The organism is Butyricimonas sp. (assembly GCF_019423355.1).
Lineage (GTDB): Bacteria > Bacteroidota > Bacteroidia > Bacteroidales > Marinifilaceae > Butyricimonas > Butyricimonas faecihominis.
The window spans coordinates 230,686-662,092 of record NZ_JAHZBP010000001.1 but is presented as its reverse complement, the minus strand read 5'-3'; the positions used below and the strand labels follow the sequence as shown (position 1 = coordinate 662,092).

The 431,407-nt window shown below is 43.0% G+C and carries 340 protein-coding genes, 7 tRNA genes and 1 riboswitch (1 of these 348 cut by a window edge); of the genes, 126 read left to right on the top strand and 221 right to left on the bottom strand.

Translation table 11 applies throughout. The features are described from left to right. Nucleotides 1–743: 743 nt before the first annotated feature. From QVC79_RS02715 to QVC79_RS02665, 11 genes are all read right to left on the bottom strand, one after another. Nucleotides 744–1,856 (bottom strand): TlpA disulfide reductase family protein, encoded by a 1,113-nt coding sequence (locus QVC79_RS02715; protein WP_287642435.1) that lies wholly within the window; start codon nt 1,854–1,856, stop codon nt 744–746. 56 nt (nt 1,857–1,912) lie between these two features. Next, entirely contained in the window at nt 1,913–3,058 is a 1,146-nt protein-coding gene (locus QVC79_RS02710) for a hypothetical protein (RefSeq protein WP_270595386.1), read from the bottom strand. A 155-nt stretch (nt 3,059–3,213) separates the two neighbouring features. Next, nucleotides 3,214–3,867: a hypothetical protein gene (locus QVC79_RS02705; protein ID WP_151412229.1), complete on the bottom strand. Its 654-nt coding sequence runs from the start codon at nt 3,865–3,867 to the stop codon at nt 3,214–3,216. 18 nt (nt 3,868–3,885) lie between these two features. Then, nucleotides 3,886–4,614 (bottom strand): hypothetical protein, encoded by a 729-nt coding sequence (locus QVC79_RS02700; RefSeq protein ID WP_270595385.1) that lies wholly within the window; start codon nt 4,612–4,614, stop codon nt 3,886–3,888. A 23-nt stretch (nt 4,615–4,637) separates the two neighbouring features. Next, nucleotides 4,638–5,723, bottom strand: a complete 1,086-nt coding sequence (locus QVC79_RS02695; protein WP_270595384.1) for a TlpA disulfide reductase family protein — start codon at nt 5,721–5,723, stop codon at nt 4,638–4,640. Nucleotides 5,724–5,794: 71 nt separating this feature from the next. After that, a complete protein-coding gene (locus QVC79_RS02690; RefSeq protein ID WP_270595383.1) occupies nt 5,795–7,498 on the bottom strand; it encodes a DUF4998 domain-containing protein in 1,704 nt (567 codons plus the stop codon). Nucleotides 7,499–7,510: 12 nt separating this feature from the next. Then, the gene (locus tag QVC79_RS02685; protein ID WP_270595382.1) at nt 7,511–8,989 is read right to left on the bottom strand and encodes a DUF4959 domain-containing protein; all 1,479 of its coding nucleotides are present in this window, start codon (nt 8,987–8,989) and stop codon (nt 7,511–7,513) included. A gap of 27 nt (nt 8,990–9,016) precedes the next feature. Then, entirely contained in the window at nt 9,017–10,969 is a 1,953-nt protein-coding gene (locus QVC79_RS02680; RefSeq protein WP_270595381.1) for a RagB/SusD family nutrient uptake outer membrane protein, read from the bottom strand. A 19-nt stretch (nt 10,970–10,988) separates the two neighbouring features. Next, nucleotides 10,989–14,474: a TonB-dependent receptor gene (locus QVC79_RS02675; RefSeq protein WP_270595379.1), complete on the bottom strand. Its 3,486-nt coding sequence runs from the start codon at nt 14,472–14,474 to the stop codon at nt 10,989–10,991. Nucleotides 14,475–14,538: 64 nt separating this feature from the next. After that, nucleotides 14,539–15,702, bottom strand: coding sequence for a FecR family protein (locus tag QVC79_RS02670; protein ID WP_270595378.1), 1,164 nt, complete (start codon nt 15,700–15,702; stop codon nt 14,539–14,541). 20 nt (nt 15,703–15,722) lie between these two features. Further along, nucleotides 15,723–16,304 (bottom strand): sigma-70 family RNA polymerase sigma factor, encoded by a 582-nt coding sequence (locus QVC79_RS02665; RefSeq protein ID WP_124316482.1) that lies wholly within the window; start codon nt 16,302–16,304, stop codon nt 15,723–15,725. Between the two features lie 196 nt (nt 16,305–16,500). Between QVC79_RS02665 and QVC79_RS02660 the strand changes: the two genes are divergently transcribed. Continuing rightward, complete coding sequence (locus QVC79_RS02660) at nt 16,501–17,292, top strand: 4Fe-4S binding protein (protein ID WP_270595377.1); 792 nt, start codon at nt 16,501–16,503, stop codon at nt 17,290–17,292. 66 nt (nt 17,293–17,358) lie between these two features. On the opposite strand, the gene QVC79_RS02655 is transcribed toward QVC79_RS02660, so the two are convergent. The 4 genes from QVC79_RS02655 to QVC79_RS02640 all read right to left on the bottom strand — a co-directional run bounded on the left by QVC79_RS02655 (nt 17,359) and on the right by QVC79_RS02640 (nt 23,216). Continuing rightward, nucleotides 17,359–17,976 (bottom strand): cytidylate kinase-like family protein, encoded by a 618-nt coding sequence (locus tag QVC79_RS02655; RefSeq protein ID WP_270595376.1) that lies wholly within the window; start codon nt 17,974–17,976, stop codon nt 17,359–17,361. Between the two features lie 79 nt (nt 17,977–18,055). Further along, nucleotides 18,056–19,405, bottom strand: coding sequence for an MATE family efflux transporter (locus QVC79_RS02650; protein WP_270595375.1), 1,350 nt, complete (start codon nt 19,403–19,405; stop codon nt 18,056–18,058). After that, complete coding sequence (gene ispG, locus QVC79_RS02645; RefSeq protein ID WP_270595374.1) at nt 19,398–21,254, bottom strand: (E)-4-hydroxy-3-methylbut-2-enyl-diphosphate synthase; 1,857 nt, start codon at nt 21,252–21,254, stop codon at nt 19,398–19,400. Before ispG ends, QVC79_RS02650 begins: the two co-directional genes overlap by 8 nt. Before the next feature lie 57 nt (nt 21,255–21,311). Then, nucleotides 21,312–23,216 carry an AMP-dependent synthetase/ligase gene (locus tag QVC79_RS02640; protein ID WP_416336086.1) on the bottom strand — a complete coding sequence of 635 codons (1,905 nt, stop codon included), beginning with the start codon at nt 23,214–23,216 and terminating at the stop codon, nt 21,312–21,314. A 117-nt stretch (nt 23,217–23,333) separates the two neighbouring features. On the opposite strand from QVC79_RS02640, the gene QVC79_RS02635 reads away from it, so the two are divergent. Continuing rightward, a complete protein-coding gene (locus tag QVC79_RS02635) occupies nt 23,334–23,468 on the top strand; it encodes a peroxiredoxin family protein (protein WP_124317696.1) in 135 nt (44 codons plus the stop codon). A 559-nt stretch (nt 23,469–24,027) separates the two neighbouring features. Here the strand turns inward: QVC79_RS02635 and QVC79_RS02630 are convergent. Beyond that, the gene (locus QVC79_RS02630) at nt 24,028–25,416 is read right to left on the bottom strand and encodes an MFS transporter (protein ID WP_270595391.1); all 1,389 of its coding nucleotides are present in this window, start codon (nt 25,414–25,416) and stop codon (nt 24,028–24,030) included. A 215-nt stretch (nt 25,417–25,631) separates the two neighbouring features. Then, nucleotides 25,632–26,180: a cupin domain-containing protein gene (locus QVC79_RS02625; protein ID WP_270595373.1), complete on the bottom strand. Its 549-nt coding sequence runs from the start codon at nt 26,178–26,180 to the stop codon at nt 25,632–25,634. A gap of 156 nt (nt 26,181–26,336) precedes the next feature. On the opposite strand from QVC79_RS02625, the gene QVC79_RS02620 reads away from it, so the two are divergent. From QVC79_RS02620 to QVC79_RS02585, 8 genes are all read left to right on the top strand, one after another. After that, nucleotides 26,337–26,861 (top strand): TlpA family protein disulfide reductase, encoded by a 525-nt coding sequence (locus QVC79_RS02620; RefSeq protein WP_270595372.1) that lies wholly within the window; start codon nt 26,337–26,339, stop codon nt 26,859–26,861. A 59-nt stretch (nt 26,862–26,920) separates the two neighbouring features. Beyond that, complete coding sequence (locus QVC79_RS02615) at nt 26,921–27,508, top strand: RNA polymerase sigma factor (protein WP_270595371.1); 588 nt, start codon at nt 26,921–26,923, stop codon at nt 27,506–27,508. A 102-nt stretch (nt 27,509–27,610) separates the two neighbouring features. After that, entirely contained in the window at nt 27,611–28,786 is a 1,176-nt protein-coding gene (locus tag QVC79_RS02610; protein WP_270595370.1) for a FecR family protein, read from the top strand. 68 nt (nt 28,787–28,854) lie between these two features. Continuing rightward, on the top strand, nt 28,855–32,217 hold the full coding sequence (locus tag QVC79_RS02605; RefSeq protein ID WP_270595369.1) for a SusC/RagA family TonB-linked outer membrane protein: 3,363 nt from the start codon (nt 28,855–28,857) through the stop codon (nt 32,215–32,217). Between the two features lie 29 nt (nt 32,218–32,246). Next, the gene (locus tag QVC79_RS02600; protein WP_287642434.1) at nt 32,247–33,674 is read left to right on the top strand and encodes a RagB/SusD family nutrient uptake outer membrane protein; all 1,428 of its coding nucleotides are present in this window, start codon (nt 32,247–32,249) and stop codon (nt 33,672–33,674) included. 26 nt (nt 33,675–33,700) lie between these two features. Then, nucleotides 33,701–34,408 (top strand): DUF4843 domain-containing protein, encoded by a 708-nt coding sequence (locus QVC79_RS02595; RefSeq protein ID WP_118260439.1) that lies wholly within the window; start codon nt 33,701–33,703, stop codon nt 34,406–34,408. A 12-nt stretch (nt 34,409–34,420) separates the two neighbouring features. After that, nucleotides 34,421–35,989 (top strand): PKD-like family lipoprotein, encoded by a 1,569-nt coding sequence (locus QVC79_RS02590; RefSeq protein ID WP_270595367.1) that lies wholly within the window; start codon nt 34,421–34,423, stop codon nt 35,987–35,989. 1 nt (nt 35,990) lies between these two features. Then, entirely contained in the window at nt 35,991–37,187 is a 1,197-nt protein-coding gene (locus QVC79_RS02585) for a thioredoxin fold domain-containing protein (protein WP_270595366.1), read from the top strand. Between the two features lie 1,491 nt (nt 37,188–38,678). On the opposite strand, the gene QVC79_RS02580 is transcribed toward QVC79_RS02585, so the two are convergent. Then, a complete protein-coding gene (locus QVC79_RS02580; protein ID WP_270595365.1) occupies nt 38,679–41,027 on the bottom strand; it encodes a S9 family peptidase in 2,349 nt (782 codons plus the stop codon). Between the two features lie 217 nt (nt 41,028–41,244). Between QVC79_RS02580 and QVC79_RS02575 the strand changes: the two genes are divergently transcribed. Both QVC79_RS02575 and pckA read left to right on the top strand, forming a co-directional pair. Then, entirely contained in the window at nt 41,245–41,853 is a 609-nt protein-coding gene (locus QVC79_RS02575; RefSeq protein WP_287642433.1) for a DNA alkylation repair protein, read from the top strand. 138 nt (nt 41,854–41,991) lie between these two features. Next, on the top strand, nt 41,992–43,599 hold the full coding sequence (pckA, locus tag QVC79_RS02570) for a phosphoenolpyruvate carboxykinase (ATP) (RefSeq protein ID WP_124318292.1): 1,608 nt from the start codon (nt 41,992–41,994) through the stop codon (nt 43,597–43,599). 474 nt (nt 43,600–44,073) lie between these two features. Here pckA and lpxA read toward each other — a convergent pair whose 3' ends face one another. The 3 genes from lpxA to lpxD are packed head-to-tail and all read right to left on the bottom strand — an operon-like array spanning nt 44,074 to nt 47,343. Next, the gene (gene lpxA / locus QVC79_RS02565; RefSeq protein ID WP_027200407.1) at nt 44,074–44,853 is read right to left on the bottom strand and encodes an acyl-ACP--UDP-N-acetylglucosamine O-acyltransferase; all 780 of its coding nucleotides are present in this window, start codon (nt 44,851–44,853) and stop codon (nt 44,074–44,076) included. 56 nt (nt 44,854–44,909) lie between these two features. Beyond that, entirely contained in the window at nt 44,910–46,310 is a 1,401-nt protein-coding gene (locus QVC79_RS02560) for a bifunctional UDP-3-O-[3-hydroxymyristoyl] N-acetylglucosamine deacetylase/3-hydroxyacyl-ACP dehydratase (protein WP_124315673.1), read from the bottom strand. Nucleotide 46,311: 1 nt separating this feature from the next. Next, on the bottom strand, nt 46,312–47,343 hold the full coding sequence (lpxD, locus tag QVC79_RS02555; protein ID WP_270595363.1) for a UDP-3-O-(3-hydroxymyristoyl)glucosamine N-acyltransferase: 1,032 nt from the start codon (nt 47,341–47,343) through the stop codon (nt 46,312–46,314). 308 nt (nt 47,344–47,651) lie between these two features. Between lpxD and rimP the strand changes: the two genes are divergently transcribed. The 10 genes from rimP (at nt 47,652) to QVC79_RS02505 (ending at nt 60,712) form a co-directional block, all read left to right on the top strand. Then, on the top strand, nt 47,652–48,116 hold the full coding sequence (gene rimP, locus QVC79_RS02550) for a ribosome assembly cofactor RimP (RefSeq protein ID WP_270595362.1): 465 nt from the start codon (nt 47,652–47,654) through the stop codon (nt 48,114–48,116). Nucleotides 48,117–48,131: 15 nt separating this feature from the next. Beyond that, a complete protein-coding gene (gene nusA, locus QVC79_RS02545) occupies nt 48,132–49,370 on the top strand; it encodes a transcription termination factor NusA (protein ID WP_124315675.1) in 1,239 nt (412 codons plus the stop codon). Nucleotides 49,371–49,412: 42 nt separating this feature from the next. Further along, nucleotides 49,413–52,277, top strand: a complete 2,865-nt coding sequence (infB, locus tag QVC79_RS02540) for a translation initiation factor IF-2 (RefSeq protein WP_270595361.1) — start codon at nt 49,413–49,415, stop codon at nt 52,275–52,277. Nucleotides 52,278–52,378: 101 nt separating this feature from the next. Then, on the top strand, nt 52,379–52,840 hold the full coding sequence (locus QVC79_RS02535; RefSeq protein ID WP_259431491.1) for a protein-disulfide reductase DsbD domain-containing protein: 462 nt from the start codon (nt 52,379–52,381) through the stop codon (nt 52,838–52,840). Nucleotides 52,841–52,911: 71 nt separating this feature from the next. Beyond that, nucleotides 52,912–54,030 carry a CapA family protein gene (locus tag QVC79_RS02530; RefSeq protein ID WP_270595360.1) on the top strand — a complete coding sequence of 373 codons (1,119 nt, stop codon included), beginning with the start codon at nt 52,912–52,914 and terminating at the stop codon, nt 54,028–54,030. A 57-nt stretch (nt 54,031–54,087) separates the two neighbouring features. Next, complete coding sequence (locus QVC79_RS02525; protein ID WP_124315678.1) at nt 54,088–54,468, top strand: methylglyoxal synthase; 381 nt, start codon at nt 54,088–54,090, stop codon at nt 54,466–54,468. Between the two features lie 84 nt (nt 54,469–54,552). Further along, on the top strand, nt 54,553–54,981 hold the full coding sequence (locus QVC79_RS02520) for a DUF6769 family protein (RefSeq protein ID WP_270595359.1): 429 nt from the start codon (nt 54,553–54,555) through the stop codon (nt 54,979–54,981). A gap of 76 nt (nt 54,982–55,057) precedes the next feature. Further along, nucleotides 55,058–56,302 carry an efflux RND transporter periplasmic adaptor subunit gene (locus QVC79_RS02515; RefSeq protein ID WP_270595358.1) on the top strand — a complete coding sequence of 415 codons (1,245 nt, stop codon included), beginning with the start codon at nt 55,058–55,060 and terminating at the stop codon, nt 56,300–56,302. Between the two features lie 99 nt (nt 56,303–56,401). Next, complete coding sequence (locus QVC79_RS02510; RefSeq protein ID WP_270595357.1) at nt 56,402–59,506, top strand: efflux RND transporter permease subunit; 3,105 nt, start codon at nt 56,402–56,404, stop codon at nt 59,504–59,506. Nucleotides 59,507–59,524: 18 nt separating this feature from the next. Beyond that, a complete protein-coding gene (locus QVC79_RS02505) occupies nt 59,525–60,712 on the top strand; it encodes a TolC family protein (RefSeq protein ID WP_270595356.1) in 1,188 nt (395 codons plus the stop codon). Between the two features lie 62 nt (nt 60,713–60,774). On the opposite strand, the gene QVC79_RS02500 is transcribed toward QVC79_RS02505, so the two are convergent. The 5 genes from QVC79_RS02500 to QVC79_RS02480 form a co-directional block, all read right to left on the bottom strand. Continuing rightward, nucleotides 60,775–61,407: an HAD family hydrolase gene (locus QVC79_RS02500; protein ID WP_124315696.1), complete on the bottom strand. Its 633-nt coding sequence runs from the start codon at nt 61,405–61,407 to the stop codon at nt 60,775–60,777. 405 nt (nt 61,408–61,812) lie between these two features. Next, entirely contained in the window at nt 61,813–62,304 is a 492-nt protein-coding gene (locus QVC79_RS02495) for a PaaI family thioesterase (RefSeq protein ID WP_270595355.1), read from the bottom strand. A gap of 56 nt (nt 62,305–62,360) precedes the next feature. Next, nucleotides 62,361–62,753, bottom strand: coding sequence for an HIT family protein (locus QVC79_RS02490; RefSeq protein WP_270595354.1), 393 nt, complete (start codon nt 62,751–62,753; stop codon nt 62,361–62,363). A 91-nt stretch (nt 62,754–62,844) separates the two neighbouring features. Then, nucleotides 62,845–63,321, bottom strand: a complete 477-nt coding sequence (greA, locus tag QVC79_RS02485) for a transcription elongation factor GreA (protein ID WP_124315685.1) — start codon at nt 63,319–63,321, stop codon at nt 62,845–62,847. A 298-nt stretch (nt 63,322–63,619) separates the two neighbouring features. Then, nucleotides 63,620–64,357, bottom strand: a complete 738-nt coding sequence (locus QVC79_RS02480) for a tRNA lysidine(34) synthetase (RefSeq protein ID WP_087421495.1) — start codon at nt 64,355–64,357, stop codon at nt 63,620–63,622. A 402-nt stretch (nt 64,358–64,759) separates the two neighbouring features. Here QVC79_RS02480 and QVC79_RS02475 point away from each other — a divergent pair, with 402 nt between their 5' ends. Next, entirely contained in the window at nt 64,760–65,134 is a 375-nt protein-coding gene (locus tag QVC79_RS02475) for a hypothetical protein (protein ID WP_287642432.1), read from the top strand. A 319-nt stretch (nt 65,135–65,453) separates the two neighbouring features. After that, a complete protein-coding gene (locus tag QVC79_RS02470) occupies nt 65,454–66,137 on the top strand; it encodes a hypothetical protein (RefSeq protein WP_270595352.1) in 684 nt (227 codons plus the stop codon). Nucleotides 66,138–66,692: 555 nt separating this feature from the next. On the opposite strand, the gene QVC79_RS02465 is transcribed toward QVC79_RS02470, so the two are convergent. Beyond that, nucleotides 66,693–68,183: an ATP-binding protein gene (locus tag QVC79_RS02465; protein WP_270595351.1), complete on the bottom strand. Its 1,491-nt coding sequence runs from the start codon at nt 68,181–68,183 to the stop codon at nt 66,693–66,695. A 111-nt stretch (nt 68,184–68,294) separates the two neighbouring features. On the opposite strand from QVC79_RS02465, the gene QVC79_RS02460 reads away from it, so the two are divergent. Next, on the top strand, nt 68,295–69,893 hold the full coding sequence (locus QVC79_RS02460) for a YfcC family protein (protein ID WP_124315688.1): 1,599 nt from the start codon (nt 68,295–68,297) through the stop codon (nt 69,891–69,893). Between the two features lie 59 nt (nt 69,894–69,952). After that, the gene (locus tag QVC79_RS02455) at nt 69,953–71,218 is read left to right on the top strand and encodes a hypothetical protein (RefSeq protein ID WP_270595350.1); all 1,266 of its coding nucleotides are present in this window, start codon (nt 69,953–69,955) and stop codon (nt 71,216–71,218) included. Between the two features lie 59 nt (nt 71,219–71,277). On the opposite strand, the gene QVC79_RS02450 is transcribed toward QVC79_RS02455, so the two are convergent. The 15 genes from QVC79_RS02450 to QVC79_RS02380 form a co-directional block, all read right to left on the bottom strand. Beyond that, nucleotides 71,278–72,663, bottom strand: a complete 1,386-nt coding sequence (locus tag QVC79_RS02450; protein ID WP_270595349.1) for an alpha-L-fucosidase — start codon at nt 72,661–72,663, stop codon at nt 71,278–71,280. A gap of 149 nt (nt 72,664–72,812) precedes the next feature. After that, entirely contained in the window at nt 72,813–73,913 is a 1,101-nt protein-coding gene (locus QVC79_RS02445) for a redoxin domain-containing protein (protein ID WP_270595348.1), read from the bottom strand. Nucleotides 73,914–73,915: 2 nt separating this feature from the next. Next, nucleotides 73,916–75,535 carry a PKD-like family lipoprotein gene (locus QVC79_RS02440; RefSeq protein WP_270595347.1) on the bottom strand — a complete coding sequence of 540 codons (1,620 nt, stop codon included), beginning with the start codon at nt 75,533–75,535 and terminating at the stop codon, nt 73,916–73,918. A 38-nt stretch (nt 75,536–75,573) separates the two neighbouring features. Beyond that, nucleotides 75,574–75,729, bottom strand: coding sequence for a hypothetical protein (locus tag QVC79_RS02435; protein ID WP_287642431.1), 156 nt, complete (start codon nt 75,727–75,729; stop codon nt 75,574–75,576). Next, a complete protein-coding gene (locus QVC79_RS02430) occupies nt 75,714–76,541 on the bottom strand; it encodes a DUF4843 domain-containing protein (protein ID WP_287642430.1) in 828 nt (275 codons plus the stop codon). Before QVC79_RS02430 ends, QVC79_RS02435 begins: the two co-directional genes overlap by 16 nt. 24 nt (nt 76,542–76,565) lie before the next feature. Next, a complete protein-coding gene (locus QVC79_RS02425) occupies nt 76,566–77,972 on the bottom strand; it encodes a RagB/SusD family nutrient uptake outer membrane protein (protein ID WP_270595345.1) in 1,407 nt (468 codons plus the stop codon). An 18-nt stretch (nt 77,973–77,990) separates the two neighbouring features. Beyond that, complete coding sequence (locus QVC79_RS02420) at nt 77,991–81,269, bottom strand: SusC/RagA family TonB-linked outer membrane protein (RefSeq protein WP_287642429.1); 3,279 nt, start codon at nt 81,267–81,269, stop codon at nt 77,991–77,993. A gap of 174 nt (nt 81,270–81,443) precedes the next feature. Continuing rightward, the gene (locus QVC79_RS02415; RefSeq protein ID WP_124316880.1) at nt 81,444–82,421 is read right to left on the bottom strand and encodes a hypothetical protein; all 978 of its coding nucleotides are present in this window, start codon (nt 82,419–82,421) and stop codon (nt 81,444–81,446) included. 9 nt (nt 82,422–82,430) lie between these two features. Next, on the bottom strand, nt 82,431–83,573 hold the full coding sequence (locus QVC79_RS02410) for a TlpA disulfide reductase family protein (protein WP_229782983.1): 1,143 nt from the start codon (nt 83,571–83,573) through the stop codon (nt 82,431–82,433). 23 nt (nt 83,574–83,596) lie between these two features. Then, nucleotides 83,597–84,772: a FecR family protein gene (locus QVC79_RS02405; protein WP_270595343.1), complete on the bottom strand. Its 1,176-nt coding sequence runs from the start codon at nt 84,770–84,772 to the stop codon at nt 83,597–83,599. A gap of 296 nt (nt 84,773–85,068) precedes the next feature. After that, on the bottom strand, nt 85,069–85,632 hold the full coding sequence (locus tag QVC79_RS02400) for an RNA polymerase sigma factor (RefSeq protein WP_270595342.1): 564 nt from the start codon (nt 85,630–85,632) through the stop codon (nt 85,069–85,071). A 79-nt stretch (nt 85,633–85,711) separates the two neighbouring features. Then, nucleotides 85,712–88,600 (bottom strand): aminomethyl-transferring glycine dehydrogenase, encoded by a 2,889-nt coding sequence (gene gcvP, locus QVC79_RS02395; protein ID WP_270595341.1) that lies wholly within the window; start codon nt 88,598–88,600, stop codon nt 85,712–85,714. A gap of 118 nt (nt 88,601–88,718) precedes the next feature. Further along, nucleotides 88,719–89,993: an ATP-binding protein gene (locus QVC79_RS02390; protein WP_270595340.1), complete on the bottom strand. Its 1,275-nt coding sequence runs from the start codon at nt 89,991–89,993 to the stop codon at nt 88,719–88,721. A gap of 388 nt (nt 89,994–90,381) precedes the next feature. Further along, nucleotides 90,382–90,457: transfer RNA gene (locus QVC79_RS02385), tRNA-His, on the bottom strand. Between the two features lie 65 nt (nt 90,458–90,522). Then, the gene (locus QVC79_RS02380; RefSeq protein WP_270595339.1) at nt 90,523–91,110 is read right to left on the bottom strand and encodes a DUF3109 family protein; all 588 of its coding nucleotides are present in this window, start codon (nt 91,108–91,110) and stop codon (nt 90,523–90,525) included. Between the two features lie 535 nt (nt 91,111–91,645). Between QVC79_RS02380 and QVC79_RS02375 the strand changes: the two genes are divergently transcribed. Beyond that, nucleotides 91,646–92,776: an ATP-binding protein gene (locus tag QVC79_RS02375; RefSeq protein ID WP_270595338.1), complete on the top strand. Its 1,131-nt coding sequence runs from the start codon at nt 91,646–91,648 to the stop codon at nt 92,774–92,776. A gap of 58 nt (nt 92,777–92,834) precedes the next feature. Here QVC79_RS02375 and QVC79_RS02370 read toward each other — a convergent pair whose 3' ends face one another. Beyond that, nucleotides 92,835–93,065 (bottom strand): hypothetical protein, encoded by a 231-nt coding sequence (locus tag QVC79_RS02370; protein ID WP_270595337.1) that lies wholly within the window; start codon nt 93,063–93,065, stop codon nt 92,835–92,837. Between the two features lie 162 nt (nt 93,066–93,227). Here QVC79_RS02370 and QVC79_RS02365 point away from each other — a divergent pair, with 162 nt between their 5' ends. After that, the gene (locus QVC79_RS02365) at nt 93,228–93,629 is read left to right on the top strand and encodes a helix-turn-helix domain-containing protein (RefSeq protein WP_087421479.1); all 402 of its coding nucleotides are present in this window, start codon (nt 93,228–93,230) and stop codon (nt 93,627–93,629) included. A gap of 264 nt (nt 93,630–93,893) precedes the next feature. Here the strand turns inward: QVC79_RS02365 and gpmI are convergent, their stop codons facing one another. Next, nucleotides 93,894–95,414 (bottom strand): 2,3-bisphosphoglycerate-independent phosphoglycerate mutase, encoded by a 1,521-nt coding sequence (gene gpmI, locus QVC79_RS02360; RefSeq protein ID WP_270595336.1) that lies wholly within the window; start codon nt 95,412–95,414, stop codon nt 93,894–93,896. 224 nt (nt 95,415–95,638) lie between these two features. Here gpmI and QVC79_RS02355 point away from each other — a divergent pair, with 224 nt between their 5' ends. Genes QVC79_RS02355 through QVC79_RS02345 form a run of 3 tightly spaced genes read left to right on the top strand, consistent with a single transcriptional unit; the run spans nt 95,639 to nt 98,538 of the window. Continuing rightward, entirely contained in the window at nt 95,639–95,974 is a 336-nt protein-coding gene (locus tag QVC79_RS02355; protein WP_118303890.1) for a PadR family transcriptional regulator, read from the top strand. 12 nt (nt 95,975–95,986) lie between these two features. After that, nucleotides 95,987–97,063: a PspC domain-containing protein gene (locus QVC79_RS02350; protein ID WP_124317372.1), complete on the top strand. Its 1,077-nt coding sequence runs from the start codon at nt 95,987–95,989 to the stop codon at nt 97,061–97,063. Between the two features lie 11 nt (nt 97,064–97,074). Then, nucleotides 97,075–98,538, top strand: coding sequence for a PspC domain-containing protein (locus QVC79_RS02345; RefSeq protein ID WP_124317373.1), 1,464 nt, complete (start codon nt 97,075–97,077; stop codon nt 98,536–98,538). 46 nt (nt 98,539–98,584) lie between these two features. On the opposite strand, the gene QVC79_RS02340 is transcribed toward QVC79_RS02345, so the two are convergent. Genes QVC79_RS02340 through QVC79_RS02320 form a run of 5 tightly spaced genes read right to left on the bottom strand, consistent with a single transcriptional unit; the run spans nt 98,585 to nt 104,652 of the window. Beyond that, nucleotides 98,585–101,836 (bottom strand): S41 family peptidase, encoded by a 3,252-nt coding sequence (locus QVC79_RS02340; RefSeq protein WP_270595335.1) that lies wholly within the window; start codon nt 101,834–101,836, stop codon nt 98,585–98,587. 24 nt (nt 101,837–101,860) lie between these two features. Then, a complete protein-coding gene (locus QVC79_RS02335) occupies nt 101,861–102,193 on the bottom strand; it encodes a hypothetical protein (protein ID WP_270595334.1) in 333 nt (110 codons plus the stop codon). Between the two features lie 13 nt (nt 102,194–102,206). After that, nucleotides 102,207–103,124, bottom strand: a complete 918-nt coding sequence (locus QVC79_RS02330; RefSeq protein WP_270595333.1) for a DUF4296 domain-containing protein — start codon at nt 103,122–103,124, stop codon at nt 102,207–102,209. A 20-nt stretch (nt 103,125–103,144) separates the two neighbouring features. Beyond that, a complete protein-coding gene (locus QVC79_RS02325; RefSeq protein WP_087421471.1) occupies nt 103,145–103,915 on the bottom strand; it encodes an ABC transporter ATP-binding protein in 771 nt (256 codons plus the stop codon). Further along, the gene (locus QVC79_RS02320; RefSeq protein ID WP_270595332.1) at nt 103,915–104,652 is read right to left on the bottom strand and encodes an MlaE family ABC transporter permease; all 738 of its coding nucleotides are present in this window, start codon (nt 104,650–104,652) and stop codon (nt 103,915–103,917) included. The genes QVC79_RS02325 and QVC79_RS02320 overlap by 1 nt, the downstream gene beginning before the upstream one ends. A 138-nt stretch (nt 104,653–104,790) precedes the next feature. On the opposite strand from QVC79_RS02320, the gene QVC79_RS02315 reads away from it, so the two are divergent. Next, nucleotides 104,791–105,870 carry a mannose-1-phosphate guanylyltransferase gene (locus tag QVC79_RS02315; protein WP_270595331.1) on the top strand — a complete coding sequence of 360 codons (1,080 nt, stop codon included), beginning with the start codon at nt 104,791–104,793 and terminating at the stop codon, nt 105,868–105,870. 14 nt (nt 105,871–105,884) lie between these two features. Here QVC79_RS02315 and QVC79_RS02310 read toward each other — a convergent pair whose 3' ends face one another. From QVC79_RS02310 to QVC79_RS02265, 10 genes are all read right to left on the bottom strand, one after another. Beyond that, nucleotides 105,885–107,135: a hemolysin family protein gene (locus tag QVC79_RS02310; RefSeq protein WP_270595330.1), complete on the bottom strand. Its 1,251-nt coding sequence runs from the start codon at nt 107,133–107,135 to the stop codon at nt 105,885–105,887. Continuing rightward, entirely contained in the window at nt 107,136–107,708 is a 573-nt protein-coding gene (lptC, locus tag QVC79_RS02305; protein WP_270595329.1) for an LPS export ABC transporter periplasmic protein LptC, read from the bottom strand. 4 nt (nt 107,709–107,712) lie between these two features. Beyond that, entirely contained in the window at nt 107,713–109,032 is a 1,320-nt protein-coding gene (locus QVC79_RS02300; RefSeq protein WP_229128370.1) for a tetratricopeptide repeat protein, read from the bottom strand. A 122-nt stretch (nt 109,033–109,154) separates the two neighbouring features. After that, entirely contained in the window at nt 109,155–109,892 is a 738-nt protein-coding gene (locus tag QVC79_RS02295) for a type III pantothenate kinase (RefSeq protein WP_270595328.1), read from the bottom strand. 3 nt (nt 109,893–109,895) lie between these two features. Beyond that, nucleotides 109,896–113,201 (bottom strand): transcription-repair coupling factor, encoded by a 3,306-nt coding sequence (gene mfd, locus QVC79_RS02290; RefSeq protein WP_270595327.1) that lies wholly within the window; start codon nt 113,199–113,201, stop codon nt 109,896–109,898. Nucleotides 113,202–113,271: 70 nt separating this feature from the next. Further along, the gene (gene queA, locus QVC79_RS02285) at nt 113,272–114,321 is read right to left on the bottom strand and encodes a tRNA preQ1(34) S-adenosylmethionine ribosyltransferase-isomerase QueA (protein WP_124316760.1); all 1,050 of its coding nucleotides are present in this window, start codon (nt 114,319–114,321) and stop codon (nt 113,272–113,274) included. Nucleotides 114,322–114,359: 38 nt separating this feature from the next. After that, nucleotides 114,360–115,076, bottom strand: a complete 717-nt coding sequence (gene truB / locus QVC79_RS02280; RefSeq protein ID WP_270546469.1) for a tRNA pseudouridine(55) synthase TruB — start codon at nt 115,074–115,076, stop codon at nt 114,360–114,362. After that, on the bottom strand, nt 115,076–115,864 hold the full coding sequence (locus tag QVC79_RS02275) for an undecaprenyl-diphosphate phosphatase (RefSeq protein ID WP_270595326.1): 789 nt from the start codon (nt 115,862–115,864) through the stop codon (nt 115,076–115,078). Before QVC79_RS02275 ends, truB begins: the two co-directional genes overlap by 1 nt. A 68-nt stretch (nt 115,865–115,932) precedes the next feature. Continuing rightward, on the bottom strand, nt 115,933–116,196 hold the full coding sequence (locus QVC79_RS02270) for a DUF3098 domain-containing protein (protein ID WP_027200463.1): 264 nt from the start codon (nt 116,194–116,196) through the stop codon (nt 115,933–115,935). A gap of 10 nt (nt 116,197–116,206) precedes the next feature. Next, nucleotides 116,207–117,073 (bottom strand): cell division protein FtsX, encoded by an 867-nt coding sequence (locus QVC79_RS02265; protein WP_270595325.1) that lies wholly within the window; start codon nt 117,071–117,073, stop codon nt 116,207–116,209. 288 nt (nt 117,074–117,361) lie between these two features. Here QVC79_RS02265 and QVC79_RS02260 point away from each other — a divergent pair. Both QVC79_RS02260 and QVC79_RS02255 read left to right on the top strand, forming a co-directional pair. Further along, nucleotides 117,362–117,437: transfer RNA gene (locus QVC79_RS02260), tRNA-Gly, on the top strand. Between the two features lie 4 nt (nt 117,438–117,441). Further along, a tRNA-Leu gene (locus tag QVC79_RS02255) sits at nt 117,442–117,526 on the top strand. A gap of 60 nt (nt 117,527–117,586) precedes the next feature. On the opposite strand, the gene QVC79_RS02250 is transcribed toward QVC79_RS02255, so the two are convergent. Continuing rightward, nucleotides 117,587–118,123 carry a GNAT family N-acetyltransferase gene (locus tag QVC79_RS02250; protein WP_270595324.1) on the bottom strand — a complete coding sequence of 179 codons (537 nt, stop codon included), beginning with the start codon at nt 118,121–118,123 and terminating at the stop codon, nt 117,587–117,589. 323 nt (nt 118,124–118,446) lie between these two features. Between QVC79_RS02250 and QVC79_RS02245 the strand changes: the two genes are divergently transcribed. Further along, nucleotides 118,447–119,100, top strand: a complete 654-nt coding sequence (locus tag QVC79_RS02245) for a hypothetical protein (protein WP_270595323.1) — start codon at nt 118,447–118,449, stop codon at nt 119,098–119,100. A gap of 151 nt (nt 119,101–119,251) precedes the next feature. Here QVC79_RS02245 and QVC79_RS02240 read toward each other — a convergent pair whose 3' ends face one another. The 13 genes from QVC79_RS02240 to mtnA form a co-directional block, all read right to left on the bottom strand. Beyond that, nucleotides 119,252–120,640, bottom strand: a complete 1,389-nt coding sequence (locus QVC79_RS02240) for a thioredoxin family protein (protein WP_270595322.1) — start codon at nt 120,638–120,640, stop codon at nt 119,252–119,254. 15 nt (nt 120,641–120,655) lie between these two features. Beyond that, nucleotides 120,656–121,774, bottom strand: coding sequence for a TlpA disulfide reductase family protein (locus tag QVC79_RS02235; protein ID WP_270595321.1), 1,119 nt, complete (start codon nt 121,772–121,774; stop codon nt 120,656–120,658). A gap of 46 nt (nt 121,775–121,820) precedes the next feature. Continuing rightward, on the bottom strand, nt 121,821–123,062 hold the full coding sequence (locus tag QVC79_RS02230; RefSeq protein WP_270595320.1) for a thioredoxin family protein: 1,242 nt from the start codon (nt 123,060–123,062) through the stop codon (nt 121,821–121,823). A gap of 26 nt (nt 123,063–123,088) precedes the next feature. Continuing rightward, nucleotides 123,089–124,495: a thioredoxin family protein gene (locus QVC79_RS02225; protein ID WP_270595318.1), complete on the bottom strand. Its 1,407-nt coding sequence runs from the start codon at nt 124,493–124,495 to the stop codon at nt 123,089–123,091. 12 nt (nt 124,496–124,507) lie between these two features. After that, nucleotides 124,508–125,971 (bottom strand): hypothetical protein, encoded by a 1,464-nt coding sequence (locus QVC79_RS02220; RefSeq protein WP_270595317.1) that lies wholly within the window; start codon nt 125,969–125,971, stop codon nt 124,508–124,510. 12 nt (nt 125,972–125,983) lie between these two features. Then, nucleotides 125,984–126,949: a hypothetical protein gene (locus tag QVC79_RS02215; RefSeq protein ID WP_270595315.1), complete on the bottom strand. Its 966-nt coding sequence runs from the start codon at nt 126,947–126,949 to the stop codon at nt 125,984–125,986. A gap of 23 nt (nt 126,950–126,972) precedes the next feature. Beyond that, nucleotides 126,973–127,926, bottom strand: a complete 954-nt coding sequence (locus QVC79_RS02210; RefSeq protein WP_270595314.1) for a hypothetical protein — start codon at nt 127,924–127,926, stop codon at nt 126,973–126,975. 26 nt (nt 127,927–127,952) lie between these two features. Then, nucleotides 127,953–129,548: a RagB/SusD family nutrient uptake outer membrane protein gene (locus QVC79_RS02205; RefSeq protein ID WP_270595313.1), complete on the bottom strand. Its 1,596-nt coding sequence runs from the start codon at nt 129,546–129,548 to the stop codon at nt 127,953–127,955. Nucleotides 129,549–129,561: 13 nt separating this feature from the next. Continuing rightward, entirely contained in the window at nt 129,562–133,089 is a 3,528-nt protein-coding gene (locus tag QVC79_RS02200) for a SusC/RagA family TonB-linked outer membrane protein (protein WP_270595312.1), read from the bottom strand. A gap of 174 nt (nt 133,090–133,263) precedes the next feature. Next, nucleotides 133,264–134,427, bottom strand: coding sequence for a FecR family protein (locus tag QVC79_RS02195; protein WP_124315851.1), 1,164 nt, complete (start codon nt 134,425–134,427; stop codon nt 133,264–133,266). A gap of 105 nt (nt 134,428–134,532) precedes the next feature. Then, nucleotides 134,533–135,102, bottom strand: a complete 570-nt coding sequence (locus QVC79_RS02190) for an RNA polymerase sigma factor (protein ID WP_124315850.1) — start codon at nt 135,100–135,102, stop codon at nt 134,533–134,535. A gap of 143 nt (nt 135,103–135,245) precedes the next feature. Next, complete coding sequence (gene clpB / locus QVC79_RS02185; RefSeq protein WP_270595311.1) at nt 135,246–137,837, bottom strand: ATP-dependent chaperone ClpB; 2,592 nt, start codon at nt 137,835–137,837, stop codon at nt 135,246–135,248. Nucleotides 137,838–138,053: 216 nt separating this feature from the next. Next, on the bottom strand, nt 138,054–139,109 hold the full coding sequence (mtnA, locus tag QVC79_RS02180) for an S-methyl-5-thioribose-1-phosphate isomerase (RefSeq protein WP_270595310.1): 1,056 nt from the start codon (nt 139,107–139,109) through the stop codon (nt 138,054–138,056). 141 nt (nt 139,110–139,250) lie between these two features. Between mtnA and QVC79_RS02175 the strand changes: the two genes are divergently transcribed. Beyond that, complete coding sequence (locus QVC79_RS02175; protein WP_270595309.1) at nt 139,251–140,339, top strand: linear amide C-N hydrolase; 1,089 nt, start codon at nt 139,251–139,253, stop codon at nt 140,337–140,339. A 53-nt stretch (nt 140,340–140,392) separates the two neighbouring features. Here QVC79_RS02175 and QVC79_RS02170 read toward each other — a convergent pair whose 3' ends face one another. From QVC79_RS02170 to QVC79_RS02155, 4 genes are all read right to left on the bottom strand, one after another. Further along, nucleotides 140,393–140,827, bottom strand: coding sequence for a PepSY-like domain-containing protein (locus QVC79_RS02170; protein ID WP_124315845.1), 435 nt, complete (start codon nt 140,825–140,827; stop codon nt 140,393–140,395). A 365-nt stretch (nt 140,828–141,192) separates the two neighbouring features. Continuing rightward, nucleotides 141,193–142,563 carry an MATE family efflux transporter gene (locus QVC79_RS02165; protein WP_270595308.1) on the bottom strand — a complete coding sequence of 457 codons (1,371 nt, stop codon included), beginning with the start codon at nt 142,561–142,563 and terminating at the stop codon, nt 141,193–141,195. 24 nt (nt 142,564–142,587) lie between these two features. After that, on the bottom strand, nt 142,588–143,511 hold the full coding sequence (locus QVC79_RS02160) for an alpha/beta hydrolase (protein ID WP_151411798.1): 924 nt from the start codon (nt 143,509–143,511) through the stop codon (nt 142,588–142,590). A gap of 168 nt (nt 143,512–143,679) precedes the next feature. Further along, nucleotides 143,680–143,764 (bottom strand) — tRNA-Leu (locus QVC79_RS02155). Between the two features lie 361 nt (nt 143,765–144,125). On the opposite strand from QVC79_RS02155, the gene QVC79_RS02150 reads away from it, so the two are divergent. The 3 genes from QVC79_RS02150 (at nt 144,126) to QVC79_RS02140 (ending at nt 148,065) form a co-directional block, all read left to right on the top strand. After that, a complete protein-coding gene (locus QVC79_RS02150) occupies nt 144,126–146,534 on the top strand; it encodes a TonB-dependent receptor (RefSeq protein WP_270595307.1) in 2,409 nt (802 codons plus the stop codon). 26 nt (nt 146,535–146,560) lie between these two features. Then, nucleotides 146,561–147,178, top strand: a complete 618-nt coding sequence (locus tag QVC79_RS02145) for an HAD family hydrolase (protein WP_270595306.1) — start codon at nt 146,561–146,563, stop codon at nt 147,176–147,178. An 83-nt stretch (nt 147,179–147,261) separates the two neighbouring features. Beyond that, nucleotides 147,262–148,065 (top strand): class I SAM-dependent methyltransferase, encoded by an 804-nt coding sequence (locus tag QVC79_RS02140; RefSeq protein WP_270595305.1) that lies wholly within the window; start codon nt 147,262–147,264, stop codon nt 148,063–148,065. A 5-nt stretch (nt 148,066–148,070) separates the two neighbouring features. On the opposite strand, the gene QVC79_RS02135 is transcribed toward QVC79_RS02140, so the two are convergent. Both QVC79_RS02135 and QVC79_RS02130 read right to left on the bottom strand, forming a co-directional pair. Further along, the gene (locus QVC79_RS02135) at nt 148,071–149,411 is read right to left on the bottom strand and encodes an MATE family efflux transporter (protein ID WP_270595304.1); all 1,341 of its coding nucleotides are present in this window, start codon (nt 149,409–149,411) and stop codon (nt 148,071–148,073) included. 123 nt (nt 149,412–149,534) lie between these two features. After that, the gene (locus QVC79_RS02130; protein ID WP_087421436.1) at nt 149,535–149,999 is read right to left on the bottom strand and encodes a DUF2059 domain-containing protein; all 465 of its coding nucleotides are present in this window, start codon (nt 149,997–149,999) and stop codon (nt 149,535–149,537) included. A 117-nt stretch (nt 150,000–150,116) separates the two neighbouring features. Here QVC79_RS02130 and QVC79_RS02125 point away from each other — a divergent pair, with 117 nt between their 5' ends. Continuing rightward, nucleotides 150,117–151,484, top strand: coding sequence for a S28 family serine protease (locus QVC79_RS02125; RefSeq protein ID WP_124316807.1), 1,368 nt, complete (start codon nt 150,117–150,119; stop codon nt 151,482–151,484). Here QVC79_RS02125 and QVC79_RS02120 read toward each other — a convergent pair. Then, nucleotides 151,473–152,693 carry a 3-deoxy-D-manno-octulosonic acid transferase gene (locus tag QVC79_RS02120; protein ID WP_270595303.1) on the bottom strand — a complete coding sequence of 407 codons (1,221 nt, stop codon included), beginning with the start codon at nt 152,691–152,693 and terminating at the stop codon, nt 151,473–151,475. The two genes, QVC79_RS02125 and QVC79_RS02120, sit on opposite strands and share 12 nt — an antisense overlap. A 245-nt stretch (nt 152,694–152,938) precedes the next feature. Here QVC79_RS02120 and QVC79_RS02115 point away from each other — a divergent pair, with 245 nt between their 5' ends. The 4 genes from QVC79_RS02115 (at nt 152,939) to QVC79_RS02100 (ending at nt 160,044) form a co-directional block, all read left to right on the top strand. Further along, nucleotides 152,939–154,132, top strand: a complete 1,194-nt coding sequence (locus QVC79_RS02115) for a DUF4252 domain-containing protein (RefSeq protein ID WP_270595302.1) — start codon at nt 152,939–152,941, stop codon at nt 154,130–154,132. A 98-nt stretch (nt 154,133–154,230) separates the two neighbouring features. After that, nucleotides 154,231–155,658, top strand: coding sequence for an efflux transporter outer membrane subunit (locus tag QVC79_RS02110; RefSeq protein WP_270595301.1), 1,428 nt, complete (start codon nt 154,231–154,233; stop codon nt 155,656–155,658). Between the two features lie 20 nt (nt 155,659–155,678). Continuing rightward, nucleotides 155,679–156,770, top strand: coding sequence for an efflux RND transporter periplasmic adaptor subunit (locus QVC79_RS02105; protein WP_270595300.1), 1,092 nt, complete (start codon nt 155,679–155,681; stop codon nt 156,768–156,770). A 148-nt stretch (nt 156,771–156,918) separates the two neighbouring features. After that, entirely contained in the window at nt 156,919–160,044 is a 3,126-nt protein-coding gene (locus tag QVC79_RS02100) for an efflux RND transporter permease subunit (RefSeq protein WP_270595299.1), read from the top strand. A 245-nt stretch (nt 160,045–160,289) separates the two neighbouring features. Here QVC79_RS02100 and QVC79_RS02095 read toward each other — a convergent pair whose 3' ends face one another. Both QVC79_RS02095 and QVC79_RS02090 read right to left on the bottom strand, forming a co-directional pair. After that, nucleotides 160,290–162,452, bottom strand: coding sequence for a S46 family peptidase (locus QVC79_RS02095; protein ID WP_270595298.1), 2,163 nt, complete (start codon nt 162,450–162,452; stop codon nt 160,290–160,292). Between the two features lie 274 nt (nt 162,453–162,726). After that, nucleotides 162,727–164,004, bottom strand: coding sequence for an ATP-binding protein (locus QVC79_RS02090; RefSeq protein ID WP_270595297.1), 1,278 nt, complete (start codon nt 164,002–164,004; stop codon nt 162,727–162,729). 189 nt (nt 164,005–164,193) lie between these two features. Between QVC79_RS02090 and rlmN the strand changes: the two genes are divergently transcribed. The 5 genes from rlmN to QVC79_RS02065 all read left to right on the top strand — a co-directional run bounded on the left by rlmN (nt 164,194) and on the right by QVC79_RS02065 (nt 169,645). After that, nucleotides 164,194–165,228, top strand: coding sequence for a dual-specificity RNA methyltransferase RlmN (gene rlmN / locus QVC79_RS02085; RefSeq protein ID WP_118303802.1), 1,035 nt, complete (start codon nt 164,194–164,196; stop codon nt 165,226–165,228). A 355-nt stretch (nt 165,229–165,583) separates the two neighbouring features. After that, nucleotides 165,584–166,147 carry a lipocalin family protein gene (locus QVC79_RS02080; protein WP_270595296.1) on the top strand — a complete coding sequence of 188 codons (564 nt, stop codon included), beginning with the start codon at nt 165,584–165,586 and terminating at the stop codon, nt 166,145–166,147. 40 nt (nt 166,148–166,187) lie between these two features. Continuing rightward, the gene (locus tag QVC79_RS02075; protein ID WP_270595295.1) at nt 166,188–167,501 is read left to right on the top strand and encodes a DNA recombination protein RmuC; all 1,314 of its coding nucleotides are present in this window, start codon (nt 166,188–166,190) and stop codon (nt 167,499–167,501) included. 119 nt (nt 167,502–167,620) lie between these two features. Next, complete coding sequence (locus QVC79_RS02070) at nt 167,621–168,523, top strand: sugar phosphate nucleotidyltransferase (protein WP_270595294.1); 903 nt, start codon at nt 167,621–167,623, stop codon at nt 168,521–168,523. 39 nt (nt 168,524–168,562) lie between these two features. Then, complete coding sequence (locus QVC79_RS02065; protein ID WP_124316887.1) at nt 168,563–169,645, top strand: phosphotransferase enzyme family protein; 1,083 nt, start codon at nt 168,563–168,565, stop codon at nt 169,643–169,645. A 56-nt stretch (nt 169,646–169,701) separates the two neighbouring features. Here QVC79_RS02065 and QVC79_RS02060 read toward each other — a convergent pair whose 3' ends face one another. The 3 genes from QVC79_RS02060 to QVC79_RS02050 all read right to left on the bottom strand — a co-directional run bounded on the left by QVC79_RS02060 (nt 169,702) and on the right by QVC79_RS02050 (nt 173,190). Next, entirely contained in the window at nt 169,702–170,250 is a 549-nt protein-coding gene (locus QVC79_RS02060; protein ID WP_164719643.1) for a heavy-metal-associated domain-containing protein, read from the bottom strand. A 55-nt stretch (nt 170,251–170,305) separates the two neighbouring features. Continuing rightward, nucleotides 170,306–172,594, bottom strand: a complete 2,289-nt coding sequence (locus QVC79_RS02055; RefSeq protein WP_270595293.1) for a TonB-dependent receptor — start codon at nt 172,592–172,594, stop codon at nt 170,306–170,308. A gap of 170 nt (nt 172,595–172,764) precedes the next feature. Next, entirely contained in the window at nt 172,765–173,190 is a 426-nt protein-coding gene (locus QVC79_RS02050) for a hypothetical protein (RefSeq protein ID WP_270595292.1), read from the bottom strand. Nucleotides 173,191–173,365: 175 nt separating this feature from the next. Here QVC79_RS02050 and QVC79_RS02045 point away from each other — a divergent pair, with 175 nt between their 5' ends. The 3 genes from QVC79_RS02045 to QVC79_RS02035 all read left to right on the top strand — a co-directional run bounded on the left by QVC79_RS02045 (nt 173,366) and on the right by QVC79_RS02035 (nt 176,920). After that, a complete protein-coding gene (locus tag QVC79_RS02045) occupies nt 173,366–174,526 on the top strand; it encodes a DUF4369 domain-containing protein (RefSeq protein ID WP_124316883.1) in 1,161 nt (386 codons plus the stop codon). A gap of 23 nt (nt 174,527–174,549) precedes the next feature. After that, nucleotides 174,550–175,311 (top strand): UDP-2,3-diacylglucosamine diphosphatase, encoded by a 762-nt coding sequence (locus tag QVC79_RS02040; RefSeq protein ID WP_270595390.1) that lies wholly within the window; start codon nt 174,550–174,552, stop codon nt 175,309–175,311. A gap of 73 nt (nt 175,312–175,384) precedes the next feature. Further along, the gene (locus QVC79_RS02035) at nt 175,385–176,920 is read left to right on the top strand and encodes a YifB family Mg chelatase-like AAA ATPase (RefSeq protein WP_124316882.1); all 1,536 of its coding nucleotides are present in this window, start codon (nt 175,385–175,387) and stop codon (nt 176,918–176,920) included. An 84-nt stretch (nt 176,921–177,004) separates the two neighbouring features. Here the strand turns inward: QVC79_RS02035 and QVC79_RS02030 are convergent, their stop codons facing one another. From QVC79_RS02030 to QVC79_RS01985, 10 genes are all read right to left on the bottom strand, one after another. Beyond that, nucleotides 177,005–177,676 (bottom strand): inorganic pyrophosphatase, encoded by a 672-nt coding sequence (locus tag QVC79_RS02030; protein WP_124315946.1) that lies wholly within the window; start codon nt 177,674–177,676, stop codon nt 177,005–177,007. A gap of 31 nt (nt 177,677–177,707) precedes the next feature. After that, nucleotides 177,708–178,286: a D-sedoheptulose 7-phosphate isomerase gene (lpcA, locus tag QVC79_RS02025; protein WP_270595389.1), complete on the bottom strand. Its 579-nt coding sequence runs from the start codon at nt 178,284–178,286 to the stop codon at nt 177,708–177,710. Between the two features lie 17 nt (nt 178,287–178,303). Next, nucleotides 178,304–179,254, bottom strand: a complete 951-nt coding sequence (locus QVC79_RS02020; protein ID WP_270595291.1) for a hydrogen peroxide-inducible genes activator — start codon at nt 179,252–179,254, stop codon at nt 178,304–178,306. Between the two features lie 12 nt (nt 179,255–179,266). After that, nucleotides 179,267–180,415 (bottom strand): molecular chaperone DnaJ, encoded by a 1,149-nt coding sequence (gene dnaJ / locus QVC79_RS02015; RefSeq protein WP_118449896.1) that lies wholly within the window; start codon nt 180,413–180,415, stop codon nt 179,267–179,269. Nucleotides 180,416–180,432: 17 nt separating this feature from the next. Then, on the bottom strand, nt 180,433–181,026 hold the full coding sequence (gene grpE / locus QVC79_RS02010) for a nucleotide exchange factor GrpE (protein WP_151411820.1): 594 nt from the start codon (nt 181,024–181,026) through the stop codon (nt 180,433–180,435). A gap of 176 nt (nt 181,027–181,202) precedes the next feature. Further along, entirely contained in the window at nt 181,203–181,898 is a 696-nt protein-coding gene (gene radC, locus QVC79_RS02005; protein ID WP_270595290.1) for a RadC family protein, read from the bottom strand. A gap of 142 nt (nt 181,899–182,040) precedes the next feature. Beyond that, entirely contained in the window at nt 182,041–182,292 is a 252-nt protein-coding gene (rpsT, locus tag QVC79_RS02000) for a 30S ribosomal protein S20 (protein WP_027201645.1), read from the bottom strand. A 28-nt stretch (nt 182,293–182,320) separates the two neighbouring features. Further along, nucleotides 182,321–182,392: transfer RNA gene (locus QVC79_RS01995), tRNA-Glu, on the bottom strand. 22 nt (nt 182,393–182,414) lie between these two features. Continuing rightward, nucleotides 182,415–182,486, bottom strand: a tRNA-Glu gene (locus QVC79_RS01990). A gap of 27 nt (nt 182,487–182,513) precedes the next feature. Then, nucleotides 182,514–182,585 (bottom strand) — tRNA-Glu (locus tag QVC79_RS01985). A gap of 262 nt (nt 182,586–182,847) precedes the next feature. Between QVC79_RS01985 and rsmI the strand changes: the two genes are divergently transcribed. Then, nucleotides 182,848–183,543 carry a 16S rRNA (cytidine(1402)-2'-O)-methyltransferase gene (gene rsmI / locus QVC79_RS01980; protein WP_124315949.1) on the top strand — a complete coding sequence of 232 codons (696 nt, stop codon included), beginning with the start codon at nt 182,848–182,850 and terminating at the stop codon, nt 183,541–183,543. 38 nt (nt 183,544–183,581) lie between these two features. Here rsmI and QVC79_RS01975 read toward each other — a convergent pair whose 3' ends face one another. Together QVC79_RS01975 and eno are read right to left on the bottom strand one after the other, a co-directional pair. Continuing rightward, a complete protein-coding gene (locus QVC79_RS01975) occupies nt 183,582–184,235 on the bottom strand; it encodes an MIP family channel protein (RefSeq protein WP_124315950.1) in 654 nt (217 codons plus the stop codon). A gap of 124 nt (nt 184,236–184,359) precedes the next feature. Then, complete coding sequence (gene eno, locus QVC79_RS01970; RefSeq protein ID WP_270595289.1) at nt 184,360–185,643, bottom strand: phosphopyruvate hydratase; 1,284 nt, start codon at nt 185,641–185,643, stop codon at nt 184,360–184,362. 220 nt (nt 185,644–185,863) lie between these two features. On the opposite strand from eno, the gene QVC79_RS01965 reads away from it, so the two are divergent. Further along, nucleotides 185,864–188,329: a TonB-dependent receptor gene (locus tag QVC79_RS01965; protein WP_270595288.1), complete on the top strand. Its 2,466-nt coding sequence runs from the start codon at nt 185,864–185,866 to the stop codon at nt 188,327–188,329. Here the strand turns inward: QVC79_RS01965 and QVC79_RS01960 are convergent. From QVC79_RS01960 to rpsL, 34 genes are all read right to left on the bottom strand, one after another. After that, nucleotides 188,326–188,538, bottom strand: coding sequence for a winged helix-turn-helix transcriptional regulator (locus QVC79_RS01960; protein ID WP_262707604.1), 213 nt, complete (start codon nt 188,536–188,538; stop codon nt 188,326–188,328). The two genes, QVC79_RS01965 and QVC79_RS01960, sit on opposite strands and share 4 nt — an antisense overlap. 68 nt (nt 188,539–188,606) lie before the next feature. Continuing rightward, nucleotides 188,607–189,113, bottom strand: coding sequence for a 50S ribosomal protein L17 (gene rplQ / locus QVC79_RS01955; RefSeq protein WP_124315953.1), 507 nt, complete (start codon nt 189,111–189,113; stop codon nt 188,607–188,609). Nucleotides 189,114–189,118: 5 nt separating this feature from the next. Continuing rightward, nucleotides 189,119–190,111: a DNA-directed RNA polymerase subunit alpha gene (locus tag QVC79_RS01950; RefSeq protein ID WP_124315954.1), complete on the bottom strand. Its 993-nt coding sequence runs from the start codon at nt 190,109–190,111 to the stop codon at nt 189,119–189,121. Nucleotides 190,112–190,127: 16 nt separating this feature from the next. Continuing rightward, complete coding sequence (rpsD, locus tag QVC79_RS01945) at nt 190,128–190,736, bottom strand: 30S ribosomal protein S4 (protein WP_027201652.1); 609 nt, start codon at nt 190,734–190,736, stop codon at nt 190,128–190,130. 106 nt (nt 190,737–190,842) lie between these two features. Further along, a complete protein-coding gene (gene rpsK / locus QVC79_RS01940) occupies nt 190,843–191,232 on the bottom strand; it encodes a 30S ribosomal protein S11 (protein WP_027201653.1) in 390 nt (129 codons plus the stop codon). An 18-nt stretch (nt 191,233–191,250) separates the two neighbouring features. After that, on the bottom strand, nt 191,251–191,628 hold the full coding sequence (rpsM, locus tag QVC79_RS01935; protein ID WP_124315955.1) for a 30S ribosomal protein S13: 378 nt from the start codon (nt 191,626–191,628) through the stop codon (nt 191,251–191,253). A 33-nt stretch (nt 191,629–191,661) separates the two neighbouring features. Further along, entirely contained in the window at nt 191,662–191,778 is a 117-nt protein-coding gene (gene ykgO / locus QVC79_RS01930) for a type B 50S ribosomal protein L36 (RefSeq protein WP_124315956.1), read from the bottom strand. 11 nt (nt 191,779–191,789) lie between these two features. Then, entirely contained in the window at nt 191,790–192,011 is a 222-nt protein-coding gene (infA, locus tag QVC79_RS01925; protein WP_018337664.1) for a translation initiation factor IF-1, read from the bottom strand. Nucleotides 192,012–192,021: 10 nt separating this feature from the next. Then, nucleotides 192,022–192,792 carry a type I methionyl aminopeptidase gene (gene map / locus QVC79_RS01920; protein ID WP_270595287.1) on the bottom strand — a complete coding sequence of 257 codons (771 nt, stop codon included), beginning with the start codon at nt 192,790–192,792 and terminating at the stop codon, nt 192,022–192,024. A gap of 24 nt (nt 192,793–192,816) precedes the next feature. Continuing rightward, a complete protein-coding gene (gene secY / locus QVC79_RS01915) occupies nt 192,817–194,160 on the bottom strand; it encodes a preprotein translocase subunit SecY (RefSeq protein ID WP_027201656.1) in 1,344 nt (447 codons plus the stop codon). A 101-nt stretch (nt 194,161–194,261) separates the two neighbouring features. After that, entirely contained in the window at nt 194,262–194,708 is a 447-nt protein-coding gene (gene rplO, locus QVC79_RS01910; protein WP_270595286.1) for a 50S ribosomal protein L15, read from the bottom strand. A gap of 27 nt (nt 194,709–194,735) precedes the next feature. Continuing rightward, a complete protein-coding gene (gene rpmD / locus QVC79_RS01905) occupies nt 194,736–194,918 on the bottom strand; it encodes a 50S ribosomal protein L30 (RefSeq protein WP_027201658.1) in 183 nt (60 codons plus the stop codon). Nucleotides 194,919–194,930: 12 nt separating this feature from the next. Next, on the bottom strand, nt 194,931–195,437 hold the full coding sequence (rpsE, locus tag QVC79_RS01900; RefSeq protein ID WP_027201659.1) for a 30S ribosomal protein S5: 507 nt from the start codon (nt 195,435–195,437) through the stop codon (nt 194,931–194,933). 12 nt (nt 195,438–195,449) lie between these two features. Next, nucleotides 195,450–195,806, bottom strand: coding sequence for a 50S ribosomal protein L18 (gene rplR, locus QVC79_RS01895; RefSeq protein WP_027201660.1), 357 nt, complete (start codon nt 195,804–195,806; stop codon nt 195,450–195,452). A gap of 22 nt (nt 195,807–195,828) precedes the next feature. Beyond that, nucleotides 195,829–196,383, bottom strand: a complete 555-nt coding sequence (gene rplF, locus QVC79_RS01890; RefSeq protein WP_087421401.1) for a 50S ribosomal protein L6 — start codon at nt 196,381–196,383, stop codon at nt 195,829–195,831. A 15-nt stretch (nt 196,384–196,398) separates the two neighbouring features. Further along, on the bottom strand, nt 196,399–196,794 hold the full coding sequence (gene rpsH, locus QVC79_RS01885) for a 30S ribosomal protein S8 (RefSeq protein WP_018337672.1): 396 nt from the start codon (nt 196,792–196,794) through the stop codon (nt 196,399–196,401). Between the two features lie 18 nt (nt 196,795–196,812). Continuing rightward, nucleotides 196,813–197,082 (bottom strand): 30S ribosomal protein S14, encoded by a 270-nt coding sequence (gene rpsN, locus QVC79_RS01880; protein ID WP_027201662.1) that lies wholly within the window; start codon nt 197,080–197,082, stop codon nt 196,813–196,815. A gap of 11 nt (nt 197,083–197,093) precedes the next feature. After that, entirely contained in the window at nt 197,094–197,642 is a 549-nt protein-coding gene (rplE, locus tag QVC79_RS01875) for a 50S ribosomal protein L5 (protein ID WP_087421400.1), read from the bottom strand. A 119-nt stretch (nt 197,643–197,761) separates the two neighbouring features. Beyond that, nucleotides 197,762–198,085: a 50S ribosomal protein L24 gene (gene rplX, locus QVC79_RS01870; protein ID WP_027201664.1), complete on the bottom strand. Its 324-nt coding sequence runs from the start codon at nt 198,083–198,085 to the stop codon at nt 197,762–197,764. 91 nt (nt 198,086–198,176) lie between these two features. Next, complete coding sequence (gene rplN / locus QVC79_RS01865) at nt 198,177–198,542, bottom strand: 50S ribosomal protein L14 (RefSeq protein ID WP_087421399.1); 366 nt, start codon at nt 198,540–198,542, stop codon at nt 198,177–198,179. A 2-nt stretch (nt 198,543–198,544) separates the two neighbouring features. Then, nucleotides 198,545–198,799, bottom strand: a complete 255-nt coding sequence (gene rpsQ / locus QVC79_RS01860; RefSeq protein ID WP_027201666.1) for a 30S ribosomal protein S17 — start codon at nt 198,797–198,799, stop codon at nt 198,545–198,547. A gap of 7 nt (nt 198,800–198,806) precedes the next feature. Then, nucleotides 198,807–199,001 (bottom strand): 50S ribosomal protein L29, encoded by a 195-nt coding sequence (rpmC, locus tag QVC79_RS01855; protein WP_087421398.1) that lies wholly within the window; start codon nt 198,999–199,001, stop codon nt 198,807–198,809. 44 nt (nt 199,002–199,045) lie between these two features. After that, nucleotides 199,046–199,465: a 50S ribosomal protein L16 gene (rplP, locus tag QVC79_RS01850; protein WP_027201668.1), complete on the bottom strand. Its 420-nt coding sequence runs from the start codon at nt 199,463–199,465 to the stop codon at nt 199,046–199,048. 29 nt (nt 199,466–199,494) lie between these two features. Then, on the bottom strand, nt 199,495–200,223 hold the full coding sequence (gene rpsC / locus QVC79_RS01845) for a 30S ribosomal protein S3 (RefSeq protein ID WP_027201669.1): 729 nt from the start codon (nt 200,221–200,223) through the stop codon (nt 199,495–199,497). Nucleotides 200,224–200,228: 5 nt separating this feature from the next. After that, complete coding sequence (rplV, locus tag QVC79_RS01840; protein WP_027201670.1) at nt 200,229–200,648, bottom strand: 50S ribosomal protein L22; 420 nt, start codon at nt 200,646–200,648, stop codon at nt 200,229–200,231. Nucleotides 200,649–200,684: 36 nt separating this feature from the next. Continuing rightward, a complete protein-coding gene (gene rpsS, locus QVC79_RS01835) occupies nt 200,685–200,954 on the bottom strand; it encodes a 30S ribosomal protein S19 (protein WP_027201671.1) in 270 nt (89 codons plus the stop codon). A gap of 19 nt (nt 200,955–200,973) precedes the next feature. Beyond that, a complete protein-coding gene (rplB, locus tag QVC79_RS01830; RefSeq protein ID WP_027201672.1) occupies nt 200,974–201,798 on the bottom strand; it encodes a 50S ribosomal protein L2 in 825 nt (274 codons plus the stop codon). Nucleotides 201,799–201,803: 5 nt separating this feature from the next. After that, nucleotides 201,804–202,094, bottom strand: a complete 291-nt coding sequence (gene rplW, locus QVC79_RS01825) for a 50S ribosomal protein L23 (RefSeq protein WP_027201673.1) — start codon at nt 202,092–202,094, stop codon at nt 201,804–201,806. Between the two features lie 3 nt (nt 202,095–202,097). Continuing rightward, on the bottom strand, nt 202,098–202,736 hold the full coding sequence (gene rplD / locus QVC79_RS01820) for a 50S ribosomal protein L4 (protein WP_124317533.1): 639 nt from the start codon (nt 202,734–202,736) through the stop codon (nt 202,098–202,100). Continuing rightward, complete coding sequence (rplC, locus tag QVC79_RS01815; protein WP_027201675.1) at nt 202,736–203,353, bottom strand: 50S ribosomal protein L3; 618 nt, start codon at nt 203,351–203,353, stop codon at nt 202,736–202,738. The genes rplD and rplC overlap by 1 nt, the downstream gene beginning before the upstream one ends. Nucleotides 203,354–203,418: 65 nt before the next feature. Further along, the gene (gene rpsJ / locus QVC79_RS01810; RefSeq protein ID WP_009137840.1) at nt 203,419–203,724 is read right to left on the bottom strand and encodes a 30S ribosomal protein S10; all 306 of its coding nucleotides are present in this window, start codon (nt 203,722–203,724) and stop codon (nt 203,419–203,421) included. A gap of 77 nt (nt 203,725–203,801) precedes the next feature. Further along, entirely contained in the window at nt 203,802–205,904 is a 2,103-nt protein-coding gene (gene fusA / locus QVC79_RS01805; protein ID WP_270595284.1) for an elongation factor G, read from the bottom strand. A gap of 17 nt (nt 205,905–205,921) precedes the next feature. Then, nucleotides 205,922–206,401 carry a 30S ribosomal protein S7 gene (rpsG, locus tag QVC79_RS01800; RefSeq protein WP_027201677.1) on the bottom strand — a complete coding sequence of 160 codons (480 nt, stop codon included), beginning with the start codon at nt 206,399–206,401 and terminating at the stop codon, nt 205,922–205,924. Between the two features lie 116 nt (nt 206,402–206,517). Next, nucleotides 206,518–206,925: a 30S ribosomal protein S12 gene (gene rpsL, locus QVC79_RS01795; protein ID WP_027201678.1), complete on the bottom strand. Its 408-nt coding sequence runs from the start codon at nt 206,923–206,925 to the stop codon at nt 206,518–206,520. A 427-nt stretch (nt 206,926–207,352) separates the two neighbouring features. Between rpsL and QVC79_RS01790 the strand changes: the two genes are divergently transcribed. The 11 genes from QVC79_RS01790 (at nt 207,353) to QVC79_RS01740 (ending at nt 222,302) form a co-directional block, all read left to right on the top strand. After that, nucleotides 207,353–208,321 (top strand): DUF3089 domain-containing protein, encoded by a 969-nt coding sequence (locus QVC79_RS01790; protein WP_270595283.1) that lies wholly within the window; start codon nt 207,353–207,355, stop codon nt 208,319–208,321. Nucleotides 208,322–208,489: 168 nt separating this feature from the next. Then, a complete protein-coding gene (locus QVC79_RS01785) occupies nt 208,490–209,116 on the top strand; it encodes a hypothetical protein (RefSeq protein ID WP_270595282.1) in 627 nt (208 codons plus the stop codon). 94 nt (nt 209,117–209,210) lie between these two features. Beyond that, on the top strand, nt 209,211–210,842 hold the full coding sequence (locus QVC79_RS01780; protein WP_270595281.1) for a dipeptidase: 1,632 nt from the start codon (nt 209,211–209,213) through the stop codon (nt 210,840–210,842). Nucleotides 210,843–211,122: 280 nt separating this feature from the next. Further along, a complete protein-coding gene (locus QVC79_RS01775) occupies nt 211,123–211,671 on the top strand; it encodes an RNA polymerase sigma factor (protein WP_118303767.1) in 549 nt (182 codons plus the stop codon). 275 nt (nt 211,672–211,946) lie between these two features. Next, nucleotides 211,947–213,122 (top strand): FecR family protein, encoded by a 1,176-nt coding sequence (locus QVC79_RS01770; protein WP_270595280.1) that lies wholly within the window; start codon nt 211,947–211,949, stop codon nt 213,120–213,122. Between the two features lie 169 nt (nt 213,123–213,291). Continuing rightward, nucleotides 213,292–216,879, top strand: coding sequence for a SusC/RagA family TonB-linked outer membrane protein (locus tag QVC79_RS01765; RefSeq protein ID WP_270595279.1), 3,588 nt, complete (start codon nt 213,292–213,294; stop codon nt 216,877–216,879). An 11-nt stretch (nt 216,880–216,890) separates the two neighbouring features. After that, nucleotides 216,891–218,279 carry a RagB/SusD family nutrient uptake outer membrane protein gene (locus QVC79_RS01760; protein ID WP_270595278.1) on the top strand — a complete coding sequence of 463 codons (1,389 nt, stop codon included), beginning with the start codon at nt 216,891–216,893 and terminating at the stop codon, nt 218,277–218,279. 19 nt (nt 218,280–218,298) lie between these two features. Then, nucleotides 218,299–219,186 (top strand): hypothetical protein, encoded by an 888-nt coding sequence (locus QVC79_RS01755; protein ID WP_270595277.1) that lies wholly within the window; start codon nt 218,299–218,301, stop codon nt 219,184–219,186. 207 nt (nt 219,187–219,393) lie between these two features. After that, the gene (locus QVC79_RS01750) at nt 219,394–220,245 is read left to right on the top strand and encodes a helix-turn-helix transcriptional regulator (protein ID WP_270595276.1); all 852 of its coding nucleotides are present in this window, start codon (nt 219,394–219,396) and stop codon (nt 220,243–220,245) included. Between the two features lie 81 nt (nt 220,246–220,326). Next, entirely contained in the window at nt 220,327–220,926 is a 600-nt protein-coding gene (locus QVC79_RS01745) for a DUF417 family protein (protein ID WP_270595275.1), read from the top strand. Next, nucleotides 220,923–222,302 carry an FAD-dependent oxidoreductase gene (locus tag QVC79_RS01740; RefSeq protein ID WP_270595274.1) on the top strand — a complete coding sequence of 460 codons (1,380 nt, stop codon included), beginning with the start codon at nt 220,923–220,925 and terminating at the stop codon, nt 222,300–222,302. The genes QVC79_RS01745 and QVC79_RS01740 overlap by 4 nt, the downstream gene beginning before the upstream one ends. 1 nt (nt 222,303) lies before the next feature. On the opposite strand, the gene QVC79_RS01735 is transcribed toward QVC79_RS01740, so the two are convergent. From QVC79_RS01735 to QVC79_RS01635, 21 genes are all read right to left on the bottom strand, one after another. After that, nucleotides 222,304–224,997 carry a sensor histidine kinase gene (locus QVC79_RS01735; RefSeq protein WP_270595273.1) on the bottom strand — a complete coding sequence of 898 codons (2,694 nt, stop codon included), beginning with the start codon at nt 224,995–224,997 and terminating at the stop codon, nt 222,304–222,306. Nucleotides 224,998–225,241: 244 nt separating this feature from the next. Continuing rightward, on the bottom strand, nt 225,242–225,814 hold the full coding sequence (locus QVC79_RS01730) for an RNA polymerase sigma-70 factor (protein ID WP_087421361.1): 573 nt from the start codon (nt 225,812–225,814) through the stop codon (nt 225,242–225,244). 211 nt (nt 225,815–226,025) lie between these two features. Beyond that, complete coding sequence (locus tag QVC79_RS01725; protein ID WP_270595272.1) at nt 226,026–228,128, bottom strand: thioredoxin fold domain-containing protein; 2,103 nt, start codon at nt 228,126–228,128, stop codon at nt 226,026–226,028. A gap of 63 nt (nt 228,129–228,191) precedes the next feature. Continuing rightward, the gene (locus tag QVC79_RS01720) at nt 228,192–229,028 is read right to left on the bottom strand and encodes a DUF4465 domain-containing protein (protein WP_164719781.1); all 837 of its coding nucleotides are present in this window, start codon (nt 229,026–229,028) and stop codon (nt 228,192–228,194) included. 32 nt (nt 229,029–229,060) lie between these two features. After that, on the bottom strand, nt 229,061–230,524 hold the full coding sequence (locus QVC79_RS01715) for a RagB/SusD family nutrient uptake outer membrane protein (RefSeq protein ID WP_287642428.1): 1,464 nt from the start codon (nt 230,522–230,524) through the stop codon (nt 229,061–229,063). Nucleotides 230,525–230,527: 3 nt separating this feature from the next. Then, nucleotides 230,528–233,941, bottom strand: coding sequence for a SusC/RagA family TonB-linked outer membrane protein (locus tag QVC79_RS01710; RefSeq protein ID WP_270595270.1), 3,414 nt, complete (start codon nt 233,939–233,941; stop codon nt 230,528–230,530). A 141-nt stretch (nt 233,942–234,082) separates the two neighbouring features. Next, nucleotides 234,083–235,255 carry a FecR family protein gene (locus tag QVC79_RS01705; protein WP_270595269.1) on the bottom strand — a complete coding sequence of 391 codons (1,173 nt, stop codon included), beginning with the start codon at nt 235,253–235,255 and terminating at the stop codon, nt 234,083–234,085. Between the two features lie 444 nt (nt 235,256–235,699). Beyond that, on the bottom strand, nt 235,700–236,791 hold the full coding sequence (locus tag QVC79_RS01700; RefSeq protein WP_270595268.1) for a TlpA disulfide reductase family protein: 1,092 nt from the start codon (nt 236,789–236,791) through the stop codon (nt 235,700–235,702). Nucleotide 236,792: 1 nt separating this feature from the next. Beyond that, entirely contained in the window at nt 236,793–238,328 is a 1,536-nt protein-coding gene (locus QVC79_RS01695; RefSeq protein ID WP_270595267.1) for a PKD-like family lipoprotein, read from the bottom strand. A gap of 20 nt (nt 238,329–238,348) precedes the next feature. Next, nucleotides 238,349–239,089, bottom strand: coding sequence for a DUF4843 domain-containing protein (locus QVC79_RS01690; RefSeq protein ID WP_270595266.1), 741 nt, complete (start codon nt 239,087–239,089; stop codon nt 238,349–238,351). A 14-nt stretch (nt 239,090–239,103) separates the two neighbouring features. Next, on the bottom strand, nt 239,104–240,552 hold the full coding sequence (locus QVC79_RS01685; protein ID WP_270595265.1) for a RagB/SusD family nutrient uptake outer membrane protein: 1,449 nt from the start codon (nt 240,550–240,552) through the stop codon (nt 239,104–239,106). Nucleotides 240,553–240,562: 10 nt separating this feature from the next. Then, a complete protein-coding gene (locus tag QVC79_RS01680) occupies nt 240,563–243,910 on the bottom strand; it encodes a SusC/RagA family TonB-linked outer membrane protein (RefSeq protein ID WP_287642427.1) in 3,348 nt (1,115 codons plus the stop codon). A gap of 160 nt (nt 243,911–244,070) precedes the next feature. Beyond that, nucleotides 244,071–245,234, bottom strand: a complete 1,164-nt coding sequence (locus tag QVC79_RS01675; protein ID WP_270595263.1) for a FecR family protein — start codon at nt 245,232–245,234, stop codon at nt 244,071–244,073. 57 nt (nt 245,235–245,291) lie between these two features. Further along, nucleotides 245,292–245,870, bottom strand: coding sequence for an RNA polymerase sigma-70 factor (locus QVC79_RS01670; protein WP_270595262.1), 579 nt, complete (start codon nt 245,868–245,870; stop codon nt 245,292–245,294). Nucleotides 245,871–246,100: 230 nt separating this feature from the next. Continuing rightward, entirely contained in the window at nt 246,101–248,101 is a 2,001-nt protein-coding gene (locus QVC79_RS01665) for a TlpA family protein disulfide reductase (RefSeq protein WP_270595261.1), read from the bottom strand. A 20-nt stretch (nt 248,102–248,121) separates the two neighbouring features. Further along, complete coding sequence (locus QVC79_RS01660) at nt 248,122–249,651, bottom strand: PKD-like family lipoprotein (protein ID WP_270595260.1); 1,530 nt, start codon at nt 249,649–249,651, stop codon at nt 248,122–248,124. Between the two features lie 12 nt (nt 249,652–249,663). Then, nucleotides 249,664–250,437, bottom strand: a complete 774-nt coding sequence (locus tag QVC79_RS01655) for a DUF4843 domain-containing protein (protein WP_270595259.1) — start codon at nt 250,435–250,437, stop codon at nt 249,664–249,666. 17 nt (nt 250,438–250,454) lie between these two features. Next, complete coding sequence (locus QVC79_RS01650; RefSeq protein ID WP_270595258.1) at nt 250,455–251,900, bottom strand: RagB/SusD family nutrient uptake outer membrane protein; 1,446 nt, start codon at nt 251,898–251,900, stop codon at nt 250,455–250,457. Between the two features lie 19 nt (nt 251,901–251,919). Then, nucleotides 251,920–255,234: a SusC/RagA family TonB-linked outer membrane protein gene (locus QVC79_RS01645; RefSeq protein ID WP_270595257.1), complete on the bottom strand. Its 3,315-nt coding sequence runs from the start codon at nt 255,232–255,234 to the stop codon at nt 251,920–251,922. Nucleotides 255,235–255,718: 484 nt separating this feature from the next. Beyond that, nucleotides 255,719–256,885: a FecR family protein gene (locus QVC79_RS01640; protein ID WP_270595256.1), complete on the bottom strand. Its 1,167-nt coding sequence runs from the start codon at nt 256,883–256,885 to the stop codon at nt 255,719–255,721. 218 nt (nt 256,886–257,103) lie between these two features. Beyond that, on the bottom strand, nt 257,104–257,652 hold the full coding sequence (locus tag QVC79_RS01635; RefSeq protein ID WP_270595255.1) for an RNA polymerase sigma-70 factor: 549 nt from the start codon (nt 257,650–257,652) through the stop codon (nt 257,104–257,106). A 251-nt stretch (nt 257,653–257,903) separates the two neighbouring features. Here QVC79_RS01635 and QVC79_RS01630 point away from each other — a divergent pair, with 251 nt between their 5' ends. From QVC79_RS01630 to QVC79_RS01590, 9 genes are all read left to right on the top strand, one after another. Beyond that, nucleotides 257,904–259,136 (top strand): sigma-54 interaction domain-containing protein, encoded by a 1,233-nt coding sequence (locus QVC79_RS01630; protein WP_270595254.1) that lies wholly within the window; start codon nt 257,904–257,906, stop codon nt 259,134–259,136. A gap of 85 nt (nt 259,137–259,221) precedes the next feature. After that, on the top strand, nt 259,222–259,740 hold the full coding sequence (locus tag QVC79_RS01625; protein WP_124316398.1) for an LptE family protein: 519 nt from the start codon (nt 259,222–259,224) through the stop codon (nt 259,738–259,740). Between the two features lie 3 nt (nt 259,741–259,743). Then, nucleotides 259,744–260,454 carry a DUF8458 domain-containing protein gene (locus QVC79_RS01620; RefSeq protein ID WP_124316399.1) on the top strand — a complete coding sequence of 237 codons (711 nt, stop codon included), beginning with the start codon at nt 259,744–259,746 and terminating at the stop codon, nt 260,452–260,454. A gap of 2 nt (nt 260,455–260,456) precedes the next feature. Further along, nucleotides 260,457–260,834, top strand: a complete 378-nt coding sequence (gene secG, locus QVC79_RS01615) for a preprotein translocase subunit SecG (RefSeq protein WP_124316400.1) — start codon at nt 260,457–260,459, stop codon at nt 260,832–260,834. Nucleotides 260,835–260,981: 147 nt separating this feature from the next. Next, on the top strand, nt 260,982–261,251 hold the full coding sequence (locus tag QVC79_RS01610; protein WP_124316401.1) for a co-chaperone GroES: 270 nt from the start codon (nt 260,982–260,984) through the stop codon (nt 261,249–261,251). A 136-nt stretch (nt 261,252–261,387) separates the two neighbouring features. Continuing rightward, entirely contained in the window at nt 261,388–263,022 is a 1,635-nt protein-coding gene (gene groL, locus QVC79_RS01605; protein WP_270595253.1) for a chaperonin GroEL, read from the top strand. A 105-nt stretch (nt 263,023–263,127) separates the two neighbouring features. After that, a complete protein-coding gene (locus QVC79_RS01600; protein WP_270595252.1) occupies nt 263,128–264,822 on the top strand; it encodes a Na/Pi cotransporter family protein in 1,695 nt (564 codons plus the stop codon). A gap of 94 nt (nt 264,823–264,916) precedes the next feature. Further along, a complete protein-coding gene (locus tag QVC79_RS01595; protein ID WP_124316403.1) occupies nt 264,917–266,473 on the top strand; it encodes a glycine--tRNA ligase in 1,557 nt (518 codons plus the stop codon). Nucleotides 266,474–266,633: 160 nt separating this feature from the next. Then, the gene (locus QVC79_RS01590) at nt 266,634–267,872 is read left to right on the top strand and encodes a DcaP family trimeric outer membrane transporter (RefSeq protein WP_270595251.1); all 1,239 of its coding nucleotides are present in this window, start codon (nt 266,634–266,636) and stop codon (nt 267,870–267,872) included. Between the two features lie 97 nt (nt 267,873–267,969). Here QVC79_RS01590 and QVC79_RS01585 read toward each other — a convergent pair whose 3' ends face one another. Continuing rightward, complete coding sequence (locus QVC79_RS01585; protein ID WP_124316404.1) at nt 267,970–268,191, bottom strand: hypothetical protein; 222 nt, start codon at nt 268,189–268,191, stop codon at nt 267,970–267,972. Nucleotides 268,192–268,373: 182 nt separating this feature from the next. Between QVC79_RS01585 and QVC79_RS01580 the strand changes: the two genes are divergently transcribed. Next, a complete protein-coding gene (locus tag QVC79_RS01580) occupies nt 268,374–269,303 on the top strand; it encodes a bifunctional riboflavin kinase/FAD synthetase (RefSeq protein WP_124316405.1) in 930 nt (309 codons plus the stop codon). Nucleotides 269,304–269,357: 54 nt separating this feature from the next. On the opposite strand, the gene QVC79_RS01575 is transcribed toward QVC79_RS01580, so the two are convergent. From QVC79_RS01575 to QVC79_RS01475, 21 genes are all read right to left on the bottom strand, one after another. Beyond that, entirely contained in the window at nt 269,358–270,596 is a 1,239-nt protein-coding gene (locus tag QVC79_RS01575; protein ID WP_270595250.1) for an OmpA family protein, read from the bottom strand. Between the two features lie 129 nt (nt 270,597–270,725). Further along, complete coding sequence (locus QVC79_RS01570) at nt 270,726–273,497, bottom strand: PL29 family lyase N-terminal domain-containing protein (RefSeq protein WP_270595249.1); 2,772 nt, start codon at nt 273,495–273,497, stop codon at nt 270,726–270,728. 993 nt (nt 273,498–274,490) lie between these two features. Next, nucleotides 274,491–275,729 carry an OmpA family protein gene (locus QVC79_RS01565; RefSeq protein ID WP_270595248.1) on the bottom strand — a complete coding sequence of 413 codons (1,239 nt, stop codon included), beginning with the start codon at nt 275,727–275,729 and terminating at the stop codon, nt 274,491–274,493. 143 nt (nt 275,730–275,872) lie between these two features. Continuing rightward, the gene (locus tag QVC79_RS01560; protein WP_124317959.1) at nt 275,873–279,217 is read right to left on the bottom strand and encodes a PL29 family lyase N-terminal domain-containing protein; all 3,345 of its coding nucleotides are present in this window, start codon (nt 279,215–279,217) and stop codon (nt 275,873–275,875) included. Nucleotides 279,218–279,639: 422 nt separating this feature from the next. Next, a complete protein-coding gene (locus QVC79_RS01555; RefSeq protein WP_270595246.1) occupies nt 279,640–282,201 on the bottom strand; it encodes an adenosylcobalamin-dependent ribonucleoside-diphosphate reductase in 2,562 nt (853 codons plus the stop codon). Nucleotides 282,202–282,535: 334 nt separating this feature from the next. Further along, nucleotides 282,536–283,063 (bottom strand): ribosome maturation factor RimM, encoded by a 528-nt coding sequence (gene rimM / locus QVC79_RS01550; protein ID WP_270595245.1) that lies wholly within the window; start codon nt 283,061–283,063, stop codon nt 282,536–282,538. Nucleotides 283,064–283,067: 4 nt separating this feature from the next. Further along, nucleotides 283,068–283,646: a 30S ribosomal protein S16 gene (locus QVC79_RS01545; RefSeq protein WP_270595244.1), complete on the bottom strand. Its 579-nt coding sequence runs from the start codon at nt 283,644–283,646 to the stop codon at nt 283,068–283,070. Nucleotides 283,647–283,733: 87 nt separating this feature from the next. After that, nucleotides 283,734–284,696, bottom strand: a complete 963-nt coding sequence (locus QVC79_RS01540; protein WP_270595243.1) for a hypothetical protein — start codon at nt 284,694–284,696, stop codon at nt 283,734–283,736. Between the two features lie 3 nt (nt 284,697–284,699). Then, on the bottom strand, nt 284,700–285,977 hold the full coding sequence (locus QVC79_RS01535) for a hypothetical protein (protein WP_270595242.1): 1,278 nt from the start codon (nt 285,975–285,977) through the stop codon (nt 284,700–284,702). A 25-nt stretch (nt 285,978–286,002) separates the two neighbouring features. Continuing rightward, the gene (locus QVC79_RS01530) at nt 286,003–286,209 is read right to left on the bottom strand and encodes a hypothetical protein (protein WP_124317231.1); all 207 of its coding nucleotides are present in this window, start codon (nt 286,207–286,209) and stop codon (nt 286,003–286,005) included. A 16-nt stretch (nt 286,210–286,225) separates the two neighbouring features. Beyond that, entirely contained in the window at nt 286,226–287,617 is a 1,392-nt protein-coding gene (locus QVC79_RS01525; protein WP_270595241.1) for a RagB/SusD family nutrient uptake outer membrane protein, read from the bottom strand. Between the two features lie 11 nt (nt 287,618–287,628). Beyond that, nucleotides 287,629–291,252, bottom strand: coding sequence for a SusC/RagA family TonB-linked outer membrane protein (locus QVC79_RS01520; RefSeq protein ID WP_270595240.1), 3,624 nt, complete (start codon nt 291,250–291,252; stop codon nt 287,629–287,631). Nucleotides 291,253–291,322: 70 nt separating this feature from the next. Beyond that, complete coding sequence (locus QVC79_RS01515; protein WP_270595239.1) at nt 291,323–292,486, bottom strand: FecR family protein; 1,164 nt, start codon at nt 292,484–292,486, stop codon at nt 291,323–291,325. A 73-nt stretch (nt 292,487–292,559) separates the two neighbouring features. Then, the gene (locus QVC79_RS01510; RefSeq protein WP_151412231.1) at nt 292,560–293,117 is read right to left on the bottom strand and encodes an RNA polymerase sigma-70 factor; all 558 of its coding nucleotides are present in this window, start codon (nt 293,115–293,117) and stop codon (nt 292,560–292,562) included. 168 nt (nt 293,118–293,285) lie between these two features. Next, nucleotides 293,286–295,577: a S9 family peptidase gene (locus QVC79_RS01505; protein WP_270595238.1), complete on the bottom strand. Its 2,292-nt coding sequence runs from the start codon at nt 295,575–295,577 to the stop codon at nt 293,286–293,288. 201 nt (nt 295,578–295,778) lie between these two features. Next, nucleotides 295,779–296,429 (bottom strand): flavodoxin domain-containing protein, encoded by a 651-nt coding sequence (locus tag QVC79_RS01500; RefSeq protein ID WP_270595237.1) that lies wholly within the window; start codon nt 296,427–296,429, stop codon nt 295,779–295,781. A 79-nt stretch (nt 296,430–296,508) separates the two neighbouring features. Continuing rightward, nucleotides 296,509–297,195 carry a hypothetical protein gene (locus QVC79_RS01495; RefSeq protein WP_270595236.1) on the bottom strand — a complete coding sequence of 229 codons (687 nt, stop codon included), beginning with the start codon at nt 297,193–297,195 and terminating at the stop codon, nt 296,509–296,511. Between the two features lie 112 nt (nt 297,196–297,307). Continuing rightward, nucleotides 297,308–297,478 carry a hypothetical protein gene (locus QVC79_RS01490; protein ID WP_270595235.1) on the bottom strand — a complete coding sequence of 57 codons (171 nt, stop codon included), beginning with the start codon at nt 297,476–297,478 and terminating at the stop codon, nt 297,308–297,310. Nucleotides 297,479–297,487: 9 nt separating this feature from the next. Beyond that, nucleotides 297,488–299,545, bottom strand: a complete 2,058-nt coding sequence (locus QVC79_RS01485) for an acetate--CoA ligase family protein (protein WP_270595234.1) — start codon at nt 299,543–299,545, stop codon at nt 297,488–297,490. A gap of 82 nt (nt 299,546–299,627) precedes the next feature. Beyond that, complete coding sequence (gene fbp, locus QVC79_RS01480; RefSeq protein ID WP_206513592.1) at nt 299,628–300,647, bottom strand: class 1 fructose-bisphosphatase; 1,020 nt, start codon at nt 300,645–300,647, stop codon at nt 299,628–299,630. Between the two features lie 271 nt (nt 300,648–300,918). Beyond that, entirely contained in the window at nt 300,919–302,667 is a 1,749-nt protein-coding gene (locus QVC79_RS01475) for a fimbrillin family protein (protein WP_270595233.1), read from the bottom strand. Nucleotides 302,668–302,848: 181 nt separating this feature from the next. Between QVC79_RS01475 and QVC79_RS01470 the strand changes: the two genes are divergently transcribed. The 26 genes from QVC79_RS01470 to wecB all read left to right on the top strand — a co-directional run bounded on the left by QVC79_RS01470 (nt 302,849) and on the right by wecB (nt 340,197). Then, a complete protein-coding gene (locus QVC79_RS01470) occupies nt 302,849–303,781 on the top strand; it encodes an Rpn family recombination-promoting nuclease/putative transposase (protein WP_270595232.1) in 933 nt (310 codons plus the stop codon). 90 nt (nt 303,782–303,871) lie between these two features. After that, a complete protein-coding gene (locus QVC79_RS01465; protein ID WP_270595231.1) occupies nt 303,872–305,137 on the top strand; it encodes an aspartate kinase in 1,266 nt (421 codons plus the stop codon). A 10-nt stretch (nt 305,138–305,147) separates the two neighbouring features. Then, nucleotides 305,148–305,855, top strand: a complete 708-nt coding sequence (locus tag QVC79_RS01460; protein ID WP_270595230.1) for a glycosyltransferase family 2 protein — start codon at nt 305,148–305,150, stop codon at nt 305,853–305,855. A gap of 19 nt (nt 305,856–305,874) precedes the next feature. Next, nucleotides 305,875–307,584 carry a hypothetical protein gene (locus QVC79_RS01455; protein ID WP_270595229.1) on the top strand — a complete coding sequence of 570 codons (1,710 nt, stop codon included), beginning with the start codon at nt 305,875–305,877 and terminating at the stop codon, nt 307,582–307,584. Nucleotides 307,585–308,056: 472 nt separating this feature from the next. Further along, the gene (gene ileS / locus QVC79_RS01450; RefSeq protein WP_270595228.1) at nt 308,057–311,485 is read left to right on the top strand and encodes an isoleucine--tRNA ligase; all 3,429 of its coding nucleotides are present in this window, start codon (nt 308,057–308,059) and stop codon (nt 311,483–311,485) included. 94 nt (nt 311,486–311,579) lie between these two features. After that, nucleotides 311,580–311,960 (top strand): TraR/DksA family transcriptional regulator, encoded by a 381-nt coding sequence (locus QVC79_RS01445; RefSeq protein ID WP_027201860.1) that lies wholly within the window; start codon nt 311,580–311,582, stop codon nt 311,958–311,960. A gap of 42 nt (nt 311,961–312,002) precedes the next feature. After that, nucleotides 312,003–312,614 carry a lipoprotein signal peptidase gene (locus QVC79_RS01440; protein ID WP_117721760.1) on the top strand — a complete coding sequence of 204 codons (612 nt, stop codon included), beginning with the start codon at nt 312,003–312,005 and terminating at the stop codon, nt 312,612–312,614. Nucleotides 312,615–312,636: 22 nt separating this feature from the next. Beyond that, on the top strand, nt 312,637–313,218 hold the full coding sequence (locus QVC79_RS01435; protein ID WP_270595227.1) for an RNA polymerase sigma factor: 582 nt from the start codon (nt 312,637–312,639) through the stop codon (nt 313,216–313,218). Nucleotides 313,219–313,285: 67 nt separating this feature from the next. After that, the gene (locus tag QVC79_RS01430) at nt 313,286–314,416 is read left to right on the top strand and encodes a FecR family protein (protein WP_270595226.1); all 1,131 of its coding nucleotides are present in this window, start codon (nt 313,286–313,288) and stop codon (nt 314,414–314,416) included. 147 nt (nt 314,417–314,563) lie between these two features. Further along, nucleotides 314,564–318,073, top strand: a complete 3,510-nt coding sequence (locus QVC79_RS01425; RefSeq protein WP_270595225.1) for a SusC/RagA family TonB-linked outer membrane protein — start codon at nt 314,564–314,566, stop codon at nt 318,071–318,073. A 10-nt stretch (nt 318,074–318,083) separates the two neighbouring features. Beyond that, the gene (locus QVC79_RS01420) at nt 318,084–319,619 is read left to right on the top strand and encodes a RagB/SusD family nutrient uptake outer membrane protein (protein ID WP_270595224.1); all 1,536 of its coding nucleotides are present in this window, start codon (nt 318,084–318,086) and stop codon (nt 319,617–319,619) included. 10 nt (nt 319,620–319,629) lie between these two features. Beyond that, nucleotides 319,630–320,496, top strand: a complete 867-nt coding sequence (locus QVC79_RS01415) for a hypothetical protein (RefSeq protein ID WP_270595223.1) — start codon at nt 319,630–319,632, stop codon at nt 320,494–320,496. An 18-nt stretch (nt 320,497–320,514) separates the two neighbouring features. Next, nucleotides 320,515–321,171: a fibrobacter succinogenes major paralogous domain-containing protein gene (locus tag QVC79_RS01410; RefSeq protein ID WP_270595222.1), complete on the top strand. Its 657-nt coding sequence runs from the start codon at nt 320,515–320,517 to the stop codon at nt 321,169–321,171. Nucleotides 321,172–321,197: 26 nt separating this feature from the next. Further along, nucleotides 321,198–322,331, top strand: coding sequence for a thioredoxin family protein (locus tag QVC79_RS01405; RefSeq protein ID WP_270595221.1), 1,134 nt, complete (start codon nt 321,198–321,200; stop codon nt 322,329–322,331). A 7-nt stretch (nt 322,332–322,338) separates the two neighbouring features. Then, a complete protein-coding gene (locus tag QVC79_RS01400) occupies nt 322,339–323,556 on the top strand; it encodes a thioredoxin family protein (RefSeq protein WP_270595220.1) in 1,218 nt (405 codons plus the stop codon). A 25-nt stretch (nt 323,557–323,581) separates the two neighbouring features. Continuing rightward, the gene (locus QVC79_RS01395; RefSeq protein WP_270595219.1) at nt 323,582–324,925 is read left to right on the top strand and encodes a TlpA family protein disulfide reductase; all 1,344 of its coding nucleotides are present in this window, start codon (nt 323,582–323,584) and stop codon (nt 324,923–324,925) included. 151 nt (nt 324,926–325,076) lie between these two features. Beyond that, a complete protein-coding gene (locus QVC79_RS01390) occupies nt 325,077–327,113 on the top strand; it encodes a thioredoxin family protein (RefSeq protein WP_270595218.1) in 2,037 nt (678 codons plus the stop codon). A 214-nt stretch (nt 327,114–327,327) separates the two neighbouring features. Next, a complete protein-coding gene (topA, locus tag QVC79_RS01385) occupies nt 327,328–329,700 on the top strand; it encodes a type I DNA topoisomerase (protein WP_270595217.1) in 2,373 nt (790 codons plus the stop codon). Nucleotides 329,701–329,814: 114 nt separating this feature from the next. Further along, on the top strand, nt 329,815–331,938 hold the full coding sequence (locus QVC79_RS01380; RefSeq protein ID WP_270595216.1) for a peptidylprolyl isomerase: 2,124 nt from the start codon (nt 329,815–329,817) through the stop codon (nt 331,936–331,938). Between the two features lie 131 nt (nt 331,939–332,069). Then, nucleotides 332,070–332,648, top strand: a complete 579-nt coding sequence (locus tag QVC79_RS01375) for an acyltransferase (RefSeq protein WP_087419004.1) — start codon at nt 332,070–332,072, stop codon at nt 332,646–332,648. 18 nt (nt 332,649–332,666) lie between these two features. Next, nucleotides 332,667–333,794 (top strand): DegT/DnrJ/EryC1/StrS family aminotransferase, encoded by a 1,128-nt coding sequence (locus QVC79_RS01370; RefSeq protein ID WP_270595215.1) that lies wholly within the window; start codon nt 332,667–332,669, stop codon nt 333,792–333,794. 10 nt (nt 333,795–333,804) lie between these two features. Further along, nucleotides 333,805–335,091 carry a glycosyltransferase family 4 protein gene (locus QVC79_RS01365; protein WP_270595214.1) on the top strand — a complete coding sequence of 429 codons (1,287 nt, stop codon included), beginning with the start codon at nt 333,805–333,807 and terminating at the stop codon, nt 335,089–335,091. Then, entirely contained in the window at nt 335,081–336,085 is a 1,005-nt protein-coding gene (locus tag QVC79_RS01360; protein ID WP_270595213.1) for a D-glucuronyl C5-epimerase family protein, read from the top strand. Before QVC79_RS01365 ends, QVC79_RS01360 begins: the two co-directional genes overlap by 11 nt. Before the next feature lie 46 nt (nt 336,086–336,131). Next, on the top strand, nt 336,132–338,060 hold the full coding sequence (gene asnB, locus QVC79_RS01355) for an asparagine synthase (glutamine-hydrolyzing) (RefSeq protein WP_270595212.1): 1,929 nt from the start codon (nt 336,132–336,134) through the stop codon (nt 338,058–338,060). An 11-nt stretch (nt 338,061–338,071) separates the two neighbouring features. Continuing rightward, entirely contained in the window at nt 338,072–339,112 is a 1,041-nt protein-coding gene (locus tag QVC79_RS01350; RefSeq protein WP_270595211.1) for a glycosyltransferase family 2 protein, read from the top strand. A gap of 8 nt (nt 339,113–339,120) precedes the next feature. Continuing rightward, on the top strand, nt 339,121–340,197 hold the full coding sequence (wecB, locus tag QVC79_RS01345) for a non-hydrolyzing UDP-N-acetylglucosamine 2-epimerase (RefSeq protein ID WP_270595210.1): 1,077 nt from the start codon (nt 339,121–339,123) through the stop codon (nt 340,195–340,197). On the opposite strand, the gene QVC79_RS01340 is transcribed toward wecB, so the two are convergent. The 4 genes from QVC79_RS01340 to QVC79_RS01325 all read right to left on the bottom strand — a co-directional run bounded on the left by QVC79_RS01340 (nt 340,179) and on the right by QVC79_RS01325 (nt 345,550). Continuing rightward, nucleotides 340,179–341,342, bottom strand: a complete 1,164-nt coding sequence (locus QVC79_RS01340; RefSeq protein ID WP_270595209.1) for a glycosyltransferase — start codon at nt 341,340–341,342, stop codon at nt 340,179–340,181. The two genes, wecB and QVC79_RS01340, sit on opposite strands and share 19 nt — an antisense overlap. Before the next feature lie 45 nt (nt 341,343–341,387). Then, entirely contained in the window at nt 341,388–342,839 is a 1,452-nt protein-coding gene (locus QVC79_RS01335; RefSeq protein ID WP_270595208.1) for a hypothetical protein, read from the bottom strand. 61 nt (nt 342,840–342,900) lie between these two features. Continuing rightward, the gene (locus tag QVC79_RS01330) at nt 342,901–344,406 is read right to left on the bottom strand and encodes a lipopolysaccharide biosynthesis protein (RefSeq protein WP_164719541.1); all 1,506 of its coding nucleotides are present in this window, start codon (nt 344,404–344,406) and stop codon (nt 342,901–342,903) included. 16 nt (nt 344,407–344,422) lie between these two features. Then, nucleotides 344,423–345,550, bottom strand: a complete 1,128-nt coding sequence (locus tag QVC79_RS01325; RefSeq protein ID WP_270595207.1) for a glycosyltransferase — start codon at nt 345,548–345,550, stop codon at nt 344,423–344,425. Between the two features lie 111 nt (nt 345,551–345,661). Here QVC79_RS01325 and QVC79_RS01320 point away from each other — a divergent pair, with 111 nt between their 5' ends. The 3 genes from QVC79_RS01320 (at nt 345,662) to QVC79_RS01310 (ending at nt 350,405) form a co-directional block, all read left to right on the top strand. After that, nucleotides 345,662–348,136, top strand: a complete 2,475-nt coding sequence (locus QVC79_RS01320; protein WP_270595206.1) for a YfhO family protein — start codon at nt 345,662–345,664, stop codon at nt 348,134–348,136. A 101-nt stretch (nt 348,137–348,237) separates the two neighbouring features. Further along, nucleotides 348,238–349,599, top strand: coding sequence for a PCMD domain-containing protein (locus QVC79_RS01315; protein WP_270595205.1), 1,362 nt, complete (start codon nt 348,238–348,240; stop codon nt 349,597–349,599). A gap of 11 nt (nt 349,600–349,610) precedes the next feature. Further along, the gene (locus tag QVC79_RS01310) at nt 349,611–350,405 is read left to right on the top strand and encodes an outer membrane beta-barrel protein (RefSeq protein WP_124318170.1); all 795 of its coding nucleotides are present in this window, start codon (nt 349,611–349,613) and stop codon (nt 350,403–350,405) included. Between the two features lie 34 nt (nt 350,406–350,439). Here the strand turns inward: QVC79_RS01310 and QVC79_RS01305 are convergent, their stop codons facing one another. Beyond that, nucleotides 350,440–351,696, bottom strand: coding sequence for a peptidase U32 family protein (locus QVC79_RS01305; protein WP_270595204.1), 1,257 nt, complete (start codon nt 351,694–351,696; stop codon nt 350,440–350,442). 178 nt (nt 351,697–351,874) lie between these two features. Between QVC79_RS01305 and QVC79_RS01300 the strand changes: the two genes are divergently transcribed. Together QVC79_RS01300 and frr are read left to right on the top strand one after the other, a co-directional pair. Beyond that, nucleotides 351,875–353,134, top strand: a complete 1,260-nt coding sequence (locus QVC79_RS01300; protein ID WP_270595203.1) for an energy transducer TonB — start codon at nt 351,875–351,877, stop codon at nt 353,132–353,134. Nucleotides 353,135–353,199: 65 nt separating this feature from the next. Further along, nucleotides 353,200–353,763, top strand: a complete 564-nt coding sequence (frr, locus tag QVC79_RS01295; RefSeq protein WP_270595202.1) for a ribosome recycling factor — start codon at nt 353,200–353,202, stop codon at nt 353,761–353,763. A 75-nt stretch (nt 353,764–353,838) separates the two neighbouring features. Here frr and kdsB read toward each other — a convergent pair whose 3' ends face one another. From kdsB to rsgA, 22 genes are all read right to left on the bottom strand, one after another. Next, nucleotides 353,839–354,594 carry a 3-deoxy-manno-octulosonate cytidylyltransferase gene (kdsB, locus tag QVC79_RS01290; protein WP_270595201.1) on the bottom strand — a complete coding sequence of 252 codons (756 nt, stop codon included), beginning with the start codon at nt 354,592–354,594 and terminating at the stop codon, nt 353,839–353,841. Between the two features lies 1 nt (nt 354,595). After that, nucleotides 354,596–357,136, bottom strand: a complete 2,541-nt coding sequence (locus QVC79_RS01285; protein WP_270595200.1) for a M1 family metallopeptidase — start codon at nt 357,134–357,136, stop codon at nt 354,596–354,598. 8 nt (nt 357,137–357,144) lie between these two features. Then, nucleotides 357,145–357,498 (bottom strand): bactofilin family protein, encoded by a 354-nt coding sequence (locus QVC79_RS01280; RefSeq protein WP_270595199.1) that lies wholly within the window; start codon nt 357,496–357,498, stop codon nt 357,145–357,147. A gap of 15 nt (nt 357,499–357,513) precedes the next feature. Then, complete coding sequence (locus QVC79_RS01275; protein ID WP_270595198.1) at nt 357,514–357,861, bottom strand: bactofilin family protein; 348 nt, start codon at nt 357,859–357,861, stop codon at nt 357,514–357,516. A gap of 194 nt (nt 357,862–358,055) precedes the next feature. Then, entirely contained in the window at nt 358,056–359,060 is a 1,005-nt protein-coding gene (locus QVC79_RS01270) for a beta-ketoacyl-ACP synthase III (RefSeq protein WP_124317294.1), read from the bottom strand. A gap of 110 nt (nt 359,061–359,170) precedes the next feature. Next, a complete protein-coding gene (gene rpmF, locus QVC79_RS01265) occupies nt 359,171–359,356 on the bottom strand; it encodes a 50S ribosomal protein L32 (protein WP_027201828.1) in 186 nt (61 codons plus the stop codon). Between the two features lie 16 nt (nt 359,357–359,372). Next, nucleotides 359,373–359,888 (bottom strand): YceD family protein, encoded by a 516-nt coding sequence (locus QVC79_RS01260; protein WP_270595197.1) that lies wholly within the window; start codon nt 359,886–359,888, stop codon nt 359,373–359,375. A 129-nt stretch (nt 359,889–360,017) separates the two neighbouring features. Beyond that, nucleotides 360,018–360,464 carry a 2-dehydro-3-deoxyphosphooctonate aldolase gene (locus QVC79_RS01255; RefSeq protein WP_124317295.1) on the bottom strand — a complete coding sequence of 149 codons (447 nt, stop codon included), beginning with the start codon at nt 360,462–360,464 and terminating at the stop codon, nt 360,018–360,020. A gap of 241 nt (nt 360,465–360,705) precedes the next feature. Further along, nucleotides 360,706–363,540, bottom strand: coding sequence for a M16 family metallopeptidase (locus QVC79_RS01250; RefSeq protein ID WP_270595196.1), 2,835 nt, complete (start codon nt 363,538–363,540; stop codon nt 360,706–360,708). Nucleotides 363,541–363,608: 68 nt separating this feature from the next. Then, complete coding sequence (locus tag QVC79_RS01245; RefSeq protein WP_124317297.1) at nt 363,609–365,885, bottom strand: hypothetical protein; 2,277 nt, start codon at nt 365,883–365,885, stop codon at nt 363,609–363,611. Between the two features lie 66 nt (nt 365,886–365,951). After that, complete coding sequence (locus tag QVC79_RS01240) at nt 365,952–366,572, bottom strand: hypothetical protein (protein ID WP_124317298.1); 621 nt, start codon at nt 366,570–366,572, stop codon at nt 365,952–365,954. A 4-nt stretch (nt 366,573–366,576) separates the two neighbouring features. Further along, nucleotides 366,577–366,801, bottom strand: coding sequence for a hypothetical protein (locus QVC79_RS01235; RefSeq protein WP_151411871.1), 225 nt, complete (start codon nt 366,799–366,801; stop codon nt 366,577–366,579). Nucleotides 366,802–366,899: 98 nt separating this feature from the next. Next, the gene (locus QVC79_RS01230; RefSeq protein WP_151411873.1) at nt 366,900–367,661 is read right to left on the bottom strand and encodes a hypothetical protein; all 762 of its coding nucleotides are present in this window, start codon (nt 367,659–367,661) and stop codon (nt 366,900–366,902) included. A 173-nt stretch (nt 367,662–367,834) separates the two neighbouring features. After that, nucleotides 367,835–370,186: a thioredoxin fold domain-containing protein gene (locus QVC79_RS01225; protein ID WP_270595195.1), complete on the bottom strand. Its 2,352-nt coding sequence runs from the start codon at nt 370,184–370,186 to the stop codon at nt 367,835–367,837. 3 nt (nt 370,187–370,189) lie between these two features. Further along, nucleotides 370,190–371,764: a DUF4998 domain-containing protein gene (locus QVC79_RS01220; RefSeq protein WP_124317916.1), complete on the bottom strand. Its 1,575-nt coding sequence runs from the start codon at nt 371,762–371,764 to the stop codon at nt 370,190–370,192. Between the two features lie 6 nt (nt 371,765–371,770). Continuing rightward, a complete protein-coding gene (locus QVC79_RS01215; protein WP_124317917.1) occupies nt 371,771–373,144 on the bottom strand; it encodes a DUF4959 domain-containing protein in 1,374 nt (457 codons plus the stop codon). A gap of 51 nt (nt 373,145–373,195) precedes the next feature. After that, nucleotides 373,196–375,145 (bottom strand): RagB/SusD family nutrient uptake outer membrane protein, encoded by a 1,950-nt coding sequence (locus QVC79_RS01210; protein ID WP_270595194.1) that lies wholly within the window; start codon nt 375,143–375,145, stop codon nt 373,196–373,198. A gap of 10 nt (nt 375,146–375,155) precedes the next feature. Next, a complete protein-coding gene (locus QVC79_RS01205; protein ID WP_124317043.1) occupies nt 375,156–378,599 on the bottom strand; it encodes a SusC/RagA family TonB-linked outer membrane protein in 3,444 nt (1,147 codons plus the stop codon). Nucleotides 378,600–378,688: 89 nt separating this feature from the next. Next, nucleotides 378,689–379,864, bottom strand: coding sequence for a FecR family protein (locus QVC79_RS01200; protein ID WP_270595193.1), 1,176 nt, complete (start codon nt 379,862–379,864; stop codon nt 378,689–378,691). A gap of 145 nt (nt 379,865–380,009) precedes the next feature. After that, entirely contained in the window at nt 380,010–380,951 is a 942-nt protein-coding gene (locus QVC79_RS01195) for a PD-(D/E)XK nuclease family transposase (protein ID WP_270595192.1), read from the bottom strand. Nucleotides 380,952–381,053: 102 nt separating this feature from the next. Beyond that, on the bottom strand, nt 381,054–381,605 hold the full coding sequence (locus QVC79_RS01190) for an RNA polymerase sigma factor (RefSeq protein ID WP_124317045.1): 552 nt from the start codon (nt 381,603–381,605) through the stop codon (nt 381,054–381,056). A gap of 107 nt (nt 381,606–381,712) precedes the next feature. Further along, the gene (gene rsgA / locus QVC79_RS01185; protein ID WP_270595191.1) at nt 381,713–382,633 is read right to left on the bottom strand and encodes a ribosome small subunit-dependent GTPase A; all 921 of its coding nucleotides are present in this window, start codon (nt 382,631–382,633) and stop codon (nt 381,713–381,715) included. A gap of 402 nt (nt 382,634–383,035) precedes the next feature. Between rsgA and QVC79_RS01180 the strand changes: the two genes are divergently transcribed. The 11 genes from QVC79_RS01180 to QVC79_RS01130 all read left to right on the top strand — a co-directional run bounded on the left by QVC79_RS01180 (nt 383,036) and on the right by QVC79_RS01130 (nt 402,160). After that, nucleotides 383,036–383,611, top strand: a complete 576-nt coding sequence (locus QVC79_RS01180; RefSeq protein WP_287642426.1) for a non-canonical purine NTP diphosphatase — start codon at nt 383,036–383,038, stop codon at nt 383,609–383,611. A 6-nt stretch (nt 383,612–383,617) separates the two neighbouring features. Then, nucleotides 383,618–384,334, top strand: coding sequence for a DNA repair protein RecO (gene recO, locus QVC79_RS01175; protein ID WP_270595189.1), 717 nt, complete (start codon nt 383,618–383,620; stop codon nt 384,332–384,334). A gap of 330 nt (nt 384,335–384,664) precedes the next feature. Then, entirely contained in the window at nt 384,665–385,594 is a 930-nt protein-coding gene (locus QVC79_RS01170; protein WP_124315864.1) for an ABC transporter ATP-binding protein, read from the top strand. A gap of 133 nt (nt 385,595–385,727) precedes the next feature. After that, nucleotides 385,728–388,997 (top strand): golvesin C-terminal-like domain-containing protein, encoded by a 3,270-nt coding sequence (locus QVC79_RS01165; RefSeq protein ID WP_270595188.1) that lies wholly within the window; start codon nt 385,728–385,730, stop codon nt 388,995–388,997. An 18-nt stretch (nt 388,998–389,015) separates the two neighbouring features. Further along, on the top strand, nt 389,016–390,488 hold the full coding sequence (locus QVC79_RS01160; protein ID WP_229782945.1) for a TolC family protein: 1,473 nt from the start codon (nt 389,016–389,018) through the stop codon (nt 390,486–390,488). Between the two features lie 30 nt (nt 390,489–390,518). Beyond that, complete coding sequence (locus tag QVC79_RS01155; protein WP_124315866.1) at nt 390,519–391,583, top strand: efflux RND transporter periplasmic adaptor subunit; 1,065 nt, start codon at nt 390,519–390,521, stop codon at nt 391,581–391,583. 6 nt (nt 391,584–391,589) lie between these two features. Next, nucleotides 391,590–394,679: an efflux RND transporter permease subunit gene (locus QVC79_RS01150; RefSeq protein ID WP_124315867.1), complete on the top strand. Its 3,090-nt coding sequence runs from the start codon at nt 391,590–391,592 to the stop codon at nt 394,677–394,679. After that, the gene (locus tag QVC79_RS01145; RefSeq protein WP_124315868.1) at nt 394,676–399,415 is read left to right on the top strand and encodes an efflux RND transporter permease subunit; all 4,740 of its coding nucleotides are present in this window, start codon (nt 394,676–394,678) and stop codon (nt 399,413–399,415) included. The genes QVC79_RS01150 and QVC79_RS01145 overlap by 4 nt, the downstream gene beginning before the upstream one ends. A 71-nt stretch (nt 399,416–399,486) precedes the next feature. Further along, nucleotides 399,487–400,188 carry a hypothetical protein gene (locus tag QVC79_RS01140; protein WP_051465918.1) on the top strand — a complete coding sequence of 234 codons (702 nt, stop codon included), beginning with the start codon at nt 399,487–399,489 and terminating at the stop codon, nt 400,186–400,188. A gap of 235 nt (nt 400,189–400,423) precedes the next feature. Continuing rightward, nucleotides 400,424–400,918, top strand: a complete 495-nt coding sequence (locus tag QVC79_RS01135; RefSeq protein ID WP_118304539.1) for a hypothetical protein — start codon at nt 400,424–400,426, stop codon at nt 400,916–400,918. 240 nt (nt 400,919–401,158) lie between these two features. Further along, nucleotides 401,159–402,160, top strand: coding sequence for a hypothetical protein (locus QVC79_RS01130; protein ID WP_270595187.1), 1,002 nt, complete (start codon nt 401,159–401,161; stop codon nt 402,158–402,160). Between the two features lie 54 nt (nt 402,161–402,214). On the opposite strand, the gene dnaG is transcribed toward QVC79_RS01130, so the two are convergent. Beyond that, nucleotides 402,215–404,140, bottom strand: coding sequence for a DNA primase (dnaG, locus tag QVC79_RS01125; protein ID WP_124316267.1), 1,926 nt, complete (start codon nt 404,138–404,140; stop codon nt 402,215–402,217). Nucleotides 404,141–404,353: 213 nt separating this feature from the next. Between dnaG and QVC79_RS01120 the strand changes: the two genes are divergently transcribed. From QVC79_RS01120 to QVC79_RS01100, 5 genes are all read left to right on the top strand, one after another. Then, nucleotides 404,354–404,989, top strand: a complete 636-nt coding sequence (locus tag QVC79_RS01120) for a TetR/AcrR family transcriptional regulator (RefSeq protein WP_164719584.1) — start codon at nt 404,354–404,356, stop codon at nt 404,987–404,989. Nucleotides 404,990–405,076: 87 nt separating this feature from the next. Further along, nucleotides 405,077–406,363: a TolC family protein gene (locus QVC79_RS01115; RefSeq protein WP_241241581.1), complete on the top strand. Its 1,287-nt coding sequence runs from the start codon at nt 405,077–405,079 to the stop codon at nt 406,361–406,363. Nucleotides 406,364–406,398: 35 nt separating this feature from the next. After that, a complete protein-coding gene (locus QVC79_RS01110; protein ID WP_151411883.1) occupies nt 406,399–407,436 on the top strand; it encodes an efflux RND transporter periplasmic adaptor subunit in 1,038 nt (345 codons plus the stop codon). 57 nt (nt 407,437–407,493) lie between these two features. Then, nucleotides 407,494–410,649 (top strand): efflux RND transporter permease subunit, encoded by a 3,156-nt coding sequence (locus tag QVC79_RS01105; protein ID WP_124316265.1) that lies wholly within the window; start codon nt 407,494–407,496, stop codon nt 410,647–410,649. A 68-nt stretch (nt 410,650–410,717) separates the two neighbouring features. Then, a complete protein-coding gene (locus QVC79_RS01100; protein ID WP_124316264.1) occupies nt 410,718–411,014 on the top strand; it encodes a PG0541 family transporter-associated protein in 297 nt (98 codons plus the stop codon). A gap of 65 nt (nt 411,015–411,079) precedes the next feature. Here the strand turns inward: QVC79_RS01100 and QVC79_RS01095 are convergent, their stop codons facing one another. The 5 genes from QVC79_RS01095 to QVC79_RS01075 form a co-directional block, all read right to left on the bottom strand. Next, nucleotides 411,080–411,991, bottom strand: coding sequence for a YitT family protein (locus tag QVC79_RS01095; protein WP_270595186.1), 912 nt, complete (start codon nt 411,989–411,991; stop codon nt 411,080–411,082). A 255-nt stretch (nt 411,992–412,246) separates the two neighbouring features. Then, a riboswitch (cobalamin riboswitch) is annotated at nt 412,247–412,429 on the top strand. Between the two features lie 158 nt (nt 412,430–412,587). Next, a complete protein-coding gene (nadD, locus tag QVC79_RS01090; protein WP_270595185.1) occupies nt 412,588–413,184 on the bottom strand; it encodes a nicotinate (nicotinamide) nucleotide adenylyltransferase in 597 nt (198 codons plus the stop codon). Between the two features lie 4 nt (nt 413,185–413,188). Continuing rightward, nucleotides 413,189–413,752 carry a guanylate kinase gene (gene gmk / locus QVC79_RS01085; RefSeq protein WP_124315824.1) on the bottom strand — a complete coding sequence of 188 codons (564 nt, stop codon included), beginning with the start codon at nt 413,750–413,752 and terminating at the stop codon, nt 413,189–413,191. Nucleotides 413,753–413,791: 39 nt separating this feature from the next. Then, on the bottom strand, nt 413,792–414,136 hold the full coding sequence (locus tag QVC79_RS01080) for a four helix bundle protein (RefSeq protein ID WP_118304547.1): 345 nt from the start codon (nt 414,134–414,136) through the stop codon (nt 413,792–413,794). Between the two features lie 47 nt (nt 414,137–414,183). Continuing rightward, entirely contained in the window at nt 414,184–415,062 is an 879-nt protein-coding gene (locus tag QVC79_RS01075; RefSeq protein WP_124315823.1) for a YicC/YloC family endoribonuclease, read from the bottom strand. A gap of 112 nt (nt 415,063–415,174) precedes the next feature. Here QVC79_RS01075 and QVC79_RS01070 point away from each other — a divergent pair, with 112 nt between their 5' ends. The 3 genes from QVC79_RS01070 (at nt 415,175) to lepA (ending at nt 419,541) form a co-directional block, all read left to right on the top strand. Next, nucleotides 415,175–416,368 carry a uracil-xanthine permease family protein gene (locus QVC79_RS01070; protein ID WP_124315822.1) on the top strand — a complete coding sequence of 398 codons (1,194 nt, stop codon included), beginning with the start codon at nt 415,175–415,177 and terminating at the stop codon, nt 416,366–416,368. A gap of 168 nt (nt 416,369–416,536) precedes the next feature. After that, on the top strand, nt 416,537–417,598 hold the full coding sequence (pstS, locus tag QVC79_RS01065; protein ID WP_270595184.1) for a phosphate ABC transporter substrate-binding protein PstS: 1,062 nt from the start codon (nt 416,537–416,539) through the stop codon (nt 417,596–417,598). 155 nt (nt 417,599–417,753) lie between these two features. Continuing rightward, a complete protein-coding gene (gene lepA, locus QVC79_RS01060; protein ID WP_270595183.1) occupies nt 417,754–419,541 on the top strand; it encodes a translation elongation factor 4 in 1,788 nt (595 codons plus the stop codon). Between the two features lie 70 nt (nt 419,542–419,611). On the opposite strand, the gene QVC79_RS01055 is transcribed toward lepA, so the two are convergent. Both QVC79_RS01055 and QVC79_RS01050 read right to left on the bottom strand, forming a co-directional pair. After that, nucleotides 419,612–420,412 (bottom strand): nitrilase-related carbon-nitrogen hydrolase, encoded by an 801-nt coding sequence (locus QVC79_RS01055; protein ID WP_270595182.1) that lies wholly within the window; start codon nt 420,410–420,412, stop codon nt 419,612–419,614. A 10-nt stretch (nt 420,413–420,422) separates the two neighbouring features. Further along, nucleotides 420,423–420,968, bottom strand: coding sequence for an RNA polymerase sigma factor (locus QVC79_RS01050; protein ID WP_270595181.1), 546 nt, complete (start codon nt 420,966–420,968; stop codon nt 420,423–420,425). A gap of 246 nt (nt 420,969–421,214) precedes the next feature. Here QVC79_RS01050 and QVC79_RS01045 point away from each other — a divergent pair, with 246 nt between their 5' ends. Continuing rightward, entirely contained in the window at nt 421,215–422,549 is a 1,335-nt protein-coding gene (locus tag QVC79_RS01045) for an ATP-binding protein (RefSeq protein ID WP_270595180.1), read from the top strand. Nucleotides 422,550–422,567: 18 nt separating this feature from the next. Here QVC79_RS01045 and QVC79_RS01040 read toward each other — a convergent pair whose 3' ends face one another. From QVC79_RS01040 to QVC79_RS00985, 12 genes are all read right to left on the bottom strand, one after another. Next, the gene (locus QVC79_RS01040; protein ID WP_158571875.1) at nt 422,568–422,732 is read right to left on the bottom strand and encodes a hypothetical protein; all 165 of its coding nucleotides are present in this window, start codon (nt 422,730–422,732) and stop codon (nt 422,568–422,570) included. A gap of 123 nt (nt 422,733–422,855) precedes the next feature. Then, nucleotides 422,856–423,485 (bottom strand): hypothetical protein, encoded by a 630-nt coding sequence (locus QVC79_RS01035; protein ID WP_270595179.1) that lies wholly within the window; start codon nt 423,483–423,485, stop codon nt 422,856–422,858. A 99-nt stretch (nt 423,486–423,584) separates the two neighbouring features. After that, nucleotides 423,585–424,193 carry an N-acetylmuramoyl-L-alanine amidase gene (locus tag QVC79_RS01030; RefSeq protein WP_270595178.1) on the bottom strand — a complete coding sequence of 203 codons (609 nt, stop codon included), beginning with the start codon at nt 424,191–424,193 and terminating at the stop codon, nt 423,585–423,587. A gap of 56 nt (nt 424,194–424,249) precedes the next feature. After that, nucleotides 424,250–424,615, bottom strand: a complete 366-nt coding sequence (locus tag QVC79_RS01025; RefSeq protein ID WP_333562714.1) for a 3TM-type holin — start codon at nt 424,613–424,615, stop codon at nt 424,250–424,252. Further along, a complete protein-coding gene (locus tag QVC79_RS01020; RefSeq protein ID WP_124315815.1) occupies nt 424,612–424,911 on the bottom strand; it encodes a MerR family transcriptional regulator in 300 nt (99 codons plus the stop codon). Before QVC79_RS01020 ends, QVC79_RS01025 begins: the two co-directional genes overlap by 4 nt. Before the next feature lie 230 nt (nt 424,912–425,141). Continuing rightward, nucleotides 425,142–425,828, bottom strand: coding sequence for a DUF6266 family protein (locus QVC79_RS01015; RefSeq protein ID WP_287642425.1), 687 nt, complete (start codon nt 425,826–425,828; stop codon nt 425,142–425,144). 621 nt (nt 425,829–426,449) lie between these two features. After that, nucleotides 426,450–426,851: a LytR/AlgR family response regulator transcription factor gene (locus QVC79_RS01010; protein WP_270595175.1), complete on the bottom strand. Its 402-nt coding sequence runs from the start codon at nt 426,849–426,851 to the stop codon at nt 426,450–426,452. A gap of 124 nt (nt 426,852–426,975) precedes the next feature. Further along, nucleotides 426,976–428,325, bottom strand: coding sequence for a hypothetical protein (locus QVC79_RS01005; RefSeq protein WP_287642424.1), 1,350 nt, complete (start codon nt 428,323–428,325; stop codon nt 426,976–426,978). Between the two features lie 90 nt (nt 428,326–428,415). Continuing rightward, nucleotides 428,416–429,129 carry a hypothetical protein gene (locus QVC79_RS01000; RefSeq protein ID WP_270595173.1) on the bottom strand — a complete coding sequence of 238 codons (714 nt, stop codon included), beginning with the start codon at nt 429,127–429,129 and terminating at the stop codon, nt 428,416–428,418. Nucleotides 429,130–429,326: 197 nt separating this feature from the next. Then, on the bottom strand, nt 429,327–430,037 hold the full coding sequence (locus tag QVC79_RS00995) for a hypothetical protein (protein WP_270595172.1): 711 nt from the start codon (nt 430,035–430,037) through the stop codon (nt 429,327–429,329). A 36-nt stretch (nt 430,038–430,073) separates the two neighbouring features. Continuing rightward, nucleotides 430,074–430,844: a hypothetical protein gene (locus tag QVC79_RS00990; protein ID WP_270595171.1), complete on the bottom strand. Its 771-nt coding sequence runs from the start codon at nt 430,842–430,844 to the stop codon at nt 430,074–430,076. A gap of 88 nt (nt 430,845–430,932) precedes the next feature. Then, nucleotides 430,933–431,407: the final stretch of a redoxin family protein gene (locus QVC79_RS00985; RefSeq protein ID WP_270595170.1), read on the bottom strand. 617 nt of this gene lie beyond the right edge of the window; only the last 475 of its 1,092 coding nucleotides appear in the window; the start codon falls outside the window, past its right edge; the stop codon is at nt 430,933–430,935.

Here is a 431,407-nt window from a genome sequence, read left to right as displayed (position 1 = left end):
GATTCACGCTCGCTACGTTTTGTTCATTTCAATATCTTAAAGAACTCTTCTTTTCTATTTTTATCTCCCCTTCTCCCGATCCCCCAAGCCTTCGTTCTGAAAGCGGCTGCAAAGGTAAGGCTTGTTTTTCACTCTCCAAATTTTTTCAAGCTTTTTTTCAAACTTTTTTTTCTCGCCCCCCGTTTAACCTCTTTCCCTCGTGCCCTCTCTCTCGAAAGCGGGTGCAAAGATAAGGCAATGATTCCCCCTTTTCCAAATTTTTTCACCATTATTTTTCATCTTTTTTTCAAGCCCCCGACCAATACCGTGACTGGCAAAACGTTAGGGAGAAAAATTTTTACCGGGAAAACGGGAAAGACCACCGGGAAAAGGGAGGGGAAGGCGGCAAGACCGGGAAAAGGGACCACGCTCTCGCCCGGCAAGCACCTTTCAGGGACACCCGTGAACGTCTTTGAAACGTCTTTGATTCGAATTTGATACGTCTTTAATCCCTGTCTTCCCCCTGTTTTCAACGGGAAAACAACGGGAATAACAACGTGACCCTGACGATTCTTACCCGCCGAACGAACGCCCACGAGCGACCTTGTACCGAAGGTGAACCGAAGATGTACCGTGATTGATTGCTGTCTTCATCCTGTAATCTACGGGTATTCACGTAAAGTGATCGAGAATATTAAAAATAAGAGGGAGTCAATATTTTTTTCAACTCCCCCTTTCGCACGCACCTGAAAATAAAAAGCACTTTATTTCTTCTTTTTCTTCTTCGTCAATTCTGCCATTTTAGCACGAAGTTCTGGAAACGAGAGATCACGGGCAACGATACGATTCTCGGCATCCAGCAGGAAATAAGCCGGGAGATCTCGTACCAGATAGAGACGGACAATCTCAGAATCCATTCCTTTAAGGTCGGAACCATTGGTCCAAATCATCCCGTCAAGCCCGATAGCCTGTTTCCACATGGCAGCACTCTCATCCAGTGCCACACTGACAATTTCAAGACCTTTCGGGCGATATTGCAGGTAAAACTTAACCAAATCAGAATTATCCTGCCGGGAACTACCTTGTTGTGCAGCCCAAAAATGTATAACCTTCCATTTAGCGGGCAAACCGTGTAAGGTAAACGTGTTGCCATCAGGCTTCATCAAGGTAAAATTGGGAGCGACTTCACCCTCGATCAACTTGCCATACCGATCCAGCATGGCCGCTATGGCTTTGCCGGGAACCGTAGCCCGAGCCGATGTCCCCAATAATTCATATTTAGTACGAAGCGTGGTTTCATCATCTGCTGCCATATTCAAGGCGATGATGTAAGCCGAGACATAATTGTCAGCATTAGCCTTGATCAATTCCTGTGTTTTAAGCACCGATTGCTTGTAAGCATTATCAAGACGGAGTTGCAGACTTTCCACTTTCGCTGGATTGCCCCCGCCTTCCAAGGCCTTGTACTCGGCCTCTACTTTATTCTTCTCCACGGCATAATCATGGCCGATACGTTCAAACTCTTTCAATAGTTGTACCGCAGGTCCTTCTCCCTCGATAGCCGCCCCTTGAGCCGTGACAGAAATCTGGTAATTCACGTCGTTCTCTAACAACAACGGGACTCGACCGTCCACCCCGGGAAAAACCAAGATCACGGCACGAGCATCCCCCGGCAATACTCCTCTGAACATAAAGCTACCATTCACAACCTCAGCCGATGCCAGCGTGTCCGCCGTCCCGAAATCAGCCGCCACTGCGTGTACTCTCGCAACTGCTAGTCCCCGTACTTTCCCGGATACCATATAGCCGCCCTGCGCTAGACAAGTGCCACCAAACAGTATCCCGGATAACAATAATAACATCATCTTATTCATCATAATCAATTTATATATTACACAATCTCTTATTCCTAAATTATCCGAACATTCCAATTTCAAGGAGCTACCACGGATAGCTTCATCTTCAAATTCAACTGAAGCAGGGGTAGGGCAACGACGCCGCGCTGTATGGATTTCAGACTCTTGTCATTCTCATAGTAATCGCTTAAATCGAACTTATATAGTTTGGGGCGTATCCGCTCCCGACCGACGGTGACATAAAGTTCGCGCAGTTCATCGTCGCTCAGCACATCGAAAATCTCCCGCGATAGGGCAAGCGTGTAATCCTCCAAGCTACCGCCATCCCGTTCTGCTTCCGCGTAAGCATACACGGAAAGAGGACGTTCTTCCTGCTCAGCCAACTTTTGCAAGCGAACAAGCACATCTGCGGGGAACGCCCGCCCGACGATTTCCGTCATCCACCGCTCCAATTTTTTCCAGTTTTTCACGGGAAGCGAAGGCAAATGCGTCTTGGCTGCAGCATTTGTTTCTTTGCTCCTCACAAATATCCGATCATGTTTCTGTTTTAACTCCAATCCCTCCACTTCACGCTCCAGCACTTCTGGCTCCTCGTCACCACGCCCATCGTCCTCTAGAATCAAGCCGTACGGTTTTTCTTCCGTCGTATCGCGCTGATACAGGTCCAACAGAAAGAGCGAAGCATAAAGTCCATCGCAGTCTTTCCATTCATGAAACCAATCACGACGGCAGGGGAAATTGTACTCATCCTTCGCAAGCTTTTTCCATTCTCGACCGACGGCAACATAAAACTCACGGATTTCATCATCGCTCAACGCATTGAACAGAGCCTCGCCAATGGTAATACTGTAACTTTTGATACGCCCATTCCGTTTGGCTTCCGCATTCACAAAAATCGTTGCTAAAGGATTGCCCTCCTGCCCCTCTATCTTCCTCAAGCGATTGAGCACCCCGGCAGGAAACACTTTCGCGACGAGTTCTGCCCTTCTCCGTTCCACTTTTTCTTTATCAGTCTCCCACAAAGTATATAGCTTGGAAAAATGCACGGGCTCCATCTTTTCTCCATTGATATGAACCACCCCAAAACCCATCGCTTCCCTCCTCTCTATCTCCAATCCATCAATCTTACGGTCTGTATTTCCACGCCCCTTCCAAGAATCTTTCGTCTGCCCCATCGTCATTTCCACTAGCACAAGCAATATTAGTATTATCATCCATTTCATATCATTTCTTTTTAAATACTTCGTTTTCAATCTTGTCCAATCGATCAAAATCACCAATACGAGCACTCAGCGTTTTCCAACAACAACGACACCTTGTCATCGATACCTTCAAAAATCAATGTCACTGCACGGGCATCAACCGCCGCCACACGAACCTATAACAACACTTCCTTGTATTTTTTCTTTTTCATCCATCTTGCATTCCACTCCTCGGTGACATCTCGAACTTCGATATCCTCTTTTTTCCAAGTTTCCATTGCTCTTTTTCTGCATTTTTTTGCTTCTTTAATATCTTTAATAAAAAAACCAACAAGAAAATCATCTTTAATATAAGTTTCCTGCAATTTATACGGCAATTCCAATTTTTTCATGATAAGTTGCTCCAGCTCGTACAACCTATCCGGTGAAAGATTTCCCCAAAATGAATTTGTGGCACTTAAATAGAAAAAATTAGTCACTTGCAACAATTTCCTTTTTGGGGCATCCAATCGCAAAGTTATTCCTGCAATCACAGATCGGCACTCTTTCAATTCTTCCGCAGAAAAAAAATCATGTAGTATTACAGACAACTGAGCCTCAAGATCTAGCATTTGAGCGGGTATTACATCTCTTTCGGGAACCTCTTTATACGTGGTGTCCGGGTTATTCACGTTTTGTATGTATGTAAATAGTTTTTTGAATCTTTCTTTTCCCCGTGATACTCGATACGTCACATTCTTACCTTTCACGATGCCCTCCTCGTACAATATTTGTGAAAACAAGGTATTCACGACAAACAAGGCTATAAATAATAGTGTAATTTTTTTCATGGTCTGTTCTTTATATTATTATGATTTCATCAATTTCATAAGATTAGGAAACGGATTTTCCCCCTTATTTAGTCTAATAGAATACCATCCTTCACCACTATACTCCGGCATTATCTCAAGAAGAATTAATGCTGCATTATAATTCTGATAAAATAAATCCATTTCTTTCTCGGTCAAGGAATTTTTACGAAGATCGTTAGCAAGTACTCCTAACGCTATGGTGAATTCGGTATTAACAATAGTCGTTTGTTTGCTTTCTCCGTATATATACTGGGCTAAATAAGCCTCTAATTCATTATTCCTACTTTTTTGGGGCTTTAAATCACCCGTCTGAAAAACGTGGAAAAATTCATGAAACAATAGTTCTTCATTAGTCTTAAGTCTCAAAGCATTACGATTATAACCGATTACTCCCATTCCATAATACCTCATTTCTCCAGCTTCATCCACGATCTCTCCATCTTCATCTATTTTCCCAAAAAAATGGAAACGAATAAAAGGACCATTAGGATATCGATTTTTAAGTTCACGAAGTAATATTTTTCCCATCCTACTGCCCAATACCTTCTTCGTTGCACGCACAAGTTCTTCAGGTGCTCCTTCCAAAAGAATATCTTCAACCGTTAGATCTTCAATAGGCAGATTCATTCCCGTAGCAGAAAACACATCCCCCTCTACGCCTACTTCCATATTCGAACACCCCCAGCAGAAAATAATAAACAGTAAAACAAATGCACAATTTTTCATATCTTACTATTTCTTAATACATTTCATTTATCCCCTAGTAACTCGGCAATTTTCTTCTCCAAGGCCTTGCCCCGTAAATTTTTGGCGATAATGCGGTTATTCTCGTCGAGCAACAAGGTATGGGGAATACCCCTGACAAAGTAGCGGGTAGCGATTTGCTGCCGCACATCCAAAATATTCAACCACTTCATTTTCTCCACCACCATGGCTTGCTGCCAATCCGGGACTTTGGAATCCAACGACACACCGATGATTTCCAATCCCTTGTCATGATACTTCTTGTACACCTTGCACACGTTCGGCATTTCTTGCCGACAAGGAGCACACCACGAAGCCCAAAAGTCCACCAACTTCAATTTTGCTTTCACCCCGTACAGGGATAGCGTATCATTATTCACCATGCTCCCTTTAAAATTCGGCGCGATGGCACCAATTTCTACGTCCTTCATTGCTGCCAAACATTGTACAATCATCTGCCCGAACAGACTATTCCTAGCAGGCTCGCCCAATTCGTCGAACACGGTTTGCAGGGAAACATAATCCATCTGCCCCATTCCCGAGGCAACGATAAATGCCGACACGGGAGAATCTTTGTAGGTTTTAAGCAACTCCGCCTGCTTTTCCCCCGCCTCCTGCATCACTCTCGAAAATTGCTGCTGCAACGCCTGTAATTGCATCTGGTTCTGCTGGGCGTAAGCCGCTTTCATTTGCTGTTCCACGAGCATTTTCTCCCGGGTAATCCGCCGGTTCACGGCTTCAAACTCGTTCAATACTTTCTGCGAATCGCCACCACCCTGCACCTCGATGCCATTCTCACCCGCCACTAACAAATACTCCAAATTCTCCAACATCAAGGTTGCCACCGGTTGCCGCTCTTCGGTCAAGATATAAGCCAAGATCATACCATCCACCTTTCCCGTGAATTCAAAATCACCATCGATCATGACAGTTTCACCCAAAGACACAGCCCCCTCGGCTCCATTTCCCACCAACACCAATTTGCCACCAAGATTCCCTCCCAACTTGCCCGTGATTTTAAAACCGTCTTGGGCATACGCAGCCACGCATGCCCCCCACAGGAGGCACAAAATAAAAACTATTCTTCTCATACTACGTTTGTTTATAAAAATCCTCCCGCGACAACTCCGCGGTTCCCAACGGGAGGATCTTCACGTGTTGATTACGGTTCGGTATAAGGAATAAAATCCCCTAATTTAAGACTGTACGTCGCAACTCCGTCCATTTCGTCCACCTTGTTATTCGCCATTGATAAACGTATGTACCGCACCTCTTGCCTCAATTCCTCCGGGATCGTGATATAAGTTGCCTCACCAGCATTATTGCCCACGGTGATATAGCCATCCACATACGTCGCATTCGTCCACGAAACGGCATCATTCGACACCTCGATCTTAACGGCCGAAATCAAGTAACCCAATACTTTTTTGTAATCTTCTGTAATAGCATCGGGGTGAGCTTGTACAAACTTGAAACCATGCACCATTTGCGGAGTCTTCATATCGAACGTCAACTCGTACGTTTTAATTTCAAAACGCTTTCCCGGAGAGAAACATTTCTTACTGTCATCATCAAGTAACCATCCCATGCTACCGGTATTATTGTTCCCGCTATACGTGGTATCGGAGCACATCAACGCCCAGTCTTCCCACGCCAAGGGGACAATCCCCGGTTGTGTTTGGTCGGCAACCGTGTAATGATTTAACAAATCAGCATCAATCTTTCCTAACTGCTGTAAAAATTTAGTATAAGACATTTCCCCTAAATCAGGATCTCCCAATTTACCGGAAAAATACATTCCATTATACACATTTGTTTCCACGCCCCGGGTTGTCTTCAAATATTGCAGGGTCATCAACGCCTTATACTCGTCCGTGAGGCTCACGTAATCTTTTTCCACCCCTTTCATCCCCCACATATCCAATGCTTCACACAAATACCGGTTCTTTCCGAGATTCACCTGCTTCAACGCCGGCAAATAAAACAAGTCTTCGAACGTCGCCAAATCATAATCCAAATCGATTTCCTCGATTGTATTCACCCGACTCTCCCAATCCGGCCCATAGAGTTGGTTCATCCACAAGGTAAAATGAGTGGACCACACCCGTTCGCCCTTCTCCAATGTAACCTCCGTGAAAGGGATCTCATCCAAACATTCCGCAACCCTGCCCTTTCGGGTAATTGTCAATGGTTCGTTAAAGTTAATTCCCCAACTGACGCCCTCCTCGGGTAACAAAAACATATTTCCCACCAACTGTATCATCGTTCCCCACTGATCAACTTCCAATGTGTCACTCATGTTCTCAAGAATATTCCATTCGTGTTTGTTCCCATCAGTACCGATGTAATGCAACATCACTTCTTTCAAATAATCGTTCTTCTCGTCCAACGTCACGGCCATTCGATTCCCTAACGGATAAAAATTGATAATACCGCGAGAAATCACGCTCAAATTTTCATGCTCACTCGTGTAAGGTAATCCGTAAACCTCCCGCGTAAACGACTCGGTACTGTCCGCAGTCAGATTACTCACTCGTATAGTGTAAAGTGCATTATCCAAATTCTCTATCCACAATGTGTCTGATGCCTTGTCCTTTTGCAAAGGAACATATTTTTCCTTCAGCCCGCTTTCCTTATCCGATTGCCAAGTCACTTTCGTGTACTTGACATTTGCATCATTACCGTTCTTCCACGTCACGCGCAGGCGTTCCCAACCCGGTGCGACTTCCACGTCCCCTGCCTTACCCACGTAACGCACCATGCCATCACCACTCCACTCGTCGTAGGTGTCTTCCAAATCCTCGCAACTCATCGTGAAGCACATCGAGAGTAATCCAATTCCATATAATAATTTTCTTTTCATCATCTTCTTATCTGTTTATTGATTTGACTCCGCTTTCACACATACCTCCAATTCATTCAATGTCACGTATTGCCCTTCATTAAAGTTTCGTTTAATAAAATTAAACCCGGCAAACGTATCTTCAATAATCATGATCAAATAACGGTAGGTTGCTCCCGTGTAATTGAATTGCAGATTCAAACAAACCGGTTCTTCTTCATCAAACCTCGCTTCTCCCAAATCTAACAACGTGGTCATAGCCCCAAATTCATCATACGCATAATTACCGTACACATCCGATCTATAAACCCAAGTACCCTTAAATTCTTTCGTAACCGCTGCCTCAAAATCAAAGTCATCCACAAATAAAGGTGCAGTCAGAGCACATATATCTTTATCTTCCGCATGCGATGCTAAAAGAACCGCAGAACTCTTCACGACCTCATTATCTGCATTCAGTAACGAAGCATCGTTCGTACCATACACTTTCACCACACTCGGGAGACGAGTTTTGTAATTTTCCCCACTTTTAGACCACCATTTACTCAAATTCGCATCCGATGAGGTATAATAATAATTGTCTTTCCCCATACAAACAAAAGCGTACAAATTAATTGCTGCCGGTACTTTTTCCTCTTTCAAATCAATGACAAATTTTTCATCGAAAGTTCCACCATCAGTCAGGAAGGTGTAGTACTCGTACTTCCGGTTATCCTGACGTGCCAAGAATGCCTTTTTACCTTTTTTGTCTCCATCGAAAAGGTACTCTACTCCCAATTTATAGGTATCGTCTTCCACCGCTTGACCCGTGTAGCGGAAATCAAACTTATCTCGCATCAAAGTATCCTGCGTGAGGACAACCACACCTTTCACCACTTCCTGCTTCACCCGCCTACCTTTAAAATCATCTGTTCGCACCACTACATCAACAGCATCCATCCGTTGTTGTATCGGAATATTGATTGTATCTCCCCCCTCGACAATCGCCAAACTCGCCATCAATATCGAATCCGGTTCGTGCGTCTTGGGATTCTCACCAATATAAAACACGTGAATCAAGCCGTTCACCGTCTCGGGAGCATCATACACCACGCTGAAACCGCCCCAGAACGAATTTACCTTGATATCATCAAACAACGCCACTGTTGCGGACTTTTCCGTGGCAAAGGTTACCTCCACAGGTTCCGTTTCCACCATCGCCCGGTTGAAATAAGAAACCTGTGCCGCCACAGCCGGTTGCATTTCCGTGAAACCATCCAACAAAAGCGAATCATTTAAATAACTACCATCCTTCACAACCGTTTCTCCCCACACACTATTATAACGCACCCGAATACCAAACACCTCCTTATCCTCCGGCAGCGAATAGTGCATCACCGCACCTCCGGGAGCCGGGGTGAAACGAATCGCCTCTTGCGAAACATCCACGGGCAGGTCAAACCCGATCTTGTCATCGTCCGAGCAGGCAGCAAAGACGCCTGCCACGAACATCGCTATCAATAATTTACATTTCATAGTCATTCATTATTAATTCATTCATCATTACCAACCTAGATTTTGCACGATACCCGAGATCAAAGTCTCCTCACTCTTGATAGGCCAAAAATAATCCCGCGGAGCGACAAACTCGCGATTGCTTTCCACCACGACCGGACCGTTTCCATTGTTATAAAAAGCTTTTTGATCACTAGCCGCCACTTTCCAACCGAAAAGCTTATCATTCAATTCCTTTTCCGCAATTTTCCAACGGCGTAAATTCCAAAAACGCATTCCCTCAAACATATACTCGATATTCCACTCCTGACGGATGATCTCGCGCATCCCGGCCTTAGTTTTCACGTTATTACGATTCCTCGCTCCAGCCCACGAAACTTCCACATCCGGTATCCCGGCACGTTTACGCACCACGTTGAGTGATTTATACACGTGTTCCTCATCCGGAGCATCGAGGTACTCGTTCCATGCCTCAGCGGAAATCAAGTAAAGCTCCGCCATACGAATCAAGATCATGGGATTTTCACCAAAACCGGCAACCGTACTGCTGTAATTAAACAATTCCGCCTCCGAACAAGTGCCTTTTTTCAACCAGTAGCCAGTGAGGTTCTCAGGTGCCGTACCCGTGATACGTTTGGCTCTCAACCCGAATTCCTCTCCTTGCTGGGCCTCCACTTTAAAATTACCGCTTGAAGATCGGCCAATCCGCCAATAGCAACGATCGGCTCCAATACTAGCATAGAAACGAGGTTCGCGTTTGGTATGTAACACCAGAATATCCTCGTTCAACGCCACCACCTCTGAATACTTCGGATCTTTCTCTTGGGTCATACCATAGATGTTTCCGCTATAAGCACGATCCTCACCCAACGGCAGACCGTTCTCCGTGTAGAACATTTCGACCATTTTCATACTTGGGGCCAGTTGAGTTCCGGGGATACCTCCTATGGGATCAGAAATCAAACGGGGTAACGCCCAATACCACCACTCACTTCCGGAGTCACTTGCCCTTCTGATCATCAGCAACGCCTCCGTACTACTAAAATTCGCAGCCCGCACAGACTTCTCTATATTAAGCATATGGGTCTGTAATACAGACGTAGCCTTACTATTGTCTATCAACATTTTTCCGGCATTACGACATGCCTCAATTGCCTCATCGGCAGCCAAAGCGGCACGATGCCATTTTTCCTTTTGAGCTACCGGATCTCCAGCCACGGGGAACAGCAATTCTCCTTTCTTGTTCTTAAAATCGGCATACACCGGATTATTGGCAAACAAATCGGATGCCTGATAACACAACGCCCTCGCCTTCAATGCCATCACCGCCTCTTTATTGAAATATCCCCAATGAGTTGATTGTTGCTTGGCAGAAGAGGGGATGCCCACCCGGACCGCCTCATCACACAAGTTTACAATCATTTGAAAACAACTATCCACATGGCTACGAGGTAACTTCAGCGAGGATACATCTTGATTCGGATCCATAAAATCCGGCACCAAAACAATGGGACCATAATGACGCACCAACTCGAAATAGTAGTAGGCTTTCACGGCAATCACCTCTCCCTTCCACTCTTTTTTCTCCTTCTCTTCCATGTTGTACACTTGGTCGATTTTATCGATAAAAATGTTACACAAATTAATCGCCGCATAAAAATCGGATCGGGGATTCATACCGTTAATCCAGCGATCGGCATACGGTTGAAACACGTTTTGCTTACCGGAAATAATCTTATCTCCAACAAAATACCCGGCATTTTTCAAGTATTGGCACATCACCACCTCGTCGGTAGCCGTGTATTCCACCAAATCCCGTACCGATGTACTACTAGCATTCAAAGGGACATAGCAACTTTTAAACCACGCATAGGCATTGTCACGCGTCTCAAAATCCGTGTCGATAGTCGTAATATCCTCTTCCGGCACCACGTCTAACCAACTGTCGCAAGCTGTTAGCAGGAAAAACGGCAATAGTAGTAAAGTATATATTCGTTTCATACACATTATATATTTAAATTTAGAAACTGATGTTCACGCCCACGGCGTATGTTTTCTGTATCGGGTAATTGAACCCATCCTCTCCCAACTCCACGTCCCAAATTTTAAAATTAGAGAACATGAACGGATTATTGGCGCGGGCGAATACCTTCACCGTTTGCAAGCGTAACTTCTTACGCCATGCTAACGGCAGGTTATATGCCAACTCCAGCGAGGTACACCGCAAGAAACTACACTCGCGCATGAAGTAGGTGGACTTTCGTTCTTCCACACTGCTATCCCAATCCTCCTGCGGATTAGTTTCAGTGATGCTACTCGTGGAAAGCCGCGGCCAAAAAGGACGGTTTGCCATATTGTTTTCACTCCAGTGACTCTCGTAGATTTCCTTCAGCATGGCATGATCGCCTACAAACGGGGAGATGGCCTCCGCATTGATAAAGAACCCACGGTTACCGGAACCTTGGAAGGAAAAATTAAACTCCCAATTTTTATAATTGATAAAACCGCTAAACCCATACACCAATCGTGGCGTTTCGGGGAAACCGATATGCACGGCATCCTCCACGTCTATTACGCCATCATGGTTAATATCGCGGTAACGAATATCACCGGGTTCAGCCGAGGGTTGACTAGCCGAGTTATCAATTTCCTGTTGATCGCGAAACAATCCTTCAGCGATGTATCCTACTTGTTGTGAAAGTTCGTATCCCGTCTTTCTTTGATAAGCCGGTTTGTCAACAGCTTCCTCCAATTCCTTATAAATAGCCTTACTATACGTGAGCGTACCGTTCAAGATAATCCAGCAATCATTACTAAAGGCATGCTGTATTTTCGCTGACAGGTCGACACCGCGCGAGCGGGTTTTGCCCATATTATCCAACGGGGAAACCTCTACCCCCACATGAGCGGGTATCACCTCCCGTAACTCAATAACATTATGGCGAATTTCTTGATAGAAATCAGCATTGAGTTCTAATTTATCTTTAAAGAAACGGGTTTCCAATCCCAAATTAATCTGCTCGGACACCTCCCACTTTACATCGGGATCGCCATAGTTCTTTATCATTTTTCTTGTGAAATTTGTAGTACTCCCTACCTCCGGATCCTTTACTTGCTGACCTTGGGCTAGTTCTTGCATATACACGAAACGGGGAGTCGATATAATCCCATCGTTACCGACCTTACCCCAAGAGGCTCGCACCTTCAAGAAAGAAAGCGTGTTACTAATCCCCTGAAGAAAATTCTCCTTGCTGGCAATCCATGCCACTCCGACTGCAGGGAAAAAACCCATCCGGTTATTCTTGGTAAACCGCTCGGAGCCGTTGTACCCGAAACTCGCCTCCACGAAATAACGATCTAAGAACCCATAGCTACCACGCATGGAATAGCTCAAATTACGCTGTTCCAACCCACTGAACAAACTGCTAACGGGAGCATAACTACCTTGTTGTGCTTGGAACACGGCAGTCAGTGAAGTCTGGTGTTTATTTGCTTCTGCACCGCCCCAAGCTGCCGTGTGTAATAAAGTGACATTATACACCCATTGCGTGGTACTTTGCGCCTGCGATCCATCCGATCCATCCGACCAACTTCCCAATTCCAACGTTCGACGAGGTTTTGTAGTAGTATTCACATTCGTCAACTTATGCGTACCCTTTTCAAAATCGTAATCACCGGCCTCCGGGTTCATGTAATAATAATAAGGGATTGTCACGTAATCCGATGATTCGTATCCTGTCTTCGAAAGAGCCACGCTTCCCCGAAGTTCTAACCCCTTCAACACAGAGGAAAGATTGTGGATATACTCCACCTTTGTCGTGGCAGAATACCGTCCGCGTTCCTTATATCCTTTCTGCAACATGGCATACGGATTTGCTGCTTTCCCCGTGGCGTCATTCCCGAAACGCAGGTGAGGCCAACTATATTTTTCGTCACCCGGATAAAGCGGGGCAAAATTCACCGGTGATGCATTGAATGCCAAATAATAGGCTTGTGTCACGTCATAAGACGGACCGTGGTATTTATCGACACTGATCGATACGTTCGCCAGCATACGGATGGCACTGCTCAAGTTCACGTTCAAATTAATGCGCGAGGTCAAGGTCGAGTTCTTGATATTCACATCGAACTGGTTCAAGCGGTCGGTTTTCAACATACCTTGGTCGTTGGTGTAATTGACCGAAGCGTAATATTGCATTAACTCGGATCCACCACGGACATTCACGCCCACGCGGTGATTGACGGACATATCCTTGAACATGATTTTGTACCAATCGTTAGCCGGATACACCCAAGAAGGATATCTTGGGTCACCCGTCCGCTCAATCTTGGTCAAGGAATAAGCGGGACTAGCCAAAGGATTACGGGTCGTCTGCGCCTCATTGTACATCCGCATATAAGTTTTTGGATCCACCACGTCAATGTCTCTAGTTGGCATGGAAGCCACCGCCTCATAACGAACGGAGGTATATACGCTCCCCGCCTCCCCCTTCTTCGTAGTCACCAAAATCACCCCGTTCGCCCCTCTGGCCCCGTACATCGCCGTGGCTGATGCGTCCTTCAATACAGAAAGACTCTCGATATCCTCCGGTACCATACGAGCCAAGTCCAAACGGGAAGATTCCACCCCGTCAATCAGAATCAACGGCTCAGACGCACCATTGGATGAACTGATACCCCGGATATAAAACTTTGTGTTCATCTCCTCTTCAGTCAACGCCCCGGGAGCACCTCCTGTCTGCCAACCAATGATACCAGCAATTTTACCGGCAAAAGAGGAGGTCAAATCACTACTGGAGGATTTTAAGTCCATCGGCCGAATCGTGGTAATGGCAGAAACCACACTTTCCTTTTTCTGCGTACCGAATGCCACAACCTGTACTTCATCTAAGTTCTGTTCCTCAGGATTCAAACGTACATTTACCTTCGTTTTCCCCTTCAATTCCACAATAGCCGTTTTGTAACCAATAAAAGAAACCCGTAAAGCATCTGTCGGTCTCACATTAATCGTGTAACGCCCATCCATGTTAGTGGCTACACCTTGAGATGTACCTTGAATCAACACCGTCGCTCCGGGAATGGGATTTCCGTTCTCGTCAACCACCCGACCGGAAATCTCGATCAACTTCACATCCAGCTGTTTTCGTAGCGTGATCACCACGTTTTTATCCACGATCTCGAAACTAAAACGTGTACCATCTAAACATTTTGTAAGAATCTGTTCCAAAGTCACATTCTTAAAAGATTCGGTAATCTTTTTCGTTTCGTTTTTCACGTTCTCGCTGTTGTACGTGAACTTGTAATCACTGTTCTTTCCAAAATAATCAAACACCTCTGTTAAAGAAGCATCTTTAAAATTCACGGTGAATTTCGGAACTTCTTGAGCCATAACAACACCTATATTGCCTATGACAAACAAAGACAACAAACTCAGGAATCGTTTCAAAAACCTGTCGTTTCCAAAAATACACTCTCTAAAAGTGTAATAAATCGGTTTTTTCTTCATAAATTTGCTTTTAATTATTACAATTAATGAGTAACAATAGGTAAAGGGAGTGAAGGCTCTTTGCCTATTTTTCTTTTATAATGATCATATCACCTATTCTCGTGTACCGGAAATCTCCCGTTCCCGCTAGTATTTGTAACACGCTATCTATATCTGAATACCTTTCCACCATTGTCGTGTAAGGAATATTCTCCAAGGTAGAGGTCTCAAAACGACATTCACACCCATACCACTCCTCCAACACGTTGGCAATCTCCCGCAATGGAGTTTCCCGGAAAGCAAACATATTATTCATCCAACTCGTGTAATATCTCGTATCTACCTCCTGCACATGAATTTTCCCGATCCCGGACACACAAGCCTGTTGTCCCGCATGTAACTCCACGCTATCCTGCAGCCCGTGCTTCATCCGCACGAGGCCTTCCACTAAAGTCGTAACACATGAGTTTTCACGGGCATTCACGTTAAAACTCGTTCCCAGTACACTGATTTCAGATGCAATTGTCTTCACGATAAAGGGATGAGACTCGTCTTTTGTCACGTCAAAATAGGCTTCTCCTTTCAAGTATACCACTCTTTGATTCTCCACGAAAGAGTTCGGGTATCTCAGTTCACTTCCGGCATTCAACCACACGTGACTGCCGTCATACAAGACGACTTTTATATTTCCCTGTTTCGAGGTCGTCAACACGTTATATTCTACCTCTTGCTTAATTTCTTGTGGTAACACCTCTCCGTTCCCGCTTTCCTCCTGTTTCAAAGATGCTTTATTGCCCGCTTTCAAAGATTCTTGCTTTACAGAGTCTTCCAAGTAAACCACTTTCCCCGTCGTTGTTACTAACGTCGCGAAAGGTTCCATCTGTTCTTTTGACACAGAAGAAAGTAATACCTGCCTTGTCGGTTCAGTCTTGTCTTCCATAGAAAGCATAAATATCACTCCGACCAACAGTACGGCGGCAATTCCTGATATGTATTTCAGAACACGCACGTGCTTCTTTTTCTTGATTTTATCATTCACCTTTTTTAAAGGCACATTCGTATCCACGTTATACATATCTGTTATCCCCTCGTAAAGATGATCCGCTTCCTGAAGCTCTAGGAATAATTTTCGATTCCTCGACTCCAGACACCACGCCTCCAACAACTCGTCCTCATCCTTAGAGGTTTCTCCCCGTAGAGATTTGTAAATTAAATTACTGATTTCTATATCCTTCCGTATCCTTTTCATGAATATCTACCTTTTATCTATTAACAAAAACAAGTGACTAACAACGAGATTAACACCAAAAGACACTGGTTATAATCCGACAAATGGAGCTTCAAATCTTTATAGGCTTGCTTTTTATGCGTTTTTACCGTGTTAATACTCAAGGATAACTCTTCCGAGATCTCATCATAGCTATATCCCTCCATTCGCAACAACATGATATCCCGCTTCACATCCGATAATTTGTTGATCTCTTCCAATATTCTAGCCTTTAGTTCATGTTCGATAATCAAATGATCAACTAAGATATCATCCACGAAAACATCCTTCAATTCTTCCATGTTCCGTTCCACCTTGTGATCCCGAATATAGTTCAACGTCTTATTTTTCAGACAACTGTATAAATAAGATTTAAACGACATCATATCCGGAAAACGATATGCTTTTTCCCACATATAGAGAAAAGCTTCTTGAGTAATATCCGCACTAATGACCTCATCCCGGAGTAACTTTAGCGTGAAAGTATAGGCCCGAGGATAGAACATATTAAAAATAGCCTTGAAAATCTGAGTATCTTTCAAGTCTATTTCAGATGTCTCTATTTGAATTTTTTCCAAAACCATTATTCAACTATTAGTGCCTTTTCCCCTAAAGCACCAAAACGATAGAAAAGGGGTGAGGCAAATACGACTTTTTTTTAGAATACGATTATTTTTTTTTACAAATCACATATAAAACGTGAAAATTAGTGATAAAAATCGAATATCCTAAATAATCCTTACCTTTGCTGAAAACAATAATCTAGCAACAAAGAACATTATGCGAGTAAAGAATATTCAACCTGTATATTTTTCACCGACTCATACCTCTGCAAAGATTGTCACGGCAATAGCAGAAGGAACTGATATCATAGTAAATAAAGAAATTGATTTAACCTATCCATGTGCGGATCAAAAAGTCATATCAACAGATTCGTTGGCAATTATCGGTGTTCCAACCTATGCAGGAAGAGTGGCTCCGACGGCATTGGAAAGGCTACAAAAAATAAAAGGAGACAACACCCCGGCTATCATTGTTGCTCTTTATGGAAATCGGGATTACGAGGATGCCTTACTTGAATTACGGGACACCATGAAACAACTGGGTTTTATCCCTGTTGCCGGTGGAGCCTTTATCGGGGAACACTCGTATAGCACGGAGGAATTCCCCACGGCTGCCGGACGCCCCGATGTATCCGACATACAAATAGCCACTGAATTCGGAAAAAATATTATAAAGCTACTAAATCAATATGCAGATATAAAAGAATTACCCGCTTTGGAAGTGAAAGGGAATTTCCCGTATAAAGAGAATAAACCTAAAACTCCGGCAACCCCGATCACCATTGACGAATTGTGTACACAATGTCAATATTGCATCGAAATCTGTCCTGTTGAAACCATCGAATTAAAAGAAGAGATCGTGAGCGATCCCGAAATTTGTATTAAATGTTGTGCTTGCGTGAAGGAATGTCCTAACGGAGCCAGAGTTTTCAACACTCCTTTTTCAGAATTTCTCTTCAAGAACTTCCATGAGAGAAAAGAACCGGAACTTTTCTACCCAACTCGTTAAAGTATTTCTTGATTTACGATTTATGATTGGCTATTCTTCCATCATAAATCGTAAATCAAAAATCATTCAGTCTTTCAGCGCTTCTTTCACAAAATTCTGGATAAAATCCACTGTTTTCTGTACTCCTAATAGACCTGAGTCAACAGACAAATGGTAAGATGATGCCACACCCCACTCTTTATCTGAGTAGAAATTATAATAATTCGGACGAGTTTTGTCCATCTTGCGAATCAACTCACGGGCTTCCTGTTCCGATATATGTTGACGATTCATCACGGTCTTCACGCGTTCTTCTATATCTGCATGAACAAACACGTTGATACAACGTTTATTGTCACGCAAGATGTAATCGGCACAACGTCCCACGATCACGCAGGAATGTTCGCCTGCCACCTTACGAATCACGTCCGACTGGATTTGAAAAAGCTTATCATTAGAAAGAAAATCATTGTACTGGAAGGGCCCGAAGGTAAATCCGGCAGCAAAAGCCTGTAACAAGTTTCCGGAATTCTTTTCATCCGCCTTCTCGAAAAACTCCTGACACAAACCGCTTTCTTTCGATGCGAGGGAAATTAATTCCTTGTCATAGAAGGTAATCCCGAAACGTTTTGCCAACTCTTGTCCGATCTCTTTACCACAACTTCCGAATTGGCGGCCTATTGTAATAACAAATTTATTATCCATATTTTGATCTTTTAAATCTATTCTTCTACAAAGCTATCGATTTTTTTTGAACCTGTAACCCGCCATAATATAAATTTCTTCATGCTTTCAGATGTTTTAGTTGCCACCTCAACATACAGGCCGCAACGATCGTCGCGATGGCATCCGCAACCGGCATACTCATCCAGACTCCGACCGTTCCCCAAATGGATGGAAACACCAATAATGACGGGATCAAAAATAGCAACTGTCGTGTCAACGACAAAAAGATCGCCTTCTTGGCCATCCCGATAGATTGGAAGAAACTGGATGTCACCATCTGGAAACCAACAACCGGAAAGAATATCAACACGATACGCAGACCTTCCACGGCAATATTAGTTAAAGTTTCGTCCGATGTGAAAAGGTAAATCAATGGCCGGGGAAAAATCTGTCCCGCCAGAAAACCGACTGTCGTAACAGTCACGCCACAAAAGATGGTATATTTCAATACTTGAATCAAACGGTCGAACTGCCGGGCTCCGAAATTATACCCCGCAATAGGCTGCATTCCTTGGTTAAATCCCATCACGATCATGATAAACAAAAAGACGATCCTGTTTACAATACCATACGCCCCGATAGCCAAATCCCCTCCATACGTTTTCAAACTCTTGTTGATCAAGATCACAACAAAACAAGCACACAGATTCATCAAGAAAGGAGATAGCCCGATGGCCAACATCCCTCCCACGATCTGACGTTTCAACCCGAATATTCCACGCTGAAAATGCAAGAAACTCCTTTTACTTGAAAAATGGTGCAATTCAAATCCCAAAGCGATAATCTGTGCTGCGATAGTAGCCAAAGCTGCACCCCGGATTCCCCAGCCGAAACCTAAAATAAACAAGGCATCCAACCCACAATTCACAATAACAGCCGTCAAAGTAGCAGCCATCGCTTTTTGTGGATAACCCGAAGCTCTTAAAACCTCGTTCAACCCCATATAAATATGCGTGACGAGATTTCCCGCCAGAATCACCTGCATATATTCCCTTGCATAAGGTAACGTGTCCGGACTCGCCCCGAAAAAGAGCAATATCGGATCAAGGAAAAGCAATGCCACGGTCATAAATACCAAACCGATAATCCCGTTCAGCATCACCACGTTCCCCAAAACATGAGTAGCACTCTCCTTGTCTTTCTGTCCCAATTTAATAGCAACCAACGTCGATGCTCCTACCCCCACCAACGACCCGAAAGCCGCTGCCAGATTCATAAACGGGAATGTAATAGCCAATCCCGCAATCGCCAATGGTCCCACTCCATGACCGATAAATATACTATCCACCATGTTATAAAGTGAAGAGGCCGTCATGGCAATAATCGCCGGGATAGCGTATTGCATCAACAATTTTCCGATCTTCTCGGTACCTAAAACTAAAGGTGCGGTATCTCTTGTATTAGTCATTCCAATCTCCGTTCTCTTTTATTAATTGTTTCAATGCCTCAATGGCTTCTTCCTCCGGCACAGCCACACGCACCATCTCTTTTCCCCGGAATAGATTCACTTTCCCGTTTCCGGCACCCACATAACCGTAGTCCGCATCCCCCATTTCTCCGGGCCCGTTCACGATACAACCCATCACGGCAATCTTCAAACGACTCAGATGAGCAAATGCTTTCTTTACTTTCGCCACGGACTCCTGCAAATTATATAATGTTCGTCCACATCCGGGACAACTGATAAACTCTGTTTTATAACGACGCACTCCTGCCGATTGCAATATATCCTGACTCAAATGTACCCCGTAGAACATATCCGGAATACCGGGACATGACAACCACAAGCCATAAACCAGCCTGTCAAGGAATAAACCTCCTAGATGAGCAGCCATCCACAAACTCAACCTGTTGGAATCCGACTCGTCAAGCATGGCCCGTACAATTACCCGGTTCATTATCCCTAAACGTTTCAACTCTCCCAAGTACAAACGATACAAAGCGCTAGAAGGACGCTCAGGATTCAACACCACGATCGCATTTTTCTCCCGTTCCAACTTTCCGGCAAGCTCGGTATTTATCACTTCCTCGTCGCACATTTCCACGAAAATACCGTCCCCCTCCACGGGTTTCGATAGCCGGACGAAATCTTTGGCATCAATCAAGGCGACCGCCTTACGATTATACACGTGGGCAATATCCAGACTATCAAAAGGGACCACCACGGTCACGGAATCCGGTAATTTCGTCAACTCCGGTCCTAATGCCTCCGTGTAGATCATCTCCGGAGCCCGCATCCCACCTTGCAACATATCGCCATACACGGGATCATTCTCTGTCGCCACGTGAAAATCCAGACCGGCCATCACAGCCTCGTCAAGACATTCCACCTTAGAAATATCCGCTACAATCACGGGATGAGAGTAACGCCCTACCAAATGAATCGGTTCCGTTTTCAAATCCTGTAAACAACAAATCTCATTTAAAAGATTCGCCACGGGAATCTCCTGTTCCGGTTCCTCAGTCAAGGATACCCGGATCGTATCGCCTAATCCTTCATTTAATAAAGTACCAATACCCACGGCAGAACGAATTCTTCCGTCCTCTCCTTCTCCGGCTTCAGTCACTCCCAGATGCAACGGGTAATCCATCCCCTCTTTCTCCATCTCCTTCACAAGCAAACGCACTGCCTCAACCATCACCCGGCAATCACTCGATTTCAAGGAAATCACGACATCATCAAATTTCTCATCCCGACACACCCGCAGGTATTCCATGGTTGCCTCCACCATCCCGGCAGGTGTGTTCCCGTAACGGCTCATAATCCGGTCAGACAAAGATCCGTGATTCGTTCCTATCCGCACCGCCGTCCCGTATTCCCGGCACACGTCCAGAAATGCCGTGAACTTTTCACGCAAACGCTCTAACTCCGCGGCATATTCCTCGTCCGTATAAGTCAATGTTTTGAAAGTAGCCCGTTTATCCACAAAATTCCCCGGATTGATACGTACTTTCTCCACGTGTCTGGCAGCCTCAATCGCCGCCTCCGGGTTAAAATGAATATCCGCGGAAAGCGGAGTCGTGTAACCTCTTCGACGTAGCTCCGCGTGAATATTTTCCAGATTTTTAGCCTCCTTTATCCCGGGAGCCGTAATCCTCACCAACTTTCCTCCCGCCTCGATAATCCGTATAGCTTGTTCCACACAAGCTTCCGTATTCATCGTATCGGTATTTAACATGGATTGTACCAAAACCGGATACTCCGATCCAATATATATTTCTCCAATCTTAACTTGTTTCGTAGATCGACGCTTCATAATAATTGAAAATTGAAAATTGAAAATTGAAAATGATGACACTTTCTGACTTTCAACTTAAGATATTAATTGCTTTAAATTCTGAAGGTTACGTTTATTCGTAATTTCTTTTCCTTCCGGGGTGTAAAGATAATCGATTTCTTCTTTAAATCGGTCATAAACTTTAGCTCTTACGACTTTCATGGTCGAATTTATCATGCCATTCTGTTCGTTCAGCGCCTCCGGTAACACGGCCACGACGGCAGGCAGCCACCTTTCCGGAAATAAATGAGCGTGTTTCCCACCTACCCGGTAAGCCATCAGCTCACTCTGGATCTTTTTCAACATAACCCGGTAAGCATCCATGGAATCCGATTCAACATCCTGTTTCTCGATATACTCCCGTAACGCCATTTTATTCGGGACAATCAACCCGGCCGTGTACGGGGATTGATTATTATATAATATACAATAATCTATATATTTCGACTGTTCGGCAATGGTCTCCTCGATTCCTTCCGGGCTGTATTTCTCCCCGTCATTCGCGATCAGTAAGGATTTGAAACGTCCCAGCACGTACAACCAGCCATCGGGATGTAAATACCCCAAATCGCCTGTATGCAGCCAACCGTCCACGATCGTCTCGGCCGTACTCTTCTCGTTTCGCCAGTATCCAGCCATCACGTTTCCTCCTCTTATCCACAACTCCCCTTTTTGTCCTTGGGGTAATTCCTGTCCTTCCTCATCACAAACTTTCAAATCAATCGGCTTTACCAATATCCCGGAAGAACCGAAACGATAACGCCCGGGGGTGTTCGAACTGATCACGGGAGAGGCCTCCGACAAACCATACCCTTGAAACATCGGAATTCCCAAAGCCGCGTAGTAACGCTGTAATTCAATATCCAGCAAGGCTCCACCTCCCACGAAAAAACGAAGGTTCCCGCCAAATACCTGTTTCCGAAGTTTAGAGAATAAAAGAGAATCCCATAATTTCACCAAAGGTTTCAGCAACACCTTCCATCCTCGTCCCCGATCGTCCCCGAAACCATTATATGTATAAGCAATCTTCAATCCCAGATGATAAAACCGATCTGTAAAACGTCCTTTCGCTTTGATCCCCGCCTCGATATTCTTGCGGAAATTTTTCGCCAAGGCAGGTACGCTCAATAATATATGAGGTTTCACTTCCTGCAAATTCACCGGGATATTACGCAAATACTCCATTCCCGACTGCCCGTAATCGACAGAAGCCAGCGAGGCCCCGTTATACATAAAAGAGTAAAGCCCTACCGTATGGGCAAAACTATGATCCCATGGTAAAAACAATAATATCCGATAATATGCAGGGATTTGTATCAAGGAATCTGATTGCAACACGTTCGTCACGTAATTCCGGTGGGACAACATGATTCCTTTAGGCTCCGCCGTCGTCCCCGAAGTATAAGAAATATTTACCAGATCATCCTCCGTCACGGTATGAATCCGGTCATTCATCAACTCCTTGTGTTCTCCCCGCCAAATCTCCCCCTCTCGTTGTAACAACTCAAAGGACACGTATTTACCTTCATTTATATCTGAATGTATCACGATAATCTTTTCCACCCCTCCAATTCGCCCTTCAATTCCCCGAACTCGATTCAAAAAGTTTGCGGACACGATCAAAAAACGAGCTTGAGAGTGTTCCACCCGAAAAACAATTTCGTTATCCGTCAACTTTATGGATAGCGGCACATTCACGCCTCCGGCGTATAACATCCCCAATTCCGAGTACACCCAAGCATTACAGCCTTCGCTTAACAATGCAATCCGGTCTCCCCTATCCACTCCTAATTGACACAAAGCACCCGCGAAGTTCAATACTTCTCGCTTTACCTCCATATATGATGTAGCCGCAAATTTCCCGTTTATCTTTTCCCATAAATAAGGATTATCCGGAAACTTTTCGCAACTTCTTTCAAATAAATCTATAACCGTCTTCATATCTTTCATCATTCCCACAAAGCTAACAAAGAATTTGGAAATTCTTACGAAGAAAACCGACCATTCGTTGCCGTAAAGAACTTTTCATTCTAGATCTGCCGGGAAACAAATCCGGAAATGATAGCCCTCTACAATGAATTCAATTCCCAAGGCTTGGAAATCATCAGTATTTCTCTGGATAGCGACAAATCCGAGTGGCTGGAAGCATTGAAGAAGACGGTTTACTATGGCCTTATCACGGTTCCGAACTAAAATCATCGCTATCAACCTGAAAGGTGAATCCCTAAAACAAAAAATCAAAGAACTGATGAAGTAAACACCGCCAAAGGCCTGCATTGTAACCTTATCATCATATTTCCCGTAAAATCAAACTCACCAAAAACCGAAAGCCATGATAAGAGCATTAATCCTGGCTATCGTTCTTTTCCTTATCGGAACAACGATAGCAATAAATAATTATATCAAAACTCAAGACCAAGTACCCTCGTCAAAGGAAGTGTTTCAACCGGATGAATTCCATATCCCCAGTTTTACACACAATACGCTCTCTCTCGAATATCATTCATTATAAGCAAGATAATTATTGCATAATTTGTGCAGCACTTTTTATGCTACACAAATTATGCAATAACTTTTAAGAATAACAAGAGGTGTATAATATTTACGCATTCTTTAATATCTTCTCCAAAAATAATCAACATTTGCACAAATCCAAACATAAAACGCCTAATATTTGTCACAAATCCAAAGTAAGATAAGATAAAACGTCGATAGGAAAACTACCGACGCTTTACTATTTAATAAATGAATTTTATCGTGTTACTGCCGCTTTCTTCGCATCCAACCGACGTACCACTTTCCCGTAAATAATCAGGGCCACGGCTGACACCAAAGCAATTGCCGCAAAGTAGTACCAGATGTAATGCGCATTTGCAGAGGCAGCCATCCAATCGGCCTCGCTACTAAATAATTCACGGGCAGGGCAATATTTACTCAGCAAGAACCCGGACAACCCGAACCCGAAAATGGATGACAAAAAGGAGTGTAGATGACTAAAACCCAAATACATTCCTTCTTCTCCCTTCGGCGCTTGTAAAGAGAAATATTCCAAGAAACGAGGAGAAATAAACACTTCTGCCAATCCCTGGAACACGATCCCCACGATCATCATGAAGGCCACTGGATGCAATCCAAGAATCTCACCACCGCCCAACATATTCCCGGAAGCCATACACAAAGCCGAGATCGGCATGATGAACATACCACAAGTCATGGAGAACAAAGCTGACTTTTTACGCATCAGCGAAGTCACCAAATTTACCGTCAACACGACCACCAAAGGATTCACGTTAGCATACCAGCCGATGGCACTTGCCTCTCCCGCCAAGCGGGTCACGTATTTCGGCATCGTGGCATACAACTGATGCTGTACCATCCAGAACCCGGTAATAATCAAGATCAAAACAATCAACCGTCCGTTAGTACAAACTTTCACCAAAGCCGTCCATATCTGCCCGAAAGTCTTTCCTTCCCCGGCGTGTTTATCACTCTTGTAAAACAAATAAATTGCGATCAACGCAAGGAAAGTCATTCCTGCGGAGAAATAATTTAACACGATCATCCCCTCATGCCCCATGGCATCACGTAACGGGGTGACAAGAACCTTTCCGGAGAAAGCCCCGATATTCACCATCCCGTAAAAAATAGCAAACCCTCTTGCCCGATTTTTCTCGTCCGTCTCTTTGGCCACCGTACCGGAAATCACACTCTTGATGAATGATCCTCCCACAATAATCAGAATCATAATCGGAATAATCCCGTAGCGATAACCGCTTTCCTGCAATCCCGTAAACTTTGTCACGTAACCGTACTCTACCAATCCCGTCGAAGCCAGAAAATTCGGGAATAATCCCAATCCCAAATAACCTAACGACAATAAGGTAAACGCCAATAACATCGACTTACGAAAACCGATCTTATCGGCAAGCGCACCCGAAAATGTCGGCAATAAATACAAACAAGCGGAAAAAACTCCCGCAATAGTAGCCGCCTGAATATCCGTGAATCCTAAGACGTTACTCAAATATAACGTGATCACGACGAACACCCCGTAATAAGCGGCACGCTCTAACAATTCTACCGTGTTGGCAACCCAAAACGCTTTACTAAACTTTACTTTCTCTTTCTTTTCTGTTGTCACACTCATACTATTAATTTATTACTAACATTTACACACGCTGACAAAAATAATATTTTACAATTGAAAATGAAGAAAAGTTTAAAGTAATGTAGAATTTAGAGTTTAGAATGAAAAAGATTCTGTGATTGCCGATTCGATGATTGGGTGATTAAAATCACTTAATCGAAAATCATTAAATCACTTAATTGATAGGATCTAAAATCCAAAATCTAAAATTAATAAATCATTTGTTCATCCAGCTTTTCCCCTTTCAATGCGTCGTCCGAATACACGTGTAAACTGTGAGCCGTATCGCTTAAACAGGTAATCCGGTGAATATGATTGTTGAATTTACCGGCCTCACCGATAGCATATAACCCGTGAATATCGCTAATTGTCATCTCTTGAACCAGACGAATCCCTTCTTTAAAAGGTTCAAAAACCTCAATCAAGAACTCCCCATCGGCAAACGTGTAACCAGCAAACTGGGGATGAGCATGAATGGCCGTACGGTTTCCTTTCTTCCACGACATCACGATAGCCTCCCAACCGGATTCCGTATCCCGGCCGATATAATTCCGCGTGTAGGTCTCATCCGAAAAGCGATCAAAAGAATCTAACGGGTGATTTTGAATAAAATCCAGCACATACGACTTGATCTGTTCACCCACGCTCTCGCAAATAGGCCCGGAATGTACGATATTCAACAAACCATTTATAAAACTTTCATATCCGGCAACCATACACGGAGCCAAGTCAAAATCTTCTTGCAATATCTTATTCATACTATTCTTCTTTTTACCGCATACAAACATACACGATTTCCAAGCTCCTCGCTTGTGTATATATACTTACTTCACAAGGCAAAAAATACGTAATATTTTTATAATTCGATGTTATTCGCTAATTTCACGGTCTAATTGAAACAGAATTCGTAAAAAATGAAAACAATATTCGTCACGTTACTCGCATTTACATTACTTCTTCTTTCCTGTATTAAAGACGAAAAAGAAGATGTTATAAATTACATCGAAGAAAACGACAAATTACCGGAATTCACCGTGAAAAGCGCAACCGGAGAAGAACTTCATAGTGAAGATTTATCGGAAAACACAACCTTGTTGGTTTTCTTCGTTACCACCTGTGGCGATTGCAAGCGGGAACTCCCGAAGATTGACAGCGTGTGGAATGAACTGAAAGACCAGCCCACCTTCCGACTCGTCACCATCTCCCGCGGGGAAACAGCCGAAATCGTCAACACATTCTGGAAAGAACAAAACTTCACTATGCCGTTCTACCTTGACCCGGACAAAAAAGTCTTTTCCCTTTTTGCCAATAGCACCATTCCCCGTGTCTATCTCGTCAACCGGGAAAACATCGTGACATGGATGGCCGTAGAACAAATGAACCTGTCAACAGAACAACTCATTCAAAAAATAGAACAATTGATCAATAAGGTTTTGTAATTTTTCTCTTTCAACAAAATAAATTATTCCTATTTTTGTACAAAACACGGGGATATGATATGAGCGTCAGTGATGCACAAATAATAGCTTTATTACAAGCCGGGAAAAAACAAGGCATGAATACCTTATTTGAACGGTATTATAAACCTTTAGTCCTATTCGCCAATACTCTGCTTCACGATTTACCAGAAGCAGAGGACATTGTATTAGAACAATTCGTAAAGATATGGGAAAAGGAACTTTACAAACACATTCATCCCCATGCTCTTTCCACTTTTCTTTTCACTATTGTAAAAAACGCTTGCATAAACCAGATCGCTAAACAAGGATTATCCACAGAACAATTAGATTTACCTCATTATTCCATTGCCGAAGAAGAATCCAACCAACTAGACGAAACTGCCATCGAAACAGTCTTGACTGCTGTCCGGAAACTTCCTGAAAAAACACAACGTGTTGTTCAATTAGTCATGTGCCAAGGATGTACATACCAAGAAACGGCAAATAAATTAGAAGTCTCTATCAATACTGTAAAAACATTATTGAAAGCAGGAATGAAAGAATTACGATCTGAATTAAAAGGATATAAAAAAATATTCCTCCTTTTCATGTTATTTTCTCGAAAGTTTCAACAAAACGCCTTCTAATCATCTATTTATTAGACATATATTTTTTCTTTCATTTTTTTCAAAATTCATTCACCCGCCCACACCAGAAATCTGTTTAACTAATAAAAGTTACACGGAAAGATGGAAATAAGCGATAACATATTTCAAGCCATTCAAGCATGTTGGAGAGGAAAAGCCTCACGGGAACAAATAGAACTCGTTCAAAGCTGGTTAAACACAAGCGAAGAAAATAAAGAGCTATTCGAAAAATTAAGCCGGACCCATTACCAACTGACATACGCCCAAACATGGGAACAGATTGATTCCAAGAAAGGAAGAGAAAAATTAAACTCCCGACTAATAAGTAAAAAGAAATCTATTCATTGGAAATACTTCATATCAGGAGTTGCAGCAGCTTGTCTATTTCTTTTTGCCATAATAAAATTCATTTCTTATGAACCTCTTCCCGAGAAAACAACAATGGACCTAGCCCAAGTAAAAACCGGTAGTCCAAAAGCCACTCTTATCCTTAATGACGGGAAAAAAGTTCTATTACACACGAACAATAACTTCGAGCTAGAAACTAAACATACTATCATCAAAGACGAAGAATCTTCCGGATTAAAATATGAAATTACCGATTCTTTTGCGACACGGGAATTAGATGAAGATATGGAATTCAATACCCTTGTTGTTTCTCGTGGCGGAGAATATATTCTTACCTTATCTGATGGAACGAAAGTATGGTTAAATTCTGAAACAGAATTAAAATACCCCGTCCGATTCATGGGTAATACACGGGAAGTCCACGTGAAAGGGGAGGCTTATTTTGAAGTAAAAAAAGACTCCCTTCACCCTTTTATTGTACACACACCACACACGAACACAAAAGTACTCGGGACATCATTCAACATCAGTGCCTACGAGGACGAGGAGCTTACAGCCATAACCCTCGTTCAAGGAAAAGTCGAGGTTTACAACCAGAACGAGAAATGTATCTTAGAGCCAGGTTGGCAGGCTGTTTCCAACAATATTTCCGAAGAAATGAAAAAACAACAAGTAAATATTACCAGTTATGTATCTTGGAAAGAAGGGATGTTTGAGTTTTACGATATGCCGCTGGGACAGCTAATCGTTCAACTTAGTCGCTGGTACGATGTAGACTTCTTTTTCGTGAATGAAACGACACGTCAATTCAAATTTACAGGAGCCATAAAGCGAAGTAACACTCTAAAATTCATGCTTGAATTCATAGAGAAAACTTCAAATGTCTATTTTAAAGTAAACGGAAATGTAATTCAAGTATTTCAGAAATAAAAAGACCGTCAGGTGTTCGCACCACCTTTCGGTCCAAATCAAGTTTTATTAACTTAAAGTACAAATGTATGAAAAAAAATCCACTCACAGGGTTCGTTTTTATAAAAAATGAACGTTGGAAATTATTCTTAGCTATGCGACTGACAATTGTATTTTTATTTTGTTTCATGCTAGGAGGAAATGCTACAATAATGGCACAATACCGCCTAAACATGAAAATGGGAGAAACCACTTTCGAAGAGTTGTTTCAGGAGATCCGTAAACAAACCGGCTGTATCGTTATGTACAATAATGACATGTTGAACAAAAACGAAAAGGTCGATGCAAATTTTGGAAAAATCGAACTGGAAGAACTACTCGAAAAAATACTTTCAGACAAAGGCCTAACCTTCGAAATCAATCGGGAATTTGTGATTTTAATGAAGGCCCCTCAGAAAAGGGAAGAACAAAAAAAGGTTACTATAACCGGAATCGTGAAAGATAAGCAAGGTGAATCGCTGATTGGAGTAACCGTATTAGTCAAAGGAACATCTATCGGTGCTGTTACAGATAGTCTAGGAAGATATAAAATAACTTTACCTGAACAGCAAGATCTAGTGCTAATATTCTCGTTCATCGGAATGCAATCAAAAGAAGTGAAAATAAACAATCAAAAGGAAATAAACGTAACCCTAGAAGAAGACATAGAAACTTTGGAAGAAGTCGTAGTATCCACGGGATATTATAACCGTAAAAAAGAAAGTTACACGGGAGCCACAACCTCTTTTACCGGAGACAAATTACGCATGGTATCTTCCGGCAACGTTCTATCCACACTCTCCGTACTAGACCCGTCATTCAAACTACTGGATAATATTGAAATGGGTAGCGATCCGAACACTATTCCAGAATTTACAATCCGAGGTGGAGGAAGTCTGCAATCGGAATACGAAAATTCACCCAATATGCCAACATTCATCCTAGACGGATTCGAAGTCAATGCTGAAAAGATTTTCGACCTAGATCCCAACAGGGTAGCCTCAATCACCATATTAAAAGATGCCGCCGCAACAGCCATATACGGATCAAGGGCATCAAACGGGGTAGTCGTTGTTGAAACGGTAGAACCACAAGCTGGTAAATTGCGATTAAATTATACCTTTTCCGGAGATTTTTCGTTTGCAGATTTAAGTGTCTATGACCTAATGAATGCCACCGAGAAACTGGAATATGAACGTCTGGCAAAATTATACACTCACTCCAACATCGAAATGGGAGACAGATATACAGATCTTTACAATCAAAGATTAAAATGGGTACAAGAGGGTATTGATACAGACTGGCTCAGCAAACCAATAAAAGATCTGGGATTCGGGCACAAACATTTCTTATTAATAGAGGGTGGCGACTCGTCTATCCGTTACGCTCTTTCCGTAAATTACAACAAAACGGATGGAGTCATGAAAAAATCAGGAAGAAGGACCGTAGGAATTGGAAGTAAATTACAATACAACTATAAAAACTTGCGTTTCATCAATGACCTGACATATTCTAACGTGAAGGGTACAAACTCTCCTTACGGTTCATTCACGACCTACACTTATCAAAATCCTTATTTCCATCCGTATGATGAAAACGGGAATGTGAAACAATATCTCTACGAACCGACTCTTGACGGAGATGTACTCGTAACAAACCCGTTATACAATGCTGCCAAAAAAACTCGTAATGAATCCACGTATAGCGAATTTAACAACAATTTTTCGATAGAATGGAATATCATGGAGGGAATGACTTTACGCGGGAAATTCTCCTTGAACAGCAAACAAGAAAGTACCGACGATTTCAAACCGGCTACACACACGGATTTTGCAACGACACAATACAAAGGAAGCTACCAGAAAGGAGAACAAAAAACATTCACGTATGATGCAAACATTGTGTTCAACTATGCCCGCTCATTCATGAAACACAATATAAATTTAGCAGCAGTTTGGAATGTAAGAGAAAGTAACATCGATAGTTATTCTGTTACGGCGGTAAATTACCCCAATGAACAAATGGACCATTTTGGTATGGGAACAGCTTTCCAAGACGGAGCCAAACCTACAGGAGACTACGAGGTAAGTCGTTTAATGGGATTTGCCGGAAATGTCAATTACGGCTGGGATAATCGCTATCTATTAGACCTTTCCATCCGGACAGATGGCTCCTCTGTATACGGGGCAAATCAACGCTGGGGGACATTCGGTTCTATCGGAATTGCCTGGAATATACATCGTGAAAAATGGTTTGAAAACTCTCGTATAGTAAATAACTTAAAATTACGAGGGTCTATTGGAAGTACCGGAGGACAAAATTTTTATCCTTTCCAGTCCATCCGTATGTTCTCCTACAAAGACGATTTAGTGGACGGTATTACTTACAACGGTAGCATCGGCGCATTATTAAAAAGTTATGGAAACACTGATTTGAAATGGCAGAAAAACCTAAAACGTAACATAGGGCTAGACTTTGCCCTTTTCACAAGTCGCTTGTCCGGTTACGTGAATTTTTATAAAGAGGATTCCAAAGCCTTGCTAATCGATGTTCTATTAGCACCCTCAACAGGTTTTGATTCATACAAAGACAACCTCGGGGAAGTCGAAAACCAAGGAATTGAAACAAACATTCGGGGATCTGTAATCCGGGACACGGGCAAGGAACTACAATGGGATTTATTTGTCAGCCTGATGAGTAACCGGAATCGACTCCTAAAATTAAATGATGCTTTGGCTGCTTACAATCGTATGCAAGATGATAAGGTAAATAATGCCGATGATGACCAAAAAAGTAATCGCCCCGTGGTCCGCTATCAAAAAGGGAAATCCATCAATGCCATTTGGGCTAATGAATCATTAGGAATAGACCCGAATAGTGGACAGGAAATTTTCCTAGACCAACAAGGGAATAAAGTGGATAAATGGAGTACGGACAATTATAAGCCCTTGGGTTGTACAGATCCCGACGTGGAAGGAAGTTTCGGTACAATGTTCATGTACAAAGGATTCCAACTCAATGCCTTTTTCAAATATAGCATCGGGGGCGACATATATAACCAGACATTAGTTGACAAGGTTGAAAACGTCAACCCCAAAAATAACGCTGATCGTAGAGTCTTATATGATCGTTGGAAAGAAGCAGGAGATATCGCCCGTTTTAAAGCGATCGACAACACGGAAACCACGATGCCGACCTCACGTTTTATAGAGAAAGAAAACTACGTACAACTTTCTTCTTTAAGTGTCTCGTATCGTTTCCCGGTAGAAAAATTACGCCGTCTCGGAATGGAATCATTGAAAGTAACGGCCATCGGTAATGATATATTCCGAGCATCGACAGTGAAAATGGAACGAGGAACAGTTTATCCTTTCGCTCGTACCTACACACTCTCCTTGCAGGTTACTTTTTAAACAATGTAATAAATAAAGATACCAAAGTTATGAAAAATATGAAAATCATAATTATCGCCCTTCTCACTTGTTTAACTATGAGTTCATGCGAGAAATGGTTCGATGTATCCCCAAAATCAGACGTGAAGTCGGATGACCTGTTCAAAGATGAAAATGGCTTTTGGGATGTATTGACCGGGGTTTATTCGATCATGGTTACCCCATCGGCTTACGGTAGGGAACTGTCCTTTGGGTACTTGGATGTAATGGCTCAATATTACGATAAAATCACGAGTCAGACACATAACTATTATAAAACAAAAGGATATGATTATACGGATACACAAGAAGAAACTCGTCTAAAATCTATTTGGAAAGGACATTACAAAGCCATTGTCAACTTAAACGTACTATTGGAATACGCTGATAAAAACAAAAACGTATTTGCTTCCGAGCAACACTATCGAGTCGTAAAAGGAGAAGCATTCGGATTGCGTGCATTTCTACATTTCGACTTGTTACGCCTATTCGGCCCCTCGCCTGCCGACGGGTTGGAACAACAAGCTATACCTTACGCAGACACTTACACGAACGTGGCTCAAGCCGCCCTTCCTCTCGGCTCTTTTGTAAATCGGGTCACACAAGATCTGGATTCTGCCCGAATCATGTTAGCTAATTCCGATTGGTTCGGACCGGCATATCAACAACTCTACGAAAAACGTGATTCCACACAAAAAGAACGTCACAGCCGCATGAATTACTTCACGGTAGCAGCATTACAAGCCAGAGCGTACAATTACATAGGAGACAAAGAAAACGCCTTGAAAGCAGTTCATGAAATCATAAATGAAAATACGAAAGAACCTATGGCTCCACTAAGCCTGACAACTTCTGCCAGTGAAAACGACCGATTATTTAAAAATGAAATCCTGTTCCAGTTGAATATTGAAAAACTAGAGGATGACATCTCTTCATATTTCGGAGAAAATGCAATTGCTTACGGGGTTAGTTCAAGTGCCACTGCATTATGTTTCACTGCCACGAAAGTCTCAAACCTGTACCAAGCTGTTTCGGCCGGAGATGATGACTATCGCCTGAAATTATGGTTCCAACCTACTGATGTCAGCTCATCTTGGATGCCGGCTAAATATAAAAATGCGAAATATATTCCTATCGTAAGATTATCCGAAGTATATTTAATTGCAGCAGAATGTGCCTCCGGAAACAATGGCCTAGCATATCTAAATAAAATCCGAGCACACCGGGGATTAGTAGCTTTAGAAAACATTACGGACCTAGATGCTGAAATTGCCAAAGAGTACCAAAAAGAATTTATTGCTGAAGGACAAATGTTCTTTTATTACAAACGAATGAACCTAGGGCGCATCGGGGTTTTCAGCAACGTGAACCTGACAGATAAAAATAAAGTGTATCAGCTTCCCGTTCCTACCGACGAATTGGACTACGGGAACATGTAATCAAAATAACTTTTAAATGAAAAGCTATGATAAGAAATATAATACTGATATATATATTCACGATCCTTTGTATCGGGTGTCACGAAAATGATCGTTTGATATACACGACAAAACCTTCGGTATTTTTCCCTGACTACGTAACAGGCAAGGATAGCGTGACATATTCATTCCGCATGACGAAAGAGGACAGAGATACCATTTATTTAACAGCTAAACTGGTCGGAAAAAGCTTTGAAACCCGAACCCCGATAGGCTTAAAAATAGACAAAGACCAAACGACTGCCCAAGAAGGAATCTACTACGAAATGGAAGATTCTTACTGGTTTGAACCGGGTAAAGGAGAAATAGAAATACCTATCTACCTGATACAGGGAGGAACAGACATAGATGATGATATATTAACCATAGCACTTCAACTTATCCCGACAGAGGATATTGATGTCGCTTACGAGGATAAATCCCGCGTGTACGTGAGGATCACCAACAAACTTGTAAAACCCAGTTATTGGGAAGATTTGTTAATCATTTACTTTGGTGAATACTCCCAAGTGAAACACGAGAAATGTATCGAGGTAATGGGACACGACTTTCCACTCACGATGGCTGAAATTGCCACATTCCCGGGCAGCTACAGTTATTTTATGACACAAGGAAGAACAGTCTGTTACTATTACGCCACTCACAATGAAGTGGACGAAAACGGGAAAAAAATAGAAGTGTGGGACCCATTTTAATCAAGAATGAACATGAAACGAAATTTACTTATATGGTTTACAATCCTATCTTCTCTTATAGGATGTGTGGATGACAAAAGCAATACTCGAATAGAAGAATTAAACGAAGTTACAATAGGAGCATTACAGGAAAAATATAGTGCGAAACTGGGAAGTTATCTACAAATTCCTCTTCCAATCACAACACGCACCGGTGATGAATCTCAATTAAGTTATGCATGGTATACCTACACTCCTACCACGAGAACACAGGCAGACACGCTAGGTAAAACCAAAGACTTGAATGCCTTCATGGATCCGAAAATTCTGACCCCTGGCGAGGATTATTCCCTAGTCGTAAAGATTACAGATCTATCAACCGGGGTTTATTACCGGAAAAAAATGAAACTAGAAGTACTCTCAGATTTCACGAAAGGAACTCTTCTACTATGTAAAGAAAACGAAAGTTACGCGCTCCATTTTATGGTAGACGATGCTGAGAAAACATTTGTAAAAAACATTTTCGAAGCAGCTAACGGAACAAAATTAGAAAATCCGGTACGAGTTTATGCCTTAAATCCCAATAAATACCAACCACAAATGAAAGAGGTTTTGGTGTTATGCGAAAATGAAACGGGCGGTTATTTTCTCAATCCGGTTTCTATGAAAAGTAATCGAACTGTTGAAAGCGCAATAACTTTCAGTCCCGAAACCGGAATCTATTCACCCCAATTACACGTGGAGAGCAGTTCGAGAAGTGTTGACTATTTAATCATCAGCGATCAAGTCTTCAAACGGGGAACAAACATGGGTGCAATGACTTGGGATGCACCAATGGTTGTAGTCGAAGGTTCGACAGAATACAAAATCGGAACCGGAATGGTTCAATCGTCGAGTGGACCCGCTTTCTATGACGAATTAAACGGACGTATTCTCGTGCATAATAACTCAGCATGGAACAAAGCTCCTTTAAAGCAACTAAAAACAGAAACGGGCGATCTGAACTATTTCGATTGCAATAATATGGGAACGAACATGGAGTATTTGGCGGGAGGACTACTTTCCGCAAATAACGAATGTTGGATGTTACTACGTCACAAAGAAAATCAGCAAAATTATCTATTCAAAATAAAGATCACGTCTGATAACCGGGGAACTAGCCTCGCCAAAATAGCCATAACCCCGGAAGTTGCACCTCATCTTCAGGAAGCAACTCATTTCGCTTCGCTTGAAGGAATGAAAGACCTTCTTTTTTATTCGACAGGAAACAGCGTATACGCTATCGCTTTAAGTAATTTACGAGAAGACGTAACCAATAATCTGGAAGCACAGATTATAAACGGACTAGAAGATGATTTCTCCATCACCGGAATGAAATTAAGTGACATCCTCGTCCCCGATCCAACGCCTGAAAATCCGCTCGCAACCAAAACAACACAACAAATCCGCCTGTATATCCAAGATCAAAAAATATCAGGCAACCAAAAAGGTGGAGTTGCTTATTATGAATTAGGAACCGTTGGAGGAATCCATGCAGATCCGGTATATCGACTATCCGGATTCTGTGATCAAGTAATTGATGTAGAAGAAAAGTACGAATAACATGAAACAAATTATATTATTAATAATGATCTCATTCTCTGTGCAGCTTGCCTCTGCACAGGGGATCATATTCAGTTCCGGTGATTTTGATGATATTGTAAAACAAGCGAAAGAACAAAAAAAAGGTATCTTCGTGGATGTTTACACCTCCTGGTGTGGACCATGTAAAATGATGGCCAAAAATGTCTTCACAAACACCAAAGTGGGAGAATACTACAATACTTCTTTCATTTGTATAAAATTAGATGCAGAAAAGCAACGAGAACACGGTTTTTTCGCAAAATATAAGGCTGGAGGTTACCCTTCTTTTTTCTGGTTAGATGAAAACGGAGACTTACTGGATTTACACGTGGGTTACCTAGAAGCTGAAACATTTATAAAGAAGGGGGAAGAAGCAAAAGAATCGGATTTCCCCAAACAATTAGCTGCCATGAAAGAACGGTGGGACAAAGGGGAACGCTCCATTGAACTCGTCCGTTCTTATGTCTTCCAAAACCTAAGCAAAATCGATCCGGATCAAGCCGAAACCTGTCTAAGGGATTACTTATCCGGACTCTCTCCTGAAGAATTACTCTCGCAAGATGCCTATTCGGTATTGAGGTCCTTTATGCGTTCACCTGACAAGACCATCCGGGAGCAACTCATTCGACATGCTGACGTGTATAAAAAATACGATGATAATTTTTGGATCAATCTCTATCGGGCAATTGTTCGTGTCGGAAGTATCATACATAACGAGAAACTGGAAGAGTACAAACAATACATTACCGAACTAAAAGAAATAGACGTCCCTTTGTCTACCATGTATTGCAACATCTTGGCAATCGAGGAACAGCTCTTTAACCATGAATTCGGAAAAGCAATTCCCGCTATCATACCATTAGTACAAGAATGTGGGGACGAACACCGCTACCTGTATAGTCAGCTTTTTTACACGATGATTATTGCCGATTATTTTCGGAATGCGCCTGTCGTGGATAAAGAAGTTGAAGAGGTGATACGGATTGCCGACCTTGCAATGAAAGCACAGCCTTGTCAAGAGAATTTACTATATCTGGCTGCAGCCCATGCCAAACGAGAGGATTTCAAGCAAGCTTATGCCGTACTGGCAAGTATGCCCATGTTTGAAAAACCCATGTTATCATTGGCCTTATATCGTTACCTAAACTTACCTTTCGTAGGACAAACATATCGATAAAAGAAAGGGCTGTCCCAAAAGCCATTTTATTTCAAGAACTCCTCCGTCACTTCGTGCCACCTTCTCTATAAACAGAGGAGGTGCTGGTGACTCTTCCCGAAGACAGAGAGTATTTCAACTCTCCCTCTGTTTATAGAGGGAGTACGGCGAAGCCGGGAGGGAGTTTGAGAAATGACTTTTGGGACAGCCCCTTTTCATCTAATAATAACATACTTTCCTACAATCGTACCTATAAAATCCATCTCCCCAATTAGTATTCAATTCTAAACCCATAAACTACCGTAATAATTCCCTGTTAAGTAATTAAAGCCGAGACAAAGACGATTTACAGACGAGATAAAGACAAGTCGAACTCGTCTTTATTGTTATCATATTTAATCCACATACCCCCTATCTGCATTTGTTTTTCTATTATATCGGTTACAAAACTGATATTAAAAGCAATAAACTATCCGGAACAATTCCTATATACGTAAATAAACAACTAAAAATTGATATAATAGCTTGTAATAAATCAAAAAAATAATACCTTTGTATTAAGGATTGAGCGGAGAGCCGCCATAAATCCGATTATGATGTTGAGGTTAAAATCCGACATGGTTTAGGAGTTGCGAACCAGGCTTATAGCCATTAAACCATGAAGATTGCAACACTCACGTTTGTTACACGTATATTCTTTTCAGAATTATACTTATAGCGGCGTGGGGTTGCTTTTTTCATGATGGCAGACGCAACTCCCATGAATTAAGTCAATCCCGAGCCGTTATGCCATACTCCGGATTGACTTGCTCGGTCCGGATTTTTTATTGACCGGGATATAGAAACAGGAATAGCCGGAACCTGCATTGATCCGGCTATTTCCCCTGTTGATTTTTACCCCAACATCAAATAAGACAATTTAGAATTTTCATCGTTGACTTGGTTCAGACCAACACGAAGTCCGGACTTACATTTCACAATTGCAACCAGTGAAAAGACTTCGTGCAGGAAGGGGGACGATCCATTTTCCCCCTTCCTATTTCTATTACAGTATCTTCATACAAGCATCCTTCTCGACGCTCGTTCCTGATTGCTCCACGGATAAACTAGGGATAAACTATGACAAATGCCAAGTAATAACAAGGCAAGAACACGGCAAATACATGAGAGATTGTTCTTGCTATGTTCATGCTATGAAGATGCTGTGTTCTTGTCATAGCCTATCGATAGACAAAGGATAGCCAACGGGATAATATAGCACGAACTCCCTCTCCCTTCGGGTAGGGACTGTCCCAAAAGTCTTGCCTGTATTTGCCAACTACCCCCTCCAGCTCCCCCTTACACAGGGGGAGAGCTGATTACCAAGCGGTTTCTCCCCCTGTTAAGGGGGAGTTAATGGGGGTAGTTGTTTAAAATTGACTTTTTAGACAACCCTAGCTGGGTAACTCTCCCTCTTCGGGTTATTTCTAATCCTATAATCTGTGTAATAAAATCAAGACGTTAGCATTTGCCTCACAACCGCATATAAGTATCAATCTCCCGGAACTGATCGGACGAATAATCCCCCAGCAAGTGTTTCGCAAAGTGGAACCACATCTTCCGTTGATAGAAAGCCTGTTGTATGCCCATAAAACCGTGAGCTTGTCCCGGTAAAATCACCAAGTCAAAATTCTTTCCCGCTTTCAACAACGCATCTGCCATACGCAAGGTGTTCGCCGGATGCACGTTATTATCCACGTCACCGGTCACCAGCATCAAATACCCTTTCAAATTCTTCGCCAGCTCGATATTCGTCGGGATTTTCGTCTCGAACTTGATCTTCTCCACGGAAATCGTGGTATCTTTCCCCGTGATGGAATCTTTCACGGTTTTCTTCTCGAAAGATTTAACCTCCCGAACCCCGTGATGCGTCTCTCCCCACCATTGGTTATAAATATTATTGTCATGATTTCCTGCCGACGAAACAGCCGCCGTGTAGAAATCGGGATAAGTACATAATGCCGCGGTAGACATGAAACCTCCACCGGAATGTCCGAAAATACCCACCTTGGACTTATCAATAAAAGAAAAACGATCAGCCAACTGTTCGATACCACACTTATCATCCGCCAACGGGTAATCCCTCAAATTATTATACCCGAACGTGTGATACCATTTATCCCGCATCGGGCTACCTCCCCGGTGACCGAAAGTTACCACCACGAAACCGACTTGTGCTAGACCAACATTATAAGCTGCCGTCACGGAAAACTCCAACGGAATCGCCTCAGTTTGCGGCCCGGGATAAACATACGAAATAATCGGGTAACGCCGGGTTGAATCGAAGTCAAAAGGCTTCCACATAAAACCGTACAAATCCGTATGCCCATCGGCAGCCTTCACAGTGAAAGGCTCCGGCATCTTCCATCCCGTCTCGTAAAGCCGGGTCAAATCGGGTGATGCCAATTCCAGAATCACCTTTCCCTTGTTATCCCGCAACACGCTCCGGGGTTCCAAGTCCGCACGGGAATAATTATCCACGAAATAACGTCCCGACTTCGAAAAATAAGCCTCATGAGTGGCCTGTTCGGGAGTCAGCACCTCCACTTGACCATTCCCGTCAATCCGGGCTTTATTCACCCGGGCATAGTAGGGACACGCTCCCTTCTCCTGCCCGTAAGCCCCGAAATAAATGGTGCGTCCCACGGTATCAATCTTAACCATCTTCCCGGCCGTCCAGTTCCCGGAAGTAATCGCGTTCTTCAGATTTCCCTCGCCGTCGTAATGATAGAAATGCCCGTGACCCGTTCTCTCCGACCACCAGATAATATCTTCCCCCTCGTTCAACAAGGAAAGATGGAAGAAATCATTATTGAAATAAGGCTTACTAATCTCGTTAATCAACACCTTCACCTCCCCCGTTTTCAAATCCACCTTACAAAAATCGATCTCGTCACAAGTTCTCTTTTTGCGCAGGAAATAAAGACTGTTGACCTTTTTTCCCGGGGTAAATAATCTCAACGTCTGATCCGGCCATTTCTCAACCGGCACTTTGATCAATTTCTTATCGGTCGTGTCCACCAAGAATAATTCCTCGTGTTGCACCTCCTGATCCCCGGCCATCACGTACTCATACTCGTTCAACGTCGGACGGGAACTCAAATTATTAACCACATAAAGCGTTTTAATCTTTCTCCGGTCCGAGCGACGCACGTAAAAACGTTCAGAATTTTCGAACCAAGTCACCCGGGCAGACTCCCGTTTACTCGTGGTATCCGTATCATCGTATGCATAAGAATATTTCAATGTCCCATCCGTCGTGATCTGGGTTTCCACGGAATTTTTCACGGAAAGCATATACAGGTTATGACTTTTCGCGTAAACGATATAAGTACTATCCGGAGAATACGTCCCCACCAACCCGTTCGATTTCTTGGGAGTTGTATCCGGTTTCTTCCGGGCAGAATCTATTTTCACCAACCGATTGGTATAAATGTTATACTCGAAACGGAAAGTATCCACCTCGAACTTCAATGTCTTCTCATCTTCCTTAAAAGCCAATGCCCGCACGGGTAGTTCTTTGTAATTCACCGGTCCGTGGGTATACTTGCTGATCTCGGCAGTCATAAATTCCCGATCGAATAACTCCCGGTGAATCTTCGCCTTCGGGTCAACGAAATAATAACGGGTTCCATCGCCCGTTTTGTAACTATACCAAAACTTATCGCTTTCCTTCAAAAAACGAGGACTTACTTTCGTTGATCCTAGCAGTTTTTCCGCGTTCCCACGCATAAAACGTTCGGCTTCTTTGTAATTAGCTTTCTGCGCGAACCCGGCCAGTACGAAAAGGCAGGGTACGAACCATAAAAAACATTTGATCATCATTTATTCCTTTAAATTTGTTCTATTGGTCTTTGTGAAAGCGAAATTAATTATATCCTTCCAAAGATTACCTTTCTATCGAAATCTTAATAAATATTTAACAGATTCAGATTATTTAAACTAATCATCTTCTACACAAACGTTTGAATATGCTACAAAACATAACCTCTGACGCCACGATTTCATTTTTTATAGCTACTTTTGCACGTGTATAAACATGCTAATATTTTCATTTACTTTAAATAAACAGGACAAGGTGATAGAAGTTTTCCCGATTGATAAAAAAGTAGAGCAACTCTTTAAAGAAGTCAGCCGAAGAATATTCCGGCTACAAAACGGAAGAAGTCTTGACAGCATGGAACGGATAGGAGCCGACACGCGGGGACAGATCGGGGCAAGTTACCTCTCTCTCAAAAATCTGGCCGGACAATACCAACCCGATTTAAGATTGGCACAACTATTGTGGGGAACAAAGAAACGAGAAGAACAAATCGTTGCCTGTTTTTTATTCCCGGTTCACGAGTTGATTACAGAAAAAATTACTCAATTATTACAATTCTGTTACAACTTCGAGATCGCGGAATATTTCGGGACATTGGTTCTTTCGAAACGGGAAAACGTGGAACAAATGGTAAATGAATATTTAAATTCCGATCATCCCTACCTTCAAGTTGCGGCACTAACCGCTATCGGCAGGAGCCGGATTGATCGAAAACTAAACTCCCCATTTACCGATAGTTACATTCTAAACATAGATCGTAACAAGTTCACGGACACGAACGTACAAAAGGTATACGATCGTGTAAGCATATGCTTGAGAGAATAGAAAAACAAGAACGTGTTAATAAAACATAAACGGACAAGGGAAAGGAGAAATTGGTTCTTTTATATCAAAATGTTTCCTACTTTTGTGCCGAATTAAAGAAAAAAAGAATTAATTAATTTCTAACATAAATTTATTGCTATGGCAAAATTAGATTTAAGTATTTATGGAATCACGGATGTGAAAGAGATCCTTCACAATCCCTCATATGAAGAATTGTACAAGGCAGAAACAGACCCGAAACTGGAAGGGTACGAAAAAGGATATTTGACCGAGCTTGGCGCAGTTAACGTGATGACCGGAATCTACACCGGACGTTCACCGAAAGATAAATTCTTTGTAAAGAACGAGGCCAGCGAGGATTCTGTATGGTGGACTTCTGACGAATACAAGAACGACAACAAACCTTGTTCGGAAGAAGCATGGGCAGATTTGAAGGCAAAAGCCGTGAAACAATTGTCCGGCAAAAAACTGTACGTGGTTGACACGTTCTGCGGGGCCAACGCGGGTACCCGTTTGAAAGTTCGTTTCATCATGGAAGTTGCATGGCAAGCTCACTTCGTGAAGAATATGTTCATCCGCCCGACAGAAGAAGAACTAGCGAACTACGGGGAACCGGATTTCGTTTCTTTCAACGCTGCAAAAGCTAAAGTTGAAAACTTCAAAGAATTAGGCTTGAACTCCGAAACAGCTACCGTTTTCAACTTGAAAACCAAAGAGCAAGTAATCTTGAACACTTGGTACGGTGGTGAGATGAAGAAAGGTATCTTCTCTATCATGAACTATCTGAACCCGTTACGCGGAATCGCATCTATGCACTGCTCTGCCAACACGGATATGGAAGGTAAGAACACCGCTATCTTCTTCGGTTTGTCAGGAACAGGTAAAACCACATTGTCAACTGACCCAAAACGTCTTTTGATCGGTGACGACGAACACGGATGGGATGATGAAGGCGTGTTCAACTACGAAGGTGGATGCTATGCTAAAGTTATCAATTTGAGCAAGGAAGCCGAACCGGACATCTATAACGCCATCAAACGTGACGCTTTGTTGGAGAATGTTACCGTGGACGCTAACGGAAAAATCGACTTCAATGATAAATCAGTTACCGAGAACACTCGTGTTTCTTACCCGATCTATCATATCAAGAACATCGTGAAACCGATCTCTAAAGGTCCGGCTGCACAACAAGTTATCTTCTTATCAGCTGATGCGTTCGGAGTATTACCTCCGGTATCAATCCTGACCCCGGAACAAACGAAATACTATTTCTTGTCCGGATTCACTGCAAAATTGGCAGGAACGGAACGCGGTATCACTGAACCGACTCCGACTTTCTCTGCTTGTTTCGGTGCTGCATTCTTGTCATTACACCCGACAAAATATGCAGAAGAACTGGTTAAGAAAATGGAGAGAACAGGAGCAAAAGCATACTTGGTAAATACCGGATGGAACGGAACCGGTAAACGTATCTCCATTAAAGATACTCGCGGAATCATCGATGCTATTTTGGATGGCTCTATCGACAAAGCCCCGACCAAAACAATCCCGTTCTTCAATTTCGAGGTTCCGACCGCATTACCGGGAGTTGATCCGAAGATCCTTGATCCTCGCGATACATACAGTAACGCAAATGACTGGGAAACGAAAGCAAAAGACTTATCAGAACGTTTCATCAAAAACTTCAAGAAGTTCGAAGGAAACGAGGCCGGAAAGGCATTGGTTGCCGCAGGTCCGAAATTATAATTCTAGGATTAGAACAGCAAAAAAGCACTCCTTGCGAAGTGCTTTTTTTATTACCCTTCCTTCTCCCATCACCGTGTAGTTTCCTAAAATCGGTTTACTAGATTTTAGGAAACTGCAATACCTTATATATAGAACAAGAAAACATTCACGTTTTCATCCCGTTTCCCTCTCTAGGGTCCCCCTCCTATATTGGTAGTAACTTGCACCGATGTCTCGTTATAATCTCCAACTGTCAACAAGGAAATATCAAGGACAAGTACACCAATTAACTCCATTCACTTCCAGTTAAGTTCCCGTTAACTTCCCGTTGACTTATTAACGAAACACCGGCGTAACTACCCTACGATACCGGCGAATCAGCGAAGATGGACCGTCAAGCAAGAACTCGTTCCATTCTAACCGTCAGTCATAAACAAACAGAACCCGGCCACACAGGGACCGGGTTCCGAAATAGATATTTAATGCTTTGGATTTTTATCCCATATAGCCTTTCATGACACCCCGTTTGCTGTTACGCACGAACATAATGATCTCGTCACGCTCCTTAGATGCCGGCATCTCGGCCTCGATTCGTTCCACCGCGTCAGAGTTGTTCAACCCGGATTGGAAAAGTATCCGGTATATATCCTGAATCTCGTTGATCTTCTCGTTCACGAATCCGCGACGGCGCAAACCGATCGAATTCACTCCCGCGTAGGACAAAGGTAATCTCCCGGCTTTCACGTAAGGAGGTACGTCCTTACCAATTAAAGAGCCACCTTGAATCATCACGTGACGACCGATATGTACGAACTGATGCACGGCAGACATTCCACCGATAATAGCGAAATCATCCACAACGACCTCTCCGGCTAACTGACAAGCATTCGTGATAATGCAATTATCCCCGATCTCGCAGTCATGCGCAATATGCACGTAGGCCATGATCAAACAATTGCTCCCGACTTTAGTTACGCCTTTAGCGGCAGTACCTCTATTTATAGTCGCACACTCCCGGATGGTCGTGTTATCACCAATCTCGACGATTGTCTTCTCTCCCTTGAATTTAAGATCCTGAGGAATGGCAGAAATAACAGCCCCCGGAAAAATCTTACAATTTTTCCCGATATGCGCTCCCTCCAGGATAGTGACATTCGAACCAATTCTTGTTCCCTCCTCAATGACAACATTCTTATCAATTGTCACGAAAGGCTCAATCACCACGTTATCCGCGATCTGAGCTTCAGGATGAACATAAGCTAACGGTTGTTTCATTCGTTTTTTTTATTTAATTACAATATAATAGTTACATTTTAAGTACAAGCTTATCACTATTTTTTCGTTTTTGCAACTTGGGCCATGAATTCACCCACTTCACAAACTAACGTTTTACCGACAAAAGCGTACCCTCTCATCGTCACGATCCCACGACGAATGGGAGCAATCTTTACCAGCTTGAAAACCAGCGTATCGCCCGGAACAACTTTATGACGGAATTTGATACCATCTATTTTCACGAAATACGTGGAGTAATTCTCCGGGTCTTCCACCTGATTCAACACCAGAATCCCCCCGCACTGCGCCATCGCCTCCACGATCAGCACACCCGGCATTACCGGTTCTTCCGGGAAGTGTCCCACGAAGAAAGGCTCGTTCATGGTAACGTTCTTGCAACCGATCACGATGTCATCCGTCACCTCGTAAATCTTGTCAACCAACAGGAAAGGAGGACGATGAGGCAACAAGGCTCTCACCTTATTCACATCCATCAACGGTTCGGCCGTCGTGTCCACGTCGGGACGAACATCTTCTCTCTCCGCCTGCGTGATGGCCTTACACATTTTCTTGGCCAAACTGGTGTTTGCTTTGTGACCCGGTCTCTCCGCGATAACACGTCCTTTGATAAAACGCCCACATAAGGACAAATCCCCGATAACATCCAGCAATTTATGACGAGCCGGTTCATTGTCAAAGTACAGGTCCAAATTATTCAAAATACCCTGCTTCACCTCGATAGAATCGTGGTTGAACAGTTTAGCCAGACGGTTCACCTCTTCTTGAGAAATTTCACGATCAACGATCACGATCGCGTTATCCAAATCCCCACCTTTAATCAGATTGTGCTGCAAAAGCATTTCCAACTCGCGCAGGAACACGAATGTCCGGCACGGGGCAATTTCTTTCGCAAAATCGGTTACTTTTTCAGAATAAGTAGCATACTGCATTTGCAAATAAGGAGAATCGTAAGCAACGACCAAATTTATATTATAGTCGGTATCCGGCAATAACGTGATTTTCGTCTGCCCGTCCTCGCTACAAAATTCCATTTGCTCTTTCACTGTAAAGTAGCGTCTATCCGCTTTTTGTTCTTCAAAACCTACTTTCTCTATCTCTTCCACGTAATATTTAGCACTACCGTCCAAGATCGGGAATTCTTCCCCGCTCAACTCGATCAGGCAGTTGTCAATTCCGCTCCCGTAAAGAGCTGCCATCGCATGCTCCATGGTGAACACGCACACGCCGTCTTTTTCAAGACAACTGGCACGATCCATTAATTTTACATATTCAGCCAAAGCTGGAATTTCAGGAGATCCCTCCAAATCCATTCGACGTATTCGATAGCCAAAGTTCTCTTCAGCTGGCTTAAAGGTCGCGGTCACCTGTTTCCCGGTATGCAAACCTTTTCCATTCAAAGAAAATTCACTCTTTAAAGTTCTTTGCTTTACTGACATTTTATTCTGATTTTAATTTATTTACTTCTTTCTCTAAATCTTTTATTTGCCCGTATAGCTCCGGTAATTTACGGAACATGACATAACATTTCTGGTATTTCGGATAATCGAATGCAGGCGATCCGCGCAGGACAGATTTTTCCGGTATGTTGGAAGTGATACCACTCTGGGCTGCAATCTGCGTCCCCGACCCGATATTCAAGTGACCGACAATACCCACTTGCCCGCCGAACACGCAGTTCTCACCGACTTTTGTAGTCCCGGCAATCCCAGACTGGGCAGCGATAACCGTGTTACCACCCACCACCACGTTATGTGCAATCTGGACTAAATTATCGAGTTTAACTCCTTTTTTAATAATCGTAGAACCCATGGTAGCCCGGTCGATACAAGTATTCGCCCCGATCTCCACGTCGTCTTCCAGCAACACGTTACCGATCTGCGGGATTTTCTTGTAATGATCACCTTCCGGAGCGAATCCGAAACCGTCAGCTCCCAGTACCACTCCGGCATGAAGGATACAGGATTTCCCGACCACGCATCCCGTGTAAATCTTTACCCCGGCATAAATAATCGTGTTATCCCCGATAACCACACCGTCACCGATATAGGCCTGAGGATATATTTTCACGTTATTCCCGATTTTCGCACCTCTCCCTATATATGCAAATGCCCCGATGTAAGGTTTTTCCCCGATCGTGGCACTATCACTGATATAAGAAGGTTGTTCAATTCCTACTGGTTTCGGCTTCATATCATCATACATTTGCAGCAATGTTGCAATGGCATCATAAGCCGATTCCACCCGGATCAAAGTACAGGAATACTCGTGCGTGGGTTCGAATGTTTTATTCACTAACACGATCGATGCTTTCGTCGTGTAGATATAATGTTCGTATTTAGGATTAGCTAAAAAAGCCAACGTTCCCGGCTTTCCTTCCTCTATTTTAGATACGTTATTTACAGAAATCTCGGGGTCTCCATCGACAACCCCGCTTAATAGAGCTGCTATGTCCTTTGCTTTAAACTCCATAATTCAAAAAATTTCGGCAAACTTACAAATTTTATTTGGAACTATATAGAAAATGTGACAAATATGTTTCAATACCAATATTTAAAACCATACATATCAAGGCCTAAAGGCTTGTCTCCAACACGATTTCCATTGCTATGAAACCCCTTTCCCGGAAACGTTCGCACCGAAAAAAAATATTCCGCCATCACCTATTTTCCACTGGAACTCTTTGGATTAAAAATAATTAATTGTATCTTTGCACTCGGTTATTAACAAACGAGGGGGCGATTAGTCCCCTCTTCTGTTATCTTAGATTAAAGAGTAGAATGAAAAGTACAGAGGAAATAAAAGACATTATCGAAACAATACTGCAGGGTACAGATTTGTTTCTGGTGGACTTGAAAGTATCTCCGGACAACTCGATCGAGGTCTACATCGACTCCCTGAAGGGTATTAACGTGGATTCCTGCGTGACCCTCAGCAAACAATTGGACGCAAAACTGGATCGAGATACCGAGGATTTCGAGTTAACCGTTTCGAGTGCCGGAATCGGTTATCCCTTCAAAGTAACCCAGCAATACGAGAAAAACATGGGTAACCAAGTGGAGGTGAAACTGCAAAACGGGGGAAAACTACAGGGAATATTAAAATCCCATTCCAACACGGGAATCGTGATCGAATGTGAAGAAAAAGTCACCGTGGAAGGAAAGAAGAAGAAAAGTATTGTCAAAGTGGAGAAAGAGATTCATTTTACAGACATAAAGGAGGTTAAAGATATTGTTGTTTTCTAAATACATAAAATAAAAATGGAAGCCATTAATTTGATAGATTCATTTGCGGAATTTAAAGAACTTAAAAATATTGACAGGGCAACCTTGATGAGAGTGTTGGAAGATATTTTCAGGAACATGCTTATCAAGCGTTACGGGACGGACGAGAATTTTGACATCATTATAAATATCGACAAGGGTGACTTGGAAATCTGGAGAAACCGCATCGTGGTAGAGGATGACGCCTTCGAAAACCCGAATACCCAAATTTCGCTGACGGAGGCAAAGAAAATCGATGCCGACTACGAGGTGGGAGAAGAAGTGACCGACGAGGTGAAATTCAAGGATTTCGGACGCCGTTCCGTGCTGGCTTTAAGACAAAACCTTTCAGCCCGGATTCTTGAACTGGAGAAAGATCACATCTTCACCAAATACAAAGAGAAAGTGGGCCAGATCGTGACCGGAGAGGTTTATCAGGTATGGAAAAAAGAGATTCTGGTTCTGGATGACGAAGGCAACGAACTGATTCTCCCGAAACAAGAGCAAATACCTAGCGATTTCTTCAAGAAAGGAGATACCATCCGGGCAGTCGTTATTCGCGTAGAAATGAGAAACGCTTCCCCGTACATTATTCTTTCCAGAACATCCCCCGTATTCCTTGAAAGATTGTTCGAGAACGAGGTACCGGAAATATTCGATGGCTTGATCACGATTAAAAACGTGGTACGTGTTCCGGGAGAACGCGCCAAAGTGGCCGTGGAATCATACGATGACCGTATCGACCCAGTGGGAGCTTGTGTCGGAATGAAAGGTTCACGTATTCACGGTATCGTTCGGGAACTGAGAAACGAAAATATAGACGTGATTAACTACACGAATAACATCCAACTATACATCACCCGTGCGTTGAACCCGGCCAAGATCAACAAGATCGAAATGGACGAGGAAAACAAGAGAGCGAACGTTTACCTGAACCCGGAGGAAGTTTCCTTGGCTATCGGTAAAGGCGGTTTGAACATCAAACTGGCCAGCCAGCTCACGGGCTATGAGATCGATGTTTATCGTGAACTTGAAACCGCAGAGGAAGAAGACGTTAACCTAGAAGAATTCTCCGACGAGATCGAACCATGGGTAATCGAGGAACTGAAACGCGTGGGTTGTGACACGGCAAAGAGCGTGTTAGAGTTAAGTGAATCAGAATTAGAGAGCAGGACTGATCTTGAGATAGAGACCATCAGGGATGTTCTCAAAATATTAAGAGCCGAATTTGAATAAGGAACGCTCAAGGTTATAATGCTTGTAAAATAAAATCTTAATATGGCAGTTAGACTAAGTAAAGTTGCTAGAGAATTTAACGTAGGTTTGTCCACGATAGTGGATTACCTGCAGGAAAAGGGGATTAAGATTTCATCTGATCCAAATGCGAAATTAACAGATGACCAGTACGCTTTGGTAGCGAAAGAGTTTTCTACCGATAGCGAGGCTAAAAAAGAATCCAATCGGGTAGATTTAAAAAATACACGGTTAAAAAAAGAAACGGTTACCATTGATAACATGAACAATGGTACGGAGGAACATGCTCAGGAATTTATATCTATAAAGGACGAGATTAAACTGGAAAATAAAATCAAGGTCGTGGATCACATCGACCTGAACAGACTGAATAAGCAACAGAAACCGGAAGAGAAGGTTGAAGAGGTAAAAGAGGTGAAGATCGAAGAAAAGAAAGAAGAGAAACCGGCAGAACCTCAGGTAAAAGAAACTCCCGTAATTGCACAAAAGCAAGAACGGGAAGAAACACAGGCTCCTGTTGCCAGACCTCCGAAAACAATCATCAAACAACCGAAAGTTGAAACCCGTCAAGAGGAAAAAGCCCCGTCTGAAGATCATTCCAACAGAGCCGACAGAGAAGTGAGCTACAAATCACCGACTCCGGCGATTAAAGACGTGAAGGTTGTCGGGACAATCGATCTGGATGCGATCAACCAGCGTACCCGGCCCCCGAAGAAGAGTAAACAGGAAAGAGAAAGGGACAAACGGGAACTCAAGAAAAAATCTTTGGTTCCTCCCAAGAATACGGATGACATCGTGATCAAGAAAAACGTCGTAATAAACGAGGTCGAGGATGATTCTGAAGAATCGGAAACTCGTAAAAAAAGAAAACGTATTCTGAAAAAAGACGAGAAAATCAACATTGAAGCTTCTAAAACCGCCAAACAGGAAGAGAGCAAGAAGAAAATAAAGAAGATAAAGAAAAAGAAAGCCAGCAAGGCTGAAATTTCTGAAGAAGACGTACAAAAACAAATCAAAGACACGTTTGCCCGTTTGGGGAACAAGGGAAAAACCAAGAGTTCCAAGCACCGGAGAGACAAGCGAGATGCCGTACACCAGAAGATGCAGGCTGAAATGGAGCAAGCAGAGTTGGAAAAGAGTATCCTTAAACTCACGGAATTCGTTACGGTTAGCGAGTTAGCAACCATGATGGATATTTCCGTGGCAGATATTATCTCGACTTGTATGTCTTTGGGCTTGTTCGTGTCCATCAACCAACGTCTGGATGCTGAAACCATTAATATCGTGGCAGAAGAATTCGGATTCGATGTCGAATTCGTGAGCGTGGATATTCAGGAGGCCATTGACGAGGATGAAGACGAACAGGAAGAACACGTGGAATCCCGTCCGCCGATCGTGACTGTTATGGGACACGTTGACCACGGTAAAACATCTTTACTGGACTATATCCGTAAAGCAAACGTGATTGCCGGAGAGGCAGGAGGAATCACCCAGCACATCGGTGCTTACAGCGTGAAACTTGCTGACGGTAGAACCGTGACCTTCCTAGATACCCCGGGACACGAGGCGTTTACGGCCATGCGTGCCAGAGGTGCCCAAGTAACGGATATTGCCATCATCATTATTGCAGCCGATGATAACGTCATGCCGCAAACCGTTGAGGCCATCAATCATGCCAGTGCTGCCGGAGTACCCATTGTATTCGCGATAAACAAAATTGATAAACCGGGAGCTAACCCCGACAAGATCCGGGAAGAACTGGCCGCCATGAACTACCTCGTAGAAGAATGGGGTGGTAAATACCAATGTCAGGAAATCTCAGCCAAGAAAGGCTTGAATGTAGAAGAACTTCTGGAGAAAGTATTACTTGAGGCAGAAATCCTAGAGTTAAAGGCTAACCCGAAACGGAAAGCGATCGGTTCAATCATCGAGTCCTCGCTAGATAAAGGACGGGGTTACGTGGCAACCGTACTCGTACAAAGCGGAACGTTACGCGTAGGAGACGTGGTACTAGCCGGACAATATTTCGGACACGTGAAGGCCATGTTCAACGAACGCGGAAGTAAAATGGAAGAGGCCGGACCATCCTGCCCGGCATTGATTCTCGGTTTGAACGGAGCTCCACAGGCCGGAGACAAATTCAACGTCATGGGTAACGAGAAAGACGCCCGTGCCTTGGCGAACAAACGGGAACAATTACAACGCGAGCAGGGATTGCGAACCCAGAAACATATCACGCTGGATGAGATCGGCAGACGTATTGCCATCGGAAACTTCCAAGAGTTGAACATCATCGTGAAAGGAGACGTGGACGGTTCTATCGAGGCTTTGTCCGACTCTTTGATCAAGTTGTCAACCCCGGAAATCCAGGTGAACGTGATCCACAAAGCCGTGGGACAAATTTCCGAAGGCGATGTTATGTTGGCTGCCGCATCGAACGCCATCATCATCGGATTCCAGGTACGTCCCTCCATGGGTGCCAGAAAGCTGGCAGAGAAAGAGGAAATCGACATCCGACTTTACTCTATCATCTACACAGCGATCGAGGAAATCAAATCCGCCATGGAAGGTATGTTATCCCCGGAATTCAAGGAAGAGATCACCTCTACCGTGGAAGTGCTTGAAACATTCAAGATTTCCAAGGTGGGTACGATTGCCGGATGTATCGTGAGAGACGGAAAGATCACCCGTTCTTCAAAAGTACGCGTGATTCGGGACGGTATCGTGATCTTTACCGGAGAACTGGGATCATTGAAACGTTTCAAGGACGACGTGAAAGAAGTTTCCAAGGGATTCGAGTGTGGTTTGAATATCAATAATTACAACGATATTCAGACAGGAGATTTCATCGAAAGCTTTGAAGAAGTGGCCGTGAAAAAAACATTATAAAAAATTTAACTATAAGCTAACATAGTTTCTCTCGATAATTTTGTACTTTGCATCACTAAATTTTAGAGAGAAATTATTTTAAAAACTAATTTAATTTATTCATGAAAAGACTATTAATTCTTACAGCAATATTAACCTTAATGGTTGGGGCTGCAAATTCACAGGTATTAAAACCAGTGAAATGGCAAATTTCTTTCAAGAAAGTAAGCGAAGGTGTTTATGACATCATCTGCAAAGCGACTATTGAAAGCGGATGGCATCTGTACGATACCAAACTACCGGAAAACGGACCTCTTCCTACAACATTCAACTTGGATGAAGACGAGACGAAAGACATTGAATTAGTAGGAGAATTTAAAGCAACTACAGAAGCTAAAACTGAAAAGAGCGAAGCCTTCAACATGGAATTGAAATATTTCGAAGGAACCGTGACTTTCGTACAACGGGTGAAACTGAAAAAAGACAAAGCTAAATTGGTAGGCTACATAGAATATATGTCTTGCTCTGGCGGACAATGTATTCCTCCTGCCGAAGAAGAATTTGAATTCGAATTAACGAAATAATTAAAAGGCCGTCTTCGGACGGCTTTTTTTATCTCTCTTCCCCATTGATCAACTAGAAAGAATAAAAATACATGCACTACAACCGAATTCTCTTGTTCTGTATCGTCTTCTTGTTGTTCACGTCTTGCAAGGAGAAGAAATCACCCGTTCAAACCGATTACTCGCTGGAGTTTCCTCACCCGTCACAAACGCTGACTCTTTTGTTTTGCGGGGACATCATCCAACACCTTCCGCAGATATATAGCGCACACGAACCATCGGAAAAAGACTACAAGTACCAGAAATGTTTCAAGTACATCGCACCTTATTGGGCAGATGCCGATTTCGTCATTGCCAACCTGGAAACAACCTTGGGGAATAAAGACTTTTCCGGTTATCCCCGATTCTGTTCACCTTGGCAAATCGCCCGGGACCTTCATCAACTGGGAGTAACAACCTTTGTTACTGCCAACAACCATAGCTGTGACCAACTCGGGAAAGGGATCACCAATACCATCTATTATTTGGACTCATTAGGAATCCCACACACGGGAACATTCACAGATACCCTCAATTACAAAAAGAAACACCCGCTTTATCTTCAGAAAGACGGATTCAAAATAGCATTACTCAACTACACGTACGGGACAAATGGGCTCCCCGTTCCGAAAGGTTTTGTCGTCCCGCACATTGACACGACCGCCATAAAACAAGACATCCAACTGGCCCGCCGGGACACGGCCACCAACATCATAGCCTTCATGCACTGGGGGTATGAATACCATAACTTTCCGAACAAGGAACAGCGGGCATTAAGTAAATGGTTGCATGAACAAGGAATTGATATGGTCATCGGTTCACATCCCCACGTGGTCCAGCCGATAGAATATTATACCTCGGACAAAGATACTCTAGGCGTTACCGTTTTCTCTCTGGGCAACTTTATCTCCAACCAATCCCAACAGGGAACAGAAGGAGGAATATGTATTCGCGTGACTTTAACGAAACCCCGGAACCATCCTGTACGTTATCAGATGGAGCCGATTAAATTTTATATGTACCGTCCCTACGAGGAAGGGCGGCGGCGTTATTACGTGGTACCGGAAAGTTTGGCTGACAGTGTTATGAAAGATTTTCACCTGACGAAAAGCAAGAATTTTTTCAAGAAAACAGATACAATACTGAAATCAACCAAAACTTTTAGTTTTTAGCTTTCCGGTTTTCACTTATATATTTATATATTTGTATGACCTTAAAATAACATGAAGATGAAACTAGCAGTAATCGCACATGACGGGAAAAAAGCAGATATGGTTGCTTTTCTGAACAGACATTATGAATTCATGCATTCGGCAAACATCGAGATCATTGCTACCGGGACTACCGGAAAACATGCACAGGATGCCGGGTTAAAAGTTGAACGCCTTCTTTCCGGTCCACTCGGGGGAGATGCCCAGATTGCAGCACAAGTGGCAGAACATAAAGTACAAATGGTCCTGTTCTTCCGTGACCCGCTTGGGAAACACCCTCACGAACCGGACGTGCAAATGTTAATGCGCGTATGTGACGTTCACAATGTTCCATTGGCAACGAACCCGGCATCTGCGGAATTGATGCTGAAAGGTTTCGAGAAACAGATGCAGAAATAGTTAATGTTTTATTAAACTTTGTGTGAAGATTTGCAAATCCGCACACAAAAAACTATGTTTGTATCGATTAAAGGTTTGTAAACCATGAGGAAACGACAGATAGCTATTATCCCGCTTATTTTTGCTAGCATGATTATGCTACTGTCGTCTATTATGCCTCATCATCACCACGGCAAATTAATCTGTTTCACGCCTACACATGAACACAGTTCGTTCATCGAAAAAGCATGTCACCATGAACATGACTCAACTCCTACCGAGGGAGAATGCGAGGTCAGATTACTATTCCAGACAAGTATTGTAAAACAACATCATGACGAGTGCAATTGTTGTCCGAATATCATTCCGGATCAACCATTCCAATCCATACTGACCCTTGCCGGGTTAGATCACTCGTTATTACTTCTCGGAGTACCAAAAGAAGTTCCACCCATATTTTACCGGGAACGTCTCCACCCGATCACGTGGAGCGTCACCTCCGCCGGCAGGGCTCCTCCTACCGTAATAGCTTAAATATAGAATTACTCGCCCGGCGTGAACCGGACAATTATTATTTATTGTTTTATTCTCAACATTAAATCACTTATTTATGAGAACAATTATTTATGCTATTACAATATTAGCGATCTCCTTATGGGGGTGCAAAAACCAATCATCACAAGATAAACACACTCACTCCGCAACGGAGACTCACGCAGGACACGACCATGAAGGACATGATCACGAACATGAGGGACACGATCATGAACATGAAACCGGGGAGGAACATGCCGGTCACAGTCACGAAAGTGAAGAAACAAAACACAGTGACGAGATCATTTTCCCGAAAGCACAAGCAGCAAAAACCACTTTCGAAGTACGGGAAATTCAACCCGCCTCTTTTAACCAAGTAGTTAAAACAACAGGGCAAGTGCTTGCCGCTCCCGGTGATGAGGCTGTTATCGTCGCTACCAGCAATGGCGTCGTTTCTTTCTCTTCCAACAAATTAACGGAAGGGACAAAGGTTCAAAAAGGACAATCCCTATTCCAGATTTCTTCAAAAGACATTGCGGAAGGAGATTACTACACGAAAGTAAAAGCAACTTACGAGGCAGCTAAAGCCAGCTATGACCGTGCCGAGGCTCTTGTAAAGGACAAAATCATATCTCAAAAAGAATTTGAAAGTATCAAACTGGAATTCGAGAACGCGAAAACAGCTTATGACGCCGTATCCAATAACAAAACGGCAAAAGGAGTCAGTGTAAACGCCCCGATCAACGGACACATGAAAAACATTCTTGTAAAAGAAGGAGAATACATCACGGTAGGTCAACCGATAGCAACGGTTTCTCAAAACCAGCGCTTGGTACTCCGGGCCGAAGTATCCCAAAGATACTACAATGCCATGCAATCCGTAAAGAGTGCTAATTTCAAAACTCCGTACGATAATAAAGTTTACTCCTTGGAAGACTTGAACGGACGCTTGCTTTCTTTCGGAAAAACTTCCAACGAGAATTCATTCTTTATCCCCGTATCTTTCGAATTTGACAATAAAGGCGAAGTGATCCCGGGATCCTTCGTAGAAGTATATCTTATTTCAGCCCCGATTGAAAACACGTTATCCATCCCCGTGTCCGCGTTAACCAACGAGATGGGAATCCACTACGTGTACGTGCAAATTGACGAGGAAGGCTACCGCAAACAAGAAGTGGCATTGGGTGCCAACAATGGTAAAGAGGTACAGATCATCAAAGGCCTGCACCCCGGAGACCGTGTCGTAACCAAAGGAGCCTATCAAGTCAAAATGGCCTCCGCATCCGGAGCAATTCCTCACGGACATAGCCATGAACACTAAAAAATTGAAAATGGAGAATTGAAAATTGAAAATGAAAGTATTCAATCACTTCATTCCTCAATCTAAAAACTAAAAGTTGAAATCTAAAATTAATCGCGGATGCTGAATAAGATTATACAATATTCATTACATAACCGGCTGGTGGTAATGATCGCGTCGATAGCTTTACTCCTATGGGGGTCCTACACGGCGCATAAAATGGAAGTGGATGTATTCCCGGATTTGAACGCGCCCACGGTGGTAGTTATGACCGAGGCGCAAGGAATGGCTCCCGAAGAGGTGGAGCGTATGGTAACCTTCCCGATCGAAACGGCTGTCAATGGAGCCACAGACGTGAAAAGTGTACGTTCATCCTCTACAACCGGATTCTCGGTAGTCTGGGTACAATTTGATTGGGGTACCAATATTTACACGGCCCGTCAGATCGTGTCTGAAAAACTATCCACGTTGGGAGATGTTTTACCGAGTAACGTGGGGCAACCCACCCTTGGACCGCAATCTTCCATTTTGGGAGAAATGATGATTTTCGGGTTAACTGCCGATAGCACTTCTTTACAGGATTTACGGACGATTGCCGACTGGACAATCCGGCCCCGTTTGTTATCCACAGGTGGAGTTGCACAGGTAGCCGTGATCGGTGGTGACATCAAGGAATACCAGATTCTTCTTGATCCCGCACGGATGAAACATTACGGGATCAGCATGGATGAAGTATTGACCGTCGTGGATAACATGAATCAGAACTCCACGGGAGGTATTCTATACGAATATGGTAACGAGTATATCGTGCAAGGTCTTTTGGCAACAAATGACGTGGAAGAAATCGGTAAAGGTGTGGTAAAAACCGTAAACAACGTTCCGGTTCTATTATCGGACATCGCAACCGTACAAATCGGACCGAAAGAACCGAAACTGGGTCTTGCCTCCGAAAGAGCAAAACCTGCCGTACTGGTAACCATCACGAAACAACCGAACACGAACACGCTGGAACTAACCGATAAACTGGATCAGGCCATCGTGGACCTGCAAAAGACATTACCGTCTGACGTGAAAATCTCTTCCGACATATTCCGTCAATCCCGCTTTATCGAAAGTTCTATTTCTAACATACAGAAAGCATTGTTCGAGGGAGCTATTTTCGTGGTTGTCGTGCTTTTCTTCTTCTTAATGAACGTGCGTACCACGATTATTTCGCTAGTTGCCCTTCCCCTATCCTTGCTGGTTGCCATTCTAACCCTTCACGGGCTTGGCCTGACGATCAACACGATGAGTTTAGGAGGACTTGCCATTGCCATCGGTTCACTCGTGGATGACGCCATTGTCGACGTGGAGAACGTGTACAAACGACTGCGAGAAAATCAATTAAAGCCCGCGGAAGAAAGACTTTCCTCGTTGAAAGTCGTGTTCGAGGCGTCCCGCGAAGTACGTATGCCGATTTTGAACTCGACACTGATTATCGTGGCTTGTTTCTTACCCTTATTCTTCCTTTCCGGGATGGAAGGACGTATGTTGATCCCGCTAGGTATTGCATTTATCGTGGCCTTATTCGCCTCAACAGTTGTGGCATTGACTTTGACCCCGGTATTATGTAGCTATATGCTAACGACTAAAAGAGCATTGAAACAAAACGAAAAAGAACCTTTCGTGTCCCGCACCTTGAAAGTATGGTATAAAAAAGCATTGGAATGGGCTCTCCGCTATAAAAAAATAGTTATCGGAACCAGTGCAGCCCTGTTAATCTTCACGATTGTCATCATGACCGGCTTGGGACGTAGTTTCCTGCCCCCGTTCAACGAAGGATCACTCACGATAAACATCAGTACCATGCCGGGAGTTTCATTGGAGGAATCTGATAATATGGGACGTATGGCAGAAGAGATTCTTCTGGACATTCCGGAAATACAAACCGTGGCCCGCAAAACCGGACGTGCAGAATTGGATGAACACGCTCTTGGAGTAAACGTTTCTGAAATGGAAGCTCCTTTCGAACTGGATAAACGTTCCCGGGATGAATTCTTGGCTGACGTACGTCAACGACTGGGAGAACTAAAGGGAGTGAACATCGAAATCGGTCAGCCGATCTCCCACCGTATTGACGCCATGCTTTCCGGTACAAAAGCAAATATCGCCATCAAACTATTCGGAAACGACTTGAACAAACTATATAACATTGGTGGACAAATCAAAGAAGCCATTCAGGGAATTGACGGTATTGCCGACTTGACACTGGAACAACAAATCGAACGTCCTCAATTGCAGATCAAACCGAAACGGGATATGCTCGCAAAATACGGTATTCCACTGCCTGAATTCTCGGAATTCATTAACGTGGCTCTTTCCGGTAAAGTCGTATCACAAGTGTACGAAGGCGGTAAAGTGTTCGACCTCACCGTAAAAGTACATGATGATGACAAGGCTAACATGGAACAGATCGGTAATTTGATGATTGACGCCAACGGGCAGAAAGTTCCACTTCACTACGTGGCTGAAATCCTTCCCTTGGTAGGTCCGAACACCATTAGCCGGGAAAACGTGCAACGGAAAATCGTTGTTTCGGCCAATGTTGCCGGACGTGACTTAAACGGTGTGGTAAAAGACATCCAAAAAACAGTAGGGGAACAAATTACCCTGCCGGAGGGTTATCACGTGGAATACGGCGGGCAATTCGAAAGCGAACAAGCCGCATCCCGCACGTTGTTCCTAACCTCGGTAATTTCCATATTATTGATCTTCCTATTATTGTTCAACGAGTTCCATAGTATGCCTCTATCCGGTATCATCATGTTGAACTTACCGTTGGCAATTATCGGAGGAGTACTAAGCATCTGGTTTACATCGGGAATCATCAGTATTCCGGCCATCATCGGGTTTATCTCCCTGTTCGGAATCGCTACCCGAAACGGTATATTACTCGTGTCTCACTACAATCACCTGCGCTCGGAAGGTATGTCCTTGCATGATAGCGTTATTCACGGTTCACTTGACCGGTTGAACCCGATCTTGATGACAGCCTTGACTTCCGCTTTAGCCTTGATTCCGTTAGCCGTAGGCGGTGACCTTCCGGGTAATGAAATCCAAAGCCCCATGGCTCAGGTAATTCTAGGCGGATTATTAAGCTCTACTTTATTAAACGGTTTTGTCGTTCCGATCATGTACCTGTTACTTAATCACAAACAGAAAGAGATCGAGAATCTGGAAATGTAACCTTTTGAAAATAAAGAAATGAAAACATATAAATTGTACATACTCGGATTGATGCTTTTGGGAACTCTCACCACGAGAGCCCAAAACAGCATCGATCAAGTGCTGAAAAGCATTGAAACCAACAACAAGTCATTGCAAGCCAACACGAAAATGACCGATGCTCAAAAGTTGGAGGCCCAAACCGGGAAGTTCCTTGCCAACCCCTCGGTGGAATGGGAACAGATGTGGGGTAACCGCAACAATCCCGGTTCGGAGTACACGTTGACGGTAAAACAATCGCTGGATTTCCCAACGACCTACTCGAACAAAAACAAACTGGCAAATTTAAAAGCAAACACGATCGGTTTTCAATCCGCCGCCTATCGCCAACAATTGCTTTTAAATGCCAAACAGACTTGTATAGAGATCATCTACTTGCGGAAACAAAAGAGCCTCTTGGACGAACGATTAGCTAATGCAGAAACCATGTTCGCTCTCTACAAAAAGCGGTTTGAATCCGGTGACGCGAACCAATTGGAATTAAATAAAATCCAGTTGGAATTATTGAATGCCCAAAATCAAAGCCGCTTGAACAAAGCCGCTTTAACCGCTGCCGAAGAGCAACTTCGCAATTTTAACGGGGGGAACCCGATCACGTTTGACGCAACGGACTACCCGACGGGAGAAGAACTCATCAATTTTGACCAATTACAAGCTGCCTTCATGGAGGCTGACCCGAATTTGAAAAGCCTTACCGGAGATCAAGAGATTGCCAACCGGGAAGTGAAATTAAGTCGTTCCCTTACCTTACCGAAATTCGATGTCGGGTACAAACGCAATGCAGCCAAAGATCACGTGGCCTCTAATGGATTTATGGTAGGAGTATCTATCCCCCTGTTCGAGAACAAGAACACGGTGAAAAAAGCAAAAGCACAAGCTGAATTTGCCACGGCCTCATTGGAAGACAATCGCTTGAATTTGAAAACGAATCTTCAACAGCTTTACCAACAAGCCGAGGCATTACAGATTTCTCGCGCCGATTATGCCAAAGTATTGGAACAACAACGTAATATCGAATTACTCAACAAGGCTCTCAATGCCGGACAACTTTCCGTGATTGACTATTTCACGGAACTCACGACAATCTACGATAGCCACCAAAGCTATCTGGACGTGGAAAAAGAATATCACAGTATATTAGCTCAATTGTATCAATACAAACTATAAGCATAAAACCTAATATAAAGAAAAGGGACTCGTTATCGGGTCCCTTTTTGAATATCTTGTTCTCATCTCTCAAGAAACAGTTCGTCCATTTGCCTCAGAACGACTCCTTTTTCCGCCAAGCGTTCTGCACTATTGTGTCCCCCGGCATACAATCTGCAATCAAACCCCAAGGTCTCCGCAACCTCTGCATCATGTAGTGTATCACCGACCATAACCGTCTCTCCCGGGACGATCGGGAACATCCGTAACATCTCCTCCCCTCGTGCAACCTTCCCATCCGCATAAATATTATTTGATCCGCAAACTCCCTCGAAATATTCCCGAATACCGAATCGCTCCAACATTCCGGTCAGCAAATCTTCTTGCAACGCGGATAATATATATTGTCGTATGCCTTTTTTCTTTATTCCCTCCAGCACCGGAATAATCCCGGGAGTCAGCTCCACGTTCTTCGCCAGATCATTATAAATGTTCACGAAATCCCTCGACACGGCCTCCCAGTCATCCTGCGTGAAATCAAACCCGATCGATTCATAATAAGGCTTCACGGGAAACCCGAAAATCGATCGGTATTCTTCCACCGTCAACTTCCCCAAATGCTTCCGTTCCAACATCACGTTAATCGTATCCACGCTAATTTTCACATCATCCAATAACGTCCCGTTCCAATCCCAAACCACATTCTTGTATTCCATATCATTCATTATTTCTGCATTTAAACGGCCATTACACCACGTGTAAATCTTTCTCGACAAAGGTAATCATTTCCCGTTTGAATTGAAAAACGGAGTTCGAGTAATGATCTATTCATGCAAAACGAGTATCCTGACAAATTTCATGATTTACACAATAATCATCATGTTATTATTTACTCATACAAATGTTAACTTCTACTATCTATCTCTAATTTTTTATTATTGCAATAGAAGCGGAATAGGACAGGAATGGGAGCGGAATGGGAGCGGCTTACTTTATGATAACACAATGATAGCATTTAAATAACATTATTTTACATTAATTCAAAATCAACTTTTGACAAACCTCATCAAAATTAAGTATCGCTCCCGGCTCATTTCCCATTACACGGGCCTCCAGCATGTTTACTCGTTTTCCTCGGGATGAAATGCCTCGATTCCCGTCCATCCTAACCGTTGACGAGCCACGTTCTCCGGGAATATCCGATAAACCACATCTGCCTCACTACCCAACGTTCCATCCGCATTGAATAATTCCACGTGCATCTTTGCCAAACGGGTACTTTGTTCCACGATACGGGAACGCAGGAATATTTCTCCCCGATCGGAATAAACGGTAGCACGATATTTCGTTGTTAATTCAACCGTGACTCCCGCACTTTTCACTTTAGCAAAAACATTCCAACACGCAATTTCATCCATCAAAGTTGCCTGTATTCCCCCGTGTAACACGTGAAAAAAACCTTGAAATTCAGGTCGGGGCGTCCAATGACAAGTAATATATTCCCCTTCTTCATAGAATTCACAGCGCAAACCATGTTCATTGCCGGATGCACAACCGAAACAATTATATCCCTCGTGTTGCTCGTAAGCGTTGTATAGTTTTTTTCTTTCCATCTTCTGATAAAAAAAGGGACGTGGTCGCGTCCCTCATGATAAATTGTCTAATATTTTTACAAATTGCTATTAATCAGCTTAGCACAAGCTTCCATTTCCTCTTTCGGGAATTGTTTCTTCGGGTTAGAGAAATTCAACTCGTTGCCTTCAACCAAAGGAACCAAGTGAATATGAGCATGTGGAACATCCAAGCCCAGCACGGCTACCCCCACACGTTGGCAGGGAACACTCTTCTTAATTGCTTTTGCCACCTTTTTGGCAAACACCATCATCCCGGCTAATTCCTCATCCGTCAAGTCAAACAAATAGTCTTCTTCTCTCTTTGGAACCACTAACGTGTGTCCCTTCTGCATGGGATTAATATCCAAGAATGCATAGTAATTTTCATCCTCAGCCACCTTGTAAGATGGAATCTCCCCGTTAATAATCATCGTGAAAATTGAAGCCATAATCTATTTTAGATTTTAAATTTTAAATTTTAGATTCTAAATTCCCAACCCCACCGACTTTCATTTTCAATTCTCCATTTTCAATTTTCAATTAAATTGAAATGTCCATGATCTCAAACTCCATCAATCCTGCCGGCACTTGCACCTCAACCTTATCCCCTAGCTTTTTACCGATCAAAGCTTTAGCGATAGGAGTGGTGATCGACAACTTACCAGCCTTGAAATCAGCCTCGCTTTCTGACACCAAAGTATAAGTCATCGTTGCCTTTGTCTTTATATTTTTGATCGTCACTTTATTCAATATCTGAACTTTTGACGTGTCGATCTGTGACTCGTCAATGATCCGGCAATTGGAAATTATATCTTGTAGCTGGGCGATTTTAGCCTCCAGCAATCCCTGGGCATCTTTCGCCGCATCATACTCTGCATTCTCGGAGATATCTCCTTTTTCGATGGCTTCTCCAATTGCCTTAGAAATCTTAGGGCGCTCTACATTCTGCAGATTGTCCAGTTCATCCTGCAATTTTTTCAGCCCTTCTTTGGTTACATAAGATACCTTCTTTGTCATAATTGTTATATTAAGATCTTGATTTGTACATAAAAAAATAAATGACACTTATCCTCCAATAAGTGCCTTTATCTAGTTAAGAATTCCATTCTCTCTGGAATCCTCACCTCCTGAAGACAAAATTAGGACCTTTTTTTGAATAAAACAATTTTTCCCCACAAATATTTTTATTTAAAAAATTCGATGCCATTTATCTGATACAGAAAAAACTATCTTTCCCACTCTACAAGCAGGAAAGGGAGGGTCACTTAAAAATCATTCGATCCCGTTTTTATCATTTCCCGGTATATAAATAGCGTCAAGGCAAGTAATCTTCCCGGATATTTTGCATCGCTGCAAACAAATTGCTCCGGGCATGAGGAGAGATCATTTCCATTTGGTCAAGCAACTTACTCACGGCATCCCGGTTCGTTGCCTTTTCATGGGGGCAATGCTTTTTTTGCTTTTTAAACTGCCGCATTTCAGCATATCGTGAAGTCTCGTCATTCGAAAGATAGATTAATGGACGAATAAGCGTGAACGTATTCTTGAACATTTCCAACCGGGCAGGCATACTGCAAATCGTTCCGTTGAACATCATGCTCATCAAAAGACTTTCCACGGCATCATCCCGGTGATGGCCCAAGGCCAGTTTCTTACAATCATACTCTTTGGCAATATCGAAAAGCATCTTGCGCCGATGCCATGAACACACGAAACAAGCCGGTTTCTTGGGATTCACGGTGGTATCTACCCGTATCGTCCGGTAAACATACTCCACCCCCAGACGTTCACAAAATGCCCGCAAGTAATCGCTGTCCACTTCGTAAGCGACATCCTCCACCGCGATATGAGCCGCTATGACCGTGTAATTTTGTTTCGGGTCCTTGGCACGCATGGCCAACACTTCCAACAAGGCCAATGAATCCTTCCCGCCCGAAACTCCTACCAAAATCCGGTCCCCGTCCTCTATTAAATTATAATCATGTATCGCTTTCCCCACCTTTCGAAAGAAATCCCGGGTAAATACTTTATCTTGTTTTTCTTCTGTTATCATTTATATATAATTTCCCTTCAATTTCAACGTCTATTTCTTAATAAACAAAAATACAATTTTTTCAAAACTAAAACCTTTTTCTTTTTGATAATACGGTATTTTTTCATAAATTTGGTTATAATTTAATTTCGTCAAACAAGTTTGAAAAAGTGCGTACACAAAGAAAGGAGTAAAACTGCAAACGCTTTTTTCAATATATTATTTACCAGTTAATCTAGATAAGGTATGAAATATGTATGTCTCCTTATTACCATTTTTATTATTAGCGCATGTAATAATAAAAAAACAGACGGTTCCGCTATCGTACAAAAACTACTACGAACAGAACGTTCACTTGATAAACAAGAAAAAAAAATTATCAAAGAGATAAGCAATGCTCACAGGACAAGTTATAACTTTGATGTGAGCAAATTAGTATCCTGCTCTTTTTGTGATTTTGATGCAAAAAAATTCGTTTCCAATCCTTCTCCTGAAAAACTTTTAACTTGCCTGTCTGAATCGAAAACAGAAAAATATTTTATCCAAACCGATGGAAAAAAAGAATTCCTATTAACTGTTTGCAAGATGAAAGACGGATGGCGAATGCACACGAAGGAACGCTGGGATGGGCAATCTTTACTGTTAAAAAAAATGTTGCAAGAGGCCGGTTCCGAGCGTTATTTAATTTTCAGATACGGTTTCGACAGATTCGTGGTGTACCACAGTTGCTTACTGCACAACAAACGGGAGAAAAATAAATTCAGAGGGAGTTTGCGAGTTTTTAGTTGCATCTATTAATAAAAAAGATCCTTTCATTGAAAAACTTAAAATGACCGAAAAGGAAGAAAAGCAAGATAAAATTTTTGAATTATTAGGAAAGTACGATTCAAAATAAAGATATAAATTACAATATGAGATTTAGACCACTATTCTTCTGTTAACTCCATAATTTAACGAGTACTTAAAGACAAGTGGCTAAAAATTATATATGATTTTTTGAGATATTATCTATCAATTAATCAAAGTAAACTATGAAATATATATACCTCATTATTATCACTTTCATTATTAGCGCATGTGTTAATAATAAAATAGAAGAATTCGCAAATGTAAAAAATTGCTACGCTCAGAACGTTCTCTAAATGAACAAGAGAAAGAAATTATTGAAAGAATAAATAAAAGTTATTCTCGGGGGAACAATCCTAATATTGATGTGAATCAATTGATCTCTTGTTCTTTCTGTGATTTTGATGCAGAAGAATTCTTTTCAAACCCATCTCCTGAAAAACTCGCAAATTGCTTTTCTGAGTCAGAAACAGAAAAATATTTTATTCAAGTTGACGGGAAAAAAGAACTTTTATTAACTGTCCGTAAAATGAAGGATAAATGGCAGATGTACACGAAAGAACGCTGGGACGAGCAATCTTTGCCTTTAAGAAAAATGCTTCACGAAGCAGGAACTAGTCGCTATTCAATTTTTAAATACGGTTTTGATAGATTCGTAATGTATGACACTCCCGAGGGAATCGCCTATTGTACGACTGATGGAAGAAAAATAAGTTCCGAAGGAATTTGCGAGCTTTTAGTTACATTCATCAATAGAAAAAAAGATCCTTTTTTTGATAAAATTAAAATGATTGAAAAAGAAAAAGAAGAGAAGAAAAATAAAATTTTTGAATTATTAGAAAAGAAATATTCAAAACAAACGAGTAGATCTGACGATCCTACTGATATCGGATTACAATTTGGTTGTACTGGTGAGGACTGTAAGCATTCATGTTCCTATGCAATCTTTTTATGACTGGTGTACTTTTGCCGTAGGAGAATGGTGGATAAACGGAACTATCTCTCAATGCAATTTAGCTACAAGTTGGATTAGCATCCGCACTGGTGGCTATAACAATTGTTGCTCTTTATCACCAACAAATGTCAACCCAGGAAGTCCTGTTTATCAAAGTTGCGTCATTAATAATAGCATTCAAATAGAGCAAGTACCCCCATTTCTCAGTAGATATAAATTTGTACCAGGGCAAATCAAACCTTTTGCAGACCTTTTGTTAGCTTTACTTGAGGATGGCATAATCTATTCGCCTAGATTAAGATGTATTGGTTGGATATACAGTACGAATATCAGTCGGGCTCATACGATAATAATAGGAGGTGTAAAAATCACAGAATTGGATGTACGTTCACACAAATTTACTTGTACCGTTTACTATGGAGATCCACACTCTGGTTACTACTCAGAGACAGAATGTAACCAAGATCAAATATTTGGAGATACAGAAGGCATTTTAGCCATGGTAGAATAAAATAGGGAAAAGGAGGAGAGGGAGATACAAATTTCTCTCCCCCCTTAGATAACGTCCTCTTTTATATATAATTTTCCTGCCTCTGTTGTTATGTATTTTTGGTTCCGGTCATTCGGGTTAGGATTCTCCCGAGCAAGCAATTCCATCTCTACTAATTCTGTAATATATTGCCTGACATTCTTTGAATGGTATGTAATATCTAAATGATCCAATATCTCTTTACTTGTTCGAGGTGTAAGGCAAAAATTTAATGTATTGATTTGTTTCTGATTCAAATTTTCTCTGACATTTTCTCTGACACTTTCTCTGACACTTTCTCTGACACTTTCTCTGACACTTTCTCTGACATTCAATGTTTTACCCACATCATCTTGGACACTTTCTTGGACACTCGTGTATTCCCGATACAACTCGACATCCACGAAATCTCCTTTTTCAGTAATTAACGGTTTTGCAACCCCGGCCTCTTCGCACCATGAAAATATCCTCTTTATTCCACTGCCCCATTGTTCGATATAGTCCAACTCTTTAAACACACGGGCTATCGCCTTGTTTCTCGTTTCAGAGCGTCCTGCAAGCACGTCCTCAATCGTAATCGAACTCGGGAAACCTCCGGGGGAAACAATATTCACGATGTCATCATAAATACCGACTTTTATATCCCGCCCTAAATTAATATAGTCCCTATGTACATAAGCGTTCAATATAACTTCCCGAATCGCCTCCATCGGGATCTCGTACCGATCTTCCCGTTGTAACCCTTTAATCACTCCCGCCAAATGGAGATGGTTTTTTATAAACATCTCGACTTGATCCAATTGAGAAAAAAGGTCTCCCGAATATTCCTTCTTATCAATAAATGATCCCATGGTCGTTCCTTTAAAACGGGCACACTTCACGGTGGCATTTTCCCGTACCCCTAACAAAATCAACAAAGCTTGCAAGGGATACAAATGCCCATGTTCTTCTTGGACGAGTTTCAGACTTTTCAACTTCTCTATATCAAGGATCTTCCCCCTCGCCTCGAACCTTTTCTGCAACGGGGTCAAATCCAGACCATCAAAAGACGTATCAAAACAGATCTCCTCATCAAAACTTCTATTTATTCTCTGCCGCTCCAAATCGATCACGGTCTCCACGTCTGCTTTACGGTTAGAACTCCCTATCCGCACGTAAGTACCATGATTTCGCCCTTCTTTTTTCAAGTAGTAAGGTAATAGATTCCCGCGATAGACCTCTATTATAAACAATAACTTCCCATCCACGTTTGTCGTGTAAAATTCGGGAAGAATATTCGGGTAACATAAATCATAGATAATGGATGCCACTCTATCCTGCAATTCAAAAATATCCACGTCGGGGTCAATGCCTTTTATCGTTCTGTCGTCTCCAACCCCGATAATTAATTGCCCCCCGCTAGTATTAGAGAATGCAATAACAGTTTTCGCTATTTTATCCCCTTGCGGCAGAATTTCTTTGAATTCCAAGACTTTACTCTCCCCCGCCAGTATTTTATCCTGTAAACGTGAGTCCATACGGTTATGATTTACTTCTTTCATGCAAATTTAAGAATTCCACGCCACATATTGTTGCTCTCTCACAAATATTTGTAAATTTGAACCCTCAATCTAAAAACACAGCCCGTTATGCTAAAGAAAGTGCCGCACACCTACACCATTGTATTCTCAATCATTATCATCTGTGCCATCCTGACGTGGATTATACCGGGCGGGGAATATGCCCGGGAAACCGTCGATGTCAATGGAGTGGAACGTACCGTAATCGTGAACGATTCATTCCACGAGGTGGCCAAAAGCCCGCAAACGTGGCAGGTGTTTTCGGCCCTTTTCAACGGATTCGAGAAACAAGCCGGAATTATCGCTTTTATCCTAATCATCGGGGGTGCTTTCTGGATCATGAATAACAGCAAGGCCATTGACGTGGGAATTTTCTCCTTCTTACGCTCCACTCAGAAACTCGAACATATCGGGATTATCCGTAAACTAGGGGTCAATAACATCATTATCACCATGGTCATGCTCCTGTTCAGTTGTTTTGGGGCGATCTTCGGGATGAGCGAGGAAACGCTGGCTTTTGTCATTATTATTGTTCCTCTGGCCATATCCATGGGTTACGATTCTCTCACGGGAGTATGTATGGTCTACGTCGCCGCCCATGTCGGGTTCGCGGGTGCTATTCTGAATCCCTTCACGATCGGCATCGCACAAGGATTATCAGACCTACCGCTATTCTCCGGATTTGAATACCGGGTTTTCTGCTGGGCCATCCTCAACGTGATCATGATTGCTTGGGTACTACGCTACGCGGCAAAAGTCAAAAAGAATCCCAAAGCCTCTCTCGTGTACAACTTGGATAGCCATTGGAGACAGGAAAAAGTGGACAACACGCAGGAAATTGAATATAAAAGTTACACCTCATCTTGGGTAGTTTATCTTTTTATCCTCTCCGGACTTGTACTCTTCTCCTGTTATTTCCCCCGCACGACACTATCCATCGGGGAACATTCCAGTCTGACCACGTTTGTTGTTCCGGTATTAACCGTGCTATTTGCCTTGATCGGATATTTTTCTTTACGGAAATCTTTCCACTTTTTTATCTTGACAATCCTAGGTTTCACTATTCTTTTCCTAATCGTGGGAGTGATGGGCTACGGGTGGTACCTGCCCGAAATATCCGGATTATTCCTTGCCATGGGAATCCTTTCCGGATTCGCGGCAAAAGAGAACGCAGATAGTATTGTCAAACTCTTTATCGCGGGAGTAAAAGATATTCTTTCTGCCGCACTAGTAGTCGGGTTGGCCGGAGGTATCATCATTGTTTTGCAGGAAGGGCATATTATAGACCCGATCCTTCACTCGCTGGCAAGCCTGATGAGCGAGGCAGGACGTGTACTTTCACTAGGAATCATGTACTTGATTCAAACCATGATCAACATCATCATCCCATCGGGTTCAGCCAAAGCGGCTCTCACCATGCCGATCATGGCTCCTTTCTCCGACGTGATCGGGCTATCCCGACAAGCCACCGTGATGGCTTTCCAGTTCGGGGACGGGTTCACGAACATGATCACCCCGACTTCCGGCGTGTTGATTGGCGCTTTGGGAATTGCCCGTATTCCTTACGATATTTGGGTGAAATTTTTCTGGAGATTCATCCTGCTGCTTGTCATTATCGGTTTCGTGTTATTAATTCCCACGGCAACCATGCAGTTGAATGGATTCTAAAATTTTATAATGATCTGAATGAACAACTTTTTTATAAAAACATTTAAAATTTTAATCTCATGAAATCCTATTTATTATTACTTTTTTCTATTATTTTCACTCTCACGTGTATCTCATGTGACGATGACGACGACAACGAGGATAAAAATATTACTCCCCACGGGATTGTTATACTTAATCCACAAATCCTGATAGACAACGAGAGTAATTGTGAAATCATTTTTCGAGTAAACCCATCAAATTATGAAGTTTCACCCGGGAGTATTGCGCTGGATTGCGTACAATCAAACACGATAGGCCGCAGCGTGTCGGTCACGCCACCCGAAAATCTTGAACTCGTAAGTGTTCAAGCACTTGTTGACGAGGAAGAAAAAATTCACGAAGGAGAATGGGTCGCCACGGTTAAGGTAAAAGACGGACTTCCATTTGCCGAATTAACGCAAATCTTTCTTGTACTAAATTATAATATCGAAAAAAATCAAGTTGTCAGCATCACCTCTTCTAATTATGCTGAAATTACAACAATACCCGCCATTTCTGAAAAAATGGTTTCATTTTCAAACCCAACGGTTCAAAGCTACAAATCACCCATGAATGGCGAAGTTCTTTCGTCCCGAATCCACGTGACCCCCAACCCTTTAAACGAAACGACTAATATAAATTACGATCTTTCATTGATCCAAAACATGGAAGTCGTTTTAAAAGGAGAGTTTGCAGATTATTTCCAAGTGTCCAAGCTGCAAGATGATTACGGGTTAGCATTTGACATCACCCCCATTTTATCAAATTTCGATGCATACTTCAAAGAACACACCGATATAAACTCGATTCCAACGACCGCGGAAGTAACTTTGACGGATATTTTCGGGAACACGTTGGTTCATAACGTTGACGTTTCTTTCTTTCGCAACATCCAAATTATCCCGGTGACAGAAGGGTTGACCTACAACAGAGCTGACTTTGAAGGCCCAGATCTTGTACCGGAGGTGATTGTTGATATGTCAGAATATTTACCCAAAATTGGCATCACTCAGGAATTTTTAGCCGAGCATCCCAACCGAGCCTTTTCAATCGTTTGTACCGGTTACATGCCCGACGGACAAGAAGGAAACTACGGATTCGGATTTGCCGGTCATTCCATAACCGATGACGAGACCTACATGAAAACCGGGAAATTTCAAGCGACATTAGATGTCCTTTTCGATCCAGAGCATTCCTTATCGGGAAGTTACTATGCCGTCATTCGTTTCTTCATCGTGGATCCCATCACGAGAGATACGATCATCTGTGCAGACATTCGTCAGGAAATAAAACTTGTTGACTAAAATCATAACGTTAAATTGAAATCATGCAAAAAGAATGATTCTTTTTGCATGATTTCAATTTAATCAATGCAAAGACTCCACGCATAACCACAGGGCGGGTTCTTCACAAAAGAAGATGGTAGTGTCACCAACACCCCATTTCCCACTCGTTTATATGACAAATTCCCTTTATAACCCAATAACGAGATTTTAGCCCCTTTAGCCGGATTAATACTGTACAACATAATCTGTGAGGGCGGATTCGGCTCATCTTCATCATTTAGATAAATAGCATACACTTTCCCGTTATTCTTATGTTTCGTGTAACAAATCTTCGCCTCTTTGTAAGGAGCAATCGGCCGGGTCTCGTAGATCGCTTCCCCGTTAACCTTCATCCACGCCCCCATCTCTTTCATGATTTTAATTCCTTCCGGCGGGATCTCCCCGTTACCATCCACACCCACGTTCAACAAGAAATTTCCTCCCTTACTGACAATATCCACGAGATAATGCACCAATTCCCGGGTAGACTTATACTTATCACCCGGCAAATATGACCATTGATTAGCCATCGTCATACACGTCTCCCACGGGTAATCCCACGGTTTCTCGGGAATTTTCTGTTCCGGAGTGCGGTAGTTCTCGTACTTCCCTCCAACCCAACGATCCACGACAATCAAGCCGGGTTGATATCCCCGGGCCATATCGACAATCCGATCCATTTTAATATCCTGTCCCCGATTCTCCGGGGCCACCCATCCCCCGTCCAGCCAGATAATATCCACATTCCCGTACCCGGTCATCAATTCCTTCACCTGATTATAAGTAAAGTCGCAGAATTTCTCCCACATCCACGGGTGATCCTTGATCTTGTAATTCACGTTACGATCGCCATGTTGCCAGCGATCCGACCAATAATAAGGGCTATTCCAATCCGGCTTTGAAAAATAGGCCCCGATCATGAAATCCCTTTCCCCGAAGGCCCGAAACAACTCCTTCACGATATCCGCATTCGGAGCCGTATGGAAAGGACATTCCTCGGAGGTAATCTTGTAATCCGTTTCCCGGGTATCCCACATACAGAACCCGTCATGGTGTTTCGTGGTAAACACGAAATACTTCATACCGGCCTCTTTTGCCAGATCAGCCCAATATTCCGGGTTAAACTTCACCGGGTTAAACGTCTTCTTTAATCCCACGTAATTCCGGTAATACTCGTCATAAGAAATCATCGTGTCCCGTTGAATCCAATCCACGTCTTCAGAACAAATCGTCCACGACTCGCAATACCCTTTCTGGCTATAAGGTCCCCAATGCACGAAAAAACCGAACTTCAAATCCTGCCACTGTTCCAATTTCGCTTGTACTGCCGGGTCCTGTTCCCGGTAATATTCCATTCCCTCGTACTGGGCATATAATAACATGCTCCATCCGACAAGAATCACACTCAATAATACTTTCCGCATGACTACTTTTTTACAATTCATATATTTTACACAAACATTTGCAAATATATAAAAAAGAGTCCATGTCTAAAGTTCATCATCTTCTTACAATCAAAAAAGGGAATCCAATTTCACTTATCGGATTCCCTCTACATCTTAAAACACAAACTTTATTTCAATCGTTCGGAGACAAAAGCCTTCAATTTCTCTCCTCTCAGATTTTTAGCTATAATACGATTATTTTCATCCAACACGAAGATCGTCGGAACAGCATCAATATTGTATTTCTTTATCACATCGCCCTGCCATCCTTTCAGATCAGAAAGATGTAACCAAGTCAACCCATCTTTCTTGATCGCCTCCACCCACTTATCCTTTTTCTCGTCCAAGGAGACACTGATCACGGACAAACCTTTATCTTTAAATTCAGCATACAGTTTCACCATATTCGGGTTCTCCATCCGACACGGTCCACACCAAGATGCCCAGAAATCAATGATCTTCAATTTCCCTTTCACGCCATACAAGGCAACGTCCTCCCCCTCCGGTGTTTGTAGCGTGAAATCCGGGGCAACAGCATTTACACCAACCCCTTCCAACGCTTGAATCCGAGCTGCCACTAACCTACCGGGGCCTGTCGCTTTCGCTTTATCCGTCAAACTCGCATAACACTCCTTCAACCGATTCAAATCCAAACGTTCCATTCCAGCCGTCTGGATGTAAGCTGCAAACACGTTATCTTTATTCCTCTCCACGACCTCAGCTAAACGAGATTGTGCATCTGCCATCACTTGATCCAACTTCTTCTGCAATTCACTTGCAGTACGGTAATGTTTCGCCTCGCTAGCCTCCGCCAGTTTTGCCCGTGCAGCCTTAATCTTCTCGTTTTCCTCAGCAACGATTCCCTGATATGTTATTAACTCGCTCTGTAATTTTCCTCCTTTAATTACGCTTTTACCGGACTGGAACAGTTCCATCTCGTAAGGAGCATCTGAATCCAAAATAAAAACAAAGCCTCCGCCATATCCTTCCACGTAAATCAACGCCACGCAAGGTTCATTCATTTCTCCTTCCACCACGAACTTCCCGCCATGAATATCCCCTCGTCCCAACGTATCCACCCGGTCCACCAATTGGGTAATCACTATCATTCTGCCCGACGGCATTTCCGGTATTTTCCCGTTAATCGTAAACTTCTTTCCTTCCCCGAAAGACAATCCGGGGAAAAGGAAAAAAGCAATTATAAACAATTGACTAAATAACTTATACATATCTATTGAATCACTCTCGTTACTGTTGTAAAAATCAAATCTTTTATCTCTCCGAAACCGGTAAACGTATGTGAAGTCACGAAATCCCCCGCCTCGTCCAAAATTACCTCATGCAATTCACCCGCACCTGCCACATTCACGACAATTCCCAAGCAACGGTACGGGGAAGAATTATCCGGAAAACTAGCATCAGCATCAGACCTGAACTTCAACTTCGTGATCACGTTGCCCGCATCATACAATTCTATCGATTCTTTACTTACGGTATTAAACAAGAACACCTTACTCTCTTTCGTGTAAAAGAATTGTTCTGCATAAGCGGAAGACGTGGCAAAACAAGTATTCTGGTCAAACCCGAGTTCTCCCAAATTCACTCTCGTCACCTTGATCGGGGACTCTTCGGCCCTCATTGATTTTCCCTTATCACTAGCCTCTATATAAAAGATATAGCAGGTATCCGTCATCACGCCAATAGCTGTTGCTCCGGTCTCTTCGGACCCCGAAGTAACTCCTTGCCCCAACCATAAAATCTCCATCAATTGAGTCGTCCCGTCAACAACTTCGGACAAGCCTTCAACCGGAAAATCACTGATCTCTACCGTATTTGACTCAACAGCATTTTGCGGGTAACTCCCGTCGGAACTCGTAACATTATAACACTGGTTTTCAGCTGGATTAAAAGACATGAATTTCCGATTCGTTTTATCCCAAATCGTGGTAAAACCCGTTTGACTCATATAAATCTTGTCGATCACGTAATTCTGCACGTCGTTTTCAGCCAAACCGGAAAAATAATATCCACTCATTCCCGAATGATAGAATTTACCATCATTATCCACGGCAATAGCATAACGACTTAAAGGATGAGATTCACTATAAGCTAAATTATTCGGGTTAGCTCCCGGTGCAAATAACGATCTGGAGTCTTTCCGGTCTTCCAACACGAAAGGCAACATCAAAGCAACAGAATCCCGCTGAATAACATATAAATTTTCATACTTATCCTGACCATCCGTATGAGTCAGGAAAGCCACGTACGACAAAGCCTCCGCTTTTTGGAATCGTTCCCTGTTCCACAGATCCTTATAAGCATCATAACTGATAATCGGGTTCGTGGAATCCGGTTCCTCCACGGTAGATAACTTCCTGTTATTTTCCGGGCCATTCAGGACAAACCATGCATTCACGAACGGCACTTTCGTACTCATGGTAAAATCACGATAATGATCAACCCCCGTCCTCTTATCACTCAGCCGGAATTTAACATTATATCTGGTTGTTTTCTTCGGAGGATAAGTCAGTTCCAATTCTTTCGTGAACACGCTATCCACAACATTCTCAGAACCATCCTTGTACCCCACCGTCCATAAATACTCCACGTTATCCTCTCCTTCCACCATACTTTGGGTAAACACCGGAGAATAAGTCACCTTCAATTCTTCCTGCGCCGGCTGGCGATACTCGTATCGATACGTATTTCCTTCTTCCACGGTAATCGGTGTAGGCATAAACGTAAGCCCATCAATCGTGTTTATATCTTTGTAGTCGTAATTTCCTTTATCATCATAACATCCGACAAGAAACCACGCGACAAATCCGACTATAAATATTAATCTTTTCATTGTATTTCTATTTTATGAATCATAGAATAATCTTTCTCTCATATAACCGGGAACTGTTCGAACGGTAGCGGATCATCCGGGTGTTCAGCGTTATATTCGTCATAGGCATCCCGTAAACGTTGGTTCATTCCTTCCGGATCTTCTATATACCAATAACCGAAATTGTTATAATCATCCCCTAAAGCCTCTCGCATAATTGATTCTTGGCCATAGAATATTCTCCGATTATGTATTCAAACGTACTCCACCAAACAGGAGCCGGAGGTTCCGGAAATGTAAAATCTTTCTCTTCACCGGGATGTGAAGCATTGTATTTGTTCAAAGCCTCTGACAGCGTGGCAAGATCAGTACTCCAATCAGCATACTGATCATACAATTTTCCCAAAATGGTCACCATGAACGCATACTTGTCCTCGCTAAACTCCCCAACGACACTCGCGTCCCATTGAGACGGCTGCGGATAACGATTGCTTAATAGCACTTGATATTCATTCTTTTCCGTTGCTCCCAATTCCAATGAAGGATCGGAATTCTCCGTATCTAAAACAATCCCGATCGTGTAGTTCACCCTAGCACCCGGATTCAACACGTACACTTCCACCGTGTCTTTCAATTGTCCGGCACGGAACACGTACGAAGACTCAAACTCCAAGAAAGTTTTTGCCACTTCATCCGTACCTTCCGCCACCACCGCCTTCAACCGAAATTCCCGGTCATAATCCACGGCATGCCCCATCATGGATAAATTCAACTGAATTTTCTTTTTCAGTAAAGAATCTCCGGTATACCATCTTGACGTGTAATAAGATCCCTCGCCCGGGACTCCGGAATACCAGATCGTATCAATTCTATACTCCTGCATAAAATCAACCGTCACTCTCATTTCATTCGTGTCATAATCGAATTGCAAACCATCCCGTTCTATCGAGTAGCCGGGAATCTGCTTTTCCTGACACGCCGCTAAAGAGAATAACAAAACACTTATAATAACATATATATTTCTCATATTCTATACTTTGCGTTTAAATGATTACTCAGCCTCACCATACGTTTTCTCATCATCCGGAACCGGAAGCACGTAAGCTGAAAAATTCTCCACGGGACAACGGTAGAAGGTTTTCATGTTATGTCTCTTCAAGAAGTAGAAATACTGCCCTTCAGCAAAGAATTCCTTTTGATACTCCTTGTTCAATTCTTCCAAACGTTGTTCCTCGGTCACATCCGTACCAACATCGTATGCCCTAGAAATACCCCTAGCGTTCTTCACCGCATTAATATATTGTCCACATTCAGACAAAGCAACCGACTCCGCCAGTATATAGTACATCTCTGTCAAACGGATCAATGGGATTTTCTCTCCATATATTCCGCTGGCACCTAAATATTTGCGACAAAGAAAAAGATTAGCAGAAGTATGAATAAAGCCATAATTCGAACGATAACGCATATCATTCAACCCAATGCCCGAATTGGTTTCAAACACGGATGAAATATTGGTTCGAGAAATATAATACTGCGTGTCGAAAGTCGTGGCATCTTTCCAATAAGCCGCTAACTTTTCTTCCATATTATACATGGAAAGTCCGAAAATAGTCTCCCCGTACGAAGACACGTCTTCCCGGTTATCACGTACAAGCCGCAACCCGGAATCATTAATTACCTCCCGGGCATAGTTCGCTGCCTGCGTCTTATTTCCCATGTACAAATATACGCGGGCCAACATAGCCTTAACGGCATACTTGTTCATACGATGCTTGCGATAACCGATGAAAGGCTCGTCTGCAACATTCTCATAATTCATCGGATCATTCTTCAACAATTCCTCGGCAGCTTTCAAATCGGCAACAATACGTTTCATCACCTCGTTAGCTGCCATCAAGGGTGCGCTTTCCGAATTAAATTGCTCCCGGTAAGGAATACACGCTTTTGTCGAATCCTGGGAATAAATCGGTCCCCACAAACGCAACAGATCAAAATAATGAAACGCACGTAAGCCAAGAGCCTCCCCCTTCATCAGATCACGATACCCCTCCGTCACGATCACATCTCCGTTTGTCTCAAGGTATTGCAGGAAATTATTGATATTTGCGATCTCGTTATATAACTTCAACCAGATCTCGGCAATCGCATTTTTAGAACTTGTCGTTTCACCATATTTATAGATAGCAGCCCGTTCCTCATCCGTCACGGTTCCTGCCGGGTAATTATCATATCGTTGAACCAATTTCTCCACGAAATCAAACGTCATCTGTCTCCCGTATGACTTTTCCAGTACCATCATGCTATATAACCCGGTCAACGCACTCTTGAACCCGTCCTCTGAAGTAAAGAACTCTTCGGCCTCAATATCCGTTTTCGGATTCACATCAATCCAATTCTGACAGGAAGACAAGAACAACGAAACGATGCAAATTGCTGATAATAATAAGTTTTTCATCTCGTACTCCTCCTCATTTTAATTAAACAATACCGACAACGACACGTTGAACGTTCTGGCAAACGGGTAATCCAATCCCCTTTCCGTTCTGATCGATGAAATTCTACCTAGTTCCTCCATCGTAGCGTTCAGCGACATACTGGCAATCCGGCACGCTTGCAAGAATTTAAAATTCTTCGGGTCAAAACGATAACCGATTGCCAAAGACGTAAACGACAATTCATTCCGTTTCTGAGCGAAACGGCTGCTCATTCCCGTATCTTGGTTCGTCATCGTTATCGCTTTATAACGGGCATTCCGGTTATTCTCACTCCAACGGTGTGATAACGCCCGGCGATCCAAGTTATAAGCAGCACTTGAATTTTCAATTTTATCCACCAGCGTCTGGTTATACCACCATGCTCCCAACTCGTACGAACAAGCCAGAGAAACACTCCAATTCTTATACGTAAACGCGGAAGAAATAGAACCTCTCAATTTCGGTTCCGTGTCACCGATGGCCACTTTATCCAGCGGATCCCAGATATAGGTTTTCTCCCCGTTGCGGGTTAAGAACACTTCTTGCCCCGTGGCCGGGTCAATTCCCAAAGAAGGAACCACGAACAACTGGGTGGTAGATTTCCCTTCCTCGTAAATAGCCTCCGGGCTCCCGTTCTTTTTCTCCAGATTTTTCTGATTCATAGCCTTCATCTCGTTCGAAATCTTCTTGATCACGTTACGATTATGCGAACCGTTCATTGAGATACTCCATTGAATCTGTCTTTCGTAATCCTGAATAGGCATCACGCTTAACGAAATATCATATCCCTCGTTTTCAACAGCTCCCACGTTCATGGTTTTGCTCGCAAATCCGGTAGAAGGAGCCATATTATAATCCAACAGCAACTCATCCGTGTAATTATTGTAATACGAGAAGGATGCATTTACCCGACTATTCCATAGTCCAAGTTCCATCGCCAAACTACGATTCTTCGTCGTAGACCATCCCAAATCCGGGTTACCCATACCTTTCAACTGCGCTCCCAATATATCCGAAGACGGATAGGGGAACAACAAATCATCGTACGTGTAAGTCTCTTTCGCCTGATAAGGGGAATAACTTTGTGATCCCGTGATACCGTATGATCCGCGTAACACCAAGTTTGAGATGAAAGTATTTTGCAACCATTTTTCCCGGTGTACATTCCAACGAGCCCCAACTGCCCAGAAAGGAGCCATACCCGTGTTCGCCCCGAATTGCGAGGAAAGATCCCCACGAATACTAAAGTCTACCGAGAAACGCATATCATACATATAACTAAGCTGCCCGATAATTCCGACCGTCCGGGAAGTCGATTCAGACCCGCTCACCCGGTCTTCCATCTCGTAAGCAAACAAAAAGTCATCCATATTATCATTCGGAAAACCCATAGCCGACAAGTCTACACTATTATTCTTGTTCTCATCCACGTTCCAACGTCCGAACAAACTTAACAAATGCTTATCCTTCGTGTAGTTATAACTTACAGAAGCATTCACGCTCCAAGAAACATTATCCCCTGTACTCTTGCTGTATGACCCTTTTCTGGTCAAATCTGTCTCTGGCAAGAAATCCGTATGATTCATGGATTTGAAAACCTCCATCCGGGAAGTACCTTTCGTGATGGACGCTCCCGCTGACACCCGGAGATTTTCTAGAATCGCACACTCGATATTAAAATTATCCACGACACTAAAATTCTCCGTGAAATCCTTATATTTCCACAACAAATTATACAACGGGTTCACAATATTCACCGTTCCTCCCCCTTCACCCGGTAACTTCTTCCGGTCCAGAAGACTGGTATAACGACCGTTCTCATCCGTTTTCCGGTAATACGGGTTTAATTTCGTGTATTGACTGAAAGAACCGTAGGGAGAATTATCCCCTCTCACGTTCGACAGGCTCAATTGATTCTGGATATTCCATTTTTTCCGACGGTATTGAAGAGATAGATTCAAACCCATGCTGTTACGCCCGGATTCCTTCATCACACCCGGTTCTCTTGAATAATTTATGCCCAAGTTATATCTTAACGCCTCATCCCCACCTTCCATCGTCAACGTGTGGCGGTGAGTGACAGCTGTCCGCAAAGGCTCTGACAACCAGTACGTGTCAACCCCTCTTAAAATTTCTTCTTTATATTTATTGTAATAGTTCAACTGGCTTGTCGTGCTGAATACCCCGGCCATCCGCTCGTATTCCAACTTCTCTTCCGCATCCATCAAATTATAATCCGACAAATCAGGCACGGAAATACCCATATTCATACTATATGAAATATTCAACGCTCCCGGAAGGGGTTTCTTCGTTTCCACGACAAGCACCCCGTTAGAGGCTTTCGAACCGTAAATTGCCGTTGCTGCAGCATCCTTCAAAATAGTAATGGATTCCACACGTTCCGGGTCCAAGTCAACAATCCGTTGCAAGGTGGTTTCAAACCCATCCAACACGAAAAGCGGCATATTCGGGCGTTGAGAATAATCCCCCATCATCATCTCCATGCTATTGGCATCCACCCCGCCATTTCCTAGCTGCACATCACCCCGCAAGCGGAATTCCGGCATGGCATTCGGGTTCGAACCGGCATTATTATTTTCCACGATACGGAAACTCGGATCAAAAACCTGTAAAGCCTTCAACAGATTATTCGGGCTTATCTTCTTCAACTCGCTCCCTTTCACGGAAACATAACCTCCCGAGAAACTTTCCACCTTACGAGGTGCCATACCCGTCACCACCACGTCTTCGATCTCCGTGGTTTTCGCCGTCAACTTGATCTCCAGATCTTTCATATCCCCGGTCACCGTGAGCGTTTCTTCCTCGTAGCCGACGAATGAAATCAACAAGGCAGATGTTCCCTGAGGCACCTCGATAAAAAACTTCCCGTCAAAATCCGTCACCACTCCCATCCCCTTATTCTCTTTCAGGATAATACTCGCTCCCGGAAGAGGTTCTTTCGTGGACGCATCAATAACAGTCCCGTTAATCTTATAAATAGTTACTCCCTGTGTCGGTTTTTGGTACTTCAAAACCACGACACGATTCATCTGGTACTCCACGGACACGGGTTGATCCCCCAAGGCTAACATCAACACATAATCCAACTCGCTATCCTTCACATCCAAAGACACTTTCTTATTAACATCTATTTGTGAATGATTATAAAAGAACCGTACTTTAGCTACTGATGCCAGCGTATCAAGCACGTCGTTCAATTTCATATCCTTCACATTCAGCGTTACCCTCGTTTTTTTATAGTCCTGTTCCTGCCCCAAAACAGACGAAATTGGCAGTAAAGCATATAAAAAAACACAACAAATCGATTTAATAATTAAATCTCTACATAGACACTTCTTTTTTTGCATAATTTTGTATTGCTTTTAATTTAGAGAAATTAAATTAAAATTCAGAGTGGGGAAAATGTACTGCAATACATTTCCCCTTTTAATTTACTGCATCACTTGATTCAAAATCTTCTTGTATTCCTTATTCTTATTATACTTTTTCAAATAATCTTTTACCAGTTTCTCGATCACGTTAAAATCTCCATTGGATGTGATTGAATTGTACAAAAGCACGAATAATGCCGCATCCTGCAAAGACCCCTTGTAAAAAGCAGCCATATCCTTATATTGATCTTCCAAGGAAGTCAACGGCTGATAGTCCTTCCCTTGATCATGAGCCTCTTTACGACGCATATAATCTTTGTAAGGCAAGAGAAAAGCCATATACACCCGATTCCTCAGCGAAGCTTCATCCGTCCGGAGCTTGTAATCATCCAAAGCCGTCCAATAGTCCTCGGCCAGACAATCCTCCAATTTTTTCTTGTGAAAATCCGCACTCGCGTAAGGATAGGAAATCAGATTCGTCAACAAGGTCCCTTCAATTTGCGCCATCGCCATATTATACACCCGAGGATCAATCTGATCTTTTACCTCATTTATAATCTTCTCCTCATCCTTCACCTCCTGTACCGTTGCCGCGTGAAACTTCTTCGCATCAGTCCGAGTCACCAGCATGGCCGGGATATTAGTTTTATAACGACGTTCCCGCTGCAACATCTCCTTTTTATTTATAGCGGAACAGATAGCGACCGCTGCCGGGGTTCCGGAGAACTCCACCGACTCGTAACGTTTTCCATCGTAAGTCAGTTTCACATGGATAGAATCCCCCGGCTGTAAATACATCTCGATAAATGTATTCAACACCAACGTGGTCACATCGTCCAAGTCCACGGTAAACTCGATCACCTGCCCCTCTTTATACGGGAATTCCATATTAATTCCCTCTTTCTCAAGGAAATCAAAATACACCTGATCCCGCACATACCCGTAAATCTCCGCGCTGATCACGGTAGCGCGTTCTTTGGCCTCTGCCGGAAAAGCAAGAATACCCATTAATCCTATAATCAAAAATATATATTTCATGTATTCCTGTTATTTTTTGTTCAAAACTTCCTTCACCTTACTGATTAACTCCTCACCTCTCAACTCCAAGGCAATCACTTTACCCTGAGGATCAATCAGAACCGTATAAGGGACTGCCGACACATTACACAATTTCACGGGAGCGGTTGCCCAAGACTTCAAGTCACTCACCTGAATCCATTTCATCTTGTTCTTCTCCACCGCATTCAACCATGCATCACGTTTCTGGTCCAAAGAAACACCCACGATCTCGAAATTCTTCCCTTTACACTCTTTGTACAGTTTCACCACGTTAGGCATTTCCCGCATACACGGACCACACCAAGACGCCCAAAAATCTATCAACACGTACTTACCTCTCAAACTACTCAATTTAAACGTTTTTCCATCCTTATCCGGTAATTCGAAATCCGGCACATCACTTCCCACCTTAAATTCAGCTAAACGAATATATTCATCCAATTGCTTCGTGTAAGGATGTTCGTTCAGGCTCGGGGAAACCACTGCACGTAATTCTTTTAATTCATCGAGAGTAACATTCGCTTTCATCTCCCAAAAGATCATAAACGGGGCTATTGCCTGATCATAATACCTACGAACTAACTCTTCCTGCAAATGCAAAGCTCTACTACCATGTTGTTTCGTACGAGCTTTAAAATCCCTATCCTTTTCCTTTTCCGACTGATTTCTATTCAACAACAGATCTATATTAGCCGAACGCAACATACTATCCACGAAATGCTTCATCTCTGCATTATAAGCACTAAAAATCTCGTTATTAACCGTTCCGGTAACAGTACAATTCAAAAAAAACTCCGAATTAGCCCGAACTTTTACATTCCCCGGCTCTACCCAAATTGGGGTAATCGGGCTCAAACAGTTCGGATCGCCACTTTTCACAAAATACATTCGCGGAACAGTCACATTCTTTATAACAAACGTATAACGATTATCCTTGACATCACAACTATCAATAACCTTGGAGGCTCCATTTATTTCCTCTTCTTCAACCAAATAAACCTTCGTTCCTTTATAAATACCATCTAACACACCTTGTATCGTACAATCTTTCGTCTCTTTTGAGACTTCATTTTGCCCGAAAAGCCCGACAAATGACATCAATAAACAGCCTAATACTAAAATTTTTTTCATACAATTTTCCTTTACGATTAAAATTACTTGATATATAATCTATTGCTTTCCATTCTACACGATAAAGATGACGTCTCTCTCAATCGCAAAACAAAAGCATCAAAATTTTCCTCTTTATTAATTACCCCCGTGTAAACAGTTTTCTTGCTTTTTTCATTCTCGAAAATAATCTCCATATCATACCAGCGCTCCAATACTTTAGCCACCTCTTCCAAAGACCGCCCCTTAAATACATATTGCCCTTTCTTCCAAGCGATATAATCATTAACATTCACGGTTCTTATATCCACGGATTCACTCTCTTTATCCCAGCGTAATTGTCGGCTTGGTAATAGATCGTAGCTCTTGTCGTCCACGTAAGCCGCCACGTGTCCTTCCACCAGTGTCACCTCCGTGTAATTCTCATCCGCATAGGAATTCACGTTAAAAGAAGTTCCCAGCACCTCCACTTTCATCCCGTTAAGCATCACGAAAAACGGATGCTTTTCATCCCGAGCTACTTCCAGATATATCTCTCCCTCCGCATAAACCACCCGTTCTTTTCCCTGAAAAGCAACCGGATAGCGTAAAGAAGATTTAGCATTCATCCACACCTTTGTTCCATCTGCCAAAGTGAACGTGAAATCACACTGTGAAGGCGTTGTCAATGTGTTATACACCATTTCCGTTCCCACGGAATCCGCCCGGTCATATTGCATACGCCCCTCTTCATCCACGGAAATTCTTACCCCGTTCTCTTCTTCCAGCAATAACTCCTGATTATACAGGACCATTTCTTTCCCGTTAGAAAGCGTCAGCACCGGCAAATTTCTCTGAACCGTAACCACCCCACTCTTGGATTGTGGTTCTTCGGTTATTTCAATGTTCTCTCTCTGGCTATAATAAAACACCACGGCCAACACGGGTACGATAAAAATAGCCGCATAACGGGATAACTTTCCTATCCAGCGCTGACGATAATGTAGTTTCTCTCTTCTTTTAACAAAGGTATCAAACGCAGCCTGCACATTCGCACTCTTATATTGAACAAGTTTTTCACGCATTACCGTCTCCGAACAAATTTGCTCGAACAACTTCTTGTTATATTCGGATTCTTCCCGCCACGAATCTAATTCGGCTTGTTCCTCTTTCGTGATATTCCCAGATAAACTCTTGAAAATCAACAAGGATATTTTGAATAACATTTCTTTATCGCTCATCAACATACAACTTATAAAATCGCATTAAACGTTCCTTTATTGATATTTTAAATATTTAGATTTCCCTTTTTACATTGGAATTTTGATTTTCCTTAAAGCGTTTGTAATCAGTATTTTCCAATTAAAATGATTTAGTAGATATCTCGTTACTAAACCACCTTTATAATCGTAATAAAGGAACGTTTAAACCTATTTCATTTCCGGTTTTCACAGATAAAACGCACGACCTCCCAAAAGGGGGGTGTCTCTTAAAAAAAATTTTTACACCTGAAAAAATAGCACTTCCGTGATGAGTATTACAACCAAAGGAACCCAATCAAACAGAGCAACTCTGCATCTTTCAACTGGGCGGTCAATTTCTTCTTCCCGTTGCTTTTATGATCCTTCACGGTATCCACGGAAATATGCAAACGTTCGGCAATCTCCGACGCTTTCAACCCATCTAGGGTCATCATCATGACTAATTTACACTGAGGCGGCAGAGACTCGATAGCTGCCATCAACCGGGCATAAACATCCTCTTCCAGCACCTTATCCCAAAAATGTTCCTCTTCATTTTGCGAGGACAAAACATCCCGGTAATATTTATCCCGGACTTTCTGTTTCCGAGAATGACTAATACACTTGTTTTTCAGAGAACTATATAAAAAATACTTAATGTCATTCTCTGTTTTAAACTTATAACCACTCTCTAACAAGGAAATAAACACGTCTTGCACCAGATCTTCCGCCACGTCATTATCCTTCACGTAATAATTTGCCAAAGCCTTCAACGCCACGTAGTAGCATTGATACAAATATTGATAAGCCCGGTTATCCTTACGTGCCAATAAATCCAACAATACATCTTGCTCCAACATGCTTTCCTCCATGGAAAATAAGAAAAGGAAAGCGTTTCGACCTCAACATGAAACGCTTTCCACTACAATTTAAAAGAATTTATTTCTCGTCCGCATATGACTCAAGCGAATCGCAGGTACACATCAGGTTACGATCACCATAACCATCATCCACACGACCTACTTGCGGCCAGAATTTGTTCTCAGCCACCCATGCAAGCGGGTAAGCCGCCTTGCTACGCGGGTAAGCGTGAGACCACTCGTCAGCCGTCAACACTTTATGCGTGTGGGGTGCATTCTTCAAAACATTGTCCGTCTTGTCGGCTTTACCTTCACCCACCTCGATCATTTCCTCGCGGATAGTCTTCAACGCCTCGATGAAACGATCCAACTCTTCTTTCGGCTCGCTCTCCGTCGGCTCAACCATCAATGTCCCGTGAACGGGGAATGACAAGGTTGGAGCGTGGAAACCGAAGTCCATCAAACGTTTGGCAATATCCAACTCAGAAATTCCGTATTCTTTATTGAACATGTTGCAATCCCAGATCATCTCGTGACCTACACGACCTTTCGATCCCTTGAACAGAATCTTGAATCCTAATTTCTCGAAAGATGAAGCCAGATAGTTCGCGTTCAAAATCGCCATCTTGGTTACCATAGCCAAACCTTCGCCACCCAACATTAACAAGTAACCGTAAGTTACAGGTAACATTCCAACAGAACCGTAAGGAGCGGCAGCCACGGCGTGAATGCCTTCATCGCCTCCGGTCTTCACCATCGTGTGTGACGGCAAGAATTTCACCAAGTGAGGAGCCACGCAGATCGGGCCAACACCGGGACCACCACCACCGTGAGGCATAGCAAATGTCTTGTGCAAATTCAAGTGACAAGCGTCAGCACCGATCTCTCCCGGGCTGGTCAAACCACACTGCCCGTTCATGTTAGCACCATCCATGAATACTTGTCCGCCATTCTCGTGAACAATCTTGCACAATTCCTTGATTGATTCCTCGAAAATACCGTGAGTTGAGGGGTACGTGATCATCGCACCGATCAAGTTATCCCGGTTCTCGATAGCTTTTTTGCGGAAGTCTTCCACGTCGATATTTCCTTCCGGGTCAGTAGCGGTAACAAGAATCTTGAAACCTGCCATCGAACTGGAAGCCGGGTTCGTACCATGAGCGGAGGCCGGGATCAGGATCACGTTACGATGACCCTCTCCGCGAGAGATATGATATTGACGGATCACCATCAAAGCGGAATACTCTCCGGCAGCACCGGAATTCGGCATCAAACTGCATCCGGCAAATCCGGTCACCTTGCACAGCATTTCTTCGGTTTCCCGGATCATTTGCTGATAACCTTCCGCCTGAGACATCGGGGCAAACGGGTGGATAGCACCCAGTTCCGGCCACGTGATCGGCAACATCTCAACAGCAGCATTCAATTTCATCGTACAAGATCCCAAAGAAATCATGGAAGTTGCCAAAGAAATATCTCTTCTCTCCAGATTCTTCATGTAACGCATCATTCCGGTCTCGGAGTGATAAATGTTGAACACGGATTGTTGCAGAATCTCGTCGTCACGCAACATCGTCGGGTCAAGCACCGTGCGATCGTCAAGGAATTCCACGTGATCGACAGTCTTTCCGGCAGCCTTGGCAAAAATACCGATCAACGTGTTGATTTCTTTCTCGTTGATCTTCTCGTCAGTTGACAAACCAACTACTTTACCACAACCGCAGTTGCAATAGAACAAGTTGATTTCCTGTTCCAAGGCAGCGTCACGAACGGCAGCCGGAGAAACACCCTCCGGCAACTCGAAACGCAACGTGTCAAAGAATTTATCCACTTTCAGCTTGTAGCCTAATTTCTGGATTTCTTCGGCCAAAATCACGGCTGCAGAGTGAATGTGACGGGCAATTCTTTCCAATCCTTCCCGACCGTGATAAGCGGCATAGAATCCGGCCATCGTGGCATTCAAAGCCTTGGCAGTACAGATATTGGAAGAAGCTTTCTCCCGTTTGATATGTTGTTCACGGGTCTGCAAAGCCAAACGCAATGCATGATTTCCCTGTGCATCAATCGTCACACCGATAATACGTCCCACGATGTTACGTTTGTATTCCTCTCTCGTTGCCATGTAAGCAGCATGAGGTCCACCGTAAGACATCGGGATACCGAAACGTTGCGTTGTTCCCACAACCACGTCAGCACCCCATTCTCCCGGAGGAGTCAGCAACACGAGACTCATCATGTCAGCCACTACCGACAACAAAGCACCGTTCGCATGTACACGATCAGCAAAAGCCTTGTAATCACGGACCTCACCGTTAGCAGCCGGGTACTGGATAATAGCACCGAATACATCCGGGGTAAATTCAAACGTGTCATAATCACCATAAACCAACTCAATTCCTTGCGGGGCAGAACGGGTGATCAACACGTCCTTTGTCTGCGGGAAAATCTGGTTGTCAACAAACAATTTGTTGGCACCCGCTTTTTTCATCTCTTTACCGCGCAGACCGTACATCATCGTCATTGATTCTGCAGCAGCCGTGGCCTCGTCAAGCAACGAACAGTTAGAAATTTCCATTCCGGTAAGTTCCACCACCATCGTCTGGAAATTCAGTAAAGCCTCCAAACGACCTTGGGAAACTTCGGCCTGATAGGGAGTGTATGACGTGTACCAAGCCGGGTTCTCCAAAATGTTCCGTTGGATCACGGCAGGGGTAATCGTGTCATAATATCCTTGACCGATAAAGGTTCTGTATAATTTATTTTTTGAAGCTACCGCCTTCATCCGAGAGATAAACTCGAACTCGGTTAGAGGAGCCGGCAAATCCAACGTTTTTTTCAAACGGATAGACTCCGGCACGGTTTGCTCGATCAACTCGTCAAGTGAACTAACACCAACCACTTTGAGCATATTTTCAATATCCTCCGGACGCGGCCCTATGTGTCTCCACAAAAATTTCTCTGTTGCCATGTAATTTATTCTAATTATTAATGATTTATATTCAATCACATCGTTTCGTCAACGATTGTGTAAAAATAGACATAATTCTCGTCCTTGCAAAAAAACAGCACAGGAATATACCAAGAGCTTATCCATTCAATATTTCATCCAAGTTCCAAGCCGAAACGTGTTCAATCCCCTCATTCGTTGGCATTTTGTAGTCATCCATACTTACAACATACTTGTCAAAATTATCCTCGATAAGCTTTAATGCACGATACTCCCTCTCAACCGTTTGCTCTTCCGTCAATTGTAACGTAACCTGCAAATAAAGCTTTCGATCACCTTTTATTGCGACAAAATCAACTTCCGTATTCTTGATTGTCCCCACGTAGACTTGATACCCGGCTCGTCGCAGATTCAAATAAATTGCGTTTTCTAAAAGATAGCCAAGCCCGTAACCATATCCGGCATAAAGATAATTATGGTAACTTAAATCGTTTAAATAATATTTACTGTTACCGGAAATAGTATCCTTACCTTTTATATTATATCGCTCGGCACGATGGATCAAGAAAGAGTTTTCGAGATAGCCGATATAAGATGATAACGTCTCGTAATTCGTCTTCCTTTTCTTTGACGTGAAAAAATTGACAATATTTGTTATCGAGACAATATTTGCGGCGCTATTTACCAGATAAACAAACACGTCATCTAACAATTTGACATCTTTCACCTTGTATCTTCCCACAATATCCCGCAACATGACCGAATCTTTAATTGAAGACACGTAATTCTGTTTCATTTCATCGTTTGGCAAATTGAAAAGTTCGGGTAACGCCCCACTTTGAAGATATTTTTTATAACTATCATTCCCTACCTCTTGCCGTGTGATCCCGCAATATTCGGCATAACTGAACGGGAAAACCTCAAACTCGACATAACGTCCCGAGAGAAGAGTGGCCAATTCCCCGGACAACAGGTTCGAATTTGAACCGCTTATAAATAACTCGCAAGGTTCTGCAAAATCTTGAGAATGAGAATTTACAAATCGTTCCCATTCCTCGATATATTGTATTTCATCAATAAAAAGATAAACCTTTCCTGTCGGTTTTAACTCTTGACGATACGTTTGGTACAAATGCTCCAATTCAGTAGCATCCCGTAAACTTATTAACTCTATATATTCTTTATTGATATAAAATATATTTTCCCTTTCAATTCCTTGAGATATTAATTGAGATGCAATCTGACGCAAGATATAACTTTTACCCGCACGGCGTTGCCCTACTAACACTTTGACCAGATTATTACCAACGTATTTACCTATCTTACCCGTGTAAAACGTACGGATATAACCTAAATCCAATGGATTGCCGTCCCAAAAATTATATTTCCTTATGGAATTAATTATTTCAATCATAACCGAATATTTTTTACAAATATAAGAATTTTCAAATACAATTGAAAATTTTATCGACAAGATCACGCTAAGGATACGATCAGGCTTCCCCAAGCCTGCGCTATGATACCCTGTCTCCCGTACCTAACGATCCATATAACAAATATACACCCCAATAGAAGGAACATCCAAACAAAAACGATGAAAATATCTTATTTATCGAGGATGAATGCAAGATGAATGCAGGATGAATGCTTCATGGTCTAAATGAACTATCAATAAAAATACAGGAGACTCATTCCGAAAGATTAGGAATCCCTAGGGATAGGTACACGAAGAGCCAGTGATTCTTGCAAGCCGGGAAGAAATAAAAAAACGGAGAACTGAAATTTCAATTCTCCGTTTCCGTGGGTGGAAGATCGGTCTCGAACCGACGACCTTCGGAACCACAATCCGACGCTCTAACCGACTGAGCTACATCCACCATTTTGCTTTTGCGCTGCAAAGATAGAATAACTTTCTTTTTCCGCAAAGAAAAGTCCCAAAAAAATTAGCGACCGAACTTGATTTTTCCCGTCTCGATCTCCCGTGCGGCGTAGCATAATTGCTCGTACCACTCCTCCCCGTATTTGCGAATGAGAGCATCTTTCAAAAACACGTACACCGGAATCCCCTCTTGCTCACCCTTTAAGCGGGCGCAAGCACAAATCGTCCACTGGTCATAATTCATCGCCTCGTAATTCTGGTATTGTTTCACCCGGATCGGGTACAAATGGCAAGATATTGGTTTCCGGAAAGAACTCTCTCCCCGGCTCCACGCTTTTTCGATGGCACACCACGAACACCCGTTCTCCTCGATAATATACGCGCACTCCCGTCCAGCGATTAACGGGGTAACCGTGTCACCCTCGATGTCAATCACGGAAAAGCCCTGTTCCTCCACAGCGGCAATTCCCTCGGGTTTCATGTAAGGTTTAATCTTCTCGTAATTTTCCCGGATCTGTTCCGCCTCCCCTTCTTCCAAAGGCGCCCCCGAGTCCCCATCCACGCAACATATTCCTTTACAAACTGCCAAATCACAACAAAATTTCTTCTCGAAAATATCCAGACTTATAATCGTATCCCCTATCTGTATCATGTTTTAATTGAAAATTGAAAATGCAAAATTGAAAATGATCTTGCAAAGTTACAATAAAAAAAGATAGAATCGTTAATCTCCCGCCACCATTACAAGCGCTAGGGGACGACAGAAGTAATCAGTTTTCAGTGTAATGACTTAAGGATAACAGGGATTCCCGGCATACTTGCGCCGATGTCTCGTTAATTAGTCAATGGGAAGTCAACGGGAAATCAACGGGAAGTCAACGGGACGGAGAGGATCAATTGTCTTTCATCTTGGCTTGATCCATGGATGAAAATTTAACGAGAGTACCCTTCAACCTACTCGAAATACACCCGCGATCCCTTACCGGGATTATATCATGGCAAATCGGCCGACCGATGAAAGAACCTCGATCCAATATTTACTGATCTTGAGATGTTGAACAACCTCGTAGCTCCCGGTAGAATCCACTATGGCAAAATGTAAAAAATCGCCAGTTGAAAGTACGTTTTTAATGTAAAAATCGCCAGTTGGGAAATATTTCCTATATTTGTGTGTAAAATAAAGCAGTATGGAAACCATAAAGAGAATACTTCAGGACAAAATAACCGACAGAATCGCACCCGGCAAAGCCGTGTTGATTTTCGGGGCTCGCCGAGTGGGCAAAACCGTTATGATGCGAAAAATTGTAGATACTTACCCCGGCCGGACTATGATGCTCAACGGCGAAGATTATGACACACTCGCTTTATTGGAAAAACGTACCGTGGCCAACTATCGACATTTGTTAACCGGCATCGATCTATTAGCTATTGACGAGGCGCAAAATATCCCGCAGATCGGCAATATTTTAAAACTAATTGTCGATGAGATTCCGGGTATAAGTGTTTTGGCAAGCGGGTCATCTTCATTCGACTTACTCAATAAAACAGGAGAACCATTAGTCGGACGTGGCACACAATTCCTACTTACCCCTTTTTCACAACAGGAAATCGCACAAACGGAAACGGCACTTCAAACCCGTCAAAACCTTGAATCCCGTTTAATTTACGGTTCCTATCCGGAGGTGGTAACAATGGACAATTTCGAACGCAAGACTGATTATCTGCGAGATATTGTCGGGGCATACCTATTGAAAGACATTTTGACTATCGACGGACTGAAGAATTCAAGTAAAATGCGCGATCTATTACGCCTGATTGCCTTTCAATTAGGCAGCGAGGTTTCCTACGAAGAACTAGGCAAGCAGTTAGGCATGAGCAAAACGACTGTCGAGAAGTACCTCGATCTGTTGGAGAAGGTCTTTGTCATTTATCGACTGGGAGCTTATTCTCGTAATTTGCGAAAGGAAGTAACAAAAGCCGGGAAATGGTATTTCTACGATAACGGAATCCGTAATGCCATTATCGGGGCATTCTCTCCTTTGGCCATCCGGCAGGATGTCGGGGCATTATGGGAAAACTATATCATCGGAGAGAGACGGAAAGTAAACTTTAACGAAGGGGCGCGTAAGGAGTTCTATTTCTGGCGCACCTATGATAAACAGGAAATAGACCTGATCGAGGAACACGCGAATAGCTTGACAGCATTAGAATTCAAATGGGGCAACAAGATGCCGAATATACCGAAAGCATTCCAAGAAGCATACCCTCACGCGGAGTTTCATGTTGTAAACCGGGAGAATTATCTAGAGTTTATTTAACTAAATATTTCACTCGATTCGCCCACGAGAAGTGAATCGGAATTTATATCATGGAAAATCAAAAGATGTGATGCCGTCGCGCTAGATCGTCAATATCCCCCGAGACTTCCTCTACTAACCGCCTCATCTCTTCCGATTTTTTATGAATCAAATCATCTATTGTATTAATTAATTGTATCTTATTAATCACTTTTCCCAAGCTCGCTCGCAATTCCCTCGTTTTCCCGACTTGCTCGGCTTGTTCCAATTTCCGGTAACATTCTTCCAATTGACGCTGATAGATTTTCATATCCTCTAAACGATTATTTATAACACCCATGCAAATAAAGTCGAGAATTTACAGGTAAACTACAATCAATCCTTGTAAATAACTCCCGAAATGGTGTAATTTACAACCCATAATAAACAATTATTTCGTATATTTGCCCGTATAACTGAATATAAAACAACTATGAGTACAGAGACTATACCTATGAGCAAAACACACCATGGACACAGTATAAAACGCATTCGCGATATGCTAGGGATTAAACAAGAAACCCTTGCGGCCGAGTTAAACATGACACAACAAGCATTTTCAAAATTAGAGCAAAAAGAACAAATTGAAGACGAAATGCTTGATAAGATTGCAAAAATATTGCACGTTTCCACGGAGGCCCTGAAAACGATGAGCGAAGAGGCAACTATTAACTATTTTAACACGTTCACGAATAGCGAAAACGAACACTTCTTTTCCCAGAATTGTCAATACACGTTCAATCCAATAGACAAAATTGTAGAACTTTACGAACGGTTAGTCAAGGCCGAACAGGAAAAAGTCGCCCTGTTGGAAGAACAATTGAAAAAGAAGTAATAACAAGACTTTTCTTTTTCTCACTGCCAATTACAAAAATCTCAAATACACGACAAACAAAAAAGAGGTTGTGTCAAAAGGTATTTTATCCTCGAAAAACTCCTCCGTCACTTCGTGCCACCTCCTCTATAAACAGAGGAGGAGCTGGCGACTCTTCCCGAAGACAGGGAGTATTTCAACTCTCCCTCTGTTTATAGAGGGAGTACCCCGAAGGGGGGAGGGAGTTTGAAAAATGACTTTTGACACAACCTCTCCATTTTTATATTAAACTAATAACGATTTTCCCGTCATTTCCTTGGGCTGTGGAAGTCCCATAATCGCGAGAACCGTGGGGGCAACATCGGCCAACACCCCATCCCGCAGGTGATCGCACTTGGAATCGGTAACCCAGATACAAGGCACGGGATTCAGCGAGTGAGCCGTGTTCGGCGTCCCGTCCTCGTTCACCGCATTATCGGCATTCCCGTGGTCGGCAATAATCAACACGTCGTAACCGTTAGCACGCGCGGCTGCCACGGTCTTCCCAACACACTCATCCACGGTAGCCACGGCCTTCCGGATGGCCTCGTACACTCCGGTATGTCCCACCATATCCCCGTTCGCGTAATTCAAGCAAATGAAATCAACACTCTTTTCATTCAATTGCTCCACGATCTTCTCGGTCACGATAGGGGCAGACATTTCGGGTTGCAAATCGTAGGTAGCCACTTTCGGCGAAGGTACCAGAATACGGCTCTCTCCCTCGAAAGGCTCTTCCCGTCCCCCGTTCAGGAAGAACGTCACGTGAGCGTATTTCTCCGTCTCGGCAATACGCAACTGTTTTAATCCTTGCTTGGAAATATATTCCCCGATCGTGTTCACCACGTTCTCTTTATCGAACAAAATATGTAATCCCTTGAATTTAGCATCATAAGGAGTCATCGTGCAATAATACAACGGCATGGTCTTCATCCCGAAATTCGGTTTGTCCTCTTGCGTCAACACGATCGTCAACTCTTTGGCCCGGTCGTTACGGAAATTAAAGAAGATCACCATATCGCCCGGCTGTATCGTTCCCACGGGTTTCCCAGCCTCGTCCACGCAAACGATCGGTTTGATGAACTCGTCAGTCACCCCCGCGTCATAAGAGGCCTGCACTCCTGCCTCGGCATCCGTCACCGGAGTACCCACACCATTCACCAACAAATCATAAGCCTCCTTGATACGCTCCCAGCGGGAATCCCGGTCCATGGCATAATAACGTCCGATCACGGAGGCAATCTTACCCGTGGATTGTTTCATGTGGTTCTGCAACTCACCGATAAAACCCTTTCCACTCTTCGGGTCCGTGTCCCGACCGTCCATAAAGCAATGAACAAAAGTATTCTCGATCCCGAACTCTTTCGACAAATCGCACAAGGCGAACACGTGATCCAGCGAGCTATGTACTCCCCCGTTAGAAACCAGTCCCATGAAATGCACCTGTTTCCCGTTCTCCTTGGCATAATTAAACGCCTTCACGATCTCCGGGTTTTGGGCAATGGAATGATCCCGACAAGCCCGGTTAATCTTCACCAAATCCTGATAAACCACCCGTCCGGCTCCAATATTCAAGTGTCCCACTTCGGAATTTCCCATCTGACCGTCGGGCAACCCTACATTCTCCCCGCTCGTGTACAACAAGGCACGGGGATTATTACTCGTCAACTCCGTGATATTAGGAGTCGGAGTACTCCCGATCGCGTCCGAATGATCGTGTTTTCCAACACCCCAACCATCCAGTATCATCAATAAAACTCTTTTCATATCTATTTTATTTTTGTTATTTACTTTTCTAAATTCACGACAAAGTTAATCTTTAATATCCAGTTTAACGCCTTACTATCAAGGAAAATCAACGAAAACGTTTTAAAGTTCCCCGACCGTTTATTCCGATGGAAAGAATAAAATATTAAAATTAATAGTACTATGTATTGCATAATACTATTTTTTATTCATATCTTTGTCTGGCATTACAAAAGAACCAAGAGATGAACATTGAAAACACACAAGCTCAAATGAGGAAGGGTATCTTGGAATACTGCATTTTACTGATCATCGCGCAACAGGACGCCTACGTGCCGGACATCATCAGTAAACTGAAAGCCTCCAAGATGATCGTGGTCGAGGGGACGATATACCCTTTATTAACCCGGCTGAAGAATACCGGATTATTGTCATACCGCTGGGAAGAATCACAGCAAGGCCCTCCCCGCAAATATTACAGCATCACGGAACAAGGGCGAGATTTTCTCAAGGAACTCGAAAACTCATGGAATGAATTGACCTCTGCTGTGAACAGCATTAAAGAAAACCATAACAACTAATATCCCCCGCTCATGAAAAAAACATTTACTATTAACCTAGGCGGCAAGGTACTCAATATTGACGATGACGCACTGGAATCATTACAGCAATACATCAACGCGCTGAAAGCCCACTACTCCAAAGGAGAAGACGGGGAAGAAATCATGTACGACATCGAAAGTCGGTTGGCCGAATTATTCATAGAAAACCTGAAACAGGAAAACCGGGAATCCGTCTCGATCCCCGACGTGGAACAAGCCATTTCCATCATGGGAAAACCGGAAGACATTTTTGACGAAGAGGCTCCCCGGGAAACTGCCCAACAACAAGAGACTCGCTCGGAAAAGACTTTACCCAGAAAACTGTTCCGGGACCCGCAAGACCGCATCTTGGGAGGCGTGGCCTCCGGGCTCGCCACGTACTTGGGAATTCCGGTCACCCTCACACGTGTATGTTTCCTGTTGATGATGTTCGTTTATGGAATCTTCTTCCTTGTCTATATCTTCATGTGGATGCTGGTCCCGAAAGCCGTCACGCCACGACAAAGACTACAAATGAGAGGAAAGGGCATCAATGTTTCCAACATCGAAGATTCCGTCCGGGAAGGTTTCCAAAATGCCAGAGAGAAATACGCACACCAACGTAGCAGCAAAACCCGGGATGCCCTGTTGATTGGCGGGATCGTCCTGTGTTTTATCCTCTCGTTCAACTTTTTAACCAAGTTAATCAGCTTTCCGGTAAATTATCTTTTTGGTCACATCGTACCGGGCCTTAGCACATTCAACCTTTTTCACTCGCATATCTACACGGACATCCCCGGCATGTTATTCTCTTTCAAACTAGCCACGGGGGCACTTATCGTCATACCCATTTTCTTGTTATTCTACCTTTTGGTCCAAGTATTTGTTCCATTCAAAAGCAATAACAAGAAAGTGATCATCTATACCTTGATTCTTTGGATCTTCGCTCTAGCATTTTCCATTTTCACGGCTCAAAGACACAGCACCCGGCACCACCAGAATTACGGGGTGATTCACGAACAGGAACAGCCCAACCATATTCTCGACAACGCATTGTACATTAAGTCCCTAAACCAACATATAGCTTAATCACCCATATCATGAAAAAAACATATACTATAAACTTAAGCGGTAAGATTTTCCACATCGATGAAGACGCTTTGGAAAAACTACAAGAATATATCAATACCCTCAAAACATATTACACGCAAGAAGAAGATGGCAACGAGATCATGGATGACATCGAGAACCGGATCGGGGAGCTTTTCACGGAAAACTTGAAAGGACAGTTCCGCGAGGTGATCACTCTCGATGACGTGGATCAGGCAATCGCCACGATGGGTACACCTGACGACATCATCGACGAAGACGAGCAGCCCCGAAAATCCGCCCCGAAACAGGCAAAAAAACTATACCGCAACCCGGATAACAAAGTACTTGGTGGAGTGGCCGGGGGATTAGCCGCATATTGGGGAATATCCCCCTTGCTCATCCGGATAGGTTTCGTACTTCTGTCCTTCTACTATGGAATATTCATTATCGTGTATATCATTTTGTGGATTGCCGTCCCCAAGGCCAAGACGACCAAACAGAAACTCGAAATGAAAGGAGAAAATATAAATGTCTCCAACATCGAACGCTCTATAAAAGACGAGTATCAGGAGATTAAAAACGGCAAGGGTGCCGCTTTCGTGAACCGGGTAGGCGAAGGCTTATGCGAAGTATTTACCATTATCGGGAAAGTGTTGGCCATTATTATCGGCGTGGCCCTCTTCGTCTGGGGAATCTTCATGCTGTTCGCCTTCTTGTCGGCATTATTCTTACCTAACCTTTATCCTTGGAAAAGTGGTTTTATGGAACTCGCCTACGCGTTCACTCCCTTAAACTTCACTTTGGGTAAAATCGCTATATCATTCTTGATTGGAATTCCTATTATCATGATCATTTATATGGCGATCAAATTGTTATTCTCCTTCAAGAGTAATAACAAAGTGATCGCCCTTTCTGCCCTCTCGTGTTGGATGCTGGGACTCGTTATGCTCATAGTCGTGGGGATCAGCGAAGGTCGAAGCTGGTCGATTAAAGGTACCCGCTATGGAGAATCGCTCGAACTCAGTCAACAGGACACGCTCGTCCTACTTGTAAATGAACGCTACAAACTACCTGAAAATCTTTACATAGACCAAGACGTGTTCCAATTAGCCTCCAGCAACATGATTGCCCCGGACATCAGGGTATACTCGACCGATGACACAACCCCGACATTACGTGTGCAATTTTATACCCAAGAAGAAAAGCCGGTGTATGACAACATGGACTTTAACTGGAATTACAAGAACGACACGCTCCGATTTGATAATTACATCAAGCTCGCAGGACAATGGAGGGCTCAAAGAGTGACACTGTCTCTATACCTGCCTGAAAATAAGAAAGTACTCCTTCCACCCCAAACAAGTCAATACTTGAGAAACTTGAGGGATTTTGACTGGGGTGTACGTTCCAGACTAAATAAAGATAAGATATTATTAATCATGCAAGACGGGAGGCTTCAACCTCTCATGTAAACCGAAACGGCAGGCCTTCATCCCTTTGGCCTGCCGTTTCTCCCTTTTATTTCTTCGAGTCAATCTCTTTCAACAACTCCTTCACCGCTGTCTCCAATTGCTCGTCCTCCCCCTTAATAATCTTCTCCGGAGAGTTAGCAATCTTCACATCCGGTTCCAGTTGTTTGTTCTCCAGATAGCTACCGTCCGATAAACGGTAACCGACGATCGGAATCCCAAAATATAGCGTCGGGTCCTGCAAAGTCTCCCAAGACACGCTCGTCATGGTTCCCGGCACAGGCATTCCGACAACCTTACCGATTCCTTGATGTTGGTAAACCCAAGGCGTTCCGTGGGCATTCGAGTAGTTCGCCTCACAGGTCACCATAATCGAAGGCTTATTCCACCTACGGCTTGGCATATCGCAAGCCTCCCGGCCCCGAACGACTTGTGTGAAATATTTCTTACCACTGAACAGAATCTCAATATCCTCGTGCAAACGGCCACCACCATTGAAACGAGTGTCGATCACAATTCCTTCCCGGTCATTATATTTACCCAGAATATCGGCATACACGGAACGGAAACTCGGATCGTCCATGCTGGAAATATGCACGTAACCCAAACGTCCTCCCGACAAACGGTCCACATCGGCAGCTCTTTGTTTTACCCACCGTCGGTAAAGTAACCCGTTCATCGTACTCTTTGAAATCGGCTCGATCACCTCATCCCAACGTTCCTTGGTAGTGGGGTCATAAATAGAGAACAATACACGTTTACCGGACTTACCTCTCAGCAGGGGATAGTAATCTTCCCCGGCTTTCACCGCCTGCCCGTCAATTTTCTCAATGACCATTCCGGCTTTCAACTTCGAACGGACATTATCAAAAGGTCCTTTCTCCAACACCTCGTCAACCAGTAACCCGTCCTTTGCATAGTTCACGTTCAACAAGAGACCCAGTTCGGCAGTTGCCTCACCTCTTGACCCGGGGCGGTAACCCGATCCGGTGTGTGAAACGTTCAACTCACCCAGCAATTCGCTCAACAACTCGGAGAAATCATAGTTGTTATTAATATAAGGTAAAAACTTCTCGTAAGCCTTGGTCATTTTTGCCCAATCCACACCGTGCATATTCTTCTCGTAGAAACGTTTGGCCTCCTGACGACGTACCCGATCAAACATATACGCCCGCTCGGCAGCCTGATCCAGTTTCATTTCGGCAGAATACGCGATCGGACTTCTTCTCTCCGAACCCAGATTGATCTTCTGCATGGAACGTCCTCCCAACAGGAACAGATCTTTCCCGTCCTTATCCATCTCCAAAGACGCCCAACCGCTGTTCAGCTTATGCATCACCTTGGTACTCCGTGAACGCAGATCGCTCACCCACAAATCCATACCTCCCTCGAAAGAGGCCATGTAATAAAGCTTGTCGCCACTCTTGCTTAATATCGCATCTCCCAATTGTGAAGAGTTCGGCGTTAACCGCATCACCCGGTCCTCGATACCTTGCAGTTCGACCTCAATATTCTTTTTCTCTTTCACGGCGGGTTTCGTCTCGCCTTTTTTATCTTTCTGATCCTCTTTCTGTTCTTTATTCTTCAGAGAGGCAATACGTTTCTCCTCCTCTTTCAGCAACTCGTAATCTTCCTTGTTCAAACGGAATTTATCGTAAGCATCCTGATTCATGAACACGATCATCACATCCTGCAAAGAACCCCACGATGCATGGTTACGCATCCCGTAACGTTCACTGGAAAACAAGATGGCATTTCCATCCAGCACCCACCGGGGATTACTATCAAAATAGCCGCTATTCGTCAGGTTTACAACTTCTCCTTTCCCATCGGCACTCACAATGGCAATATCACTATACGGATCGTGACGATTCCCGATGATTTCCATCGCGAACCATTTCCCGTCGGGAGACCATGTATAGGTGAAACCGTCCCCCGTGCGATATTGATATTTATCGTCCGCCACCTGTCGTACCTTCTTCGTCTTCAAATCAACGACCATCAATTTTGTACGATCCTCGATAAAGGCCAATTCCTTTCCATCCGGAGAGAATTGTGGGGCAAACCGCTCTTTGGTTGAAACCGGGAGAACAGCTTCCTCTTCGATTAAAGTTGCATTCGGGAAATTCACCTCTTCCTCACGAGCAATTTTCGCCGTGTAGATATTCCAATTTCCTCCCCGTTCGCTGGCATAAGCAATTGTACGGTTGTCAGGAGCAAAGCTCAACCACTTCTCTCCCTCCGGAGTCGCGGTAACTTGTTTCGTCGTCGTGTAATCGGTAGAAGTCACGAACACATCTCCCCGGATAATCATGGCCACCTGTTTCCCGTCTGGGGAAATAGTCGCACTAGTTGCCCCGGAAGTAAAACGCAACGAGGCGATATTATCTTTCGCATTGTCACCAATAATATCCACTTTCACTTTCTTGGGACTTCCGGATGCATCTTTCACGTATATTTCACCGTCATAACCAAAACACAAACGCCCGTTACCCGCAACACTCAAGAAACGCACGGGGTGAGTCTTGAAAGAAGTCTCTGCCTTCACGGCAGAAGGATCAGCCACCGGGAACGAGTACACGTTAAACGAACCTTCCCGCTCACTCAGAAAATATACCCTTTGTTCGTCCGGAGACAACACGGGAGAACGATCTTCCCCCGCCCGATCAATCAGACGGGTATGTTTCCCGCTTTTCATATCATAGCGATAAATATCACGCGTGATAGAAGAGGTATGATGTTTACGCCATTCATTCTCCCCGCCCTTTTTATCTTGGTACAAGAAAGCATCACCCGATTTGAAGAAACAAATCTCTTCCGCCGGGGTTGCCAATATCTGCCGGGGACGTCCCCCATCCACCGATATGGCATACAATTCGGTCATGGAACCTGCCGGAAATAAAGCACTCTGCGCGGGATCACTCATTTGCGTCCCGTAAACAATTTCTTTTCCATCCGGGGTAAACGTGTAGGGTATCTCCTTGGCTGAATTTGTCGTCACTTGCCGGGCATCACCTCCCCGGGCCGACATCACGAAAATATCGAAATTACCATTCCGATCACTCGTGAATGCGATCTGTTTCCCATCCGGAGACCACACGGGATGCGATTCATACGCCGGATGCGTGGTCAACTGGCGAGCCTCGCCACCTTCCGCGGGGACAACATAAATATCCCCCTTATAACTAAATGCAATTTGCTTTCCATCGGGCGAAATCTTCGGATAACGCATCCAAAGCGGTCCCGCCTGAACGAAAAAAGCAACCAGTAAAAAAGTAACAGTCAATACGATTCTATTCATCCTTCATTTATTTTGGTATTTAACTTAGCGCAAATATACGATCCGGGATTCCGGCATCCAGATAAAACGGGTAAAATCAGCCCCTTGAATAAGGGCAAGGCCATTTCCACATACCTCACTTTCCCGGTATAATTGAAGAATTTTCTCACGAATCGAATCACCGGGAACCCACTTAATATGCTGTCGAACACGAGCATCAACAATCATTCCCCCGTAGAATTCGAGACAAGGAATTTCCCGGATTTCGCCTCCGGTATTCACCACGTCCACCACCTTCCCGTCCTTCAAAACAACATATCCATTCTTCACGAATTCAAATCCGGGTAACAAAATATAATTAGCCGCAATCTTTCTCATTCAGAATATGATCTTATTTCTTTTTTACAGATTTCCTTTCAAGCTCCATCTGTCTCCTCTGCTCGTATTCCTTTTTCAATTGTTTCTCCCGGTTCGGGGCTACGTACGTTTTAAAGATTTCGGTTTTGTACACGCAACCTTCCCGGTCATTCAACTTCTTCACTTTCACCCTCGTATCCCGGTCACTCTTGGGAATCTTCATAAATAACTTCGTGTAACTGGAATCCGCCACGTAGAACTCCCAGTCTTTCTTGTAAGGGCGCAACGTGTCGACTCCCACGTACTGATCCGGAACTTTCAGCGTATCATTATCGGCAGACAGAAAATAAGTCTGTATGAAATTCCGTTTTCCCCGGTCTGATTTTTCCAACTTTATCGTCGAGGTAAATTTGTACATACCGGGAACAATGCTATCCAATTTCACCAGCACGAATTGGTTCCGCTTGTCAAAATAAACCGTATCGGCTTTCACCACACGTGTTTCGTACACGATGGAATCTTTCTTCCGGACTTTAGCTTGTGTAGAATCCGGGCGTATAGTATCTGCCACGATCATCGTGTACCCCGGGAACAGATTAACTGTATCATTCACGGTCAACTCTTTCCACTCCCGCATGATTTTCGTCTGGCGACGACTCAAGGTATCAATCACCACGTCATAAATTTTATTGAACAACGCCGATTGCAGAGAATAATAGGTCACGCAAGAATCAAAATCCTCCCGTGTAATCCCGTATTTCGCAAACAGGTCATTATAATATAAATAATTATCTTTTTCAGTTCGTATATCACCCCGTGCGACCGACAACATTCCATCCGTCGTGTGCATATCAATCAACAAAGATGTGAATTGATCCTTATCCAACGGGACCTTCTTCGAACAAGCCGTTATCGCCGCAATAATCAATATCACCCATAAAATACGCTTCATATCGCTAAAACTTTTAGTATTTATTCCTCGCTCTTTTTTCCAAGTTTCTCCCGCACCATCCTGTTCAACTTCGACGAGAACAGGAATTCGTTCAACGCCTTGTTGTTCGTGTACATGATCTCTTCGTTACTGCCCTCCCATTCTTTGTGTCCTTCATGGATAAACAACACCTTTTCCCCTATCTCGAAAACCGAGTTCATATCGTGCGTATTTATAACCGTGGTCATATCATATTCATGTGTCAACTCGGACAACAGATTATCTATCACGATCGAGGTCAAAGGGTCCAAACCGGAATTCGGCTCGTCACAAAACAAGTATTTAGGCTGTAAAACTATAGCCCGGGCAATAGCCACACGCTTTTTCATTCCTCCACTGATCTCCGCAGGATAAAGATTCTCCACGTTATTCAGGTTCACCCGGTTGAGGCAGAAAATAGCTCGCTCCGTTTTCTCCTTTTCCGTCATCGAGGAAAACAGATTTAACGGGAACTTCACGTTCTCCAACACGGAAAGCGAATCAAACAATGCCCCGCCTTGAAAAACCACTCCCAGCTCCTTCCGGATCTCCTTTATCTGTTTGTTATTCATTACGGTAATATCCCGGTCATTGTAGAATATCTTTCCTTTATCAATCGAGTGCAAGCCAATCAACGACTTCAATAACACGGTCTTCCCGGAACCACTCTTCCCGATAATCAGATTCACCTTTCCCGGTTCGAAAACGGCATCTATATCCGTCAATACCTCTTTTTTATCAAATGACTTACATACCCCTTCCGCCCGTATCATTACAATAATATTTTGGTTAATATCAAGTTCACAAGCAGGATGGCAATACTACTATCCACCACGGCTTTCGTACTCGCTTTGCCGACTTCCAGCGCTCCTCCCTGCACGTTATACCCGTAAAAAGCAGGAATAGAAGTAAATATCACGGCAAAGAACAACGTTTTGATCATGGAATAGGTCACGTAGTAAGGATTGAAAGCAAAATGTAACCCGTGTATATAATCATCATAGTTCACCACTCCGGAGGCCAATCCCGACAGGATTCCCCCGATAATACCGATAAACACGCTGAATATATAAAGAACCGGATTTACCACCAAGGCTGCCGCAATCTTCGGCCCCACCAAGTATGAAACGGAATTCACTCCCATCACCTCCAACGCCTCAATCTGTTCCGTGATTTTCATGCTACCGATCTCAGATGCGATATTACTCCCGATCTTCCCGGCCAGAATCAAACTCACGATCGTCGACGAGAACTCCAGCAATAATGTTTCCCGAGTCAAATAGCCGATCAGATAGCGAGGCAGCAGGGGACTCGACATATTGTAAGCCGTTTGCAGCGTCAACACTGCCCCGATAAAGAAAGAAATAATCATCACCAACATAACGGAATTCAACCCCAACTTCTCCAACTCGTTAGTCAATTCTTTTAAATAAACTTTCTTCTTCTCAGGTTTCGTGAAGATACGCCCCATGAATAATATGTAAGCTCCTATCTTATCTAATATTTTCATCTATACTAACTCCTTAAATAATACCCTCCTGTAAACCCTGTCTCAAATTTTATCGTAAAAATAGAAATTATTCACGGATTTATTACTAATTTCGACAACAATAAGATGAATTTAATTTTAAATGTATAACTAAATAAGATGAATAAGAACTCATATTGCGTTATAATGGCCGGCGGCCTCGGAAAACGTTTCTGGCCCGTGAGTACGAAAGCCTGTCCGAAACAATTTTGTGACATCTTAAATGTCGGGAAAAGCTTCCTCCGTCAAACCTTTGAAAGAGCAAATCAAATCTTTGATACCCAAAATATATTCATTGTTACAGGTACCGCCTATGAAGAGCTGACCAAACAACAAATCCCGGAAATTCCCTCCGAAAATATTCTGAAAGAACCTTTCGGCAAGAACACGGCCCCATGCGTGGCTTACGCAGCTTACCGGATTGCCCGGATCAACCCGCACGCAAGCATAGTAGTTGTCCCTTCCGACCATTTTATCACCAATGATGCGGTCTACCTCGATAACATTCAGAAAGGGATTTCTTTCGTTGAACAGTTCGGTGGATTACTCACCATCGGTATCAAACCAACCCGACCGGAAACAGGCTACGGGTATATCCAGATCAAGAAAAACAAGTTCTCCGAATTCATATCCAAGGTTAAAACGTTCACCGAAAAACCGGACAAGGAATTGGCAAAAGTCTTTTTGGAATCGGGTGATTTTCTTTGGAACGCTGGGATATTTATCTGGAAAGTAGAAGATATTATCGAAGAGTTCAAAACATACCTCGAAGATATGTATTTACTGTTCGAGCAGGAATATAAAAATGTGGAGAACCCGGATTCTCCCGAAAATATCGCTCACATCTACGGACAATGCCGTAATATTTCCATCGACTTCGGTATCATGGAGAAGTCCGCGAAAGTCTATGTCATGAAAGGTGAGTTCGGTTGGTCCGATGTCGGCACGTGGCATTCGTTCCATGAAATCAGCCCGAAAGACGAGAATAACAATGTATCCAACAGCGAACAAGTCCGCTTAATCGAAACTAAAGAATGTATTATTAACGTCCCCCAAGACAAGAAAGTCATTATTGAAGGGGTCGAAAATTGCATTATCGCGGAAAACAATGATATTCTAATGATCTGCCACCGGGATCACGAGGATAACATCCGGCATTTCGACGATATGCTAAAACATACAACAAAGGAGCTTAATTAAAGCTCCTTTTCTTTTTATATCTTTACCCGAACCTCCTCAATCCGGGCACTCTTGACACTTACGATTTCAAAAGATATATCTTCAATAGAGATCCGTTCCCCCTCTTCCGGGATATCCTCATTGTAATAAAGAATCAACCCGGCCAAAGTCTCGTACTCCTCGTTCTCCGGAAGATTCAAATCATATTTTTCATTCAGATAATCCACTTCAAGACGGCCGGAGAAAATATATTCATCGGGAGCGACCTGTTCTTCTTTCAGATTCAAACGGTCATGCTCATCCTCGATCTCCCCGAATATCTCCTCCATAATATCTTCAATCGTAACCATCCCGGCCGTTATTCCAAACTCATCGACCACGACCGCCACGCTTTTCTGTTCCTTCGTGAAAAGATTCAACAACCTCAAGGCCGACATGGTTTCGGGAACAATCAATATTTTACTCACTGCCTTCTTCACGGTTTCGGGATGATGAAACAAAGCGGATGAATGTACATACCCGATCACGTTATCAATCGAATCCCGGTAAATCAATATCCGGGACAATCCCGTTTTCACGAAAAGCTCCCTCAACTCATCCAAACTACTATCAATAGATAAAGCCACAATATCCGGACGAGGAACTATACATTCCCTCAATTTCACTTCCGAAAAATCCAACGCATTCCGGAACAATTTAATATCGTGTTCGTCTTCATTTTCTTCTCCCCCGGTCTCACCCTCTTCTATCAGATTATTTAAATCTATCTTGCCAAAAGCCCGGTTTTCCTCTTTATGCGTCAGTTTGCGTCCGGTAAATATCCTCAGCAACAATCCCCCGAACCACACGGAGAAATACGAGATCGGGAAGAACAGGATATAAAACAAAAATACCGGAATAGCAAATACCCGTAAAAACACATTCGGCCGCAGACGGAACACGGCTTTCGGGAAAAATTCTCCCGTCACCAACACGATCAACGTCGAAATCAAGGTCACGAGAACCATCCTCAACCCCAGCGAAATACCGACATTTTCCAGCATAGGATCGAGATAGTCGGACATAAAAATACCATAAATAACCATCACCACGTTATTCCCTACCAGAATCGTGGTGATATACATCCCCGAATTGGAAACAAAAAGATCTATTAACTTCTGCGTGATACCCTTGTTCGATTTATCAATCTCGATTCGGAGTTTATTGGAAGCCATAAAAGCAATTTCCATCCCCGAAAAGAAAGCAGACAGGACCAAACAGATTAATATAGCAACAGCTCCTGACATTTAAGGTTTATTTTCAATTTCTACCACACCCGTAATCTTGTTAAAGACTGGGTTTTTCAAGGATTGATCCGACTTGAAACCTTTATTCCCCTCTATAATCTGATCCCCGGAAGTGAGCCGGGAATAGCGATCGGAATAAACGATCTCTTTTTTCATATCCCAATACATCAGATCGGTTTCCAACTTCTTCCCCTCGGCATTGATCACGACCACCTCGTTACGCAACTCCCACAACATCTCCTCTTCCAACTTCTTCGCGTATTTCGAGGTAATGGAACCGACCATGCTACCATCCTTCTCGTACAACTCCGCATGGATCCCTTTCGGAAATTCATCATATTTCTTATCGTCCTGGTTATACTTATTATAAAGGGGTGTTATTACTTTATACTTCAGCAACGCGGAATCGGAATAAAATAACTCCATGTTCTCCCCAGACATTTCAGGCATATTGTTCCGGTTCCCGATCGCATCCACATCCTTCATATTCGTTTTACACGAAAAGAGCATTACCGTCCCTAAAGCAAGGACGGTAATGCTTTTTATTTTTAATGCACGATATAGAAATGTCATGTATTTAATCTCTAAATCTGGCAGTCGTTGTCTCGTTAATCCATCCACCGACTTTCACGCTTTTCCCTGCCGTAATATCACGGAAGAAAGCCTCGTCTTTCGTCGGGAAGTGAGGAGAATACCGCTCAATATATTCGTTAGCCTTTCCTGCTACTGATGGATCAACTTGTTTCGCTTTCACAAACTTATCCACGGCAGCCCAGAATACGGTACGTTTGTCGAACTCGTCTCCTTCATAGTCATTGCTACTTACCGCATAAGCCAAACCTATCGTGATGTAAGCATCACCCATATTCGGGTTTGTCTTCAAAGCATCCAAAGCATATTTTTTGGCTGACGGATAATTCTTCTTTGACAAATACACCTGTGCCAACTTGTAATTATAATCTGCTTTAGCTTTCGGATCATCTGATTTATCGATAGCCTCCTTCAAATATTGCTCAAATTTCGCAATATCTTGTTTTGAAAAGAACATCATAGCCAAACTGTAAGCAGCATCGGCACTCGGTTCTTGCTGATAAATCTTCTCGGCAACCGTAGCGTACAACGGTAAATCCGTACATTCACGTCTTCTTAAGATAGAAGAAATTTCTTTCAAAACAGGCAGACTATCTTTATTCGCCTCGTATTTCTGATTCAACAAACCGGCCAATGTATTACAATCAGCATACCCGGACTCAAAGAAAATGGCATCCAATGCAGATTTACATACGGCAAAATTATCACATCCTTTTTCACCTGATGCCAAACGTTTGTCCGCAAAATCAGAGAATTTCATGTACAAATTAATGAATTCCTCCTGAGATAACTGATTTTGTTGTACCAACCCACAACCCACTTCAAAAGTAGCATGAATCAACTGAGCCGGAGTACCTTCTCCTTCCAATTCATACGACCTCATCAAGTTATCAAACCCGGCTTTCAACATATTAATATCCCCGTTGGAATATTTCACTTGAGCCATACCTTTTTTCCCAAGAACATATCCTTCCCGGCTTCTTTTTCCCATGTATTGAAGACGACGATCAAAAACCATCATTAAAGTATCCACGTACTCCTTCTTTTTCGTCTTCTGGATCATGAACTCAATAATATCTTCCCCCCGGATATAGGTATTTAATTGAAATGCAGGTGCGTTCAAGAAAACGTATCTCCAAGAGGGTAACGCTTCTTCGTAATTTTTCTGTTTCCAGTATTCCGTGTACAGAGAAGCATTCAGAATGGTATTCGCACTATCCAATCCGTACTGAGACTCCAACGTTTGCGCTTTTGTCGGTAGAATGAATAGAAACATCCCAAATGCTATAACAGCAATCTTTTTCATGGTCATCCCTTTTATTTAAGTTAGTTCGAATAAGTTTTTTTTCATCATAGCTAGTCCACCCACGTGAGGACTATCGCAAAATTACCACTATTTCTTTAAAACGGAAATGTTTCACATATTTTTCATGTATAATTAACCGTTTTTTGGTATTCTAAAATTCTGTTTAAACCCGTGATCACTAACTTGTCTTCAAAAAAAACCGTCCGTTTCAACGTTTTTCTCAGATATTCACTTCCGCCACCCGTTATAATTACCGCAGCATGGGGATTATTTCGGAGCAACTCATCTATATACCCTCTTACTTCAAAAAGTATACCATTCATCACCCCGTTCAAAATTGCATCATGCGTGCTCTTCCCGACATACCCGTGTTCCATGGAACACTTCACCAACGGAAGGCTTGCGGTAAACTCGTTTAGCGCTCGGAAACGAATACCCAGCCCCGGAGAAATATTCCCTCCCCGGAACTCCCCGTCCGCACTGACAAAATCATACGTGATCGCCGTACCGGAATCAATCACCAGCAACTCCCGACCCGGAAAAAGGAATGCCCCGCCCACGCAACCGGCAATCCGGTCAACCCCCAAGGTCTTCGGGGTATCATATCCCAAGCGTATCGGCAAGGGGATTTCCGATGACACTTCACAAAAGAAAGTAGAAACCTCACGCAATCTTTCCCGAACTTCCGCCGAGATAGCTCCCGTGCTTGACAAAATCAAGTTTACTTCCTTCCCGCTTTTTCGGTAAGTCGTCGCCAGATCGTATACTTCCGGTAATCCCAATCCACACTCCACCCAATCGCCCTCGTCAAAAACGGCGTACTTGGTTCGTGTATTTCCAATATCAACAATTAGATTCATAGCTTAATTATTACCATAAGCAAAATCCCGCATCTCCCGCGTAATTTCCGATACCCGATTAATATCGGCAATACTCGTGAAAACCAGACTCAACTTATCATTCTTTTCGCTGATCTTGCAAGGGATCACCTGTTTCTGTATAAATTTCAATAGCTCGCTAAACACGGGAGAGGCATAGAATGGCGAATTTTGGTCACTGATAAAATAAACAACCATCTTGTTATTCTTCACCATCAACCGCTCGATTCCCAAGTCTATACATCTCTGACGAATCCGGACCACCTCCATCAACCCGACAACCGGAGCCGGAATCTCGCCAAAGCGGTCTTTCATCTCTATCTCGAAACGCTGCAAAGCCTCTTCGTTCGCGATATTATCCAACTCCCGGTACAAGCGGATTCGTTCGCTCACGTTCTCCACGTAAGTATCGGGAATCAACAAAGCAAAATCCGTGTCGATCACGCAATCCGTGGCAAACGCCATCGGCTCATCCGGATGCACCTTCTGTAATTCGGGGAATTCCTCATCCCTCAATTCCACTAACGCCTCGTTCAGAATTCTTTGATAGGTCTCGTACCCCACTTCTGCAATAAAACCGGATTGCTCTCCCCCTAAAATATTCCCGGCCCCACGAATATCCAAATCCTGCATGGCAATATTAAACCCACTCCCCAAGCCGCTGAAATCCTCGATCGCCTTCAACCGCCTCCGGGCATCCGCATTCACTAATTCCAAAGGTGGGGCCAGCAAATAACAAAAAGCCTTCCGGTTGGAACGTCCCACCCGTCCACGCAACTGGTGTAAATCACTCAACCCGTAATTCTGGGCCTGATTAATAATAATAGTATTCGCATTAGGAATATCCAACCCCGACTCCACGATCGTCGTGGCAATCAACACGTCGTAATCTCCCCGCACGAAATCATGCATCACCGTCTCCAACTCCTCCCCACTCATCTGCCCGTGTCCCACACAACTCTTGATGCCGGGAATCAGACGATGAATCATATATTGAATATCCCGGATATTATCCACCCGGTTATGAATAAAAAACACCTGTCCCCCACGGCTCACCTCGTAAGAAATCGCATCCTTAATCACTTTCTCATCAAAACGATGTAACTCCGTCACGATCGGGTAACGATTAGGCGGGGCCGTACGGATAATCGACATATCCCTCGCCCCCATCAACGAAAATTGCAGAGTCCGCGGGATCGGTGTCGCCGTCATGGTAATGGTATCCACGTTCAATTTCAAACGTTTCAACTTCTCCTTCACCGCCACCCCAAACTTCTGCTCCTCATCAATCACCAGCAAACCGAGATCCTTAAATTTTATATCATTACTTGTCAAACGATGCGTCCCGATGATAATATCCACCTTCCCCGCTTCCAAATCTTTCAAAATCCGCTTAATATCGGCACTCTTTTTCATCCGACTGATATACTCGATCCGGCAAGGCATCCCCTCCAGACGTTTCTTGAAAGTATTATAATGCTGATAAGCCAAAACCGTCGTCGGCACCAACACGGCCACCTGTTTACTATCAGCCACCGCCTTGAATGCCGCACGAATAGCGACTTCCGTTTTTCCGAATCCCACATCCCCGCAAACCAGACGATCCATCACGTGAGGACTCTCCATGTCCGCTTTCACCGCCTCAATCGCCTTCATCTGATCCGGCGTTTCCTCGTACATAAAGGATGCCTCCATCTCGTCCTGCAAGAAACTATCTTTCGAGAACGCATAAGCCTCCTCCCGCCTGCGCTTGGCATACAGGGCTATTAACTCCCGGGCAATATCCTTTACCCTCGACTTGGTTCGCTGTTTTAATTTATTCCAAGCCTCCCCGCCCAACTTACTCACGGTTGGCGGTTCACCGTCCTTCCCCTTGTACTTGGAAATTTTATGCAATGAATGGAGACTCACGTACAATTCGGAATTATTCTTATAGACCAAACGTATGGCCTCCTGAATCTTCCCGTCATTATCAATCTTCGTCAACCCGCCGAAGCGCCCGATCCCGTGATCTATATGCACCACGTAATCTCCGGGATGCAGGTTCTGCAACTCGCTGATCGTGATGGACTCCCGCCCTTTCCGGATCTGCGAAGTCTTCAAACGGTATTTCTGGTAACGATCGAAGATCTGATGCTCCGTGTAGATACACACCTTAATCAGGGCATCACTGAAACCCTCGTGGATCGTTCCCTCCACGGGTACAAAATTCACCTCATGCCCCTTGTCCGAGAAAATATCCCGCAATCGCTGGAGTTGCATATCGTTCGTAGAACAAAGATAAACCGTGTAGCGATCCATCTGCTTGTCTAGCAAATGCTCTGCCAGCAAATCGAACTGCTTGTTCACGGCCGGTTGCACCTCCGCTTCCAAGCGAATCACCTCACCCCGGAAAAACAACTCCGGTCCCCACTCCACCACGCTATTCCCCTCGATCGTCCGGAACAAACTATCCGACGTGATCAGGAACTCCCCGGCATCCAGTTCTTTTAACGAATTAATGCGGTCATGAATCAACAAGGAATTCTTCATCCACCACGTGGCCTCTTTCCCAAGGAACTCGGTCAACCCCACGTTATCATTCTTATCCGTTGACTCGCTCAAATCGGGTACGATCACCACCTTGTCAATCAACTGCTCGGAAAGCTGTGTCTCTACATCGAAATAACGAATGCTTTCCACCTCGTCCCCGAAAAAGTCTATTCGCACCGGACGCTCTTCCGCGAAAGAATAGACATCCACGATACTTCCCCGGATAGAAAACTGTCCGGGTTCATACACGAAATCATTCCGTTCGAAACCGTACTCTCCCAACAACGACTCCAAAAACGTTATCGACAGCTTGTTCCCCTTGATCACGGGCATCGACATATCGGCCAACATCTTCTTGCTCACCACCTTCTCGGCCATCGCCTCCGTGTAAGTGACCACCATCCCCACCTCCTTTGCCGTCAAGGCATTCAGCACCTCTGTCCGAACCAGAATCGAATCGTTATCTTTATCTTCAAAATTACCGGAACGCCGAAACGAGGAAGGCAGAAAACGCACGTTCTCCTCGTCATAAAAAGTCAACAAATCATTGTAGAAATAAGCAGCCTCCTCCTTGTCGTTCAACACGAAAAGCTGTAATCCCTTCATCTCCCGTCCCACGGCAGCCGCGATAAAAGCCACAAGCGAACCGATCCCGTTCTCCAACTTTATCTTTGTCCCCGTCTGCTTGCGCAGCCGATTGGCAATTTTCTGAACGACAGGATGATCTTGAAATAAATCTAATAACTCTTTTGCTTCCAAATCTTTGTTCCTTTATCAAAAAAACGGCATACCTTTCAGCATACCGTCTTCAACCCTCCGGTTCTATATTTTAAATGATAAGCATGGCATCGCCATAAGTACCAAAACGATATTTTTCCTTAACCGCCTGATTATACGCTTCCATGACGTGTTCATACCCACCGAAGGCCGCTACCATCATCAATAACGTTGAATAAGGCAAATGGAAATTGGAAATGAAAGCATCCGGCACGCTAAAATCATACGGGGGGAAGATAAACTTATTCGTCCACCCTTCAAATTCCGTCAACCGTCCTTTCGTGGTCACGCAGCTCTCCAAAGTACGTACCACCGTCGTACCCACGGCACAAATTTTATGCTTTTCATCCTTCGCATCATTCACGATTTTCACTGTTTCTGGTGTCACAAAGATTTGTTCCGAATCCATCTTATGTTTCGTCAAATCCTCCACGTCCACCTCCCGGAAGTTCCCCAATCCGACGTGCAACGTGATGTAAGCGAAATCAATCCCCTTGATCTCCATACGTTTCATCAGCTCGCGGCTAAAATGCATACCCGCAGTCGGGGCTGCCACCGCACCTTCATGCTTGGCAAAAATCGTCTGGTAATTATCAGCATCTTCAGGTTCCACTTTTCGGTTAATAAAACGAGGAAGCGGGGTTTCACCCAAGGCGTACAACTCCTTCTTGAACTCGTCATACTCACCATCGAACAGGAAACGCAAAGTTCTCCCGCGAGAAGTGGTATTATCAATGACCTCTGCCACCATGCTATCATCTTCCCCGAAATACAACTTGTTCCCGATACGTATTTTCCGAGCCGGATCAACCAGTACATCCCAGATACGCAATTCTGGGTTCAACTCTCTCAGCAAAAACACCTCGATCTCCGCCCCGGTTTTTTCCTTGTTTCCATATAACCTCGCCGGGAACACCTTGGAATCGTTAAAAACGAACACGTCTTTCTCGTCAAAATAGTCAATCACATCTTTAAATACCTTGTGTTCAATCTTTCCGGTTTTCCGATCCAGAACCATCAACCGGGCCTCATCCCGGTTAGGCGTCGGATGTAACGCGATCAACTCCGGCGGCAACTTATATTTAAACTTAGATAATTTCATGTTGAATAATGTTTATATATTAATCAAATCTTGCTAAATTACAAATTTTCCTGTAAAACTCCAATAATTTCATCCATTTTAAACCCATCTTCCACCCGGAAGTCTCCTACACGAGTTCTTCTTAGAGCTGACAGATGCGAACCGCTCCCGCAGGCTTTCCCCAGATCATGAGCCAGCGAACGGATGTACGTCCCCTTGCTACACACGATCCGGAGTTCCACTATTGGAAGTTCCACTTTCAATATTTCAATCTCCCGAACCATCACCTTCCGGCTCTTCATCTCCACCTCGTCCCCCCGGCGTGCCATCTCGTACGCCCGGACCCCGTCAACACGGACGGCCGAATAAGAAGGCGGGAACTGTTCAATCTCCCCGATAAACTGCTGGACCGCCCGCTCCAAACAGGCTCGATCCACTTGTTCATACGAAAACTCCCCGTCAAAAGATGTCTCCAAATCATAAGAAGGAGTCGTATGCCCGAAAGTAATTTCCGCCACGTACTCTTTCTCCTGCCCCATATACTCCTCGATCTTCTTCGTCTCCTTCCCCACACAAATAATCACCACTCCCGACGCCAAAGGATCCAACGTTCCCGCGTGCCCCACTTTTATCTTCCCGTATCCTTTTCTCAAGCAAATACGAACTTTGTTCACCACGTCAAACGATGTCCAGCGCAATGGTTTATCGACCACGAACACCGCTCCTGCCCGAAAATCCTCTCCTTCTCTAAAAAAAATATTACCCCACTTACTCATTATCCTAAAACAATCGTCAATATACCCGCGATAGCGCAATAAAGAGCGAACCAAATCAACTTACCCTTTTTCACGATATTAATCATCCAGCGACAAGCAATACATCCCGAGATAAAAGCTGCCGCGAATCCCACCAATAGCGACACGGTCGAAATACCACTTGCCTCTGCCGAGAACCCGCCTTTCATCAGATCCAGAAAAGCCTCCCCTAGAATAGGAATCAATACCATCAAAAAAGAAAACTTAGCCACCGCCTCTTTCTTGTTACCCAATAATATTCCGGTAGCAATCGTCGAACCGGAACGAGACAAGCCGGGTAACACGGCACACGCTTGCGCCAACCCGATCACGAACGCGTCCCGATACGAGATTTTTTCTTTCACCCGGGGTTTAGCGTAATAAGCGAACGACAACAACACCGCCGTTACCAGCAACATACACCCCACGACCGTCAATCCCGAACCAAATAACGCCTCCACGTAATCCTTGAAACAGAATCCCACGATAGCCACCGGTATCATGGAAAGAAATATCTTTAGCACGTAGGCCATCTCGTCATTATACTTGAACGTGAAAAAGCCCTTGAACAACACGGACACTTCCTTCCATAAAATCACGATCGTACTACAAACCGTCGCGGCGTGAACTGCCACGGCAAACGTTAGATTCTCCTCTCCTTCTAACCCGAAAAGAGCACTAAAAATCTGTAAATGCCCGGAACTACTCACCGGCAAAAATTCTGTAAGTCCTTGGATGACACCAAGCACCAATGCCTCAAACCACTCCATCTATGAATTGAAAATTGAGAATTGAAAATTGAGAATGCACGCACGTCAATATTCAATTACATTAATATTTAATTTTTCTCCTCTCCCTTCGTTTTGGGTTTTCGCATGATACCCCAGAAAACGAAACCAAAACCAAATAACACCACGATAGGCGCTAACGTGATCCGGCGAAAACTAAAAATGTCATAATTAAATGTATCGGGCGAATCCGCTCCCCCTCCCATCATCAAGAGGAAACCCACTATAACGATCCCGAAACCGATCAGGATCATCTTGTAATTATCCTTCGGTATAGGAAAACCGTCTTTCTTTTCGTTTAAAATTCTTGCCATATATTTTTATTTACACGTATAAATCATTCAAATCCCGCCGCAAATAACGACGTACCGAGAACCAAGCCGAGAAAAATGACAACACCACCCCGGAAAGGATCACGAAACCCACCATCAACAGGATCACGTCCTGCCGCATGATATTAATCACGTTCCCCACGTTCTCTTGTACGAAAAATATCGCACCCAGCAACACCAAATTAGCAATCAACGCCCCGAAGAACCCTCGCCACATACTCCCGTACACGAAAGGCTTGCATATAAAAAACGGCGTGGCCCCCACCAACTGCATCGTCTTGATCAACAGTCGCTGCGAGTAAACCGCCAAATGAATCATGTTGCGAATCAACGTGAACGAAATCAACACCAACACCGCCCCGACAATCAAAAAGATAATCGTGATCCGCCGTATGTTCTCGTTAATACTCTCGATCATGGATTTCTGGTAATACACCTCGTGGATAATATCAAATCTTGCCAATCCTTTCTCTATCATCGCCAGCGAATCGTTATTCGCATATGCCGGGTTCAGCTTGATCTCGATGGAAGGCAACAAAGGGTTGGCACCCAATATCCGCTCAAAATCCTCTCCCATCTCTTTCTTGAAAGACTTCGCCGCCTGCTCCTTGGTAATATACTTCGAAGTGTAAACGTAAGGCTGGGTATCCAGAATCTTTTGCACCCGCTTAATTTCCGCCTCATTCGTGTTATCCTTCACGATCACGGCAAAACCGATATTCCGTTTCACATGATCCGAAACCGCCCGGGCATTCAACAAAATAAATACAAGCATACCGACCACGATCAATACCAGAGAAATACTGATTGTGGGAACAAAATAAGCACTTTTTCCCTTTCTACTTTCTGTCCGCGACATTTTTTCTGTCTTAAAAACTTGACAAATATAATCATTCTACACCCGAGAACAACCCATTTCTTAAAAAAAATCGCAAAATCACATCTTCACTAGGCCTCATTCGACCTCCCGTTCCCCGACATTCACCTCTTTTCCCCTCCAGTAACTGCATGAAAAACAGTTTTCAAGAAATGAATTTAAAAAATCCTTTGCATTTTCTTATCAAACCCTTTGCTGAAAACAAAAAATGCTCTATATTTGCCATCGCAAAAAAGGAAAGCGTTCCTAGAAAATTTTGCAAGCAATCATGCGAAAATAGCTCAGTTGGTAGAGCATAACCTTGCCAAGGTTAGGGTCGCGGGTTCGAGTCCCGTTTTTCGCTCCAAGTTGCTCGAGTGGTGGAATCGGTAGACACGCGGGACTTAAAATCCCGTGGCCATTGCGGCTGTGCGGGTTCAAGTCCCGCCTCGAGTACACGGAATATTAAGGAGTTAGTAATCACTAACTCCTTTTATTTTATCCAGAAAACTCTAATCACTTTTTTAAATTATTCCCTCTCGATACCCGAAAAACGATATGTGGCATCTCGACTCCCCGATAATGCTTGACAAGCGTATCAACCTCTATCATCCCGTTCCGTCGGGCCACGTTCTGGGATGCCACGTTCGAATCCCGAATAATGGAATAAACCTCGTCAAAATTCAGCACTTGAAACGCATACTCTTTACAAGCAATGGCAGCTTCCGTGGCAAATCCTTTATGCCAAAATTCTTTCCTGAACAAATAACCGACTTCCGGAACCCTGCCCCCGTTACATTCTTGGTACGTGATACCACATTGCCCGATAAGCTCACCACTGCTTTTCTCGATGACCGCCCACAGTGCGAAACCGTCATCCTCGTACCGCCGGAACATCTTATCCAACCACGCCTGAACTTCCTGATCGCTAAAAGCACCCTCGTAAGCATACATCACCACGGGGTCTTGCAACAATTTACACACCTCGCCAAAATCATCCTGTTCTAAATTTCTTAGAACCAACCGTTCCGTTTCCAATATCATTTCATTCATTTTTTATCCGGCTACAAAAATAATTTATTCTATTCAAAATAAATTTTGACAAATAAGTAAATCATTCAAGCCAAAACTAAACCAGCATCTCAGGTGAATCATAATCAATTGGGAACTAATACATTATTAATACCATGTCAAATGGTTAATCATTGATCAAATACGGATGAATACCCTCATAAACCTTATAGATACCTTATAGATACCTTTTATAAACCTTATATATAATAAGGTTTATAAAATATATCTATTGTTTATTTAAAATTTTATTTGTACTATTGTTCCGGAATTAACCAATTACTAATCATTAAATCAGGATTGACATGGATACTACCTCTCCTTTATTTTTAGCCTTGCTCGCTAATGGCCCGATCAAAATGGACGGGTACACTTATTTCCTATACGGGGGAAAAATCAGGAAATGTAAATCCAAGCGAGGCCCTAGAAAATCCAGAACAGAAGGGGAGCGACAAACGACCGATCGTTTCACGGAAACCCGCAAAATGTGGAAAATTTACCGCCGGGCAATCAAGGATTTACCGATATGGCGAGTTGAAGCAAGGGCAAGAGGGGTCTCTAAAAGTGATTCCTTATTCCACTCCATCAACGGCGGGTGCCTACAACCGGGTAAAGGTGTATGGGCATTCAAAACGTTTCGGTTCTCCGTGGGGTCTTTGGATGCTCCCGTGATCACGGCCGCGGAACGCGAGGGATGGACGGTAACCCTACACTGGAAAAACGGGGCTAATTGCCCGAAAGCGGGTTCCTCTGACTGGGTATTCCTAGGCTATTTCTATGACACGTTACGTCGTTCACCCCAGTTAACCTTGGATTACATGCCACGCCGGATAGACGAGAAAATCACGATCGAAATTCCTCCGGCAGATCAACCGGAAGGAACACGATTACATCTTTACCTGTTTTTCGGAAACGAAGAATTTACCCAATTTTCACCGAGCGAGTACGTAGAACTATAGACACGTCTCACCGAACATGACTTATTTACCGGGAGAACCGGGAAAAATGGAATTATCACAAAAAAATAAATTGCCCCTAAAAGTTTTTTGTTCACTTTTTAGGGGCAGTTCTGTTTTATACTAAAACAGTCTATTTTAAATAAAACACATGTTACATTTTTTCCACTCGGTCCTTTACGGATTGAATATCCTTCGGATCGACATCACTTGCCGGGTTACTCTTAACAACTTCCAACACGTCATTCAAGAGCCTTTTAGCCTCCTGCTTCTCCCCGATTCCTTCCAAGAAATCCGCACATCCCCAAGCCGTGGCCGGGGTACGATCTAACTGGTAAGCGTAGTTTATCCAGTCGATACATTGCTTTTTCTCTCCAGCATTTTGCTGATCGGTAATCTTCCAGTAATGACGGGTAGCACTGATCACGAAAGAGGACAATAGTTTATACTTCACCCCTCCAAACAAGCTCGCCATACCCATCGTCTTCTTTATACTCACGATCGCGGCAGAATCATTCTTCATTTTAGCCGAATCAATCAACATCTTGAAATGCCGGTTTGTTATCTCTTCCATTTTTCTCAGAGAATCGATGCTATTCTCTTGCTGCTGGACTATCATATACTCGTTCATCAACGTCTTGAATTTATCGTCCAGACGGTTGTTCGAATAAAAATCCAAACGCAACTGCTCTGCCGGAAGGTAAGATTTACCGCCACCCATCATGGCAGACATACCATTCTCCAGATTTCCCAACCCGGCCTTCACGTCAAGAATCCCTTCCAACGCTTTTTCATCTTTCTCTTTCACGCAAGTAGCAAAACAAGCACTCAGACTTTTCATCACGGAGGCATTCAAGCGGTTGCCCAACTTCTTATTCTCTCCCTCAACCTTCTTAATGCCCTTAACCAAACGATCAAAAAGAACCGGATCGAAAATGGAAATATTACCTATATTATTCACGTTCTCCTCCAACAACAATTCCTCGTCAGAGAGACATTTCAAGTACTCGTTCAGGACAACACCACCACCTGCCCCGGACTCTTTCAACAGAGCGTAATACTCTCCGAGGAATACTTTTCCTCGTTTTCCTTGCTCGTATTCTTTCTCCATCGCCGCAATGCGGGGAGCCAAAGCATGTAAACGCACGGCTTTCTCCCCCTCCGCGATCAGTTTATCAGCCGTACGGACCCCCATAAACTTATACACCAACTCGCCCTCGGCATTCACGAATACCAACGTCGGGTAAGCCGAAACCTCGTATTTACCTGCCAATCCCGGTCCTTCACCTTTCTCCGCGTCAATCTTGTAATTGACGAAATTCTTGTTGAAGTAATCTCCCACGGTCTGCTGAGGGAAAGTCTCCGCAGCCATTTTCTTGCAAGGACCGCACCACGTCGTGTACAGGTCTACAAAGACCAATTTATTCTCCTGTTTTGCTTTCTGTAAAACTTCTTTCCAGCTACCGGTTTCGAACTGAATCCCCTGTGAAAACACGTTCCACGAGAAAAGCAAAATGGCTATTGTAAAAAGTATTCTTCTCATTATTCCTACCAATCGTTATTCTCCAAATTGTTCCGCAACTTTTTCCATCAACAAGTCACCCCGCAATTTGGTAGCGACAATTTTTCCCTCCTTGTCAATCAACAACATGGCTGGAACCCCGCTCACGTTATACAATTTTGCCACCGGACAACTCCATCCCTTCAAGGAAGAAACGTGACCCCAGTCCAAATCATTCTTTTCAATCGCATTTACCCAATTATCCTTTTTATCATCCAGTGACACGCTCAGTATTTCAAATCCTTTATCATGGAACTTGTCATATACTTTCTTCACATTGGGAACTTCACGCAAACAAGGACCACACCAAGACGCCCAGAAATCAAGCAAAACAATCTTCCCACGGTAATCGGATAAAGAAACATTCTTTCCGTCCGGAGCTGGTAACGTGAAATCCGGGGCCATGCTACCGATTGATGTCTTTTTGATATTATCAATCGACGTTTTCAATTTACGTCCCAGATAAGCATTTTTGATGCGAGGAGTCAAACTTTCATACATTTTTTCAACTTCTGCCAAATCTCTATCTTTGATGACAAACTTGTTAATAATCAATGCCGTTGTATGACAATCGGGATAATTCGCTACCAAACTATCAATTGTCCGCACGGTTTTCTCCTTCATGGCCGTGTACATCATCACCAAAGAGTCCTGCATGGCAGCACTTGTTTTCTCGTCTCTACTCATGAAAGAAAGTCCCAACATCATCAGCATCTCATCCCGCTGCGCCATCATCATCGTTTTAAAAATATCCTGTTCCACGCTTCCGGATATTTCAGTTTTGATATTCTCAATCTCTTTTCCTTTGACCGTTTTTTTCACGGTTACGCATTTTACATGGATTGGAATAGAATCCAAAATAACGATATTCGTACTTCCATTTATGTCCAAAATCCGTTCGTCCACGTCTCCCAGCGGCTTTTGCATTTTGAAACTACCGTTTGCCACGATAGCGGAATCCAATATCTCATATTTCTTGTCGCCCAAATCCTTTTTTAAATAGACCACTTTTCCATCTCCACCTTCCCATTCTCCTTGAATGGTGTATGTTGTCTCCTGTTTAGCACAACCCACGAACAACAAACCCATTAATAATCCACTGACAATTTTTCTCATATTTCCGGTATTATTTTAATATTTTTAAATCAAGTATCGTTTATATTTATTCTGATTTTTTCAAAAATGACTCGAACTCTTTGGCTTTTTCGGCCTTGATTTTCTCGTCCATTTTTTTGAATTCTTTTGCCTTTGTACTATTGCCAAGTTTAGCATATAAAACAGAAAGAGTTCCGTAATAACAAGCTCTTAATTTAGCACTCCCCTTGTCTTCTTTTTGTTGCAATTCCTCGATCAAAGCCAGATATTTCTTTAACACGTTTTTGTCCGGGCAGTACGCTGCAAGATATTGGGCTGTTTCTTCCAAACAACGGTCTGAATACCCCAAAGCCTTGATGTCACGATACATCATCTGGCTTTCGTATATCTCGTTCCATTTTTGGGCCAATTCCAATTCATAAATCTTTATCTTGGCACGATACGTTTCCGCACGTTTCAAATTCCCACGGTCGATCAAACGTAACAAGGTGTCTATTTTTCCTTTCTCATCAACCAAACGCAAGGGCGTCCCATTCTCATCAAATTTAATTTCAACCACACGGTCTACTGCTTTTTCCAGCGCCCAACTTAATTGTCTCTCCACGTTATAGCGATCAAACTTTACTTTATGAGCCAAACGGTCTATATTGAAAATCACGTAGTCAAACTGCGGAGAATAAGGATCTTTGATAAAAGCGCCCACGAAATCCCAGATTTCTTTTTCCTGCAATTTTTCCAAAGGCATCGTTTTCATGTAATCAAGCACGATTTTCTCGATGTCATCTTTCAAGAAGGCTCCTTCCAACGCGGCAACATATTCTTTCAGAAACGCCAAATCCCGCTCTCCTGCCTCGTATCTGTCGCGACAAGCAAACAAGCTTTTACCTTCCTTACCCGCTTTCATCCCGGCAATCAAGACATCTGCTTCTTGGAATCCGGCCATCTGGTGCATGACTTTACCTTCCTTATTAATCAACAAGAGCGTCGGGAATCCGATGATATTGGATTTATATTGTTTGTACAGATCTTTCCCCACTCCCTTTTCCATATCGTACTTCACGTTGATGAAATTCGCGTTAAAAAAGTCCCCCACGTCTTTACGTGTAAAAATATCTTTAGCTAAAGCCTTACACGGACCGCACCAAGAGGTGTAGCAATCCATAAAAATATATTTGTCCTGCTCCTGAGCCATTTTCAAGATATTTTCCCATTTCTCGCCTTCAATAAAACGAATCCCCTCCCCGGCCGACTGTCCGAAGGAGAACAGGGCCAAACATAAAAATTGTACTACAAATCCAATCTTTTTCATAATCAATCCTATTTACAAATATGCTATTATTTTAATTCATCCAATTTTGCCTGACAAGCTTTCACGTCTCCCTCTTCAACACCAGCCGCAGAACTTCCATCTTTCAACCCCAAGGTCAGGACTTCTTTCGCCAGCTCTTTCTTGTCCAGCGCTAACAATTTATCAGCCACGTACGTAGCGGTCTTCGCGGAAGGACTTAACTGATGTAAAAACACGTACCAACCGGCAACCCGATCTTTATATGCCGCATCTTTTTCGCCTGTATATATATCCTCGTAACGTTCCACGTTCTCAATCATGCTCGTCGAGGTATAGTAATCATCAATACTTGAGAAAGCGAACATCATCGCATTTAGCTTTTTCGCAGCCTTGTATTCCTCTTCATTTCCACTTTCTTTTGCCTCTTTCAACTTGGTTTCCATGGCCTTAAGCATAGCAATTTTCTCCTTATGAGTTTCTTCGTATTCTTTCTGGAGTTCTGCCATATAACTGATAAAAAGCTGGTTAAACTTATCCAGTTTCTTTTTAGCCGAATAATAGTTTAAACGCAATAATTCGGAAGGGATATAGATATTTCCTCCTCCCAATGAAGCCGCCGTGGCACTATCCTTACCTCCTGTCGCTTTAAATAAACGATCTTTCAAAGCCAACACTTCCTCGAAATTTTCCTCTTGATCGGCTCGTGCCGTCTTCTGCACGCAAGCACTCAAGAAAGTACAAATGGCTTTATTCACAGCAACAGACTGTTTTTTATCCTTCGTTGGGTTGGCTGCCTCCGCACAAGCGGCATCCACCAAACGGTTGGCTAATTTCTTGTCAAAAACCGTGATTTTGGCGATACGCGGAACATTGACAGAATCCAGTAAATGAGCATCATCCACCAATGCAAAATAATCAAGCAACACATCGCTACAATCTAAACCGGATTTATCTTTCAACACAAAATACTGATCCAAAAATTCCTTATCCCGGTTTCCTTCTTCATATTTTTTCATGTATTTCTTCAATTCCGGTTGCGCGGCAAACGCATCCACGGCTTTCTCGCCTTCCTTGATAAACATATCCACGGTTTTACCGCCCAAGAAGCGGTAAACCAACTCCCCGTCTCCATTGACAAAAAGGAACGTGGGATAAGCGGATACACCAAACGTTTTCGCAACCATTTTCCCGTCTTCACTCTTTTCTGCATCCAATTGCAAGTTTAAGAAATGAGCGTTATAATATTCACCGACTTTAGCTTGCGGGAACACGTTATCCGCCATGTGCTTGCAAGGTCCGCACCATGAGGTATATATATCTATAAATACCAACTTATTTTGTTCTTTCGCCATTTTCAACACCTCGGCATAACGCCCCTTTTGGAAGTCGATCCCCTGTGAAAACACGGTTAAACCAGTGATTAAAATCGTCACTAACAATACTAATTTTTTCATTTTACAATCCCTTTAGTTTATGTCCAATACTATTGTATATTTTTTATTTTTCTCGAAGTCACAATTATAAAGTAACAAGAAATCCTCTGCCACGGCAACTTCCCATTCCTGTCCTTCTGCCAAACGTGGGTTATGCACACGTTTCGGGAAATAATAGGCAAACGGAATATCCGTCACGTGTTCCTGTTTCAGTTTCCCTCCTCTCATCAATCCCCCATCAAAATATTCATTGGTCGCAATTGTCACGAAACATTGTTTCCCTTTTACCTTGAAATCCACCTTATATCCTAACGGTTCCGAGTTTTGCAGTTTCACATCCCAAGCCGGATCGCCATACAAGGCAACCACATCCCGGTCATGTACAAATCCCATCTGGTCTTTCGTAGGTTCCTGCCCCGTCGCAGCCTTGAATTGCTTTTCAAACGCTTCCCTTTCTCCAAACTCCATTTTCGAAAAAGGATAATTTACGGTCAGCATCTCCGGGAACCAAGCATGTTCCGTTCTCAACATATCCTGCTGATTCAGATAAACGGCCTGCGCCAAGGTCAACCGCCCGGCATTGGCAACCCAGTATTTCAAACCTCCCCAACCGTTCCTGCCATACCAAGTTGTAACGACATATCCCACCATGGAAGTTGCATCCATCCCGCTCAACCAAGCCACAGCCATACTCTCCGGGTCATTGTCGATATTCCCGATCAAACAGTTACCCGCCGCGAAATAAACTCTCGGGTGAGCCGTCCCCTCTAAAAACTCAGGAGTCATGAAATCGGCATACAACCGCCCTCCCTGTGGTTTCAGATTACCAACAGTAAATGGCATTTCAAGATTTTTCTCTGTCGCGTGTGAAGAGGTTACCAACAAATCGGGATCAATTTCTTTATATTTCTCCACCCATTTATTCAATATCTCCCATTTATTGATCTGCTCGTTCTTCACTTCCCCGTCGCGGGTTGTCTTCTCGCCCCAACCTCCGGGAGTTCCCCCGTCATTCATAAATGCAAACCGATCAAAATATTTTCCATCGCTCAATTCTGCCGTCGTGTTCAATGCCGTATGAATCACAAAAGGTTTCGCACTACCTTCTATCATGCGCATGGCATCCGCAGCCGAATACCCCGTGATAATTCCCCACAGGTAATCCGCATAAATATCATCATCTATTTCCCGACTCAAACGATGTCCTTCCATGACGAACTCCCGGTTCAAGTTTTCCGGTTTTTCCACCACTGCCACGTAACGGGGAGTTAAACGCCGTAACTCTGTTAACAGTTCTCTCGGCTGTTTGTCGTAATATAACACGGTTGCTTTATGTCTTTTAGCCAAAGCCTCTACCACCTTCATCCATTCCCCGTCAGCCTGAACCTTTTTCGAGGTTACAACCACATAGTCACAAACCTGTTGAGCTTTTACCTCCAATAAATTACAAGTCGTAAACAGCCAAACGGCAAACATTACAACTATCCGTTTTTTCATCATATTTCCAGATTAATTAGACTGAGTTGCTTCAAACAAATCCTTATACCGCTCCATCCGCTCCATCTCTATGGCATCCCCCATCTTTTTATATTTATCAGCGTTATCCCTGTCTCCCACAAGAGCATACAAACGACCTAACAAGTTATAATAATTGGTCGTACCGCCCTCGGCCTCTTCCTGTTCACTTATCCTCAACACGAATGACAAGACTCTGTCAATTAAATTCTTATCCAAATTCCTTTCAGAAAGAAGGGTCAAAACTGCTACAATATATTCACCCCGAACATCTGTCATGTGCAAGTTCGCAGCTACTTCCAAGTCTCGAAATACCTGTTCGTTATCTCCTATATGCAAAGCTTTAATAATAGCGAGTTTTAAACGCATTCCATCCTGCCCCAATAATTGCCCTTTATTTACCAGATACGTCAATCGTTCCAGTTTTAATGAATCATACAATGGCCAAACATACCGTTCATTCTGGAAATGAGGCTCACATTGTTTCTCGATCTCTTTGTTCAAATTTCGACTCAACACCATCAATACCTCATATCTCTTATCAATCTCATTATCCCCACTAACCCCACTTCCCAATCCTTTGAAAAGTCTCTTCAAACGTGCAGCCTTATCCTCCGGGGCGGTGCTTTCTTCCCGCTCCCATTTCATTTTTTTCACAGCATAAATGCCATACTCAAAAACATTGGAATAAGGGTCTGCAAATACATATTTATTTAATAGCAAGTAAGTATCCTTATCTTCCACCTGCAACACCGGACACCGAGACATATATTCCTTTATCACCTGTTCAGCCTCTTTTCCCTTTCTCGCATCCTCCAAGGCCTCCACGTATTTCTTCACGACCTTAATGTCACGCTTGTTTACCATGTATTTCTCTTTCAAACTTTCTAAGTTAGTTTGTGCAGATGCCGCCAAGCAGCATCCGACACAAACCAATATCATGATTGTCTTTCTCAACATATTTCTTATATTATACAGACGAATCATTCTTGTAGATTCTTAAAATAATCAGCCTCCACCGGATCATCGGGACAAGCAGCATTTTGCATGGCAACGATATCCAATCCAAGTACATCCGTCAAATATGGAACGATGTCAATTGTACGCTCCAACATTCTTGGGAAATGTTCAAAAGTGTAATCTAATTCTGCTTTTGGTGTTGTGGTTAAATTACTAATATAGTCAGCAATATCAACCTGTTGCTTGGGTATAATAACAGATTCCGCAGGGGAACTATTCCAATATCCATTCGTACGGAAAGTATAAATACAATCTGTATATTTGCCATCAGGATCTTCTAACCAAGCCGTTGCATATATTGCAATTGCATCTTTCCCATTTGAACCTTTCAATCTTGAATTGAAGAAATCAGTTGGTTGCTCTGTCGCTCCTAAATACAAGCGTGAAATCAACAGATCAGAAAACTCTTTTTTCCATGAAGTCCAATCCTCATCCGTGTAAGCTTTCATTACTTCTCCCAAATTAGGGATAATCAACATATCCTCACGCTCCAAATAAGTTTCAACTAATTCATCCGGATCATACGAAGAATTATCACACAAAGAATCACACAAGAATACCCGTATAAACCAATTTCTCCGGATATAATCTCCGTCCATTCCGGCAAACACTTCATTGTGTAATTTATTTACAACCGTTCTCACTAGTTCCCGGTTTTCCTCCTTTACAGGAGTATACCATCTATTAACGCCCCCAGTCCAATTAGCGGTTTGAAAAGCATACTCACTATAATCATATAGATAATACACACCGCAAAATTCCCAAGTGTTATAAATCAATTCTTCCAATGAACCGGGTTCTCCTTTAGTCAACCCGTATAATGGTCCACCCAAATCCGGATTCGGGGTCACTTTTTCTGAACACGCTGAAATAAGTAATATAACAGATATCAGATATATATTTAAAATTTTTTTCATAATCAATCATTTTAAAAGATAAATCATTACTTCGCATTAATCACTTCCCGGGCATTATCAATACAATCTGTATTGTATGTCAATTCTGAAGAAGGGATACTAAGCACATAGTTTGGACTACCTTGCCTCAAGGTATAAGTTTCGTAACTATTCCAAGAAGTATACCACCGATGCTCGATCTCCGGCATCCCCTGACGACGCAGATCCCAGAAACGCATAGCTTCTTCAAAACATAGTTCCCGACGGCGTTCTGCCCATATGAATTTAAGCAAATCATCACTATTCTTAAAATCAGCCATTTGTTTGTCAACATACTTATCCGTACTGATACGTCCACGGCGTAATGAATTTAACAAATCAATAGCCTGCTGGTCTATCGCATTGCTCTTCCGAACATAAGCCTCCGCCAGATTCAACAGTACTTCAACACTCCTCCAATTCTCATGAAACAATTTTTCATTCGGTTTCTCTGCCCCGGTACTATATCTTCTTCGATATTTAATCGGATACTGATAATTATAGGTAGCTTCCGTGTAAAAACCCCATTTGTCGGTCTCTCCCGGCTTATCCGATTTAAAATAAGCCTGCAAACGTAAATCGCCCTCCTCATATGATTTCAACAATGAGTTTTCAGCCTCCGCTGACGGACGAAATCCTAATCCATAATTATATCCAGATAAAGTAATAGCCAAGAAATCATACATGTATGACGAATTTCCAAATGTAAATACAATTTCCGGATTAACCAGACCATCCATCATACAAAAGCCCTTACTATCATTTATATTTGTAAGCAACTCCGGATCAACTGAATTCAAATCGTAAACCGCCGCATTGCTTTCCATGAACAATTCTCCTAAACGAATTACTTCATCCCAATTTTCCTGAAAAAGCGCAATTCTAGACCCTAATAACCACACGGCAGGTTTCGTTAACAGATGTATATTATCCGCTGCCGTACTGCCCTCCATATATTTTTCCGCCTTTTCGAAATCTTCGTTAATCAATTTATAAGTTTCACGAAGAGTGGAGCGTTTACGGGCCTGTATATCCACTTGCGGAGTCGTACGAAGAATAACGCCTGCTTTTTCCATATTCTCCTCAGCATAAGGTACAGCATAAGTGTTCACCAAACACCAGTAATTATAAGCTCTTAAAGCGTAAGCCTGTCCGGCCAGATGATTGAATTTACCGGAATCCTGCACCTCCATGGTTGGTAAAGCATCTATCACAATGTTACAAGCCAAAATATTCTCATAACGAGCATTCCAAAAATTATCAGTCAATTTTTCCTCTATATCCACGTTCCAAGTATAGGCCTGCTTTCCTTCTCCACTTTCAAGAATATCAAAAGCATTCCCATCTTTGTCTAAATAGGTTTCGCCCAAAGAATCAATTTCTAAACGGCCGGACTCTACATCATCCGTCATCAACTTAAACCACGCAACATCATCATTAAATTCCGATGGATAACCTTCCGCATATAACATCGGAGAATATTCCTCTACCTTCTTGGGAATCAGCAAATCTCCGGAATCTTCTTTCAAATAATCACTACATCCCGTAACAATTAACGCTCCCAACAATATCTTTCCACTATATCTAAAAATATTATTATTCATATACTCAAATTTCTTAGAATGAAACATTTATTCCAAAACTATAGGCAGGTAATACCGGAATATTAGCATCCGGAGTTTCAGGATCTAAGCCTTGCCATTTCTTGCTGGCCCATACATGTAAATTGGTTGCTTGAAAACGTAACATCATGGAAGAAGCACCTATTTTCTTTGCTAATTCCCCCGGCATCGCATAGCTCAAACCAATTAAACGCAAACGTAAATAATCCGCTTTAGCAACCCGATGATCAGATTTGTCATAATAATAAGTACATTGCTCCACGGCACGTCTACCGTCCTCGTCATCTACATAATTCATTAACCCCTCATACCTAAAATTATTTGCAAATTCTGAATTATAGAGCGCAGGAATATCGGTCTTTAATTCATCTCCGGATTTTCTCCAACGTTTCTTCCAATCGGTAGAAACATTCGCTAGAGGATCAAATACCTTGGAATTATCATCATAAACGGCAGGTAAACGTTTCACACCACCAATACTGTAAGCAAAACCGATGCTCAGAGACAAACGTTTTTTAAATGTTAATTGTGTATCAAAACCACCTGAAAGATCCGGGTTGATGGAACCACTCTTGACCAATTTCATCATTGTCGGATCACCACCATGATATTTTTTACCATCTTGCCCATAAAACAAAGGATAACCATTATCAGCAGACAATCCAGCATAAGCAAACGAATACATCATTCCTAATTTCTCGCCTTCTATAGCTAAATTTCCATTCAACATTTCAGTGATCTTCTCCAAGTCATTGTACAAATTATCATTCGCCAAAATCACTTCGTTTGTATTTCTTCCAAAGTTTACATTAAAGTTCCAGTCAAATAACTTACTTCTCAATAAACCAACGCTCAAATTACCCTCCACACCAGTGTTGTTCATCTCACCGGCATTGATAAACAGGTGTTGTTTACCATTAGATGCTGCAACGATCTTGTCTATAATCAAATCATCCGTATGTTTTTTGTATACATCCACACTTCCAGATAATCTTCCCGACCAGAAAGAAAAATCTACCGCAACGTTCCATGAAGAAGTTTTCTCCCAACGTAAATCAGGATTAGGCAAACGATAAATGGTTGATTGTTCCAATGTACTCGTTTCATTACGATCACCGATTTCCAATATCAAATTGGGAGTCGAGTCATCGTGAATATTTCCCTGAACCCCATAACTACCGCGAATCGACACGAAATGTCCCTTATCAGCAAAAGCAGATAAAAAACTTTCATTGGTCAACGTCCACTTACCGGCAACAGACCATGTAGGCAACCACCTATATTTTGGATTACTACCAAACTTATTTGCCCCGTCGGAACGAATATTAAAATTCAAAACATAACGGTTGGCATAAGTGTAGCTCGCTGTTCCAAAGAAAGAGGCCACTCGAGATATGGTATTCGTATTCGTGGGAAGTAATTTCCCTTTCGCTGCATAATTTTGTGTAAATCTATCTGTATAAATCGGCATAAAACGTTCCCCAAATTCAGGAGTCCAACCATAGCCTGTTACACTCGTACCACCATACTTATTTCCCCTCAATTCAGAACCGACATAAATATTAATATCATGTACATCTCCAAATACGGCCACGTAGTTCAAGGCATTTCTCACGGTATAACCGGTTTTTGTCGTATTTTTACTGGTTAAGATACCACCATAAGGCAACGAAGACTCCCAGTATTTATCTTCAGTCTCGTCATATTCTTTATAATTATACCCCCGAATCCTTGCTACTGCATTTGATTCTTCCGTTTGCCAGTCTTTTTGTTCAGTCGTTGAATTGTGGAAAGAGAAAGTTCCCTGATAAGATATATTCTTGATTAATTTTACATTCAAATTTAACAAGGCATTAAAATCATTTGTTTTAGCCGTCTGACCGGTCTCATCCAACTCTTTCAAAATATTATATTCATAGGCAGACCCTTGTTTGTACATATGATAGCTGCCATCAGCCTCGTAAGGACTCAACGTACGAGAAGTTTTATACGCATAAGAAAAAGGATTTACTCCTACAGTATATCCATCATTCTTGGTTGTACTATAATCAATTTTAGTCATAAAATTGACATACTCGCCTAAATTCACGTCTACTTTAGCCAACGTAGTAAAACGCTCACTCAAAGAACCTTGCGCTGCTCCCTGATTATTGTTATACCCGGCAGAAAAATAATATCTTGTTTGCTCATTTCCTCCTTGTACACTTAACGTATGATTATGAGTTACCGCATTCCGGAACAGAATATCAAACCAATCGGTATTACGCTTAGCCATTGCCATCGCTAACTCGGAGAATTCTGCATGAGTAATTCTTCTATTTACCAATTCGTTCACTAATCCTTCATAAGAATCATTGGGATCAAGCGAAATATTACTCCCGTATTTCAATCCATCCTCGATGACTTCTTTCGATAATGTCATACGCTCTGACGAGTTCATCAAGTCAAAATTTCGATAAGACGGACGCTGATTTACAACCATTTCTCCATGATAAGATACAGTAGGCTTTCCTATCTTTCCCTTTTTCGTAGTCAAGACGATCACACCATTCGCAGCTTTCACACCATAAATTGCCGTGGCGGATGCATCTTTCAATACGGTAATGGATTCAATATCCTGCGGACTAATACCGGCAATGGCATTACCAACCAGATACTCGGCATCCTCACTATTCAAATCCGAAGCAGTGATAGGCACATCTTGTTCCAAGATCACACCGTCAACCACCCAAACTGGAGCCTTATTACCATTAATGGTAGAAGTTCCACGAATACGAATTTTCGGGGTTGCACTTGGTTCTCCCGAGGTATTGATAACCATCAATCCCGGGATCTGTCCCTGTAGCATCTGGTCAATACTTGCAGCTCCCGCCATATAAATTTCTTCCGTTTTCACCACTGAAACCGCACTTGCAGACTCCCGACGATTCACGGTCTGATAACCTGTTACGACAACTTCATCCATGTCTACCGTAGAATACTTCATCACCACGTGTAAAGAATCCTGTCCTTGCCAAGTAATTACTTTTTGCTCCATCCCCACAAAAGAGAAAAGTAATTTTTGTCCAACTTTATTCTCGATCATAATTTGGAATAAACCATCCACATCCGATGCCACTCCGCGAGTCGTTCCCTCCACAACAACAGACACTCCGGGAAGAGGAAGTCCATCCGTGTCGACCACTTTTCCTTTTACCAATTTCAATTTTTCTTTTTCGTCTTCCTGTGGTAGCGGCTTTACAACAACCACACCTTCCGCATACTCATAGCTAAAAGGTAGCCCCTCGAAAATACGATCCAACGCTTTTTCAAAAGGTTCATTCGTCAGAACCATGTTAAGTTTCACATTCAAACGCGCAATCTCCTCTTCATTAAACACAAAATAAACTCCCGTTTGATTCTTCAACTCTTTAATGGTCTCTCTGAGACTTGCATTCTCTAATTTCAACGTCACGGATTGTGACGATACACTGGCTATTGCCGTAAAAGAGAAAAACAGGGTTAAAAACAAAGTTAATCTCATCGCTAAATAAATTTTTCCCCTCGCATTTTCAGGCGAGGATTGTGTAGAATTTCGTCTTTTTTTCATACATTTGGATACTTTGATTAATAAACGTAGCCTTTTGCCGAAGGCTGCCATTAAATTTTCAACATGGAACGGGGAATGCTGGGAACATTTCCCGTTTTCGTGTTTCTTCTATTTCATCACTGAGGTTATTGTAACATTTCTTCCATTAATAATAAATTTTACGTTAGTTGTTTTTTCTATCATATCTAACACGTCATTCAAATCTTCATATTTCCGCACCACGCCGGTAAAACGACGCTCTTTATATTCAGGAGCCGAGAATGAGAATTGAACATCATACCACCGGGCCAATTGTACCACAATATCATTCAATTCCATGTTCTCGTATTCAAATACTCCCCGTACCCACGAGGTGTACAAAGAAAGTTCCACGGCCCTCTGGCTGATTGCCCCGGAACGTTGATCGACCACGGCCTGATATCCCGGTTTTAATACCACCTGATTATCTCCGGATGTTACTTGCACGGCCCCCTGTACCAAAGTTGTCATAATTCCCTCATTTTCGGGATAAGCCGAAATGCAGAACTTCGTTCCCAACACTCGCACGCTCACATCATTTACCCGCACGATAAAAGGCTTATTTTCGTCAGGTTGCACTTCAAAATACACTTCACCCTCAACAAGAACCTCTCGCGTATCTCCCGTAAAACGAGTGGGGAATGTTAGTCGTGAAGATGAATTCAACCATACCATCGTACCGTCTGCCAGCGTGAAATGGTATTCCCCTCCAACTGGGGAAGAGATCGTGTGATATACCGGTTTTTCTTCTATCTCGTCATTCACCTCCACATTATCATATCGCAATTCATTCTTTTTATCTCTCAAAACAGTAACCCCATACTGCTCGATCACTTCTTGCAAATTATCTTGAGTCAAATCAACTTGTATTCCATCAGCCACGGTTAGAGTTGCTTTCGTTCCCCCTGCCTGCACCTTAGCCAACACGGGAGATAACTCCTGTGATTCCGGGACATAAAAGAATACAAATGACAAGGCGAACAGGATCACAACAGAAGCCACGGCTGCAACCTGAATCCATAATTGTCTTCTCCTGCGAACCTTGATCTTTTCCCGTACACGTTTCAATGAATCCGAGGCATCCCTACCCGAACAAGCAACCATTTGATACTCACGCACCATTTTCACCCCCTCCATAAAAAGTTGTTTGTTTTCCTCCGCCTCGTCCATCCACGCACGCAACTCCCGTTCCTCACTCTTATCCAAAAGTCCGGAGCAATAATCACCAATCCTCTGCCAAATTTTATCGTTCATCTCGATCTCTTTTCTTTTATATACCGGAAGATTGAAAAAGAGATGACAACTTTTTTAGGAAAAATTGCAGGAAAAATAATTTTAACAAAATGAAGGTGTAAAAATTTATCGCAGAATAATAAAAAACAACACCAAAGCGTTTCCACCCAGTTCTTCTTTTAACTGCTTCAATGCCCTATAATACAACGTTTTCACGGTATTCACGGTTATTCCAAACCGTTCACCCACTTGCTGGTAAGTCAAATTATTCAACACCACGGCTTTAAATATTTCTTTTGTCCTTTCCGGTAAAGCCTCCACCCGGGCATATACTTTATCACGCAAACAAGCGAACTCGTCCTCATCATATTCTCCCAGTTCTTCTAAAAACTGATCCACATATTTCTCCACGTCATCAAACATAACCCTTCCCCGCCGTGTAGCAAACTTAGAGGCGGCCTTGGCTACCGCCCCGAAAAGATAAGAACGAACGGAACCGGAAAAAACTGTTCGCTTTTTATTCATCCAGAAAGAAACAAACACCTCCTGCACAATATCCTCTACATCATCTGCATCAGAAACAAACCGAAAAGCATACACGCACAATGCCCGATAATAATTATCAAAAAGCATATTCAGACAAATTTCATTTCCTGCCTCTAACGCATGTACAATCTCCGATTCACTATATACCATACAAAAATCTAAATCGACAATTATGATTCATGCAAAGATAGACATTCTCGTCAAGAATCAAAATTATCGAGATATTACCGTCATACAAAAAAGTAGGCCGTTTCTTCTTTGAAACGACCTACTTCATATGATTTTAAGAATCCTTATTTATTTTCAAAAACGATCTTATCATCCTTCACGTCTACCACGATACGGCTATCTTTGGAGACTTCCTCTGCAAGAATCTGTTTTGACAAATCATTTAGCAATGTACGTTGAATAACCCGTTTTACGGGACGAGCGCCGAACTGCGGATCATACCCGGCATCTGCCAACCATTGAACTGCCTTGTCGGTAATCTCGATGGCAATACCATTGTTTTCCAACATCTTCTTTACGCCATTGAATTGCAAACGTACAATATCCACGATTTCCGACTTCTTCAACGGGGCAAACATGATGATCTCGTCGATACGGTTCAAGAACTCCGGGCGAATCGTCTGTTTCAACATCTCGTACACCTCGTGATTCGTCTTGTCAAGTACCTCATCCCGGTTATTCTCATCGATGCCTTTCAAACGTTCCTGAATGATATGCGCACCGATATTCGAAGTCATGATGATAATCGTATTTTTGAAATCGACTACCCGACCTTTATTATCAGTTAAACGCCCGTCATCCAGCACTTGCAACAAGATGTTGAACACGTCGGGATGAGCTTTCTCGATCTCGTCCAGCAAAACCACGGAATAAGGTTTCCGACGAACAGCCTCCGTCAACTGACCACCTTCATCATATCCCACGTACCCCGGAGGCGCCCCGATCAACCGAGAAACAGAATGACGCTCTTGGTACTCGGACATATCAATACGGGTCATCAAAGATTCATCGTCAAACAGGAACTCTGCCAATGCCTTCGCCAACTCGGTTTTACCGACACCCGTGGTTCCGAGAAAGATAAACGAACCGATGGGACGTTTCGCATCCTGCAATCCTGCACGGTTACGACGAACGGCATCTGCCAGTGCCGTAATGGCCATTTCCTGACCGACTACCCGTTTGTGCAACTCGTCTTCCAAGTGTAATAACTTCTGACGCTCGCTCTGCATCATCCGGCTCACCGGAATACCCGTCCACTTGGACACGACTGCCGCGATATCATCTTCCGTCACCTCTTCCCGAATCAACGACTCTCCATGCTTCATATCCGCCAGCTTGGCCTTCACCTCTTCAATACGACGCTCGGCCTCCTTAATCTTACCGTAACGAATCTCGGCAACTTTTCCGTAATCGCCTTCCCGCTCGGCCCGGTCTGCCTCGAAACGGTACTGTTCGATCGCATCCTTATTCTTCTGGATCTCGTCAATCAAAGAACGCTCAGACTCCCATTGGGCTCGCAATTTCGTACGCTCTTGATTCAAATCGGCCAAATCTTTCTGGATCTCGTCCAGTTTCTTGCTTTTCCCTTCCCGCTTGATCGCCTCTTTCTCGATTTCCAACTGTTTGATCTTACGGTCTAGTTCATCAATCTCCTCCGGCACGGAATTCATCTCCAAACGCAGACGGGCAGCCGCCTCATCCACCAAGTCGATAGCTTTATCCGGCAAAAAACGATCGGAAATATACCTGTGGGACAACTCCACGGATGCAATGATTGCATCATCCGTGATCCGTACCTTATGGTGATTCTCGTAACGCTCCTTCAATCCCCGCATGATACTGATCGCACTCATCACGTCCGGTTCGTCAATCATCACCTTCTGGAAACGACGCTCCAAGGCTTTATCCTGTTCAAAATATTTCTGGTACTCGTTCAACGTGGTCGCACCGATAGCCCTCAAATCTCCACGAGCCAAAGCGGGTTTCAATATATTCGCCGCATCCATTGCTCCGTCAGACTTTCCGGCTCCCACCAAGGTATGAATCTCATCAATAAACAGGATAATTTCTCCTTCCGAAGACAACACCTCGTTCACAACCGATTTCAAACGTTCCTCGAATTCTCCTTTATACTTTGCCCCCGCAATCAAGGCTCCCATATCCAGCGAGTAAATACTCTTGGATGCCAGATTTGAAGGCACATCCCCGTTCACGATACGCTGCGCCAATCCCTCGGCAATAGCCGTTTTACCAACACCCGGCTCACCGATTAAGATCGGGTTATTTTTTGTTCTCCGGGACAATATCTGTAATACCCGACGGATTTCATCATCTCGTCCAATCACGGGATCCAGCTTACCGTTCCGGGCTCTTTCGTTCAAATTGATGGCATACCTCCCCAGCGCATCGTAATTATCTTCTGCCGACTGAGAATTTACTTTCGATCCCTTCCGCAACTCGTCAATCGCCGCACGGGTTTCCTTCTCGGTCATTCCCGCATCCTTCAACATACCGGAAACCGGGTCCTTCACAGATAATAATCCCAATAAAATATGTTCCAAAGAAACATACTGGTCACCCATCTCTCCCGCCAACTTCGTGGCTTTCTCCAACACCTTATTGGCCTCGTCGGACAAATAGGGAGAGCCTCCCGACACTTTCGGGTATCCATCCACGATTCGATCCAAAGCGGCCAAAACATTCCGGCTATTTACACCCAACTTGTTAAAAATAAAGTTCGTGATGTTTTCGCCTTTCTCAATCACGCCTCTCAACAGGTGACCTGTTTCGATGGCTTGCTGACCTTTTTCCTGCGCAAGTTGCACGGCTGCCTGCACGGCCTCTTGCGACTTAATTGTATAATTGTTCATGTTCATAGTCTCATTTTCTCCTTTCTGCCTTCACTTTTACAAAGTATATACCGAAACTCTTATCCAAAAGTTTCATCTCGACAAAATGAAAAAACATTTCGACCTATAACATTAACAATCAATAAAAAACGAACTATTGATTTTCGTTTTCTAAAACAAGAGGTATTACAAGTGTGTCATTTTGTCTTTGTATTTCACAAATCATATGACAAAATGGCTTAATTATTTACATTCTTTCCATCCCCGGAATGTGTCACTAAACGGGGGATAAGCGATCCCTTTCTCCGTGATAATAGCCGTGATCACCTCGGCAGGAGTCACGTCAAAGGCGGGATTATACACGTGAATCCCCTCGGGAGCCATTCTTCGGGCATACCATTTCTCGGTCACCTCTGCCGGCTCTCGTTCCTCAATTTTAATCTCTTTGCCCGTGGGACAATCCATATCAATGGTAGACGTCGGCCCCAGCACGTAAAACGGAATTCCATAATATTTAGCCAACACGGCTACCCCCGAAGTACCGATTTTATTTGCCGTGTCTCCATTGGCAGCCACCCGGTCACACCCAACCAGCACGGCCTGCACCCATCCCTGTTTCATCACCGAAGAGGCCATATTATCACATATCAAGGTTACATCCACTCCCGCTTTCTGCAATTCGAAGGCCGTCAACCTCGCCCCTTGCAATAACGGGCGGGTTTCATCGGCAAAAACCGAAAAACCGAATCCTTGTTCCTGTCCCAAATAAATCGGGGCCAAAGCCGTACCGTATTCCGAAACCGCCAGATGCCCCGCGTTACAATGCGTGAGCAAGCCCATACCCGGTTTCAACAGTGACAATCCATGTTCTCCAATTTTCCGGCACGCCGCCGCATCTTCTTTCCGAATCGCCTCGGCCTCTTCCCGCAAGACTTGTTTCAAAACTTCCACCCCCGCACCTTGACATTTCAACAACGCGACTTCCATTCGCTCCAATGCCGTAAACAAATTTACCGCCGTGGGCCGGGAAGATGCCAGATAATTCTTCACCCTTGCAAACTCCCGGTAAAAATCACCAACCTCATCCACCTTTTGCATACACACGGAAATCCCGTAAGCGGCAGCCACCCCGATGGCAGGCGCACCCCTTACCTTTAACAAATAAATGGCCTCCCAAATTTCCTTCGGAGTTTTCAACGCCAAATAAACTTCCCGTTCCGGAAGTTGCGTCTGGTCAATAATCACCAACGCACCCAGCTCATAATCCGCACGCGCGGTCACGATCGTAAACAAATCCATGTTGAAAATAGTTTTTCGCAATATTAACAAAAAACATTTACAGTAACCACATATTTCCTCACAGATTACACCCATGAAACTTCCGAAGTATGAAACAAAAGGCCGTTTTCCCCGTTATCTTAAAATAAAAACAATGCTCTTATGAAACAAAAATTATCAATAATCCTATGGGTGGTATTACCCCTTATCACCTTCTTCCCCAAAGAACTCAAAGCCTGCACCGGAATCACGTTGAAAGCCAAGGATGGTTCCTGCATCGTGGCCCGCACCATAGAATGGGGAGGTAGCAATCTCAACAGCCAATATGTTGTCGTACCAAGAGGGTACGAACAACAATCCTACATTCCCGGCGGCACAACAGAAGGGATGATTTTCACTGCTCGCTACGGGTATATCGGGTTAGCCGTGGAGCAAGAACAATTCGTGGCAGAGGGACTGAACGAGGCGGGACTTTCCGCCGGACTGTTTTACTTCCCGCAACATGGAAAATATGAGACTTACAATCCCAAAGAAAAAGCATCCAGCATTGCCGACCTACAACTCGTTTCATGGATATTGGGCAGTTGCAAGACCGTGGACGAAGTAAAAGAATCCATCAAAAAAGTTCATGTCATCGGTATCGATCCGAGGGCATCTACCGCCCACTGGCGTTTTGCCGACACCACCGGACGCCAGATCGTTCTCGAAATCATCAATGAAAAACCGATCTTTCACGAGAACAAACTAGGCGTACTGACCAACTCCCCAAGTTTCGACTGGCAGATGACAAACCTGAATAACTATGTCAACTTGATTCCCGGTATGGCCCCCTCCCAACAACTAGACGGAGTGGCTCTTACTTCTTTCGGAAACGGAAGTGGTTTTCTTGGTATACCGGGCGATATCACCCCTCCCTCCCGATTTGTCCGTGCCGCTTTCTACCAAGCGACCGCACCACGTCAAGAGACAGGACAACAAACCGTTATTCAATGTTTCCAAATACTGAATAATTTTGACATACCCATCGGAATCGAATTCGCTCCCGACCAAACTCCCGTTGATATTCCAAGCGCCACGCAATGGACCTCGGCAACCGACATGACGAACCGCATGATCTACTATCGTACCATGTACGATAGCGCCATTCGTTGCATCGATCTCCGTAAGATCAATTTTGCCCGGGTAAAATATCAAACAGAGCCTCTCGACAAAGTAAACCAGCAACCGATAATCCCGATCCGGATCGGATAATAAAATAGAGGGGCCACTTAAACAGCCCCCCTACACACACTTTCACTTTATCTTTAATCGTCAATATCCACTACCTGAAACTTATCATTGAATTTAATCTCCAAGCGATTTGACAATTTGATCTCATATCCTTCCGAATCATGCTCGATCTCTAAAACTTTTGCATCCGGATAATTGGCCTTCACATATTTAAGTATTGCCTCCGGAATAATGGCAGCGGGAACCTCACCCGTTTTGCATTTCACCTCTGTCCAATCTCCCGATTTATCGAATTCCAACTTTTCCCCGCTTGCAAACACCACATCATAACTCTTGTAAAACAAACCTGTCTCCTGTGTTATCAATGCCACTTTCTGATCTTTAAAATAAGTCGTGATAAACGTCTGCGCCTTCGCCGGTAACTGATTCATCTCAATCGGCTTGTCATTATCAGCTTTTACTATCGTCATCGAGAATAAACATACGAGTAAAAAAACAATCTTTTTCATATTCTTCTATTTTTAATGGGTTACTATTTTATTATTTACATGACAAAAATATCCCCCGAATCTGAAAAGAATCTGGAAAAATAAAATACTACTCATTTTTTTAGAATTACATTTGAGCAATAGCTTGACTATTTTCACACCCCGCCCCTCTATCATTTAAGCACACCCTTACGAATAGCTAATATAATCCTCCATACAAGATTCCACCAAACAGAATCAATCTAAAAATCAATTTTATCGAAAATAAATGTTCGATGAATACAAGATGAATGCTCGATGGTCTAAATGAAGTATCAATAGGATTCCAATATAATTATAATAAAAACGAAACAAATTATTGACAGGATTCAATTGATGTACAGGTTCTATTTACCAATACTCGATCTCGTGACTCTCGAGAATAATCTCCGATAATACCACAACCCGACAATATCAGCCAGTAACCAACCAATAGGGATTGACCACCAGATTCCCACAACCCCGATAGCCGGAATCGCGGATAAAGCATAAGCCAAAGCGACACGAGTTCCCAAAGAAATAACAGTCAACACGACCGACATCCCCGGTTTCCGAATCCCCCGATAGAAACCATACAACAGGAACAAGCAACCGATTCCGCAATAAAAAGCCCCTTCGATTCGTAGGTACTGGACCCCAATAGAAATAATTTCCGTTTCATGTACCGGAACAAAAATCAACATCAAGGGACGGGCAAACCCGAATACAAGAAGAGAAATAAACACGCAGAAAATAGTTGCAGAAACAACCGCCACCCGGATTCCATCCCGAATACGTTTCATTTGCCCAGCACCAAAATTCTGGGCTATAAACGTCGAGAAGGCGTTCCCGAAATCCTGCACGGGCATGTAAGCAAACGAATCTATTTTAACTGCGGCCGCAAACGCTGCCATCACGGCAACCCCGAAACTATTGATTAATCCCTGTACCATCAATATACCGAAATTCATCACGGACTGCTGGGCGCAAGTCAGAGATGAATAGACCGCAATTTCCTTTACCGTTTGCCACTTCATGCACATATCCTCCCGCCGAATTCGGAACTCCGGGAATTTCCGGATCGTGTACACACAAAGTCCTACCCCCGAAACGGCCTGCGCGATAACAGTTGCCCATGCCGCTCCTTTCACTCCCCAATCACACCACAAAATAAAAATCAAATCAAGCGCAATATTCAAAACAACCGCCACTCCTAAAAACCACAATGGCACGATGGAATTACCTATCGCACGCAGTAACGAGGCATAATAATTATAGATAAAGGTAAACCCGATACCCCAAAAGATTACCCAAAGATAATCACGCATCAACGGGTAAACAGCTTCCGGGACTTGCAATAATCTCAGAATGGGATCGATCCATACGAAAACAGCGACATTCAAAACCAAAGTAACCAAGCCTATTAACACCAAAGAAACAAAAATACTACGTTTCAATGCCTCCCGGTCTCCCGCCCCATATTGCAGAGAAAAAATGGCCCCACTCCCCATGCACAACCCCAAAAGTACCGAAGTCAGAAATATCATCAACGAGTAAGCCGATCCGACTGCTGCCAACGCATTCGCCCCCAAAAACTGCCCCACGATCAGCGTGTCGGCAATATTATAGAATTGTTGCAACAGATTCCCTAAAATCATGGGTACAGCGAACCACAACAACCCAAGAGTTATATTTCCGGTCGTTAGACCCCGATCCTTTTTTATACCGTTAAACGCCACGTCCCTCTCTGAAAAACGTAAATACTATTTTTGTTGCAACAACCACTCTATCAACTCTCTATTGTCAACAATACTCCAAGAATGTGGATGTCGGTTATTATCCGGCTTCCGATACCCTTTATTCTGAGTTGTAATAAGAACAGCCCTGTCGTTACCCAACCTTTTTAATTCATTAATCATCGCAGAACAATCAATGATATTCAAACCAAAGACATCTGTTTCCCGTTCATCAAGCCACCATTGAATATCAGGTTCTATATATATCCTAATCGGTGTACCCAACAATCCTTTTATAGCAGACTGCGTCGTGTCGGAAAGCGAATAAGGAGATATTTTGTGATAATTCTTCAAGGCCGTTTGAGGTGTTCCTCCCATGATTTGCTCGATCCTTGAAAGCAGATAAAGATATATGTTCTCTTCGCCAGAACCACCCTTTCCAAACAACATGACATCCCGTTTCGTGGAATTATAAAACCGTTCAAAATCCAGCGGTGAGTCTATGGCAAAAACAGCTTTGGGCTTTTTATCTGCCGTTTCCGCAAATTTTACAACCGTACTTCCTCCCATCGAAAAGCCTCCAAGATAATATTCCAGATCCTGCAATTTATGTCTACTCGTCACATCATCAACGATTCGACGAAATGCCTGCTGGCTCAAACTATCAAACCCAAACGAAGAAACGCCATCCTGAAAAGTAGGTATAATAGTCAAAATTCCCCTTTCCGCTGTTTCGACAGGTAGTTTTGTTTGCAGCAAAACATCCTCGGCCGTTTCACCAAATCCCGGTACCAAAAACAAGTACCCCATCCATGGTAACGAGTCAGGATAAATGATCGTGTAGCAATTCCTTGTCGTATCATTCTTATCAAGAAGTACTTTTTCTATCTTTTGAGCAGAAAGTTCCGTCATCATTAGAAAAGATAGAATAATCAACGAATATCTATACATATATAATCTTAGTTTACAATTCATTATAAACATTCAATTTTCTCACGCCATTTCTAATCCTACCTTTCAAATAAACAAAAAGATTTCTTCCAGTTTACATGAAAACTATCATCAAAAGAAAAACCCTCTCAATCATCAGACCAAGAGGGTTATCTTTCGATTTTTTAGTACCCAGGGCGGGAATCGAACCCGCACGTCTTTAAGGGACACTGGATTTTGAGTCCAGCGCGTCTACCAATTCCGCCACCTGGGCGTGAACTCGGGTGCAAAAGTAGATCTTTTTTCTCAAACTCCAAACAAAATGACATTTTTTTTACAAGAAAAAGTAGAAAATATTTACAACAACATTCTGTCATTTCCATAACACCAAGAAAATCAATTGCACACCCAAACAACTCTTCGGGTTATAATCTCATACAATCCAGCACACATCGTTGACATCCTCATGTAACTCTATTGGCAAAGGGCTATGAAAGGGTAATGAAAGGGCCATAAAAGGGCGTGACCGTATTATTACCCAACTATATCCCCGAATTAAGCTTGGAATTAGTTTAGGTTATCCCCCTGTTGACAAATCAGCTATTTTAATTACTTTTGCAAGAGATACAAAAAACATGAAAACTATTATACGATTTGCTTTTATCCCGTTATTATTTCTTCCACTTTGCCTTTCCGCACAACAAACAGGTGTAGTGAAGGGACGGGTTTTTGACAGTAAAAACAATGAACCAATACCTTTTGCCAACGTGGTGATCTGGAAAACCACCACAGGCACAGCTGCCGACGAAAACGGGTACTTTCGCATAGAAAACGTGCCGTTGGGTTTCAATCGCTTGGAAGTGAGTAGCATCGGCTACACAACAAAATTATCAGAAGAATTCATGGTAAACACGGCCTCAGAACGCACGGTAAACATCGGACTGGAAGAAAGCCAAGTCAACTTGGAACAAGTAACGGTCAAGGCCAATCCATTCCGCAAAGCGGTTGAAAGTCCTGTTTCTTTACAACGCATCGGGATCGCTGAAATAGAGAAGAACCCGGGCGGGAATCGAGATATATCGAAAGTATTACAATCCATGCCGGGAGTCCTTTCCTCTCCCGCTTTCAGAAATGACTTTATTGTTCGAGGTGGAGGTCCCAGCGAAAACCGCTTTTATCTGGATGACGTAGAATTGCCCAACTTGAACCACTTCGCTACACAAGGGGCATCGGGTGGTGTGGTTAGTATCGTGAACATCGATTTCGTGAAGGAGGTAAATTTCTACTCGGGAGCATTCCCTGCCTCCCGGGGAAACCTGATGAGTTCCCTGCTCGACTTCCGGCAAATAGCGGGGAACCCTGACAAAATAAAAGTGCGAGGAACTTTAGGGGCGACGGATTTCGGGTTATCGCTGGACGGGCCTCTAACACCTAAAACCACGTTCATCATGTCCGCCCGCAGGAGTTACCTGAAATTCCTATTCGACATGATCGGTCTCCCTTTTCTGCCCGTGTATAATGATTTCCAGTTCAAAACGGAAACCAAGTTCAACCAGAAAAACGAATTAACCATACTGGGCATCGGGGCTTACGATGTTAATCATCTCAATAAAGGGATGAAAGCTCCCGATGATGACCAAAGATACATGCTCAACTACCTGCCGGAGAGCGTGCAATGGAGTTACACGATCGGAATTACTTACAAACATTACGGGGACCGTTGGAACCACCTTTTCGTACTCAGTCGCAGTACCCTGCAAAACGAGATCGAGAAATACACCAACAACGACAAAAGCCAAACGAAACTGGTGGATTACAATTCCGGCGAAACGGAGAATAAATTCCGATTCGAACACAATCATTTGTTACGACACGACATCAAGTTGAATGTCGGGGCCGGGATCGAATACGCTACTTACAAAAACAAGACAACAAGAGAATTATACACCCTCGGAGTGTTGAATCATGTACGCTACGACAAGAATTTTGATTTTTTCAAATGGTCTCTCTTCGGGCAAATCAGCAAAAATTTCTTTCTGGAACGTCTTGCAGTTTCGGTAGGAGTCCGAGTTGACGGGAACAGTTACACGTCGGGAATGAACAATCCTTTCAAACAGGTATCACCCCGGTTGTCTCTCTCCTACTCGCTCTCCCCCGAATGGTTTATCAATGCAAATGCCGGACGCTATTATCAACTTCCCTCGTACACCACGATGGGATATGCCGACGAGCAAGGAAAACTAGTAAATAAACAAAACGGGTTGAAATATATCGGGACAAACCACTACGTGGCCGGTTTGGAATATCGCCCCGGTAGCCGGACAAAAATCACACTGGAAGGGTTCTACAAAACGTACGACCATTACCCGGTTTCCCTACTGGATAGCATCGTACTTGCCAACAAAGGTACCAATTACGTGGCGGTAGGTGACGAACCCGTGAAATCTCTCGGCGAGGGGCGAGCGTACGGGGTAGAACTGATGGTTCGCACACAGGAATTTTTCGGGATCGTGGCATCGCTCGCTTACACGTATTACTATTCCGAGTTCAAGAAAATGGATCATAACCTGCAACCGATCTCGGAATATATTCCCAGCAGTTGGGACAACCGCCATATCCTTTCCCTCACGGCAACCCGCAAGTTAGGTCTCTGGGACATAGGTATGAAATGGCGAATCACGAACGGGGCACCCTTCACTCCTTATGACGCAGAAACCAGTTCACGAATAGCAGCTTGGGATGCCAAGCGGCAACCTTATCTTGACTACTCCCGTTTCAATAGCGAACGGGCCTCCTCGTTCCACCAGCTGGACATTCGGGTTGACCGGAGTTTTTATTTCAAAAAATGGTCATTAATCCTGTATGCCGATATACAGAATATCTATGACCACAAGACGAAAAGCCCCGATCTGCTCGTACCGCAGGAGAACCCGGACGGAAGTTACAAAATCAACCCTGAACACCCGGATCACTACCTGATGAGATACATCAAAAATGACACGGGAACATTACTACCGTCCGTGGGTATTATTATTGATTTTTAAACAGATAACCGATTAACACTGAAAATATGAAGAATATTATTTTTGACCTCGGAGGAGTTGTTGTCGAATGGAATGCCAAACGAGTAATTGAAACCTTTAAAGGGAATCCTATTCTCGTGAATTTTGTCAGAGAGAACCGTCTTTTCCTGAACGATTGGCGGGATTACGACCGGGGAGACGTCACTCGCCAAGAACTGATCAACAAAGTCGCCATCCTATCCGGTTGCCCACCCGAAGACTGTAACGAATTCGTGGAACACGTGAAACATTCATTGGTCTCCATTCCCGAAACTGAAACTTTGATTAAAGAACTTTCCGCACGGGGATTCAAACTCTATTGTCTTTCCAACATGTCTGTCGATTTCTACGATTATCTGAAAACACGGGAAGTTTTCAAGTACTTTGACGGGCAAATCATATCTGCCCTCGAACACATGGTGAAACCCGACCGGGAAATTTACGACTTGATTCTAAATCGCTATCATTTAAAACCCGAAGAGTGTCTGTTTATTGATGATTTGGAACCCAACGTGAAGGCCGCACAAGCAGTAGGAATTAACACGGTACATTTCACCGACAGGCACAAGGGCTACGAGGAAATCCGGGAAAGACTAAAAGAGAAGAAACAACGGGCAACCCTATAACTCTCGAACGTAAAAGCATAAAGGAGCAACTAGCGACCTACCTGAAAGAAAAAGTTTTTGGTAAAATCCTAAAAACGGACAAAATGAAGATTAATGACCGCAAACCGATTCTATTTGAAAAATCCGACCACAACATTTGGACCGATCCCTATATCCAACAGCAGATGTTAAAAAAGCATCTTGATCTTCACTCCGACGAAGCAAGCAGAAGGCAAGAATACATCGTGAAGATCGTGAATTTTATACTCCAACACACGAAACCGAAAAGCCGTTTGCTTGATCTGGGGTGTGGACCGGGATTGTACACGTCGCTCCTTGCGGACGAAATGCACACCGTAACGGGTATTGACTTCAATAAAGCCTCGATAGAATATGCCACCCACAAACGAAAGGACATTGAATACATATTAGGAGATTATATCATGAATTACCCCACGGGACAATACGATCTGATCACCATGATCTATTGCGACATGGGAACCCATTCGGATAGTGACCGGGACAAATTACTGAAAAATATATATCACTCGCTGACGGATAACGGGATTTTCATTTTTGATATTTTCTCTGAAGGAATTATCAATGACAGACAGGAAGGTAAAAGCTGGGAATACGAACCTTCCGGAGGTTTCTGGAATGAAAGTGAGTACTTACTTTTAAGCCAGACATTCCATTACCCGCGGGATAAAGCATTCGCGTATCAATATAATTTGATTGTCGAAGATACTATCAAACAATTTATCGTTTGGGAAAGATATTATTCCGAAAAAGAGATTACAGACCTATTGAAAAAAATAGGATTCCGGGAAATATCCATTCATAAAAATTTACTTGGCAAGAACAACTTCACGTCAAGCAGTGAAATGTTCATTGTCGCTGAAAAGTAAATGCCCTATCCTTTTTTCCGCAAGAAATGATAGAATCGCCAACACATCATTCCCCCGGTAAGCGTTAAGCCCACGGGGTAACCGACCCATATTCCCTCGATTCCCCAATCCAACACGAAACCACAGACATAAGAAACTGGCAACGCAATCACAAAATAACCGATAAAAGAGATCACCGCCATAGAGGTCACGTCTGCCACGCCACGCAAGGCATTAGCAAAAATGATCTGTAAACTGTCACCAAACTGGTAGAATACCAGAATAACCATCAACACGGCAACCAAGTTTACCACATCTTCTGACGAAGTATATAACCACCCGATATGCTCCCGCACCAACAAAAAGAACACGGAAACCGAGATGGCCAATAATCCCAGCAAATGAGTTCCTGCCAAAGTTGCCCGTCGGACTCCTGCAATATCTCCCCTTCCGAAGAAATTACTCACCCGGATAGAAACAGCCGACCCAACTCCATAATAGACCATAAACCCTAACGTGGAGATAGAGGCCACCACTTGATGGGCTGCCAAGGGAACCGTTCCCAACCAACCGATCATAACCCCACTGATACTGAATAATGCTGTCTCCATTCCCATTTGTAAACCGACCATCATCCCCATTCTATTCAGCACTTTCAAATCTCCCGTGTTATAAGTCGTTCGGTGATAGCCGACAAGATAACGCCGATAAGATTGTTTCCGGAAAAAGAGAATAGCAAAAGCCACGAACATGAAAATTCGCGAGGCCAGAGTAGAAATCCCCGCTCCCGTCAATCCCAATGCCGGAAGTCCCCACACACCATAAATCAAGAGAGAATTCCCGATAATATTCAGCAGGTTAGCCGACAACATAATCCACATGGAAGTCTTTGTATCCGTGATGCCATCAGCAAATTGCTTGAAACTATTAAACATCATAACAAACACGAGAGAGGTCAACTGCAACAGAAAATAAGGCCGAATCAAGGGTAATAACTCTTCCGGTTGTCCCATCCTATGTACATTCAAGTACATAATTCCCATCGCCACAGAAAGAAATAACCCGATCATAAAGTTTGCCAACAAGCTGTTACGTAACAACCCGCCAACCCGGAACTTGTCACCTCGCCCGAAGAATTGCCCAACCAAAGGTGTCAAACCATAAGAAAATCCCATCCCGAACAGGATCGGAATATTAAACACGCTATTCACGAAAGAAGCAGCCGCCAAGTCGGACGTACTGAAATGTCCCACCATAATATTATCCACCAATCCGACAACCACAATCCCTAATTGTCCCAACACAATCGGCACCCCGATCTTGATCGTCGCCGAATAATCCTCTCTATATTTTTGCAGCCAATTCATTTCAACAAAATAAACAAGTTTGAAAGTTCATAAGGTTTATAAAGCCATGTACTACCCCCTCCAACTCCCCCTTACACAGAGGGAGAGCTGATTACCAAACGGCCTTACAAACTTTATCAACTCCTATAAATACCCTTTCGCCTTCAACGACTCCTGTACTTTCGTCGCGATCTTCATACCCCATTGCTGTCCGACAGCCATACTTTCAGTAGCGATTGCCGGTTGCGCGGCAGCCATTTTTTTACCGACAGGAGATTCGTAAAATTTCGTAATTTCCTGTAAATCGGACAAAGTTAGACGCTTATGATAAATCGGGGCTAACATTTCAACCAAGTCATCTACCAATGTCTTCATCATCTCTTTTTCTGCCTCACTCCAAAATTCAGCAGGAACATTCGGGAGTTGTTGCTTCATCATGGCAAACATTTGCGGGATAACAAGCTTGAATGTCGCATCGCTTCCGGAAACCACGATCATTTTTTTCAATGCGGCAACGTATTCTTTAGAAGGTTGAGTTTGTGCTGTCTGAGCGACACTTACACCTCCTATACCCAAAACAAGAACAAGGATAAATAAAATTTTTCTCATAACATCATATTTTAATTTGTGTTACAAAGATACCTTTTTTACACAAAAGTGCGGACGAGACAAGAAAAAACAGAAATAATTTATACCTTGCAGCACGATAACGCAAAGAACTGAACTATGAGATATGTATTTTCACTTTTTGTAACTCTATTATTAGCTTGCGGATCAGTACTTGCAAACGGTCCGTTATTACAGAAATTACAACAAATCAAAGAAATATCCGGTATTCGGGAACTAAAAGTTCAACCTTACACGGAATACTACGAATTCTGGTACGAACAACCGATAGACCATAATAATCCCTCGAAAGGAACTTTCAAACAAAGGGTATTGCTGGGGCATCGGGATTTCAACGCTCCCATGGTAGCCATCCTCGAAGGGTACGGGATTTATTCCCCGGCAGAAAGCGAGTTGTCAAAACTATTCAAGACGAACCAGCTTACCATCGAACACCGCTTTTTCAATAACAGTAAGCCCGAAGGCGAAACCCCATGGACCGACTTGACCTTGAAACAGGCTGCCACGGACCAGCACGAAATTATTCAAACCCTACGACAAAAGATATACCCAAACACGAAATGGATCTCCACGGGTATCAGCAAGGGGGGGCAGACAACCGTCTATCACCGTTATTTCTACCCGGAAGACGTGGAGATAAGCGTACCTTACGTGGCTCCCATTAACTTGGAAAAAATTGATCCCCGGTTAGAAAAATTCCTTTCCAAACTGGGCGGAACCCCGGAAAACAGAAAATTACTCGAAGGTGGTGGAAAAGATATTAAATGGCAAATCTTCGATTTTCAAAAGAGATGTCTTGAAAATATGGATAAGCTTATGCCGCTCATGCAGGAATTAACGCAAGCAAAAGGCTATTCATTCAACAAAGTCGGCGGGACAGAACGGGCTTTCAAACTCACGATCCTAGAATTCCCATTTGCATTCTGGCAATGGGGAAACAACATCAATGATATGCCCCAACCGGAAGAAGACGATTATAACGAGATATTCAACTACTTGGTGAAAGTGTCTTCCCCGGATTTCTTTGACGACAAAGCCATTGAAAATTTACAGGCGTTCTATTATGCCGCTCTAACAGAAACAGGCATGTACGCTTATAATACCAAGCCGTTCAAGAAATTCTTCAAGGATGAACCGGAACCGATCATCACGTTCGACTTCGCCATGCCTAAGGGATATGAAAATGCCCCGTTCAACACACAACAATTGCAGGATATTAATCATTGGTTACAGACCAATGCAGAAAACATTCTTTTCATTTACGGGGGAAGTGATCCTTGGAGCGCCACGGCTGTCGATTTGAAGAAAAACAACAAATGCCGCAAGTACATCAAAGCCAACATGGACCACAAATGTCGCATTGCAAGTTTCGAAAACCTTACCCGTTCTGCCATTGTCAAAGTATTGAAATCATGGCTCACGGGTACGGAAGTCGAAGAAGAAATTGAAGAAGTTTTAATCTACTAACTGACGAATAATTGCGTCTGTCGCACCAAGTTGTTGATTGACGAACTTTAAAGCACTTTGCCCGGCAGCCTCAGCGATTGCCGGGCTATTTATTAATGAATCCATCAAGGAAGTAAATTGCTCCTTATCCGAGATTGAAAACGCCCCACCGCAAGCGATCAAATCAACCGCCTCTTTAAACTTGTGATATTTCGGCCCGAACAGAACAGGAATACCGTAGATTGCAGCCTCAAGCGTGTTGTGAATCCCTTTCCCGAAACCACCCCCGACATAGGAGATAGAACCGTAACGATAAATTGAAGACAGCACCCCGATCGTATCAACCACGAGAACCTGACATTTCGTCACATCGGCTGTCTCATCTGTATAGCGAGCTACCGACTTGCGACACTTGCCCAAAATATCTTTGATATGCCCCTCCCCGATCTCGTGAGGCACGATAATCCACTTGTAATTTCCTTCCTGCGCATTAATATAATCCAGAATAATATCTTCGTCTCCGGGCCAAGTACTTCCACAAACCACGGCCCTCCTGTCATTACAGAAAGCCTCCACCTTTTCGATTCTTTTTGCCGCATCCGCAATCTGTTTTACCCGGTCAAAACGAGTATCTCCCGTCTGTTGCACGTGAGTAATACCAATCGTTGACAACAACTTCACCGATTCCTCATCCTGCACGAAAAGACGAGTAAAGAACCCAAGCATACGACGATGCAAATTCCCCCATTTCTTAAAGAACGGTTGCTCCGGACGAAAAATTGCAGAGATCAAATATGTCGGCACCTGATGTTTATGCAGTTCATTCAGATAATTATACCAGTACTCGTATTTCACGAACACGGCAGCGTCCGGTTTCCATGTTTCCACGAAACGACGGGCATTTGAAGGAGTATCAATCGGTAAATAATAGATATAATCGGCTCCTTGATAATTCTTGCGAATCTCGTACCCGGAAGGAGAGAAAAAGGTCAATAATATTTTTGTATGAGGCTCGATCTCTTTCAATTTCTCAATCACCGGACGTCCTTGCTCGAATTCTCCCAGCGATGCGGCATGAACCCACACCAATCGTCCCTTTCCACGCTCAACAGCCTCCATCCGTTTCCATATTCCTTTTCGCCCTTTTACCCATAATGCCGCTTTCTCGTTAAAAAGAGAGGCCACACCGATAGCACAACGATATGCAATAATCCCGAAATTATATAGCATAATTCTATGATTTAATGATTTTAGATTCAGTGATTATTCGAAATTCATAATCATGCACCTAAAATCACATAATCATAAATCACCTAATCACCTAATCATTTTTCGGCTTCAAAGGTATAAAATTTATCGCCCAATGGTATAACTTTTGTAAATAACGTTAAGCAGGGGAGAATGAACGAGTTATTACATTACATTTACTCTCCGAATAGAAGTACGTATCAGTAAAACATTAAAATAGTCAAGTTATGAAGATCAAAAGTCTATTAACATGCATGATGGTAAGCCTTGTCACGATCCTGCCATTACAGGCTCAGGTCGGCAAGGAAATGAAAGCATTCCGCAACAAGGATGGTATAACCGTAACGATGTTAAACCCGTCGCTTTACAGCCTTTACAAACAAGGTGACCTGTCCCTACCCGCGGAAGAGGCTTTGAAAGACATAAAAGAAATCAACGTGATACAAGTTGACATCAAACGGGCCACACCCAAGGTTGTGGAAGAAATTTCTCAACGCATCACCCCGATCGTGGAAAACGAGGCCAAATACACGCTCGTGCGTAGCCACCGGGGAGCTTACAGCCAAGAATACCTCTACGTGACACAACACGAAGAACGTATCACGTCTCTCGTTCTATGGAGCGAAGATGCAGAAACACTTTCTATCGTGGAACTCAAGGGTAACATCCAACTGGATAACGTGGATGAAATCGCCAACGCGCTAAAAGTGAAAGGACTCGATCGCTTGGCTTACATCAACACGCCGACAGATCAGGTTGCATCCGGTTCCGATTTTATCAAAAAACTGGAAGAACGCTTTGGTATAAAAAGAGATTCCATTTTCGGGAAAGATCCTTTTGGTTCATTCCGGGAAAGTTTCGGCAGCATGGACGATATGCTTAAAAAAGCGGAAGAAATGTTCCGTGACATGGGACCCATGTTTAGCGGAGAATCGGATATGGAAGGGATGGGAGAATCCATTTCCAACGGTCTGGAAGTTATTCAGGAAAACGGGAAAACCCGTATAAAAGTAAACGCCAAAAACTCGGAAGTATCTTACGTGATCGACGGTATCGAATACGCAGCCGATTCCCTTAAAAACGGTATTCCCGACGAAATCGCTACCGTGAACATGATTACCTCCCCGACGAATGCCAAAAAATCATACGTGGTAATCAACACGAAACAGAAAAAAGGACAATTCATCAGTTATGCCAACGGTGTGCTGAAATACAAGTACAACAAGCAGGAATACACGTTGAATCCCGAGAAATTGGAAGAACCGGCCTTGATTATCAACAACCGTCTGACAAGAAGTTTCAATATTGATCCGGTACAAATTATACAGATTCGCCCGGTATCCGAACTGGAACGACAATTATTAGGCGCCCCATCAGCCCAAGTCATTATCGTAACCGATAAAATGGGTTTCTTCTTCTAACATTTTTCTTTTAAAAAACGTATAGCAGCAATACACGAGAGTGTGTCAAAAGTTGTTTGACACACTCTCGCTATAAACTAACAATCAACGCATACGTTATGAAATTGGCTGCTATCACGAGAACGGGAAGTTATTTCCTAACATTATTTCTATTCACCCTCATCCCTTCAACCGGAAATGCCGGACAATATCTACCCGACCAACCGGAAAAGATCAAACCATATAAAAAGGTAAGTGAACATTCGAATTTGCAACAAACCTTACCCTCCAACGATGAATGGTGGCAACTATTCAAAGATCCGATTCTCGACACGCTGATCAATAAAGCCGTCATCAAAAACTACGATGTGCGAAATGCTATTCGCAAAATAGAGATGGCAAAAGCAAAACTGCGGGTGGATCGCAGTCCCTACTACCCGACCATCTATTTTTCAGCCAATTATGCCCCGGAAAAGAGCAGCCTTAGCGCAGATAAAAAAAATATTATTGAACGGAACGGAACCGCCACCGTCAACCTAAACTGGGAACTCGACGTGTTCGGACGAATCCGGAAAGAGAGTTCTTCTCAGAAAGAATTCTATCTTGCAGCACAAGAAGATTACCGGGGAGTGATGGTATCTCTTGCCGCACAATTATCCACGGCATATATCAACTTGCGGAGCGCCCAGAAACAACTGGAAGTAACCCGTGAAAACATCGAGTCACAAAAGAAAGTTATGGAACTCACCGAATCAAGGTTCAAACTCGGATTAGCCTCCCAACTTGATGCGGCACAAGCCAAGAGCCTCTACCTACAAACCAAAGCGTCATTACCGGGAATCGAATCAACCATCGCCCAACAGATCAACCTAATCGGGGTTCTTATCGGTGAACATTCGGTTGCCATTCGGGACTCGTTATTAAAAATCCGTCCCATCCCGACCAATCCCCGGCAAGCAGCGAACGGTATTCCCGCCAATCTGATTCGCCAGCGTCCTGACGTACGTTCAGCAGAGAGAACGATTGACGGGTTGGCTGAAGCCGTGGGGGCAAGCCGTGCCGACTGGTGGCCCAAGTTCCTCGTGACCGGATTCTTCGGCTACTCGTCCGAAAACTTCGAACAGTTTACGAATAAAGAAAACATGATCTGGCAAATCGCTCCCTCTATTAAATGGACCATTTTCAGCGGTAGAAACTTGGTGGAATCCAAGAAATCTGCCCAATTACAACTTGACGAAGAGATCAACTCGTACAATCAAACATTACTGACCGCCTTGCAAGAGGTGGATAATGCGCTGGTAACTTACAACAAATCACTCCTGCAAATATCTGCCTTGAACGACGCATTCCAACAGTCACAATTAACGTTAGATCTCGCAATAGAACAATACAAAAACGGATTGGCCAGTTACCAGACCGTGTTAAGTTCCCAAATCAGTCTTTTGAACTACGAGAATTCCCTTGTGGAAGCCAGAACAGCCTCCCTTCGCTACCTGATAGAACTTTATCAAGCCCTAGGAGGGGGATGGCCGGTAAGTGAATTTTAAGAACTTTATAAACTAACCATATGAAAGCATTTTCCATTATTTGCGTTATTTCTATTCTTCTTTTGGCCGGATGTGGCAAATCGAAGAAACAACAGGAAACAGCTCCAACACCCTCGGTTGCCGTTGATCATCCGCAGTTGCGCACGGTGGTCTATACATTTGAGTACCCGGGGTATTTACAAGCGGAACAAACGGTAAATCTCGTGGCACGGGTTTCGGGCTATCTGGAATCCTATCAATTCACTCCCGGACAACGGGTTCGCGAAGGGCAAACTCTTTTCGTGATTGAGCCGCAACCTTATAAAGATAAAGTGACACAAGCCGAGGCAAACGTGGAAAGTAGTAAATCGAAACTCGCCTACACGAAAGCATCCTACGAACGGATGCAGGAGGCCGTGAAGACCAAAGCGATCAGTGAGATAGACTACCTTCAAGCCCAATCCGACTATGGAGAAGCCCTCGCGGCTTACGAAGAAGCCCGGAGCCAGTTAAGTCTGGCCAATATAGACCTTTCATACTGTATCGTGAAAGCACCTTTTACCGGGCGAATCTCCCGGAACATGGTCGATCCGGGCAACATGGTCGGAACAGATGCCAGTAATTCGGCTCTAGCCACTATATACAAGGACAACCAAATGTATCTCTATTTCAACATGGCTTACCCGGACTTTGCCCGGTTACCCAAGAATACCCCGTCTGCCCTCCCGGTCACCATACAAGACGTGAATAATCCGGAAAAGACTTGGATCGCCGCTCTGGATTACAGTTCCCCGAACATTGACCTCAACACGGGAACCCTCAACCTGCGAGCCATTGCCCGCAACCCGAACGGGGAACTTCTTAGCGGGATGTACGTGAAAGTCATTGTCCCCTACAAAAGTGTCCCGAAAGCGATTGTCATTCCAGAATCGTCCCTCGGAACCAATCAAGGCGGACGCTATGTTTATCTCGTGGGACCGAATGACACGATCGTCTTCCGTCAAGTGGAAGTCGGAGTACTCACTCCCGATGGGATGCGGGAAATCACCAGCGGTCTCACCCTAGAAGACCGCTACGTGACCAAAGCCCTCATCAACGTACGTCCGGGAATGAAAATCAATCCCATTCTGTGATTTAATGATTTTAGATTTTAGATTCCAGCCACACAAAAACGACGCTTTGAGAATTACAAAATCTAAAACTAAAAATCATTCATCTAAAAGCAACCAACTCGCGTTGTTGAAATTTAAAATCTGAAATCTAAAATTTAAAATCAACAAGATGTTATCTCGCTTTTTCATCAATCGACCGATATTTGCCACCGTCCTATCTATATTAATCGTGGTTGCAGGTGTGATCACGTTGAGATCGTTACCCGTGGAGCAATACCCCACGATAACGCCTCCCACGGTAGTCGTGGAGGCACAATATCCGGGAGCAAACGCCACGACCATCGCACAGATGGTGGCGACCCCGATCGAGCAACAAGTCAACGGGGTCGAAGGAATGCTTTATATGTCATCCACTTCTTCCAGTGCCGGGGTCTATCGGCTTACCGTAACCTTCGAGGTCGGTACCGACTTGGACATGGCTACCGTTCTCGTACAGAATCGGGTAAACATGACCCTAAGTTCACTTCCGCAAGAAGTGACAAAAATAGGAGTTACCACCACCAAAGAATCCACCAACGTGGTCATGTTTCTCACGTTGACCTCCGATAACCCGAGTTATGACGCTCTTTACCTATCCAACTATGCAGAATTGAATCTCGTGAACGAATTATCACGGGTAAAAGGAGTAGGCAGCGTAGGGGAATTCGGGGCAGGAAATTACAGTATGCGTCTCTGGCTGAATCCCGACTTACTGACCATCCGGGGCATCAGCCCGCAAGAGATTATCTCTGCCATCGAAAGCCAAAACATACAGGTAGCCCCCGGGGCAGTAGGGGCTCCCCCGCTTGCCAGTCCGGTAGCCTTCCAATACACACTGGAAACCCAAGGATTGCTGGTCAATGAAAAAGAATTCGGAAACATCATTGTAAAAACACTTTCCGACGGAAGATACCTACGCCTGAAAGACGTGGCCACAATCGAGCTGGGCAGCCAGACGTACTCGACAAACGCCCTGTTAAAAGGTCAGGCGGTGGCCGCCATAGCCATCTATCAACTTCCGGGAGCAAACGCCTTGGATGTGGCTCAACGCATCAAAGCCCGGGTAAACACGTTATCCTCGTATTTACCCGAAGGCGTACACCTGAATATCACGCTCGACACGACCGAATTTATTCATGCATCTGTCAAAGAGATATATAAAACGCTGGGGACGGCTTTTCTACTCGTGTTGATCGTCATTCTGATCTTCTTACAAAACTGGCGAGCCATGCTGATTCCCCTGATCGCCATCCCGGTATCACTTGTCGGGACCTTCACGTTCATGGGTCTTATGGGCTTTTCCATCAATACACTAACCCTTTTCGGGTTGGTGCTGGCCATCGGGTTGGTAGTGGACGACGCAATCATCATTGTCGAGAACAGTTACCGCCTGATCGAGACCGGAAAATATGCGGACATGAAATCTGCTGTCACCCAAGCCATGAAAGAGGTGTCGGGGGCTATCGTGGGCATTATCCTTGTCCTCTTGGCCGTGTTCATCCCGACCGCGTTTATTGGCGGGATCACGGGAATGCTTTACAAACAATTTGCTTTAACCATTGCGGCTGCAACCGTTATCAGCGGGTTCAATGCCCTGACTCTAAGTCCCGCATTATGCGCCCTTTTCCTAAAACCCGCCAAACCATCCAAATTCTTCCCGTTCAAGGGATTCAACAAGCTTTTCGAGAAAACTACGAACGGGTACACGTGGGTGGTACAAGGTTTTATCCGGAAATCGGCATTGGCAATTCTGGCATTCTTGGTTCTTGCCATACTGGCATTCATCGGTTTCTTACGACTACCGACAACTTTCGTCCCGAACGAGGATCAGGGGTATTTCGTGGTCTCCATGCAACTACCGGACGGTTCATCCCTCTCCCGGACAGAATCCGCGTCAGCCAAAGCGGGTGAGATATTAAAGCAAATCGACGGGGTAAAAACCTATATTGCCATCAATGGATTCTCCATGATGGACAACGCCCAGAACTCTAACGCGGCCTCCATCTTCGTCATGCTCGAAAACTGGGACAAGCGAAAAAGCAAAACCTTGGGAGTAGATGCCATCACGACCCGATTCAATGAACTGGCCTATCTCGAAATCCCGGAGGCACAAAGTTACGCCGTTTCCCCTCCCCCGATCCCCGGCCTAGGAGAAAGTAGCGGGTTTGAACTCATGGTGGAGGACATCAATAACTACGGTTCCACATCCCTGCAACAAGCCGTCGATCATCTGGTTGATGCAGGTAACGGAACTCCCGGTCTGTCCATGCTCCGGTCCACGTTCAGCGCCAGCGTTCCGCAATATTACCTAAACATCGACCGGGACAAGGTTGAATTAATGCAAATCCCGATAGGAGACGTGTTTAACGCTCTCTCTGCATACATCGGTTCTATTTACGTGAATAACTTCGTGAAATACGGCAGGACCTTCCAAGTTAAACTTCAAGGCATTCCCGACAGCCGGAGAGTGATTAATGACGTTTTGTTTTTGAATGTCAAGAACACGCAGGGTGAAATGGTTCCTTTCTCTGCCTTCACGACCGTGGAACAACGCCTAGGGACAGAACTTCTTCCCAAGTACAACACCTATTCGGCAGCCTCCCTATCCGGAAGTGCAGCCTCAGGTTATAGCTCCGGTCAAGCCTTGACTATCATGCAACAGGTATTCGAGCAGGAACTAGGCAACACCTTCGGTTACGAATGGACCGGACTGGCCTATCAGGAAGAGAGTGCGGGATCGACCACGACAATGATTTTCATACTCGCCATTCTTGTGGCTTTCCTCATTCTCGCTGCTCAATATGAAAGCTGGACCTCGCCGTTTGCCGTGATCATGGGACTACCCATTGCCCTGTTGGGGGTTGTCATCGGGTGTCTCGTGATGAATCTTCCGATCAGCGTCTACACCCAAATCGGTATCATCCTGTTAATCGCTCTAACCGCCAAGAATGCCATCTTGATCGTGGAATTTGCCCGAGACTATCGAGCTGCCGGGAAACCGATCTCCGAGGCAGCCATTGAGGCCGGAAAGGTTCGGCTACGTCCAATCCTGATGACCTCATTCGCTTTCATCCTCGGTGTTTTCCCTCTGGTCATCTCCACCGGAGCCGGGGCTGCGAGTCGAATCTCGTTAGGGATAGCCGTTTTCGCCGGGATGCTGATGACCTCGTTGGTGGGTACACTTTTCATGCCCAATTTCTACTATGTCATGCAGTCTTTACAAGAACGACTAACCCGAAAGAAACAGAAATCCTAAGGAAATAATATCCATTATTCGAACCTCTTTCAGAGATCATTCAGAACTTCCCCATGCCGTGATATTTAAGCCACGAATAAACTCTGAGTGATCTCTGAATGAGTGAGATTATTTGGGTTAGATTACTTCTTTATTTGGGTTAGTTTCGGGTAGAAATACAAAAAAGAGTGTACTCCACAGTTATATGTGTAAAGTACACTCTTTTAAAAACTTAAATTCACCCTCTTAACGAGGCTTTCAAACAATTAGAATACAATCGTCATCTCGTTAATCAAGTTCTGGGCATTCGCGATCTTGTCCACGATGAACAGCATGTAACGAGCATCCAAGTTGATACATCTTTGCAAGTTTTCCTCGAAATCAATATCACCGGACATAGCCTCTGAGTTTCCATCAAATGCGGTTCCGATCAACTCACCGTTACCATTGATCACCGGAGAACCGGAATTACCACCTGTAATATCATTGTTCGTGATGAAGTTCACGGAAATGTTGTCAGCACCGTAACGTCCGAAATTCTTTGCGTAATACAAATCTTTCAAATTTTGCGGTACTTCGAACTCGCCACCTTTCGGGCCTTCTTTTTCCATAACACCGGTTAACGTGGTGTAATAATCATAGAACACGGCATCTCTCGGTTTATAGCTCTTCACGTTTCCATAAGTCAAACGGATAGTAGAATTAGCGTTCGGAGCCCATACTTTGTTCGGTTCCATTGCCATCAATCCATTCACGAACAAACGATCTCCTTTGGCAATATTGCTACGCATAGAACTCATTTCCCCGCTTAATTTCTGGTAAACCTCGAACAAGCTCTTTCCCGTGATATAACCCAAATCTTTATTCAATTTCTTCATATCCGGTTTTTCAAGGAACGCATTCAAACGAGCCTCATCCGTGAAAATAGATTTGTCAGACAATTCTTTAGCGAATTTCTCGTAATTACCTTTGTATTTCTTGTTGATCAAGTTAATCACTTCAGGATGCCATTCGGCTGCCACGTTATCACTATAAATCTTGAACAAAGCAGCCATCAAGTTTTTGTCAACATCTTTGTTGAAATCTTTAAAGAAACCTGCTGCATTTTTCTTGATTGCCTCGATGTACATATCCTTCATTTCAGCCGGGGTATTTGCATCCAAAGCTCTTTCCAAAGTATTAGCCACTTGGAAAGCGAATAACGGAACTTCAGGACCTTGTAATGCAGCCTCCTGCATATAAGACATGGCCACGTTATACGGGTGCATAGCCTCGTAACCCTCTTTGATCAAAGTCAAAGCATTACCATATTTAGCTTTGCGAGCCGGATCAGCGTTCACCCAAGCGGTAAATTCACGCTCGATTCTCTCTTTCTCACCCATCGTGTTCAAATTCTCCAACGCAATATTCTGCTCGTGAGAATATTTCCAATAGTTAGCACATTGTGCATATTTAGATGCGTATTGAATACGAGTGGCAGCGGCAGCGTCCATTCCTTCTTTCATGATACGCAACTTCTCGGTACGTACTTTATAACGAATATCATTGGTTACATCCATCGTCTCTTTCAAACCGAAGCTAGTCAAGAAACGATCGGTTGTTCCGGGGAATCCCATGATCATGGCAAAATCACCATCCTGTACTCCTTTGGCAGAAACAGGCAAATGATGTTTCGGTTTCAACGGAACATTACTCGTGTTGTAAGGAGCCGGTTCACCGTCAGGACCCGTGTACACACGCATCATGCAGAAGTCTGCCGTGTGACGGGGCCAAGACCAGTTATCCGTGTCACCTCCGAATTTACCCATGCTCTGAGCCGGTGCGCCTACTAAACGAACATCGCGGTAAATCTTGTAAACCAACAGAAAGAATTGATTTCCCTCGAACATCTCCTGTACCTGAGCTTGAAGGTTAGTTCCTTGTACTGCCTTGGCAGAAATTTGTTTAGAAATAGCATCAATAGCTGCTGCACGTTCTTCTTCTGACATATTATCATTCAAAACGGCATTCACCTGATCGGTCACGTCTTCCATACGTTGCAGGATAGACGCAGTAATACCGGGATTCGGTAACTCTTCACTATATTTGTAAGCCCAGAAACCGTTTGACAAGTAGTCATGTTCCACGGTTGAGTGCTTTTGAATCACGCTGAATCCGCAGTGGTGGTTCGTCAATACCAATCCTTTGTCCGAAATGATCTCTCCGGAACAGAAATGCCAGAAAGGGCGTCCGTCGTTTCCTAATCCAACGATTGCATCTTTCAACGATGCCTGATTCACGGAATAAATATCTTCCGCCGTCAATTTACAGCCTTGTGCCTGCATCTGCTCGATGTTCTTCCCGAGCAATGACAAAAGCCACATACCTTCATCCGCCCGCACGATTGACGTTGAAAGCAAAGCAAATACAATAATAAAAACTCTCTTCATCTGTTTAAATTTCACGTTTAATATATAATCTGATCTAATTTAATTCCTGTCAAATTATGCCCTCGCCTCCCACAAACGATCGCGAATATACAATTTAATTCAAAGAAACCTTATGTAACTTACCGTGATTTAATATTATTATAACATTTTACAACACGCTGTCAGAGTATATTAATCCTCAGACGAAACCCATGAATGTATATCGTGAAAACCCCGGAGGAATACTTCTCCCAAAACGACATCCGGATCGGGTTTTAAATCATTTTTGGGGAGATCATTCCGCCCTCAACAACCATTTCCAAACAGGAATGACTTCTATATCCAAGCTCTCTCCAAATATTGTTTGTTCTTCATCTCTAGTCACGATGATCCCCTTCCGTATCGGAAATACTTCCGACATCTTACGTAACGCTCGTACCTCTCGTTCCCTAGTCATCGGATCATCAATACTATATGAAACTTGAATGGCCATAGCTTTGTCCGGAACATAAAAATCCACCTCAACCCCCTTATTGTAAAAGAATACACCCTCCTCCTCCACTTTCTGATAACACTTTATCAAATGAATTGCCACCATATTTTCCAATAATTTGGTTTCCCCATCAAATAAAAAATTATTAAGCAACCCGTTATCGTAATAATAACGCTTACGGCTAGAGGCTCGCTCTGCCATTGTATCCGTAAAATTCGGAATACTAAAAGTCAAATAAGCATCATCCATGTAAACTAAATAATCCGCTAAAGTATTACGGCTAACGTTACTCCCGGAAGATTTCACGATATGCAATAACCGGGTTTGCGTGGTCGGCTGCATAACACTTTCCGCCAGCTTTTTAGACAACAATCGTATAGCCCCTCCGTTACGAATCTCATTACGGGCAATAATATCTCCTAAAAGAATCTTTTGATAAAGCGAGTTTATCCATTCTCTTTTATCTTGAAGAAGAAAAGTTTCGGCAAAACCTCCAAAATGAAAATATGAATCAAATAGCCGGACAACTTGTACCCGTTGATCCGGATCATATTCCCAATTCTTTTTAAGTTCCAAACCGTGGTATGACAAATATTCAGCAAATGAAAATGGGAATATCTCCCGAACAATGTAACGTCCACCAAGAGTTGTTGCAATATCCCGGCTAAGCATACTGGCATTACTTCCCGTAATAAAAACCCGATATTTTGAATCAGCTAAACGACGTGCAAACTTTTCCCAACCAACGATATTTTGTATTTCATCAAGATATATCAATGGTTTACGATTTCCAAACATTTCGGAATAACACTCCAACAACAGGCCTAACTCTGACGCCTCAAGCAAAGCAATTCGTTCATCCTCGAAATTAATATAAAGACAGTCTTCGATCTCCGCTTTTCCCATTTTTATCCGATTTTGTATATCTTGATACATCTGGTACGACTTACCTGCACGTCGAATCCCCACCAATACATAATTCATATTTTCTTCAAATTGTATTGGTCTCTCGATAAGCTGAATCTCGCGAATCTCTTTTTGGCGTTCCGCAATAATTGCCTTGATAATCCGTTTTTCCATATACCATGCCCTTTATATAATGCAAATATAGCAAATTTATGCTTAATATATTGAGCATATTTGGTTTTTCTTCTTATTTCACAAACAATGAAGATGCCTTTTAGTAAACACGCTCCGTCATGAATATACCTACAACCTATTAGAATTATTGATTTTATTCCGTATTTTTGCAGCGGAAAAAGCGATGACATGGAAAAAACGAATATAAGAGCGTACACGTTACAAGAGTTAGCAAACGTCCTCGTACAACACGGGGAAAAAGCATTCCGGGCTAAACAAATCTGGCAGTGGCTTTGGCAAAAGGGAGTGACCCGTTTCGAGGACATGACCAACTTGTCAAAAGACTTCCGGGAATTCTTGGACAACCACTTTATCCTGCAAACGGCCACACTTACCCATAAACAAGAGAGTAGTGACGGTACGACAAAACTCGGCTTTACCCTTCCCGACGGGAACTTAATTGAAACCGTACTTATCCCAAGCAAGGATAAATCGACCGTGTGCGTCTCCTCGCAAGTCGGATGTAAACTAAAATGTAGCTTTTGTGCCACGGGTGGGTTGGGGTTCACCCGCAACCTGTTGCCGGAAGAAATATTCGACCAAGTAGTTGCCGTGAAACGTCTGGGGGAAGAACGGGGCCTACCGTTATCCAACATCGTACTGATGGGCATGGGCGAACCACTTCTGAACTACGAGAATGTCCTTGCCGCCATAGAACGCATCACGGCAGAGGATGGATTGGGAATGTCCCCCTATCGCCTCACGCTATCCACCTCCGGCATCGTGGAAGGCATCAAGCGACTGGCAGATGACGACGTTCGTTTCAATCTTGCCATCTCGCTCCACTCGGCAGTCAACACGACCCGGGACAAAATCATGCCGATAAACAAGGCTTACCCACTTACCGAACTCGCCGAGGCTATTCGGTATTTCGTGGATAAAACGGGGACACGTCCCACGTTCGAGTACCTGTTACTAAAAGGTGTCAATGATAGTCTCGACGATGCCAAGGCTCTCGCCTTATTCTGCCGGCAATTCCCCGTGAAAATCAATATTATCGAGTACAACGAAGTGGACAACGCCCCCTACCGTCACAGCCCGGATGCCTGCAGGGATCAATTTGTTCGTTACCTCGAAAGTAAAAATATCGTGGTGAATATCCGTCGCAGTAAAGGAAAAGACATTGATGCGGCTTGTGGACAACTGGCCAACAAAAATAGCTAGCCTACTACATTTTTAGCTATTCTGACATAGGTTTACAGTAAACTTTTTCAAGGTAATACACCGTGTTTACCCGTTGCACATTCGATGTACTTAGGGATTAAAGACGTATCAACTTCGCTACAAAGACGTATCAAAGACGTTCGTGAACGTCTTTGATACGAACCTAATTAGTCTTTAATTATTAATTATCTGGCGATTACCTTAAGTACTCATCTATTCTTCATTTGATAACGGATGGTAATACCTCCCCAAAAAACATTATAAACTTTACAGACTTTATAAATCTTATAAACGAACATCGGGTCCCGACTTCTCGTATTACAAGAAACTAAACACCTAATTATCAACTCATAGTATGAAGTTCTTCTTATTAGCCGTATTGCTCGTCGGATGCAATATCATGGCAGCAACAGCACAATCCGACAAGATCGTCGATAACCGGGCCATAGACACACTGGATCTAAAAAAGTACGTCGGCCTATGGTATGAAATCGCACGCTTTGACCATCCCTTCGAGCGAGGCTTGGTCGGGGTAACAACCGAGTACACCATCAAACCAGACGGTAGCATCGAGGTTATCGGACGAGGTTACCAAGACAGTCTCCGGGGAGAGAAAAAAGAGATCGTGGGTCACGTGCATATCCCGGACACGACACGACCGGGCGTTCTAAAAGTCACCTTTTTCTTGATCTTCAACACGGATTATCACATTCTGGAAGTCGAGAAAGATTACAGCGCGGCTCTCATCGGAAGTTCCCAATGCGATCATCTCTGGATCGTGAGCCGCACGCCGAAACTCTCGCCCAAGAAATTGGACGACTTGATGCAACGGGCGCGACGAAGAGGGTACGACACCACCGCTCTCATCTTCGTCCCGCACGGGCAGGAACAAATTCGGGAAGAGTTGACTAAACTCTGAGTTATTTTCCATATTTTTGAACAACCAAAGGTTCAGAAATATGGAATTATTTATACTTATATCCTGCGTTTTACTTCTCATTCTCAATATCATCCTCATCGGATTACATATTCGTTCCCGCAAGGACAGTACCGCACGGGATGTATCACGATCCATCTCGGACCTCGAAAAAGTGATCCGGGACGAATCCCGCTATAACCGGGAAAACGACGAAAACCGTTCCCGCAAAGACCGGGAAGAACTCGCCTCTACCCTCAACCATTTCCGGACGGAACATCGGGAAACCCTGAAGAATATCACCACCCAGACCAATTCCGCCATACAGGCTTTCCAGAAAAGTTTTGCCGAAAGCATGGAATTATTCAATCGCCTGCAACGGGAAAAATTCGGGGAACTATCACTCCGCCAGCAGGAGCTCTTGCAAAACACGGAAAAGAAACTGGAAGAGATGCGAGCCACCGTGGATGAAAAGTTACAAAAGACCCTGCACGAACGCATCGGACAATCGTTCGAACTCGTCAGCAAGCAACTGGGAAACGTGCAGAAAGGCTTAGGGGAGATGCAGACACTGGCGCAAGATGTCGGTGGGCTAAAACGAGTGCTTAGCAACGTGAAAATACGGGGAACGATCGGGGAAGTACAACTTTCCATGCTACTGGAACAGATTCTAGCCCCGGATCAATACGATGTAAACGTGAAGACCAAACCCGGATCGGACAAACTGGTCGAGTTCGCCGTGAAACTTCCCGGCCGGGCGGAAGGAGACGAATCGGTCTACCTTCCCATCGACGCCAAGTTCCCGAAGGATGTTTACGAGCAACTCCTTGACGCCTACGAGTCCGGAGACTTGCAACGGGTGGAAACCACTTCCCGCGTACTCGAACAGACCATTCGCGGTATGGCAAAGGACATCCGGGACAAATACCTAGCCCCTCCACATACCACGGACTTCGGGATCATGTTCCTGCCTTTCGAGAGCATATACGGAGAGGTTACCCGCCGGGCAGCCTTGCTGGAACAATTACAGCAGGAATACCACGTGATTGTCACGGGGCCTACCACACTGGCAGCGATACTGAACAGCCTGCAAATGGGATTCCGCACGCTGGCCATCCAAAAACGCAGCAGCGAGGTGTGGCATATTCTTGGTGGCGTGAAGGCCGAATTCGAGAAGTTCGGGGGACTTCTGGAGAAAGCCCAAAAAAATCTCCAAACCGCTAACAACCAACTGGAAGAGGTCATGGGCAAACGAACCCGGGCCATACAGCGACAACTCCGCTCGGTCGAGGCCCTTCCGGCTAAAGAGGAGCAAAACCCACTACTGGATCCATTTTCAGAAGAGGACGAGGCATAAAAACAACCAAGATTTTCACCTGAAATAAAACAAAACACGACTTGCTAGATTCTTTCCGCAGTTTTTATTAGCTTTGCCCGAAAGAAGGTAATACAAGTAAAAAGATTAAATATAAAAACATGGAAACGACGAAGAATAAGACGACCTTGCTCATCATGGCAGCAGGGATGGGTTCCCGGTTCGGTAGCTTGAAACAACTGGCATTACTCGGACCTCACAAGAAAACATTGTTGCATTATTCAATCTATGACGCCGTACACGCGGGGTTTGACAAGATTGTTTTCATCATCCGCCGGAGTTTCGAGAACGAATTTAAAGAGGCCGTGGGAAAATATGCAGAAAGCTTGGTTGAAACCGTGTACTGTTTTCAAGAAATGGATCAACTGCCCGGTAACCTACCCCCGATCCAGCGGGAAAAACCTTGGGGAACGGCTCACGCCATCTGGGCCGCAAAAGACCATATACACGAACCGTTTATCGCGATCAACGCCGATGACTTTTACGGACGGGATGCCTTCGTGAAGATGCACGATTTCGTAGCCAGCAACTCCGACGAGAGATGCTTCAGCTTGGCCGGCTACCGGTTGGCAGCCACGCTATCCGAGAACGGGACGGTATCCAGAGGAATATGCACGGTTGACGGGGACAATTTTCTGACCAGTATCACCGAACGCACGAAAATCGGTCGGGAAGGTGACGTAATTAAAGACCTGAACTCGGGAGTAGTTTTGCACGAGGATGACGTGGTTTCCATGAATTTCTGGGGATTCTCGCCCATGCTTTTCGGGGAGATCGAGAAACAATTCATCGAGTTCTACCACAAGAACAGCGAAAATCCCAAGGCAGAGATTTACATACCTTTCGTGGTTGACGAACTTATCAAGCAAAAGGCCGTGAAAGTGAAGGTCTTAAACACCAGCGCCAAATGGTTCGGCGTGACATACAAAGAGGACACGGAGCTGGTGAACAATGCCTTGCAGAAATTCGACGGGGAAGGATTATATACCGACATGGGACAGTAAATAGCATAAAAACGGGTAAACACTAAAAAACAACTAAGCATGGACAAACTGAAGAGAATTTACGACACGTTCGTATCGAGCGGGCGGTTTATATCCGCTACACCGTACGGTTCTGGCCATATTAACGACACCTATCTGGTGAAAGTGGACGAGGATGTCGAGTACATTCTCCAAAGGATCAACGGCAACGTGTTCAAGGACATCCCAAAACTGGTGCGAAACAAAGAACTAGTGTGCGGGCATATCCGCAACCGGCTTATCCGACACAAAGTGAGCGACATTACCCGCAAATACATCACGTATTTCTACACGGACAAGGGAAACGCTTACTACAAAGATTACGAGGGAAACTACTGGACGCTATCACTCTTTATCAAAGGATCAAAGAGCTACGATGTTATCCCGGATTCCCAGATCGCTTATCAAGTGGGTATCGGGTTCGGGGAATTCGAGAACCGGATTTCCGATTTTGATGCAAAATTGTTGATCGAGACCATCCCGCTTTTTCACAATGTTCCCCGCCGCCAACGGGAATTAAAAGAAGCCTTGGCCAAAGCCGAACCGGAGCGAATCGAGGCAAGCAAGGAATTACTCGAATATTTGAAAAAGTTCGATAACGAGATGTTGGAATTACAACGGATGAAAGACGAGGGTATTCTACCGCTCCGGGTCACTCACAATGACACGAAAGCTAATAATCTCCTGTTCGACCACAATGATCACCCGTTATGCGTGATCGATCTGGACACCGTGATGCCGGGAATCGTGCATTACGACTTCGGGGATGCTATTCGTTCGTCCTGTAACACAGCCGGAGAGGAAACCCGCAATCTTGACGAGGTGCATTTTAACATGGATTATTTCGAGGCTTTCACCGCCGGATTCATGGAAAAAGCCAAACACCTTTTCACGCTCAAAGAAAAAAAGACCCTCGCGCAAGGATGCATGCTGATGACCTACCTGCAAGCTGTCCGTTTCTTGACGGATTATTTGGACGGAGATCATTATTACCCGATCACCTATCCCGAGCATAACCTGCAACGGGCTAAAGTTCAAGTAAGGTTATTACAGGACATGGAACGACAATTCGACAAGATGAACCAGTTTATTCTGGATCAATAATACAAAAAAACGGTAGCGAAAGCTACCGTTTTTTTGTATCCTTCAAGAATATTTCCTTACTTTTTCTTATTCTTGCAGCACTCGTCTGTTTTACCTGTCTTGGAACAGCAATTGTCACCACATTTTCCTTCACATTTGCTTTCTTTTGACTCGCAGTTCTGGTCGCATTTGCTATCACACTTTTTCTCGCCACAACTTTGCCCGCAAGTACCGCTGCAATTATGTTTCTCGCCGCAACTTCCCTTGCAAGCTTCTTTATTTCCTTCTTTACAACATTTATGTGCTTTACCACATTTCATCAACTTACCGTCTTTATCACACATTCCCACTACTTTCACGTCATGGCGCTCGATAGCCGCCCGCAATGCCTCAACAGAGTTTTTGTCGGTACGGAAAGAAATCAACACGGTTGAATCTTTCATGTTCAACTTATAATCCTTGATTCCTTTCTCGAAAGGCATATCTTTATCCAGTTTAGCCTTACAAGAAGGGCAATGTATTCCTACTTTAAAAATAACGGTTGTATCTTTTTTAGCTTGGGCACTCACGGTTAAACCCATCATAACGAACACTACCAGCGTGAATAAAATTTTCATTGTTTTCATAGTAAATGTATTAGTTATTAAAAACATTGTTTTTCAAAAGTAATTATTTTATTGATTATTCTTTTCGATCTAAGGCAAATCTCAAACCGATATAAAATTTACGTCCGTGAAGAGGTCCCCACACTTTCGACGAGTCAAAGGTATCGCTCCAAGGATTATGGGAATTTACGATCGGGTTCTTTTGAGTGAAATCCCCGATATTCTCACATCCAGCGTAAATACTCCACAAACGGAAATATTTCGTAACCTGCGCGTTCATGATCTGGAAATCATCAAAACGGGAGGCGACCCGATATTCATCGGCAATCCCACCCTGCTCCGGCAAACGTCCAGAACCGTTGAACTGGGTTGTGAAATCGAACTGCCATTTCTTCAAATTCGTGAAATATGACAAATTCACCAATCCCTTATAACGGCTCGTTAAAGGAGTACGTCTCAAATCACCGTTTATCGTTGTCTTCACATCATTGTAACGATAAGCTAACGTGGCCTCCAAACGAGGGATCAACTCGTATTTCACCTCTATCTGGTAACAATTCGAATAGGAATCCCCGTCTAAGTTATAAAAGTTCACCTTGTTGTATGCCGTCTCGTTATCCACCACCACTTGGTCGTTGAATTTCGTATGATAATAATCCAAATTGATATTCAAGGTACGCCCGAATACTTCGAACTTCCGGTTCACGTTAGCCCCGAAATTCCAAGAATCCTCCATTTTTAGATCATCCAGTAAAGCCGGATTTTTACCCAACAACTCGCCATTCACGTAGAAGTTCGCGGCAGAGGCCAGCAAGTAACTGTTCTCGGCCAAGATATTCGGAGTACGCAGACCGCGACCAAAAGTGGCCTTAATGCTGGTGAATTCATCCGGTTTATACATGATGTGAGCCCGCGGAGTCCAAATACTCCCGAAAATATTGTGATAATCGTAGCGCAAACCTGCCATCACGATAAAACGCTGATCCAAGAACTCTCCCGTGTACTGGAAGAAAGCTCCCGGCACCCGTTCTTCTCGTTTCATATTTATGAAATCGGTAGAAATATCCTCTCCATAATTGAAAACCGGATCACGGAAATCTTCGTCATATTTGTCGTAATTGAAACTCAACCCGGCAGAGTACATCTGGCTGGGATTCGTCCCGAAGATAGACTGGTAGATGTAGTTCACGAACAAACTCTTCTGCCCGGCGTTATACATTTTCGGCCCATAATAAGAATCCTGCGTGTGATCGGAATAGTTCACCAAAATCGCCATACTCGTGTTCTCATACTGGGGCATCAAGTAACCTAACTTCAAGAAAGCCTCGTAACGACGAGTGTCGATTCCAATTTTATACAACCCGTATTTCTCATCTGCATGAGCATGTCCACCATGAGTGGTTTGTCCGCCATTCCGTTCCTCGTCGATAAATTTACCCCCGAATTGCAAATACCAAGTATCATTTTTATACGCCCAGCGATTCATCACGTTGTATTGTGTTTTCTCCGGCATATCCAAGAATCCGTCCTTGTTCCCGTCATGAGGCTCTTCCATCCAGTCTCCATGTAAAAGGAACATCGTACTCCACTTGTCATTGAACTTGATACTGAAATTAGAGTTGAATTCGTACATCCCCTCGCTACTCGTGAAGACATTAGCCGAGAGTAACTCCGGGTCACGGGGTTTCTTGTAGTCCACGCTGATCTGCCCGGCCATCGATTCGTAACCATTAATCACCGATCCCGTTCCTTTTGAAACGGAAATCGCGGACATCCAAGGACCGGGAATATAAGTCAATCCGTACAAAGAGGCCAATCCCCGGAAATTAGGCATATTCTCTGTCATCATCTGCACGTACTTTCCGGTTAATCCCAATAGCTGGATTTGCTTTGCACCCGTCACGGCATCGGCATACGACACGTCAACCGAGGCATTCGTCTCGAAACTCTCACCCAAGTTACAGCAAGCCGCCTTACACAACTCTTCGCCCGTGATCAATTGCTCGATCAAAGGTCCCTGAGTCGACATCACGGTACTCTGTTTACGGGCAGCCACGCTCACCTCATCCAATTGCTCCCCGGATTTCAACGTGCAGGTCACGAATTTATCCGTGGATTTTACCTCTATCGTATCCGAGCGGTACCCGATAAAACTAACGACCAACTTCCCAACCTTTTCCCACTTGATCTTAAATTCCCCGTTCGCATCCGAAACAGATCCTTTCGAGGTCCCTACCCAATAGACATTCGCCCCGGGTAACGCCACCTCTCCGTTTTCCGTTTCTTCCATAACACGCCCTTTTATGGTCTGTGCCTGTAAGCCAACAGAGGCAAGTAAACACATTACAATAAACAAATTTCTCATATAGATTCCACGATTTTCAGGAACGTGCCGGGGATATTTCTTTTACCCAATGCCACGAAACACGTTCTCTCTTGATTAAATTTTAAATAACGTTTCAGTCAAGTCAGACGCATACACACGACTCGTCGAAAGATACTTTTAAAGCATCTTCGTCACGGATCAAAATTTAATCAACAACGGAAAATACATAGCAACTCCAAAGGCGGAGACGTGTCTATGTATGCAACAGGAGAATTAAAGGGTTGTACATTAGAAATAACCGCATCCGGTAAAGACATCATAAAATTACACTCCCGCACCATATCGCAGAACTGTATTTCGAAATGGGACATTGCCCAATCACCGGAAACTTTATAATAAGTATGTTCTTGTTTCGCATTATCGCAATTCTTTTTGTGCGCATTGTGGCACATATGATGACAGCAGTAACAACCATGTGTACACGGACACGGGATGTCCTGAGGAATAACCATCACGTGCAAGTAAGTTTCCTGGCAACGCTGACAGTACACTTTACTTACATTCACGCCTATCGTACCTAACAAGAAGGTAAACAAGAGCAAAAGTGCCGGTATATTCAATTTTTTCTGTTTCATCATTTGCAAAAATAAAACAATTTTCAAATTTCGATTCCCCGAAATACACCATTAACAATTAATTAACGGTTTTTTCCCCGAAAATCTAATCCGATGATGTGAAAAATAGAAAAAAAGTATTACTTTCGAACTTCATAAATCAAGATGTAGATTATTTATATCATTCCAACAAATTATGAGAAAAATACTATTACTTGGACTACTTGTAGTTCTTATCGCATCCTGTAGTGAAAAGACGAATGTCGAAATTACAGGAGCCATCAAAGATGCAGCCAACACGAAAGTATATCTGGAACAAATAGATGTAAGTTCAAGAAAAACAATCGACTCAACAAAAATTAACAAGAACGGGGAGTTTAAATTTAAACTCAACATCGAACTCCCGACATTCTATTCTTTAAGATTTTCTAACAACGAGCAAGTGACCTTGATCGCCAGCCCGGACGAGGTACTTGAAGTCAGTGGTACGCTGAAGGACATTAAAAATAACTATTGGGTGGACGGTTCTGAAAACTCGTTATGGATTAAACTCTTGAATTTCCAAATCACCCGTACCATCACGACAACAGATTCTTTGAAGAGATCCTACCAAGCTCTCCCACAAGGAACCGAGTATGACGCTCAACGTCAGGAATACGCCAAGGCATGGGAAGAGGCCATCAACAAACAGATCAGTTTCACCCGTGACTTCATTATCAAACACGCCACCTCTCCGGCATCTTACTATGCCCTTTATCAAAAAATTGATGATAATATCGGAGTGATGGACGAGTTCGAAGACCTTCACTATTTTAAAGTGGTGGCATCATCCTTGACCGCCCTTTATCCCGAATCCCAGTACACGAAGGCAATCATGAATCACTTGAAACAAATATCCCAAGCTATCCGCAATCAACAATTGGCTGCCGTAATTAACAACACGGAAGGATCTCTGCCGGATATTAACCTGCCGGATGTGAATGGCAAGGATGTTTCACTGAACTCCCTCAAATCGAAACTCATCGTGCTTGACTTCGGACTGATCACGGCCAAAGAGAGCCAAGAGTACATTGACCAGATGAAAAGCGTGTACAACAAGTTCAAAAACCGGGGAGTGGAAATATACATGGTTTGTCTGGATAAAAACAAATTTCTTTGGGAAGACGTGATAAAAACGAACAAGATCAACTGGATTTGCGTATGGGATCAAGGAGCATTACAAAGTCGGGCAGCCTCGACTTGGAACGTGAAGAGTGTTCCGGCAAACTACATCATTAACCAAAAGAAAGAAATTGTCGGTAAAAATTTGTACGGCAGCCGTTTGGAAGACCGTTTGAACGACTTGTTGAAAAAATAATTATATTGGACGAACATATCATCATGCAGGGTAAGAAGGTTTATTTTCTTTCAGATGCACATTTGGGTGCCAAACTATTGAAAGATAATCTGGAGAGAGAAATTATGCTCGTGGAGTTTTTGCAAAGCATCAAACCTGATTGCTTGGAACTTTACCTGCTTGGTGATATGTTTGATTTTTGGTTCGAATACAAACACGTCGTACCCAAAGGCCACGTACGCTTTCTTGCCGAACTGGCCAATTTCACGGATCAGGGAATTAAGGTACATTTCTTCACGGGTAACCACGACATCTGGGCTTTCGATTACTTGGCAAAAGAATGTGGTGTTATCCTGCACACTTCCATGCTTGCAACCACGCTAAACGGAAAGTCTTTCCTTATCGGACATGGTGACGGCCTGAACCCGAACGACAAAGGGTATCTTTTCCTGCGTAACGCTTTCCATAATCGTTTCCTACAAAGATGTTTCCGATTTATCCATCCCGACTGGGGGATCGCTTTAGCCAATAAATGGTCATCCCATTCCCGACTGAAAGGAAACGGACAAATCGAGGCGAGGGGCTATCTGGGAGATGACAAAGAAGAAATCGTTATTTATTGCCGGAATATCTTGAAAGAACACCACGTGGATTATTTCATTTTTGGCCATCGCCATTTACCTCTCAATCTTGAACTCGAACCCAACAGCCACTATATCAACACGGGAGACTGGATCACGCATTTCAGTTATGCCGTATTCGACGGAGAGAAGGTTTCTCTTGAAAAACTTGATCGCAACAAATAACCTATTTTGCATTGTTTTCATGTGAAATAATCTTAACTTACATGCCTGTATGTGAAACATAAGATCAGACGGTATGTTAGTTAAAATTTTCGGGGGTGCAGTGTACGGAATCAACGCTTTGACCATCACAATCGAGGTCAATATTCTTTGGGGAGCAAAATTTATTATTGTCGGCTTACCCGATAATGCGGTAAAAGAAAGCCAGCAACGAATTGATTCCGCCCTCCGGGAAATCGGGCTAAAGATTCCGGGTAAACGAGTCATCATCAACATGGCTCCCGCCGACGTGAAGAAAGAAGGATCGTCTTTCGACCTACCGCTAGCCATTGGAATCCTTGCGGCTAATGACCAGTTACCTAACGCACAACTGGATAAATACTTGATCATGGGTGAGCTGTCATTGGATGGTAGCCTACAAGCGGTCAAAGGGGTACTTCCCATCGCCATACACGCCAAAAAAGAAGGTTTTAAAGGTATTCTTCTGCCCCACCAGAATGCTAACGAGGCTGCCGTGGTTCAAGATTTTGAAGTTTACGGTTTCCACCATCTGAGTGAAGTGATCGCTTTTCTGAAACAGGAAAAAGACTTCTCTCCCATTTCTTTCGATCAGCAAGTCATGACAGCATTTCCCGATGATGACTTGCTTGATTTCAAAGACGTGAAGGGACAAGAAAACGTGAAACGCGCGATGGAAGTTGCCGCCGCAGGCGGACATAACATGATTATGATCGGCTCTCCCGGTTCTGGAAAAACCATGCTGGCCCGAAGATTACCGACCATTCTCCCTCCCATGACCATCGAAGAGGCACTGGAAACAACGAAAATCCACTCCGTCGCGGGAAAGATTCAAAATAATCATTCCTTAATTACTTCACGTCCCTTTCGTTCGCCGCATCATACCATATCTGATGTCGCACTTGTTGGCGGGGGATCTTGGCCTCAACCGGGGGAAATATCACTTGCTCACCATGGCATCTTATTTCTAGATGAACTCCCAGAATTTCGCCGGGCAGTACTGGAAGTATTGAGACAACCGCTTGAAGATCGGAAGATTACCATCAGTCGTTCCAAGTTCAGCGTGGAATATCCGGCTAACATCATGCTAATCGCATCCATGAACCCTTGCCCATGTGGGTACTATAATCATCCCACGAAGGAATGTAATTGTCCGCCCGGAGCCGTTCAAAAATACTTATCGAAAATATCCGGTCCTTTACTCGACCGGATTGACATACATATTGAAGTGATTCCCGTAGAGCTTGACAAGATCACAAATTCCTCGGACAGTGAACCAAGTTCTGTTGTTCGGGCTAGGGTGATCGCAGCCCGGGCCATCCAGACCCAGCGATTTCAATCTTACCCCGGGATTTATTGTAATGCCCAGATGACCTCGCCGCTACTAAAAAAGTATTGCCCCCTAGACGATAAATGTGTTGCACTACTAAAGATTGCCATGCAACGTTTCGGACTTTCCGCCCGGGCTTACGACCGGATCATCAAATTGTCACGAACGATTGCCGATCTAGACCATAACGAGAAAATAACCCCGCAATATATCGCCGAGGCCATACAATACCGAAGTCTCGACAAGGACGGATGGGGTGGATGAGAGAACTAAAAGATAAAAACTAAAAGATAAAAGTTGAATTCTCACTTAACTTTTATCTTTTAGTTTTTATCTTTTACCTTACCGTTATACCCGACTTAGTATATCTTCAAGTCCTTGGAAGTGATTTTTATAATCTTCGGCACTTCTACGAATCACCTCGAAAGCCTCTTCTTTATTATAGACATGAGTGATTTCCGTGCGTCGTTCTTCACCGGGAAGATCCTTGTAGGTTAAAAAATAATGCCGCAACCGATCGATGATCACGTGCGGTAATTCAGAAATATCATTGTAAATATTATACGTGGCATCATGTTTCAACACGGCAATAATCTTATCGTCCGCCTCGTTCTTATCCAACATCCGGAATCCCCCGATAGGACGAACTTCCGCAATAATATCCCCGTGAGAGATCGTTTTCTCGGTCAGGACACAAATATCAAGCGGGTCTCCATCCCCGTGAATATCCGTTCTCTCAGTCTGCGACATACAATACTCGGCGACCAAATCTCCGCAATAGGTCTGCGGCAAAAAACCATATAAAGCGGGAACCACGTTCGAATACTTCTGCGGACGATCTATTTTTATATACCCACTCACTTTATCCAACTCGTACTTCACCGTGTCCGTCGGTACCATCTCTATAAACGCGGTAACCACGTTCGGCGCATCCTCCCCAATATCCAAACCATGCCACGGATGTGACTTGTACCTAAGTCCCATCAACCGGACAATAGGATCATTAATTTTATTTCCCATAACTTATATTATTAAAAACATATACACCTCTTTATTGTTCCGCAAACAAATGCGCCTCGATTTGCTCAATCAGAATATGAATCACCTTGATGTGAATCTCCTGAATCCGATCGGAATACCCGTTCCAAGGAACACAAATATTCACGTCACACATATTCTTCATTTTACCGCCATCCTTACCGGTTAACCCGATCACCAACATACCCTTGCGGTGAGCCGCATCAACGGCTTTCACAATGTTCTCTGAATTACCGGAAGTACTGATTGCCAATAGCACATCACCCGCTTTCCCGTGTGCCTCCACGTAACGGGAAAACACATACTCAAACCCGAAATCATTGGCCACGCAGGTCAAGTGAGTCGGATCGGAAATTGCCATTGCCGGTAGTGCAGGACGGTCTCCCCTGAAACGTCCGGTAAGTTCCTCGGCGAAATGCATGGCGTCACTCATAGAACCACCATTTCCACAACTTATCACCTTACCCCCGTTTTTCAATACCCGGGATAATATCTCTGCCGCCAATCCGACTTGTTCCAACTTCTCCTCATCCGCCACGAAATCAGCTAACACTTGCTGCGCCTCCAAAAAACTTTTCTTGATACTATCCATATATTCGGGTATTACATTTATCTTATCTTTTTCCATTCAACGATTTTTCCCCTCTCTTTTTTCAACATTCCCGGGGGAACCACTTGTCGTATATCTTCACAAAGCAAATCAATCAACTTCTGTTTCGTGAAATGACGGGAATATATCACACTGACTTCCCGTAAAGGTTTGGACACCGTGAAAGAACGAACTTGCTTTTTCTTTTCCTCCGTCATGTATAACGTGGCCAATTCAGGAATCAAGGTAAATCCTCCTTCCCGGTCCACAATCTTCATTAAGGTTTCTAAAGAATTACTCTCAAAATCAAAAGGCAAATTCTTATGCAGCGTTCCACGTATTTCACACAAGTTCACCACTTGATCCCGGAAACAATGTCCGTCTCCTAACATCCATAACTCAGGAGTTGCAATATCTTGTGTTTCTACGTTTTTCTTTTTCAAAAGTTCATGATCGGGGTGAGCATAGATCATCATCTCCTCGTAAAACACGGGCTGTTCCACAATCTTATCGTCATGATAAGGGGTCACGAATACCCCCACGTCCAACGTGTCATGTTTCAGTCGTCGGATAATCTCCTCCGAAATTAATTCTTCCACTTCCACCTGTACCCCGGGATAACGACGAATATAGTCCCCAATAAATATCGGTAATAAATAAGGAGCCAGCGTAGGAATAATACCTATTTTCAAGGCCCCCGCTACCTCTTGTTTCTCTTCATTGATAATCTCTTTTATCCTTTGTGTCGAGGCCAGCACAATTCTTGCCTGTTCGATCAACTTGTAACCGATGTCGGTAGGAACAACCGGTTGCCGGCTCCGATCGAAAATGATTACACCCAGATCATCTTCCAGCTTTTTAATTTGCATACTCAGTGTCGGCTGTGTCACAAAACACTTGTCGGCGGCTGTTGCAAAATGCCGGAATTCATCGACCGCAACAACATATTCTAATTGTGTCAGTGTAATCATATATTATTATTTCTAATCAAAAAAATCTTTCATCTTGGAGAAGATACTTTTCTTGTCACCACTTCCCGGCTTAAAGCCTTCCGCCTCTTTCATCTTTTCCACGAGTTTCTTCTCGTCCTTCGACAAGTTCTTCGGAATCCACACGTTCACCTTCGCCAACAAATCCCCTTTACCGTAACCGTTCACATCAGGCAATCCTTTTCCTCGCAAACGCAATATTTTACCCGGCTGGGTACCTGCCTCAATTTTCACTTTTACTTTCCCTTCGATGGTCGGAATCTCAACCGTTTCTCCTAACACGGCCTCTGGGTAACCAATAAACACGTTGTATAATAAATCATTCCCATCTCTTACCAACTCCGGATGCTCTTCTTCTTCTATCAACACGATCAAGTCTCCGTTCACACCACCGCGACGAGCTGCGTTTCCTTTACCACTCAAAGACAATTGCATCCCTTCACCCACTCCTGCCGGAATATTGATAGAAATCACCTCTTCCGACATCAACACGCCCTCCCCATTACAGAAAGTACATTTTTCATTGATAATCTTTCCTTCGCCCTCGCAAGTCGGACACGTGGAAGTGGTTTGCATCGCTCCCAGTATCGTATTTTGTACCCGGGTCACTTGCCCCGATCCTTTACAGGTCGAACAAGTGGAATAGGATTTTCCATCCTTTGCTCCCGTTCCATTACAATGCTGACAAGCCACGTATTTCTTTACCTTGATTTTCTTCTCAATCCCGGTAGCAATTTCCTGAAGGTTCATTTTCACCTTCACTCTCAGGTTCGTTCCCCGGTTTACCCGGCGGGCACTACGGCCACCACCAAAACCTCCGAAACCACTAAAGCCACCGAAACTTCCGAAAATATCCCCGAATTGAGAGAAAATATCATCCATACTCATGCCGCCACCAAAACCTCCTTGTCCGGCTCCACCTACTCCGGCGTGACCGAACTGATCATAACGACGTCGCTTCTCTTCGTTACTCAGCACATCGTATGCTTCAGCGGCTTCTTTAAATTTTTCCTCGGCCTCCTTGTCGCCCGGATTTTTATCCGGGTGATACTTCAAAGCCAGTTTTCGATATGCTTTCTTGATCTCAGTGGCATCAGCACTTTTAGATACCCCCAACACCTCATAATAATCTCTCTTTTCCATTACCACGCAACTATATATTATTCACCAACAACCACTTTTGCAAAACGCATCACCTTGTCATTCAAGTAATATCCCTTCTCGATACAATCCAACACTTTACCCTTTAACTCCGGAGTCGGAGCCGGAATTGTTGTTACCGCCTCGTGAATATCCGTGTCAAAATCAGCATTTTCAGTTTCGATTTCTTTCACGCCATTCTGTGTCAGAAAAGACTTAAAATTAGCATAGATCAAATCCACTCCTTCTTTAAGAGCTGCCACATCCTTCGCCGTACTCATACTCTTCAAGGCACGTTCGAAGTTATCCACCACGGGTAAAATATTACTTAACAATTGTTCCCCGGCACTCTTGGTTAACTCCATTTTTTCCTTCAAGGTACGTTTCCGGTAATTATCGAACTCCGCAGACAGACGTAAGTATTTATCATTCATCTCGATCAGTTTCTGTCCCAACTCTTCCAATTGCTTGTCCTCTTTTCGGCAAGACTTATCTTCTTTCTTTTTGTGAGCTTCTCCCTGATGTTTTTCTGAATTCACTTCTTCTTTCTCCGTGTCGTTCGTCTGTGACTCTTCAAACTCGTTTTCTTGAGTCGATCTCTTCTCTTCTGCCATATCGTATATAATTTTTTTATGAATAAACATTTTAAGCTACTCTTTCCAAGCAAAATCCCTGCCAACCGTCAATATGCCACATTGACAAGCATCACGAGTGCCAATGTGACACAAATAGCTGCCACAAAGATAGTAAAAGATATTCTTCCGATTCAACTTTTCAGCACTTAATGAGATTAAAGCATCCCATTGTCCGCAAAACTATAATACCGATCAGGGCAAACGACGATATGATCCAGCAACGTGATGTCTAATACCCGTCCAGCCTCCTGCACCTTCTTTGTCAAAGTAATATCGTGGGAACTCGGACGATCATTACCGCTGGGATGATTATGAGCTATCACGATGGAACAAGCTTTTGATTCCAACACTTTCCGGAATATCATACGAATATCAATAATCGTACTCTCTATTCCTCCTGAAAACAAGCGATCGCATGACTTAATCCGACAAGCGCTTGACAAGGTGACCACCCAAAATTCCTCATGATCCAGATCTCCAATCAAAGGCTGAAGATAATCGTACAAATCCCTGCTGGTCGTCAACGCCGGTTCCTCCCTAGCTGTCGACAACGCCCGGCGGCGTCCCAATTCCATGGCAGCAATGATCGAGGCAGCTTTCGCCATCCCAACTCCTTTGTAGCGATTCATAAAATCCGATACAGAAAGACGAGCCAACGCATTCAAATCATTACTGGCATCCGTCAAAATCCGGCGAGACAAATCTAATGCAGATTCTCCTCCACTCCCTGAACGAATTAAAATTGCGAGTAACTCGTTTGTTGAAAGTGCAGCAACACCTTTCAGCAACATCTTTTCCCGGGGCTTATCGTCTTCCGCCCACGAGGAAATTGGGATATAATTTCCAGCCATAACTTTCTCTTTATAGCTGGCAATGTAGCTATTTTTTAGCAATAAAAAAAATCTCGAGAAGTAATTTCTCAAGATCAACCGACACACAGAAATAAAGGTAACAAACAATCGTTTGTTACCTCAATATCTTAAGATAGTAAAATTACAATTTATTCACATGTAAAGCCAAGCTAGACTTCAAGTTAGCTGCTTTGTTCTTGTGGATAATATGTTTTTTTGCTAATTTATCCAACATAGCCGAAACTTTCGGCAACAAGTCTGCTGCAGTCTCCTTTTCGGTCATTGCACGTAGCTTTCTAACGGCATTTCTAGCAGTCTTTGCGTAATAACGATTGTGTAATCTTCTTTTTTCAGTCTGCCTTATTCTTTTTTCTGATGATTGATGATTTGCCATCTCTACAAATTAATTTAATTCAACTTTGTAGTCCGTACGAGAATCGAACTCGTGTTACAAGAATGAAAATCTTGCGTCCTAACCCCTAGACGAACGGACCATAAAACCCACTAAAATCTCGGTAGTCCGTACGAGAATCGAACTCGTGTTACAAGAATGAAAATCTTGCGTCCTAACCCCTAGACGAACGGACCATCGTTAAACATTTGCTTTTGCCTTAGTAGTCCGTACGGGAATCGAACCCGTGTTACAAGAATGAGAATCTTGCGTCCTAGCCCCTAGACGAACGGACCATCTTTTGCTTTAGCGGTTGCAAATATACGGCAAATTTCATTCCTACCAAAGAAAACGTGATTTTTTTTTTACATCTCCAGCAATTTGGTCTCGTACACGACATCAATCCACTGTAAATAAACACAATACCGTCTTATTCCATATGAATAAATAAAACTCTCCCGTCCATACATGTAAATACTTTATTCCCTACCTTTGCCCCTGTAACCTATTGAAGATCGAAATTCATTTTCAATTTTCAATTTTCAATTTTCAATTAATATGGCTAAATTATATCTGATCCCGACCCCAGTAGGTAATCTTGAAGACATCACGTTAAGAGCACTTCGTATATTAAAAGAAGTTCCTCTCGTCCTCGCCGAAGATACCCGCACTTCCGCAAAATTATTAAAACACTACGAGATCAACACTCCCCTACTCTCTCATCACAAATTCAACGAACACCAGCAAGTGAACCGTATTGCCGAGCGCATTGCCCGGGGGGAGGACGTGGCCTTAATCAGTGACGCAGGGACACCCGGTATCTCCGACCCGGGATTCCTGCTCGTGCGCACTTGCATCGAGCAAGGCATTGAAACCGAATGCCTGCCGGGAGCTACGGCATTTGTTCCCGCACTTGTAAACTCGGGCCTTCCCTGCGACCGCTTTTGTTTTGAAGGATTCCTACCCCAAAAAAAAGGACGCCAAAAGAAACTCATGACCCTCGCCGAAGAGGAACGCACGATGATATTCTACGAATCCCCCTTCCGTCTGGTAAAAGCCCTCGAGCAGATGGCCGAATTCTTCGGGGAAAACCGCCACGCCTGTGTCGCCCGCGAGATCAGTAAACTTTTCGAAGATTTCCAACGGGGTACGTTGAAAGAACTAATCAATCATTTCACCGAAAACGGGGTGAAGGGAGAAATCGTCATGATCGTGGAAGGTAAACCCAAAAAAGAAGAGGAAGAATCAGAATAAAAATGGGGACTCAACCAAATCCCCATCTTCATATCTATTTATTTGCATTTCTGACATTCAAAATATTTCCAGACTCCGGCAGCGAGGATAGCGCCTAAAAATGGGGCGATAATAAACAACCACAACTGACTTAAAGCATTACCACCTTCAAAAATAGCGGGAGCAATACTTCGAGCCGGATTAACCGAAGTTCCTGTCACAGGAATACATACAATATGGATCAAAACCAAAGATAAACCAATTGCTAATCCCGCGAATCCGGTAGGAGCGTTAGCACTCGTGGACCCTAGAACAACAAGGATAAAGATAAAGGTAAACACCAACTCCGCCACAAAAGCCGGAACCATATTTCCTTCTCCATACATATTTGCCCCCGTTCCTTCCAACCCCATCCCGGAAGAAATCACGTAAAGAATCGCCGAACCGATAAAAGCACCTATCACCTGAAATAACATGTACATCCCAGCATCCTTTCCGCTCATTCGCCCCGTCAAGAAAACACCTAATGTAATGGCCGGATTAATATGACATCCGGAAATACCACCAATAGCATACGCCATTGCCACCACAGACAAACCGAAAGCGAAAGCAATTCCCAAGAAACCGATTTCTGCTCCGGCAATAACAGCACTACCACACCCCATAAGCACAAGTACCATGGTACCAATCATTTCAGCTACATACTTTTTCATAAATTTGTTTTTAAGATTTTGTAATACAAATATAGTGAAAATTAAGCATATTATCCTGCCCAAAAAGAAAAGACTCCTATAACAATTGTCACAAGAGTCTTTTTCCCTATAAAACAAATTTCAATTACTTGCTGAATTTCCGTCCGTGGAACTGAGCATTATCACCTAATTCTTCCTCGATCCGAAGTAATTGATTGTATTTTGCCATACGGTCAGAACGGCTTAATGATCCTGTCTTGATCTGCCCGGAATTGGTTGCCACCGCAATATCTGCGATAGTTGCATCCTCTGTTTCCCCGGAACGATGAGAGGTCACCGACGTGTAGCCGGCACGGTGAGCCATATCAATTGCGTCCAACGTTTCAGTTAATGTACCAATCTGGTTTACCTTGATTAAAATGGAATTAGCGCATCCCATTTCAATACCTTTCTTCAAATATTGCACGTTTGTCACGAACAAATCATCTCCCACTAACTGGCAACGGTCCCCGATACGCTCTGTCAGTAATTTCCAGCCTTCCCAATCGTTCTCACTCATACCGTCCTCGATAGAATCGATCGGGTAACGGGAAATCAATTCTTCCAGATAAGCTACCTGCTCGGCTGAAGAACGCTTTGCGCCCGTCGCTCCTTCAAATTTAGAATAATCGTAAACCCCATCCTGATAAAATTCAGAAGAGGCGCAATCCAACCCGATCATCACATCCTCACCTGCCTTGTACCCGGCAACCTCAATGGCTTTAATAATAGATCCCAAAGCATCTTCCGTTCCTTTCAACGCGGGAGCAAAACCACCCTCGTCACCCACGGCCGTACTCAACCCGCGGTCGTGAAGAACTTTCTTCAAACTATGAAAAACCTCCGCTCCCATCCGCAAAGCCTCACGGAAAGATTCTGCCCCAATCGGACGAATCATAAACTCCTGAAAGGCAATCGGGGCGTCAGAATGAGATCCCCCGTTAATAATATTCATCATCGGCACTGGCAACACTTTCGCATTCACACCTCCGATGTAACGATATAACGGCATTTCCAATGCGTTAGCGGCAGCTTTCGCACAAGCCAATGACACTCCTAATAATGCATTGGCACCTAAATTACTCTTGGTCGGCGTACCGTCCAATTCCAATAAAACACGGTCAATCCCTACCTGATCGGTCACGTTCATTCCCAACAAGGCATCGGCAATCACCGTATTTACATTATTTACGGCTTTGGTCACACCCTTACCGCCATATCTTTTCTTGTCTCCATCACGCAATTCCAGTGCTTCATGTTCTCCCGTGGACGCTCCGGACGGAACCGCAGCACGGCCCATCGCCCCACATTCCAGAATAACATCTACTTCTACGGTCGGATTTCCTCTTGAATCCAACACTTCTCTTCCGATAACTTCTGTAATATACATTCCTCTTAACTTTAAAAGTTCGTAAATAAATTGTTGTGACTAAGATACGTAAAACAATTGGAAAAGTCACATGATTTAGTTTATAAAGTTCCTTGTCATAAACTTTTGTTTCGAAAATAAACTTTTCCAAGTAAGATTTGTCTTAGTAGTACGAAGATTTGACTTGGGACCAAAACCCATCCATTCTTCAACGGAATGTTCAATTGTGTATAAAGTGTATATGAGTAAAGTAAAAGAAGCTGTTTTAGCTATCTTCTTCACGTTGTTTGCCCTATCGGCTTTTGCCCAAACGGGAAGTGTCAGAGGACGAATTATAGATGCTAAAACGAAGAGACCCTTAGAGTTTGTCAACGTGAGTATCCGAGCCACGGGAACTCAAACCCCGTTAACCGGAACAGTCAGTGATTCAACCGGAGTTTTCCGTATCAACAGAGTGAAAAACGGGACTTACACGCTCACCGCCTCGTTTATCGGTTACAAATCCGTGGAAAAAGAATTCACGATCTCGCCGACAGCAAGAAACGTGAACGTGAAAAACATCCTTTTGGAAGAAGACAGCCAAGTGATCGACGAGATACAGGTTGTCGGGCAACGGGCTCAAATGAGATTCGAAATCGACAAAAAAGTCTTTGACGTGGAATCCAATATTTCCCAAGCCGGGGGATCAGCCAGCGAACTACTTGAAAATATTCCCTCGGTAGAGGTAGACAACGAGGGCGAAATCTCCTTACGAGGAAACTCAAGCGTAACGATCTGGATCAACGGTAAGGCATCAGGCTTGTCTGCGGACAACCAAGCCCAAATTCTGGAGCAAATTCCTGCCGAAAGCATCGAGCGTATAGAATTGATTACAAACCCTTCGGCAAAATTCAGTCCGGAAGGGACTTCCGGTATCATTAATATCATCTTGAAAAAAAACCGGAAAGCCGGATATTACGGTAGCTTCCAAGTCGGGGCAGACATTTTGGGCGGGTATAATGCCAGCGGGAGTATCAATTACAGTAGCGGCAAAATCGAATCTTACCTTAATGTCGGCTACCGCCAACGGAAATCCGAAGGAAAGGATTACACCGACCGCATCAATCTAGATGACCAAGGTAATCCGATCTCCTACCTGAATCAGAAAGGCTGGAATGATCGGGATGGCGGTTCGCTCTTCACCCGAGCAGGCCTAACACTACATCTCACCCAGACCGACCATATCGGAATTGAAGGATTCGGACATTTCGGTTCCCGAAATTCCAACAACACCATCCGTTACGAAAGTGATGTTCCCGGATCCTTCACCAGCAGCGAACGCATCAGCGATTCAGATAACTCCTCGAAAGGGGGAAATATCAACCTCGACTACAAGCACGAATTCAGCGAAAAAAGCAATCTCGTGGCCCGTGCCTCTTGGGACTTATGGGTTTCTGACGGGACCAGTACATACAAACAACATTCTCTCTACCCGGAGAATAAAGAAACCTCCTCTTGGCAACAACAGGAAAGTGACAACCGCTCACAAAGCTGGGAATTTCAAGCGGACTACGTGAATCAATTCACGGAAGAGAGTAAGTTAGAAGCAGGTTATAAAGGTACGCTCAGCAGCCAAAAAAGTCCCGTGGAAACCTATTCCGGCGAAACAGAGGCAACTGCCGCTTTTGACGAGTTATTATATAACAAATACTCTTACGACCGAAATATCCAAGCCTTATACGCCACGTTCTCCACGAAAGTGAATAACTTCGGGTTGCAACTAGGCTTACGGGGAGAATACACGGACACGGAGACCAAATCACTGGGATACAGAGAAACCGAGGCCACGGCCATTCCTTATAAAGACGACTATTTCAGTTTATTCCCCAGCCTGTTTCTCTCGTACAGTCTCCCGAAAAATCATGAAATACAGGTCAACTACACCCGACGAATTTCACGTCCCAGAGGCTGGCAATTGAACCCGTTTATGAACATGACCGATTCACTCAATATCTCGTTCGGAAATCCTTACCTTTCTCCGGAATATTCCAATTCCTTCGAGTTGAATTACATCAAGACTTGGGAAAAACACACGCTATCCGTCTCCACCTACTACCGGAACACGGACGACGTGATCCAACGTATTCGTTACCGGGAAGGGGATGTCATGAAAAGCACGTCGGCTAACATTACACAATCTTCTTCCGCCGGAGCCGAAATCGTGGCAAAAAACAAACTACTGAAATTTCTAGACTTTACAACAACCCTGAATTTCTATTATAACGAACTGGAAGGCTTTTCTTACCTCCCGGCAGGTGCAGACACCCCGGTTACGGGAGAACGGGACGATAACTTCTCATGGACAGGGAAAATCATTGCCAATGCCATGCTACCGTACGCCATCTCGTTACAGGCTACCGGAAGCTACAACTCCAAACAGATTATTGCCCAAGGCCACCGGGAGGCAAGCTACCGCTTAGATCTGGGAGTCCGGAAGTTTTTCTTTGACCGGAAAATAAACCTTAGCATAAGCGTGCAGGACATTTTGAATTCCCGTAGTTGGCACAGCATCACTTCCGGTAACGGTTTTAAACAAGATAGTGATAGTTGGAGAAAAGGCGGGGTTTTCCGTTTCACGTTAAGCTATAACTTCGGAAACATGAAAGCTTCCAAGCAAAAGCAACAGCGCCCTTCGGAAGAGATGAACATGATGGAAGAAGAGTTTTAATTTTTAATTATCACTTCCCAACGTCCACCTTTGTCCGGCCCGATTCTGCGGAGTATTCCGTCAGCTTTGAGCCGGGCAAAATGTTTTTCTACCGCTTTCGACGAAATCCCGATCCGTGTCGCAACAGTCGTGGCACTCAACATCGGATCCTCTAATAACAAGGAAATAATTTTCTCCCTACCTTTTTTTAGTTTTCTTCCTACGGTCAAACATTCGTTCCCCTAAAAAATAACCCCGGACGTATTGCCCGGGGTTATTTTTTATCTGGAATAATACTTTATTCAGCTTTCGGAGCTTCTTCCGTTACAGGAGCCTCAGCCACCTGAGTTTCCTCGGTAGCGGCAGGAGCAGCCTCTTTCTTAGCAGAAGGTCTTCTACGACGAGTCGTTTTCTTAGCCTCTTCTTTCTTCACTTCAGTATAAGTCGTGTTATAATCCACCAACTCAATCATACACATTTCAGCGTTATCACCCAAACGGTTACCCAATTTCAAAATACGGGTATATCCTCCCGGACGATTAGCAATTTTCTGTGCAACGTCACCGAACATTTCAGCAACAACTTCTTTGCGACGAAGGTAAGAGAAGACGGTTCTTCTAGAGTGAGTCGTGTCGTTTTTGGCTTTCGTCAAAAGCGGCTCAACATAGACCTTCAGGGCCTTAGCTTTAGCTAGTGTCGTTTGGATTCTCTTGTGAAGAATCAAAGAACAAGCCATATTAGAAAGTAGAGCATGTCTGTGAGAACTAGTTCTACCTAAATGGTTAATTTTCTTATTATGTCTCATTTTACTTATTCTTTGTCTAATTTATACTTGGCAACATCCATACCGAATTCAAGGTTATTGTTCTCCAAAAGGGCTTCCAACTCAGTCAAGGATTTCTTACCGAAGTTTCTGAACTTCAACAAATCATTCTTGTTAAATTGGACAAGCTCACCCAGAGTTTCAACCTCAGCTGACTTCAAACAATTCAACGCACGCACGGAAAGATCCATGTCCACGAGTTTTGTCTTCAACAGCTGACGCATGTGCAATACCTCTTCATCAAACTCTTCGTTTCCATATTTATCCTCCGTTTCGAGAGTAATTTTCTCGTCAGAGAACAACATGAAGTGATGGATCAAGATTTTAGCAGCCTCTTTCAACGCATCGGTGGGATTAATAGAACCATCCGTCTCGATGTCGAAAACCAAACGTTCATAGTCGGTTTTTCCCTCTACACGGTAGTTCTCAATCTCGTATTTCACGTTTTTAATCGGCGTGTAAATAGCATCGATAGGAATTACACCAATCTCGGCATCTGCAGGCATATTCTCTGAAGCAGGAACATAACCGCGTCCTTTTTGAATGGTCAACTCCATACTTAGGCTCGTGGAAGTATCCATGTTGCAGATTACCAATTCCGGGTTCAAAACTTCAAACCCTTTCAGGAATTGATTCATATCACCGGCAGTAAACGTCTCTTGTCCAGAAACGGTAACGGTCAACTTTTCATTCTCCACGTCCTCCACTTTTCTTTTCAACCGAACCTGTTTCAAGTTCAAGATAATCTCGGTCACATCTTCGATGACACCAGGGATTGTCGCAAACTCATGATCTACACCTTGAATTTTAATACCGGTAATCGCAAAGCCTTCCAAAGAAGACAACAAGATTCTGCGTAGTGGATTACCAATAGTGATGCCGTAACCTGGCTCCAACGGGCGGAATTCGAATTTACCGAATCTGTCCGTTGATTCAAGCATGATTACTTTGTCCGGTTTCTGGAAAGCTAATATTGCCATATATATTTTTATTTTACTACTTAGAATACAACTCTACGATTAACTGCTCCTTAATGTTCTCTGGAATATCTGCTCTTTCCGGAACATTAAGTAATTTACCACTCATAGCTGCAGCATCCCACTCTAACCAAGAGTATCTGCTACTTCTATTTCCTCTCAATGATTCGTTAATCACTTCCAGTGCCTTAGATTTCTCTCTTACAGCAACAACATCTCCCGGACGAACGTGACATGAAGGAATGTTACATACGTGACCGTTGATGGTGATGTGTCTGTGAGAAACAAACTGACGGGCAGCCGCACGGGTAGGAGCGATTCCTAAACGATAAACCACGTTATCCAAACGACATTCCAGTAATTGAAGTAATACCTCACCGGTTACTCCCTTACTACTTTCAGCTTTCTCGAATAAGATACGGAATTGTCTTTCCAACAAACCGTAAGTATATTTTGCTTTTTGTTTTTCTTTCAACTGAGTACCGTACTCAGAGATTTTCTTTCTACGATGAGCAATACCGTGTTGTCCGGGAGGGTAATTACGATGTTCTAACGCTTTATCCGGTCCAAAAATGGGCTCACCAAATTTTCTTGCTATCTTAGACTTAGGTCCTGTATATCTAGCCATTTTATTATGATTTTAAATTTTAGATTTTAAATTTTAAATTGTCGCGATTCTTCAAATCGTTCGAATCTCAAATTTTACAATTTACAATTTACAATTTAAAATTACATTAGACTCTTCTCCGTTTGGGAGGACGACATCCATTGTGCGGAAGTGGCGTAACATCAATGATCTCGGCAACTTCGATTCCACAAGCGTGAATAGCACGAATTGCTGATTCTCTACCGTTACCCGGTCCCTTGACATATACCTTAACTTTTCTCATCCCCAAATCGAAAGCAACTTTACCACAATCGGTAGCTGCCGTCTGGGCTGCATAAGGAGTGTTTTTCTTTGATCCTCTAAATCCCATCTTACCTGCTGATGACCAAGAGATGACTTGTCCGCTTGAATTAGTCAACGAGATAATGATGTTATTAAAAGAGGAATGAACGTGTGCTTGTCCCACGGCTTCAACTTTAACTAGCCGTTTCTTGTTTGATGTAGACTTCTTTGCCATAATTCAATCTCTAATCAATTATTTAGTTGCTTTCTTCTTGTTAGCAACAGTTTTCTTTTTACCCTTTCTCGTACGGGCATTGTTCTTCGTACTTTGTCCTCTTACCGGAAGACCGATACGATGTCTGATTCCTCTGTAGCAACCAATATCCATCAGTCGCTTAATGTTCATTTGGACAGAAGTTCTCAACTCTCCTTCTACTTTGTACCCACCATTGATGACATTACGTACAGCAGCTAGTTGATCGTCATTCCAATCCTTCACCTTAGTGTCAAAATCGATGCCGGCCTTTTCTAATATGGTCCTGGCACTACTTCTACCTATACCATAGATATAGGTCAGAGCTATCTCCCCTCTCTTATTTGAGGGCAAATCTACACCAACGATTCTTGCCATAAATCTTTTTTACTCTTTTTACTAAATTAATAATCAACCCTGACGTTGTTTAAACTTCGGGTTCTTTTTGCAAATGACGTACAAGACGCCTTTTCTTCTTACAAGCTTGCAATCAGCACTACGCTTCTTAACAGATGCTCTTACCTTCATTGCTCAACAATTTAATTTTTATATCTAAATGTTATCCTACCTTTCGTGAGATCGTAAGGGGACATATCCACTCTCACCTTATCTCCCGGAAGTATCTTTATATAGTGCATTCGCATCTTCCCCGAAATGTGGGCCGTTATGATATGCCCGTTTTCCAGTTCAACACGAAACATAGCATTTGACAATGCTTCCGTTATTACTCCATCTTGCTCTATCGAAGGCTGTTTCGCCATAATTCAATTTTTACAATTTCCTGTCTTCTATATATTCAAATGTCGACAAAATATCAGCTTCTCCTTTCCGAATAGCCAACGTATGCTCGAAATGTGCGGCTGGCAGATGATCTCTTGTCTTTATCGTCCACCCGTCTGCCATCTGGAAAACGTTACGGGCGCCCAAGTTAATCATGGGTTCAATAGCGATCACCATTCCGATCTTCAATTTACATCCCTGCCCTCTCCGTCCGTAATTCGGCACTTGAGGTTCTTCATGCAAGTTCTTTCCCACGCCATGACCGACCAGCTCTCTGACAACAGAGAATCCGTTCGCTTCGGCATACGACTGCACGGCATAACCAATATCTCCTATCCTCATTCCCGCAACAGCCTGCTCTATCCCTTTGTACAAGCTATCTTTTGTCACTTGTAAAAGCTTTTTCACTTCATCACTAATCTCCCCGACAGCAAAAGTATAGGCGCTATCCCCATAAAAACCATTCTTCACAACCCCGCAATCAACGGATACGACATCACCTTCCTCTAAACGACGAGAGGACGGAATCCCATGAACCACTTCGTCATTCACTGAAATACAAAGCGTGTTCGGGAACCCTCCATACCCGAGAAATCCGGGAATGCCACCATTCGAACGAATAAAATCCTCAGCGATCTTATCCAACTCTAAAGTCGAAATACCCGGGCGAATGTGTTTGGACACTTCACCCAGAGTCTTTCCTACTAATTGGTTGCTTTCCCGCAATAACTCAATCTCCTCCTGTGTCTTTAAAAAAATCATGCCGCAAAAGTACAATTTATTTTCTTAATATGCAGCAGGTCCTCCAGGATTTTTACCTTTAATACGTCCCGATTTCATCAACCCGTCATAGTGACGCATCAACAAGTGTGATTCGATTTGTTGTAATGTATCCAACACTACACCAACCAAAATCAACAAAGACGTACCTCCGTAGAACTGAGCAAACTGGTGGTTAACACCCGAGATCTGGGCGAAAGCCGGAAGAATTGCTACAATTCCCAAGAATATAGATCCAGGAAGTGTGATTCTAGACATAATGGTATCGAGGAACTCCATCGTTTTTCTTCCCGGTTTTACACCCGGAATAAATCCACCGTTCTTCTTCATATCCTCAGACATTTGCATCGGATTCACCGTGATAGCCGTGTAGAAATAAGTAAACGCGACAATCATGATAAAGAACGTGAAGTTATACCAGAATCCAGTGAAGTTTGAAAATGCTGCAGCAAAACCGGATAATGATTCCGAATTTGCATAGTTAATCAAAGAAATAGGCAATAACATGATAGCCTGAGCGAAGATGATAGGCATAACCCCGGCCGCGTTGATCTTCAACGGAATGTATTGACGAACGCCACCGTATTGTTTGTTACCCACGATTCTCTTGGCATACTGTACAGGCACTTTACGTGTTCCCTGTACAAGCAGGATTGATCCGCAGAATACCAAGAATAATATAATCAACTCGATCAAGAACGCTACCAAACCTCCTCCTTGTTGAGAAACTCTGGAAGTTAACTCTGCAATGAAAGCGAATGGTAAACGAGCGATGATACCGATCATGATGATGATGGACACACCGTTACCAATTCCCTTATCAGTAATTCTCTCTCCCAACCACAGGACAAACATTGAACCTGCAGCCATGATCACGATGGACGGGAGCTGGAATTGCCAAAAACCAGTAGATACAAAAGCCTCTGCCGGTACCTGAGCTTTCAAGTTTGTAAGATACGCCGAACCTTGTAATACCAGGATAACTAATGTGAGGTACCGCGTAATCTGGTTAATCTTACGTCTACCGCTCTCGCCTTCCTTCTGTAAGCGCTGGAAATAAGGAACCGCAATTCCCAATAACTGCACAACGATGGACGCGGAGATGTAGGGCATAATACCTAACGCAAATACCGACGCGTTCGAGAATGCACCTCCTGAGAACATATCCAACAAGCCTAACACTCCGCTGGATGTCTGATCTTTCAGAGCCTGCAAACCATGAGGGTCGATACCCGGCAGTACGATCTCTGTTCCTAACCTGTAAACGAGAATAAGCCCAAGCGTAGTAAGAATCCTAGTCTTGAGCTCTTCTATTTTCCAAATGTTCTTTAATGTATCAAATAACTTCATAAGTTCTTTCTTTTAAGGCATTGATTTGGGATTTTGTTAAAGTTGCTTCAAAAATAGTAATTCTATTTTAAAAACAACTTTAAACTCCCAAATTTTTAATCTTACAATTTAACCACTGTTCCGCCAACAGCCTCGATAGCGGCTACCGCTTTAGTGGAGAAAGCATCAGCTTTCACCTCAAGCTTAGTAGTTAACGCTCCGTCACCTAATACCTTAAGAAGATCGTTCTTAGACATTAACCCGGCTTGAATCAATACATCCCGGTCGATCACGGTAAGATTATCTCTTTCAGCCAGAGCCTGAAGCATCCCTACATTGATAGCTTTATATTCTACTCTGTTTATATTTTTAAAGCCAAATTTCGGTACACGTCTCTGCAAAGGCATCTGTCCACCTTCAAAACCAATCTTAGATTTATAACCTGATCTTGATTTGGCTCCTTTGTGCCCTCTTGTAGAAGTACCTCCTTTTCCGGAACCTTGACCACGACCAATTCTCTTTTCTCTGTGAGTTGATCCGGCAGCCGGTTTTAAGCTACTTAAATCCATTGTATACTCTTTAAATAGGTTTAACAATTACTTTACTTCCTCCACGCGCACGAGATGTTGCACTTTAGCAACCATTCCCATGATTTGCGGTGAAGTTTCGTGTTCAACACTGCTGTTCACTTTCCCGAGGCCCAGTGCGTTCAAAGTAGCAACTTGACGTTTATCACTACCAATTCTACTTCTTACCAATGTAATTTTAATCTTTGCCATCGTTATTCCAGTTTATCCGTTAAACACTTTGTCAAGACTAATTCCTCTCTGTTGAGCAATCATGCGAGGATCTCTCAATAACTTCAAAGCAGCGAAAGTTGCTTTTACCAAGTTATGAGGGTTGGATGATCCTTTAGATTTTGCCAACACGTCTTTCACTCCTGCACTTTCCAACACGGCACGCATAGCACCTCCGGCTACCAGCCCGGTACCGGAAGAAGCGGGACGCATGAATACAGTTGCACCACTATATTTAGCTTCTTGCTCGTGAGGAAGAGTTCCTTTCAATACAGGTACTTTAATCAAGTTCTTCTTCGCGGCCTCAACGCCTTTTGCAATAGCAGTAGTTACCTCGTTAGCTTTACCTAACCCGTAACCCACGGTACCGTTTTCATCGCCTACAACCACGATAGCAGAGAAACTGAATGTTCTACCTCCCTTGGTAACTTTCGTTACACGGTTGATAGCCACCAATCTGTCTTTCAATTCCAAGTCTGCACTATTAATCTTCTGTTCCATTCTTGCCTACTTTTAAAAATTAAGACCACCGTTACGAGCTGCATCTGCTAATGCTTTCACTCTTCCGTGATATAAATACCCGTTTCTGTCAAACACAACAGCGGTAATCCCGGCTGCTTTTGCCTTTTCAGCAAGCATGGCACCCAACAATTGGGCCTGTTCTGTCTTGTTACCTTTCTTTTCAGCGATCTCCTTGCATAAAGAAGATGCCGATACCAGAGTTTTTCCGGCATTATCATCAATCAACTGAGCAGAAATTTGCGTGTTTGAACGGTATACGGACAAACGGGGTCTCTCAGCTGTTCCGAAGATTACTTTACGTATTCTTCTCTTTATTCTTATTCTTCTTTCTACCTTAGTTAAAGCCATAACATTACTTTTTTACAGGTGATTAAACTTTAGCTGATTTACCAGCCTTACGACGAAGAACTTCACCCACAAATTTAATACCTTTACCTTTATACGGCTCCGGTTTACGGAATGAACGAATCTTAGCCGCTACCTGACCGATCAATTGTTTATCGCAGCTTTCCAGCGTGATAATCGGGTTAGCACGTTTTTCATTAAGCACACTCACTTTCACTTCGTTCGGTAACACCATGAAGATTCCGTGTGAATAACCTAATCCCAATTCAAGAACTTGGCCTTCAGCATTTGCTCTGTAACCTACTCCGACCAACTCTTGTTTGATCGTGTAACCTTCAGAAACACCTACAACCATGTTGTGAATCAAGGAACGATATAAACCGTGCATGGCTTTATGAGCTTTATCTTCTGACGGACGCTCTACAACAACGTGAGCTCCTTCCACTTTCACGATCATATCTGCGTGTACGTCCTGAGAAAGTTCTCCCTTAGGACCTTTAACTACGACCGTGTTATCAGGATTTACAGTAACTGTAACCCCTTGTGGTATATCTATTGGTAATTTTCCTATTCGTGACATTTTCCGCCCTTTTTATTAATAAACATAACACAATACTTCTCCACCAACATTCTTTTGGCGAGCTTCTTTATCAGACATTACGCCTAATGACGTTGACAAAATCGCGATACCTAATCCGTTTAACACGCGAGGCATATCCTCTACGTTCGTGTAACGTCTCAGACCCGGTTTTGAAACACGTGTCAATGTCCTAATGGCGGGAGCCTTCGTTTCAGGATGATATTTCAAAGCAATTTTAATGTTGCTTCTAACACCATCTTGCTCGAATTTATAATTCAGGATATATCCTTTTTCTTTTAAAATTTTGGTCATTTCCCGTTTCATTTTTGACCCGGGGATATCCACAACTTTATGACCTGCTTTTACTGCATTCCTAATACGAGTCAGGAAATCTGCTATTGGATCTGTCATCTCTTCAAATTTTAAATATTACCAACTAGCCTTTTTAACTCCAGGTATAAGTCCGGCAGATGCCATTTCGCGGAATTGAATTCTGCTTATACCAAATTGTCTCATGTACCCTCTCGGTCTTCCCGTCAATTTGCATCTGTTGTGCAAACGAACGCGACTTGAATTCTTAGGCAGAAGGCTTAATCCAATATAGTCTCCTTCCTCTTTTAATTTAGCTCGTTTTGCGGCGTACTTTTCTACCAATTTTGCACGCTTTACCTCACGGGCCTTCATTGATTCTTTTGCCATTTCGCTTTTTTTTAGTTCTTTTTAAATGGTAATCCAAATTCTCTTAGAAGAGCAAAAGCCTCTTCGTCGGTATTAGCCGAAGTTACAAACGTTACATTCATACCCATGATCTTGTGAACACTGTCCAACACGATTTCCGGGAAAATGATCTGCTCTTCTATTCCTAATGTGTAATTTCCTCTTCCATCAAGCTTATTGTTAATTCCTTTGAAGTCACGGATACGCGGAAGCGCGGAAACAATAAGTCTTTCTAAAAATTCATACATACGTTCTTTACGCAAGGTTACTCTAACGCCAATCGGCATTCCTTTACGCAATTTAAAGTTAGAAACGTCCTTGGTTGATTTACAAGCAACGGGTTTCTGACCGGTGATGGTCGCGATCTCGTTCATTGAAAACTCAAGGATTTTCTTATCCTGAATGGATGATCCCACGCCCTGATTGATTACTATCTTCTCCAATCTGGGTGCCTGCATAACTGACTTGTATCCGAACTCCTTCATCAAAGTCGGTACAATTTCTTCGTTATACTTTGTTTTGTAATTTGGTACGTATTTCATTTATAATTATTTGGTTATCATGCCTCACGGCATATTACATTAAATTTGCGGCTGCAAAGCTACAAATTTAAATTAATAATTGCAAGTTGCTCTGGGACAACCTGCAATTATTTATTTTACTATTTCAATTCCTGTCCGGATTTCTTAGCGTATCTTACTAATTTTCCTTCGGCATTCCGTCTACGTCCTACCTTTGTCGGTTTTCCCGTAACCGGATCGACCACGTTCAAGTTGGAAATGTGAATAGGAGCTTCCTTCTTGATAATTCCTCCTTGCGGGTGAGTTGCGTTGGGTTTGGTATGTTTGCTTACCAAATTGATACCCTCAACAATAGCTCTTTGCTTGTCCGGAATCATTTCAAGTACTTTTCCCTGCTTCCCTCTGTCTTCTCCTGCATTTACCTGAACTAAGTCACCTTTCTTTATATGAAACTTCTTGCTCATCGTATAAATTATTTATGATTTATGATTTACGACTTATGATTCAAGAAATTCGATTATACAATCTACAATCCAAAATCATAAATCTAAAATCTTAAAGTACCTCGGGGGCTAATGACACAATCTTGGTGTAACCCTCACGAACTTCTCTGGCAACAGGTCCGAAGATACGAGTTCCTCTCATTTCACCCGCGTTGTTCAATAACACGCAAGCATTGTCATCAAAGCGGATATAAGATCCGTCCGGACGTCTGTACTCTTTACTTACACGAACTACCACTGCCTTACTAACTGAACCTTTTTTTACGTCACCGTTCGGGATGGCATTCTTCACGGCAACAACGATTTTATCGCCCACGCGTGCATATCTTTTCTTGGTTCCACCAAGAACACGGATACAAAGCACTTCTCTAGCGCCGCTGTTGTCGGCTACGGTCAATCTACTCTCTTGTTGTATCATGATTACTTAGCTCTTTCAATGATTTCAACTAATCTCCATCTCTTGGTTTTACTCAAAGGACGGGTCTCCATAATTCTCACTGTATCCCCGATGTTACATTCATTTTTCTCATCGTGAGCAGTGAACTTCTTGGTCTTGTTGACGAACTTCCCGTAAATCGGGTGTTTCTCCTTAAAATGAACGGCAACCGTGATAGATTTGTCCATCTTGTTGCTTACCACAAGACCGGTACGCTCTTTTCTAAGATTTCTTTCCATTTTTCTACTACTTATTTAATTCACGTTTGCGTAACTCCGTCATCAATCTAGCGATGTTTCTTCTTGTCGTCCGGATTAACATCGGGTTCTCAAGTGGAGAAACAGCATGGTTCATCTTCATCTTGGTCAAGGCAGCTTTTTCTGTCTCGATCTTTTCTTTTATCTCTTCAGTGGTTAAATCTTTAATCTCTGATGTTTTCATTTCTCTTACAATTTTTCGTTTCGAAATTCAAAATAGTCTCACGACTACTCAGTGTAATCACGTCTAACCACGAACTTAGTAGCGATGGGTAGCTTTTGTGCTGCCAGGCGCAATGCCTCCTTAGCGATTGCATACGGTACTCCATCTGCTTCGAAAAGAATACGACCCGGAGTAACAGGAGCAACGAATCCTTCTGGAGATCCCTTACCCTTACCCATACGAACCTCAGCGGGTTTCTTAGTAATAGGTTTATCTGGAAATATACGAATCCATATCTGACCCTGTCTTTGCATGTAACGGGTTACTGCAACACGGGCTGCCTCAATCTGGCGTTGTTCGATCCACATGTTCTCCAACGCCTTGATCCCGAAAGATCCAAATGCAAGTTCATGTCCTCTTTGGGCATTCCCTCTCATTCTCCCTTTCTGCGATCTTCTGTATTTAGTCCTTTTTGGCTGTAACATAGCTCTTGATCTATTTAAAAGTTAAAAGACTATTTTTTTCTCTTTTTGAAACCGCCTTTTTTGCCGGCATTGTTCGGACGGTTGTTGTTCTCTTTCTGAGCGCCAACCAATGCATTCGGAACCAGCTCACGTTTTCCGTAAACTTCTCCCTTGCAAATCCAAACTTTGATACCCAGCTGGCCATAGGTCGTCAATGCCTCGGCCTGAGCGTAATCAATATCAGCACGGAACGTGTGCAATGGAATTCTACCTTCTTTGTAGATCTCGGCTCTTGCCATTTCAGCACCGTTCAAACGACCGGAAATCAAGATTTTGATACCTTCTGCACCCATTCTCATGGTAGAAGCGATAGCCATCTTGATTGCTCTACGGTAAGCCACACGACCTTCCAGCTGACGAGCTATATTATTACCCACGATCACGGCATCCAACTCGGGACGTTTGATCTCGAAGATATTAATTTGAACTTCCTTATCGGTGATCTTCTTCAGCTCCTCTTTCAACTTATCAACTTCCTGTCCGCCTTTACCGATGATAATACCCGGACGAGCGGTGTTGATCGTGATCGTGATTAGCTTCAGGGTTCTCTCGATAACAATCTTAGCGATTCCTGCTTTAGCGAGACGGGCGTTCAGATACTTTCTGATCTTGTAATCTTCCACCAATTTATCGCCATAGTTCTTACCGCCAAACCAGTTAGAATCCCATCCTCTGATGATTCCTAATCTATTGCTTATTGGATTAACTTTCTGTCCCATGCTAACTATTCTTTTGTAATGTTTTCAACAGCTGTCTTGCTTCCCAACACGATCGTCACGTGATTTGAACGTTTACGAATCCGGTGAGCTCTTCCTTGCGGGGCCGGTCTAAGTCTTTTCAACATACCTGCACCGTCAACGAAAATTTCCTGCACGAACAAGGAGGCTTCGTCAACACGTTTACCCTCGTTCTTTTGTTCCCAGTTAGCAATTGCTGAAAGCAACAACTTTTCAACTCTACGAGCAGCTTCTTTAGGACAAAATTTAAGCATATCCAAAGCTTTCTGTACATCTACTCCGCGGATCAAGTCTGCCACCAATCTCATTTTTTGAGGAGATGTAGGACAATCGCGAAGAATTGCAAAAGCCTTCTCTTTTTTGGCTTCTTTATTCTGATTTGCTCTTAATCTTTTTCTTGCACCCATTTTAATACATCTTCTTTAGTTCAACTTTACCATGCATTACTTTTTCTTTTTATCAGCATGGCCTCTAAATGTACGTGTCGGCGCGAATTCCCCCAATTTATGACCTACCATATTTTCAGTCACAAATACCGGGATAAATTTATTACCGTTGTGTACAGCGATAGTGTGCCCTACGAAGTCCGGAGAGATCATGGAACGACGAGCCCAGGTTTTAACAACCGATTTCTTATTGGACTCATTCATTACCAATACTTTTCTCTCTAACTTGAAATCAATAAAAGGGCCTTTTTTTAACGAACGACTCATAACATCAATAATTAATCAGTTATTTTTTCCTTCTTTCTATGATATACTTGCTAGAGTGTTTCTTAGGAGCTCTAGTCTTGTAACCCTTAGCCAACAAGCCTTTTCTTGAACGAGGATGTCCTCCTGAAGCGCGGCCTTCACCACCACCCATCGGGTGATCAACCGGGTTCATTACGACACCTCTCACGCGAGGTCTGCGGCCTAACCAGCGAGTACGACCTGCTTTACCTGAACGTTCCAGTGCGTGGTCGGAGTTTGACACCGTACCAACAGTTGCACGACAGGTTAACAGCACCATACGGACTTCACCAGAAGGTAACTTGATTGAAGCGTATTTCCCTTCTCTTGCTACTAACTGAGCGTAAGAACCAGCGCTACGAGCCATCACGGCTCCTTGTTGCGGTCTTAACTCGATGTTATGAATGATTGTACCTAATGGGATTTCAGATAAGAACAATGCATTTCCAACTTCCGGAGCAACACCTGCACCACTCATCACGGTTTGACCAACTTGCAAACCGTCCGGTGCCACGATGTAACGTTTTTCTCCATCTGCATACACTAATAGAGCAATTCTCGCCGTACGATTGGGATCGTACTCGATCGTTGCAACACGAGCCGGAACATTATCCTTGTCGCGTTTGAAATCTATTATTCTGTATCTTTGTTTATGACCACCACCTATATATCTCATTGTCATTTTACCGGTGTTGTTACGTCCACCAGTTTTACTCTTTGGTCCTAACAATGATTTCTCAGGTCTATCTGTAGTCAACTGATCAAAGGTAATCGCTACCTTATGTCTCTGACCAGGAGTTACAGGGTTTAATTTTCTTACAGCCATCTTAATTAAATATTGCTAAAAAAATCAATACTATCACCTTCTGCTAAGGTCACAATTGCTTTCTTGAAGGAAGCGGTTCTTCCGGAAATAACACCTGCTTTCGTGTAACGAGATTTAGCATCTCCTTGGTACACCATCGTGTTCACAGATTTCACGGTCACGCTATACATCGCTTCAACTGCTCTCTTAATCTCTAATTTATTCGCTGCTTTGCTAACAACGAATGCTACTCTGTTCTGCTTGTCAGTCAATGCAGTCATTTTCTCTGACAAAATGGGCTTCACAATTACTTGCATGTCTTACTCTTCATTAAGATTGAACATTTCATTTAGGCCCTGCACTGAACTTTCAACGAACACGAGACTCTTAGCTCTCATGATATTGTAAGTTGCAAGATCGCTAACTCTCATCACATCCACGTATTGCAAGTTACGAGCTGACAACAGAACGTTATTGTTCATGTCATTGGTAACCAACAGGATGTTACGGTTATCTAATTTCAGGTTGTTAAACAGCTGAATCATCTGTTTTGTTTTCGGTGCCTCGAAATTGAGATCCTCGACAATAGTCACCGCATTAGAAGCGGCTTTTACAGATAATGCTGATTTACGGGCCAATCTTTTCAGCTTCTTGTTCAATTTGAAGCTATAATCTCTTGGTACGGGTCCAAACACTCTACCCCCTCCTCTAAACAGAGGGTTCTTGATACCACCTGCACGGGCGCCACCAGTACCTTTTTGCTTTTTCAGCTTGCGGGTACTACCGGAAATTTCATTTCTTTGTTTTGACTTGTGGGTCCCTTGGCGGTTGTTCGCTAAAAACTGCTTTACATCAAGATAAATAGCGTGCTCGTTAGGCTCAATCCCGAAGATAGCGTCGTTTAACTCTACCTTCCTGCCTGTCTCTTGTCCGGCAATGTTTAATACACTTAACTCCATTACTTCTCGATAATTACGTATGAACCTTTAGCTCCGGGGATAGAACCCTTCACCAATAACAAATTATTTTCAGGTATCACTTTCAGCACTTCCAAGTTCTGAACCGTTATTCTGTCACCACCTGTTTGTCCCCCCATACGCATTCCTTTGAACACGCGTGACGGTGTAGAACAAGCACCGATAGATCCCGGTTTTCTTTGACGGTTGTGCTGACCGTGAGTAGCCTCTCCTACTCCGGCAAATCCATGGCGTTTCACAACACCTTGGAAACCTTTTCCTTTACTAGTCCCGACTACATCAACGTACTCTGTTCCTTCGAACAAGTTCACGTCAATTACATCACCTAACTTGTACTCGACATCATACCCTGAAAATTCCACGAGTTTTCTTTTCGGAGTTGTGCCTGCCTTTTTAAAGTGTCCACTTAGCGGTTTGGTTGTGTTTTTTTCTTTTTTGTCATCAAAACCCAACTGAATTGCTGTGTAACCGTCTTTCTCGATAGTCTTTACTTGGGTTACAACACATGGACCGGCCTCAATCACAGTGCATGGAATACTTTTTCCCTCGGCACTGAATACGGAAGTCATTCCGACTTTTTTTCCAATTAAACCTGGCATCTCTTTTTTCTCTTTTTAAAAATAGGTTTTCAATCTCTTAATAACGACATAGGTTTTCGCCGTTATCAAACTTTAATCTCTACTTCAACACCACTCGGTAATTCAAGTTTCATCAAGGCGTCAATCGTACCTGCAGTTGAACTGTAGATGTCGATTAATCTTTTGAACGTGCATACCAAGAATTGCTCGCGGCTCTTTTTATTCACGAACGTAGAGCGATTTACAGTAAAAATTCCCTTGTGAGTAGGAAGTGGAATCGGACCACTTACCACTGCTCCGGTAGCCTTCACTGTCTTTACAATCTTCTCTGCAGACTTGTCAACCAAGTTGTGATCGTAAGATTTCAACTTAATTCTGATTTTTTGGCTCATGTTTTTAATTATGATTTATGATTTAAGATTTACGATTCTCGATGGCTCTTGAATCGTAAATCAGCAATCTAAAATTCTTATAATAGTTCTACTCTACCGTTATTTTTCTCTACCACTTCCTTGGCAATTCCCTTCGGAACTTCAGCGTAGTGTGAGAATTCCATGGATGAACTTGCACGACCGGAAGACAAAGTTCTCAAAACGGTCACGTAACCGAATTGCTCTGCTAGCGGCACTTTAGCCTCGATCACGCGAGCTCCGGCTCTTGATTCCATTCCTTCAACCTGTCCGCGACGGCGGTTCAAGTCACCAATAATATCTCCCATGTACTCTTCCGGGGTTACCACCTCAAGTTTCATGATCGGCTCCAACAATACAGGCTTAGCCTTTTGAGCTGCCTCCTTGTAACCGATCTTAGCGGCCATTTCGAAAGACAACGCATCAGAGTCAACCGGGTGGAATGAACCGTCAAGCAAAGTAATCTTCAAGCTAACAAGTTCATAACCGGCCAAAACACCATTAGCCATCGCATCTTTGAATCCTTTCTCTACAGAAGGGATAAACTCCTTCGGAATATTACCACCTTTCACCTCGTTCACGAAAGTCAAACCTTCTTTGCCTTCTTCAGCCGGCTCCATTCTAAAGATGATGTCAGCGAATTTACCACGACCTCCGGTTTGTTTCTTGAACACGTGACGATGTTCAACGGTTCCGTTAATAGCCTCTTTGTAAGCCACCTGCGGAGCACCTTGATTACATTCAACCTTGAATTCACGTCTCAGACGGTCAAGGATAATATCCAAGTGAAGCTCACCCATACCGCTAATGACAGTCTGACCTGAATCTTCATCCGTTTTTACGCGGAAGGTCGGGTCTTCTTCAGCCAATTTAGCCAAAGCCATACCTAACTTATCAGTATCTTTCTGTGTAAGCGGCTCTACAGCGATACCGATCACCGGCTCGGGGAAAGTCATACTCTCCAACACGATCTGGTTTTCCTCGGAACACAGAGTATCTCCGGTACGAATATCTTTAAATCCAACGCAAGCACAAATATCACCGGCCTCGATTACATCCTTCGGCTGTTGTTTATTTGAGTGCATTTGGAACAAACGAGAAATACGTTCTTTTTTCTCGGTACGCGGGTTGTACACGTATGAACCAGACTCGATCTTTCCGGAATAAACGCGAGTGTAGCACAAACGTCCCACGAACGGGTCAGTCGCGATCTTGAATGCCAATGCAGAAAGCGGGGCTTCCGGATCAATCTCGAAAGTCACAGCCTCTTCCGTACGCGGTCTTTTACCAGCAGCAGCCGGAATATCCAGCGGGTGCGGCAAGTAAGCGATAACGGCATCCAACAAGTTCTGAACACCTTTGTTCTTGAATGAAGAACCGCACATCACCGGACAGAAGTCCATCGCGATAACGGCCTTACGAACCACTGCTTTCAATTCTTCAACAGTGATTGATTCAGGATCTTCGAAGAAACGCTCCATCAAGGCCTCATCCTGAACGGCAGCGGCCTCAACCAATTTCTCTCTCCATTCTTGAGCTTCTGCCAACAAATTCTCCGGAATTTCCTTGATCGTAGCTTCCAATTCACCATTCTCCCACACGTAAGCCTTCATCTCGATCAAATCGATAACTCCCTGAAATCCATCCTCAGCACCGATCGGTAACTGTAATGGAATAGGATTCGCGTGTAATTTTTCACGGATCTCACGTACTGCTTTGAAGAAGTCAGCACCGGAACGGTCCATTTTGTTCACGAAAGCAATTCTCGGAACACCATATTTATTCGCTTGACGCCAAACCGTTTCCGATTGCGCCTCAACTCCACCCACGGCACAGAACAATGCAACAGCACCGTCCAACACACGCAATGAACGCTCCACCTCAACGGTAAAGTCAACGTGTCCCGGAGTGTCAATAATATTTACTTTATATTGCTGACCTTGATAATTCCAGAAACAGGTAGTAGCGGCAGAAGTAATGGTGATACCTCTCTCCTGCTCTTGTACCATCCAGTCCATGGTAGCCGTACCGTCATGCGTTTCACCGATTTTGTGATTCACTCCGGTGAAATACAGGATACGCTCAGTTGTTGTCGTTTTACCGGCATCAATGTGAGCCATGATACCGATGTTTCTTGTAAAATGTAAATCTCTCTTTGCCATTTATCTTATCCCTTCAATTAAAATCTGAAATGTGCAAAAGCTCTGTTGGCTTCAGCCATACGATGAATATCCTCTTTCTTCTTGAAAGCCGCTCCTTCTTCCTTGTATGCAGCCATGATTTCAGCAGCTAGTTTTTCTGCCATGTTTCTTCCGCTTCTTTTGCGAGAGAACAATATCATATTTTTCACGGAGATAGCTCTTTTTCTCATCGGGTTGATTTCCATCGGTACTTGGAATGTTGCACCACCTACACGACGGCTCTTCACCTCTACTTGCGGAGTAATATTCTCCAAAGCTTGCTTCCAGATGTCCAATGCGGGTTTCTCTTCCTTCTTGGCCATTTTCTCGTCTACGATGTCAATTGCATCATAGAAAATTCTAAACGCGATAGACTTCTTTCCATCTACCATTAAATCATTAACGAACCGGGTAACCAACACGTCGTTGAACTTCGGGTCCGGTAACAGGATTCTTTTTTTTGGTTTACTTTTTCTCATCTCTTCTAGTTTACGAATTTGTTCGTTCGCTGCCCTTACCGGTCTTCAACGGTCTCACGACCATTTACTCAACTTTTCGGGAACAACCCATAAACAACTCCTGTCAATTAATCTTTTTACTTCTTACCTTTTGCCGGAGCTGCAGCAGCACCTTTTTTCGGTCTCTTAGCACCATATTTGGAACGACCTTGTAAACGACCGTTTACACCAGCAGCATCCAATGTACCGCGAACCAAGTGATAACGAACTCCCGGAAGGTCCTTCACACGACCACCTCTGATCAACACGATAGAGTGCTCTTGCAAGTTGTGTCCTTCTCCCGGAATGTAGGCATTCACCTCTTTTCCGTTGGTTAATCTAACTCTGGCAACCTTTCTCATCGCTGAGTTCGGTTTCTTCGGGGTCGTCGTGTACACACGAACGCAAACCCCGCGTCTTTGCGGGCAAGCATCCAAAGCCGGAGCCTTGCTCTTGTCCTGGATTTTTGTTCTTCCTTTTCTTACTAACTGTTGAATAGTTGGCATACAAGTACTTTTAAATTAGTTACTTTTATTCAATTTGGCTCGCAAAGGTAGTAACTTTATACATCACCACCAAACATTTCTATCTTTTTTTTCGAAAAAAGCATAAGACTGTGAGAATGTTAGCCGACAATGAGCCGATGAAATTCTATGAAAGAACTATTTCTCCCACCCTGCTCTTTCGAATCAAAGATACATCAAAGACACTCGTGAACGTCTTTGATGCGTCTTTGATTCGAAATTGATACGTCTTTAATTCCCGTATACATCGAATGTACATTAGCTATTCATTGGTTTTCCCCTATTCCCTAGAAACAATTCACGTACAAACTAAGAGTAAATCCACGGCTGGATAAAACGTTTATTCCACAATCAAACATATGAAAAAAATGCCTATTTTTGCCTTAAATTTTACATCAAAAATAAAATTATGGGAAAGGCTGTTTTGAAATATATTTTTGCTTTTTGCTCCTTGCTTTTATTTATCTCCTGCGGGAAAATTTCTTCGGATTCCACGAATGACGGGGTGGATTACTCGGATAGCAAGTGTTGGTTCGAGGCCAATCAAGAGGGCATGAACAAGAAGGTCGATATTTTTTACGTGGTACCTACTTGCATTTGGGATTATACCGACAGCCTCGGGCAAATCCAACATAACATGGATATATTCAATACAAAACAGCGTCAAATGGTAGACCCGTCTATTCGATTGGCCAAAAATGTCTTGTCGGACAGTTGCAATTTTTTCTCTCCCTATTACCGTCAGATCTCGATGGACAGCTGGTTGTCTTTGGACACGGCTCTCATCGAAAAACGTTTTCAATTGGCTTATAAAGACGTAGTAGCCGCCTTTCGTTATTATTGGAACAATTACAATCAAGGACGTCCTTTCATTCTTGCCGGTCACAGCCAAGGAGCAAAAGCCGTGATCGAATTATTGAAACACGAGATAACACCGGAGATCTACCAGCACTTAGTCGCATCTTACGCCATCGGGTACACAATCACGCAAGAGGAACTAGACGGTTATCCTTATCTACGAATGGCTAAAGACTCTACGGACGTGGGGGTGATCATCGGATTCAATAGCGTGACAAAACCGGAAGCAATTTCTCCATTGTTCAAAAACAACATCGTGTGTATTAATCCCCTGAACTGGAAAACGGATGCTAGCCCCGGAGTTTCTGATCAAGGTTTTACCGCATCTATCGACCCTTCCATCCATACAATCGTGGTAACAGGAATTGATGAAGACAAATATTATATTCCCAGCGTGGAAGTACTTTTACCTAAAGGGAATCTACACGTGGAAGAATTTAATCTTTACAACCAGAATTTGAGAAAAAATGTTTTACAGCGCATACGTGCATTCCATGAACGTTCTTTTCAATCAAATTAACGCCACGGGATATTCACACATCAGATGCAAAGCTCCGAGGAATAAAATCTAATTTTCCTTATCCATACCCCTACCGGAATCTCGTATATTCTTTGTATATTTGTATCTATTTGACTGGTTTTTACCGGATATTATACAATCCAAACCAACTAAAATGACATACAAACCATGAATTCATTTATCCAATTTTTACTCGTCATCAATTTCATTTGTTATGCTGGAATTGATCCATCACCTCAAAAAAAATTAACGGAAAAACAAAAAGGTATCATTGAATCATTAATTTCTTTCGCGGACTCTCTCAATGGCAAAACCAAATCCTCCAGCATAATACTTACAAAAATTGCCACCCTAAAAAATGACAATGTAGAATTTATGCCTTTTTATCACTTAGACATAGACAAATTTTACAAAGATCCTACTCCCGAAAACCTTCTCTTATCCTTGTATCAACCGGACACTCTTGCCATGCTTTTACTACGAGAAAAAGCCGATACATCATACCTGTTAATTGTCCAAAAACAAAATTCCCATTGGATACCTAATATCCTAATGCAAGACTTCGGAAAAAACATTCAGAATGTAAAAGACAAGATTCCCGATATTAAAAACGCTGACTTTAAAATTTTCCAATTCGAACATCTCTATTTTTATAGCTATATCAACAAGAAAGAACAAATTTATGAAGATATGCGAGGGAATATCCTCACCCCAAAAATGATGTGCAATAAATTATTCACAATTATCGATGCCATAAAAGAAGCAGCCGAGAAAGGTGAAGTACTCTACCTCTAAATTTATATTATTTCGTGCTTTTAATTTTTTTGTTAAAATAAATATTGCAACATTGCACTCTGATAAATCACAAAACAAAAAAATCATATTACACATGAAGACACTTCTTCTTATTTTAAGCGCTATCCTTTTCTTTTTACAGACAGGAAAAGCCTGCACGATCATCGTGGCCGGCAAAAAAGCCACGGTCGACGGTAGTGTTTTAAATTCACACACGGATGCCGGTGCGGATTGTCGCATCCGGGTCGTGGCGGGCCAAAAATTTCCCAAAGGAAGTATGGCTCCCGTGTATTACGGCATACAGCGAGTTGACCTCCCCTTGGATGACAACGGGGAAATCTTAGGCTACATCCCGCAAGTTGAGCAAACCTACACGTATTTTCAATCCGCTTACTCCCACATCAACGAGTACCAACTCTGCATCGGGGAAAGCACCACGAGCCAACGCCCCGAATTACAAGTAAACAAAGGAGAAGGGAAACAGATCATGACCGTGGAGCAAGCCATGATTTTTGCCTTGCAACGTTGCAAAACGGCAGAAGAGGCCCTTACCCTCATCACCTCGCTCATGGAAAAATACGGGTTCCTTCCCTCTTGCGGGCCGGAATCAGAATGTCTCACGATCGCGGACCCGGAAGGAGTATGGGTTCTCGAACTTTTCAGTGTCGGTAAAAACTGGACCCCGGAAAGTGGTAAGCCGGGTGTGATCTGGGCCGCTCAACGGGTGCCGGACGATGAAATCGCCATGATTCCCAACTGGAGCATCATTAAAGAAATAGATCTTTCAAAACCGGAACAATTCCGTGCCTCTTCCAACTACCAGCAGGTAGCCATTGAAAACGGCTGGTATTCCCCGGCAAGCGGCAAACCTTTCGTTTGGCAGGATGTTTATGCCCCGACTCCCAGAGAATGGGCCACAAACCGTTTTTGGTTATTCGTCAACACGTTCGCACCCTCTCTCGACCCGATCCCGTCCAGACGTACCAATAACCCGTTCGATAACTTGAACCAGTATATCCAATACGTGGAACCGCTTAGCGTGTACCCGTTCTCCTTTAAACCGGAGCAAAAAGTTTCCGTGAAAGACTTCATGGACTTCCAACGTTCCACGTTCACGGGGACCATCTATGACAAAGAGAATGACGCCGTTTGGTATTACCCGGACAAAAACGGGAACATGGTGAAAAGTAAACTGGCCACCCCTTTCCCATCCAGTGAAACGCAAAAATTAATGAAGACTACCCGCAGACGCCTAGTAGCACGGGTTGACGGGGAATACGGTATGGTAGCCCACCTCCGCTCGGACCTTCCCCGGGAAATCGGTGGAATATACTGGGTTTTCCAAGATAACGCCTACACGTCACCTTACCTGCCCATCTTCACGGGCGTGACCCGCATCCCGGAAGTCTATTCCACGTATAACCCCAAAGAATACTCCGACAATTCCGCTCGCTGGGCCATTGATTTTGTCGATAACTTACTCTACCTGAACTGGCAGGATGGGAAAAAAGATTTGGAAGCCGCACGGGCTCCCATGGAACAATCCTTCTTCGAACGTAATGCAGAGATCGAGAAAGAGTTTATCGCCTTGCAAAAGAAAAATCCCAAGAAAGCGACAGAATTACTCAATAAATACACGCAAGAATGTGCCGACACGATCATGCAAACCTACGTACAACTTCGGAACACGCTGATCACAAAGTACACGAACAATAAAATGAGATAAAAGTTATAACGAGAAGGGGCTGTCCCAAAAGTCTATTTTATAAAAAAAACTCCTCCGTCACTTCGTGCCACCTCCTCTATAAACAGAGGAGGAGCTGGTGACTCTTCCCGAAGACAGGGAGTATTTCAACTCTCCCTCTGTTTATAGAGGGAGTACGGCGAAGCCGGGAGGGAGTTTGAAAATTGACTTTTTGAACTGCCCCTTCATCTCATTCCTCAGTTTGTTATTTCCTTTTTAATTTCCTATTTTTAACGCGAAGAGAATTAAACGTTACATTACCATGCACACGAACGAGCAATTCATTAAAGCGCTAAACCGAAAAAAAGAGGAAGCTTTCCAAATGCTCTTCAAAGATTATTATGCGTCTTTGGTCATGTACGCCATGCACTATGTCAGACAGGAAGTTGCCGAAGACATTGTACAGGATTTAATGACTCTATTGTGGGAAAAAGACACGTATTTTGATTCTATCTCTGCATTTCATTCGTTTATCTATTTATTTATCCGGAATCGTTCGATCAACCACCTGAAACATCAAAAAGCAGAATTAAATTATATCAATTACCAGCAAGGAGAATCAATATCAGACGAATCGGAAGTTTTCCAAGTCATGGAAGAAGAGATCTACCGTATTTTCTTCAACGTCATCGACCAATTGCCGGAACGCTGTAAGGAAATATTCAAATTACACTTGGCCGGGAAAAAAGAAAATGAAATTGCCTCACAACTCGGCATTTCCCTCTCAACGGTTAAAAGCCAAAAACAGAAGGCATTTCAACGTTTAAAAGAAAGACTGAACCCGCTATTTTTCTTTTTACTATTCATGTAAAAATACATATACCGGGGATTCCTCGTCATTTCGCTAGTATATCCCTGCACCCTCTCTAGTATAGAAAGAGCCATTTAAGTTGAAATAAATAGTTCTAATACTATAATAGCAGTAGATGAACAGTAGAAGACCAGTAGAAGAGCAGTAAAGGAAGTAGTGAGAATATAGAGAGAGAATAAAGAAAGAGTAAAGAAGAATAGGGAAAAAGTACTTTTCTCATTTTTGGCATCGTACTTTTTACTACCCATGCTGTTTGTTATACAAAATGAATACTCATGAATAACAGGCACCGCAAAATTATACAGCTCATCGTGTTGTACATGGAAAACAAACTTTCCGAGACACAACAAGACGAGTTAACCGCTTGGCTGGAAGAAGACGAAAAGAATCGCTCTTTCTTTCAACAGGTCATTTCCCCCGAAAAGAGGCTTCAAAAGTTTGAAACCCGAAAACACATCGATTCCGAAAAAGCATTTTCAAAATTCAAAAAGAATACCCAACCTCATAAAGTAAAGTCTATTTACCGTTTAAGCCGATACGCGGCTATTTTTCTCGTCCCCGTACTCGTGGGACTTGTTTATTTACTCGTGAATCAAGAGCCGGCAACCCGTGAAATTTCGCAATCACCTATCACTCATGGAAACAACAAAGCGATTTTGATTCTGTCACAAGGGGAAACGATTGACTTATCACCAGATCACGCACTACCCGCACTACCGAAAGGGATCGATTTAGTTTTACAAGGTGACAAACTCATCTATGTATCAGACTCCACGGCAGAAAAGGAAAAACAACATTATGAACTAATAACACCCCGTGGCGGGGAATTCAAAATCACCTTACCGGACGGAACATTCGTGCATCTGAATTCGAATTCCAAATTAAGATTCCCGAAGAATTTCGCTCCCGACAAACGAGAAATATTCCTTTCGGGAGAGGCTTATTTCGAAGTAAGCAAAGACACGAACAAACCTTTTCTCGTTATCGCTGAAGACGTCCAAGTAAAAGTGTACGGAACCACGTTCAATATAAACACATTACTTGGGAATCAAATACAAACCACGCTAGTCAAAGGTTCTGTCGGAATCCGGGTGCAAGATTCATCGCAAGAGTATATCTTGAAACCCAGCCAACAAGCCATCGTGGAAAAAACAGACGGGAATATCACCATCCGAGAGGTCGATACCACTCCGTACACGGCTTGGACAGAAGGCATATTCCTATTTGACAACGAACGTCTGGAAACCATTCTGGACAAGCTTGCCCTGTGGTATGACGTGGAACTATTTTATCAGAATGAATCCGTAAAGGATGTCCGTTTCACGGGTTACCTGAAACGATATGACAACATCGATGTCATCTTAAATGCCATTGAATCCACCGTTAGCGCTACATTTCATATAAAAGAAAGAACAATTATTATAAACAAAAACGAGTACACGAACAGGTAAAACAAAGGACGGAGATGTTCCACCATCATCCGTCCTTACAGAACAATGAATAAATCAGACTGGACATCTCATTTATTCAAATACTAATAGATTAAACCACAAATTTATGAAAACTTTTGAATTTCGACCTCATGTACATGGGCGTCCTAAAAGTAAAATTATTCTAATTATGAAGATTTGCACATTCATTCTTCTGGTTTTTAACCTCGGATTGTCAGCCTCCGGCTACTCGCAGCAGAAAAAAGTCACGCTGGACTTCAAGAACGCTACAAGCAAGGAATTTTTCGCCGAGATTCAAAAACAAACAGGTTATTGCTTCATTTTCAACACCAATCAAGGTGAACAGATCGGGGAAATCACCATTTCTGTCCGCGATAAAAGTGTTCAGGAAGTCATGGAAGAAATACTGCGTCCCACGGGATTCTCGTACACTTTCCAGAATGACATCATCGTGATTACCCCCAAAATGGCAGAACCCGAGAAAAATATCTTAACCGGACTGGTTTTCGACGAGAACAAACAACCCCTGCCGGGAGTAACCGTCCTCGTGAAGGGGTCAAGCAATGGAGTAACCACGAACACAAAAGGAGAATTCTCGATTAAGTTACAGGAAAAGGACACCCTCGTTTTCTCTTTTATCGGGATGGAATCCGTCACGTTACCCTATACCGGACAAAAAACGGTCACGATCACGCTCAAATCAAGCAAAAAAGAGCTGGAAGAAGTAGTTGTTACAGGTTACCAAGTGATCGAAAAACGCAAACTGACATCTGCCGTGGTGAGCGTGAAAGGTTCAGATGTGCTGGACCCGATCAACACGTCTATCGACCAGATGTTGCAAGGAAAAATACCGGGATTGCAGGCCATTAATCAGTCGGGAACCCCCGGAGTAGCACCCAAAATCAGGATTCGAGGCTCCTCCTCGATCTCGGGAAGTCGGGAACCCGTGTGGGTGGTCGACGGCGTGATCCTTTCCGACCCGATACCGCTTACCCCGGAAGAGATCAACAGCATGGACAACGTGAATCTGATCGGGAACGCGATTTCCTTCCTGAACCCGGAAGACATTGACCGGATTGACATTTTAAAAGATGCCTCTGCCACGGCTCTTTACGGGGTACGTGCCGCCAACGGGGTGATCGTGATCACCACCAAAAGAGGCCAATCCGGCCCGCCAAGGGTGAACTTCTCGACGAACCTTTCCGTCGTTGCCCGCCCAAACTATTCCATCATGAAACAAATGAATTCGAGAGACCGCATCGAGGTCTCGGAAGAAATGCAGGAGAAAGCATTACATTTCAACAAATATGACCCGTCTGAAATCGGTTACGAAGGAGCGTTAAGGGATCTGTGGGAGCGTCGCATCACCTACCAAGAATTCAACCAACAGGTGAAAAAACTAAAGGAAATGAACACGGATTGGTACGATCTACTGTTCCACACCTCGTTCACGCAAAGTTATAACCTATCCGTTTCCGGGGGAAGTGATCGGGTGAATTATTACATATCAGCCGGGTACAACGATCAAAAAGGCGTGGCAAAGCCGGAAAAATACACTCGCTACAACGCCTTGGCAAAAGTGGATGTCAATTTATACCCCAATCTAAAAATAGGGGCAGACATTTCTTCCGCCCGGGTAAAAAGCAAGCGCACGCATAGTTCTGTCGATCTGTACCAAAACGCGTATGAAACCTCCCGGGCTATCCCCGCCTACAACGAGGACGGAAGTGACTATTTTTATACCACGAAAGAAGGGTTGAAAAACACGGCAAAAGATTATTACTCGCCGGATATTAAGTTCAACATATTTCACGAACTGGATCATTCCGGCTACGAGAGTACGACCAGCAACACGTCCATGAATTTCCACTTGGACTGGAAACTGTTCTCCATGTTCAACTGGCACACCCAGTTCAACCTGACCACTACTCACACCAATGAACAGGAATGGGTGGACGAACAATCCACATACGCACAATCCAAACGGTTGCTCGCGTACGGCGTGAAAGAACCCGACACGAAATTAGCCTCCAATTATTACACGGACACGGAACTTCCCATGGGTGGGATCTTGAATGAAAAGGATTACCGGGGACAGTCCTACCAGTTAACAAGTTCCCTCAGCTATTTCCAAACGTTCCAAAAACATGAAGTTAACGCCATTGCCGGAATAGAAATCAACTCTAGGAAGATGGACGGTAAAACGGAAACAAATTACGGGTATCTCCGGGAACGGGGACACAAATTCGCCAAGATCGTTTTGGAAAACTACAGCAAATACAGGAACACCGTGGCCGAAAACTATCCGGCTATCACGGACACCAAAGACAACAAAGTCTCTTTTTACGGGGCTTTCACCTACACGTTCGACAACAGGTACAGTTTCAATTTCAACATCCGGGCTGACGGTTCAAATCAATTCGGGAAAGACATTTCCACCCGATTCCTACCGATATGGTCCATCTCCGGAAGATGGAACGCCCACGAGGAGCTATTCCTTCAAAATGTGAAATGGCTGGAGGTTCTAGCCGTGCGAGGCTCTTTCGGTATACAGGGAAATGTCAACGAAGAGCAAGTTCCCGACATGATCCTGACCATGGGGGGTATGGATAATATCTCGGAAGAGTATTCGTCCACGCTATACAAGGTTCCCAATGACCATTTAAAATGGGAAAAGACACAATCCTACAACTTGGGAATCAATCTGGTTGTCTTGAAAGGCTTACTTGACGTTACCCTAGAAGGATATAAAAAGACGGGAAAGAACATGATCGTGACCAAGGAAATTACCTCCACGAACGGGGCATCCCGGGTGGCCATCAACCGAGGTTCTCTTCGGAATAAAGGTTGGGAGTTATCCGTCGGGCTTAAACCTTTAAATCGCAAAGACTACGGGATAAGTCTATCCTTTAATACATCCAAAGTGTACAACAAGGTTACCAACGCCGATAAGGAACAACATACCACCTATACAAATTACGTCAATGGAAGCGTGATCACCAACGGCAAACCGGTAAACACGTTCTACTCCTATCAATTTGACAAATTGGACGCTAATGGTTATCCGACATTCAAGAACTACAACGAACAATACTTGGAAGACGGGGATGGTCACAAAAAAGGGGATTTCATCATCAGTTCCTACGACGAGGCATACGCCCGGGCTTTCGTTGCCATGGGAAGCCGGGAGCCGGATTTAAGCGGTGGTCTCTCTGCCGACTTCCGGTATAAACGTTTCTCTCTAAGTTCCACGTTCGCTTTTAACTTGGGGCATAAGGTTCGATTAAACAACCTCTACGTGGCGAATCAAACGCTGCCCTATCCGCAGCAAAACATGAGTACCGAATACGTGAACAGGTGGCGAAAACCCGGGGATGAAGACCGGACGAACATACCCCGGTTAAGTGACGATGCTTTAAGAATATCGGAATGGAATGATGCCTACGTGAAGGTGTACCCGCAGGATTTGAAATACCCTGTTGCGGCATCTTTGTGGGAAATGTACAATTATTCGGATTTACGGACCGTGTCCAGTAGTTTCTTGCGCTGCACGAACCTGTCCTTGAATTACAGGTTCCCGGAAGAATGGTGCAAAAAGCTCTTCCTGAATTCATTGAATCTCGGGTTCTCCGTGTCCAACCTTTTTGTTATCAAAGATAAAGCCCTCAAGGGACGGGACCCGGAACAAATCAGCCTCGGGGCTCGCTCCATTCCACCACAACAAACTTATTCCATGCGGCTATCACTTAATTTTTAATCCCTGAAGTCATGAAAAAAATATATATTATACTCGCAATTCTGGTCCTGTTGACACAAGGATGTAATGATTTCCTTGAACCCGAATCACAGGATAAAGTCGTTCCTAAAACGGTCTCTCACCTGCGAGAACTCTTACTCGGAGAGATCATCCAGAACAAAAAAGACTACACCGAATATTTGTCCGTCATGACAGATGATTTCGCGGATCAAGACGGGAACCAGTATGAATACCGCAACCAGCTGTGGGGCTACTACACGTGGCAACGGGAACCCGAAGAGGGACGAGATCTGGCGACGAGGCATGACGAGGCATGGAGCGAATTATATCATACCATTTTCACCTGCAATATCATCATTGATAAAACACCTTCCATGCACGGCACGGATGAAGAAAAGAATCAACTACTGGCAGAGACTTATTTCATGCGGGCCCAAGCTTATTTCGAGTTAATAAACTTGTACGGAGAACCCTACGAAAGTGCGGAGCAAGCCGAGAAAGCCCTCGGGGTCCCGATTAACGAGGAAATCACGATCATGGATAACATCTATTCCAGAGAGACTCTAGCGAAAGTGTACGCGAAGATAGAGTCCGATTTACACGAGTCGATCGCACGTTTTAAAAACACGGAATGGACCAAGAATGTGGTTCACCCGAGCCTAGACGTGGCTTACCTGTTTGCCTCCCGGCTGCATCTTTACAAAAAAGAGTACCAGTTAGCCAAGAATTATGCCGACAGCGTTATCAATAACGAGAGGTACCAGCTCTACGACTTACATACAGCCGGCCTAACTTCCTACTCCTATTTTATCAACAGAAATAACCCAGAGATCATGTTCTGTTACGGCATGGCCAGTTTTGATTTTATCTATAATTACTCTTCCACGTATGCAACATACCTTGTCTCCGATAAGATCATTTCACTTTTTAGTAATGATGACTTGCGCAAAACCACATTTTGGGACAAGAATAAGAAACCTCACAAATTCAGTAGCACGAATTCCCAGTCCTACGGAAATACCTATCGTCTGTCAGAAGCCTACCTAAACCGGGCCGAGGCATTGGTTTTCTTAGACAAATGGGAATCGGCCATCACGGATATTAACACGATCAGGGAAAAGCGTATCGAGAACGATTACGAAATCACGGCCACCAACCCGGAGGATGCCCTGAACAAAGTCTGGGAAGAACGCAGGAGAGAACTTTGTTTCGAGAAACATCGCTGGTTCGACCTGAGAAGACAGGGAATGCCGGAACTACGACACATTTTCACGAACGGGGGAAGTCGGAAAGAATACATTCTACCCGCAGGAAGTAAATCCTACACGCTACCGATCCCTAAAAAGATCAGAGAGCAAAACAAGATTATCGTGAACATCGAACGCCCCGAACAGCTATAAACCTATAAAAACCGAAACTATGAAAAGTATATATATCATACCCCTATTTTTTATCCTTCTAGGATGTCATGATGAAAACAATCCAAAGGTGGAATTACAAGCCGGGAAGTACACGTTAACCGATGATCCCAACGATTACGTACAACATTACATTTATGACTTTTACCAGAAATACGGCGTGGTCATCCTAACCAACCCGGATTCCAGCGATTACGTTTATAACTTTAACAATCAAAACCCGATCTCGCTAAAAGCCCCGGAACAGGAAAAAGAAGTCCTTAAAACCGGGCTGCAATTTATCGAGGAGCAGTTCTTGAATATCTATGACGAAAATTTCAAAAAGAAATATTTCCCGTTCACGATTCAACTGGCCAATCGTATTGAGTTATGGATACTGGGTGATTATGATTTAGTCAACGCCTATTCAAGCTCCGGCTTTATCGCTATCGCAAACATCAATGACGATCTGGCAACTCTCGATGAAACCACCCGCAACAATTACCGGGGAGATATTAATCAAAGTCTTTGGACCGAATATTTACTAAAGCGTGAGGCATGGTTCGTACCGGGAGCCTTCCTCGAAGTAAGCAAGGAGTATTACGGGGACTACAGCCTGTTTGAATCGTACACGGTAGAAGAGGGAATTATTGAGGCCAGAGAATGTGGATTCATCACGTTCGACCCCTATATGTCCGAAACCGAAGACCCGGAAGATTGTCTTCTATTTATCCCAAGTCAAGAGATGGACGTGCAGCAATATTTTCAATTCTTGTTCTCTTCCACGAAAGAGGAACTAGACGAACTCATGGAAGAATATCCCTTGGTAGAACAAAAATATTTACTGTTACAAGATGCTATCCAAAAACAACTGGATATAGATATCTTTTCTTTTTGTCTGCCTTCATAAAACAGTGACTTATCCAGCTACCCCCTCCAACTCCCCCTTACACAGGGGGAGAGCTGATTACCAAGCGGTTTCTCCCCCTGTGTAAGGGGGAGTTAGTGGGGGTAGTTGTTTAAAAATGACTTTTGGCACGCTCGCTTTTATTCTCCATATTCCAACGGAAATACGTACCTTTGCACAAGGGACGACGTAATTTAACAAATACTTCCAATGGAATTAACCTTCAACACGAAACTAAAAGGGACAATTGCCCTCACGGATTCTTTTCAACTCACGAAAACACTCCGTGAAGATAACAGTTTGTACAAATTTATCTGGGCAAGGAAAGGAACCGTCACGATAGACGTTGACCATCAACTCATCACGCTACAAGAAAACGATATTATTTCCCTGACCAACCTTCACCACTTGGAAATCAAGGAATCCGAAGGAGACTACATGATACTCCTTTTTAACAGTAATTTCTATTGCATCTACGGGAACGACCACGAAGTTTCATGTAGCGGATTCCTTTTCAATGGTACCTCCCGCATCATGCACTTCCGCCTTTCGGAAGAAGAAAAAGCAACTTGCGAGGCCATCATCACCAGCCTGCAAAGCGAATTTCAAGTAAACGACAACTTGAAAGAAGAAATGTTGCGCATCCTGTTGAAACATTTTATCATTCACACGACACGGGTTGCCCGCAAAAACCTGCATATCACGCCCGACATGGAAGAGAGTTTTAATTCGGTTCGTCGTTTTTACGTGCTTGTGGACCAACATTTCAAAAAAAAGAAACAAGTGCAGGATTACGCCGATATGTTATGCAAATCCCCTAAAACCCTTTCGCACCTTTTATCGTTATACAATTTACCTTCCCCGTTGAAAGTGATCCACCAGAGGGTAGAGGCGGAAGCAAAACGGCTTTTACTATATAGCGAAATGACAGCCAAGGAGATCGCCCATCTCTTAGGTTTCGAAGACCAAGCAAGTTTCAGCCGTTTCTTCAAGAAAGTTTCCGGGGAAAGTATTACACAATACAAACGTCAGTTGAAAGAATCGGGAAAAATTGACAACTAAAACGGAAAAATTGCCATTTTTAACCACATGCGGATAGCCGATCTTTGTACCTGAAGTTAAACAATCTAATTCAGGAATAAAATGAACGAGCAAGTAACAAAATCCATTCATCGTTTTTTAACGATAGCAGCATCAAGCAAAGGTTTAGGCATAAAACTGATCCGTGTGGCCATCCTCATCATTTTCGTGTGGATCGGGGGGCTGAAATACTATCACTACGAGGCTGACGGGATTGTGCCGTTCGTTGCCAACAGTCCCTTCATGAGTTTCTTCTACAACAAACAAGCCCCGGAATACAAGGAATACAAAAACGCGGAAGGAGCCTACGTAATCAAAAACCGGGAATGGCATCAAGTAAACGGAACGTACACCTTCGCCTACGGGCTGGGAGTCCTGATCTGTACCATCGGGATACTGGTTTTCCTTGGATTATTCTTTCCCCGCATCGGCATCATCGGGGATATTCTGGCCATTATTATGACTATCGGAACCTTGTCATTTCTTGCCACGACACCCGAAGTATGGGTCCCCAATCTGGGAAGCGGGGAATTTGGTTTTCCCCTGTTATCGGGAGCCGGACGCCTCGTGATTAAAGACACGGCCATATTAGCAGGAGCCATAGTGCTACTATCCGATTCTGCACAACGCATATTAAATCAATTAAAACATCAAGAATCATGAAAGAATTTGACGCTATCATCATCGGTTTCGGCAAAGGTGGTAAAACCCTTGCCACGGAACTGGCTCAACATGACTGGAAAGTTGCCATGATTGAACGATCAGATAAAATGTACGGGGGAACCTGCATCAACATCGGGTGTATCCCGACCAAAGCACTCATCCACCAAGCAGAACTTGCCACGCTGAAAAAAGGGCTCTCTTTCGAAGAACGGAAAGCGGACTACCGGAAGGCTATCGCATTCAAAAATAATGTAACAGACAAGCTACGCCAAAAAAACTACGATAACCTCGCCGGGAACCCCAACATCACGGTTTACACGGGCGAAGGACAATTCGTCTCACCCGAGATCGTTCGGGTGACAACAAAAGAAGAGACTTTCGAACTAACGGCAAAACACATTTTTATCAACACGGGAGCGGAAGCCGTGATACCCCCGATCAGCGGGATTCAGGATAATCCCAAAGTATTCACAAGCACAACTATCATGGAACTGGAAGAACTTCCCCGACAGTTAATCATTGTCGGAGGTGGTTACATCGGGTTGGAATTTGCCTCCATGTATGCCTCCTTCGGAGCGGAAGTCACCGTGTTGGAAGGATTCTCGGCATTGATTCCCCGGGAAGATCGGGATATTGCAGCCAACGTGCAGGAAGTACTGGAGAAAAAAGGGATTCGCTTCATCTTGAATGCTAACGTGCAATCCGTGACTAATGGCGAAAAAGAAGCTACCCTCACCTATAAGGATACAGCAAGCGGCGAATTGAACACGCTCCAAGCGGATGCAATTCTCCTCGCCACGGGTAGGAAACCTAACACGGAAAGCTTGAATCTAAAGGCGACCGGGGTCGAAGTCAACGAAAGAGGAGCCATCATCGTGGACGAACATTTGAAGACAACAACACCCCATATCCGTGCCATAGGAGACGTAAAAGGCGGTCTGCAATTCACCTATGTTTCTCTGGACGATTATCGAATCATCCGGGAAGATTTATTCGGTAATGGGGATCGGGCAACAACCAACCGGGAACCAATCAGTTATTCCGTGTTTATCGAACCCCCGCTTTCCCGCATCGGAATGAATGAAGAAGAGGCCCGGAAAAAGAACCTGAATTTCAAGGTAAACAAATTCACCGTCTCTTCCATTCCACGAGTACACACGATCGGCAAAACAGAGGGAATGTTGAAGGCTATCATTGATGCAGACACGAAAAAGATACTGGGCTGTACACTATTTTGTCCGGAATCAAGCGAAATCATCAATATCGTAGCTATCGCCATGAAAACGGGACAGGATTACACATTCCTGCGGGATTTCATCTTCACGCACCCCTCCATGAGCGAATCATTCAACGACCTGTTCAGATTTAAACTATGAATTAATCCGCTTGTTGCCACGAAGATTTCGGCAAGGTAAACCAGAAGGTTGATCCTTGCCCCACTTCTGATATTACCCCAATCTGTCCCCCTAACCGGGTCACGATACTCTCACAGATGGAAAGTCCCAATCCTGTACCTTGTTGGAAAGAGTTCAATTTCACAAATCGCCCGAACACCTCTTTTAACTTGTCTGCGGGAATACCACATCCCGTGTCCGAGACATAAAAATACAACGACTCATCATCCCGCAACCTGTATCCGACACGAATGCTCCCGTTCGTGGTAAATTTTATGGCATTCGTAACAAGATTATGCAACACCTGCATCAAACGATTCGCGTCAGAATAGATCACGCACTCGGGCAAATACTCCACGAACTCCACAACGACCGAATCATTCTTTAATCGTAAACGAGCTGCCCGGACAACTTCTGTCAGTAATACATTCAGATTGATTTCGGAATACACGAATTCGAACACACCGGCTTCAATTTTCGATAAATCCAAAATATCCCCGATCAGTTGCAACAACAACGTGTTATTATTCTCTATAATCTTAATATATTCCTGCCGTTCATTCTCGTCCTCGGTGTAAGCCAACACGTTAGAAAAACCGACAATAGCGTTCAACGGGGTCCGTATCTCGTGACTCATATTAGCAAGAAAAGCCGACTTCAAATGATTCGAAATTTCAGCCGCCTCTTTCGCCTTCAACAATTCCTCTTCCATCCTCTTCCGTTCATCAATAAGTAGAGATCCTCCAACCAACAAGGTGGGATGACCCTCTCCATCCCTCTCGCTCACGGTCACGAAACTCTCGAACCAAACATACTCTTTTGATCTCCCCCGAAACATAGACCTATGTTCTTTTCGAACAATATCAGCCCGATCGTAATACAAGTCATAATAGGCCTCATGCATTCCTGCCCGATCATCCGGATGAACAAGCATATCCCCTTCCATTTCAGTCATCATCCTCGAATCCTTCGTCTTACAAAGCTCGTGAGTCACGTATGTAATGTCATAATTAATCGTCTTATTCAACAGATCCCACGTCCATGGGATAAGCCGTGTCACACCCAGCACCAGTTCATACCTCCGGTTCAACGCCTCCAGCGAAACCTGATGCTCCTTCATTTTCAAGGAAACCAGATATTCTTCCGTCCGATCGATAAAGAACACATCCATAAAATTCTTCTCGGAACTCGGGAAAGATAATTTATCGTAATAATGAATTTCATTATTTTCTTCCGGAAAAACAAAAGAAGTTATTCGTTTGGATTCCTTATCCATCATATAATCCAAAAGCTGGTTATCCACGTCCGCCTCCGTCAAACGTTTCCCGACTACCCGGTCCCGAGTACAATGAAAGACTTTCTCGAAAAGATTATTGACATCACAAAATATAAAATCAACGACATTCCCCGCCTCGTCGAAAAGCAATTGCTTACGAATATAAATGACAGGCATATTGTCGACTAATTTCCGATATTGTGAAAGTAATTGAAATTCCCGTTGCCGCTGCTGACGTCTCTGACACATGACATGAAAACGCATCATCCCGAGCGCTCCAAGCAACATGATAAATGCCAAAGCGATAATAATATACTCCTTGTAAAGTTGGTAAAAATTAGGCGGGACTTGATAAAACACGACATCTCCCGTGATGCTATCAGGGTCTACACCATGATGTTGTAAATGATGATAGTTTAAATAGATTTTCGGTTTGCCCCCCACCCGATCCATTATCTCCCGGGCCGGCTTACCACCCAAAATTTGCCGTATGGTTTGAATAGCCACTTTACCAAAATCCGATGCCGAGATAAAATATCCCCCGGCAAAAGCACCCGTTTCCATATCCATCTCCGTTAACGTGAACACGGGGGCATCTACAAAACCATATATAATTTTCTGAAGATTATCTGACAAGTAATGACTCTCGGATTGCCTTTTACCTAAAAACCAAGAATTATAAATAATACCCACTTCCCTGCTGTACTCCATCAATGTATCCAGCAATTTCTCTGTTGACATCTCCATCGATGTCAACAAATCCAATCCCAACTCGGGGAAATCCTTCTTCAACACGCTACTCACTTCCTCCCGAACCATGGTACTAATATAACGATCATCCGAAATAAGAGCTATCGTCTTTACCCCAGGCTGTAATCTCCGAATCAAATCAATCGTATTCCTAACATAAAAGGGATGTTTCACCACGGTCAGATTATATCCCTCGGTAGCCACCTCCGTCGACATGAATTTCCCTTTTCCTAAAAAATCCTTATTGACAAAATTTTCTAAACTACTCGGCATGGAATCCCTAGAATAACAGATAACGGCAGGAACATCCTTCCATTCCCGATCAAATAAAGGCTGACACACAAGCCACGCCGGATCCCCGATAAAAACGACCACTTTAGGCGGCTTTAAATATCGAGACAATAAATATTCCCTTTTTTCTTCCACATCTTCGATCCGCGTCATCATCGGAATAGACAATTCTTCCGCCTCAACATGAAACCCCGGGGACGAGAATTCATCCCGTATATTCTGGTATAGATTGTTCGCCCAAGCCTCGTTAAAATTAATCGAGTTAAGCACCAGTATATATTCCTTCCCCCGTGTATTTTCAGCAAACCCTAGAACATACACGCCCAAGAAGAAAAATAGTGCCGTGATCCTCCTCATCATAACTTCAATTCATACATCAGCACCAAAATTACGAAAATAATAATATGTTTACCCCCTCTTTGTAGTCTATTTTTTTAATATTTTTTGGTATATGTTTAAACAACGTTACTAGATAGGATGGCATCCACCTCCACACCCTCTCATTTTTGGTTGTGGGTACATAAAAATAGCACTTGAAATAAGGTGATGTTACCTTCTCATTAAAGTTGAATTAAAGTAATTATAGGTTTATCAAAAACCGTAATCACTCACCAACCACTTGATTCAATAGTAGGAGTAACATCGTTACTTCTGCTATTTTCTGTTTTAACTTTTTATAGGCGATCTTTTTCTGCGTTTTCACCGTGTTCTCCGAAACTCCCAACAAGCGGGCAATTTCCTCGTTATCTTTCCCTTGCATGGCAAGCTTGAAAATCTCCCTGCATTTCGGTGCCAATTCTTGTTCTGTCTCAGCCAGTATCCGTTCTGCCTCTTCTTCGATCACGTAATTGATAAAACAAACCTGTGATTCCAGTTCCTGCACTCCTTTGGCCATATACTCACTCTTCACCCGCTCATGTTTCAAATGATTCAGTGCGTTATTACGGCTGACTTGATACAAAAAAGATTTCACATGAGCCGCAGATGCCATTTCCTCCCGGTTATCCCACAAGGAAATAAACGCCTCCTGCACACAATCCTCACAAACAGACAGATCATCGATAAAACGGTGCGTGAACAAGCACAAACTATGATAAAAAGTATCAAAGATCTGTTGATACACCTTTCTGTCACCAACCGTCAATCCTTGGATTTTTATTGAAGTTTGTTCCTGCATACACTTACGCTTTATTTATTTCCTCTTTACGTAAAACAAAGATAGAAATGAAAATGTAAAAACGAAATGATTTATTTCATTATGTTTCAATATAGTCTCTTTTTCTTTATAAAATTAAAACCTATTTATAACTTTAAGGGGCTATATAGCCCCTTAACACGAACAACTGACAATATTAATTACAAGAAAATAATTCTCATTCACACACAAACTATTGCCCTATATTCATTGAAATATACTTCCTTAAAGACTCATCTTCAATATTTGCCTCCAACATAAGAACTAACTTTTGTAAATCATCCTCTTGTTTCATTTCCGTTTTCAGATATTTTAATACCGGGAACGCAATATTCATCGCTTCGTCATCATGAAACAATTTAAATCCTTTTTTACAACGGCTATACAAGCCCTTTACATCTTTTTTCAGATAGGCTTCCGTTATATCAATACATGCAGACAACTCTTTTCGTTTTTCCAACTTAAAAGATTTAATCTCGTTTTTCATGTTTACCACATCTTCTATTGTACTTTTTTTATCATACCCTTTCAAGATATAACTCAACTGATTATAATACACGGCATATAATTTATTATCAACCTTCGTTTTACCCAACGACCGGATGAACTCCTCCCGATGATCTACCAAATATTTAAAATGATCTGTTCCCTTTTTAGTCAACGCCGGACTTTCAAAAATAAACCAGTAACTACTATCCACCTTTTCAGACTCATCCAACAATCCCAATAGGACAGCACTCACTTCCTTCGCCTTATTCTCCTCATATATAGACAACAGAGACTGAATATACCTTGATAGGAAAGCCTTATCCCGGTTTCCCTCTTCATACAATCGGTCCAGATTCCCCGTGGAATTCTCTTCTACCATTCCTTCCTGTACACGTTTCAAAAATGCATCCGCCTCACCGGAACCGAGTAATTTGTGATACACGCTACCATCAGGACGCAAAATCAAGAACGTCGGGAAAGCTCGTATGCCATAACGTTTGGCTAATGCCGGCCCTTCTCCTTTCTCCATATCAACTTTCAGACACACAAAATGCTCGTTAAAATAATCACCCACAATCTCCTGTGGGAACACATTTGAAGTCATGTATTTACAAGGACCACACCAAGAAGTGTAACAATCCATGAATACCATACTTTTTGCCCTTTCCGCTTTCTTCAAAGCCTGTTCCAAAGTCAGATCCTCCCAATACACTCCGACAGAAGCCAGCTTCTTAAAACGACTGAAAAAAGATTTCAAATATCCTTTTAAATCTTCTCCGGCTGCCGATTCCACGAACTGATCTCCCAATGCAGCAACTCTTTGCCATTGCTGTTTATCTCCCTTTTTCTCCACAAATTGCAAAGAGGTTGCCAAAGTCCACAGTTCTGCCTGCGGCAAATTCTGTACTTCTCGTTCCAAAATTGATATCATCTCGTTTACATCCTCATTACAACGGGCATAAGCCAAGGCCAATTTGGTTTGAAGATATTCCTTACCCGGCAGATCATATTCATTCAATTGCTGTTGCATCACATCCAACCGCCCGACATCCTCTTTCTTTGCAAACCCAGCAACATAACTATATAACATACCGGAATAGGCAGAAGCAATTTTCTGATTTACTTTTTCTTCCCCGATACTCTTTTCAAAAGCCGCTTTATTCTTTAATAGGAAAGCAAAATTATCGGATGTCAAAGGAGAAAGGAAACTATCCTCGTATATTACCCAATAAGGCTTAGCCATTTTTTCTTTAGAAGTCAAACGCTTCACCAATTCATCCGCCACCACTTTTAAACGCTCATTATCATAGGTATCTTGTAACGTCAGCACGTAATCCAACATACGTTTTTTCGTCATCTTTCCGGTCTTGTACTCCTTTTCCAATACCTCCAATGTATTTTCTTTCTGCAAACCTCTCTTTACCCGAAGAATGAACTCTTGAAGTTCTCCGCCTCCAACAACCCGATACGTTTCCTTCCCCTCCGGATTCAAAAGTAAAAAGGTCGGGTATGCCCGTATTTTAAATTGCTTGGAAAGTTCCTTTCCTTCTCCTTTCTCCATATCAAACTTGACATTCACGAAATGAGCATTAAAAAAATCCCCAGCTTCCTTTTGAGGGAATACCTCCTCCGTCATCATTTTACAAGGGCCGCACCATGTCGTGTAACAATCCACAAACACCATCTTCCCTTGAGCCTTTGCTTGCTCCAAAGCCTCCTTCAGCGTGATTTGCTTAAAATCGACTCCTTGCGAAAATAGCTGAAAATAGCCACATACGCATATCAATAAACATACAATTCTTTTCATACAGTAATTTTTTATTCATATCATACAGGGGCTGATTGAAAAATCAGTCCCTGTTCATTGAATTTATTCTTTAATCCTAATCCCGTCAAGACAGAAATACGGTGGGGTCCTCATCCGACCGGTTCCGGCCTCTATATCCGATGATGCCACATGGAATACAACTTTCGACACTTCTCCCAAGGAACTTAAATCCACCTTATACCAATCGTTAATCACCAAGCTCCAAGCCGGATGACTCGGATCTCCCTTCCGGGTACACAGATAAAACTCTACTTGACCAGTTTCTGTCTCCCCGTTATATCCGGTAACGATCAATTTGTAAAAATCCTTATCGGCATCCACCATTTTCTTCACACCTCCCGGAACATTCGTGAACCATACCCCTTTTTTATTCGCACTACCCGGAATATTGGGATTAGCAACCGGTTCCTCTTCTGTCCCGTATTGATCCCCATACACCAATGCCAAATAGGTATAAGTCGTATTGGCCACTAGAATATGTTCTACCACGGCCGGAGTTCCCAGCGTAAAATAAGTATCATCACCCTCAACCCGTCCAACAGCATATACTTCATTCGCATTGGGAAATCTCGTGTACACACTATAAATATTTGAATCCAAAGCCTCTTGAGTAGCCGTCCACGTAAAGGAACGGTTATTCCGGTTTGAATAAGCAAACCCGGCATACGTCCCGTCACTATTTTTCTTTGTATTAAACGTTACAGAATTCTTGTGAGCCGCTTTCGAAGTAAAGCCTCCGTCTGGAATCGCATGGGTAAAACGACCCAACTCCAGTTCATTCAGCGTTACATCATTCGGTACAGGTGCTAGCACATCCTTATCATCGGAACATGCCATAAAAGCTATAATCAGAATGAATATAAACCACAAATTTCTCATAAATCTCATATATTTACTTGTTTTGTCAAACATCAATTACCAAGTTCCGGGTTCTGTACTGCCAGAGGATTTTTTAACCGTTCGTTCTCTGGAATCGGCCAACAATACTGATTTTCCGTGAAATTCACATCCGGTTTCAGCGTGTATATCCAAGGTTTATTCTGGGCAGCACTGGCATCCGTGTCATTTATAAATCGCAAAGAGGCAAAATACTCGCTTCCATTTTCCAAGAACTGTTCTACCCAGATTTCCCGGAATATCGCTCTCAACAAATCTTTCTTACTTCCGGGAGATAAAGCCGGTAACACAGGGTTTGTCCGGCATGCCCGCATATCATTTAAAGGCTTCAATGCTTCTTCCAAAGAATAATCATCCAAACGGGCTTTCAACTCCGATTCCATAAGATACAACTCGGCATAGCGGAAATAATAGGTCGCGTATGGAGCATCTTTCGTATCATAGCGTCCTCCATGATATAATTTCACCGGAGTAAACACCATCTTTGTATCCCAAGTCTCGGGAGCCCGGGCAGAATCCATGACCACCTCATAGCGAGGATCTTCCTTCAACCACCCGGTTGCAATATCCGAATAGGTATTATTATAACCGATGTTATACGAATAGTCAAACTCGTAATTCGTCGTGCTGGCAAAATCCCCCAAATACCTCGCCCACAGAACCTCTTTCGAATCCCAACCCACTTCATACATAGCTTCTATATCCGATTCCATTTGCCAACTGGAAGGAGCATCCCGTTTTACGGTCTCCACTAGCGTCAACGCATCCTTCAAATCTTGCGTAGAACCACGCATAACCCCACGATAAAGTAAGATTTTTGCTTTCAACACCTGTGCCATCTGACGGGACAAACTACGGGAAGTCGTGAAATCCGGCATATTGGCGATTGCATCATCCAAATCTTCAAAGATCTTCGTGTACGATTCCCCGACGCTGCTACGAGGCACCTGCAAATTACTCAAATTTGCCATCTTATCCCGGTACAATATCCCGTAAGCCGAATCATCCGTATCCCACCATCTCCCGAACAACCAGAACAAATTCGTGTAAGCCCAACCCCGCATACACCGAGCTTCAGCCAACATTTCCTTTTTACGTTCCGGAGTCGGAAATTTATTCTCGGCCAGATTCGAAATCGCTTCTATTGCCGCATTTGCAGAGTTCACCAAAGAGTATAAAGCCTGCCAAGTCCCATCCATGTCATTAGACCCTTCTTTATAAGCCATATTAAAATTAGCCGTATATGAAGAGTAAAATCCTCCTTGTGAAGACAGGCGGCACCAAGTCGCACCCCCGAATGCAGAATTGGAAGCCACGATCGAGTACATCCCGTTCAGAATATTTTTTGCCCCACTATAATCCGTGACGGCATTATCCAGTGTCAAATTATGCTTGGGAACCTGATCCAAAAAATCCTCACATGAAGTAAAGAACACGATCCCCAACAACATGATATAATAACTTAATCTCTTCATCATATCTTATTTTAAAGTTATTTTTATTCCCAAATTGTAGGTTCTGGCTGACGGGTAAGAGCTGTAATCAATACCCATATTATAAAATGCACTGTAAGACGTGCTAAAGTTTCCCTGCGGGTCCATACCCGGATATTTCGTCCAAGTAAACAAATTCGTTGCTTGGAATGTCACGTCAATCGCATTCACGATACTGGAACCGAATAAACGACGAGGCAAACGATAACTAATATTCAAAGCGGATAATCTCATGAAAGATGCATCGTGAACATAGCGATCCGTGATAATGGAATTCGATCCCCAACCATAATACATGGCTCTCGGATAACCCCGATCCACACCCGGATTCATCGTCCAAGACTTCAACACGTTCTTGGACGTATTGTACACGTTCATGTCTCCGGCACTATTCTTTTCTTCATCATAGAAACGATCAGCCCCGACCGAATAAGTAAAGGTGGCGTTCACCATCAATCCTTTCCAATAAACCGTAGTACCGAATCCTCCGAAGAAATCGGGATTCGCATTACCTATTTCTGTCCGATCACCGTCAGCCGTGATCTGCCCGTCACCATCCAAATCCATGATATACAAGTCTCCCGGACGCTCATAATTATTATTATCCCGGTAATATTGCTGTTGCCCCGTTTCTGGATTCACCGTCTTCAAGGCTACTAACTCCTCATTTGTCCGGATCAATCGACCGCCATATTTGTAACCATACAAGATTCCGGTTTTTCCTCCGACATCAATTTTGAAATATTGATATGCACCACCACCAAAATACTCATCCTCACTATTCAATTTTTCCAGCGTCGTAACATTTCTTGCCACGTTGAAATCAAAATCCCAAGTCAAATCCTTCTGAGCATTCTTGATAATATCCACTTTAACATCAAACTCGAAACCTTTATTCTTCAAAGAACCAATATTCTGGGTAACTGAAGAGAAAGAAGATGAATAAGGTACTGGATCACTATACAACAAGTTATCGACCTTTTTCTGGTAGTAACCGATAGATCCCCGGATACGATCATCCCAGAATCCGTAATCCAAACCAATTTCTTTTTGTACCTGAGATTCCCACTGTAAAATATCATTCCCCAGCGAAGAGGGTTTTATTCCCGGAGCGTTATTGTACGTCGCTGATCCCATCAACGTTCTCCAGTCATAATTACCCAAATTCTGTGATCCGGTCTTTCCGATAGAGGCTCTCAATTTCAAGTAAGAAACAATATGAGAATAATCTTTCAAGAAACTCTCGTCAGAAATAATCCAAGCCAAAGCTCCCGACGGGAAATATCCCCAACGTTTATCCGGACCGAATTTAGAAGAACCATCCGCACGGAAAGTAAACGTGGCGAGATAACGATTTTTAAATTTATATTCCACACGGGCAAAAGTAGAAACCAACGTGTTAGAAGAATAACTTGAACTTATCGAGTTTTTCGTTGCCGCACTCCCCAAATTCGTCAATACCTCATCATCCGGAAAATTCGAGCCTGATGCCGACAATCCGTCTGACTCGTACTTCTCAATGGAGAATCCCAACAAACCGACCAGATTATGATCTCCAAACGTGTTAAGATAATTCAACGTGTTATCCCATACATAGGTATATGATTCATTCTTGGAAACCGTTGAAGAACTTGTTCCGTCATCATAATATTTACGGTCATAACTCAAATTCTTATTAATACCATACTTCAACGTCCCGTTCGTCCGCAAAGTAAGTCCGGGAATAATATCCCATTCCAATCCTAATGACCCCGTGAAATCTTTTCCTTTCCCTTCTTTCGTATTCTTCAACGAGAAAAGAGGATTCTCCACGTAATAACTGATCATATTAATCGATCCGTCTTCCAGATAAGCCGGGTAATCCGGGCGCATATCCAAAATTGTACCGATCATATCATCCTTGTCATTCGTCACACGGGATGTTGCCCGCAAGCCCAATTTGAAACGAATCACCTCCCGAACAGAGGCATCAAAATTGAAACTACCACCTAACAACTTAGAGCTACCACCTTTCACGATTCCTTTCTGATCTTTATAAAAGAAAGAAGCATTATAAGACGATTCTTTCGATCCCCCGCGGATTCCCAAACTATAATCCTGCGTTGCGGCATTATGTGTCATCAAATCCCACCAATCGGTATCACCATCATAATAAGCATCCTCCAAGAAGAAATCATCCACTAATGTCTCCAAATCAAATTGACTATTATTCGTGGCAGCGTTAAATTTCGCCTCATCAATATACTTCCGGGTAAAATAATCCAAGGTTCCTCTCGTGAAGAAACTAGCTCGTACGGCAGCTTTTGATAAGGCAATATATTCTTCGGCATTCAACACCCCGAAATCATTCGCATTCATTGTCTGAATCCCGTAACGGGCAGAAAATTCCAGTGTCGGAGTCATGCCTTTTTTTCCTCGTTTAGTTGTCACCAATACAACCCCGTTTGCAGCCCTCGAACCATAAATCGCCGTGGCAGATGCATCTTTTAAGATATCTATTGTCTCCACATCTGACAAGTTCAAATTATACAACGTGTTGGAAATATTACCGGAAGTCCCAGCCGAATATTCAGGTACCCCATCAATTACCCACAAGGGCTGAGAATCTCCGGACAAAGAAGAGGAACCTCGGATTATAACCGATACAGGCGAAGTCGGAGATGCCGAACTGATCATCACGTTCACCCCCGGGGCCCGTCCCTGCAACATGGATTGAATAGAAGCCCCCATCGGTGCCGTTTCGATCTCTTTCTTCCCTAAACGAGATACCGCCCCGGTCATATCCTTTGCTTTCGTGGTGCCATACCCAACTGCCACAACCTCTTCCAAACGATTCACTTCCTCTTCCAAAACCACATTGATAACCGTGTTGTTACCCACTGTTACGTACTTCGTTTGCATCCCGATAAAAGAAAAACGTAAACGTACATTACTCATTTCCGGATAGGTCAACACGTAATTTCCCTCGATATCCGTCACCACACCCAACGTGGTACTATCAATCAACACGGAAACACCCGGTAAAGGAAGACCTTCCTGATCCGTAACCCGTCCTTTCACTTGTTTTTCTTTCTTGTCCTCCTTTGGCACCTGTGGTTTCTCTCCCAACGGAACAATCACCACATTCACGCCTACCACACTAAAAGTCAAACCGGACCCCTTTAAACACTCCGTCATCACATCCCGGATGTCGGAATCCTTAAAATTCAAGGTCAAATTACCCACGGATTCCACCTGACTGTTTTGGTAAACAAACCTGTAATCCGTGGATTTCTCCAAAATGCTCATGACCTTTTCGAGAGATGCCTTTTCTACCTGCAAAGACACTTTAGCATCCTGACCGAATACAGACGCCGAAACCGGCACTACACTCAAGAGTAGAAAAAACATTAAAAACCTCATAGCTAACCACATTTTTAACAACCATCTAATCCGAAGATGGACACAATTACCTGTTTTTTTCATACATTTGTAAAGTTTTAAAATATAACAATCCCGGCTTTTGCCGGATTTAGGGACGAGGTAGTGCAAATACCTCGTCCTTTATTTACGCCTCACGAAAATACTTTTCCCTTTTACTTCAAATTCCGTATCACCTGCCATCTGCAAAAGCCCGACGATCTCTTCAAAACGCTCGAATCGCTGAATATTCCCGGTAAATTCAATATCCTTGCGAGAAACATCTTCATAGAAAACATCCACATCATACCAACGTGCCAATGTGTTTAGTACTTCTTCCAATCGCTGTTTGCGAAATACGAAATTCCCGTCCTTCCAAGCCGTGTACAGGGTCACATCAACAGTTTCACAGGACAAAACACCCTCATCCGTCAGAACCGCCTGTTCTCCCGGAGCAAGCACAAGACTTTTATCATCTTTTGAAATAAATTTCACTTTCCCCGAAACAAGCGTGGTCATTTGCTTATTCTCTTCCGGATAATAACGAGCATTAAATTCCGTTCCAAGCACTTCTATACGATTCTCTCCTATCTCCACGATAAAAGGTCGGTCAACCTCCCGTTTCACCTTAAAATAGGCCTCCCCCACGAGAAACACTTTACGCTCCCGATCACCAAACTTCACGGGATAACGAAATCTTGTTTCCGAATTGAAATACACTTCAGTACCATCCTCCAATGTAATCGGGTACTCCCCACCCCTCGGAACCCTCAATTCATGATACGGTATCTCCCCCGCCAAATCCTCACATTCGTAACGTATTCCCCGGTTTTCCTTTAATATCTTTACCCCATCCAAATCTAACTCCACGGAATTCTCCTTTTCCGCATCGAGGGCCAAGCGTTGCCCATTAGCCAGAATCAATTCTGCCTTTACTTCTCCCGGATGAATTTCTCGTTTTTCCTGTTTGACTATCTCCAAATCCTCCCCTCCCGATTTATAATAATAGAAACAGAATAATAAAACCATCGGTATTGCCACAGCAATCCCTTTATAAAGCCACCCGGATATAAAATGCTGACTTTTTCTTGTTTTACGTTCCACTTCCCGCCAAGCTGCCTGTTTGTTCAATTTCCGGATCACCTCCAATCGCTGATTCCGATTCTCTCGTCCCCGCACTCTTAAATACAACGCTTTATTCTCTTCACTTTCATTAATCCACTCTTTCAGCTCTTGCTTTTCCGATTCTTTAATCTCTCCATTTAAATCTCTGACAATCAAACGAGAAATATCTAATCTTGGTATCAAATCATTCATTATACCTTCGATTGTTGAGAGCAAATTTATGGGAAAAACAAAGGACAAGGTAAAAAAGGAAAGAACTGAATACCAATGGTTAACAAAAAGAAGGTATAAAGTCTTTAGAGGAATTTGTGAATATTATTAAACGAACGTTTAATGATAAAAATATCGCTTCTCATATATAATACAATTCACCCCCGTATCTGGGTGAAAACAAAATTAAAAAAATATTCCAGAATACGAAGAGAGAGAAAGAGAGAAGCCGGTTTTAATTAGATATTATTTAACGAGTCGACCTCTCTAAAACGTTCATTCTACCGACTTCAAAATATTAACAACTGGCTATCATTAAATTAACTAAACAAGAAAGTATTTGTAAAAATAAATTAGAAAATACATAAAATCCGAAAAGTGACTTTTTCAAGTCCCTCTTCGGATCTCCTGCATTTTATAAAAATACTATTTCGAGAAGATTTCTTCTAAACGTTGTTCCAACTCTTTTCCATACAAATTAACAGCCACGATAATTCCTTCCGGATTAATCAAAAATACCCGGGGAACAGAAGAAACACCAAAAGTTTTAGCCACTTCATTCCTCTGATCTAAGACGTGTTTCCACGGAGTCTGATCTTCTTCTATGGCTTGTTTCCATGCATCAGGATTTTGATCAATACTCACACCTAAAACTTCAAATCCATCCTGCTGATATTTTTTGTACAACTCAAGAACATGTTTTCCTTCCCTACGACAAGGCGCACACCAAGATGCCCAAAAATCCAACAATACCCACTTCCCTCTTAAAGAAGATAAAGCAAAAGATTTTCCCTCAACATCGGGTAAATTGATCTCTGGAACATTAACTCCGACGGCAACCTTTCTCATTAAATCTCTACGTTGAGTTATAAGACGAACGTCGTTATTATTTTCCATCCCAGTATAACTCCGCACTAAAGAATCTAACTCTGCATATTGCATCTTTTGCATGAGTGAAGCACGATAAAAACAAGCTGCCGCATACTTATAGTCAGAATTACCTAAAAAGTCTGCTCGGAAAATTTTTCGAGCTTTCGTTGCATCGGTAAAAGCTTTTGTTGCCGCACGTACTTTCTCCCGATCTTTAGTTTGAAATGAATTCTGATAAGCTTGGGCACACTCCATCTCCACTCTTTCCAAACGACGCTCTTCTTCGTTAAAATATCCCCACAATTCATTTGTCGGCGTACCTATTACTTTCCCGTAATATACCGAATCTTTTTTTACGGCTATTTGAATCTTCCCCGGTTCAAGGAATAATGTCAAACTCCCTCGTTGATCATCAAAAAATAATTGTACGGACTGGATTTCCGATATTTCTCCTTTAAACTCGAAACGCCCCTTTTGGATGTCCGAAGAACCCAATTCTTTATAACCATCCATCGTTTTCTGCTTCATCACAACCCGTCCGGAATCCATCCCTTCAATTTTTCCACCAATTTTGTATTGGCCTGTATGTTGCGCATGAACCACGCAACATACAAGCACAAACACCACACAAACCAATATCTTCCTCATCCTATTTCTCTCTATAAGTTACATCAACGGGAGTTCCGAATCCACTGTGCATAGTAGACTCAACAAAATCATCACCGATCACCGTTGGCAAATCATACGTACGTACCACACCGTTCAACTCTCCGCCGGATTTCACCGATCCCACGATCAATTTTCTTTGTAATTCATTACATACCGGATCGTATGCAGAATTTATGCCTCTAAACAAATTAAACTTCAACATTGTAATCGTTTCACTATCCAAATGAATAGGTTCTGCTTTATGCCCTTCCAAATCGAAATAATACACCGTGTTCCCGACAGCATAAAATACCCACGGATTATTCGGATGTACGGCAAAACACGTAGCATTCTCAATTTCCGGGTAGCCATTCAATTCAATGAATTTTTTCTGAGCCCCCCCTGCCCCAAAAGAAGGCATCCCCATTACATATAAATAACGTGCATAAGGAGCTTCAGTATCCTGCAATATCGCATAAGTAGTTCCTCCGTCATACAATGAATTTTCCATCCAAACAAAATCCTTCCCTGTCTTCCAAGAAAATAAGGATTCTTTCACTGACATCAACTCACAATTTCGCATTCCCCCCGTTGCAAGTTTCACAAAACGTTTATTAGATGTATCATACAGTATGATATCATTGTACATAGCAGTCGATGATGTATTCACGCCAACCGCCGGAGCAACATTAAAATAATTTCCATTATCACCTGCTAAATAATTAATAGGGACTCCAAAAAGTACCTCTTGTCCAAAGGTTGTTCCCCCAAAAACATATTTATCCGAAACCAATAGTTCCCAACCCATTCCTGCCGTTCTATTCGTGGCTGAAAAATCAACCGGATACTCCAACATTTCATAACGGATTTCATTTGCTTCATCCCATTGGTAAGTCGCAACATCAAGTGCAGCGGTTGCAGTCTCGGTAACAATATAAAATCTTAAATCCGTTCCCCATTGATTATAATACATTTGATATACCGAATTTATTCTCTTAGGCCCTTTCAACTCTGGAGCGTCCTGCAATATATCACGTACAACCATATCCTCTTTAGCGGACATCGAAATCAAATCCAAACGGGCATTTCCATTTACATCCGAAAGCACCAGCCAACCTTCATTTAATTGGGTAGTTACTCTCAATTTGAATGTCCCTTTCCAAGTTACCCGAGTAATCGTATCCTTCACCAAGCAATTCACGTTGTACTCGCCATCCGGAAGTTCCACAAAATAGCTCAAATTTTCCTCTTCTCCAATCAAATACGAGGTCGTTTGAGTCTCTCCGGCTTTCAATTCGGACACGGCTTCCCATTTAAAGCTATACCGATCCGGCATACTGCCGTCGTCAGCTGTTGCTTCGATAACCGGGGTTGCCCGCAAAGTATCCACATTTCGGTATTTCACCTGCAACTCCTCTGGCAATCCTGTTATATGCAATTCATTGATTTCGTGATAATCATAATTCCCTTTATCATCAAAACAGGCACTTAAAACCACCGTGATGAATAGCATTACTAGAAATAATATATTTTTCATCATTCTTCTCTTTTATGATTCTATTTATAATACTTATCACCCATTTTCATCAACGTCACGTTGTCATCTTCATAGATCGGGTTACCGTTCGCACTATATTCATCTAAAATCTGTACCATTTTAGCTCCAACATATTGTTGACGAGAAGCAAGCATATATTCCGGATCATTAAACATATTCCGTGTCATATTCATCTCCGTACACATGAAATCCAATTTCTTCACCGAAAATTCACCAAATTCAGGAATACTCCATTTCAACGGAGGAGTCATAATCTCGGAGAAATAGATTCTATAACGAATGGCGCTATACCCTTCATCATTTGAAGAGGTTACTTTGGTCGGATAACTTAACGTAAAATCGTTGTTCTCTTCCAATTCCAAAATAATGTAACGTTCCTCTTTTTTCAAAATTTCCGGTCGTAACAGTTCCACAAGAATCGCACCGAACGTGTTCCCCGCCGGAATAGTGTATGAATCCGCCAAAGCTTTATAATCAACATCCACTGTAGCATTCGTTTCGGCCACTTTCACTTTCACCTGTCGGTCGTAATCTTTCACCTCACCACCGGTTCTCACCATAATATAGAGAGAATCCACCTCCTTATTCACATCCACGTAAGCAAATGAGAAATAGGTAGAATCCAAACCTGCTGACGGATTGAAATAGATAAAATCACGCCCGGAATAAAGATCCAAATCTTTCTGGCAACTCCAAAGACTCACAATCAGAGCTGCAAATATGAATATATATTTTTTCATCGTACGGTTCATATTTAATTTCTATAATCGGTTTCGCTATCCGGCAATGGGAATTTATATTTGACTTCGTCCATAGTAACCATACCGCTGTCGTCTCCGGCCGGGATAGAAGACACGTTCAGACGTTTATAGTAGAAGAACAATTGACCTTCTCCGAAAAACTCTTTCATATATTCCTCTTCCAACACTTGCTGAATATCCACCATTTCGGTATCCTCAAAAGCAACAAGTCCCCTGTTTCTCCGCACCAGATTCAAACAAGCCCGAGCCTCCGTTTCATCGTCCGTGGTCTCCGCCACGATATAAAACATCTCGCTGATCCGAATCATTGGTACCAAATAAGAGAAAAACGGATCACTCTCCTCAGGGGCTTCATATTTATGGAAACAACGGAAAGTGTATTTACCATTGTCCGGCTTGATCCAGAATGGAGTGAAACGACAATCACTCGTACTTTCCGTCAAGAAGATGTTCAACAAACTTGTATTCGTCGGAGCCAATATGCCGTTGTCCAATTCCGGTGTAAAATAATTCGTAAATATTTCACCACGTTGTTTGTTCTCCAACCCAAATAATACTTCTGTCGAGAACACCCGATCCTTACTCTTATTTCCACTCTCCATTAGTGAATTGTAATCCGCAAAAGGATACCATTTAGACTGTATTTCTACCAATTTACGAGCCATGCTCAAAGCGTCTTCATTACGCCCGGCATACAAATACACGCGAGCCATCAAAGCCTGTACGGCATAATAATTCAATCGATAAGTACGCAAACGCAGATCATTAACCCCATCGCTAGCCGCAGAATTTCTCGGGCCTTCCGTAATCACCGGATCTTTAACCAATAATTGCTCCGCCTGTTTCAAATCCTCCAACACGTTATCAATTACTTTCGAAGCCGGGAGGATATTGGAACCTTGGTAAGCAAATTTCTTGTTGTAACAGATGGAAAGTCCCTCCGGATTCGTCTTGTAAACAGGCCCGAACAGACGTAATAAGTCAAAATGTAACATGGCTCTCAAAGCCAAAGCCTCACCGTAAATAATATTGTAATTGTCGCCCGTGAAAACCTCTTTACGCAAATCGGCATTCTCCAACAATTTATTACAATTCATGATCAGTGAGTACATCTTCTGCCACAACCCATCAATACTCTTCTTCACATCGTCATCACCGTAATTGTAGGCTACCCACTCCTTGTAAGAACCGATCGAGCCAAGATTATACCGTTGAGCCAGAATTTCCACCATTCTAAACATCAAATCTCCCCCGTATAACGTCCCTTGATTCAACTCCACGTATACCCCCGTTAAAGCTTGTTTAAACCCTTCTTCGGTTTCATACAACTGATCTTCCAACACCTTGTCAATTGGCTTCAAATCCAACCAACTATCACAACTGCTCATAACAACCACAAGCAATGCGACACATACCGTTCTTATTGATTTTAACACTTTCATATCACATCATTTAAAAAGTTACAGAAAGGGACATTGACATCGTACGAGCAAACGGATAGTCAATACCACGTTCCTCCTTCACACTGGAAATCCGGAAAATTTCATTCATATTCGCCTGCAAACGAACAGCCGACACTCCAAGTTTGGCCAATTTCTTAGGATTAAAATCATATCCAGCAGAAATAGATTCTCCACTTAACACGTTTTCACGTTGAATGAATCGGGAAGAAATCTTCGTGGTCTCCGTCAATGAAATTCCCTTGAATTGAGCTCGGTCCCCGGCTTTTTGCCAACGGTCATACAACGCCCGTTTATCCTGATTATATTTTAATGAACTTTCTGAAATATTCTCTACTTTCGTATACATCGCATTATTAAACACATCCGCACCTAACTTGTAACGGAAAAAGAATGAGAAAGAAAAACCTTTATAATACAAGGTACTTCCCAACACCCCTTCCAACTTAGGTTGACTATTACCCACAATCACTTCATCTTTCACATCATACTCGAAAGTATAGGTCCCATCTTTCTTTATAAACACTTCCCGCCCCGTGGATGGATCAATTCCCAAAGAACGAACAGCCCACAAAGAATTCGGATCACCTCCATCATAATAACGTGTCAAACTGGTATTCTTATCCCGGTAAGATCCATCTCCTTCTACATCGCCTTCCTCTCGATTCGATTCGTTCAATTTTTCCAAACTATTACCTATATTCTCATAACGGGCTTTTTGCCATCTGAAATTAACACTTAATGTCCAGTTAATCCGATCTGACGGACGATATATCGGTGAATATTTCAAGGTTCCGTTCACCCCTTTGGTAAGTTGACTTCCCATGTTTGTTCCCACCGAAGTAATACCCACGGAAGAAGGGACGGTGATATAAACCAACAAAGGATCCGTATCCTTAATAAAATAATCCATGTTCAAGTTCAAACGATTACCTAACAAAGAAATATCCACACCTACATTTTTATCCAGTGTTTTTTGCCATTTCAAATTAGGATTACCAATCGCATCTACCAATACACTCGTTCCGAAAGAACTTTGCATCCATGTATTAAATGCATAACTCGTCACGGATTGATAAGAGCTAAAATTCTGATTACCGGGATTTCCGACAGAAGCTCTGATCTTTAACAAATTTATCCAACTTATCTCACGCAAAAATGCTTCATTATGCAAGTTCCAAGCCAAACCCACAGCCCACGTTTCCGTGTAGCGTTTGTTGCTACCGAAAGCAGAAGAACCATCTAGACGGAAATTCACATCTAACAAATAACGATTGTTATACGCATATCCCCCGTTAAAATAAATACTGTGGGAACGACTTTCATTTTCCGAATAGGTCGGTTTGCTACCTTCTCTAAAACCATTCGAGAAAGAAGGTTTCGTGAAATTCCCGTTCGGGAAGCCTGAAACTGAGTATCCCTCGTTCGTCGAAGAACTGGAACGAAGATTTGTTCCGACCACCGCATTTACCTGATGAACTTCTTTCAATAAAGCCCCGTAAGTTAAAGTTAAATCACCATCGTAATAAAATTCACTAACCGTCGTAGAGGTGTAACTACCCTTTTGATCCTGCACGTAATTGTCAAATCTCGAATGTTGCGGGGAGATAAATTGTTCCGTTTTCTTCACGCCTTTACCTATCCCCAAACGTCCTCTCAGGTACAAGGACGGCATAATTCTCCATTCTAGATTCAAATTATTTCTAAAACTAAACTGATCTTCTTCATCAAGGTTGTTCAAACTGTAATTCCAAAGCGGATTACCCACGGAATAGGTCGTATTCGTACCCGGGATGTCAAAGTGATCGAGATAACGCTCGATCTTTCCATTCGCACCTGTTTTCCGATAATAAGGATTGGCTCTCGAAAATTCGGAAAACGGTACAACCGGATTCTCCGCTTTGTTATAATCTAATGAAAATTTATTAGCAAAAGAGATTTTCCCTTTTCGGTAACTCAAATCAAAGTTTCCACCGATAATATTACGGCTTGACATTTTCATCACTCCGGAAATATTATTATAGTTTATGCCCAAACCGTAACGTACAGCCTCATCTCCACCTTCCGCATAAAGGTTATGTTTATGGCTGAATCCCACTCTCAACGGTTCATGCAACCAGTACGTATTCACCCCGCGAGCGACATCTGCACGACGACTGTTATACAAGCTGTCTAACACCGATTGTGTCATTCTTGAACCGGCACTTCCCGAGGAAGAAGCGTCATAATACCCCGCTAACTTTTCAAATTCCAATTTTTCAGCCGCATTCATCAAGTTATAATCAGAAAGATCCGGCATTGAAATACTAAAATCACCTACATACGAAATCTTAAACTTACCCTGTTCTGGTCTCTTGGTTTCAATTACGACCACACCGTTGGCAGCCTTTGATCCATAAATAGCAGTAGAAGCCGCATCTTTCAAAATCGTAACAGACTCCACCCGCTCCATATTCAAGTCAGTTATGACTTGTAAGGTCGTCTCGAATCCGTCCAAAATAAACAATGGCTGATTCGGATCAGTTCCAAATTGCTCTTTCAACCCGATCACACTCGTTTTACCACGAATTTCAATATCCGGTAATCTGTTCGGGTCCGATCCGAATTGATTATTTTCCATAATGGAAAAAGAAGGATCCAACGTTTTCAAACTCTGAATCAAGTTCTGGGAACCAACCATTTTTAACTCTTCTTTCTTAAATGTTGTCGCAGAACCGGTAAAACTCTCTTTTTTTCTCTGGTAAATACCGGTGACCACAACCTCATCCATTTCTGTCACATCTTCTTTCAAGACGATCTCCAATGGTTTTGCACCCTCTCCGTTCACCTTTACTTCCTGTTGTTTATATCCTATAAACGAGAAAACAAGTACAAGATGATCCTGCTTTGGCAATTCAAAACTGAACTTACCATCAACGTCAGTAACCGCACCAATCTGAGTACCTTTCAGTAATATTGTTACTCCCGGTAAGAATTCACCTTTCTCATCTTTCACCGTTCCGGTAACCTTTATCTTTGTCACCTCCTTCTTTTCCGGCTCTTCCGGGCGAACAATAATTAATGTCCCGTCAAACTCAAACATCATTCCCGTATTCATTAATACTTTGCGCAAAACGTTCTCCACCGTCTCATCAACCGCCCGCACGGAAACCAATCCTAATTTTGTAGCCTGTTCCGTATTAAACACAAACGACAAATTCGTCTGCTTCTGAATTTCATCAAACAACACCTTAATCGAAACTTGCTTTAAATCAAGATTTACCCGTTCTTGTTGAGCTAACGTTGATGCTGATAATCCCAACGTAAAACACAACAACAATGAAATACATAGCTTCATCATCAATAAAATTTTTCGTTTTCTATGTCCACCCAAAGACAGACATAACCGTTTTTTTTTCATATATTTGCAATATTAAGATTATTATTTGCGACAGTCGTTTTCCTAGGACTCCTGTCGTTTATCGCTAACAACGGAGGATGCGCTAACATCCGCCGTTTTTTTATTCTGTAACTACAATTGTTCTATCCTTTATCGTAAAATGTACACCAACCATCTTACTAATCGCATTTAAAATAATTTCTACATCTTCATATTTCTCCATATGCCCGGTAAAATGATATCCTTTCACTTTTTCACTTCCATAAAACACATCCACGTCATACCAACGAGACAAACGATTCAAAATATCCTCCAATCCCTCATTCTCAAACACGAAAAAACCTTCTTTCCAAGCCGTATAAGTCCTTACATTTACATTTCGGATTCCTTTAAATTCCCCATTCACATCAAACTCGGCCAATTGTAAAGGCTCCATCATATATTCCTGCCCCGAACTCTTTCCCCGAATCCCCACTTTACCTGATACTAACGTGGTCTGCGTTCCACCGATACCATAAGTATTCACGTTAAATTCCGTCCCGTAAACTTTTACCCGAACGGCATCTGTTACCACATAAAATGGTCTATTCGTGTCTCTTGCCACTTCAAAATAAGCCTCTCCCGACAAATGCACTTGCCGCTTTTTACTATCAAATTGTACCGGATATTTCAACTCTGAAGCGGCATTCAAATACACTTTCGTTCCATCTGACAACACTACCGTATACTCACCTCCTCGTGGAGTCTTCAAGGTATTATATTGTAACGTAGAAACAGCCTTTTTCGAATCTTGGTAAACAATTCCAGCTTGTCCGTTTTTCACCACGAAATCCTCCTGCACGCAAATATCTCTTTCCTGAGAAGGTAATAAAGCGATTGTCTGCCCTTGGGCTGTTATCAACATGGCTTTATGTTCTCCCGGTATAATTCCCGGATTACCGACAGCCATTTGAGACGGAATTTCATCTTTTTCCAGTTGTAACCAACAAATCACGGACAATAAAGGTATCATGACAATCGCTGCATATTTCAAAAGTAGCCCAATAGAATACTTTTGATGTTTAGAGCGAATATATTCCATATAATTCCCCAACTCATGTTCCACCCTCTCTTCGGAAGGAATTGGCCCACTCGTCAAATTCCAAGCTTTCTTCAATTGATTAAAATAAACCTCGTTCGACGGATCCGTTTCCATCCATCGAGCCAAAGCCTGAATTTCGTCCGGTGTTGCTATCCCGTCCAAAACTTTTAAAATCAATTCGTCTTTATCAGATTCTTGCATCATATCTCTATCCGTTATATCCTTATAACGACTAAAGACAAATTTACCCCTAGAGATTTTTCAAAAATTTTGAATAAAAATAAAGCACAACAACCATCCCAACTCTTTCCGCAAACGGACAAAAGCTGTAGTCATTTGTGCTTCAACAGTTTTCATGGATATATTTAATTGTTCGGCAATCTGTTTATTGGAAAGTCCATCCACTTTGCTCAACACGAATATCTCCCGGCATCGTTCCGGCAACTTATTTATAGCATCCTGTATCGCTCCCTTCAAATCCTCATCTAACAGAGCTTGCTCCGCCTCGGGCGTCTCCACGACTTTCGAAAAATAAAAATCTAGCAATTCCTGATTGATATAATTACTTTTCACCTTTTGATGCTTGATTGTATCCATACAAGCATTATAAACAGACTTATAAAGATAAGGGCGCACTTGAAGTTCCTCGTGCAATTCCCTGCGCCGCTCGTACAACCGGCAAAAACACTCCTGCACCACATCATTCGCTGCATCTACATCTTTCAAAATACGTCCAGCATAATTTAATAACGGACCATAATACATACGGAACACGTAAGCAAAAGCTACTTCTTTCCCTCTTTGGAGGTCAGCAATTAACTGTTCCGAATTATATTCCATATTTATACGACTCTCGTTTAATATTATCCAGATTCACTTCGTACAAATATACAACAATCCATGAAAAAAAAAAGAACTTCCTAAAAAGTCCTTCCGGTATTAATTTTAGATTTTAGATTCCAGACATACAGGGCCGGACACAACTACCCCCTCTAACTCCCCCTTACACAGGGGGAGCCGGAGGGGGTAGTTGAGTTAGACCTTGTGCGGCTGACATCTAAAATCTAAAATTACCTGTTTTCTTCTTTCAGCAAATAATCCACCAAAAAACTAATCTCATTCGCCAGCTCCAACGGGTTACCGAAATAACCGTTCGAACTCCAACGTAATTTACCCTTCTGGTCGATAATCATCTTGTGAGGAATCCCGTTAATTTTGTATTTATTATAATACAGGCCATTCCCTTTCCCGTCCGGGCTAACATCATACAATACCTCGAACGGGTAATTCTTCTCTTTTATAAACTTCGGCACCGTCGTCTTGAAATTCTTATCATTTTCGCATGTTGAAATAAAATAGAACGCCACGTCCGGATTCTCCGCGTACCTCTCCACGGCCATCTTCATCCCCGGCATAGCTGCCTTACACGGTGAACACCACGTGGCCCAGAAATCAAGCACGATAACCTTCCCCTTCAGTTTCGACATATCAACCGTTTTCCCATTCATATCCTCCAACACGAAAGGCTCTATATCCTGATCAATAAGCGATGCCAGCAAATGCTGCTCGAACTCTGCAACATGATCCGCAGAACGCAACCCATTGAGATAAATCTCGAAATCTCCCGACGGATTCTTCTCACGGAAATCCTTTTCAAGCGTGGCAATCATCTCAGGCGTAGCCGCATCATGCGCTATACTCGATTCCAAAAACGGGATTACCAACTGATCATAACCGTTAGCCGCGAGCAATTGTGCATATGTTTCATTAAAATCCGACACCTTCCCGCCAAAGAAATCCTTCACCGACTCCATCACTTCAAGCCCTTCGGGATATGCACCCGTCTCGTAAAGCACTTTCCCGTGCGTGATCGCGTAACCGCGTGTATCCCATTTCACCTGTTCCCGCCATTGCCGGGGAGAAAAACGAGCCCTAGAATTATAATACCGGTCTTCACCCCGTTCCGCCCGCTTTTGTATCTCGGCCCAAATCGCATCCGCGTGCGGACGCACCTGCTCGTATGTCACCATGCCATGTTTTAATTGAAGTTGCACGACACGGTAGTAATACTCGGCCAATGCCGAATACGGAACAAACGGGAGTAACTCATGTAATAACTTATAATCCTTCTTATTCACGATTCGGTCCTGCATGGACGACCAGAAAATACGCCCGTAAAAAGAACGGGATAAATCAGTCTGCGGTACCGGAAATTTCTCTTGTGGAAACCGTCGCAACATATCTTCCAATAATTGTAACTTTGCATCCGGCTCTCGTTCCATGTAGACCGCCCAAATTGCCTTATCCCTAGCCAATATACCATCAGGAAAACGTTCCAAAATCAAAGCCTCCACCTCTTTCGCCTTCTCTTCATTCTTCAACATATCCTTGTATATCTCGGCTACCCGAATAAGAGACAACTCGGCAGGAGCCTCCAAACCTAAAATATACTCAATATCTTGCTCGAAAAGATGGTTCTGCTCTCCCGATCCGTTCTTATTCAAATTCTTGGCCGCGTAATAAGAGAGAGTTTCACGAGACTCCGGAAAAAAACGATATTCATACCCTACCCACATCTGCAACACGTTGTCATCTATCTGAGCATCTTCTTTCGAAAAACCGGGAACGGCAAAATAATCGAAACTCTTGCTCCGTAAAAGTCCCCAATGAATGTAAGCCCCTTGTTGAGACTTGGCTTCTCCATCCACCAACTTGCTCACGAACACGCCATACTGTCCCATCAACGGGCCGGAATCCCACTCACCATTATCACCATAAAACTTACAAGCTAACAACACGCATTTTTCAGGCACTTGATAAGTCGCGATCCATACACTATCCCGCTTCACCATATCCAGATCATCCGCCCTCCAATCGTCACCATCACAAAGGTATATAACCCCCGTTATCGTCTGGCTACCAGCCAAAGGCGTAAGTGCGCTATTATAAGATAAAGTCACCGGTTCTCCCACCAGCACAACAGAAGGTTCAAATTGGAATGGCCCCTGTTTTTCCTGTGCGTACGCGGTCAAACCGCATACACACAGAATTAATACCAATAATTTTTTCATGTCAATCTTAACAATTTATTCTACCACGTGTTAAAATGCGGTTTGATATTCATATCCGCCACCTTACCAAACCCTTCGAATGTATTTAGTGGCGTTTGACTTGTCAGCCTACCACTCGCCGGATTGAATCCGAACTCGTACACCTTTCCCTGCGTACCGTTCCATGTCGCGATATACAGCAATCTCTCGTTCACCGCGCTCAGCAAAGTCGGTTTATATATCCGAATAGATGTAATCTCTTCGCCACTTGGGAAATCCGGACTGATCTTGATCGCCGTATTCGCCTCCCCGTAATCATACAAATAGACATTCCGGTCGGATGCATAAATCAAAACTTCACCCAACGTCCCAATCTCAAAGAATTTTGCACTGGCAATCTCCGGGAGTGCCGACATATTCTTAATACCCAACGGGACATTCGTCGCGTCGGAACGCACGTTAAAGTCCATCGAATAAAGCCAGTAATTAGGTTGCCCCGGATCCTTGAATATTGCGTAAGTAATATAATTATACCCCCTGCCCAAGAACAGAATCTCCTTGCCAATATGATTGATATCAAATATATTACCGGGATCTTGTTCCGGGAATGGAGCCAGACAAGCCGGGTAATTATTACGTCCCAAGAAACGCTGACCGGCCACATCGTAAACCACCATCGGGTAGAGATAGCTATACCCGTTAGGCAGGACATTCTCCTTCCACACTTTCACCTCTCCCTCAACCGCATCCGATATTGCAATCGGGGCGGGAATAGCGTAATCCCATGTCGGGCGGTCACTCATAATCTCGTGCATATCGCCATTCGCCATGAAGAACAAACGGGTATCTCCATTCACACCCAAACCGACCACGTTCACCTCTGCCGGCTTATCAATAAATAACTCGTCGGCATCATGCAAAAACTGGAATGTCTTGTCGTCTATCTGGAACAAGTCCTGATCAGAAGCCACGTACATGGCATTAAAATTCCCGTAGTTCCGTCCCGCCACCCGGATCGTGGTCGGATTTCCCGGTAATTTACGCCCGTTAGCCTCCAGAATATTACGCAACCACTTCACCCGGTCCAGATCGGGAATAGAATTAGGCGTGGCAAGATAATCAAAGTCCGTCTCCCCGTTACTTCCATGCACGATAACAAACCCGTGATGAATATCCGTGGACACGATCAAATCAAACTCCATGTTCGACGTAACTCCCCGACTATTATCCGTCACGTAAATCACCGCTTTGTAATCTCCCGGGACATGACTTACCGGTATATCCAACTTCTTTTCCGTGGAAACCGGTTTCCACGTGGCAGTCTTACCCGGCTGGTAAATATACCACTCGTAACTCAAATTACCCTCGGGAATCGGGTTCCTCGTGAAAGCAACGGTAGGATCAATCTGCAACTCCTCGTACTGCAACACCGTGTACGTCATTTTAAAACCGACGGTATCAATCACGATGTCATTTATTTCCTTATAATCATAATTACCCTTGTCGTCATAGCATCCTGTCAGAAAGAGAATGCCTGTCAGCAACGCGAGCAAATAATATTTGTATTTCATATCTCTCAGATTTTAAAATGAAATTTCAACCTTCTCCACGGCATTATCATCCATGTATATCGGGCCATGCTCGGCACGGTACTCGGCGTAAGCCGCCTGCAACTGGGCCTTGAACGTGTACATCTCGGACACGGTAAACTTCGTCCCCTCGGAAGGACCCGAATCATATCTCGACTCTGCCGGGAAATCCGCGATCCCCAACGTGGACACGACAAAACTATATTTATTCACGCTATACTCACCGAAATACAACGTCGGCCAGTTCTGCGGTTCCATCAAGAAATCACCCACGTGAAGCGTGAAATACCCCTCTTCACTTCCCCCGTCACCCACGCCACCGAGTAAATCCTCTGTCGCGACAAGTCGCAACGTAATAGAAACCGCCTTTTCTTTCATGTCTGCCGTGCGATACAACGTGACCGGAAGTTGCGACCAGTATTCACCCGCTTTCATCACCCCCTCGTCCAGCCGGAAATGCGTGCCTTCAACTGCCGTGGAAAGTTCCTTAACCACCTCCGCCTTGAACTTGCGATCCCGGTCAACCACTGGTCCCATCAGACGCACATTAATCTTGGCTTCTATTTCCATTTGATCATAAGCCACGAGCGCGAACGAATAATTTTTCTCGTAAATCTGCACGACGATGCCCACGAAACTACTCCCTTCCTCATAGAAAAGGGCCCGACTACCACCTTCGAACTCCATCGGTTCGTTCTCCTCGCATCCCACCGCAAAAACGGACAACAAGAACACGAGAGCCAGATATATCGTTTTTCTACATTTCATAATTCCTAATATTATAGTTATTCACCAAGACGTCCTTCCACCTCATCATCAGGCAACGGGAGCACGTAAGTATCAGCACTCACTCCTTCCGTGTAAAACCGGATCGTGGGACTGTTTATTCGCTTGTAATAGTAGAACAATTGTCCCTCCATCACAAATTCCTTAGCATACTCCTTGAAAATTTCCTCCTGAATCTGATCTTTCGTCAAATTGGGATTCAAATTCAAATCTTCACCTAAATTACGTGCATTTCTGACCGTATTAAGATAACCGACGGCCCCTTCCGGATCGTTCTGGTTCAACCGACATTCGGCAGCAATATAGTATGCCTCGCTCATTCTCATGATAGGCACCTCTCCCGTGTACCCGTAATAATCGGCTGTATTATCCTGATACAACTTGATATGATACCGCGTACTTCCCCCGTCTAACGTCAGGTACTGGTACCTGTAATCATAGCTATAAGAGGCCTGATCCGTCTCGTAAACCGTTGTAAACTGCTCTTTCACCTTGGTATAGCCACCATCATCCCACGCCTCCATGACGGTCTGTAAATTAGCAATATCCAACGAAAATATCAATTCTTGAACAAACACGAGATTCCGTCCCGCAGGTGAAGGCGTAGTCACCGTACCTCCGGGTACCCAAGAAAAAACATCCTGCTTGATAATCGCATCTGCGGCCTTGAACGCCTCCCCGTAATCAGCCTTGTACAAATGGATACGCGCCTGTAACAACTTAACAGCGTAATAATTAAACTTGTGGTGACGCATACGCAAATAATCCGCGTAATCCACGGTTTCAGTTGTATATCCTCCGTTCTCGATCACCGGATCATTGACAAGCTCCTGCTCTGCAATCGTCAAATCACCCAAAGCTTTCGTGATCACCTCTGCGACGGTTGACAATTCTGTAACCTGATTATCAAACGTCTCCTCGTAAGGGATCGCCTTTGTACTCGCCCCGGTTTTATACGATGGCCCGAACAGGCGTACCAGATCGAAATGAAGGAAAGCCCGAAGAGCGTAGGCCTCACCTCGAATCACGTTATACTCAACCCCCGAAAACATGGTCTGATCAGCCTTATTAATATGCTCTATCAAACTATTCACATTCGCAATAACATTATACATCTTACTCCATACCGGATCAATAACTCCTTTCGCTTGATCCGTTGTATAATTATACTGCGAGAGGTCATAATACTGTCCCGACGCCGAGAAAGGCGTGGTGTATTGTTTCCCAAGCACATCCACCATACCAAAGGAAAGTTCTTGCCCATAGATAGCCTGATCACTCATCAACAAATAGATTCCCGTGAGAGCATCCTTAAACCCCTGTGCCGTCTTGAAATTATCGTCCACCTTGACTTCCGTCTGTGGGCGCACATCCAACCAGTTATCGCACGAAACCGTGAGTGTCAGCAATAGACCGGTAAATAATATTAATATCGTATGTCTCATTTTTCTATATCATTATAGGTTAGAAACTAGCTGAAAGCGAGAACGAAAATGTACGGGCAAAAGGATACTCGGTTCCCCGCTCTTGTTTAACCGTACTGATCCGGCCAATATCATTCATGTTAAATGACAAACGCAAACGATCAATCGGTGATCTCTTGACAAAGTTCAACTCACTGAAATCATATCCCACGCTAATCGCCGAGAAAACGAATTCATCCACATCCTCCACGAAACGAGTAGTCGGATAAGTACTTGATCTATTCGTAATATCCTTATATTTTGCCGCCACTCCCGGGGTATTCCATCTATCGTAAAGCACCCGCTTATCCACGTTTACCGAAGCAATATCCACGTTTTCGATCTTGTTGAGTAGCGTGGAATTATAAGTCTGCCCGCCATACTTGAACGTGAACGACAAATTCAGAGACAATCCCATGTATTCCATCGCGGCCCCGATATTCCCGGTCAATTTAGCCTCGCTATCCCCGGCCACGATCTGATCGTTCGTGTCCCAAGTATAGGAAAGCGAACCGTCTTTTTTCACGAAAACTTCTTGACCGTTAATAGGATCTATTCCAAGAGACTTGACCGCCCAAATCGCCGTCATACTCTGCCCTTCCGCGAACCGGACCACCGGTTTCCTGTCGGAATTATAATCGCCCACCTTTTCATCCTGCTCGTCATTTATTGAACGAAGAGCATCAGAAATCTTCACCAACTTGTTACTATTGTGTGCCACCCCGGCTGATATGCTCGCCGAAGCACGCTTTTCCCGGTTAGAATACACCCGCATTTGGGCACTAATCTGGTATCCCGCATTTTCAACTTCACCGAGGTTCTCCTTGTAGGTACCGAAACCGGTTGAAGGAGCCAAATTCACGTCCGTCAACAAATTCGTGGTAACATTCGAATAATAGTCAAACCGCAACGACAACTTGTTGAACAACGTCAAATCGGCACCTAAATTACGGTCATACTGTTTCTGTCCCCGAAGCCCCGTGTTGGCAACTCCTAACAAATACACACCCCGATCACCACCATTATAATTTTTATCGGTAAAATAACCGTATGTCGCGATAGCCATATAGGGATCGAAATTTTCCGAACCGGTATATCCCAGCGAACCTCTCACCTTAAACACGTTGATAAATGGCAGAGAGGCCATGAACTTCTCATGGTGAATATTCCACCCCAGTCCAACAGACCAGAAATGCCCCCAACGATCGTCGGTTCCAAGTTGGGACGATGCGTTAGCCCGATACGTGAAATCAAACAGGTAGCGATTATCATACGAATAGTTGACAGACCCCACCAAACCGATGGAACGGGTTTTCGTTTCACTTCCCGCGGGTTTCGTTCCCGAATACATATTTCCAGCCGTGATATAGTCCGTGAACGGGGAAGGAAATCCTACCACAAGCACCGACATACTCTGATTGTTACTCGATTCCAGATTCCAGAGCGCATTGGCATAAACCAAGTGTTTCCCCTTCTGCAAAGAATAGGACAATCCGACGTCCGCGGACAAAGCCAACGACTCGGAATTTCCTTTCTCGTACTCCCCGCGATTCACGTAATTGTCCCCTCTCGGGTCATACGTGGAGCCCGCGAATTTTGTGTGATCGGCCGGGTAAAAACGATCAGTCGCGTTGAATGATTTCGTCAACCCGAAACGTCCCGTCACCCGCAAATTCTCCAAAATCGTCCACTCGGCATAAAAATTCTCCGTGATCGTCGTGTACGTTGTCTTGTCGATAACATCCAACTCCCCGTTGTACAGCGGGTTCGGTGTCCCGTAATAACCGGTCGACTGACTATAATAAGTCTTTATCAGGTGACCATTCTCGTCACGCACCCTCAAATACGGGTTCATCGCCGCAAAAGCGCTAAAAGAACCGTAAGGTGAATTTTCTGCCCGGTTCGTGCTGATCGAAAGATTATTTCTAAAATTAAGATTATTATACCGGTAGGCCAACGTGATATTACCTGACAGCGTCTGCCTGTCAGATCCTTTCATAACACCCTTCACGTCATTATAACTGATATTCACGTCATAACGCATCTGTGAATCTCCCCCACTCAATCCGAGTGAATGTTTTTGTCCCACACCCGTACGCAACGGCTTCGAAAGCCAGTAAGTGTTCACCCCGCGTTCCACCTCTTTCAAATACCCGTAATACTCCTCTAGCAATGCCGCCTGCTCCGTTCCCCCGCTTGCCACGTATTTATTAGCCCGCCATTCAGCCTCCAATTTCTCAGCTGCATTCGTCAGGTTATAACTGGTCAGGTCAGGAGCCGTGATATCCAAACTCCCCGTGTAAGATACATACAAGTTTCCGGACTTGGGTAATATCGTCTCTATAACCACCACGCCATTGGCCGCCTTGGCCCCGTAAATCGCCTTGGCCGCCGCATCTTTTAACAACGTGATACTACTCACGCGATTCATATCCAAATCGTACACCGTTTCAAGCGTTGTCTCGAAACCATCAAGAATAAAAAGCGGTTGGTTCGGATTACCCGTGTATTCTCCCTTCATATCGGGAATCGTCGTGCGCCCCCGCATCGTGATCTCGGGTAGCTGATTCGGGTCACTACCGAATTCCAAGTTATCCGCCACGATAAAAGAAGGATCCAGATTCTTCAGACTGGCAATCAGATTCTGGTTACCCACTTTCTTCAAATCATTTCCCTTGAACGTGACCGCCGACCCCGTGAAACTTTCTTCCTTCCGGGTAAACATACCGGTGATCACAACCTCGTCCATCGTCTGCAATTCTTCTTCCATCACGACAGACAACGGCCTCCGGTTATCCCGAACCGCAATCTCTTGGGTTTTATAGCCGACGAAAGAGAAAATCAACACGACACTATCCTGTTTGGGCAGGTCAAAATTAAATTCCCCTTTCCCGTTTGTCACGAACCCCATCGTCGTTCCTTTCAACCGGATTGTCACCCCGGGCATCATCTCTCCTTTCGTATCCTTGACAGTACCCCTCACCGTCATTCGCACGACAGAGTCTCTCGCTGTCACGGGATTCGGTTGTATCACGATCGTGTTATCCACGAGGCGATAAGTCAGCCCGGAACCCTTCAGACAAGCGTCCAGTACATCCTTGATATCTACATTCGTGTACTGCAAATTCAAGTTCCGGATTCCCGTCACCTGATGATCCCTGTACAAGAATGTAAAATCCGTCGAATGTTCCAAAATCTTCACCACGTCCTCGAACGACGCATTTTGTAAATGCACCGTTACCCGGGTCTCTTGACTATACACGCTGGCTGACAATTGGAACGTCGACACGAACAAAATTAAGGCTAAAAATCTCATAATTAAGCACGTTTTCCGCAACCTTTCTTTCCGAGAAAGATCATGCATTCGTTTTTTTTTCATACATTTGTAACGTTTAATAAAACAATTCCGGTACTACCGGGGTTCAAAAGACGGGATACGGCCAATATCCTGTCTTTTTTATTTTACTCTTATAAACCACTTCCTTATCTCTCTACATCTTCATGACACTTCAGAAAGAAAAAGGAGGTATATCAAATCACACTTTTTTTAGAAACAATCACCTTGAAAATTAAAACATTCATACCTACACCGTCAGTTCAATACAGATCTTATTGACTCTCAACCCTATTCAAGTAAACCATCACATCATTTCTATCGTTTTTATACCGGATCACTTTCGTGTAAAGCGCTATTAATAGCTTTATTAAAAAACTATATCAGGAAGTGAACAGGTAGTATTCATCTAATCTATATGTTATGATTATTAAAGATCGTAGTATATCCCTGACGCAACCCAACGTTATCTCTCTCGAATATAAATGTTATTTCCTTTTACCGCGAATTCAGTGTTCCCTGTCATCTCTAACATTTCCACTACCTTGGAAAAATCCTCGTAACGTTTCATTTTCCCGGTGAACGTTACCTCTTTCTGCGAAGGACTTTCCCAGATAATATTCACGTCATACCAACGGGCAACCACTCGCATAATCTCCTCCAGACGTTGCTGCTTAAAAGCAAAAACACCTTCTCTCCACGCTGTATACAAGTAAGGGTCGACCTTTTGGGATTTTACCCGACCGGATTTATCCAGCACGGCCTGTTCTCCCGGCACTAACACAACTGACTCATCCCCGGCTGTAAACAGGACACTTCCCTCAACCAACGTGGTTAACACCTCATCTTCATCCCGATAGGCCCGCACATCAAAACTCGTACCCAACACTTTCACGACTGACCCGTTCACTTCCACGCTAAATGGATGTTCCCTGTCCTCGATCACATCGAAGTAAGCTTCACCGGTTAAATACACTTTCCGCTCCGGCCCCACGAAACTCACGGGATAACGAAGTGCAGACTCGGAATTCAAGTACACTTTCGTCCCGTCACACAAAATGATCGAATACTCACCCCCGCGAGGCACCCTCAACGTGTTATAACGCTCTTCCCGAACGAACGAATCCACTTGGTAACTCAGGCCCCGATTTTGCACGACAATATTTGCCCCCCGCTGAATAACTAACGAATCAGATCCTCCCACACCCAAAAATCTCGTCGTTCCATCCTCGAGAATCAACTCGGCCTTTGCTTCTCCATGCCGGATAATACCAGCCACCTCTTCCGGGATCGATCCGGACTCCTCTTCTCCACCAAGCCACAAGGCGATGATGAATAACGGGAATAGTATCCCTGCCGCAATGGCTGTCACCCGACGAATCCATCGAACCCGAACGCTACGTTTCTGTTTCCTGAGTACTTTCAAATACCCCTCCACAATATTCACTCGGGCTACTTCCTCGCTTTTCTGTGCTATATATTCAGCACTCATCATGCTCTTATAGAGCCGATCGTTCTCCTGACAATTCTCCCGCCACGTTTTCAATTGTTCCTCTTCCTGTTCGGAAAGAGTTCCCAATAAGGCTTTTGATAAAAGAGTCGGGATTCTGTTATAATTTTTAATACTTTTCATATCTCTCGTTTATATAGACATGACTCTTCAAAAAGAAAAAGGAGGTATCATTCAACGAAAAAAAATCCATTCTTCTCCATACCAACGCTTACATCGATCCCATCAACATCATGATAACCGTTCGTTACCCCTCCGTTCCTAGTAACAAGTACATAACGAAACAGATGTAAGATTAACCATTGATTAACAACGTCTTTAGTCAAACAAGAAGAACGGGGTTATGCCATCGTGAAAAAAAGAGTAAATAAATTCCCGAGTTTCTCTTTAAGCAACCGTCGGGCCACCTGCTTTTGCTTTTTCACCGTTTCCACGGCAATACCTAACTCTTCGGCAATTTCCTTGGCCGAATAACCTTGGATCGCCCTAGAAAATACGTTACGACTTCCGGGAGGCAAATCCTCTAGGGCATTCATGACAATACGAAAGGTTTCATTCTTGATATACTCGTTGATTTCGGTTTCATCGAATTCCTCGGTAAAAGATTTAGTGACACGTTGGCGAACTTTCTCCGCACGTAGATGACTAAAACATTTATAACGCACCATCTGATACAAATAGGCAGACAAGTTATCAACCGCTCCCAATTTTTCCCGGGTTTCCCATATCTTCACGAAGACATCCTGCACAATATCTTCTGCCACATCTTGGTTGTCAAGATATTTCATGGCAAAAGAGACCAGCACAGAATAATAGTCTACAAAAAGGACCTGAAAGGCCTTTTCATCACCCAGCATCAAGCTATGCACATCTTTAGGAGTTTCACCCATCATTCAAATTCTATTACTTCACAAATATAACGAATTTATTTTGTAATATGAAAAGTTCATAAGGTCCATCGACCTTATAGACCTTACAAACCTTATGAACTTTATAAACCTTATAAACTTTTTTTATTTTCACGGTTATGCTATTTTGTCAGCTAAAACTGCTAAATTTGCAGATGAGTATTGAGGATTGGATTCTTTTTCACGTTCCATGCCAGACATCAAGGATAAAGAATTCATAAATTGTAAATCACATGGAGGACATCAGAACGATTAAACAACGTTTCGAAATTATCGGGAACGACATCAAGTTAAACCGGGCAATAGAAAAAGCTGTACAAGTAGCTCCCACGGATTTTACCGTGCTTATCACGGGAGAGAGTGGCGTAGGGAAAGAGATTTTCCCCCGAATTATCCACAGTTTCAGCACCCGTAAACATGCACAGTACATCGCGGTTAACTGCGGGGGGATTCCGGAAGGAACCATTGATTCCGAATTATTCGGTCATGAAAAAGGATCATTCACGGGAGCGCTTTCCGACAGGAAAGGTTACTTCGAGGTCAGTGACGGGGGAACAATTTTTCTGGATGAAGTGGGAGAATTACCTTTATCCACGCAGGCGAAATTGTTACGCGTACTTGAGGCCGGAGAGTTTATCCGGGTCGGATCGTCGAAAGTACAAAAAACGAACGTGCGAGTAATTGCCGCCACGAACGTGGACCTACCAGCGGCTGTCAAGAACGGGAAGTTCAGAGAAGACCTTTACTACCGGATCAACACGATCCCGATTTCGATTCCTGCACTACGGGACCGGAAAGAAGATATATCCCTCCTGTTCCGAAAATTCGCAGCTGACTTCGCCGAAAAATACCGTATGCCTCCCATCCGACTGACCGAGGACGCCGTGCAAATACTCGAAAACTACCGGTGGCCGGGAAACGTGCGGGAATTGAAAAACATCACGGAACAAATTTCCATTCTCGAACAGGAAAGGACGGTTGATGCCTTGAGATTAAAAGAGTATCTCCCGGCACAAAATAATACGCTCCCGGCATTAACATCTAACCCGGAAAGCGATCATAGTTTCGCCACGGAACGGGAAATCCTGTACAAAATACTTTTTGACATGAAAAAGGACATGAACGATTTGAAACACCTCGTGTACGACATCATGCAAAAAGAACACACGATAAAGCCCGAACCGGAACCTTCCACCTCCATCGTTCTCCGGAACTTGTATGAAACTCCGCAATCGGAATTCCTTGGACAAGCCCCGCAAAAGACGATCTCCGTGGAGAAGAACAATCATATCGAGGATACAGAAGCTGTCGTGGAAGAATCCCTCTCACTGGAAGAGAAAGAAAAAGAAATGATCGTGAAAGCCTTGGAAAAAAACCACGGCAAACGAAAACTGGCCGCGCAGGATCTTGGAATATCAGAAAGAACTCTATACCGGAAATTAAAAGAGTATGATATTGAAATTTGAAAACACGAAGAGACGAATTTCTGCAAATTAAAATTATCTTTGTCTGGTACAAATAGCATCGCGTGCATATCAAGATAAAATACACATGATCAAGAAAATTATACCTATATTATTGTTGGCTTTTGCCTTTAACGGGTGTAAACTACAAAGTATTAGTTACTCGTTTTCAGGCGTGTCGTTACAAAATGGAGAAAAAACATTTTCGGTAGATTACTTCTCGAATAAAACCGCTTTTGCCCCGAACTTGGGGGCGGATTTCACGGAAGCACTGAAAAGCTATTTACGTTCGCGAACAAACCTGACCGAATTGACAGACAATGACGGGGATATTCGTTTCGAGGGACAGATCACCGGATTCACACAAACCCCGGTTGACATCACCGCCGATGAAATCGCCGCCAAGAACCGGTTGACAATCACGATCCGGGTGAAATACACGAACACGAAAGACGAATCGGGGAAATCGGATTTCGACACGTCATTCTCGCATTATGAAGATTACGGGATTGACGAGAATTACGAGTCCATCGAACCCGACTTGATCAAGAAAATCACAGAGAAGATTATCGAAGATATTTATAACAAGGCCTTAACAAACTGGTAAACGTTGAAACCGGAAGAATTAATTGATATTATACGTTCAGGACGAAAAGAGGGAGAGGACATCCGGAACATGGAATTTCTCATAGAACAATTCCCTTATTTCGCCACGGCACGAACCGTGTACTTGAAAATGTTACACGATTCGGGTCACTCGGCCTATCCCGAGAAATTAAAGCATAATACGATTTACATTCCTAATCACAAACAGTTTTATCGTTTCCTGAACAATTTATTATCGGATTGGAACGAGATCGGGAATCCGGTGTTCAAGCCGGAACCTGTTGCAATCGAGTTGCTGGAAGACAAGGAAGAGGAGAAGAAAGTCGTTCCCGCAACCACGTTCTACCAACTTGAAAACGAGTTCCCGGAGGAGGAATTCCTACCGATAGATGCCATCGCGAATGAATGGTTGTCACGTAAAAAACAAAAAGAGGAACGAAAAGATTCCCTTATTGATAAATTTATCCAAGAAGAACCCTCCATGCCCAAGATCACGGAGGAAAACCCGGGTACACCAGTCATCACAGAGCCTGTCACGGATGAAAAAACCGAATTTTTCTCGGAAACTCTGGCAAAAATATACGTCCGCCAACAACTATATGACAAGGCCATTGCAACTTATCTAAAATTAAGTTTGAAATATCCGGAAAAAAGTGTTTACTTCGCGGTTCAGATTGAAAAAATAAAAGAGAAAATTAATAATAATAAGAACTAATTATGTACATAGCTGTTTCTATTTTGATCTTTATTGTTTGCGCTCTACTTATATTGATCGTATTGGTGCAAAACTCAAAAGGCGGTGGTTTATCTTCTTCCTTTGCTTCTTCAAACCAAATCATGGGTGTAAGAAAGACAACCGATTTCTTGGAAAAAGCGACATGGACATTAGCTGGGGCAATGCTTGTTTTATGTATTGTATCCGCAATGGTACTCCCCAGAGGTGAACAAGCCGGAAAAAAATCTGCTATTCAAGAGCAAATTAATACAGCCGCTCCGGGAACACAAGCAATCCCTGATTTCGGAACAATGAACAATAACAACACGACCACTACAACGAGTGAAGAGAATAACACGACTTCACAAGAACAAGAATAACGATTCACGGAATCGACACGAGAAAATGTCAGTATGTCAGTCATACTGACATTTTTTTGTTTGGCACGAATTATGCTCTTCTCCAAACGTAATTTTCAATTAAAAAGAAAGAATTAATTAATAATAAACTTTTAAATATTAAGAATTATGGCACTTAAGACAGTTCTTAACAAAATCATTGTAGAGCCGGTAGAGGCAGAAACTAAAACCGCATCAGGTATCATCATCCCTGATTCCGCAAAAGAAAAACCACAAAAAGGAATCGTAGTAGCAACCGGAAAAGGCAAACACGACGAGCCGATGGAAATCAAAGTGGGAGATTCAGTTTTATTCGGTAAATATTCAGGAACTGAAGTCAATATCGACGACAAAAAGTATCTGGTGATGAATCAATCAGACATTCTGGTGGTTCTTTAATAATTGATTCAGTGATTGACGATTGATGATTTAGTGATTAAAAGAAAGGATAAAAAAACATGAAAGTGAATCACTTAATCGAAAATCATAAATCACGAAATTTATAAGATTTAAAATCTAAAATTAGAAAACGGTTATGGCAAAAGAGATAAAATTTAATGTTGAAGCCCGCGATTTATTGAAAAAGGGTGTTGACGAATTGGCTAACGCAGTGAAAGTAACGCTTGGTCCCAAAGGACGTAACGTGGTAATCGAGAAAAAATTCGGTGCCCCGCATATTACCAAAGATGGTGTTTCCGTGGCAAAAGAGATCGAACTTTCTGATCCGTATGCAAACATCGGGGCACAAATGGTAAAAGAAGTAGCATCCAAAACAGGTGATGACGCCGGAGATGGAACTACAACCGCAACGATTTTGGCTCAATCTATCATCAACGTGGGATTGAAAAACGTGACTGCCGGAGCGAACCCGATGGATTTGAAGAGAGGTATCGACAAGGCTGTTGCTGAAGTAGTGAAGAATTTGGAACAACAAAAAGAAGCTGTTGGTGAAAACTATGACAAAATTCGTCAAGTTGCCCGTATCTCTGCCAACGGTGATGACAATATCGGAGCATTGATCGCTGAGGCCATGGAGAAAGTGACCAAAGAAGGCGTGATCACGGTGGAGGAAGCCAAAGGTACTGAAACCGAAGTAAAAGTGGTTGAAGGTATGCAATTCGACCGCGGTTACATTTCCCCCTATTTCGTAACTGACACGGAGAAAATGAACGCAGAATTCGAGAAACCTTACATCCTGCTTTATGACAAGAAAGTTTCCACGATGAAGGAACTTCTTCCGTTGCTGGAACCGGTTGCTCAAGCCGGACGTGCTTTAGTAATCATCGCAGAAGATGTCGAAAGCGAGGCATTGGCAACCTTAGTTGTAAACCGTTTGAGAGGCTCGTTGAAGATTGCTGCCGTGAAAGCTCCCGGATTCGGAGACCGCAGAAAAGAAATGCTGGAAGACATTGCCATATTGACAGGTGGTGTTGTAATCTCTGAAGAGAAAGGTTTAAAACTGGAGACTGCCACGATCGATATGCTAGGATGCGCTGACAAAATCACGATCGACAAAGAAAACACCACGATCGTGAACGGTTGCGGTTCAAAAGAGGCTATTGCAGAACGTGTAAATCAAATCAAGAAATTGATCGAACATTCTACTTCTGACTACGATAAAGAAAAATTACAGGAAAGACTGGCTAAATTAGCCGGAGGAGTTGCCGTACTTTACGTGGGTGCCGCTTCTGAAATCGAGATGAAGGAGAAGAAAGACCGCATCGATGATGCCTTGAGCGCAACTCGTGCCGCAATCGAGGAAGGTATCGTTCCCGGAGGTGGTGTGGCTTACATCCGTGCTATCGAAAGTCTTGAAAAAATGAAAGGCGAGAACGAAGACGAAACCACCGGTATAGAGATCATCAAACGTGCTATCGAAGAACCGCTTCGTCAGATTGCCGCTAACGCCGGAGTTGAAGGAGCCGTGGTAGTGAACAAGGTAAAAGAAGGCAAGAAAGATTTCGGTTACAACGCCCGTACAGGTGTTTACGAAAACTTGATGAAGACCGGAGTTATTGACCCGAAGAAAGTAGCGAGAGTTGCCTTGGAGAACGCCGCTTCTATCGCCGGAATGTTCTTGACCACCGAATGTGTTTTGGTAGAGGAAAAACAAGAAAATCCTGCTCCCGCGATGCCGCCGATGGGTGGAGGAATGCCGGGAATGATGTAATCATCGAGGAATTTAGATAAAAAAAGCCCCTTTTCGGGGCTTTTTTTGTTTACTTTATATACCTTTACACCCGCAAATTCAATTTATTACACTTAATACGATTTTATGAATTACACGATTCTCGATTTCTTGCAGTTGATCGGATCATTGGGTGTGTTCCTCTTCGGTATGAAGATGATGAGTGAGGCCTTGCAAAAGGTAGCGGGTAACAAAATGAGAACCATCCTCGCCGCAATGACATCCAATCGCGTGAAAGGGGTGATTACAGGTTTGTTAATCACGACCATCATCCAGAGTTCCTCAGCCACCACCGTAATGGTTGTCAGTTTCGTTAATGCCGGCTTACTTGACCTTATCGGTTCTATCGGGGTCATTATGGGTGCCAACGTGGGAACCACGTTCACGGCATGGCTAATCTCCATCCTAGGGTTCAAGATCAGTATGGTCAGTCTTTCTCTTCCCCTAATCGGGTTGAGCCTACCGCTGCTTTTCTCGGCAAAACGGATGCGCAAGAGTTGGGGGGAATTGATTATCGGTTTCGGACTTCTATTTATCGGTCTGAACTTCCTGCAGGAAAACATGCCGAATATTCATGAAAACCCCGAGATTCTGAATTTCCTACATAATTACACGGATTTAGGGTATGGTTCTTATATCCTGTTCATGCTCATCGGAACAGCACTGACCATACTAATACAATCATCATCTGCCACGATGGCATTGACGCTAGTCATGTGTGCCAACGGATGGATCGGTTTTGACATCGCCGCCTCCATGGTTTTGGGAGAAAACATCGGAACCACGATTACGGCGAACCTCGCTGCCATGGTTGCCAACACGACCGCCAAAAGGGCCGCTTTCGCTCATTTCCTGTTCAACCTTTTCGGGGTTGCATGGGTTTTGGCCATATTCCCGTTCTTTTTAGGCTGGGTCGCACAATTGAGTATTTACTTGGGAATTGGAGATCCGTTCACAAGTGTGGGTTCGGTTCCGGTAGCGCTATCGTTGTTTCACACTTGCTTTAACGTGGCCAACGTGCTTATTTTGATCTGGTTTACCAAGGTCATTGCAAAACTCGTTACCCATATTATCAAATCCAAAGAATCGGCAGACGATGCCTTCACGTTGAAACATATCAAAATCGGGTTATTATCTACCCCGGATGCATCCTTGTTCCAAGCAAAACAGGAGATTTCTCACTACGCGAAGAACACATTGGATATGTATCGCCAAGTAGTAGAATGTCTGCACACTCCCTCGAAAGAATTCGAAAAGAAATTCAATAAAATCGACAAACTGGAAGACGAGAGTGACGTGGTGGAAGTAGAAATTGCAGACTACCTGACGAAAGTATCGGAATCCAAATTATCCACTGAGAACTCGCAACGGGTTAGAGCCATGTTCAAGATCGTGTCGGAAATCGAAAGTATCGCCGACTCGTCATTGAACGTTGCCAAAGCTGTTGGACGCCGGAATGAACAAAACGTGGAATTCCCCGAATTTATCGACGAGAAGTTACAACACATGATGGCTATCGTGGACGAGGCCCTCGTGGTTATGTGTGCTAACCTCACGATTGAATACAAGGAAGTGAAGGCAAAGAAAGCTTACGAAGTAGAGCAAACGATCAATGATTACCGGACAATCCTGCAACAGGAACACTTGACGGCAATCGAGGAAAAGAAATATGATTATGCCACGGGTATTATATATAGTGACATTTTCTTCGAGTGCGAGAAGATCGGGGATTACGCGATTAACGTGACCGAGGCAATCAAGGAAATCGGGAGTGACAATTAATGAATTGAAAATTGAAAATGAGATATTTAACTTTCAATTTTTAGTCCTTAGTTTTTAGCTTTTAACTTTTAGTTTTTAACTTATAACATATAACATGGCACAAGAAGATATTTTTAAAAAGCTGGTAGCACACTGTAAAGAATACGGATACGTGTTCCAGTCATCAGAGATATATGACGGGCTGGCTGCGGTGTACGATTACGGACAATACGGGGTTGAACTGAAAAACAATATCAAAAAGTACTGGTGGGACTCAATGGTGCTGTTACACGAGAACGTGGTAGGATTGGATTCCGCCATTTTCATGCACCCGACTATCTGGAAAGCCTCCGGACACGTGGATGCTTTCAACGACCCGTTGATTGATAATAAAGATTCAAAAAAGAGATACCGGGCAGACGTACTGATCGAAGATCATATTGCCAAATATGACGACAAGATCGAAAAAGACGTTGCCAAGGCAAAAAAGAGATTCGGGGAGAAGTTTGACGAAACATTATATCGCCAGACGAACCCGCAAGTGCTGGAAAATATTCGGAAAAAGGAAGAACTTACTGCCAGAATGGCAAAGGCTTTGAATGATAACGACTTGGTTGAACTTCGTCAGATTATCGTTGACAACAAGATTGTTTGCCCGATTTCCGGAACCAGCAACTGGACGGAAGTACGCCAATTTAACTTGATGTTCTCCACGGAAATGGGATCCACGGCCGAAGGTGCCAGTAAGATATACCTGCGTCCCGAAACGGCACAAGGTATTTTCGTAAACTTCCTAAACGTCCAAAAGTCCGGACGTATGAAAGTTCCTTTCGGGATCGCCCAGATCGGTAAAGCTTTCCGTAACGAGATCGTGGCACGTCAATTCATCTTCCGGATGCGTGAATTCGAACAAATGGAAATGCAATTTTTCGTACGCCCCGGTAGTGAACTCGATTGGTTCAAGAAATGGAAGGAAACCCGTATGAGCTGGCATCAAGCGTTGGGATTCGGACCGGAGAAATACCGGTTCCACGATCACGAGAAACTGGCGCATTACGCAAATGCAGCCACGGACATTGAATTCCGTTTCCCATTCGGCTTTAAAGAGGTGGAAGGAATCCATTCCCGCACGGACTTTGACCTGAAACGTCACCAAGAGTTCTCCGGGAAGAAAATACAATACTTCGATCCCGAGTTAAACGAATCATACGTACCTTACGTGATCGAAACATCTATCGGCGTGGACCGGATGTTCCTGCAAATCCTTTCTGCCGCTTACACGGAAGAAGAGATCGAAAAAGAAGACGGATCGAAGGATTCACGGGTTGTATTGAAATTACCTCCTGCCCTAGCCCCAATCAAGCTGGCCGTGATGCCACTCGTGAAGAAAGACGGGCTACCCGAGAAAGCGGAAGAGATCATGAAATTATTGAGACTGGACTTCAGATGCCAGTACGATGAAAAAGACTCTATCGGTAAACGCTATCGCCGCCAAGATGCCATCGGAACTCCGTTCTGTATTACCATCGACCACCAGACGTTGGAAGATAACGCCGTAACCATCCGTTACCGGGATACTATGGAACAGGAACGCGTGGCCATAGACCAATTACATGACATCTTGAGAAAAAAGACGGATCTCCGTGAAATTCTGAAAGAAGTTAAGATATAATGATTGAGTGATTGGGCCCGATTCCGCAATTTAAAAGAATCATAAATTGCGGAATCGGAAATCCCTCAACCTAAAATCATAAAATTCACTATCTTCTTAACTTTTACTTTTCCATCCCCGTATATAGTGTTACTAAATTAACCAATTAATTTGTAACGCTATGAAAAAATTGACATTGCTATTGTTGATAGCCATCTCTTGTGGATTCTACACGGGGGTACGAGCGCAAGTCAACGTGACTTCCGTTTCGGAAAAAAATGACGCGGACAACTTCTATAAAATGATGAAAGAGGCTTTCCCGCTATCATTCAACGACCCGGCATCCCCAAGATTCGTGTTTTTCAACAAGAATAAAAACTTCGTTTTCGGTGTGGGGGGATTTGTGCAAGTACAGGGGATTTACGATTTTAACGGAGTTCCCAATGACAATTATTTTACCACAAACACCATCGCTCTCAAAGGAGAACAATCCGGGGGTAGATATGGTATTTCTGTCGGGCAATCCCGCCTATTCTTCAAATTAGTCGGGGACACGGATGTCGGCAGATTGGTCACCTACATGGAAATGGAATTCGAGGGGAACCAGAGTACCCCGATTCTAAGACAAGCTTTTATCAAGTTTAAAGGATTCACGATCGGTAAAACATGGAGTACATTCTGTGATATTGCCGCAGGACCGGCCACGGTGGACGAGGAAGGCCCTTCCAGCGAAGTGGCATTACGCCAGCCGCAGATTCGCTACACGTATAATTTTACAGACAAACTGGAAGCATCCTTGGCATTGGAGTACGTGGAGCCATCCTACACGGAAGGAGAATTTACCAAGTACATCAACCAACGAATTCCGGACATCCCGATTAATGTGAAATACAGTTTCAAAAACGGGAGCCACCTGCAAGCGGGAGCCGTGTTGAGAAATATGTATTACAAAGATGAAGTTGAGGATAAAGACCGGATCGTTACCGGTTGGGGAGCCTCATTGAGCGGTATCTGGCAATTTGCCGAAAATACATCCCTTTGTTTTCAGGGAGTGTACGGGAAAGGCATCTCCAACTACATACAGGACATTTCCGGTTCGGGCCTTGACCTCGTACCCAGCGCCACGGCAGAAGGGAAATTGAAAGCATTCAATGCATGGGGTGGCTATATCGGATTTTCCCATAATTGGAGTAAAGTTCTGACATCAAATATCATGTACAGCTATGCCCGAGTCCTTGATCGTTACGGGATGCCCGCAACATCATACAAATACGCACAATACGCCGCCGCTAACCTGTTCTGGGATTTCAGTGAATACGGTTCCTGCGCCATAGAGTACGTATTCGGTCGTCGGAATGACTTCAACAAAGATTACGGTAACGCCAGTCGTATCAATACGATGATACAGTACCGGTTCTAAAATCAGCACCAAGAAGTACGAATATATTTTAATCGGAAAAGGGATTATCCATTGTTTTGGAATAATCCCTTTTCTATATTTCAAACCACGCTCCTACTCACTCATGTTTCTTCACCTCAGCCTTACGAGCCTTTTCCGTGGTCTCTACCTTCACCACGTTCTCTACCGGCTTTTTCTCCTCCTTGATAACGGGTTGCCGCTCTTCCTTCACCACCGGGCGTGTCTCCTCTTTCACCGGGAGTACTACCGGGACAACAGGGCGAGCGGCGGCATACATCAAGTTCTCTTTCTTCTTGTTGTTCTCAATCTTCCAGACCACCCGACCGACAAGTTCGTCAACTAATTGTATTTACTGGAACAGTCCTGACTCTTGACCATACTCTCTCACTATCAACCCTATATCATTCGTCGATAAATATATATACAGGGATTAGAGTTTATTTAGCCCCATAATTCAGTTATTTGTATTATTTTTGCCCTTAACTATTCAAACGACTAGAAATGAAGGTTCACTACGGAGTTGAAAATATAGAGATCAAATGCCCGATCGTCACGATTGGAAGTTTTGATGGCGTACATTTAGGCCATGCTTGCGTGATACAACATCTAAAAGAGAAAGCGGCCAGTATTGATGGGGAATCCGTCATTATCAGCTTTGAACCCCATCCGAGAGAAGTGCTTTATCCCCGGGAACAGAAAATAGGGATCCTAACGACGCTGGAAGAGAAGATTGCCATCTTGGAAAAATATGGCGTTGATCACTTGATTATCTTGAAATTCACGCTTGAATTCGCCCAGCAACCCTATAATGATTTCGTGAAAAAGATTCTTATCGACAAACTAAGAATCAAGGGACTCGTCGTGGGCTATGATCATCGATTCGGGAAAGATCGAGCCGGGAATTTCGAGAACTTACAGGAACTAGCGAATGAATACGGCTTTTTTCTTGAAAAAGAAGTCGTTTTTGAAGAGGACGATGTAAATGTCAGTTCCACTAAAATCCGTAACGCTCTGGCCGTTGGAGACATTACCACGGTAAATCGCTTCCTCGGTTATTCTTATTCCGTCACGGGCGAAGTGGTTTACGGGCATCATCTAGGACACAAAATCGGTTTCCCAACAGCAAATATTCAAGTTTCCGACGAGCGGAAATTGTTACCCGCCATAGGCGTGTACGCCGTAAAAGTTATTATCGAGCAAGAAATCTTCAACGGGATGCTCAATATCGGGATCCGTCCCACGGTCAGCAATGATGGGCAAGTTTCATGCGAGGTGTATATTTTTGATTTCAACCGGGACTTGTACGGGAAAACCATCACGATAAATTTTATCGACCGTATTCGGGGAGAACGTAAATTCAACGATATTGAAGAATTACGAGCTCAGTTACAAAAAGACAAGGAAAAAATTCTCAAGCTATTGAAATCGTAAAATAAAAGCCACCTTGAATACAAAGTGGCTTTTCCTGTGATTATATAGAGAGTCTTAGTGTTTTTTCACTTCAACCTTACGGGCTTTTTCCGTGTAAATATCTTTTTGATCCACGGACATATCCTTACCCTCCCCGAACGTACTCATCCGATCGGCCGGGATCCCTTTACTCACGAGGTAAGTCTTCAAGGCCTCTGCCCGTTTCAAGGATAGCGGCAAGTTGATACGATCTGTCCCTGTGTGATCCGTATAACCACGAATATCAACTTTCACTCCCGGGAACTCTTTCAACGCCTCCACGATGCGAGAAAGTTCACTGGCATAACGATCCGTGTCAATGACCGCCGAATTACGTTTGAAATGGACTGTTGGTAATACCGGGAATGTTTTCTCCGTGGTCTCCACCTTCACCACGTTCTCTACCGTTTTCTCCTCTTGCTTGACAACTGGCTTTTGCTCTTCTTTCACCACCGACCGAGTTTCCTCTTTCACGGGAAATATCACCGGGGCCACGGAACGAGCGGTGGCGTACATCAGGTTCTCTTTCTTCTTGTTGTTACCAATTTTCCAGACTACTCCAACCGAGAGGTTTGCCAGCCAATTGTACTTGCTCGTGCAACAAGTTGCCACACCGTCAAAGTTATTATTTGCAATCCAAGCCACCCCGGATTTCAATTGCAAATCAATGTACTTGCTAGCACGATAGCGCAAGGCGATATCTCCTCCCAGCCCTAAGTTCACGTCATTATCCAGCGTGGAAGAGGTGTCAAAACGCTTGTCATCTTCCTTCTTGTATAACTTGGGCGAGAACTTTTGCAAGTAAACCGCCGGACTTAACAACACGGTCCAACGGCGTAGTTCTTTCTTTCCGAAAAAATTGTTTACATTAAAATCACCGTGGAGGCCTAACGTGAAATACTTGATCTTGGTGTAAATATCGTTATAATAAGCGAAACCAGTCGCTGGTTCCGTGCCATAATAAGATTCCCCGTTCGGGTAAATCTTAAACGCTTTCTCCCATTTCTTGGCACTTCCCTTTCCTTGACCCATGTCGGCCGTCAAGGACAAACCGAAAGTCGGGGTAAACTGGTACCCCAGTTGCAAGCCTCCTTGTACCCCGATATAAGTTTTATCCGCCGAAAAAGAGATCATGTCTCCCCGAAAAGCTGAAATCCCCCCGTTAACCCCCAAACTCCAACGGGAAAAATCATTGTATACTTGTTTCTTTTGTGCCTGTACTGATAAAGAGAAAAGCAGCATCAAAAGACAAAAAGGCAATAATAATTTTTTCATACCTAATTTATATAGTATTCAGATTTTGATGACTTGAAGAAGGGGTGTCTAGAACTAGACACCCCCTTTCTCCTGGTTGCAATCAATAATGAAAACAAAGTTCCATTATTTTCTTATAATCTATCTTAACTATTTCACCGCTACAGTTACAATAGTTTCAAGTTTTCTCCACGGACAATCCATAGAAACTTTCACCTTCAAGTTTACAGCTCCTACTTCACCAGTAGCATGGAATGTGATAATACCTGTCGTTTCATCGATAGAACACTTACCACCTCTTTGTTCCATTTGTGCTGCAAATGCTTTTGAATTCTCATCAGCCCATTCAAATTTCGGAGCTGAAATTTGGTATACTTTATCAGCAGCACGTTTCGTAGTACCATCTGCATCTACAATGATTTCTTCGAATGCTTCTTTCTCATAAAGAACAACATCTTTTTTATCTTTTACAACGATGCTCTTCATAATATTCAAAGTTTGATCTATTGTAGTATTATTTTTATCCAATTCACCCCCCTTGGCAACCAATGATTTCAACGGAGAAACGAAACGTACTGTAAATTTAGCTTCAGTGTTTGCTTTCAAACCGTCTGTCATGCTAATCGTTCCGCCAGTTGCTACATTATTGACCATCTTGTCCAGATCCAAGTTAAACCAAGTAACTGGTTGAACGTCAATATCTCGATAATCAGCATCTGCAGGTAACTTCGTTACAGAAATTTCACCCTTCCAATCCTCTTTGGCCGTAGCGTTTATATCTACAATATTTGCATCCTTTTCTGCCGGATTTACAAAAGTATACTGAATATTTGCTCTAGCACTAACTTTATTTTCAATATTCCATGCAGCATCCCAAGGATTCTCGTCATATGGCAAATTATAAATAAATGCATCTGCAATCTTACCTCCCATGTCAAATACATAGTCGTTCGTCTTGTCAAATACACCGTTTACAAGCATATGTCCACCTTCCCAGAAGTTACCACCTTGATCTGCATCCGTACGTTTCGTCAAATAAGGTCCTACTGGGTATTTAACGTTAACCGTGTAAATCACGTATACAGGAGGATAAACATTGTCGTCAGTAGATTTGAATACACCTTTCACTTGATATTGACCGGCTTTCTTATAGTTCGGAACATAAACTGCCAACCATTCATTCTTCTCTGTTTCCGTTTTTCCTGTCATCTTCAACTGGATTTCACTATCAAACGGAACTTCTGTAATTTGTTCGAATGTAGTATAAATCGTATGGAATTTATCTGCACCTAAAATGCCTAAATGAGTAGCAACGTGTCCATACAATTTATCCAATTGCAAATATTGAGCAGTACCTACATTATTCAACAGATAATCTAATGCTTGAGTGTAAGCTGGGATCTCTTTTTCTGCTTCTTTCTCTGCAATTAACACTTTAGCATATACTGTTTTTACATCTTTACCATGATTAACTTCTACATCACTTACCAATGTAATCTTAATAATTGGAGTTCTACCAATAGAAGAACCTTTCTCATCACTAGCCTCTTTAATTGTCAAAGTACCATCTTCTGCTAAATTTACATAGCTACAATGATCCTCTTTATTACCATCGTTATCTTCAAATAAGAATTCAACTTTTTCAAACTTGTAAGAATGTTCGTCAAATCCATTGGTAGTAAACTCGAATTTACCTTCTTTATTAGTCAAGCTTGTTCTTTTAAAGAATGCAGCGATTTCGTCAGCTAATTTCAACTCGCCTTTACCATCCTTATAAACTAACGTGAAATGAGCTTCAGCAGCCTTAGCCTCATCCCCTGTTTTAGCTAGTACATCTTTATATTCAGTTTCTCCTTCTTCAACAAATTTCTTCTCAATTGTCACATCATTCTGAGAGATGTTGTAATCAAATCCCATTACATAATCAGAAATCAATTCTTCTCCTTGATTTTGAACTTTCAATGCGACAATATTGAATGATGGATCAATCATTCCTTCTTGCATATCCCATCCCCAAATGTATGAATCCTCATCGGTTACGTCTTCCAACTTATTATAAGAGTACAAACCACTCATGGCTTTACCTCTTAAAGTCAAATATTCCCCGTCAACATTCACGTCAGAAACAAGAATTCCGTTGTTAGCAGAACGAGCTAAAATCTGTTGTTTTACAAACTCCGGATTCTCTACAGTAGCTCCTTTCGGGTTGATCTGATATTTCAAATCAGCTTTACCGGCATAAAGACGTACGTAAGCACCATCTTTATCAACACCATAGATCGTCGGGAACAGCAATCCGTTCTCTGCAACATCTACCAAATAATTCGGAATAGTCAACAAACCACTTAAAGCAGCGTTTTTCCAGATCTTAACCGGAGTCTCAGGAAGGTTACCTTTTTCGTCTACCACGTAGAATTCTACAAATTTGTCGTGATCAACAGCGTAAGAGGCACCCGTTTGTGTATTAACCTTTGCCCCTTCTTGTTTTGTTCCATTTACATAGATATAGCCATCCTCGCCGATCGTGATTACCACATCTGCAGCAGCTTCATTAACAACTTTTCCCTTGTCAACATTGTCGATGATCAGATGTCCATTCTCATCAACACTTACAACAGTTCCAACACCATCAGCTCCATCATTTCCTTTTTCACCATCTTTCCCATTTACAATGTCATAGCTTGTGTTGTCGTTGAATGTAATTTTGAAACCTCCTGTTATGGGAGTAACACTCGTGATTGCCTTTCCATCGTTAACAAGTTTCTTCAATTCCTCAAAGTTCTTGTTCAAAGTGTTCACCTGTTCTTGCAAACCATCTATATCGTCGTCGTAATCCTTACAACCAACGAATGTAGGACCTGCAAGACCACAAAGCAATACACCCAAAAGTGCAGTTTTTGCAAAATTCCGTTTTTTGTTCATACTTAAAATAAATTATATTGGTAATTAAAAAATATCAAGTCACCCCAAAGCGCAACTTTATCACTAAAATTTTATTCTACAATTTTTGAAACAAACGTTATTTTCTTGTTAATCATATACCTCCTCTTTTAAGGATTACAACAACGCATTAATTGTTCGTTTAATAAGCTACATAATAAACTTATAATCAAGATATTATAAATATAGATTATCAAATATATGTCATGTATTATTCGACGATATATGTTTGATTATAACAGTATTATCTATTAAATAAAATTATCTGGATTTATAATATGAATATCATGTCTAAAATCGGTTTAGACAAAACCACTAAAAATCAGTTATTTGTAGAAATGAAAAATTTAGTTCCCAATACCAAAAAAAATGATTCATTATCCCAATTAATCTCCTAAAATAATATAGTATATAGTTATCTTGAAATAAAAGGTGAGGATTTGATTCTTAAATAGATCGTAAAAATGCAACGATTACTATCAACATTTATATCGAAATACGTATCTACAACCTGTAAAACAGATCATTTGTGTCGTTTTTCGCACATACTAAACAATATATGTACAAAATATGAAATTTTTTTTGATCAATTCTTTCTTGTTTCATAAAAAGTCGTACATTTGCAATCAATATATGAACGATTATTGATATTTTCCATTAAGAAAATAAAATGGTTAATTTTAATAATAAAATATTTTATTCTGCAAACAAGATCTCAATCCCTTTTGATCAATTTCGATATAAAAGCCACCATTAATATTGGTGGCTTTATCATGTAAAACTACATGCGGTTTAGATGAAAAAGTCAGTGTAGCCTTCCAATAATGACACGGACAACAACCGTTGTAGTTTCGATCAAGATAGGAAACACCCTCGCTTCACTCTCGGTACACCTTCGTTACTCCTTCGCTTGAGGAGCGAAGGCAAAGCGTCAGTACTCTAAAAGTGTTCCGGGAGAAAATGCTTACTTGAATATTAGTGTTTCTTTACCTCAACCTTGCGAGCCTTTTCCGTGTAAATATCCTTTTGGTCCACGGACATATCCTTACCCTCCCCAAACGTCTTCATCCGCCCGGCAGGAATACCTTTACCAATCAGATAAGATTTCAAGGCCTCCGCACGTTTCAAGGATAACGGTAGATTGATTCGATCCGTTCCCGTGTGGTCCGTGTAACCACGAATATCGACTTTCACTCCCGGGAATTCCTTCAATGTTTCCACGATACGGGAAAGTTCTCCGGCGAAACGTACCGTGTCTATAACCGCCAAGTTACGTTTAAAGTGAATTGTCGGTAACACGGGGAAAGTCTTTTCCGTGGTCTCTACTTTCACCACGTTCTCTACCGGTTTTTTCTCCTCCTTGACAACGGGTTTCCGCTCTTCCTTCACCTCCGGGCGTGTCTCCTCTTTTACCGGGAGCACCACCGGGACAACGGAACGAGCGGCGGCATACATCAAGTTCTCCTTTTTCTTGTTGTTACCGATCTTCCAAACCACCCCGACCGACAAGTTCGCCAACCAGTTGTATTTACTGGAACAACAAGTGGCAACACCGTCAAAATTGTTGTTAGCGATCCAGGCAACACCGGATTTCAATTGCAAATCGATATGCTTGCCGGCACGATAGCGCAAGGCGATGTCACCTCCCAATCCCAAGTTCACGTCGTTATCCAGCGTGGAAGAGGTGTCAAAACGCTTGTCTCCATCCTTCTTGTAAAGTTTCGGGGAGAACTTCTGCAGGTAAACCGCCGGGCTTAACAACACGGTCCAACGGCGTAGTTCTTTCTTCCCGAAAAAATTGTTCACGTTAAAATCACCGTGTAACCCGATAGTGAAATACTTTACCTTGGAATAAAGGTCATTATAATAAGCGAAACCCTCTTCCGGAATCGTCCCGTAATAGGATTCGCCAGTAGGGTAAATCTTGAACTCTTTTTCCCACTCCTTGGCACTCCCTTTCCCCTGTCCCATATCGGCCGTCAAGGACAAACCGAAAGTCGGGGTAAACTGGTAACCCAGTTGGAAGCCTCCTTGTCTACCGATGTAAGTTTTATCGGCAGAGAAGGAAACCATGTCGCCACGGAAAATGGAGATTCCCCCGTTAACTCCCAAGCTCCAACGGGAAAAATTCTTGTAAATCTCCTTTTTCTGTCCTTGGGCAAACAAGAAAGAAGTCAGCACTAAAAAGCAAAAAGATAATAGCAATTTTTTCATACTTAAATGTGTCGTATTCAATTTCTGATCGTTTGAAGAAGGGGTGTCTGAATCAGACACCCCTCTCTTCTTGTTTGAAATCATTTTAATGATTTCCTTCTGGTTGCAAAGATTTATATACTCCCTGTATTCTAATCCTATTTCTAGTTTTTATGGAATTTTACCGGAATTTCCAATGTCACAACTGAGTGTCCACGTTCAGTTTCTTTATTTGCATGATTGCATACCAGCCCCCAAACATGTTTAACACAAACTTCAACTTTGATTACAAATTCGTTAGCAATATCCTCACCATCATTGATCCAAGTTACATATTCGCCTTCGGCATCCGTCTCAAATTTGATTTTCTTGGAGTTCTCTGTATCAAGTGCAGTTCCATCGCTGAAGAATCCACCGATTACCTTGTATTCGAACACACTGTTTACATCGTATACCTGTTTCCAGTAGTTACACCATCCATCGGTTCCACGTTTGAACAAATCAATAGTTCCTTGATCTGTCAAATCTGTATCGTATACAATATGGTTGTATCTAAAGCCTTCTTGTGCTGCATTCTCGTCAGACAAATAATCTGCAAGCCTGAAACAATCTTTCAAATAAGCTTTGTTCTCAGCAAGAGGATATTTGTCATACAACGGATCGATAGTTTTCTTGACGAATCTGATCGGGGTAATGAATGCAACTTCAAATTCTTTAATTACAACTTGAGAACGTCCATACTCAGGAGCCTTAGCAGTTCCCGTATAATCGTGCATATCATGAGCTTGAGAACCAACCTTGTCTGTGGTCTTACATTCTGGTAAATTGTCAGAAGCTTGGTCTTTGTTATACTTCTTCTCGCCATTGTTGCAAGTTCCATACAATCCGTCATAGCATTCGTTGAAACTTACTACGGCACGAATCTTCACTCTCTTACTGTCTTCACCAATAGCATTGATCCATTGACGTCCGGCATCTGATTTTTCCAATTCAATCTTCCAAACACCATTTTCTTGATACAATTTAAGGCCATCGGTTGTTCCAGCCCAATCGGAAGAACTATTATATTTGTCAACCAATTCGAATGACAATGTCGGTTTTGCAATTGTTGCCAAATCATATGCAGTTTCACCCGTTCTCGGTTTCAACATTTGATCCATCGTGTATTTCTCCAAGTCAAACATGTTGTTCAAAACGGCCACCATATCATATTCGTCATCCGTTGTTTCAACTTTTCCGTCAGCACCCGGAGCGATCCGTCCGTGAGCATAGATCAAACCACCTTCACCATTAGTTCCCGGATCTTGCCAGTTCAACTTGGTAATTTCAGGAGCAACAGCGTTCGGGTAAGTTACAAATACAGTGTATTCAACATTTACATCCGGATAAACTTCTCCACTGTTCGGGATGTCAACATATTTAGCCTTAACAACATACTCTACGTGTTCCGTGCTGAATGCGGTCGGTTTAACAATCAAATCCAATTGATTCAAGATCGTTCCATCGTCTGCTTTTCTTTCTTCCAAATCAACATCTTGCTTACGAGTATTTGCATCTAAAGCGGCAGTATGTTGTTTTTGCAAATCAACAGTAATAGCCGGATCGAATTGATAATGTTTGTGGAATTCTTCTCTACCTCTAGAACCAGCTTGTTGTACACGAAGGTCATTGTAGATGTGGTCCATATCAAGTTCTACAGCTTGATCTTTATGTTGTAGCATTACTCTGATCGTGTCTTTGATTACGATCTTTTCAGTTACACTCTCTTTACCCTTGATTTCTAACTTGATCAAACGAGAAGCAACAACATTTTCTTCTGCTTCTGCACTAGCACCATCTTCAACCGGAGCAACCAATTTCACACGCACGATCGGAGTTCTTCCAATAGCAGCAGAGTGATCACCTTGTTCAAATCCTGGATATTGATCCGGAGATTTCACGTAAGCTTTAGTTACTAATTGTCTTTCATCCGTTCCGTCTTTTTCCATGGTAGAAACCAATTCCAAATATCTTTCTGTTTGGTCAACACCTAAATTATTGAAAGAAACAGTTTCGAATTTCAACTGGTAATCATCAAATCCATTCGTCATAAACGGATATTCCGTTCCATTGTCAATGAAGAATGTGCGGAAAAGTTCTGTCAAGTTTAATCCTTTACCGCCATTATCTTTCCGGTTGTCATATGCAATCTCGAAAGTCGTGATTGGAGCTAAACTCTTGTAGTATTCATCTGCATCCTCTTGTTTTGCTGGAGCAGCTTTTTTATCTTGATAAGAGTTTACAGACCGGAATTTATCTGCATACAAGTTTTCCTTGTTTGCATCCAGTGCATAATGCTCAACATCCGTATTCACGATACGTACATCTTTTTGTGCAATATGCCAATGTTTAGCCGGTGCTATTTCTGAATAAACGGTATCTTTCCCATTCAAAACAGCCAATGTCAAAAGATCACGTTTATTACCTTGGTGGTTATTACCTACCATCTCGGCAAATCTCCACGATTTTGCACGGAAATGCAACATTCCTACTTCTTTATCTTGACTATAACTCTTAGCTCCTTCCAGAACACCATTTGCCATATCATAGAATCTCTGACCCTTGTTAAAGATCATGTTTGCCCCGTCTTTCATGCTACGAGAAATTACGGTAGCCTCGCCATGTTTCCACAATCCTAACACTTTAAAAGCGTCAAAAGAAACAGAACGAGGATTGAACTGATACTTCAACTCAGCCTTACCAGCATAAAGAATAGAATTAGGCTCTGCCGGAATTGTTCCTACCGTGTATTCTGGAGCTGCAGCAATTCCATTTACATAATTACCCACACCATCAGTCTCGTCCTGAACAATTGTCGGGAAGAAAATCATGGGAGCCTCTCCTGCAGAAAGAGTTAAAGGCATGAATAAAATATCCGTTACAATATTCGTTGTTTTTGGAAGTGTTACTTTCTCGTAGTCTCCAACGGTAATACTGCCGTCTTCATTCACTGTTCCTTTCGGCATATAAAGTTCTACATAGCCTTGTTGTTCTACATAGAAAATTCCACCGATAGCAATTTTCGGCTCGATAATTTTGCCGTTCAAATAAAGATACCCGTCCTGTACCGTGAGTTTCACGTCAGTTACAGTCCCGGTACCTCCATCTTCCCCTCTCACATTTCCTAAATCAATAGGATCTTGCCCCTCATAAGTCGCATACAAGTGTCCGTCTTCTTTGATTTCAAATGAAGGAACCTTACCATCATTTCCGTCATTTCCATCAATACCGTCCTTACCATTCACGATCTCAACAACACTACCATCACCCAAAGTAACTTTCAATCCATTAGCGATTTTCTCAACACTCTGTACGAATTGTCCCTCCTTAATTTTCCCCAAAAGTTCATCAATGGATGTTTTGTTTGCAGTTATCTGCTCCTGCAAATCCTTAATATCGTCGTCGTAATCCTTACAACCGATGAAAGTAGGACTTGCAAGACCACAAAGTAGAGCACTTAAAAGTGCCATTTTTGCAAAATTCCGTTTTTTGTTCATACTTAAAAAGAATTATATTGGTAATTAAAAAATATCAAGTCACCCCAAAGCGCAACTTTTCTTTGTTAAATGTCTGTCTAACTTAATTGTGTACATGTGTAAATATTTGTCTAAAAATACGCCTCCATTTTTAACAATTCAAACAATCAATAATCGTTCGTTTAAAATTCAATACAGCACGCTGATAAACAATAATTTACAATAAATACATATTACAAATACAATCTTTTTTACTTGTGCAAATATCTGATTTTCAATAAATACAAAAATTCATTTTTAAAGAAAATCAAGTAGAACCCCTTAGCACATCAATTATCACGAAAAAAGGTGGCCAAACTAATCTGGCCACCTTCACTTATAACTCGAAAGTCTATTATATAATTACCATATAATCATCAACCGCATTTAGAAGAACCGCAAACCTTACAAATCAAACAACCCTCTTGATAAATAACGGATTTAGAACCACAATTCTCGCAAACAGAACCCGTAGCTTCCGTCCCATCCGGAATAAATTTCCGCAGCGCTCTTTCCACACCATTCTTCCACGTGTTGATATTTTCATTATCGAACTCCATGGCAGCAACCAAATCCACGATTTGATTGATCGGCATACCATAACGCAAGACCCCGGAAATCAATTTCGCATAGTTCCAATACTCTTTATTAAACTTATATGATAACCCCTCGACTGTCGTCTTGAAACCTCTCTTATTTGAGAACTGGAAGTCGTAACGACTATTTCCCTCTTCATCCGTGTTCTTTACAATCTTACCGTCGGTCACGGCTTTCGGCAACATGATTCCCTCTTCATCATCAGCGATACCGGTAAAGATCTCGTAAGGACGTCCGTCATACAAACCGATAAAGGCAATCCACTTCTCCTTATTATTTTGGAAACGCACGATTTCTGCATCCAATTCTTTCGGACGCTTGGCAGGCATTGCTCCATCCGTCTTCTTATCTTTATTGGAAACCAAAACTCCGGAACGAGAACCGTCACGATAAACCGTACATCCTTTACATCCACTCTTCCAAGCCTCAATATAAAGCTGTCCAACTAACTCCTCTGAAACATCTGCAGGCAGATTCACGGTAACACTGATGGAGTGATCCACCCACTTTTGTACACGTCCCTGCATACGCACTTTAGCAACCCAATCAATATCATTAGAAGTAGCTTTATAATAAGGTGACTTAGCCACCATTTCATCAATCTCCTCGTTCGTGTAGCGCTTATGAACATCATACCCGTTTTTCTCCATCCAAACGGCAAATTTATGATGGAACACGATAAACTCCTCGTAAGCATCCCCCATCTCATCCGTGAAATCAACATGCACGTTCTTGTCATTCGGGTTCACCTTTCTTCTTCTCTTGTAAACCGGCAAGAATACAGGCTCGATACCGGAAGTAGTCTGGGTCATCAAACTAGTTGTTCCCGTCGGGGCAATCGTCAAACAAGCAATATTACGACGACCATATTTCACCATTTCCTCGTACATCTCTGGGGAAGCCTCTCTTAAACGAGAAATAAAAGGATTATTTTTTTCTCTTTCAACATCAAAAATCTTAAACGCACCACGCTCCTTAGCCAGCTCGACAGAAGAACCATAAGCGGCAACAGCCAGCTGTTTATGAATATCCACGGAAAAATCTATCGCCTCATCACTACCATAACGCAACCCGAGAGCAGCTAACATATCACCTTCAGCCGTGATCCCAACCCCGGTACGACGCCCTTCTCTGGCTTTTGTTTTAATTTTCTCCCACAACCGAATCTCAACACCCTTCACCTCGTTGTCTTCCGGATCTGATGCAATTTTTTCAAGAATGGCATCTATTTTCTCCAATTCCAAATCAATAATATCATCCATCAAACGTTGAGCAATAGCCACATGTTTCCGGAACAACTCGTAATCAAAATATGCGTCTTTTTCAAAAGGATTTACCACGTAAGAATACAAGTTAATCGCCAGCAAACGACATGAATCATACGGGCACAACGGAATCTCTCCACAAGGATTCGTAGAAACAGTTCTGTAACCCAAATCAGCATAACAGTCAGGCACGCTCTCCCGAATAATCGTGTCCCAGAACAAGATACCCGGTTCGGCAGATTTCCATGCATTATAAACAATCTTATTCCACAATTTTACCGCACTAATCTGTTTCACGTTTTTGGGCTCGTCAGAATATACCGGATATTTTTGAATATAATCACGTTCTTCGATAACCGCATTCATGAACTCATCATCAATTTTCACCGAGATATTAGCTCCGGTAACTTTCCCCTCAGTCATTTTCGCGTCAATGAAACTTTCTGAATCCGGGTGATTGATGGAAACACTCAACATCAACGCTCCCCGCCGACCATCTTGTGCGACCTCCCGGGTCGAATTCGAATAACGCTCCATGAAAGGAACTATTCCAGTAGATGTCAAGGCTGAGTTTTTCACCGGAGATCCTTTCGGACGAATATGAGATAAATCATGCCCTACTCCACCTCTTCGTTTCATCAATTGCACTTGCTCTTGATCAATTTTCATTACCCCACCATAGGAATCAGAAGGACCATCATGCCCTATCACGAAGCAGTTAGAAAGGGATGCAATTTGATAATCGTTGCCGATTCCCGTCATCGGCCCTCCTTGCGGAACGATATATTTAAAATCACGCAACACCTCGAAAATTTGTTCTTCACTCATCGGGTTCATGTAATTTCTTTCAATCCGAGCGATCTCTGAAGCTAAACGATGATGCATATCATCCGGATTCAACTCAAAAATATTCCCGTAAGAATCTTTTAAAGCGTACTTGCTTACCCAAACACGGGCAGCCAACTCATCCCCCTTGAAATAATTCAAGGAACTGCTATAAGCCTCCTCCTGCGTGTAGACTTTCTTTTCTTTCACAGTTTCTTTTTGCTTTTCCACTTTCTTCGTAGTTTGTTCCATTAGCGTATTATATAAATAGTATTTTTGCAACCAATTCTATAAGGACAAAACTAAAGAAAAAAAACTTCTTGGAAAAATATTTTTACTAACAAAACAGGAAAGTTTTCCAAAAGGAACACATAATTACATCATAATCACACGATTAATACTTAAAGAAAAGTTGAAAAATTTTCCAAATATAAAATCAATACAAACTACAAATATTCTACGAAAATATTTTGCTTTAATAAAAATTGGACTTTACATGATAAATACCTTATTCCAAAACACCCAATAAGACACGCAAGTAGCTATCTATTTTTAGCTATTTATACGTTTAAATATTTAAAAAGATCTAATAAAGTTCCTTGATTTCTTCAGAAATATTTACATGCATCTTTTTCTCGTCATGAGAAATATCCAAGACATATTCATCGGATACGGGAAGAAGAATTTCTTTAGAAAATATTTTTATCGTGAGAACCACGTTACCTGAATAATTATCCACCTGCTCCACGACACCCATCTCTCCCGTCAACTCGTCCAGCACGGAATAGCCAATTAAGTCTGAAAGCTCAAAAGGCAATTCATTCTCTTCTTCCAACAGGTATTTATCCATTAGCAGGTCACATCCCACCAAACGATCCGCCTGTTCTTTCGAGTCAACAAAATCAAATTTGACAATATAAGAAGAATGGTTTCTCTCCGTCAAACCATCTTCGGCAATATAAAAGGGAACCGGTGCTCCTTCTAAAAGAATAAACACCGGTTCATCCATGTATTGTTCAAGAAGATCATTATCCGTATAAACAATAAGGGCTCCCTGTAAGTTATGAGTCTTACCGATCTCTCCTATCTTTACGCAATCTTCTCTCTTGACCATAAAATTACTCTGCTGCTGGAGTTTCTGCTTGAGCTTCCGGAGCCTCTGCTGCGGCTACTTCAGTTGCGGCAGCCTCTACTTCCGCTCTGGCAGCAGCTTCTGCTTCAGCTTTTGCAGCGGCAATTTCTGCTTGTTTTTTAGCCACGATCTCAGCTTTAGCCTCTTTTACTTTAGCCTCAGCTTCCAAACGAGCCTTATAAGCGCTCTCTGATTCGTTAGCCAAACGAGCAATTTTAGCCTGAATTTTAGCAATCTTCTCTTTTTTCCAAGCTTCAAATTTCGTGTCAGCAGCAGCCATATCAAATGCACCTTTCTTCACACCTTCCAACAAGTGCTTTTTCATAAGTACTCCCTCGTAAGAAAGAATTCTTTTAGCCGTGTCAGTCGGTTGAGCTCCGGTCATCAACCAGTATAACGCTCTGTCGAAATTTAAATCAATTGTAGCCGGATTGGTCATCGGGTTGTAAGAACCAATTCTTTCAATGTAACGACCATCACGCGGCGCTCTACTATCTGCTACCACTACATGGTAGAACGGACGTCCTTTACGACCGTGTCTTGCTAATCTAATTTTAGTTGCCATTCTTTTTAATTTTAACTCAGTAATTACTTACCTATTCTCGATAGGCAGGTGCAAAGATAGTCAATTAATTGAAAGTTGAAAATTCTTTTAGGGCAAAACATTTTGAAAAACACGTTCTATTTCTTTCAGGTACTTCGGATTAACAACAATCTCCTTATATCTGTTTTTCAATATCAACACGGCTTCCTCCGGTAATTCATTATAATACTGCATCACGAAATTATTCCCTATATCATCCCGAATCTGTTCGTGCAATCCCAATTTATTCAACTCGTCAATATAAGAATTCACGAATTGTTCCGGTTCTGACATCAAACCAGCCAACTTCTCACCCAGCAAATTATTCCAATAGGAAACCTCGTAAATTTTATAGCGATACACACGTTGATAAACATCAATATCATTCTTTGGCAACATCCGATCAAATATATTGAAATCAGCGGGGATCTCACTTTCATCTTCCCGGTTCAATAACGAATGATACATGGGATAATAAAAATAAGAGGCTGCCAACGGCACTTTCACTTGTATTCGAAATAATTTCACAAACGCCGGATCACAAGAATTCTTTTTCACGAATGCAGAAATAATACTATCATTAAAATGCACGATAGAATCCATGATCTGTCTAAAATCATTTGGCGGAAGTACAAACATCTCTTGCGTGGACGGGAACCATTGTTTCTGATAATAATCAGCCATCATCCGTGTCTCTGAATTACTCCCCTCTAAAAACTCAACGGATTCGTAATCTCCCTCTTGTACTTTCTTCACATCCATTTTCAAACGAACACTCTTTCCCGGTTGCAAATAAAGAGGAAAAGCGGCCTTCCCATTTGCCAATCGCACATAACCCGCTTTCGTCAATGGTAGAACAGCCTCAAAACTCCCCATACTATCTAAAGCAACAGTTATCGTTGTATCTTGCCCGCAAATTTCAAAGTACAATTTATCCCCTTTATAATGAAACAAATCACCCGAAATCTGCACTCCATTAATAGGATTGCACGCCCACAGGCATGCAATCCATAAACCTAGGCACCACTTCATCGCTTACTTCACCTTAGTAAAATGATACCTGATCATGTGCATCTCCATCGGGAATTCCCCTTCTCCCGACCAAGCTGCAAGATCTTTATACGTATTATACAAGAAATCTGTCGGCTCATAATCAAACACAGTTACCTCCAAGGTTTCATTATCTTCTAACAATCTAAAACCAACCTGCACGGACCTCAATTTTTCATTTACACCCGAGAAATTGACATTTGCCTGACTCAAATTCATCATGGACACCGTCACCTGAGGCGGTCGTCCGATTCCCCCAAATTCATACAAATAAACCAGTTGCTCTTTCAAGAACGTGACATCGGCATCTCTAAAATACTTTGCCATATCTCCGGTCGCATGAACTTTCAACCGAGTTCCACCATTCACAAACTCCAACATATCCGTCGGTAAATTATTTTCCGGCATATTTGCGATCTCTTCCCCACCATACCATGCATTATTTTTCACGTAATCCATTGATGTCAATTCTTTAAACACCCATTTGCCTTCTAACCGATCGGGAGTCGTCATTCCCTTTATATAAATTTCGGTTTGATCCACATCACCCGGCAGAATACGATCATTTCCATCCGGTACTAACAAAAACAAGGTCGTTTTCCCCTCTTCCCATTTCAAAAATCTAATCTTTATCGTCCCGTAACTCTTCTTAGCTGGAATAACAAACATTTTGTCGGGATTATCCACAAATTCATAATGTACATTTTCTATCGCGGTAGAATGTTCCCCCACGATAAAAGGAACTTTTGTATCCGTACTCGCCGAAAAATATTTTCCCGTATTCGCATCTTTTGCATCCATTCGAATCTCTACCTCCCCGGGTAGAACGTAATTCTCTTCTTGGAAAGAACAAATTAACTGTCCTTTTGTCAGCACCTCGATCAAGGTGAAATTATACTCACCAAGCACGTATCCATCAACAGGATATAATTCCAGTTTTATCGTCTTTCCATCCTCGAAATTATTTTTAGGTGTTACGGTAATACTAGCGGTACTCTCTCCCGCAGGAATAACGAACTCATTAGCAGAAAGCTCATATTCTTCTCCTTGCACGGCAGCCCCCCTTATATTAAACTTAACAGAAGTGTTTGCTGGTACCGGCTCTGAAACCCGAATCTCAACATTCAACGGCTCTTCCGCATCCAGAGTATAGATTAATTCTGAAAAAGCCAGTTGAGGCCCTTTCTCTTCACTGTCGTCATCGTTACATGCCACAAAGCACATCGACAACAGTAGGCAGATAAACGATATAATATTTTTCATCATATTTCACTTAAATCTTTAGCTATTACAACCCTTGAATCGCATTATTATACTCCTCCTTCAACAACCGTATTTCTTCCCGTTCCTCCAAAGTCAGCGGTCTCGCTTTAGGTAGCTGGTAATCCTGACTTTCCGTCAAAATACGCGGTGGTACATCATCTGGTTTATCACATCCTCCACAAAAAGCCAATAAAACAAACCCTAAACCCATCAATATTATTCTCGTTTTCATATTTACCTCCTTTTCATTACTTGACATAGCCTTCATTTTGAATCATTCCCGGAATCAAATCAATATCCCTTGAAGGAATCGGTGCGGTATACATAAATTGTTTCGTCTCGTATTTAAGCCCATCCTTGGCAATCCAGAACTCCGGACATCCGTTCCGTTTTAAGTCGAACCAACGGTCTCCCTCCATGAACAACTCTTTCCGTCGTTCACAATGTATCGCCCACAACAATGGGGTAAAAGCCTCTCCTTCCGCATTTACCCGAACCAAGGCAGTTTCATCCACGGCAGGTAAATTTCCCATTGTATAAGGAGTATAACCTGAAATCCGTTTGGACCTCAACAGATTTAGATATTCAAGAGCCTCTTTTGTCTGATTCAAATAAGCGTATGATTCAGCTAAAATCAAGCACATCTCTGCACTCCTGATACAAGCCAGCGGGACCTTCTGAGCCTCTCGCTTATTATTAAACAAAAATGAATACCGAACATCTCGCTCTTTCTCAACAAATAAGTCAATAAAACTTTTACTTACCGGTTTCACAGCTAAATATCCCTTCGCTCCATTATAATTTTGATCACCGCTAACGTGAGATAACACATAGGAACGTAAAAGAATATTACCTTTTTGTGCATGTTGAGCAGATAACATATCAACATACTCTGTCCCCTCCACCAACGGATAAGCCTCCAATATTTCTTTTGCCACGGGTATAGCCTGTTCCCAATTCTGAGACCAAAAATATAGCCTAGCCAAATAAGCTTTTGCCACATCCACCGTGTAACGGAAAATTTCCGACTTGGAATTATAAGAAATCCCCTTCTTTAAATCTTCCTCTATAAGCGACACGACCTCCGACAAGCTTGACCGTTTCGGTCGCGCTTCCATATCAAAACGTGTCACGATAGAAAGCCCTAATTGTTCCCCAGCCTTTTGCTTGTTATAGGGTTCACAAAAAAGACGCATCAAATTGTAATAAGCGACACCTCTCATCGTGTATGCCGTGGCATAACATGACTTTGCCATCTCAGTATTCTCCTCTTCCATTTCATGTATCACCAGATTACAGTTCTTTATTAATGCATACAACTTCTCGTATTCAGACTTAAATGAATTCAAACGATCTCCTACATATTTGGGAATTGCTCCCATCCCTGTCACATTTTTAGTCAAACTATTCTCTACGTTATCACTAAAACACTCTAATTCCAATTTTTCCATGGCATTACCCAATATGGCCTCATCATAGCCATCATCGATCTCGCTCAAATGGCTATTTAACAAAGCTGCAAACTCCTCAGCAGTCTTAGGAATAACCTCACCTTTCGGCTTCACATCCAAGTACTCTTTACAAGACACGCATACAAAGAATACCATTAAAAGCACACTTATATTTTTCAAATTCTTCATAATCTCACAAATTAAAAGCCTAAACTAAGTCCAAATGAACAAGAACGTGCCAAGGGATAAGTTGCCCCGGGTGTTTCCGGATCTAACCCTGAATAATTTGTTATTGTAAATAAATTCGTCAGGATAAAAGAAAAACTCAAGGAAGAAATACCCATTTTACTCACCACATCCAGAGGTAATGAATAAGACAACGACATATTCTTCACCCGCAAGAAAGAAACATTCTCCAACATGGTTGCCCGAGTAATCGTACTAGAAGTCGGATAAATCTGGTCATAATAGAGTCTTTCGCCATAAGTATCAATAATTCTAGGATACTTCGTGCCAGTTCTGTTATCTTCTGTCCAGCGATTAGTCACGTCTTTCCTCACATTCAAATGGTTCACGTACAAATCATTTTCACTAGTCGGAATCTTTTCCCCCGATGACATCCCAGTAACACTTATTGTGTTATAACTTACTGGTGATGTTATCTCATCCACAACCTTTCCTCCTAACGAATAAGCACCACCAACACTTAAGGAGAGTGTTTTCCATGAGAAACTAAAATTAAAACCTCCCGTCACCGGAGCCGTTGACGTTCCTTTATAATATATATAGTTATTCACATCACTCAAATCAGTCGGTTTCAAAATATCTGCATCTGGACGTAATTTATATTTATACAACCCGGTTTCCGGGTTTATTCCCATTGACTTACCTGCAAAAATCGAACCTAAAGGATAACCAACAAAATTGTTAGCCGAATACGATATAGGAGAGGTGTAACGTTTCAATATATTACTATTCCAAGCAACATTTACCGAAGCATTAAATTTAAAATCCCTATACCTGAAAACAAGTGCCTGCAATGTTGCTTCAATTCCTTTATTCTCAATCTGAGAGGTGTTATAACCTTGTCCCCTGAACCCCGTCACATAAGGAACATCAACACTTGTTACAAGATCCTTACTCAAACGATAATACGCCTCAACCAAACCATTAATTCGATTATTAAAAAGTCCGAAATCCAAAGCGACCTTCATATCCCGTGTTTTCTCCCAACGTAAATGAGGATTAGGAGCTTTCCGAACTTCCCCGATTCGAAGATTTTCCACGTCGGTTTTCCGATAAGAAGTAGAGTAATACATAATCAACTCCGGTTTTTCTGTTTTATTCACGTTTCCGGTATATCCCATTGCCACGCTCAATTTTAAGCGACTAAGAACAGGACGAAGTTTTTCCATAAAATGTTCATCTCCCACGTGCCAAGCCAACCCCAAAGACCAAGTCGGATTAAACTGTTCGTCACTACCGAAATTATTGGATCCATCTGTACGGAAAGAGAGACTGGCAATATACTTATCATACAAACTATAATCCACGGAAGCATAAAACGATGCGAAACGGGTTTCTTCAATAGACTGCCCGGCAAGTCCATCAATCAGATTCGCCATATCCACCAATTTATTATAGTCAACCTGATCATCTGTCTTTTCCGGAGCCGGGGTAGAAGAATTTCCGGTAACAGGATCATAACCATAGCGTTTTTCGTAAATACTCTTCGCTTTAGAACCTCGTATTTCTGCTCCGGCCAATACCTGCAAGCGATGAATCGAATTGAAAATATCCGAATAATTCAGTTGTCCTCTCGCACTATAATTTGTATTATTAGCTGAAGATTGAGTTATCGACCCGTAAGTTCTCCGACTATTCCAATCGTCCAACTCGCTAGGTTTATCCTTAAAAGCGGCATAAGTATCAATTCCATTTATATTATCCGACTTATTATTGATAAAACTATAAGAAAGCAAACCCGAAAAACGGAACTTTGAAGAAATTATATAATTCAAACTTAACATCAAATTGGCAGCATAATCATCCGCAACACTAGATGTCTCATTAATTTCACGCATAATATTATACCCGTTAGCAGGAAGTATGGCCTCTCTTCCGCCATTAATTTGATTCAAATTATAATAAGTATAATCCGGCCTGTAGGAGCCGTCTTCATTATACGGCTTCTCGTAAGGATTGGCAAAATAAGCATATTGGAAAGGATTCACGTTTAACGAAGACCCATCCGATTTTTGTTGAGAAAAATCAACACCCAAATCTATCGAAACTCGCTCGTGAGGATTCAATTTTACCTTTGTAGATAAACTATACCGATCGTATGAAGTCTTTCTTAAAATTCCATTATCCTTCGAATAACCAAAAGAAACATAATATGTTGCAATATCAGTTCCCCCGGACAAAGACAAATAATGATTCATCGAAAAAGCAGTCCGAAACAACTCGTCAAACCAATTGGTCGTAGTTTTAGATAAATCTGCGATATAAGCATCTTGCTCTGCGGCACTCATTGGTTCAAACCCCTCGTCTGTCCAGACCTTACCATCTTTCCCCAACTTATTAGCTCGTAACATCCCGACAATACCAACCACAGGATAATACGTTCCGTTCGTAAATCCATCCGCCGAGAATTCATTCCACAGCTCTTGTTCCCAAGCCAATTTTTGTTTTGAGTTCATCAAATCACCATCCCTTTGCGGTTTCATTACCATCGAAAAATTAGCCGAATAATTCACAGCCATTTTCCCAATCTTACCTCGCTTCGTTGTGATAACGATAACCCCACCTGCAGCTCTTGAACCATAGATTGCGGCAGCAGAAGCATCCTTCAATATGGTAATATTCTCAATATCATTCGGATTAATCCCGGCAATACCGTTAGCAAAAATATCATTAAAATCACCCGCTTTAATTCGTCCTTTTTCAATACTCGGTATATTACGTTGCAAAGGTACCCCATCAACAACCCACAAAGGTTCTGCGTCCCCGGTAAGCGTATTCGTTCCCCGAATCCGAATCTTTGCTGATTCACCCGGACGACCGGATTTGGCCACGATACTCACTCCGGCCACCTGTCCTTGCAACAATTGATCTATCGACGTGGGGACCTTATTTTCAAACACCTCTCTGCCCACCACGGCCACGGAACCCGTGGTTCGTTTTTGAGTCGTCTGCGTGTACCCCGTGGAAACGATAACCTCATCCAACTGCCCCACAGCCATCTTCAACACCACATTCACGTGTGTCTCCGTGGCTCCCAACTTGACATCCTGCGTCTCCATCCCGATAAAAGAAAACTGTAAAACCTGATACCCATCCGGCATATCCAAAACAAAATTCCCGGTAGCATCCGTCGAGACTCCCATAGTGGTTCCTTTAATCATTACCGTAACACCGGGTAACGGCGCCCCGTCCTCGTCTTTTACACTTCCCCTAATCACCTTAAACTTTTGTTCGGATGATTCTTGCGGAGCCTTCTCCAACAAAATAATCCGATCTTGGATTCGATAACGTAACCCTGTACCCTTCAACACCTCTTTCATCACGCTATCCAAAGAAACTTCCTTGACATCAACTGTTATTCCTCCAAGATCCTTCACGAATTTCTCGTTGTATACAAAATTATACCCGGATTGCTTTTTGATCTCTTCAAGCACTTTAACCAGTTTCTCGTTTGTCACCTTCAAGGTTATCTTTTCCGGTGAATGTCCTGCCCAAAGTGTGCCCGATGCGAATAACAGTAGCATCAAAAATGCACAACACTTGTTGAATTTCCTGAAAAAAAACTTTTCTACCATCATTTTTACCTATATTTGTGTGTTATGTCTATATAACATTTTGCGTTAAAGAGATTAGGAAAGACCAATTAGCCTAATCTCTTTTCTTTTGTACATAGACGATTTTGCGTTCTACTTTAAATGATACAGAAGTTGAGGATTCAATAACGGCAAGCAAAGACTCTAACGAGACGTCGCTTGACACATCTCCGGTATAGTACTCTTCCTCAAACACTTGTTCCCGAATAACGGTTACATCATAATACCGGGACACCCGTTTCAAAATTTCCGTTAACGAGGCATTCCTAAAACTGAAATTACCGTTCTTCCAAGCAACATAATGTTCCGTGTCACACTTTAAAACTTGAATCTTAGCCTGCACGTCATACATATTCACTTCTGCCATATGCCCCGGGGTAATTATCCGGGATTCCCCTTTTCCCGCCGACACTTCCACGAGTCCCTCTACCAAAACGACAAAACTTTTTCCTTCATCCTCGTACGTGTTCACGTCAAAAGTTGTCCCCAGAACCTTCACATCCATCTTATCCGTACTCACGATAAAAGGACGGGTACTGTCTTTGGCAACCTCGAAGTATCCCTCGCCATGCAAACTGACCTCTCTTTTATCTTTACCGAAAGACACCGGGTATTTTATTTTTGAATCCGCATTCAGCCACACTTTCGTCCCATCCGAAAGAACTAAATGGTAAAATGTCCCTTTCGGAATAATCAACTGGTTAAACTCCAACTCCTTCTTATGCAAAGAATCCGGTCGAACATACTCCAAACGATTCCCGGAATAAAGTTTTGTCCCTTTATCCAATTTTACCTCATCTTGCTCTACGTTCGAAATATCCACCACTTCTCCGGTTGACAATACAAGACAAACATTATTTTTCCGTCCCTGTTCTGCCAAAACAACACGTTCCTCTCTTGCACCTCCCAACCATAACCACAACCCACTTGTTATCAACAAACAAATACTCGCCGCAACAGTCACTCCCACTCTTATATTTCTCCTTCCCTGTTGTTGCCGTTTCTTGAAATCTTCCCATTTCATATCAACATCCACCCCGTCATACCGTTTTTCTAACTCTTCCGTGGAAATTTTTTGCAGGTTTAAAAAGACACGTTCTCCCTCCTTGGATTCATTCCTCCATAAATCCAACTGTCTTCTCTCCGAATCATCCAACCCGGTAATCCGTTCTTTACAGATTAATTTAGCTATGAATAAATACTGACTTATCTCTTTCATCTAACTCTCGTTTCCCCAATAACGATCGAGAGAAAAAACAGTATAGGTGAAATTTTTATTTTTTTCAAAAAAACTACGACAACATGGTAATCATTAAAAATAAATGCCCCAATGATTTATTCAACTCCCTATAAGCAACCGATTTATGAAATTTCACAGTTGTTTCACTTATCCCCATTTCCTCCGCAATCTCTTTATTCTTCTTGCCCTCTAAATGTAATTTTATCACGGCCTGCACTTGAGGAGTTAACGATTTGATCGCTTTATGAATCAAGAAACGACTCTCTTCATCTATGATTGCCTGCATCAAATAATCACTTGTCTCCCGTTCCTTCGAATACTCACTTGAATAACGTTCTTTGATTTTTTCATGACGAATATAATCCAGACACTTGTTTCGAAGAGTTCGATAAATAAAAGCCTGCAATGCCATTTCTGAATCAAACACTTTTAAATGTCGGGACCAAACAATAATGAAAGTTTCCTGCACAATATCTTCCCGTACATACGAATCATCAATAAAACGAGAAGTAAAGGCAAAAAATTTGGGGAAATGCTCTTTAAAAAAGTGCTTAAAAACAAGCACTTCCCCATTCAAAAATCGAATATACTCACCTCGTTCCTCTGTCATTAAACGATCCTTTTTTGATCTTTTACATTTTCAAGGAAGATGTTAAAGTGTGATAGGTGAAAAAAAATCAAGTACCTGATAATTAGGTTAAGCTAAAAAATGTTATCTTTGAATTACTAATAATTTTTTGTCGAAAATAATTATCAAAAAAGGATCGTTTAATCATTATCAATCAATGCTACTCATATCGACATTATCTAGTCTCTGACCCAAAAGATTTTCAATAAAATAATACCGGATAAGATTCACATAATAAGGAGAACCCAAGCCGTGGTCCGCCCCGGGAATAAGCATCAAATCAAAGCGTTTATTCGCTTGCATCAGAGCATTGGCCAAACGAATCGTATGAGCCATATGCACGTTAATATCCATATCCCCCGTTATCAACAGTAACTTTCCTTTCAAGTTTTTAGCCAATTCGATCGTCGTAGGAATTTTGGATTCAAACGAATACATCACGCTATCCTGTTTCCCCACTTTCTTCTCATGCATTTTCACGCCATGATAAGTTTCACCCCACCATTTCGTATATATATTATTATCATGATTACCGGATGCAGCAACCGCAACTTTATAGAAATCCGGATACGTCAGAATAGAGGCTGCAGCCATAAAACCACCTCCGGAATGTCCGTAAATACCCACCCGGTCCAAATCAATAAAAGAATATCGGTTAGCCAACTGTTCGATCACGAACTTACAATCCGCCAAAGCGTAGTCCCTCAAATTTCCATACCCGAAACAATGGTAATTCCGTCCCCGGGTAAAACAACTCCCCCGAAAACCGACATTAATCACGATAAAACCCAACTGAGCCAAAGACTCGTTTCCATTATCATCCAACGTGAAAGACTGTGGAACAAAATTCTCTTGCGGTCCCGGATACACGTTTATGATAATCGGGTACTTCCGTGTCGAATCCATATCAAACGGCCGGTACATCACGCCATAAAGATCCGTAATCCCATCAGCCGCTTTCACCTTTACCCGTTCCGGTTTCCTCCATCCCATCTCGTACAGCAAGCGTAAATCGGGACGTTCCAATTCCATAATTTTCCTTCCCTTCGTGTCTCTTAATTCGGCAATCGGCTCCTGATCCGCCCGGGAATAATTATCAATCAAATATTTCCCGTTCTTGGCCAGATCAATCGAATGAAACCCGTCTCCGGGAGTTAACAACGTCAAATCGGAACCATCAAAATTCACTTTATAAAAAAGACGATACTCCGGATTTATTCCCTTCTCCCGACCATACCCCTCAAACACGAAACTACGTCCCAACGTGTCCATCTCCGTAATTCTCCCTGCCACGAAATCCCCTGTTGTCACCGGATTCTTTAACTGCCCCTCCTTGTTATAAAGATAATATTGTCCCCAGCCGGAACGTTCCGACCACCAAAGAATATCCTCCCCTCCATTCAGAATTCGACATTCAAACAATTGCTCTGTAAAATGTGGTTCACAACGTTCGTGAATAATTTCAAAAACCTCTCCTGTACGGGTATCTACCCGGCAAAGATCCATCTCGTCACACGTCCGGCTCTTACGGGTAAAATAAATATATTCCGGGTATTTATTAAAATCAAAAAGCATCACTTTCACCTCCTGATCCGGATATTTCGCAATGTCAACCACCTGATGCGATCTCTTCTCTGCATCAAACAAATGTAAATCATACGTGTAAACATACTTTTCCCCCGGCATCGGAAATTTATAAGTTTTCAATGTCGGACGGGGCTCTGCCAGATGATCAATCAAATACCCCTCCCCCACGTTCCGACGATCCTGCCGCAGACAATAGAACACCTTGGAATCCCCCGACCAAGTAATTGATGCCCCTTCCTTCTTGTCCGTATCCTTATCCCGCTGAAAAGAATATGAATAATAACGTTCTCCATCCGTCGTTAACTGGTAAGAAGTTGTGTCCCCCTTTTCCTGTATATACACGTTATGTTTGTAAGCATACACCATATAATTGCTATCCGGAGACCAGCGCTGCCAGTAAGGAACCCGGCTAAAACTATTCTCTTTTCTTTCCCGTGAATATTCTTTCAAAACATCACGTTTCACATCGTATTCAAAATCTTTCCCGTACTTGGAAAACATCAATCGATAAGGATTATCCCCTTCAAAACGGAACCCTCCCAATTTAAAATCCCGAACATCTTCAGTTTTACCTGTCAATTCCGCTAATCTTGCGGCAAGCCGTTCCGTCGAAAATAATTTTTGCTTTTTCCCCTTCTTGGCATCCACCAAATAATACACCGTTCCGTCACCCGTCGTGTAATAATACCAGAAAAAATCAGAATTCCCGATCCACGAAGGATAAACCGATAAACTGTGGACATAATCAGAAAGATTTCTCTCGGAAAATTTGGCACAAGCTTTAAAATCCGCCTTTTGTGCGAATACACTACTCCCCATCAAGAAGAGTAGTATACATACAATACTTCTCATCATGTTTAATACATTTTGCGTTCTACATAAGCACGATTACACGGTAAAGACCAATAAACCATGAAACCGCTTGCCTCAAAAGTAACTCTTTTTTCAACAAATTCCCGCCTATACCTTAAAAATAAAATAAGGATGTAACAAAAAACTTTTATCACATCCTTATTTCCCAAATTCCAATACAGACCTAACAGTCGCCACAAACGATCAAATCCTTTCGAATTCCGGTAACACCATATCCAACCATTTGCTTATTCGAGCATCCGTTTTTTCCGATTCAAAATCTTCATCCAAAGGTAGCCCCACAAACAGATCATCGATCACGGCAGTGGAATCCTCGTACACGTACCCGTCCGTCGAAGTCTTTCCCACGAGAGTTCCGCCTAGTCCCATCACCAATTCCGCCATATACCCCATACCATCCACGAAATTCTTCGGGTAGGTCACGTGATCACCCAAACCGACAAGAGCCACGAAACGATCCTTCAAGGAAATCTTACGCATACTCGGGAAGAACTTGGCCCAACGATCCCGCTGTTCCCTCTCCCAAGTACTACGCCCTAAAGAAGAACATACCAGTATCAAATTCTTGTAGTCCAGCAACCGATCCGCCTGAACATCACTCACGCAAAACATATCCACCTTATCCGCTCCGATCTTCTTCTTCAGTATCTTGGCTACCCGGTGAACACTTCCCCCGGCAGGAGAATAAAAAATCCCCAACCACTTCATCTCGCTCGTCCGCTCATCCAACAGATAGTTGCCTTCCAGATCGGCCGTCAAACGTAAAGGACTATCCTCCTCCACGCCCTTTTGATTCGAACCCGGTTTCTTTTGTTCAATCTTATTTTTATCCATAAAAATATAGTTTATAGTGATTAAACCATTATTATCAACTATAAACTATACGGTAAGAAAGACGAAAAGTTATAGACGTCTATTTTTTATGCGTGGCAATTGCTAACAAAACTCCTAGGACAACCCCCAGCAGGGCTGCAAACAAAACCCGCATATCACCCGGCAACAAGAAGGTGATCGTGTGAGCCGGGAACCAGAAAAAAGGAATCGTCTTCTTGAAAACGAAATTCCACTGTACCCGCCAATTCAAATTTGCCATGATCTCCCCCATCTTGATCGGGGTAAAGAAACCGGATAACGTCCCACCATGACTCAGTATATGCGTATCCGTGATCTTATGCAACGTCATAAAAACAGGAGCGAAAATCGTGTTCTGTGCCACGGAAATACAGAAGGCCACGAACACCTTATCCCACGATAAACTCTCCCCCATCACCGTAACAGCATTTTCCATACCCATCGTCTTCAGAAAGACCGGAACCCCGCTTGAGAAAATCGTCATTGCCATACTGATACCCATTCCCAGCACACCCCACACGATAGCACGGGGCCAGATCCCGAAACCACTCCGGTTATACACTCCGGCACTGATCCTCAACCCGATACATTCCCCTAGTGTTGACAAGATTGCGAACTTCAAAAAGCTCATAATCATACCATGCTCGGCATTAAATGTTTTATAAAAAGAATACACGGCATCAGACACGAAGAAAGGCAACAGGCATACAATAACACACCCGATAACAATAAAATCACTTTTTTTCATCACACATACTTTACCCGTTTCCCGGAAAACCACACCCTCCCGGGGAATTTTAAACATTATTTTTCTGTACTCTCGCTCGACGCATCCGTGTTCCCGTTCTCCGGACTTTGGTTCACCGGGCGTCCTTATTCACTTCCTCCTTGGGAGAGGAATAGAAGAAATCAAATCCTTTTTTCCAACCGCTACTGATACGACCAAAACTTAGGAGTATTGCCAGCAGCAATACTCCTATTATAATGATCATTTTTCTCTCTTCCTTACTATAATTTTTCCAAGCTCGCATGAGAAATTCCTATTTCTCGATACGGATACGAGCGTCTACAGCCACCACGTTATCTTTATTCCCCAACAACGGGTTCAAGTCCATCTCGAAGATTTCCGGGGCAACCTTCACCAAAGCAGAGATTCTCATCACGGCCTCGGCAAACTTATCCTCGTTCACGGGTTCCTGTCCGCGAACACCTTGTATAATCTTGTAAGATTTCAACTCTTTAATCATGCCATGAGCCTCGTCTTTAGACATCGGGGCCAATCCGGCCTTCACGTCTTTCAACACCTCGATAAAGATACCTCCCAACCCGCAAAGTACCATGTGACCGAACTTATCATCTCGTTTAGCACCGATAAACACTTGCGTTCCGCTCAACTGTTGAGCCAGCATGATCGCGTACGTATCCTTGATCTGCATCATCCGCTTGAACTCACGACGAACAGTCTCCTCGTCGCTCACGTTCAACACGACTCCACCAACATCCGATTTGTGGATCGGTCCAACAACTTTCATCACCAGCGGGAACCCGATCTCTTTTGCCATCTTAACAATCTCCTCCTCGTTATCAGAAACTCCCTCTTTAGCTCTCGCTACCCCGGCAGCATCCAACAAAGTATGAATCTCGTCCGGAGACAAATAACCGTTTTGCGCGTTATCCACCACCTCACGGATCTTCTTCACGTCCATATCCGGCATTTCAAAATGTTCCGGTTGCGGGGCTGGAGTCTTGTAAATCTTGCACAAGGCATTTCCAAACAACACCTCATCCGGGAAATAAACACGACCTTTAGACACGAACTCCGCAATCTCGTCCTTCACGATCTTGGAAGAAGGGAAAATCGGGAAAATCGGCTTCTTGCTCGTCTTCATCTTCTCGTCAAGTACCCTGTACACGTCGAACACGGGGAACAAACCGGGGCTACCGAAAATAACCGCCATCCCGTCAATATTGTCAAAATCCTGATCACAAGCATCCAGAATATATCCTAATTGTTCAGCCGTACCCGTTGCCAAGAAGTCGATCGGGTTACCCACGGACGACCCGGCAAACAATTTCGTCAATAACTCCTGCGCTTTCTCGCCTTCAATATGCGGAACATCCATTCCACCGTTAGAAAGAGCATCCGTCAACATAACGGCAGGTCCACCGGCATGAGTCACGACAGCCATGTTACGACCTTTCATCTCCGGGTGCATGAAAATTCCTGCAACCGTCATCAACTCGTCACGCCCGTTACAACGCACGATACCAGCCTTGCGGAACAAAGCCTCCACGGCAACATCCGAACTGGCTAAAGCTCCCGTGTGAGAAGAAGCGGCACGACTTCCGGCTGCAGAACCTCCTGACTTAACGGCAGCGATCCGGCATCCCTTGCGAATCAAAGAAGACGCGTGCTTCAACAGCTTCTCCGGCTTTTCGATGCTCTCCACGTATAATAATTTCACACGAGAACTCGTCTTCGGATCAAACGACTCGTCCATGTATTCCAAAATCTCCTCTACACCTAATTGAGCTGAATTACCCACGGAATACATGCTATTGAATTTAATTCCTTTTTGCATCCCGGAGTCCATGATAAACAATGCCGTTGCACCAGAACCGGAAATCAAATCCACCCCTTGCGGGTTCAGTTCCGGGATCGGGCTCGTGAACACCCCACTGTAATGGTTTGTCAAGACACCGATACAGTTCGGTCCGATTAATGATCCACCTACCGAATTAATCGTCTCCACAATCTGGCGCTCCAACTTGGCTCCCTCCTCGTTCTCTTCGTGGAACCCGGCAGAAAGGATAATAAATGCTTTCGCGTTCTTCTGTTTAGCAAGCACTTCCACGGTTGACGGGCAGAATTTAGCGGCAATCGCTAAAATAGCGCAATCCACCTCCGGAAGATCCTTCACGTCACGATACGCTTTAATTCCCTGCACTTCATCCATCTTCGGGTTCACCACGTAAAGCGAACCTTTGAAGTTCCCGTCTTGCAAATTCCGCAACACGGTACCCCCGGGTTTATGAATGTCGTCAGAACCACCCACAACCACAATGCTCTTTGGCTCAATTAATTGTTTTGCTATCATATATTTCGATTTATTTTTAACTTCCTCTTTAATTTCAAATGGATGATCGCTGTTACAATCATCCATTTGAAGTTTTTTATTCCTAGATATTATTGAAGAATGTCAGAAACTCCTGTACTTTCTGTACCATCTTCTTCGAACCCGTGTACAACGGCACCCGTTGATGGAGAGCCTCCGGCTTTATCTCCAAGATTCGTTGCTCCCCGTCCGTGGCCAACCCTCCGGATTGTTCGGCGATAAACGCCATCGGGTTACACTCGTACAACAATCTCAACTTTCCTGTCGGGTGAGAACTTGTCTGCGGATATAAGAACACCCCACCTTTCAACATATTCCGGTGAAAATCGGCTACCAAAGACCCGATATAACGGGACGTGTACGGCCGGTTCGTTGCCTCATCTTTCTCCTGACAATACTTGATAAATTTTTTCACACCCACGGGGAAATTCACGTAATTACCCTCGTTGATAGAATATATCTTTCCGCTTTCCGGTGTTTGCATATTCGGGTGAGACAAACAGAACTCCCCGATAGAAGTATCCAGCGTGAAACCATTCACCCCGTTACCGGAAGTATACACTAACATGGTTGATGACCCGTAAATCACATAACCGGCAGCCACCTGTTCCGTTCCGGGCTGGAAGAAATCGTCCATCACGAGCGGTTCCCCGATAGGAGAAATACGTTTATAAATAGAGAAGATCGTACCCACGGAAACATTCACGTCTATATTTGACGATCCATCCAGTGGGTCCATACAAATGATGTACTTCCCGTCCTTACTTAATCCTTCCTCGAAAACCACGATGTCCTGATTTTCTTCAGTAGCCACCCCACAACACTCGCCACTCGCCCTCAACTCATCCATAAAAGTTTTGTCGGCATAGACATCCAACTTCTGTTGGTCCTCTCCTTGCACGTTGATTGAACCCACCTTTCCAAGTATATCTACCAAACCAGCCTTATTAACCTCCCGGTGAACCTTTTTGGCAGCGATACCTATGTGGTGCAAAAGTCGTGAAAATTCTCCGGTAGCCCCGGGAATCTCGGCTTGCCGTTCAATAATAAATTGATTTAAAGTTGTAACTTTATGCATTATCATGGTTATGTGTTTTAATTTTTTTGCAAATATAAAGTTATAATCTTTAATTTAAAAGGTTTGCGGGTTTTATTCCGCTTCTTCCTTTCAAATCCTTACGCGTATAGCCTAAATTCACGGAGAGGCCTGCAATCGATGACGAAACATCAATCTTCTCTCCGCCGTATACCCCTCATCACGAAGATAAAGCGTTTCCCATCAACATTATGACGTATCCATATTGATACTCAAGTTCATCTTAAAGCATTACGTCAATCCATCACGAGAAGTTTCATCAGTAGGCACGAACGGCTCGGACTTCCGAGCTCCCAACTTTTGAATATCCCGTATTGCTTATTCCATCAGCCATGGAAGCATAATAATATTTCGAAGAGGTACCCTCCTTTTTCTCTTCCGTCGAACTTCCATGCACGATTGCTTCTATCAAATCTCCCTGTTCTCTTTCAATAATCACATTTAATTGATCTCGATGTAAAAGGATCCATTTTATTTCATTCAATGCCGGTAGATACCATCCACTTCCCAAATCTTGACAAGCTTTGAATGCCGGATAATTGTCTAATTTATCATCATTTTTCTTGATAAAACTTTCTAATGCAATCAAATTACTTTTGCCATCATTATAATTCACCACACCAATAAGAGAACTTGCCCCTTTTGCTTTATCACTACACCATTCTATGCTTCCAAGCGATTTACTTGACACCTCTCGTCCCCTGTAAGCATTAATTCCCGTAATGTCAGTCATAAAGGAAGATGTATTTTCATCATATCCCGTCACTTTCCCCACCGCAAAAATCACCCCATCACCCCAAGCATCCCCGACCTTCGGGGCCACCAAAGACAACTCATCCCAATCATCCCCTAGCAACTCCTTATCTTTAAAATAATAATCAAACTCATCTCCCGTCACTGTATGGAAGTGAGCTTTATTTAATCGTAAAGTTCCACCTTCAATCTCTCGTGGAAACACAAATTCCATCTTATTATTCGCCACGGGAACATTCCGCACTTCTCGGTCGTGATGTTCAGAAGACAAATACAAATCCGCTCGATCAACCACCACCCCATTTGAAACATCCGTTAACGTTACCACCACGTTCTGCCCATCTTCAATCACGACATCAATTGGTGGCTCCGACTCGTCCCAATCTTCAACCTGAATGCTAACCACCACATCCTTATCTCCCGCCCCCGGATACCGATTTACCAAAATATTACACTTATATAATTTCCCCTTCTCCAATGGCATCCCCTCATTCAGGACAGTGTATGACTTTTCCTCCCCGCCCAGCAAGAAATGAAACAAAACCCTATTCCCCTCAATTTTTTGAGGCAAAACAATTACTTCAAAATCTTCTGCCACCCGTGCCTCTATATCGTCAACGGCATTACCTAACGTCAATTCACCCGTGGCAATATTGAAATTTCCCTCCTGAATAACATTTACAACTTTAAAGTCCGTTATTTTATTCAGATCAACCGTCTCCGGGGTATCCGTTTTGAAATGAAATTTCATTTTAGCAAACTGATGGCAAAAATTCAATGTAATAACTTTTTCCACCCCCCGATAACGTTCTTCCGATTTCACGTAAAGGAAATCAGAAGACAACAAGGCTTCCTCTGTCTCCTGAACGTTGGGTATGGAAACCGGAACAGCCAAAAGATCCGCTGGGACGCTCTCCAGCCCTTTACAATAAAATCCATATATATTTATCGGGTTATCCGGGTACACGTGTTTCTCTCCGTCTGCAAAACTCAAACTACCATCCGCCTCACTATTCATCAGGTAAAAATCCTCGTTTGCTGGCAAACAAAGCTCTTCCCCTTCCTGTTCCACGATATACAACCCCACCTTATCCCCTACATTAAGTCCCGCCCTCGACCCTATCTCGGCTTCTTGCATCTTGAGAATATCCACTTGAAAACAAATTTCCTTCTCTTCCGATTCTTTCGTGATCATACGACTACACCCGCAAAGAGCTATCAAGCCCATAAAATACAACAACCAGCTTTTTTTCATCATTCCAATTTTTATAATTAATACCATAACACGCCATTCCTAACAGGTGAGATCGCTTGTAAATATATTAAAAAATAGCTACATTGTTTCATTTATAATTATTTTATCACCACATTTCATTAAAATAGATTGATTCCACTTTTTTTCGTACATTTGTATAATACTATTAATACCAAAAACCATGTCAAGATACAATCTCATCCGGTTCGATTGGGCCATGAAACGCTTATTACGTGATAAAGCAAATTTCGTCGTATTAGAAGGATTTTTGAGCGAATTACTACAAGATAACATCAAAATTCATCGAATCCTAGAAAGCGAAGGTAACAAAGAAGACGAGTCCGACAAATTCAACCGGGTTGACGTTTTGGCTGAAAACAACAAAAAGGAACTCATTATCATAGAAGTTCAAAACACCCGGGAATTATATTATTTTCAACGAATGCTATACGGTGTCTCCAAAGCCATCACAGAATACATTCATGAAGGTGACCTTTATGCTGAAGTTCGAAAAGTCTATTCCATCAATATCGTATATTTCGATTTAGGACAGGGGAGCGATTACATCTACCGTGGAGTAACCGATTTTAGAGGAATTCATTCAGGTGACACCTTACGTCTTTCAACCAAACAACGGAACACGTTCGTGAAAGAAAATGCCGGAGAAATCTTTCCGGAATATTACGTCCTCCGAGTTAATGAATTTGATGATCGGGCCAAAACACCTCTTGACGAGTGGGTCCGTTTCTTGAAATCCGGTATCATTGACGAAAACACCACGGCTAAAGGCTTGCAAGCAGCAAGAGAACGGCTACGTGTGTCAGACATGAGCGAACAGGAACGTCGTGCTTATGAACGCCACATGGACAACATCAGAATCCAGTGGGATGTCCTAACCACTGCACATGGGGAAGGATGGGACGAAGGAAAAGCCGAAGGAAGAGCTGAAGGCAAGGCCGAAGGATTAGCCGAAGGAAGGGAAAAAGGCATTCAAGAGGGCATAGAACAAGAGAAAAAAGAAACCGCCAAAAAATTACTCGAAAAAGGTATTCCGGTCGAGACCATCATGACATGTACCGGATTATCCTTAACGGAAATACAACAATTACAATAAACACGAAAAGACACGTCTTTAACGCCTTATTTTGCATTTTACAATTTAAAATTTACTTTTGTTTCGTGTTACTTTTTAATCGGTACCTAAATGAAAGTTTTTAAATTCGGGGGAGCATCCGTGAAAGATGCGGCAGGGGTAAAAAACCTCTCTTCAATTGTCCATCAACAGCATGGACAACTTATCGTGGTCGTTTCAGCTATGGGAAAAACGACTAATTTGCTAGAAACATTATGCAACGCCTATTTTCATCAAGATCCCAAAGCGACCGCTATCATGAAAGAATTAAAAGACTTTCATCTAAATATCGTGACCTCGTTGTTCCCTTTGAATGCCCCGGTCTACAAGCACCTAGAAGAATTATTTATAAACCTAGAAAACATACTGGCAAGCGAATCATCACTATGCTATGATTACGAATACGATCGCATCATCTGTTTCGGGGAACTGATCTCCACGACCATCATTTCCGATTACATGGAAATGGAGGGAATCGAGAATCAATTCATTGACATTCGGAAATTTCTCAAAACCGACCAAAACTATCGTAACGCAAACATAGACTTGGAACTTTCCGAACAACTTTGCAAAGAAGCATTTGATTTCAACACATCGTCCACGTTCGTCACCCAAGGCTTTATCGCCGGAACCCGTACCAACCAAACCACCACGCTAGGACGGGAAGGATCGGATTACACGGCCGCCCTTTTGGCTAACTTGCTAAATGCCGAGAACGTGACGATCTGGAAAGACGTGCCGGGAGTGATGAATGCCGACCCGAAAGAATATGAAAAAGCACAAGTGATCAGCCGGATGTCCTACAAAGAGGCCATCGAGCTGTCCCATTTCGGGGCAAAAGTCATTCATCCGAAAACCATAAAACCGATCCAGAACAAACAAATCCCCCTTTACGTGAAATCCTTCCTGCACCCGGAATCCGAGGGAACCGTGATACAAGAGATTGACGAGCATCTAAAGTTACCCCCCATCTACATTAACAAAGAAAATCAATGCTTGTTGACCCTCACCCCGAGAGATTTCTCTTTTATCGCGGAAGAAAAATTAAGCCACATATTCGCCGTGCTGGCCCAATATAAATTGAAACTGAACCTGATGCAAAACTCCGCCATCAGCTTTTCTTTCTGCGTGGATTGCAACAGCGCCGTGTTTAACGAATTTCTGGATCAACTCCGGGAAGAATTCGAGGTACGCTACAACCAAGACGTGAAACTCATCACGATCCGCCATTACAACGAGGAAATCATCCGGGAGATCATCGGGGATACCCCCTCGCTAGTCGAGCAACGTAGTCGCACGACCGCCCAGTTCGTGCTAAGGAATCATGTATTACAATAACTCCCGCGGCATGAAACATAAAACGCTGTCCATCATCATTCCCGCCTATAACGAAGCCCGAACTCTTTTCACGTTACTAGAAAAAGTTCACCACACACGACTGGTTGAAAATATCCAAAAAGAAATTATCGTTATAAACGACTGTTCGAAAGACGAAACGGAGGCCGAAATTCAGCGTTTCATGGAAACGTATCCCGATTGCCCCCTTCAATACCACAACCAACCTTACAACCAAGGCAAAGGAGCGGCTCTGCGGGTCGGGATTCAAAAGGCCAGCGGGGAGTGGACCGTCATACAGGACGCGGACCTTGAATACGAACCGGAAGACTTTAACCCGTTACTGACATGGATGATCGAACACGACGGGAAAGTCATCTACGGGTCCCGCTTTCTAAACAAAGCGAACAAACACTCCTACCAGCGATTCTATTTCGGTGGCAGGCTATTATCCATCATCACGAACATCCTGTACGGGCAACGCTTGACGGACGAACCGACCTGTTACAAAATGTTCGACACCGCACTACTTAAATCTATCCCGTTAAAATGCACCGGATTCGAATTTTGTCCGGAAGTAACGGCCAAAGTCTGTCGCAAGGGATACAAAATAAAGGAATTACCGATCCACTATTATCCCCGGAGTATTGACGAGGGGAAAAAAATAAACTGGAAAGACGGGGTCATTGGCATCTGGACCCTAATAAAATATCGTTTTTAATTTAAAGAATAATTTTCGTATGGGAATTTTTAATAAAATAAAACCGACTACATGGATTTATCTTTGCCTCGCGATCATCGGGTGCGTATTTATTGTGAATTATCTGGAAATATTTGATTTCAAACCGGACCTGAACGGGGATAACGTTTACTATTATGCCCTAGGAAGAGCCATTGCTGCCGGGAAGGGCTACACGAACATCATGTTTCTGGAAGAAACCCCTCATTCCCATTTTCCACCGGGTTACCCCTTGTTTAACGCCGGGATTTTACTTTTCACCCATTCCTACACGGCTCTAAAAATAGCAAACGGCATCTTATTCGGGTTGTCCATCCTCATCCTTTTTTTCCTCCTAAAAAGAATTTCGGGGAATTTATTCGTCGCCCTGTCAACCTGCCTGTTATGCTGTATGCAACAGGCATTACTACGTTACTCCACGATTGTCATGAGCGAAATGTTATTTACCTTCCTCACGCTGGGAGTCCTGTACCTGATCTCGCTGATCGATATGGACCACCTGTTCTATAAAAAGCGCCCCCGTTCCCAGATCATTTATTTCATTCTGATGATTATCGCGCTGAATTACATCTATTTTGTCCGGACCATGGGGACATCCATCATTCTGGCAATAATAATTTACCTCGGTATTCTTTGTACCCAAAAAATCCTCACGTTCCTCAAAAGCAAGCGTAAAAACGACGAGATAACCATACAGGCCGACAACAAACGGGTCCTGTTCAGCCACCTCATTATCTTATGCGTGGTCATCGCATCCTTTGCAGGGGCAAAAACAGCTTGGGACATACGGAATAAAAGCATTGGAGTCACGAGTAGTGACTATCTCCATGATTTCAAAAAGAAACCCAAGGGTGAAACCATGGCCACTTTCTCGGACTGGACAGAACGTATCGAAAACAACCTAGTCAGCTACGTGGGCAAATGGATTCCCACCGCCATCATTTCCGATGATCCCGGATTCGATGAAAAAGTAACCACTTCAAGACTGATCGAGGGAATTTGTATCCTTATCGTCGTCCTTATCGGATTAACCACGCTAAAAAAAATGCAATTACTCCTGTTCCTGTACATCGGCATCACGATGGCCGTACTCATGATCTGGCCGGAACAATACGCCGGACACCGCTATTTTATCGGAATTATTCCCCTTTTCATATTCCTGTTCCTGAACGGTTGCCTCGAAATCATGAACACGATCACCAAAAAACTTTCATTTGGTAAATACCAACACGTGATTCCTGCAGGAGGCCTGATCGTGTTCCTCGTGTTCTTCATGTTCCCGCACTACGCGAAAGCCTTGAAACCGCAACGAAATTTTGCCACATACAAGCAATGGAATGAAAAAATTGCCGATGCCGCCTTCGTGGAATACATCTATGCTATCAACTGGTGTAAAAAGAATCTGCCCGAAGAAGCCCGCATCGCCTGCCGGAAACCGGAACTTTTTTACCTCTTTTCAGGCGGTAGAAAATCGACGTCTTTTCCCCAATATGCCAAAGAGGACGACCTATTCAAACGATTCCAAGAACAAAAAATCTCTCACGTGATCATCGACCGCTGGTTCCGCCACGGGTATGTCACCGTGTACCCCATGGTCAAAAAATATCCGGATTATTTCAGACCGCTCATCCAGATCGGGCAGAACACGAAACAGCAACTCCCCACGTTAATTTTCCAATTCCTGCCGGGAGGCCAACCACAAGTTCCGTAGTTTAGTTCAAAGAAAAACGAATCATACTTCTCATGTCGGGTGAAAAATCCGACATGAGAAGGTATATTACAGGACAACAAACCGTTGACCCGAAAATTTAATACCATAATCCATTATCATATCCTCATCAATAACGGATCTCTTTCATATAAAGCGCTATTAGAACGCTATTAAATCCCTATTAAATCGCTATTAAATCGCTATATATAATAGCGTTCTATTAGAATTTTAATAGGATATTAAAATTACTTTATCCGTAACACGTCATGTATTGCTACTCTATTCATCCTGAAGTGATTTAGAAAAACGGCAGCAAATCATGACCACCATTCCTAAACGTCTTTTACTACCCCCTAAAAGAATGAATGCACGAAAAAAAGAAGAGGATTTCCAGTTTCACAAATAAATGGTATATTTGCAACTTGATTTTTTAAATGTGCAAATAAGTAATATCTTAAAATCAGGAGTCACGATGGACAAAAAATTCCAAGAGTACAAAGGTTTGGATCTCTCTCAGGTAAACAAGGATGTCTTGAAAGAGTGGGAATCAAACAATACCTTCGAGCAAAGCTTGAAGAATAGAGAGGGGCATCCCTCGTTTGTCTTTTTCGAAGGTCCCCCTTCGGCAAACGGGATGCCAGGTATTCACCACGTAATGGCTAGGACGATTAAAGATATTATTTGCAGATACAAAACTTTACAAGGATTTCTCGTCGAGCGAAAAGCCGGTTGGGATACACACGGGTTACCCGTTGAATTGGGGGTTGAAAAGAAACTCGGTATCACGAAAGAAAATATCGGGAAAACGATTTCCGTGGCCGACTACAACAAAGAATGTCGTTCCGACGTCATGAAATTCACCCGTGAATGGGAAGATTTGACGAACAAGATGGGTTACTGGGTAGATATGAGCAACCCGTACATCACCTACGACAACCGTTACATCGAAACCTTATGGTATTTGTTGAAACAATTGCACGAGAAAGGTTTCCTGTACAAAGGGTACACCATACAACCCTATTCCCCCGCTGCCGGAACAGGATTAAGCACGCACGAGTTGAACCAACCGGGATGTTACCGGGACGTGAAGGACACGACGTGCGTGGCTCAATTTAAAGTGATCCGGGACGAAAAATCGGAAAAATTGTTTGCTTTCAGCGATGAAGTATATTTCACCGCGTGGACAACCACGCCTTGGACGTTACCTTCCAACACGGCATTGGCCGTGGGTCCGAACATCACGTACTTGGAAGTGAAAACTTATAACCCCTATACTTTCCGCCCGGTAACTATTATCATGGCGAAAGATCGTTTCAGCGCGTACTTCAACAAAAAAGCTGAAGGCATCACCTTGGAAGACTACAAGGAAGGAGATAAATTGATCCCTTACCAGATCGTGGCCGAATATAAAGGTCCGGAGTTGGAAGGCATACGTTACGAGCAACTTTTACCTTGGATGCAACCCATGGGTGATGCATTCCGCGTGATCCTCGGTGATTACGTTACCACGGAAGACGGTACCGGGATCGTACATATTGCCCCGACTTTCGGAGCCGATGACGACCGGGTGGCCAAAGTGGCGGGCATAGCCCCCTTGCAATTAATTGACAAGGAAGGCAGCAAGCAACCCATGGTGGACAAACGGGGACGCTTGTTCCGGATGGAAGACATTGACCCGGAATACTTGAAAAATAACGTCAACACTGACCTGTACGGGGAATTTGCAGGACGATTCGTGAAAAACGCTTACGATCCGAATTTAACCGAAAACGACACGACTCTCGACATCGATTTAAGTATCCTGTTAAAACGGGAGAACAAAGCGTTCAAGGTCGAAAAACACGAACATAATTACCCGCATTGCTGGAGAACCGACAAACCGGTACTTTATTACCCGTTAGATTCTTGGTTCATCAAAACGACAGCCGTTCGGGATCGCATGATCGAGCTGAACAAGACCATCAACTGGAAACCCGCCAGCACGGGCGAAGGCCGTTTCGGGAAATGGTTGGAGAATCTGGTGGATTGGAACCTCTCTCGTTCCCGTTACTGGGGAACTCCCCTACCGATATGGGTCAGCGAGGACGGGACAGAGAAAAAATGTGTCGGTTCGGTGAAAGAATTAGTTGAAGAAACTGAAAAAGCAATACAGGCAGGAATCATGAAGGAGAACCCCTTCAAAGATTTCAAGGTGGGAGACTACTCGAAAGAGAATTACGAGAAAATCGACCTGCACCGCCCGTACGTGGATGACATTATACTGGTTTCTCCCACCGGACAACCGATGTACCGGGAGAAAGACCTGATCGACGTGTGGTTCGATTCGGGAGCCATGCCTTACGCGCAGGTACATTACCCGTTCGAGAACAAAGAATTGATCGATAACCGGACAAACTTCCCGGCAGACTTTATCGCCGAAGGAGTGGATCAGACCCGCGGTTGGTTCTTCACGCTACACGCTATCGCGACCATGGTGTTCGATTCCGTGGCATTCAAAAATATCATATCCAACGGACTGGTACTTGACGCCAAGGGAAACAAGATGTCCAAACGTTTAGGCAATGCCGTTGATCCTTTCGACACGATCGAGAAACAAGGATCAGATCCCCTGCGTTGGTACATGATCACGAACTCTCAACCGTGGGATAACTTGAAATTCGACATCGCCGGGGTGGAAGAAGTGAAACGTAAGTTCTTCGGGACACTGTATAACACGTACAGTTTCTTCGCCTTGTATGCCAATATAGACAAGTTCACGTATGCAGAGGCAGAAGTTCCGTTTAACGAGAGACCGGAAATCGATCGCTGGATTCTTTCTCTATTGAACAGCTTGATTAAAGAGGTCACCGAGGCTTACGAGAAATACGAACCGACACGGGCCGGACGGGCAATACAGGATTTCGTGATCGAGAACCTGTCGAACTGGTACGTGCGTCTCTCCCGTAAACGTTACTGGGGTGGCGAGCAAACCACCGATAAACTGTCGGCTTACCAAACGTTATATACTTGCTTGGAGACCGTGGCAATCTTGTCCTCACCCATCGCGCCGTTCTACATGGATCGCCTGTTCACGGACTTGAACAAGGTTACGGGACGATACACGACGGACGTTCATCTAGTAGATTTCCCGGTGGCTGACGCATCAATGATCGACAAGCAACTGGAGGAACGGATGAACATGGCTCAACAAATATCTTCCATGGTACTTGGACTGAGACGCAAAGTTCAGATCCGGGTAAGACAACCGCTGTGCAAGCTGTTGATCCCGATCTTGAATGACGAGATGACTACCCAACTGGATGCCGTGAAGAACATCATCCTGTCGGAAGTCAACGTGAAGGAGATCGAGTACATCACCGACACGGCAGGAATCTTGGTAAAGAAGATTAAGCCAAACTTCAAGACCCTGGGACCGAAATACGGTAAATACATGAAACAGATTTCCGCTCTCGTAGCCGAAATGAACCAGAATGATATTTACAATTTCGAGAAACAAGGAACTTATTCCCTTGAAGTGGGAACAGAAACACTGGAACTGACGCTGGAAGACGTGGAGATCCTGTCGGAAGACATTCCGGGCTGGTTAGTGGCCAACGAGGGACGTCTCACGGTTGCCTTGGACATCAATATTACGAAAGAATTACGTGAAGAAGGCATCGCCCGGGAGTTGATCAACCGAATCCAGAACTTGAGAAAAGAGAGTGATTTCAACGTGACAGACAAAATTGATCTTTACATCGAGAAACATAAAGAGATCAATGAAGCGGTCGAGAACTTCAAGGCGTACATCGCCAGCCAAGTTCTGGCAGAGAACGTTACGCTAATAGATAAAGCCGAGGACGGTGCCCAACCCATCGAAATCGACGACATACAAACGTTTATTAAGATCCAGAAAATGTAACCTCTTCCCCTTGTTACAAGTAAAAGTGGATATTTTTCCACGGGAAAGATTACATAGCGGATTTTTTATTAACTTAGACAAAAACTTTACAACTATGGCCGAGAAAACTAGATATTCGGATGAAGAGTTGCAGGAATTCAAAGAATTGATTCTTGAAAAACTCGAAAAGGCGAAAAGAGATTACGAGGTGCTGAAAGCCTCGATCTCCGGCAGCGACGGGAATGACATCGCCGATACGTCTCCCACTTTTAAAGTATTGGAAGAAGGGGCATCTGTTCTTTCCAAAGAAGAGGCCGGTCGGCTGGCTCAAAGGCAGGCAAAGTTTATTGCTCACTTGGAAGCCGCATTAGTACGAATTGAAAACAAAACCTACGGGATCTGCCGGGTAACCGGGAAACTGATCTCTAAAGAAAGATTACGCGCCGTACCTCATGCAACATTGAGTATGGATGCCAAAATGGGACAAGACTCTTAATCGCAAAAGCGATTAAGAGTCGCTTTAAATTTTATCACACAGATGAGTACGCGGAAAAAACTTATTATTTTTATTATTGCCCTATTAGTCATTGATCAAGTCGTTAAAATCTGGATCAAGACCCACATGATGATCGGGGATGAATTCAGTGTCTTCGGAGACTGGTTCAAAATTCATTTTATTGAAAACAACGGGATGGCCTTCGGGATGGAACTCGGAGGAGGCAAGTGGGGAAAAACCGTTTTAAGTGTATTCCGCTTAATCGCCGTGGTGGGTATCGCTTGGTACCTAGGACGTCTCATCAAAGAAAAGGCACCCATGGGGGTAATCCTCTCTTTTGGCCTTATTTTCTGCGGGGCAGTGGGTAACATCATCGACAGCGCATTCTACGGGATGATCTTTAGCGATAGTTATTCACAAGTTGCAACCCTGTTTCCGCACGGGGGAGGATATTCGTCGTTCCTGCATGGCAAGGTGGTAGATATGCTCTACTTCCCGCTTTACGAAGGTTTTCTGCCCCAATGGATTCCCATCTGGGGAGGTGATTTCTTCGTGTTCTTCCGCCCGGTATTCAACTTGGCTGACTCCTATATTACCATAGGCGTGTTCATCCTGTTACTTTTCCACCGGAAGTTTTTCGCATCGAAAAAGTAATTTAACCTTTAAATGATTTTCCATGCACGATGATGAGCTTAGATTCATATCGGATATAAACACGAAAAAAGAAATTGCTTGGAAAAAATTATACCGTAATTACTACCCGGCATTATGCAATTATGCTGCCCAAATAACACGTAACGAGATTAATGTAGAAGACATCGTACAGGAGAGTCTCATCTCCTTGTGGGATTCTTCGGTCTCATTTACTAACCTAAAAACTCTCACAAGTTGGCTTTACAAGGCAGTTTACACTCGCTCATTAAATAACTTACGCGATCAGACCCGCGCAAATAAATTACATTTGAGTTTTTGGGATACCATGCAAGAGACTCAAATGGAAGAAGAGGCAGTAGACATGGCCATCGAAGAAGAGCTATTGCATAAATTTCGATCTATTTTAACTCGATTATCCCCTCAACAACAAAAAATCATGCAACTGAGCATCGAGAGGAAGAAAGTAAAAGAAATTGCCCAAATCCTAAACGTATCGGAAAACGCAGTTAAAATGCAAAAGAAAAGAGCTTATTCCGCAATCCGGAAAGAACTCGGCGAGTGTTGGAGTATTTTACTCGTGGTATCCTTCCTACATTTATTTTAATTTTTTCGTCATTTTTGTTACCCGTTTTTCATCCCGCGGTGTTTATTAGGAAAATTAAATACTTGCTATGGCTCATTGGGATGAAATAGACGAAATTGCCGGAAAATTTCTAAAGAAGATTTTACTGCGAGATGAAAAAGATTCCAACCGGTCAACACCGGAGGAAGATCATGCCTTGACAGGCAAATATGAAAACTGGGACTCTCTTGTCAAAGAATCAGAGAAAGCCTTGAAATATGACGCGGATAAAGCATTCCGAAAATTACGACACCTGAAATACCAGCGTCGTCAATGGATAACTTATAGTAGTGTTGCTGCAAGTATTATAGTGATGATTTCTTTATTTTTCTTACAGGAGAAACCACAAATTCCCACCTTAACAAAGATAGAACCGGGGAACAAAAAAGCCACCTTGATATTATCAGACGGGACAAGTCGGGATATTCGGGAATCACGGGAAGTCATCCAAGTCAAAGATAGTAAACTTCAAATTGATTCCTCAGGTTTAATTGTTACGCCAGATTCCATTCCAGCCAAACAAGGAAAAATAGAATACCACACATTAAGTGTCCCACGAGGAGGAGAATATAACCTGACACTATCGGACGGGACTCAAGTATGGTTGAATTCAGAATCAGAATTACACTTCCCGACTCATTTTGACAAGCATAATCGAATGGTATCTTGTAAAGGAGAAGTTTACTTTGACGTAAGCCATAACCCACAGGCACCTTTCGTGGTGAAGTTAACTCAAGGGGAGGTCACTGTGCTGGGAACTGAATTCTGCACATCTGATTATAACACGGACAAACCGCAAGTGACTCTCGTGGAGGGAAAAGTTCGTTTCAACACGCAAAACGGAGATTCCGTGGTACTAACCCCCTCTCAACACCTTGTTTATGACGCTATAACAAACCAGTTATCTATCCAAAAAGTAGATACCCGCCAATATACGGCATGGAAAGATAACTTGTTTTGCTTTGAAGACGAGACGCTTGAAGATATTATGTCCACGCTATCCCGTTGGTATAATATAGAAATTGATTTTGAATCGGATGAATTGAAACAGCGTCATTTCTCCGGAACGATAGAAAAATATGCAAAGATCGAGTCATTCTTGGAATTATTCGAAACAGGAACAAACATAAAATTTGACATTTATGGACACAAGATCATCATAAGGCAATTAAATAAATAAACGAAAAAGCCCCGCTCTGGTTGGCGCCTATCACGGGACTTTATACGTTCAGTCAATATTATAAATCAACTAACATTCAAAATTATGAAAAAAAATCCACTAAACATGCGGAGGAGTCCGCATGAGGTGAAAAAAATTTTACAAAAAATGAGAATCACAGTATTATTCGTATTGTTATTCTGCTTCTATGCAGAAGCTTCTTCACAAAAAGTCTCGTTAAGGGTGAAGAACATGAATCTTTACATGGTGCTACTACAATTAAAGAACCAGACCGGAGTCCGTATGCTATACGATGCAGACTACACGAAACAGGTTAAATGCGCTGATGCCACATTTTTTGAAAAAGACATTAAAGATGTACTTTCACAATTACTGAACAACACGAAACTCATTTACAAAGAAGTCAACAGTACTTTCGTTATCAGTAAAGCATCCGAACAAGAGGATAAAACAATAAAACTGACCGGTACAGTTAAAGATGTACAAGGAACTCCCCTACCGGGTGTTACCGTCGTGATTAAAGGCACCACAATCGGAGTATCTACTGACGCACAAGGCAATTTCACCTTGAATGTGAAGCAACAAGAGACACTAACACTTGTATTCTCTTTTGTGGGAATGAAAACCAAAGAAGTCGTTGCCACGCCAAACAAAGCGATGACGATCACCCTTGATGAAGATACCCAAACTATCGAGGAAGTAGTGATAACGGGTTATCAAGTAGTAGACAAACGAAAAAACACGAGCGCCATCACTTCTGTAAAAGCGGCAGACATCATGCGCCCCGGTATTACTACGATCGACCAGATGCTGGAAGGTCAAATTCCGGACTTGATTTCCATGACCAACTCGGGAGAAATCGGTGTAGCCCCGAAATTACGTATTCGAGGAACCTCCACCTTAATCGGAAACCGGGAACCACTTTGGGTCATTGACGGGATTATTCAGCACGATCCGGTCAATATCTCCCCGGAGGAGTTAAACGACCCGGATTATGTTAATCGTATCGGGAACGCCATCTCCGGATTAAACCCGCAAGATATCGAACGTATTGATGTTTTGAAAGACGCATCCGCCACCGCTCTATATGGAGCAAAAGCGGCAAACGGGGTAATCGTGATCACCACAAAACGGGGACACATCGGCGATCCGATCATTTCCTACAACATGACAGGGACCTACAAAATACGTCCTCGTTATAGCGACCGCAATATCAACGTGATGAATTCCGAGGAACGAATAGAATTTTCCAAAGAACTATTGCTTGACAACTATTTATTTCCCAGTGGTATGAGTCTCGTGGGATACGAATACCTATACTCCCAATTATACAATAACCTGATCACTTATGAGGAATTTACTCGCCAAACGGCACAAATGAAAAAACAAAACACGGATTGGTTCAAAATCCTAGGAGAAGATTCTTTCTCATCACAACACACGATTAGCATAACCGGTGGTTCCGAGAAAATCAGATATTATTCATCCGTAGGCTACACGGATGATAACGATATCATTCGTTTTAACAAAAACGATCGTTACACGGCCTCTTTAAACTTGGATATCAACTTTAAAGATGATTTATCCCTCTTGTTTGATTTAAGCGGGAACAAAACTACCAAAAAATATTATCAACAAGAAGTGTCACCCATTGATTACGCTTATAATACCAATCGTGCCATTCCTATAAAAAACGAAGACGGTACCCTACATTACTACAAAAAGCCCTATTCTATATATCTTTATAATTTCAATATATTAAACGAATTAAATAATAGCGGGAACAAACAAGAATCTTCCAGTTTCACGATGAAGGCCAATTTATTGTATTCCCCTTTATCTTGGCTGAAATTGAACGGGACCTTCTCTTACACGCTATCCAACACGGAACTCGAGTCCTACTGGGACGCTAAAACTTACCATGCAGCCACGTTAAGATATGGAGAATACGGGGAAGAATTCGATGCCGAACAAACAACTTTACCGGGAGGAGGCGAATTAACACAATCACTCACGCGGAACGAAACCTACACCGTCCGTCTACAATTAGATATAAACAAATACTTGGGAAAAAACGAGCATCATAACATTAATGCCTCCATCGGTGTGGAAACAAACTCCACTCACTACAAGGAAACAACGACAACCAACCGAGGATATTATCCAGACCGAGGTATGCAATTTGCGGTTTTTAACGTGGGCGATTACCCGAAATATGACAATTGGCAAGCCGCTAACAAAGCTTCGATAACAGATAACCAAACAAACATGTTATCCGCTTATGCCAGTATCTCATACTCCTATCAATACTGGATTACACTCAATGCCAATGCCCGTTACGACGGTTCGAACAAATTCGGTTCACAAAGTAACGACAAGTTACTCCCCGTATGGTCCGTATCCCTGTCCTACAGTCCCTTGGAACAAATTGGCGGATCAGACTTTTTCGATTACCTGCAATTAAAATTCTCCTATGGATATCAAGGTAATATGCTAGACAACCAATCTCCGGAAGTTATCATCAAAAAACTTCCCATGAATAGTTATTTTAACGAACTTGTATCGGAAGTCGATATTTATCCGAATCCCGATTTAAAATGGGAACGAACAAACTCTTTAAACGGGGGAATTGAATTTTCCATTTTGAACCATCGCGTGATGATCAGTTCCGATGTTTATTACAAAAAAACCAATGACGCATTTATGGAGAAAAACATCTCTAGAGTAAACGGTTTAGCTGCCTATACGATAAATAGCGGAAAAATTATAAACAAAGGATATAACGTGTCCTTAACCCTATCCCCCATTCACTCCGACAATATTCGCTGGATGCTCTCCACCTCTATCTCCAAGTCATACAACCGAATCGAATCTCGCCCATCCACGGATGAATACGATTTGACAAACTTTTTAAACGGAACCGTGATCGCAAAAGGAAAAGCAGTCAACACATTTTACTCCTACAAATTCAGAGGATTAAATCCAATCAACGGAGGGCCATTGTTTGACGATTATGAAGAGTTTCCTGAACGATTGTACGGTAAAAGCAAACACGATGTTTTCACGTCCATATTGGAAGCATCAGGCTCACGAGAGCCAAAATTATCAGGAGGTATTAACAATACCGTGAACTTCTGGAACTTCCGGTTAAACATAAATTTTGCCTATAGCATGGGAGCCAAGACCCGTTTATTTCAAGTGTACGAAGGAACTCGATTTACCGCAGAACAAAACATTAATCGAATCTTCCTAAATCGCTGGCAACGTCCCGGTGATGAAAAATACACCGACATCCCGGCCGCTATAAGCGCTAAAGATCCCGGTTACACGGAATATAGTAACCATTGGTCTGTTTTTGCCAACAACTTAGTTCCTCAATTGGCATCCTCGAAATGGGAGATGTATAATTACAGCGATTTACGTGTAGTAAGTGCCAACTATCTAAAATGCACGAATCTAAGTTTAACATACATGTTTTCCAAACAATTATTAGAAAAATGGCAACTGACAAGATTGGAGTTGTCTCTATCGGCAAGTAATCCTTTCATCTTCTGCTCCTCCAAACTAAAAGGACAAACCCCGACACAAGGAGGATTCACGAAAATCCAATTATCAGAACGCCCAACATTTTCTTTTGGGCTCAATGTTTCATTTTAAATCGTAGACCATGAAAAATAAACTATTATATACGATTATTATCAACATCTTTGGATGCATTTGCTTCTCTTGCAATAGTTTTCTCTCAGAGCAATCACAAGATCAAGCTTACGTGCGCTCATACTCGGACCTCGATGAATTATTAGCCGGGAGTGTATACATGAAAAGTCATTACGTAGATTACGATTACGCTTCTTTCTCTAAAGAAATCTATTATCCATACATTCATTACATGGCCGACGAGACTCAAATCAGCACAACGGGCCAACAAGGATATACAACGGCCCCAAACAGTCTTTTCGGATATTACACGTGGCAGCAAGAGGTCGGAAAAGATCACGAAAATAGCACCGTGTGGAAAGAAGAACAAGATTGGCAAAATCTATACAATTACATCAACATCACAAATTTGATTTTATCCCTCATCAACGAACAAAAAGTTACCACGATATCAGATCAAGAAAACGTGAACCGCATCAAGGGAGAAAGCCATTTCCTAAGGGGAGCCTACTATTTCACGCTAGCCAATTTATACGGGAAGCCCTACTCTCCGGCTACCGCATCCTCGGATTTAGCCGTACCCTTGAAATTAACAGAATATATCGAAGACAAAACCTACTCTCGCGCCAGCGTGGAAGCCGTCTACGAACAAGTATTAAAAGATTTGCTTGCAGCCGAAAAATACTTCAAAGACATTCCATCGAAATCTGTCATACGGGCAGGTCATTCAGCAACCTGTCTACTACTCAGCCGAGTATACTTATATATGCAAAACTATAAAGAAACCATGACATGGGCTAAAGCCTGTCTTGAAGAATGCCCGCATTTAATTAACCTAAACACTTTTACCGGAGAAGATTTTTTAACCAAGACATCCCCGGAACTAATTTTCACCATGGGAAGCAACCATTTACCAATCAACATCACTGCTAAAAAAGGAGAATTCGAAATTTCAAAAGACCTGTACGATTGTTACGAGCCGGGTGATTTGCGAGCACAACATTTCGTGGCGTTAGAAGAGGGACATTACTTGTACAAAAAAACACATTTCGCTTCAGGAAACATCAATATCTCCGACAATTTTGCATTTCGCTCGGCAGAAGCCTATTTAAATCTAGCCGAAGCGGCTGCTTGCTTGGGAGGAGAATACACAACAGAGGCATTAAATGCTTATAACACACTCAAACAAAATCGAATGACACCCGAAACATTCACTCGAGAAGAACATCTCTCGGGCGAGTCTTTAGTGAACGCCATTCGCCAAGAACGCCGCAAAGAATTATGCTTGGAAGGACATCGTTGGTTCGACTTACGCCGCTACATGGTAAACGATTTATATCCATACGAAAAAACATTAACCAACATTTACACTGTATACGAATACAGCTACACAAGTTACTCTTATGAACTAACACTCTATCGCAAATACTCCTTACCCCCACACGACGGAGCATGGACACTTCCCATCCCGTTAGAAGAATTAAACTCAAATTACGGAATGCCCAATAATGAAAGAGGCGTGCGAAATTATGAATCACTACTTTAAAACATAAGTCATGAAAAATATTATATTACTTTGTATTTTAATGCTCGCATTCCTAGGATGCTCAGACAATGAGGAATTCACACCAACTAATACCGAGCGTAATCTATTTGATTTACCGGACTTTTCATCGGAACAAGAAATGGAAATTCGACGAAATTTTCATGCCTCTACAGGTGTGTACTTACTATTCAATGATTCTTTGGGATGGCGGGAAGTTACGACACCCCAAGGTACTTACACCACCTGCGACATACTTGATTTGAATTATAACATAACATCAAAAATATTGCATTCTTTTGAATTTACTTATTTAAAAGATATCGAGGAAAAGAAACAGGCCGTCAACTTTTTAGAAAATGAAGTATTATCAATGCTCCCCACAAGCTTTTATCCCCATGCAATTCTTTTAGTGGACGATTTTTTATTTAGCGAATATGTTTTTTTTCTAGGGCTTCAACCGGCTAAAATAACAGGGGCTTATCCAACCTATCATGCTACCGTGGTGGGATGTAACGGAGTTTTACAAATGAACGAATCCGATCGCTACTCCTACAAGCGAGAAATTCTAAAAGGAATTCTCATGAAATCATACGCCCTTTTAGAGGATAAAGAATACACGGATTTTTATCAATATTCAGATGCCTATTACGGCTCATACAATCCCTACAATGAAGAAGTAATGGAATTAGGATTCTTAAATGTATACAACCGATTTTTTTATTACGAGAAAGAAAATGACATTATAGGCTTTATCATGGAAACTTTCTCCATGACAGAAAAAGAATTTGAAGAAAAGTATGCCGCTTGGCCTATTGTGTTGCAAAAACAAAAAGCTTTAGTGAAAATATTAGAGCGGAATGGAATAACCGTTTACTAACCTTAAAACAAAAAAATCATGAAACATATCATTTTTATACTATTCTTCATATACACATCTTGCATCGCATGTTCTTCCGACAACGACAAAAGCAGCCTTCCCGCTATCCGTCCGGATGCGGAAGGGACTTGGATCGATCCCCGGGATAATTCGACATACCACTGGGTTCGTTACGGGAATTTAGAATGGATGACCGAAAACATGAGAGCCAAACCGACAGCCGGGGATGCCGTCCTTTACGAAGATGCTTCTACCGAAGACGTATTCCACGAATACGGTTATCTCTATGACTTCACGGGAGCCAATCATTTGAATATCGAAGGCTGGCGTTTACCCTCGGAAAAAGATTGGCAATCACTTGAACGTTACTTAGGCATGTCGGAAAAAGAAACTCAAGAGGTCGGTTGGCGCGGACATTTTATCGGGGAATTACTCATGCAGGATGCAAACGGGAGCGGACTCTCCATGAAGTGTGGGGGATATGCTCATAGCTTGGGAGGTTTCGGTACCAGGGCATTCGGTGTAGACGGTATTTATTGGAGTTCCACTCCCGACGAATCGACCGAAGGTTATGCTTGGTGCAGGATGTTAACTTTCAACAAAAGCGAAGTAAGACGTGAATCCATGACAACCAAAAGATACATGAGTGTACGCTTAGTAAGAGATGTTCAATAAACATATAATTGTAAATTACCGTAACTATGAAAAAAAGTTTATTTATTGGGTTATTCATTACATTAATCTTCCCGTCCGTTTTCGCTCAATCGGGAACCCGTTTTCTTGAAAACACCCCTTGGGTAAATGTACTCCAACAAGCAAAACAAGAAAACAAACTTATCTTTGTAGATTGTTACACCTCTTGGTGTGGACCGTGCAAACAGTTGGCAACGGAAATCTTTCCTCAAAAGATCGTAGGAGACTTCATGAATTCCAAATTCGTGAACGTAAAATACGATATGGAAAAAGAAGAAGGGCTAACTTTCAATCAAAAATACCCTGATGCGATCAAAGCCTATCCCACGATGTTAATTATCAATACAACAGGAGAAATTATTCATAAAATAGTCGGCTCCATGCCTGCGGAAGAATTACTCTCCGCAATAGAAGAAGGATTACAAGGAAACACGATTTACACATTCGAAAAAGAATACCAAAAAGGGAATAAGGACTGGACATTCATAAAAAAATATCTTGTCGCATTAAAATATGCCAACGAAAAAGAAACATACGAACAAGTCGCTCGAACATACATTTCCCGATTCCCCATAGATAGTTTATTAAACCTCGAGATTTGGAACATCATGAAAGATATTATTGTAAAAGATCCATACAGTCGAGAATTTCGTTTCACGGTGGCACATATAAACGACCTGGAACAACGGGGTGTAGAACGATACCCCCTCGAACAGGAATTAAGTTCCTCTATCGGGTTTGCCGTGAATATGTTACTCATCGGTTGTCTTAACACGGAAAACAAAGATACGCTACAAATCTACGAAGAACAAGCAAAACAATTACGTTCGCTATTAATGCATCCCATAAAAGGATTCCCAGAATCTCTCGCGGAACTCTCACTAAACGAATGCCGCATCTCGGGAAATGTAAATGAACTTTACAAACGTTTTTGCGTCTTGATGAATTGCGGTTTCATCAAACGATCTATCTTCCAAGAATACATGTTAGAGTATTTGATCCAAAAATCTAATAACAAACAACATCTCCAAACATGTATCGATTACTTACTTGCATTACAAAAAAATACCTCAGGCTGGGAAAAAGAAAATATCAATAAAACAATCGTTACAGGAAAAGAAAAATTAAACAGTTGTAAATAATAAACTCATGCTTAAAAAAATACTTTTACTAGGAACTATTCTATTTTTCTCGTTCATTTTACATGCACAAGAAAAAGGAGTCCAGTTCATGGACAACACCCCTTGGGAAAACGTTATTCAAAAAGCAAAAGAACAAAATAAATGGATCTTCGTTGATTGCTACACAAGTTGGTGCGGACCATGTAAAATGTTAGCCACAGATGTATTCACACGTGATGACGTCGGACTATTTCTAAATGATAAATTCGTCAACGTGAAATATGATGTCGAAAAAGATCCCGGCTTGGACTTTGCCAAAAAATACCGCAACCAAATAACGGCATTCCCCACGATGCTAATGATTACACCCGATGAGAAAGTCATGCAACGCATCGTCGGGTATTATCCGGCAGAAGAAATCCTGCAAGCAATACAATACGGCATAGAAGGGAAAACACTTCAATCCTTAGAAAAAGAATATAATGCAGGAAACAGAGAAATCAAATTCATAAAAACATATCTGGATTTTCTAGGAAAATCGGGAGAAGACAAAAAGTGGGAACAAATCACACGTGAATATCTAGATTATATTCCCTTGGACAGTTTATTAAATAAAGACATCTGGGACGTCGTGGGGATACACATCAAAGACCCCACCTCAAAAGAGTTTCAATTTGTTCTTCATAACCTAAATAAATTCCATGCGAAAAAATTTAATCGCTATGAACTAGAATGGCAACTCAGTTTGAACATCTACTATCAATTAAGCGATATCATCTCTACCGGTTTCAAAACCGAAAATAAAGACACGTTACATACCCTGCTTGAAAAAACAAATGAACTGGAAACCATATTAAGAAATCCCGTCAATCGCTTCCCGGAATACTTAGCATATGCGAGAATCACAAATTGCTACCTAAATCAAGACTTCAAACAACTTTGGAATCTTTTAAAGCATTTAGATGCACATGGACTTATTGATAACATGAACTGGAAAGCCCAATGGATCGAGGCCTTAATCGACCACTCAAACTCTAAAAGCGAAATAAAACAATACGCTGATTTTTTATATCAATCGCAAAAAGCAGAAGAAAAAAAGAGCGATTGGGTTGTTGAAAATCACTATAAAACCATCGCCAAAGGATATGCAAAACTGAAAAACAAAAAGAAAGCGGAGGAACTCATCCAAATCGGGCAAACTTTGGAAAAGCGTAATCGCGAACTATTAAAAAATTTCGGTTTATAAACATGTAACATTACATCACAATAATATGATTAAAATCTCATTAATAACCATCCTGTTCATGATACTCGCCTCATGTCATCGCACTCCGGAAACGATTGTAAACCTTCACATGGATGGTCCCCGACAAAACACGGAAGTCGTACTCATGACTAAGGATTCAAACTACGTAATAACCCTAGATTCTACAAACACGGCCTCATTCATCCTATCAGAAAAAATCAAACCGGGATATGCCGTTATGTACATGGACGACAGACATATTCTAACCTATGTAGATCCCGGAAAAAGTTTCAATATTACAGCAAGAATTGACGGAACACAAATCATATCAACATTCAACGGTGCAGGGGCCGCTAAATCCCAATACCTGAATCACAGCGTTCCGCAATTTACCCCCGATTTCAAATTAAATGAAGCTGATTTTATCGCTTCCCTAGACAAAAAATGGCAAAAAATGGACAGCACTCTAATGGCACAAGGATTCGATGACACATTCAACCGATTGGAGAAAAATCGATTGACTTACACCATTTATAGAGAACTTCCAAAATACTTCTTTTACCATCCCTTCGAAACTCTAGATGCGAATTACAAGCCCAGCGAAGCAATTTATACCAAATTAAGAGAAGTCTTCACGGAAGACGAATCCCTGTTAGACTTAGCCGCTTACCAGGAATTCATCAACGAATACGTAATCGTAATGCTGAAATTATACTTGAATAATGTCGGGCAGTTACAATACGCCAAGAACCAATTACACTACATTGAACAAAATTTCAAAAAGCCGGCTATTATCGAATACCTAACCAATCGCATTATTTACGCCTACATAGAACAAAACGGGATAAAGGATCTTCCGGAACTAACAGTCATTTATAATGCCAAAGTAACCGATAAAGAAAAAAAACACAGATTCAAAGAACTTTGCGGCAAATGGCTACGAATCGCTCCCGGTCAACCTTCTCCGTCATTCAAATGTCAAGATATAAATGGCAAAGAAATAAGTCTATCCGACTTAAAAGGTAAATATATATACATCGACAATTGGGCGACATGGTGTGGTCCATGCTGCCGAGAAATTCCCGCACTAGAAAAACTTGAAAAGAAATATCGAGATAAAAACATCTACTTCGTGAGTATCTCTTACGATGAAGATAAAACCGTTTGGGAGAAAAAAGTAAAAAAAGAAAATCTAAGCGGGATACAATTACATATCGGAACTGACTACTCTTTTGCCAAAACCTACATGATCTCTGCCATTCCACGTTTTATTCTATTGGACCGAGAAGGCTACATCATCAATGCCCACATGAGCCATCCCTCAGATCCCGAAACGATACATCTCCTCGATACATTAGAAGGCATCTGATATTGTTAAAGAAATGTTATAACAATACGACAAAAGAGACTTTCCAGTCTCTTTTGTTTTAAAAATAAGTTAATACACGACATCCAGACAATTGCATTTAATTTTCTCTCTTAAGTTTGTAATATTATTTACGAATATTTATATTGAATTTATGAAAAGCCTTATTTCAATTATTGCATTTTTGATGCTTAGTTTCACGGCATTCTGTCAAGGAGGCGTGAATTTCGAGCATATCACGTTTGATGAAGCATTGGCTAAAGCCAAAGCAGAGAACAAACTCGTTTTCATGGATTGCTATACCTCATGGTGCGGTCCTTGCAAGTACATGTCAGAAACCATCTTCCCGCAGGAAAAAGCCGGAGAATTTTTCAATCCCAAATTTGTTTGCGTGAAATTTGATATGGAAAAAGGAGAAGGTCCTGAACTGGGTAAAAAATTTGGAGTCAGAGCCTACCCGACGTTCTTGATTCTTCGTCCCGATGGATCGGTACAACACAAAGTGGTTGGCGGCGGGGATCTGGAAGGATTCATCGCAAGAGTTGAAAAAGGGCTGAACGAAAAGACCTCTCTCGATTATTTGAACAAGGTGTACGAGAAAGGAAAGATGAACAAGAAACAGCTCATGGCTTACCAGATTGCGTTGAACGATGCTTATGAACAAGCAAAAAGCGAAAAAGTAGGCGAAGAGTTGAATAAAATACTGAAAGACAAGGATAAAATGAAAAAAGAATTCTGGCCTATTCTCGAAGAAAGTCCTTACGGTTCTGATAATTTCAAACTTGTCGTAAACAACATTGCCACATTCAATAAAAATATCGGCAAAGAGAAAGTAGATGCTTACCTTTATGGTAATTATAGTCAAGCTATTGATAATACTACTCGCCGTAATGCGAAAGAACCCGCTAAGACACTTGAGCAAATTCGCCAAGAATTAACCAATATCGATTTGGAGAATAAAGATCAATTGATGAGCAAGATCGAGTTGGCTCAAGCCACGATTGACCAGAACGTGGATAAAATTATTTCTCTCGCTGAACAAGCAGCAGAAACCAAGAGCGAAGAACTATGGTCTATCGTAAACGCCTTAAACTCGATCAGTTCCAAGGTGAACAAAGCCGAAGCCGGACGTATCGTAGCATTAGGAGATAAATTCATTGCCAATAGCCCGGAAAACGGAAAAGCCTACATGACCAACTTCTTTGAAAAATTCAAGGTTGCAGCGCATGTTGGTGTATATTTCTATGAGTTAAGCTATGAAGATGCCTTGAAAATGGCGAAACAACAAGGACGCAAACTTTTCATTGACTGTTACACAACTTGGTGCGGCCCTTGCAAGTATATGTCAGAAACAGTTTTCAAACAAGAGAAAGTGGGTGATTTCCTAAATCAAAATTTCATTTGTCTAAAATATGATATGGAAAAAGGAGAAGGTCCCGAGTTGGCAAAAAAATTCGGTGTCCGTGCCTACCCAACTTTCGTGATCGTAAATCCGGACGGGACGATCCGTCATAAACTTGTAGGTGGTGGCGAAGGCGATCAATTTATAGAAAGAGTAAAAGAATCTTTCGATGACAACAAAGCTTTAGGAGCCTTAGATGCAAAATACAATAGCGGTAATAGAGATAAAGCATTTTTATCTCAATACGCTCAAGTGATGGTAGCTAATTACGATCCGAACGCAAAAGCCATCGTGGACGAATTATTGAAAATTTCTACCGATGAAGAAAAATTATCAGAAGATTACTGGTTCATTTTCGGTAATAGCGAATTAAGCCCGAAAGATTCAGAAGCGGCAAAATTCTTGACTGACAACCGGAGCAAATTCAACGAAACCATTGGCAAGGAAAAAGTCGATAACCGTTTGAGTGAAGGTCTTTTCCGTGAAATATTAATGGTTATTGCCGGACGTGGTCAAAAAACCGATGTAAAACGTTTAGACGCTATCGGACGGGAAGTAAAAGCCCTGAAGTTATCAAACGAGAAAACCTTACTGTCTTCTTTAGCTATCGCGAAGGCTGTGAAGACAGAAAATATTGACAAGATATTGACAGCTTGCGAGAAAGAACTTCCGAAACTGGGAAAAAATTCTCAAATGATAGCTTACTATTTATCCGGCTCATTGGCAAAAGCAAATGACACGCAAAAAGCCCGTTGGCAAAAAATAGTTCAAGCAAACACCGGGAAATAAACTCCGGAATACTTATTAATATGATACTCGAAGAGGATGTTTCTTGGAAACATCCTCTTCGTTATTTGGAAGAGAGTTTTTTACTAAAAAATGGGTAGAGTTTTTCATTTTCAATTGTTTTACGTAAGTTTGCACCCTAATTTTAGGACGAACAGCTTAAAAAAAGCGATAAATCCGTTTCGGAAGGAAACGGAAATGTAAAAGAAAATCGTATATGATTGAAAATTTAGTAATTGTCGAGTCTCCGGCTAAAGCCAAGACTATTGAACGTTTTTTAGGAGAGAATTATGTTGTAAAATCTAGTTTCGGACATATCCGGGATCTTGAAAAAAAAGATTTAGGAATTGATATAGAACATAATTTCCAACCAAAATATGAAATATCACCCGACAAGAAAGCGATTGTAAAAGAATTGAAACAACTTGCCAAGGAAGCCAAAACGGTTTGGTTAGCCTCCGATGAGGACCGCGAGGGAGAAGCTATTGCTTGGCATTTATTCGAAGTTCTGGGGTTGAAGAAGGAGAACACGAAACGGATTGTTTTTCACGAAATCACGAAAGATGCTATTTTACATGCGATCAATAACCCCCGGGACATTGATAAAAACCTCGTGGATGCCCAACAGGCCCGCCGGGTTCTTGACCGACTGGTCGGATTCGAAGTGTCACCAGTCCTATGGAAAAAAGTGAAACCTTCCTTGTCAGCCGGACGGGTTCAATCCGTTGCCGTAAAACTCATCGTTGAACGAGAACGAGAAATTAACCATTTCGTTGAACAAAAATATTATAAGGTTACCGGAACATTTGAAACCAAAGACGCAAATGGTAATTCGGTACCCTTAAAGGCAGAATTATCCGAACGTTTTTCCACGCAGGAAGAGACGGTTAACTTTCTGGAACATTGCAAGAAGGCGGCATTTTCAGTAAGTAATGTCGAGACGAAACCGGGTAGCCGTAAACCGGCTCCACCGTTCACGACATCCACGCTACAACAGGAGGCATCCCGCAAATTGGGATTCTCTGTTTCGCAGACAATGGCCGTGGCCCAGAAACTATACGAACAGGGACACATCACTTACATGAGAACGGATTCCGTGAACCTATCCCAACTGGCTATCGGTGCGGCAAAAGCCGTTATCTGTAACACGCTGGGAGAAAAATATTCCAAACCTAGGAATTTCGCCACGAAGACGAAAGGGGCTCAAGAGGCCCACGAGGCCATCCGCCCGACCTATATGGACAAGGAATCGATCAGCGGAGACAAGAATGAACAGCAACTTTACTCGTTAATCCGGAAACGGACTCTCGCCTCTCAAATGGCAGAGGCCGAACTGGAAAAAACAACCATAACGATCGCCATTACCGGGGAAAAACACACGTTCGAAGCCGTGGGTGAAGTGATCATTTTCGATGGTTTCCTCAAAGTGTACATGGAATCTTTCGATGACGAGAAAGAAGACGATGAAGCGGCCTTATTACCTGCAATACATAAAGGAGACCAGTTACAACGTTCCCTGATCCAAGCCTTAGAACAATACACGACGCATCCTCCCCGCTACACGGAGGCCAGTCTCGTGAAGAAAATGGAAGCCTTGGGAATCGGACGTCCGTCAACATACGCACCCACGATTACCACGATCCAGAACCGGGGATATATCTTACGGGAAAGCCGGGATGGTACAGAACGTCAACTAGACCAGATAGACCTTAAAGGACAAGATATAAAAGTCAAGAAGATCAGCCGGATATTCGGTGCGGAAAAGAAGAAATTGTTTCCCTCGGATATCGGAATAGTCGTGACAGATTTCCTTTCCAATTATTTCACGAATATCATGGATTATAACTTCACGGCAAATGCCGAGGATGCCCTTGACCACATTGCCGAAGGAGAGGTTGAATGGCAATCCATGATCGGAACATTCTATCAACCTTTCCATGCTAACGTGGAGAAAACGTTGAAAGAATCCGAACGGAACACGGGAGCCCGGGAACTTGGTAAAGATCCACAAACAGGAGAAACTGTTTCCGTACGAATCGGACGTTTTGGACCGATGGCTCAGATTGGTGAAGGAGAATCCGTACGTTATGCCGGACTGCTCAAAGGGCAACTGATGGAAACCATTACCTTGGAAGAAGCTTTAGACTTGTTCAAGTTTCCCCGTCAACTGGGTGAATTCGAGGAGAAACCTGTCAGTGTCGGCATCGGTCGTTTTGGACCTTACATCAAGCATAATCAACTTTTCGTTTCCTTGAAAAAAGGCGTTGACGATCCGGGGACAATAACTCTTGAAACCGCTATCGAACGAATCAACGAGAAACGAGAAATCGAGAAAAACAGGAAGATCCAAGAGTTTGAAAATGGGGTACAAATTCTTAACGGTCGTTTTGGGCCTTACATCACGTTCAACAAAGTGAACTATAAGATCCCCAAAGGAAAAGAAGCAGACAAATTAACCTTTGAGGAAACCATGGAAATCATTGCAAAGGGAGGGGACAGTAAGAAAAAAACGACAAAAAAGACAACAAAAAAAGCGGCCCCGAAGACAACAAAAAAAGAAACAAAAAAGGAAACGAAAAAGAAGGAATAGGGCAATAAACGAAAGGGATTGAAATTTATTTGCATAAAACCAATCCATTTTATATATTCGTACCCTCGAAAAATAGAATAAATTCGTGTGTAGAAACATAAAATTTTAATATAAATGGCAACGTTACAAAAAATTAGAAATCGCGGTGGAGTACTTGTTAGTATCGTGATTGGATTAGCCCTCGTGGCATTTATTGTTGGTGATGCTCTTAGCTCTGGCGCCAGCCTTATCAATCGTTCCAGAAACAAAGTTGGAGAAGTTGGAGGTGAAACTATCGGCATTCAAGAATATCAACAAAAGATTATGAAGAATGAAGATTTCATCAAAAGCATGAACGGTTTATCTGCCCTAACGGATGAGCAACAAAGAATGATCCGGGAAAATACTTGGAATCAAATTGTTTCTGAAATCATTCTGAACAAGGAATACGAGGAATTAGGTTTGGACGTTAGCGGTGACGAGTTATACGATTTCTTATTAGGGAGTAACATGAACCCGGCCGTCAGCCAGTTATTCGCAGATCCTAACACGGGACAGGTAGACAAAGAAAGAGCCCGTCTGATCATCAAACAATTGATCGAAGCTCCTGCCGGAACCCCGCAAAAGGAATATTGGTTGAATATGGAAGAGCAAGTAAACACGGCTCGTAAACAAGAAAAATATAATACTCTGTTAGCAAAAAGTTTGTTTGTAACAGATGCTCAAGCCAAAGAACTTGCAGAAAGTGCAGCAACGACAGTAGACATCAGCTTTATCATGAAAAGCTACAACACCGTTAGCGACTCTGCAGTAAAGGTAACTGCTAACGAGATCAAAGATTATTATAATTCACACAAATATTTGTTTGAACGCGAAGAAGCTAGACAGATCGCTTACGTGAACTTTGACATTACCGCTTCAGCCGAAGACATTAAAGAAACGGAAGACTGGGTGAATGATTTGAAACCCGAATTTGCAGAAGCAAAGAACGTGCTTGAATTCGCTAACCTTTCATCTGAAAAAAGATTCCAACCCAAATATTACAAAAAGGGAGAATTGGATAACGAGGAACTGGATGAATTCTTGTTCACGGAAAAGAGTGATGGCGTGTTCGGACCTTACTTGAAAGATAATGCTTATAACATCGTTCGTGTTGCCGACCGCCGTGTATTACCCGACTCAGTAAGAGCCCGTCATATCTTGATCGCATCAAACAATATGGCTCAATCAGAGAAATTAGCCGATAGTTTAGCAGGTTTAATTCGTAAAGGCGGAGATTTCGATGCTTTAGCAAGACAATATTCTGCCGATCAGAATACTTCTGTAAATGGTGGGGATTTCGGATGGTTCACCCAAGATCAGATGCTCCAACCGATCGCAGATTCAGCGTTCTTCTCTAACAAAAACGAGGTGAAAGTGGTAAGATCAAATTACGGATTCCATGTTTTGCAAGTAACAGACAGATCAAAACCTGTTGATAAGGTACAAATCGGAATCGTTGCAAAAGAAATTACCCCGTCTCAACAAACGATCAACAAGATTTATAACGACGCACGTACTTTTGCAAACAATATCAATACCGTAGAAGATTTTGAGGCAGCTTTAACTGCTAATAATCAAACCAAACGTATCGCAAACTTAGGTAAAAACGATTATCAGATTGCAGGCATTGATAACGCAAGAGATATTATCCGTGAGGCTTATATGGCTGAAAAACCGGGCTTCATCCTGACGACCAAAGAGAAATCTCCGATCTTTGAGGCTGGAGACAAATTCTCTGTTGTGGTTTTAACCGGAATTCAAGAAGAAGGTATCGCACCTCTGAACTCTGTTTCTGCAGCTATCCGCACCGAACTTATCCGTAAAAAGAAAGGCGAAATCATTGCCAAGGAGTTGACCAATGCTATTTCCGGAAGTGAAAGTTTACTTTCTGTAGCACAAAAAGCCAATGCAGAGGTAATGGATGCCACGGATGTTAGTTTCAGTTCATTCCAAGTTCCCGGAGTTGGTATCGAACCCGTGCTGACTGCCGAAGTTGTTACAATGAAAGAAAACGAAATTTCTAAACCGATCATCGGTAACCAAGGAGTTTATGTTGTGGTTGTAAACTCTAAAACTGTTGAAACAGTTACTCCCGAACAAATTGAAGCTGCCAAGAGAAGTATCGAACAAACGAATCTGTACACCAAGTTCCGCTTGATTCTTCCCGCGTTAGTGAAGAATGCCGGAGTGGTTGATACAAGATACAAATTTTACTAGAAACCTAAACCACAAACCGAAAAAGCCGCCCGTCAAGGCGGCTTTTTTATTTCCTCGAAAGAAAAACATCACCCCCGTTTCTTTCAATACTTTAATAGAAAAACTATCTTTGCCAGTAAAATGATTCAGATATGAAAGATTATTTCGTACACGAGACCGCCATCGTAGACGAGGGCGCAACAATCGGAAAAGGAACTAAAATATGGCATTTCTCCCACATTATGAGTAATTGCCGGATCGGAGAGAATTGTAACATCGGGCAAAACGTGGTCATATCCCCGGAGGTAGTTCTCGGGAACCAAGTAAAAGTACAGAATAATGTGTCCGTGTACACGGGAGTCACTTGTGACGATGATGTTTTCTTGGGACCATCATGCGTGTTCACGAACGTGACCAATCCTCGTAGCGCAGTAAACCGGAAAAGTCAATATGCCAAAACGCACGTGGGCAAAGGGGCTACCATCGGAGCCAATGCCACGATCGTGTGCGGGCATGATATTGGGGCTTACGCCTTCATCGGGGCCGGGGCTGTTGTAACAAAAACTGTTCCTGCATACGCTTTGTTAGTTGGTAATCCGGCTAAACAAATCGGTTGGATGAGTGAATACGGGCATCGTCTTCATTTTGACGAAAAGGGAATAGCCGAATGTCCGGAAAGCAAACAACGCTATCATTTACAAAACGGGTTAGTTCAAAAAATAGAAGAATAAATCTAATTTTATATCACAATGAAAATCACGATGGTTGACCTTCACGGACAATATGAACGCATCCGAGAGGAAATAAATAACGCCATACAGGAAGTACTTGACACCACGGCTTTCATTAACGGCCCCCAAGTGAAGGCTTTCGTCCAACATCTCGCAGAGTATAATCAAGTAGAACATGTTGTTCCTTGTGCCAACGGCACGGATGCCCTACAAATTGCTTTAATGGCTCTCGGGTTACAACCCGGGGACGAGGTAATTGTACCTGTTCATACTTACGTGGCCACAGCCGAGGTGATTGCCCTTTTACGGTTGGAACCTATTTTCGTGGATTGTGTTGCAGACCGTTTCACAATTGATGTTACCAAGATCGAAGAAAAAATTACCCCTCGCACGAAAGTTATCGTTCCCGTTCACTTGTACGGCCAATGCGCAGACATGGAACCGCTTATGGATATAGCCCGCCGACACAAACTTTACGTGGTAGAAGACACGGCACAAGCTATCGGGGCCACTTACACGTTCAGTAACGGTCTCCAACAAAAAGCCGGATGCATTGGGGATATTGGTACAACCTCATTCTTCCCCTCCAAAAACCTAGGATGTTACGGGGACGGTGGAGCCTTATTTATCCGAGATCACGAATTAGCCGAACGGGCCCGCATGATTGCCAATCACGGGCAAAAGATCAAATATCACCATAGTGTCGTGGGATGTAACTCTCGTTTGGATACCATGCAAGCCGCTATTTTGGATGTAAAACTAAAATACCTTGATGAATATTCAGCCGCCCGTAATCAAGCCGCCGAACATTATGACAAAGGGTTAGCAACAGTAAAAGGAATTATCCTTCCACAACGGGCTGCTAATAGCACACACGTGTTCCACCAGTACACCATCCGGGTTGAAAATCACCTGCGGGATGAGTTGAAATCTTTCTTGGCAGAACATGATGTTCCCAGCATGATTTATTATCCTATCCCCTTGCATTTGCAAGAGGCTTATGCTAAAAAGGGACAAGGGCAAGGAACATTCCCCGTTGCAGAACAATTAAGCGAAGAGGTACTATCGCTACCGATGCACACGGAAATGAAAGCGGAAGAGCAAGAGTACATCATCGAACAAATTCGTAGATTCTTTAACCGATAGAGATTTCACTGTGAAAAAGATTCTGATCATCACCTATTATTGGCCACCTTCAGGAGGACCGGGAGTTCAACGCTGGCTGAAGTTCTCGAAGTACCTTCCGGAATTTGGTTATGATCCGATCATTATCACGGTTGATCCGGAAAAGGCTGAATATCCCATAAAAGACCACACGCTGGAACAAGATGTACGAGCCGGACAAATCGTGTATCGAACGGATTGTTCCGGTATATATGAATATTATAAAAAACTGACTAAAGCCCAAAGTGCCCCGTATAGCGGATTCGTCAATGAAGGGAGTCCCAGTCTAAAACAGAAGATTGCCCGTTTTATCCGGGGTAATTTCTTCCTACCGGATGCCCGGAGAGGCTGGAATAAACACGCTTATCACCAAGCCATCCAAATTATTCAGGAAGAAAAAATAGATGCCGTCATCACAACGGGCCCGCCTATGTCAACCCATCTGGTCGGACAAAAACTAAAAAAGCGTTTCCATCTGCATTGGATTGCTGATTTTCGAGACCCATGGACTGACATCTATTACTATAATAAAATGTATCCAACTCCCATTGCAAAAGCGATTGACCGGAAATATGAACGAAATGTTCTTCTAGATGCAGATCAGGTAATCACGGTAAGCGACTACATCAAAAAGCAACTGGCAGCAAAATCTCCGGCCATTCAAGCCTCTAAAATAAAAGTTATCGCTAATGGATTCGATGCCGAGGATTTCGACCTAACTATTCCAAAGGAGGATGTTTTCACAATTACCTACACGGGGACTTTGGCGGCTGACTACACGATTGATTCCTTTATCCATTCAGTTAAAAGACTTTCCACATCAGGAAAACTCAAACTACGTTTTGTCGGTAAAGTGGATCAGGGTATAGCTCAAAAACTCTCGGAACAACTGGGAGATTTCGTAGAAATCCATTCGTTCGTAGCCCACGCTAATGCCATCAAATACATGAAGAGTTCTTCTGTTCTATTACTCATTATCCCCAACATCGAAGGGAGTAAAGGTAATCTCACGGGCAAGCTTTTCGAGTATATCGGCTCCAGAACCCCTATTCTTTGCCTCGGTCCTACCGATGGTGATGCCGCAGCCATCATTCAAGTTTGTAAGGCCGGGAAAACATTCGAATATGACGATGAAGAAGGTATGTTTCAATTTCTAACCTCCTTACTGAATAATTTTGATCCACAATCACCTATAAAAGAGAACAATGTAGTCAACCGCTATTCGAGAAAGTCCTTAACCCAGTCTTTAACCCAAATCTTAGCCCGCCATGAAGATTAAAAAAGCTATTTTCATGTTACGCAAACTTTTGCGAGATCTCAACACGAACCGCAAGATCGAAATTAACATGGAGAATCAATCTGAAACGCTAGGCTATTATTACATCAAATTTGACGAGGACATAGCTAAGCTCAACCGTCTGATTCACTCTTTCGACAAAAATGGAGTCCCCTTGAACACGACTTATATTGACGTGGAAGATACAAAACTGCACTACTATCCTATTTCCATCGGGCAGTACGGGTTAGCTATATTCCACTCATGGTTAAAGACACATTCCGAAGAGAAAAAGGCCCATTTTCTTCGCATTGCAGACTGGTTTATGAACAATCGGACAGATCATTCAGAACTCGGTTGTTATTGGCTAACCGACGTGCCTAAACCCGAATACCATGTTTATCAACCTTGGAAATCCGCCTTCGCACAAAGCAGGGGAATATCCATGCTATTGAGAGCCTGGCAACTTACAGAGGATGATGCCTACTTGAAGGTTGCAACTCAAGCATTAATTCCTTTCACGAAGGATATAACAGTCGGAGGGGTTTCCGTAGACCGGGAAAAGGGGGAAACCTTTTACGAAGAATACGTGGCAGAGTGTCCGACACGAGTACTGGATGGCCATGGCTTTTGCCTTTTCGGTTTATACGATTATATTCGTGCAGTTCCCGAAAACAAGGAACCCAACGGGTATGCGCTCGCTCTTCGGCTGTTTAATGAAGGAGTAGAAGGTCTTACCCGCCAACTTCCTCTGTTTGACATGGGGTTCTGGCCTCGATTCAATCGCTGCGATCTTTCCGGTTATCCACAAGATGACCCCTGCACGATCGGTTATCTCAGACTTGTTCGTCAGCAACTCCTAATTCTCTATCGAATCACCGGAAAAGAGGAATTACGCCTTTTTAGCGAGAAATTCCATCAGTATGACCGTATTTCCAATATTTTAAAAATGTATCGCCACAAGTTCACGGCATTAAAGAAACTGAATCGTTTATAATAAAACGGGAAAAAATAATACTTTTGTATAAACAAACTCTTGTAATATGTGTGGAATAGCCGGAATATTCGAACGGGATACAGATAACACTCAACTCATGTCGGAAATGCTGACCACGATTGAACATCGGGGGCCGGATGATCAATCTATATATACCTACCGGGATTTCACTCTCGGACACCGGCGTTTGTCCATTATCGACGCCTCCACATGTGGTAATCAACCTATTTTTAATGAAGACAAAAGTGTCTGTGTCATTTTTAACGGGGAGATATACAACTACGAAGAAATCCGGGAAGAACTCAAATCCAAGGGACACGTGTTCTATACCGCTACTGACACGGAAGTTCTGGTTCATCTTTACGAGGAGTACGGAACCGGCTTCTTCAACAAGTTAAACGGTATTTTTGCTTTTGCCCTACTGGATCAAAACAATAACCGCCTGATTCTCGCACGGGATCATTTCGGAACTAAACCTCTACACTATTTCCTTAAAGATGGTGTATTAGTTTTCGGTTCCGAACAGAAATCCATTATCCTACACCCGAAATATGAACGGAAATTAAATTTAAAGGCTTTACATATACACTTGAACTTGCGTTACACGCAAGGGAATGAGACTCTTTTTGAAGGCATCAAACGTCTTCCCCCAGCTCACTTCGCCGTGTTTGAAAACGGCCTGTTCACGGTAAAACGCTACTGGCAGCTGGCTGTGAATATCGATCGATCCATCACGGAAAACGAGGCGAAAGAGAAAATGAACGAATTGATCAAACAGGCCGTGAAACGCCAATTGGTCAGTGATGTTCCAGTAGGCGTGTATCTATCGGGCGGACTGGATTCCTCAACGATCGTGCAGAAAATGCATGAACTGGGTGTCCCCGAGATCAACACGTTTACCCTAGGGTTTAATGAGCCCACGGATGAATTTCCCGATGCCCAACAAATCGCCGATCACTTTCACACGCATCACCACACGTTAAGTCTATCGATGAATCCGATGCAACAAATGCCGAAGGTAATCTGGCATGCAGAGGAACCTAAAATTAATCTATTGCAGGGATTCAATATGTCGGCTTTTGTCCACCCAACCGTGAAGGTTATTCTCGGAGGGCTAGGCGGAGACGAACTATTTGCCGGATATGATATTCATAAATTCATTTACCCGTTCAAAAACTGGCATCACCATACTCCACAATGGCTACAACGTATGTTACGCTGGAAATCGGATTTCATCTTCCGTCTTCAGAACAATTCTAAATCATTACGTTACGACGAATATCGCCGGGGCGTACAAATGTTACTGTCTATCGGGAACGTGGAGCGCTTTTACCTCATCCTGCGAAACACGTGGGATTTCGATAACCCTTTCTACAGGAATATCTATTCGGAATCGTTCTTGAAACAGCAAGAAATAGAACAATTCAAGGTACATAAGGAATTTGACAAGATTTTTGAATCTGTACGCCACCAGAACGGGTTGGATCAAGTGCTATATGCCGAATTTCAATCCAAAATGGTAAACGATTATTTGCTTACGGATGACCGGATGTCCATGGCCCATTCGGTTGAGGAACGAATTCCTTTCCTTGATCGGGATTTGGTAGACTTCGGCTTTACTCTCCCCGTGGAGATGAAGATCAAAAATAACCAGACTAAAAATCTTTTCCGGGAAGCCATGAAACCATATCTTCCCCCCAAGATTATCACGAAAAAGAAATGGGGATTCACGGTGAACCCGTATCTACAATTCAAAAAGGATTTAAAAGATACAGCCGAGAAGATTCTTACAAAAGAATATATCGAGAAACAGGGAATATTCAATTATGACTATATCCGCTATATTCTGGATTACCCGGCACATCCGAAACTCCGGTGGCACTACAATTTTATTTGGATCATCCTAGGACTGGCTATCTGGGAACAGGAGTTCATACACAAACGAGTAGAAGATAACATCGAAGCTTACTATTAAAAAACCTATTCATGAAATACTCTATCATCATTGCCGTATATAACCGTCTGGAAGAAGTGAAAGAACTCCTTGAAAGCGCAGAAAAGCTCGAAGGGAATCGGTGTCTTTTTGAATTATTATTCGTGGATGACGGTTCGAAAGACGGGTTCAAGGAATTCATCGAACAATACCACTCTGCCACCGGACTTCAAATACGAGCGATATACCAACAAAATCAAGGTCCCGGGGCTGCCAGAAATTACGGCATGAGTAAAGCCCAAGGAGAGTATTTTATCTTTGTAGATTCCGATTGTATGTTTCCCCCTCAATGGCTGGCTGAAATTGAGAAGGCCCAAAACGAACATCATTATGACGCATTCGGAGGCCCAGACACCTGTCATCCCTCTTTTTCTCCCCTACTGAAAGCGATTAATTACTCCATGACCTCATTTATCGGAACAGGAGGAACCAGGGGAAATAAAAAGCACGTGGGTCGTTTCTATCCCAGAAGTTTCAACATGGGAATATCCAGAAAAGTATATGACACAATTGGAGGTATGGGAGGACTGCGTCATGGTCAGGATATGGATTATTCCATGCGAATATACAATGCCGGTTTTAAAGTGGGGCTAATCGCAGATGCTTATGTCTATCATAAACGCCGTACAAGTATACCCAAGTTCTTCCGCCAAATCTTTAACTGGGGAGTTGCACGCATCAATTTATCCAGACGCCATCCACACACGCTAAAACCGATTCACCTGCTCCCGGCCCTATTAATCGTTGGATTAGTCGTTTTGGAATTATGCACCTTTTTCACAGGACAAAACTATCCTCCCGTACATTTTGTATGGAATATTGTTGACTACGGATTAATGTTCGTTTGCTTGTTCGCTTTCTTTCAGTCACTTTTCAGATACCGGAACATCATTGTTGCCTTCCTCTCCATCATTACTTTGCTCATCCAAGTCTTCGCTTACGGCTTCGGATTACTCTGGGGAGGCTGGAATGCCTTGCTCGGAAAGGAAGTAAAAGGATTTTCAAAAAATTATTACGGAAATAAGAAATCATAATTCACCACATGAAAATAGTTACTATCATAGGCGCACGCCCTCAATTCATAAAAGCAGCCGTGGTCAGTCGAGCCATCAGCAATTTCCCGGATGTACAGGAAGTTATCGTTCACACGGGACAACATTTTGACACGAATATGTCTGATATTTTCTTTGAAGAAATGTGTATACCCATACCTAACTACAATTTGAATATCAACGGGATGACTCATGGGGCAATGACAGGCCAGATGCTCGAAAAGATTGAATCCATCCTGCTAGCGGAAAAACCGGATTGGGCGATCGTCTACGGGGATACAAATTCCACTCTGGCCGGAGCTTTAGCAGCAAGCAAATTACATATTCGGGTCGCACATATTGAAGCCGGACTACGTTCATACAATATGAATATGCCGGAAGAGATTAACCGAATTCTCACGGATAGGATAAGTTCCGTATTGTTTTGTCCCACAGAACAGGCTATTAAAAACTTACACCAAGAAGGCTTTAAACAATTTCCTTGTACATTATTAAATTGTGGTGACGTCATGCAAGATGCCGCACTTTTTTATGCCAATAAAGCCAAATGCCCTGACTTTTCACTTCCGGAACATTTTATTTTAGCTACTTTGCACCGGGCTGAAAACACGGATTCTCCCGAACGTTTACAATCTATCATCGCTGCTCTTGAAGAGATTGCACGGGAAATGCCTGTCGTTATTCCTATTCATCCCCGTACCCGTAAAAAATTACAAGAGTTGAATTTCAATTTTAAACAAACCCGCCTCCAACTGGTGGACCCCGTAGGCTACTTGGAGATGGTTTATCTGCTAAAACACTGTTCTCTTGTTGCCACGGATAGTGGTGGTTTACAAAAAGAAGCCTATTTTTTCAAAAAATACTGTATCACTCTCCGAACTGAAACGGAATGGGTTGAACTGGTTGAACAAGGAGCCAATATCATTACGGGTTGGAGATACGAAGATATTTTAAACAGCTACAAGCAACTTAAACATACAACAAAAGACGTTTTTTCTTCTCCTCTGTACGGGGATGGACAAGCCGGACATATCATTATCCGGGAACTTCAACGAATAGATTCGTAAGCTGCTATTAACTGTTTAACAGAAACATCCCAATTATATTGCTCCAAACACAATTTGTGAGCCCGAGTTGCCATATCTTCCAAATCCAAGGTTACCAGCTGCTCTAATTTCCGGGCACAGTCTTCCGGAGAATTATCTTTATACACAACTCCAACTTGATGCTCTCGTACAATATTCCCAACACTATTCATATCGCTCACCAGCACGGGTAAACCATAATAAAAGTACTGGTATATCTTATTCGGAGAAGAACAGTCGGTCTGTACCGAACGCAGATTCGATATTACTCCCAAAGAATAGGCGCACATCTTAACGGCTTCTGCCGGAAACTTCAAATACCCGGGGAAATGTACCATCTCTTCTAAACCAAGTGCTAATACCAAATCCTTTATCTCTCCGGCATAGGCCCCTTTTCCATATATGTCAAGACTGTACTTAGATTTATCCTTTATCAATGCCAATCCCTTGATCACATTTTGTAATCCCCGGTGATAAGTGATTCCCCCAACATAAAGTAAACGTATCTTTCCTGCTGTCGTCGGGTGTGGTTCCGGACGGGGAAACAACTCCATACTAATCGTATTGTCCACGTGATAATATGTCCGTGGAACCAGATCATTCATCCGGTCAGACATCTCTTTACATACCGTAATAACAATATCTGCCTTGCCTATCATCTCCCGTTCATAGCGTTTCCAAGCATCAAAAGAATACATCAACTTCCCGGCTATCCCTTTCGTGTAGGGAGCCATATCCAACATATAAGGATAATTCTCATGACTATCCAAAACAAATTTTATCCCGAATTTCTTTTTTGCCCAATATCCAACCTCGGCTAAGGGTAGGTCATGTATATGAATCACGTCAAAAGTTTCCGCACACAATAAATTCCCGACCTGTTTCCTCCAAAACATAAAATAGAAGGGCAAGCGCAGACAGGCAATTTTCGCTTTATTATATAGGAAAGATGTCGACAAGGCTCTATGTAGCCTAATTCCTTTATAACTTTCATCCCCGACACGTTCTTTTTTTAGCGTTGCACACAACAAATGGACTTCATGTCCGGCTTTTATCAAGGATAACGCCTCTTTCTCAACCCGTTCGTCATCCGGGAACTGGTTCTCTAAAACCATCAGTATTTTCATGCTCCGAAGATATTATTCTATTATTCTATTATTCAAATAAACACATTAACGCACATTCATTCGAAATTTCCGGTAAGGTAAATAAATACCCAGCCATTTCATCATGGCTATAATTTTATGTTTCCCCGTCGGATTCACAGGCAAGTCTATTGTTTTACCTGCAAAATGATTAATCACTTCTCTAAATACCCGACAAGACTCTTTTACCCGATACTTTGCATCGGCACTCAGCAACGTTGTCAACATTATTCGGGAGTTAAAAGGTGAGCAAACTTCCGAAGCAATCCAACATTCCTGTTTTGACTGTGCAGTCGAAGGTCCCCAATCCAACTCCCAAAACAACATATCCAGCGCATTTAAATGATTTGCTTTAAAAAGAGGACGATTCGTATCATACCATGCTTGCAATTCCCGTACGGCATAAGGATAGTTTCTACATTCCATCAACGCCGCAAGCTCCCTTCCCGATACATTCTCTGTATAATTGTAGTAACTACGAGCAATCTCTCCTAAATTACCATTTAACATTATCGCATCCTTAAAATAAGTTCCGTTCCCCGAAAGAATCATTGCCGCCGTCCGATCTCTGGCATAATCAACACTATTCTTATACACTTCTTTCAAAACAGGATCGACCTCTGGCGAATACCGGAACACTTGAAATGATTTCCCAACTAATTCTGTCAACTTTTTAGGAATAACCAGATCCGGGTGGTTTTCTTTAAAAGAAGGATGTTTATAAATAAAATAAGTACACTCTTTCAAACCAAGACTAGCGGCAAAAACCATTCGGCTATCAAAGCCAGCCGTCACGGGGATCACTACTTTTTTATAACGTTTCGCTATCGCCTCGATATATCCTTTAAACATCGGAATCACCTGTTCCACAACATTCTGCAAGGCTTGTCTCTGAATAGGCCGTGCCGGGAAAAAACGCACGACTTTACGTGCAGTCACATCCAGATAGGAATTTGCCATTAAACGAAATATTCCTTGTTTCCAAGTCTTGCTGGAGATCGCATATAATCGATATTTATAAACCGATGAATCAAAAAATGCTTTTGCCTCCGGGTCTACAACATCTTCCAAGGGGAAAAAATGTTCTATTAATTTCACTTGAGAGGCAAAAACGTCAAAAGAATCCTTATAATAAAGGATTCGCTGCGCACAAGCATCCGGTATAATCTTTACCCCCACAGCATCTTTACAAAGTACAATAAAATGACCGCCATATTGATCCAGTTGCCGCATCAAATCTTCCATGTCAACAGATTCCGATAGTCCTTTTACAATATCTTCATTTGTATATCCAGTATTCCGATAGTCAAACAGATACCCCAATACGGCCACAGACAAATGTTTCCCATCCTGATGTACATAATCCAGATTCGGATGTACGTAAACATGATAATTATCAAACAAAAACTGTTTCCACCCGTCTAGAGCCAATTCTTTCTCTGAAATTATATACTGCCTGTTAAAAAGCTCTGTTTCCATCATTTGTCCATTTTAAGATTCTTACAAATATAATTAATTTCACCCAACATGAAAAATCGTCCTATGACTCTCGGTATTTAACATTTTTCACATTCTCTTTCAAACGCCTCAGATCAGACCATTTCTTCCAAGCACCTTTCAAGTTATTCCACTCATCCTTATCGTAAAAATGCCATTTATACAACAAAAACGGGTACCCGGCCAAAATAACCAATTTCACCAATACACTTATCCCAATAGCTGTTTCATTAAATAATATACCGATCAGGTATAATATTGTTCCCACAACAAGCACCTTCCCCACTTTCGACAATTCATAGGGAATAGGGTAATACCGTTGAGCAAATATATAACATGCCAACCACGAGATTAGATGAACTATCATTGTAGACAAAGCCGCCCCGTACATTCCCATTGAAGGCACCAGTAGCATATTCAAGAAGAAATTCAATATAGTAATACCAACTATAACATAACTTATAATTTTAGTCTTCTTCATAATTTGCAACCCGATCATGCAACATTCCCGCATCATACTGAAAAAAATAGCATAGGTCACGAAAGGTATGACGTAAAGCGCCTCTATATAATCCGGATTAGTTGTCACCCAAACGATTCCCTCCCGCGAAAACAGATTCAACCCTAAAGCACAAAACATCAAACCAAAAGAAAAATAAGTCAACACTTTTGAATAAAATCGTTTATTATCCGGATCATTCATTTTCTTCATCAACAAAGGCGTTAAAGCCAATTGCACGGATGTCACGATAAAAACTTTAAGAGTATTCCCTACTTTATATCCCAAACTATAGAAACCGACATCATCCAATCCTTGAAAATGATTTATTATATAACGGTCAAAAACAGTAAGTAAACTTCCTACTATGGCGGGAAAAACTAACGGATAACTATATGCCAGCAATTGTATTGTACACTTTCGGTCTACTCGACAAGAACTATTCTTAATAACCAGTGGTAATACCATAAGTAATTGTATAACTATACCAACTAATTGCGCCTCATACACTCCCGATACTCCCCGATGTAAAGAAATTGTAAAATAAATCGTCAGAACTAATGTTGCAAACAATCTTACGATATTCGTTAACGAATAATAGATAGGCTTACGTTGTAAACGCAATAAATTTTGTGGAACTTCAACAACTGCCCCCAACATAGAAGTCAATATCAGTAATTGAAGAATATATGGAAGTTCCCCTCCCAAAGAATACCCTTCTTGCTGTACCAGTAATGCCGATAACTCACCAACATTTAACCACAACACACTCCCGATACACAAAGAAGTCAATATCGTAAATAACAATGTCGTGAAAAAAATAGTCTTTTGTTTATCCCGATATTCGGCATCCCAATACCAGCGAATCAACCCGGAATATAAAGAAAGTCCCATCACCGCTATCAAAATTTGTGAAGTCACCTCCAATAACCCCATCAACCCATAATCAGCAGTAGAGAAATATTCGGCATCCGTATAAAGGGGAATCAGAATAAAACCGACAAGCTTGACGGCCACATTTCCGATACCATAAAGTACCGAATCTTTCATGACTTGCTTTATATCTTTAAACATTTCTTCCCTCCATGATTTCTTGATATATTTCTATCATATTTTCCACATTCTTATCCCAATCATATAATTCCCGAACCCTCTTTTCTCCATTTTGAGCCAAGGTAACCCGCAATGTTTCATCATTTACTAGGGTTTCCATGGCCTCTGATGCTTGTTGTGGATTCTCACGTTCAACGATAAGGCCGGACTCTCCCGATTTCACGATTTCGGTGAATCCCGGAGCATCTGATACAACAACAGGACAGCCCACGGCCATTGCCTCCACTACAGCAACCCCAAAACTTTCAGCCCGGGAAAGCGCCACGAATACATCAAAAGAACTGATGACTTCCGGCAAATGATCATGTACGACCTTTCCTTCAAATACGATTTTTTCTGCCAGCCCCAAATTTATTGCTTGTAACTGTAATTTTTCTCTCTCACTTCCCTCTCCCACGATCCGCAAACACAAGTTCAGATCTGGTCGCCGTTTACACAACAGAGCAAAAGCATCAATCAACGTATCTATCCCATACCCATATTCCAAAGTTTTCACAATACCAAACACGAATCCATCTGTCTCTTGATGCTTTTTTGGAAATCTCTTGAACAATGTCATATCCACTCCAAATGGAGTAACAGGGATTTGTTTTTTATCCGTATATCTTGCAAGTTCCCGGGCCATCACATGACTTGTAGACAAAACCCGATCCGCCTTTTTCAGTATATATTTAATCACACAAACCCTGCTCCATGAACGCCGGGGATAGTCATATACATCTGTTCCCCATGCCGAAACGACGAAGGGATGAAAACCCGCCAACGCCCCGAATAAACCATTATCCGATAAATAGTGAGCATGAACGATATCCGGATGAAATGTTTGAATGGAATTTCTGATGTCTTTTATCAACGCCCGGTAATAAGTAAACAATTTGACTAAAATAAACCCCTTGATCCCTTTACTATCACGTGATTGCCAGAACGATTTTACCTGTACATGCTTAATCCCCCTATAATAGTCAACCTTTTCACAAGGATAAAAACTGTATAACATAATCTCCACTCCCCGCTTAGCCAACGCACTTACCCAACGTTGAGTATGTATCGCGGCGGGATTTGATAACATGAACACTTTCATAATTCAATTCTTGATAAACAAAAATAGCAATTATTCATCGAGTAGTAAAGATTTCATATTATATTTTTTATTTTTGTCGATGAATAAACATGGCCTTAAAACAAATTCAAAATGAAACAGCTAAAACTGAAAGCATTCTATCCCCATTTATTTGCAATTATATTATTGATCCTGATCGGTTTTATATATTTTTATCCCACGTTACAAGGAAAGGTTGTCAATCAATCGGATGTCTCTTCTTTCGTGGGTGCCGCCAAAGAAACGATAGATTACCGGGCCGCAAATAACGGGGAAGAACCGCTTTGGACAAATTCCATGTTCAGTGGAATGCCCACAACCATGATCAGTACCTATTACAAGGGAAACTATCTGGAAAATATTTACGAATTTCTATTCGTTGGTCCTCGGCCTGCAGCCGATTTAATCCTAGGCTTTATCAGTTTTTACTTTCTTATGCTGGCATTTGGGGTCAATCCTTGGTTGTCCATTGTTGGTGCTTTGGCATTTGGACTCTGCTCCTATAATTTCCAAATCATCCAAGTAGGACATAATGCCAAAATGACCGCTATCGCCCTTATGCCTGCTGTTCTCGCTGCACTTGTTTATGCCTTTCGAAAGAACCGATGGCTGGGAGCCGTGCTGTTTGGCATCACGCTCTCTTTCGAGATTATGGCCAATCACCCGCAAATCACATTCTATCTGGCATTTATTACGATATTCTACGGTGTAGCTCAATTATACACGGCTATAAAACAAAAGGCTCTACCGTCATTCTCGAAAACAACCATATTGTTAATCGTCGCTGCCGGACTGGCCGGGGCTACGAACGTGAACCATTTATGGCCGACATGGGAATATGGTAAATATACCATGCGTGGTGGTTCGGAATTAACTTTAAATCAAAAGAACCAAACCAAAGGCGGTTTGGATAAAGAATACGCGACAGCATGGAGTTACGGGATAGATGAATCCCTGAATCTGTTGATCCCGAACTTTAAAGGAGGAGCCTCTGCCGGGGCATTAAGCAAAAACTCGGAGACTTACAAATTCTTAAAGAGTGCGGGAGCCCAGAATGCTGATCAAATGATCAAGCAAATGCCTTTATACTGGGGACCTCAAGCATTTACAGCTGGACCGATGTACATGGGAGCTATCGCTATTTTCTTATTCGTACTAGGATTAATCTTGATAAAAGGCCCCATGAAATGGTGGATCGTGGGTATATCCCTATTAGCCCTGTTCTTGGGTTGGGGACGTCATTTCATGGCATTATCAAGTTTCTTCTATGATTATGTTCCTTTGTACAATAAATTCAGAGTACCTTCGATGATGCTGGTTGTACTGCAAGTGACCATCCCGTTATTAGGCATATACACGCTGAACAAAATTCTTAATGGCTGTTTTGAACGCCAAGTTCTTGTTAAAGCATTGAAAATATCTCTTGGTATTACAGCCGGAATTTGTGCTTTATTCGCCTTGATTCCCGGGCTTGCCGGAAATTTCTCCGCTCCCATTGATGCACAAGCCGAATGGTTGCAACAATATCTACCCGCAGAACGAGAATCTTTACTCCGCACCGATGCTTTCCGTTCATTGGCTTTTATATTATTGGCAGGAGCCGTTATCTGGGCATGGGTAATTCAAAAGCTAAAAGTAACCCAAGTTGCTATAATCATGGGGTTACTGATTCTTGCAGATATGTGGACCGTGGATAAACGTTATTTAAATGCTGACCATTTCGTTACACAACGAGAATTTAATAGCCAATATAAGTTACGTCCTGCTGATAATGCTATTTTAACCGATAAAGATCCTAATTACCGGGTGTTGGATTTATCCGTAGACGTGTTTAACGATTCCCATACCAGTTATTTCCACAAAACAATCGGGGGTTACAGTGCCGCAAAATTACAACGCTATCAAGACATGATTGATTACTTTATCATTCCCGAAATACAGAATCTCGGGAACGCATTAAAGCAATCACCGACACTTTCTTCCATCGAGGGAAGCCTTTCCCAGCAAAAAGCATTAAACATGCTGAACGCAAAATACATTATCATTGATCCGAACTCAGCACCAATCAATAATCGTTTCGCATACGGGAACGCATGGTTTGTTAAAGATTACGAGTTAGTTGACACTCCGGATGATGAAATTATCACGTTGAAACAAATCGACCCGAAAGAATCTGCCGTTATCAACAAAGAATTCCAATCTATTATCCAAGACAAGGGATTCAATTTCGACGAAAACGCAAGCATTCAATTGACATCTTACGCTCCGAATAAATTGGAGTACAAAACTTCCGCCACCGATGAACAACTCGCCGTTTTCAGTGAAGTATATTACCCGAAAGGCTGGAATGTTTACGTGGATGGCCAACCGAGTGAATTATTCCGGGCTGACTATATTTTACGAGCTATGATCGTTCCTGCCGGAGAACACGTGATCACGTTCGAGTATAAACCACAATCCTACTTCATGGGAGCTAAAATATCAGCGATAAGTTCCGGCATATTAGTACTTGCGTTATTAGGATGTATTGTATTTTATATTATTCGTTATTATAAGAAAAAAGATTAACTACCAATAAAATAACGACAACCGGATAACCCGTTTGTCGTTATTTCCGTATCTATATAGATGGCATGAAAATTGCTAGGTATTACGAAAAATAAATTTTTATGAGAAAATATTATTGGATTCTTTTATTTGCCGTGGGATTACTAAGCTCGTGCGAGAAAGTAAAAGACTTGAGTGATGATGCGAGTATTGAGCGTTTTGAAATCACATCATACACCCCAACGACAGCCGAACTAGGAGAAATCTATCGCAATGACAAGTCTATTATTATACCAGTCGTTCCGGAAGATAATTTATTTCCTTTAACACTCCAAACTGTTTTAGAAACAAGTTCAACAACCCATAAAGTTCTTGGTAATTACGTGAAAGGCCAAGATATTGTATTTAATGGAGGAGAATCTACTATCAACTTTTTCCTTATAGCAGAAAGTGGATTCGTCCATCCATATTCTATCAGTTTGGAAGCAATGGATACCGGAGCAGATATTCTACAATTCAAATTCGAGGATTCTGAAAAAATGACAATTACAATCAATCCCTGGAGCAAAATAGTCAATATCTCCGTGTTAGATCCCGGTTTCCCGGTTACAATAAAACCTACAATCCGGTTATCAGAGGATGCTACTTTTGAAAGTTACACGGAAGGAGAAGAATTAACGTTTCAAAGTTTTGAGGACATAAAAGAAATCACGGTTGTTTCCGCTGACAGACAAACTCGTCGGACATGGAAGATTCAATTCGGAGCCCTTTTACAAATCCCAAATTCGGACTTTGAATCATGGGGAAAATTCGGAGACGATATTAATTCAAATAAAGAAACTATTGACCCCGTACCGGGATACGGAAAAGGTTGGGCAACTGCAAACAATTACTTCGTACAAGGAACTCGCCCTGTTGAACACAATGGAGGCTATGCAGCCAAGATGACGACAAAGGAACAAGATGCACTCATTTTCGGTAAGTTAATCGCAGCAGGAAGTATGTACACCGGATGTTTCAAACTTGATGTTGGGGCTCTTAATGATCCTCGATCCATGACTCATTTTGGAATTCCTCACACAGTAAGAATTAAATCCATCGAATTTGATGCCAAATATGAACCTGGTCCACAATTAAAACAAGCAGTCAAAAGTGGTTCGAAATACTCTATCGAAGACCGTGAGGGCGTGGATGTCGGACAAGCTTTTGTCGAAATTATTCGTTGGACTGGAGAAGGAGCATTCGAATACCATGGAAGACCTGCAGATGGTGTTGAAGTTCTCGGAAGAGGAGAAATCCTTTTTGATGGAAAAGAAACGAAATACCGGAACTGGGCTCATTACAATATCCCGGTTGTATACACGAACCAAACCGATATTCCTACACACATTGTTATCGTGTTCAGTTCCAGCAAAAGCGGGGATATATTCTTAGGAGCTCCGGGTAGTACTATGGAAGTAGATGACGTCAAACTGATTTATTAAATCATTGCAACATGAAATATTACATCATATATACACTCATATTTTTAATCTGTGGAGCATCCTCCGTACAAGGACAAGAGAAGGTACGGAAAACAGATTCTGTCGATTATCGATTTGCATTAGGAGTTCAGTTGGGTACGGATATTGGTGGAGCCGTACCGTTCCCGTTCAAACATATACCCGAAACATTCAACCCTTATCCCAAATTGAATTTATCGTTAGGTGCTAAACTATCTTTTCCCATCACTTCCCGCTGGTCTCTAGGTACGGAACTCACGTATAAAACGATCACCATGAATGCTGATGCGAGGGTCGAAAATCAACGCTATCAAGACAAAGAACTTGTTCAATACTTCTCAGGATCGGCAGAAATGCACATGGATTTTACCATGCTTGAGATCCCCGTGTACACGAAATATACTCTACGTAACGGGAAAGACCGACTTCTATTAGGTCCCTATTTCGCTTGGGTAATGAAGAGTTCATTTGTAATCGATCCGGAGAAAGGGTACATCGGAACCGGAGGTCCAGACAAAGTTGATTCAATCATGCCAGATGATATGGACGATATGGATTTTGATTCTTCTTTGGACTCTTGGGATCTGGGAATCTTAATGGGATATGAAAGAAAACTTTCAACCCGTTTCGAACTTGGACTTCGTTTCTCTTGGGGATTCAAAGATATATTCAAAAGCAATAATCAATATTTTGATTATAGTATGTTACACATGAGAGGTACCGTGGTTATCAGCTATAATCTATTTGATATTAAACCTCCTAGATTTCCTAAATTCAGTAGAAAATAATAAAAGAAATGCCGATTGTTAAATCGGCATTTTTTTATTGCATCAACTCCTCCGTTGTATCCACCAACTTATACAATTTATCAGACCTCCGCAATTTCGTTTCGCATGGCATGGAGAAAATAGCCCCTTTACCCACTTGCTCAACAGGTTCCAGCTCCAACCTTAACTCCGGGACAATCATCTGTACCACTCCCGTGTTCGGTCCGACAATCATCACTTCTTCTCCCACTTTCAAATCATAGGATTCCAGTTTAAATTCTCCTACCTGCAATTTACCGAAATAGTTTGTCACTTTACCGATACAAATCTTCTTTTTCGTGGCTTTAGACCCATACACTTCACTCCACTCGCCCAAACGTTGGCCCAGATAATAACCATCCCAAAATCCCCGGTTAAACACGGTAGCCAATCGCTCTTTCCAATTCGCAATCTTCTCCGCCCCGTAGCTCCCGTCAAGATAAGCATTCAACGCCTCGTCATAACACTCGCAAACCGTCTTCACATATTCTGCCGGACGGGCACGTCCCTCAATCTTGAAAACCCGCACCCCGGCATCGATCATTTTATTAATAAAACCGATCGTACACAAATCTTTAGGAGACATGATATATTTCCCATCAACCTCCAATTCTATATCACTCTCGGTATCTTTCACCGTATAAGAACGTCGACATATTTGATAACAAGCCCCCCGGTTTGCCGAAGCATTCATCTCGTGGAGACTTAAATAACATTTACCCGAAACCGCCATACACAATGCCCCGTGAGAGAACATCTCGATCTGGATCAATTCCCCCTTGGGACCACGCAAATCATTTTCAACAATTTGTCGATGAATCGTCATCACCTGATCCATATCCAACTCTCGTGCCAACACCACAACATCCGCGAATTGGGCATAGAACTTCACCGCCTCGTAATTGGTAATATTACATTGCGTGCTGATATGCACTTCTACCCCTATCGAACGGGCATACAAAATCGCTGCAATATCCGAGGCAATAATCGCCGACACCCCAGCATCCTTGGCGCACTCGATCACTTGGTGCATCTTCTCCAGCTCGTTATTATATATAATCGTATTCACCGTGAGATAAGTCTTCACTTCCCGGGCGTTACAACGTTCCACGATACTCCTCAGATCATCCAGCGTGAAATTAGCCGATGAACGGGAACGCATATTCAATCCTTCCACCCCCAAATAAACAGAATTCGCTCCTGCCTGCAAAGCCGCCTCCAAAGATTCATAAGAACCAACCGGAGCCATCACTTCAAAATCTTTCCTTTTCATATCGTTTCTTTAAGCAGACAAAAGTAACTCCCTTAATTGAAAATTAAAAATTTAAAGACCACTCTTAACGATACACGTTAAACTTTCATTAAATCTTTATTTTCATTGCAAAAACAAAAAATTCCCTCTATATTTAGCTGTGATAAAAAGAACTATTTATCACACAAAGAAACACACCATGACATTAAAACCATTCTATGCTAAATTAAAATCCCTCGCCAAATTACAAATCGGATTGGTGAGCGTTCTTTTTGTTTTTAGTACACACGCAGCAACTAGCCAAATTCAAGATAAACAGGCTACACAAGATTCCACGGAAGACAACCAAGTCCATTTCCTCGTCCAAGAGATGCCCGTATTCCCTGGCAATCTAAATACATGGATATACAACAACATACGCTATCCGGAAACCGCCAAGGAGAAAAAACTCGAAGGAAAAGTGTATGTCAGATTCGTCATTGAAAAAGATGGAGCCGTCAGCAATGTCAAAATTATTCGGGGTGTTTCTCCCGAACTGGACAACGAGGCAAAAGCAGTTATCGCCTCCATGCCCAAATGGGAACCGGGAAAACAAAACGGTTCTCCCGTGCGTGTTTCATACACAGTTCCCGTCTATTTTGCCCTAAAAAGCACCTCTCCCAGCGTCGAAAGAAGAACTTTCGACAGATATTTGAAAGTATTGAATGCCGAAGAAGAAAAATTAAAGAACGGCCTTGACTCGGTTCCTCAAGCCTCTTTCGATATGTATCGCCTCTACCTGAAAAAACGTTACGGATCAGACAAGGCCGTTTATAAAGGAATCATCACTTCCGCCCGGGAACAGCAACAGTCCTCGGAAATCATGTTAAGCATCGTCATGCCCACCATGTCCCTTCCTGTCACCGACAAAAACAAAATACTGCAATTCTATAAAGAAGAATGGGACGAACAAATCCGGCTCATAGATAGCCTGCCAACGGAAGATTTCACTTCGGAATATGTGCGGATTACCCCTCGTTTCAGGGCAAACACGACCCTACGAGAAATCAAAATTCGGGATTATTTGGGAGAGAAGAAGTTCAAAAGATACGTTGAAGACTGTATTTTCAATCCCGGAAAACTCATTCGGGCTATTATTGCCAACCCGTTTGTCGGTAAATGGGAAAAAATAAGGGAAAATGGAGTTGAAACCAAACAACTCTTACAAAAAGAATATTTCGACGACTTCACGTTCAGTTGTTCTAACGGGGTCAACGGAACCTACAAAATTGCCCACGGACAATTTCTATCGGAACACGCCCCTTCCGTGAAAATAAAAGACATCGTGGAATCCTCCGCTCATTACCAATATGATGCAAACAACCGGATTCTTGTCCTCACGGGCGAAGTAAAGCTAAAACTCGCCGACGGGACCCAGAAAAACGTTCAAGTCAAGGAAACGTGGCGTAGAATAGAGTAAAAATAAAGTTTTTTTTATACCTTTGTTTGATTCATTATGGGATATTAAAATCAAATAAAAATTATATGAACGAGGAAGTACAATTTTATCTCGACGAAGCAAAAGAGAGAATGGAAGCTGCTCTGAATCATCTGGAAACAGAACTTAGTAAAATCAGAGCGGGAAGAGCCAACCCGAAAATCTTACAAGACGTGCTGGTTGACTATTATGGTAGTCCTACCCCGTTATCACAAGTAGCCAATATTTCAACCCCGGACCCGAGAACAATTGCAGTTCAACCTTGGGAAAAAAGTATGATCTCTCCCATTGAAAGAGCGATCATGAACGCTAATCTCGGCTTGAACCCGGATAACAACGGAGAAATCATTCGTATAAATATTCCGCCTCTGACAGAAGAGCGCAGACGCGACCTTGTAAAACAAAGTAAAGGCGAAATGGAAACAGCGAAAGTAAGTATCCGCAACGCTCGCCGGGATGTCATTGAACAAGTGAAAAAAATGGTAAAGGACGGGCTTCCGGAAGATATGTCCAAAGACGCTGAAGTCATTGCTCAAAAAATGACAGACGAATACGGCAAGAAAGCCGATGAATACTTTGCGAAGAAAGAAAAAGACATCATGACAATCTAAAAAAGATAAAAACTAAAAATTAAAAGCTAAAAGTCGAGAAACTTTTAGCTTTTATTATTTTCAAACTGTTAGTTATTAGCTGTTAGCTTTTATTTTTTCCAAGTCTTCCGGGGTATCAATCCCTATTGATTCATGATTCGTGATACTGACAGCAATCGTGTAACCATTCTCCAACCATCGTAATTGTTCCAAAGATTCCGCCTGTTCCAGAACACCCTGCGGGATAGAAGTCACCGCCTTCAGAATTTCCGGACGATAAGCGTACATCCCCACGTGTTTATAAAACGGGGTTTTAGCCAGCCAATCTTCACGCTCCACGCCCCTGCAATAAGGAATTGGATTTCGACTAAAATAAAGAGCAGTATGATTGGTGGAAAACACTACCTTCACTTTATTCGGGTCAAAAATCTCATCATTTTTCTCGAAAGGCTTGGCCAACGTGGCAATCTGCACGGCAGGCTCTTCAAAACGCACGATCAAAGATTCGATCTGCTCCGGGATAATAAAAGGCTCGTCCCCCTGCACGTTCACCACCACGTCAAAATTGCGCTGCAATAACTCTTTTACTTTCGTGTACGCTTCGTAACACCGGTCCGTTCCACTCCGATGGGTATCGGAAGTCATTACCGCACGCCCACCGAAAGCAAGCACGGCATCATATATACGCTTGTCATCCGTCGCCACGTACACGTGGCCAGAAACAACCGCAGCCTTCTCGTACACGTGTTGAATCATGGGTTTTCCGGCAATATCCACCAGCGGTTTCCCCGGAAAACGGGTGGAAGCATAACGGGCCGGAATCAATATCAATGAATTCTCTTCTATCGCCATATCATTTTAATCTATCTCTATTCTCTTCTTCTGAATGTAAACGCCGTAAATGATCTGAATTAGATAATATCTTCAATTTCAAATTCTGCGGATAATTCGCATGTTTCTCCAAGAAAGAATTTACCATCGTGTACACGTTCTTGCTCGTGTGGCCGGACAATCCAGCACTTAACCAAGAACCGGGGAAGAAAATATCCCCCGTTTCTTGAATCTCCTGCAACGCCCCAAGCATTTTCGGCACATACCCCTCCGCCTCCATTCTCCTCCGCGGGTGATTCAACCACCGCAAACATTCTTCCACCCACACTTCATTCACCCGGTTCTCTCTTACAAGTAAGGCGTTAAACACGCTATCACGCACTTGTTTATCACCAGATAAAGAGGGGTATACATATTCAAAACGATCCAGCAAGTCCTTATTCTTAACCGTTCTCATGATATATGCCTTCGTATCTTCATAAACACTCGTATCCCGCAACACCAAATTAAATGCGATACTAATTTTATCTTGTTCATTGATTGTCACGTCTTCCGGTAAATCCTGTTCCCCCTTTAACACGCTTGACAAATAGGAACAACTCTTCGGTGAAGAACAAATCGACAATAACGTGTTAAAATACGATTTTTTATTTTTCCCCTCGGCCTTATTATTCACCATATTAATACAAAAACGTTCTAAATCGTCCTGTATTAACTGCCGACTTCCCTCATCCAAATAAGTTGAATAAATAATCCTCAAGAAACTTAACGTCCGGTTCACAACCAAATTGTTCTTCTCTTGCGGTAAATGTTTGATACATAACTTCAGGAAAAACTCCCCTTTCACTTTTTTATGCAAAACCCCTTCGTAGAGAGCTTGCCAAGCAACTGCCCTGTAAAGCGGATCATTCAGATTTCCCAGTTCATCGTCAAGAAAACGAATAGAAAAATCCGTGGGCAAGAAACAACCGTATCCCATGACGTCCCCATCCGGTAACACGACAGCCGCTCCATACCTGAAAGGAGTCAGTGAATCACGTAACGGGATCAATGTTCTCTTCAACCCCATGTAATCCCAAAAAACAGATACAGCCTGAGGCCAAACCCGATTCTTCCCGCTCTCATCCGTCATCACGATCCCGTTCTTCTGGAACTCGATCACGGGAGCCCCGCTCTCTTTGATCCATATCTCGTTCCAAGCCTGCAAATCCTGTCCCGTTGTACTTTCCAGCAACTTGATCAACTCGTCCCAATCCGCGTTAGAATAGGACCACCTGCGAAGATACCTTTGTAACCCGACCTGCAACCGTCGTTCGGAAATCTCCCGTTCCAACATGCGCATCACGATAGGGGCCTTGTGATAAATAATATCCCCGTACAAAGTTCCCGCGTCCTTCAAATTATCCAGCTCCTGCAAAATCGGGTGCGTCCCCTTCGTCCGGTCCGTCCGTAATGCCGGCTCGTAATGATTCAAGAAGAAATTCAATCGATGATTCACGTCCGGGTATAACTGGGTCATAATCTTATCCGACATGAAACCGGCAAACACCTCTTTCAACCACACGTCATTAAACCACCTCATCGTGACGTAATCACCAAACCACATGTGAGCCGTCTCGTGAGCAATAACATCACTGCGTTTCATCCATGCCGATAAATCCGCATTCCGGTCCAAAAACATCGTTGACGCCCGGTAATACACGGCGCCCGGATGCTCCATCCCGCCATACTGAAAATCAGGAATCGCCACGACATTATATACATCAAACGGGTAACGTATCCCCGTGTAGTTTTCCATCCAATCCAAAGCATGACTTACCTCTCTGGCTATGACCGGAATACTGGCATTGATCTTCGAAGTGTCCGTCTCCCGGTGATAAATACCGATCCATCGTCCTCCCACGTAACGTTCCACGTACGAGAACCTCCCCACGGTAAAAGCAAACAGATAAGTACTCAACGGTTTTGTTTCCTCGAATTCGTACAACTTATAGTCACTAAAATACTCCGTACGAATCGGCTCCCCGTTAGCCACCGCCCTCCACCGGGAAGGGATTTTCAATGTCAATTTAAACCTCGCCTTTATATCCGGCTGATCAAAACAAGGCATCAACGTGCGGCATCGATCCGGAACCAGCAACGTGTATAGCATATCATCACCTCGATTCAAAGAAGACTCTCCCGCTTTAAATTGGATGACCAACTCGTTCCGTCCCTTTTTCAAGTGTTCCGGTTGAATAATAATATGTTCATTCTTAAACGTGTACGGGATTTTTCTCCCATCCGAAGACGTGACAGTAAGAATATTCTCTTTTGCCTCTTTAAAGTCCAAAATGACCGGAACCAGATCAAACAACTCGAAAAAAATCGTTGATTCAGCCATAATAGCCTCACTCCTGTCCGCCGGGATAGAAAAATACAATTTATAGGTCACGCCGCCTATATTCGCTTTACGTTCTTTGGCCAGTTCCAAAGAAACACCATCTTCTACCTTATCCTGTTCCTTTTCACAAGAAACCAGACTCAGTAGCAATGAGATCACTACCAATACACGACACACCACGTTTTCAATTATTTTTGTTGAACTTCTCGTTGGATATGGCACTCGCCATTAAAAACCGCTCCGGACTCGATCGCGATATAAGCCGCCTTGATCGTTCCCGAGAATACCGATTTCGCTCTCAAGGAAACGGTTCCCGTCGACACGATATTCCCTTCCATGGTTCCTAAAATATCAACATTCGGAGAATTAACCTCTCCCTCCACCTTGGCCATCTGCCCGATAACCAGACGTCCTTTCGTGAAAATCTTTCCTTTAAGTTCCCCGTCAATACGAATGTCATTTGAAGCGTGAAGATCCCCGGTGATCTGGGTTCCTTCACTGAGTAAATTTAACGCTATTTGCTGTTGTACTTCTTTTCCCATGATTTATCGTTTACTTTATTTTCTTACCAAACGTAACCGTTTTATATCATACTTCACGGCTTTCACCAGCAGTTTGCCAGCCTGCACATCTCCTTTCAAAACGGCATTTTCTTCAATAATCAAAAAACAGGCCTCCACGTTCCCTTCTACCACCCCGCCTATCTCTAATTCCCGACAAGAGATATTTCCCGTCACCACCGCACCCGACTTCACCTCCACCTTACCTTTTGCAGTAACATTACCTAAAATTTTGCCAAATAAACACAAGTTCCCGGGCAGGATAATATCTCCCTCTATCTCGGAATCATTCAAGACAATTGTCTGACTCATTTCGGTAGTGTCCTGACTTGCACTTTTTCTCATTTAGCATCCATAATAATCGACCAAATATACAACAAGTAATTTAAAATTGGAAATAATTTGTTATCCCATAAAACTCAAAAATCTAAACACCCGAACATTCAAAAAAATAACAAGATCCATAAAGCCTTAAATCTAGACTCCATGGATCTTGCAAAACTTATAACTTTTAACTCTTAACTTTTAGTTTTTAGCTTTTAACTTTTAACTTTCGTATATCCCCACTTTAAATAAATCGCTCCCCACGTGAACCCGGCACCAAAAGCGGCAAGAATCAAGTTATCCCCCTTCTTCAACTGATCTTCCCACTCGTACAGACACAACGGAATTGTTGCCGAAGTCGTGTTACCGTATTTTTGGATATTAACCATGACCTTCTCTTTGGGTAGTCCCATCCGCTCCCCGGTTGCCTTGATAATACGCAGGTTTGCCTGATGAGGTACCAGCCAAGCCACGTCCTCCGAGGACAAATTATTGCGTTCCATCACTTCCACCGACACGTCGGCCATATTCGACACGGCATGTTTAAACACGGGTTGTCCCTCTTGGTAAATATAATGTTCCCGGGCTAGAACCGTGTCAATGGTGGGCGGTTTCAAGGAACCACCCGCCTTCATGTGCAAGTGAACACGTCCCATTCCATCCGAACGCAATATATGGTCAATTACCCCCAAATCTTCCGTGGTCGGCTCCAACAACACGGCTGCTGCCGCATCTCCGAAAATAGGACAAGTTGCCCGATCCGTGTAATCCGTGATCGCAGACATCTTTTCAGCACCCACGACAATCACTTTTTTATAGCGTCCGCTCTCCACGTACTGTGTTGCCGTGATCAAGCCATATAAGAAACCGGAACATCCGGCATTAAGATCAAAACTAAAAGCATTCTTTATTCCCACCATATCGGAAATCACGTTTCCGTTAGCGGGGAAGTGCATGTCGGCCGTAACCGTACAGCAAATCAATAAATCAACTTCTTCCGGTTTCAAACCTGTTTTACGAAACAAATCCTCCACCGCTCTGGCCCCGAGGTAAGCACTGCCTTTATCGGCATCCCGTAAAATACGTCTCTCTTTTATACCGATCCGAGTCATGATCCATTCGTCAGTGGTATCAACCATCCGGCTCAACTCCTCGTTCGTTAGAATATAGTCGGGATAATACGCTCCTACCCCTGTGATTACCGCTCTTGGCCTTTCCATAAAATAAAAATTTTCAAATTGAATAATAGAATCAGATACCCATATACAATCATAGCCCCCTAGTACAGGGGGCTGCATTATCTAAGGCAATCTTTATCATTGCATCAATATTATGCAACAACAGCTTTCTCAATAGCCAATTTACCCCTGTAATACCCGCATTCCGGACATACAGTATGATACTGTACCGCAGCACCACAATTTGAACACTTTGCTATTGCAGGAACTGTTGCCTTATCGTGAGTTCTTCTTTTATTCCTTCTCTGTTTAGAGATTCGGTGTTTAGGATGTGCCATTTCTCTCTAGTTTTATTTAGTTATTATTAATTAATTTCCTCAATTCATCCCAGCGGGGATCAATCTTATCATTCTCTTCTTCCATTGTCAACTCTTCCAGTACATGCTCCATCTCCTCGTTACACTTTCCCTCCGGGTGAACCACGCGAAGCGGGTAATTCAGCATATACACCTCATATAGCGGTTCACTTAAATCCAGATAATCATCATCTTGAGCCAAGATAATAAAATCATCATCATTTCCTTCCTCCCTCTCCCCGTACTTCGCGTACAAGTTCAATTCCCCGCTAATCGGTAACTCCATTTCCTCCAGACAGCGATCGCAAATTGCTTCAACTGTCCCTTCGATCGTCATCCGAACCTCCATTAGCAAGGATGACTTCACGATATTTACTCTCGCGTTTACTTTCCCTTTCGTACCTTTTGTCGCGTCAAAACAATCAAAAAAACCGTCATCCATGACAAACTCGAAAGTGTGAACGCCTTCCCCTAACCCTCTGTGGGCTATCTTATATTCTTTCAATCTGTCCACTACTCTTGACGTAAAACGGGGACAAATGTACAAAAAAATATAATACCCAGTACATTCATACCCGTTTTTTTCTTGGAAACAAAATCTTGTATCTCTCTCCCACTTAATCGTGTTTGCCTTTTGAAGTCTCTATTTCCGCAAAGTGAACCCTACCGGTACTTGCAAGGTTTCCGAGTCATACATATTCAGGTAAAGAATAATCTTTTCCGACGAACCCTCGATAATTACCTCGTACATATCCAGTACACCACTATCTCCAAAGAGAGCGTTTGGTGTCTTGAATGGGCAGCAACTACCCTGCCGTTTATACGTGACCTTCTCCCCGTTAGGCCCCGCCAGCGCGTTCAAAAAGCGTTGTTCGTTCAGAGGTCCCTCCATTCCACCTCCCACTTTGACTGGATTGTCCTCCGAGTAGCCATAGGTCTTGTCACGAGCGAATTTCGTAATCTTAAAAGTTCTCGCATCCAAAAGCTCGTGCCGGACGTTTGCTTCCCCCTTCCGGACACTCTTTTTCGAAGTCGCACAAGAACTCATCAAGAGTCCCACGATGCAGATAAATAAATAGATCGTTTTCATAATTTCGAATAATTAATGTTTCACGCAAATCAGCAGTTAGAAAAATATATTCTACAAAGGTTAGAAATCTATTTCTAATAAACAACAGGGAGCCACAATACCCCACATTAGGCTACCATCCCTCAACACCAACTACCCGACATCATGCCTCCCCTAACATGCCATGAACACTGGTCTGCGTTCATGGTATGTAGATATTATGTTAGAACTATGTTCATGGTCTAGCGCACCCATAGCCCATTCATCGAGTAACCATCGTCGTCGGATTTACCACCACCTCCTTCAAATTCCCATCAGCCATGATTTTCCGGGCAAGCTCCTGCACTTTTTCCACTGTGATCGAATTCAACAATTTATTGTAATCAACATCCCAATCCTCACCCCACGTGTAATACGTCTGTAATAAAATCAAACGAGTCTGAACATTCCTTGCATTTTGAGTTTCCATCTTTCGCCAATATTCCAGATGCTTGTTTAAATCTTCAGGATCAGGCCCTTTGTCGGCAATCTGAAAAAGCTCGTCTTTTACCACCCGAACCAGCTCTTCCACCATGTCCGGGTTCGTCTGGAAAGTTACCTTCAGATCATACGTACCGATCGGTTGTCTGGAGAGAGTTCCATTCACGGAAACCCCGTAACTTCCACCTTTTTCCTCTCGAATAATTTGATTATAGCGTGATTGAAGACAAGCGGAAAGCATTCCCATCGTCATCATATTCTGTTGCGTGTAGTCCATCCCGCCCGAGTAACCAATACTAACCATACTTCTGGCAGTTTCCATACGTATTTCTTGCCTTTCCTCTTTCACTCCGGGCAACACCCTCACCCCGTCATCCTTCCATCCCAATTGTTGCTTCCCGGCAGGAAGTCCTCCAATATATTTTTCCACCAGAGGCTTGAAAGTTTCCATGTCAATATCCCCGACAAAATAAAAAGTATAATTACCTGCCGCATCAGTAAACAAATTACGATACCAAGAGCTAATTTTACCACAATCAATACCTGCCAAGATCTGTTCATCAGGAATTCGTGTTCGCTGTTGGTCACCATACGTGATCTTATTCACCATTTGTGTCATGACAAAATCCGGAGAGTTTACTGAATTTTCCAAATTTATCCGGTTCGCCTCGATTATCATATCCAAACGCCCCCGATCAAAATTAGGACGTGTAAAATACAGATACGTCAATTGTAACATGGTCTCCACGTCTCCTTTCGCAGCACTTCCGTTTATATCTGTCGAAAAACGATTAATCGTAGGTTGTATGTTAACAACCTTACTACCCAACACCTTTCGTAACTGCTCTGCAGTGAAATCCCCTACTCCCGAAGCACTCACCACCTGTGCGAGCATCGAAACCGAATAATAATCCTCCGTGGGAATCATGGAAAGTCCCCCACTCGCCTGACCGCTCATGACGATCTGATACGGAGTATCCGTGGTTGGTAACACTACAACTCGGATACCATTCTTCAACATCCACACGGTCGAACCATATTTCCCTTTCTTGGTTTTTATAACACGACCAGAAATAACCTCTTCAGACAAGAGGGGGCGATCAATTTTTTCAGTCTGGTAAGGTTCCATCTCAACCGTTCGAACCCACGAGAAGAAATTTTCCAGGATCTCCGTTTCGGGTAAAACCCTCTTCGCCTTTTCCGGGGCGGAAATAACCAACACGTTATTAGCAAGCGAGATTAGCTGCTGTACCAACTCGTTAACCTCCTGCAATGTCACCTGTTTCATCAACATCAATTGCGTAACCGCCCACTTGTGTCGCGGAGACATCAAGGGTGTATTCTTCACGTAATGATTGATACACTCCCACACTAGCATCCCGGTTTCCCGGTCCCCAGCAGTCTCGTACGCATACTTTCCACCTCTCAAGATTCCCGTGCGAACCTGCTCCAATTCCTCCTCCGTGAACCCGAAACGTCGCACTCGTTCCAACTCTCCATACGCTGAGGTGAAAGCCTCCGCAATAGCATCTCCGCGTGCCACAACCTGCAATTCCAACGCGTCACAAGTATTCGTCAGCGGAACATTCTGCAAATAGGCAGATGCGAACGGACATCCCTCCTGTTGCGCCAACTCCCCAAAACGAGTGTTCATCATGGCTGCGGCAATATTGATCATCATGTTCATGTAAGTCGCCCCGACCCGGTTATTCAATTCCTTTGGAACAGCCGCTCGCCTAATATAAAAATTTGCATTACACGTCTGTTGTTCCGGATCTGTGATCACCGTCACAACAGGAGTCACGTTATCCGGAATCCGAATCACCTCCTTTGCCTTCGGATTCTGAGCGACAGGAATATCCGCCATTACTTTCTTCAACTTCGCCTCCATCTCGTTCACGTCGAAATCACCGACAATTACCACGGCCTGTAAATCCGGACGATACCAGCACTTGTAAAAATCTCGAAGCATCTGAGAATCAAACGTACGCAGGAACTCTTCCGTACCGAGCATATTCCGGTGTGCATAACGAGTATCTCCAAAAACGGGAATAGCCGCCTTATTACCCACCCGGAATTGGGCATTATTCCGTTGCCGTAACTCCTCTATAATCACCCCCCGTTCCTTGTCAATCTTCTTATCTTCCAAAGCCAAATACCCAGACCAGTCGTGTAAGATCAACAACATCGAGTCCACGATACTTTCCCGCTTAAGCGGAACTTGCGTCAACTGGTAATACGTCATTTCCATCCCCGTGGCAGCATTCAAGTTCGTCCCGAACTGCATCCCGATACTCTCCAACCAGAGGATCATACTATCATCCGGAAAATGCTTTGTCCCGTTAAACATCATGTGTTCCAAGAAATGCGCTAATCCATTTTGTGAATCCTCTTCTTGAACTGATCCCACATCATACACGATGTAGAAATCCGCCAATCCCGTCGACTTGGCATTATGCCTCAAATAATACCCCATCCCATTATCAAGTTTTCCAACCCTCACATTTGTATCTTGAGGGAGTATATCCCCCATATTCAATTGTTGGGCAGAAACAACACTACTTACCGCCACCGACAAGAATATCCCCAAGATAATTTGTCGTAATATTGTTCTCATAATATATGATTTAAAATTTATTTTATCCTCTGTCAAATACGTTACCTCGCACATCAATCATCATCGTATTACTCTTTCCCATAATAACGCTTAGAAATACACACCCGACCATAATTTGCTTTCGGTCGACTTTTCCTTACAAACATAAAAGCATCCTGCAACTCACGCTGAGCCACCGTATCCCCGGATGCTATATTCTCTCTGTACTCCAACGCTTTCTTTTCTATTTTTCTCAACGATTCAAGATATTCATCATTCAAACCCTGCAGGGAGATGGAGTTCATCACCTTTTCAAGAATCTTCCGGCCATAATCCCCACCCATGCTCTCGTAAAACATCCGTTCCCACAAGGCATGCGGCAAGACTTCAAACAAAGGCCTGGACATTTCCATCGAAGACACGATCAGTCGTCCCTCTCGATCAAAATAGATATTGACATCTATCATTATGTCAGTTGATAAAGAATCCGCTACCGCTTTTGCGATACGATTCACACCACCTCCGAAAACCCGCTTCTCCATCTCCTTTTCCCACCGGTTCCACGGATGATTCTCCCGAATCGTCTCTTCACCTTCATCAAAGGGAACAGCCAACAAATCCACCCACCCAAACATACTCTTGTTCAACGAATCCCTTATCGAATAATAATTTTTAGGAAAAATCCGAACGTTCCTATCATCCTGTTCGACTACAATAAACTTTTCCGTCTCATATCCCCGATCCTCCCGATAAACATACATTCTTTCTCGATTAAAGTCAAATGTTGTTTTCCTTATATCAAGACAAACCTCTTGTGATTCCACCTTTCCCCTAAAGTAACGCACATCCCAAAAAGGGATGGATTCCGCTGCATGACGAATGAACTCCATCCACGGACGAGCTGTTTTCACGTCTTCCCGTTCGTCACCGCGTTTTCGATCCAAGTCACAAGTCGTAACAAGCCGGATACACCCAATCCGATCTGCACGACCATCCATACGCGGGTAAACCGTAAAAGAACAATACAAATTGCGATCTTTCAACTCCGGATAACGATCCCAATCGTGCGCACGTAGTGTTTCCACAAAACGACGATAAGCCACCGTATCTCCCCGGCGTGTGAAATTATTTCGAATCTCCTGACGGACTACGTAACCTTGCTCCACCTCGCACACGATTTCTTCACGATCAATATATTTCCTGACAGGATCACCACTCACCATTTCACGCCCTTCAATGTCATACCACAAAGAATCCAACGAGCCGCCCATCCCCATCTTGAAAACCCCAGTATACCATGATGCCTCCACCGCCTCTCCTTCATTACCGGGCGCAACCACCGAAAGAGGTATCAATTCCCCAGTATAAGCATTACGAACCTCTGTCAACCACAATTTTTCTTCGGCAATCTTCCAGCGGGCATGATACCCCCAAGGACATTCCGTCGTGAAAGCCCCTTTCAGATAAGAACGTACACGAGAAAATACCTCTGAATCGTAATGCAAGGGGAAAGCATCCATTCGATAAAGCATACCATCCATCTCCAACACATCCGGATAAGCTCTCGACAAATACGTGTCCATCTCTAACCTGTATTTCCTTGCCACAGGATCCACCAACACCCTCTGAATTTCACCATCCAAGGTCACCACACGCCAGTCTCCTATCAATTCGGCACACGCATAGGCTTCACGAGTAGCAGGATCATCTGGTGCCAATTTCTCTTTCCGACACATGACCTCTACCCAATCCACCCTCCCGTCGGACTTAGGATAAATATACACATCAAAATCCACCCCTCTATTCTGCGTCATTTCCTTAATATTCAACAACATTCCCATCGTGTAGTGACACATCTGATTTCCTTGCTCCCGCAAACGGTTACGCACCTCTTTCCGATCCGTCATCTCCCCATCTCGAAATGTATATGTGATTTCCGTTTCAAATCTTGGAGGCTTAGGGCCACACAATATTGAGGTCGTGTAAATTCGATAAGGATAAAAACCTTCACCCCCCACCGCAAGAAGCTCGCCACTAAACCATCGGGCAACAATGCGTCCGTTTTCACGATAAACATCGAAAATACCGGAAATGTCCACAGTCTGGTTGTCTTTTTCAATTTTCTCCAAGAAAAGCATTCCTTCTTCCAACCGCCACAAACTAACATAATCCTTCCAATACTCGACAGAAGAAGTGTCTTCAACCAAACGTTTCTGTATTTGCCATTCCAGAACACTATCCTGTTCAACCGGGCAAGGATATATCCTCAAGGTATCGCTCCCGATAATCAACTGGGCAAATCCTCCCCCATACACCGTACTAACGAAACAGCACGTGTAAAACGTTATTAAAACTAATATCTTCATCACAAAAACATATAAAAGACAGATAAATAGTACAAATACAGACGACATCAACGATCTCCATTTTCATCATGACGCTTCTTTTGTCCGATTAAAAACAAAATGCCCTCTATAGACCACAAATGTTTTCCGGTCTTTCTCTCTGGCAAAATAAACAACTACATCCCCATTACGAACAACAACCATTTTACAACACACGGGAACTTGTTCCACCTCATAATCAACACGATCCTCGAACTCGGAATACCAAGACGTACGGGGAACAATGATATCATCTCCATTCATATTCAATGACATCCGGAAAGTAAATCTTATGATAATCGAATCTTTAGTCCCAATTGTAACCTCGTAATCTGAAATAATATACTTGGACGGAAAAGGTTCGCCATGTTTATAAGGTCTGGCATACACGTATTCCAAACCCGGTCGTGTCCAAATATCATAACTCATGAAAGAATGAAGTATATCACCAGATATCTGCATATAAAATGGGATTTCCGCACCAAGAAATGACCAGCCACCGCCTCCAGGTGTGGCTGAAAAATCCACCTTAAAATCACGATTCTCCACCATTTGTCTCACGACTCCAGGTCGTTCCTTCATTATCGGTTTTCTCTGTTGCAAAGCACAAGCGGACATACTCGCCACTAACAGCATTACACACAGCCATTTTTGCAATACTATTTTCATCACCTTAAATATTAAATCGTATTTTACCATTCTCTAGGTACATAAAATTCTTGTTGTGCAATAAATCGATCAGCCACATACTTTCCAAGTACCGAATCATACCTTGCATAGGATAAATATATAGTAATCTCCCGATCCCCATGAACAAGAAAATTATTAATCGGATGACCATATTGGATTTCAGTCCCATGCCATAGAATTCCAGAGTAGTTATCATAGATCTCTGCATAATATATCCAATTAATACCTTTAGGATTTTGATCCTTCGCCTCCATCCATAATAGATTCTTATTAAACTTCACAATAATATAATTAGGCAGAACAGGGTTAAATTACGTTATAATTCCAATCTTTACTTGTATTAAATGTTAATTCCACTCCTCTAATATTTGAATTAACAGTTAACGTTGGATTTGACCTAACTATATCTACACATTCACCTTGCCAATCCCAATCAACAAAAGTGTCTGATGATGCTGTTTGTACATAAGTGGTTGTAGGGAGAGAACTTGTTCCTGATAAGATTCTACGTAATCCTTTATAAGGTTCAATCAAGAACACAGTCCAATGTGACATCTCTTTACCTATTCCACTTATACTAATACGATAAAAGGCTTTAAAAGAAATAATATTATTACTAGAACCAGGCACTATTATACCTTGAGCCGCTTGAAAGTCACCCACGCTCCTACTTAATAAATTTGCAGATTTTCCAAATTCAGGCAACACTTCTTCTATAAATTCTCCTTTGGGACCAAAGGATTTATTACCGAATGTAACTGTAGCTCCATCTTTTATATATTCAGCTAATATTGCATTTTGATTTTCAAGATATTCTAAAAAAAACTGATATCTCTTTTCACTAACACCTTTCGCAAGAATCCCTTCCTTACTTAAGGCACAAACATATTTTCCTCGTTGAAAATCAATATTTTTCAACAAGATTTTATCTTCCGAAGAAAGCTTATTTACCGGTAGTGTTGAATAATCAATATAACCTACGTTTTCTTTTTCATCCCATATATTTTCCGAATCATAACACCCGGTAAACATCATTATTGTAATTAAAAAAAATATTATTTTATTCATAATATATGTTTTATTAAGGATAACACATCAGAATTAGTTATTAATATACTCTAACATGATCAATGTAGTAGATACTGAATATGGTTAATTAACGATTATCGTCAGATAGCCACATAACCAAACAACTATATTCCAGATGCTTATCAACATATTTCAATATAGCACATTATCTGTCATGACAAGAATATCCTTACAGGTAATACATGTTCCTTCCCCTCCGTATCCCGCACCGTCACGATTTTAGCCCCATGCTGGCGGATCAGTTCATCGATATTGGGAGTTTCCAATGTCACGTTTTCCAACGGCTTACCGTCCAAGGCGATCACCGTCCATTGCGGAGCCAGTTTCTTACGTGCCTCTTTTCCCCACACGGCAGCGATTTTCAATACCCCATTTTCTGCTCCCGTCATCACGGGGCGGCTGTCGCCTTCCCACACGCTTGCATCCGCGTAAGGTTCAAAGTGATATCGTCCGTTAGGATAATCCAAGGTAAATACCCCTAAATCCGTTGTTCTGAAACAAAGCAACAGATATCCGACACCTCCGGTAATGATCGGCATTTTTTCGAAAACAGCATCACCCAGATGAAGTCCGGTCATTCGTCCCCGGTAAAGTTTATCCGTTTTCACCATGCCGCCCACCATTGTACCGATAAAACCAACTCCTTCCTCCACGTCACCGATAATCCCCGCTTGCGTCCATTGCTCGAATCCCTCCACCGAGGGCAATCCGATGGCTCCCGTTCCGTTACCCGTGTCAAACAATGCCGGTACATCGTGAATTTCGCCTTTTCCTTGCACCTTGATGGAAAGCAACGGGACATGATTCCAAAGTTCCAGTTTATTCCATCGTGTGATAGAAGCATCCGCCCGTCCTGCGAACGTGATTGTCTTGTTTCTCGAGTCGATCGTCACCACATAGTCATTGATGATATTCGCCCCGATCGTTCCGTCCACTCCAAGATGCACAAAAATCGGGTTATGCTCACTCATCACTGCCGCTTGCTTATCCTTCACCATAAGTTCCCCCAGCGACAACTCGGGAATCTCCGCCATGACTACCTGTCCATCCATACCCTGCATGGATTGTCCGGTTTGCCGGTAGACCAATTTCTCCGTATTTACCAGCTTGTCTGACACGCAAGTAATTCCCGCGCAAGTATCAAACAAGAAATAATAAGTATGCCCGTTAATCACTACCTTCACCACGGGCGCTCCTTGGCGAAACTCGTAGCTTAACACGACCTCTTTACCCAACGAAGCAGGGGTCTGCACCTGACTCTGCACCGTCGGGTTCGGCACATTCGCCGCAGTACCCTCTTTCAACAAATTGACATACTTCTCCATCTCCTTCTGCGCCTTCTTCATTTCGGCAGATTTCCCCAAAGCCTGCCACAGGGCAGCCTTTCCCGCATTCATCATGGCACGTGTCTGGTAGGAAACAATATCCTCTCCTGTAGCTTTCATAATCAACTCGTCCAACCACTTCAAACCGGCCTCAACAGCCGCCTTTTGTTCTTTCATCTGCGTCAGAGCCTGCATGAAAAACGAGAAATACGGCCCATACAACTGAGGTGGGAAAATATTTTCTCTCTCCACCTCCCGCATCGCCTCTAACATCCGTTTCCAATCCCCTTGTCGGGCAAGTTGTGACGTGTTCAGCCATACGGCAGCCATCGTTTTTCCTGGCCCCTCTTTTGCCTGATCCAGATAATCGACAAAAGCATTAAACCGCTCCTGTTCATAAATGCCAAGATTAGGATTTGTGGAAAACTCCATTGCCGTTTGCACCATCGCCCCCATCAACGTGGCATCTACCATCGCCTGCTGGTTCTCCAAAGGAATAGCGTAAAAACGATCAAGATGATCCCGTACCATCAGTAATGTTTTCGACAACGGATCATTTTCAAATTGCATGATGATCGGCCACATCTGCGGTGTCGCCAATTGATCGAGTGATAACCCGTCAAGCCACTCTTTCACCACTTGCTGCACCTCGGCATTCATCCCCGCACCCCCCAGAGCCTTAATAAACTCCAAAAGAAATGCCGGCTCCCGCTCCCCCGCATTATACCGGGCTACCAAAGCATCTAATCGTTTAGCAGGATCCAATAGGGCTTTTGCTCCCTCCACAAGCCAATCAGCATCGCCCGCCCCGACAAGCTTTCCAATAACCTGTTCCGTCTTCGGATCAATAAACACCAATGTCGGCAAGGAAGCTACACCCCATTTTGCGACATTCGCCTTACCATCGGCATCTTTCTCTACATTAAACTGCACATTAACAAAATGGCGGTTAAAAAACTCACCCACGCCTTTTTGCGTGAACACCTGCGAAGCCAGTTGCTTACACGGACCGCACCAATCGGCATAACAATCCACAAAGATCAATTTCCCCTCCTCCCGAGCCTTTTCCACAACCTTCTTCCACGATCTGGAGGTTTCAAACGCAATGCCTTGCGTTTGGGCAAAGGCACTTACACCTAAAACCCAAAGCAAGACATTTAATAACATACATCTCTTCATTTGTTATTCCCCTTTGATAACCATAAATGAACCCAATGCTATATTATAAAAATCAATATAATTCCAAGACGAATCATATCCTTTCTCGAAAAAGAGATCCGATACTCTCAATCGAATCTTTGAACACCTTTTGGATGTTTTATTCTTATCCAGATAGACAACGGTCGTTTCGCCTTTACCTGTTCCGAGCATCGTATTTTCTTGGAAAGCAACAGCAATCCATTGGCCAGAAGAAATTTGCATTTCGACTTTAACCTGTTCCGGACATTGAATTGCAGTAGCAATATTAGCCTGTGTAATCTTAAATCCGGAAATACTCTCTTCTTTTCCAAAATCGATCTCAATAACATGTTCCCGAACCGAAGCACTAGATTGTGGTAACCAATAACTAGCATCATCAGTCAATAAATTATTCAAGCCTGAATTATACTCCATTAAATCTCTCGGTGTTACAGAAATATTCCAACTACTGGTTTCCAAGAATGTGAGAGCCGGTTCTACTGCCACAATATTTTTTCCCGTAAAGAAATCCGGTACTACGTTAAAATAATGATTCCCATAGTGATAAATTTCCACTCCGTTTTCTTTAGCCACCCGTAAAGCAGCTTCGGAAACAACTTGTTCTGTTAAAGTTGAACGATACGTTAATTCTGTACCGTCTGCAAGGATTCGATTCCGCCCCAAATGAAGTTCTTTCAAATTCGGGAAATGGAGTACATCAACCAAAGAAACCTGATTGTAATCAATATCCAACACCTCTACGTCGGTAATATCTGCTTTTTTGATTTCACCCAACAAATCTAATTTACTTCTGACCTCCACGGCAAAATCACTCTCAAAAGAAGGAAGTTCAAAATAAAGATTAATAGGCTCCATCTCCAACAACATATCCCCCACAACTGCAATCTTTCCAGTTCTATACACTTTAACTCCTTGACTGAAATCGACATCAGTACCGATTAAGGCGTAAGGTAACCCATTCGGGTAATCATCGATCCTATCCTCCGGTGTCGCTTCCCAAAATTGTTCGGTAGGATTATTCTTTTCATAATAACCAATTTTAAATGAAATCAAATTATCTGTCCACTCCTCAAACGTCACAAACAATTGTTTATCTGCAACATTGAATTGCTTTTTGACCACTCGACTAAAAAGAATCAACTCATCAGAAGCGTAGGTATAGGGACGTATATACACAGGATCACCTATCGAACGTTTAATGATTTCACCGTTCTCTGTTTGTTCTATAGCATAAACACCGAACTCATATTCATAATTTTTCAATCCTTCCACGAGATAACTCGTACTATTCCGATCAATAACGGCGGAGTCCGTCTTCTCATCATCTGTCCATTCTACTAAAATAGCAGTCCGACCCGGATCTAATTTTAAATTCCAAGTCAACTCTACCGACATCCATCGGGGCTTTCCTTGAAGATCATAAATCTTTGTTAAATACTGTTCGGGACCATCACCCGTATAGTCCGAGTAAGTATCTTCAAGACTCTCGCCACAACTTGCGACCAATCCGGCAAGCAAAACGAGTATCAGTGTATATTTCAAAAATAGTCCTCTCATACATTATTATTTTTGTCCGTAAACTTCCAATTCATGGAAAGTCACGTTATTATTATTGTTATGATTATAACTTGGATTATATAAATCTACATACGTTTCACGAAATTCGAGTTTGAAAAAGCGATACTCTTTATCCTCGAAAGGTAAAGCAATAGATATATAATAAGGTCCCACGGCATTCAGGGCTGCAATAGTTTTTACTTCATCTACTTGATTATTTGTCGGATTTATATACCAACGATCTATTAACGTAGCATTCGGATCCTGCTCAAAGCTACCAATATGTTCCCAATCATCGTTGGTACCAGAATTCGTCACTGGATCATAATCTCCTTCTCCAGTCCACGCGTACACTTGAATATTACAAGGCAATTTTGTAAAATAATCATTATCAAATTGGGAATTTACTGCATATCCATCCTTGATTCGCATATAGAATCGTAACTCTCCGACAATAGCCGGTTCCTTAATGTCCAACACAAAATAACATTCGTTACCTTCCCGATTCAAGGCATTCGGACCGGCCAAAAACGTGAAAGGAGGAGTGGCATTACCGGCTTTAAAATATTCTGCAGCCCGGGTCCCCTTCACATCTCCATCAAACAGATATTCCGCACCTAATGCTCCCGGTCGTCTCCAATCTGCCGTAGAATAAGGTTCCGTAATAATTTTATGGAAGGGATCCAAAAGTTCAAAGTTCGCATTCGGTATAAGTACCCTTTTCGCTCCCACCACATCGTTCCATACCTGTTTCCGTACAATCCGTTGACGATTGTCCTCCGTGGTGACCACTACCGTGTAGGAATCCTGAATCTGTGAATCCGTCATGGAGAAAGCCTTTACGTTAGGTCCTGCTTCCAGAAGGAAATTCTCTAAGAAAAGAGTATCTCTCTCTTTCGTCGTGGGATTAGTCCCCACGAAATAAACCGAGGCAGAACCTTCCGCCCGTCCTTCTAGGTTAAACACCAACTGAAATCCATTCCAATAGGGATTAACAGCCACTTCATCAAAAAAAGTATACAACGAAGAAGGGCGTGTATCAAAAGTAAAATGTAACGCCTTAGATGCATTCTCATTTTTATCCAAAAAAGCGACCTTTACCGGGATTTCCGTATGCGCTTGGTTGAACCCATCCAACAACAAGGTATCCACGGAATAATCTGCAATTTTATACACAGATTCTCCAAATTCGTCCGTGTATTCCACGCTTACCTTATTCACTCGCCGATCCGCTAAATTATAGCGCATAATGGCTCCCCCCTCCGTTGGTGTAAAAGAAAACATATCTTCGTTTATCTCTACATCAAAACCACCATTATCATCATCAGAACAAGCGAACAATACGGACATCAATAGTATCAATAATATTGTATTTCTCATCTTTTTCTTTTTTAGGTAACTTAAATTTAAAATCTAAAATTTAAAATTCATCTACCATCCGGGATTTTGTACTATACCGGAAATCATTGCTTCTTCACTCTTAATGGGGAACAAGTAATCCCGAGATGGATTAAATGCAGCCTTGTCCCACACGGTAACAGGCCCTTGAAAGTTATTATAGAACCCTTGCCATGTCTGAGCAGTAACAACCCAAGCTTGAGGTTTATCGTTCCAACCTTCGTCAATTGCCGTACCCCAACGACGTACATCCCAAAAACGATGTCCCTCGAACATTAACTCGATCGTACGTTCCCGACGAATAATATCTCTCAGACCAACCTGTTCATTGAATTTATTCGGATTGATACCATATCTGCCCCAACTATCTTGAACTGTAGACAGCCCGGCACGTTCACGAATTGCATTCAGACGATCAAAGATCTGTGTTCGATGCGCCCCGTTCGGTCCTTCATACTCGTTCCAAGCCTCTGCTGCTATCAAATAAAGTTCCGCCAATCGTATTACCACATGCACATTAGCAGCAAAACTCATAATATCATTGCTATAACTACTCGTATTAAATTCACTCCGTGTTCCTTTCTTTATATAATATCCGGTAATATTTTGCTCGTAATCACCATTAATACGATCCTGTTTTAAGCCGAAAGCACCTCCCCGGTAGGAATCTACAATCATATTGTATGAATCATATACACCCCGTTGCCAATACAATCCGGGAGCAGCAATCGTAGCATAAAAACGAGGTTCTCGTTTCAAATGCAAAGCAAGCACATCCGTACCCAAAGGAACTACTTTCGTATAAGCCGGATCGCGTTCCTGAGCCATGGCATAACCATCACCATAAGTCCACGTCTTATCCTCCTCAATCGGTAGTCCATTCGCCGTATAGAATTTATTCACCATCCGAATACTCGTACCCAATGTACCCTTCAAAATACCACTATAATGAATATCAGAAGTACTCGAACCTAATTTAGGCAACAGATGTTGATACAAATTATTGTATCCTGCGACCATCATAACGGCCTCCGTCGAATTGGCCCAGTTAGGAGCCCACACGGAACATTCCAAATCTCGCATCGTATTCAGTAAAGCAGTAGATTTATCCTCATTTCCGGAAATAAGTTTATAGCCATTATTTTCCAAATACTCGATAACCTCTTCTGTATATTCAGCAGTAACCCTCCACTTCTCTTTATCTTCTTCAGAAAAAAGCTTCTCTCCATTCTTATTGGTAAAATTCCGGTATTGCGATAACCCTCCATTAAAAAGTGGTGAAGCAGCATAAAGTAATACCCTTGCTTTCAATCCCATGGCACCCTCTTTAGAGAAAAAATCTCGCTGATCCGCATCTTTCTCCGCAAACACTTGTAGATATGGAATGGCCTCATCCAAAAGATCGGTAATTGCTTTAAAACAGCTATCAACCGAACTTCTCGACTGTCTCTGTTCTTCCATGGGAGCATAAACATCAATATTCTGCGGGACTAACACGATCGGACCGTAACGTTTTACGAGTTCAAAGTAATAAAAAGCTTTCAATGCCTTCACTTCGGCAGTCCAACGTTCCAACTCTCCGGGTCGTAAATTGTAAACATCCCCAATATATTGCAAGAAAGTATTACAATAGCGGATATAGTAATAAACTCCATCATACGTCCAAATATCATTAATGGGCGATAGCGCTGTTTGTAACCCATCTGCGATATACAAAGTTGAAATATACCCCTGTCCTTTCCGGGCATAATCTCCGGCGGTATATTCATCCGCTCCCGCTAACGCAGGATTCCAATTCAAATCTACGGCATACGTTTTAAAACCGGCACAGGCATCATTCTTCCAGCGAGCTGCTCCTGTCCTCGTTTCAAAAATTTTGGGAATGGTTAGAATATCGTCTTCGGGCACCAAGTCAAGAAACTCATTGCATCCTGTTCCCAAAAAGATTGAACAAACAATAACTAATATATTCTTGAATTTCATACGCATAATTTTAAAAACTTAAATTAATACCTACTGAATAAGTTCTTTGAATCGGATAGTTGAATCCGGACGAACCTAACTCCACATCCCAAAGATCAAAATCGCTAATCAAAAAAGGATTATTCACCCGGATATAAGGTTTCAAACGTTGCAAACCAATCTTCTCCACCCATCTTGTCGGCAAGTTATAGGCTAATTCCAATGATTGACAACGCAAAAATTTTACTTCACGCATGAAATAGGTTGAAGCACGTAAAGTCTCCTGCCCGATTCTGGCCTCTTCCATATTATGCGTGGTAATACTACTTGTTGACAAACGAGGCCACAATGGATTGGATTTCATGTTTTCCGGAGTCCAGTGGTCTTCCCAAATCGCACTTAACAGAGCCCGGTCATTTACGAATGGGGAAAGTGATGAAGGCTCTATGAAAAGAGAACGTTTGGATGCCCCTTGGAACGCGAAATTAAACTCAAAACGTTTATAGCTAACAGTTCCGTTAAAACCATACACGAACCTTGGCTCCGTGGGATAACCGATATGCACGGCATCATCAATACTGATTTTCCCATCACCATTCACATCCCGATAGCGAATATCTCCCGGCATATAATTACCGGATTGAATAGGTGAACGATCTATCTCCTCCTGACTCTGGAAAAGTCCTTCTGCAATATATCCCACGACCTGTGAAATATCATGCCCCACTTTTCCCTGCCATTCCGGTTTATCAGCCGCCTCTTCAATCTCTTTAAAAACCGACTTATTATAGGTGGCCGTCCCGTTTAAAATAAACCAGAAATCATTAGAAAACGCATGTTGAATTTTTCCAGAGACATCCATACCACGGGAACGAACTTTTCCGACATTATCAAAGGGATAAAGCCCTAAACCCATGCTAGCAGGCACAATCTTACGAGATGATAATATATTATGACGGATTTCTTCATAAAAATCGACGGTGAAATCCAACAAACCTTTAAAAAGCGTCACTTCCAATCCCAAGTTTGTCTGTTCGGCAATCTCCCATTGAATAGTAGGATTAGCATACGAATAAATCACATACTGATCTGAACTATTGATCCCTACATTCTCCAAATAAATATATCGTCCCACATTTTGCGTGTAATTATCTGTCACCGCATCTCCAATACCATCATTCCCGACCTTACCATACGAAGCACGCACTTTCAGGAAAGAGAGCCAATGTCCGGTTGCATTAGCAATAAACGGCTCTTTGGACAACATATAAGAAAAACCAATGGAAGGGAAGAAACCAAAACGATTGTGTTTTGCAAAACGCTCGGAACCATTATATCCAAAACTTCCTTCCAGATAATAACGTTCTTTATATCCATAAGAAAGTCGCATAGAAAGCCCCATATTACGATTTTTTATTGCAGAAAATAACGTACGTCCGGTTGACGTGGTACGTTGAGAAAGATTAAATAACCCCGTGTAACTCACGGTATGATCACCCCAATTCCCATTATAAAATACTCGAAATTCTCCTGCAACCTGAGTTTCTCCTTCCGTAACCTTATCATTAGGATTAACAGTCAAATTTTTATCTCCTTCTGTAAGCTGTTCCAATGTATGTTCACCAGTCTGGTGGTTATAATCCGCCAAACGATATTGATAAGGTGTAGTTTGAAATGGTGTACTATAATAGGCTTCCTTATACAAAGAAACATTAGCACGTGTTTCCAACCCTTTTAGAATTGCTCCCCAATTTTGAATATACTCCACACGATTTACCGTAGCAAAACGACTTCTCTCCAGATAACCCGCTTGAATAGAAGCATAAGGATTATTAGAATTTTTCGTTTCATAACCAAACCGAATGTGTGGGAAACCATAGGTTGCATCAGCAGGATAAACTGCAGCATAGTCCACCGGATTGGCATTAAATGCCAACGAATAAGCCCCTTGTACACTAGAAAGAGGGCCGCGATAGGCATCTAGAGTTGAATTAGAGTTAAGCACTAATTTGGCACTCGGTGTCATATCAATATTCAAATTAATACGTAAAGCCGTGGTATTATTTCTAATATTCACGTCAAACGAATTCAACCGATCGGTCTTCAACATACCTTCATCATAGTTATGACTCAACGATGCGTAATATTGCATAATCTTTGTACCCCCTCGAACACTCAAACCCAAGTGATGATTGATTGCGGTATTTTTAAAAAGAAGTTTATACCAGTCATTGGCAGGGTACACCCAAGAAGGGAAACGATCACTACCCGTGTTATTGATACGCTCTGCCGTATATTTTGGCTGTGCCAACGGATCACGGGTTTGCAAAGCTTCGTTGTAAGCTCGCATATAAGTAATGGGATCTACAACATCGATTTTCTTCGTCGGCATAGAAGCAATAGCCTCATAACGGAAAGCCGTATAAACGGATCCTTCAGCTCCTTTCTTTGTAGAAACCAAAATTACTCCGTTGGCTCCTCTAGCACCATACATAGCCGTGGCAGAAGCATCCTTTAACACGCTGAAAGAATCAATATCTTCCGGATCAATACGAGACAAGTCAAGTACAGACACCTCCACTCCATCCAACAAAATCAACGGAGCCGTATTAGCATTATTACCGAAAGAAGTAATACCACGGATAGAGAATTGAGTCTGCATCTCCTCTTCTCTCAACGCCCCCGGCATTCCTCCTTTCAAGTAACCGATCATACCCGGAATACGTCCCACGAAACTTGCAGTAAGATCACTGTTGGAAGTCTTCAGTGAACTCACGTTCACGGTGGTTACCGCACCAACCACACTTTCCCTTTTCTGCTCACCGTAAGCAACAACGGTCACCTCTTCCAAGGCCTCCTCGGTAGGTTCAAGTGTAACATTTAGAACGGTTTTCCCTTCAACAGGAACTGTCGCATCTCTATAACCGATAAACGAGAATTTCAACACGTCATCAGCCCTAACCAGAATATCATAATTTCCCTTATTATCAGTAGCAACCCCTCGTGAAGTCTGATTAATCACCACACTCACCCCCGGCATGGGATTTCCCTTCTCGTCCACCACACGCCCCTTCACCGTGATAATATCCCGTGCCAATGACTCTTGGATTTTCGGCTTTTTCTTGACAACAATCACCTTACCCTCGATCGAATAATCGTAACCGTGAGCCGTAAGCACTTTTTTTAACACGTCATCCAGTGTCGCATTTGTAAAAGTTTCCGTGATTTTCACCTCGCTGGATATATCGTTTTGCTTATGCACAAAAGTATATCCCGTCTTTGCTTTCAGGTCTTCCAGTACTTCCAGAATCGTTTTATTCTGGTACTTAGCCGTAATTCTCTGTTGCCGAGAAGATTCATTCTGTGCATACAAAGACACTCCTGACAACAATACCAAAATTAAATTTACTAACATAATCCGACCCCATTTCCGAATTTCCACTCGAAAAATGGCGTGACTCCATTTTTTTTTCATATTTTTGTATTTGAATTATAAGATATCGTCTGTCGCCAACAGACGTCGCAAACTTGGGGCGGGAGAATTCCTTGAATTCTCTCCCTTTTTTAATTAATTTTTTGAACTTCTATTTTCCCATCGGTTTTCATTTTAAATTTCACATCCGCTACTTTACTTAGCACGGCTAGAAACACTCCTAGACTTTCATCACTTGAAATGCTCCCCCGCAAAATAATATCATCAACTGGTAATAATTCTGTATCAAAATCCACATCATAAGCACGAGATACGACCTTCAATATCTCTCTCAATCCCATGTTTTCAATATTAATGATCCCATCTTTCCAAGAAACGACATCATTTATTTTCACTTGCCGCACGGATAAGTTATCTGCATACACACTTAAAACAGATTGTTCCCCCGGTAACAGTACAACCGAATCCATTCCACTAACAGGTATCACTTTTACTTTCCCGGAAGCAAGCGTTGTCAAAACCGGTTCCGACGGGTAAGCGGATACGTTAAACTTCGTCCCCAAAACAGAAACGGATTGTAAAGCTGTCTCAACAACAAACGGACGCATCGTATCCCGGGCAACATCAAAAAACGCCTCTCCGCTGATACGAACCCTTCGTTCTTCTAAGGCAAACTTTTCCGGATACTCCAAGCGACTATCTGAATTTAACCATATCACGCTACCATCACTAAGCAAAATTCGATATAACCCGGCACCTCGCGGTACCGTGATTTTATTAAAAACAAGTACTTCCTCCTCTTTCTCCACGTCCTCCCCCGTCTTCTTATCATACACAACTTTACCCTCACTGACTGCCAACTGCGTACCATCCTGCTCTTTGAATTCGATCTCACTACCACCCAAATAATGGCGTTCCCCTCCAGACAACTCTAATATCGCAGCACGGGCAGGAGCGCCAACATGAGATATTTCTTTATTATTATCCATAGAAGAATACTGCCATAACGAAACCGAAAAAATAACCCCCACCACGATAGCGGCAGCAACACCCCAATATTTTAATTTAAATGCCCGATGACGCCGAGGAATTATCCGTCCCTGTATGGAAGAATAATCACCCTTGATAAGTTGAACCCGGACAACCTCTTTCAGAATGAGATTTTCCTTTCGCATGACATCAAACAACTCACGATTCTCATCACAAGCCTCTTTCCATTCCAGAATTTCTTTTTCTTCCTCGACTGAAAGTTTGCCATTAAAAAAGTCAAACAACTCGGATTCAGTGACTTGATATTCTTTTTTCATTTTTACAATAACCTTTGTTATTCTAAAGACCGGAAAGATTAGAAAACGGTTGAATGAAATTAGAAAAAATTTCAAAAAAAAATGATAGTCCTCAAATTCATGGAATTTGAGGACTATCATCGTGATCTCTATTTCAAAAAAATAACTACAACCTTTCAATATCCTCGGCAGTCAGCCCGGTCATTTGAATGATTATATCCATCGGCATATTCTTTTCTTTCATATTCCGAGCTACTTTCAAAATTCCCTTCTCTTCACCTTCGACCAATCCCTCCTCCCGGCCTTCTTCCCGACCTTCTACCCGACCTTCTACCCGACCTTCTTCTAGGCCTTTCATTCGACCCTCGACTAATCCCTCTAGTTTTGCTGTACCCAACACATCATTCTGGATCATGATAGCATCCACGTGACGATCATACGCAGCTCGTTCTGCTTCATCCATATTATAGTAAACCAGCTTTTCCCTTGCTTCTTTCAATCCCGGAGTCTTTGTATCGGGACGGATGTAATCATTTTTCAAGTAATCCAACCACTCCTCAAGCGGGGTTGTTGCCACTTGATCAAACTCATTCACCCGGATCAAGAAATACTCCGGGAATATCTCCGATGGCAAGCGCTGAACCAAAGCATCCCGCTCCTTCACGGTCACGTGCAAATGATCGCCGGTGTGTACTCCCGTAAACGTGTTTTGACCATGGTAAAGATAATCATTCCCTTTTCCAATGTCAAAATAAAGAATACTAATAGAATACACTTTCTTCACTTCTGAATAAAGTTCTCCTAGCTTGATATGCTCAGTAATCGCCTTGGCTGCACCATAAAGAATTCGTTCAAGAAAATATAATTCCCTAGTAACCTGTACCTCCACGATAATAATCTCACCCTCGCTATCCCGGGCCTTAACATCTACCCGGTTAAACTTATCCTCGTAAATCTGTTGATTACCCTCGCTTTCCAGTATATCTATAATGTGAACCTGACGATCGAGTAACACGGTTAATAACCCTTCCAAGACGACAAAATTCGCCTTGTCCCGCAATAACCGTTTCACAGCCCAATCAAATCGAATGTATTTATTCTTGTCCATGTGGAAATAGTTTACTTCTCTATTCAAAGGTAAGCTTTTTTGCGAGATTAAAGGAGAAAAAAATGTGATTTAACTTTTCTATCGATCGTACCGGTATCAAGTTCATTCGAACCTGAAGTGCCAGAACCCGGAAAAGACCTTCCTCAAATACTTCAAAGCATTCACGAGCAACGTTTTTACCGTCGCTATCGAGATAGAAAAACGATCTGCCGTCTCCCGGTAACTCAACCCATCAAGATACACTGACTTCAAAACCTCACGTGTTCTCGGGGGCAATTTCTCGATCTCAGCTTCTATTGCCTGCAAAATCTCCTCTGTCAGCCAATCCGTGTCCTCAACTTCCGCATTTTCGTTCAATTCACCACAAGCCTCGCGTAAGGGATCCCTCTTTTCCAATAACTTCAACGCTCGATTTCTTACTGAAGCAAAAAGATATCCCCGAAGATTACCCGAAGTGATTCTCGCATAAGCTCGCTGCTCCCAGAATGCCACGAAGAAATCCTGTACCAGATCTTCCGCCGCCGGAATATCACCCAAAAACGAGTCAGCCCATAAAACCAACGGTCGATAATAACTATTGAACAAGACCTCCATCCCCCGGGGATCGTCATGTCCAACTAAAAGTTTACATATCAACTTATCATCAACCTGCATAAATTCAAAAGCTCGCTACCACGTATAAATTATTAGATTTACAAACTTATACAAAAAACTTCGGTTTTTGGATATACATAACGAAAATTCCGTTCCCTCAAAAACCTTTATTTTCGATATTTTTCATCTCCCTCCTCGAACATACTCACGTAACTAAAATAGCGGCTCTCGCTGATTTCCCCCTTCTCCACAGCCTCCAGCACGGCACATCCCGGTTCGTGAATGTGCGTGCAATTATAGAATCGGCATTCACTTGCCCGCTTGAATATTTCCGGGAAATAATGTGAGATCTCTATTTTTTCCATGTGAATCAACCCGAACGCCCGGATACCGGGAGTATCCACGATATACCCGCCAAAACTCAACGGGAACATTTCAGCGAACGTGGTCGTGTGTTTTCCCGTGTCGTGAGAATCGGAAATCTCCGCCACTTTCAATCCAAGCCCGGGTTCGACACGATTAATCAACGAGGATTTCCCCACGCCAGACAAGCCGGAGAACACGGTCACTTTATCCTTCAAGGCCGCCACCACGTCCTCCATCCCCTCCCCGGTCAACGAGGACACGTGAAAACATTCATACCCCACCTGCATATAAATCTGGGTCAAAGCTCCCAATAGCAATAAATCCTCCTCGTCGTACAAATCTATTTTGTTAAACACGAGTATGGTCGGAATCCGGTAAGCCTCCACGGATGCTAGGAAACGATCGATAAAAACGGTCGATGTAACGGGATGATTCACCGTCACCACCAACACCGCCTGATCAACATTCGCGGCGATAATATGCGCCTCTTTCGACAAGTTCGTTGATTTCCGGATAATGTAATTCTTCCGATCTTCAATCCGGTTGATCACCGCGCCATCGGGATTGACCTCCACCTCGACAACATCCCCTACCGCAACAGGATTCGTGGTCTTAATCCCTTTCATCCGGAACTTCCCCTTGATCCGACAGTCCAGCACTTCCCCCGATTCCATTCGCACGGAATACCAACTTCCGGTAGATTTCACAACAATCCCTTTCATATTATCAATTTAATGGTTCCTGTTTTACCCGAATGCAAATATACACGATATAATTTTCTTCTCGCACGGACCAAGAAAAATTATAATACCAAGGATTATAAATTGTCCTACCCACGACAGTCCCACGTCAATCTTTAATATATGATCAATCTTACATTTCTACCTGATCATTAGCTGAAATCACTCTTTTATCATGCTTTTAAAATTCTTATAAAACGCTATTCTAAATATAGCGCTTTAATAGGGTTTTAATAGCGTTCTAATAGCGTTTTACACGGTAGTGGTCTAGTAGTAATCATCTATAAATCATGACTTTTTAACTTTCCACGGCATTTCTAGGGATAATCGTTAGTTTCTACTCCCAATTTCACTACCTTTGCAACATACAAATTATTACAAGTCATGAAATTAGTTTTCGCTACCAATAATGCCCACAAGCTGGAAGAAATAAAAGAAATGTTAGGTACCCGGCACGAGATTGTTTCTTTAAAAGAGATTCAATGCCATGAGGATATTCCGGAAGAACAAGACACGCTCGAAGGAAATGCCCTTCAAAAAGCCCGGTATATTCACGCGAAATACGACTTGGACTGTTTCGCGGACGATACCGGGTTAGAAATAAAAGCCTTGAACAATGCTCCCGGAGTTTATTCCGCACGATACGCGGGCAATGCTCACGACTCGGAAGCCAACATGAAAAAAGTTTTACAGGAGATGCAAAATATACCGGAACGCCAAGCCCGTTTCAGAACTGTTATCGCTTTAATTCTCGGGGGAAAGGAATACTTGTTTGAAGGTATTGTCAACGGGGAGATACTCACAAGCAAGCACGGGCACGAAGGATTCGGTTACGATCCGATTTTCCGTCCCGAAGGTTTTCAGGAAAGTTTTGCCGAAATGCCCCTCCACGAGAAAAACGAAATCAGCCATCGGGGCCAAGCCGTCCGGGAATTATGCCGTTTTTTAAACAACTTATAAAAAGACATGCACACGGTGAAGGCCATCATACTGAAAAGCATACCTCATTCCGAACAGCAACAAATTCTACATGTTTACTCGGAGGAAAGAGGTTACATGCAAATGATTACCCCGTTGGCCCTGTTCAAGCGTAAAACGAACACGTCCGTCCAGTGTATGCAAATCGTGGAAATCGAGTTCATCCCGAATGAAAGGGGCGGGCTCCACAAACTGAAATCTCTCTCTCCGCTCGTGAACACGTCGGCCATCTATTTCGACGTGTACAAGATGAATATAGCCCTGTTATGGGGTGAAATATTAAACCTCGTGCTACGGGATTCCGACCCGAATCCCGGTTTATACGAGTACATCAAAACTTCCGTGGAATACCTGAACGTCACGCGTGACGACATCGCCAATTTCAACTTGTTATTCCTGTTCCGGTTAAGTAAATTACTCGGCTTTAGCATAGACAACAGCACGTATCACCCCGACCACGTGTTCAACATCAACGATGGATGCTTCTACCCCACGGGTTCACCGGGAAATTACTACACCGGCCCACACTCCGCCAAAGCTATCCATGCCCTTTGCACGTGTCAATTGCAAGAATTAAAAAATATCCCGCTTAATCAGCAAGGTCGTAAGATTTTACTCGATATTGCCCTACTTTTCCTTGGGTTCCATCTAAATCTGGATTTTAACACCAAAAGCATCCGGGTCATCCGGGAAATATTTTCCTAAAAACGCGTGTTCATCGATAAAATCGGGGTATTCATCCCGAAATTACAGATGTTCATTTAAAATTATTGACCGATAACACTGAATTTCATATTTTTACAAGAAATTTAAACAAAAATCGTATGAAACAGGGCAAACCGTCAGCCAGTCAACAAAAATTCACCAAAATGACCTTTGGGAACCGACATCGGGGTTAATAAGTTAATATTTTGTTAAAATAATAAACCTTTTTAAGCAAAAAGTGTCTCACTCAAAGTAGGATATTTCACATTTTATTAACATATATTCCGGCTTATTATGCATAGATTTATACCAACCTAAAATACCAGCGTTATGCGTATAAAAATTGTAAATCTGAATAAAGTCTACCCGGGAGGTAAAAAAGCCTTAAAAGACTTGAATTTGGAAATCGAACCGGGGATGTTCGGTCTGTTGGGACCGAATGGAGCAGGAAAAACCTCTCTCATGAGAATCATGACTCTATTGCAGAGTTGCACGTCGGGAACCATCTATTTCGACGATTACGATATTGCCAAGGACCGGAAAGCGATTCGTTCCCTGTTGGGCTACTTGCCACAGGATTTCCGTTTCTTCGAGAAACTGAAAACATGGGAATTCCTCGACTACGGTGCCGGGCTTGCCGGGATCAAGGGGAAACAACACCGGGCCGAAGTGGTAGACGAGATGCTACGTAAAGTTGGTTTGTTTGAAGTCCGTGACCGTTGGGCCAACCGGTTATCCGGGGGTATGAAACGAAGACTCGGGATCGCCCAAGCCATTATCGGGAACCCGAAAGTGATTATCGTGGACGAGCCGACTACCGGACTGGACCCGGAAGAGAGAATCCGGTTCCGCAACATCCTGTCCGACATTAGCGACAAGGATTCCATCATCATCCTTTCCACCCATATCGTGGGTGATATTTCAAGTACTTGCAAGAAACTAGCCTTGTTGAACCGCGGAGAACTGAAGTTTGAAGGATCCCCGGACGAGATGATCAACCTAGCTCGCGGAAAAGTATGGGAAATTTTCGTAACCGACATGGAATATGAGGAAATCAAAGATAAATACCCGATTATTTCAACCATCCCGACGGACGGGGGTATGGAGATTCAGGTCGTGGCCGATGCTGTCGACGGCTACTCGCACAAAGCCATCGAACCAAACCTCGAACATGCCTACGTTTACTACATGGACTACTTGTTGAAAGACAAGATGAACATGCAGGTTGAAGCAATCCAAGAAAACGAATTGTTCAAGTAAATCATAGAAGAAACCAGCGATGAATATTCACAACATCAGCACAATATCGAGATACGAAACCAAGCTTCTGCGAAGAAGTTGGCTATTCCGTATATTCGCTATTTTATCCCTTTTAGTTATCGTATTTTTTCACATGGGTACACAATCAAACCTAGGGTGGTTCGAATGGGTCATGGTTGCCATGCCATCCTCCATCCCGTTTGTCAATATCTACCTTTTCAATATCGCGCAATCCGTCATTGCCATATTCTTGGCAGGGAGCTTTTTAAAGCGAGACAAGAAGTTAGATACGGCCGAAGTGATCTACGTGCGCCCGATGAGTAACGCGGATTACATCATCGGGAAAACATGGGGAATCGTGAAGGTATTCGTATCGTTAAACATCATCGCCTTACTTATCGCTGGTTTCATTCACTTGTTCGCAAGTGAATCCCCATTTACCCTATTCCCCTATTTCTTCTACCTACTCACGTTATCGATCCCGTCACTGATTTTCGTGTTGGGACTATCGTTCGTGATCATGAGTTTCATCCGTAACCAAGCGGTTACGTTCGTGATCATGCTAGGATTTATCGGGGTGACCTTATCTTATCTCGGAGACGCGGAACACGGGACATTTGACTTCTTCGCCCTCACGGTGCCGAATATGTTCTCTGACGTGCTGGGACACACGAACTTGTTTCCCTACCTCGTTCAACGATTAACATTCTTGCTATTGGGAATGGGATTACTCACGTTTACCATCGCTATGGTCAACCGCTTACCGTTACATCCCAAGAAAAACATCTTGCTGAACGCCCTGGGATGTATTATCCTCATCGCCGGAATCGGTTGCGGCTTCACCTATTTTTCCCGTTTCAATCACGTTGATAATCAACGCAAATTATACTCTGAAAGATACAAAAAATACAACAACATTGACAAGGTTCATTTGATAGACCAAGAGATTATATTCTCGCAGACCGACAAAAAAATTACCGTCAATTCACACGTAAAGATTCAAAACCGGAATCATCAAGAGATCGACAAAATCGTGTTCTACCTGAATCCATCCCTGCAAGTTGAAAAATTAACCCGGCAAGGAGAAGATATTCCCTACAAAAGAGACGCACAAGTTATCATTGCAGAATACAAACTCCGCCCGTACGAAAGCCTTGAACTGGACATCACGTACAACGGTTCCATCGACGAAAACATTTGCTACCTAGACATCACGGACGAAGAATATTACGACACGCAAACCGGAAGTAGTATTCTCCGTTTCGGGAAAAGATACGCTTTCGTGCAGGACAAATTTACCCTGCTGACCCCGGAATGCCTGTGGTACCCCTCTACTTTTCCACCGGTAAACCCGGAAGCTCCTTATAATATTCGGAAAAACTTCTCGAATTACACGCTAAAAGTGATTCATCCCAATGACCGGACAATTCTTTCACAGGGGACATCTTCCCAATCGGGTGACACGACAATATTCCGGAATAAAGAGCAACTACCCGGCATCAGTTTAGCCATCGGGGACTACGAGAAGAAGAGTATCGTGGTCGATTCCGTGCAAATCGAATTATACAATTTTAAGGGTCACGATTTCTATTCTGAAGTTTTTCCTAACATTTCAGACACGTTAGCCGGATTCCTTCAAGATGTGAAATCCGAATACGAGTTGAGAAAAGGCCGTAAATACCCGTATCAAAAATTTATCATGGCGGAAACGCCCATTTCTTTCGCGGGATACGTGCGAAACTGGAAAGGGAACAGCGAGCAAACACAACCGGAGATGGTTTTCCTTCCGGAATTTGCCACGACTCTGCCCAGCAGTAATTTCAAATTTGCCAAGAAAAGAATGGCTAACTGGGGACGACGTGATCCCCAAGGAGCGATGGAAGAAATTGACGTGGAAATGAACGTCATTCGGGATTTTGCCCGCCGGGTTCTTCTCTCGGAGGAAACATTTCAAGAAGAGGGAAACACATTCGTGAACATGTTCTCGGGCGAATGGTCCGGAACATCCAAACTGAACAAGTACGATTTATCGTCCATGTATTTTAATTACGCGGGTTCTATTTATTCCCAGAATTTCCCAATCATAGACATCGTGATGAACACCATGCTAAAACAGGAAGAAAGCGATCAGGGAAGACATTTCTTCCGGATGTTCAACGGGATGGGCGATGATCAACGAGCTGCCTCTTACCTGAACGGGAAAAGTTTTGAACAGGCCGTACTCGATAACACGCTTTCAACAGAGGTGTTCTACGAAATGATGAAACTGAAGGGTGTTTACCTGAGGAACTATATTAACTCCCGTCTTTCATCAAACGAGTTCAAGGAATTCATGGCCGAATTCACGAAAAGATACCAGTTTCAGGAGGTCAATTTCACCCGCCTGAACAGCGAGTTCATTCGCAAGTTCCATTTCAATTTAATGGATTTCATCCCGAACTGGTACACGATCAACAGCACGCCTCGTTTTATCGTGAAAGGGGTGGATGCCGATCAAGTAGAAGTCGGGGATTACACGAAATATATCGTGAAGTTCCAAGTGTATAACCCCACGAACGTAGAAGGCGTGATTTCCGTCAACGTGGAAGAAGGAGGCGGAATGTTCCCCGGTGGCCCGCGGGGAAGAAGAGGACGGGCGGCTCAAATGGAGGCCAAACCGGCGAAAAATTATATTATAGAACCACAGAAATATAAAGAGATTCGTATTCTATGTGACGAGCGTCCGAGTAACCTCACGATTAACACGAATATCTCGCAGAATCTACCCAGTACGATCATGCAGAATTTTGCTAAAGTGACGACCACGACGACCGACACGGTAACAGGAATATTCGACTCAAATGCCACCCTTTTCACGTTTAACCCGAAAGAGATCACGGTGGACAACGAAGATCCCGGATTCCGGATAATCGAATCCAATCAAAAGAACAAACTACAATCTTTCTTCAAGAAAGAGAGCGAAGATAAATACAAGAACTTAAACTTCTGGATGCCTCCTAGCAGATGGACAGCTACCATCGGAGTAAACTATTATGGAGACTATATCAATAGTGCCGTGTACAAGAAATCCGGAAGTGGTAGTAACAAGACGGAATGGACAACCCAGATACAAATCCCGGGATTCTATGAGGTATTCGTGTACACGTCCGAGCTCCCTATGATGGGATGGCGCCACCGAGGAGGTGAAGAGAAAAAAATACAATATTACACGGTAAAACATGATGACGGGGAAGAGGAAATTTCAGTCGAGACGGGCCGGGGACGGCAAGGATGGAGAACGCTGGGTTCTTTCTACTTCTCGAAAGGAGAGGCCAAGATTACCTTAAGCGACAAGGGATCGGAATCGAACCAAATTATCTTTGCCGATGCGGTAAAATGGGTGTACACGAACAATAACAAATAAAAATAAGAACAACATATTATGAAAAAGATCGCGTCAATATCGTTGATTATTTCGGGAATACTCATGCTTTGTTCCGGATCAACGTTTGCTCAGGAAATTTTGACGTTGGAAAAGGCTCTGGAGATCGCTTATCAGCAAAGCCCTTCCATCATTCAAAGTAAAATGAGTCTGGAACAAAGTGAGCTGGCCCTGATTCAGCAAAAGGCTTCATTAAAATCACAGTTCAGTTTGAATTTGAACCCGTTTCAATATACCAGAAGTACATCGTTCGACGATTACAATACACAATGGTATACCCGGAAAGCCATGAGTTCCGGCCTTGACTTCAGGATCAGTCAACCGATCAAATGGACGGACGGGACAGTCACACTCAGTAACTCGTTCAACTGGCAAGAAGACGATAATCAATCTTCGGGAGCCAAGAATACCTCTTTTTCAAATAATCTGAGCTTAAATCTGGAGCAACCAATCTTTACCTACAACAAGACCAAGATGCAATTGAAGAGGTTGGAATTTAACCTTGAAAAAGCAAAAATACAATACGCTTTGGCCCAACTGAACATCGAGAAAAACGTGACCGCAGCATTTTATGGCGTTTACCAGTCTTATAAAAGGCTCGTTACGGCCCGGGAAGCCTTCCAAAGTCAAAAAGAAAACTACGAGTTGATCAAAAATAAAGTGGAACAAGATCTGATCCCCCAAGAAGAGCTATTCCAAGCGGAGGTGACCTTGGCCACAAACGAAAATTCTCTTGCCGACACGGAAACGAGTTACGAGAATACCAAAGATCAATTCAAACAAACCTTGGGTCTTCCCTTGGATATAGACATCAACATTTTACCTGACATCCAAATTGATTCAGTTCACGTGGATGTCAATCAAGCCGTTAAATATGCCCTAACGCAACGGATGGAGATCCGTCAACAACAAATTGCCATAGAAGAAGGCATTTTTAGCCTGATCGAGGCAAAGGATAATAACAAGTTCAAAGGTAGCATTTCCGCCAGAGTGGGTTTGATGGGACAAGGAGGCAACTTTAACGGAGCTTTTTCGAAACCGGATGATAACGAAACGATCGGGATAACCCTGACGGTACCGATTTGGGACTGGGGGGCAAGAAAAGCGAATATCCGCAGCACGGAATTATCCAACGAGAACACGGAAATCAGCAACGAGGAAGAAAGAAAATCCATCATGCTTGATGTACGCCAGATATGCCGGGAATTGCCCAAATTATTGCGACAAATCGAGATTGCCCGCCAGACTGTTAAAAACGCTGAACGTACGTATGACATCAACGTTGAGAAATATCGTAGCGGAACCCTTACCGGTATGGAACTGAAAAATCAACAAACCCAGTTGACAGATGCAAAAAACTCGTTGACAGATGCCATCATTTCATACAAATTGAAATTACTGGATCTGAAAATTCAAACCCTGTGGGATTACCAGAATAACAGGTCTTATTTACCGGTTAATTTATTGAAATAAACCCTAACACAAAACATAAAACAAAACGCTATGATCAACAAATCCATAAAATATATCGGGGTGATTCTGCTGGCTTACACCTTGAACGCTTGTAACGAGCAACGAATGAGTTCTTCTTCAGAGACAACCACGCCTGTTTGGCTTGCCGAAGTCGGGAAACGTGATGTTCGGGAATTGACCACCACGACAGGAACAGCCAAAGCGGCCAAAACGGTGGAAGTGAAATCCGAAACAAATGGTAAATACGAGTTGATGATCAACCCCAAAACCAAGCGTCCCTACAAGCTGGGTGACATTGTGGAGGAGGGTGCCGTGATCATCAAGCTGAATAATAAAGAACATGAAAACACCGTATCGTTACCGACAAAAAAGATGCAGGTTGACATCGCCAAGAAAGAATGGGATGGGCAAAAAGCAGTATTTGAAAAAGGCGGTGCCACGGAAAAAGATGTACTAAATGCCGAAAGTAGCTACATACAAGCGCAAACAGCATTGGAAACGGCATACACGGAACTGGCAAAACTCACAATCAAAGCACCCTTCAAGGGAGCCATCGTCAGCCTACCCTATTTCACCCCGAACGTGGAGATCGCATCCGGTGAAACGATGGTCGGATTGATGGATTACAGCCACATGTACATGGAAATCGCCCTGCCGGAAAACACGATCGACAAGGTGAAAGTGGGTCAGAAAGTACTGGTCACCAATTATAATATCAAATCAGATACCCTGTCCGGTCTTGTTTCCCAGTTATCCCCGGCAATCAACGAGGATACCCGCACATACACCGGATATATCACGATTAACAACCCGGAACTGAAACTACGTCCCGGTATGTTTGCGAAAGGAGAGATTATTACTTTGCAAAAGGATTCGGTTATTGTCATTCCGAAGGACATCGTTAATTCCCGTCGGGGAGGAAACCGGATTGTCTACACGGTGGAACAAAACCGGGCCATGGAAAAAATCATCACGGTTGGTATCAGCGACGATCGTTTCATCGAGGTGGAAAGCGGTCTGAACCAAGGAGACAAGATCGTGGTGAAAGGCTACGAATTCCTGAGAAACAGAGGCAAAGTAAAAATCATGAAATAAAAAGACATGAACAGCATTACCAAATTTGCAGTAAAATACCCCGTGAGCGTGTTAATGCTCACGCTAGCAGTATGTTTACTGGGAACCATATCTTATAATAAATTAGGGACAGACCTTTTCCCTGACCTGAAAAATCCCGCTCTTTACGTGGAAGTGAAAAGCGGTCAGAGACCACCCGAAGAGGTTGAAAAACTGATCACGACGAACGTTGAGTCTACGGCCGCTCGTCAAGAAGGCGTGAAGAGCGTGTACAGCGTCACGAAAGTCGGCTACACGAAAGTGACCGTAGAATACGGATGGGATCAAGACATGGATGCCGCTTTCTTGGATTTGCAGCGAAGTGTCTCTTCTCTTTCTCAAGATGAAACCATAGAAGAAGTTAACGTTACCCGTTATGATGCCAACGCGACACCGATCATGACCATCGCCCTCACTCATAACGAAGTGAAGGACATGAACGAATTGCGGAAGATCGCGGAAAATTACATGCGCAATGAACTCGTCCGGGTAGACGGTATCGCGGATATTCAGTTGAACGGACAAGAACAGGCGATCGTCGAAATTTCCACGAATCCCTACATGCTGGAGGCATTCGGGTTAACTGCCGACGGAATTGCCTCGCAAATCACGGCCATCAATCAAAATGTTTCCGGGGGAACGATCACGGACGGAGATATTCAATACACGGTGAAAGGGGTAAACCTGATTACCAGTCTCCAAGATATTGAAAACATTATCGTGGCATTTAAAGAGAATTCTTCCAGCGGAAGTTCCTCTTCCACGGAATCTACAAGCAGTTCCAGTAAGACAAAAGCCCCGGTATATTTGAAAGATGTGGCCTCCGTGTCCATTCGCAACAAAGACCCGGAAAACTTGGCCCGTTACAACGGGGAACGCTGTCTGGGGATCAGTATCTACAAAGAAAATAAATATAACACGGTAAATGCCGTGGAAAACTTGCTAGCCAAGATTGATGAATTTCGCAAAAGTTTACCGGGATATGATTTCCATATCATCAGTAACCAAGGAGAATTTATCGGGAGTTCCATCAACGAGGTTAAAGATTCCGCTTTAATGGGTATCATCCTCGCCGTTATTATACTTTATATATTCTTGCGACGAGTGAACATGACATTAATCGTCAGTCTCTCTATCCCGATCTCGATCATTGCCACGTTCAACCTGATGTACTTCAACGGTCTTTCCATTAATATCATGACGCTGGGAGGACTCGCGCTGGGTGCGGGAATGCTGGTCGATAACGCCATCGTGGTGATGGAAAATATCTTCCGAAACATGGACGAGAACAACCTACCGCCCACGGAGGCTGCCGTGAGGGGGACCTCGGAAGTAGCGGGAGCAATCACGGCTTCCACCTTAACCACGATCGTGGTATTCCTTCCAATCGTGTACCTGCAAGGTGCCGCCGGGGAGTTATTCAAGGAACAGGCGTGGACGGTTAGTTTCTCGCTGTTATCCTCCCTTTTTGTTTCTATCCTGTTTATCCCGATGCTGGCATCGAAATTCATGCGGAAGAAAGACAACATTTCCAGTCACGCCATCACGATCAAAGGTTTCGGAAATTTCGTCGGGAAAGTCCTTAAAAGGAAATACTTGGTGATTGGCATCGCCACAGCTCTCATGATCGTTTCTTACTTGATGTTACCGTTAATCGGCATGGAGTTCATGCCTAAAACAGAATCGAAGGAGTTCTCAATTCTTGTTACCATGGAACCGGGAACAAGGTTAAAAAGTACGGATAATGCCGTGGGAACCATTGAAGATGCCATCCGGACTCTAGGACAGGATGATATTGAATGGCAATACACACTGGTTGGCCCTTCCAACCTTGAAAGTCAAAGCGGGGGTAAGTTGGAATCAGAGAATCAATCCCAAATCAAGGTAAAGATAAAGAAAGATTCCAAGTTGGATGCTGATTACTTTATCACGAATATTAACGAGAATTACCCCTTGCCGGAAGGTGTGGAAATCTCCTACGAGAAAGGGGAATCTGCCCTACAAAGCATCCTAGGAACAGAAGGCGCACCACTGGTAATCGAGGTGAAAGGGGAAGAACTTGAATTGCTGGATGAATTGTGTACCGAGATAAAAGAGAAGATTACCGGAATCCCCGGTATATACGATATCAAATCTTCCTTGGAGAAAGGAGCCCCGGAGGTGAATATCAAGATTGACCGCTTGAAAAGTGGAATCTACGGGATCGATGTTGCCACGGTAAGTAACCAAGTCAGCGAGAAACTGGCAGGTAAGGATGCCGGAACTTTCGAAACACAAGGCGAGACTATTGACATCAATATCAAGGTTCCCGAAGTGACCCTTTCCGAAATTTACGATATTGAAATCATACAAGGCGAGAAGAAATATCGTCTCGGAGAAATTGCAGACATCGAAATCACGTCAGCCCCGAAAGAAATTAACCGGGTTAACCAAAGCCGGACGGGTATCGTGACCGCCATGATCGAGAAACAATACTCACTAAGCCATATTACCCCTGCTATTAAAGCTAAATTGTCCGAGGTTGAATTCCCGGCCAAGTATTCGGCTAAAATAACGGGAGAGGAAGAGATGCGACAAGAGTCATTCAGCGGGTTGGGATTCGCCCTGTTTTTATCTATTCTATTAGTATATATGGTAATGGCGGCACAATTTGAATCTTTGCGCCACCCGTTCACGATCCTGCTGACTATTCCGTTAGCCGGCGTGGGATGTATTTTGGCATTCCTGCTCACCGGACAAACACTCAACATGATGGCCTTTATCGGTATTATTATGCTGGCAGGTATTGCCGTGAACAGTTCTATCATACTCGTGGACGCGATCAATCGTCTGAAAGAAGAGGGACACCCGTTGGAAGAGGCTATCAAAATGGCGGCACAGCATCGTGTGCGTCCGATCATCATGACCAGTGCCACCACGATTCTGGCATTGCTACCCATGTGTTTCGGATTCGGGGAAGGAGCCTCATTGCGCTCGCCCATGGCACTTGCCGTGATCGGTGGTTTACTGACCTCAACCATCATGACGCTGATCGTTATTCCGTGTGTGTATTACGTTATTGACAGAAAGAAATCATGAACACGATTATAAAAAGAAGGGTTCTTGTATCGATGCTTTTCATCGGGCTGGTACTTATGGGAATTTTCTCCTATAAACACCTTCCCATGGAATTATACCCCAATGCCGAACTGCCGGTGTTGAGCGTGAGCATTAGCTCCGAGACGGAATCCGACCCTTCCTATATAGAGAATCAAGTAGCTATTCCCGTCGAAGGTGCCGTCAGTGCCCTTAACGGGGTTGAAAAAATAGAAACCCAGATTTATTCGAGAGGAGGACAGGTAACCGTCTCTTTCAAACAGGACGTTGATCTGAAATACACCTTTCTACAACTGGAAGAAAAAATAAAAAGCATCACCCCGAATCTGCCTGATAATTTCAGGTTAAACGTGAACAAATCTTCTTCGGGTTCCGCCAGTGATATGTTCATGAACCTACGGATTCTCGGGGAGGACGACATCGACTACGTGCGTAATATCGCCGATTCAGAGATTGTTCCCTACTTAGAAAATATCGACGGGATCGCTAACGTCACCATCATGGGAGGACGGCAAAAAAGCATCGAGGTTATTGTCGATCCGGAAAGATGCAAGGCATTGAACATCACGACATCAACGATCAGTCGAGCCATTTCAAGCAATCTGGCAGAAAAGAGTTTCGCCGGTTCGGTTTACGAGAACAACAAACGTTATTTCGTCAACGTGACAGCCGAATACCTTGCCACGGAAGACTTGGGGAGTATCGTGGTTGCCGAGGGACCGATCCAGTTGAAAGACATCGCTGACATCCAATTCGGCGTGAAGGAAGAGGAATCATACGCACGTACCAACGGGAAAGAGGTGATTTCCTGTATCTTGTCCAAATCACCGTTGGCTAACGTGATCGACCTTTCCGAAAAAGTCCGGCAGGAAATTGATCGCCTAAACGGGGAATTAGAGTCTAAAGGGGTTCTCATCGAGGTGGAGGATGATGCCGCCGAGGTGATGAACAAAAATATTGACCAAATTATTGATCTCGGACTTTCAGGAGCTATATTGGCCATATTCGTGTTGTTCCTATTCCTCCGGAAAATACGGATCATTTCTATCGTGGCTTTTGCCATCCCGATTTCCGTGTTCTCGTCATTCTATTTCTTTTATCTGTTCGGAATAACAATCAACACGCTGACTCTCACGGGTATCGCGCTCGCCGTCGGTATGTTGCTGGACAACTCCATTGTCGTCATGGAGAATATCTACCGGCTGAAAGGATTGGGAATTTCCACCGATGAGGCTTGCGTTCGAGGAACTACCGAAGTATGGAAGGCTATCATGGCGGCTACGGTCACCACGATTACCGTGTTCCTGCCCTTCCTTTTCGCGGACAATTACCTGATCAAGCTGATCGGGGAACATATCGGAATCTCTATCGTGGCAACGCTTACCATATCGTTGGTCGTGGCCTTGTTATTGATCCCGATGGCAGTAAACGCTATTTTGCGCAAGACTCCGGAAGATGTCAACTTCAGCAACCTGTCAATCCATAACAGACTAGTGCAGATATATGTTGCCATCCTAAAGATGTCCCTTCGCCGCCCGGCACAAGTGATCATTATTGCTCTTGTCGCTTTACTGGTTACCGTGGTTTTATCCACCTCTTTAACGTTGAACACGCTAAGGGAGGTTGAACTGAACACGTTCAACGTGTATATCACCCCGCCAACGGGCTACACGCTCCAAAGAACCGACGAGATGATTCGCCTTTTCGAGGACGAATTACTCGAAGTTCCGGAAATAAAAGAATTCTCTTCCAACGTAATGAAAGAGGATGTCCGGCTCACGATCCGGTTGAAAGATGATTACCAGAAAATCAATAAAAAATCCCTTATCCAACTGAAAACCGAAGTACTCCGGTTGGCTGAAACGGTCAATATCAACCAAATCAGTTTGGAAGCCAGCGAGAGTAGCGAGAACTTCCGAGGAAGTAGCGGTGGCGGTGGAATGCTTGGCAATAGTTCCTTGCTCAGAATGATGGGTATGGGCAGTCAAACAGAAAAAGTGATAATCAAGGGGCAGGATTTCGAGTCTATGGCAAATTTTGCCGAATATTTGAAATATCAACTTGACGATCTGGATAACATTTCCAATTCCCACATTTCAGTTTCCCAAGGAAGTACGGTCTCCAAAATATTCTTTGACCAGTACCTCATGGGGATGAACGAGGTTGAACCCGGTAATGTAAGCCAAGAGCTTTCCAATTTCCAGCCTCAGAGTAAAGCTGAAGTTAAATACAAAGCCGGGAATCAGGAATATGATATTCTGATCCGGGACATCAATTATGACGAGGACGATCAGAAGACACAAACCCGGACGCTAGAAGATTTACGCAATTTAGAAGTCACGAACAAGAATAACGGGTTGATTCAATTGAGAAGTTTCAGCCGCATCAACTTGGGACGTGATAAGGGAAACATCACCCGTATCAACCAAGAAAAGGAGGTGAACCTTGTCTATATGTTCAATTCCGACATCAACGAATCAAAGGATTTGCTGGAGGCCGCACGAGAGGAGATTGACGAGCTGGTGCAAAGTATGGATGTCCCGACGGGTATCGCCGTGGAAGTCGTACACGAGGAGAATGAAATGGACGATTTTACATTCCTAATCTTGGCCGCCTTCATCTTGATTTACATGATTTTAGCTGCCGTATTTGAATCAACCACGGCTCCCATCGTGTTGATGTTTACCATCCCGCTGGCCGCCATCGGTTCTTTACTGGCGTTATTATTCACGAGCAATTCATTGATGAATGCCAATGTTTTCGTGGGTTTCATTATCCTCATCGGTATCGTGGTAAATAATAGTATCATCCTTATCGACTACACTTCTTTACTCCGTCGGACTGGAAACCGTAAACAACGGGCCATCATAACGGCCGGGTTATCCCGTTTAAGACCGATTCTGATCACGGCCATCACGACGATCGTAGCCATGATTCCCTTAGCCATGGGGCAAGGAGAATACGTGTCCGGACTGGGAGCCCCGTTTGCCATCACCGTGATCGGGGGACTTACCATGAGTACGCTGTTGACTCTGGTCATTATCCCGACATTGTATTCCGGAATGGAAGACGCCTTATATCGCCTACGCACACAAAGCCTTTTCATGAAACTATTGCAAATCGTGCTTTTCGTCGTGGCCGTAATCTGCGTGTACTTCTGGACCTATACCCTGTTAAACCGGATTCTATACGTGATCCTGACGGTTATTCTCGTACCGGGAGTGACCTGGTTCTTGGAAGACAGTTTACGCCGGGCGCAAAGTAATATCATCCCGGCTGACGAAGAGCTGGAAATCAAGATATGCAATCTTGTCAAAGTGTACGGACGCCCGTCACGTTTCAACCGGGAATGGACTTCCGGTTTGAAGATTCGGGAACGTCTCGGCCTGCAAGGAAATTATCGCGAATGGCGGGATATGCAACCTCTGTTGTGGTCGTTACCCGTGCTGGGATTCATGTATTACTTCACGTTTAGCTACCAAGTACTGTTCTTTTGGGCAATTGTTTTTGCCTTCATTACATGGACGATGACGCTAAGTATCATGAATATCTTCCGGGAATTCTGCGAAAACCGGAAACAGACCGTCATTGCCAAGATTCTACGGATCATTGCTATCGTCTTTTATTATGCCGGTCCGATGGTAATCCTGATTTGGGCAAGCAAGAAATTCGAGAACAGCGGGGGAGCGATCTTCCTCGGTATGTTCTGGTATCTCGGTATTGCCGCTCGCTACCTGTCCAACAAGATCAACAAGGAGAATATCAATATTGACTTGATCGACGGTCGGTTCCGTATGCTGAAAAAGACTATTTTCCGTCTGGCTTCCAAGGCCCCGTTTATCGGGGTGAAGAAAAAACCGTTCAAGGCGTTGAATTCCGTTTCCATGGAGATACATACCGGAATGTTCGGTTTGCTGGGGCCTAACGGGGCCGGTAAAACCACGTTGATGCGTATCATCTGTGGGGTCTTCGAACAAAGTTACGGGAAGATATTCATTAACGGCATCGATACCCAGAAGAAACGGGAAGAGTTGCAAGGTTTGATCGGTTATTTACCGCAGGAATTCGGGACCTACGAGAACCTCACGGCATGGGAGTTCTTGGAATACCAAGCCCTGTTGAAAGGAATATATAACAAAAAGATACGTCATAACCGGATTGCTGAAGTGCTTTCTGCCGTGCATATGTACGAGAATAAGGACAAGAAGATCGGAGGTTTCTCCGGTGGTATGAAACAACGTATCGGTATCGCGCAAACCCTGTTGAACCTGCCCCGGATACTCGTGGTGGATGAGCCGACAGCCGGTCTGGACCCGCGGGAAAGAATCCGTTTCAGAAACTTGCTCGTGGAATTGTCCCGAAACCGGATCGTGATTTTCTCTACCCACATTATAGAGGACATTGCCAGTTCATGTAACCAAGTCGGCGTGATCAACAAGGGTATTCTGAAATACAACGGAACACCGAGTGATATGGCTAATATCGCCAAGGATGTTACCTGGAGTTTCGAGGTGCCGGTACGGGATTTCGCTAAATTACCGTCCGACATGCTGATCGTCCACCACATCCGCCAAGGCGACATGATCAAGGTACGTTGCCTCAGCGAGCATAAGCCCACCGAGACCGCCGAGAAGATTCTCCCGGCCTTGGAAGACTCTTACTTGTGGCTGTTGAGAAGCGTGAAGATCGAGAACAAAGAAGAAATTATAACACAATAAAAAGATTTAGCGATTTATGATTGACGATTTCGTGATTCTAAATTCTAAATTTTACATTTTACATTAACGCTATGGTGCAATTTTGGATAACCCTACAAAAGCTGGTACAATATAACATCAAGATTATATTCGGGAATAAATTCCTGTACTTCATGTTGAGTGCCCTCGCCTTCTACGTGATCACGGTGATCGTGAAATTACTGGGAGACGACGAGATCACGCAGGCAACAGCCTACTCCATGTTGATGTTACCGAGCATTCTGTTGGTTTTCTACCCGATGTGTTTCGGCATACAGAACGATCAGGACGCCAAGATCGTGGAAATTATTTTCGGAATCCCGAACTATAGTTATAAGGTCTGGTTATTACGCCTCATCATCTCTTACGTGATCTGTTTCGTGATTACCTGTTTCCTTGCTCTATTAACGGATTTGGCCATCGTGTCGGTTCCCCCGATGGGACTGACCCTACAAGCCATGGTCCCGGCTCTTTTTATCGGCACGCTTTCCTTCATGTTAAGCACAATGATCAAGAACGGGAACGGAACTTCCGTGGTGATTATCATTATCGGACTGTTATTCTCCATGATACAGGGAGCTATCGGAGACAGCCAATGGAACATTTTCCTAAATCCTTACGATGTTCCCATTGACAAGAACCCGCAGATATTCTTCAACACGGTCTTCCATTGCCGGATGAATATGTTGATCGCCTCTGTCCTTTTTATCATCTTCGGACTGAATAACACCCGAAACCGGGAGAAATTTATATAGAAGAAATCGGGGTTGTCCCAAAAGTCATTTTATTTCGTAAAACTCCTCCGTCACTTCGTACCACCTTTTTCTTCCCCTGCCTGAGGGGAAGTACCCGAAGGGGGGGAGGGAGTTTGAAAACACCTTATTTTGTGTATGTCTGTTCTTTTGTTACCTTTGTTCACAAACACTACTATCAAATGAAAGTTTCGTCTTTTTCAAGAAACTCTATTCATCTAATAAGAAGGATTAGTACATGAAATATTTTATTGAAACCCTAACAAGCAACAGCAAGAGCGTGGAACTACCCGAAGAGTTTAATTATTTCGGGAAACTGATTGGTAGCTGGAAATTTGATTATGTCGATCACAACATATCCTGTTCGACTAAAGGAGAATGGCATTTCTCGTGGATCCTTGAGGGAATGGCGGTACAAGATGTTATTATTCTACCTTCACGAGAAACCAGAACAGAAATACCACATCCCCTCACCGAATACGGCACGACACTTCGTGTCTACAATCCAGCCACGCACACTTGGGACATTGCCTATTGCTATACAGGAAGAATCATGCGCCTTGAGGCAAGAAAACAAGATGATATGATTGTTCTCACGAATATTGACGACGAAAAGAAGAAATGGGCTTTCGTCAAGATCGAGGATAACACATTTCATTGGCAGAATGTAACCGTAAAAGATAATGGTGAATGGCTTATAAATGCGGATTTATATGCCGTGCGTACACGATAAGCATTTTGCACGGCACACCTTACTGCAAGTATAAATATTCTTTATTCTTAAACATCATGGCATAACAGCCCATATAGTAAATATACAACACGATTCACCCGACATACAAACATAATTGAATGAAAAACCAATTCTATAAAATAGGAATAAATAGACTTCTGCAAGAATAATTTCAACGTCCTATGTAAGCTATGTCATTTTTTATAATTTTGCGGAGATTATCACCATAAAAATAAAGAAATGAAAAAAATCTTGTATGTATTATGTCTGCTTACGACTCTTGTAGCGTGTAGCGATGACGATGACAAAATTATTACCGATTATGACAAACCATACACGAAGTTACCCTCTTCCGAATTAAGAACATTAATCGAAGACAATATCAGTTCATGCGAAGCGTTGGTCAAGGAGTTTAGTGAGATGGAGGAAAATAATGAGATATTCGATTTAATAAGGTATTATGGTATAAACTTGAGTTTCAATATTTCCGATTTGATAAACTCCCGAAGTTCAGACTCAAGCAAAGAAAACACATTTACCGGAATGAAATTAGTTTGGAACAAAGACAAACAGGACTTCGACACGACCATCAATGCAGCCGGATTCATGGAAGTCCTCTTCCCCTCCTCCAAAACAGATCAGTCCAAAAATGATCTTCGTTTCATTGCAACGATTGATTATAGTACCGGTGTCTGCCTTAAAATGGAAGTTTACAAGGGCGAAGAAATTCTATTACACAAAGTACAGCAATATAACAAAGAAACTTCCGAAGCCATACAAATAGTAAAATGTCCTCCTTACAGCCAAATGGTCAAGATGGAAATAAATTACGATGATATTGTCTCCCGATTTATCATGAGAAGAATGCCCAAAGAGGTCATTGTACAAAAGGACGGAGGAGATTATTACAGCCTTTCAATGAATATCGAAAATGGCAACTTAGATTTAGTGACAGATTTCAATAACATCCGGATTCGCTCTACATTCGAACAATATAACAGCATACAGGCGTTAATTGAGGAAATATATTACACGAATGAAGGACGTTATGACGAGTTGGTTACAGAACTTTTCAGAAAAAATATGCGAGAGAGTGTTATTGTTTTCACGGATAAAGATGAGAAAATCGGAGAATGGGAATTCGTGGAACTGAAACGAAATGGAGAAAGCCCTTTCCCTCTTTGTAAATGTATTTTCCAAGATGGAACAGAATTATTTTTCCATTTGTATACATTTATCTAGTATCCTGTAAAGATTTCTTTCCCCGGTTTTCAAAAGAGCCGGGGAAATTTCTGTCTAATGAATCCCTGTACGCCCCAATTTCTCGTTTAGTTTACGACGAATGACATTGATGGCATTCTTGCGCTTGAGGAGTTCCACGATTTGCGAAGGATCTTTACTATTCTGTGATTCAAGGATGCGATTATCTATATCCCGAGAGAGCATCTCCACTCTTCGCATTTTGTAGTTATCTAGTATTTTAGGTAGAAGTTCTCCAAGTTTCATTTGTTCCGTCTCGACAAAACTATCCATCTTGTACCAAATCTTGCTTAACTCGTAAGGTTCGCTCAGGATATTGGCAGCCATGGTACTGACTTTTATATCCGGGTAAGAGATAAAATAACGGGCCGGGATAAACGACGGCGACTCGTACTGACGCTGGTACTCCTGTTGCATCGTGCGGAACACAGGGTTCAACAATTCCAAATCATCCTCACTAAGCTCCCGGATGATGAATTCCCCGACGCTCACACTTCGCATATACCCGTTACGTTCCTCCTCGTACAACTCGCTATCCCCGAATAAAAGCAGGTAACGAATCAGCACGCTCTCCTCGATGTCACATGGAGTAGCGCCTCTTACCGGGGTTGTCACTTGCAACTCCGGTGTCGTGACAGGAGTCCTAGACGGCTGCTCCTCATTTTTCAACCGGACCTTGGCAATTTCGGTATATAAAACCCGTTCCTCAACGTCCAGCTGGTGGGCAGTTTCCCGCACGTAAACGGAACGCACGATGTTATCCGGAATCTTGGCAATACTTCGCACGATGTCCGTGATTAGGCGAGCCCGTTCAACCGGATCATCCCCCGCGGTACCCAGCAATAATTTAGTCTTGAAATTTATAAAATCCGTCTCGTTATTCGCGATAAAATCCGCCAAATCTTGCGGCGTGTGACTCCGGGCAAAAGAATCTGGGTCCTCCCCGTCCGGCAGTAAAAGCACCCTCACGTTCAATCCCTCTTCCAGCACGAGATCGATTCCCCGCAAAGAGGCCTTGATCCCGGCAGCATCCCCGTCATAAATAATTGTCACGTTCGGGGTTAGTCGACGAATCAACCGGATCTGTTCGATCGTCAAAGAGGTTCCCGAGGAAGCCACCACGTTCTCAATTCCTTTCGCGTGAAAAGAGATCACGTCCGTATATCCTTCCACCAAGATACAGCGATCTTGTTGCACGATAGATTTCTTGGCAAAGAATATCCCGTAAAGGGTTTTACTCTTGTGATATATCTCAGACTCCGGGGAATTCAGGTATTTTGAAATCTTTTTATCGGCTGTCATCGTTCGTCCCCCGAAAGCAATCACCTTACCCGCCAAATCAAGCACGGGAAACATCACCCGTGCTCGGAATCGGTCGAAAAGTCCTTTCTCGTTCTCGATGGTCAATCCGGTCTTCACGAGAAACTCTTTCTTGTAGCCCTTTTCCTGAGCTGTTTTCGTGAACGCCCCCCAACCTTCCGGGTTATAGCCCAAACCGAATTTGCGAATCATCTCGTCACTGATACCTCGTTGACGCAAGTAACCCAATCCCACGGAACGCCCCTCGTCCGTGTTCCACAGTTGATATTGAAAATACTCGTTCGCGTATGAAGAGACAATTAACATACTCTCCCGTTCCGTCTTCTCCTTCTTCTGTTCCTCTGTTAATTCCTTTTCCTCAACCGGGATATGATATTTCTCAGCCAGATATTTCAATGCTTCGACGTAAGACATCTGCTCGTGTTCCATGATAAAATTCACGGCATTTCCCCCCTTTCCGCAACCGAAACATTTGTATATGCCCTTTGCCGGGGAAACGGTGAACGAACCTGTCTTCTCGTTATGAAACGGACATAGCCCAAGATAGTTCACACCTCGCTTTTTTAAACTCACGAAATCGGAAACCACCTCGTATATATCCGCCGCATCAAAAATTTTCTGTATGGTAGCCTGATCAATCATGACACAAAGATAGGATAATGGAATTGAAAATGGAGAATTGAAAATTGAAAATGATGTAATAAGATTAAAATCATTGAAAAGTTGCGCCCGACAAGAGTTTTAACAATACTTTAACACGCGTGTCGTATTAGTGGAACAATATTTGTATACTTTTGCACGTGGAAACGTTTTAAACACGTTTCGTTTCCAAGTACAAACACTAAAATGTCAGCTATGGATGAAAATGTAAAACAAAAAAGGGAGCTTATAGCCGCAATTTCGGATCTTTTCCTGAGATTCGGATTGAGAAGTACCTCCATGGATGATATAGCGAATCACTTGAAAATTTCAAAGAAAACACTCTACCAACAATTCGCCAATAAAGACGACGTGGTGGAGCAAGTGATGTTGTACAGGAGAGATGAAAAAATAAAAAACACGGATGTTAATCAACTAGCCAAGAAAAACCCGATCGTGGTCATGAGCGAAATTCGGGATTTCATGGTGAGTGATTTGGGTAGCCGCTTACCTGCCAATCATTTTGATTTAAGGAAATATCACCCGGCCGTGTACGAAAGAGTAGCCAAGCAAGAAGAGGAGTCAACGAAGAAGTTTCTCGTGGCATTACTGGATAACGGTATAAAACAAGAACTCTTTCGGAAGGATATTGACAAAGAATTACAATTGTACCTGTTAGGCAAACAATTGCACTTCCTGAAAGATCCTGAAATCACCAGTAAGCTTGAATACCCGATTTCAGTAATTATTTCAACGATCTTTATCAATTTTATTTACGCTATATCCACAGAAAAAGGTCTAAAAGAATTTGAACGCCTAAGGAACACGGCAAAACGACCAGAAGACGGATGATTGATTTTTTTTGGTACGAGTTTTGTAACGAGAGAAAAAACACTTGAAAAATTTCCCGGAAAAAATAAATAATTAAATCTATAATCTATGAAACAAGGAATGACTCTTTTCCTCCTAATGTTTTTCGTGCCATGGATGCTCCACGCACAGGAAGCGCCGCAAACGATATCGCTGCAACAAGCAGTGGAGTTTGCCATCAAGCACAATAAGGAACTGCAATCTTCGCAGATGAATATTGATTTGTATCGCCAAAAGGTACGGGAATCCGTATCACAAGGGTTACCACAAGTCAATGGTACTGTAACTTACAGTACCAATTTCGGCTACAAGATGGATTTTGGCGGTCAAGCAATAAAAATGAAAGACCAGTCTAACCTGACGGTAGGTTTGCAACAATTATTATTCAGCGGCCAATGGATCTTGGGTATGCAAACCAGCAAGATCGCCGTACGCCTAACCGAGCAAGAGGTTGAAACCACGGAACTGGATATCATTGAGAATATCTATAATTCATACTACACGGTACTAGTATCCGAAAGAATGCTCGATATCCTGCGTCAGAACTTGGAGAACATGAATGAAATTTACAAGCATACCGATAACATGTACAAGGCCGGAACGGTTGAAGTGACGGACGTGGATCAAATCCGCATTAACGTGGGACAACTGAAAAACAGTTTATTGTCCATGGAGAGAACGGTTGCCGTGAATTACAATTTACTACGTCTTCAACTAGGACTGGAGGCAGGTACTCCAATCAAACTCACGGATGCGTTGAATGTATTCTTGGAAAACGATAAATCCGCCCGCTTGTATGTCGAGAAATTCGACATCAATAACAACTTAAGCTATCAGTTGATCACGACTCAAACCGAGTTGAATAAAAAGATGTTAGGATTGGAGAAATGGAGTTACGCTCCCACAATCTCCGGTAATTATAACTTCAACTACAAGATTTTGAAACCGGCATTGGATATGAGCCCGAAACACACAGCCGGCCTCACAATGAATATTCCGATCTTCTCCGGTTTGCAACGGGATTCCAAGGTTAAACAAGCCAAAATCACGTTGGAACAATCTTATATGCAGAAGAGCTTGTTGCAAGACCAGTTGAACGTACAAGACGAACAATTGAAATTCAACTTGAAAAACGCCATGGAAAATTACAGCCTGCAAAAAGAAAACATCGATGTAGCCACGCGGGTGTTAAAAAGTTACCAAAGGAAGTACGAACTCGGAGCCGTTTCCAGTCTGGACTTAACGCAAGCAAACAACAACTACCTGCAAGCAGAAACAAATTACACGGAAGCAGTTCTTACATTATTACAAGCACAAGTAAGCTTGGAAAAATTGTATAATCAACTTCCTCGATAAAACAACTTGAATAATAAAAACAAAAAAGAAATACAATGGTAAAGAATCTCATTTTATCGATTATAGCGATAGCTATCCTTGCCGGTTGCTCAGGCAAAAAAGATAAGACGACAGACAGTGATGTCGTGGAAGCAATCCCCGTTAAAGTACAAAAGTTAGAAAAAACGGATATTGCCAGGACCTTGGATTACGCCGCAAATCTGGAAGCAGATAAACAAGTTTTTTACGCCCCTGCAGCCACCGGAAGGATTGAAAAAATATACGTGGAAGTTGGAGATCAAATCAAAAAAGGACAAGTACTCGTTGAAATGGACAAGACCCAACTGGTACAGGCTGAAGTTCAATTAAAAAACTTGGAAACAGAATATAACCGTGCCATCCAATTAAATGAAACCGGAAGTATCTCCAAACAAGCTTACGATGCTGCCGTAACACAATATGAAGTGGCCAAAGCTAACGTGGAATTCTTGAAGGAAAACACTCAAATGCTCGCTCCTTTTGATGGAGTCGTTACCGGAAAATACTTCGAGGACAAAGAGCTTTACACGGGAGCTTCTTTCGGTGGTGCAACCAAACCTTCTATTATCGCCATTGAAAAGATTGATCCGGTAAAAGCTTACGTAAGTTTATCAGAACAATATTACTTGACCGTGAAACCCGGAACCAAAGTTGAATTAAAAAATAATATTTACCCAGACCAAGTATTCGAAGGGAAAGTAAGTATCGTTTATCCAAGTATAGATCCGGCATCCAGAACTTTCACCGTTGAGGTCAAGATCCCAAACAAAAATGAAGCTCTGAGGCCGGGAATGTATGGCACTATCAATTTCTTTATCGGTAACACCGAGACCGTGGTTGCCCCGGCTATCGCCGTGTTAAAACTACAAGGTTCTAACGATCGTTACGTGTTCTTGAACAAAGACGGTAAGGCAAAACGCGTTGGGGTGAAACTCGGCAAACGTTTTGATGACAAGGTTGAATTAATCAGTGATGAAGTTCACGAAGGCGACGAACTAATTGTTGTCGGACAAGGACGTTTGGTTGATGGCTCACCACTTTCAATTACCAAATAAACACTTATTCACGGATTGATGCCTGAAATCTAAAATTCAAAATTTAAAATTTAAAATATGAGTATATATAATACAGCGGTCAACAAACCCATTTCAACCTTAATGGTTTTCCTCGCCATCATGGTATTGGGTGTTGCCTCCTATATACAATTGCCGGTGGACCAGTATCCAAAAATGGACCCACCTTACATCACGGTAATGGCGACCTATCCAGGAGCCAACGCTGCCGATATTGAAGAGAACGTAGCGAAGATTCTGGAAGACCAGTTAAACTCGGTGGACGACTTAAAAGAAATGACCTCCACCTCTTATGATAACTTGGCGGTAATTTCACTAGAGTTTGAATGGGAAGTGAATTTGGATGAAGCATCCAATGACGTACGGGATGCCGTGGATAAAGCCATGAATAATCTTCCGGATGACATTGATCGCCCGACGATCATGCGTTTTAATACTTCCATGATGCCGATTCTTATTTATGCAGTAACAGCTGAAGAATCCTATCCTGGTATTGACAAGATTCTAGATGATAAATTAATTACTCGCTTGAACCGGGTAGACGGTGTTGCATCTGTAAACATTGCCGGTTCTCCGGTACGCGTTGTCTACGTAGACCTCGATCCCAATAAACTAGATGCTTATAACCTAACTCTAGAACAAATCGGGAATAAAATCCTAACAGAAAATCGGGATATCTCTTCCGGTAACGTGAAGATGGGAGATATGGACTACACGTTGCGTGTTGAAGGTGAATTTGATGAAAGTGATCAAATCAAGAACCTTGTATTAGGAACCCAAAACAACAAAACCATCTATTTACATGATGTTGCAACCGTCCGTGATACCTTGAAGGATATCACATTGGAGCAAACGATCAATAGAGGAAATGGTGGCGTTTTGATGGTAACCAAACAAACCGATGCCAACGCCGTAGCCGTGGCTAATCAAGCCAAAAAAGAGATCGAGAAAGCAATGAAAGAATTGCCTTCAGATATCAAGTTCCAGATCATCTCGGATAATTCCGATTTTATCGTGAAATCCATCAATAACCTGCAGGAATCTTTAATGTACGCTTTGATCTTCGTGGTCTTGGTCGTATTCTTATTCTTGGGACGATGGAGAGCGACATTCATTATTGCCTTGACCATCCCGATCTCTTTGATCGTAGCCTTTATCTACCTGTTCGCAACGGGAGAATCGCTCAACGTGATTTCGTTGTCCTCCCTCTCCATTGCAATCGGTATGGTGGTGGACGATGCGATTGTAGTACTTGAAAATATCACAAAACACATCGACCGAGGTAGCCGTCCGAGAGAAGCAGCCAAATACGGTACGAACGAGGTTTGGTTATCTGTAATTGTAACTACCCTTGTAACTGTAGCCGTGTTCTTCCCGTTGACATTGGTAACCGGAATGACCGGTATCCTGTTCAAGCAATTAGGTTGGATCGTTTGTATCACCGTATGTACCTCAACGGTAACCGCTATTTCGTTAACACCGATGCTTTCATCTCAGTTGATGAAAATTCAGGATAACACGGATACGGGTAAATTTAGTTTCTACCATTTTGTATCCAAAATGTTGGATAAACTTGATTTTGCCTACGAAAAGCTCATCCGCTGGGTTCTTCGTCACAAAACGGTTACGATTGTTTCCATGTTTGCTTTGTTCTTTGCATCATTAACCCTTGCAAAATTGATCAAAACAGACTTCATGCCTCAGAATGACCAGAACTACATGAGCGTGTATGCCAAGATGCAGTCCGGACAGCGAGTTGAGGTAACTAAAAAAGTGGCTTTGGACATCGATTCCATCATTCGTGCAGAAATCCCGGAAATCACGTTGATCAACTTGTCATACGGTAGTGAAGAGGAAGCCTCTTTTGCTTCTATGATGAACAGTACTGGTAATAACATCTTAAACATGCGTCTAAGAACTCTCGACTTAAAAGAACGTAGCCGCAGTGTTTTCGAGATCGCTGACCAAGTCCGCGGAATTTTAAAACGTTTTCCTGATATTCTCCAATACACGGTAACCACATCGAGTGGGGGGTCAATGGGAGGTAATAGTGTCGACGTAGAAATTATGGGACATGATTTCAACACGACTACAAACTTAGCTCACACAATTGCGGAACAAGCTCGAAAGATTCCAGGAGCTGAAGATATCAAAATCAGCCGGGATGAAGATAAGTCCGAATTACAAATTGTTCTAGATCAAGATAAATTGGCCCGTCATGGGTTAAGTACAGCAGATGTTGGAAGCTATTTACGTAACCGCATTTACGGGTACCGTAATAGCAAATTTAAAGAAGATGGTGAAGAATATGATATTATCGTTCGTCTGGATGAGAAATATCGTTCGTCTATTACCGATGTTGAAAACATCCTGATTACCGATGGTAAAGGACAAAAAGTACGTCTGAAAGAACTTGGAGAAATCAAAGAATATTTCTCTCCGCCAAATATCGAGCGTAAGAGTAAACAACGTATCCTAAAAGTTTCGATTACTCCGGCTGCAGGTGTTGCTTTGGGAGAAATAGCAGGTGCTGCTCAAGCTCTTATCGATAACATGGAAGATATTCCACAAGACGTAACAATGTACATCGGTGGTAGCTTCGAAGATCAACAGGAATCATTCGGCTCATTGAGTATGTTGCTACTCCTGTCCTTGATGCTGGTATACATCGTGATGGCAGCACAGTTCGAGTCATTCAAGATGCCGTTTATCATCATGTTGGCTATCCCGTTCGCATTCACCGGTGTAATTTTGGCATTATTGCTCACGAACACGACATTAAGTATTGTTGCCGCCTTAGGAGCTGTCATGCTGGTTGGTATCGTTACGAAGAACGGTATCGTGCTAATCGACTTTATCAACCTGATGCGTGAACGGGGAATCCGCTTGTACGATGCAATCGCTATGGCTTGTCGTTCTCGTTTACGCCCGGTATTGATGACGTCATTAACCACAATCTTAGGTATGGTGCCGATGGCAATCAGCGTTGGCGAAGGTTCTGAAACTTGGAGACCGATGGGTATCGCTGTAATCGGTGGTATGGTATTCTCCACGATTATCACGATGATTATCGTTCCGGCCGTTTACGCCGCAATGGACAAGAGTGGTAGCCGTGACAAGAAGAAGATTCTCAGCAAACAATTCAAGTTCATGGCTGACTTTGATCCGGAAAGAGATCTTCCGAAAAAGAAATAAGTAACACTAAGTTAGATTTACGATGTAGAATGTAACATCGTAAATCTAACATCTAAAGTCCTATAATTATGAAGAAAGCAGTATTTATATCATATAACCAAGCTTTGACCGAACGGGTTGCTTTTATCCTTGATCAATTACAAATTCGGGGATTCACGCAATGGCCTTTGGTAAACGGGGCAGGAACTGTGGATGGAGAACCTAGAATGGGAACTCACACTTGGCCGGAAATGAACTCCGCAACCTTGACTATCGTGGAGGAAGAAATGGTTCCTCTGATCTTGAAATACGTCAAGAACCTCGATGAGGTGAATAAAGAAAACGGTATCCGGGCATTTGTCTGGGATATTACCGATATGTATTAAAAAAAGAGCCTTTCGGCTCTTTTTTTGTATATGTACTTCACGCAAAGAGGCTAATGCCTCTTTTTTTATTCTTCATCTAACGACTTGAATCCTTTTCCTAATATCTCTCTGGAGTCGATCACATTTATAAAAGCCTCCGGATCAATCTCACGAATTCTGTGACGTAAGATCATCATCTCACGACGAGTTAAAATCGTGTAAATAATCTCGCGAGATTCACCCTTATAAGCACCGACAGCCGGTAAAATCGTAGCTCCACGATTAATATCATTCAAGATGATATTTTTCACCGTTTCCATCTCTTTCGTGACGATCATCAATGTCTTGTGGACAGAAGCACCTTCCACGATCAAGTCAATCACCTTACCTTCGATGAACACGATAATCCAAGAATACATGGGCAAACGCCAGTCTCCGAAAGCCACCACGGTTGACAAAGTAATCGTACAATCCACGATAATAACCAACGTACCCAAAGAAATATGGGTATACTTGTTCAAAATCATGGAAATAATATCCGATCCCCCGGAAGTAGCCCGAGCCTTGAAGATCATACCGATACCAATACCATAAACAATACCGCCGAAAATAGCTGACAGTAATTGTTCATTCAACATCGTCCGGTCAGTAATTCCCGGTTCCAGCAAAGCATCATAACCGTAAACATAGTGAATCAAACGCATAAATGCCGGAATAGCAAACGTACAGATGATGGTTTTCACACCAAACATTCCTCCTAGGAAATAAATTCCCAACAACAACAAAGGCACATCCATACAAAGGGCAGCGATCTCAGTCTCCCAACCCCACAAATGATGAAATACCATCGATAGACCGTATGTTCCCCCGGGAGCAAAACCATAAGGCTCCGCAAATAACACAGCCCCTAATGCAAACACGAAACAACCACCCAACAACCATCCGTAGGTGATAAAGAAATCCTTAGAGAATAATTTCTCCTTAGTTACAAATCCCATACTACAACTTATTTTTATTTTAACAATTAATTTCGCTTATTTTTAGCCGCACAAAAGTACAACTTGTTTTTGACTTTTTACAACGTTTTCGACTTCTCAAATTTAATCATAATACATTTATAATCTGTATATTACATTTTATTTTTCATGCATAATTATACAACTCACCTCATAATTATTCGAAAAAACACGAACCCCATGAAAAAGAATAATTTTCGATTCTCCATTTCCAATTTTCAATTATTTTCCTTATGTTTGTAAACGTATTGGAAAGGTAATGTTCTTCGTGACATTACGAGGGAATCCCGTGAGAATCGGGAACTGTACCCGCAGCTGTAAGTTTCAAAACTTTAGTCTCTACTGCCACTGTCTGTACATGGATGGGAAGGCGACGAAAAGGAAACAAGTCAGAAAACCTGCCAACACGTAACTGTTTATGTAGCTTTCGGGAAGTGAAGCTGGCAAGATGTTTATCATGGTAACATGATCTTCTTCTACCAAATTTTCCAACAAGCATTGTTCTGTGAAATAAGTGGGTTGTTATGAGATGTAGAATATCTCTGCCAATTTTGTTTTACATCGCGTAACTAACTCACTTATTTTGAATACAATTTCCAAATCAACGATAACGCCTCGCTTGGAACCAAGCTTGAAATATCATCTCCTTTTCGGATCATTTCCCGGATCTCGGTAGCTGACAATGGAAACAAAGGGGCATCAACGAGCGTCATGCTCGTAAATCCTTCAACAGAAGTTATAATGCCCGAACGGGGATAAACAAAAATATCACAATGTCCCTCGATCCAACGATGATCCTTCCATTTCGAGAAATCCGGTACGTTATCTCCCCCGATAATCAAAGCAAATTGTTGACCGGGATATCGATCAAACAAAACCCGTAAGGTATCCACCGTGTAGGAAGGTTTAGGCATCGAAAATTCGATATCACAGGCTTTCATTCCGGGAATTCCCTTGATGGCAGCCTTCACGATCTCGAAACGCTCGGTCTCCGGCAAAAGGAATCGATCTACTTTAAACGGATTACAAGGACTGACCACAAACCACACTTCCGCACACAGCCTTTTTTCCAACAGGTAGCGAGCAATTCCCACGTGCCCGTTATGAATCGGGTTAAACGATCCGAAAAAAAGCCCGATAACAGGTCCGCTTTTCTTTTCCTTACCTTGCTCCATCCGATTATTTCAAAAAATCTCTTACCGTCTTTTCAGCTTCGGCTAAAGCTGTGTCCAAATTGTCGTTCACGATAACCACGTCAAATTTATCGGCAAATGTCATCTCATACTCCGCTTTAGCCACACGTTGCTCTATCTTCTCCATCGAATCCGTACCCCGCCCGATCAACCGTTGCCGCAAGACCTCCACGGAAGGAGCTTTAATAAAGACAGATAGCGCCTGATCCCCGAATATTTTCTTGATATTCACCCCTCCAACAACATCCACGTCAAACACCACGGCATGACCAGCCTTCCAAATTCGCTCCAGTTCACTCTTCAACGTCCCGTAGAAACACCCCGGATAAACCTCTTCCCACTCTAGGAAATCCCCCGCCTCAATTCTCTCTTTAAACTCATCCGTTGAAAAGAAATAATACTCTTTCCCATGTTTTTCCTCTCCCCGGGGCGCCCTGCACGTTGCCGATACCGAAAACTCCAACCCTAAATCCTTTGCCAACAAGTAATTCACGATCGTACTTTTCCCCGATCCGCTGGGGGCTGAAAATATGATTACCTTCTTTTTCATCCGTTTATAAAGTTTATAAGGTTTATAAAGTTCATAAAGTCAAAGCTTTTTGATAAAGTTCGATAACATTTTAGATATGATTTCTGTTTCTAGCAAAAGTTCGGAAAAATTCTTTTCATCTAATATCAATACATCCTTAGCTAAATAAAGCATTGAGCGAACTTCACCACACGATCCTTTCGAAATATAAAGAAATTGTTTGAATTCAAGATTGGACTTACGCTCAAATCCCTCTGCAATATTATTCATCACAGATACTGCAGCTCGTTGTATTTGATCTTTGAATCCATAATCTTTACTACAACCAAATTGATTATAAATTCTTCTTGCCAAATCTCGAGCTCTTTGCCAAGCAAGAATATCTTCAAATCGCTCTACTCTCATTACTTACTTTATGAACCTTATAAACTTTATGAACTTTACGAACCTAATCATAGCACATTGAGACTCTGTTCCTTTATTTTTTCCAGTTCATCTTTCATGCGGACAACCAGTTTCTGGATGTCGTGGTCGTTGGCTTTGGAACCCATAGTATTGATTTCGCGACCGATCTCTTGGGCGATAAATCCGAGTTTACGTCCCGGAGCCTCTTCTTTCTCCACGGTCTCGACAAAATATTTACAATGATTTGCCAAACGGACTTTCTCTTCCGTGATATCTAACTTCTCCAAATAATAGATAATTTCCTGCTCTAACCTATTCTCGTCAATATTTTTGATCTCTCCCCACTCCTTCATCTTGTCTTGCAAGCGTTGCTTGATGGTAACCACTCGTTGTTTCTCGAACTGGGGTACTTCTCCTGACAAGCTTTTGATCAACTCGATCCGTTTCAAAATATCTGCAATCAAAACTTTACCCTCTTGAATACGGAAATCATCGACATCCGACAACGCTTTCTCGATGGCACTTCTCAAACAATTCCAGCCTTCTTCATCCAACTCTTCCATTTTAGCTTGCATCGTGTCGGGGAAACGCATGATGGTTTGCAGCAACTCGCTCTTGTTGATTTCCACTCCTAATGAACCCGCCACTTCCAGCATCTGATTATAATACTGTCTTACCACCGATTGGTTCACGGCAACATCTTTCTCGTCCTCCGCATTATCAAAATAGATATACACGTCCACCTTCCCGCGTTCCAGAACGTTCTTTATCATATTCCGGATCTCGATATCCTTCTCTTTGTAAATACTCGGAGTCCTCAAATTAATATCCAATTGTTTTGAATTCAGACTTTTTACCTCCACGATCACTTTCTTTGTCCCGCAGTCCACTGTTGCTTTACCGAAACCGGTCATTGATTTTATCATAGCTCTTGTTTTAAATACAAACATTTAACCACAAAAGTAAGGCTTTTTTTGAAAATCCCCGCCAAATAACTACCTTTGTTCAGTTTGTCAAATCATCAGAATATACATAATCATGGATGCGAATCATCTTTCTGCCTTCCAAAAAGGAGTTATCGGGGTACAATTTCTTTTCGTCGCCTTCGGTTCGACTGTACTCGTTCCCCTACTTGTAGGATTGGACCCGTCAACAGCACTTCTTACCGCAGGAATCGGAACCTTAATTTTCCATCTTGTCACGAAAGGCATCGTTCCCATCTTTCTGGGAAGTAGTTTCGCATTCATCGCCCCAATCATCAAAGCCAGTGAATTGTACGGTATGGCCGGAGTCCTTTCCGGAATGGTCGCCGTGGGTGCGGTCTACGGGCTTATGAGTTTATTGGTAAAATTACGGGGAACCGACTTCATCAAGAAACTATTTCCCCCGATCGTGATTGGTCCGGTAATCATATTAATCGGGCTTTCCCTCGCTGGCTCCGGGGTAAAAATGGCAAGCGAGAACTGGGTATTGGCCCTTATCTCCCTAATCACGGCTGTCGTTGTCTCTCTGAAAGGCCGGGGACTGTTAAAATTAATCCCTATATTCTGCGGAATCATTGTTGGATATCTCGTGGCACTTTTCTTCTATAACGTGGACACCACCCCGATCAAAGAAGCCGCTTGGTTTGCCCTTCCCCAATTCGTAACTCCCGATTTCTCTTGGGAAGCCATTATCTACATGGTTCCCGTGGCCATCGCTCCTGTCATCGAACACATCGGGGATGTCTATGCGGTGAACAGTGTTGCCGGTAAAGATTTCGTGAAAAACCCCGGATTACACCGTACACTACTGGGTGATGGTCTTGCCTGTGTTTTCGCCGGGTTAATCGGCGGCCCTCCCGTAACCACGTATTCCGAAGTTACTGGGGCCGTGTCTTTAACAAAGGTGACAAGCCCTGCCGTGATTCGAATTGCTGCCGTGACGGGGATCGTCTTCTCTGTTTTCGGTAAAATCAGTGCTTTGTTAAAATCCATTCCAGCCTCTGTTTTGGGAGGAATCATGCTACTCTTGTTCGGAACAATTGCCTCTTTGGGAATGAGTAACCTAATACAGAACAAGGTTGACCTTTCCAACACCCGCAACATGATTATCGTCTCTCTTATCCTAACCTTTGGTATTGGAGGGGCGGCCTTCGAATGGGGTAATTTCTCCATGTCCGGCATAGGTCTTGCCGCCTTATTGGGTGTCATCTTAAACTTGATATTACCGACAAAAGAATCCAAAGCATAATACAGGCTTCCAAACGTCACTCATCTCTTGTGGATCAACATATCCACCACCCCTTTATGCCCTATCGCGTAACAAAAAAATAACCGTTTTGAAACATTAGATTCACATAATCAGCGGAACTTGCAATCGCAAAAAAGAAAGAAAACAATTTATTTAAATGAATAGAAAATGAAAAACTTACTTTTAACCACAGTTCTTATGTTAGCTGTTATTTTTAGCAGCAACGCGACAAATGACGTGAACGGTCCCGCTAAAAAAGTATCTATCTCTGGAGCAGGGGCAACCTTCCCTCTTCCCTTCTATAACCTTGCATTCAAAACCTATCAAGATAAAACAGGCAATTCCATTACCTACGGAGGCATCGGTAGTGGTGGCGGTATTCGTAGTCTGAAAGACAAAATCGTGGATTTCGGGGGTTCCGATGCCTATCTATCCGACAAAGAAATGAGCGAAATGCCCGCGGCCGTGGTTCACATCCCGACGTGCATGGGAGCCGTGGTGTTGGCGTACAACCTTCCGGGAGTAGACAACTTGAAACTAACCGGGGACATTATCGCCGATATTTACTTGGGCAAAATCACCAAATGGAACGACAGCCGTATTGCAGCCATCAATCCCGGCGTGGACTTACCCGACAAAGCCATGAGTCCTGTCTATCGTTCAGATGGCAGCGGAACCACTTTCGTGTTCAGTGACTACATGACCAAAGTAAGTCCGGAATGGGCCGAGAAGATCGGAACCGGAAAATCATTAAAATGGCCGGTAGGTATGGCCGCTAAAGGTAACCCGGGTGTTGCCGGAGTAATCAGTCAAACTGAAGGTTCCATCGGTTACGTGGGTTCCGAATACGCTTTTGCCATGAAAATCCAATTCGCCCAGATAAGAAATGCGGCCGGAAACTTCATTACCCCAAACACGGAAAGCATCTCAGCCGCAGCGAAAGGAGATATGCCCGCTGATACCCGTACAATGATCACCAATTCGACCGCCCCGGATGCATACCCGATCAGTTGTTTCACATGGATCATCTTGTACAAGGAGCAAGCCTATGCCGATAGAAATCAAGCTCAAGCCGAAGAGACATTGAAACTATTGAACTGGATGCTGGACGCAGAGGCCCAAGCCTTAACCACGAAAGTAAACTACTCCCCGCTCCCGGGAAAGGCAGTAAAGAATGCAAAAGCGTTACTAAAATCAGTCACTTACAACGGGCAACCCGTGTTGAAATAATCAAGTATACACTCCAATTTTATCCATAAAACAAAATAACGCCTTTCGCACGAGAGGTGTTATTTTTTACCCTATTATTCCCCTATGGAAGTGGTTACTAAATGAATAATTCCGGAAAATCATTATCTTTGCAGCCTAAATCTAAAATTTCGTAGATGAAGAACATTAGGAATTTCTGTATAATCGCACATATTGACCACGGTAAGAGTACACTTGCCGACCGTTTACTGGAAACGACCGGAACTGTAGTAGGGAAAGATTTACAAGCACAAGTGCTTGACGATATGGATCTGGAACGAGAGCGAGGCATCACCATCAAGAGCCACGCCATACAGATGGATTATCATTACAAGGGAGAGAAATATGTTCTAAACTTGATAGACACCCCGGGACACGTGGACTTCTCGTACGAGGTATCGCGTTCCATTGCTGCCTGCGAGGGTGCGCTACTGATTGTCGATGCCACGCAAGGTATTCAGGCACAAACCATCTCGAACCTTTATCTTGCTATTGACAACAATTTGGAAATCATCCCCGTCCTGAACAAGATGGATATGCCCAACGCCATGCCGGAAGAAGTGAAGGACCAGATTGAAGAGCTGATCGGATGTGACCGGGATGATATTATTGAAGCCAGTGGAAAAACCGGACTGGGCGTGGATAAAATACTGGAAGCCGTTGTAGAACGAATTCCCGCACCCACGGGCGATCCCAACGCGCCACTTCAGGCCTTGGTGTTCGACTCGGAATTTAACTCTTTCCGCGGAATCATCACCTATTGCCGTATCATGAACGGTAGTCTGAAAAAAGGTGACATCGTGAAATTCGTGAGTACGGGCAAGGAATACGATGCAGATGAAATTGGAGTATTACGCCTAGAACAAGAACCCCGCAACGAACTGAAAACGGGAGACGTGGGATACATTATTTCCGGTATTAAAACTTCATCCGAGGTAAAAGTCGGGGATACGATCACGCACGTGGAACGTCCATGCGCCGCCGCCATCGAGGGATTCGAGGAAGTAAAACCCATGGTCTTTGCCGGAATCTATCCGATTGATTCGGAGGATTACGAGGACCTGCGTACCTCCATCGAGAAATTACAGCTAAACGATGCATCCCTAACCTTCGAGCCGGAATCTTCAGCCGCCCTTGGATTTGGATTCCGCTGCGGGTTCCTCGGGATGCTCCACATGGAAATCGTGCAGGAACGTCTGGACCGGGAGTTCGACATGAACGTGATCACTACCGTCCCCAACGTTATGTATATCGCCCACACCACGAAAGGCGAAGTCTTCGAAATGCACAACCCCTCCGATATGCCCTCCCCCACGGTACTGGACTATATCGAGGAACCTTACATAAAAGCACAGATCATCACGCCTACCGACTACATCGGTCAGATCATGACGCTTTGTCTCGGTAAACGAGGCGTGCTGATAAAGCAACATTACCTGACAGGAAAGCGGATCGAGTTGAACTACGAGATGCCACTGGCCGAAATCGTGTTTGACTTCTACGACAAATTGAAAAGTATCACGAAAGGTTACGCCTCTTTTGACTATTTCCAGATCGGTTATCGTCGGGCTAACCTTGTGAAATTGGATATACTGCTGAATGGCGAATCCGTGGATGCCCTCTCTGCTTTAATCCACTTTGATAACGCTTATTCTTTCGGGAAACGCATTTGCGAGAAATTAAAAGAACTGATTCCCCGTCAGCAATTCGACATTGCAATCCAAGCTGCCATCGGCGCGAAGATTATTTCCCGCGAAACCATCAAAGCCGTTCGCAAGGATGTAACCGCAAAATGTTACGGTGGTGATATTTCCCGTAAACGTAAACTACTGGAAAAACAGAAAAAAGGGAAGAAACGAATGAAACAAATCGGGAACGTCGAGGTCCCGCAAAAAGCATTCCTTGCCGTGCTGAAATTGGATTAAAGTTTGTAAGGTCTGTAAAGTTTATAAAGTAAGCGTCCCCCAAGGACGCTTTATTTGTATGCCCCTTAAGCTACTTTATAACCTTATGAACCTTACAAACTTTATGAACCACGACATCATCCCAATAATCCCTGCATCTCGCCCTTACTTCTCCGTCAGGAGCGATCACGCAACTCTCTCCCCGGTAAACAAGTCCTGTTAAGTCTGTCCCGGCACAATTAACGGCCACAACGTACGCCTCGTTTTCAATAGCTCGTTCCCGCAAAAGTCGATTCCAATCATCTTGCCGGGATTCCGGCCAGTTCGCGATGTAAATGGCAACATCATATTCGCCCTGATTCCTACTCCACTCCGGAAAGCGCAAATCATAACAGATATAAGTTGAGAAACGTATCCCCTTCCATTCCAGTGTCAGATGACGGTCTCCGGGCGAGAAACTACCTTTTTTAAAACAATTATGCTTGTCGTAATATTCGTATTTCCCATCCGGATAAACAGCCAATAACCGGTTATAATATTTCCCATTCTCTTTGTAAATCGTGGAACCGATCACCAATGCCCCGGAGCGCCTCGCCCATTTCTTCATCCGCTTGATCACTATCGGGTAATAGGAAGCCACCTCATCTTTCGAACGCACTGCCTCTTCTTTATCCCGTTTCTTCATCTCACACCCGGAAGTGAAAAGCTCCGGAAATACAATCACATCGGCACCCTTACACAAAGGCACCCGCTTATCAAAAGCCCATAGATTAGACTTCACATCCCCCCATATCAAGTGCGCCTGTACGAGCGCCACCTTCACCGAATCCTGTGCCTTCCCGGTCAATGACAATGCAAACAAGAAACATAACATTCCGTAAAATACCTTCATCTTCAAAATATTATTCATTACTCAACGAAAAGAATTTTTTCAACATCCCGACAGCCCTCGATTTCACGTTGTACACCGTTCGTATGCTCAACTGCATATTATCGGCAATTGCCTCTGCATCCAATCCTGTCAGGTAAAGTTTCATCACCTGCCCCTCCGGGTCCGGGATACGCTCCACGTATTCCAACAGGGAAGTTGCCAGCTCGCTTTCCAGAATGTCCTCAACGAAAGAGGCCTCTCGTTCCAGTACATCCCTGTATTTCTGCTCCACACCCAAATGACTCACGTGATTCTTGTACCTATTTTTTATCGCAACAAACAAAAACGCTTTTATCTTCGTCAAACTGTCAAAAATAACATCATGCCGTTCCCACAAATAGCAAAATGCCTCCTGCACCGCATCTTCAGCAGACTCGGACGTGTTTGCGTACAAACGATTAGCATAAACATGGAGTTCCGTGAAAAACTTCGTGTAAATCATGGCAAAAGCCGAAGTGTCACGTTGATTAAAACGCATTAACAAAAAGGCTGAATCATCATTCTGACAAACTTCCATGCATGAAGACTAAGATTATTTAGGCGAATTTACACAAAAATTTTGATTTTTTCCTAGATTGTTGAAAAATTACACCCTCGGGTAAATGCTGGTACAAGCTGGTACAACACAAAGTCAACTTGCCTAGGTTTTGCGACAAAAACAAGGTCAACTTGCTTAAGTTTTGGAACAAAAATAAGGTCAACTTGCTTAGGTTTTGAAACAATTTAATATATTTGTAACTGGAAATCAATATATAATAAAACTATGTTTGAACGAGATATATTAGCTTCTCTAAAGCAATGGAAAAATGACACTCATCGTAAACCTTTAGTACTACGAGGTGCTAGACAAGTAGGCAAAACAACGTTAATCAACGAATTTGGAAAGGAGTTTGATAACTACCTCTACTTAAATCTCGAAAAAAAAGAAGCTCAAGACATTTTTGAATTATCCCTTCCTCTCAAAGATCTACTTCCCTTTATCTTTGCTCACTGTGGAAAGATCAAGCAAGCTGGAAATATATTAATATTTATTGATGAAATTCAAAATTCAGCAAAAGCTGTATCTTTATTGCGTTATTTTTATGAAGAATTACCGGAAATTCATGTAATTGCCGCTGGTTCTCTATTGGAGAATCTCGTTGATATTCATGTTTCTTTCCCCGTCGGACGGGTAGAATATCTCGCACTACGCCCATGTTCATTTCGAGAGTTCCTACGGGCAACAGGTGAAGAAGCCATGCTTCCTGTTTTAGAGCGTCCAGAGGTTTCGCTCGCCTTCCATGATCGTCTTTTAGGATTATTTAATCTCTACACGCTCATTGGTGGAATGCCCGAAGTCGTACAAATCTATGCTGAACGCAGAGATATTTTGGCATTAAATAAAATATACGAAACACTATTACAAGGCTATCGAGACGATGTGGAAAAATACACTCAAGGACGACAAATGCCTGATGTTGTACGTTTCCTATTAAAAGAAGGCTGGAACATGGCAGGACAAACCGTTACATTAGGACGCTTTGCCGGTTCAAATTATAACGCTCGAGAAATTGGCGAAGCCTTCCGTTTATTAGAAAAAGCCATGCTTACCGAACTCGTTTACCCCACGACCTCAACGGAAGTTCCCGCCATTCCTGAACAAAAACGAATGCCCAAACTAATATGGTTGGATACGGGTTTGGTAAACTATTCTGCACAAGTACAAAAAGAAATTTTAGGTGCAAAAGATATTCTCGATGCTTGGCGAGGGAATATTGCAGAACATATTGTGGCACAAGAATTATTAACATTAACAGACAAAGTGAGTCAAAAACGTAATTTTTGGGTGCGGGGCAAAAGCGAATCTCCTGCAGAAGTAGATTTCATCTGGGTTCAAGACTCCATGATCTATCCTATCGAGGTAAAATCCGGTCATAACGCTCACTTACGTTCTTTACATTCGTTTTTGGAACGTTCCCCACAAACCATTGCAATACGTGTATGGTCTCACCCCTACTCAATAGACACGATACAAACTGTAAAAGGGAAAATATGCAAGCTCATTAATTTACCCTTTTATCTGGTAGGACAAATTCCTCATATTTTAAAAAACATTTAATACCCCAAAAGTGAGGGGTTATCCCCTCCTCTCCCATCGTCGTTTCACCCACGCCACCGCCAGCGAACTGATCACCCCACCAACGATACTGAAAACTCCTGCCAACAAGTTGTCCGCCATCTGCGACAACACGGCGTTAAAACTCAACGTCGAAAACATTCCGATCAAAAAATAATTACCCATTTTGATAGTTTAAAATTTAAAGTTTAGAATTTAGAATGGGTTTCACGTCCCCGGCATGGATCCTCTGCCGGAAACGTGAAAACTCCTTCCTTTCGCGAAATCACTCGATCAGGAACCACTAATCTAAAGCGTCATCACCTGGCTATCCGAAGCGCTCTTCCCGTTCTTCAGCGTGGCGAAACAATACAGTTTCACGTTCTCGTGACTCCACTCCTCCGGAAGCGCGTAGCTCGTGCTACCGTTCTCTCCACGGACTCGCAACGTCACTAGGCGGGCTCGCCCAAGCACGCTCTCGTACAACATGGCGTACACCACGTCATCGCTGAAGGCGTAACCGTTCTCCTCGTCCTGCATCTCCTGCATGAAAGAATACATCTTGTTCTCTTCCGAGTAAGTCACTTCCACTTTCGGCGGGTACAACATACCGGAAGCGCAGAGCAAGCGGTCGAGATCCACCGTCGCCACGTTCTTCTCGTCCACCGATACCCGGGACATGTTCTCCTTCACGAAAGCGTTCGCCGCCGAACCCTTACCGATCCCGGCAAAGCCTTTCCGGATCACCGGCAACAACTGCCGGGATAACTGCACCAGCGCTTTCATCCTCGCCCGTTGCGCCAGGATCTCCGGTGTCGGGTTGTCCTTCCGGGAGAACACCTTCGCCTTGGCGATGTTCTTCCCTCTCGTGTAACACAACGTGATGTTTCCCACTGATTTTCTTGCTTTTCCCAGTAAATACGAGTTAAATTCTGCCATAACTTTACAATTGAAAATTAAAAATTGAAAATTGAAAATGAACTTTACATGCCCGGGGCGGGCCCTGCCCCAGGAAGGTAAATTTTTAGTTCCTAACTTCTAGTTTTTATCTTGAAATTCGCTAAACGCGTATTCCAACGCCGGACCCGGGTCGATCTTTCTCGGCGTGATCACCGAGTGACCCACCACGTCACGGATCGGGTAGGTCTCTTCCAGTAGGGTACAGATCTCCCGTAACACCCGGACCTGCCTTGTCGTGTAACGATGCCAGTACGTCGGGCGATCGCCGGAACAGTCCGTGTACACCTCTTCTGGCGGAACCACCCGGCCACACTCCGCGATAAACAACCCGCCCGAGAACCGGAGTTTCCCGAGGTTATCCAGCTCTATCCCGATCGAGTAACGGTTCAACCCGCCACGCCCGGCGTACCAGCTCTTCCCCGCGTGCCACGCCTCGATGTTGAAAGGAACCAGCTGGAACACCTCCCCCTCCCGACCGATCACCACGTGAGCCGAGGCCGAAACGTCCGGGCGGGTCAGGAAAAGTGCGGAACTCTCGGCACTCGTTCCCGCCGTGTAGTGCAGCACGATCATGTCCGGCCCCTCCAAACGCCGGGTGTTCTTCGCGCTCACCAGGTGAACCACCCCGCCACCCATCAAACGATGGTTGACAATTGAAAATGGAGAGTTGAAAATTGAAAATCCCATGAATAAAAATTTAATTAATCAAGTTTTTACCTTTTACTTTTTCCAGCTTTTAGTTTTTACTTTTTAGCTTTTTCCTTAAAAATCGCCCCCGCCATTTTTTCCCCGCTCCTCCCCACCACGTAACCGCCCAGGCCGATTTCCAGCAAATCCCAAAAGCGGGAAGTATCGGAGAGGATGGGCAGCGTCGTGAACGTTCCCACGAGAACAATCAAGGCGAACACCAGCATCACCAGCGGCCGCCACGATCGCTGCAACCAGTTCCCCCGGGCCTCCTCCACCACGGCTGCCGAGCGGGACCGGGCCATCTCCTTCTCGTGTTCCGCCAGCAATCCCAGCAAGTCCACTTGCAGTTGTCGCTTCTCCCTCGCCGGGAGCGTCAGGCGGTCGATCACCTCGCCAACCGCCCCGACCACGTTCTTCACTCCTTCCAAAGTCGTAAAGCCGTGACGATACAATTCTTCACCTCTGCCGCTAGGTAAAACTTCTTGTTACCCACCTTCCTCTCCGGGATAAGGAGTTGTTTCTCGTAACGCCGTAATGTTTGCCTGGATATTTGCATCGCCCGGCACAACTCCTCGGCATCCATCAACCTGTAGGAAGCATTTGATGCCGCCTCGATTGCCAGTCGAACCTCTTCCCGCAATTTTCTTAATTCCTCAAGCACTTGCACGGGCACGTTCGCCGTTTCTTCTCTTTTACTTGTCTCTCTTTTTGCCATGTTTTTATTATTAAAGTTACCCGTTCCCTTTTATCCTCGCCCGCATCTCCCTCGTAACGACACGCCCGGAACAGCTAAACGCCTCGTCTTTTGTTCGTTTATAAAGTTCGAAAGTTTATAAGGTTCATAAAGTAATCCTTCAACCGGAAATCACCCAATCCCTGAATTTTTAAATCTAAAATTTAAAATCTAAAATCAGTAAGGCCCCGTGCGGCTGGAATCTAAAATCATTAAATTCTTACGTGTTGGCTCGGCGAATAAGCCTTCCCATCCTTTTCCCGAAAGAAACAATACAAATGGGTTGCCGTTCCCCGTTTACGCTGCAAACGGAAAGTGGCTTTCCCGTCACCCCTTGTCTCCCCGCTCGTCTTGACTAACTCCGGGGAAAACGAACGATCGGCATAAAGCACGGCAACCATGAACTTATCCTCTTTTCCCGCGGAAGGAAGATCTTCCTCCCGTTCCCACGCCACAGAAACCACATCCCCCTCATCAACACGCACCACGAGATGATTCACTTTTTGTAACCGACCGACCGTCAACTGCAACCGAGCAAAATCCCCAATCTTCCCGTCAGGCTTAAAAATCATCATGTTCAACTTCAAAAATAAATTATACCCGCTTTTCCCCGTTCCCTTTGTTGCCAAATACCACACCTTTCGTAATTCCGTCTCCGCCAAACGTCGGTAAAAACGTATTGCCACCCTCAAGCGGGAACGGCTTTCCCGCTGTTTTGACGTGTTCGCATCCGCATACCGTGCCGCCACACTCCTCACCCGTGTCACCGATCCCACCCGGTAGAAAATCGAATTCCCGATCTTTCCTCGAATATTCTCTTCTGTTATTGCCATCACTCGTTCGTTTTTAAAGTTTTTCTTTGTTTTCTGATGCAAAGATAGAGCCTGCATCTTCGACATAAAACTCTAATTCACAAGCGACAGGATGTTTTCACAAATAACCTTTTACGTTTCATATTCGCCATAAATCCAAATCCCTCACTCGTGAACACACAACTCTCCCGATAAAAGAAAATCCCTGAACAGACCGTAGAACAAAGCGATGAACAACCGTCAAACATCCCCGGTAAAGAGGAGACAATCTCCCCTTTCTCCCGCATCAAAGACACCCACTGAACGTCTTTGATTCGTCTTTGATTCGAAAATGATACGTCATTAATCCCTAACTACATTGGATTCTCAACGGCAGAAGAATGGATATTGCCCGATAGAATATCAAGCAACAATACTTGGGAGTTAATACAAACCAAGAAACTTACATCTCATGCAGATCAATATACCCTCACAAGAGACATTTTAAAGATAAAGAAAAGATTTATCGACGATAAAAATTAAATTTAAATCGGAAACATTAACATTTATACGTTAGAAAGGTGTATATTTATAGTGCCAAATTTCTCAGAAAGGTGATTTACCTTCCTTTATACATGGCATCACTACTATGATATACTGGAAATTTCAAGAGATAGTAAAGCCGCCGATGGCCGATTCACCAGGCCGATTGATGATTAAAGATGATAATTATAATTCCTGTTTGCCGTTTTGCCGGGGAAGTTCCGGGAAGTGCAGCACTTGCAATAGGCGGGGACGATAGGCCCGCCCAATCGGGAACCATCGGTCACCGATTTTAACGCTGTTACCCACAAATGTATCGATGTAATGCCAGTTCAAGATGAAACTCTGGTGTACCCGGATGAACGTGTCATCCGGCAAAGAGCGTTCCATCACCCCCAAACGATAAGAAATCGTCACCCGACTCCCGTCGATCGCGTGAAACTCGCTATAACTGCCCGATCCCTCGACGTAAAGAATGTCCGCGTACAAAAGCCGCCGGCAATAATTCTCCCACCAAAGAAATATATGTCCCTCGCCGTAACGGGGTTCGCTTGAATGTATTAACGTGTTGGTCTTTTTGTTTTCCATAAATGATTGATTTTACACCTCGTAAAATCTGCCCCGGCGGCTGTAGCGATTATTGACATTCGCGAATAAAACCGGAAAACAAAAGACCAAACAGACATTGTCTAAGTCAACGTGTCACTTAAAACTATTCCAAATCAAAATGATAGTTCCCCCAACGGGAAATCTTCCCTTTTTTCTTTTTTACAGGAACGACTTTCATTCGCTTGATGACTTTTCCCTTTTTCACCTTGTAAAAAATCTCCCCACGACCGTGACGGGGGAAGTAGTCGCTTTCAGCACTTCGCACATCCGACAAACGTAACTTACCCGTGTACCACGTTGCCTCCACCGGACTATCGCCATTCCCGGGAAAAACGACATCAAGAGGGATTATTTCCCATGAATTCGCCCGTCGGAGCGAGAGGAGATAGAGTTTATCGTCCCGGATTTCCCAGTACCCGATATATCCCCGCAAACGGAAACGCGTGAACTCACCCCGCAACAGGGGACGAATCCGGGCGTAAAGATTCGTGTTATATTGGAAAGGGTAATTCTCCAACTCGTAAGTCTTACCGTTCACGGTAATCTCATCGAAATCCTTGTTAACCCAAAAAGTAGCCGAACAGATAGCCTTACATCCCTTGCCCTCCCATGCCCTCACTTCTATCAACGGCGCATGTACCCGACCGCGTAACTTCACGTACTCCCATTCAGGCACAAGCTGCACACACTCTTTCAATTCTTGTATGTAAGGGTTGGAGTAATCATTCTCTACCCATTGTTCGTCATCGTCTCTTACTTGTCCGACGGCGGATTTATTCGATACCACCCGCACGGCAAGGCCGAGGCTATCTATCGTCCCGTCAGGCCGGGGAGTCACCTGCACTTTAGCAAGCAAATATTTATTCGCCAATTCCGGGAAACGATCTCCGTCAAATAACGTCTCGATCAAATCTCCGGCCTCCACATAGGAGAACGTTGATTCTCTCAGCTCGTTACGATACGTCGCTTTAGACATGATTCGCCCGTTTTCTACCCGGTATATCCATTCATCCTCGTAATCCGATCGAAATCCCAAAGCACCCCGACGAATACATTTTCCTCCTACCACATCCAGCTCCCCGCTAAACCACGAGGCAAAAACTTTTCCATCTTGCACGTAATCATCAAAGATACCGCCTAAATCCATAAACACGACTTCATGATCATCAGAACGCATCGTGCCATAGTGATCTTCGATCTTCTCCAAAAATAAGGAATCCTCCTGCAAACGCCACCACCCATAATACGCTGATGCATCCCGAATATAAGGAGGAGAATACACCCGATCGTACACCTTGGTCGCCAATGTTGAATCTGCGTTTAAAGGATTGGAATACATCCGGAAAGTATCCCTCTCGATAAGAACCATGCTCTGCCCGGAAACTTCCATCGGAACAAAAACACGAAAACAAGCTAAAAATATCCATGGAACAAACTTCAATTTTTTCATCATACCGCAAATTTTAAAAGATAACAGATTGGACCGCCCCTAAACTCATCCAAAAGGCGGTCCCCATTCCATACGTTTCTCTCGTTTACTTATTTACTCGTCTTGCTTCCGGCTGTTCATCTCGGCCTCATTCTTTTTGAGTAATCTTTTAAACTCGTCTTTCGGCAATCTCCATGGACTAAATGTACCGAACATATCATAAGCGACCTTATTCAAAAATAATGTTGTATATTCATTTCCACTTCCCAAAGAACCACATACTCCGAAAATAATACCCCTGTTAATATCACTATCTGTACTCAAAATTTGGAAATCTACCTCCTTGATTGCTTTACATCTTTCTTTTATCAAATTACGGTAAAGGTTTTTCAGTGTGTTTTTCGAGAGTTTTTCTAATTTCTGAAACGTTTCATCCGGCATAGAAAATTCAGCCGTGAAAACTCGTCCATCTTTATCAATGAGAAGCCTAATATTAAACTCTTCTAAAGCTTTTATCTCGGCAGGAACTATTGTCTCCCAAATTTCATCCTCCCAATCACAAATAGCCTCGTTCACTTCATCAGAATTTAGATTATAATTAATCCCTCCCGGGTATTTACTTTCAAATCGCAGAAGATTGTCTTTAAGATCAGAGGTTCTCAATCTCCAATAAACCCCTCCCGACTCATAAGTCTTTTTTATCGGTATCACTTCCAAACCATTAATGATTCTTTGGGGCAACGTATCCACTACGTATGGTGTCCATTGTGCATTTGCTATCATGATACATGATAAGCATACGAATAGTGTTATAATTATTTTTTTCATCTTTCCATGTTTTTGAGATTAATATCCACCTCGTTGACTTAACTACTAAGCACTAACAGGATGAAGAACAAATAACCGATGTCTTTAAATAGTTTTGATTTCATCAGCTTATATGTATTTAGTTTTTAAAATTAGGACCGCCCCTAAACTCATCCAAAAGGCGGTCCTCATTCCATACGTTTCTCTCGTTTACTTACTTACTCGTCTTGCTTCCGGCTGTTCATCTCTGCCTCATTCTTTTTGAGTAATCTATTAAACTCGTCTTTCGGCAATCTCCATGGGCTAAATGTACTGAACATATCATAACAAGTCTTATTCAAAAAAATGGTCGTGTACTCATTTCCACTTCCCAACGAACCACATACTTCTAAAAGAATCCGTCGACCTCCTTCGCTATCTGGATCCAAAACTTGTAAATCTACTTTCTTGAAAGTTTTACATTCCTCCTTTATTAAATTGTGGTAAAAATTTTTTAATGTGTTCTTTGGGAATCCGTCCAATTTCTGAAAAGCTTCGTTCGGCATAGAAAATTCCACGGTGAAAACTTGTCCATTTTTATCAACAAAAAGCTTAAGATTAAATCCTTCTAAAGCTTTTATCTCGGGAGGAAATATTTCCCAAAGTTGATCCTCCCAATCATAAATAGCCTTGTTCACTTCGTCGGAATTTAGATTATAATTAATTCCTCCCGGGTATTTACTCTCAAACCGTTGAAAACATTCTTTAAAATCAGAGACTCTCAATCTCCAATAAAATTCTCCCGATTCATAGGTCTTCCTTATAGGAATAACTTCCAAACCGTTAATAACTCTTTTGGGCAACGTATCCACAACGTATGGATACCATTGTGCATTTGCGATCATGGTACATGACAAGCATACGAATAGTGTTATAATTATTTTTTTCATCTTTTCGTGTTTTAAAATTAATATAATGAATCTGTGTTATTTAATTTTACCGTAAAACCAAATAATACCTAACAATCGTGGTCTATAGCCATTCAAATCTGCTACCTTTATTTTTGTATCTTCTATCCAAAATAGACGGGATATACCAAACTGGATAAAATTCTCTGAGAACTGATCCATATTCTGAACCTCATTTTTAAGAAGCTTATCCAGCCACCCTAAATAACGTATATATTCATCATGATCTATTTTCATCCCTTGATATTCATACGGAAATGTACTAAAATCACGACGCATAAATAAATCGGTCAAAACCCTTATCTCGTACTCTTCCCGAGCGGCATACAATCGCTTCCGGTACTCGTCAACCGTGTAAAAAGCAAAAAAATGCAATAACTCATGTATCATGTTTTCTATCTTAAGGTTTTCTACACCAGAAAAACCTATTTCGGAAGAATTAGGATTAAACCAAGATTTCCTTTCATCATCATATCTTACTGCTACTCGAAACTTAAATCCCCTATTTATCAAATCATCTACAACATCACGCATTTCCGGAATAAAGCGATATATGCTTTGAAGAAAATTCTCCACTTTGCCAAGATAACTCTTGCTATCAGCGGATTTATCGTAATCGATAAGCTTCTTCACCCATTCTTCGTATCCGGCAAAAGGTGGCGATGTCCTACTACTCAAGACCTCTAACCCTTGTTCGTCTTCTACCATATCCATCTCATTAACACAACTACTAAGTGCTAACAAGATGAATAACAAATAACCGATGTTTCTAAACAATTTTGTTTTCATAAGTTTATATGTATTTAGTCTTTAAAAAAAGGACCGCCCCTTGGATGAGTTCAGAGGCGGTCCCGGTTCAACGTACTCCTCACACTTGCTATTTCTTCTTTTTCAGCATCTCATCGATCTTCTTCTCCAAGTCTTTGCCCCGGAGATTTTTAGCCACAATACGGTTTTCACCATCGAGGATAAAGGTGCAGGGGATTCCCTTCACGCTATACGCGGTAGCAATCTCAGATTGTCCGCCTTTCAAGTCAGACACGTTTTTCCAATCGCTGCCATCCTGACCGATTGCCGACAACCAAGCCTGCCTGTTATCATCAATGGAAACACTGATGATCTCCAACCCCTTCGGGCGATAACGCTTATAGATCTTTATCAAGTTCACGTTCTCTGCCCGGCAGGGACCACACCAAGAAGCCCAAAAATCAACGACTTTCACTTTAGCTTTCGTCTCGTGCAGTGAAAGTACACCGCCATCCGCCAACGGGGCGCTGAAGTTGGGAGCGATTTCCCCCACGGCGACTTTTTTCATCATTTCCAGATCAGCTGCAATCTGTTTGCCGTAGGAA

Bases quoted from the DNA above. Each gene is read 5' to 3' on its own strand.
- QVC79_RS02090 (WP_270595297.1), bottom strand. From the start codon at position 164,004: ATGGAAAAACGGATTATCAAGGCAATTATTGCGGAACGCCAAAAAGAG.
- QVC79_RS02505 (WP_270595356.1), top strand. From the start codon at position 59,525: ATGAAAACATATAAATTGTACATACTCGGATTGATGCTTTTGGGAACT.
- lptC (WP_270595329.1), bottom strand. From the start codon at position 107,708: ATGACATTTCTATATCGTGCATTAAAAATAAAAAGCATTACCGTCCTT.
- QVC79_RS01640 (WP_270595256.1), bottom strand. From the start codon at position 256,885: ATGAAAAGTATTAAAAATTATAACAGAATCCCGACTCTTTTATCAAAA.
- QVC79_RS02075 (WP_270595295.1), top strand. From the start codon at position 166,188: ATGGAATTATTTATACTTATATCCTGCGTTTTACTTCTCATTCTCAAT.
- QVC79_RS01105 (WP_124316265.1), top strand. From the start codon at position 407,494: ATGAGTATATATAATACAGCGGTCAACAAACCCATTTCAACCTTAATG.
- QVC79_RS01120 (WP_164719584.1), top strand. From the start codon at position 404,354: ATGGATGAAAATGTAAAACAAAAAAGGGAGCTTATAGCCGCAATTTCG.
- QVC79_RS01510 (WP_151412231.1), bottom strand. From the start codon at position 293,117: ATGACAGAGGAACGAGGTGAGTATATTCGATTTTTGAATGGGGAAGTG.
- ispG (WP_270595374.1), bottom strand. From the start codon at position 21,254: ATGAAGCGTCGATCTACGAAACAAGTTAAGATTGGAGAAATATATATT.
- QVC79_RS02205 (WP_270595313.1), bottom strand. From the start codon at position 129,548: ATGAATAATAATATTTTTAGATATAGTGGAAAGATATTGTTGGGAGCG.
- QVC79_RS01790 (WP_270595283.1), top strand. From the start codon at position 207,353: ATGGGAAAGGCTGTTTTGAAATATATTTTTGCTTTTTGCTCCTTGCTT.
- QVC79_RS01170 (WP_124315864.1), top strand. From the start codon at position 384,665: ATGCGTATAAAAATTGTAAATCTGAATAAAGTCTACCCGGGAGGTAAA.
- QVC79_RS01705 (WP_270595269.1), bottom strand. From the start codon at position 235,255: ATGAATGATTTGATACCAAGATTAGATATTTCTCGTTTGATTGTCAGA.
- QVC79_RS01280 (WP_270595199.1), bottom strand. From the start codon at position 357,498: ATGGGAAAAGAAGTACAACAGCAAATAGCGTTAAATTTACTCAGTGAA.
- QVC79_RS02070 (WP_270595294.1), top strand. From the start codon at position 167,621: ATGGAAACGACGAAGAATAAGACGACCTTGCTCATCATGGCAGCAGGG.
- QVC79_RS01675 (WP_270595263.1), bottom strand. From the start codon at position 245,234: ATGATGCAAGAATCTGATAAAGACGAATTGATTTTAAAAGTTTTGGAC.
- QVC79_RS01375 (WP_087419004.1), top strand. From the start codon at position 332,070: ATGAAAGATTATTTCGTACACGAGACCGCCATCGTAGACGAGGGCGCA.
- QVC79_RS02130 (WP_087421436.1), bottom strand. From the start codon at position 149,999: ATGAGAAAAATTTTATTTATCCTTGTTCTTGTTTTGGGTATAGGAGGT.
- gpmI (WP_270595336.1), bottom strand. From the start codon at position 95,414: ATGAAAAGAGTTTTATTGATGATACTGGATGGTTGGGGTGTTGGAAAA.
- QVC79_RS01560 (WP_124317959.1), bottom strand. From the start codon at position 279,217: ATGGCACTTTTAAGTGCTCTACTTTGTGGTCTTGCAAGTCCTACTTTC.
- QVC79_RS02615 (WP_270595371.1), top strand. From the start codon at position 26,921: ATGAGCGTCAGTGATGCACAAATAATAGCTTTATTACAAGCCGGGAAA.
- rsmI (WP_124315949.1), top strand. From the start codon at position 182,848: ATGGCTAAATTATATCTGATCCCGACCCCAGTAGGTAATCTTGAAGAC.
- grpE (WP_151411820.1), bottom strand. From the start codon at position 181,026: ATGGCAGAAGAGAAGAGATCGACTCAAGAAAACGAGTTTGAAGAGTCA.
- rpsG (WP_027201677.1), bottom strand. From the start codon at position 206,401: ATGAGAAAAAGTAAACCAAAAAAAAGAATCCTGTTACCGGACCCGAAG.
- QVC79_RS02495 (WP_270595355.1), bottom strand. From the start codon at position 62,304: ATGGAAAGAAAAAAACTATACAACGCTTACGAGCAACACGAGGGATAT.
- QVC79_RS01070 (WP_124315822.1), top strand. From the start codon at position 415,175: ATGGATGCGAATCATCTTTCTGCCTTCCAAAAAGGAGTTATCGGGGTA.
- QVC79_RS01525 (WP_270595241.1), bottom strand. From the start codon at position 287,617: ATGAAGAATTTGAAAAATATAAGTGTGCTTTTAATGGTATTCTTTGTA.
- QVC79_RS01465 (WP_270595231.1), top strand. From the start codon at position 303,872: ATGAAAGTTTTTAAATTCGGGGGAGCATCCGTGAAAGATGCGGCAGGG.
- QVC79_RS01520 (WP_270595240.1), bottom strand. From the start codon at position 291,252: ATGATGGTAGAAAAGTTTTTTTTCAGGAAATTCAACAAGTGTTGTGCA.
- QVC79_RS01435 (WP_270595227.1), top strand. From the start codon at position 312,637: ATGCACGATGATGAGCTTAGATTCATATCGGATATAAACACGAAAAAA.
- QVC79_RS02045 (WP_124316883.1), top strand. From the start codon at position 173,366: ATGAGAAAAATACTATTACTTGGACTACTTGTAGTTCTTATCGCATCC.
- QVC79_RS01625 (WP_124316398.1), top strand. From the start codon at position 259,222: ATGATCAAGAAAATTATACCTATATTATTGTTGGCTTTTGCCTTTAAC.
- QVC79_RS01200 (WP_270595193.1), bottom strand. From the start codon at position 379,864: ATGAAAAAAGAATATCAAGTCACTGAATCCGAGTTGTTTGACTTTTTT.
- nusA (WP_124315675.1), top strand. From the start codon at position 48,132: ATGGAAGCCATTAATTTGATAGATTCATTTGCGGAATTTAAAGAACTT.
- topA (WP_270595217.1), top strand. From the start codon at position 327,328: ATGATTGAAAATTTAGTAATTGTCGAGTCTCCGGCTAAAGCCAAGACT.
- QVC79_RS01650 (WP_270595258.1), bottom strand. From the start codon at position 251,900: ATGAGACATACGATATTAATATTATTTACCGGTCTATTGCTGACACTC.
- ileS (WP_270595228.1), top strand. From the start codon at position 308,057: ATGGACAAAAAATTCCAAGAGTACAAAGGTTTGGATCTCTCTCAGGTA.
- QVC79_RS02370 (WP_270595337.1), bottom strand. From the start codon at position 93,065: ATGAAAATCTATCAGCGTCAATTGGAAGAATGTTACCGGAAATTGGAA.
- pstS (WP_270595184.1), top strand. From the start codon at position 416,537: ATGAAAAACTTACTTTTAACCACAGTTCTTATGTTAGCTGTTATTTTT.
- QVC79_RS01380 (WP_270595216.1), top strand. From the start codon at position 329,815: ATGGCAACGTTACAAAAAATTAGAAATCGCGGTGGAGTACTTGTTAGT.
- QVC79_RS02320 (WP_270595332.1), bottom strand. From the start codon at position 104,652: ATGAAAATATTAGATAAGATAGGAGCTTACATATTATTCATGGGGCGT.
- radC (WP_270595290.1), bottom strand. From the start codon at position 181,898: ATGGCTGGAAATTATATCCCAATTTCCTCGTGGGCGGAAGACGATAAG.
- QVC79_RS02455 (WP_270595350.1), top strand. From the start codon at position 69,953: ATGAAATCCTATTTATTATTACTTTTTTCTATTATTTTCACTCTCACG.
- rpsK (WP_027201653.1), bottom strand. From the start codon at position 191,232: ATGGCAAAGAAGTCTACATCAAACAAGAAACGGCTAGTTAAAGTTGAA.
- QVC79_RS01150 (WP_124315867.1), top strand. From the start codon at position 391,590: ATGAACAGCATTACCAAATTTGCAGTAAAATACCCCGTGAGCGTGTTA.
- QVC79_RS01610 (WP_124316401.1), top strand. From the start codon at position 260,982: ATGGCACTTAAGACAGTTCTTAACAAAATCATTGTAGAGCCGGTAGAG.
- QVC79_RS02445 (WP_270595348.1), bottom strand. From the start codon at position 73,913: ATGTATAAGTTATTTAGTCAATTGTTTATAATTGCTTTTTTCCTTTTC.
- QVC79_RS02500 (WP_124315696.1), bottom strand. From the start codon at position 61,407: ATGGAATACAAGAATGTGGTTTGGGATTGGAACGGGACGTTATTGGAT.
- wecB (WP_270595210.1), top strand. From the start codon at position 339,121: ATGAAAATAGTTACTATCATAGGCGCACGCCCTCAATTCATAAAAGCA.
- QVC79_RS01685 (WP_270595265.1), bottom strand. From the start codon at position 240,552: ATGAAAGTGTTAAAATCAATAAGAACGGTATGTGTCGCATTGCTTGTG.
- rplR (WP_027201660.1), bottom strand. From the start codon at position 195,806: ATGGCTTTAACTAAGGTAGAAAGAAGAATAAGAATAAAGAGAAGAATA.
- QVC79_RS02400 (WP_270595342.1), bottom strand. From the start codon at position 85,632: ATGTTGGAGCAAGATGTATTGTTGGATTTATTGGCACGTAAGGATAAC.
- QVC79_RS01005 (WP_287642424.1), bottom strand. From the start codon at position 428,325: ATGATGAAAAAATTGAAGTTTGTTCCATGGATATTTTTAGCTTGTTTT.
- QVC79_RS01440 (WP_117721760.1), top strand. From the start codon at position 312,003: ATGAGTACGCGGAAAAAACTTATTATTTTTATTATTGCCCTATTAGTC.
- QVC79_RS02345 (WP_124317373.1), top strand. From the start codon at position 97,075: ATGAAAAAAACATATACTATAAACTTAAGCGGTAAGATTTTCCACATC.
- QVC79_RS02325 (WP_087421471.1), bottom strand. From the start codon at position 103,915: ATGATACGGGCGGAAGGGGTATGTAAGTCATTTGATAAAAAAGAGGTA.
- QVC79_RS01495 (WP_270595236.1), bottom strand. From the start codon at position 297,195: ATGAAAAAAAGTGATTTTATTGTTATCGGGTGTGTTATTGTATGCCTG.
- QVC79_RS01710 (WP_270595270.1), bottom strand. From the start codon at position 233,941: ATGAGGTTTTTAATGTTTTTTCTACTCTTGAGTGTAGTGCCGGTTTCG.
- QVC79_RS01160 (WP_229782945.1), top strand. From the start codon at position 389,016: ATGAAAAAGATCGCGTCAATATCGTTGATTATTTCGGGAATACTCATG.
- QVC79_RS01755 (WP_270595277.1), top strand. From the start codon at position 218,299: ATGAAAAGTATATATATCATACCCCTATTTTTTATCCTTCTAGGATGT.
- rpsD (WP_027201652.1), bottom strand. From the start codon at position 190,736: ATGGCTAGATATACAGGACCTAAGTCTAAGATAGCAAGAAAATTTGGT.
- QVC79_RS01220 (WP_124317916.1), bottom strand. From the start codon at position 371,764: ATGAGAGGACTATTTTTGAAATATACACTGATACTCGTTTTGCTTGCC.
- QVC79_RS00990 (WP_270595171.1), bottom strand. From the start codon at position 430,844: ATGAAAACAAAATTGTTTAGAAACATCGGTTATTTGTTATTCATCTTG.
- QVC79_RS02240 (WP_270595322.1), bottom strand. From the start codon at position 120,640: ATGAGAAGAATACTTTTTACAATAGCCATTTTGCTTTTCTCGTGGAAC.
- secY (WP_027201656.1), bottom strand. From the start codon at position 194,160: ATGAAGTTATTTGATACATTAAAGAACATTTGGAAAATAGAAGAGCTC.
- gmk (WP_124315824.1), bottom strand. From the start codon at position 413,752: ATGAAAAAGAAGGTAATCATATTTTCAGCCCCCAGCGGATCGGGGAAA.
- rpsE (WP_027201659.1), bottom strand. From the start codon at position 195,437: ATGGAACAGAAGATTAATAGTGCAGACTTGGAATTGAAAGACAGATTG.
- truB (WP_270546469.1), bottom strand. From the start codon at position 115,076: ATGAGTAAGTGGGGTAATATTTTTTTTAGAGAAGGAGAGGATTTTCGG.
- QVC79_RS02580 (WP_270595365.1), bottom strand. From the start codon at position 41,027: ATGATCAAATGTTTTTTATGGTTCGTACCCTGCCTTTTCGTACTGGCC.
- QVC79_RS01565 (WP_270595248.1), bottom strand. From the start codon at position 275,729: ATGAAAAAATTGCTATTATCTTTTTGCTTTTTAGTGCTGACTTCTTTC.
- rpmC (WP_087421398.1), bottom strand. From the start codon at position 199,001: ATGAAAACATCAGAGATTAAAGATTTAACCACTGAAGAGATAAAAGAA.
- QVC79_RS01080 (WP_118304547.1), bottom strand. From the start codon at position 414,136: ATGAGAGTAGAGCGATTTGAAGATATTCTTGCTTGGCAAAGAGCTCGA.
- QVC79_RS01315 (WP_270595205.1), top strand. From the start codon at position 348,238: ATGAGAAAATATTATTGGATTCTTTTATTTGCCGTGGGATTACTAAGC.
- QVC79_RS02715 (WP_287642435.1), bottom strand. From the start codon at position 1,856: ATGATGAATAAGATGATGTTATTATTGTTATCCGGGATACTGTTTGGT.
- QVC79_RS02520 (WP_270595359.1), top strand. From the start codon at position 54,553: ATGAGGAAACGACAGATAGCTATTATCCCGCTTATTTTTGCTAGCATG.
- QVC79_RS02080 (WP_270595296.1), top strand. From the start codon at position 165,584: ATGAAGTTCTTCTTATTAGCCGTATTGCTCGTCGGATGCAATATCATG.
- rplP (WP_027201668.1), bottom strand. From the start codon at position 199,465: ATGTTACAGCCAAAAAGGACTAAATACAGAAGATCGCAGAAAGGGAGA.
- QVC79_RS02195 (WP_124315851.1), bottom strand. From the start codon at position 134,427: ATGAACGATAAAATTTGGCAGAGGATTGGTGATTATTGCTCCGGACTT.
- QVC79_RS02625 (WP_270595373.1), bottom strand. From the start codon at position 26,180: ATGAATAAGATATTGCAAGAAGATTTTGACTTGGCTCCGTGTATGGTT.
- QVC79_RS01275 (WP_270595198.1), bottom strand. From the start codon at position 357,861: ATGAGAAAAAGTGCAAGTCAGGACACTACCGAAATGAGTCAGACAATT.
- QVC79_RS01690 (WP_270595266.1), bottom strand. From the start codon at position 239,089: ATGAAAAAATATATATTCATATTTGCAGCTCTGATTGTGAGTCTTTGG.
- QVC79_RS02030 (WP_124315946.1), bottom strand. From the start codon at position 177,676: ATGGGAAATAAAATTAATGATCCTATTGTCCGGTTGATGGGACTTAGG.
- QVC79_RS01415 (WP_270595223.1), top strand. From the start codon at position 319,630: ATGAAAAATATTATATTACTTTGTATTTTAATGCTCGCATTCCTAGGA.
- QVC79_RS02635 (WP_124317696.1), top strand. From the start codon at position 23,334: ATGATAGCCCTCTACAATGAATTCAATTCCCAAGGCTTGGAAATCATC.
- rplC (WP_027201675.1), bottom strand. From the start codon at position 203,353: ATGCCAGGTTTAATTGGAAAAAAAGTCGGAATGACTTCCGTATTCAGT.
- QVC79_RS02225 (WP_270595318.1), bottom strand. From the start codon at position 124,495: ATGAAAAAATTAGTATTGTTAGTGACGATTTTAATCACTGGTTTAACC.
- QVC79_RS02335 (WP_270595334.1), bottom strand. From the start codon at position 102,193: ATGAGAAAGATTGCGGCTAATTATATTTTGTTACCCGGATTTGAATTC.
- QVC79_RS01745 (WP_270595275.1), top strand. From the start codon at position 220,327: ATGAACGAGCAAGTAACAAAATCCATTCATCGTTTTTTAACGATAGCA.
- QVC79_RS01190 (WP_124317045.1), bottom strand. From the start codon at position 381,605: ATGCAGGTTGATGATAAGTTGATATGTAAACTTTTAGTTGGACATGAC.
- QVC79_RS02135 (WP_270595304.1), bottom strand. From the start codon at position 149,411: ATGAATTGGCTGCAAAAATATAGAGAGGATTATTCGGCGACGATCAAG.
- QVC79_RS02115 (WP_270595302.1), top strand. From the start codon at position 152,939: ATGAAGATCAAAAGTCTATTAACATGCATGATGGTAAGCCTTGTCACG.
- QVC79_RS02250 (WP_270595324.1), bottom strand. From the start codon at position 118,123: ATGAATGAAATGATATTGGAAACGGAACGGTTGGTTCTAAGAAATTTA.
- QVC79_RS01050 (WP_270595181.1), bottom strand. From the start codon at position 420,968: ATGGAAGTTTGTCAGAATGATGATTCAGCCTTTTTGTTAATGCGTTTT.
- greA (WP_124315685.1), bottom strand. From the start codon at position 63,321: ATGACAAAGAAGGTATCTTATGTAACCAAAGAAGGGCTGAAAAAATTG.
- QVC79_RS02530 (WP_270595360.1), top strand. From the start codon at position 52,912: ATGCACTACAACCGAATTCTCTTGTTCTGTATCGTCTTCTTGTTGTTC.
- QVC79_RS02515 (WP_270595358.1), top strand. From the start codon at position 55,058: ATGAGAACAATTATTTATGCTATTACAATATTAGCGATCTCCTTATGG.
- QVC79_RS02295 (WP_270595328.1), bottom strand. From the start codon at position 109,892: ATGAATCTAATTGTTGATATTGGAAATACACGAACCAAGTACGCCGTT.
- QVC79_RS02020 (WP_270595291.1), bottom strand. From the start codon at position 179,254: ATGATTACACTGACACAATTAGAATATGTTGTTGCGGTCGATGAATTC.
- QVC79_RS02150 (WP_270595307.1), top strand. From the start codon at position 144,126: ATGAAAACTATTATACGATTTGCTTTTATCCCGTTATTATTTCTTCCA.
- QVC79_RS02355 (WP_118303890.1), top strand. From the start codon at position 95,639: ATGAACATTGAAAACACACAAGCTCAAATGAGGAAGGGTATCTTGGAA.
- asnB (WP_270595212.1), top strand. From the start codon at position 336,132: ATGTGTGGAATAGCCGGAATATTCGAACGGGATACAGATAACACTCAA.
- QVC79_RS01235 (WP_151411871.1), bottom strand. From the start codon at position 366,801: ATGCAGAGATCTATGATAACTACTCTGGAATTCTATGGCATGGGACTG.
- QVC79_RS01700 (WP_270595268.1), bottom strand. From the start codon at position 236,791: ATGAGGAAGATATTGGTTTGTGTGGTGTTTGTGCTTGTATGTTGCGTG.
- rpsQ (WP_027201666.1), bottom strand. From the start codon at position 198,799: ATGGAAAGAAATCTTAGAAAAGAGCGTACCGGTCTTGTGGTAAGCAAC.
- QVC79_RS01445 (WP_027201860.1), top strand. From the start codon at position 311,580: ATGGCCGAGAAAACTAGATATTCGGATGAAGAGTTGCAGGAATTCAAA.
- QVC79_RS01350 (WP_270595211.1), top strand. From the start codon at position 338,072: ATGAAATACTCTATCATCATTGCCGTATATAACCGTCTGGAAGAAGTG.
- QVC79_RS01215 (WP_124317917.1), bottom strand. From the start codon at position 373,144: ATGAGAAATACAATATTATTGATACTATTGATGTCCGTATTGTTCGCT.
- QVC79_RS01075 (WP_124315823.1), bottom strand. From the start codon at position 415,062: ATGATAAAATCAATGACCGGTTTCGGTAAAGCAACAGTGGACTGCGGG.
- QVC79_RS02525 (WP_124315678.1), top strand. From the start codon at position 54,088: ATGAAACTAGCAGTAATCGCACATGACGGGAAAAAAGCAGATATGGTT.
- QVC79_RS01490 (WP_270595235.1), bottom strand. From the start codon at position 297,478: ATGCGAGCTTGGAAAAATTATAGTAAGGAAGAGAGAAAAATGATCATT.
- QVC79_RS01460 (WP_270595230.1), top strand. From the start codon at position 305,148: ATGAAACATAAAACGCTGTCCATCATCATTCCCGCCTATAACGAAGCC.
- lepA (WP_270595183.1), top strand. From the start codon at position 417,754: ATGAAGAACATTAGGAATTTCTGTATAATCGCACATATTGACCACGGT.
- lpxD (WP_270595363.1), bottom strand. From the start codon at position 47,343: ATGGAGTTTAAAGCAAAGGACATAGCAGCTCTATTAAGCGGGGTTGTC.
- QVC79_RS02390 (WP_270595340.1), bottom strand. From the start codon at position 89,993: ATGATTGAAATAATTAATTCCATAAGGAAATATAATTTTTGGGACGGC.
- QVC79_RS01270 (WP_124317294.1), bottom strand. From the start codon at position 359,060: ATGGAAAGGCCAAGAGCGGTAATCACAGGGGTAGGAGCGTATTATCCC.
- rpsH (WP_018337672.1), bottom strand. From the start codon at position 196,794: ATGACAGATCCAATAGCAGATTTCCTGACTCGTATTAGGAATGCAGTA.
- QVC79_RS02575 (WP_287642433.1), top strand. From the start codon at position 41,245: ATGCTAATATTTTCATTTACTTTAAATAAACAGGACAAGGTGATAGAA.
- QVC79_RS02620 (WP_270595372.1), top strand. From the start codon at position 26,337: ATGAAAACAATATTCGTCACGTTACTCGCATTTACATTACTTCTTCTT.
- QVC79_RS02535 (WP_259431491.1), top strand. From the start codon at position 52,379: ATGAAAAGACTATTAATTCTTACAGCAATATTAACCTTAATGGTTGGG.
- queA (WP_124316760.1), bottom strand. From the start codon at position 114,321: ATGAAATTATCTAAGTTTAAATATAAGTTGCCGCCGGAGTTGATCGCG.
- rplW (WP_027201673.1), bottom strand. From the start codon at position 202,094: ATGCAAGTAATTGTGAAGCCCATTTTGTCAGAGAAAATGACTGCATTG.
- rplV (WP_027201670.1), bottom strand. From the start codon at position 200,648: ATGGGTGCAAGAAAAAGATTAAGAGCAAATCAGAATAAAGAAGCCAAA.
- QVC79_RS02415 (WP_124316880.1), bottom strand. From the start codon at position 82,421: ATGAAATATATATTTTTGATTATAGGATTAATGGGTATTCTTGCTTTT.
- QVC79_RS02690 (WP_270595383.1), bottom strand. From the start codon at position 7,498: ATGATGAAAAGAAAATTATTATATGGAATTGGATTACTCTCGATGTGC.
- QVC79_RS01130 (WP_270595187.1), top strand. From the start codon at position 401,159: ATGAAAAAAATCTTGTATGTATTATGTCTGCTTACGACTCTTGTAGCG.
- QVC79_RS02460 (WP_124315688.1), top strand. From the start codon at position 68,295: ATGCTAAAGAAAGTGCCGCACACCTACACCATTGTATTCTCAATCATT.
- QVC79_RS01735 (WP_270595273.1), bottom strand. From the start codon at position 224,997: ATGATGAGGAGGATCACGGCACTATTTTTCTTCTTGGGCGTGTATGTT.
- QVC79_RS01330 (WP_164719541.1), bottom strand. From the start codon at position 344,406: ATGAAAGATTCGGTACTTTATGGTATCGGAAATGTGGCCGTCAAGCTT.
- QVC79_RS01210 (WP_270595194.1), bottom strand. From the start codon at position 375,145: ATGAAATTCAAGAATATATTAGTTATTGTTTGTTCAATCTTTTTGGGA.
- QVC79_RS02465 (WP_270595351.1), bottom strand. From the start codon at position 68,183: ATGGACTCACGTTTACAGGATAAAATACTGGCGGGGGAGAGTAAAGTC.
- QVC79_RS02270 (WP_027200463.1), bottom strand. From the start codon at position 116,196: ATGGCAAGAATTTTAAACGAAAAGAAAGACGGTTTTCCTATACCGAAG.
- QVC79_RS02595 (WP_118260439.1), top strand. From the start codon at position 33,701: ATGATAAGAAATATAATACTGATATATATATTCACGATCCTTTGTATC.
- QVC79_RS01635 (WP_270595255.1), bottom strand. From the start codon at position 257,652: ATGGGTGAAACTCCTAAAGATGTGCATAGCTTGATGCTGGGTGATGAA.
- rplX (WP_027201664.1), bottom strand. From the start codon at position 198,085: ATGAGCAAGAAGTTTCATATAAAGAAAGGTGACTTAGTTCAGGTAAAT.
- QVC79_RS01410 (WP_270595222.1), top strand. From the start codon at position 320,515: ATGAAACATATCATTTTTATACTATTCTTCATATACACATCTTGCATC.
- nadD (WP_270595185.1), bottom strand. From the start codon at position 413,184: ATGGAGCAAGGTAAGGAAAAGAAAAGCGGACCTGTTATCGGGCTTTTT.
- rpsN (WP_027201662.1), bottom strand. From the start codon at position 197,082: ATGGCAAAAGAATCAATGAAGGCCCGTGAGGTAAAGCGTGCAAAATTG.
- QVC79_RS01680 (WP_287642427.1), bottom strand. From the start codon at position 243,910: ATGATGAAGCTATGTATTTCATTGTTGTTGTGTTTTACGTTGGGATTA.
- QVC79_RS01595 (WP_124316403.1), top strand. From the start codon at position 264,917: ATGGCACAAGAAGATATTTTTAAAAAGCTGGTAGCACACTGTAAAGAA.
- QVC79_RS02265 (WP_270595325.1), bottom strand. From the start codon at position 117,073: ATGTCGCGGACAGAAAGTAGAAAGGGAAAAAGTGCTTATTTTGTTCCC.
- rimM (WP_270595245.1), bottom strand. From the start codon at position 283,063: ATGGTCAAGAGAGAAGATTGCGTAAAGATAGGAGAGATCGGTAAGACT.
- dnaG (WP_124316267.1), bottom strand. From the start codon at position 404,140: ATGATTGATCAGGCTACCATACAGAAAATTTTTGATGCGGCGGATATA.
- QVC79_RS02125 (WP_124316807.1), top strand. From the start codon at position 150,117: ATGAGATATGTATTTTCACTTTTTGTAACTCTATTATTAGCTTGCGGA.
- QVC79_RS01100 (WP_124316264.1), top strand. From the start codon at position 410,718: ATGAAGAAAGCAGTATTTATATCATATAACCAAGCTTTGACCGAACGG.
- QVC79_RS01740 (WP_270595274.1), top strand. From the start codon at position 220,923: ATGAAAGAATTTGACGCTATCATCATCGGTTTCGGCAAAGGTGGTAAA.
- QVC79_RS01575 (WP_270595250.1), bottom strand. From the start codon at position 270,596: ATGAAAAAATTATTATTGCCTTTTTGTCTTTTGATGCTGCTTTTCTCT.
- QVC79_RS02435 (WP_287642431.1), bottom strand. From the start codon at position 75,729: ATGCGAGAGGCTTTAGGGGATGATTATAACAATTTCGGTTATTGGTAT.
- QVC79_RS01485 (WP_270595234.1), bottom strand. From the start codon at position 299,545: ATGATAGCAAAACAATTAATTGAGCCAAAGAGCATTGTGGTTGTGGGT.
- QVC79_RS02425 (WP_270595345.1), bottom strand. From the start codon at position 77,972: ATGAAAAACTTATTATTATCAGCAATTTGCATCGTTTCGTTGTTCTTG.
- QVC79_RS01430 (WP_270595226.1), top strand. From the start codon at position 313,286: ATGGCTCATTGGGATGAAATAGACGAAATTGCCGGAAAATTTCTAAAG.
- rsgA (WP_270595191.1), bottom strand. From the start codon at position 382,633: ATGAAAGGGATTGTTGTGAAATCTACCGGAAGTTGGTATTCCGTGCGA.
- QVC79_RS02220 (WP_270595317.1), bottom strand. From the start codon at position 125,971: ATGAAAAAACGGATAGTTGTAATGTTTGCCGTTTGGCTGTTTACGACT.
- QVC79_RS01400 (WP_270595220.1), top strand. From the start codon at position 322,339: ATGCTTAAAAAAATACTTTTACTAGGAACTATTCTATTTTTCTCGTTC.
- QVC79_RS01670 (WP_270595262.1), bottom strand. From the start codon at position 245,870: ATGGAATATAATTCGGAACAGTTAATTGCTGACCTCCAAAGAGGGAAA.
- QVC79_RS01695 (WP_270595267.1), bottom strand. From the start codon at position 238,328: ATGAAAAATATATTATTTCTAGTAATGCTATTCATCACGGTGGTTTTA.
- rpmD (WP_027201658.1), bottom strand. From the start codon at position 194,918: ATGGCAAAGATTAAAATTACATTGGTAAGAAGTAGAATTGGTAGTGAT.
- rpsL (WP_027201678.1), bottom strand. From the start codon at position 206,925: ATGCCAACTATTCAACAGTTAGTAAGAAAAGGAAGAACAAAAATCCAG.
- QVC79_RS01395 (WP_270595219.1), top strand. From the start codon at position 323,582: ATGATTAAAATCTCATTAATAACCATCCTGTTCATGATACTCGCCTCA.
- QVC79_RS01540 (WP_270595243.1), bottom strand. From the start codon at position 284,696: ATGAAGTGGTGCCTAGGTTTATGGATTGCATGCCTGTGGGCGTGCAAT.
- QVC79_RS02510 (WP_270595357.1), top strand. From the start codon at position 56,402: ATGCTGAATAAGATTATACAATATTCATTACATAACCGGCTGGTGGTA.
- rplO (WP_270595286.1), bottom strand. From the start codon at position 194,708: ATGGATTTAAGTAGCTTAAAACCGGCTGCCGGATCAACTCACAGAGAA.
- QVC79_RS01660 (WP_270595260.1), bottom strand. From the start codon at position 249,651: ATGAAATACAAATATTATTTGCTCGCGTTGCTGACAGGCATTCTCTTT.
- rplQ (WP_124315953.1), bottom strand. From the start codon at position 189,113: ATGAGACATAATAAGAAAATTAACCATTTAGGTAGAACTAGTTCTCAC.
- QVC79_RS02145 (WP_270595306.1), top strand. From the start codon at position 146,561: ATGAAGAATATTATTTTTGACCTCGGAGGAGTTGTTGTCGAATGGAAT.
- QVC79_RS02095 (WP_270595298.1), bottom strand. From the start codon at position 162,452: ATGAAGAGAGTTTTTATTATTGTATTTGCTTTGCTTTCAACGTCAATC.
- QVC79_RS01975 (WP_124315950.1), bottom strand. From the start codon at position 184,235: ATGAAAAAGTATGTAGCTGAAATGATTGGTACCATGGTACTTGTGCTT.
- rlmN (WP_118303802.1), top strand. From the start codon at position 164,194: ATGGAAAAAACGAATATAAGAGCGTACACGTTACAAGAGTTAGCAAAC.
- QVC79_RS02140 (WP_270595305.1), top strand. From the start codon at position 147,262: ATGAAGATTAATGACCGCAAACCGATTCTATTTGAAAAATCCGACCAC.
- QVC79_RS02175 (WP_270595309.1), top strand. From the start codon at position 139,251: ATGAAACAAAAATTATCAATAATCCTATGGGTGGTATTACCCCTTATC.
- QVC79_RS02430 (WP_287642430.1), bottom strand. From the start codon at position 76,541: ATGAGAAATATATATGTTATTATAAGTGTTTTGTTATTCTCTTTAGCG.
- groL (WP_270595253.1), top strand. From the start codon at position 261,388: ATGGCAAAAGAGATAAAATTTAATGTTGAAGCCCGCGATTTATTGAAA.
- infA (WP_018337664.1), bottom strand. From the start codon at position 192,011: ATGGCGAAACAGCCTTCGATAGAGCAAGATGGAGTAATAACGGAAGCA.
- QVC79_RS01455 (WP_270595229.1), top strand. From the start codon at position 305,875: ATGGGAATTTTTAATAAAATAAAACCGACTACATGGATTTATCTTTGC.
- rpmF (WP_027201828.1), bottom strand. From the start codon at position 359,356: ATGGCACATCCTAAACACCGAATCTCTAAACAGAGAAGGAATAAAAGA.
- QVC79_RS01665 (WP_270595261.1), bottom strand. From the start codon at position 248,101: ATGAAAAAATTATTGGTATTAATTCTGTGTGTATGCGGTTTGACCGCG.
- QVC79_RS01630 (WP_270595254.1), top strand. From the start codon at position 257,904: ATGGAGGACATCAGAACGATTAAACAACGTTTCGAAATTATCGGGAAC.
- QVC79_RS01405 (WP_270595221.1), top strand. From the start codon at position 321,198: ATGAAAAAAAGTTTATTTATTGGGTTATTCATTACATTAATCTTCCCG.
- QVC79_RS01555 (WP_270595246.1), bottom strand. From the start codon at position 282,201: ATGGAACAAACTACGAAGAAAGTGGAAAAGCAAAAAGAAACTGTGAAA.
- mtnA (WP_270595310.1), bottom strand. From the start codon at position 139,109: ATGGATTTGTTTACGATCGTGACCGCGCGTGCGGATTATGAGCTGGGT.
- gcvP (WP_270595341.1), bottom strand. From the start codon at position 88,600: ATGGCAACAGAGAAATTTTTGTGGAGACACATAGGGCCGCGTCCGGAG.
- QVC79_RS02375 (WP_270595338.1), top strand. From the start codon at position 91,646: ATGGAAACCATAAAGAGAATACTTCAGGACAAAATAACCGACAGAATC.
- QVC79_RS02310 (WP_270595330.1), bottom strand. From the start codon at position 107,135: ATGTCAGGAGCTGTTGCTATATTAATCTGTTTGGTCCTGTCTGCTTTC.
- QVC79_RS02315 (WP_270595331.1), top strand. From the start codon at position 104,791: ATGAATAAGAACTCATATTGCGTTATAATGGCCGGCGGCCTCGGAAAA.
- rpsC (WP_027201669.1), bottom strand. From the start codon at position 200,223: ATGGGACAGAAAGTTAATCCAATAAGCAATAGATTAGGAATCATCAGA.
- QVC79_RS01195 (WP_270595192.1), bottom strand. From the start codon at position 380,951: ATGGACAAGAATAAATACATTCGATTTGATTGGGCTGTGAAACGGTTA.
- QVC79_RS02110 (WP_270595301.1), top strand. From the start codon at position 154,231: ATGAAATTGGCTGCTATCACGAGAACGGGAAGTTATTTCCTAACATTA.
- QVC79_RS01135 (WP_118304539.1), top strand. From the start codon at position 400,424: ATGAAATATTTTATTGAAACCCTAACAAGCAACAGCAAGAGCGTGGAA.
- QVC79_RS01500 (WP_270595237.1), bottom strand. From the start codon at position 296,429: ATGGATAAAAATAAGATTGAACAAAAGAAACCGGGTTCGAATCAAAAG.
- QVC79_RS01340 (WP_270595209.1), bottom strand. From the start codon at position 341,342: ATGAAAATACTGATGGTTTTAGAGAACCAGTTCCCGGATGACGAACGG.
- QVC79_RS01040 (WP_158571875.1), bottom strand. From the start codon at position 422,732: ATGGGTAATTATTTTTTGATCGGAATGTTTTCGACGTTGAGTTTTAAC.
- QVC79_RS02050 (WP_270595292.1), bottom strand. From the start codon at position 173,190: ATGAAACAGAAAAAATTGAATATACCGGCACTTTTGCTCTTGTTTACC.
- QVC79_RS01515 (WP_270595239.1), bottom strand. From the start codon at position 292,486: ATGAAAGAGATAAGTCAGTATTTATTCATAGCTAAATTAATCTGTAAA.
- QVC79_RS02160 (WP_151411798.1), bottom strand. From the start codon at position 143,511: ATGTATAGATATTCGTTGATTATTCTATCTTTTCTAATGATGACGGAA.
- QVC79_RS01950 (WP_124315954.1), bottom strand. From the start codon at position 190,111: ATGGCAATATTAGCTTTCCAGAAACCGGACAAAGTAATCATGCTTGAA.
- QVC79_RS01155 (WP_124315866.1), top strand. From the start codon at position 390,519: ATGATCAACAAATCCATAAAATATATCGGGGTGATTCTGCTGGCTTAC.
- QVC79_RS02585 (WP_270595366.1), top strand. From the start codon at position 35,991: ATGAAACAAATTATATTATTAATAATGATCTCATTCTCTGTGCAGCTT.
- QVC79_RS01250 (WP_270595196.1), bottom strand. From the start codon at position 363,540: ATGAGAACAATATTACGACAAATTATCTTGGGGATATTCTTGTCGGTG.
- QVC79_RS01760 (WP_270595278.1), top strand. From the start codon at position 216,891: ATGAAAAAAATATATATTATACTCGCAATTCTGGTCCTGTTGACACAA.
- QVC79_RS01425 (WP_270595225.1), top strand. From the start codon at position 314,564: ATGAGAATCACAGTATTATTCGTATTGTTATTCTGCTTCTATGCAGAA.
- QVC79_RS02350 (WP_124317372.1), top strand. From the start codon at position 95,987: ATGAAAAAAACATTTACTATTAACCTAGGCGGCAAGGTACTCAATATT.
- QVC79_RS02275 (WP_270595326.1), bottom strand. From the start codon at position 115,864: ATGGAGTGGTTTGAGGCATTGGTGCTTGGTGTCATCCAAGGACTTACA.
- rplF (WP_087421401.1), bottom strand. From the start codon at position 196,383: ATGTCACGAATAGGAAAATTACCAATAGATATACCACAAGGGGTTACA.
- QVC79_RS01765 (WP_270595279.1), top strand. From the start codon at position 213,292: ATGAAGATTTGCACATTCATTCTTCTGGTTTTTAACCTCGGATTGTCA.
- lpxA (WP_027200407.1), bottom strand. From the start codon at position 44,853: ATGAAACAACCGTTAGCTTATGTTCATCCTGAAGCTCAGATCGCGGAT.
- QVC79_RS01775 (WP_118303767.1), top strand. From the start codon at position 211,123: ATGCACACGAACGAGCAATTCATTAAAGCGCTAAACCGAAAAAAAGAG.
- rplD (WP_124317533.1), bottom strand. From the start codon at position 202,736: ATGGAGTTAAGTGTATTAAACATTGCCGGACAAGAGACAGGCAGGAAG.
- QVC79_RS01240 (WP_124317298.1), bottom strand. From the start codon at position 366,572: ATGAAAATAGTATTGCAAAAATGGCTGTGTGTAATGCTGTTAGTGGCG.
- QVC79_RS01645 (WP_270595257.1), bottom strand. From the start codon at position 255,234: ATGAGATTTTTAGCCTTAATTTTGTTCGTGTCGACGTTCCAATTGTCA.
- QVC79_RS01570 (WP_270595249.1), bottom strand. From the start codon at position 273,497: ATGAACAAAAAACGGAATTTTGCAAAAACTGCACTTTTGGGTGTATTG.
- rimP (WP_270595362.1), top strand. From the start codon at position 47,652: ATGAAAAGTACAGAGGAAATAAAAGACATTATCGAAACAATACTGCAG.
- QVC79_RS01095 (WP_270595186.1), bottom strand. From the start codon at position 411,991: ATGGGATTTGTAACTAAGGAGAAATTATTCTCTAAGGATTTCTTTATC.
- QVC79_RS02100 (WP_270595299.1), top strand. From the start codon at position 156,919: ATGTTATCTCGCTTTTTCATCAATCGACCGATATTTGCCACCGTCCTA.
- QVC79_RS02245 (WP_270595323.1), top strand. From the start codon at position 118,447: ATGGATACTACCTCTCCTTTATTTTTAGCCTTGCTCGCTAATGGCCCG.
- rplE (WP_087421400.1), bottom strand. From the start codon at position 197,642: ATGAAATACGTACCAAATTACAAAACAAAGTATAACGAAGAAATTGTA.
- ykgO (WP_124315956.1), bottom strand. From the start codon at position 191,778: ATGAAGGTAAGAGCATCTGTTAAGAAGCGTAGTGCTGATTGCAAGCTT.
- QVC79_RS01590 (WP_270595251.1), top strand. From the start codon at position 266,634: ATGAAAAAATTGACATTGCTATTGTTGATAGCCATCTCTTGTGGATTC.
- QVC79_RS01020 (WP_124315815.1), bottom strand. From the start codon at position 424,911: ATGGCAAAAAGAGAGACAAGTAAAAGAGAAGAAACGGCGAACGTGCCC.
- QVC79_RS02190 (WP_124315850.1), bottom strand. From the start codon at position 135,102: ATGGTATATAGTGAATCGGAGATTGTACATGCGTTAGAGGCAGGAAAT.
- QVC79_RS02490 (WP_270595354.1), bottom strand. From the start codon at position 62,753: ATGGCTTCAATTTTCACGATGATTATTAACGGGGAGATTCCATCTTAC.
- QVC79_RS02300 (WP_229128370.1), bottom strand. From the start codon at position 109,032: ATGAAAAAGATTGCTGTTATAGCATTTGGGATGTTTCTATTCATTCTA.
- QVC79_RS02340 (WP_270595335.1), bottom strand. From the start codon at position 101,836: ATGAATAGAATCGTATTGACTGTTACTTTTTTACTGGTTGCTTTTTTC.
- QVC79_RS01180 (WP_287642426.1), top strand. From the start codon at position 383,036: ATGAAATTAGTTTTCGCTACCAATAATGCCCACAAGCTGGAAGAAATA.
- QVC79_RS01140 (WP_051465918.1), top strand. From the start codon at position 399,487: ATGGTGCAATTTTGGATAACCCTACAAAAGCTGGTACAATATAACATC.
- rpsM (WP_124315955.1), bottom strand. From the start codon at position 191,628: ATGGCAAGAATCGTTGGTGTAGATTTGCCCTCAAATAAGAGAGGGGAG.
- QVC79_RS01785 (WP_270595282.1), top strand. From the start codon at position 208,490: ATGAATTCATTTATCCAATTTTTACTCGTCATCAATTTCATTTGTTAT.
- QVC79_RS01370 (WP_270595215.1), top strand. From the start codon at position 332,667: ATGAAAATCACGATGGTTGACCTTCACGGACAATATGAACGCATCCGA.
- QVC79_RS01115 (WP_241241581.1), top strand. From the start codon at position 405,077: ATGAAACAAGGAATGACTCTTTTCCTCCTAATGTTTTTCGTGCCATGG.
- QVC79_RS01245 (WP_124317297.1), bottom strand. From the start codon at position 365,885: ATGAAGATATTAGTTTTAATAACGTTTTACACGTGCTGTTTCGTTAGT.
- QVC79_RS02440 (WP_270595347.1), bottom strand. From the start codon at position 75,535: ATGAAAAGATTAATATTTATAGTCGGATTTGTCGCGTGGTTTCTTGTC.
- QVC79_RS01535 (WP_270595242.1), bottom strand. From the start codon at position 285,977: ATGAAAAATATTATATCGTTTATCTGCCTACTGTTGTCGATGTGCTTT.
- QVC79_RS01320 (WP_270595206.1), top strand. From the start codon at position 345,662: ATGAAACAGCTAAAACTGAAAGCATTCTATCCCCATTTATTTGCAATT.
- QVC79_RS02670 (WP_270595378.1), bottom strand. From the start codon at position 15,702: ATGAAAAGGATACGGAAGGATATAGAAATCAGTAATTTAATTTACAAA.
- QVC79_RS02105 (WP_270595300.1), top strand. From the start codon at position 155,679: ATGAAAGCATTTTCCATTATTTGCGTTATTTCTATTCTTCTTTTGGCC.
- QVC79_RS01750 (WP_270595276.1), top strand. From the start codon at position 219,394: ATGGAATTAACCTTCAACACGAAACTAAAAGGGACAATTGCCCTCACG.
- QVC79_RS01725 (WP_270595272.1), bottom strand. From the start codon at position 228,128: ATGAAAAGAATTGTATGTTTATTGATATGCGTATGTGGCTATTTTCAG.
- QVC79_RS01325 (WP_270595207.1), bottom strand. From the start codon at position 345,550: ATGAAAGTGTTCATGTTATCAAATCCCGCCGCGATACATACTCAACGT.
- QVC79_RS01730 (WP_087421361.1), bottom strand. From the start codon at position 225,814: ATGCAGGAACAAACTTCAATAAAAATCCAAGGATTGACGGTTGGTGAC.
- frr (WP_270595202.1), top strand. From the start codon at position 353,200: ATGAACGAGGAAGTACAATTTTATCTCGACGAAGCAAAAGAGAGAATG.
- QVC79_RS01390 (WP_270595218.1), top strand. From the start codon at position 325,077: ATGAAAAGCCTTATTTCAATTATTGCATTTTTGATGCTTAGTTTCACG.
- QVC79_RS02705 (WP_151412229.1), bottom strand. From the start codon at position 3,867: ATGAAAAAAATTACACTATTATTTATAGCCTTGTTTGTCGTGAATACC.
- QVC79_RS02230 (WP_270595320.1), bottom strand. From the start codon at position 123,062: ATGAAAAAGATTGGATTTGTAGTACAATTTTTATGTTTGGCCCTGTTC.
- QVC79_RS02215 (WP_270595315.1), bottom strand. From the start codon at position 126,949: ATGTTGAGAAAGACAATCATGATATTGGTTTGTGTCGGATGCTGCTTG.
- QVC79_RS02410 (WP_229782983.1), bottom strand. From the start codon at position 83,573: ATGAAAAAAATTTTAGTATTAGGCTGTTTATTGATGTCATTTGTCGGG.
- QVC79_RS00995 (WP_270595172.1), bottom strand. From the start codon at position 430,037: ATGAAAAAAATAATTATAACACTATTCGTATGCTTGTCATGTACCATG.
- fbp (WP_206513592.1), bottom strand. From the start codon at position 300,647: ATGATAATGCATAAAGTTACAACTTTAAATCAATTTATTATTGAACGG.
- QVC79_RS01360 (WP_270595213.1), top strand. From the start codon at position 335,081: ATGAAGATTAAAAAAGCTATTTTCATGTTACGCAAACTTTTGCGAGAT.
- rpsJ (WP_009137840.1), bottom strand. From the start codon at position 203,724: ATGAGCCAAAAAATCAGAATTAAGTTGAAATCTTACGATCACAACTTG.
- QVC79_RS02055 (WP_270595293.1), bottom strand. From the start codon at position 172,594: ATGAGAAATTTGTTTATTGTAATGTGTTTACTTGCCTCTGTTGGCTTA.
- QVC79_RS01310 (WP_124318170.1), top strand. From the start codon at position 349,611: ATGAAATATTACATCATATATACACTCATATTTTTAATCTGTGGAGCA.
- QVC79_RS02675 (WP_270595379.1), bottom strand. From the start codon at position 14,474: ATGAAGAAAAAACCGATTTATTACACTTTTAGAGAGTGTATTTTTGGA.
- rpsS (WP_027201671.1), bottom strand. From the start codon at position 200,954: ATGAGTCGTTCGTTAAAAAAAGGCCCTTTTATTGATTTCAAGTTAGAG.
- QVC79_RS02330 (WP_270595333.1), bottom strand. From the start codon at position 103,124: ATGAAGCGTATTTTATGGGTGATATTGATTATTGCGGCGATAACGGCT.
- QVC79_RS02650 (WP_270595375.1), bottom strand. From the start codon at position 19,405: ATGACTAATACAAGAGATACCGCACCTTTAGTTTTAGGTACCGAGAAG.
- QVC79_RS01770 (WP_270595280.1), top strand. From the start codon at position 211,947: ATGAATAACAGGCACCGCAAAATTATACAGCTCATCGTGTTGTACATG.
- QVC79_RS01545 (WP_270595244.1), bottom strand. From the start codon at position 283,646: ATGGCAACTAAAATTAGATTAGCAAGACACGGTCGTAAAGGACGTCCG.
- QVC79_RS02685 (WP_270595382.1), bottom strand. From the start codon at position 8,989: ATGAAATGTAAATTATTGATAGCGATGTTCGTGGCAGGCGTCTTTGCT.
- QVC79_RS01225 (WP_270595195.1), bottom strand. From the start codon at position 370,186: ATGAAGAGATGTATGTTATTAAATGTCTTGCTTTGGGTTTTAGGTGTA.
- QVC79_RS02040 (WP_270595390.1), top strand. From the start codon at position 174,550: ATGCAGGGTAAGAAGGTTTATTTTCTTTCAGATGCACATTTGGGTGCC.
- secG (WP_124316400.1), top strand. From the start codon at position 260,457: ATGTACATAGCTGTTTCTATTTTGATCTTTATTGTTTGCGCTCTACTT.
- rplB (WP_027201672.1), bottom strand. From the start codon at position 201,798: ATGGCTGTAAGAAAATTAAACCCTGTAACTCCTGGTCAGAGACATAAG.
- QVC79_RS02060 (WP_164719643.1), bottom strand. From the start codon at position 170,250: ATGAAAACAATGAAAATTTTATTCACGCTGGTAGTGTTCGTTATGATG.
- QVC79_RS01965 (WP_270595288.1), top strand. From the start codon at position 185,864: ATGAGTAAAGTAAAAGAAGCTGTTTTAGCTATCTTCTTCACGTTGTTT.
- QVC79_RS02450 (WP_270595349.1), bottom strand. From the start codon at position 72,663: ATGCGGAAAGTATTATTGAGTGTGATTCTTGTCGGATGGAGCATGTTA.
- QVC79_RS02695 (WP_270595384.1), bottom strand. From the start codon at position 5,723: ATGAGAAGAATAGTTTTTATTTTGTGCCTCCTGTGGGGGGCATGCGTG.
- QVC79_RS02365 (WP_087421479.1), top strand. From the start codon at position 93,228: ATGAGTACAGAGACTATACCTATGAGCAAAACACACCATGGACACAGT.
- dnaJ (WP_118449896.1), bottom strand. From the start codon at position 180,415: ATGGAAAAGAGAGATTATTATGAGGTGTTGGGGGTATCTAAAAGTGCT.
- QVC79_RS01580 (WP_124316405.1), top strand. From the start codon at position 268,374: ATGAAGGTTCACTACGGAGTTGAAAATATAGAGATCAAATGCCCGATC.
- QVC79_RS01165 (WP_270595188.1), top strand. From the start codon at position 385,728: ATGGGTACACAATCAAACCTAGGGTGGTTCGAATGGGTCATGGTTGCC.
- QVC79_RS02710 (WP_270595386.1), bottom strand. From the start codon at position 3,058: ATGAAATGGATGATAATACTAATATTGCTTGTGCTAGTGGAAATGACG.
- QVC79_RS02590 (WP_270595367.1), top strand. From the start codon at position 34,421: ATGAAACGAAATTTACTTATATGGTTTACAATCCTATCTTCTCTTATA.
- QVC79_RS02700 (WP_270595385.1), bottom strand. From the start codon at position 4,614: ATGAAAAATTGTGCATTTGTTTTACTGTTTATTATTTTCTGCTGGGGG.
- QVC79_RS02610 (WP_270595370.1), top strand. From the start codon at position 27,611: ATGGAAATAAGCGATAACATATTTCAAGCCATTCAAGCATGTTGGAGA.
- kdsB (WP_270595201.1), bottom strand. From the start codon at position 354,594: ATGGCGATAGAAGAGAATTCATTGATATTGATTCCGGCCCGTTATGCT.
- recO (WP_270595189.1), top strand. From the start codon at position 383,618: ATGCACACGGTGAAGGCCATCATACTGAAAAGCATACCTCATTCCGAA.
- QVC79_RS01470 (WP_270595232.1), top strand. From the start codon at position 302,849: ATGTCAAGATACAATCTCATCCGGTTCGATTGGGCCATGAAACGCTTA.
- clpB (WP_270595311.1), bottom strand. From the start codon at position 137,837: ATGAACATGAACAATTATACAATTAAGTCGCAAGAGGCCGTGCAGGCA.
- QVC79_RS01300 (WP_270595203.1), top strand. From the start codon at position 351,875: ATGACATTAAAACCATTCTATGCTAAATTAAAATCCCTCGCCAAATTA.
- infB (WP_270595361.1), top strand. From the start codon at position 49,413: ATGGCAGTTAGACTAAGTAAAGTTGCTAGAGAATTTAACGTAGGTTTG.
- QVC79_RS01780 (WP_270595281.1), top strand. From the start codon at position 209,211: ATGAAGACACTTCTTCTTATTTTAAGCGCTATCCTTTTCTTTTTACAG.
- QVC79_RS01305 (WP_270595204.1), bottom strand. From the start codon at position 351,696: ATGAAAAGGAAAGATTTTGAAGTGATGGCTCCGGTTGGTTCTTATGAA.
- QVC79_RS01015 (WP_287642425.1), bottom strand. From the start codon at position 425,828: ATGTCGAAGATGCAGGCTCTATCTTTGCATCAGAAAACAAAGAAAAAC.
- QVC79_RS02655 (WP_270595376.1), bottom strand. From the start codon at position 17,976: ATGGATAATAAATTTGTTATTACAATAGGCCGCCAATTCGGAAGTTGT.
- QVC79_RS02660 (WP_270595377.1), top strand. From the start codon at position 16,501: ATGCGAGTAAAGAATATTCAACCTGTATATTTTTCACCGACTCATACC.
- QVC79_RS02380 (WP_270595339.1), bottom strand. From the start codon at position 91,110: ATGATACAGATAGGGGATACGATTATAAGTCTGGATATTTTCGAGAAG.
- QVC79_RS01475 (WP_270595233.1), bottom strand. From the start codon at position 302,667: ATGAAAAAAAGCTGGTTGTTGTATTTTATGGGCTTGATAGCTCTTTGC.
- QVC79_RS01055 (WP_270595182.1), bottom strand. From the start codon at position 420,412: ATGAAGGTATTTTACGGAATGTTATGTTTCTTGTTTGCATTGTCATTG.
- QVC79_RS02640 (WP_416336086.1), bottom strand. From the start codon at position 23,216: ATGAAGACGGTTATAGATTTATTTGAAAGAAGTTGCGAAAAGTTTCCG.
- eno (WP_270595289.1), bottom strand. From the start codon at position 185,643: ATGTATATTACAGAAGTTATCGGAAGAGAAGTGTTGGATTCAAGAGGA.
- QVC79_RS02120 (WP_270595303.1), bottom strand. From the start codon at position 152,693: ATGCTATATAATTTCGGGATTATTGCATATCGTTGTGCTATCGGTGTG.
- QVC79_RS02480 (WP_087421495.1), bottom strand. From the start codon at position 64,357: ATGATAACAGAAGAAAAACAAGATAAAGTATTTACCCGGGATTTCTTT.
- QVC79_RS01530 (WP_124317231.1), bottom strand. From the start codon at position 286,209: ATGAAAACGAGAATAATATTGATGGGTTTAGGGTTTGTTTTATTGGCT.
- QVC79_RS01505 (WP_270595238.1), bottom strand. From the start codon at position 295,577: ATGATGAGAAGTATTGTATGTATACTACTCTTCTTGATGGGGAGTAGT.
- map (WP_270595287.1), bottom strand. From the start codon at position 192,792: ATGATTTTTTTAAAGACACAGGAGGAGATTGAGTTATTGCGGGAAAGC.
- QVC79_RS01335 (WP_270595208.1), bottom strand. From the start codon at position 342,839: ATGGAAACAGAGCTTTTTAACAGGCAGTATATAATTTCAGAGAAAGAA.
- QVC79_RS01720 (WP_164719781.1), bottom strand. From the start codon at position 229,028: ATGAGAAATTTGTGGTTTATATTCATTCTGATTATAGCTTTTATGGCA.
- QVC79_RS01045 (WP_270595180.1), top strand. From the start codon at position 421,215: ATGTTTGAACGAGATATATTAGCTTCTCTAAAGCAATGGAAAAATGAC.
- QVC79_RS02605 (WP_270595369.1), top strand. From the start codon at position 28,855: ATGAAAAAAAATCCACTCACAGGGTTCGTTTTTATAAAAAATGAACGT.
- QVC79_RS01420 (WP_270595224.1), top strand. From the start codon at position 318,084: ATGAAAAATAAACTATTATATACGATTATTATCAACATCTTTGGATGC.
- QVC79_RS02680 (WP_270595381.1), bottom strand. From the start codon at position 10,969: ATGAAACGAATATATACTTTACTACTATTGCCGTTTTTCCTGCTAACA.
- QVC79_RS01655 (WP_270595259.1), bottom strand. From the start codon at position 250,437: ATGAAATGTAGAAAAACGATATATCTGGCTCTCGTGTTCTTGTTGTCC.
- QVC79_RS01205 (WP_124317043.1), bottom strand. From the start codon at position 378,599: ATGAAAAAAAAATGGAGTCACGCCATTTTTCGAGTGGAAATTCGGAAA.
- QVC79_RS02210 (WP_270595314.1), bottom strand. From the start codon at position 127,926: ATGAAAAAAATTTTAAATATATATCTGATATCTGTTATATTACTTATT.
- QVC79_RS01000 (WP_270595173.1), bottom strand. From the start codon at position 429,129: ATGAAAAAAATAATTATAACACTATTCGTATGCTTATCATGTATCATG.
- rpsT (WP_027201645.1), bottom strand. From the start codon at position 182,292: ATGGCAAATCATCAATCATCAGAAAAAAGAATAAGGCAGACTGAAAAA.
- lpcA (WP_270595389.1), bottom strand. From the start codon at position 178,286: ATGGATAGTATCAAGAAAAGTTTTTTGGAGGCGCAGCAAGTGTTAGCT.
- QVC79_RS01110 (WP_151411883.1), top strand. From the start codon at position 406,399: ATGGTAAAGAATCTCATTTTATCGATTATAGCGATAGCTATCCTTGCC.
- QVC79_RS02235 (WP_270595321.1), bottom strand. From the start codon at position 121,774: ATGAGAAAAATTGTCAGTGGATTATTAATGGGTTTGTTGTTCGTGGGT.
- QVC79_RS01030 (WP_270595178.1), bottom strand. From the start codon at position 424,193: ATGGGATTTTCAATTTTCAACTCTCCATTTTCAATTGTCAACCATCGT.
- QVC79_RS01715 (WP_287642428.1), bottom strand. From the start codon at position 230,524: ATGATGAAGAGATTAAGTTATTATATCATGTTGTTGGGGATCGTGTTC.
- QVC79_RS02560 (WP_124315673.1), bottom strand. From the start codon at position 46,310: ATGTCAGTAAAGCAAAGAACTTTAAAGAGTGAATTTTCTTTGAATGGA.
- QVC79_RS02035 (WP_124316882.1), top strand. From the start codon at position 175,385: ATGTTAGTTAAAATTTTCGGGGGTGCAGTGTACGGAATCAACGCTTTG.
- QVC79_RS02405 (WP_270595343.1), bottom strand. From the start codon at position 84,772: ATGAGCGATAAAGAAATGTTATTCAAAATATCCTTGTTGATTTTCAAG.
- QVC79_RS02200 (WP_270595312.1), bottom strand. From the start codon at position 133,089: ATGAGATTAACTTTGTTTTTAACCCTGTTTTTCTCTTTTACGGCAATA.
- QVC79_RS01230 (WP_151411873.1), bottom strand. From the start codon at position 367,661: ATGAATAAAATAATATTTTTTTTAATTACAATAATGATGTTTACCGGG.
- pckA (WP_124318292.1), top strand. From the start codon at position 41,992: ATGGCAAAATTAGATTTAAGTATTTATGGAATCACGGATGTGAAAGAG.
- QVC79_RS02600 (WP_287642434.1), top strand. From the start codon at position 32,247: ATGAAAAATATGAAAATCATAATTATCGCCCTTCTCACTTGTTTAACT.
- fusA (WP_270595284.1), bottom strand. From the start codon at position 205,904: ATGGCAAAGAGAGATTTACATTTTACAAGAAACATCGGTATCATGGCT.
- QVC79_RS02665 (WP_124316482.1), bottom strand. From the start codon at position 16,304: ATGGTTTTGGAAAAAATTCAAATAGAGACATCTGAAATAGACTTGAAA.
- rplN (WP_087421399.1), bottom strand. From the start codon at position 198,542: ATGATACAACAAGAGAGTAGATTGACCGTAGCCGACAACAGCGGCGCT.
- QVC79_RS02065 (WP_124316887.1), top strand. From the start codon at position 168,563: ATGGACAAACTGAAGAGAATTTACGACACGTTCGTATCGAGCGGGCGG.
- QVC79_RS01600 (WP_270595252.1), top strand. From the start codon at position 263,128: ATGAATTACACGATTCTCGATTTCTTGCAGTTGATCGGATCATTGGGT.
- QVC79_RS02170 (WP_124315845.1), bottom strand. From the start codon at position 140,827: ATGAAAAAGATTGTTTTTTTACTCGTATGTTTATTCTCGATGACGATA.
- QVC79_RS01145 (WP_124315868.1), top strand. From the start codon at position 394,676: ATGAACACGATTATAAAAAGAAGGGTTCTTGTATCGATGCTTTTCATC.
- QVC79_RS01035 (WP_270595179.1), bottom strand. From the start codon at position 423,485: ATGGCAGAATTTAACTCGTATTTACTGGGAAAAGCAAGAAAATCAGTG.
- QVC79_RS01255 (WP_124317295.1), bottom strand. From the start codon at position 360,464: ATGAAAACGATCTATTTATTTATCTGCATCGTGGGACTCTTGATGAGT.
- QVC79_RS01010 (WP_270595175.1), bottom strand. From the start codon at position 426,851: ATGGAAAACAAAAAGACCAACACGTTAATACATTCAAGCGAACCCCGT.